Raw genomic sequence first — 460,013 nt, forward strand, 5'->3', positions numbered from 1 at the left:
TCAGCGGCAAGATCACCATGCCCAGCGAACGCGTGGAAAACAGCACCTTGGCCATCGGTACGCCGCTGGCCAGGCTTTTCTTCGAGGCGCAAAAGACGATGGCGATTTCGTCTTCCTTGTTGAAGCCCAGGCGGCGGCTGACGAAGGTGGAGATGCCCAGCACCAGCGCCAGCAGCAAGGTGCTGATCAGGCCCAGGGCGACCAGGGTTTCCACGGAAATCGTATGCCACAGGCCTTCGCTGACGGCTTCGCTGAAGGCCGTGTAGACCACCAGCAAGATCGAACCCTGGTCGACGTATTTCAGGGTGGCTTTATGGCGGTCGACCCAGCGGCCGATCCAGCGGCGCAGGAACTGGCCGGCCAAAAACGGCAGCAGCAGCTGCATGACGATGGACAGCACGGCGTCCACGGACGACTTGCTTTCCGCGCCCTTGGCCACCAGCAAGCCCACGAGGATGGGGGCGAGGAAGATGCCGATGAAGTTCGAGGCCGAGGCGCTGCAGATGGCGGCCGGCACGTTGCCGCGCGCCATGGCCGTCATGGCGATCGAGGATTGCACGGTGGACGGCAGCGCGCACAGGAACAAAATGCCCATGTACAGGTCGGGCGTGAGGAAGGTCAGCGCCAGCGGGCGCAGCGCCAGGCCCAAGAGTGGAAACAGGACAAAGGTGCTGGCCAGCACCAGCAAGTGCAAGCGCCAGTGCATGGCGCCGGCCACCACGGCTTCGCGCGACAGCTTGGCGCCATGCAGGAAGAACAGGGCGCCGATGGCGACCGTGGTGATGTTGCCGAAGACCACGGCCGTCTGGCCCGTGCAGGGCAGGAAGGTGGCCAGCGCCACAGTGACGAGCAGGGCGATGGTGAAATTATCGGGTTTCAGATTGCGCAGCAGGGCAGCGGGAGAAAAAGAAGACATGCGGTAGCCTGGTAACGGCGCAGCCTTGCACGCTGTGCCGGGGATGACAAACGGCGCCGGGAACGGCGCCAGTGCCAGCCATTCTACCTGCTTCCAGGCGGCTTGCCCGGAAGCAGCACGGCTCCCAATCGCTACCCGCCTTACACGATGCCGCTGCTGCTGGCGCCTGCTCTCGGTGGCCGCGCCACGGCCCGCTGCTCCCGGTAACCGCTGCCGCGATAGCAGGCCACAGGATCGATGGCGGCGCCCGAGCGCTGGCGCGCCATGGCCAGGATGGCGCTGACATCGGTGCGGAACGCCTGTTTCAGCGCCTGCGCCGAGGCGTGCACGTCGTTGGCTTCCTGGTGGTGGCGCAGGGCGGCGCGGTCAACCAGTGCGGACTGGATGAAGGCGCGCTGCACTTCGACGGCACTGCTCATCAGGCTTTCGATCGGGTCCGTCACATTGTGCGACTGGTCCAGCATGTAGGCGGGATGGAAGGCGGCGCCCTCGCGCTCGGCCGCGTCGGCCAGCTCGTTGAACACGAGGAACAGCTGGAAGGGGTTGATGCTGCCCGAATCGAGGTCGTCGTCGCCGTACTTGCTGTCGTTGAAATGGAAGCCACCCAGTTTGCCGAACTGCGCCAGGCGCGCGACGATCATTTCGATGTTCGTGTTCGGCGCATGGTGGCCCAGGTCGACCAGGCATTTGGCCTTCGGTCCCAGCGCGCTGGCGCAGGCAAAGCTGGTGCCCCAGTCGGCGATCGTGGTGGCGTAGAAGGCCGGCTCGAACAGCTTGTGTTCGATAAATAACTGCCAATCGGCGGGCAGGGCACCGTAGATGTCGCGCATGCTGTCGAGGTAGCGCTCGAGCGCGCCGCGCAGATTGTGCTGGCCCGGAAAATTCGCGCCGTCGCCCACCCACACCGTCAGCGCCGTCGAGCCCAGTGCACGCCCCAGTTCGATGCATTCGATGTTGTGCTCGACGGCCTGCGCGCGCACGGCCGCGCTGTGCGACGTCAGGCTGCCGTATTTGTACGACTGCGCCTGTCCGGCCTGGTCCTGGAAGGTATTCGAATTGACGGCGTCAAAGCCCAGGCCGTAAGCCTGGGCGGTCTCGCGCAGGGCGGCCGTATCGCTGACCTTGTCCCATGGAAAATGCAGCGAGACGGCGGGCGTCGCTTGCGTCAGCTGGTTGATGACGGCGCAATCTTCGAGCTTTTCAAACACGTTGCGCGGTTCGCCCAGGCCGGGGAAACGGGCAAAGCGCGTGCCGCCCGTGCCGGTGCCCCAGCTGGGTACGGCCACGGCAAACGTCTGCGCCAGCGCCGTCAGTTTTTCAATGTCCTGGCCGCGGCGGGCCAGCACACCGCCCAGGGCCGCATAGTCGGCGTCCAGGTTCGCTTGCAGCTTGGCATTGTGGTCGGCCACCAGGCCGCTGTCGATCATGGTATGCATCTTGTCTCCTTGTGCGCAGCGGCGCCATGGCCGGCTGCGTCGTTTTTTTAGATTAACGTGTAAATGCGGCCGCGTTGCCCGCGTCGACATTGATGATATTGCCCGTGCTCTTGGCAGCCTTGTCGCTGGAAAGGAAATACACGGCTTCGGCAATATCTTCCGGCAGCACGCTACGCTTGAGCATGCTGCGCTGGCGATAGAATTCCTCGATGTCGCCCGTCTCGATCTTGTTCGAGGCGGCCCGCTCTTCCTTCCACTTGCCATCCCAGATGCGCGAACCGCGAATGACGGCATCGGGATTGACCACGTTGACGCGGATGCCGTGCGGCGCCCCTTCGAGCGCGATGCAGCGGGCCAGATGGATTTCCGCCGCCTTGGCGGTGCAATAGGCCGAGGCGCCGCCCGACGCCACCAGGCCGTTCTTGCTGGCGACAAACACCATGCTGCCACCGAGCTTCTGCTGCTGCATGATGCGGAAAGCGGCGCGGCTGACGAGAAAGTAGCCGGTCACCAGGATCGACTGGTTGCGTTCCCACATCTCCAGGGTCGTTTCTTCCAGCGGCGCCGAGGAAGCGATGCCCGCGTTCGACACCAGCAGGTCGATGCCGCCAAAGCGCAGCGCGGCCGCGTTCAGGATGGCCTCGACGTCGTTTTCGGCCGTGATGTTTGCGCGCACCGTGGCGATATTGTCGCGTCCCGCCACCTTCAGCAGGCTCTGCTCGGCCTCTTCCAGCGCGGCGCCGTCGATATCGGTCAGCATCACGCACGCACCTTCCTGCAGCAGCTGGCGCGCCACGGCCTGGCCGATGCCGCCGCCGCCGCCCGTCACCAGGGCGATGCGCCCGGCCAGGCTTTTGGGTTTGGGCATGCGCTGCAGCTTGGCTTCTTCCAGCAGCCAGTATTCGATATCGAACGCTTCCTGTTCCGGCAAGCCCACATAGGTGTCGACGCCATTGGCGCCGCGCATCACATTGATGGCATTGACATAGAACTCGCCGGCGATGCGCGCCGTGGCCTTGTCCTTGGCGAACGACAACATGCCCACGCCGGGGATCAGATAAATGATGGGGTTGGCGTCGCGCACGGCGGGGCTGTTGTCGTGCTTGCAGCGCGTGTAATAGGCGAGGTAGTCGGCGCGGTAGGCGGCCAGTGCCTCGTCCAGGCCGGCGACCAAACGATCAAAATCAGGATAGGCCGGATCGAAGTCGATCACGAAGGGGCGGATCTTGGTACGCAGGAAGTGGTCGGGGCACGAGGTACCGAGCGCGGCCAGCGGCAGCAGGTCGGCGCTGCAAACGAATTCAAGCACGTTGGCGCTGTCGTCGAAGTGGCCCAGCTTGTACTCGTCCTGGCTGATCTTGCCGCGCAGCACAGGCATCAAACGCTGCGCCAGGGCCGCGCGCTCGTGCGCCGGCAAGGGTGCGGATTTGGCGCCGCCGAACGCCGGCTGCGTGGTGTTGGCGGCCAGCCAGTCTTCCGCGCGCTTGATGATGGCCAAGGTGGTTTCATAGCAGGACTTGGCCGTATCGCCCCAGGTAAACAAGCCATGGCCTTCGAGAATGATGCCTTTCAAATGCGGCTGCGACTGCGACAGCGCTTCGAGTTTGAGGCCCAGGTCGTAGCCGGGACGCTGCCACGGCAGCCAGCCCAGTTCGCCTTCAAAAATCTTGTGCGTCAGTGCCTGGCTGTTGGCGCAGGCGGCGATCGCGATTACGGCATCCGGGTGCATGTGGTCGACATGCTTGCGCGCGATGTAGGCGTGCAGGGGGGTGTCGATGCTGGCCGCGCGCGGGTTCAGATTGAAAGTGCAATGGGGCAGGTAGGCGACCATTTCATCTTCCAGCGCCAGGCCACGGTAGCGGCCCTTCAGCGCGCGCAGCTTGTCCATGTACAGGGTGGAAAAGCCGTCGAGCTTGATGCTGCCCAGGTCGCCGCCGGAGCCTTTCACCCACAGCACCTCGACCTCGTCGCCGGTCAGATGATCCGTCATGCGGATCTTGGCCGAGGTATTGCCGCCGCCGAAATTGGTGATGCGCATGTCGGAACCGAGCAGGTTGGAACGGTACAGCAAAAGCTCCGGTTCGCTCAAGGTTGCGGCGTGCGCATCGTCCCATAGCGAGGCCATGGGCGCAGGTGGTGTGGTGTCCATCGTGGCGGTCATACAGTGTCTCCATTCTTGGTTGTGCGTGCGGATCGCCATGGCCGCATCTGTGTGCGGGACGCCATGACGGCAGCACTCAGTAGAAGCCAGCGTGCCAATCATGTCAATCAACAAGCAATCAAAAACGTGAGGGAAACGCAAATAATCATCAGGTTGATTGGAACTCCGATCACGCATTTGCGCGCTATCCAAATAATCACGATGTTGATTGATTGATTGTTGACATGCACTGCTCAACTGCTTAGGCTGGCTCACCGATAAAGAAGTCGTCCCCGGGCAGCTGGTACGGGAGAGGGCTCAAAAAGGAGACAACGTGGTTAATCACAAACGCCGCAAAGGCTTGCTGAAACTACTCGCCGAACATAGCGTGGCGAGCGTCGACCAATTGGTCGGCTGGCTCAATTCCTCGCCGGCGACGGTGCGGCGCGATATCGCCTGGCTGGCCGAGCGCAGCCTGCTGGTGCGCACCCGCGGCGGCGCCGAGAGCCTGCCGCAAAAAAAACAGCGCACGTTTGCGCTGTCGGGCGAAACCTTTCAAAACAACCTGGACCGCTGCGCCGCACAAAAGCGCGCCATCGCCCGCCACGCCTGCGGCCTGTGCGCCGATGGCGACACCATCATCATCAATGGCGGCACCACCACCTACCGAATGGTCGAGTTCCTGGTCGACAAGCGGCTGAAAATCCTCACCAATTCCTTCCTGATGGCCGAGCGCCTGCTGATGTCCAGCGAGAATGAAATCATCCTGCCCGGCGGCAAGGTGTATCGCGAGCAAAACGTCATCCTGAGTCCCTTCGACAACGACATCAGCCAGCATCATTACGCGGGAAAAATGTTCATGGGCGTATACGGCCTGTCGATGCTGGGCTTGATGGAAGCGGATCCCCTGCTGATCCAGGCCGAGAAACGCCTGATCAGCCAGGCCGAGGAGTTGATTGTCCTGGCCGACAGTTCCAAGTTTGCCAGGAAGGCAGGCCTGATCCTGTGCGGCCTGAACCGCGTGTCCTGCGTCATCACGGACACGGGCGCTTCGGACGCGGCCGTGCAGATGCTGGAGCAGTCGGGCGTCAAGGTACTGGCCGTGGCCCCCGAGGCGATGGCGGCGCCGCTGTCGCCGGCGGAGCAGGCATGGCAAGAGCAATAGGCAATACCTAGTCAGTGGCAAAAACAGAGGGCTGGAGACATGGTGTCTACCGCCCCGGCAGCAACAATAAAAAAGGAGACGCGGCATGAAATTGAACAAAATGATGGTGACGGCATTGAGCATGTGCATGATCGGCTGCCTGGCCGCCAGCGCGCAGGCGGCGGAAAAAATCAAGATCGCCATGGTCGTCAAGAGCCTGGGCAACGGCTTCTTCGACGCCGCCCACGAAGGGGCGAACGAGGCGGCCAAGCAGCTGGGCGACGTGGAAGTCATTTACACGGGCCCCACCACGGCGACGGCGGAAGGGCAGATCGAAATCATCAGCTCGCTGATCAGCCAGAAGGTCAGCGCCATCGTCATTTCCGCCAACGATGCGAATGCGCTCGTGCCGATCACCAGGAAGGCCATGCAGCGCGGCATCAAGGTCATTTCCTTCGACAGCGGCCTGGCCAAGGAGGGGCGTTTGATGCAGCTGAACCCGTCCAGCCCCGCGCTGATCGGCCAGAAACAGATTGAAATGGCGGCCGACGCCATCGGCGGCACAGGCGACATCGCCATCCTGTCGGCCACGGCGCAGGCGACGAATCAGAACATCTGGATCGGCGAAATGAAAAAGACGCTGGCCCAGCCTGCGTACGCCAAAATCAAGCTGGTGGCCACCGTGTATGGCGACGACCAGTCCGACAAGAGCTACCGCGAAGCGATCGGCTTGTTGCGCAGCAACCCGAATCTGAAAGCCATCATCGCGCCGACCACCGTGGGCATCAATGCGGCCGGCAAGGCCGTGGTCGACGAGAAACTCGTGGGCAAGGTGTATGTGACGGGTCTGGGCTTGCCGTCGGAAATGGCCGGCCACGTGAAGAGCGGCGCCGTGAAAAGCTTTGCTATCTGGAACCCGATCGACCTCGGCTACGCCGCCACGTATGCCGCCCATCAATTCGTCACCGGCAAGGCCAGCGGCAAGCCGGGCGAGAGCATCGCCGTCGGCCGCATGGGCAAGCTGACACTCGATGCGGGCGGCGAAGCGGCGCTGGCGCCGCCGTTCACCTACAACAAGGATAACGTCGACAAGTTCTCGAAGATATTCTGATTTGTTTGTGTACCGACGGCCGTAGGTCGGATCAGGCGCGAAGCGCCGTAATCCGGCATCACCGGTAAAGCCAACAATGTTGTCGGGTTACGCGCTGGCGCGCTAACCCGACCTGCGAATATCTCTCAAGTGTGAATGGCTATGTCACAGAATCCCCCTATTGCGCAGAACGCGGCGCCGGTGTTGCGCCTGCACGGCATCTGCAAGCACTTCCATGGCGTCACCGCGCTGAAAGACGTGGCGCTGACGGTACGCGCCGGTGAAGTCATGGCGCTGATCGGTGAAAACGGCGCCGGCAAGTCGACCCTGGTCAAGACCCTGACGGGCATTTATCAACCGGATGCGGGCAGTATGGAACTGGGCGGCAAGGCTGTGCTGTTTTCCAATCCGCAAGACGCGATGGATGCCGGCATTACCGCCGTGCACCAGGAAACCATGATGTTCGACGAACTGACGGTGGCCGAAAACATCTATATCGGGCGCCAGCCGCAAACGGGTTTCCCGCCACGCATAGACTGGCCACGCATGGCGGCCGAGGCCGAGCAGATCTTCGCGCGCCTGGAAGTGCAGCTGCCGGTGCTGGCCAAGGTGAAGGAACTGAGCGTGGCGCAGCGCCACTTCGTGGAAATCGCGCGCGCCCTGTCGCAAGAGGCGCGCGTGGTGATCATGGACGAGCCCACCGCCTCGCTGTCGCAGCGCGAAATCCATGAGCTGTACCGCATCATCGCCCAGCTGCGCGCGGCGGGCACGGCGGTGATTTTCATCTCGCACAAATTCGATGAAATCTTTACCGTCGCCGACACCTATACGGTGCTGCGCGACGGCCATTTCGTCGCCGCCGGCGCACTGGCCGACATCAGCGAGCCGCAGCTCGTGTCGCTGATGGTCGGGCGCACCATTCAGCAAGTGTTTCCCAAGGTCGATGTCCCCCTGGGGCCAACCTTGCTGGAAGTGTCGCAACTGTGCCATGCGACGGAATTTCACGACGTCAGTTTCTCCGTGCGGCAAGGCGAAATCGTCGGCTTCTACGGCCTGGTCGGCGCGGGCCGCTCGGAAGTGATGCAAGCGCTGTTCGGTCTGACCGAGGGCGTGCGCGGCACGATCGCCATCGCCGGCGAGGAAGTGCGCATCGGCTGCGCCAGCGACGCCATCCGGCACGGCATCGCGTATGTGCCCGAAGACCGCCAGCACCAGGGCGCGCACCTGTCGATGTCCATCGTGCAAAACATCACCTTGCCGATTCTGGACAGCATCGGCTTTTTCCTGCGGCCACGGCGCGCGCAAGAGACGGCCATCGCGCGCCACCTGAGCGAGCAGCTGGAATTGAAAGCCAGCCACTTTACGCAGATGGTGTCGGAATTGTCGGGCGGCAATCAGCAAAAAGTCGTGCTGGCCAAGTGGCTGGCCACCAAACCCCGCGTGATCATTCTCGATGAACCTACCAAGGGCATCGATATCGGCTCCAAGGCGGCCGTGCACCGCTTCATCAGCGAGCTCGTCACGCAAGGCCTGTCCGTGATCCTCGTGTCGTCCGAGCTGCCCGAAGTGCTGGGCATGGCGGACCGCATCGTGGTCATGCACCAGGGCCATATCCACCGCGTCTTTCCGCGCGCCCAGGCGACCCCGGAAAACGTCGTCGCCGCCGCGTCCGGCAGCGGCCATCCGATCGAGGAATTGACATGCGCTATCTGAAGCAACGTGAAATCCAGCTGGCACTGCTGATCGTGCTGCTGGTGCTGCTGGTGGGCCTGCGCTCGCCCGTTTTCCTGACTCCGGGCAGCCTGGCCAACCTGCTCACCGACAGTACCTTGCTGATCATGCTGGCGCTGACGCAGATGTTCGTCATCATCACGCGCGGCATCGACCTGTCGGTGGCGTCCAATTTGGCGCTGTCGGGCATGCTGTCGGCCTTGCTGGCCGTGCAGTATCCGCACTTGCCGCTGCCGCTGGTGGTGCTGGCGGCGCTGGGCATCGGCCTGCTGCTGGGCCTGATCAACGGTTACCTGATCGGCTACCTGGACCTGCCGCCCATCGTCGTGACCCTGGGCACCATGAGCGTGTACCGGGGCCTGGTATTCGTGCTGTCGGGCGGCGCCTGGGTATCGTCGCACCAGATGCCGGCCGCCTTCATCGACTTTCCGCTGGCGCGCCTGCTGGGCGTGACCCACCTCGTGTGGATCGCGCTGGCGGCCATCCTGGCAACCTGTTTCCTGGCCCGCTACACGCGCTTCGGCCGCGACCTGTATGCGATCGGCAACCAGCCGCAGGCGGCCCGCTATGTCGGCATCGCCACGGCGCGCCGGCTGCTGTGGACGTATGGCCTGTCGGGCCTGATGGCAGGCCTGTGCGGCTATCTGTGGGTGGCGCGCTACGCCGTGGCGTATTCGGAAATCGCGTATGGCTTTGAATTTACCGTGATCGCCGCCTGCGTGATCGGCGGCATCAGCATCGCCGGCGGCGCCGGCACGGTGGGCGGCGCGGTGCTCGGCTCGCTGTTTTTGGCCGTCATCAACAATGCCTTGCCCATCGTCAAGGTCTCGCCCTTCTGGCAAAGCGCGCTGACAGGGATCGTGATCCTCACGGCCGTGCTGCTCAATGCGCGCGGCACCAGGAACATGGGCCGCCAGATCTTGCCGCTCACGCTGCAAGCCCCCTCGACCCGCAGGAGCGCCGCATGAACGCCACCTCACAGACCTTGCATAGCGAAGCGCCGGACAGCGTACCCGTGCGCTCGCGCTACACCATCCTCGACCGCAAGGCGCACCGTCTGGGCCAGTATTTTGCCCATTGGGAAGCGTTATTGGCGCTGCTGCTGATCGCCGTGTTTGCGGCCAACAGCGTGCTGCTGCCGAATTTCCTCGACGCCTACAATCTGGCCGACAGCACCTTCAACTTCAGCGAGAAGGCCCTGATCGCGCTGCCGATGGCCTTGCTGATCATTTGCCGCGAAATCGACATTTCCGTCTCCGGCATCCTGGCGCTGTCCTCGGTGGCGATGGGGTTTGCGCATCACCACGGCGTGCCGCCGCAAGGCTTGCTGTTCGTCGCGCTGGCCATGGGCGCCCTCTGCGGCTGCCTGAACGGCGTGCTGGTCACGCGCTTCGCCCTGCCGTCGATCGTCGTGACGATCGGCACCGTGGCCCTGTTCCGCGGCCTGGCCAGCGTGATCCTGGGCGACCAGGCCTACACCGGCTATCCACCATTGCTGATCGACTGGGGGCAAGGCTATTTCTTCGACATCGTGCCGCGCCCCTTCGTCATCTTGCTGGTGTTTTGCGCGCTGTTTGCCGTGCTGCTGCATGCGACCAGCTGGGGCCGGCGCATCTTTGCCATCGGCTGCAATCCGGGCGCGGCGCGCTTTTCCGGCGTGGCCGTGGACCGCTACCGCTTCGCCCTGTTCGTGGCCACCGGCGCCATGGCGGGCCTGGCTGCCTGGCTGCTGACGGGACGCATCGGCAGCACGCGCCCGAACATCGCCATGGGCTGGGAACTCGAAGTGATCACCATGGTAATCCTCGGCGGCGTGAGCATCGCCGGCGGCAAGGGCAGCATCGGCGGCGTGCTGCTGGCCGTGCTGCTGCTGGGCATGGTCACGTATGGCCTGGCGCTGCTCAATATTCCGGGCGTCATCATGACGATTGTCGTCGGCATCTTGCTCTTGATCACGATTGCACTGCCGCGCCTGTTGAACCGCAAGCACACACGGAAATAAACCATGCAACAGATCGCTTTCAAGATGCAGTTGAAACCCGGCCATGCCGCCGAATACCAGCGCCGCCACGACGCCATCTGGCCCGAGCTGGCCAGCCTACTGCAGGAGTCCGGCGTGCGCGACTACAGCATCTTTCTCGATGAGGAGACGGGCGCGCTGTTCGCCGTGCTGCGCCGGGTGGACGGCCACATGATGGAGGCGCTGCCGCAGCATCCCGTGATGCGCCGCTGGTGGGCGCACATGGCCGACCTGATGGAAACCCAGGCCGATGCGTCGCCCGTCGCCGTGCCTTTAACCCCCATGTTTCACCTCGCGTAAGGACGGCCGTGACCATCGACGCCACCGTAGTACTCGATATCGGCAAGACCAATGCCAAGCTGACCCTGCTCGACGCCGCCGGCGCCATCCTGGCCGAAGAGCGCCGCCCGAACAGCATCGTGCACGCAGGGCCGTACCCGCACCACGATACGGAGCGCCTGTGGGACTGGCTGCAAACGGGCCTGGCCGCCTTTGCGCGCCTGGCGCACGTCACCGCCATCGTGCCCGTCACGCACGGCGCCACGGCGGCGCTGGTCGACGATGCCGGCCTGGTGCTGCCCATCCTCGACTATGAATCGACCTTGCCCCAATCGCTGGCGGCCGAGTATGCCAGCTTGCGGCCCGCGTTCGGCGACAGCCTGTCGCCGCAATTGCCCTGCGGCCTGAACCTGGGCTTGCAACTGTTCTGGCTCGCCAGAACCTACCCACAGGAATTTGCCCGCGCGCGCCATATCCTGACCTATCCGCAATACTGGGCCTGGCGGCTATCGGGCGTGGCCGCCAGCGAAGTGACCTCGCTCGGTTGCCATACGGATTTGTGGCAGCCGCAGCAAGGGGCCTATTCGTCGCTGGTGGAGACCATGGATTGGGCGCCGTTGTTTCCCCCACTGCAAGCGGCATGGACGGCGCTGGGACCGGTGCTGCCGCAGTGGCGCGAGAGCAATGGCTTGCTGCCCGATTGCCAGGTGCTGTGCGGCATCCATGACAGCAATGCCTCGCTGCTGCGTTATCTCGATGCGCAAGAGCAAGCCCAGTCGCGCACGGTCTTGTCGACCGGCACCTGGGCCATTGCCGCCGCCTTGGGCGCGCCCCTCGGCCGGCTCGATGAAACGGCCGACATGCTGGCCAATGTGCATGCGCTGGGCCACCCCGTGGCCTGCATGCGCTTCATGGGCGGGCGCGAATTTGCCGTGCTGGCGGGCCGCGAACCTCAAGTGTGCGGCGTGGACGATATCGCCCGCCTGGTCAAGCAGGGTAGCCTGGCGCTGCCCTGTTTTGCCGAGTCCGGCGGCCCCTTCGTCGGGCAGGCGGGGCGCATCGCCGGACCGGCGCCACGTACGGCCCAGGAACGCTATGCGCTGGCCACCCTGTATTGCGCGCTGATGAGCGATTATTGCCTGGACGCCCTTGAGGCGCAAGGGCCCGTCACGGTGGAAGGCAGCTTCACGGACAACCCGCATTTCGCCGCCCTGCTGGCGGCCTTGCGGCCAGGGCAGGAAGTGAGCGTGTCGCAAGACGCCAGCGGCACGACGTGCGGCGGCTGGATGCTGCACCGCTGGGGCGAGGTACCGGCGATGGGGGCGACGCTGGAGCCCATGATGGAAGTGAATGGTTTAACCGCGTACCGTGCGCAATGGAGGGCGATTTGCAGGTCGGATTAGGTCCGCAGGACCGTCATCCGACAACACCAGTGCAGGTGTAAACGAAAAATGCCCTGTCCGCAGACAGGGCAACCCGGAGTAAAGTACAGCGCGAGGGGATTAACCGGCGGCTTTGACTTTCAGCTCGTTCTTGATTTCTTTCACGCCGCTCACGGAAGCGACGATCTGCACGACGCGGTCACCCGCTTCGGCGCTCGGCACGTCGCCCGACAGGACGACCACACCTTGCTGGGTTGCTACCTTGACTGGCAGGGCAGCGGCTTGCGCATCGGCGCTCAGGGCGGCCTTGGCCGAGGAAGTGATGGTTTCATCAGGGACGGCTGCGGCAGCGTTGGCGGCCACGACGGTGTCAGCAGGAGCTTGTGCTTTTGGTGCGGAGTCAGCGGCATGCGAAGCGGTGATCGAGGCGCCCGACAGAACGATAGCGGCAACCAGGGTATTGAACAGTTTCGATGTTTGCATGGTAGTTCCTCTCAATGAAGTTAAAAGCTTCTTACTTGGATAAAGCAACACTTTGAAGCGTCACATCTACCCATACAGCAAGCGCCGTGCCAGCTTTTAAATTTCCTTGAAAATCAATGACTTACATTCGATCTCGATTTTTCCCGCCCGTTTTGCGGCGATCTGGCCCGGAAAACAGGGCTTTTTGTCGCCTGGCAGCGACAGCTTGTGGCAAGACCGTCAATGTTTTACGCCAAACCCCTGATTTTTAACGCTTTATTTTTGTCGCTATTCAGCGACAGGGTCGCCATCGGCCCGGAACAGGGCCGGCGTCAGCTCGTATTTCTGCAATAAGCGGTAGAACTCCGTGCGGTTGCGGTCGGCCAGGCGGGCCGCATCGGCCACGTTGCCGTCCGTCAGGCGCAGCAGCTGAATCAGGTAGTCGCGCTCGAAGCGCTGCTTGGCTTCGTTGTAGCTGAGCGCTTCCAGGGACGGCACGCGCAGCGCGCGCTGCACCAGGGACAAGGGCACCAGCGGCGCCGTGGCCAGCGCGCACACTTGCTCGACGACATTGACCAGCTGGCGCACGTTGCCGGGCCATGGCGCGGCCACCAGGGCCGTCAAGGCATCGGGCGCGAAGCCGTTCAACGGTTTTTGATACTTGGCCGCCAGTTTCTGCAGGAAATGGTTCGCCAGCAAGGCGATGTCTTCGCGGCGCTCGGCCAGCGGCGGCAAGGTCAAGGTCACGACGTTGAGCCGGTAATACAAGTCTTCGCGGAATTGCCCTTCGGCCATTGCCACGTCGAGGTCGCGGTGCGTGGCCGACAAGAGCCGCACGTCCACCGGACGCGTCTGGTCGGCACCGACGGGGCGCACGGCCCGCTCCTGCAGCACCCTCAGCAGTTTCACCTGCAGCGGCAGCGGCATGTCGCCGATCTCATCCAAAAACAGGGTGCCGCCATCGGCCGCCTGGAACAAGCCTTCGCGGTTGCCGACGGCGCCCGTAAACGAACCCTTCACGTGGCCGAACAGTTCCGATTCCAGCAGCTGCTCGGGAATGGCGCCGCAGTTGACGGCGATGAACGGCGCCTTGGCGCGGCGGCTGGCGTTGTGCAGCGCGCGCGCCAACAACTCCTTGCCCGTGCCGCTGGGACCGCGTATCAAGATGCTGGCATCGGACCCGGCCACCAGCTTGGCTTCGGCCAGCAGCTCGGCCATCTGCGAACTGCGGCTGATCAGCTCGGCACGCCAGCTCTCGTCGCCGGACGCTTGCGCCGGCATGACGGTGGACAAGTTGATCGCATACGCCACTTTTTCCATCAGCAGCTTGCCATCGAACGGTTTCGTCAGGTAGGCAAACGCGCCGCGCGCCGTCGCGTCGACGGCGTCGGGAATGGTGCCGTGGGCCGTCAACAAGATGACGGGCAGGGCCGAATGCTGGCGGCGGATTTCATCGAACAGGGCCAAGCCATCGCGACCCGGCAATTGCACGTCGGTAATGACCAGGGCCGGCAACTCCACGGCCAGGCGCGCCAGCGCCGCTTCCGCGCTGCCCACGGCCGTCACCCGGTAGTTACCCGCCTTGAGGCGGATGGTCAGCAGGCGCAGCAGGTCGGGATCATCGTCGACCAATAAGATGTGGGCGTGCTCGCTCATTTCGGCGCTCCCGCAGCAGGGCGCACGGACAGGCTGCGCTCGATGTTTTTCAGCGCCTCGAGTTTTTCATTGAGCAAGTCGATGCGGCGCTGGGCGTCGCGCAACTGCGTGTTGAGCTTGTCGATGCTCTCTTCCTGGCGGCGCAGTTCCGCATACTGGCTGCCCAGCAATTGCGCCAGCGGCGCCAGCAGTTGCGCATCCTTGCTCGTGGCCGTGGCCAGCGGTTCCAGCGAGGCTTGCGCGCGGGCCAGATCGCCGGGGCCGCGCAAGGCCGCTTGCAGCATGGCACGACGTATGGTGTTGTGCGGCGCATGGTCGGCTTTCGCCAGGTCCAGCTGCGCTTTTACCAGTTCCGACGGCGTCATCAGGCGCAGGGCGCTTTGATACGCGAGCAGTTCGGTCAGCTGGGGATCGGCCACCACCACGACGCGCGGCGGCGTTTGCACGAGCACGGGCGTCTGGACGGGGGGCTTGGCGGCGCAAGCGCCCAACAGCAATGCGCAGGCGGCCATGGCGGCCAGGGAAATTCTCGTCATCATAAGGGCAGTTCTATCCGAAAATGCGCGCCGGCGGGGCGCGGTAAAAGAGTGACGCTGCCATCGTGGGCGGCGATATATTCGCGCACGATGGACAGGCCGATGCCATTGCCGTTACGCGCGCCGGCCGCCTGGCGCACTCCCTGGTAAAACGGTTCAAAAATACGCGCGGCATCCTCGGGCGCCACGCCGGCGCCCTCGTCGATGCAGTCGATGCGCACGCGGCCGCCTGCGCAAGACAGGGCAAACCGCACGGTGCCGCCTTCCGGGCTGAAGCGCACGGCATTCGACAGCAAATTCGCCAGGGCCGTCGCCAGCTTGTCGCGGTCGGCCTGCACGATCAGGGATACACCCTGCACCTCGACCGTCAAACGGCGCGCCAGCCATTGCAGGCGCTGGCCGGCCACCACATCTTGCAGCAAGACCAGCAAATCGACCTTGCTGTGCGCCAAGTGCTGGGCGTCAAAAGCGGCGGTATTGTAGCGCAGCAAGTCCTCGATTTGCGTTTGCAGGGACGCCGTGTTTTGCTGCAGGATGCCGGCGATTTCGCGCTGGCTATCGCTAAGCTTGCCTGCCACCTCGTCTTCCAGCAAGGCCACGCCTTCGCGCAGGGCCGCCAGCGGGGTTTTCAGCTCGTGGGAAATATGGCGCAAAAAACGTTCCTTGTCGGCATCGAGATCGGCCAGGCGCTGGCGCAGCCAGTCCAGCTGCTGGCCCAGGCGGCGCGTGTCGGCCGGGCCGCCGACGACGATGGGCTGGTCGTAGCGCTTGTCACCGAGGCGCTCGATGGCCGTCTCGATGCGGCGCAGCGGACGCGACAGCAGGAAGCCGAAGCAGGTGGCCAGCACGGCCGCCAGCAGCACGGCGCCGCCGACCAGCACGCCCAGCAGGCGGCGCTGGCGTTCCAGCTCGGCCAGCAGGGCATCGTTGCGGCTGCCGATTTCCGTCTTGCTTTCGCGCGCCAGGCTGTCATTGATCTGCGTCATGCGGGCAAACGCGCGGTACACGACGGCGTGGCCATCGCGCTTGCGGCGCTTGCCTGCCTGTAACACTTCCCACGCCGATTGCGCCTGCACCGTCCATTCGTCGGCCAGCTGGGGAGCGAACTCGGGCGTGGCCCGGTTCAGCACTTGCAGCGCCGCCGTCGCTTCGTCGCGGGCCGCCGCGAAGCGCTCGCGGAACACGGGGTCGTCCAGCACGAGGAATTGGCGCGCGCTGCGTTCCATGGCCAAGGTGCGCTCGGACAGGCGCTGCGACTGTTCCGTCAGGGCAATCGCCTGCGCCGCCGTCTCGCGCCCCAGCCGCGCCAGGTGTTCGAGGGTCAGCAGGGCTTGCACGGAGGTGGCAGTCAAAATGCCCGTCGTCAAAATGAAGGCGGCAAATAACAGTTGGCGAAAGGAAAGTCGGGACAAGGTAAGCGCCTTCGGTTCAGTCTGGAATGCAAAAGGCGCATGGTACGCTAAGCCTCCATTGCGGGGCGCCAGCTGTCAAAAATAGCCGATTTGGCAACCTTGTTGCTTTTGCGCCCGACAAGCAAGCGTCGGCGGCGGCGCGCAGATACTCCTAGTACAATAGGGAAAAACTTCATACAGGCATCAAAGTGGCCCCCAGCCCTGGCATTGCGCCACTTTGCCCCCACATGTGATGCAGCCCCACCGACACTCCGAATCACCTACCGCAGAGATCCCATACCGCATGAGCACATTTGAAAAAGTCAGCAGCAGCTTCATTCCAGTCTTGCAGGCAACCATCGAGCAATATGTCGAGCCAGCAACGGGCATGCGCCATATCCACATGCATACCGAGCAGGCTGAGATGGTGTTCCTGGTGGCCTTTCCCACTGTGCCCGAAGTGAGCGACGGACGCGCCCACATCCTTGAACACCTGGCCTTGTGCGGCTCGTCGCGCTACCCGGTGCGCGATCCGTTCTTCTCGATGCTGCGCCGTTCGACGGCCACGTTCATGAATGCGATGACCTATGCAGACCGCACCGTGTATCCGTTCGCCAGCACCGACCGCAAGGATTTCTTCAACCTGCTCGACGTCTACCTCGACGCGGCCTTCTTCCCGAACCTCGATTACCTGAATTTCCGCCAGGAAGGCTGGCGCCATGCGTTCGAAGGCGACAAGCTCGTGTACCAGGGCATCGTCTTCAATGAAATGAAGGGCGCTTTCAACAGCCCCATGCGCGCGCTCGACAGCGGTATCGCCAGCGCCTTGCTCAAAGGCACGACGTATGAAGTGGAATCGGGCGGCGATCCGCTCGACATCCCCGAGCTGACGCATGACATGCTGAAAGCATTCCACGCCAGCCACTATCACCCTTCGCAAGCCGTGATCATGACCGCCGGCAATATCGAAGCGTCGGCCGTGCAGGAGCAAGTCGCCGAGCGCGTGCTGTCCAAGCTCAACGGTTTCTCCGAACGCCGCCTGCCGCAGCTGGCGCCCGCGTGGGCCGCGCCGCAGGAAAACATCGTCAAAATTCCGTCGCAGGAAGCGCGCGACGATGAGTTCGGCCTGCAATTCGCCTGGCTGATGGGTGAGTCGAGTGACCCCATCGCCTATTACCACGCGCATTTGCTGTCGCACGGCTTGCTCGGTGAATCGTCGGCGCCCGTCATGCGCGCCATGGAATCGGCCGGCTATGGCCGTCCATCGGACATGAATGGCCGCGACGCGGGCATCCGCCAGATGGTGTTCCACATCGGCATGGAAGGTTTGACCAAAGAACAGATCGCCGATGCGCACCAGCGCATCTGGACGGCACTGGAAGAGACGGCGGAAGAGGGCATTCCTGCCGCCGTGCTGCACGCGGCCTTGCGCGACATCAAGTACAGCCAGCGCGAAATCAGCAGCGGCCGCATGCCTTACGGCCTGGGACGCTTGCTGCACGCCTTGCCGCTGGCTATGTATGGCGGCGACGTGATGGACGCCTTCGACAATGCGGCGATTCTGGAAACGCTGGAACAGCAGATCGAAGACCCGGCCTTCTTCAAGCAGCTGGTGCGCGAGCTGATCGCCAACCCGACCCGCTTGACGACGCACGTGGTGCCTGACAGCGCCTACTTCACGGCCCGCGCCGCCCAGGAAGACGCCAAGCTGGCGGCCCTGCAGGCGACGCTGACGGATGCCGAGCGCGAGCACATCGTAGCCGAGTCCGCCGCGCTGGAAGCGCATCAGCAACTGCCATCGAATTCCGAAGTCTTGCCGCGCATCCGTCCTGGCGACGTCAGCGCCTTGCCGCGTCCGGCCCTGCCGATTCCTGCCGCCGTCGACGGCGCCGTGGCGTTCAGTATCGCCTCGAACGGCATCAGCTATGCCAACGTACTGTACGACGTGTCGAACTTGCCGGAAGCGTCGTGGCCATGGCTGCGTTTGTACACGGACCTGGCGCCGGAACTGGGCGTGGGCGACATGTCGTTCGACGACGCCAGCGCCTGGCGCCAGAGCATGGTGCCCTCGTTCCACATCGGCCTGGAAGCCATTCCCCGCCCGCAACAAGCGATGCGCGTGGAACTGTCGTTCTCGGCCAGCGGCTTGCGCGAAGAACACGCGGCGATCGCTGCCGTGCTGTCGGCCTGGATCGCCAAGCCCCGCTTCGATGAAGAAGAGCGCCTGGCTTTCCTGATCGAAAGCCTGGTGCAAGACAAACTCTCCAGCCTGGCCGAGTCCGGCAACCGCTACGCCATGCTGGCCTCGGCAGCACCGCTGTCGCCCACGCGCCGTTTCGACGACATCGTCGGCGGCCCGGCCGCCTTGCCGTTCTACCGCCGCTTGCAGCAGCTGAGCAAGACGTCCGCAGGCTTGCAGGAAATCGCGCGTGAACTCGACACCCTGCACGCGCACATCATCGCCCAGCAACCGACCGTGCTGTGCGCCGGCCTGGAGCAGGATGGCATCACCCTGGCCCGTTTGCTGGAATTGCCGGCAGCGACCACAGATGCCATCGCACCGGCGGAAACCGTCGCACCTGCCGCTTTGCCGCTGGCCAATACGGCCCTGCATGCGACAAGCCAGATCAACCATTGCTTCATTTCCTGGGCCGTGCCGGGCGTGCACAATCCGGACGCTTCGGCCCTAGCCGTGGCCGCCGAACTGATGACCAACCAGGTGCTGCATACGGCCCTGCGTGAAAAAGGCGGCGCCTATGGCGGCAGCGCCAGCTATGCGGCCGGTGCCGGCACCTTTACATTGAGTTCCTACCGCGATCCGCGCCTGGCCGGCACGTTCGCCGACTTCGGCGCGACCCTCGACCAGATCCTCGACGGCGATTTCTCGCAGGAACAAGTGGAAGAAGCCATCATCTGCGTCATCAAGGGCCTCGACAAGCCGCATTCGCCGTACGCGGAAGCGCTGACGGCGTGGAACATGCAACAGCGTGGCACGACGGAAGCCGTGCGCCAGCAGTTCCGCACCGGCGTGCTCAATTGCACCCTGGAGCAGATCAAGGCCGTCACGCGCACCTGGCTAAAAAACGGCCAGCCGAGCCGCGCCGCGTTTGCGGGCAATACGACGCAGGATCTGGCCGGGCTGGAAGTGGTGGATTTGCTGGCGCTGGCCAGCTAAGCCGGGCAGCCTAGTCAGGTCGGATTACGTGGCGAGCCGCCGCTAATCCGACACCACCACGGGCCAACAATGTTGTCGGATTACGTGCGGCCCTGCCGCGCTAATCCGACCTACGATGCTATTGGGGGAGAGAATTAGGTTCCATATACATCAACTCCCACTGGTGTCCATCCGGATCCTGGAAACTGTGTCCATACATGAAGCCGAAATCCAGCGGCTCCTTGTAGATGCTGCCGCCCGCCTGGACGGCCTTCGCCACCAGCTCATCGACTTCGCCGCGGCTCTCTGCCGACAAACACACGAGCACTTCCGTCGCCACCTTGGTGTCGCACAGCTGCTTGGGCGTAAATTGCTTGAATTTGTCGTGCGTCAACAGCATGACGAAAATGTCGTCGGCAACGATCATGCACGTCGCCGTTTCATCGGTGAAATGGGCATTGAAACTGAAGCCCAGCGCCGTGAAAAACGCGACGGAACGTTCCAGCGACTGGACGGGCAGATTGACAAAGATTTTGCGGGCCATCATGTCTCCTTGTGGGTCGTATGAGTATGTGCTGCCCGCCGATTCTACACCGGCTATTCAGCCCTTCGCGCGCGCCACGGTCTTCGGCGCGTAGCCGAAATAGCGGCTGAACGCGGCGCTGAAATTGGCCGGGTGGCGATAGCCGGTTTGCCAGCCCGCCTGCGCCACCTGGCAACCATTTTCCAGCAGTAACTTTGCCCGCTGCATGCGCAGCGCCAGCAGGGTGCGCTGCGGGCTGTCGTTGTAGCGGTAGCGCCATCCCTGCTTGAGTTTGAACAAGCTCAGCCCCGCCTGCGCGCACAGGTAATCGAGCGTCAGTTCCTGCGCCATCTGTTCCTGCATCAGCGCGTGCACGCGTTCCAGTCTGGCGATATCGGTCTCGGACCAGCGCGGCACGGCAGAGGGCGCCGGCCGCAGTGCCCGCAGCTGTTCCGCCAGCAGGCTGAGCACGCCGATATGCACGGCCAGCGGGTCCGTCGCGCGCAGCAACGCGCGGGCGTGCTGGGCGCAGGCCGCCGTCGTGGCCGCATGCGCCAGCTGGCGCGCGCCGCCGTCGGGCAGCAGGGGCGCCAGGCCTTCCGGCCAGTAGCGCGCCAGCGCTTCTTCACCCACCAGCACGCGCAATTGCGCCGCCCGCTGATTCGCCTCGAACCGGCGCTCGCCGCTCGTGTGGCGAAACGCCGTCACCGTCGTATGGCCGCCCCGGAAACGCAACTGTTCGCCATCGCGCGTAACGTAGGCGGACGCGCCTTCCAGGCCGATGGTGATCACCATGCCGCCCGCGTCCTCATGCTTCGATTGCTCGACGAGCGCCAGCCGCGGGCGGTAATCGGAATGCACAAGCAGCAAGCCCTGGTCGACCTGGCGCTGGTCGGCGCGGCACTCGCCCATGCCCGGGTCCAGCTGGCGCCGCGTCCAGCCTGCCGCTTCCCTGTCCTGTTCCATCATCGCTCCTCCCTGTCCTTGCGCGCCGTCGCGCATACGAAATGCGCCGTACCGCATACAAATGCAAATGATAATTATTCTCATTGTTGCATAAAATAGCTTCCATGCCCATCTCGCCGAAAGGAAGCACCATGCCGTTCACGTCGCAACACACTTTGCAACCGTACTGGGACCTGGCCGTCGCGCCCGTGCAGGCGGACGGGCTGGCCGCCGCCCTGGAACTGGGCATTTTCGATGTGCTGGCCACACCGCACACGCCGGCGCAGCTGGCCGACACCCTGTCGCTGCATGCGCCCCACACGGCGCTGCTGCTGGAACTGCTCTGGAGCATGCAGCTGCTGGAGCGCGACGGGGCCGACGCGGATGCCCAGCGCTACCGCTGCACGGCCGCCACCTTGCAGTATTTCTGCCGCAACTCCGTGGCCTTTTGCGGCGACGCCTGGCTGTACCGGCTGCATGCGCTGCGCCACTTCGCGACGCAGCTCAGTACGCTGGTGCGCGACGGCGGCAAGGCGGCGCCGTACAGCACGGCCAATGGCATCAATTGGGCCGCCGCCGCGCAGCAGCAAATTGGCCAGGAACAACGCGCCGTCACCATGCGCGCGGCCCTGTCCGTGATGCAGCGCATCGCCCCGTTTGCGGACGGCAACACGCCCTTGCGCCTGCTCGACGTGGGCGGCGGGCCGGGCTGGGTTGCCATTGCGCTGGCGCAAGCCCATGCGGGCTTGCACGGCTGCGTTTTCGACTGGCCGGAAACGGTGGCTGTGGCAGCCGCCAACATCGCCCATGCGCAACTATCCGACCGCCTGGAAACGGCGGGTGGCGACCTGGGCTGCGACGATATCGGCAGCGGCTACAACCTGATCTGGTGCTCGTCCGTGCTGCATTTCGTGCCCGACATGGCGGGCGCCTTGCGCAAGATGCAGGCGGCGTTAAAACCCGGTGGCGTACTCGTCTGCGTGCAGGCGGAAATCGCTCCGGCGCCTGGCGATGCGGCGCGCGTGCTGCCATACTACTTGCCGATGCGCATGCTGGGCCGCACGGTGACACGGCACGGTGAATTGGCGCAGCTGCTGCGCGACACGGGCTGGAAGCAAGTGGAGCAATACGGCGCCAGCGATTTTCCCATGGCGCCCGTGCAGGTGCTGATTGCTCGTACCTAACAATTACCATTTAGTAATTATCTTTTTTATAGCAAAAAGGGATACAAATGCGCTAAGCTGTGCCAGCATTGATCGATGTCATCCGCAGCACTCTGCTGCCTCCACAGGGAATCCATCATGAGTCTACATATCGCAGGGAAAGTCGTTGTCATCACCGGCGCCAGCAGCGGCCTGGGCGAAGCCACGGCGCGCCATCTGGCCGCACTCGGTGCCAGCGTCGTGCTCGGTGCACGGCGCATGGATTTGCTCAATACCATCGCCGAGGAAATCACGGCGGCCGGTGGCCAGGCCGCCATCGCCCAGACCGACGTCACGGTGCCTGCCGACGTCAAGAATCTGATCGACACGGCCCTGGCCGTGTTCGGCAAAGTCGACGTGCTGATCAACAATGCGGGGCTGATGGCCATCGCCCCGATGAGCGCCTTGCAAGTCGACGAGTGGAACAACATGATCGATATCAACATCAAGGGCGTGTTGAACGGCATCGCCGCCGTCCTGCCGCATTTCCAGGCGCAAAACAGCGGCCATTTCATCAATATCTCGTCGGTGGCCGGACAAAAAGTCTTCAGCCCGGGCGGCACCGTCTACAGCGGCACCAAGTTTGCCGTCAGCGCCATTTCGGAAGGCTTGCGCCATGAGCTGGCGGCCAGCGGCGGCACCATCCGCACCACCACCATCTTGCCGGGCGCCGTGGACACGCCATTGAGCGAGGGCAGCAGCCACGCCGAGAGCGCCAAGGCCGTCAAGGAGTTCTACGAGATTGCCATTCCCGCCGATGCCGTGGCGCGCGCCATCGCGTATGCGATCGAGCAGCCGGACGACGTGAGCATCAATGAAATCGTGCTGCGCCCGACGGCGCAGGCGTTCTAAGCCGCATCTTGCTGCAGCGACTCGATGATCAGGCTGGCCAGGCGCTCGACGGGCGGCCTGGACACCTGTGACGCACGCAGCAGTTCCAGCGACAGCGGGGGCAGGGCAGGCAAGCCCGCCGCCACGTGATCGAGCGCGCGCACGGTTGAGGGCAAGCCCAGGCCCGTGCGCACCGTCACGCCCAGCCCGGCTGCGGCCGCCGCCCACAGGCCGGCCAGGCTGGGGCTGGTAAACGCCGTGCGCCAGGCGATGCCGGCCCGGTCCAGTGCCTGCGTGGCGCAGCGCTGGAACAGGCATTCGCGGTCAAACGCAATGAGCGGCAAAGGCTCGCCCGACTCGGGCCGCCAGGCCAGGCTGGACGAGGCGATCCAGCGCATGGCCGGTTCGGCAATATGCTGGCGCTGCTGCTGCGGATACTCGGCCACGTCGGCGATGCACGCGCCGCCCCACAGCAGGGCCAGGTCGAGCTGGCCCATGGCCAGCCCTTCCATCAAGGCCGTGTTGCGCGCCACGTGCGCCTCGATCCGCACTTTCGGATGCGCGCGGGCAAAACGTCCCAGCACGTCAGGCAGCAAGGCTTCGCCAAAATCCTCCTGCAAGCCCAGCCTGATCCAGCCTTCCAGTTCCGCGCCGCGCAAGGCGACGGCCGCCTCGTCGTTGAGTTCCAGCAGGCGGCGCGCATAACCGAGCAAGACTTCGCCGGCCGGCGTCAGCGCCAGTCCCCGTCCATCCTTGCGAAACAGGGGCATGCCCGCCTGCTCCTCGAGTTTTTTCAGCTGCGCGCTGACGGCCGAGGTGGAGCGGCCCACCTTGTCCGCCGCGCGGGCAAAGCTGCCCAGCTCGATGCCAGCCACATAGCTGCGCAGAAAGGCGATGTCAAAATTAAGCAAGCTCATGGCATCAATACAATCGTCCTGTTTTATGGGATGGTTTAACGTAAATTATCTGATATTCAGAATGATCGTACTGCGCAACACTGTCAGGGTCAACCACTTTCCTGTCCCTGCCATGAGCACCAATTGCCAAGCTGTTCCTGTTCCTGTCCCCGCCACCACGCCAGCGCTGGGCGAAGCCCACCGCTGGAAAGTACTGGCCGTCGGCGTGGCGGCCAATGCCACCTTTTCCGCCGCCGCCAATGGCATGCCGACCACGGCCATCTGGCTGCGCAGCGGCTATCACCTGAGCAATACGGAACTGGGGGTGGCGCTGGGCGCCATGGGCCTGGGCGTGGCCATGACCGAATTGCCGTGGGGCATGGCCACCGACCGCTGGGGCGACCGCCCCGTGCTGCTGACCGGCTTGCTGGGCACCATGCTGGCGCTGTTGACCTTGCTGCTGTGGATCACGCCCGCTGACGGCGCCGTGCCGCCCCTGTGGGCGCTGGCGGCCGGGCTGGCCCTGGTCGGCGTGCTGGGCGGCAGCGTGAATGGCGCCAGCGGCCGCGCCGTGATGCGCTGGTTCGGCCCCGGCGAACGGGGTTTCGCCATGAGCATCCGCCAGACGGCCGTGCCGTTCGGCGGTGGCCTCGGCGCCCTCGTCCTGCCCAGCCTGGCTTCACGCTATGGCTTCATGCCAGTGTTTGGCGCCCTGGCCCTCGTATGCGGCCTGTCGGCGTTTTTTACGTGGCGCTGGATGCATGAGCCCGATTTCTCCGCCGAGGCCGCCACGGGGCCGCACAACGCGCCCACGGGCCTGATGAAAGACCAGGCAACATCGCCCCTGAAAAACCGCAAGGTCTGGCGCATGGTGGCCGCCATCGGCTTGCTGTGCGTGCCACAGTTTGCCGTGCTCAGCTTTGCCACCGTGTTCCTGCACGATGACGGCCACCTGGGCCTGGCGGGAATCACGGCCGTGATGGTGGCCCTGCAGGTGGGCGCCATGGTGATGCGCATCTGGAGCGGACGCCACACGGACCGCCACGCAAACCGGCCCGCTTTCCTGCGCGGCGCGGCCCTGGTGGCGCTGGCTTGCTTCATTTTGCTGGGCATGCACGCCGGCTGCGAGGCGCCGGGCTGGCTGTTGATGGCCGCCGTGGTACTGGCCGGCATCGCCGTGTCCGCCTGGCATGGCGTGGCCTACACGGAGCTGGCCACGGAAGCGGGCGGCGCCAACGCGGGCACGGCGCTGGGCATGGCAAACACGGCCGTCTACGTGGGCTTGTTCCTCACGCCGATTGCCATCCCGCATTTGCTGGCGGCCAGCAACTGGCCCGTCGTGTGGTGGCTGGCGGGGCTGGTGGCGCTGCTGGCCCGCCCGCTGTTTCCGAAAGCTTAGGGTAGCGCCCTGATCCGGTAGACGCAGCGCATCGCATTGGCCAGCACGTGCTGCTCGCGCACGATGCTGGCGTTCGGCCCCACCACTTCCTGGAACAGCTGCAATTCGGAGCGGCAAAAGCCCTGGCAGGTGCGCGCGGCGGCACAGATGGGGCAGTGGTCTTCGATCAGCAGCCAGTCGTCGCCGTCCGCTTCCACGCGCGCCATATAACCCTCCTCGTCGCGCACGGCCGCCAGCTGCTGCAGCCGCGTGGGCAAGTCCGGCGCCGAGCACGCCAGCGCATACGCGCTGCGGCTTTCCTCTTCGCGCTGCGTGATGAGTTTATCCAGGCCCGCCTCGCCGAACAGCTGGCGCACGGAACCGATCAGCTTGATCGTCAGCTGCGCATGCGTGTCGGGAAAGCGCGCATTGCCCGCTTCCGTCAAGACCCAGTTCTGGCGCGGCCGGCCGGCGCCCGCCTGCGCTTCCTGCCTTCCTTCAATCAAGCCCACCGCCACCAGCTTTTGCACTTGCTGGCGCGCCGCCTCGCCCGTCATGTCCAGGGTCTTGGCCAGGGTCGCCGTGGAGACGGGTCCCTTGGTCTTGATGAAATACAGGATGCGCTCCGTCGTTTGCGGTGCCTCGCCATTATCCAAACGTTTACTTGTGTAATTCATTTCGCTCAACTATCATGGGGCCAGTTAACCAACTAATTGCTTGCATAATAGGCCGGTAGCTCCCCGCTGTCGAGGAGTTTCCACGTCTGCATGCCAGCAAGACACTCTTTGGACGGGATTCCCATGCAGCTGCAGCACTCTATCTGGCTGTTTCACGCCATTCTCGCTACCGGCCTGGCCACCTGGCTGACCCTGGCCGCCATCAACAACCTGCACGCCTTCCACGGCTCCGTCTGGGCCATCGGCAACACCATGCGCATGGACCCGCTGCGCCAGGATCCGACCATCCAGACGCCGCTGCTGCGCCGCGCGCTCACGTCCTTGACCCTGCACCGGCTGTCGCTGGGCGTGGTGCTGGCCTTGCAACTGCTGGCGGCCATCGCCGCCTGGACGGGCGTGGCGCTGTTCTTCGGCGCCTCGCTGACGCAGGCGCTGCCCTGGCTGAACCTGGCCTTGTGCGCCATGGCCGCCTTTTTGCTGCTGATGCACCTGGGCGGCCTGTGGTTCGGCTACTGGATCGCGCAGGAAGGCTTGCAGACGACGCACCTGGTGCTGCTGCTATGGACCATCGGCCTGTTCTTTCTTTTCAACGCGCAGCGGACCTGATCAGCCTCCGCTGCGCCTCTTCTTCCCAGTTGTAAAGGACTTCATCATGAATACGAAAATCGTCGGCGCCTGCGCGCTGGCCATCACCCTGGCCGTCGCGGGCGCCGCGCTCTATCCGCGCGCTGAATCACAAGCCACTGCGCATGCGGCCGATGCCGCCGCCTACCCTGCCACCAAGGTGGCGCTGGTGCCCGTCGTACTGGGCACGCAGGAGCGCTACTTCGCTGGCGTAGGCGAACTGGAAGCGGCGCGCCAGGTGCAGGTGGCGGCCGAGACGGGCGGGCGCATCACGCAGATCCGCTTCGCATCAGGGCAGAGCGTGGCGGCTGGCGCCATCCTCGTCCAGCTCAATGATGCGCCGGAACAGGCGGCCCTGCTGCGCCAGCGCGCGCAGCTGAAGAATGCGGAAAGCAGCCATGCGCGCACCGCGCAGATGGTCAAGGAAAAGGCGGCCACGCAGGAGCAGCTCGATAGTGCGCTGGCCGCGCGCGATGCGGCGCTGGGCGACGTGCGCCAGACGGAGGCGCTGATCGCGCAAAAGACCATCCGCGCGCCGTTCGCCGGACAGCTGGGCATCCGCAAGGTGCACGCGGGCCAGTACCTGAACGCGGCCGACACGGTGGCCAGCCTGATCGACACGCAGTCGCTGATGGTGAACTTCGCCCTCGATGAACAGAGCAGCGCGAAGCTGGCGCCAGGCCAGGCCGTGCAAGTGCTGGTGGATGCTTATCCCGATGACATCTTCACGGCCAAGATCAATGCCATCGATCCGCTGATCGCTCGTTCGCGCATGGTGCAGGTGCAGGCGGTGCTCGCCAATCCGCGCGGCGCGCTCAGAGCGGGGATGTATGCGAACGTGCGCGTGGCGCGCGAGGCGGGCCAGCAGCTGACGGTGCCGGAAACGGCCGTGACCTACAGCGCGTATGGCGACACGGTCTTCGTCGCGCAGCAGGAAGGAAAACAGCCGCTCACCGTCAAGCGCGTGGGCGTGAAACTGGGCGAGCGGGCAGGGGGCCGGATCGCCATCCTCGACGGCTTGCGCGAGGGCCAGCGCGTGGTCGCTTCGGGCCAACTGAAACTGGCCGATGGCATGGCCGTGCAAGCGGTCGCCAATACCCTGGACGAAGTAAAACGCGCCGCGCCCAAGGCCGGCTCGTAAAGGAAAGACATCACCATGAAATTTACCGATTTATTCGTACGCCGCCCCGTGCTGGCGCTGGTGATCAGCACATTGATTTTGATGCTGGGCGTGGTCGCCATCCTGCAGTTGCCGATCCGCCAATACCCGATGCTCGAATCGTCGACCATCACGGTGAAAACCACGTATCCGGGCGCTTCGGCGGAACTGATGCAGGGTTTTGTCACGCAGCCGATCGCGCAAGCCGTATCGTCGGTGGAAGGCATCGATTACCTGACGTCGTCGTCGGTGCAGGGCAGCAGCACGGTCACCGTGCGCATGGAATTGAATCGCGATTCCACGCAGGCGCTGACGGAAGTCATGGCCAAGGTCAACCAGGTGCGCTACAAGCTGCCCGAAGGCGCTTTCGACCCCGTCATCGAACGCTCGGCCGGCGATTCCTCGGCCGTCGCCTATGTCGGCTTTGCCAGCGAGAGCGTGTCCGCACCCGCGCTGACGGATTACCTGGCGCGCGTCGTGCAACCGATGTTCGCCACCATCGACGGGGTGGCCAAGGTCGACGTGTATGGCGGCCAGCAACTGGCCATGCGTTTGTGGATCGACCCGGCGAAACTGGCGGCGCGCGGATTGACGGCGGCCGACGTGGCCGACGCCGTGCGGCGCAATAACTACCAGGCGGCGCCCGGCAAAGTGAAGGGACAATTCGTCGTCTCGAACATCAGCGTCAACACGGATCTGACCAGCGTGGCGGAGTTCCGCGACATGGTCATACGCAAGGGCGGCGATGACAGCGCGTCGCTCGTGCGTCTGAAAGACGTGGGCACGGTGGAACTGGGCGCGGCCGCCACGGAGACGAGCGGCATCATGGACGGCGTGCCGGCCGTGTACCTGGGCCTGTCGCCCACCCCGGGCGGCAACCCTTTGGTGATCGTCGACGGCATCAAAAAACTGCTGCCCGAAATCCAGAAAACCCTGCCACCGGGAGTGAAAGTCGAACTGGCGTTCGAGACGGCGCGCTTCATCCAGTCGTCCATCGACGAGGTGGCGCACACCCTGCTCGAAGCGCTGCTGATCGTCGTCATCGTCATCTACCTGTGCATGGGTTCCTTGCGCTCGGTGCTGATACCCATCGTGACGATCCCGTTGTCGATGCTGGGCGCGGCGGCGCTGATGCTGGCCTTCGGCTTCAGCATTAATCTGCTCACCCTGCTGGCCATGGTGCTGGCCGTGGGCCTGGTGGTCGACGACGCCATCGTCGTGGTGGAAAACGTGCACCGGCATATCGAGGAAGGCAAGACGCCCGTGGCGGCCGCCCTCGTCGGCGCGCGCGAAGTGGCCGGCCCCGTGATCGCCATGACGATCACCCTGGCCGCCGTGTATGCACCGATCGGCATGATGGGGGGACTCACGGGCGCGCTGTTCAAGGAATTCGCGCTCACGCTGGCCGGCGCCGTGGTGGTGTCGGGCGTGGTGGCCTTGACCTTGTCGCCCGTGATGAGCTCCTTGCTGCTGCAGCCCAAACAATCGGAAGGGCGCATGGCACGCGCCGCCGAGCATTTCTTCGAAGGCTTGACCTCGCGCTATGCGCGCCTGCTGGACCGCTCGCTGCACCACCGTTGGCTCAGTGCCGGTTTCGCCGCGCTGGTGATGGTCAGTTTGCCGTTTCTGTACCTGCTGCCGCAGCGCGAACTGGCGCCGGCGGAAGACCAGGCCAGCGTACTGACGGCGATCAAGGCGCCGCAGCACGCCAACCTCGATTACGTCGAGCGCTTTTCGTACAAGCTCGATGCCATCTACAAAAATATCCCCGAAACGGACTCGCGCTGGATCATCAATGGCGGTGAGGGTCCGGCATCGAGCATCGGCGGCATCAACCTGACGCCGTGGGCCGAACGCGCGCGCAACGCGGCCGTCATCCAGGCCGAATTGCAGCATGCGGTGGGCGACGTGGAAGGCACGAGCATCTTCGCCTTCCAACTGGCGCCCTTGCCGGGATCGAGCGGCGGCTTGCCCGTGCAGATGGTGCTGCGCAGCGCGCAGGATTACGCCACCCTGTTCCGCACCATGGAAGACGTCAAGCAGCGTGCGCGCGATAGCGGCCTGTTTGCCGTCGTCGACAGCGACCTCGATTACAACAACCCGGTGGTCAAAGTGCGCGTGGACCGCTCCAAGGCGAACAGCCTGGGCATCCGCATGCAGGATATCGGCGAGTCGCTGGCCGTGCTGGTGGGCGAAAATTATCTGAACCGCTTCGGCATGGATGGCCGCGCCTACGACGTCATCGCGCAGAGCCCGCGCGAACAGCGGCTCACGGCACAAGCCCTGACGCAGCAGTACGTGCGCGCCGACGATGGCAGCCTGCTGCCCCTGTCCGCCGTTGTCTCGGTGACGGAACAGATCGAGCCGAATATGCTGACGCAGTTCAACCAGCAAAATGCGGCCACCTTCCAGGGCGTGCCGGCGCCCGGCGTGACCCTCGGTGACGCCGTCGCCTTCCTCGATGGCGTGGCCAAGACCCTGCCGCCGGGCTTCAGCTACGACTGGCAGTCCGATGCGCGCCAGTTCGCCACGGAAGGCAATGCCCTGCTGCTGGCCTTCCTCGCGGCCGTCGTCGTCATCTACCTGGTGCTGGCGGCGCAGTATGAAAGCCTGACGGACCCGTTGATCATTTTGATCACGGTGCCGCTGTCGATCTGCGGCGCGCTGATTCCGCTGGCCCTGGGCTACGCCACCGTCAACATCTATACGCAGATCGGTCTCGTGACCTTGATCGGCTTGATCAGCAAACACGGCATCCTGATGGTGGAATTTGCCAACGAATTGCAGGTGCATGAACGGCTCGACCGCATCACGGCCATACGCAGGGCGGCGCAGATCCGCTTGCGCCCGATTTTGATGACGACGGCGGCCATGGTGGTGGGCCTGGTGCCGCTGCTGTTCGCCTCGGGCGCGGGCGCCAACAGCCGCTTCGGCCTCGGTGTGGTGATCGTCTCGGGCATGTTGATCGGCACCTTCTTTACCCTGTTCGTGCTGCCCACCGTCTACACCTTTTTGGCGCGCCGCCACACGGCCGACCATGCCACGCCGCGCGCACGCGATTTGTCGCAGGCGCTGAAGGAATCCCCATGAAACATTACCGTTATCTTGTCGCCCTCTTCCCCGTGCTGGCCGGCTGCGCCGTCAGCCCCGCCTATGTCACGCCGGGCACGCCCGACATCCATTTGGCCAGTCCACAGCAAGCGCAATTCGCACCGGGCGCGGGCGCCGTCAGCGAGGCCGCCTGGTGGACGTTTTTCGACGATGCACGCCTGTCGCAGCTGATCGCCGGCGCGCTCGAACACAACCTCGATATCGCCGAGGCGCAGGCGAATCTGCTGGCCGCGCGTGCCGTTTTCGACGAACGCCGGCTCGATGAACTGCCCACCGTCACGGGCCAGGCGGGATGGCAGCGCGCAGTCAAGCAGGACACGCCAGACAGCCGCGCCGCCAGCGCCAGCACGCGCGTAGGGTTCGATGCGCAATGGGAGATCGACCTGTTCGGCCGCCTCGGGCACATGAGCCGCTCGGCGCAGGCGCGCGCCGACGCGGCGCAAGCGGACTTGCGGCAGGTGCAGCTGACGATCGCCGCCGAAGTGGCGCGCAATTACTACGAGGCGCTGGGCTACCAGCAAAACCTGGCGCTGACGCAGGCGCAGGTGCACAGCTGGCGCGACACGGTGGCATTGACCGACGCGCGCATCCGCGCCGGCAGCGGCTTGCCGGAAGAGCGCCATAACGCGCTGGCCAACCTGGCGCGCAGCGAAGCGATGCTGCCGCCCTTGCAGGCGGGCTTGCGCCAGGCGCAGTACCGGCTCGATGTGCTGAGCGGACAAGCGCCAGGCGCCATCGCGCTGGCGACCACGCCCCGGCAACAGGCGCCGCTGGCGGGCCAGCTGCCGCTCGGCGACGTGAATCGCCTGATCAAGCAGCGTCCCGACGTGGTGCGCGCCGAGCGCCTGCTGGCCGCCTCCAGCGAAGACGTGGGCGCCGCCACGGCCGACCTGTATCCGCGCCTGAGCCTGGGCGGTTTCCTGGGCTTCTTTGCGCTGCGCGGCAGCGGCGTGTTCGACGGCGGTGCGCGCGCCTTCGAGGTGGCGCCATCGGTCAGCTATCCGGCCTTCCGCCTGGGCAGCGTCAAGGCACGCTTGCGCGGCACGCAAGCCGAAGCGCAGGGCGCGCTGGCGCGCTATGAGCAAACGATGTTGTTGGCGCAGGAAGACGTGGAAAACGCCGTCACGCAACTGGCGGAAAACCAGACGCGATTGGCGTCCCTGCTGCAGTCGGCGCGCCATGGCAACGCGGCCCTCGGCATCGCCAGCACGCGCTATCAGGGCGGTTCCGGCAGCTACCAGGCCGTGCTGGAAAACCAGCGCGCCTTGTACGATATCCGGCGCGAGGCGCTGCTGGCGGAAACGGCGTCCTACATCGATGCGATTGCCCTGTACAAGGCGCTGGGATGGGGGCAAACTATGTAGTATTTTTGATCAAAAGGAGATACGATGTTCACGCAAGGCAGCTGGCTCAATGCACCGGAAAATTGGTCCGCCGATGGCGCGCAATTGCGCGTGACAACGGACGCCAACACGGATTTCTGGCGCAAGACCTCGTACGGTTTTATCCGCGACAGCGGCCACTTTTTCGGCACCGGCATCGAAGGAGATTTCACGGCGCAGCTGCATGTGTCGGCGCAGTACGCAGCGCTGTACGACCAGGCGGGCCTGATGGTGCGCATCGATGCGGAAAACTGGATCAAGTGCGGCGTCGAATTTTCCGACGGCCAGCTGCTATTGAGCACCGTGCTGACGGTGGACACATCGGATTGGGCCGTCAGCCTGGCGCCCGCCATGCCGGACGGTTTCTGGCTGCGCGTGACGGTAGAAAAGGGCGCCATCCGCGTGCAGTATTCGACCGATGGCAAGCTGTGGCCGCTGCTGCGCCTGGCGCCATTTCCCGTGGCATCGCGCTACCTGGTCGGCCCCATGTGCTGCACGCCGGAACGCGCGGGGCTCGAAGTCGTGTTTTCGCAGTTTCCACCGGTCCCGGCACTGCAAAAGGATTTGCACGATCTCAGTTGAGTGGCCGTGCGTGCGTGGTGGATCAGGCGGCGGAATCGAGCCACTGATTCTCGACACACCATTGCCGCACGTCGGCTGTCAGTTGTGCTGAAACCGGCTGGAGTCCCGGGAGTTTTTTCTCGTATTTCCGGATGCTGGCTGCAAAAAATGTGAAGAAAGCGGCGCCGATCAATTTGCGTTGTCCCGGCGTGTCTTTTTTCACCGGCACGAAGTCTTCCTCGTCCATGGCGATATCGAGGCCGAACATGTTGTCGCTGGCGTAGTAGCGGCAAAAGGTTTTTCTCTGCAAGTCTTTCGGCACGCAGCGCAGGCACACAAACAATTCCCAGTCGAGGGCAGGATATTTTTCTTCCATCAAGGGACCAAGCTGCCGCAGTTCATGACCAATGTCAAAGACCTTGGTCCAGCTGGGCGAGTCCGATGTCGTGTCTATGCGCATCTTTGTTTTCTCCGAGTGCAAGAAGCCCATGATACGCACATCGACCTCCCGGCAGCGCACACGCACAGTGCCATCAGCTCAAGGCCGTATCAAGCACCATCATCAGCAGAAAACCGAACACCAGCGCGATACTGGAAAAACCGCCATTGCCGCTGCGGTGCGCCTCGGGAATGGCGTCGTGCACGATAACGAACAGCATGGCGCCGGCCGCCGCCGCCAAGCCCCACGGCAGCAGGGCGGACGAGAGGCCGATCAGGGCCAGGCCTGCAAGCGCCGCCACCGGTTCAACCAGGCCGGAGGCGGCGCCCATGGCCACCGACAGACGCCGGCCGTATCCCACGCTGCGCAGCGCCAGCGCCACGACCAGGCCTTCGGGCACATCCTGGATGGCGATGCCGGCCGCCAGCGCATTGGCGCTTTCCAGGTCGATGCCCGCATAGCCGACGCCGATCGCCAGTCCCTCGGGCAGGTTGTGCAAGGTGACGGCAAACACAAAAATCCACACTCTTTTCAGGCTGCTGGCGGCGACGGGCGCGCCGTGCTGCACGCGTTCGCGCACCACCAGGTTGAGCGCCACGATCAGCAGCATGCCCAGTCCCATGGCAAAGGCCACCAGCAGGCTGGCGTCCATGGGCGTTGCCACGCGCTGCCTGGCCGCCGCCAGCGCCGGTAGCACCAGAGAAAATGCGGTGGCCGCCAGCATCACGCCCGCGCCAAAACCGAGGAAGCAGTCGTAGCTGCGTTGCGAAAATTTGTGCGACAGCAGCACGGGCACGGTACCGAGTGCCGTGGCACCGGCCGCCATGGCGCCGCCGATCAGGGCCGGCGCCAGATGGGCATGGCGCAGCGTCAGCTGGGCTGCCAACGCGTACAACAAGCACAGAGCAGCACCGCCGCACAGGGCAAAGCCCAGTGCATGGGGCCAGGACCAATGCCTGGCCAGGGCCTGCAGCGCGCGCGGCGTGTTCACGCTGGTGGTGCCCGGCCAGCTGCGCTACAAGGGCATGGACGAGGTGCCGCCATCGCGCCCGTTGGGCCGCATCCCCAGCTCCGCGCCCGTCAGCGGGTCGGCATCGGGATTCGACGCCGTGCGCGCAGCCATTTGCTGCACGGTGGCCAGCTCGTCCTGCGGCAATTTCACTTCCGCCTCGCCCGTGCCGCCATCGACGGCCATCTGCTGGCGCGGGTCGGACACATACTGCCACTTGCCCCCCTGGTTCCACGGCCCCCGTTCCTCGCCCGGCCCCTGCGACATATTGAAATACACGTCCGCATATTGCGGGTCGCCCGGCAGTTTGCCCGGCGGGAAATTGGGCTCGATCGAATACAGGGCTTTTTCAAACGACTTCTGGTGCGCCACTTCGCGCGTCATCAGGAAACCCAGCGCTTCCTTCACGCCCGGGTCGTCCGTCAGGTTGATCAGGCGCTCGTAGACGATCTTGGCGCGCGCCTCGGCGGCGATATTCGAGCGCAGGTCGGCCGTCGGTTCGCCGATGGTGTCGATGTAGGCGGCCGTCCACGGCACGCCGGCCGAGTTGACCAGGGGTGCGCCGCCGCCGTACAGCACCTGCGTCACATGGCTGTCGTTGCCCGCGCCCGTGATATTGCGGTACAGCTCCGCCGCCTGGTCAACGCCCTCGGCCAGCCGGCCCTTGGCGCCCTTGTTGAGCATGACGACGATGTTGCCGATCACTTCCAGGTGGCTCAGTTCTTCCGTGGCGATATCGAACAGCATGTCCTTGCGGCCCGGATCGTCCTCGGACAAGGCTTGCGTAAAGTAGCGGCAGGCGGCGGCCAGCTCGCCCTGCGGGCCGCCGAATTGTTCCAGCATCAGGTTGGCCAGCCCGGGATTGGGCTGCTCCACCCTGACCGTGTATTGCAGTCGCTTGTTGTGTGCAAACATGGGGTTCTCCTCGTTCGCAGCACGCCGGCCTACTCGTGCTGATTCAGTGATCTGTGGATGTCCTTCGACTCGTTGCGGCCCGGCCGGTCATCGGCCAGCTTGCCCGCTTCGCTTTGCGGCCGCTGCGCCGCGCCCTTGACGTGGGCATTGCCATCGGGCTGCGTCAGGGTGGGCAGGTTTTCCTGCTCCACCGGGTCGGGCCCGCCCTGCGGCGTGATGACGTCATTTGCCCAGTGGCCGCTGTTGGCATTGCCGCTGGCCAGCTTGCCGCCGCCCTGGTTCGCATACGCATCGCCCTTGGCCTTATCGGCATCGGTCTTGTCCATGCGCGTGTTGCGCCCCTGGTCGGCGGGATGCTGCGGGGTGTTGCCGTGTTCGTCCTGCATGCGCTTCTCCTCGGTTGGTGGATGAAGTTCCATGCTACTGGCGCGCAGCGGCCGGCAAGATAGGCGCGCGGCGGGCCGGCGTGTAGGAAAGTGACTCGCGCAGCGCCTCAGCGCCGCCGCAGCCACAGCGCGCCGGCGGCCAGGCCGATGCCGAAGGCGCCGTACACCAGCAGCAGCGAGGGCCGCGACAGCCGCATCTCGTAGCCGGGCTGCAAACGGTGCGGCGTCAGCTGGTAATCCGTGAAACAGGCCACGGCCGTGGCGCCAGCCGCCGCCGCGACGGTGGACGCCACGCGGCGCCGGTCGAGGATGCGCGCCGCATAGCGCTCGAACAGCACGCCCCAGAACATGGCGCTGCAATGGTGGATGACATAGCCGACCAGGGTGTGCCTGAGCGAGGCGTCGTCGCGGCGCGCCGCCTCGTCGCCCCACAGCCAGTGGCTGACGGCGTTGACGGCAGCGAACACGCTGCCCGTTTCGCGCCGCCCGCACAGGGCCAGGGCGGCGGCGGACAGGAGGGAGGCAAGGCTGCCCGACAGGGCGCCATGACGCAGGGTGGCAGGCAAGGATGGCATGGTGGTCTCCTATGGTGATGCGGCAATGAACTGAAACGAAAAAGGCGAATCCAACTCCCATCAGGAAAGGGCATCGATGCGCATACTGCTGACGGGGGCGAGCGGTTTCATTGGAACGCATGTTTCGACCGCGCTGCTGGCCGAAGGTTTCCAGCTCGCGTGCACAACACGCCGCGCGCCGCCGCACGCGCGCAGCGGCGAAGGGCCGCGCGTGCGCCTGATCGAGGCCGATTTTGCGCGCGACACGGCCAAGGCCGCGTGGCTGCCGCGCCTGGACGGTATCGACGTCGTCATCAACTGCGTCGGCATCATCGCCGAGCATGGCACGCAGACGTTTGCGGCCCTGCACACGCGGACGCCGCGCGCCCTGTTCGCCGCCTGCGCCGAGAGCGAGGTGCAGCTGGTGATACAGCTGTCTGCCCTGGGCGCCGACGAAGGCGCCGTCTCGCCCTACCATCTGAGCAAGAAGGCGGCCGACGATTTTCTCGCCAGCCTGCCGCTGCGAGCCGTCATCGTACAGCCTTCGCTCGTGTATGGCGACGATGGCGAAAGCGCGCGCCTGTTCCGCATGCTGGCCAGCCTGCCCGTGTATCCCCGCTTCGGCCCCGCGCCGCAGCCGGTGCAACCCGTGCACGTGGACGACTTAAGCGACCTGATCGTCGCGCTGGTGCGCGGCGCGGGCGCGCTGGGAGGCCAGAAGACGCGCCGCGTGCCCGTCGTGGGGCCGCAGGCGCTGCCGTTTACTGCCTACCTGGCGGCCCTGCGCGCGGCCATGAGGCTGGGACGCCTGCGTGTCGTGCCGCTGCCCCGGTGGCTGATGCCGCCCGTGCTGCTGCTGGCCAGGCTGCTGGGCTTTGCCATGCCGGACCGCGCCACCCTGGGCATGCTCGAACGGGGCAATACCGCCGATGCGGGGCTCACGCGGCGTTTGCTGGGGCGCGCGCCGCGGCCCGTGGCGCAGTTCATCAGCGACGCGCGCGGCGCGGCCGTGCGCGCCCAGCTGGACTGGCTGCTGCCCGTGCTGCGCCTGTCGATTGCCATCGTATGGATCGCCACGGCCATCGTCTCGGCAGGCGTCTATCCGCTTGAAGACAGCTATGACCTGCTCGAGCGCAGCGGCGTGCCGCCCGCCTGGGCACCGCCGCTGCTGGCGGGCGCCTGCCTGTTCGACCTGCTGCTCGGCATGGCCACCCTGGCGCTGCGTCCGCCGTGGCGGCGCTGGCTATGGCCGCTGCAGGCCGCCCTCATCGTGTTCTATACCGGCTGGATCGCCGTGTTCCTGCCAGAATTCCTCTGGCATCCGTACGGCCCCCTGACGAAAAACCTGCCCATGCTGGCGGCCCTGTGGCTGCTGTACCAACTGGAGGAACATCCATGGAATACCTGATCGTCAAATGGCTGCACATCGTCTCGTCGACCCTGCTGTTCGGCACCGGCATCGGCTCGGCCTTCTACCTGTTGTTCACGAGCCTGAGCCGCGACGTGCGCGCCATCGCCGTCGTCAGCCGCCACGTGGTGCGTGCCGACTGGCTGTTTACGGCCACGACGGTGGTGTTCCAGCCCCTGAGCGGCTTTTACCTGGCCCACCTGGCCGGTTATCCCTTGAGCAGCCGCTGGATCGTCTGGTCCGTGGTGCTGTACCTGGTGGCGGGCGCCTGCTGGCTACCCGTCGTGTGGCTGCAGATGCGCATGCGCGACATGGCGCAGGCCAGCGCGCGCGACGACCAGGACTTGCCCGCGCTGTACTGGCGCTACCTGCGTATCTGGACGGCGCTGGGCGTGCCCGCCTTCTTCGCCCTCATCGTCGTGTTTTACCTGATGACGGCCAAGCCGGCTTGAACACGCATCACCGGGTTTGCGTCAGTGTTTGCGGCCCTGCTTCTTGCCGCCGCCGGCACCCTTGCCGGAACCGGCCTTCGTATGGCTGGCCGCATCCTTGCCGCGCTTGCCAACATCATTGTCGGTGCTGCTTTTTTCTTCCGTGGGGCCGGCCGACTGGCGGTTCTGGCCAGCCTGCGATTTTTGCTTGGTCATGAGGCGCTCCTGATGAACGAGGGGACCCTGTCAGCCTAGCCGCCGCAGCGCCATTGTCCATCGGCGCGCCCGCCGCCATGCTGTAGGATCAATCCGCCCGCGCGGCCCACGTTTCATGCAGGTGGCGCCACAGCAAGGCGCCATCGGGCGTTTTTTCATACACGACGGTGGACCAGCGCTCGGTGTTTTCCGCGCCCGGCAACGACTGGAATTCGCGGTAGGAGACGGTCGCACCGGCGGCGCTTTCCTGGATCAGCTGCAAGTCCGTGATGCGCATGGCAAGGCCCGGGCGGCTGCCGCCAGCGCCCTGGAAAAACCTGGTCAAGCCAAAGTGATCGAGCCGCATCCCGCCCGGCGCCACCATCGTAAAGTCGGGCGAAAACCGCGCCAGCAATTGCGCGCAGTTTTCCGCCGCCGCCTCGCCAGAAAGCCATGCACGGATCAGCACATGCGTGGATAAAACGTCGTCAAAATAGGGGTTCGTTGCAGTCATTTTTTTGCTACTCCATGGTGATGTAAAAGGTCGAGAACGGCGCGGTTGTCGATGCGCAGGCACAGTGCCAAAGGCAGTAAGCACGAGGCGGCGGCCAGCGCAAAGCACCAGTGAAACACCTGCGCCGCACGCAGATGCTGGGCGGGGTCGTCGAGGATGCTGATACCCTGCGCCGCCAGCAAGCCATTGAGTAATACGCTGAGCAGCGCGACGCCCAGGCAAAAGCCCAGCTGACGGTTGATATTCCACACGGCGCTGGCCTGGCTCAGCTGCCCGTCCGGCGTGCGCAAGAAGGCCGTGCTTTGCGCCGTGCTGCTGCACAAGCCGCCGCCAAAGCCCATCACGGCATACGCGCCGGCCAGCCAGAACAGCTGATCGGCCGCCTCCACGCGCAGCAGCATCAGCATGCCCGCCGCCTGCAGCAGAGCGCCGGCAATGAACAGCGGTTGCGGCCCCACGCGGCGGTAGCTTTTGCCGGTCAGCGAAATGGCGGCAAACGAGGCCAGCGCCCACGGCAGCATCAGCGCGCCCGCCTTGGACGCCGACATGCCCAGTACGCCCTGCAGATACAGCATGGCCAGCAGGCTCACGCCCATGAAGACACCCGGCACCAGCAGATACATGAGCATGGCAATGCGCAGCAGCGGTTCGGCGGCCAGGCGCAGGTTGAGCAGCGGCGTCGATTTGCGCAACGCGCCGCGCACATAGCCCCAGGCGCAGGCTACGCCCAGCGCCAGCACGCCGGCGCCGGCCAGCAGCTCGTCCGGCGTGCCCAGCATGGTCAAACCCAGCAACAGCAGCAAAATCGCCGTGCTGCCCGCCAGCAGGCCGCCCACGTCGAGACGGGGCACGGCTGCGCGCGGCGGGTCGGGGCGCAGCCAGCAGGCGGCCAGCAGCAGCGCCAGCGCGGCAAACGGCACGTTCAAATAGAAAATCCAGCGCCACGACAGGCTGTCGACGATGACGCCGCCCAGCGCGGGCGACAGGGCGGGCGCCAGCAAGCCCACGAGCATGATGACGGAGGACAGTCCCGGACGCTCGGCAGGCTGGTACAGCTGGTAGGTCATGCTTTGCCCCAGCGGAATAAGCAAGCCGCCGCCCAGGCCCTGCACGCAGCGCCAGGCGATCAGCGCTTCGATCGATGGCGCCAGGCCGGCGCCGATGCTGGCGACTAAAAAAGTTAGCAACGATGCCATGAACACGGTTTTGCTGCCATAACAGGCAGCCAGCCAGGCGCTGGCCGGGATGACGATGGTCAGGCCGAGGATGTAGGCGGTGCTGATCCAGGCCAGCTGCGCCACCGAGGCGTGCAGGGCATGGCCGATGTCGGGATAGGCGACGCTGGTGATGAACATGTTGATCAGGTCGACGAAGAACCCCAGCAGATAGATGGCCGCGACCTTTTTGCGATAGTCCATGGTGCTCCAAATGGCAAACGGCCAGCTTAAGCTTTCATCGCCATTTGCGTAACGGGCCAGCCCCGACTACACTGTCAAATCCATTTTGACAAAGCCCTGCAAGCCGCATCTCTCCTCACTTCACTCCATGATCAGTCTTGACCGCCTCAGTATTTTTATCGCCATCGTCGATGCCGGTTCGCTGACGGCGGCCGCCGCCGTGCTGGGCCAGAGCAAGGCCGTCGTCAGTTTTAATTTGAAACAGCTGGAGGCGGAGCTGGGCGTGTCGCTGCTGACGCGCAGCACGCGCAGCCTGGCGCTGACCGACGTGGGGCGGCGCTTTTATGAAGACTGCCAGCGCGTGCTCAGCGAAGCGCAGGGTGCCATCGAAACGGCGCGCCAGGGTCACCAGGGCTTGCGCGGCACCTTGCGCCTGACCACCACCGTCGAATACGGCAGCCGCACGGTAATCCCCGCGCTGATCGCCTTTGCCGCCGCCCACCCGCAGCTGCAGATCCAGCATTCGTCGTCATCCTCGCATGAAGACCTGATCTCGGGTCGGTATGACCTGGCCATCCGCATGGGTTCCCTCAACGATTCGAGCTACCGCGCCGCGCTGATCGAGCCATATGCGATCTGGCCCGTCGCCTCGCCCGCCTACCTGGCCAGCCTGCCAGCCAAGGGCATCGCCAGTTTGGACGAGCTGCAGCGCGCACGCTGGCTGGCGCACAGCCGCCTGGCCGCGCCGCTGCGCTGGGACGTGCAGACACCGGATGGCCCCGCCGCCTTTTCAGTACAGGACGACGCCGCCATCCATTCCGACTCCGCCTCGGCCCTGCTGGGCTTTGCACTGGGCGGCTGCGGCGTGGCCCTGCTGCCGCAGTGGCAGGTGGAGGGGGAAGTGCGCGCGGGACGCCTGCGCCGCCTGCTGCCCGACGTCGTCTTCCCGGAGCAGGGCGTGTATGCCGTGTATCCGAACACCCAGCATATCGCGGAAAAAGTACGCGCCTTTATCGACTTTTTGCGCGCCTTCGTAGGCATGCCGGACTGAGGTTTCACGTGGTCAATATTTGTTGAACACAACGATTTCCAAGGGGCAAACGGGCGCCACTTTCGTTTTTAGCGGCCTACACTGGCAGGACGTTGTTCACCGATTGGAGACCATCATGGCACATACATTGGCAGCAGTTTTCACCGCGCGCGATATGGCCGAGCGCGCCCGGCACGACCTGATCACGGCTGGCTTCCCCGGCGCCAGCATCCGCCTGCACGATGCGGGCAGTGACGACATGTCCGCCACCGAAAACATCCGCCGCGACGACAGCGACAGCCTGCTCGACAGCGTCAAGCATTTCTTCACCGACCTGTTCGGCAGCCACGCCGACCGCCACATCTATGCGGAAGCCGTGCGGCGCGGGCATGTCGTGCTGACCTTGGAAGAGGCGAGCGACGCCGACATCCAGCGCGCCACCGACATCGTCGAACGCTACGCGCCGCTCGACATCGACGCGCACGCGGACCACTGGCGCGCCGGCGGCTGGCAAGGCGCGCCGCAAGACGCCAGCGCGATGCGCCAGGGTGCCAGCATGCAGTCCGATACGTCATCGCAGCAGGGCAGCATGAACGAGGCGCCAGGGTCGCAGCAGTTTGCCACCGACATGGCCCCGCCGCCGTCCAGCGCGGGCGCCAACGTGCGCCGCTATCCCAGCGCCGACAACCTGCCCGGCACCAATTACGACGACGAGCAGTACTACCGCAGCCACTGGAGCGCCACCTATGTCACCACCGGCGCGCGTTTCGAGGACTACGATCCCGCCTACCGCTATGGCCATTCGATGGCGAACAGCGACAGCTACCGGGGCCGCCCATGGGACGACGTGGAAGCGGACCTGCGTTCCACGTGGGAGCACACGTATCCGCAATCGGCGTGGGACAAGTTCAAGGCGGCCGTCAAGCATGGCTGGGAACGCGTGACGTCCTGACGCGCGGGGAGGGGGATCCCCCCTCTCAGCGCCCCTCGTGCGTGAGCTTGAGGAAGTGGTTCAGAATGTGGAAATGGTCTTCGAAGAATTGCTCTTCCATGGCAGGCAACGCGGCCACGGGCACCCATTGCGCCAGCGCCGCATCGTCGGCCGCCGTCACGGCCGGCAGCTGGCGCGTCTTCAAATCGAAGTAATGCGCATGCGTGATGGTGCGCCCGCGCTGGCTGCGGTCCGGGTGGTCGAACACGGCCACGCCGACCAAGGCCTCGACGAGGGTGGGCGCCAGCACGCCCAGCTGGGTTTCCTCCGCCAGTTCGCGCAGGGCGCCCTGCAGCAGGCGTTCGCGCGGTTCCAGGAAGCCGCCGGGCAGCGCCCATAAATCCTTGCCCGGATAGCCGCCACGGCGCACGAGCAGCACGTGGCCGCCCGTCTGCACCAGCGCATCGACGGTGGTGAAGATGGGCGGATACGGCGCCGCGCGCCAGCGCGCTTTATACGCTTCGATGGCGCGGTATTCCTGCACCAGCGGCGCGTACCACGGCAGCAAGGTCCACGCTTTTACATACTGGCCGATGGCCGCCGGCAGCAGCTGCGCCACGGCGCTCAGCGACACGTCCACGTCTTCCGCCTCGAACAGCACGTTGCGGATGGCCGTCGCGCCGATGGGCGCGCCAGGGTCGATCTCCAGGTTCAACAGCTGCCAATGGGGGAAGTGATGCAGGTAGTAACTGGTGGCGTCCTTGAAGCAGGCCACCAGCATCACGCGCTGCGCCTTCGGCACGGCGCCCGCCACAGCGTGCCGCACGGCGTCAGCCCACAGGCCATCATCGTAGTAATCGCGCACGGCCACGTAATGCACGCGCGCACGCTGCGCCTCGGGCAAGGTCGCGGCGATCATGGCGGCCCGCTCCTGCCACGTAAACGGGTTCTTCGGGCTGCGCGCATGGAAGGCCGAGCCGAGCACCACCACCACTTGCGCGGCCGTCGTCAGGGCCTTTTGCAGCAAGCCCGCATGGCCATTGTGAAAAGGCTGGAAGCGGCCGATCAGGATGGCCGCGTCGGCAGGATAGGATGGGGTCATGCGTCGTCTCCGGTGGGGTAGTGGGCGGCAATCGGCAATTGACGCCCGCTGCCAAAGGCGCGCGAACGCACGCGGATGATGGGTGCCGCCTGGCGCCGCTTGTATTCGTTGCGGGCGACCATGCCGAGGATGCGCGTCACCAGAATCCGCCCCTCGTCCGTCTCGCGCAGCTGGTCGACCAGGGTCAACGCCTGCGCGCTTTCTGGCGCCGGCAGGCGGCGTCCCTCGATATGCCATTTGAGAATGTCATCGAGCACGGGATACGGCGGCAAACTGTCGGTGTCGCGCTGGCCCGGCGCCAGTTCCGCCGACGGCGGTTTATCGAGCACGGCGACGGGGATCAGTTCGCGCCCGGCGCTGGCGTTGATATGGCGCGACAGGGCGAACACCTCCGTTTTATACAGGTCGCCGATCAAGCCCAGTCCCCCGTTCGTGTCGCCGTACAGGGTGCAGTAGCCAACCGAGATTTCGCTCTTGTTGCCGGTGGTGAGCAGCAGGGCGCCAAATGCGTTCGAGTATTCCATCAGGATCGTGCCGCGCACGCGCGCCTGCAGGTTTTCCAGCGGCAGTCCCTGCAGCTTGCCGTCGAAGGCTTGCGCATAGCCGGTTTCGTATTGCGCCACGATGTCGCGTATCGGATGCGTGTAGAGCGCGATGCCCAGGTTGGCGCACAGGGCGACGGAATCGGTGACGGAGCCGGCGCTGGAAAACACGGATGGCATGGTGATGCCCACGACGTTGTCGGCGCCCAGCGCCTCGACGGCCAGGGCCAGGGTCAGCGCCGAATCGATGCCGCCCGAGCAGCCGACGACGACTTGCGTAAAGCGGCAGCGGCGCGCGTAGTCGCGTAATCCCAGCACGATCTGGCGCCGCGCAAATTCCACGGCGGGGATGCCGTCCGGGTCGGGCACGGGAAACGCGGTACCGTCGGTACGCGTAAATCGGCCGTCGGCAAAGCGCAGCAATGGAAAATCTTCGACGAAGCGGGCCGCCTCGAATTGCACGCCCTGGCTCGGCGACATGGCGAACGAGGCGCCGTCGAACACGAGCTGGTCCTGGCCGCCCACCTGGTTGACAAACAGCAGGGGCAGATTGACGCGCTTGCAGGCGGCGCCAAACACGGTGTGGCGCTGCGCGCGCTTGCCGATGTCGGAAGGGCTGGCGTTGATGCTGACGACGAGGTCGGGCCGCGCCGCGTGCAGGGCGTCGAAGGGGTTGACGGCGTAGGCGCGGCCATCGTCATTCCAGCCATCCTCGCAAATCATGAAGCCGACCTTGCAGCCGGCGATATCCAAGGTGCAGGCGCCGGGCGGGCCCGGCTCGAAATGGCGGCCCTCGTCAAAGATGCCGTAAGTGGGCAGCAGCTGCTTGTAATATTCGGCCACGATGCGCCCGTCACGGATGGCCAGCAAGGCGTTGTACAGGGGCTTGCCGACGCCGGAGTTGGGCCGCGCCGTGCCGATGACGGTAAGCAGTGCCGGCCAGCGCGTGGATGCCTGCAGCACGGTATCGAGCGCCTGCTGCATGCCGCGCAGGAAGGCGGCATCCTCAAACAGGTCGCCCGGGTAATACGCGCACAACGACAGTTCTGGGCAGACGAGCAGGTCCGCGCCTTCCTCGCTGGCGCGCTGCATGCGCGCGATGATGGCGGCGACATTGGCGTCGAAGTCGCCCACGGTGGGATTCATCTGGGCGAGGGCGATGGTCAGCATGGCGATCTTTCAGTTGGTTGCGCTTGAAACCACTATCCTGCCTGAAAATTTTTCTGAGCGTACTGATGCAACCGTGCAAGCCCGCCGATCCCGCTACAAGGTCTTGAGCCAGGCCCGCAAGCGCGTGCGCGCATTCGCATATGGCGACGATGTGTTGAACTGAATCATGCGCCCCATTGTGTAATGCGTGTACCAGGGCTGGCCATACAATTGCGCGTCATCATGCGCTTCGACCAGCGCCAGCAACTGGTTTTTCGCCTGCTCCAGACGCTGCAGCAAGTCGTCCATGCCCAGTTCAGCATAGTCGGCATAGAAGCGCTGCGCCAGTTTTCCCAGAGCGTTCCACGTGAAACCTTCGGCGGGAAAGGCGATGTCCTCGATGCGTTTGCCGTCGCGCAGCTGCGCGTGCCAGTGCAAAACCAGCTCATTCCAGCCGACCAGGTAGGCGAGCAGATCGCATACGCTCATGCGCGTGCCCGCCACTTGCCCTTCCAGCACGGGCTCGCGCGATAGCGCCGGCGGCACGCGCGCCAGCTCCTGTACCAGTTTCGCATACGTGCTGGTAATCGCTTCGATCAGTTCCGACTTGTTGTTGGGGACCGCCATCACGCCGCCTTGACGACAGGCAAGCCGGCCGCCTGCCAGTCGTCGTAGCCGCTGCCGAGACGGCGCGCGTGCAAGCCGTGCTGGCGCAAGGCCGCCACGGCCTGCACGGACAGCACGCAATACGGGCCACGGCAGTAGGCGGCGATCTCTGCGTGCGCGGGCAACTCGCCGAGCCTGCGCTGCAAGTCATCAAACGGAATATTAACCGCACCGGGCAAGTGCCCGGCGGCAAACTCCTGCGCGGGCCGCACGTCGAGCACGGTGATGCTGGCTTCGCGCATGCGCTCGAGCAGCTCGTCGCCCGTGATCGCTTCCACATGGTCGCCGCGGCCCAGCGCCTGCAACTCGCTGCGCTGGTGCTGCGCGTACACGTCCAGCGCGGCCAGCAGTTGCACGATGGGGCCGCTGCCGAGCCGGTACAGCACGCGCTTGCCATCGCGCCGCGCCTGCACGAAACCGGCGCGCCGCAACTGCTGCAAATGCTGGGAGGTATTGGCCACGGACAAGCCCGTCAACTCCACCAGCTGCTCCACCGCATATTCGCCATGCGCGATCTGCTCGAGCAGGCGCAAACGCGGCGCGCTGCCTAAAATATGGGCAAACCCGGCGGAACCGGTGAGGAATTCGATATCGACATTTTTCATTGACACGATGCTAGCACCCTTATAACATTCAAGCAATAAATTGAATGTTAGGAGCGGCAATGCAAATACTCTGGCTCGATGCACTGGCAATCGGCGTGGGCGCGACGGCGGTGATGGATGTGTGGGCAGTGGCCTTGAAACGCTTCTGGTGCATCCCCTCGCTGAACTTTGCGATGGTGGGGCGCTGGCTCGGCCATTTGCCGCGCGGCACCGTGACGCACACCAATATTGCCCAGGCGGCGCCCGTGCGCGATGAAGCCATCCTGGGCTGGACGGCCCACTACGTGATCGGCGTGCTGTTTGCGGCCGTGCTGCTGGCGCTGGTGGGACCGGAGTGGGTCAGCCAGCCGACGTTCGCGCCGGCGCTGCTGGCGGGCCTCGTGAGCGTGGCCGCGCCATTTTGCATCTTGCAGCCGGGCATGGGCGCCGGTCTGGCCGCCAGCAAGACGCCGCATCCGCCCGCCGCTCGCCTGCGCAGCCTGATGGCCCACACGGCGTTCGGCGTCGGCCTGTACCTGGCGGCCCTGCTGTGGTCGACCGTGCGCTGACTTGTGCCGACTAGCACGTCAGCGGCGGTACCGGTGCGAGCGCCGGCGCAACGGCTGACATGGCCGGCGCCTCGGGCTGCGCCGGCACAGTGCTCAGCACCATCGTGCTGGGCTTGGCGATGGCGATGTGCGCCTCGTCCAGGCGCTTGAGCAATTCGAACAGCAGCGCGCTGCGGATGCCCGACGTCAGGCGTGGCGACGAGGCAAAGCCGGTGGCGTTGAACAACAACAGGCCATTGTCGATGCCGTCGAGCTGCACGCTGGGCGCCGGCGTGTCGAGCACGTCGGGATTGTCGACAAAGACGGACAGGATCAGCGCGCGCGCCGCCTGCGCATCCGTGCCCAGCGGCAGCGGCAGCTTGACCTGCACCAGGCCCAGCGGATTGGCCAGGGTCACGTTGCGCACCGTCTTGGTGATGAATTCCGAGTTCGGCACGATCACCGTGGAACGGTCGCCCAGCTGAATTTCCGTGGCGCGCACGTTGATGCGGCGAATATCGCCTTCCACGCCACCGAGCGACACCCAGTCGCCCACTTTGACGGGACGCTCGGCCAGCAGGATCAGGCCGGAAACGAAATTCTGCACCACGGCCTGCAAGCCAAAACCGATACCCACCGACAAGGCCGACGCCACCCATGCGATGCGCTCGAGGCCGATGCCGGCCGCCGACAGGGCCAGCGCCACGGCCAGCACGCCGCCAATGTAGCCGAACAGGGTGATGAACGACACTTGCATGCCCGTATCGAGATTGGTGGTCGGCAAATAACTGTTTTGCAGCCAGCGCTTGAACAGGCCCAGCGCGATAAAGCCGACGACCAGCACCAGCAGCGCCTGGATCATGGCGGCCGGGCGGATCGCCACTTCGCCGATGGCCAGGCCATCCTGCAGCTTGCCGACGCGCTGGAACAGCTCGCCCGGACCTTCGCCAAATGGCGCCAAGAGCAGCATCAGGGCCAGCAGCACGACGATGGCGCGGCCGATGCCCGACAGCAGCACGGCCGCCTGGTCGCGCGCCTTGGGCGTGGCCAGCACGGGGTGCGCGGCGTCCGGCGGCGGCGGGGTTGAGGCCAGCAGCATGCAGATATCATCGACCAGCACCGTCAGCAAATACGTGCTGCACACCACCACGATGACCCAGGCGATTTGCTTGGCAATAAAACTGCCGAATGCCACATAGCCGATCAGCAAGCTGATGACGCTCGACGCCAGCGCCAGCCACAGCAGCACCGTGACGCAGCGCAGCCACAGGGGCGTGACCAGGGTGGCAGGATCTGCCTCGCGCAACTGGCGCCAGCAGCGCTCGGCGCGCATCAGGCCGTAGGCGATGGTCGTGCTCATCACGAGGGCGACGATGCAGTTGACGGCCACGGCCGTCGACAGGCCCGCATTGATGACGATGGTGACCCGTTCCGTCGCCCACACGAGCACGACGATGAAGGAAAACATCGATGGAAAATTGCGCATGCGGTGCGCCAGCGCATCGGGCAGGGGCAGCAGACGCCACGAGACGCGACGCGGCGACAGCAGCGCGTGGCCCAGTCCTGCCGTAAAACCGGCAAAACAGATGATGCCGATCAAGCTGCTGAGGAAAGTCGACGTCTTTTCGGACAGGCCGCCTTCCCAGCGCAAGCCCATGGCCAGCAATTCCGCCACCAGGCCCGGCGTGGCCAGCGCCAGCACCAGCACGGCCAGCGCATGCAAGGAGCGGCGCAAGCGGCCGTGCGGCACGCGCGTGGACGTGACCACCAGCAAATAGCGCGAAATCCAGACGCTGGCGCCGATCACGGCCACGATGGCGGCCAGCAAGCCGCCCCAGGCCGACCACGGCGTGGCGCTTGCCGCGTTCGCCAATTCCAGCTCCAGCGCCCGCAAGCGCTGCAGATTCTGCGGCAATTCCGCATGCAGCTGCTTCCAGAACGAGCCGGCGAGTATCGACGCCGTGCGCTCGCCCAGGCGCGCCTGCAACTGCGCGCGGCGCACCGTCGACACCTGCTCCGACGCCTGCGTCGCTTCCACGGCCAGCAAGCGCGCCAGTTTTACTTGCGCATCGAGCGCGCTGCTGGTGCGGTCCAGCTGGCTGCGCTGCGCCGCCACGTCGGGGGCGTCTTTGATCCCCGCCGCCGGCTTGCCCAGCTCGGCCAGCCGCGCCTGCACGCTGGTGAGCGTAGGCGCGAGCGCGTCGGCCACCTTGTCCGCCTCGGCGCTGGCCGCCAAGGCATCGGCACGCATTTGCGACAAGGTCGCGTCATCGAGCTCCGCCTCGCCATCGAGCGCCTTCTGGATACCGGTGATCTGCTTGCGCAAGCCATCGAGACGCTGGTCGGCCGTGGCGGCATCGTCGACGGGCTGCGACCAGGCGGGCGGCGGGGCCAGCGAGCAGGCCAGCAACAACGCCAGCAGGAAGGGGAAGAAACGGAGACGGAAAGAAGTCATGCGGACCTAAGGCTGAAAATGGGAAAAATTGCCGAATCGGCGGCGAAGCCGGTCATGGCCTGCCGCCAGGCGGGTGCCTGCCAATATAGCTGAAAACACGCGCAAGCCGCAGAACAGGCGGAACCGGCGTGCATCCAAGGGGGCGACTAGGCATATTGCCCTATGGAAATATCACATAAAAAGGTCTAGGATCGTCCTCCGCTTGGCGGCGCGGCCCCCAATCCGCAGCCGCCGACCTTTTGACCATTCCCTCCGTATTGAGACTGCCATGAAGTTTTTATCCAACCTGACCATCGGCACCCGCCTCGCCGTGGGCTTTGGCGCCATCGGCGCCATGCTGATCATCATCTCCTGCCTGGGCATTGCCATGCTGGGCAAGATCAACCAGGGCACCGGCCATATCGTGCATGACAGCATGCCGAAGATCGAGCTCGCCAACAGCGTATCGGCCAACATCAACGACATCGCCATTGCCTTGCGCAACATGATGCTCAGCGCCGATCCGGCCGACCAGCGCAAGCAAACGGACGCCATCCTGGCCGCGCGCCAGGCGGCGGCCGGCAATCTCGGCAAGCTCGCGAACATGCTCGATTCGGACCGTGAACGCGCGCTGATGGCCAAGATGAACGACGCCAACACGCGCTACGCGCAAGGGCAGGAAACCTTGCTGGAACTGATCAGGAGCGGCACGCCGGACGACAGCAGCGCCTACCTGTACGGCCAGCTGCGCCCCGTCTTGCTGGTCTACAAGCAATTGATTGCTGAACAGATCAGCTTGCAAAACACTCTGGCCAACACGGCGGGCGACAATGCCAATGCCACGTATGCCAACACGCGCACCTTGCTGATCGGCATGTCGCTGGCGGCCTTGGCCATCGCAGCGGCCTTGGCGTATGGCATCACGCGCTCGATCACCGGCCCCATCACCACGGCGCTGCAGGTAGCCAACACGGTGGCCGCAGGTGATTTGCGCAGCCAGATCACGGTGCAGTCGCGCGATGAAATGGGACAACTGTTGCAGGCGCTCAAGCGCATGAACGACAACCTGGCGCAAACGGTGGGCACGGTGCGTGCCGGCACGGAAACGATCGCCTCGGCCTCGTCCGAAGTGGCGGCGGGCAGCCTGGACCTGTCTGCGCGCACGGAGCAACAAGCCAGCTCGCTGGAAGAGACGGCGTCATCCATGGAAGAGCTGACCTCGACCGTCAAGCAGAATGCCGACAATGCGCGTCAGGCGCATGTGCTGGCCGACACGGCCTCCGGCGTGGCGCAGCGCGGCGGCGCCGTCATCGCGCAAGTGGTGGCGACCATGCGGCAAATCGACGCCTCGTCGAACAAGATCGCCGACATCATCGGCGTCATCGACGGCATCGCCTTCCAGACCAACATTCTGGCCTTGAACGCGGCCGTGGAAGCGGCACGCGCGGGCGAGCAGGGCCGTGGCTTTGCCGTCGTGGCCACGGAAGTGCGCAGCCTGGCGCACCGCTCGGCTGCCGCAGCCAAGGAAATCAAGACCCTGATCGACGACTCGACCCAAAGCGTGGCGGCCGGTAGCGAGCTCGTGCATCAAGCCGGCAACACCATGACCGACATGGTCGACAGCGTGCGCCGCGTTACCGACATCATGGAAGAAATCACGTCCGCCAGCGCGGAACAGACGGCCGGCATCGAGCAAATCAACCAGGCCATCAGCGAGATGGACAACGTCACCCAGCAAAATGCGGCCCTGGTGGAAGAATCGGCGGCAGCAGCGGCGGCCATGCAGGAGCAGGCGACGACCCTGGCGCAGGTGGTGAGCGCATTTAAACTGGGCGGCGTGCCGGCGGCAACCTTGCCAACACCTGCCGCGCGGCCAGCGGCCGGCACGGCAATGCGTATGGCCGTGCCAGCGGCGCCGCAACGCGCCTGCGCGCCGGCCCAGTGGGAGGAATTCTAGAATAGCGCGACGACGGGTCACATGAACATAAGATTGAATTTAATCGTATTAAATTCAGTTTTATGTTCACTTTAAAAATCAACTGCGGCGTTCATATTCTTCCAATTAAAGACCACAATCCGCCGGCCGCCGCGACATCACGCGCGACGCCATGCTGCTTGATGTGACCCGTTTCGGCTTCGCCACGCGCCAACAGGCGGAAGATGATGTCGATGCCCTGCTGGTACGCATCGAGAAAGCTTTTGCGCAGGTGGCGCCGCTGCTGAACGCAGCCTTGCGGGCACGGATGGGGGTGCGCTTGCGCCCGGCTTAGGCGCGGGCGTAACTTCACCAGGCGGCTAGGAAAGCTCTCCCCGGATGATTGCCACGCCTGCGCTGAGTGCATTCAGTTTGCCTCTTGCCACTTGGCGAGCCAGGGGCGCCATGCCGCAGTTGGTCGAAGGATAGAGTTTGTCGGCATCGACAAAGCGCAGCGCTTTGCGCAGGGTGTTGGCCACTTCCTCCGGCGTTTCAATGGTATTGCTGGCCACGTCGATGGCGCCGACCATCACTTTTTTGCCGCGAATGAGTTCAATCAGGTCGATGGGCACGCGCGAGTTGTGGCATTCGAGCGAGATGATATCGATATTCGATTGCTGCAGCTTCGGGAAAGACTCTTCATATTGGCGCCATTCGGAGCCCAGCGTATTTTTCCAGTCCGTATTGGCCTTGATGCCGTAGCCGTAGCAAATATGGACGGCCGTTTCGCACTTGAGTCCTTCAATCGCCCTTTCCAGGGTGGCAATCCCCCAGTCATTGACCTCATCAAAGAAGACATTGAATGCGGGTTCGTCAAACTGGATGATGTCGACGCCGGCCGCCTCCAGTTCCCTCGCTTCCTGATTGAGGATCTTGGCAAATTCCCAGGCCAGTTTTTCACGGCTCTTGTAGTGGCTGTCATACAGCGTATCGATCATCGTCATCGGACCTGGCAGCGCCCATTTGATCGGCTGCTTGGTTTGCTGGCGTAAAAACTTGGCGTCTTCCACGAAAACCGGCTTCGGGCGGCTCACGGCGCCCACGACGGTCGGCACGCTCGCATCGTAGCGGTCACGAATCCTGACGGTCTCGCGTTTGTCAAAATCCACGCCGCTCAGATGCTCGATAAACGTGGTGACGAAATGCTGGCGGGTTTGCTCGCCGTCACTGACGATATCGATACCTGCCAGCTGCTGTTCTTGCAGTGACAAAAGTAAGGCATCCTGTTTGCCCTCGATCAATTCCTCGTCCTGTAATTTCCACGGCGACCACAGTTTTTCAGGCTGTGCCAGCCAGGAAGGTTTGGGCAAGCTGCCGGCAGTAGAAGTAGGCAATAATTTTTTCATGTTGAATGCTTTCGTTTATTTTTTTAATCAGAGCGCGTAGTTCGCAGACCATTGTTCAAGAATATTCTTGTATGGCTTGATGAAGTGCTCTTCCGTATATTTGCCTTGCTTGACCGCCAGCTGGCTGCGCTCTTCCCGGTCATAGACAATTTGCGTCAATGAGTAATCCTGGTTCTTCAGGCTGGGCTGATACAACTTCCCCGCCGCGGAATTGGCATTGTAAATTTCGGGCCGATAGATCTTTTGGAACGTTTCCATCGTGCTGATGGTGCCGATCAGTTCAAGATTGCTGTAGTCGGCCAGCAGGTCGCCGATAAAGTAAAAAGCCAGCGGCGCGGAGCTGTTCGGCGGCATGAAGTAGCGCACCTGCATCCCCATCTTTTCGAAATATTCATCGGTCGAAGAGAACTCATTTTGTTGGTACTCGACGCCCAGGATGGGGTGCTGGTTTTCAGTGCGCTGATAGGTCTTGCTGCTCGAGGCGCTGATGCAGATCACCGGCGGCTTGCTGAAGTGCGCTTTATAGGTGTCTGACCTGACAAAGTGCTTGAACAACTTGCCATGGAAATCGCCGAAATTGTCCGGCGTGCCAAACGTGGATTTATTATTGTTGTGCTCTGGCAGCAGCACGCTGAAGTCGTAATCGCGCACGTAGGAGGAGAAGTTATTCCCGGCGATGCCATCGATGCGCTCATTGGTTTTTTTATCGATGATGTTCGGCTTCAATATCTCGATCAGTGGAATATTGTCGCCTTCGGCATCGATATTCAACGCGACGGAAATGATTTCAAGCTCTACCGAATAGCGGTCTGCGGTCGGGTTGTCCCAGTGCGCCAGGCTGTTGAAGCGGCTGTCGATCATTTTCAAGGTGTTGCGCAAGTTCTCCTGGCGACGCTCTCCTCTGGCCAGATTGGCAAAGTTGGTCGTCAGGCGCGTGCTGTCCGATGGGTGATAGTTTTCATCGAAAACAATGCTCTTGATGCTGAATACAAAATCTTTGCTCATGGTGATCTGTCCTGATGTCTGCGAAAAGGTGAATATGTTGATTGACCGTGGTGATGCGTATCAGGCCGCGACCAGTTCTTCAGCGGTGGCGGATCTCGCATGGCGCGTCAAGCCGATCAAGGGCAATGCCCGTTGCACCGCCAAGGTGGCGCGCTGGATCAGGGCCTCGTCCTGCAGGCGGTAGTCGGTAAAGTCCTTGTCGGTCGCGTAGACGCCCAGCGGCAATGTGCGTGCCTGGAAAAAGCTGAACAGCGGCCGCAACTGGTGGTCGATCATCAGGGCATGGCGCTCGCTGCCGCCGGTAGCCGCCAGCAAGACGGGCTTGTCGATCAAGGCGTCCTGGTCAATGAAGTCGAAGAAGTGCTTGAACAGGCCCGTGTACGAGCCGCGGAAGACCGGGGTTGCCACCACCAGGATGTCCGCTTGCTCGACCGCCGCCAATTCCCGCTCCACCATCTCGGGCAGATGGGAGCGCCAGGTCGCGCCGGCCAGCTGCGGCGCCAGCTGCCCCAGTTCGACCAGGCGTTGTTCGCACAGCACTTCCTCGGCGATCAGGTCCATCAGGTGCTCGGCCAGGGCTGCTGCCTTGGAAGGGCGTTGCAGCCCGCCGGAAACGGCGACTAAGCGAAGTGGACGTGTCATGTTTGCTTTCATAGGGAGTGATGCGCGAAGGCGAAGAATGCCAACAGCAAGAGGATGGATGATAACGGGGGGAATCGATGAAGTATAATGGTCTTATTTCATACATCCATGAATATTACTCATTCCAATGCTTGAACGCATCCACCTCAGCATCGTCCAGCAAGTCGAGAAACAAGGGTCCTTGACGGCCGCCGCAGGCGTGCTGAACCTGACCCAGTCGGCTCTGAGCCACAGCATGAAGAAGCTGGAGCAGCAACTGGGCACCGACGTCTGGCTGCGCGAAGGGCGCAACCTGCGCCTGACACAGGCCGGCCAGTATCTGCTGGCGGTGGCGAACCGGGTGCTGCCGCAACTGGACCTGGCCGAAGAGCGCCTGGGCCAGTTCGCGCAGGGCGAGCGCGGCGCGTTGCGCATCGGCATGGAATGCCATCCTTGCTACCAGTGGCTGCTCAAGGTAGTGTCGCCCTATCTGGCCGCATGGCCCGACGTGGATGTGGACGTCAAGCAGAAGTTCCAGTTCGGCGGGATCGGCGCGCTCTTCGGCTACGAGATCGACTTGCTGGTCACGCCCGACCCGCTGTACAAGCCGGGGCTGACATTCGAACCCGTGTTCGACTACGAGCAGGTGCTCGTCGTGGCCAAGAGCCATGCCCTGGCGTCGGCAGCCTATGTGAAGCCCCAGCAGCTGACGCAGGAAGTGCTGATCAGTTACCCCGTGGACATCGAGCGCCTGGACATCTACAACCAGTTCCTGCTGCCGGCCGGTGTCACGCCCAAGCGCCACAAAGCCATCGAAACCACGGACATCATGCTGCAGATGGTCGCCAGCGGCCGCGGCGTAGCCGCCCTGCCGCGCTGGCTGGTCGAGGAATACGCTGCCAAGATGGACGTGGTGCCTGTGCGGCTGGGCCAGCGCGGCATCGCCAAGCAGATCTTCCTAGGGGCACGCGAGACGGACACCGCCATCGACTACGTCAAGGCCTTCATCGCCATGGCGCAAGGAAGCTAAGGTAAAACCATTGATGCATCACGATAAGCCCTGGCCCGCCGGCAACATCACGCACGCCTATTCGCTGGAAGCCAGTACGAAAGACATTGCTGCGCTGAGCGCGGCGGCGCCCCGGATATTGCCCGGGTCCACCATTTCCATTCCCTACCTGGCACGCGAGGACGACGACGCGCGGCTTGCCGCGGCGCGGGCCGTGCGCAGCCTCGGCTTTGAGCCCATGCCGCACTTGTCCGCGCGCCGTATCGCCTCGCTCGCCGGATTCGAGTCCTTCGTCCAGCGCGCGGCCGCTGAAGCCGGCGTCGAGCGCTGCTTCGTCATCGCTGGCGATCCATCCACCCCGATGGGGCCGTTTGCCGACAGTGCCGCGCTGATCGACACAGGTATTTTCGAGCACACGGGCATGAAAGTGATCGGCGTGGGTGGCCACCCGGAAGGCCATCCAGTGATGAGCAAGGCCGAACAGTGGGAGGTGCTTGAACGCAAGTGCCACAGCATCGAGAAGCGCGGCATGGCGCCCTTGATCGTGACGCAATTTGCCTTTGATGCCGACATCGTGTTGACGTGGTTGCAAGCCCTGCGCGAGCGTGGCATCAACCATCCCGTGCGCGTGGGCGTGCCGGGTCCCGCGAGCATCGCGGTGCTAGCGCGCTATGCCGCAGTGTGCGGCGTGGGCGCCTGCGCATCGATGTGGTCCAAGTACGGCGTCTCGATCGGCAAGCTGTTCGGCACCGCGGGGCCAGATCTGTTTGTAGATCGCCTGGCCGCCGGGCTAACAGAAGCACATGGCAAGGTCTGCCTGCATTTCTTTCCCTTTGGCGGCATCGCGCAGTCGGTGAAGTGGATAGAGCAGTACCGTTCTCGTACCGACCCAGGCCCTTGAGCATCACATCTTAAATACCAAGCTAGGGGTCGATGCCATTCGACGCCCGTGATGGCATCAAAGCTGCAGGCCGACGATACGCCCATCCCGATACTAGCGCCCGGAAACGGAAAAATCTGGGAAGCGCGCTAGTGGGCCGACATATGCGACGACTACCTCTCCGACAGCACCGCGCCACCGGCGTGATCGTACAAAGAAGGTCTGTATAACTGAGGCCCGTTGATGTAGCATAAAAAATAAACGCAAATATCCCTATCGCAGCGGCTCCCCAATTCGCTTCGGAGTATTGAAAAATATAGTCTGTATCTATGCCCAATACAACTGAATATTCTTATCAAAACAGACTAGTCAGCAATTCGGCGCAAGGCTAACGACAAAAAAAGTAGGATATTCTTTAAAGCCGATAAACAGTACATTCAGTCAATAGTAGAATGAGATTCTGAACAATGCACTCACTGAATCACCACTAAAATAGACCGAATTTCGTCAAAAAATCCGTACTCAGACAATACTTCAATGCTCTGTATCAAATTTACTTTGCCCAGTCGATACGAACAAAGAATATAGTCCCAACTTGATATCCGATATGTTTGTCATGTTGAAGACGGCCAACAACAATACCCGGAGCAATGTTTAAAGACTTTGCAAAGTTTGAAATAGTAGAAAGGCTGAAATCTCGTTGAGCAAGGAACTTATGATATTGCTCTGGAGGTATCAAAAAGTCACTAGAAAAATTGTTCGCCTCTATTTCTTGCAAATTCTCAGATGCTTTTTTTTGTTCAATAAAAATATCTCTCTTCCCATGTAAAAGAATGTGTCCAGCCTCATGGAAAAAAGAAAACCACAACTGATCAGCCCTCTTGTAGTGAAGGCTCAATTGGATAAGCGCTTTGTCAGAGGAAAGCCAACGAGTTGCTCCGCATATTCCTAATTTAGGGAATTCTGGAACAAGAACGACGGCAACACCGGCCGCTGCGCAAGCCGCAGTCATCGTTTTGAGGGACGAATTAATATCGTCATGACTTGTGAGGTCACGAACTTTAATTAGCGCTGCTTTAAAACGAGTTGCGTCGAATGGCTCGCATTTCACTTCCCGTCCGTTGAGCTCACCTTTTCTCAACCAAGTTGCCGTTAGACTCAATTCCGTCGAATCATGAGTAGAAGATTTGCGGAATGCAGTCGCCTCCTTCCCCCTCATCCATACTTCGTTCCAAGCTTCTGGCGATGCCACTCCGAAAAACTTTAGCAGCTCTTCAACAAGCTCAACTTTATCGGTTCGAGCGTTAATCCAGCTTCGCTTAACCATTTCCGTAATCGGAAAATTGGATAACCAACCTATATGTTGGCTTAACCGCTGTCTTTCCTCTATTCGAGCCAATGCAGCTCGGTAATTCTGCTCCAAAGTGTTCCAATAGGATGAAGGGAAGCCAAGAACTCGTTCTAGTTGAAGCGCGGTCTCAGGAGTAATTGCAGCCTTTCCTTTAGCGATTTCGTTAATTGTCTTTTTGGGGCGTCCCGTTCTTTCAGCAAGATCTGCCTGTGAAAGACCGACTGCGTCAAGCAACTCCACCAAGCTATCTCCTGGAGGAACTGCATAATTCGGCGTGAACGGACGATGCGCGAGTTTAGTAGTCATAGTTTGCCCAGGGAGAGGATGCGGATTGCAGTTACAGAGCTCAAATTGAGCCCTTGGGTAGAGGTTGCAGTACCCGAATTCAGGATAGCTTCAAAATGAATTTTGTGTGTAGGAGAGACGCTAACGGTATAGCGGGACTTTTCCGCTTGTGGAGTTAGCTCATGCATGGGCAGAGATGCGGCAACGGCAAGGGTCTCCATCGCTGCAAGTTCGCATAAACGTCGGCACGCTACACGAACACTTGCTCCAAAAATCTTAGCGAGAGCGCTCTCAGACATTACAACAGCTTCCATGTCGGAAGTTGTAAAAAGGATTTCCATAGTCGCGCGACAATACAGCGTTTTGAGAGAAAAAACAAGGTATCAACGACGCGAAGGGTTAATATTTTACCGCACACCCAAAGGGTTAATAATTTCTTGACATTAACCCCTTAGGTTACTAATATCTATCAATCTCTTCTGTGCAGCCAAGACAGTAGGGCCAGAAAATTTGCATGCCTCCCACAGCTAACCTGAAAGGTTTCATCATGCCTCACCCCAAAGAGTATGAAATTATTGTCAACACCGTTCACCACAAGGTGCCTGGCCCCACGGTCACTTTCGAGCAAATCCTGCAGCTCGATGGCGTCGATACCGCATCGGTCGATTTAAAGTTGTATGACGTGGATTGGACCCACGGTCATGAAAAGGGCTCGCTGAATCCTGGCGGTTTTGTTCAACTTGAAAACGGGATGCGCTTCGATGCTGGCAAATCTAACCGCTCCTAACGCCGACGTACAGGCACTGATCGACGACGGGTATTCGGTTGTCATTGTCGATGACCGATATCTCATAGTTGAGAATGTTCCATACTGTCCTGCTGCAGGAAAGATCGCATACGGCGACATCATTTCGCCGTATTCGGTGGTCAATGGCGTCAGCCAGCTGAATGGTGATCACACCGTGTGGTTTACGGGGTCAATCCCACATACGGCACAAGGCGCATCATTACAAGACGCCCTTGTAGCCGATACTATCGAAACATCGGCTGCTGATCGGAAAGCGCTCTGCAGACTCTCAAACAAGCCTGCTAAGGCGGAAGATCTCGCTCGCTTGCTCCAGAGCTTTCACGTCAAGATGCTTCATTACGTGAACAAGCTGTCTCGTCATGCCCGCGACGTCGACCCATCGGTCCGTGCCGATTTTCGAGGACGCTTGCAGGTAAATGCTCGCCCCTCTGTGTTCTACTATCCGAACACGGCAATTGCCCGTTCCGGCCTGGATGCTTACGAGGATAAATTACGGCAGCGGAAAGTCGCAATCATCGGCATGGGGGGCACGGGAAGTTACATCCTGGATGCACTGGCAAAAACGCCAATTGAAGAGATCTACATCTATGATGGCGACGCGGTCGAAGCACATAACTGCTACCGGATGCCGGGCGCCTTGAAACCTAGTGAAGCATTTAGTGGCATTACGAAAGCCGAACACTTTGCCAAGCACTATGGTCAGATGCGGAAGGGTATAGTCGGTCGCGCCGTACGAGTTGATGAGCAAAACATCACGGAACTCGGTGACTGCAGTTTCGTCTTTATCGCTGTTGATCATGGGCCATCAAGAGAGCTGATCGCGAGTTACTTAGTAGAGCGTGGTATTCCGTTTATCGATGTCGGGATCGGAGTCGATAAAGTCCCCGCGAAGGTTCAACTGCACGCCCGTGCACGCGTAACGCTGGTGACGCCGCAAACTGCTGACTTAGTATCGGCGCTGCCTACCGCCGACGACACAGAAAAAGCGGAATACGGTAACATCCAGCTGGTTGAATTGAATGCGGTGAATGCCATGCTGGCGATCGTTCGCTACAAGCAATTTCTCGGCTTTTATACTGACGAAGCTGAGGCAGAAACGATCAAGTACAAGGTCTCATGGTGTGAGTTATTGGTGAACAAGCGGAAACCAGAGTGAAAACACAGTCTATACGCCCTAAATTCGTGGTCAGCTTCCCATCAGTAATGGAGGATGGTTTGCTGTACATCAGCGAGGAATATGAGACTGCGGGCCACAAATGCTGTTGTGGGTGCGGGGAGAAGGTGATGACGCCGTTGAACCCAGCGAAGTGGCAGTTGAGCAAGTCGCCCAACGGCGCCGTGTCGCTTTATCCTTCGATCGGCAACTGGAAGTTCGTCTGCCAGTCGCATTATTGGATCCGGGAGAATCGCGTCATCACCGCCGGCATGATGTCGAAGCAGAAGATTGAAGCTGTGAAGGCAAGAGACAAGCGTGACAGCCAACGGTACATCGACCGGACGAACCAGACCATGAGAAATCAATCCGAGGGCACCAAACCGTCCACGCGGAGTCAAGGTAAGTCTGGCCTCATGAGCATAATCGCGAACACGCTACGCGGTTGGTGGAAGGGGTCGTAATCAACGCTCGCTGCTATCATTAAAAAGGTTGCCGTAAAACATCTAAATTGAACAGCTGAAAGTGGGATACTGTGGACTTTGAACGGATGTCTAGTGTCGGCAAAAACTGGACATCCGGGACAACTTCACGATTACTTTGCGGCTAGCCGATTTCGTCAATGTATATAGCCGATATGAGCTGATCGTCCTGTACATTCTCCCTTCAAATGTTCTGTGCGTGGTTTAAAGAACACCAATACAGAGTTTATTCAAACTATACGGACATTATTTATACGATCACCGGAGCCGCACCCGCCCTGCTTACTCCACCGTCACCGACTTGGCCAGATTGCGTGGCTTGTCCACATCCGTGCCGCGTGCCAGTGCCGTGTGGTACGCCAGCAATTGCAGTGCGACCACGTGCAGGATCGGCGACAGATCGCCGTAGTGCTCAGGCAGGCGGATGACGTGCAGGCCTTCGCCGGAGCTGATGCGGGAATCCACATCGGCGAAGACGTACAGTTGGCCGCCGCGGGCGCGCACTTCCTGCATGTTCGATTTCAGCTTTTCGATCAGGGCGTCGTTTGGCGCGATGGTGACGACCGGCATTTCATTTGTCACCAGGGCCAGCGGGCCGTGCTTCAGTTCGCCGGCCGGATACGCTTCGGCGTGGATGTACGAAATTTCCTTCAGCTTTAATGCGCCTTCCAGGGCGATCGGATAGTGCATGCCGCGACCGAGGAAGAGGGCGTTTTCCTTGCGCGCGAATTCTTCGGACCAGGCGATGATTTGCGGTTCCAGCGCCAGCACGGACGCGATGGCGACAGGCAAGTGGCGCATGGCTTTCAGGTGCGCCGCTTCCTGCTCTTCGGACAGGTGGCCATTGACTTGCGCCAGGCACAGGGTCAGCAGGAACAGGCCGGCCAGCTGTGTCGTGAACGCTTTGGTGGATGCCACGCCCACTTCCACGCCGGCGCGCGTGATGTAGGCCAAGGCGCATTCGCGCACCATGGCGCTGGTGGCCACGTTGCAGATGGTCAAGGTGTGCTGCATGCCCAGGCTGCGCGCGTGTTTCAGGGCGGCCAGGGTATCGGCCGTTTCGCCGCTTTGCGAAATGGTCACCACCAGCGTGTTCGGGTGCGGCACGCTGTCGCGGTAGCGGTATTCGCTGGCCACTTCCACGCTGACGGGCACCTTGGCGATCGACTCGATCCAGTATTTCGCCGTCATGCCGGCGTACGAGCTGGTGCCGCAGGCCAGGATCAGCACGCGATCGATCTGCTTGAAGATTTTATAGGCGTCGTCGCCGAACAGTTCCGGCATGATGCCCGTCACACCTTCCAAGGTGTCGCCGATGGCGCGCGGCTGCTCGAAGATTTCCTTCTGCATGTAGTGGCGGTAAGGACCCAGCTCGGCCGCGCCCGTGTGCGCATGCACGGTTTTCACTTCGCGCTCGACGGGCTTGCCATCGACGTCGACGATCCAGCAGCGCGACAGTTGCAGGTCGACCACGTCGCCTTCTTCCAGATAGATGATCTGGTCCGTCGTGCCGGCCAGCGCCATGGCGTCGGACGCGACAAAGTTTTCACCATTGCCCAGGCCGACGATCAGGGGCGAACCCTGGCGCGCGGCGACCACGCGGTGCGGTTCGTCGCGGCAGAACACGGCGATCGCATACGCGCCATCGAGGCGTTTCACGGCTTGCTGTACGGTCTCGAACAGGTCGCCGTTGTACATGTGCTCGACCAGGTGGGCGATCACTTCCGTGTCCGTCTGGCTCTGGAAGACGTAACCGAGGGCTGTCAGTTCGGCACGCAGTTCGTCGTGGTTTTCGATGATGCCGTTATGCACCAGCGCCACGCGGGCGTTCTCTTCCGTTGGGGAAAAGTGCGGGTGGGCATTGAAGGAGACAGGGGCGCCATGCGTGGCCCAGCGCGTGTGGGCGATGCCTGTGAAACCGCTCAAGCCTTCTTCGCCGATCTGCTTTTCCAGCTCGGCCACGCGCGAGGTGGAGCGCGAACGCTGCAAGCGGCCATCCGCATGCAGGGCGATGCCGCAGGAATCGTAGCCGCGGTATTCCAGGCGCTTCAAGCCTTCGACCAGGATGGGAGTGATATTACGTTGCGCTACTGCGCCGACGATGCCGCACATGGAAACCTCTGTCTAAAATTTAATCAATGCACGCATGCTAATGCAGAGTGCATGAAATATGCTTTCTAAATATGCGTATATTTGACCGAATATTTCACCTCTATTTTGCGGTGAAATATTATTTCATTTAAACTCAATATATTTTCCAATTCTTCAATACCATGAGCGAAGACAACATTACCCTCGACGAAATCGATCGTCGCATCCTGAACGCCTTGCAAATTGATGCATCGCAAACCAACAGTGAACTGGCGCGCTCGGTGCACGTCTCGGCGCCCACCTGTTTGCGGCGGGTCAAGCATTTAAGGGAAAGCGGCGTCATCGAGCGGCAAGTGGCCATCGTCGCGCCGCAGTTGGTGGGCGCGCGCTTGACTGCCATCGTGGAAATCACGCTCGACGTACAGGCGGCGGAGCGCATGGCGGAATTCGAGCAGCTGGTGGCGCAGGAAGCTGCTGTGCTGCAATGCTACCGCGTCTCGCCCGGGCCCGACTTCGTGCTGATGGTGCAGGTGGCCGACATGCCCGCCTACCACGCGCTGGCGCACCGCCTGTTTGCCGCGCACGCGAATGTGCGCAACGTGAAAAGCTATTTTTCCACGTTCCGCAGCAAATTCGAGACGCGCATCGCGGTGTGAAGCAAGCGGACAGAACAGTTATCCCTGCTTATCCTCACTTTTCTGCATGCTTATACACAAGTTTATCCACAGTATAAAAATCACGGATTTTCACGGCTGCCACATCTGGCCTCGGAGGAGGCCCCTCAATAAATGTGTAGCTACTGCCGGGCAAAAACTTATCCCGGCTTATCCATCGCTTGCCCACGCTTTAATCACAGGCTTTTGCACAGCTTTACCCACAGCCAGTATTGATGAATAACTCTTGAATATCCTTACAATACAATGACTTATAAGTTATTCATCACTTATCCGTAGATTGCACACAAGTTTATCCACAGTCCAGGCAAGCAAAAAGCCAGCGATGCTTTTTCAGCCTGCCCAGACTGGCTTGTACGCTGGAGCGGCAAGCTGGACCAGAAAACTTATCCCGTCTTTTCCACAGGTTTTTTACCGTTTATACGCAGCTTATACCGGGCTTATCCATCACTTGTCCGCATGCTTGTTCACATGTTTATCCACACACAACAATACGGAGAAAATACGGGATGAGGAAAGTGATAGGACTTATCCCGGGTTGTCAGCCAACTCTCCACAGGATTATCCACAGGCGTAAAAAAACGCCGCCAGCCCGGACAGGCTGACGGCGTCATGCGTACCGAGGGCGGTGCGCTTACTTCTTGATTTTCACGGGGCGCGTCCAGCCGTCGATGGTCACCTGGCGCGCGCGCGAAACGGTCAGCTTGCCCGCTGGCGCATCTTTCGACAAGGTCGTGCCGGCGCCCAGGGTGGCGCCCTTGCCGACGGTGACGGGCGCGATCAACTGGCTGTCGCTACCAATGAAGGCGTCGTCTTCAATCACCGTGCGGAACTTGTTCACGCCGTCATAGTTGCAGGTAATCGTGCCGGCGCCAATGTTGACCTTCGAGCCGATGGTGGCGTCGCCGATGTAGGCCAGGTGATTCGCCTTGCTGTGCGCGGCGATCTGGCTGTTTTTCACTTCAACGAAGTTACCGATGTGCACATCTTCCGCCAGGACCGTGCCAGGACGCAGGCGCGCGTACGGGCCGATGATGGAGGCGGCGCCGACGATGGCGTCCTCGATATGGCAGAAGGGCTTGATGTGCGCGCCAGCCGCCACCGTGGCGTTGATGAAGACGTTGTTGGCGCCCACGCGCACGCCATCGCCCAGTTCGACTCTGCCTTCGAACACGCAGCCGACGTCGATGGTGACATCGCGGCCGCAAATGAGTTCGCCGCGCACGTCGATGCGGGCCGGGTCAAACAGGGTCACGCCACGCTCGAGCAGCGCTTGCGCGATATTGTTCTGGTGGATGCGTTCCAGCTGGGCCAGCTGCACCTTGCTGTTGACGCCCGCCACTTCCCACATGGCAGCAGGCTGGGCCGAGGTGACGGCAACGCCATCGGCGACGGCCTGGGCAACGATATCGGTCAGATAGTATTCCCCTTGCGCATTGTCATTCGACAAGGCGGACAGCCATTGCTTCAGGGCCACGGTGGGCGCGACCATGATGCCGCTGTTGATTTCCTGGATGGCGCGCTCTGCTGGCGTGGCATCTTTTTCCTCGACGATGCGCACGATGGCGCCGTTCTCGCGCACGATGCGGCCCAGGCCGAAGGGATCGTCCTGTTCCACGGTCAAGATGGCCAGCTTATCGTTGCCAGCCGCATCCACCAGTTTTTGCAGGGAAACAGCGCTGGTCAGCGGCACGTCGCCGTACAGGATCAGGGTCGGCACGCTGTCGTCCAGCAAAGGCAGCGCTTGCTGCACGGCATGTCCGGTGCCCAGCTGCTGCGCCTGCTGAGCGGCGTCGATCTGCACGGCATGGTTCACCTTGTAGCCGTCGAGCAACTTCAGCACCGCTGCGCCCCCATGCCCGTAAATCACGCATAATCGGGACGGCGCCAGGCCGCGCGCCGTGTCGATGACGTGCGACAACAATGGCTTGCCCGCCAACGGGTGCAATACCTTGGGCAGTGCCGACTGCATGCGTTTGCCCATACCGGCAGCGAGAATGACAACGTTCATAGACCGTCTTTTATAAGTTAAGAATATGAAAAAGTTTAACACGCAGGCCCCATTCTCCAGTCGCTTTCGTTACGCCGTGCTGGCCATGCTTTTCATTATCGTCGCAGGCTGCAGCGGCTTGCGCCTGGCCTACAACAATGGCGATACCGTGCTGTACTGGTGGCTGAACGCGTATGTCGACCTCGACCGCGACCAGAAGGGCTGGGTGCGCGAGGATATCGACAAGCTGTTCGACTGGCACCGCAAGACGCAATTGAAGGATTACGTGGAAATCCTGCGCACGGGCCAGAAGCAGCTGCAAGGCAATATCACGCAGGCGGACCTGATGGCCGATTACAGCGAGATCAAGCAGCGCACCCAGGCGCTGCTGCTGAAAGCGGCGCCCGAACTGGCCGACCTGGCGCGCTCGCTCAAGCCCGAGCAGATCGCGCAGATGGAAAAGAAATTCAAGTCGAACAATGATGATTACCGCAAGAAATATCTGAGCGGCGACCAGGAGAAGCGCCAGCAACTGCGCTACAAGAAAGCCATGGAGCAATTCGAACTGTGGTTCGGCAGCTTCAGCAGCGAGCAGGAAGCCATCATCCGCAAGGCGTCCGACGCGCGTCCGCTGAACAATGAGATCTGGCTCGACGAACGCATGCGGCGCCAGCAGAATGTGTTGAACCTGGTCAAGAAGGTTCACCAGGAAAAACTCGGCAAGGACGCCACCGTGGGCTTGATCACGACCCTGATCAAGGACAGTTTCGAGCGCCTCGAACATTCGGAGCGCAAGGCCTTCTTCGATGCCTACGAAAGCAGCACGGCGCAGATGGTCTTGACGGTGATCAAGATCGCCACGCCGGCGCAAAAGGCCCACGCCGTCAAGCGCATGCAGGGCTGGATCGACGATTTCAATTCCCTGGCCACACAACCCAAATAGCGGGGCAGCGCCAGCAGGGGGGAGGGGGCCATATGCTATAGTGGCCGCCATCGAATTGAAGAAATCCCCATGCAAAAGAAGATTAAAAAACCCGCCAAAGTCCCCGTCCACCACGCGCCGCCACCGAACCAGGTGCGCATCATCGGCGGCCAGTGGAAACGCTCCGTGCTGCCTGTTTTGCAGGCACTCGGTTTGCGTCCGACACCGGACCGCGTGCGCGAAACCGTATTTAACTGGGTCAATCACTTGCGCGACGGCGACTGGGCCAACGCCCAGGTGCTGGACCTGTTCGCCGGCAGCGGCGCGCTCGGTTTTGAAGCGGCCAGCCGCGGCGCCGCGTCCGTCACCATGGTCGACACGCACACGCCCGTGATTCGCCAGCTGGAAGAAAACAAGACGAAATTGCGCGCTGATAATGTCCAACTGCTGCGCGGCGACGCCCTGCTGACGGCGCAAGGCCTGGCAGCGCGCGGCCAGCGCTTCGATCTGATCTTCCTTGACCCGCCTTACCAGCAGGATTTCCTCGCGAAAGTACTGCCGCTGTGCGCCAATCTGCTCAAGGAAGGCGGCATCGTCTACGCGGAATCGGGCTTGCCGCTGGTCTTCGATGAAAACAGCGCGCTGGAAAAACCGGAATGGATGGCGCCGTGGGAAGTCATCCGCGCCGACAAGGCGGGCACTGTTTATTATCATTTGCTAACTTACAACAAAGTGCCGGCAACTGCCTGAATCTGCCTATAAATGAGGCAAAAAGACTCCCTGGCCCGAGGCGCAGCACCAATTTCAGGCATAATGCGCGTCTATATTGGTGCATCGTCAGGGAGCCGCAATGGTTGTAGCCGTTTATCCAGGAACATTCGATCCGCTCACGCGTGGTCATGAAGATTTGGTGCGCCGCGCATCGGGTCTGTTTGACAAGCTGATCGTCGGTGTGGCCGACAGCAAGAACAAGCAACCGTTTTTCTCGCTCGACGAACGCCTGGAAATCGCCAACGAAGTGCTTGGCCACTATCCGAATGTACAAGTGGAAAGCTTTTCCGGCTTGCTCAAGGATTTCGTGCGCAAGCATGAAGCGCGTGTCATCGTGCGCGGCTTGCGCGCCGTTTCCGACTTCGAATACGAATTCCAGATGGCGGGCATGAACCGCTACCTGCTGCCCGATGTCGAAACCATGTTCCTGACGCCGTCCGACCAGTACCAGTTCATTTCGGGCACCATCGTGCGCGAAATCGCGGCGCTGGGCGGCGACGTCTCCAAGTTTGTCTTCCCCTCGGTGAACCGCTGGCTGCAGAACAAGATTGCCGCCAACGCTGCCTCATCGCAATAAGTAAGAGTGAAATCATGGCATTACTGATCACCGACGAATGCATCAATTGCGACATTTGCGAGCCCGAGTGCCCGAATGACGCGATCTACATGGGCGCGGAAATCTACGAAATCGATCCCAACAAGTGCACCGAATGCGTGGGCCACTTTGACGAGCCGCAATGCCAGCAAGTGTGCCCCGTCAGCTGCATCCCCTTCAATCCCGCCTGGCGCGAAAGCCCGGAACAATTGATGGCCAAGTACGAACGCCTGCAGGCGGAACTGCCTGCCAAAACCTAAGCTTTTCTCCCGCGCCACTTCTGGACCACTTCTGCGTGGCGCCAGCTTCTGCCAACTGTTCTACACTGTGTGCTGACTTATCCACAGCCCATGGTTTCCACGGAGGTAGAAGATGCAAATAAGCACATCCCGTTTCGGCCGTTCCCTCGCTGCCGCCTGCCTGTACGCCTGCCTGGCACAAGCGGCGCTGGCCGTCGAGGTGGGCGGCGTCAAGCTGGACGACACGGTACAACTGGCCAGCCGCGAGTTGAAACTCAACGGCGCCGGCGTGCGCTACAAGGTCATCTTCAAGGTCTACACGATCGCGCTGTACCTGCCGGAAAAGAAAACCCAGCTGGCCGACATCCTGGCGTTGCCCGGACCGCGCCGTCTGGAAATCGTCATGCTGCGCGACATCACGTCCGACGAACTGGGGCAAGCCTTCATGCAAGGCTTGAAGCGCAGTTCCGACCAGGCCGACCGCACGCGCCTGCTGAGCCAGACGATGCAGTTCGGCGCCATGTTCGAAATGGTGCCCGGCCTGAAAAAGGGCGACATTCTGACCGTGGACTGGCTGCCGGAAGAGGGAACGTTGTGCAAACTGAACGGCAAGCAGGTGGGCGACATGGTGCCGGACCTGGCCTTTTACAATGCGCTGCTGAAAATCTGGATCGGCGCCCATCCTGCCGACACTTTGCTGCGCGCGCATTTGCTGGGCGATATGGCTTAAAGCAAAACGCGGGCGTAAAAAAAGCCGGCTCGCGCCGGCTTGTCATCTGCAACAGCGAGCTTATGCGCGTGTCGACAGGGCGCGCAATTCGGCGGCGTTGCTTGGCGACACGCCATCCATCTTGCCCAGGGTGCGCTTCAAGGCTTGCGCTTCGCGCATCTGCTGGCGCGCCAGACGCTCTTCACGGCTCAGCTTGGGACGCACCACCAGCATCATGGCGCGGGCGATCCCCACCAGCAAAGGTTTGAACAGCAGGGCGAACGCGCCCACGGCAACGATCACCAGCACGAGTTGCAGGGTGTTCAGCAGGGAAATCTCCAGCACGGGTGCGGATACTGCGTACAGGGCGGAGGCGAAGGTAGACATAGTGTTCCAGTGCATTATAGAATTTGCCAGTACTATAGTGCAGTGCAACATATAAATCTAATTCCATTTCTTGATACCAATTATATGAATTGTGAATGGAAAACTGTAATATTTTTTAACGAGTGAAAATATTCGTGCCCGGCGCGGTTTACACTCCTAAGTAATCAATTTTAAGTAATCAATTCAACTTTTATCTTGGGCTTTCCATGAGTTTTCTGACGCTGGATCTGAACTTGCTGCGTGTTTTCGACGCCGTCATGACGGAACAAAACCTGACGCGCGCAGCCGGCCACCTGGCGATGACCCAGCCGGCGGTATCGAACGCCATCAAACGCCTGCGCGAGAGCCTCGGTGACGAATTGCTGATCCGCACGGCCTACGGCGTGAAACCCACGCCCCGCGCCGAAGCGCTGTGGCCATCCGTGCGCTCGGCCCTGGCCAGCCTGGAAGCGGCCGTCACGCCGGAAACTTTCGACGTGTCGAAGACCCACGCCACGTTCCGCATGGCCATGGCCGATGCGACGGCCGCGTTCTGGCTGCCCTCGCTGATGCGCTCGATCGAACGGGAAGCACCGGGCGTCAACGTGCGCATGATGCCGCTGACGACGCGCGAACCGCGCCCGATGCTGCTGCGCGGCGATATCGACCTGGCCGTGGGCTTCTTTCCCGGCGTGGCGGCGCAATTGTCGAGCGAAACGGGTTCGCCCATCCGCCACGAGCGCCTGTATTCCGGCAAGTATGTGTGCGTGATGCGGCGCGGCCATCCGCTGGCCGACAAGGAATTGACTCTGGATAACTACTGCGCGGCCAACCATTTATTGGTGAGCTTTTCCGGCCGCGCGCATGGCTTGATCGACGAAGCCCTGTCGCAGATCCACCGCGAACGGCGCATTTTGTTGACGGTCAACCAGTTCTTCACGGCAGGCAGAGTGGTCGCCAATTCCGACCTGATCACGGTCTTGCCGCGCCATTTGATCGCCTCGACGGGCATGACGGAGTCCCTGCTGTACAAGGATTTGCCATTGACCTTGCCGGCCGTCCACCTGGACATGCTGTGGCACGAGCGCGACGCCCGCAGCCCCGCCCACAAATGGCTGCGTAATCATCTGGAAAGCATGAACACGCCCACCCTGCGCACGGCCACGGCGGCCGGCGGCGGCGTGGCACCGAAACCCCMTACCCAGTGAGCATCGCAGGCCCAAATTACGACGCCAGTAGATTTATCATCAGATGTTCATCTATGCGTGGCTGCTGGACCGGTAACCGATCCTGAAACCGCCCCAGTGCTTGCCCTCGACGTGGATGGGCACGGACAAATCGTGCATGACCTCGCCTGTGTCGCGTTTATAGGTCTGCAGCAGGAAGGCCTTGGTGTTGCTGCCGCAGCGCTTGCCCGTGCGGTCGCTGAAGATGCGCTTGGTGCGGTTATTGACCATATCGGTGGCGTAGTCTCCCGTCAGCGGCTGGGAAAACTTCTTGTTGTGCGTCGGAAAATAGCCATTGTTGTCGACGGCGCCCGCATACGCCAAATGGGGCAGAGCGGCCAGCACGCCTTCCTGCAGGTCGGGCAGCACCTTGTCCGTAAACGCGTCGAACTTCGTGTTGTGCTTGGGCGGATTGGTGTTGGGAATCGGGCGGTAGTGGCGGTCGAACAGGGCTTCGCGCGTGATGCGGCCCGACGCGATCGCTTGCTCGAACAGTTTGCCCACGTCGCGCGCGGCGCGCTGGGCCGCCTCGCGGATCTCGTCGTGCGGCGTGGCCACGCTCGATTCACCGAGGGCGCCGGCGATCACTTCGGCCCGCTCGGCCAGGGCCATGGCCGACTGCGTGGCGCGCGGCAATTCGGCATTCGTCGACAGCATGCTGTCGCGGATTTGCAGGATGGCGTCGGCGATCACTTGCGTCGTGTCGACGTGTTCGCGCGAGGCGCGGGCAATTTGCCCGATCTCGTCTTCCGACTCGCCCGACGATTGCTCGATATGGCTGAGTGAGGCGTGCACGCTTTCCACGTTGCGCGCCGCTTCCGTCACACCGGCCGCCAGCGAACTCATGCCGCGCGCGGCTTTTTCCGACTGTTCATTGATTTCGCGCACCATGACGCTGATTTCATCGGAAGCTTCCTTGGTGCGCTGCGCCAATTGCCGCACTTCACCGGCCACGACGGCAAAACCGCGGCCATGTTCGCCGGCACGGGCCGCTTCGATGGCGGCGTTCAGCGCCAGCAAGTTGGTGCGCGCGGAAATATCGGAAATGGCTTCCGTGAAGCCCGTGATGCGTTTGGATTTTTCCTGCAGGCTCAGCATGGTGCTGGACGCGCCTTGCGCTTCCTCGCGTGCCGTATTGATGCGGCGCAAGCCCTGGTCCACTTCGGCACGCGCCGCCACGCTTTCCACGCGCACGCCGGCGGCCACCTTGGCGGCCCGTTCCGCATTGGCGGCGATCTTTTCCGTCATCGCGGCATTTTGTACGGAACTGTCGGCAATGTCGCTGGCCGTGCGGACATCAAGTTCCACCTTCTGTTTGACGGAATCGACGAAATACGAGGTTTCCGCCGCGCCGATCATGATGGCATCGATGGCGTTGCCCACCGTGTCGGCGAACTGGTGCAAGCCCGGTTCGCCGCGTGGACGGCCGGCAAACGCCAGCAGCGCGGCGCCGATGGCGGCGGCCACGCAGGCAATCAAATAAGGATGGTCGCCGCCCGACAGCAGCAGCAGATAGGCCAGGCAACAGGCGACGGCCATTGCCAGGATCGTGAATACAAAGAAACGCACCAGCTGATGCTGCAACTGCTTCATTTGTCCCCCGCTGCGCGAACCCGTCACGTCCCGGGAGGAACGTGCTGTGGCCGTATGCGGATGGGCACGATTGCCCACCTTGCACCCTGAACACAACGTCTGCGCGTGTTTTCAGGCCGGCTACCGGATAGCAGAATTGTAGTTCTACCCTACAACATTTGTTCCGATAGCTCAATCAGAAAAACGGGGCGGCTACACCAGGGTCACTTAATTGGCAATTTGGTGGTGTTTTTGACCTCTTCCATGACGGCATAAGTGTGGGTTTCCCGCACACCTTTCTGCAACAGCGTCTTGCCCAGGAATTCGCGGTAGGCGGCCATGTCCTTGACGCGCGCCTTGACCAGGTAATCGAAACCGCCAGCGACCATATGACATTCCAGTACCTCTGGAATGATTTGTACGCTATGCTTGAAGGCGTCGAACACTTCCGGTGTCGTGCGATCGAGCACCACTTCGATGAACACCAGCAGCGACACGTCAAGCAACTGCGGGTTCAACTGGGCCGTATAGCCCATGATGTAACCGGATTCGTGCAGCTTGCGCACGCGCTCCAGGCAAGCGGCCGGCGACAGGTTCACGCGCGCGGCCAGCTCCACATTGCTGATGCGTCCATCGCTCTGCAATTCCATCAGGATTTTCTTACTGATCTTGTCCAGCATTCCCATCACCCCCAAATTAATATTATTTGGTTAAATTGTCGCATCAAAAACTATCTATTGCTAGTCCCCTGTATTACCAGAATTAATCCATAAGAATCCCCTTTACAATCGAATCATCTTAACGTCCGACTTTCTGTATTTTTTTGCACCAAAAAAGAGCAAGAATTACGTCAGTTTTCGTCCCCTTTTTCCTTGTAAAGAGCACTTATGCACCCTGCAGGCCCCTCGGCTTTTACCCCGATTCCTTTTGCTGCGTTCCAGGCAGAAATCCTGCCCGAAGCGACTCCACAACGCGCCGCCATCACCGCCGCCTATAGGCGCGACGAGGTTTCCGCCGTGCAGTGGCTGTTGCAACAAGTGCGCCCCAGCAGCACCGAAACGACGGCCGAAGGACAGGCGCTGGCGCACCGCCTGGTCTCGAACGTGCGCCAAAAACGCACACGCGCGTCCGGCGTCGATGCACTGATGCACGAGTTCTCGCTATCGTCGGAAGAGGGTGTTGCATTAATGTGTCTGGCTGAAGCGCTGTTGCGTATACCCGACAGTCAGACGGCCGACCGTTTGATCGCCGACAAAATCAGCAAGGGTGACTGGAAGAAACACCTGGGCGAATCGCCGTCGCTGTTCGTCAACGCGGCCACCTGGGGTTTGCTGATTACGGGCAAACTGGTCAGTACCAGCAGCGAATCGGGCCTTGGTTCGGCCATGACCAAGCTCATCGCCAAAGGCGGCGAACCGCTGATCCGCAAAGGCGTCGACCTGGCCATGCGCATGCTGGGCAACCAGTTTGTTACAGGCCAGACCATCGAGGAAGCGTTGAAAAACAGCCGCGAGAATGAAACGCGCGGCTACCGTTATTCCTACGACATGCTGGGCGAGGCTGCCCTGACGCAGCAGGACGCGGCCAACTACTACGCCTCGTACGAAACGGCAATCCACGCCATCGGCAAGGCGTCGAACGGCCGCGGCATCCGCAACGGTCCCGGCATTTCCGTGAAACTGTCGGCCCTGCATGCGCGCTACAGCCGCGCCCAGCGTACCCGCGTCATGGAAGAATTGCTGCCGAAAGTCAAAGCGCTGCTGTTGCTGGCCAAACAGTACAACATCGGCTTCAACATTGATGCGGAAGAAACGGACCGCCTGGAATTGTCGCTCGACCTGATGGAAGCACTGGCTTTCGATGCGGATCTGGCCGGCTTCGACGGCATCGGCTACGTGGTGCAGGCGTATCAAAAACGCTGCCCGTTCGCCATCGATTTCCTGATCGACCTGGCGCACCGCAGCGGCCGCAAGTTCATGGTGCGCCTGGTCAAGGGCGCGTATTGGGATGCGGAAGTCAAACGCGCGCAAGTCGATGGCCAGGAAGGCTATCCCGTCTACACGCGCAAGGTCTACACGGACGTCTCTTACCTCGTGTGCGCGCAAAAACTGCTGGCCGCCAGCAGCCTGATCTATCCACAATTTGCCACGCACAACGCGCAAACCCTGTCGACCATTTATACCTGGGCGAAACGCGACGGCATTACCGACTACGAATTCCAGTGCCTGCACGGCATGGGCGAAACCCTGTACGACCAGGTCGTCGGCCCCGAGAATCTCGACAAGCCTTGCCGCATCTACGCCCCCGTCGGCTCGCATGAAACCCTGCTGGCCTACCTGGTGCGCCGCCTGCTGGAAAACGGCGCCAACTCCTCGTTCGTCAACCAGATCGTCGACGAAAGCGTGGCCATCGATAGCCTGATCCGCGATCCGCTCGAGCAGGCACGCCTGCAGGGCGGCTTGCCGCATCCGTCGATTCCGCTGCCGCTGGACATGTTTGGCAGCGAACGCAGGAACTCGGCCGGTCTGGACCTGTCGAATGAAGATACTTTACGCACCTTGGCCACGGGCCTGGCGCAGCAGCAGACATGGCAGGCAGCGCCGCTGATCGATGGCGCCGTCAGCCTGAATGGCCCCACGCACATGCTGCACAATCCGGCCCAGCACGACGATGTCGTGGGCAAGGTCATGGAAGCCGGTCCGGCCGACGTGGAAACGGCCCTGGCCAGCGCCAGCGCCTACGCCATGGATTGGCAAACAACAGAACCATCGATCCGCGCGCAAGCGTTGCTGCGCGCTGCCGACCTGTTCGAAGAACATCATATCGAGCTGATGGCCCTGGCCGTGCGCGAAGCGGGCAAGTCCCTGCCGAACGCGATCGCGGAAATCCGCGAAGCCGTCGACTTCCTGCGCTACTACGCGGCGCAGGTGGAACACGTGCCGAATACCCTGGCGCTCGGTCCCGTCACCTGCATCAGCCCGTGGAACTTCCCGCTGGCCATCTTTACGGGCCAGCTGGCCGCCGCCCTGGCCGCAGGCAACGTGGTGCTGGCCAAACCGGCCGAGCAAACGCCGCTGATCGCCCACCGCGCCGTGCAATTGCTGCACGCGGCAGGCGTACCGCGCGGTGCGCTGCAATTCTTGCCCGGCAGCGGCGAAGTCGTCGGCGCCGGCCTGTGCAATGACGCACGCGTGAAAGGCGTGATTTTCACGGGCTCGACGGAAGTGGCGCAACTGATCAACCGCAACCTGGCCGCGCGCGCCGTGGCCGAAGGCATCGACATTCCCCTGATCGCCGAAACGGGCGGCCAGAATGCCCTGATCGTCGATTCGTCCGCCTTGCCGGAGCAAGTGGTGCAGGATGTGATGTCGTCCGCTTTCGACAGTGCCGGCCAGCGCTGCTCTGCCTTGCGCGTGCTGTTCCTGCAAACGGAAATCGCCGACAAGACCATCCACATGCTCAAGGGCGCCATGCAGGAACTGCGCGTCGGCAATCCTGACCGCCTGGCGACCGATATCGGTCCCGTCATCGATGCGGAAGCGCAAGGTAACTTGCTGGCACACATCAACAAGATGAAAACCATGGCCATCGACCATTATTCGCTCGATTTGCCGACCGTCAAAGGCACGTTCGTTGCCCCGACCGTGTTGGAAATCAAGTCGCTGGCGCAATTGACGCAGGAAGTCTTCGGCCCTGTGCTGCACGTGATCCGCTACAAGCGCTCCGAGCTGCCGCAACTGGTGCAATCGATCAATGACAGCGGTTACGGCCTGACCCTGGGCATCCATACGCGCATCGATGAAATGATCGATTTCATTACCAAGCGCGCGCATGTGGGCAATATTTATGTGAACCGCAACATTGTCGGCGCCGTCGTCGGCGTGCAGCCGTTCGGCGGCGAAGGCAAATCAGGCACCGGCCCCAAGGCGGGCGGCCCCCTGTACCTGAAACGCCTGCAGCGCAATGCGCCAGCCGGCGCGCAGCACCAGCGCCAGGCGCCGCCAGCGCTCGACGCGCTGACCGTGTGGGCAAAGATGCATGGCCACGACAAGGTCGAGCAACTGGCGCAGGAATACGCACGCACCACCTTGCTGGGCAGCACCACCGTCTTGCCAGGCCCGACAGGCGAGCGCAATACCCTGAGCTTTGCCGCGCGCGGCACGATTCTGTGCGCGGCCGCCACGTCCGGCACGCTGATGAACCAGCTGGCCGCCGTCCTGGCCACCGGTAACGAGGCCCTGGTGCTGGCACAATCGCCGGAGCTGATCCCGGGCGACTTGCCGGCCGCGCTGAAGGACCGCATCCAGATCATTACGAGCCTGGAGTCGGTCAAGCATGATTTCCAGATCGCCATGATCGAGCCTAGCCTCGATGCGCAGCTCAAACCGCTGCTGGCGGCACGGGAAGGGGCCCTGGTGGGCACCATCGCCACCACGCAGGACGGTGCCATCCCTCTGTGGCGCCTGGTCGCTGAGCGGGCGCTGTGCGTGAATACGACGGCGGCCGGTGGGAATGCCAGCCTGATGATGCTCAGTGTCTAACATTTAAGCAGGCAGTCAACGCAAAAGGGCAGAACCAGTGGTTCTGCCCTTTTTTTATGCACGCTGGATGAAAAATCAGCCAGTCAGACGCTGGCACAATTGCTGGATCACCGTCAACGCATACGGCGAAGCGACGGTTTGCACGAAACGCATGAAGTCGACGGCCGCCTCTTCGTTGGCGTTGTCAGAAATAGTGCGCATGACCGTAAACGGCACGCCCAGTTCAAAACACACTTGCGCCACGGCAGCACCTTCCATTTCGACGGCAAGCAAGTCGGGGATATCAACTTTGAGCTGGTTCAGATGCGCGGCGCTGCTGATGAACTGGTCGCCGCTGGCGATCAGGCCGCGGTGCACTCGCGCGTGTTGCAAGCCAAATGCCGCGATATCGGCCGCCTTGAGCACGCTGGAAACATCGTCACGCAGGAAATCTTCCGCGGCGGCTGCCAGTTGCGTGCTCAGTTCCAGGTCCGTGGCAAAGCGCTGCAGGCCAGTCAATGGCACTTCAAAACGGGGAAACAAAGGGCGGGCGTCCATATCGTGCTGCAACAGCGATTCGGCCACGACGATATCGCCGACTTTCACGTGTTTATCCCCACTGCCGGCCACGCCGGTGAAGACGATGTGGGTAACTCCGTACTTTTCCACAAGGATAGAAGCTGTCATGGCAGCGGCAACCTTGCCCAGACGCGACAGGACGCACACAGCGTCGATATTCCACAGGGTTCCCAGGGTGTAGTCGCGCATGCCGTGCGAACGCCTCTGGGGGCTCTGCATGGCTTCTACCAGCCCCTGCTGTTCTTCGTGCAAGGCACTGATGATGCCTAAACGCATTTTTTGATGTGTATGCATGCTGTTTTTACAGGTTTTTTGAATTGCAAAACGGTTTACATGGTGAAAACAGCCGTTTCAGCGACTTTTCCACCGTTCGCGTTTGTCTCTGTGTTTTAAATAAAGATGTATACATAAAAATAGTAGTGATAGTAAACGGCCATTTTTTTGTGGATAAGTCGGTATACCATCGAAAAATCATCGACTTAGCGCACAAAAAAGTAGGCGCACAAGCATTGTATCTACGGAGGACTTGTTTGGGATAAAAATTGGCTTGTGGACAAAGATCGACTTTTCCCACATCTCATCCTGTGGATATGCAGGCACTTATCCACACCAGTACGCAAAAATCGTGGTTTTCTTGCTGTAGTGGCATGTTTGACGTGTTTCGTTGGCATAGGTCTATGTCTGCCAATCAACAGTGAGCGGGCACGAGCGTTGTTCTTTCACTGAGGTGAACGTTCAGTTGATTCCTGGAAGACGGTTTGGCAGTAGGTCGTGAAGTCGCTGTTGGCTTTTTTTTTTGACGGTTTTGCATGCTTTTTGGAAATATCCCCGGACTTCCGCTTTTTTTGTCGGTTTACAATAGATTTATATATAAAAATAGTAGTAATAGTAAACGCGTTTTTTTCTGTGGATAAGTCGCTTTTTTTCAACAGGATCAAGCGTTTACGCGCAAAATAAAGCGTGCATAATCGCTGTATCACGCGAGGAGCAAAATTGTATAAAATGTGGGCCTGTGCAAAAGTTCGTGTTTACGCACAAGTCATCCTGTGGATATCAAGTGACTTATCCACAATCGTTTCAAATTTCTCCTTTTTTCGACATCGAACCGCCTGCTGGCACTGTGCCTGCTCAGGTCTGTTGACGTTTCCATTTTGCAAAACGGTTTGGCAGTGCTGTGTGCGTGATGCTGGCCGTGCTGGTTTTCGTCGCGCAGTTGTTGGCCCGATTTTTTTTGTCAGCCAAAGCCGCTGCCCGGCTTTTTTTTGAAGACGGGCTTGTGAAGGTTCGCTAAGGGGTAGGGCAAGCAAAGCCTGCGTTGTCGGGTTTACCTTAACAAGTTCGTATACAAGAATAGTAATAGTAGTTAACAGTTGCATCTTCTGTGGATAAGTCTCGATTTATCCTTGTAAACAATCGCTTGGCGTACGGATAAGCGCTGAGTAAGGGTTGTATCTGTCTGGGACGGTTTCTGGACAAAAAAAGCCACTGAAAAAATTTTTCGTTTACACACATATCGTCCCTGTGGATATCCATACGGTTATCCACAGCTTGCCGCCCCTGGTTTGATGCTTTTTTACCTTGCCGTAACGCTTGTTCGTATCCCAGGCAACGATTAATGTCGCCCTGGTTCGGCACTGGTGGTAATCTCAAGGCGGCTCAGCAGCCATGCATGCATGAAGAAAGACAGACTCTGGTAGCGGAACGCGGCGGGGAGACACGCCGCGCGACAGCTTGATGGCATACCGAAAGGAGCTTCATTGGAATCGGCAGGCGAATACGACTACATCATCGTGGGTGGCGGCACGGCAGGTTGCGTGCTGGCCAACCGGCTCACACGCGACAAGGACGCCAATGTTTTGCTCGTGGAAGCGGGCGGCAAGGATGACTATGTGTGGATCCACATCCCCGTCGGTTATCTGCATTGCATCGGCAATCCCCGCACGGACTGGCTGTATTCCACGCAGGCGGACGCGGGATTGGGCGGGCGCAGCCTGATCTATCCGCGCGGAAAAGTCCTGGGCGGCAGTTCTTCCATCAACGGCATGATCTATATGCGGGGCCAGGCCGGCGATTACGATCACTGGGCCGACCTGACGGACGACGCTTCCTGGCGCTGGGACAAAGTCTTGCCGCTATTTAAGCAAAGCGAGGATTACTACGGCGGCGCGTCGGAAAACCATGGCGTGGGCGGCGAGTGGCGAGTGGAAAAACAGCGGCTGTCATGGGATATCCTGAACGCATTCCGCGATGCGGCGCAGCAGGTCGGCATCCCGAAAACCAGCGATTTCAATGGCGGCGACAATAGCGGCAGCGCGTATTTCGACGTCAACCAGCGCCGCGGCATCCGCTGGAATACCTCGAAAGCGTTCTTGAAACCGGCATCGCGCCGCCCGAACCTGACCATCATGACGGGCTGCCACGTGGAACGCCTGTTGATTGAAGCTTCGGAGTCCGGACCCCGTTGCACGGGCATCGTGTTTACGGGGGGCGGCACGCAGTGGCAGGCGACGGCCAAGCGGGAAACCTTGCTGACGGCGGGCGCCATCGGTTCGCCCCAATTGCTGCAATTGTCCGGCATCGGACCGGCCGCCTTGCTGCAGCAGCATGGGATTGTTCCCGTGGTCGATGCCGCCGGCGTGGGCGGCAATTTGCAGGACCACTTGCAGCTGCGCATGGTCTTTAAAGTGCAGGGCGTGAAAACCCTGAACATCATGGCGGGCAATATGCTGGGCAAGATGCAGATCGGCTTGCAATATGCGCTGTTTCAGAGCGGGCCCATGTCGATGGCGCCATCGCAACTGGGGGCGTTCGCCAAGTCCGATCCGCAGCAAGCCACGCCAAACCTGCAATACCACGTGCAGCCCTTGTCGCTCGACAAATTCGGCGAACCCTTGCACGCGTTTCCCGCGTTTACGGCCAGCGTCTGCAATCTGCGTCCCACGTCGCGTGGTCACGTGCAGATCGCATCGGCCGACAGCTATGCGGCGCCAAAGATTATGCCCAATTACCTCAGTACGGAGCAGGACCGCGCCGTGGCGGCCGACGCCTTGCGCCTGACGCGGACCATCGCCGCCGCACCGGCCCTGAAAAAATTTGCGCCGGAAGAATACAAGCCTGGCGTGCAATTCCAGAGCCAGGAAGAACTGGCGCAGGCGGCCAGCCAGATCGGCACCACCATCTTCCACCCGGTGGGCACTTGCCGTATGGGATTGGCCAGCGATGCCTCGAGCGTGGTCGACAGCCAGTTGCGCGTGATCGGCGTGGCGGGCTTGCGCGTCGTCGATGCCTCGATCATGCCGTACATTACTTCTGGTAACACGAACTCGCCCACGGTGATGATCGCGGAAAAAGCGGCGCAAATGATACACGCGGCCTGGAAATAGCGGGGCAAAGGCGCGAGTTTGCGCCATTCGGGCCGGCGAAAAATCCCCGTAGTTATACTGTATTGTGCGTTAAATTTAAGTTGTGTATTATAAAAATGACTAAGTAGTACAAAAAGTACAACTAGGAGACACGATGTCAAACGTAATCTTGGAAACAAGAAATTTGACCAAGGAATTCAAGGGTTTCACCGCTGTGAGCGACGTGAACCTGAAGGTAGAGCGCGGCCATATCCACGCCTTGATCGGTCCGAACGGCGCCGGCAAGACCACGTGCTTTAACTTGCTCACCAAATTCCTGGTCCCCACTTCCGGACAGATCCTGTTCAATGGGAAAGATATCACGGCCGCCAAACCGGCCCAGATCGCGCGCATGGGCGTGATCCGTTCCTTCCAGATTTCCGCCGTCTTCCCCCATTTATCCGTGCTGCAGAATGTGCGCATCGGCTTGCAGCGCCAGCTCGGTACCTCGTTCCACTTCTGGCAAAGCGAACGCGCATTGAACCAGCTCAACGACCGTGCCATGGCCTTGCTGGCCGAAGTCGACCTGACGGAGTTTGCCGACACCATCACGGTCGACATGCCGTACGGGCGCAAGCGGGCGCTGGAAATTGCCACCACCCTGGCGATGGAACCGGAAATGATGCTGCTCGACGAACCGACGCAGGGCATGGGCCACGAAGACGTGCACCGCGTGACGGAACTGATTAAAAAAGTGTCGGCCGGCCGCACGATTTTGATGGTGGAACACAATATGAGCGTGGTCTCTGGCATCTGCGACAAAATTTCCGTCCTGCAGCGTGGCGCCATGCTGGCCGAAGGCAGTTATGCGGAAGTGTCGCGCAATCCGCAAGTGATGGAAGCGTACATGGGCACCACCCACGCGGAACTGGAAGGGGCGCATTGATGGCGACACAAGTGAATGGCGGCGCACCTGCGCTGGAAATTACGCAACTGCACACCTGGTATGGCGAATCGCACATCCTGCACGACGTGAACTTGAAAGTGGCGCAGGGCGAAGTGGTCACTTTGCTGGGCCGCAACGGCGCCGGCCGTACGACCACCTTGCGCGCCATCATGGGGCTGACGGGCGCCCGCACGGGCTCCATCAAAGTCAACGGCGTCGAAGCGATAGGTTTGGCCACGCACAAAATCGCCCACCTGGGCATCGGGTATTGTCCCGAAGAGCGCGGTATTTTTTCATCGCTGTCGACCGAGGAAAACCTGCTGCTGCCGCCGACCCTGGCCAGCGGCGAGAAGGGCATGTCGGTGGAGGAAATCTACGCCATGTTCCCGAACTTGCAGGAACGCCGCCACAGCCAGGGCACGCGCCTGTCGGGCGGGGAACAGCAGATGCTGGCCGTGGCGCGCATCCTGCGCACGGGCGCGCGCCTGCTGCTGCTCGATGAAATTTCCGAAGGCCTGGCGCCCGTCATCGTGCAAGGGCTGGCGCGCATGATCACCACCCTGAAAGCGAAGGGCTACACCATTGTCATGGTGGAACAGAATTTCCGGTTTGCCGCGCCGCTGGCGGACCGGTTTTATGTGATGGAGCACGGTCAGATCGTCGAGACTTTTGCTGCATCCGAACTGGAGGCCAAGATGCCGGTATTGACCGAGCTGCTTGGCGTGTAGTCCCCATGTAGTGCGTTTTACTCGTCATCGACCAGCAATCGTCTGAATAGCAAACAATAATCCCAACGGAGACACTATGAAACGTAACGCTATCGCCATTGCCACCGCCACTCTTTGCGCATTGGGCTTTTCCGCCGCCGCGCACGCCCAGGTATCGGGCGACACCATCAAGATCGGTTTTATTTCCGACATGTCGGGCGTGTATTCCGACGTCGACGGCCTCGGCGGCGCGGAAGCCATCAAGATGGCGATCGCCGATGCCGGCGTGGTACTGGCCGGCAAGAAGGTGGAATTCATTTCCGCCGACCATCAAAACAAGGCCGACATCGCCGCTTCGAAGGCGCGCGAATGGTTCGACCAGCAGGGCGTCGACATGCTGATCGGTGGCACCAATTCCGGCGCCAGCCTGGCCATGGCCAAGGTGGCGGCGGAAAAGAAAAAAATCTTTATCGCCATCGGCGCCGGCTCCTCGCGCCTGACGAATGAAGAGTGCACGCCGTACACCGTGCATTACGCCTACGACACGGTGGCGCTGGCGCGCGGCACAGGCGGCACCATCGTCAAGCAGGGCGGCAAGAACTGGTATTTCATGACGGCCGATTATGCGTTCGGCCACTCGCTGGAAAAAGATACGGCCGAAGTCGTCAAGGCGGCCGGCGGCAAGGTGCTGGGCAGCGTCAAGCATCCGCTGGGCGCTTCGGATTTCTCGTCCTTCCTGCTGCAGGCGCAATCGGCAAAACCGCAAATCCTGGGCCTGGCGAATGCCGGTGGCGACGCCATCAACAGCATCAAGGCGGCCAACGAGTTCGGCTTGACGAAATCGATGAAACTGGCCGGCTTGCTGATCTTCATCAATGACATCCATTCGCTGGGCCTGAACCTGACGCAGGGCATGTACCTGACGGATGGCTGGTACTGGGACTTGAATGCGGACACGCGCGCCTGGTCGAAACGCTATTTCGCCAAGATGAAGAAGGAGCCATCGATGCTGCAGGCGGCCGACTATTCGGCAGCGGCGAACTACCTGAAAGCCGTCAAGGCGATCGGTACGGATGACACCGAGAAGGTCATGGCCTACCTGAAAAAGACCAAGATCAACGACATGTTCACGCAGAATGGCGAAGTACGTCCCGATGGCCGCATGGTGCACGATATGTATTTGATGGAAGTGAAGAAACCGTCCGAGTCGAAATACCCATGGGATTACTACAAGGTGGTCGCCACCGTGCCCGGCGCGCAAGCGTATGTGACCAAGGCCGAGTCGAAGTGTTCGCTGTGGAAGTAATGCTGTAGCAACCTCCACAGAGTGCCCGCCTGCGCGCGGGTGCTCTGTCCTGCATGCGCTTCGCCCGCAGGGTTCGCCTTGCGCCGCCGCACCCGTTTGCGGCGGCGCGTTTCCCTTGATACCACACCGCTATCCGGCGGTGCTTTTTATACTGTGATGCCATGGAAATTTTCGGCGTTCCAATACAAGCGATGATGAGCCAGCTGCTGCTGGGTCTTGTCAACGGCTCGTTCTATGCCATGTTGTCCCTCGGTCTGGCCGTTATCTTCGGCTTGCTTAACGTTATTAATTTCTCGCACGGCGCCATGTACATGATGGGCGCCTTCCTGGCCTGGATGGGCCTCAGCTATTTCGACATCAATTACTGGGCCATGCTGGTCATCGCCCCGATCCTCGTCGGCCTGGTCGGCATCCTGATCGAAAAGACCATGCTGCGCTGGCTGTATAAACTCGACCACCTGTATGGCTTGCTGCTGACCTTCGGCATCACCCTGATCATGGAAGGCGTGTTTCGCTCGTTCTATGGCGTCTCGGGCCAGCCGTATGCCGTGCCCGAAGCGCTGGCCGGCGCGACGGACCTCGGTTTCATGATCTTGCCGAATTACCGCGCCTGGGTCGTGATCGCCTCGCTCTCCGTCTGTCTGGCCACCTGGTTCGTCATCGAAAAAACCAAATTAGGGGCCTACCTGCGGGCAGGCACGGAAAACCCGAAACTGGTGGAAGCGTTCGGCATCAACGTGCCGCTGATGGTGACGTTGACGTTCGGCTTCGGCGTGGCGCTGGCCGGTTTCGCCGGCGTGCTGGCGGCGCCGATCATCCAGGTTTCGCCGCTGATGGGCTCGAACCTGATCATCGTCGTGTTTGCCGTGGTGGTGATTGGCGGCATGGGTTCCATCATGGGCTCCATCCTGACGGGCCTCGGCCTGGGCGTGATCGAGGGCCTGACCCGCGTGTTCTACCCGGAAGGCTCGGCCACCGTGGTGTTCGTGGTGATGGTCATCGTGCTGCTGCTGCGTCCCGCCGGCCTGTTCGGCAAAGAAAAGTAATTCTCATCAGTCATGTATTGGAGCTACCACGATGAATAAGAATGTAGGCTACGCCATTGCCTTGCTGCTGGCGTTGGCGGCCCCGTTTTACGGCTATCCCGTCTTCCTGATGAAGTTGCTGTGCTTTGCCCTGTTTGCCTGCGCTTTCAACTTGCTGATCGGCTATACGGGCTTGCTGTCGTTCGGCCACGCGGCGTTTTTTGGCGGGGCCGGCTATGTCACCGGTTACGCGCTGCGCACTTGGGGCTGGCCAACGGAACTCGGTTTGCTGGCTGGTGTCGCCACGGGCGCCTTGCTGGGCCTGGTGATCGGTGGCCTGGCGATCCGCCGCCAAGGCATCTACTTTACGATGATCACCCTGGCGCTGGCGCAGATGGTGTACTTCCTGGCCTTGCGTCTGCCGTTCACGGGCGGCGAGGATGGCTTGCAGGGTGTTCCACGTGGAACCTTGCTCGGTACGATAGACCTTGGCAACGACACTGTCTTGTACTACCTCGTGCTGGCCATCTTTGTCGCCGGCTTCGCTTTGATCGTGCGCACCATCCACTCGCCGTTCGGCCAGGTGCTCAAGGCGATCAAGGAAAACGAACCGCGCGCCATCTCGCTCGGCTACGACGTCAACAAGTACAAGCTGATGGCCATCGTACTGTCCGCTTCGCTCGCTGCGCTGGCCGGCGCCACCAAGACGCTGGTGCTGGGCTTTGAAACCCTCACCGATGTCTATTGGGGCATGTCGGGTCTGGTCGTGCTGATGACCTTGGTGGGCGGCATGGGCACCTTGTCCGGCCCCATCCTCGGCGCCGTGCTGATCATTGCGCTGGAAAACAAGCTGGGCGATGTCGGTACCTATTTGGCCACGCACACGGGCATCGAGTGGTTCGGCACCCTGGGCGAATCGGTGGGCATGGTGACGGGCGTGATCTTCGTCATCTGCGTGTTGATGTTCCGGCGCGGCATCGTCGGCGAAGCCATCGCCCGCTTCGGCGGCAGGGCTGCCAAAGCCGCGGTCTGATTTTCAAGCAACGCCGGACGGATCGTCCGGCGTTTTTCATTGTGCGTCCACTGTTACTTCAACGGAGAGTACCACCATGCAAATGACGATCACGCGCGCGGGGAGCAGTCTGTGCACCGTGCTGGTGTTGGCAGCCTGCGGCAGCAATCATGCGCCGGAAGAACTGAACCAGATGCCCAGCTACCTGGGTACCATCACGCGGGCCGACTACGACGGCAAGACGAACGATCTGCTGACGGCTGGCCTGGGCAAGACGGGGCTGGCGGGAGCAACTCCCGCGTATGCGAACGTGGAACAGCCGACGCCGCTCGAACTGCGCCGCAATGCCATCTACGCCAATTACCGCGCCGTGCTCGACATTGCTGCCAACAGCGGCTACGGCGCCCTGTACGGACCGAACGTGGATGCGTCCGGGAACGCGGGTACGGGCGAGGGCCTGGTCGCGGGCAGTGAATACATCGCCTATGCCGACGATGGCACGGGCAAGAAGAACGTCACCTTGATGGTGCAGGTACCGGCCAGCTTCGATCCCGACCATGCCTGCATCGTCACGGGCACGTCGAGCGGCTCGCGCGGCATCTACGGTGCCATCGGCAGCTCCGGTGAATGGGGCTTGAAAAAAGGCTGCGCCGTGGCGTATGCGGACAAGGGTTCGGGCACGGGCTTGTATGTGTTCGAGGACGACAGCGTCAACCTGCAGAACGGCCTGCGGGCAGGCAAGGTGGCGGCAGGCAAAAACGCGCTCTTCGCACCGGACCTGAGCGACGCCGAGCGGCTGGCCTGGGCGGGTAGCAACCCGAACCGCATCGCCTTCAAGCATGCGCACTCGCAGCAAAATCCGGAGAAGGAGTGGGGCAAGGTCACCTTGCAGGCCGTCGAGATGGCGTATTACGTGTTGAACGAGCGCTATGGCGTGCTGGCCCGCGACGGCAGTTCGCGCATCGTGCGGCTGACGCCGAAGAACACCATCACGATCGCCTCGAGCATTTCCAACGGCGCCGGCTCGGCCTTGCTGGCGGCGGAGCAGGATACCAGGGGCTTGATCAGCGGCGTGGCGGCCAGCGAGCCGCAAGTCCAGCCGGCGGCATCGAGCGCCTACACCGTGCGCCAGGGCGGGGCGGCGGTGGCCAATCCTGGCCGCGCGCTGTTCGACTACGCCACCTATGCGGCCCTGTATCAGCCGTGCATCGCTTCCGTGGCGGGCAATGCGGGACGCTGCACGGCGCTCGTCGCCAAGGGGCTATTGAACGGCGCCGACCTGGCGGCGCAGCAGGCGGACGCCAAGCAGCGCTTGCGCGCATATGGCTGGCTGGCCGACTCCGATCCGCTGCAGGCAGCGCATGCGGGCACGAACATCCTCGTGGCCGTCACGTATGCGTATGCCTACGGCAAATTTTCCGTGACCGATAAAGTGTGCGGTTTCACGTTTGCGCAGACGGATGGCAGTGGCAATCCGATCGCGTTCACGTCGGCGCAAAAAGCGGCCAGCTTTGCCGCGCAAAACGGCATTCTCGGCAATGTCGTGTACGAGAACAGTGTGGGCGGCGCCAAGGTGTACACGGCCGGCGTGTCGCCGTCAAACAGCCTGGCGGACCAGTCGCTCGACGGCTTCCTGTGCCTGCGCAGCCTGGCGACGGGGCGCGACACCGTCAGCGGCGCCAACTTGCAGGGGACATTGGCCACGCAAAGCGTGCGCGTGCGGGCAGGCATGGCCGAGGTCGCGGCCAGCGGCAAATTGAATGGCAAGCCAGCCATCATCGTGCACGGGCGCAGCGATACCCTGATTCCCGTCAATCACGCGTCGCGCGCCTATCTGGGACTGAACGCCGCCGTGGAAGGGGGGAATAGCCAGCTGCGCTATATCGAGGTGACCAACGCCAACCATTTCGATTCCTTCAGCAGCGCCTTGCCGACTCTGATCGTGCCGCTGCACGTGTACCTGAACCGGGCGCTGGACGCCATGTATGCGCACTTGAATGCCAAGCAAGCCTTGCCGCCATCACAGGTGGTGCGCACGGTGACGCGTGCCGATGCCTCGACCCTGATCACGAATGTCAACGTGCCAGCGATCGCCACGGCGCCGGCGCCTGGCAATGTCATCAGTGTGACAGGGACCGTCGTCGATATTCCCAACTAGGCTGTAGCGTCTGTGCAACTTGCGGCCACGTTTCACGTGGCCGTTTTTATTCCCAGGCCGACTCGGCGATGTGGCCGAGTCCCTGGAAGACGGGCTTGGAAAACCAGTAGCCCTGCATCAGGGAAATGCCGCAGCCGGAAAGAAAATCGCGCTCGGCGCGCGTCTCGATGCCTTCGGCCAGCACCCGGATACCGAGTTCACGGCACAGGCTGGCGATGGCCCGCACGATGGCCTGGCGCGGCGTGTGCGTATCGATGCCGCGCACCAGGTCCATGTCGATCTTGATGATGTCGGGCTGGTATTCGGCCAGCAAGTTCAAGCCCGCATAGCCGGCGCCGAAATCATCGATGGCCGTCTGGAAACCGAAACGCCGGTAGGCGCGGAAGATCTCGACCAGGTGCGGACGGTCTTGCACCCGTTCGCCTTCCGTCACTTCAAAGATGATTTTGTCGGTAGGGAAGTGATGGAGCTTGGCCGCTTCCAGGGTGCTGCGGATGCACACTTCAGGACGGTAGACGGCATTGGGCAGGAAGTTGATCGACAGAAAACCTTGCATGCCCAGCCTGGCGGCACCGGCCACGGCCTTGACGCGGCAAGCCTGGTCGAAGCGATAGCGGTTGTCGTCGTTGACTTGCGCCAGCACGCTGGCCGCGCTTTCGCCGTTGGGGCCGCGCACCAGCGCCTCGTGCGCATAGATGCTGCGCGTGGCCAGGTCGACGATGGGCTGATACGCATACTCGAAGGCAAACGGCAGCGGCGCGCTGTCGTGGCAGCCCGCGCAGGCACCGTATGGAAAGCTGGTGCTGTCAGGATGGATGGGGATGTCGGGAGGCGTCATGGCGGCAGTGTAGCAGGGCGGGCCGGCCTATTCCGTCTGCTGCTTCACAGTGCGGCCGCATAGATGGCGCGCGCGTCGCCGCGGGTAACGGGCCGGGGATTGTTGCCCAGCAAGCGCGTCTGCAGCATGGCTTCATCGGCCAGGCGGTCCAGGTCACCGGCTGCGATGCCCACCTCGCGCAGGGTGCGCGCGATGCCCGTGGCCACGGCGATTTCCTGCATCGTATCGATCAGGGCCACGGCCCGCGCCTCCTCGCTGCCCGCGATGCCGGGCTGCAGGATGGTGGCCAATTGCGCATACAGGGGCGCCGCATGGGACAGATTAAAACGCAGCACGTGAGGCAGCACCAGCGCATTCGACAGGCCGTGTGGCACGTGGAACAGTCCCCCGATGGGATAGGCGAGCGCATGCACGGCGGCCACGGGCGCGTTGGCAAACGCCTGGCCGGCCAGCATGGCGCCCAGCAACATGGCTTGGCGCGCCGGCAAGTTGCTGCCATCGCGGCAGGCGGTGACCAGGTTGTTCGACAGCAGCGACAGCGCCTGTGTGGCCAGCATGTCGGACAAGGGATTTTTCAGCAGGCGGCTGGTGTACGCTTCGATCGCATGCACCATGGCATCGATGCCGGTGGCGGCCGTCACGGCGGACGGCAAACCGAGGGTCAGGCTGGCGTCGAGGATAGCCAGGTCCGCATACAGTTGCGGCGCGACCACGCCCATCTTGCTGGTGGCGCCCGTGGTGACGATGGCGATATGCGTCACTTCCGAGCCCGTGCCGGCCGTGGTCGGCAATTGCACGAGGGGCAGGCGCTGGCCGTGAACATTGCCGATGCCATACAGTTGCGCCAGTTCCTGGTGGCCCGGCGCCAGCACGGCTATCAGCTTGGCTACGTCCAGCGAGCTGCCGCCACCGAGGCCGATAATCAGTTCCACGTGAAACATCTGCGCCTGGGCCACGCCGGCCAGCACGACGGCTTCGGGCGGATCGGCTTGCACGTCGGAAAAGACGTGGACTTCGATGCCGGCCGCCTGCAAGCTGTGCAAGGGAGCATCGGCCAGACCCGTGCGCAAAAAGCCCGCATCGGTGACGAGCAGGGCGCGGCGTACGGTGGGGAAGTGGTGGGCGATGTGCGTGCCCAGTTGGGCGGCGGCGCCCGGTTCAACGATCAGATGGGGCACGGTGCGAAACTGGAAGGCGGACATGCAGACTCCTGACAGTGAGGACAGAAGCCAAGCTTACTCCGCTTTCCAGCCCCGCGCCTGTTTCACGTGGAACCAGATCCGTCGCTCACTCCCAGTCCAGCGCGCCTTTCTTCCACTCATAGACTAGTCCGATGGTCAGCACGGCGAGAAAACCCATGACGGCCCAGAAACCGACCAGGCCCAGTTCGTTGACATTGGCCGCCCACGGCATCAGAAAGATGACTTCGATATCGAACAGGATGAACAGAATGGCGACCAGATAGAAGCGGACGTCGAACTTCATGCGCGCGTCGCCGAATGCTTCGAAGCCGCATTCGTACGGCGACAGTTTTTGTGCATCCGGTTTGTGCGGACCGAGCGCGCGTCCCAGCAGCATGGGCACGATACCGACGAGGATGCCGATCAGAATGAACAGCAGAACGGGAAAATAGTTTTCGAGGAGCATGGGGATTCCTCTCAGTGGCTGGACGACAGTTTCATCAGCACGATGCCGCACACGATGAGGACGGCGGCGCACACGCGCATGGTGTTGACTTGCTCGCCCAGAAAAACGATGCCGACGATAAAGGCGCCGACGGCGCCGATGCCCGTCCAGATCGTATAGGCAGTGCCCAGGGGCAGGGTGCGCATGGCCAGAGACAGCAAGCCGAAGCTGGCGATCATCATGACGATGGTAAGGACGGAGGGAGTGAGTTTGGTGAAACCCTCGGAGAGTTTCATCGAGTATGCCCACACGACTTCAAACATGCCGGCAATGAGTAACAGTATCCAGGCCATGGCGGCTCCTTATACAGAGCGGGCCGTCCCGGTGTGTTCCCATGATGGGGGAGGCCGTCCTCCTGGATGATCGTCACGATGGCCACAGGCGTGGCCAAGGATGCGGACGATGCGGCAATTGTAGCAAACATTGCCGGACGCCGCACCCCCAGCGCGGGCCCTGTCCTGGCACCGCTGCGTGTTCCACGTGAAACAAAAATCGCCGCTGACTTGCCCCTGCTGAGTAAAAATTAAGCAAAAATTGGCCCGTGGAAGGTTGCGCTTGCAAAAAGACTCTATAATCGGAGCTCTCTTCCCGCATTTTTACTTGCACTGTTACCTATTTATCATGTTATTTCCTACAGAATTCGACGTCATCGTTGTCGGCGGTGGTCACGCCGGTACCGAGGCGGCCCTCGCTTCCGCCCGTATGGGGCAGAAGACGCTATTGCTCACGCATAATATTGAGACACTGGGCCAGATGTCGTGCAACCCCTCCATCGGTGGCATCGGCAAGGGCCATCTGGTCAAGGAAGTCGATGCCATGGGCGGCGCGATGGCGATTGCCACCGACGAATCCGGCATCCAGTTTCGCATCCTGAATTCCTCGAAAGGCCCGGCAGTTCGCGCCACGCGCGCCCAGGCCGACCGTATTTTGTACAAGGCCGCCATCCGCACGCGCCTGGAAAACCAGCCTAACCTGTGGCTGTTCCAGCAAGCGGTCGATGACCTGATCGTCGAAGGCGACCGGGTCGTCGGCGCCGTCACGCAGATCGGCCTGAAGTTTCTCGCGCGCGCCGTCGTGCTGACGGCCGGTACTTTCCTCGACGGCAAGATCCACGTGGGCCTGAATAATTATTCGGCTGGCCGCGCCGGCGACCCGCCCGCCATCTCGCTGTCGGCCCGTTTGAAAGAGCTGAAACTGCCGCAGGGCCGTTTGAAAACGGGCACGCCGCCGCGCATTGATGGCCGCACGATCGACTTTTCCGTCATGCAGGAACAGGCGGGCGACCTCGATCCCGTGCCCGTGTTCTCCGTGATGGGCAACACGGCCATGCACCCGCGCCAGGTGCCGTGCTGGGTCACGCACACGAATAGCCAGACGCATGACATCATCCGTGCCGGCCTCGATCGTAGCCCCATGTACACGGGCGTGATCGAGGGCGTGGGCCCCCGCTATTGCCCGTCGATCGAAGACAAGATCCACCGTTTCTCGGGCAAGGAATCGCACCAGATCTTCCTCGAGCCGGAAGGCTTGACGACGCATGAGTTCTATCCGAACGGCATTTCCACGAGCCTGCCGTTCGACGTGCAGATCGCCCTGGTGCAGTCGATGAAGGGCATGGAAAATGCTCACATCCTGCGCCCTGGTTATGCCATCGAATACGATTATTTCGATCCGCGCGGCTTGAAAGCATCGCTGGAAACGAAGGCCGTTGCCGGCCTGTTCTTCGCCGGCCAGATCAATGGCACCACCGGCTACGAAGAAGCGGCCGCGCAAGGCATGCTGGCGGGCCTGAATGCGGCCTTGCTGACGCAGGACAAGGAAGCCTGGGTACCGGGCCGCTCCGAGGCCTATCTGGGCGTGCTGGTCGACGATCTGATCACTCAGGGCGTGCAGGAACCTTACCGCATGTTCACCAGCCGCGCCGAGTACCGTTTGAGCCTGCGCGAAGACAATGCCGACATGCGGTTGACGGAAATCGGCCGCGCTTTGGGCTGCGTCGGCGACGCCCAATGGCAAGCGTTCGAGACCAAGCGCGAAGCGGTGGCGCTGGAATTGCAGCGCCTGCGTTCCACGTGGGTCAATCCGCGCATCTTGGCGGCCGCCGAATCGGAACGCATCGTGGGCCAGGCCATCGAACGCGAGTATTCGCTGGCGGACCTGCTGTGCCGCCCGAACGTCGCCTACGACACCCTGATGAGCATGACGGGCATGGAAGGCCAAGCCTTGGCCGGCCCCGGCGTGGGGGATGCGGCCGTGCGCGAACAGGTGGAAATCCAGCTCAAATATGCGGGCTACATCGAGCGCCAGAGCAAGGAAATCGAGCGCCACGAACACTATGAAAACCTGGCCTTGCCAGAAGGTTTCAATTACCTGGATATCGGCGCATTGTCGGTCGAAGTGCGGCAAAAACTCGACAAGCAGCGCCCGGAAACCCTGGGCCAGGCATCGCGCATTTCGGGCGTGACGCCGGCGGCCATTTCGCTGCTGCTGGTGCACCTGAAAAAGCGCGGCTTTGGCGCCGCGCACACCACCACTTTAAAGGACGAGGTTGTTGAATGAAGCAGTTTGACCGGGCCGCATTGGCCCCCATTTTGAATGAAGGCATCGCCGCGCTGGGGCTGGACCTGAGCGCGGATCAGACGGAAAAACTGCTCGATTACCTGGCCTTGCTGGCCAAATGGAATAGCGTATACAACCTGACGTCGGTGCGCGATCCTATGCAGATGCTGACCCTGCACGTGCTCGATTCGTTGGCCGCCGTACCGGCGTTTGCGGACGCGAAAAACGTGCTCGACGTGGGCGCCGGTGGCGGCTTGCCGGGCATGGTCCTGGCCATCGCGCGGCCCGATATCAAGGTGTCGATGATCGACACCGTGCACAAGAAGACGGCTTTTTTGACGCAAGTGAAGGCCGAACTGGGCCTGAGCAACGTCACCGTGTACACGAAACGGGTGGAACAGCTGGAAGTGCAGCAGAAATTCGACGTGATCACCTCGCGCGCCTTTGCCGACCTGTCCGACTTCGTTAACTGGTCGAACCACGTACTGGCCGAGGGCGGGCAATACATCGCCTTGAAAGGGATGGCACCGCCAGACGAGAGAGAGCGATTGCCGGCAGACTGGAAAGTGACGGAATTACGAGCAATCCAGGTGCCAGGGCTAAATGCAGAGCGTCATCTAGTCTTTATAGCAAGAATTTAAAAGTTAAAAATAAATGATATAAACAGTTTATTCGGTATAAATAATATAAACCATATAAACGATTTATATCGTATAAATGAAATAAACAGTATAAATCGTTTCGGCCAAATGCCGGGGCGCATGATGAAGTTTGCATCTCTTTACAACTAGAAGATACATGGCCAAAATTTTTTGTGTAGCAAATCAAAAGGGTGGTGTTGGTAAAACCACAACAAGCGTCAATCTCTCCGCCGGTCTGGCCAAGTTGAACCAGCGCGTGCTGCTGGTCGACCTCGACCCGCAGGGCAATGCGACCATGGGCGCCGGCATCAACAAGGCCGGCCTGAAGGCGTCGACCTATGAAGTCATGCTGGGCGAGTCCGATGTCAAGACGGCACGCCAGCGTTCGGAAGCGGGGCGCTTCGATGTCTTGCCGTCGAACCGCGAGCTGGCCGGCGCGGAAGTGGAGATGGTCGAACTCGATAACCGCGAACGCCGCCTCAAGGATGCGCTGGCCGAAGTGGACGGCGAATACGATTTCATATTAGTGGATTGCCCGCCAGCTTTATCGATGCTGACCCTGAACGGCCTGTGCGCCGCGCATGGCGTGATCATCCCGATGCAGTGCGAGTACTACGCGCTGGAAGGCTTGTCCGATCTGGTCAACACCATCAAGAAGGTGCATGCGAACCTGAACCCGGATCTGAAGATCATCGGCTTGCTGCGCGTGATGTTCGATCCACGCATGACATTATCACAACAAGTATCGGCCCAGCTGGAACAGCACTTCGGCGACAAGGTGTTCAATACCATCATCCCGCGCAACGTGCGCCTGGCCGAAGCGCCGTCGTACGGTTTGCCTGGCGTGACCTTCGACCCGAGCTCGAAAGGTGCGCAGGCGTATATCGCCTTCGGCGCCGAGATGGTCGAACGCATCAAACATATGTAAACAAAGGGCGAGCGTCTGCACAATATGGTGTGAGCGCTTACTCTGAAAACACGATTAGGACAGCATGGCTACGAAAAAATTAAAAGGACTGGGTCGCGGACTCGACGCCTTGTTGGGCGGCGGCGGTGGCGACTTCGCCAGTCCGGACACGAATCAACCGTCGAACTTGCCCGTGTCGCAAATGCAAGCCGGCAAATACCAGCCGCGCACGCGCATGGACGAGGGGGCCTTGAATGAGCTGGCCGCCTCGATCAAGGCGCAAGGGCTGATGCAGCCGATCCTGGTGCGCCCGATCGGGCAAGACACCTTGAGCGGACTTGTCAAATATGAAATCATCGCCGGCGAACGCCGTTTCCGCGCTTCGCAACTGGCCGGCCTGACGGAAGTGCCGGTGCTGGTACGCGATGTGGACGACCTGGCCGCCGCGGCCATGGCGCTGATCGAGAATATCCAGCGCGAAGACCTCAATCCCCTGGAAGAAGCGCAGGGCATTCACCGCCTGATCGCCGACTTCAGCTTTACGCATGAGCAAGCGGCCACTGCGCTGGGACGCTCGCGAAGCGCCGTGTCGAACCTGTTGCGTTTGATGAACCTGGCCGCTCCCGTGCAAACCATGCTGATGGCCGGCGATATCGACATGGGCCATGCGCGCGCGCTGCTGGCCGTCGACGCGGCCAGCCAGATCACCCTGGCGAACCAAGTCGTGGCCAAGCGCCTGTCCGTGCGCGAAACGGAAAAGCTGGTCACGCGCACGGTCGAGGAAGCGGCCAACCCGGTCGAGCCGCGGCAAAAGGAAAAGTCCGGCGACATCGCGCGCCTGGAAGAAGAACTGTCCGATGCGCTGGCCACGCCCGTGGTGTTCAAGATGGGCAACAAGGGCCGTGGCCAATTGGTGATTGATTTTGCCGATCTTGACGTACTCGATGGTTTGTTGACCCGCTTGCGTGGTTAAATAGCAAGCTGCAAAGACAGGGGCAATGCCGGTGTGAGCAATCCGGCCATGCTTTCCGGATGCAGCACGTGATTCCTTGATAACACGGCTGGGAGCGGCCAGACAAGCGGCTTTGCCATATAGTGGTGCAAATGGCGGCGAATAGTCGGTAAAGCGTCAGTTTCACGCAGCAATTGCCCTGCTGCGGTGCAGCAACGTTTGACTCTATAGATCAAAGCCAACTATAATCCCGTGTCTTTGCGTGTGTAGATTTTTCTGGGAACTTGGCAATTGAGTGATTCACAACAAAGTATTGCCAAGCCAGTCTACAAAGTAGTTGCCTTGCAGCTAGCAATCGCTATCAGTTTTGCCACGGTCACCCTGTTTTTCGGTGGCAGTGTCAGAGGCTGGTCCGCCGCATACGGCGGCGCTATCGCAGTCATCGGTAGCCTGGTGTATGCCCTGTTGGTGGTTCGCGGTTCTAGCGACGCCAATAAGGCATTCCGGGCGCATTTGCGCGCAGAAGTGGTGAAAATATTTATCACAGCGGTGCTGTTTATATTGGCACTGGTGTTGTTTCAGTCGGCCGCCTGGTTATGGCTGATCTTGGGTTTCGCGGTGGCAACCTTAGCATACTGGTTTTCATTGCTCGCTGTTTAATCATTGGTTTTGGGGCCTGTTGAGCTCTGAAACGACAAATCTAAATTCATTATGACCACAGAACACGCTATTGAAGCGGGCCATGCTGCCCCGGCCAACGCCACAGAATACATCAGTCACCATCTGGCCCACCTGAGAAGTGCCGACGGCATGATCAATCTGGATACGTTCTGGATTTCGGCCATTCTGGGCTTTGTTTTCCTGGCTGTTTTCTATATGGCGTCGCGCCGCGCGACGGCTGGTGTCCCTGGCAAGTTGCAAAACTTCGTCGAAATGGTCATGGAAATCGTCAATGACACTATTAATGGGGCCTTCCACGCGAAAAGCAAGGTCATCGCGCCGCTGGCCATCACTATTTTTGTGTGGGTCTGGTTGCTGAACGCGATGGACTTCCTGCCGGTTGACCTGTTGCCGAAGATTCTGAGCTGGTTTGGCGTGCATAAACTGCGCGCCGTGCCGACCGCCGACGTCAACCACACCTTCGCCATGTCGCTGTCGGTCGTGCTGTGCGTGATCGCCTTCTCGATCAAGGCCAAGGGCCTGGGCGGCTGGATCAAGGAACTGTTCACGGCACCGTTCCACGCGAGCGGCCTGATCGGCACGATCGCCCTGGCACCTGTCAATTTCTTGCTGCAAATGGTTGAGCTGGTTGCAAAACTGATCTCCCTGTCGCTGCGACTGTTCGGCAATATGTATGCCGGCGAACTGATTTTCATCTTGATCGCGTTGTTGCCTTGGTGGGCACAGTGGGCGTTGGGTGGTCCATGGGCAATTTTCCATATCTTGATTGTAACTTTGCAAGCTTTTGTGTTTATGGCGTTGACGGTTGTGTATCTGAGCCTTGCGGTTGAGAAACATTAATCATTAACTTTATATTTTGTTTTTTTAGTATCTTTCGTTTTTAAATTTAGGAGAATTTTATGCAAGCTCTGATCGCACAAGTACAAAGCATGACCGTTCTGGCAGCAGCAATCATCATCGGCCTGGCCGCAATCGGCACCGCTCTGGGCTTCGCTATCTTGGGTGGCAAATTCCTGGAAGCTTCGGCACGTCAACCAGAACTGATGCCACAACTGCAAACCAAACTGTTCGTTATCGCTGGTCTGCTGGATGCTATTTCGATGATCGGCGTTGGTGTTGCTCTGCTGTACACGTTCGCTAACCCGTTCCTGTCCGCTCTGACGGCTGTTGCTCAGTAATTCGCTCCAACCCTAGGAGAAACTTTTAGTTAGGAGCAAAGGTATGGACATCAATATGTCGCTCATCGGCCAGATGATCACCTTCGCGGTGTTGGTCTGGTTCTCGATGAAGTTCGTATTTCCAGCGCTGAACAATGCGCTGGATGAGCGTGCCAAACGAATCGCGGATGGATTGGCTGCGGCCGATCAAGGTCAAGCTTCGATGGCAGTCGCTGAAAAGCGTGCGCAAGAGGCATTGAACAGTGCACGTGAAGAAGCGTCGCAACGCGTTGCGGACGCTGAAAAGCGCGCGCAGCTGGTTGCTGAAGAGATCAAGCAAAATGCACAAGCTGAAGCTGCGCGTATCATTGCGCAAGCCCAGTCGGACGCCGAACAGCAACTGTCGAAAGCACGCGAACAATTGCGCGCTCAGGTGGCTGACCTGGCTGTCAAGGGTGCCGAGCAGATCTTGAAGCGTGAAGTTAACGCTACGGCTCACGCCGAAATGTTGCAGCGTCTTGCTGTCGAGCTGTAATCATGGCAGAACTCGCAACCGTCGCCCGTCCCTACGCGGAAGCTTTGTTCCGCGTAGCCCAAGCTGGTAAGGAGTCAAGCAACCTCGCGGCGTGGTCCGAGCTGGTGTCCGAACTGGCACAGATCGGTAGCCACCCCGAGGTACAGGCGTACGCGCGCAATCCGAAAGTTTCGGAAAGCGACGTCGCCGCCACCATCCTGTCGTTGTTGAAATCGCCGCTCAATGAGGAAGTGAAAAACTTCGTCACGATGTTGATCGAAAATGGCCGCATCAGCCTGCTGCCGGAAATCGGCGCGCAATTCCATGCCTTGAAAAATGGCCTGGAAGGTGCGGCTGACGCCGAGATCACGAGCGCTTTCGATCTGAGCGAAGGCCAAACGGCCGAGCTGGTCGCAACGCTGGAAAAGAAATTCAGTCGTAAGCTCAACCCTGCCGTCACAGTGGATCCATCGCTGCTCGGCGGCGTGCGCGTGGTCGTTGGCGACCAGGTGCTCGATACCTCGGTGCGCGCCAAGTTGCAGCAACTGCACGCTGCACTGGTGTCGTAAGACACGCGCTTCGGCAGGCCAGCTTAGACAGACCCTTACCCCTCGCGCAAGCTGAGAGAAACACTTTTAGGAGTTAGTATGCAACTCAACCCATCTGAAATCAGCGAGTTGATCAAGAGCCGGATCCAAGGTCTTGACGGCGGCGCTGAAGTGCGTAATCAAGGCACGGTTATTTCCGTCGCCGACGGTATCTGCCGCATCCACGGTTTGTCGGACGTGATGCAAGGCGAGATGCTGGAATTCCCAGGCAACACGTTTGGCCTGGCAATGAATCTGGAACGCGACTCCGTCGGTTCCGTGATTCTGGGTGCCTACGAGCACATCTCCGAAGGCGACACGGTGAAATGCACCGGCCGCATTCTGGAAGTGCCAGTCGGTCCTGAGCTGCTCGGCCGCGTTGTCAACGCGCTGGGCCAGCCGATCGACGGCAAAGGCGCCATCGAAACCAAACTGACGGCCGCGATTGAAAAAATCGCCCCAGGCGTGATCGCCCGTGAATCCGTTTCGCAACCAATGCAAACCGGCCTGAAGTCGATCGATGCGATGGTTCCAGTTGGCCGCGGCCAGCGCGAACTGATCATCGGCGACCGTCAAACCGGCAAGTCGGCTGTGGCGATTGATGCGATCATCAATCAAAAAGGCCAGGGCATGAAATGTATCTACGTCGCGATTGGCCAAAAAGCCTCGTCGATCAAGAACATCGTGCGCTCGCTGGAACAGCACGGCGCGATGGAATACACCATCGTTGTCGCCGCTTCCGCTTCGGAATCGGCCGCCATGCAATACATCTCGCCGTACTCCGGTTGCGCCATGGGCGAATACTTCCGTGACCGCGGTGAAGATGCACTGATCGTCTACGATGATCTGTCCAAACAAGCTGTTGCATACCGTCAAATCTCGCTGCTGCTGCGCCGTCCACCAGGTCGCGAAGCGTACCCAGGCGACGTGTTCTACCTGCACAGCCGCCTGCTGGAACGCGCAGCACGCGTGAACGCCGACTACGTCGAGAAGTTCACCGACGGCGCCGTTAAAGGCAAGACCGGTTCCCTGACGGCACTGCCGATCATTGAAACGCAAGCTGGCGACGTGTCCGCATTCGTTCCAACCAACGTGATTTCGATTACCGACGGTCAGATCTTCCTGGAAACCTCGCTGTTCAACGCCGGTATCCGTCCTGCAATTAACGCCGGTATTTCCGTATCGCGCGTCGGTGGCGCCGCCCAGACCAAGGTCATCAAAAACCTGTCCGGCGGTATCCGTACCGACTTGGCGCAGTACCGTGAACTGGCCGCGTTTGCGCAGTTCGCTTCGGACCTCGATGAATCGACCCGCAAGCAGCTGGACCGTGGTGCCCGCGTAACGGAATTGCTCAAGCAAGCCCAATACTCGCCACTGTCGATCTCGCTGATGGCCGTATCGCTGTTCTCGGTGAACAAAGGCTTCATGGACGACGTGCCAGTCAAGCAAGTGCTGTCGTTCGAAGCTGGTGTCCACGCTTACATGAAGACCAAGCAAGCTGCTCTGCTGGCCAAGATCGAAGAAACCAAGCAACTCGACAAAGACAGCGAAGCAACTCTGTCGGCGGCCATTGCTGATTTCAAGAAATCCGGCGCATATTAAGCGGCCAGGCGGCGCCCACCTCGAGTGAGGCGCCGCCCTACGCGCAGAAGGAGTAAGGACTCATGGCATCAAGCAAAGAGATACGAGGCAAGATCAAGAGCGTAGAGAATACGAAGAAGATCACCAAGGCGATGGAAATGGTCGCCGCGTCCAAAATGCGCAAGGCGCAAGACCGGATGCGGGCCGCCCGTCCCTACAGTGACAAGATTCGGAATATCGCCGCCAATCTGGCGAATGCCAATCCGGAATACACGCACCCGTTCCTGGCAGCTGCCCAGGGCACGCAAGCGAAGGCAGTGGGTTTCATCGTTGTGACGACCGACAAGGGTCTGTGCGGCGGCATGAATACCAACATCCTGCGCCAGGTGACGTCGAAGTCGCGCGAGCTGGAAGCAGCTGGCAACCGGGTTGAAGCAGTTGCCATCGGTAACAAGGGTTTGGGTTTTTTGAATCGCATCGGCGTCAAGATCGTCGCCTCAGCCATTCAGACTGGTGATACGCCCCACCTGGAAAAATTGATCGGACCTGTCAAGGTCATGCTCGAAGAGTTCCAGGCTGGCAAGCTCGACGCAGTGTACCTGTGCTACACCAAATTCATCAACACGATGAAGCAGGAACCAGTGGTCGAACAGTTGCTGCCATTGACGGCCGACAAGATGGTCGCCGACAAGAGCGCTCACTCGTGGGATTACATCTACGAGCCGGATGCACAAAGCATCATCGACGAATTGCTGGAGCGCTATGTAGAAGCGCTGGTGTACCAGGCTGTCGCGGAGAATCTGGCGTCCGAGCAATCGGCACGGATGGTCGCGATGAAAGCTGCAAGCGACAACGCGGGTAGTGTGATCGGCGAATTGAAGCTGATCTACAACAAGACCCGCCAAGCTGCGATTACCAAAGAACTCTCCGAAATCGTCGCCGGTGCGGCTGCGGTTTAAACGAATTTAACTATATTGAAGGAACGAACATGGCTGATGGCAAAATCGTTCAGTGTATCGGCGCTGTGGTGGACGTTGAGTTTCCCCGCAACGCGATGCCTAAGGTATTTGATGCCTTGAAGATGGCAGGCTCGGAACTGACCCTGGAAGTACAACAGCAGTTGGGCGACGGCATTGTCCGTACCATTGCACTCGGCTCGTCCGATGGCCTGCGTCGCGGCATGATGATCCAGAACACCGGCAAACCTATCATGGTGCCAGTCGGTAAAGCAACCCTGGGTCGCATCATGGACGTGCTGGGCAACCCGATCGACGAATGCGGCCCCGTGTCGCACGAGCAGATCGCGTCGATCCACCGCACGGCTCCCGCATACGACGAACTGTCGCCATCGCAAGAACTGCTGGAAACCGGCATCAAGGTGATCGACCTGGTTTGCCCGTTTGCAAAAGGCGGTAAAGTTGGTCTGTTCGGCGGCGCTGGCGTAGGCAAGACCGTGAACATGATGGAACTGATTAACAACATCGCCAAAGCGCACAGCGGCGTGTCCGTGTTCGCCGGTGTTGGTGAGCGTACTCGTGAAGGTAACGACTTCTACCACGAGATGGCTGACGCGAAAGTGGTTGATCTGGAAAACCCGGAGAACTCCAAAGTCGCGATGGTCTACGGTCAGATGAATGAACCGCCAGGTAACCGTCTGCGCGTTGCGCTGACCGGCCTGACGATCGCTGAATCGTTCCGTGATGAAGGCAAGGACGTTCTGTTCTTCGTCGACAACATCTACCGCTTTACGCTGGCTGGTACCGAAGTCTCGGCACTGCTGGGCCGTATGCCGTCGGCTGTGGGTTACCAACCGACCCTGGCTGAAGAAATGGGCCGTCTGCAAGAGCGTATTACGTCGACCAAGACCGGTTCGATCACCTCGATCCAGGCCGTCTACGTTCCAGCCGATGATTACACCGATCCGTCGCCTGCTACCACGTTTGCTCACTTGGATTCGACCGTTGCGCTGTCGCGTGACATCGCTTCCCTGGGTATCTACCCAGCCGTGGACCCACTGGATTCGACCTCGCGTCAGCTGGATCCGTTGATCGTTGGTCAAGAGCACTATGACACCGCGCGTGCCGTGCAAACGACCCTGCAACGCTACAAGGAATTGCGCGACATTATCGCGATTCTGGGTATGGACGAGCTGGCACCGGAAGACAAACTGCTGGTCGCCCGCGCACGTAAGATGCAGCGTTTCCTGTCGCAGCCTTTCCACGTCGCTGAAGTCTTTACCGGCGCGCCTGGTAAATACGTTTCGCTCAAAGACACGATCAAGGGCTTCAAAATGATCGCTTCGGGCGAACTCGATCACCTGCCGGAACAAGCGTTCTACATGGTCGGCACGATCGAAGAAGCAATCGAAAAAGCCAAGAAACTTAACTAAGTTAAGTCTGGGCCTAACCCCGCCCCTCAGAAGGCGGGGTTCTTCAACCCGATAGGACACACATGGCACACACAATTCACGTTGACGTGGTTTCCGCTGAAGAACTGATTTTTTCAGGCGAAGCAGAATTCGTCGCGTTGCCGGGTGAACAGGGCGAGCTGGGTATCTACCCACGCCACACGCCTTTGATTACCCGCATCCGTCCGGGCGCGGTCCGCATCAAGGTAGTCGGCCAGGCTGAAGAAGAGTTCGTCTTCGTTGCCGGCGGCCTGCTGGAAGTGCAACCGGATACCGTGACCGTCCTGGCCGATACCGCAATCCGCGGTCACGACCTCGACGAAGCGAAAGCGCTGGAAGCGAAGAAGTTGGCGGAAGAAAATATCCACAACAAGGATTCGGGCATCGACTACGCGCAAGCGCAAGCCGAGCTGGCCAGCGCGATTGCGCAGCTGGCAGCGATCCAGAAGCTGCGCAAGATGTAATCAATGCGCCGCGCAAGAAAGGCAGCCTTCGGGCTGCCTTTTTTTTCAGCAAACGAATTTCAGTAAAAATTAGCGGCGCTTGTCCTTGCCCCTTTCCAGCCCTGCCTTCAATATCGTCTTCCACTTGGCGCGTGCGGCGATGCGTTCGAGCGGCGTCTCGTCGCTGCGGCGGGCGTCGCGCAGCAGCTTGTGATAATTGCGCAGGCGGTCCCCATCGACGGCGCCGCGTACGGCGCAACCAGGCTCGCTCGCATGCTGGCAATCGCGGAACTGGCACGCCGCCGCCAGCGCCGCGATGTCGTCAAAGGTGGCTGCCAAGGTTTCCACATCGGCATCGGCGCGCCAGCTGCGCAGCCCCGGCGTGTCGATGATGCAGGCGCCGCTGGCACACAGGTGCAGCGAGCGGGCCGTCGTCGTGTGGCGGCCGCGCCCGTCGCCATGGCGCACGCCCTTGGTTGCTTGCTCCACCGCGCACAAGGTATTGGTCAGGCTGGACTTGCCGGCACCCGATGAACCGAGCAGCACCAGGGTCTGGCCGGCGCTCAACCACGGTTCCAGGATGGCCACGTCATACGCATGGCGCGTATCGATGGCAAACAGCGGCACGTGGGGCGGCAGACGGTGCTTGAGCTGCGCCAGCTTGCCCGGCACGTCGTCGGCCACGTCGGCCTTGCTCAGCACGACCACGGGGCCGACTTGCGCCGCCAGCACGATGGACAGATAGCGCTCGAGGCGGCGCGGATTGAAATCTTCGTCCAGTCCCATCACCAGCAGCGCCGTATCGACATTGCTGGCAAGCAGTTGGCGCCGGCCGTCATTGCCGCGCCGCGCGATTTGCGTGGCTGGGGGTAAGTGCGCTGTTATCCACAGCGTGCCGTGACCATCGGCTTCGGCGGCGACCCAGTCGCCCACCGTGAGGATGGTGTCCTGCGCCTGCAAGTCGTGCAGCAGGCGCGGCAGGACCTGCGCCGGCTGTTCCAGGACACAGTCGTGCACGATGATGCTGTCGCGGTGCACGGCGCAAACGCGCATCAGCTGCGCGGCGGGGGAAGAGATGTCGAGCTGGGTGGCTGCGCTGGCGATGGACTGCTGCAGCCCGATAAGGCGTAGTTGTGCAAAATCGAATGCGATCATGGTAGCGTGATTCCAAATTCTGTCGTCCGCATGCGGACGTGTAGCCTGCGCGTGCAGGCACCGCCAGTCGCGATGACTGGCACGAAAGAAAGGGAAGTCGGCTACGCGATCAGCGTATGGGGAAGTGCGGGCTAAAAATCTTGGCGGGGAAAAACGGTGATCAGGCAGCCGACAGCACGGCAGTATCCGAATGGCGCATGTTGTCTACTCCTGTTGTGTGATGGAAAACACCAGTGTGCCAGCGGCCTGCGCCGCCGTCAACAGAGGGTGTGGCTCAGCTGCACATGCCGTAAGCCTGGCGCTCGGGGAAATAGCGGTACGTAAACGTGCGCACCGGGTAGCGCTTGCCGCCGACGAGCATGTCGGGCATCGACAGATCGAAGCGCTGCGGCAGCTGGCGCGGCAGTTGCAACCGCAGGCGCCATTGCGTTTCCTTGCTGTTGCCGACGGCGGAAAACATGATGGGCAGCTGCTCGATGACGTCGACGATCTCCGCCTTCTGGTTCATGCCGCGCTGGTAAATGGTGAGTATCTTGGCTTGCGCGAAGGGCGGCTGTTTCGGTTCTTCCAGCAGGAAGGACAGGCGCGTAAAACTGGCTTGCGTACCGACGGGCAAGGTAAAGATCAGCGCCAGTTCCGTGCCGCCTTCCTTCAGGGTGACGGGCGGCGTGGCGTAGATGCTGATACCGCGCGGCAGCTCGAAACGCGAGCCCTCCGTCCACGTCTTGCACTCGGGCGTGGTGGCCTGGTACAGGGTGGGCGCCGTGTAGTCATCGCAGGCGGAAACCAGCAGCAGCAGGGGCAGGGCAAGGAGGGCGGAACGGCGCATGGGAGTCACGGTTGGGGGAATGAGCCGACAGTGTAAGCGATCCCCACGCGATCCACCAGCGGCGCTAGGAATGCCCGGGCGGCGCACGGCGTATGGATTGCAGCTGGCAATGCGCGGCCTGCAGCGCCTCCTTGATGATGTCGAGCGCCAGCTGCGGCCGGGCCGCGCCGCACATGAAGATATCGACGGCGGCAAAGCCGACCTCGGGCCAGGTATGCAGCGAGATATGGGACTCGGCCAGCAGCAGCACGCCCGTGACGCCCTGACCCGGGCCAAAGCTGTGGAAATGGCCGTGCAGCACTTGCGCGCCGGCCGCGATGGCGGCGTCGCGCAGCAGGCGCTCGAGCGCGGCGCAGTCGCGCAGAGGTTCCTGCGCGATGCCCGACAGGTCGGCCAGCAGATGCGTGCCCAGGGGCAGATGCGGGGTGGACGCCATGCTTATTTGTGGCTCCCGCCGCTGGAACCGCCGCCATAGCTGCCGCCGCCGCTGCCCGTGCGCGAACTCCAGCTGCTGCCGCTGCTGCTGCCGGCCACCTTGAACATGCGCACCCAGTTGGCGGCCGTGACACTGAAGGTCACCATCAGGGCATAGATCACATATTTACTCATGGGGGATTCTTTGCATTCTTGTCGAGAAAAGCGGCGGGCAGGAACAGCGCCAGGCAGCCCAGCAAACTCCACATCAAGGTGCTGGAGAATGAGACAAACATCGGGATCGCGTTCAATACCAGCACGATGACGATGAAGACCTTGGCGATGCCGCGGTGGCTCACCTGGATATTCCGTACCTGGTCGCCGCCATGGAAGGCGGCGCCAAACCAGGCGGCCATCTGGTCGTAGGCGACGGGCACGGAGCGCGACCAGGTCATCTCCTCGCCAGTGATCTCGGCCGCCAGCTTGGTCTGTCCCTGCTCGAATTCATGCACATGCGTGCTGTCGCCGACTGCCACCTTCCAGTTGAAGGCGCCCGCCGCATACACGACCTGCGAGCCGTAGTCATACAGTTTGCGGTAGGTGGCGCCATCGAGCGTGCAGGTATCGGCGTCCAGCGACGCCCAGTTGGGCCAGTTCGGCAGCACGTTCGAGCGCGACCAGCCATCGTCCGTCTCCACCAGCCAGAAGAAGCCGGCGCGCGCGTTGTACAGCAGGTATTCGTTCCACTCGCTGCCTTCGTCGTCGGCGCGGCGCATCATGCCGATGACCGTGAAGTCCACATTGCTGATCTTCGCGCTGGCGCCCAGTTCCAGGGAGATGTCGGCGTTGTCGTGCACCTGCTTGCCGATGGCCAGCACCTGCGCTTCCGGGCCGCTGGCGTCGAGCTGGGCGTGGCAGGCGGGGCACACCAGCTGCGCCGCTGCACCGGGCACATAGTGGATGCCGCTGCCGCAGGAGGGGCAGTCGAGCGCATCGAGCTTGCCGCGGTATTTGCCGGCGCTTTTGGCGATGGCGTCATCGTCGCGCAGCAGCTGGCACTGCAATCCATCCAGGGTGACGGCGACGCCCTGGTAGACGACCGGTTGCGGGCCATCCGTGTAGTCGAGCGTGACAAAGCTGGCGTAGTTGCGGAAGTCCGCCACCTGGATGCGCCAGCCGGCGCCCACCTTGAACGGCAATTCGCCCTGGCCGGCGATGCATTCGGCGTTGCGGATCTCGGCCGCCGTGTACGGCTCGCCGCAGATCGTGTAGCGCTTGCCCGGCGCCAGCTCGCCAAAGACGGGTAAGGTATCTTGCGTGCTGCGTTCGCGCGTCAGGGTGTACAGGCCGGACGAGTCGCCCAGCCACGCCGTGCTGGCGTCATCGAACAGCAGATACCACTCGTTCCACGTGCCAGCGCTGTAGCGCTGCTGGATGCGCCCGACGACAGTGAAGTGGATGCCATCGTGCACGCCGGCCGTGCCGATCTGGATCGGCGTATAGTCTTCCAGGACGGCCGACATCTTGCCCACGTCCCTGACGGCATCGGCGTCCTTGAGGATGGTGCTGTGGCAGTACTCGCACACGGCGAGCACGGAAGCGTGCGAGCGGAAGCGGACTTCCGCGCCGCAGCTGGGACAGGAAACAGTTTGCATGCAGTCGCGCTTAGCCGATCAGTTTTTTCAGCAGTTCAGCCTTGGCGCCATCGTAGTCGGCCGGCGAAATGAGACCCTTGTCGAGCAGACCCTTGAGTTTTTCCAGGCGCGCCTCGATCGGTTCCTCCGCGGGGGCTGGCGGCGCCGCCGGCGCCGGCTGCTGCAGCGCACCGCCCATGCTTTGCGCCATCACCTGGCCGATCGACAGCCCGGCGCCCAGTCCCGCACCGATGCCGGCCATGCCGCCTTCGTTTTGCGCCGCCAGCGGGATCGCATTGGCCACCTGGAATTTGGTGTAGCCGCTCATCTTGTCGGCGCCCAGGCCGCCCTTCATGCCGGCCGAGATGCGTTCGTCCAGCGCCGCTTGCAATTCCTCGGGCAAGCTGATGCTGGCCACGTTGAATTCATCGAGGTCCACGCCATAGCGGGCAAACGCCTGCACCAGGCCATCCTTGACTTCCTGCGCCATCAGCGCCTGGTTGGCCGCCATGTCGAGGAAGGGGACGTTCGCGCCGCCCAGCGAGCTGGCCATGCTCGACATCAGAATGCCGCGCAACTGGTCTTCCACCTCGTCGCGCGTGTAGACTTCGCGCGTGCCACTGATCTCGGTGAAGAAGGTGCGGGCGTCGGCGATGCGGTACGAGTACATGCCGAAGGCGCGCACGCGGATCATGTCGAAATCCTTGTCGCGGATGGTGATCGGCTGCGGCGTGCCCCACTTGCGGCCCGTCTGCACGCGCGTGCTGAAGTAATACACGTCCGACTTGAATGGCGAGTCGAACAGCTTGTCCCAGTTTTTCAGGTTGGTCAGCAACGGCAAGGTTTGTGTCGTCAGCTTGTGCGTGCCGGGACCGAAGACGTCGGCGATCTTGCCTTCATTGACGAAGACGGCGACCTGCGATTCGCGCACATTCAGGATGGCGCCGTTCTGGATCTCGAAATCCTGCATGGGGAAGCGCCAGGCCAGCACGCCTTCCGTCTCTTCGTTCCACTGCAGTACGTCGATAAACTGCTTCTTGATAAAGCTGCCGAGGCTCATGATGAATGTCCTTGAAAAAGATAAAGCGGTGTCAGGAAATGCAGGCGGCGTTGATGGCGCCGATCGACAGGGCAATGGCGCCCAGCAGGCCGCCGAAAGCGCTGTTGTTCGATTCGATCTGGTCTTTCGACATGCGCAGCAAACGCGTGGTCACCACATAGGCGAGCAATTGCACCACCATGGCGCCGAAGGCCCAGGCGAAGAATTGCTGGTAGTCGGCCGTGTGCATCAGGGACGAGGCGATGGTGGCGGAAAAGCCCAGCAGCGCGCCGCCCAGCGACAGGGCCGCCGCGTGGTTACCCTGGCGGATCAGCAGCACTTCGTTATACGGCGTGACGCGCGTGTAGATGATAAAAAAGGCAATCAGCAGCGCGGCGGCCAGTATAAGATGGATCAGATAGTTTAGGATGGCGGGCACGGCTTTCCTCGCAATGAGTATTTGATAACGTCAACGCATATTAGAACAAAAAAAAGTCCAATGAACAAAAAGATTCTGATTTTGTCCGTCTTCGTGGTCGCCTCCTGCGGCCTCGCGTATGAACTGATCGCTGGCGCCATGTCCAGCTACCTGCTCGGCGACTCCATCCTGCAGTTTTCCACCATCATCGGCTGCTACCTGTTTGCCATGGGCGTAGGTGCTCATTTTTCCAAGTACGTGAAGGACGACGACGTGCTCTCGCGCTTCGTCGACATCGAACTGGCCGTGGGCCTGATCGGCGGCCTGTCGGCCGCCATCCTGTTCATGACGTTTTCGTGGATGGCGGCGCCATTTCGCACCTTATTGTATGTGATGGTGTTCCTGATCGGCGCACTGGTCGGCATGGAAGTGCCGCTGGTGATGCGCGCCCTGAACACGCGCCAGACGGAATTTTCCGAACTGGTTAGCCGCGTGCTCACCTTCGACTACTTGGGCGCGCTGGCCGTTTCCCTGCTGTTCCCGCTGGTGCTGTCGCCGTATCTGGGCCTGGTGCGCACGGGCTTTTTGTTCGGCATGCTCAACGTGGGCGTGGGCCTGTGGAGCATCTATGTCTTCCGCGCGGAACTGAAGAACCTCACGGGGCGTTTGCTGCGCGCCTGCGCCGTGATGCTGCTGCTGATTGCCGGCTTTGCCATGTCCGACCGCATGGTGGCCTGGGGAGAACATGGCCTGTTCGGCGACCAGATCGTGTACTCCACCACCACGCCCTACCAGCGCCTGGTGATCACGCGCTGGAAGGACGATACGCGGCTGTACATCAACGGCAACCTGCAGTTTTCCTCGCGCGACGAGTACCGCTACCACGAGGCGCTCGTGCATCCCGTGCTGGAAGCGCTGCCGTGGGCGCGCCGCGTGCTGGTGCTGGGCGGCGGCGATGGTCTGGCCCTGCGCGAAATCCTCCGTTATCCCCAGATCGAACACGTCACCGTGGTCGACCTCGACCCGGCCATGACGGCCGCGTTTACCACGCGCCCGGAATTGGCGAAGCTGAATAACGGCTCGTTCTCGGACAAGCGCGTCACCGTCGTCAATGCCGATGCCGCCGTCTGGCTGCGCAACAACGGCGACATGTTCGACGCGGCCATCGTCGATTTCCCCGATCCGTCCAGCTTCGCGCTCGGCAAACTGTATTCGGTACCGTTCTACGACCTGGTGAAAAAGCACCTGGCGGCCAAGGGCTTGATGGTGGTGCAATCGACGTCGCCGTTCTTTGCCCCGCACGCCTACTGGACCATCAATTCGACCCTGCGCGAAGTGGGCATGCGCACCTGGCCCTACCACGCCTACGTGCCCTCGTTCGGCGAATGGGGTTTTATCCTCGCCTCGCCGCAGCTCGACTACACACCGCCGACGAAATACCGCCTGCCCATGCGCTACCTGAATGCGGACACCACGCGCGAAATGTTCATCTTCCCGCCCGACATGCAGCCGCTGCCGATGGCGCCGAATCGCCTCAACACCCAGTCGCTCGTGCATGAATTCGAGCAGGACTGGAACCGGGTGATCCGCTGATGCAGCGCCGTTCCTTCATGCTGTGGGCCGCCGGCGGCACGGCAGCGGCCGCCGCCGCTGGCATCGGCAGCATCGCCGCCTATCTGCGCTGGCAGGAAATCACGCCCAGGGTGCTGTACCCGGGCCGCAGCGAGGGCCACTATTTGCGTGAGCTGCTGCGCGAGCGCAAGGCGCTGCCGCCACCGTCACGCACCTTGCATACCGACGTGGCCATCCTCGGCTCGGGCATCGCCGGCCTGACGGCCGCATGGCGGCTGAATAAACTGGGGCACAAGGATTTCCTCATGATCGACGGCCCGCAGCCCTACGGCAACGCGGCCGGCGGCCATTTCGGCGACCTCGCTTATCCGACCGGTGGCCACTACCTGCCGCTGCCGTCGCCCGAATCGACGCATGTGCGAGAGATATTGTTCGACCTGGGCATCATCGAGCGCGATCCGCAGGCGGAAAAGCCCACTTACGACGAGCGCTACATCCTGCATGCGCCGGAAGAGCGCTTGCTGTTCAACGGCCAGTGGCAGGATGGCTTCATTCCCACCGAAGGTATCTCCGCCGATGAACTGGCGCAGCACGAGCGCTTCTTTGCCGATGTGCGGCGCCTGCGCCAAGCGCATGGCAACGATGGCAAGCGCGTCTTCGTTTTTCCTACCGTGGAATCGTCGCAAGACCCGGCCTGGCAGGCGCTCGATACCATCACCTTGAAACAGTGGATGGAGCGCGAGGGATACACCTCGCCCACCTTGCACTGGTATTTGAATTACTGCTGCCGCGACGACTACGGCACGCGCTACGACCAGGTCTCGGCCTGGGCCGGCCTGCATTACTACTGCAGCCGCTGGGGCCAGGCGGCCAACGCGGGCAATGGCGCCTGGCTGACTTGGCCGGGCGGCATGCAGCCGGTCGCCACGGCCATGGAGCAGGCCTCAGGGGTCAAACGCCATGCGGGCACGGTGGTTTCCCTCACGACGACGGCCAGCGGCGTGGAGGCGCTGTGCCTGGAGCTGGTCGATGGCCAGCCGCGCACCTACCTGGTCAAGGCGCGCAAGGCCATCTGCGCCATGCCGCTGTATGTCGCGGCGCGCGTGGTGGACAACATCGCCGCCTATGGCTTCGACGCGAAGCGCGATACGCCCGCGTATGCGCCGTGGATGGTGGCCAATTTCCTGCTCAAGCGTTTTCCCGACGAACTGCCGCACGCACCGCTGTGCTGGGACAACGTGGTGTATCAGGAACCGGGCCTCGGCTATGTCGTCTCCACGCATCAGGATATCCGCGTGCGCCCGCCCGAGAAAACCGTCTTCAGCGCCTACGTGGCCTTATCTGACCGCACGCCGCAGCAAGCGCGCAAATGGCTCGATACGGCCACGCCCGAAGAATTGCTGGCGCTGGCCAGCGTCGATTTGAAGACGGCGTATGGACGCGATTTTGCCAGCTGCGTCGAGCGCGTCGACATCACCGTGCGCGGCCACGCCATGGCGGCTCCCTTGCCGGGATTTCGCAGCAATGCAGGGCTCAAAGCCTTGCGCGAACACGATGGCGCCATCCTGTTCGCGCATGCCGATCTGTCGGGCTTTTCCGTATTTGAAGAGGCCGCGTGGTGGGGCGACCGTGCGGCGCGGCTGGCGATCACATAAATGAAAAAGGCCGGCGCAAGCGCCGGCCAGAGCCCCCTAAGGCTCGAACCTGTACTTCCTTGTTCTTCTCATTTATTTTTATTAATGACGTCGATGAAGACGGCCGCCAGCAGCACCAGGCCCTTGATCACTTGCTGGTAGTCGATGCCGATGCCCATGATGGACATGCCGTTGTTCATCACGCCCATGATGAAGGCGCCGATGACGGCTCCCATCACCTTGCCCACGCCGCCCGAGGCCGAGGCGCCGCCGATGAAGCAGGCGGCGATCACGTCCAGCTCGAAACCCGTACCGGCCTTCGGTGTGGCCGTATTCAGGCGCGCCGCGAAGATCAGACCGGCCAGCGCGGCCAGCATGCCCATGTTGACGAAGGTGTAGAAGCTGACCCGTTCCGTCTTGATGCCGGACAGTCGCGCCGCCTTCTCGTTGCCGCCCACGGCATATACGCGGCGGCCCAGCACGGTGCGGTTGGTAATGAAGGTGTAGGCGACGATGAGCAGCGACATCACGGCCAGCACGTTGGGGAAGCCGCGGTACGACGCCAGCAAATAGCTGAAATACACCATCACGGCGGCGAAGACCGCATTTTTCAGCAGGAAGAAAGCGCGCGGCTCGTTTTCCATGCCGTGTTTCAGTTGCTTGGCGCGGCTGCGCAGCGAGGTGATGATCAGCGCCGCGGCGGCGATCACACCCAGCAGCAGTGAAAAGCCGCGCAGGTTTTCGCCGCCGAACGGGTCGGGCAAAAAGCCCGAGCTGAGCATCTGGAAGCCTTCCGGGAAAGGGCCGACCGACTGGCCAGCGAGCAGCGCCAGGGTCAAGCCCTTGAAGACCAGCATGCCGGCCAGGGTGACGATGAAGGACGGGATTTTGAAGAAGGCGACGAAATAGCCTTGCGCGCCGCCGATGACGGCGCCAGCCAGCAGGCAGAGGATGCTGGCCGCGACAAAATTCATGTTGTAGTTGACGATCAGGACGGCCGCCAGCGCGCCGACGAAGCCGACCACGGAGCCGACGGACAAATCGATATGGCCAGCCACGATGACCATCAGCATGCCCAGCGCCATGATGACGATGTAGCTGTTTTGCAGCACCAGGTTGGTCAGGTTCAGCGGCTGCATCAGGGTGCCGTCGGTCATGTACTGGAAAAAGCCCATGATGACGATCAGCGAGAGCAGCATGCCGTAGTCGCGCATATTGTTCTTCAAAAAGCCGGCATAGCTTTTCGCTTGCGGCGCGGCCGCTGGCGCTGCTGCTGCCGACGCGCCTGCTGTCAATTTATTGTCCATTGTTTTCTCCGTGTGTAACGATCGCGCGCATGATTCGCTCCTGCGATGCTTCTGCCGCGCTCAATTCCGCCGCAAAGCGGCCTTCGTTCATGACATAGATCCGGTCGCACATGCCCAGCAATTCCGGCATCTCCGACGAGATCATGATGATGCATTTGCCTTCCGCGGCCAGGTCGCTGATGATGCTGTAGATCTCGTACTTGGCGCCCACGTCGATGCCGCGGCTCGGTTCATCGAGGATCAGCACGTCGGGGCGCGAAAACAGCCACTTCGCCAGCACCACTTTCTGCTGGTTGCCGCCGGACAGATTGACCACCTTCTGCGCCACGCTCGAGCAGCGGGTCTTGAGCTTGCGGCGGAAATCCTCGGCCACGCTGAATTCACGCTGCTCGTCGATCACCATGTGCTGCGAAATCGCATCGAGGTTGGCCAGGCTGGTGTTCTTCTGGATGTCTTCCTCGAGGATCAGGCCCAGGCCCTTGCGGTCTTCCGTCACATACGCGAGGCCGTGCGCGATCGCCTTGCCGATGGTGCTGACGTCGATTTCCTGGCCATTCTTGAGCACCGTGCCGCTGATGCGCTGGCCGTAGGCGCGGCCGAAGATGCTCATCGCCAGTTCCGTGCGCCCGGAGCCCATCAAGCCGGCGATGCCGATGATCTCTCCCTTTTTCGCGTGCATGTTGATGCCCTTGATGACGGGGCGGTCGGCATGCTCGGGATGGAAGACGCGCCAGTCGCGCACTTCGAAAATGGTCTCGCCGATGGTGGGCGTGCGCGGCGGATAGCGGTCGGCCATTTCGCGTCCGACCATTTTTTCGATGATGCGGTCTTCGCTGACGGGTTCGATGCGGCAGTCGAAACTGTCAACCGTGTTCCCGTCGCGCAGCACCGTGATGGCATCGGCGACTCTTGAAATTTCATTGAGCTTGTGCGAAATCAGGATCGAGGCGATGCCCTGGGCTTTCAGGCCAAGCAGCAGGTCGAGCAGGGCCGCGCTGTCGCTTTCGTTCAGACTGGCCGTCGGCTCGTCGAGGATCAAGAGCTTGACGTCCTTGCACAGCGCCTTGGCGATCTCGATCAGTTGCTGCTTGCCCACGCCCAGGTTGGTGATCAGGGTGTCAGGTGATTCTTTCAAGCCGACTTTGTGCAGCAGTTCGCGCGTCTTGCTTTGCGCGTATTCCCAGTCGATGACGCCCATGCTGGACGGTTCGTTGCCGAGGAAGATATTCTCGGCGATCGACAACTGAGGCACCAGCGCCAGTTCCTGGTGGATGATGATGATGCCGATTTCTTCGCTGTCCTTGATGCCGCGGAAGTGCCGCGTCTGGCCCAGGTAATCGATGTCGCCCGTATAGCTGCCATGGCCGTAGACGCCACTGAGCACTTTCATCAGGGTCGATTTGCCGGCGCCGTTTTCGCCGACGATGGCGTGGATCTCGCCGCTGCGTACCCGCAGGTTGACATTGTCGAGCGCAACGACGCCCGGGAATGTTTTGCGTATCCCGCGCATTTCCAGGATAGTGTTCGTCATATAACCTCTCTGGCACGGCCGCGCTGGTCGGCATCGGTCGTGCGGCAGTCTTGTTCTTGATAGTGCGTGAAGCGAAAGGCCCGGCAGGGCCGGGCCTTCAGTACCTTGGATGCTTATTTCACTTGCGCTTCCGTGTAGTAGCCGCTGCCGGTGACGAGCACCTGCTTCCAGTTCGCCTTGTCGACTGTGACCGGTTTCAACAGGTAGGACGGCACGACTTTCACGCCGTTGTTATAGGTCTTCGTATCGTTGACGGTCGGCGTTTTGCCGCTCATCATCGCGTCGACCATGTTGGCCGTGACCTTGGCCAGTTCGCGCGTGTCCTTGAACACGGTCGATGCCTGTTCGCCGCGGATGATCGATTTCACCGACGGGATTTCCGCATCCTGGCCCGTCACGACGGGGAAGGGCTGCTTCGGCGTGCCGTAGCCGACGCCCTTGAGCGAGGACAGGATGCCGATGCTCAAGCCGTCATATGGCGACAGCACGGCGTCGACGCGGGCATTGCCGTAGTAGGCGCTGAGCAGGTTGTCCATGCGGGCTTGCGCCACGGCGCCATCCCAGCGCAGGGTGGCGACCTTTTCCATGCCCATCTGCTTCGAGCGCACCACCAGCTTGCCGCTGTCGATGTAGGGTTTCAGCACCGACAGCGCGCCGTTGTAGAAGAAGTGCGCATTGTTGTCGTCGGCCGAGCCGCCGAACAGTTCGATATTGAACGGGCCCTTGCCTTCCTTGAGTTTCAGCGCCGATTCGATATAGCCCGCTTGCAGCACGCCGACCTGGAAGTTGTCGAAGGTGGCGTAGTAATCGATGTTTTTCGTGCCACGGATCAAACGGTCATACGAGATGACCTTGATGCCCTTGTCGGCCGCTTTTTGCAGCACGTTCGACAGGGTGGTGCCGTCGATGGCGGCGATCACCAGCACCTTGGCGCCCTTGGTGATCATGTTTTCCACCTGCGCCAGCTGGTTCGGGATATCGTCGTCGGCAAACTGCAAGTCCGTCTTGTAGCCGCGCTCCTTGAATACCTTGACCATGTTGTCGCCGTCGGCAATCCAGCGCATGGACGATTTGGTTGGCATCGAGATGCCGATTGCGCCCTTGTCTGCGGCGCTTGCCACGGGCATTACCGCCATGCCGGAGATGGCCAGCGCCAGGCTCGCGGTCAGCATTTTCATTGTTGTTTTCATTTCAGGTCTCCACCGTCTTCGATAGTTGAATGTGCCAGGGCCGTCGTCCAGTGGGCGGGCTCCGTGCGAATGGCCGATTGCAGGCCACGGCTGATACTAGTTTGTCCATCCATCCCTCACCAATCACTTTTTTCGCATTGCTGATATCCAAAACGATATCGATGGGTCAATTGATGCAATGCGCCATGGCGCGCCGTCCCGCCTGCGCACAGGGCGGAAACGGGGGCTGAATGGCGGCTTTTTTTGGTGCGCTGCAATACCAATAATCATCATTCAATTTGGTGATTTTCGTAATTGCGGCGACACAGGGCGGCGCGCAGAATCGGTCCGAACTTGAACACCGGCCATCCCGTCACGACCTTTTGAAAGCTTGCCATGCAGCCGATTTCCCCCGCCTCTTTGTTGCCCGCCGACCTGGCGCAGGCCCTCCTTGTCGGCCGCATCTGGCGTGACGGCCCGTGCGTCGTCGCCGTGCGCGGCGGCGAAGTGGTCGACATCACGCAGACGGTAGCGACGGTGGCCGAGCTGTTCGAGCGCAGCGATGCGCTTGATATCGTCCGCCATGCGCCCGGCATCGCGCTCGGACCCGTGCAGTCGCTGCTGGAGCAGGCGCTGGCCGCGCCGGCCGCCGAGCCGCTGCTGCTGGCGCCGTGCGACCTGCAGGCCGTCAAGGCTTGCGGCGTGACCTTCGCCGTCAGCCTGCTCGAACGGGTGATCGAGGAACAGGCTGGCGGCGACGCGGCGCGCGCGGCCAGCTTGCGCACCGCCCTGCAAATGACATTGGGCGGCGACCTGTCGGCACTGAAGCCAGGCTCGGACGCGGCGCAACGCCTGAAACAGCAGCTGCAGCAGCGCGGCGCCTGGTCGCAATACATGGAAGTGGGCATCGGCCCCGATGCGGAAGTGTTTACCAAGGCGCAGCCGATGTCGTCGGTGGGCTGCGGCGCGCAGGTGGGCTTGCTGCCATCGTCCGCCTGGAACAACCCGGAGCCCGAGATCGTCCTGGCCGTCAACAGCCGTGGCGAGGTGCTGGGGGCGACCCTGGGCAACGACGTCAACCTGCGCGATATCGAAGGGCGCAGCGCCCTCTTGCTGGGCAAGGCCAAGGACAACAATGGCTCCTGCGCCATCGGCCCCTTCATCCGCCTGTTCGACGAGCACTTCACGCTCGACACCGTGCGCGAAGCGGAAGTGTCGCTGCTGATCGAAGGCGCGGACGACGGCTTTGCGCTCGAAGGCGCCAGCTTCATGCGCGAAATCAGCCGCGACCCGCTCGACCTCGTGCGCCAGACGGCAGGCCAGTACCACCAGTATCCGGACGGCTTCATGCTGTTCCTCGGGACCATGTTCTCGCCCGTGAAGGACCGCGGCGCGCAGGGCGGCGGCTTTACGCACCACCTGGGCGACCGGGTGACGATTGCCAGCGCTGCGCTGGGCGCGCTGGTCAACGAAGTGCAGCGCTGCGATGCGATTACCCCCTGGACGTTCGGCGTGCGCGCGCTGTACCAGAACCTGGCCCAGCGCGGCTTGCTTTGATCCGATTATTTTAAAAAGAGAGACATCATGCAGCATGCAACTTACCCTAGCCTGGCCGGCAAGCGCGTCGTCATCACGGGCGGCGGCACCGGCATCGGCGTAGCCATCGTCGAGGCGTTCGCGCGCCAGAGCGCCCACGTCACCTTTCTCGATATCGCCCGCGAGGCGTCGCTGGCGCTGCAGGACAAGCTGGCCCACCTGCCGCAGCCGCCCGTTTTCCGCTATTGCGACCTGACGGACCTGGGCGCGCTGGCCGCCACCTTCGCCGAGATCGCACACAGCGCGGGCGCCACGGATATCCTCGTCAACAACGCGGCCAATGACGACCGCCACGAACTGCAGGACGTCACGCCCGCCTACTGGGACGAGCGCATGGCCGTCAACCTGCGCCACCAGTATTTCTGCGCCCAGGCCGTGGCGCCCGCCATGCGCGTCAAGGGCAGCGGCGTGATTCTCAACCTGGGGTCGATTTCCTGGCATTTGGCGCAAGCGCGCCTGTCGATCTACATGACGGCCAAGGCCGGCATCGAGGGCTTGACGCGCGGCCTGGCGCGCGACCTGGGCGTCGACGGCATCCGCGTCAACTGCATCATTCCCGGCGCCGTGCGCACGCCGCGCCAGGAAAAGCTGTGGCATACGCCGGAAGCGGAAGCCGTGATCCTGCAGGGCCAATGCCTGCAGCTCCGCGTGGAGCCGGAAGACGTGGCGGCGCTGGCGCTGTTCCTCGCGTCGGACAACGCGGCCAAGTGCGCGGGACGCGAATACTACGTCGACGCAGGCTGGTACGGCGCATGAGCACCGCAGGCAAACTCCAGGCGCGGCGCTTCCGCTCGCAGGACTGGTTCGACAATCCCGACCACATCGACATGACGGCGCTGTACCTCGAGCGCTTCATGAACTACGGCATCACGGCCGAGGAGCTGCGTTCGGGCCGGCCCATCATCGGCATCGCGCAAAGCGGCAGCGATATCAGTCCCTGCAACCGCATCCATCTGGAGCTGGCGCAGCGCGTGCGCGACGGCATCCGCGATGCGGGCGGCATCCCGATGGAATTCCCGCTGCACCCGATCTTCGAGAACTGCCGCCGTCCCACGGCCGCGCTGGACCGCAACCTCGCGTATCTGGGCCTGGTGGAGATTTTACACGGCTACCCGATCGACGCCGTGGTGCTGACGACGGGCTGCGACAAGACGACGCCGGCGCAATTGATGGCCGCCGCCACGGTGGACATTCCCGCCATTGTGCTGTCGGGCGGCCCCATGCTCGACGGCTGGATGGACGGCGAACTGGTGGGCTCCGGCGCCGCCATCTGGAAGGGCCGCCGCCAACTGTCCGCCGGCTTGATCGACAACGACAAATTCCTGCAGATCGCCGCCGCCTCCGCGCCATCGGCCGGCCACTGCAACACCATGGGCACGGCATCGACCATGAATGCGCTGGCCGAGGCGCTGGGCATGTCGCTCACGGGCTGCTCGGCCATCCCCGCGCCGTACCGCGAGCGGGGCCAGATCGCCTATGAAACGGGGCGCCGCATCGTCGCCATGGCGCATGACGACGTGCGCCCGTCGAGCATTCTCACGCGCGAGGCGTTCCTGGACGCGATCATCGTCAACGCGGCCATCGGCGGCTCGACCAACGCCCAGCCGCACCTGATGGCCATGGCGCGCCATGCGGGCGTGGAATTGCGCTCAAGCGACTGGATGGAACACGGCTACGACGTGCCGCTGCTGTTGAACATGCAGCCGGCCGGGAAATACCTGGGTGAGCGCTTCCACCGCGCCGGCGGCGTGCCGGCCGTGATGTGGGAGCTGCAGCAGGCGGGATTGCTGCACGCGGACCGGTTGACGGTCACGGGCCAGACGATGGCGGCGAACCTGGCCGGACGCGAAAGTACTGATCGCGAGATGATCCGCCCGTTTGCCGCACCGCTGAAGGAAAAGGCCGGTTTCATGGCCTTGCAGGGCAACCTGTTCGACTTCGCCATCATGAAGACCAGCGTGATCTCGCCCGCTTTCCGCGAGCGCTACCTGTCGCGTCCCGGCAGCGAAGGCGTGTTCGAGGCGCGCGCCATCGTCTTCGATGGTTCTGCCGACTATCACGCACGCATCAACGACCCGGCGCTCAACATCGACGACAGCTGCATGCTGGTCATGCGCGGCGCAGGTCCCGTGGGCTGGCCCGGTTCGGCCGAAGTGGTCAACATGCAGCCGCCCGACGCCTTGCTCAAGGCTGGCATTTTGAACCTGCCGACCCTGGGCGACGGGCGCCAGTCGGGCACGTCGGACAGCCCGTCGATCCTGAACGCATCGCCGGAAAGCGCCGTGGGCGGCGGCCTGGCGCTGCTGCGCACGGGCGACATCATCCGCGTGGACTTGAACGGGGGCCAGTGCGACATGCTGGTCGATGCTGGCGAACTGGCGCGCCGCGCCCAGGAACTGCCGCCACCCGTCAACGACAGCGCCACGCCATGGCAGGAAATCTACCGCGCCAGCGTGGGCCAGCTGGAAACGGGGGCCTGCATGGAGCTGGCCCTGAAATACCGCGCCGTGGGACAGACCCTGCCACGTCACAACCATTGATGTAGGTCGAGGTAGGCCGGGTTAGCGCTCCGCGCGTAAGCCGACACCACCACAGACATAAAATTTTTCAGCAGTACCCGCAGTTAAAAAACGTTGTTAATAAAATCCACAAGGAGACACACAATGAACAAGATCATCAGTGCAGCCATCATGACCGCCATGCTGGCATTGAGCAGCAGCGCCGCCCTGGCCGATGCGAAAAACCCGAAAATCGGCTTCTCCATCGACGATTTGCGCGTGGAACGCTGGACGCGCGACCGCGATTTCTTCATCGCCGCCGCCGAGAAGCAGGGCGCCAAGGTCTTCGTGCAATCGGCCGACGCCAGCGAGCAGCGCCAGATTTCGCAGATCGAAAACCTGATCTCGCGCGGCGTGGACGTGCTGGTGATCGTACCGTTCAACGCCACTGTCCTCAACAACACCGTCAAGGAAGCGAAAAAGGCCGGCATCAAGGTGCTGTCGTATGACCGCCTGATCCTGAACGCCGATATCGACGCGTACATTTCGTTCGACAATGAGAAAGTGGGCGAGATGCAGGCCGAAGGCGTGACCAAGCTGCAGCCGAAGGGCAATTACTACCTGCTGGGCGGCTCGCCGACCGACAACAACGCCAAGATGCTGCGCGAAGGCCAGATGAAGGTACTCAAACCGTTCATCGACAAGGGCGACATCAAGATCGTCGGCCAGCAGTGGGTGAAGGACTGGAGCGCCACCGAAGCGTTGTCCATCGTGGAAAACGCGCTGACGGCCAACGGCAACAAGATCGACGCCATCGTCGCCTCGAACGACGGCACGGCAGGCGGCGCCATCCAGGCCCTGGCTGCGCAAAAACTGGCCGGCAAGGTGCCGGTCTCGGGCCAGGACGCCGATCTGGCGGCCGTGAAACGCGTCATCGCCGGCACGCAGTCGATGACCGTCTACAAACCGTTGAAAACCATCGCTGCGGAAGCGGCCAAGCTGGCCGTGCAACTGGCGCGCAATGAAAAGCCGGCTTACAACTCGAGCTATGACAACGGCCTGAAAAAAGTCAGCACAGTGCTGCTGAAACCAACGCCGCTGACCAAGGCGAATGTGAACATTCTCGTCGATGACGGTTTCTATACCAAGGCGCAGCTGGGTAATTGATTACCCGCTTGATGTCGGCTTATGCGCTGTGCGCTAAGCCGACCTGCGATTGCCCGCATCGGCCGTTATCCGACAATCGCCGGCTTCGGAAACGCCGATGGTGGTGTCGGCCGTCCGCATCGGCCGTAGGTCGGATTAGCGGCGCCATGGGTGCCGCGTAATCCGACATTTCCCCGTATCCGCAACGAGAGTGAGCATGTCCGACTATCTGCTTGAAATGAAAGGCATCGTCAAACAGTTTGGCGGTGTCCGCGCGCTTGACGGCATCGACCTGCAGGTGCGGGCCGGCGAGTGCATCGGCTTGTGCGGCGAGAATGGCGCCGGCAAGTCGACCCTGATGAAGGTGTTGTCCGGCGTGTACCCGCATGGCACCTGGGATGGCGAGATCCTGTGGGATGGCCAGCCCCTGCGCGCGCAATCGATCCGCGACACGGAAGACGCGGGCATCATCATCATCCACCAGGAACTGATGCTGGTGCCGCAGCTGTCCGTGGCCGAGAATATCTTCATGGGCCGCGAGCTGACCCTGCCAGGCGGGCGCATGCACTACGCGGCCATGTACAAGCGCGCCGACGAGCTGCTGCGCGAACTGAAAATTCCCGAACTGAACGTGGCGCAGCCCGTGATGAATTACGGCGGCGGCCACCAGCAGCTGGTGGAAATCGCCAAGGCGCTCAACAAGAATGCGCGCCTGCTGATCCTCGACGAGCCGTCGTCGTCGCTGACGGCATCGGAAATCGCCGTGCTGCTCGATATCCTGCGCGCGTTGAAGGCCAAGGGCGTCACTTGCATCTACATTTCGCACAAGCTCGATGAAGTGGCGGCCATCTGCGACACCATCGTCGTCATCCGCGACGGCAAGCATATCGCCACCACGCCGATGGCGCAGATGAACGTCGAGCGCATCATCGCGCAAATGGTGGGCCGTGAAATGAGCCAGCTGTATCCGCAGCGCGCGCAGCCGGCACCTATCGGCGAAGTGCTGTTCGAGGCGCGCCACGTGACCTGCATCGATGCTGACAACCCGCAGCGCAAGCGGGTCGACGATGTGTCATTCACCCTGCGCAAGGGCGAGATCCTCGGCATCGCCGGCCTGGTGGGGGCGGGGCGCACGGAGCTCGTCTCGGCCCTGTTCGGCGCCTACCAGGGGCCGTGCCAGGCCGAAGTGTGGCTCGATGGCCGCAAGATCGATACCCGCTCGCCGCAAAAGGCCATCGCCATGGGCCTGGCCATGGTGCCGGAAGACCGCAAGCACCACGGCATCGTGCCGGACCTCGACGTGGGGCAGAACATCACCCTGGCCGTGCTGGAGGAATTCACGCGCGCCACGCGCATCGACGGCGAGGCGGAATTGACGGCCGTGCGCGGCGAGATCGCGAAGCTGGAACTGAAGGCAGCCAGCCCGTCGCTGTCCATCACGAGCCTGTCGGGCGGCAACCAGCAAAAGGCCGTGCTGGCCAAGATGCTGCTGACGCGCCCGCGCGTGCTGATCCTCGACGAGCCCACGCGCGGCGTCGACGTGGGCGCCAAATATGAAATCTACAAATTGATGCTGGCGCTGGCCGACCAGGGCGTGGCCATCATCATGGTCTCGTCGGAACTGGCCGAAGTGCTGGGCGTGTCCGACCGCGTGCTGGTGATGGGCGAAGGCCGCCTGCGCGGCGACTTTATCAACGATGGCCTGAGCCAGGAAACCGTGCTGGCGGCCGCGCTCGACCAGCGCCCGGCGCCCGCCGCCAACACCGCAAACAAGGAAACCGCAGCATGAAACCGCACAGTATCAAACAGCTGTTCACCCAATACAAGATGCTGGCCCTGCTGATCGCCGTGGCGCTGATCTGGGCCTTCTTTTCGTGGAAGACGGAGGGCAGTTTCCTCACGCCGCGCAACCTGTCTAACCTGCTGCGCCAAATGTCCGTCACCGGCATCCTCGCCTGCGGCATGGTGCTGGTGATTATCGCCGGCGAGATCGATTTGTCGATCGGCTCCCTGCTGGGGCTGCTCGGCGGCATCGCCGCCGTGCTGGACGTCACGCAGCACTGGCCGCTGGCCTTGAATCTGGCGGCCGTACTCGGCTGCGGCCTGGTGATCGGTTTGCTCAATGGCTACCTGACGGCGTACCGGGGTATCCCGTCCTTCATCGTCGGGCTGGGCGGCATGCTGGCGTACCGCGGCATCCTGCTGGGCATCACGGGCGGCATCACGATCGCGCCCGTCTCCGAGCCGATGGTCTACCTGGGACAGGGCTACCTGCCCGCAGTGCCCGGCATCGTGCTGGGCATCGGCCTGTTCCTGCTGGCCGCCTTTTTGACGTGGCGCGCGCGCGCCAGCCGCGCCCAGCATGGCTTGCCGCAGACGGCGCCCTGGGCCGACGGCTTGCGCCTGGCCGTCATCGGCGCCGTGCTGTATGCCTTCGTGCAAACCCTGAACGGCTATGAAGGCATTCCGCTGCCCGTGCTGTTGCTGCTGGCCTTGCTGGGACTGTTCAGCTACATCACGAGCCAGACCGTGTTCGGCCGCCGCATCTATGCCGTCGGCAGCAATATGGAAGCGACGCGCCTGTCCGGCATCAACGTAAAAGCCGTCAAGCTGTGGATCTTCGGCATCATGGGCCTGATGTGCGCGCTGGCAGGCCTGATCAACACGGGCCGCCTGGCGGCCGGTTCCCCATCGGCCGGCACCTTCAGCGAACTCGACGCGATCGCCGCCTGCTTCATCGGCGGCACCTCGATGCGCGGCGGCTCGGGCACCGTGTACGGCGCCCTGATCGGCGCGCTGGTGATGGCCAGCCTCGATAACGGCATGTCCATGCTGGACGTGGACACCTACTGGCAGATGATCGTGAAAGGCAGTATCCTCACTTTGGCCGTGTGGGTCGATGTCAGCACGCGCGGCGGAAGCCGAAAGCGGGGAACCTCGACAAACCTACTGCGCGTCCCACTATCGCCTCTGCGTTGCTCAGCGTACCTCCGTACGCTTGCGCTACTCAAGGCGATATTGGACCGCTCGCTACGGTTTTTCGAGGCCCCGAAAGGCCTTGCCGCCACATGGAGGAGACACCAGCATGAAGATGCCGACCGCGCACCGGATCGCGCTGCTGTTTAACGGGAATAAAATCTACGACCGCGACATCATCGCGGGCATCGCCGCCTATCTGAACACGACGCGCGTGTCGTGGGACCTGTTCCTGGAAGAGGATTTTCGCTGCCGCCTGCCCGGCATCGAACGCTGGCAGGGCGACGGCATCATCGCCGATTTCGACGATCCCGCCGTCTGCGAAGCGCTGGCGCACAGCCGCCTGCCCGTGGTGGCCGTGGGCGGCTCGTATGCGCGCACCGAGGATTACCCGGCCGGCATCCCGTATGTGGCGACCGATAATTTCAAGATCGTCAAGCTGGCCTATGAACACCTGGTGGAAGCGGGCCTGACGCGTTTCGCCTGTTTCAGCCTGCCCGAGGCCGACGTCAACCGCTGGGCGCAGGAGCGCGAAACGGCGTTTTGCGCCTTGATGGAGCGCGACCACATGCGCGCCGACGTGTACCGGGGCGTCGCCACCAGCGCGCCGTCGTGGGACGAGGCGGTGGAGCAGCAGATCGCCTGGCTCAACAGCCTGGAAAAACCCGTCGGCATCATCGCCGTCAGCGATGCACGCGCGCGCCAGTTGCTGCAAGCGTGCATGCATGCGGGCATCGCGGTGCCGGAGCAAGTGGCTTTGATCGGCATCGACAACGACCCGCTGGCGCGCATGCTCACGCGCATTCCCTTGAGTTCCGTGATCCAGGGCACGGAGGAAATGGGCCGCACGGCCGCGCATCTGCTGCATCAGATGTTGAATGGCGCGCGCCTGTCCGGCACGCGCATCCTCGTGCCGCCGGCCGGCCTGAACGTGCTCGCGTCCACGCGCCACCAGCCTTTTCAGCATCCGCAGGTGATGCAGGCGCGCCACTTCATCCGCCAGTACGCCTGCCAGGGCATCAAGACGGAGCAGGTGGCCGATTACGTGGGCGTGTCGCGCTCCTCGCTCGAAGCGCACTTCCGCCACGAGCTGGGGCGCAGCGTGCACGATGAAATCCTGCATTTCAAGCTCGATGCGGCCAAGACCCTGCTGGCGCGCGGGCCGGGGCAGGTGGCCGAGGTGGCCGTGCGTTGCGGCTTTACCACGGTGCAGTACATGCATGCCGTCTTCAAGCGCGAACTCGGTTGCACACCGCGTGAATTCCAGCAGCGCAGCCGGCCGCCGCCAGCCCCCGGGCAGGCGCCATGATGCATCTGCTGCGCAATGCGCGCGGCATGCGTGTGGCCATCGACGCGCACGATGCCAGCGTGCGGGCCTGGTGGGCGCCCGACCGCTATGGCCGCCTGGCCGACGTGCTGGGCGCCGCGCCCCCTGCGGCGCGCTCGTCCACGGTCTGGCAGTGCGCGCCGCCGGACGACGGCCACTTGCTGCTGCACCTGGCGCATGACGGCCTGTCGGTGCGCCTGGCCTACCAGCTTGACGAGGATGGCAGCCTGCACCTCGACTGCGTCGCCACGGCCGAGACGGTTTCCCGTTTTGCGCTGGCCGCGCCCCTGTTCAATCTGCAGGGCGGCCGCGCGGCCGTGGGTGACCATGTGCTGCGCCTGGCCGCCGACCGCTACTGGCCCGGCGGGCATGCGTGCAGCGCTCCGCTCGACGTGGCGGGCAGCGCGTTCGACTTCCGCCAGCCGGCGCCGCTCGCTACACGCCTGGCTTGGCCCGCGCTCGTGCACTTGCCGGGATTCCGGCATGACTTTTACTGGACGGGCAGCGGCCAGCTGCGCGAGGCGGCGCGGGTGGCCGACCCCGCTTCGGGGCGGGTCCTGCGTTTTTACAGCACCCAGGACAGTTGCCATTTATATTCCGATGCGCGCTGTTTTTCCCTGCTGGCGCAGGGTGTGCAATTGCAACCGGGACAAGTGAGGCGCTTCAATCTTGCCTACCGTTTGGGCGTGCAGGATATCGATGCGTTTGACATATCCGAACCGGTATCAATGATGTCAAATAAGTGATTGGTCAGATATGCGGGGCAGTTCTACCATGGGGTAGTTTTTCCCTCATTCATTTTTGTCCTGACCGACGCTGCGAACCTGTCCATGAACATACTCACCATCGATGCCGGCACCACCAATACGCGTACCTTGCTGTGGCGCGCAGGCGCCGTCGTCGCCCAGGCGCAGCTGGAAACGGGCGTGCGCAATACCGCCATCGATGGCCATAACGGCGCGCTGAAACAGGCGCTGCGCGACACCATCGCCAGCGTGCTGGCCAGCGCCGGCATCGCGCCGTCCGACGTGGACCTGGCGCTGGCCTCGGGCATGATCACTTCGCCCATGGGCGTGCGGGAAGTGCCGCATTTGCCGGCGCCTGCGGGCCTGGCCCAGCTGGCGCAAGGCATGCAGGCGGTGGACTTGCCCGACGTGCTGCCCCAGCCCCTGTGGCTGATTCCCGGCGTGCGCAACCAGCATGGCGCCGTCGGCCTGCATAACGTCGAAGCGATGGACATGATGCGCGGCGAAGAGACGGAAGTCGTCGCGCTGCTCGAGCGCCTGCAGTTGCGGGGCGCGGCGACCCTGATCATGCCCGGTTCGCATACCAAGCTGATCAGTGTGGACGAGCAGCGCCGCATCCTCGGCTGCAGCACCACCATCGCGGGCGAACTGCTGCAGGCGATCACGCAGCACACCTTGATCAAGCAATCGGTCGATGGCGGTTTTGCGCAGACGCTGGTGCCGAAAATGCTGCTGGCCGGCGCGGCCGCGGCGCAAAAAACGGGGCTGGCGCGCGCCTGCTTCAGCGTGCGCACTCTGGGCCAGTTCAGCGCCATCGAATGCAATGAGCGGGCCAATTTCCTGATGGGCGCCGTCCTCAGCGGCGACCTGCTGGCGCTGCGCAACAGCACCGCCATCCAGATGCGGCCCGATAGCCCGCTCGTCATTACCGGCAAGCCCATGCTGCGCCAGGCGCTCGGGCTGCTGATCGAAGAACACGGATTTTTTTATGGCAAGCGCATCATCGTCGACGACCAGCAGCAAGCTAATCTGGCCGGTCACGGTGCGCTGCTGATCGCCGCCGCGCGCGGCTTGATTTCCCCGCAGGAGACAGTATGAGCAGCAACAAGAACAAGCGCCCCTTGCGTTCGCAATCGTGGTTTGGTGGCGACGACAAGGACAGTTTTATTCACCGCAGCTGGATGAAGAACCAGGGCTATCCCAGCGACGCCTTCGATGGCCGTCCCGTCATCGGCATCTGCAATACCTGGTCCGAGCTGACGCCCTGCAATGGCCATTTCCGCGACCTGGCCGAGATGGTCAAGCGCGGCGTGCTTGAGGCGGGCGGCTTCCCCGTCGAATTTCCCGTCATGTCGCTGGGAGAGACGAATCTGCGTCCGACGGCCATGCTGTTCCGTAACCTGGCCAGCATGGATGTCGAGGAATCGATCCGCGCCAACCCGATCGACGGCGTGGTGCTGCTGACGGGCTGCGACAAGACCACCCCGGCCCTGCTGATGGGCGCGGCCAGCGTGGATTTGCCGACCATCGTGCTGTCGGGCGGCCCCATGCTGAACGGGAATTACCGTGGCAAGCCGATCGGCTCGGGCACCGACGTGTGGAAGTTTTCCGAGGACGTACGGGCCGGGCGCATGACCTCGGCCGAATTCAAGCAGGCTGAATCGTGCATGTCGCGTTCCGCCGGCCACTGCATGACCATGGGCACGGCCTCGACCATGGCCAGCATGGTCGAAGCGCTGGGCGTGACCTTGCCTGGCAACGCGGCAATTCCCGCCGTCGATGCGCGCCGCAAGCTGCAGGCGCAGCTGACGGGCCGGCGCATCGTCGACATGGTGCACGAAGACCTGAAACTGTCGCAGATCCTCACGCGCGAAGCGTTTGAAAACGCCATCATGGTCAACGGCGCCATCGGCGGCTCGACCAATGCCGTGATCCATTTGCTGGCCATTGCCGGGCGCATCGGCGTGGACATGCGCCTGGGCGACTGGGACCGCCTGGGGCGCGACATTCCCTGCCTGCTGAACCTGATGCCGTCGGGCCAGTACCTGATGGAAGATTTTTACTATGCGGGCGGCTTGCCCGTGATCATCCGCGACCTGCTGGGCAAATTGCATGGCGAGGCGCTCACCGTCACGGGCGCGACCATGGCCGTCAACGTGGCCGAAGCGGAAAATTTCAATCCCGAGGTGATCACGCCGCTGGCGCAGCCATTCAAGGACGAAGGCGGCATCGCCGTCCTGCATGGCAACCTGGCCCCGCGCGGCGCCGTCATCAAGCCATCGGCGGCATCGCCCGAGCTGATGCAGCACCGTGGCCGCGCCGTCGTCTTCAACAGCATCGAGCACTACAAAAAGCGCGTCGACGATCCCGCGCTCGATATCGATGCCAGCTGCGTGATGGTGCTGCAAAATTGCGGCCCGCAGGGCTATCCGGGCATGGCCGAAGTGGGCAATATGGGACTGCCGAAAAAACTGCTGGAGCAGGGCGTGCGCGACATGGTGCGCATCTCGGACGCGCGCATGAGCGGCACGGCCTACGGCACGGTGGTGCTGCACGTGGCGCCGGAAGCGGCCGTGGGCGGGCCGCTGGCCCTGGTGCGCGATGGCGACATGATCGAACTGGACGTGGCGGGACGGCGCTTGCACCTGGACGTCGACGAAGCGGAGCTGGCGCGCCGGCGCGCCGAGTGGAGCGCGCCGCCGCCGGCCATGAAGGGCGGTTATCAGTCGATGTACATCAAGCACGTGACGCAGGCTGACGAAGGCGCGGATCTGGACTTCCTCGTCGGTTGCCGCGGTTCGGCCGTTCCGCGCGAGTCACATGGATAACGCACGATCAAACCTGCTGCGCGTCGTCATTTGCGGCCTCGATGCTCACTGTGCTCAAGCACAGTTGCGCGTCTCGGCCACAACTGACTTCCGCTCGCGACAGTTTTATCATGCGTTATACAGAGTTAAAGGAAAAAAGATGATGGGGACACAGGCGCAATTACTGGTCGATGCGCAAAACTTCCTGGGCGAGGGCGTGCGCTGGTGCGAACGCAGCGGCCGCGTTTTCTGGACGAATATCGAAGGCTGCCAGCTGCATGCGCTGGTGCTGGCCACGGGCGAGCGCCAGAGCTGGGCCATGCCCGAGCGCCTGGCGTGTTTCGCGCTGACGGACAGCGACGAGGTGCTGCTGCTGGGCCTGGCCTCCGGACTGGCCTGGTTTGACGCGCGCAGCGGGGCCGTCACGCGCTTGCACACGGTGGAGGGCGACTTGCCCATGACGCGCCTGAACGATGGCCGCTGCGACCGCCAGGGACGCTTTGTCTTCGGCACGCTCGATGAGCGCCCGTGCCGCGATGCCATCGGCAGCTTTTACCGCCTCAACCTGGACTTGACCCTGGAGCGCCTGCCGCTGCCGCAGATCGCCATCTCGAACAGCATCTGCTTCAGCGTCGATGGCACGGCCATGTATTTCTGCGACTCGATGAAGAGGGCGATCTACCGCTGGGACGATTACCTGGGCGGCGACGCGAGCCGGGTGCGCGTGTTTGCCGTGCTCGACCCGGGACCGGGCGCCGCCGATGGCGCCACCATCGATGCGGATGACTACCTGTGGAGCGCGCAGTGGGGCGCGGGCAGGGTCTTGCGCTTCGCGCCGGACGGCAGCGTCGAGCGCAAGATCAGCCTGCCCGTCTCGCAGCCCAGCTGCGTGAGCCTGGGCGGCCCGCACTACGACGAATTGTTCGTCACGACGGCGCAGGAGAATTTGACCCCGGCCCAGCTGGCGAGCGAACCTCTGGCCGGCGGATTGTTTCATGCGCGCCAGATGGGCGTGCGCGGTTTGCCGGAAGTGCGCTTTGGCGCCCTGCCGGCCTGACAGGAGAGAGCATATGCAAAAACACACGGTTTTCAATGGCATCCTCGAACGGGGCATGGTCGGCATCGTGCGCGCCGATACGCCCGATGCGGCCGTGCAGATCGCCGAGGCGTGCATCGCCGGCGGCATCACGGCGCTGGAAGTGGCGTTCACCACGCCCGACACCCTGGGCGTGCTGCGCACCTTGCGCGAACGCCATGGCCATGACGTGCTGCTGGGCGCGGGCACGGTGCTCGATACGGAGACGGCGCGCGCCGCTATCCTGGCCGGCGCCCAGTTCATCATTTCGCCCAGCGTCAACGTGGACACCATCGCGCTGTGCCAGCGCTACCAGGTACTGTCCATGCCGGGCGCGATGACGCCGACGGAAATCGTCACGGCCCTGCAGGCGGGCGCCGACATCGTCAAGGTCTTCCCCGCCGAGATGTTCGGCCCCGCCTACATCAAGGCCCTGCGCGCGCCTCTGCCACAAGCGCCATTGATGCCGACGGGCGGCGTGACGGTGGAGAACCTCAATGAATGGTTTGCCAGCGGCGCCGTGGCCGTGGGCATCGGCAGCAGCCTCAGTGGGCCGGGCGCCACGGGCGATTACGCGGCCGTGACGGCGCGCGCGCAGGCTTTCGTGGCGAAGATGGCGGCCGTGCGTAATATTGGGGGTTCTGGCTAGCTCCCGGCGGGACGGGAATCTGCTACGCTAGGCGGGCAATGTCGCACGCTTCATAGACCAGAATATGTCCAACATCGCCCGCATCCTGCAAGACAGCCGCATCATCGCCATCGTCGGCATGTCCGACAAGCCCGAACGCGCCAGCCATGAAGTGGCCGACTACCTGCTGCGCCATGGCTACCGCGTGCTGCCCGTCAATCCGGCCCTGGCCGGGCGCGATGTGCTGGGGCAGCGCGCCTACGCCAATCTGACGGAGGCGGCCGCTGCCGTCGCGCCGGCGCGCATCGACATCGTCGACTGCTTCCGCAAATCCGAAGATATCCTGCCCATCGCCGAGGAATCCATCGCCGTCAAGGCGGGCTGTCTGTGGCTGCAGCTCGACATCGTCAACGAGCAGGCGGCGCAGCTGGCGCGGGCGGCGGGCCTGGACGTGGTGATGGATCACTGCACAAAAATCGAGCACCGCAAGCTGGCGGTGGCGGCATGAAGGCGCGCACCCAATTTCGCGCCGGCAAGGGCTTCGAGCTGAACGAGGAATTCGCCGGCAAGCGCCTGCTGGGCGCCGCCACCAAGGCGGCGAACAAGAAACTGACGCCGGCCCAGTGCAAGGCCATGGACCGCGAGGAAACCGTGGCGCTGACGGCGCAGATCGCCGAATGCCAGAGCATGCTGTATGCGCAGCACAAAAAGAAGGTGCTGCTGGTCCTGCAGGGCATGGATACGTCGGGCAAGGATGGCACGGTCAAGGCCATCTTCAGCAACATCAACCCGATGGGTATCCGCGCCATCGCGTTCAAGGGCCCCACCGATATCGAACTGGCGCACGATTACCTGTGGCGCGTGCACCAGCACGTGCCCGTGAAGGGCGAGATCGCCATCTTCAACCGCAGCCATTACGAAGATGTGCTGATCACGCGCGTGCAGGACATGATCGACAAGGCCGAATGCCAGCGCCGCTACGCGCAGATCCGCGATTTCGAGCGCATGCTGAGCGAAACGGGCACCGTCATCCTGAAAATCTTCCTGCATATCTCGAAGGACGAGCAACGGGGACGGCTGCAGGAGCGGCTCGATGATCCCGACCGCCAGTGGAAGTTCGACCCCAACGATATCGCCCAGCGCAAGAAGTGGGATGGCTACCAGCGCGCCTATGAAACGGCGATCCGCGAGACGGATGCCGATCACGCGCCGTGGTATGTGGTGCCATCGAACTCCAAGACCCAGCGCAATCTCGTGGTCGCGTCCCTGCTGCTGGAAACCCTGCAGGGCATGAAGCTGGAATACCCGGCGCCGGACCCGAAACTGTCGTCTTTCAAGGTCGAGTAGAGCTTGATCGTGTTCCGCGCATGCGCCTGCGGAATCGGCCGCGCTGTGGCATAGTATCCCTCGTCGATAATTCAAACCAGACCGGAGATCCATATGCTGCAGTTGAAAGATCCTACCTTGTTGCGTCACCAGGCTTACGTGAATGGAGCCTGGATCGATGCCGATGGTGGCCAGACGATTAACGTGAACAATCCCGCCACGGGCGAGCATATCGGCACGGTGCCCCTGATGGGCGCAGCCGAGACGCGCCGCGCCATCGAGGCGGCCAATGCCGCCTGGCCGGCCTGGCGCAAGAAGACGGCCAAGGAACGCGCGGCCGTGCTGCGCCGCTGGCATGACCTGATCCTGGAAAACGCCGATGACCTGGCGCTGATCATGACCACCGAGCAGGGCAAGCCCCTGCCGGAAGCGAAGGGCGAAGTACAGTTCGGCGCCTCGTTCATCGAGTGGTTTGCCGAAGAAGGCAAGCGCGTCGCGGGCGATACCCTGCAATCGCCATGGCCGGACCGCCGCCTCGTCGTCACCAAGGAGCCGATCGGCGTGTGCGCCGCCATCACGCCATGGAATTTCCCCGCCGCCATGATCACGCGCAAGGTCGGCCCGGCCCTGGCCGCCGGCTGCCCGATGGTATTGAAACCGGCGGAAGCGACACCGTTTTCCGCGCTGGCGCTGGCCGTGCTGGCCGAGCGCGCGGGCGTGCCTGCGGGCGTGTTCAGCATCGTCACGGGCGCGCCGAAAGACATCGGCGGCGAAATGACGTCGAACCCCATCGTGCGCAAGCTGACGTTTACGGGCTCGACCCAGGTGGGCCGTTTGCTGGCCGAACAGTGCGCGCCGACGATCAAGAAACTGTCGCTGGAACTGGGCGGCAATGCGCCGTTCATCGTCTTCGACGACGCGGACCTGGACGCGGCCGTGGAAGGCGCCATCGCCTCGAAATACCGCAATGCGGGCCAGACCTGCGTCTGCGCCAACCGCCTGTACGTGCAGGACAGCGTGTACGACGCGTTTGCCGACAAGCTGGTGGCGGCCGTGGCCAAGCTGAAGGTGGGCAATGGCATCGAGGCCGGTGTCACGCAAGGCCCGCTGATCGACGCCAAGGCCGTGGCCAAGGTGGAAGAACACGTGGCCGATGCGCTGGGCAAGGGCGGCCGCCTGCTGGCTGGCGGCAAGCGCCATGCGCTGGGCAACGGCTTCTTCGAGCCGACCATCATCGCCGACGTGACGAACGACATGCGCGTGGCCACCGAGGAAACCTTCGGCCCGCTGGCACCCCTGTTCCGCTTCAAGACGGACGATGAAGTGATCGGCCTGGCCAACAACACGGAGTTCGGCCTGGCCGCCTACTTCTATTCGCGCGACATCGGCCGCATCTGGCGTGTGGCCGAAGGCCTGGAAACGGGCATGGTTGGCGTGAACACGGGCCTGATCTCGAACGAGATCGCCCCCTTCGGCGGCGTCAAGCAATCGGGCCTGGGCCGTGAAGGGTCGACCTACGGTATCGAAGACTATCTCGTCATCAAATACATCTGCATGGGCGGGATCTAGAATGCTTGATTAAATCTACTGCGCGGCGCGCTTTCCGGCCTGCGATGCTCACTGTACTAAAGTACAGCTGCGCTTCTTAGCCAGAAATCGTTGCCGCTCGCTACGATTTTCTCAAGCATCCGTGACGTCCGTTATCGACGGCTGTTGCGAGCCGATCCTAACCTGTCCAGCATGCCCTTGACCGCCTCCATCTGCGTGCCGCTCTTGCGGTAGAAATCCGGGTCGATCGGATTGATGCTGGTATAGCCCCAGAAATCCCAGCAGCCTTTCGGGTTGTACGGGTAGACGGGGCTCGGTTCGGCTTGCGGATACAGCACGATGATCTTGTTGGCGTCCGCCACCTGGTTGTAGCCGGTGCTCGTATAGAACCGGTCGCCGATCGCCTGCGTCGTTTGCAGGCAGCCATGGAACACCACGTGCACGCGGCAGCTCTCGCTGTTGCAGGCTTTCGGGATGTAGGCGTAGCCCGTGTTGTTCATGCTCGAGTACGCGTTCTGGATGAAGCTGCGCTGGTTGAAGGCGATCAGCTTGCCCGTCAGGGTGGTCGCCGACGGCTGCAGGTCCGGGTACAGGTGCTGCAGGATGTCGCGCGCCTGCGCATAGTCGCAGTCGTTGATGAACGGCGACTCCGTCACGGCGCAAGGCTTGTCGGCGTTGCTGTCCGTCAGGATCGCGTGGCCCGCGACTAGCGTGTCGATGAAGCGGATCTGCGCCGCTGGCGTACCGGCCAGTTGATAGAATTTCCCCACCTGCTCCACCACCGGCCGCGTCACGGTCTGGTCTTTCGTTCCGCTGAACAGATATACGCGCTGGCGTTTCAGGTTGGCCGTGTCGTCGATGAGACGCTCGCGCGCAAAATCGTTCGCCGCGCGCAGCAATTCGCTGGCGACGGGCGGCGCCACCTGCGCGCTGCCCGGATTCATGCAGGTGCTCAAGGCATTCGTCAGGTAGGGAATGTAGGGGAAGCGGCCCGGCTGGCCCGAACAGAAATACGGGCCGCCCGCGATGATGCCGGCACCGGCCACCGTGGCCGAGTAGGCGACGGCAAACTGCGCCGCCATGAAGCCGCCAGAGGACAGGCCGGACACGGTGGTCTGGCTCAGATCAGCCTGGTAGACGGGCAGGGCGGGCGCGTCCTTGGTCGCGGCGGGCTTGGCGGGCTTGGCCGTCGTGGCGGCGTGCGCGCCGCCTGGCGCCAGGATGAGCAGGCTGGCGGCCAGCAGGGCGGTGGTTAGTGTTGTCAGGTGCGCGGTCAGGTGCGGGAAGGGCATGGCGACTCCACAAGGCAGGGAAAGGGACAGGAAGGCCGAGCATAGGTAAAAAAACTGTGCGCTGGGCAAGTACTGCACCGTCATTGATGTCGCTCAAGCCATCGCTGTTGTTGTCCGTCTTGTACGCACGCGCGGCGTTTGACATAGAATGGTTTTTTCCGTTCAACCATGGTGCCCTTCATGTCCAAGACTCTTGCCCAGCTGTTTGCATTGACCACCCTTGCCGCCGGCGCCAGCCTGGCCATGCCGGCCCATGCCGCCGACACCGCGCCAGCAGCCGCTGCACCGGCCGCTTGCCCGGCCATCCTCAAGCAGACCTTCAACCGCCTGCAGGATGAGGCGCCGCAAAACCTGTGCCAGTACGCGGGCAAGGTCGTGCTGGTGGTCAATACGGCCAGTTATTGCGGTTTTACCAATCAATATGAAGGGCTCGAGGCGCTGTACGCCAAGTACGGCAGCAAGGGCTTGGTGGTGCTGGGCTTTCCGTCGAACGATTTTGGCAAGCAGGAGCCCGGTAACAGCAAGGAAATCGCCGATTTCTGCTACAACACCTATGGCGTGAAGTTTCCCATGTTTTCGAAGTCGGTCGTCTCCGGCCCTGCGCCGAATCCGCTGTACGTGGACCTGATCAAGCAGACGGGCAAGACCCCGGCCTGGAACTTCCACAAATACCTGATCGACCGCCACGGCAAAGTGGTGGAAAGCTTCCCCAGCAAGGTGACGCCGGACGACAAGAAACTCGTTGGCGCGGTGGAAAAAGCGCTGGCGCTGTAAGTTGCCGGCACACAAGCAGGCTTGAACGCCTGCTTTTTTTTAATGCCGCGCTTGTCCTCTTGCCATCATTGTCCTAAGCTGGTTGTTCGCGTTTGTCACAACAAAGGAGAACATCATGGCGTATGTCGATGGATTTGTCGTGCCCGTACCGAAAGCCAAGCTCGATGCCTACCTGGCCATGTCGCGCAGTTGCGGTGCCGTGTGGCGAGAGTACGGCGCGCTGGAATTTCGCGAATGCGTGGGCGACGATGTCAAGCCGGGCAAGCTGACCTCGTTCCCGCAGGCGGTGGACTTGCAGGATGGCGAAGTGGTGGTGTTTTCCTGGATCGTGTATGAGTCGCGCGCCAAACGCGATGAAATCAACGACAAGGTCATGAAAGACCCGCGCCTGGCCGAGATGATGGACCCGGAAAAATTGCCGTTCGATGGCAAGCGGATGATCTATGGCGGTTACGAGATGCAGGTAGATATCAAGTAACCAGCTTCGCGGGCATCGCCCCGCGCAGCGCATTGCACACGACGATCGCTTCGGCCCGCGCCAGCATGGCGCGCGTGATGATGGTTTCCTGCGCGTTCCAGGCAGGATCGGCCAGCATAGCCGCGCGCTGCACGCCGGGCAGCAGGCCGCAGGACAGGGGCGGCGTATGCCAGCGGCCGTCCAGCTGCACGAAGACATTGCTGCGTCCGCCCTCCGTCAGCTCGCCCCGTTCATTAAAGAACAGCATGTCGAAGCCGCCTTGCGCCTCGGCCGCGCGCCAGGCCGCGTCATAGCGCGTGCGCACGCTGCTCTTGTGGCGCAGGAACAGGTCGCCGGCCGTCGTTGTATCGGGCGCCAACATGACGTTGACCGTCCCCGGCAAGGCGCTGAGCGCGCCGCTTTGCGTCGTCATTTGGCCATCCTGGCGCAGCGCCAGGCGCAGGCGGAAAGGGACATCGTCGGGGCGTGCCGCGCAGGCCGCCTGCAGCGCGGTGCTGGCAGCGTTGGCATCCCAGGCAAAACCGAAATAGGCGCTGGAGGCGGCCAGACGCACCAAGTGGCGCTCCTGCAGACGGCAGCCACCGGCACGACTCGCATGCAGGGTTTCGAACAGTTCGAAGTTGTTGCTCAGGCCCGTCAGGAAGCGGGCCTTGAGCTGGCATTCCGCAAATTCCTCGTGCGGGTCGCTGTCGAGGACGATGCCGGCGCCCACGCCCATTTCGCCGCGCCGGATGCCGTCAGGGCCCGCCGGCTGCAAGGCCAGGGTGCGGATCGGCACGGACATGCAGAAGTCGCCCACCGCGTGGGCTGCACCGGCGGCTGGCGGATCGAACCAGCCGATGGCGCCCGTGTAGATGCCGCGCGGCGCCGGTTCCAGTTCGGCGATGATTTCCATGGTGCGGCGTTTCGGCGCGCCCGTGATCGAGCCGCACGGATACAAGGCCTGGAAGATGCCGGCCAGGCTGGCGTCGGCGCGCAGGCGGGCCTGCACGGTGGACGTCATCTGCAGCACGCTGCTGTAGCGCGTCACCTCGAACAAGGCCGGCACCTGGACGGAACCCGTGGCGGCGATGCGGCCGATGTCGTTGCGTAGCAGGTCGACGATCATCAGGTTTTCCGCGCGGTTCTTCGGATCGTTGGCCAGGGCGCTGGCGCGGCGCGCGTTTTCTTCCACCTGTTCAGGCGGGGCGGCTGGCGCCGTGCCCTTCATGGGCCGTGCCGTCAGCTCGCCTTGCGCATGGCGCACGAACAGTTCCGGCGACAGCGACAGCAGGGCGCCGCCATCGGGCAGCATCACCAGCGCGCCGTAGGGCACGGGCTGGCGCGCGCGCAGCCGCGCATACAGGGCCAGGGGCGAGCCGAAGGCGTCGAAGCGCAAACGATACGTGTAGTTGACCTGATAGGTGTCGCCGGCCACGATGTAGTCGTGGATGCGGTGCAGCGCGCGCGTGAATTCGGTTTGATCCACGTTCGCGCGGATACCGGCCACGCCGGCCGGCGCGGCGTCCGCGTCGACGCGCGCCTCCAGCCACTGCGCCACCTCGTCCTGCGACAGCTGCGTGCAATGCTCGAAGACGAGCACCTGCGCCAGCGGCGGCGCATCCAGGCTGGCCGCGCGCGGCGGCATGGCCAGCAAGTGGGCCCCCAGCTCGTAGCTGCACACGCTGACGGCGTACTGGCCGCGTTGCAAGGCCTCTTGCAGCCCTTCGAGCAGGGCAGGCCACTGTTCCCCCTCGCTGCACTGCAAGACCGCCGCCAGGCCCGTGTACAGGCGCGAACCGGCGCCGGGTGTGCTGGCGTCGTCGAGCAGGGCGAAGCAGTCGGTATGCATGGGGACAGCCGCGGCGGTGACTTACCCCAGCAGCATGGCGATTTGCAGCGCCGCTTCCTGGGATGGATTGATCTTGAAGCCGCTCTTGGCGTAGCGGTGCCAGCGTCCGATGACGAAGCTGACGATCAGGGTGGCGCGCGCCGCCACTTCGCTTTCCTTGCCATGGCCTTCGGCGGCGGCCACGCGCAAGGCCTGCTTGAGCGCCAGTTCCACGCGGTCGTAGAACTGGTTCATGCGCACTTGCAGGCGCTCGTCCTCATTGACCAGCGCATCGCCGATCAGCACGCGCGTCATGCCCGGATTGCTGATGGCGAAATTGAGCAGCATGCCGATGATGTCGCGCGTCTGCGTCATGCCGTCGCTGTGCTTTTCCGCGATCTGGTTGATCAGGCCGAAGACGCTCGACTCGATGAATTCGATCAGCCCTTCGAACATTTGCGCCTTGCTGGCGAAATGGCGGTACAGGGCCGCTTCCGATACGGTCAGTCTGGCCGCCAGTGCGGCGGTGGTGATCTTTTCGCCTTTCGGCTGCTCCAGCATTGCGGCGAGGGCCTGAAGAATTTGTAGCCTGCGTTGGCCCGGCGGTGTGCTTGCCATATTTTCTCTTGTCGTTAAAAAAAATGCTGCCTTGATGGGGAGGTCCGTCACCGCCGCTAGCGGTGCGGCTTCCAGTGTCAACCGGAAGCCCAGGAATCCCCTTCAACGCAGACGGTGAAGGCGGCGTGCCAAATGCCGGACAGATTTTACTTTGACATCGACGTAAGCGGGGCGATTTAACGCCTTGGGCAACTTCGCCACGCCGATCGGATCGGCCATTTTCAGGTATTGCGTGATCCAGGCCGTGCGCAGGCCCAGTTTTTTCGCGCCCTTGAGGTTGGCCAGTGTGTCTTCCACCAGAATGCAGCGGCCAGGGCGGATGTGGTGCTTGCGCATCAGTTTGCGCAGCATCAGGGTCGATGGCTTGGGCCGCAGCTGGCGGTGCACATGCATCGCTTCGATGGCGACGTGGTGTGAAAAGTGCCGGCGCAAGCCCAGGTGGCGCATCACGTCGCTTGAATAGCGCAGCGGCGCGTTGGTGAGTAAAATTTTACGGCCAGGCAGGCGTTTGAGTAAAGCCCCCAGCCCCCGCTCGGCGCGTATCATCGCGCGCAAATCGTCGAAGGCATGCGTCTCGTGCAGAAAATGCGCGGCCTGCACCTGGTGGTGCTTGACCATGCCCAGCAAGGTGGCGCCATAGCGGCGCCAGTAGGCCGCGCGCGCCGCATTGACGATGGCGTCGTCGGCCGGCGTCACGCCGTCGCCCAGTACGCGGGCAATATAGATATTCATATTGGCCGTGATGGTGGGGAAGATGGCGTGCGAGGCATTGTGCAGCGTGTTGTCGAGGTCAAACAGCCAGACCGGCGACGAGCGGTTAAGATGGGACACAGGCACAGGAGTCTTTGCTAGCGAGAGAAGATGAAAAATTCAACAATCAGGAAAACCATGCGACGCCAGATTATAGTGATGTTTTGCGGATTATTCTTGCTGCCGTTGCAGTCGGCCTTGGCCGAAGCGCCTTCCGTGGCGCAAAACCGGGGCGCCCTGTTCAAGGTGCAGGACGCCAGCCACACTCTGTTTTTGTTCGGTACCATCCACGTCGGCGCGCCCGACTTTTATCCGCTCGAGCCGACCGTGACGCAGGCATTGAACGGCGCCGGCGCGCTGGCGCTGGAGATCGATCCCGGCGCCGATCCGCGCAAGGCCGTCAGCGCCGTGCTGAAATACGGCATGGAGGCGCCGGGCAGCAAAGTGCCGCCTGACTGCCGCCAGACCCTGGCGCCGCGTCTTGCGCCGCTGTTGCAAAAATACGGCATCGCGCCCGCAGCGGTGGCGCCGATGAAGCCGTGGATGCTGGCCAGCGTGCTGGCCATCGGCGAATTTTCCACGCTTGGTTACCGCTCCGATCTGGCCGTCGACAATTATCTGTCGCAGCAAGCCAAGGCGCGCAAGATCCCCGTGGTGGAACTCGAATCGATGGAAGGCCAGATGGCGCTGTTCGGCGCCATGTCGCCGCTCGACCAGTGCCGCTTCCTGGAAGACGGCGTGGCGTCGATCGAAGACCAGGAGCAAAGCCAGGAAGCGCGCGAGATCGCCGATGCCTGGCGCACGGCCGACGCGGCCGCCTTCGACAAGCTGGCCGCCAAAGCGGCAACAGACTCCTCGTTCGCCGCGCAGTTCGTGCAAAAGGTGTTGCTGGACGGCCGCAACCCGGCCCTGGCCGACGGCATCGCCAACTTGCTTGCGCGCGAAAAGTCCAGCCTGGCCGCCATCGGCGTGCTGCACCTGGTTGGTGAAAAGAGCGTGCCGGATTTGTTGCGTAGAAGCGGCTTGAAGGTCGAGCGGGTGTATTGAGTTTTGACGACAGACTGCTGAAGAGGTAGGACTGGCTCAGCCGCGCAACAACCGTGGCAGAGCAGATGGAAAAGTGTTCAGGGCAAGGCGGACTGACGAAGACAGTACGAATGTACGGCGAGGAAGGACAACGCCGCCATGGACATTTTTACTGCGGGGAGATATAGTTGGTGCCCTTGAGAAGTGTTCASGGCAAGGCGGACTGACGAAGACAGTACGAATGTACGGCGAGGCAAGGCAACGCCGCCATGGACATTTTTCAGCTGCGGGGAGATATAGTTGGTGCCCTTGACGTGGATCGAACACGTGGCCTCTCCCTTACCAAGGGAGTGCTCTACCACTCCCTTACAAGGGCAAAGTAAAAGCTCTACCAGCTGAGCTACAGGGCTAAAAAACGCGCTGTGGTGAATTGCGATTTTTTTTAGTGCGAACGGATCATAGTACCAAAAGCCTGCTCGGTCAACACTTCCAGCAATAATGAGTGTTCGATGCGGCCGTCGATGATGTGCACCGTGTTCACGCCCGACTTGGCGGCGTCGAGCGCGGACGAGATCTTCGGCAGCATGCCGCCCGAGATCGTGCCATCGGCGAACATCTCGTCGATTTCGCGCGCCGACAGGTCGGTCACCAGGTTGCCCTGCTTGTCCTGGACGCCGGCGATGTTGGTCATCATGATCAGCTTTTCCGCTTTCAGGATTTCCGCGATCTTGCCCGCCACGACGTCGGCGTTGATGTTGTAGGCCTGGCCGTCCTGGCCGAAACCGATCGGCGAAATGATGGGAATGAAGGCGTCGTCCTGCAGCGCCTTGACGACGGCCGGGTTGATCGCGTCGATCTCGCCGACGAAGCCGATGTCGAGGAATTCGCCCGGATGTTCGCGGTCCGGCATCTGCATCTTGCGCGCGCGGATCAAGCCGCCATCCTTGCCCGTCAGGCCCACGGCCTGGCCGCCGTAATGGTTGATCAGCATGACGATATCCTGCTGCACTTCGCCGCCCAGCACCCACTCCACCACTTCCATGGTTTCTTCATCGGTGATGCGCATGCCTTGCACGAAGGTGCCTTGCTTGCCGATTTTTTTCAGCGCGTTGTCGATCTGCGGTCCGCCGCCGTGCACCACGACCGGGTTCATGCCGACCAGCTTGAGCAGGATGACGTCGCGCGCGAAGCCGTGCTTCAGGCGTTCGTCCGTCATGGCATTGCCACCGTATTTGATAACGATGGTCTTGCCGTGGAAATTGCGGATGTAGGGGAGGGCCTCGGCCAGAATCTGCGCCTTGATTTGCGGCGACACCGCCGTCAAGTCGTCATTCATGTCCAGGTTCAAGTTAGCTAGTTGATTCATGGCGAGTCCGGAAAATAGATTTGTGCGATTTTACAGGGAAGAAGAAAATCTTGGAGGCATTATAGGGCGATCTTGTTGTATTTTCCCTGATGATCCTATAGTCTGGCCCGATATGTCTCCCAGCCAGCCCTTTTACTGCCCGTTACATCTGCGTCCCATCCCGGCGCGGCATGACACACACTTGCCAATTCACACACAGCCATGAGCCAGTGCAGCCTGTGCGGCGCCACTTTCCAGTGCGGCCAGCTTGACCCGGACGCCAAGCAACCGTGCTGGTGCGTGGCTCTGCCGCCCGCCGTTCCCGTGCCCGGCAGCGCCGCGGGATGCTGGTGCCCCGCCTGCCTGCAAGCCCATATCGCCACCCTGACGCCGCCTGAAAAAGTCCCGACAGCGGCCAAATAAGCGCATCGGCATACTTTTTCCTTTGCAAAAGACCTTGCATTTTGTAGGGGAATAAGGTCAGACTTCGACTTTCAAGAATTTCTTATAGGAAAGTTATGCGCTTCAGGGATATCAGTATCGGCGTGCGCATCAATGCCGGTTATGCCATGTTGATCGTGCTGATGCTGGTCGTCATCGTCCTGTCCGGCAGCCGCATCTATGCCATCCGCGCCGAGACCGACGATATCCTGCAGCGCGACTGGGTCGCCGCCAAGGCCACCAGCAAGATCCACGGGCTGGCCCGCGAAGCGGCCACGCGCATCGGCAACCTGCCAAACCAGTACGAGCTGGCGCTGCGCCAGGCGAACCAGGCGCGCCTGGAAGCGATCAAGCAAGGCATCGACGAGCAGGTGCGCATCCTTGACGGCCTCGATGCGCGGCCCGAGGAACGGCGCCTGCTGGAACAGATGCACCTGGCGCGCGCCGACTACTATGTGTCGCTCAAGGCGATGTTCGAACTGGTCGAGCGCGGCGAGCATGCCCGCGCCGAGCAGGCCATGCAGACGCAGACCTTGCCGGTGCTGGAAAAAGTGCTGCTGTACGTGGGCCAGCTCGACGACTTGCAGCAGCAGCTGATCCGCGACAGCGCGGCCAGGATACGCAACGACATCGACACCTCGCTGCTGCTGATGGGCGGCATCGGCCTGGCGGCCTTGCTGACGGGTCTCGCCTTTGCCTGGTCGGCGCGCTCGATCACGCGTCCGCTGGGCGAGGCGGTGGCGATCGCCACGCGTGTGGCCAATGGCGACCTCAGTTCCGTCATCGAAGTGACGTCGCGCGACGAGACGGGCGAATTGCTGCAGGCGCTCAAGGACATGAGCACCAGCCTGGCCGTCGAGCAGGACCTGCGCCACGCCGTCGAAGTGGCCGAGGATGCGACCAAGATGAAGTCGGATTTCCTCGCCAATATGTCGCACGAAATCCGTACGCCGATGAACGGCATCATCGGCATGACCCACCTGGCGCTGCAGACGGAACTGACGTCGATCCAGCGCAACTACCTGGAGAAGGTGGAATCGGCTTCGAAGAACCTGCTGGCCATCATCGACGACATCCTCGATTTCTCGAAGATCGAGGCGGGCAAGATGGCCTTTGAAAAAGTCGATTTCTTCCTCGAGGACGTGCTGGCGCAGATCGCCGACCTGTCCGTGATGCGCGCGCAGGACAAGGGACTCGAACTGCTGTTCGACGTCGCCCCCGACGTGCCGAACGCCCTGCAGGGCGATCCGCTGCGCCTGGGCCAGGTGCTGATCAACCTGACCAACAACGCCATCAAATTTACGGACAAGGGCGAGATCGTCGTCACCATCCGCCTGCAGCAGCTGGAAGAGCATGCGGCCGTGCTGCGCGTGGACGTGCGCGACACGGGCATCGGCCTCACGCCGCCCCAGCGCAGCAAGTTGTTCCAGGCTTTTACGCAGGCCGACACGTCCACCACGCGCCACCATGGCGGCACGGGCCTGGGGCTGACCATCAGCAAGCGGCTGGTGGAAATGATGGAAGGCGAGATCGACCTGGTCAGCGAAGCGGGCGTGGGCAGCACCTTTTTCTTCACGGCCCGCTTCGGCCTGGCCGCCGTGCCGCGCGATAATTTGCTACTGCCACAGCAATTCCATGGCCTGCGCGTGCTGGTGGTTGACGACAACCCCAGCGCGCGTGAAATCTTCGTCAGCATGCTGACGGCGCTGGGCTTCGAGGCGCGTGCCGTGCTTGGCGGCGCGCTGGCCATCGGCGCCGTGGCGCAGGCGCGCGCCGAGGGGCGGCCGTACGGCCTGGTGCTGATGGACTGGAAAATGCCGGGCATGAACGGTCTCGATACCCTGGCCGGCATCCGCGCCGATGCCGCCGGCATCGATGCGACGCCGGCCTGCATCATGGTCACGGCCTTCCATCGCGAAGCGCTGCTGGAGGCGGCGCGCCAGCGCGACTTGCCGCTCGACGGCGTATTGAACAAGCCGATCAGCGCCTCGACCCTGCTCGACCAGATTGCGTTCGTGTTTGGCGGCGTGACTGGGCAGAGCCGCAAGACGCAGCGCCAGAGCAGCTACCGCGACGACGAGCGCGCCCTGCGCGGCGCCTGGCTGCTGCTGGTCGAGGATAATGAAGTGAACCAGGAGGTGGCGCAGCATATCCTCAACGACGCCGGCATCCGCGTCGACATCGCGGGCAATGGCGCCATCGCGCTGGCGAAGATCGCGGAAAACGCCTATGACGGCGTGCTGATGGATTGTCAGATGCCGGTGATGGATGGCTACCAGGCGACGCGCAAGCTGCGCCAGGATCCCCGGTATTCGAACTTGCCCGTGATCGCCATGACGGCCAACGCCATGGTGGGCGACAAGGAAAAATGCCTGGACGCCGGCATGAACGATTTCATCGCCAAGCCGATCGACGTGGCGCAGCTGTTCGGCACCCTGGCGCGCTGGATTGCGCCGGCCACGCCGCAGGAAATGGCGGCGGTGGTGGCGCAGCCGGAAGCGGAGCTGCCCGTGATCGCCGGCCTGAAAATGGCGGAAGCCATGCGCCGCGTGGGCGGCAATGCCGCTTTGATGCGAAAATTGCTGGACCGCTTCGTGGAAACCCAGTTCGACGCCATGCAGCGCATCGTTGCCGCCATCGAGAACAACCAGCTGGAAACGGCGATCCGCGAAGCGCATACCCTGAAGGGCCTGGCCGGCAATATCGGCGCCGGCGGCCTGGCCGACAGCGCCGCGCGGGTCGAGCACTTGCTCAGCCTGGGCTCGCACGACGGCTTGCCGCAGGCGCTGGCTGCCTGCACCCTGGCGCTCGATGAACTGGTGCCGAAGATCGTGCTGGCCATGCAGTCGCGCGGCCATGCGGCCGAGGCGGGCGGCGCGGCGGTGGCGCACGTGGCGCCGGTGGACCGGGCGCGCCTGGAAGCGGGCTTGCGCGAGCTGTCGCAGCTGCTGCAGCAGGACGATGCGCAGGCCGTCAAGCACCTCGATGGCATCGGCCCCGTGCTGGTGGCGGCGGGGCAGGCGGAACATGCGCGCCAGTTGAAGCGCATGCTGGGACAATACGATTTCGAAGGTGCGCTGGCGCAGCTGGGCGAGGTGGCCGATGCGCTGGAGCTGACACTGTGAGAAGGATAATGATGCGGAACGAAGGATGGGCATGAGAGCGCCGGCAAGCAAGCCAACCATTCTGGTGGTCGACGACACGCCAGACAATATCGATCTGCTGCGCGCGGTGCTGGAAGACGATTACCGCACCAAGATCGCCGTCAATGGCGAGCGCGCCCTGAAGATCGCCGCCGGCAGCGACCAGCCCGACCTGATCCTGCTCGATATCATGATGCCGGGCATGAGCGGCTACGACGTGTGCCGCGCGCTGAAGGCCGATCCCGCCACGGCCGGCATCCCCGTGATTTTCGTCACGGCCATGAGCGAAGTGGCGGACGAGCAGCTGGGCCTGGCCCTGGGCGCCGTCGACTACATCACCAAGCCGATCTCGGCGCCCATCGTGCTGGCGCGCATCAGGACACAGCTGGCGATGAAGCAGATGCAGGATTTCCTGCGCGACCAGAACCAGTACCTGGAAACGGAAGTGGAGCGCCGCGTGCAGGAAGTGGCGGCGCTGCAGGACGTCACCATCCACGCCATGGCCTCGCTGGCCGAGACGCGCGACAGCGAGACGGGCAACCATATCCGCCGCACCTCGCACTACCTGAAGGCGCTGGCCGAGAAGGTGCGCGGCTTGCCGCGTTTCCGCGATTTTTTGACGGACAAGAATATCGAACTGCTGTTCAAGACGGCGCCGCTGCACGACATTGGCAAGGTGGGCATCCCCGACCATATCCTGCTCAAGCCAGGACGTTTCGAGCCGCACGAAATGGCCATCATGAAGACGCATACCACCCTGGGACGCGACGCCATCCTGGCGGCCGAGCACGAGCTGGGCATCGAAGTCGATTTCCTCAAGTACGCGAAAGAGATCGCCTACAGCCACCACGAGAAATGGGATGGCAGCGGTTACCCGCAAGGGCTGGCTGGCGAAGACATCCCGATTTCGGCGCGCCTGATGGCGCTGGCCGACGTGTACGACGCCCTGATCAGCCGGCGCATCTACAAGCAGGGCATGGATCATGCGCAGGCCGTACGGATCATCGTCGAGGGACGCGGTTCGCATTTCGACGCCGAGATCGTCGACGCCTTTTTGCAGATCCAGGACCAGTTCATCGCCATCTCCCACCGCTATGCCGACGGCGTATGCGAGATCGCCGACAAGCAGCGGCAGATCGCGCCCTACACCGACAACATCAGCTGACGGTCTTGAAGAAGCGCAGCATTTCGCGGCTCGCGTCCGGCCCTTTTCCATCCGTATAGCTGCCGTTATCGCTGCCGCCGGACCAGGCATGGCCGGCGCCGTGGATGACCCAGTATTCGCCCAGCGGCGAGCCATCGGCCTGGCTGTGCGTGGTGCGCGTATAGCGGTGGCCATTCGGCACGCTGCCGTCGATGGACGCGGCTTTCGCCGCCTTGCCGCCCGCCTGGCTGCGCACGCCCTGGGCGATCAGTTCATCGCCATTGCGCGGGTTGACGGTGGTGTCGCGGTCGCCGTGGAAGACGATGATGGGCACGCCGCCGGCCGGCGCCTTGCGTTGGGCGTTGGGCATGGCGCCGCCCTTCATGGCTGCCAGCGCCGACGGCAAGTCCTGCGCCGAGGCGAAAGGCAAGCCCGAATGCACGCCGACGGCGGCAAACAGATCCGGGTACAAGGTACCGACGATGACGGCCATGGCGCCGCCCGCCGACAGGCCGGCGACGAACACTTCGCGTTCATTCACAGGATATTCATCGATCACTTGCCGGGCGATGCCGGCGATCAGCGACGGTTCGCCCTGGTCGCGCTGCTGGTCGATGGCGTTGAACCAGTTCCAGCAGCGCGAACTGTTGGCGCCCTGCGTCTGCGCGGGGTAGACGACAAAGCATTCCTTTTCTTCGGCCAGCGCATTCATCTGCGTGCCGGCGGCGAAGTCGTCGGGATTTTGCGTGCAGCCGTGCAGCATCACGATCAGCGGCATGGCCTGGCCGTGATAGCTGCTGGGGATATACAGTTTGTAGGAACGCGTGCCCGCATGGTTGCGGTACACGCCGTCGATGAACTGTGCACCTGCGGGTATCTCCACCGGCGTGGCGGCCGGCGCGTTGAAGCCGGGTGGGTGGAAGTTCGGCAGCTCGAAGCTGGGCATGTCGAAGCTGTGCTGGCCCAGGCCGGCCGGCACGCCCAGGCGCGACATGAAATCCTGCGCGAAGTCCTGCGCCGCCTGTGCGGGCGTGGGCTGCGCGGCAGGCGTCTCTGGTGCGGCGGCGGCTTGCGGCTGCTCGGCTCTGGCTTGCGGCGCAGGTGGCGGATTAATGTCGCGCATCGGCTGCGGTGGCGGCGTTTGCGTGGCGGCAGCCTGCGGCGCCAGGCCGGCGGCGGACAGCGCTTGCTGGATCGCTTCGGTGGCGGCGGCGGGGCCGCTGCCCATCAGATTACGGGTTGCGGCGCGCATCTGCGCCAGCATGTTGAGAGGTAGTTTCATGACCATCCTTAACGGTGCCGCGTATCGGCCGGGTCATCGCCGCGAACCAATACGCTAGTGAATTCGCCCTGCGAGCGCCGTCTTGACGACGGTGCTGGCGTGCAGGGCACCTAATACGAAAATCGACTCGATGGTGGCCAGTGCCAGTTCCACGGAGACGTCGCTGGCGATACTGGCCAGTCCCAGCACCTGTATCTGCAGGCGCTGGCCGGCTGCCTGGATCGCTTCCAGGTCGGCGCGCGAGTAATGCTGCATGCCCAATACCAGGCTTTTACGGGCGACGGTTTGTTTCACCACGTCGGCGTGCGTACCCAGTTGGTTGCGTATGGCCGTACGGATCAGATCCGTACGGTTGGAATAAAATCCCTCCTGGACCAGCAGATCGATCTGCCCCAGGTCGATCAAGCCGAGGTTGATCGTGATTTTCTCGGATTCCCCAATTTTGGGCTTGCTGTCTTGCTTGGCCATATCTCTCCATAAACTCCACGTGGCATCCATTTGCCATCTGTATGGATGGTAGTATAGTTGTGTAATATCTCAAGTCAAGCAGGATCTGGCCTGATCATGTTGTAGGACGGGCACCCGCAGAGTGAGAATGCAGCGCAAAATAAATTTCCGGAAGATGCGTTTTTGATCATTTGTACTCTGGAAAATATATTCACAGAAACATTGCATGCCGACGCCGCCGACTCGCCGGTGCCGTTTCGCGGCATAATGAAAGCCTCCACGTTTACCGATGCCGCTTCATGATGGTCGCTACCCCACCTCCGCCAGCCGTTCCGCTTCCCTTGCCGTCGCCGGTACCGTCGCCCTGCGTCAGCCTGTGCAAGATGAACCGTAACAGCGGCTTGTGCGAAGGCTGTTTGCGCACGCTCGACGAGATCATCGCCTGGAGCAAGGCCGACGACGACTTCAAGCGCGCCGTGTGGGCCGAATTGCCAGGACGCGAATCCCTGCTCGATTTCGAGCCCGACTACTGAGGAAGCCATGCCGCGATCGCCAGCGCTGTTCCCCGATGCCATGCAGGTGTTCGAACGTGGCTGGCTGTCATCGAACAACATCCTGTTCCTGGGCCGGGAGGACACGACCCTGATCGACAGCGGCTATGTCACACATGCGCCGCAAACCCTGGCCCTGCTGCGCCATAGCCTTGCCGGCCGTCCGCTGGACCGCCTGTTCAACACCCACCTGCATTCCGACCATTGCGGCGGCAACGCGCTGCTGCAAGAGGAGTACGGCTGCCATACGGCCATTCCCGTGTCGGAAGCGGACAAGGTGCGCGCCTGGGATGTCGACGCCCTCAGCTTCCAGGCCACGGGCCAGCAATGTCCGCGCTTCGGCTTTGATACCACCATCTCGCCCGGCGACACGTTGACCTTGGCCGACATGCGCTGGCAAGCGCTGGGCGCACCGGGCCACGATCCGCACTCGCTGATTTTTTACTGCGCCGACGAGGGCATCCTGATCTCCGCCGATGCGTTGTGGGAAAACGGTTTTGGCGTGATCTTCCCCGAACTCGATGGCGGCTCCGGCTTTCTGGAAGCGCGCGCCACCCTCGATCTGATCGCCGGTCTGGACGTGCGCGTGGTGATCCCCGGCCACGGGCGGCCGTTTCAGGATGCGGACGGCGCCCTGCAGCGCGCCTATTCGCGCCTCGATTACCTGGCGTCCGATCCCGTGCGCAATGCGCAGAACGCCGTAAAAGTGCTGCTGAAATTCCTGCTGCTGGAACGCCAGCGCATCGCCCTCGCCGAGATACCGGCTCTGCTGCGCGGCATGCCCGTCTTCGAAGAGGCCAACCGGCGCTTCCTGCGCCAGGAGGCGGCCGCGCTGGCCGAGTGGGCTGTTTCCCAGTTGATGCGGGCCACGGCCGCGCGCATCGAGGGTGAGTACTTGCTTAACGAGGGTTGAAACACAGTCGCGATAAATTCAGCACGATCGTACTTTTTCTGAACTATAATCAACCTCAGTGTGTTTCTCATCCCGATCAACTTTCCAGCGAGTCCGCCATGGCATTGCCTGTTGCGTTGCAAAACCTCTCCTTACCCGTTATCGCTTCGCCGATGTTCATCGCCAGCGGCCCGGCCCTCGTCGCTGCGCAGTGCAAGGCCGGCATCGTCGGGTCCTTCCCGGCCCTGAACGCGCGTCCCGCCGAATTGCTCGACACGTGGCTTACGGAGCTGCAGGCCGAACTGGCCGCCTTCCAGGCCGCCAATCCGGACAAGAAAGTCGGGCCGATCGCCGTCAACCAGATCGTGCACCAGTCGAACGACCGCCTCGCGCATGACGTGGAAGTGTGCGTGAAACACCAGATCCCCATCATCATTTCCTCGCTGCGCGCGCCGCCCAAGGAAATGCTCGACGCCATCCACAGCTACGGCGGCATCGTGCTGCACGACGTGATTTCGATCCGCCACGCGAAAAAGGCGCTGGAAGCCGGTGTCGATGGCTTGATCCTGGTGGCCAGCGGCGCCGGCGGCCACGCGGGCACCCTGTCGCCATTCGCGCTGGTGGGTGAAGTGCGCAAATTCTTCGATGGTCCGCTGGCGCTGTCCGGCTCCATCGCCACGGGCGACGCCGTGCTGGCCGCGCAAGCGATGGGCGCGGACTTTGCCTACATCGGCTCGCGCTGGCTGGCAACCAAGGAATCGAACGTCAGCGACGGCTACCGCGACGCCATCGTCGATTCCAGCGCGGCGGACATCGTCTACACGAACCTGTTTACTGGCGTGCACGGCAATTACCTGAAAAAATCGATCGAAGCGGCCGGACTCGATCCGGAAGCCTTGCCCGAAGCGGACAAGAGCGCGATGAATTTCGGATCGGGCAGCGCCAAGGCCTGGCGCGACATCTGGGGCGCGGGCCAGGGCGTGGGCTTGATGGATGACGTGCCGAGCGTGGAAGAGATGGTGGCGCGCCTGAAAGCCGAATACGATGCGGCGCGCGCGCGGTTGAAGCTGTAACACTGGTGGTAGTTGTCGGATTACGGCCTTTGGCCTAATCCGACCTACGCCACCGGGCACTGGTAGGTCGGATTAGCGCGCAGCGCGTAATCCGACAACACCTCCATCACTCCTGCTTCAAATCCTCAGGCTTGATGGCCCACAGCCCCGGCAGGTTGCGCCAGTAGCCATACGCATCCATGCCGAAGCCGACGACGAAGCGGTTCGGTATCACCAGGCCGACGATGTCGGCTTGCACGGGCTTTTTCTTGCCGATGGCCTTGTCGGCGAACACGGCCAGGATGACTTCCGAAGCGCCCATGTCCAGCAAGCGCTGCTTGACGTGCGCCAGGGTTTCGCCTTCGTCGAGAATATCGTCGAGCACGATGACGGTGCGGCCCGCGACGTTCGAGCGGGGGATGACTTTCCACACTACTTCGCCGCCCTTGTCGTCGTCGCCGTAGCGGCTCACGTGGATGTAGTCGAATTCGAGCGGAAAGCTCAGTTGCGGCAGCAGGTTGCCCGTAAATACGACGGCGCCGCCCATCACGCCCAGCACCAGCGGGAATTCTTTCGAGTCCTCGGCGTTGAAGCGCGTGTTGAGCACATCGGCCATGCGCGTGATCGACGCCTGCACGGCGTCTTGGTCGAACAGCAGTTCCGCGTTCTTGATCAGGTCACGGGCACGATTGTGATGAAATTCTTGCATGGACTCTTGCATGGCGATGAATGGGGCTGATGATGAATGCGGGTATTATCCCGCAAACGCCATCCGTGCGCTACGCCTAGCTGTAATCGCGCACGTCGTCGATTATTTTCCCATCCTGTGCCAGGCTGCCCACGGCCACCAGCACCACGTCTCCGCGCAGCTTGGTCAGTTCGCGGATCGAGCCGATGATGGCCTCGGTGCCGCTGGCGTCATGGGGATTGTCGACTTCGCAATGCAACGCCATCTCGTCGTTGGCCATGCGTCCCGATACCACCAGCCGCGCCTTCTTGATTTGCGGGTGGCGGCGCGCGATTTCATGCACCTGCGATGGATGCACGAACATGGCGCGCACCTTGGTGGTTTGATCGGCGCGTCCCATCCAGCCTTTGATGCGCGTATTCGTGCGCCCGCACGGTGACTCAGGTGTATCGACCAGCACGGCCGACAGATCGCCCGTGGCAAAGCGGATCAGCGGGTAGTCGGCATTGAAGACGGTGACGACGACTTCGCCCACTTCACCCGGCGCGACGGGAATGCCGCTGCCCGGATGGACGATTTCCAGCAGTATGTTTTCGTCAACGACCATGCCCGGATTGAGCTTGCCATTGCTGGCCGTCTCATAGGCGATGCTGCCGATATCGGCCGAGGCATAGGTCTGGAACACGTGCGGCACGCCGTTCGCGGCAAACCAGCTGCGCAGGGATTCGGGCAAGGCTTCGGCGCCCATCACGGCCTTGGTGACGCTGCTGATGTCGGCGCCCATTTCGCGCGCTTTTTCGATGATCAGTTTTAAAAATGACGGCGTGCCGATATACGTATCCGGCTTCAGGTCGACCATCGCCTGCACCTGCATTTCCGTCTGGCCGATGCCGGCCGGGATAACGGTGCAGCCGATGCGCGCGGCGCCGCCTTCGACCATGAAGGCGGCCGGCGTGAAGTGATACGAAAAGCAGTTCTGCAGCAAGCCGCCGGCGCGCACGCCGGCCGCATACATGGGCCGCGCGAAGCGCCACCAGTCGGGGCCGCGGCCTTCCGGATCGAAGATGGGACCGGGCGAGACGAAGACGCGCGACAGGGCGTTCTTCGGCGTCGTGTTCAAGCCGCCGAACGGCAGCGCGTCGTGCTGCAATTGCTTGAGGTCGGACTTGCGCGTGACGGGCAGCTGCGCCAGCGCGGCGCGGCTGGTGATGTCGGCCGCGTTGACGCCATCGAGGATGCGGGCCCAGCCCGGCGCCTGTTGCGCGCGCGCGATCAACTGCGGCAGGCCGGCCATCAATTCGCGTTCGCGCGCTTCGGGGGCGCGTGCTTCCAGACTGTCGAGCGTATCGGTCATGTTGCGGATTCTCCAATGTCACGTTGCATTTTTTTCGTCAGCCCCGCAAAAATCAGGCTGTATGAGCGGTGCAGCAGGGCTGTCATTTCGTCGTCGTCGAGGGCGTCGGGGCTGGCGACCAGCACCCATTTGGCCCGCGCCAGGTAGGGTGCCGGGCGAAAGCCGGGGCGGTCCGTCAGTTCCAGGAAGCGCTCCGCATCGACCTTGAAGCTCATGCCGCGCGTGCTGTGCGCTTCCGCGCCGCATAGGGCGAATAGCTTGCCACCGACAGAAAACGCCAGCACGTTGCTCCACTTGATGTCTTCGGTCGCGCCGGGAAAGCCGCGGCACACTTGCTTCGCCCGTTCCAGGTCCATGACGGCAGCTCCGATATCAGGCCAGCCAGCGCTTGCGGCGGCGGTAGAACTTCATGTCGCGGAAGCTCTTGCGCCCGGCGCTGGACACGCCCAGGTAAAACTCTTTGACGTCTTCGTTGCTGGCCAGTTCCTGCGCTTGCCCTTCCATCACAACTCTGCCGTTTTCCAGGATGTAGCCGAAGTCGGCGTAGCGCAGCGCCACGTTGGTGTTCTGTTCGGCCAGCAGGAAAGAGACGTTTTCCTTGTGGTTCAAATCCTTGACGATGCCGAAGATCTCTTCGACGATCTGCGGCGCGATGCCCATCGACGGCTCGTCCAGTAAAATCATCGACGGCTTGGCCATCAGCGCGCGGCCGATGGCGCACATCTGCTGTTCGCCGCCCGAGGTGTAGCCGGCCTGGCTGCTGCGCCGCGTTTTCAGGCGCGGAAAGTAGTGGTAGACCTTGTCCAGCGCGTCTTTCAGTTCGCCGCGCGACAGGCTGCGCGTGTAGGCGCCCGTCAGCAGGTTTTCCTCGATGGTCAGGTGGCCGAAACAGTGGCGCCCTTCCATCACTTGCGACAGGCCCCGCTTGACCAGTTCATTCGGCGTCAATTGGTCCACGCGCTCGCCCTTGAACTGGACTTCGCCCTTGGTGACGTCACCGCGTTCGCCGCGCAGCAGAGTCGAGATGGTTTTCAGGGTGGTCGACTTGCCGGCGCCGTTGGCGCCCAGGAGCGCCACGATCTTGCCCTGCGGGACTTGCAGCGACACGCCCTTCAGGACCAGGATCACGTGGTCGTAGATGACTTCGATATTGTTCACCGACAGGTAAGGCGGCGCGGTGTCCGGTGTTTGCGTGGCAGTGGGTGTCATGGCTGCTTCGTTTTCATGTGATGTTGGTGCTTGTCGGATTACGCTACGCTAATCCGACCTACGTGGATGCGGCGTAGGTCGGATTAGGCCGCAGGCCGTAATCCGACACCACCCCGAAAGCCGCTTACTTCATGCACGCCGGCGTGATCTTTTTCTCTTCGGCGTACTTGCCCGACGATTCCTCGACCAGTTTGCGCACCAGGGCCTTGTCGCCGACGATCCACTTCGGCGTGATGGCGGTCCACTTCTTGCCATCCCACTGCTGTACTTTCACGGCGCCCGAGCCTTCATGGTCGTCGCAGCTGGTTTTCACGGTCGGGAACATGCCCAGCGCGCCGACGGCCTTCTGGCGCGCATCGTCGACGTTCAGGTTTTCCAGGCCCCAGCGCATTTGCTCGCCCGTGATCGGTTTGCCCTTGCCGAATTTTTCCTGCGCCACGCGGATCGCTTCGACCCACAGGATGCCGGCCGTCACGCCGCGCATGTGGTAGACGGAGCCGATGCGCGACTGGTCGGACAGGTTGCCCTTGCCTGACGCGTAGAGTTTCTTGCGGATGTCGTCGAGCACGGGGTAGTTGCCCGGCGTATTGAACGTCATCGCCGTGTAGCCCTTGGCCGCGTCACCCGATGGAATCGTGTCTTCCTCGGAGCCGGCCCACCAGACGCCCAGCATTTTGTCGCGCGGGAAGCCGTTGCGCTGCGCCGTCTTGATGGCGACGGAGTTCATCACGCCCCAGCCCCACAGGATCACGTGGTCCGGCTTGGCCTGGCGGATTTGCAGCCATTGCGATTGCTGTTCGCTGCCTGGCGGCGCGACGGGAATTTTCACCAGCTCGAAGCCGTACTGTTTCGACAGCGCTTCAAGCACCGGCAGCGGCTCCTTGCCGAAGGCCGAATCGTGGTACAGGTGGACGATCTTCTTGCCCTTCAGCTTGTCCATGCCGCCATCCTTGTCTCCCAGGTACTTGATCATGGCGGCGGCCTGGCTCCAGTAGCTGGAGATCAGCGGATACACATATGGGAAGACCTTGCCGTTGGCGGCGTCCGAGCGGCCGTAGCCGATCATCGTCATGGGGATCTTGTCTTGTGCCACGCGGTCGAGAATGCCGTAGGCGACGCCCGTGGACAGGGTTTCGACCAGGGTGGCGCCGCCCTGCTTGGTTTTCAGGCGTTCATAGCATTCCACGCCGCGCGACGGGTTGTATTCGGTTTCGCATTCTTCCCAGCTGATTTTCACGCCATTGACGCCGCCGGCCTGATTGACCAGGTTGAAGTAATCGATGATGCCGCCGTAGAAACCGGAGCCGCCGGCCGCGTACGGGCCCACGCGGTAGGACGGCAGGGCGATGTACTGTTCCTTGTCCTGCGCTTGCGCGCTGCCGGCCATGGTGAGTGCGGCACTGGCGATGGCGGCGGCCAGCATGAGCGATTTGATGTGTTTCATTGTGTGTCTCCTCTTGTTTTATTTGGTATTCAAGTGAACCGACATCGACTGCAAAAACTTAGTGTGGGAAGGGCCAGAGTCTCAGCTTTTCCTTCGCGATCTGCCACAGCCTGGCCAGGCCGTGCGGCTCGACGATCAGGAAGAAAATGATCAGCGCGCCGAACACCATCAGTTCCAGGTTCGAAGCCACGCTGGTCGGCAATGCCAGGCCATGCGCGATGGTGTTCAGGAAGACGGGCAGCAGCACGATGAAGGCCGCGCCGAGGAAGGAACCGAGAATCGAACCGACGCCGCCGATGATGATCATGAACAGGATGCGGAAGGACAGGTCCAGGTTGTACGCTTCCGGTTCCACCGTGCCCAGGTAGGCATACGCATACAGGGCGCCGGCCACGCCGCAGTAGAACGAGCTGACGGCAAATGCCAGCAGCTTGGTGCGCATCAGTCTGAAACCGATCACTTCGGCCGCCATGTCCATGTCGCGCACGGCCATCCACGAGCGGCCCACGTTCGAGCGGATCATGTTCTTTGCCAGCAGCGCCATGCCGGTGACAATCGCCAGCACCAGCAGGTATTTGCTTTGCGGCGTGTCGAACTGGTAGCCGAGGATGGTCATCTTCTGCACCGTGATCACGCCCGAGGAGCTGTAGTTGGTCAGATACGGAATCTTGGTCAGGCACCAGACGACAAAGAACTGTGTCGCCAGGGTGGAGGCGGCCAGATAAAAGCCGCGGATGCGCAAGGAGGGCAGGCCGAAGGCGATGCCCACCATGGCCGCGCACAGGCCGCCGAGGATGAAGGACACGAGCAGCGGCAAGCCAGGCAGGCGGGCCATGAAGTTATACGAGGCAAAGGCGCCCACGGCCATGAAGGCGGCCGTGCCCAGCGACAGCTGGCCCGCGTAACCGGTCAGGATGTTCAGGCCCAGCGCCGCCAGGGCGAAGATCAGGAAGGGGATCAGGATCGCCGACAGCATGTAGGGCGAGGCGAAATACGGCAGGAGGAAGACGGCGACGAGCAGCGTGGCCGTCAGCGCCAGGCGGTCTTGCCTGATCGGGAAAATCTGGTTGTCAGCCTGGTAGCTGGTCTTGAATTGTCCTGCTTCACGGTAAATCATGGCGTGGTCCTTTACTGGCTGTTTGGGGTGTTGTCGGATTACGCGCCTTCGGCTAATCCGACCTACGGTGCTGTGACGGTGGCCTTATATTCGGCGGATGATCTTCTCGCCGAACAGGCCTTCCGGACGCACCAGCAGGAACAGCAGGGCCAGCACATACGGGAACCAGCCTTCGATGCCGCCGCCCACCATGGGACCGAGGTAGACTTCGGCCAGCTTTTCCGACGCGCCGATGATCAGGCCACCGACGATGGCGCCCGGCACCGACGTAAAGCCGCCGAGGATCAGCACCGGCAGCGCTTTCAGGGCGATGAAGGTGAGGGCGAACTGCACCCCGTTGCGCGCGCCCCACAGCAAGCCGGCCACCATCGCCACCAGGCCCGCCACGCCCCACACGACGGCCCAGATGCGCTGCAGCGGGATACCCACGGCCAGCGCCGCCTGGTGATCGTCGGCGACGGCGCGCAGGGCGCGGCCCACTTTGGTTTTCGAGAAGAGCAAGGCCAGGCAGATCACCAGCAGCGCGCAGATGCCGGCCGCCACCACGTCGAACTGCGAGATGATGATGTTGAAATGGTCCATCAGGAAGGGCATCGGCACGTCTTCGATGGGCAGGTCCAGCTTGTGCACCTGCGAGCCCCACATCAGCTGCGCCAGGCCTTCGATGAAGAAGGTGAGGCCGATGGTGGCCATGAACAGCGTGATTTCAGGCTGGTTGACGAGAGGGCGCAGCACGACTTTTTCAATCGCCATGCCCAGCACGATCATCGTTACCATCGTCAGCGGGATGGCCAGCCACAGCGACAGGCCGAACTTGTCCATGATGCCGACGCAGGTGAGGGCGGCGAAAAACACCATCGCTCCCTGCGCGAAGTTGAACACGCCCGAGGCCTTGTAGATCAGGACGAAGCCGATCGCCACCAGCGCGTACATGACGCCCGACAGCAGGCCGCCGATCAGCACTTCAAAGAAAAAATTGATATTCATTGCTATTCCTCGTCTAGTGCGCCACGCCGAGATAGGCGTTGATGACATCCTGGTTGCTGCGCACCTCGTCGGGCGTGCCGTCGCCGATCTTCTTGCCGTAATCGAGCACCACCACGCGGTCGGAGATATCCATCACCACGCCCATGTCGTGTTCGATCAGCACGATGGTCGTGCCCAGCTGGTCGTTGACGTCGAGGATGAAGCGGCACATGTCCTGCTTTTCTTCCACGTTCATGCCGGCCATCGGTTCATCGAGCAGCAAAATTTCCGGTTCGGCCACCAGCGCGCGGCCCAGCTCCACCCGTTTTTGCAGGCCGTAGGGCAGGCGCCCCACGGGCGTCTTGCGGATGGCCTGGATTTCCAGGAAGTCGATGATCTCCTCGGCCTTCTTGCGGTGCTCGATTTCCTCGCGCCGCGCCGGGCCCCAGTACAGGGCTTGCAGCAGGAAATTCGACTTCATCTTGAGGTTACGCCCCGTCATGATGTTGTCGAGCACCGTCATGCCCTTGAACAGGGCGATGTTCTGGAAGGTGCGCGCGATGCCGGACTTGGCGGCCGCGTAGCAGTCCATGCCGCGCCGGTGCTCGCCGCGGTAGATGATTTCGCCCTGCTGCGGGCGGTACACGCCATTGATCACGTTCAGCATCGAGCTTTTGCCGGCGCCGTTCGGGCCGATGATGGCGCGGATTTCATGCTGCTTCACGTCGAACGAGATGTCGGTCAGCGCTTTCACGCCGCCGAACGACAGCGAGATATTCTTCAGGTCGAGGATCACGGGGCCCGCCTTGCGGGCCGTGCCGAAATGGGCGTCGGGTTCGTTCATTTGCATCGTGCTGTGCTCCATCATGCGGCCAGGCCCTGGGGCCGGTACGTTTTGCTGTCCCAGATCTGCAGGTCGGCGCTGGTCGAACCGGTGCGGCCATCCTCGAATTTCACCTGGGTCTCGATGTATTGCGTTGTCTTGCCTTCATACAGGGCAGAAATGAGCACCGCGTACTTTTCGGCGATGAATTTGCGGCGTACCTTGCGCGTGCGCGTCAGCTCGTCGTCGTCCGGGTCGAGTTCCTTGTGCAGCACGAGGAAGCGGTGCACCTGCGTGCGGTCCATCAGCGGATCGGCCGCCAGCTCCGCGTTGACCTGCTCGATGCAGTCGCGGATCAAGCCATAGGTCTCGGCGCGCGCCGCCAGGTCCGTGTAGCCGGAGTAGGCGATGCCGCGCCGCTCGGACCAGTTGCCCACCGCTTCGATGTCGATGTTGATGAAGGCGCACACCTGGTCGCGCGCATGGCCGAAGGCCACCACTTCCTTGATGAAGGGGAAGAACTTGAGCTTGTTTTCGATGTAGTTGGGCGCGAACATGGCGCCGCAATTCATCTTGCCCACGTCGGCCGCGCGGTCGATGATTTTCAGATGGCCTTCGCTGTCGAACACGCCCGCGTCGCCCGTATGGAAGTAGCCGTGATCGTCGATCACTTCGGCCGTGGCGTCAGGACGCTTGAAGTAGCCGCTCATGGTGGCGGGCGACTTGACCAGCACTTCGCCATTGGCCGCCAGCTTGACTTCCACGCCCGGCGCGGGCAAGCCGACGCTGTCGAACTTGATATTGCCGTCCGGTTGCAGACACACATAGGCGCAGGTTTCGGTCGAGCCGTACAGCTGCTTGAGGTTGACGCCGATGGAGCGGTAGAAGCGGAACAGGTCGGGGCCGATGGCGGCGCCGGCCGTGTAGGCGACGCGCACGCGCGACAGTCCCAGCACGTTTTTCAGGGGGCCGTAGACGAGCAGTTCGCCCAGCTTGTAGCTGAGGCGGTCCGCCAGCGGCACGGGCTTGCCGTCCAAAATCTGCGCGCCGCAGCGCTTGGCCACGTCCATGAAATGGCTGAACATGTGGCGCTTGATGCTGCTCGCGTCTTCCATGCGTATCATCACGCTGGTGAGCATGTTCTCGAACACGCGCGGCGGCGCAAAGTAGCAGGTGGGGCCGATTTCGCGCATGTCGATCATCACCGTGTCGCCCGATTCGGGGCAGTTGACGGTGAAGCCGGCCACCATGGCCTGCGCCAGCGAGAACAGGCAGTCGCCGACCCACGCCATGGGCAGGTAGGACAGGATGTCTTCATTGTCGGTGAGCTTGTCGAAGGCGACGCCGCCTTCGCCGGCTGCCAGCAGTGCCGTATGGCTCTGGCACACGCCTTTCGGCTTGCCCGTGGTGCCCGAGGTGTACAGGATCACGGCCGAGTCGCTGCCTTGGCCCGCTGCCACGGCGGCGTCGAAAAAGCCCGGATGTTCGCGGTCATAGGCCCGGCCCAGCGTTTGCAGGGCGGCAAAGGACGTCAGCTCCGGCTGGCGGTAATGGCGCATGCCGCGTTCATCGTCATAGGCGATGTGGGCGACGTGCGGATACAGGGCCTTGAGTTCGAGCAGCTTGTCGACCTGCTCCTGGTCTTCGACGATGGCGTAGCGGATTTCCGCATCCTGCAGCACGTAGGCCATGTCGGCGGCGGGCGCGTCCTGGTACAGTGGCACGGGCACGCCGCCCAGGCTTTGCGCGGCCAGCATGGCCCAGTACAGGCGGGGACGGTTGTCGCCGATGATGGCCAGGTTCATGCCGCGCTGGAAGCCGATGGCGGCCAGGCCACAGGCCAGCGCGCGCACTTCCTCGTTCACCTCGGACCAGGTCCAGGTTTGCCAGATGCCCAGGTATTTTTCGCGAAACGCGGGCTTGTCGGACCGTACTGTCCCGTGTTGCAATAAGCGCCGCGGAAAAGTCGGCATTGCTGCTGTGGTATTCGTTTGCACCAGTGTCTCCCTGTTGCTTGTCTCAGGCCCCACCTCGTTGGATGGCGCTCTGTGTTTTTTATGTGTAAGGCGTTTGTGCAATGATAGTAGCTTGCGTTAGTTTGCCAAGTTGTCTTTTCGGGGACATTTACCCACTTTTCGATGGTGCATCGCACAATGATCAATCCTGATATCAGCCTCAAGGATGCCGTGCGCGCGGCCCACTGGGCGCAGCTGCTCGACCCCGTGCAAATGGCACGGGTCGAGGCCGATGTGTTCGAGACTTTCGTGCCGAAAGGCGGCTTTGTCTGCCGCAAGGGCGAGCCGGTGGACAACTGGATCGGCGTCATCAGCGGCATGGTCAAGATGAATAATTTTTCCGCTTCCGGCAAGGCCATGACGTTTACGGGCTTGTCACCGGGCAGCTGGTTTGGCGAAGGTTCGCTGCTCAAGCGCGAGATGCGCAAATACGACACCATCGCCGTGCGCGATACGCGCGTGGCGCGCCTGCCTGCCAGCACCTTCCACTGGCTGCTGGAAACGAGCCTGCCATTCACGCGCTTCCTGCTGATGCAGCTCAACGAGCGCCTGGGCCAGTTCATCGGCATGATGGAAAACGAGCGCCTGCTCGACCTGAACACGCGCGTGGCGCGCTGCCTGGCGTCGATGTTCCATTCGCATCTGTACCCAAGCGTGGACACCCTGGTGCAACTGTCGCAGGAAGAAATCGGCCTGCTGTCCGGTTCCTCGCGCCAGCGCGCCAACCAGGCCTTGCAGGTGCTGGAAAAAAAAGGTTTATTGCGCCTCGATTACGGCGGCATCCGCGTGCTGGACCTGGAAGGCTTGCGCCGCTACGAGGCCGATGATGGAGACTGAGGTGTCGATGGATGACGTACGGCACTTGACGGAGCAGCACTACCAGTCATTCCTGCAGGCGCGTCTGGCTGGCGCCAAGGCGCTGGCGCGGCTGGATGCTGCCATGCAGGCACGCCACGCCTTGCTGCCGATGCCGCTGACCTTGCGCGAACTGGCCTTGCTGCCGCAACTGTGCGATGCCTCCCTGCTGGCGCTGGCCGGTTCGCCCCATAGCAGCTTCTGGAACCGCAACAGTATCGGCGAGGCGGATCCCGCGATGGTGCTGGCCGACGATGCGGCGTATATCGATTTTGCGCGCACGATACTGGAACAGGCGGCTGCGCATATCGCCGCCATCCATGACGGCCAGCTGCCGTATGCAGCCGATGCCGCCTTTGCCACGGCAGATTCCGGCGTGCTGGCGCGTGCCGCGCGGGTCGCCGCCTATCGTGATGATGCCTGGTTCGCGCCCGTGATCGCCGTCTTGCTGCCTTTGGCATGCGTGGCGCCCGGCACGGCAAAAAGCGCGCCGTCGCAATCGCTGGCGATGGCGCTGGGCCATGCGGTGGAAACCATCCCCACGCCCGAAAGCTTGCTGGCCTTGCGCACGGCGCTGGCGCAGGTGCGCCATGCGGGCATCCGCAAGAAGCTGGAACGCAATCTGAAACCGGCCGAACGGGCGTGGCGTGCGTGCAGTGCATTAGCCGGCCTAATCGGAGTATCATGATCGCTTCCCAGCACAGCCCTTTTCGCCGCCATGCAGACATCCGCTCAAGCTAATCCCGCCTCCCGTTTGACCTTGCTGCGCAGCGCCATGCGCGCGCAGCATATCGATGCCCTGATCGTGCCATCGGCCGACCCGCATTTGTCCGAGTACCTGCCGGCGCGCTGGCAGGGCCGTGAGTGGCTGTCGGGCTTTACGGGTTCCGTCGGCACCCTGGTCGTGACGCAGGATGTCGCCGGCGTGTGGACCGATGGCCGCTACTGGGAACAGGCGGAAGACGAGCTGGCCGGCAGCGGCATCGTTCTCAAAAAAATCCCGTCCGGCGCCAGCGTGCTGTATATCGACTGGCTGGGCGAGACCATGCAGCCGGGGCAGACGGTGGCCGTCGACGGTGCCGTGCTGGGCCTGGCCAATGCGCGCCTGCTGCAGCAGGCGCTGGGTGAGCAAGTGACCCTGCGCACGGACACCGACGTGCTGCAAGCCGTCTGGCCCGATCGCCCGGCCATGCCGGCCGCGCCCGTGGTTGAACATGCTGCCGCCTATCCGTCGCTGTCGCGCACGCAGAAACTGGCGGCCCTGCGCGCCGGCATGGCCGCCCACGGCGCCAGCCACCATGTGATTTCCACGCTCGACGACATCGCGTACCTGTTCAACCTGCGCGGCGCCGACGTCAGTTACAACCCCGTCTTCCTCGCGCATGCGCTGGTGGGACCGGAGCGCGCCACCCTGTTCGTCGCCGAAGGCAAGCTGCCCGCCGCGCTGCGCGCCACCCTGGAGAGCGAGGGCGTGGACGTGGCCGCGTATGACCGCACGGCGGCCGCACTGGCCGCCTTGCCGGCCGGCGCCAGCTTGCTGCTCGATCCGCGCCGCATCACGTTCGGCACGCGCCAGGCCGTGGCCGATGGCGTGCGCGTGGTGGAAGCTATCAACCCGACCACCCTGGCCAAGTCGCGCAAGACGGACGGCGAAGCGGCCCACGTGCGCGCCGCCATGGAGCAGGATGGCGCCGCCCTGTGCGAGTTTTTCAGCTGGCTGGACGGCACCCTGGCCGACCCGCAGCGCGCGCCGTTGACGGAAATCGGCGTTGACGAACACCTGACGGCTGCCCGCGCCCGCCGCGCGCACTTTGTCAGCCCCAGCTTCGGCACCATCGCCGGCTTCAATGCGCATGGCGCCATCATGCATTACCACGCCCATGCGGATACTGCGGCCACCATCGAAGGCGACGGCTTGCTGCTGATCGACTCGGGCGGCCAGTATTGGGGCGGCACCACGGACATTACGCGCGTGGTCCCCGTCGGCACGATCACGGCCGGGCACAAGCGCGATTTCACCCTGGTCTTGCGCAGCATGATCGCCCTGTCGCGCGCGCAGTTCCCGCGCGGCGTGAAGTCGCCCATGCTCGACTCTATTGCCCGCGCACCGCTGTGGGCCGAAGGCATCGACTTTGGCCACGGTACGGGCCACGGCGTGGGATTTTTCCTCAATGTCCATGAAGGACCGCAATCGATTTCCCAGTCCGCCATGCCGGAGCCGCAGACGGCCATGGAAGCGGGCATGATCACCTCCATCGAGCCGGGCATTTATCGCCCCGGCCAGTGGGGCATCCGCATCGAGAACCTGGTGCTGAATGTGCCCGCAGAGACGACACAGTTCGGCGAATTCCTCCGCTTCGAAACCTTGACCCTTTGCCCGATCGATACGCGCTGCGTGGAACGCTCGCTGTTGCGCGACGACGAGGCGGCCTGGCTCAACGATTATCACGCCACCGTGCGCGCGCGCCTGGCGCCGCACCTGGCCGGCGATGCGCTGGCGTGGCTGGAACAGCGCACGGGAGCCATCTGATGCGCTCGACCCGCGCCACGTCCGCCATCGAGCGGCTCAAGGAACGCACCGGCAACCGCCTCTACACGATGGCGCGCACGGGCGATGAACTGTTTTTCCTCACCGAAGGTCCCGGCTTGCCGCCTTTGTGCCCGCCGCTGGAACTCGATGCCTTTGTCGCCTTCGTCAATGGCCTGGGACCGCAAAAGGCGCGCCGCGTCAGCAAGCTCGACGTGGCGTTTGAAAAGCAGCTGACGAAAAAGCCCTAAATGCCGACCATCGACTTCCTGCGCGCCTACTGGTCGCCGGCCGAGCTGGCGACGAATGGCGTGATCCTGCTGAACCTGCTCGGTGCGCTGCTGCTGGGTTTGCTGGTGGGTTACGAGCGTTCGTATCACGGGCGCGCGGCGGGCATGCGCACCTACAGCCTGGTCTGCATGGCCTCGGCGGCGCTGACAGTGCTGGGCGGCTATCCGGAGTTCTGGTACGGCGGCCATGGCGCCATCGTCGGCAGCGACCCCACGCGCGTGATCCAGGGCATCGTCACGGGCGTGGGTTTTCTCGGCGCCGGTGTCATCATGCGCGAGGGTTTCAATATCAGCGGCCTGACGACGGCCGCCTCGATCTGGGCTTCGTCCGTGATCGGCATCATGGTTGGCATCGGCTTTTATCTGTCGGCCATGGGCCTGGCCTTTTTGTGCGCGATGGCGATGATTTTTCTGTCAAAATTGGAGAACTGGCTGCCGTCGCGCCACGCGGTGGCCATCACCATGCGCTTCAAGCAGGGGTTCATTCCCCGCGAAGATGCGCTGCGGCGCATGGCCGCCAAGCGCGGCTACGACATTGCCGGCGGCTCACTGACCATCGGCAGCAACGACGGCATGCAGGAATGGCGCTTTGTCGCCATCGCGCATGGCAAGAACACGGGCGCCAGCCTGTCGGCCATGTCGGCCGAACTGGCCGCCTTCGAAGGCATCGCCGGCTTCCAGCTGTCGCATGCCCGCAATTGATCTGGATGCTGAGAGGATGGACATGGATGCACAGGCCCAAGAGGTACTCGATTTCTGGTTCCTGCCGCCGGATAACCCAGACTATGGCCAGTCGCGTGCGGAATGGTTCCGCAAGGATGACGCTTTTGACGCGCAGATACGCGCGCGTTTCGGTGCGCTGATCGATGCCGCCATCGACGGCGGTTTGCGCGCGTGGGATGCGACGCCGCACGGCGCGCTGGCGCGCCTCATCGTGCTCGACCAGTTTACGCGCAATGTGTATCGCGGCACGCCGCGCGCCTTTGCCGGCGATGCTCAGGCGCTGGCGCTGGCCATCGCCTTGACGCAAGCGGGGCAGGACCGCCAGCTGCCGCCGATGCTGCGCGCTTTTGCCTACCTGCCGTTCGAACATGCGGAAGACCTGGCCATGCAGGCGCGCGCCGTCGAGCTGTTCCAGCTGCTGTCGCAGGCGCAGCCCGGTTTTGACGGCATGCTCGACTACGCCGAGCGCCACCAGGAAGTCATCGCCCGCTTTGGCCGTTTCCCGCACCGTAACGCCATCCTCGGCCGCGCGTCCACGCCGCAAGAGCTGGAATTTTTGCGCCAGCCGGGATCGAGTTTTTAGAAAATCATCATGAACGTCACACTCAATATCATCGGCGCCGGCCACGTGGGCCGTGTGCTGGGCAGGCTGTTTGCGCAAACCGAGGGGACGCATGGTGGAAAAATCCTGGTGCAGGATGTGCTGACACGGTCGATGGCCTCGGCGCAGGCGGCCGTGGCTTTCATCGGCGCCGGCACGCCCGTCGACAGCTATGCGGCCTTGCGCCACGCCGACGTCACCATGCTGGCCGTCTCCGACGACCAGATCGGTCCGGCCTGTGCGGCGCTGGTGGCCGAAGGACGGCAGGCGGGCGCCATCGTGTTTCACTGCAGCGGCGCGCTGGCCTCGAACGTGCTGCTGGCGGCTACGCAGGCCGGCGCGTTTGTCGCCAGCGCCCACCCGATCCGCAGCTTTGCCGATCCGGCACAGGTGGCCGCCACCTTTGACGGCACGTTTTGCGGCGTGGAAGGCGACCCGCTGGCGCTGGCCTTCCTCACGCCCGCCTTGAATGCCATCGGCGCGCGCCCCGTGCCCATCGATCCGGCCGCCAAGACCCTGTATCACGCCGCTGCCGTCTTCGCCAGCAATTACCTGGTGACGGTGCTCGACGCGGCCTTGCGCGCGTATCAGGCGGCCGGCATTCCCGAGCCGGTGGCGCGCGAACTGGCGCAGCCGCTGGTGACGGAAGCGGTGGCCAATGTATTCCGCCTGGGCGCCGCGCCAGCGCTGTCCGGCCCCATCGCACGCGGCGATTCTGCCACCGTGCAACGCCAGCAGCTGGCGGTGCAAAGCTGGGATGCCGCCACTGGCGAGCTGTACCGCGCGCTGGTGGCGCCCACGCAGGACCTGGCCAGGCGCAAGCGCGGCGGATGACTCAGGCGGCGTGCACGCCATTGCGGCCGTGATGCTTGGCCTGGTACAAGGCGCTGTCGGCGCGTGAAAAGAAGGCCGATTCGCTTTCCTCCGGCCTGTACTCGGCCACGCCCAGGCTGATCGTCACGGGTAGCTGCGGCGCGGGCAGGCCGAAATCGTGGCCTTCGATGGCGGCGCGCAGGTTTTCCGCCACTTCCGCCGCTTGCGCCAGGCTGCAGTTATTCAGCAGTACCAAATATTCCTCGCCGCCCCAGCGCGTGATGACGTCGCTTTCGCGCACGGTGGCGCGCGCCACGTCGGCCACGCCTCGGATGACCTTGTCGCCCCACAGGTGGCCGTGCGTATCGTTGACGCGCTTGAAGAAATCGATGTCGAAGAGTATGGCGGACATCGGCTGTTCGTTGCGTCTGGATAGGAGCATGGCGCGCTGGAACAGCAATTCCAGCGATTGGCGGTTCAATAGCCCGGTCAGCGCATCCGTCGAGGCGATGCGCTCGATGCGGCGCTGGTAGCGGTTCACCGTCAGCAAGGTCAGCAGCAGGACCAGCACGGTCACGCCAAAGCTGATGGCCAGGTTGAAGATGAACACGCGCTGCAGCGACTGGACTTCGTCGCTGACATTCTGCTCGACCACCAGATACCAGCCCAGTTCGGGGATGAAACGCGAATTGACGAGGATTTCCGCGCGGCCCAGCTGGTACGACAGATGCGTCGGTTCGCTCCGGTGGTTGATGATCTGCTCGGCAATGGCGCGCACGCCGGGCAGGCTGCGGATATTGCCGCGCCCGTTGCGCATGGTCTTGCCCGCCAATACCAGCGTGCCGGCGGCATCGACAAAATAGATGTTGCGGTGGAAGCGCGCCTGGTAGCGGTCGATGATGTGGCTCATGGTGTCCAGAGTCAGGCCGATGCCGGTGGCGCCGATGAACTGGCCGTCGTAGTCAACCACGCGGTGGTTGATGAAGATGGTCATGCTGTCGCGGTTGGCCATGTCGATGTCGACATTCGTTTCATAATCGGTCTTGTCCATGGCGCGCACGCGGTAGTACCAGATGTCGCGCGTCGCCTGCGGGCTGACGGATTTCAAGGTGCCTTCCGCATAGTAATATTTGCTGCTCTTGTCCGAGACGAGAAAGCTGGTGATGGCGCCGTACTTCTTCTTGACCTCGGCCAGGTAGCGCACGATCTGCTCCGGCTTGTTTTCGCCGGCCAGTATCCAGTCGCGCACGAAGGTGTCGTGCGCCATCAGCGAGGAAATGAAGACGGGGCGCAGCATGTCCTTCTGGATCTCCGAATAAATATTGTCGCCCGTCAGCGGCAAGGTCTGGTCGGCGATGCCGTGTTCGATGGCCTGGCGCGAGGCCAGGTAGCTGGCCAGGCTGGTCGCCATGAAGCCCGCCCCCAGGATCAGGGTCAGGAGGATGAGCAGGCGGTATTTGATCGACAGAAGACGCATGGAGACGAGGGGAGTGGCCGGCGGGAAGGCTATCGTGACGCAAGCCAAAAGTATGCAGCAGGGCGGGTATTGGCGCAATGATAACTGGTTTTATTGATAATTTACCCTGGCGAACGCGACAAGATAACCACGACTTACCAAATAAAAGTGCCGATTTGTCGACAAAGATGCCAATTAGCAATAAGATTTGACGAGGGGAATCATTGCGCACCGCCCCTGTCTTGCCGCCCGTTTCAGGCGCAGGATATTACGCGCAGGGAGTGTTGCATGTTATTTTTAAAGAGTACGTCCGTCAGCAAGGCCCCCGGCATCTACGAGGTCGACATCGCCGCCAAGCCGCCTGGCAAGACCTTCGGCATTTTTCTCGCCACCGATCCCGACCATCCGCCATCAGCCTTGCTGGGGCAATTGAAGGCGCTCGGCTTCGAGAACACCTATAGCTCGCCCTACCTGCACAAGGACGGGGGCAAAGTGCTGGATCTGCATTTCCAGAAGGATGGCACGGATATCTTCAAGGGCTGGAAGACCGAGGAGTGCACGCAGAACGTGGCGGCCATCACGGCGCTGTTCGAAGAGCATGGCATCGTTATCGCTCCGAGGGTGATGTCGATGGCGGAAGCCTACGCATAATCTGCCTCAACCGCCTCAGCCTGTCTCCACGCCGATGTGATACAGCGCCCACGGGCAGTTGGCGTAGCGTTCGGCCAGGGGCAGAGCCGCCACGGCCGCGATGCGGTCCGCATCGTGGATCGCCCATAGCGGCCCCAGCCCGCCCAGCGCCATCGCCTGCCCGTCCAGGTGGGTGGCGACAATAAAACGCTGCGCGCGCGCCTGCGCCATGGTCAGCGCCGCCGCATAGCCATCGACGGCGCGCAGCAGCAAGCGAATCTCACCTTCCTCGGGCGCGCCCGCCGCCTTCAATACATCGACCAGCAACGGCCCGCGCAAGGCATGCGCCTTGCCGTCGTATTCCAGGGTGGGGTGGATCGTGCGCGCCGGCAGGTTCGCCAGCGCCGCAAAGTCGAATGCCCGCGCCCGCTCAAAACTGATCTTTTGCTTGTGCATCATCTGGTCGCGCACGGCGTCGAACGGACCCCGGTTCGGCTTGTCGATGCTGCCCGTGACGGTCAGCAAGGCCGGACCGCGCAGGCCGGCGGGTGCCGCCCGGGCGATGGCGGGCAGGGCCGCGCCGGCCATGGCGGCGGCGAGAAACTGGCGTTTATGCATGCACTTCTCCTCTGACTGAAAATCGATAATGTTCTTAAGTCTATCTTAAGTTCGCTCAACGTTGCGCATTTTACGGTTATTGTCAGTTTGGAGTCTCGACTTACATCTTGTCACAGTTCTTACGGAATGATGAAAGACGTAGCTTTTTTCGGCTGTTATTGTGTCCTCATCGCACTTCGCTGAACTGCGAATCCAGGCATGAATCTAGGAACATCCACCAATTAAGAGAGAGAACATGATGAAGAAGAAAATCCTGTTTGCAATGATCGCTTCCGTTACCGCACTGACCGGCATGAGCGCCGCACACGCCGAAGGCGCCTATGTGGGTGCCGGCGTCACGGGCAACCGTTATAACTTCGATATTCCTGGCGCCACCAGCGCCGATAATCACAGCGGCTACAAGGCAGGCGCCAAGATCTTCGCCGGTTACGATTTCGATAAAACCTGGGCGGTCGAGGGCGGTTATGCCGATTTCGGCAGCAAGGATTACAGCTATGTCACCGGCGCCGGCAACGGTTCCGTGAAAAGCGATTCGCACGGCTACTACCTGGCCGGCAAGGCCACCATGCCCGTGACCGACAAGGTCGGCGTGTTCGGCAAGCTCGGTGTGGCCAAGGTCAAGAATAGCTTGAGCGGCACGGGCTTGTCGACCGGCATCAGCGGCAACGACAAGACGGGCGTGTACGCTTCCGTCGGCGCCCAGTACGCGATCAACGAGAAAGTCTCGCTGACGGCGGAAGTGGAACACTTCGGCAAGAGCGCCGACCAGGGCCGCAAGGCTACGGGCCTGGCTTTAGGCGCACGCTACAACTTCTAATCACCTGGAAGTTTGCTGAAAAAAAAGGCAGTTACCGCGAGGTAACTGCCTTTTTGCATGGCCAGACCGAAATTACGTGGTCAAAGGCTTGTAGCGGATACGTTTTGGTTTCGCGCCTTCTTCACCCAGGCGTTTCTTCTTGTCGGCTTCGTACTCTTGATAGTTGCCGTCGAAGAAGGTGACTTGCGAGTTGCCTTCGAACGCCAGGATGTGCGTGGCGATACGGTCGAGGAACCAGCGGTCATGGGAAATGACCATGACGCTGCCGGCAAATTCCAGCAGGGCGTCTTCCAGCGCGCGCAAGGTTTCCACGTCCAGATCGTTCGACGGTTCATCGAGCAGCAGGACGTTGCCGCCCATTAGGAGGGTTTTCGCCAGGTGCAGACGGCCGCGTTCACCGCCGGACAGGTTGCCCACTTGCTTTTGCTGGTCCGAGCCCTTGAAGTTGAAGCGGCCCAGGTAGGCGCGCGACGGCATTTCGAAGCGGCCCACGGTCAGCATGTCGGCGCCGCCGGACACGTCTTCGAACACGGATTTGTTGTCAGCGAGACTATCGCGGTTCTGATCGACGATGGACACGCGCGCCGTCTGGCCGATGGCCACTTCGCCGCTGTCCGGCGTTTCCTTGCCGGTGATCATCTTGAACAGGGTCGATTTACCGGCGCCGTTGGGGCCGATGATGCCGACGATGGCGCCTGGCGGCACGGTGAAGCTCAGGTTATCGATCAGCAGGCGGTCGCCGAACGCTTTCGACACGTTCTTGAACTCGATGACTTCATTGCCCAGGCGCTCTGCCACGGGAATAAAGATCTCCTGCGTTTCGTTGCGCTTCTGGTATTCGTGCTCGGACAGCTCGTTGAAGCGGGCCAGACGGGCTTTCGACTTGGCCTGGCGCGCTTTCGGGTTCTGGCGCGACCATTCCAATTCCTTCTGCAGCGCTTTCTGGCGCGCCGATTCCGTCGCCTCTTCCTGCTTCAAACGGGCTTGCTTCTGATCCAGCCAGGTCGAGTAGTTACCCTTCCATGGAATGCCGTGGCCGCGGTCCAGCTCCAGGATCCACTCTGCCGCGTTGTCGAGGAAGTAGCGGTCATGGGTGATGGCCACCACGGTGCCGGGGAAGCGCAGCAGGAATTGTTCCAGCCAGTCGACCGATTCCGCATCCAGATGGTTGGTCGGCTCGTCGAGCAGCAGCATGTCGGGTTTCGACAGCAGCAGCTTGCACAGCGCCACGCGGCGCTTTTCACCGCCGGACAGCACGCCGATGGTGGCGTCCCATGGCGGCAGGCGCAGCGCGTCGGCGGCCATTTCCAGCTGCAGATTCAAATTGCCGCCGTCGGAAGTCGAGATGATCGCTTCCAGGCGTGCCTGTTCCGTGGCCAGGGCGTCGAAATCGGCGTCTTCCTCGGCATACGCGGCGTACACGGCTTCCAGCTTGGCTTGCGCTTCAAATACTTCGCCCAGGCCCGATTCGACTTCCTGGCGCACGGTTTTTGCCGGGTCCAGCTGCGGTTCCTGCGGCAGGTAGCCGATGTTCAGGCCCGGCATCGGCACGGCTTCGCCCTGGATGTCGGTGTCGATGCCTGCCATGATTTTCAGCAGGGTCGATTTACCGGAGCCGTTCAGGCCCAGCACGCCGATCTTCGCGCCTGGGAAGAAGGAGAGGGAAATATCTTTCAGAATCTGGCGCTTGGGCGGGACGATTTTGCCCACGCGATTCATGGTGTAGACGTAATTTGCCATTAGAAATCTCGGGTGATATACAAAGACGGACAGGATACGGTAAACGCCCGCTTCCGGCCAGCGCTGTGCGCTGCCGGAACGGACCGGTCAGGCGGCCACGCGCGCGCGGCGGCTGCTCCACAGGCCTTCGGCCGCATACAGGCCCAGCGCCGTCCAGATGACGAGGAAGCCCAGCATGCGCTCGGGCGTGAACGATTCATGGAAGACCCATACGCCGATCAGGAGCTGGCCCGTGGGGGCGATGTATTGCAATAGCCCCAGCACGGCCAGCGGCAGGCGGCGCGCGCCGGCGGCAAACAGCAGCAGGGGAATGGCCGTGATGGGGCCGGATGCCAGCAGCAGCGCGCGCGTGGCGGTGGAATCTGTATTGACGAAGCCGCTCTGACCATGCCAGGCCAGCCACAGCATGTAGGCCAGCGCCAGGGGGAACAGAATCAATGTTTCGAACGACAGGCCTTCCAGCGCGCCCAGCGCGGCCGTCTTGCGCAGCAAGCCATAGCCGCCGAAGGTGGCCGCCAGCAGCAGGGCGATCCAGGGCACTTGCCCCGCCTGCCAGGTGAGCCAGGCCACGCCGCAGGCGGCCAGACCGATGGCCAGCCACTGCAGGCGGTGCAGGCGTTCGTGCAGCAGCAGAAAGCCCAGCATGACATTGATCAGGGGCGTAATGAAGTAGCCGAGGCTGGCGTCGACCACGTGACCATTGTTGACGGCCCAGATATAGATGAACCAGTTGGCCGAGAGCAAAAACGCACTGGCGACGAAGCTGGCCACGACCTTGGGCTGCGCTTTCAGGCTGCCCAGCCAGCTCCACTGCCGGCGCACGGTCAGCACGATACCGAGGAACAACAGCGACCAGACCATGCGGTGCGCGAGGATCTCCTGCGGCGCGATCTCGCCGATGGCATGAAAGTACAGGGGGAACAGGCCCCAGCACAGGAAGGCGAGGGAGGCGTACAACATGCCTGGATTCATGATGGGCTTCGCAGGAGAGTAGACAGTCTGTCATTATGGCTGAAAACATCGGGGGCTGCCCGGCGCCGCTGGCGAGGCGTAGAATGGCAACAAATCAATGGCCGCAAGCCCGCGCAGCAAGGCGGAGCGGCACAAAACCACGACTTTGGGGCAGCTGCGGAACCATGCAAAAATACTCTTGCTATTTGCTAATACCTATCATATTGTGCGATGCAACAAAACAAAAACGGGTGCAATCTTGACGTCGGAACATAAAAAAAGCGGCCTGGCTGGCCTGACCTTGGCGGCCGTCGGCATCGTTTACGGCGATATCGGTACCAGTCCGCTGTACACCCTGAAGACCGTCTTCGACCCGGCCCACGGCCTGATGCTGTCGCCCGAGAACTTGCTGGGCATCGTCTCGCTGATCTTCTGGGGCCTGACCCTGATCGTCTCGCTCAAGTACGTGACCCTGGTGCTGCGCGCCGATAACCGCGGCGAGGGCGGCATCATGGCCCTGATGGCACTGGTGCTGTCGTCCGTCAGCCGTCTGTCGCGCTGGCATTTCCCGCTGATGGTGATCGGCGTCTTCGGCGCCACCCTGTTCTATGGCGACAGCGTGATCACGCCGGCCATCTCCGTGCTGTCGGCCATCGAAGGCCTGGAAGTGGCCACGCCCGCCTTCAGTCCGTATGTCGTGCCGCTGACCATCGTCGTGCTGGTGGCGCTGTACTCGGTGCAATCGCACGGCACGGCCGGCATCGGCCGCTATTTTGCCCCCATCATGGTGCTGTGGTTTGCCGCGCTGGCCGGTATGGGCGTGGTCAACATCATCAAGTCGCCAGCCATCCTGGCCGCGCTCAATCCCCTGCACGCGGCGACCTTCCTGATGAATAACGGCTTCGTTGCCTTCGTTGCCCTGGGCGCCGTGGTGCTGGCGCTGACGGGCGCCGAGGCGCTGTACGCCGACATGGGCCATTTCGGCAAGAAGCCGATCCGCCTGGCCTGGTTCCTGATCGCCTTTCCCGCGCTGGCGCTGAACTACCTGGGCCAGGGCGGCTTGCTGCTCGCGCATCCGGAAGCCGTCACGAATCCGTTTTACCAGCAGCTGGGCGCGTGGAGCGTGTACCCGCTGGTGATACTGTCGACCATGGCCACCGTGATCGCCTCGCAGGCGACCATTTCCGGCACCTTCTCGATGACCAAGCAGGCGATCGCGCTGGGCTTCTTGCCGCGCATGCGCGTGCGCCACACGTCGGAAAGCGAAATCGGGCAAATCTACATCCCCGCCGTGAACTGGCTGCAGCTGGCCGTGGTGCTGCTGGCCGTCGTCGGCTTCGGCTCGTCGGAAAACCTGGCCGCCGCCTACGGTATCGCCGTGACGGCCACCATGCTGTCGACCACGATCCTGACGTTCTTCGTCATCCGCTACCGCTGGAAGATGAATCTGGCCCTGTGCTGGGCCGCCACGGGCTTTTTCCTGATCATCGACGTCAACCTGGTGTCGGCGACTGCCCTGAAACTGTTCCATGGCGGCTGGTTCCCGCTGCTGCTGGGCTCGATTCTGTTCATCGTCATGCTGACCTGGAAGCGCGGCCGTCAGCTGGTGTTCCAGAACCTGGAAAAGCATGCGATCCCGCTCGACGATTTCCTTTCGTCGCTGTTCATCGCGCCGCCGCTGCGCGTGCCGGGCACGGCCATCTTCCTGCGCGGCGAAACGGATGGCGTGCCGCATGCGCTGCTGCATAACTTGCTCCACAACAAGGTGTTGCATGAGCGCGTCATTTTCCTTACCGTCTTCATGCATGAAGAACCGTGGGTGGCGCCATCGGAGCGCGTGCGCGTGGTGGACCTGGGCCACCAGTGCTACCAGGTCAATGTGCATTACGGCTTCAAGGATGAACCGGACATTCCGTCGGCGCTGGCCCAGTGCGCGCAGCAGGGACTGGATTTCGAGATGATGGAAACGTCGTTCTTCATCGCGCGCCAGACCATCATTTCGACGCCGGGCGCCGGCATGATGCCGTGGCGCGAGCATCTGTTCGTTACCATGTCGCGCAATGCGCGCACGGCGGCCGACTACTATCAGATCCCGAGCAACCGGGTGATCGAACTGGGCACGCAGGTGGAAATCTAGACGTGACAATGCGGCGGAATGGTTATTCTGGCAATGTTGTATTGTTGGGTAATCTTCCGCCGTGCTTACGTCTGCTTACAAATTGGCTGCGCGACTCCTGTTAAACTGCTGCTCGCACCGGTCCGCACCGTACGGGCCTCAGCCACACACCAATATTTAAAGGGAAACCATGAAATCGGTATTTCAAATGATCGCCACCCTCGCTTGTGCCGTGGCCCTGACCGCTTGCGGTGCTGCTGCCAACACCGAGAAGCCGGTCGTGCTCGACCCGAATACACAAGTGAAAGAACTGACCATTACCAATCCGGTGGTCGGCACCGGTACGGCAGCGGCAGCGGGCGATACCCTGCTGGTGACTTACACGGGCTGGCTGTATGACGCAAGCAAGCCGGACAACAAGGGCGTGCAATTCGATGCGAACCAGACTGGCGCCGGTTTGAGTTTCCCTCTCGGTATCGGCCAGGTCATCCTGGGCTGGGACCGCGGCCTGGTCGGCATGCAGGTCGGCGGCACGCGCGTGCTGGCCATTCCATATGACCTCGGTTATGGCAAGGCGGGCAGCCCGCCGAAGATTCCTGGCTATGCCGGCTTGCTGTTCGAGATCAAGCTGGTGAGCGTGAAGAAAAAGTAAGCACGCGCAGGGCAGCAAATACAAGGGCGATTCCACGGAATCGCCCTTTTTGCTTTGGCGGCCCCTTTACGCCTCGGGCGGGGCCAGTTCCTGGAAGTAATACGTGGCGCCGCCCAGCTTGGCCGGCGCGTCATATTGCAGCACTTGCGTGCGGCGCAGCGCCACCGGTGCGCTGAAGGCGGGCCCGTCGTAGACGAAGGTGTGGAATTCGCCGTTTTCACCGCAGGCGTCGACGCCGGGCGGCAGGTCGGCGAGGAAGGAAGCGTTGAACTCGCGTCCGCAAAATGCGCGCGGCAGGTGCTGGCCATTGATGCACACGACGATGGCCTTGAAGCCGGCGGCGAGAAATTCGTCGACCAGCGCGCGGCGATCCCCGCCCCACAGAGGCAGGTGGGCCGTCAGGCCGGCGACCGCGCAGACTTTTTCTTCCCAGTCGCGGTGCGGCTGCAGGTCGATGTCGCCAAACAGCGCGTGATCGATGCCCTCGGCCTTTGCCGCGCGCAGCATGGCGATGAATTGCTCTTCGTAGCTGGCCCAGCTGGCGTGATAGCGCTGCAGGCGCGCGCCCAGGCTGGCCGCCTGCGCGGCGAGCAGCTCGGGCGGCACGCCGTGCGAGCGCGACTTGCGGCCATCTTCATCCATGGCCGTGATCAGCAGAGGCACGTCCATGCCGGCGTTGCGCGCGCGCCACAGAGCCAGGCAGGAATCCTTGCCGCCGCTCCAGGAAATCAGGGCCGTCGTCATGCCGCTTGCTCCACCGCGCGCAGCATGTCGACGTGCTGTATGCCGTCTTCGTCGTACGGCGCGCTGACGGTGACAAAGCCGAACGATTGATAGAAGCGCTCCAAGTACTGCTGTGCGCCGATGCGGATGGCGTGGCCGGGATGCCGGCGTTCGGCCCGCGCGATGCCTTCCGCCAGCAGATGCTTGCCGGCGCCCGTGGTGCGCGCCTCGGGCGCCGTCAGCACGCGGCCCAGCGACATTTCCACGTACTTGGCGCCCGGCGCCAGCACGCGCAGATAGGTGGCCAGCCGGCGCTGGCCATCGACCGTTTGCCAGCCCAGCAAATGCATGGCTTGCTGGTCATGGCCGTCCAGGTCCGGGTAAATGCACTGCTGTTCGATGACGAACACGCGCTGGCGCAAGGCCAGCACCTGGTACAAATCGTGGGGGCCGAGTTCGTCGAACGTGTTCCATTGCCAGCTGATCATGGGTCATCCTTGATTGAGAGTGGCGTGATTTTACCGGCTTCACGCAGCCGGCGTGGGATAGCGCTGCGCATACCACTGCTTCAGGTGCTCGATGCAGCGCGTCACGCGGGGCGCCACCAGCTGGCGCGACGGATAGATGGCGAACAGCGCTAGGCTGGGCCGCTCGATGTCTGGAAACAGCTCGACCAGGGCGCCGCTGGCCAGTTCCTCGCGGCAGACAAAGGTGGGCAGGATGCCGATGCCCAGGCCGCGCAGGATCAGGCTGCGCATGAACAGCGTGTTGTTCGTGCGGACCCAGTTCGGCACTTCGATGTCGCTGTGCGGTCCCGCATGGCGCAGCGGCCAGCGGCTGCCGAACAGCGCGTGGCTGTAGATGAAGCAGCGCTGGCGCGTCAGGTCCGTGGCTTCCCGCAAGGGGCCGTGGCGTTCCAGGTAGGCGGGCGCGCAGCAGATGTGCAGGCGGTAGTCGTGGATATGGCGCGCCACGTAGCTCGAATCGTTGAGCGCGGTGGTGACGCGAAAGCCCAGGTCGTAGTTGGCGGCCGCCAGGTCGACATATTCATCCTTCAGGTCGACGTCCAGGCGCAGCGCGGGCCAGTCGGCCATGAAATCGGCCAGGCCCTCGGCCAGCTCGCCCACGCCCAAGGTCAGCGGCGCGTTGATGCGCAGGCGGCCCGTCACGTGCGCCGTCGAGTGGGCCACCATGTCTTCCGCTTGCGCCAGCTCGTCGAGCAGCTTGCGGCAGTGCTCGAGGTAGGCGGCGCCCGTTTCCGTCAGGGCCAGCTGGCGCGTGGTGCGCGTCATCAGGCGCCCACCCAGTTCCTGTTCCAGCTGGCCGATGCGCCGGCTCACATATGACGCCGACAGGTCCAGTTCATCGGCGGCGCGGCGAAAGCTGCCCAGCTCGGCCACGCGGCGAAACAGCTGCATCGCCTGCAATTTATCCATTTCATTCCTATTCGGCGCTTCTATTCGGTCTTATTCTGCATCAGTGCTGTGCATTATTCATCATTTTTCCCAATTTTGATTCGGAATATGCTGGTGACCTCTCTACAGAAAGGCCACACCATGAAAAAATTACTGATCAGCAGCCTGTTGCTCGCCGCCTTTTCCAACGCCCAGGCGGCCGAGGTCCTCGTCGTGCTGTCGGACGCCAATCACCTCGAGCTGCGCGCCGGCAAGGTCTTTTCGACGGGTTTTTATCTGAATGAACTGATGCAGCCCGTGAAAAAGCTGCTCGACGCGGGCCACACGGTGACGTTTGCCACGCCGCAGGGCAAGGCGCCCACCCTGGACGCCAGTTCGGATACGGTCGATTACTTTGGCGGCGACGCCACCGCGCACGCGGCGCACAAGGCGCTGCTGGACCAGCTGGCGCTGACGGTGCCGGGCCGCTCGCCCGTGATCAGCCTGAAGCGTGTGGAACAGATCGGTTATGGCCACTATGCGGCCGTGCTGGTGCCGGGTGGCCACGCGCCGATGCAGGATCTGTTGAAGGATGCCAGCCTGGGCGCCTTGCTGCGCCAGTTCCACGCGGATGGCAAGCCGACGGCGCTGCTGTGCCACGGTCCCATCGCCCTGCTGTCGGCCTTGCCGCAGGCGGGTGCGTTTGCGGCCGCGCTGGAAGCGGGCCGCACGCCTGCCAAGCCGGCGGACTGGATCTACAGCGGCTACCGCATGACGGTGATCAGCAATCAGGAAGAGCTGGCGGCGCAAGGCGCGCTGAAGGGCGGAACGATGAAGTTCTATCCGCAGTCGGGCTTGCAGGCGGCCGGCGCGCGGTATGTGCAAAACCAGGCGCCGTGGACCAGCAACGTCGTGGTCGACCGCGAACTGATCACGGGACAGAATCCCGCCTCGGCGCCGGCCCTGGCGGACAAGCTGCTGCAGGTGTTGCGTTAACGCAAAAATCCCCGGCGGCGCCAAGTGGCGCGTCCGGGGAGGTGAGAGTCATGCGGCGGGGATTAGACGATCGTCAGGGTGACGTCGATGTTGCCGCGCGTGGCGTTCGAGTACGGGCAGACGATGTGGGCGGCGGCGACCAGTGCTTCGGCGGCGGCGCGTTCCATGCCTGGCAGCGAGATTTTCAGTTCCACTTCGATGCCGAAGCCTGTTTCGATGGCGCCGATGCCGACGTTGCCTTCGATGGACAGATCCGCTGGCACGGCGATCTTGTCGCGGCCGCCGACGAATTTCATGGCGCCGATGAAGCAGGCCGAGTAGCCGGCGGCGAACAGTTGCTCCGGATTGGTACCGACGGCGCCATTGCCGCCCAGTTCTTTTGGCGTGGTCAGCTTGACGTCCAGCACATTGTCGGACGATACGGCACGGCCTTCGCGGCCTCCGGTGGCGGTGGCTTGAGCGCGGTACAGGACTTGTTTGATCGACATGATGGTTTCCTTTAGGTAGATAAATAGGTGGCTACTAAATAGTGTGCTACTTGTTTCGTGGGCTCTCGCCCCAGGATCTCCGTCTGCAGAAGCACTTGCCGGCGTCCATGTACACAATATATATCGCGCGCTATTTAATTGCAAGCGATTTTATTTTGGGGTGGCGCGGATTGATGCTTTATTTTGATGCCTTTGTCGCCACTACCTGGCTTCCATCGCATAATGGCCACCGCCGCCGGGGCCGATGGTTATGCTTGGCCCACTTCACAACCCCAAGGAAAAATCATGACTAGCCTCTTCTTTATCCTGCGCATCACCGTGGCCACGATGCTCACCTACATCATCGCCACGGCGATCCTGGTCGAGAACTTCCTGCGCTATATCTTCGGGAATACGGAAGGCTTCTTTGTCATCGTCGGCGCGCTGCTGGCCAGCGCCGTCATCACGAATGCGTTTTCGCACGTGCGGCGCGTGCGCTTGATCGCCGGCGCCGTCAATGCCGGCACGCTGTCGAGCCGCCAGCGGCGCCAGATCGAGATCCCGTTCGAAGCGGGCGAAACGTTCGACATGATCGACGCGGCCATCCGCGAATTGCCGGGTAGCGAAGTGGTCGAAAGCGCGCGCGACAGCCTGCAAGTGCAGGCTAGAGTGCGCCGTGCCGCGCCGTACACGCACACGGGCTTGCCCCGCATGCGCGTGCTCGGTTTCCTCGAGCCGCGGCCGAACCAGATCCTCGCCACCGTCACGCCGAATGGCGAGGCGGGCAGCGTGACCCTGATCTGCGAGCCGGCGCGCAACGCCTGGACCGACTGGTTCCTCGTCGACCATGGCAGCAACCTGGAAAACGCGGAAGCGGTGACGCGGGCGTTGACGCGCCGCGTGGCGCAGCGCCGGCGCGGCGAGCAGGCCGAGGCGCGTCAGACGGTGACGGAAAAGGAACTCACGGTGGCCAAGCTGAGCCTGTTGCATGCGCAGGTCGAGCCGCACTTCCTGTACAACACCCTGGCCAGCGCGCAGCTGCTCACGCGCAGCGACCCCGTGCGCGCCGACGAAATGCTGGGCAATCTGATCCTGTACCTGCGCCACTCGCTGCCGCGCACGGAGCAAGCCATGTCGACCCTGGGCACGGAGCTGGAACGGGCGCGCGCCTACCTCGATATTTTGAAAATCCGCATGGGCGGGCGTTTGAACCTGCAGATCGAAGTGCCGCAATACCTGCGCCAGGTGGAGCTGCCGCCGATGATGCTGCAAACCCTGGTGGAAAACGCCATCAAGCATGGCCTGGAGCCGAAAAGCGGTGGCGGCACCATCTGGATCATGGCGCGCAGCGGCGACGGCACGGTGATCGTCACGGTGGCCGACGACGGCAAGGGTTTCAGCGACGACGGCGCCGGCACGGGCATCGGCCTGCGCAATGTGCGCGAACGCCTGCGCCTGACCTATGGCAATGCCGCCGCGTTTGCCATCGTCGCCAATTTCCCCGATGGCGTGACAGCCACCATCACGGTGCCGGACAGCACGGCGCAAGGAGTGTCGTATGCATCAGCCTGAGATGACTTGCGTGATCGCCGAGGACGAAACCCTGCTGCGCGACGCGCTCGTGGCCCTGCTGACCGAAGAGTGGCCGCACTTGCGCATCGTCGCCGCCTGCGATGACGGCGGCACGGCGCTCGAGGCCATCGCCACGCACAAGCCCGACGTCGCCTTCCTCGACATCCGCATGCCGGGCCTGACGGGGCTGGAAGTGGCGGCCGGCGCGCTCGAAGCGAGTCCCGCCACGCAGGTGGTGTTCGTCACGGCCTACGACCAGTACGCGATCGATGCCTTCGACAAGGGCGCCGTCGATTATGTATTGAAACCGATCGCCCGCGAGCGCCTGCAAGCGACCCTGCAGCGTGTGCGGGCACGGGCCGGCAAGGCCCGGGCGGGCGACGGCGCTCTGGCCGGCCTGCTGCAGCAATTGAGCAGCGCCTTGCCAGCGGCGGCCAAGTCGCCGCCGCTGGTGTGGCTGACGGCCAGCAGCGGCAAGGATACGCGGCTGATCATGGTGGAAGACATCGCCTATTTTCAGTCCGACACCAAGTACACGGCCGTCATGACGGCGGACGGCGAAGCGCTGCTGCGCAAGCCGATCCGCGAACTGCTCGACGTGCTCGACCCGGCCATCTTCAAGCAGATCCACCGCTCCACCATCGTCAACATGAAGATGGTGGCGTCGGTGACGCGCGACGAGGTCGGGCGCGGCGCCTTGCGCCTGAAGACGCGGCCGGAAACGCTGGCCGTGAGCCAGCCGTTCATGGCGCTGTTCCGGAATATGTAGCCGCTATTGCGCCCTTTCAAAACCGTCGCACACACTTTTTTCATACTTTCTTCGCCCATAGTTATTATCATAATTATATTTAATTATGATAAAATTAACATGACGGCATGCCGTGAGACGTGATGGGTACGTCTCCTGAAGCGCTTTTTTAACGCTCTGCAAAAATATGAGGAAACCATGAAAAAGAACCTGTTGTGCGCCGCCTTACTTGTCGCCGGAATATCTACTGTCCATGCGCAGCCGACGACGTGGGATTTTACTTATCGAGGCTTTGTCGACGCGGCTACCGGCGTATTCGATTCTCGCCGGGAGTTCGGGGGCAGTTTTGTCGGGGAGGACAGTAATCAGGACGGTGTGATTGTGTTGGATGAGTTGAGCTATTTCAGCTCCGGGGGCTACCTGTTTTTCCCTGTCACGCCAGGCAGCTATGGATGCAATACTTCCTCCTACCTCCGGTGTGAAGTAAAAAATTTCAGTTATACACTGACAGGTAAACTTCAATATGAAGCCAGGACCTACGGCTATGACGAAGGTTCCATGTCCTGGTATAGCAATGACGTTATCGGCAGTCACCTCCTCCGCGGTGGAGGAGATTTTATGCGGGGCACAAGATGGGAAAATCGTTATAACTGGTCCGATCAGACGACCTTCACGATTTCCCCGGCGCCCGTTCCTGAGCCAACGGTCGCGTTGATGCTGCCCGCCGGCCTGGCACTCATGTACCTTGCGCGGGTACGCCGCCGTAAGACTTCAGCATAATCCCGCCTTGTCCGCTGCGCCGGAAAACGCACTTGGCAGTTTGGGCCGTGAGCCAGCCGTTCATGGCCTTGTTCCGGAATATGTGAGGTCGGGTAGGTCGGCTTAGCGGGGCCGCCGAGGCCCGCCAGGGCGTAAGCCGACATCACTACAGGCCTACTCCGCCGTTTCAAAGCCTTCAAGCACATTGACGACATTGATGCCGATTTCCTTCACCGCATAGCCGCCTTCGAGGATGAAGGCGGTGGGCAGGTTCAGGTGGGCCAGGCGCTCGCCCACGCGCAGGTAGTCGCCGCTTTGCAGGGCGAAGTGCGACAGCGGGTCGCCGGCGAAGGTGTCGACACCGAGCGAGACTACCAGCGCGTCGGGCGCGTACATATTGATGCGCAGGCAGGCCGTTTCCAGCGCCGCGAACCAGCTGGCCGTGGTGCTGCCGGCCGGCAGCGGCAGGTTGACGTTGTAGCCGAGCCCCGCGCCGCTGCCCGTCTCGTCGGCGTGGCCCAGATAAAACGGATATTCGCTGCGCGGGTCGGCGTGGATGGAGGCGAACAGCACGTCGTCGCGCGCATAAAAGATGCTCTGGGTGCCGTTGCCGTGGTGGTAGTCGATATCGAGGATGGCGACCTTGCGGGCGCCATCGTCGAGCAGATGTTGCGCGGCCAGGGCCGCGTTATTGAGAAAACAGTAGCCGCCAAAAAAGTCGCTGCCCGCGTGGTGTCCCGGCGGGCGCGTGAGGGCGAACGTGGCGCGCTCGCCCAGGCGCAGCGCGTGGGCCGCGTTGACGGCGCAGTCGGCGCCCGTCTTGGCCGCCGTCCACGTGCCGGCCGTCAGCGGCGTGCCGTTGTCCATCGAATACAGGCCCAGCTTGGCCGTGAAGTCGTCCGGTTCGATATCGCTGCGCAAGGTGCGCACGGGCCACACGGATGGCAGCGCATCCTTGCCCGCGTTGTCGGGGTCGAGCGCCAGCCAGTCGTGCCAGGCGTGGCGCAGGAAATGCAGGTAGCGGGGCGTGTGGATGCGCTCGAGCGACGTCAGCGGCACGCCATGCGGCGTGACGATGCGGCCCAGGTTGCGCCGTCCCAGCTCGGCCACCACCATGTCGGCTCGTTCGGGCGTCTCGAAGCAGGGCACCATGGCGCCGCGAAACATCTCGAAGCGGCCCCGGTGCTGGCCGTGCAATTCATTGTAGAAAGTCAGCATGGGGCGCCAGGCGGAAAGTCGGGCAGGATCAGGTGTGCGAGCACAGGGTGCTGGCGCGGTAGGCGGCGACGAAATCGTCGAAGCTGCCGGCCGGTGCCGCTTCCATGGCGCGCTGCTCGGCCAGCGAGCTGGCGGCCATCGCGTCGAAATACGCACTTTGCTCGGGTGTGGGCGGATGCGCGCGGAAAAACGCCGCATGGCGTTCGCTTTGCTGCAGGCCGAAGGCGGCAAACGAGCCGCCGTTGGCGCGCAGCTCGGCCAAGACCTTCGCCGATGGCGTCGCATCGGGGTTGGCCAGTTTGACGGCTTGCGCCGCCAGGCTGTCCGCATGCTGCGTGCCGCCATGGCGCGCGTCGAGCAAGGCTGCCACGGGCGCGATACGCGCCAGCAATTCCTCACCCCACGCTTGCAAGCCGATGTCCTCGCCATCGCGGCGCAGGCTCAGGCCCGGCTTGCGGCCTTCCTTGACGGTGCGCGCGAAATTGTTCGTGTAGCAGGCGCTTTGCTCGGCCGAAATGGGGCCGCTGTCGTCGAGCGCGCAGAACAGCAGGAAAGCGTCGAGGAAGCGCCCCGTTTCCAGGCTGATGCCGACCGGTTCGAACGGGTCGACGTCCATGCAGCGCACTTCGATGTATTGCACGCCGCGCAGGCACAGGGCCTGGATCGGGCGTTCGCCCGTGCGGATCACGCGTTTCGGGCGGATGGTCGAATAGTATTCATTTTCGATCTGCAGCACGTTGGTGGACAATTGAATCCACTCGCCATCTTTTTTTGTTCCCAGCGCTTCGTACGGCGGATACGGATCGTTGACGGCGTGCGTGAGCGCGTTGACGTAGTCTTCCAGGCTGTTTTCGTGCGGGCGCAGGCCCGACTGGGCGTCGTTCTGGTAGCCGAGGTCGCTCATGCGCAGACTGGTGGCGTACGGCAGGAACAGGGTGTCGTCGGACAAGGTGTCGAGCTTGTGCGCGCGGCCGCGCAGGAAACCGGCGGACAGGGCCGGCGAGGCGCCGAACAGGTACATCAGCAGCCAGCTGTAGCGGCGGAAATTGCGGATCGTTGCCAGATAGCTTTCCGACTGCACGTCTTTCGGCGTGGCTGCCGCCTGCGTGGCGCTGGCGCTGGTGTCCGGATTGCTGGCCAGCACTTGCCACAGCTGCTCGTCGAGCGAATAGTTGTAATGGATGCCGGCGATGCATTGCATGGCTTTGCCGTAACGCAAAGCCAGGCCGCGCCGGTAGACGTGCTTGAGCATGCCCATGTTCGAGGTGCCGTAGTTGGCGATTTCGATCTCCGCTTCGGGCGGCAGCTGGCATGGCATCGACTGGCTCCACAGCAACTCGTCGCCGAGGCGGCTGTAGGCGTGGCGGTGCACGGTGTCGAGCTTGTCCAGCGTGACGCCGATGTCGGCTTCGGCCGGGGTGATGAATTCGAGCAGCGCTTCGGCGTAGTCGGTGGTAATTTCAGGGTGCGTCAGCGCCGAGCCCAGAGCGGCGGGATGGGGCGTGGAAGCCAGATGGCCGGCGTGGTCGACGCGCAGGGTTTCACGTTCGATGCCGCGCAAGCCGCCCAGCAGCGCGCGGTTGGCATCTTCGGTCAGCAATGCCAGGCGGCGAGTCAACAGGTTGGGCAATTTGAGCTTCCTTTCTTGTGCAGCATATAAATAATTTGTGCTGAGATTAACCGAATTTTGGCAAATGCGTCGGCGCCGGCCCAAAAAACGCCGCGTCGCCAGCGTCCGTCCCGGGCAACGGGGACGGCGCTTCGGTCAGGAATTCGCTTGATAGTTTAACAAACTGCGGGGGGATCTGGCGCGCTGCCGGGTCAAGCTTTGCGCAGGTGGCGGCCGTCAGCCCAGGCGGGCGCCGCTGACCCGTTCGATGCCGGCCAGGTCGCGCCAGCTTTGCACTTTGTTGTAGCCGGCGTCGGCCAGCAAGCCGCGCACGGAAGCCGCCTGGTCGTAGCCGTGCTCCATCAGCAGCCAGGCGCCCGTCGCCAGGTGGCGCGCGGCGCCGGAGACGATGGTGCGCAAGGCTGACAAGCCGTCCGCGTGGTCGGTCAGCGCGCCCGTCGGCTCGAAGCGCAGATCGCCTTCGGCCAGGTGGCGGTCGCCGCTGGCGATGTAGGGGGGATTGGAGACGATCAGGTCAAACTTTTCCGTGCCCAGCGCTTCGAACCAGTCGCTGGCCATGAAGGTGATGTTGACGCCGTTGGCGCTGGCGTTGCGGCGCGCCACGGCCAGCGCCGCGCTGCTCACGTCCAGGGCCGTGACGACGGCGTCGGGCCGCGTGTGCGCGAGCGCGACGGCGATGGCGCCGCTGCCCGTGCCCATATCGAGCACCCGTCCGCCCGGTGGCAGGCGCTCGAGCGCCAGTTCCACCAGCACTTCCGTGTCGGGGCGGGGGATCAGCACGGCGTCGTTCACTTCGAACGGCAGGCCGAAAAATTCGCGCTGGCCGACGATGTAGGCGATCGGCTCGCCCTGCAGGCGGCGCGCCAGCAAGCTGGACAGCCGTTCCGTTTCGTTGGGAGTGAGTACGCGCTCCGATTGCGTGATCAGGCTCACGCGCGACAGGCCCAGTGCGTGGCCCAGCAAAATGCGGTTGTCGAGCGGATCGAGCAGCGGACGGATTTGCAGGGCGCCGACAGTGCTGCCGGCGGGAATCAAGGTTTCTGGCATGGTGCTTTCAATTATTTCTGACGGCGCAGCAAGGTCCACAGCATGGCGATGGCGAAGATGGCGAACCAGGCGAAGGCCCATTGCGGGATCGACAGGCCGAAAAACGGCTCGCCGGCGCTTTCGCAGGCGCCGTACGATTCAAACATGAAGGGCATGAGTTCGGCCGTGAAGACCTTGTTCAGCGCCGTTTCCACCGGATCGATGCCGCACGAGAAGCCGGGGTTGGCCAGCACGTACAAATGCTTGGCGCCCACGCCCAGGCCGCCAAGGGCCGCCAGCAAGCCGACGCTGGCGCCGATTTTTGGCCGGTTGGCCACCGCGCCAGCCAGGCAGGCGATGCCGATGGCGAGGAACAAGTAGCGCTGGATCACGCACAGCGGGCACGGCGCCATGTTCATGGCATGCTGCAAATACATGGCCACGCCCAGCATCAGGAAACACAGGGCGGCGGTCAACAGGAGGACGGTGCGTGAATTTTTCATGGGCGACACGGTGAGGTGGATGGAATCGAGCTGGTCATTTTCGCACAAGGGCCGATTTTTATTGCTTAGCCGCTACTTAAAGCTGTCGGCTTACGCGCTGAGCGCTAAGCCGACCTGCAAATCGCGGCGCAGGTTTACTTAGGTCGGCTTAGCGCAGCGTAAGCCGACGCAACGGCGCCAGCGTTTAATCGCCCAGGGCAGCCAACAGTTCCGCTTGATGTTCCGCCGCCAGCGCATTCGTCAACTCCGTCAAATCCCCATCCATGATGAAGTCGAGCTTATATAACGTCAGATTGATGCGGTGGTCCGTCAGCCGGCCTTGCGGGAAATTATATGTGCGGATGCGCTCGCTGCGGTCGCCCGAGCCAATCAGGCTCTTGCGCGTGGCCGCTTCCTTCGATTGCTGTTCGCGCAGCTGCACGTCCTTGATGCGCGCGGCCAGCACTTTCATCGCTTGCGCCTTGTTCTTGTGCTGGCTGCGGTCATCCTGGCATTCGACCACGATGCCGGTCGGCAAGTGGGTGATGCGCACGGCCGAATCCGTCTTGTTGATGTGCTGTCCGCCCGCGCCCGAGGCGCGGTAGGTATCGATGCGCAGATCGGCCGGGTTGATGTTGACGTCTTCGACTTCATCGGCTTCCGGCATCACGGCCACCGTGCAGGCGGACGTGTGGATGCGCCCTTGCGTTTCCGTGGCCGGCACGCGCTGCACGCGGTGGCCGCCCGATTCGAATTTCAGTTTCGAATACGCGCCATTGCCCACCACGCGCACGATCACTTCGCGGTAGCCGCCCAGGTCGGAGTCGGACGAGGACACGAGTTCCACCTGCCAGCGGTTGCGCTCGGCAAAGCGCGTGTACATGCGTAATAAATCGCCGGCGAACAGGGCCGATTCGTCGCCGCCCGTGCCGGCGCGAATTTCCAGGAAGATATTGCGCTCGTCATTGACGTCCTTCGGCAGCAGCATGGTCTGCAGTTCGCGCTCGAGCCGCGCCATGGTGGTTTTCGCCGCCTCGATTTCTTCCTGGGCGAATTCCTTCATGTCCGGATCGCCGAGCATCTCTTGCGCCGTCGTAATATCGTTGCCGGCTTCCTGGTAGGAACGGTACAGGGCCACCAGCGGGCCCAGTTCGGCGTGCTCGCGCGTCATCTTGCGGTAGCTGTCCATGTTCGACGTGGCGTCCGGATGCATCAGCAGTTCGTCGAGTTCGACCAGGCGGTTCGCCAGTTGATCGAGTTTGGCCAGCATGGATGGTTTCATAGCGATTCGCGGTAAAGAGTGTAGGGATGGTGCGGGTTCTGCAACTACGGCAGGCGGGCAGGGGTGGCCGCGCGCGGGCGGCCGGCGGGGCTGCGCTAACGGCGGGGGCGGAACAGTTTTGGCAGCAGGGTGACCAGCTGCTTGCGCTCGTCGCCTTGCGCGTGGTGCAGCGCCTGCTGCGGGCCGTGCAGGAACTTGGCCGTCAAGCCTTTCGACAGCGCTTCGAGGACGGCGTCGATGTCGGCGCCCTTGGCCAGCATCTTGCGCGCCCGTTCCACTTCCATCAGGCGCAACGATTCGCTGTTTTCATGCAAATGCTGGATGACGGGCACCATGGCGCGGTCGTCGACCCAGCTCATGAACGATTGCACGCGCGTCTCGATGATGGCTTCGGCTTGCGCCACGGCCGCTTGCCGGCTTTCCAGGCCCGTCTGCACGACCTTGCCCAGGTCGTCGACCGTGTACAGGAAAACGTCGTTCAAACGGCCCACTTCCGCTTCGATATCGCGCGGCACGGCCAGGTCGACCATGAACATGGGCTTGTGGCGGCGTGCCTTGATGGCGCGCTCGACCAGGCCCAGGCCCAGCAGCGGCAACGATGACGCCGTGCACGAGATGACGATGTCGAACTGGTGCAGCTGCTCCGGCAAATCGGCCAGGCGGATGGCCTTGCCGTTGAAGCGGTGCGCCAGCTCCTCGCCCCGTTCCATGGTGCGGTTGGCAATGGTGATGCTTTTCGGATTTTGCGCCGCAAAGTGCGTGGCGCACAATTCGATCATTTCGCCGGCACCGATGAACAGCACGTTCTGCTCGGCGATCTTGTCGAAGATGCGCTGCGACAGGCGCACGGCGGCGGCCGCCATGGACACGCTGTGGGCGCCGATTTCCGTGCTGCTGCGCACTTCCTTGGCCACGGAAAAGCTGCGCTGGAACAACTGGTGCAGATACGTGCCCAGGCCGCCCGCCTCGTCGGCCGTGCGGATCGCATCCTTGATCTGCCCCAGAATCTGCGTTTCGCCCAGCACCATCGAATCGAGCCCGGAGGCGACGCGGAAGGTGTGGCGCACGGCATCGTGCTGCGGCAGCATATACAAGTGGGGGCGCAGCTCGCTGTAATTGAGCTGGTGGTAGTCGGCCAGGAAATGCGCGCCCGCGTCGAGCGGATTGGGCACGTGGCTGGCCGCATACAGCTCGGTGCGGTTGCACGTCGACAGGATGGCCGCTTCGTCGTTGTCGCGCAAGTCGATGCGCTGGAACCAGGTGCGCGCCGCCATCACCGCCGAACCCAAGTGCTCAGGCGCAAACGCCAGCTGTTCGCGAAGCGACACTGGGGCGGTGGTATGGTTGAGGCCGACGGCGAGCAGTTGCATTTCAGGGCTGTTGGGGTGACTTATGCCGACATTATAGCGCTTTGTGCCCGCGCTTTGAGCAGGTCAGCCGTTTGCCGCCGTTCAGCCGCCCAGTTTTTCGAGGCGATAACCGTAGCTGTAGACGGGCACGAGCCTGTAGCCGTGTTCCGGTTTCAGCTGCAGCTTGTTGCGCACGCGCGAGACGTGGGTATCCATGGTGCGCGAGGGCAGGGCCGTGTCGCGCTGCCACACGGCTTCGTGGATGTAGGCGCGCGACAGGGGACGGCCAAGGTTGCGGAAAAACAGCAGCGCCAGGGCAAATTCCTTGTGCGTCACGTCGAGCACTTCGCCATCGCGCAGCAGGCGGCCGGGGCGGGTTTCAAACGTGTATGACCCGAACTGCAAGTATTCGGCGCCATTCTGGGCCGGGTAGGCCACGCGCAACAGCGCCTGGGTGCGCAAGGTCAGTTCGCTGCGCCGCAGGGGCTTGATCATGTAGTCGTCGGCGCCGGCCGTCATGCCCGCCACCACGTCGTCTTCGCCGGAACTGTTGGTCATAAACAACACGGGCGCCTTCGGCGCCAGTTTTTCGCGGGCACGGCGCAAGACTTCCGCACCGTCCAGATCGCTCACATGCCAGTCGAGGATGAGCATGTCGCAACTGTCCTTGCGCAGTTGCCCCAGCATTTCCTTACCACTCTGAAACTCGTGGCAAGCGTGGCCGGCGGCGGTGAGCACCTGGCAGATCAGCTCTGCCTGGCTATGGTCGCTATCGAGTACGGCAATTCGCATAATTGGCTGGAGTGTGTAGCAACAAACAGACGGTCTGCTCTGCTTATCGTAATGTTAAGGAATGCTCAAGTGAAATATAACAGAGATTGCAACTGTGTCCAGTGAAATCGGAGGGCAGAGCCTTTACGTTACACTTGTTCATCTACCCCCTACTGTGGAGAAGCGGCCATGTCAGACAAGAGCACTACGGATTGGACACTGATACCGGCCAGTCGTGCGGAAATCGAGCAAGTGCGCGAGCGTTGCCGGCGCCTGGTGCAGCGGCGCGCCATGATGTCGGCGGGCGCCTCGGCCATTCCCATTCCCGGCGTCGACCTGATGTCCGACGTAGGCCTGTTTTCCATGCTGATCAACGATATCAACCACGAATTCGGACTCACGCCCGAACAGATCGAGCGTCTGAACCCGCAGTTCAAGATGATGGCCTACCGCGCGGCGGTGGGCATGGGCGGCATGCTGGTGGGAAAGCTGGTGTCGCGCGAACTGATCCTCCACCTGCTCAAGCGCAGTGGTGTCAAGATAGCCACCAAGCAGGTGGCGCGCTTCGTGCCGTTCGCCGGCCAGGCGGTGGCGGCAGCCATCGGCTACGCCGTGTTCCGCCAGATCGGCAACCAGCACGTGAACGCCTGCGCCGCGGTGGCGCAGGAATTGCTCACGGTGCGGCCGGATTAACTATTACGCGTCCGGCAGCACCACGTTGACGTCGAGCACTTCCAGGTTACCCTGGCGGTCCAGCGAAATCTTGATGTCGTCGGCGTTGACCTTGGTGTACTTGGAAATGACGGCGATCAATTCCTTGTGCAGGGCGGGCAGGAAGTCGGGACCATCGCGTCCGCTGCGTTCGCGGGCGATGATGATCTGCAGGCGTTCCTTGGCCGCGGTGGCCGTCTTCGGCTTGGGGGGGAAGAGGAAAGAAAGCAAGGCCATATCACTTCGCCCCAAAAATGCGCTGGAGTAATCCAGGCTTTTCATAGTTGGTAAAGCGCAACTCGACTTCTTCGCCGAGGAAACGCGAGACCACGTCTTCATAGGCTTGCGCCACGTCCGTACCCGTGAAATGGATGGCCGGGTTGCCCTGGTTCGAGGCGGCCAGCACTTGTTCCGATTCCGGAATGATGCCCACCAGCGGAATGCGCAGGATTTCCTGCACGTCCTGGTAGGACAGCATTTCATCCGATTCCACGCGTTTCGGCGAGTAGCGGGTGATCAGCAAATGTTCCTTGACCGGCTCGCCGCCCGTCTGCGCGCGGCGCGACTTGGCTTGCAGGATGCCGAGGATGCGGTCCGAATCGCGCACCGACGACACTTCCGGATTGGTGACGATGATGGCTTCGTCGGCGAACGTCAGCGCCATCAGCGCGCCATGCTCGATGCCGGCCGGCGAATCGCAGATGATGAACTCGAAACCCATGTTGATCAGGTCGTTCAACACGCGTTCCACGCCTTCTTCCGACAAAGCATCCTTGTCGCGCGTTTGCGACGCGGGCAGGATGAACAGGTTGTCGCAGTGCTTGTCCTTGATCAAGGCCTGGTTCAGGGTGGCCTCTTTATTGATCACATTGATCAGGTCGTAGACGACGCGGCGCTCGCAACCCATGATCAGGTCGAGGTTACGCAGGCCCACGTCGAAGTCGAGCACGGCTGTCTTGTGGCCGCGCATGGCCAGGCCAGTGGAAAAACTGGCGCTAGAGGTCGTCTTGCCGACACCGCCCTTGCCGGACGTCACAACAATAATTCTTGCCACAAATAATCCTTTTCAGATATCTCTTGAATTGTGCAGCTTAAGAGCGGTTCACGGGAGTGACCGGATTGACAGAGTGTATATCGATTCTGTCTCCAGCCAAACGAATTTGCGCGGGTCCGCGCGCCATTTCCGCAGGGAAACCATCCTCGAACGTGCGGTACACGCCGGCGATCGAGACCAGTTCCGGTTCCATCGCCAGCGCGAAGATGCGCGCCTGGGGATTGCCCGAGGCGCCGGCCAGCGCGCGGCCGTACAGCGAGGAATATACGTGGATGCTGCCGTCGGCGATGATTTCGGCGCCATTGTTGACGACAGCGGTGATGATCAGGTCGCAGCCGCGTGCATAAATGCGCTGGCCGGCCCGCACGGGTGTGTCGATCACCATCACCTGGGCGTCTGCGCCCGACTGTGCCGCCGCCGTGGGCGTATCCTTGGGGCCATCCTTGGGCGGCGCATCGTCGCGCGTCTTGCCGCTGTCGAGGCTCAAGCCTTGCGCCAGGATGGCATCATGCATGTCGGCCGGCGCATTGCGCACGGCCACGGCATTCAAACGGTATTTTTTCAGCAGGGCCACGAGGGCGGCCCAGTCGATGGGCACGCTGCCGGGCGGCAAGGCGGCCACGTCCAGCACGGCCAGGTCGTCCTCGAAAAAGTCGGCCACGCCTCCCGTCATGTCGCGCAAGGCGGCATCGAGGGCCTGCGTATCGGCGCTATGCATGATGGCGGAGACAGCAACGACGGTGGAAATCTTGATTTCGATAGGCTTCTGCGACGGGCTTTTGGACATAAACATTTATCAAAGTGAAACTGCGGCAGGCCAGATGTTCCGTACGGCAACAATGGGAGCAGTAAATTTCTTGCATTCTACTGCAAAAAAATCGGCGTCAGGGGCCTGGCGCATGCTATTCCGCAGGGCAACACCTACTTCATGTCAAAAAAAACGGACGGCGCCCCGGAAAACCGGTGCGCCGCCCTGAAAGCAGCCCTGCATGCGGCCTGGGTCGGCTTATGTCATGCCGCCGCGCGCATCTGCCGCGCCGCCGCGACCATATTCTTTAAAGCCGCTTCCGTTTCCACCCAGCCCCGCGTTTTGAGGCCGCAGTCCGGGTTGACCCATAAATGGGCCGCTGGAATCACGGCGCTGGCTTTTTGCAGCAATGCCACCATGTCGGGTGTCGAGGGGATGCGCGGCGAGTGGATGTCGTACACGCCGGGGCCGATTTCGTTCGGATATTGAAATTGGCCAAAGCCCGTCAGCAGTTCCATGTCCGAGCGGCTCGTCTCTATCGTGATCACGTCGGCGTCCATGGCGGCGATCTGCGGCAGGATGTCATTGAACTCGGCATAGCACATGTGGGTGTGGATCTGCGTCGCGTCGCTGACGACGGACGCGGCGATGCGGAAGGCGCGCGTGGCCCAGGCCAGGTAAGTATCCCACTGGCCGCAGCGCAGCGGCAAGCCTTCGCGGATGGCAGGCTCGTCGATCTGGATGATGCCGATGCCGGCCGTTTCCAGGTCGGCCACCTCGTCGCGAATGGCCAGGGCGATCTGCAGCGCCGTGGTGGCGCGCGGCTGGTCGTCGCGCACGAACGACCATTGCAAGATCGTCACCGGCCCCGTCAGCATGCCCTTTACCGGTTTGTGCGTCAGGCTTTGTGCGTGCACCGTCCAGGCCACCGTCATGGCGGCCGGGCGCTGCACGTCGCCATAGATGACGGGCGGCTTGACGCAGCGCGAGCCGTACGATTGCACCCAGCCGTGACGCGTGAAGATAAAACCATCCAGTTGCTCGCCGAAGTATTCGACCATGTCGTTGCGTTCCGCTTCGCCATGCACGAGCACGTCCAGGCCCAGTGCTTCCTGGCGGCCCACGGCGTGGGCGATTTCGGCGCGCATCTGCTGTTCGTAATCGGCGATGGCCAGTTCTCCCCGCTTGAAACTCGCGCGGGCGGCGCGGATGGCCGTCGTCTGCGGGAAGGAACCGATGGTTGTCGTCGGGAAGTCGGGCAACTGGAAACGCGCACGCTGCACGGCCTGGCGCAGCGGGAAGCTGGAATCGCGGCGGTCCACGGTGGGCGTCAGCGCTTGCAGGCGCTGCGTCACCGATGAACGGTGCACGCGGGCGCTGGCGCGGCGGCTGGCAATGGCCAGACGAGACACAGCTAGTGCGGCCTCATCGGGATGGCCCGTCAGCGCGTCCTTCAGCAGCGCAATTTCTGCCAGTTTTTCCGTGGCGAACGCCAGCCAGGTCCGGATTTCACCGTCGAGTTCCGTTTCCGCTTCCAGGCTGAACGGCACGTGCAGCAAGGAGCACGACGGCGCCAGCCACAGCTGGCCATTGCGCTTGGCCGCCAGCGGCTGCAGCACGACCAGGGCCGCGTCAAGGTCGGTGCGCCAGATGTTGCGCCCGTCGACGATGCCGATCGACAAGACTTTATGCGCGGGCAGCCAGTCCGTGACACTGATCAGTTCATGCGGCGCGCGGATGCCGTCCACGTGCAGGCCGGCCACGGGCAGGCGGCATGCCAGGCTGAGGTTTTCTTCCAGCGGCGAGAAATACGTGGCCAGCAGGATATTGATACCTACCTGGTTCAGCTGCCAGTAGGCGCTCTCGAAGGCGCTGCGCCACGTGGTGGGCAAGTCCAGGCCCAGGATCGGTTCGTCGACCTGCACCCACGCCACGCCTTGTTGTTTCAGACGGTCGAGCAGGGCGCCGTAGACGGGCAGCAATTGTTCCAGCAGGGACAGGCGGTCGAAGCCGTGTGTCTTTTCCTTGCCCAGCCACAGGAAGGTGAGGGGGCCGATCAGGGCCGCCTTGACCTGGTGGCCCAGCGCCTGCGCCTCGGCCACTTCCGCCAGCAGGCGCTCGCAAGCGAGAGAAAACCGGGTCTGCGGCGACAATTCGGGCACCAGGTAATGGTAATTGGTGTCAAACCACTTGGTCATTTCCAGCGCGGCAGTGCCTGCTGCGTGTGCATGGCCGCAGTCCGCGTGCTCCGCATGCGTGCCGGTCTCTGCACCGCGCGCCATCGTGAAATAGCGCGACAGCGGCGACTGCTCTGGCGCAAAGCTGAAACGGGGCGGTTCGCAGCCCAGCAGCTGGATATGGTTGGCCACCTGGTCGTAAAAGGCGAAGTCGCCCACGGTAACGTAGTCGAGCCCTGCATCGCGTTGCAGCGCCCAGTGGCGCGCGCGCAATTGCCGGCCCGTCGCTTCCAGCGCTGTTTCGGACAGCTCGCCGCGCCAGTGGCTTTCCAGCGCCAGTTTCAGTTCGCGCGCGGCGCCGATACGGGGAAAGCCAAGGATGTGAGTATGAATGCGCATGATGTCATCGAGATTTAATGTGAATGCGCTAGAGTGTGCGGCAACTTGGTCTATAATCAAAACGAAACATTTTGACGAGTAGCATGAAAATAATTCACGTACAGCCACCAATTTCCCGATGCTAGAAATCCGCCACCTGCGCACCCTGAGTGCCCTGCGTTCGTCCGGCAGCCTGGTGCGCGCCGCGCAGCTGCTCAACCTGACCCAGTCGGCCCTGTCGCACCAGATCCGTTTGCTCGAAGAGCGCTACAAGGCGCCCCTGTTCGAGCGCAAGTCGATGCCGATCGCTTTTACGGCCACCGGCAGCCGGCTGCTGGAGCTGGCCGACAAGCTGCTGCCCGAGATCGAACTGGCCGAGCGCGACGTGGCGCGCCTGTCGCAGGGCGACCAAGGACAGTTACGCGTGGCGCTCGAATGCCATACCTGCTTCGATTGGCTCATGCCCGTGATGGATGCGTTCCGCCAGCGCTGGCCGGAAGTGGAAATTGATCTTGTTTCCGGCTTTCACAGCGAACCGGCCGACTTGCTGCGCTCGGGCGAGGCGGACCTGGTCATCGGCTCGCCGTATGGCCCCGATTTCACCGTGTTCCCCCTGTTCCGCTTTGAAATGCTGGTGGTGATGGCGCAGAAGCACCGGCTGCAGGCGCAGCGCCGGCTGGCGGCGGTCGACTTTACGGGCGAGACCTTGATTACCTATCCCGTGCCGGAAGAACGCATCGATCTGATCCGCGAAGTGCTCAAGCCCGCCGGCATCCAGTTTGAGCGCCGCACAGCCGAATTGACGGTCGCCGTGCTGCAGCTGGTGGCAAGCCGGCGCGGCATCGCCGCCTTGCCGAACTGGGCCATCAAGAATTACGTCGATTACGATTATGTGGTGGCGCGCCCGGTAGGCGAGCACGGCCTGTGGAGCGATTTGTATGTATCCGTGCCCGAGCAGTTGCAGGACAAGGCATACGTGCGCGATTTCGTCAGTGTGATACGCGAGCAGTGCGCGGCCTCGCTCGATGGTATCAAGTTGTTGTCCTGATCAACGTTGAGTTGGAAACAAACCAACAGGAATGTTTGATAAATATCAAGGTTTAGCAATGAACCACCGCTTACAGTTGAGCACTGTGCGGCGCAACATGGCGCTGCCTACTCTTTGGGGAGGAACGACATGTTTTCATTTTCCGAACAATGGGCACTGGCCGGCAAGGCCGTGGTGGAAGCACAATTGGTCAGCGCGCAAGCGTATGCCCAGGCCGCCGTCGATAGCGGCGCCAGCGTGCTGGACTTGCAGCTCGATGCGGCCCGCACGGCGCTGGCAGCCGCTACGGTGGCGGGCAATCAGCTGCTGTCCGTGAAGGACCCGCAAGCGCTGCTGCAACTGTCGCGCACACAGTCGCAACTGGCCATCGAGCGCATCGGTGCATATGGCCGCCAGGCAAAGGATGTTGCCCAAGAAACCCAAGAGAAATTCGACACTGTGACAAAGGGTGAGTTTGCTGCATCGCGTCAAAAATTTGGCGAGCTGTTGCAAGTGGTAAAGCAAACCCCCGTACCCCTGATTATTCCCTTCAATAATTTTCTAAAAACCACTTTCGGCAGCGCCGATGAAGGGTATGATAAAAATAAAAACACGCGTCCTGCGCCCCAGGCGTAAGCGTTTTGCGGCCCGGCAGCGGCTATCCGCCGCGCCAGGCCGTCCGCCAGTACCGCAAGCAGGCTGTCATCGCCGCCGCCAGCGGTGCGGCGCTGGAACTGCGGCGCATGCCGCGCTAGAATGAAACGCAGCTTGCTGTGTCTTTCCGAATTCTCATTGGATTCTATTAACACCTTGACCTTGGCCCTCGTGGCCTGCATATCGGAGAAATAAATGGATGATGTCGTAATCGTGGCCGCTGGCCGTACCGCAGTCGGCAAATTCGGTGGCAGCCTGGCCAAGATTCCTGCGTCCGAACTGGGCGCGCATGTAATCAAGGGCTTGATGGCACAAACTGGCATCGACCCGAACCTGATCGGCGAAGCGATCCTGGGCCAGGTGCTGACAGCTGCCGTCGGCCAGAACGCCGCGCGCCAGGCCGTCATCAAGGCTGGCCTGCCCAGCGCCATCCCGGCATTTACCATCAACAAGGTTTGCGGCAGCGGCCTGAAGGCCACGCACCTGGCGGCGCAAGCGATCAAGTGCGGCGACGCCAACATCATCATCGCCGGCGGCCAGGAAAACATGAGCGCTTCGCCACATGCGATGAACGGCTCGCGCGACGGTTTCCGCATGGGCGACTTCAAGATGATCGACACCATGATCGTCGACGGCCTGTGGGACGTGTACAACCAGTACCACATGGGCATCACGGCGGAAAACGTCGCCAAGAAATACGAAGTGACGCGCGCCGAGCAGGATGAATTCGCGCTGCAGTCGCAACTGAAAGCGGAAGCGGCGCAAAAAGCGGGCAAGTTCAAGGATGAAATCCTGCCGCTGGAAATCGCCAATAAAAAAGGCACCGTCGTCTTCGACAGCGATGAATACATCAAGCCCGGTTCGACCCTGGAATCGCTGTCCGGTCTGCGCCCCGCGTTCGCCAAGGACGGTACTGTTACCGCCGGCAATGCGTCGGGCCTGAACGATGGCGCCGCCGCCGTGATCATGATGTCCGCTTCGCAAGCGAAAGAACTGGGCTTGAAGCCGCTGGCGCGCATCAAGGCTTACGCGTCGTCGGGCCTGGACCCGGCCGTCATGGGCATGGGCCCCGTCTCTGCCTCGCGCTTGTGCTTGAAAAAAGCCGGCTGGACGCATGAAGAGCTGGACCTGATGGAAATCAACGAAGCGTTTGCCGCGCAAGCGATTGCCGTCAACAAGGAAATGGGCTGGGATACCAGCAAGATCAACGTGAACGGCGGCGCGATCGCCATCGGCCATCCGATCGGCGCGTCCGGCGCGCGCATCCTGGTCACCCTGATCCACGAAATGATACGCCGCGACGCCAAGAAAGGCCTGGCAGCACTGTGCATCGGCGGCGGCATGGGGGTCGCTTTAGCGATCGAGCGGGATTAAGTAGCTGGCACCGCACCCAAGCTACTGCGCGGCGCGCTTTGCGGCCTGCGATGCTCACCGTGCTAGAGCACGGTTGCGCTTCTTAGCCACAAATCATCGCCGCTCGCTACGCTTGGATACGGTGCGGTACGGCGCTGTGGTTCAACGGTTGTGGACTACTTTCACTAAATAATTAACTTTTTAGCAATAGAACGACACTGAGGGGATGAAAATGGCAAGAGTTGCATTGGTAACTGGTGGCATGGGCGGTCTGGGCGAAGCGGTGTGTTTCAAGCTGGCGGCGCTCGGCTATCGCGTGGTGACCACATATTCCCCAGGCAATCCGAAGGTCGCGGAATGGCTGGCGACGACGAAGGACATGGGTTACGACTTCAAGGCGTATCCGTGCGACGTGGCCGACTACGATTCGGCAGCTGCCTGCGTGGCGGCCGTGGAAGCGGAAATCGGTCCTGTCGACGTGCTGGTGAATAACGCCGGCATCACGCGCGACATGACGTTCAAGAAGATGGACAAGCCGAACTGGGATGCCGTCATGAGCACCAACCTCGATTCCGTCTTCAACATGACCAAGCCTGTCTGCGACGGCATGGTGGAACGCGGCTGGGGCCGTATCATCAATATCTCGTCCGTCAACGGCCAGAAGGGCGCCTTCGGCCAGACCAACTATTCGGCCGCGAAAGCCGGCATGCATGGTTTCACCAAGTCGCTGGCGCTGGAAGTGGCGCGCAAGAACGTCACCGTCAACACGATCTCGCCAGGCTACATCGGCACCAAGATGGTCATGGCGATTCCACAGGAAGTGCTCGACAGCAAAATCATCCCGCAAATTCCGATGGCGCGTCTGGGCAAGCCGGAAGAAGTGGCCGGCCTGGTGGCCTACCTGGCTTCCGATGAAGCGGCGTTCGTCACGGGCGCCAACATCTCGATCAACGGCGGCCAGCACATGTCGTAATCGTTGTTGAGGTAAAAAAGAGAGACAGCTTCGGCTGTCTTTTTTTATGCTTGCCAGCAAAACAAGGGGATGGCCGGATTTGCCTTAAAATCAGCATTTCTTCACTGCATCATTTCCATGACCCTTGTTCCCGCCTTGCGCCGCGCCAGCGTGGCCGCCATCCTTTTCCTGGGCGCCGGCGCGGCCCAGGCCAGCGTTGCGTTTCACGTCACGGTAACCACCGAACGCGTCAACCAGCCCGGCGTGAAAACCAGCCTGCCCGCGCGCACCACGCAGGAAAGCGATGTCGTGCTGGGCCCGCATTACCTGAGCGTGCGCGATGGCAAGGCCTTGTCGGTGTTGGACTTTGCCACGCGCCGCCGCCACGTCATCGATATGGCGGCGTCTACCTACGACACGTATTCGCTGTTCGACGTGGCGGGTTTTCGCGTCTTCGAGCTGCGCCACCGGCAGGGGATCGCCGGCATCTTGAAGGCGGGCGGCCTTGAGCAGCACGCAACGCTGCCCGTGTATGAGGAGCAAGCTTTGTCGGTGCTGGGCAACAAGCGGCGCGGCGCGCTGCAGCCCCAGCTGCTCGATGGGGCCGTGCTGTGGTCGCTCGATAAGCAGCCCCTGCTGCGCCTGGGCATTGCCGGCAGCCCCGTCAGCGGCGACGATGCGACGGCGTTTGCCCAGTATGTGCGCTACACCTGGGGCGGCCACCCGCTGGTACTGAAGCTGCTGGCCGACGGCAAGCGCATTCCCGCCGACTTCACCTTGCACTACGAGGAAGTGGGCGGCAAGGTCGCGCGCCATTTTCGCGTCAGCGCCATGACGGCGGGGGCGCCCGCCGCCTATTCGCTGGCCGCCTACCGGCTACGCCCGCTGGCGGCCGACGCGCCGCCGCTCGAAAGAGTGCTGGCGCAGGCGGGGTCGCTGCCGCCGTTGAGCCCCCAGGCGCATCCGGCGCTGCGGGCTGAGGCGGAGCGCCTGTTTGCGGCAGACAAACCCTTCGAGGCTTTCTTGACCATGCTGGAAGACCATTTTTCCACGGGCGCGCTGGTCGAAAAACTGTCGCTCCAGCAGCAGCGGGCCATGCAGGAGTGCCAGCCCATCCACGATTTGACGCGGGGATTGCAGGCCAAGGACAAGGAGGGCATCGCGGACGCGCTGGCCACCGTGCAGGAATTGAGGAAGCAAACGGGAATGGAGCAGCCCGTGCTGGCCTTGTTCGAGGGGAATTTACGCGCCAAGCTGGGAAAATGGCCGGAAGCGACGGCCTTGTATCTGCAAGTGCTGCAGGCAAAGCCGCAGATGGCGGCCGTGTATCAGGATCTGGGCGACGCCTTGCTGGCGCAATTCGATGCGCCAAATGCCTGGCGCAGCTGGGATGCGGGCCGGGCCATGGCGCCGTCGCTGCGGCAATTTCGCAAGGTCAACGACCTTGAGCGCAGCCTGCTGAACGATTATCCTGCCTTCTTTGCCGACGCTAAAGCAGCTCAGCCCAGCACCAGCCGTCCGGCCAGCAGCACGAAGACGGAGGGCAGCACGAACTTGCCGTAAGGCGAAGGCTTGCCGCGCAGGCGGCGCGCCAGGCGTGCGGCCAGCACGGCGTAGATGGCGTCGAACAGCAAGCCCATCAGCACCAGGACGGCGCCCAGGCGCAGGTATTGCATGCCGACCTGTTCGCTGCCGGCGACGAATTGCGGCAGGAACATGCTGCAAAACAGCAGTGCCTTCGGATTAAGCAGATTCGTCAGGAAGCCGCGCACCAGGCTGGCGCGGGCGCTGTGCGCCGTGGCGGGGGTGGCTTCTTCCGGCGCCGTTTTGTTCGACAGGGCCGACTGCAGCAAGCGCAGCGCCAGGTACAGCAGGTAGGCGGCGCCCGCCCATTTGACCCACTGCAAGGCTTGCGGATGCGTCACCATCAATGCCGCCAGGCCCGCGCCCGACAGCGCCACGTGGACGGCGCGCGCGCCGGCGATGCCCAGCGCCGTCACCAGCGCCGTGGCCACGCCGCGCGCGGCGCCCGTGGCCAGCACCAGCGCCATGTCGGGACCCGGTAATAAAAAGGCGCCGGCCAGTGCCAGCAGGTACATCAGGAAGGTAGAATCGGACATGGGCCAGTCGAAAAGAAAGCGGGAGCATGCGCACGGTGCAGCCTGCTCGCCGGGCCCCATTATGTTCTTGCGGCGATGAAATGTGCTTGCTTTTCCTGCCCTGCATGCCCTAGTATTCGGGTAGATTCCACTCGTATAAAAACAAAAATTAGATGAAAATTTCAGAAGTTAGTCTCGACGCCACCGATTTGCAGATACTCAGGCTGTTGCAGGATGAAGGAAGGCTGTCGAATGCGCGCCTGGCCGAGCGCTTGAAACTGAGCGAAACCCCCGTCTGGCGCCGTCTGCGCCGTCTGGAAGAGGAAGGTTTTATTACCGGCTACCAGGCTTTGCTCAACCGCAAGAAGCTGGGCATCGGCCTGGTCGCGTTTGTCCGGGTCGTGTTTGCCAACCATGGCGGCGAGCAACCGTCGCAGTTCGAGCAAGCGATCGCGACGATTCCCGAAATTCTGTCGTGCCACAACGTGGCGGGCGAAGCCGATTATTTCCTGCAAGTGGTGGCGCGCGACCTGGAAGCGTATGGCGAATTCGTCTCGACGGTGCTGCGCCGCCTGCCTGGCGTGGCGGAAATCCAGTCCAGCCTGTCGATGCGTGAAATCAAGTCGTCGAACCGCCTGCCTTTGCTGCTGGCCTGAGGCGCCGGGCGCGCACTATAATTGGAACAGTTGCCAGGACTCGCGCCTGGCGCCCTGACCGCCACTCCAAGGACCGCCATGCCCGATTCCCTGTCTCCTTTGTTTCCCGCCCTGTCGCCGAACCGGCACGGCATGCTGGCGGTCGATGACATCCACACCATTTATTGGGAAGAGTGCGGCAACCCCGACGGCATTCCCGTGCTGTTCCTGCATGGCGGCCCCGGCGCGGGCCTGTCGCCGCAGCACCGCCGCTTTTTTGACCCGCAGCGCTACCGCGTGATCCTGTTCGACCAGCGCGGCGCCGGCAAGTCCACGCCGCTGGGCGAATGGCGCAACAACACGACGCAGTTGCTGATCGAGGACATCGAACGCTTGCGCGCCCAGTTCGGCATCGCCCAATGGCTGGTGTTTGGCGGCTCGTGGGGTTCGACCCTGGCGCTGGCGTATGGCCAGGCGCATCCTGAAGCCTGCCTCGGTTTCGTGCTGCGCGGCATTTTCCTGTGTACGCAGGCGGAAATCGACTGGTTCATCGAAGGCGTGCGCTGGTTCTACCCGGAACTGTACGCGGAATTCGCCGCGCCGATACCGCCGGAAGAGCGGGGCGACTTGCTGGCGGCCTATGTGCAACGCATCCTCAGCAGCGATCCTGCCGTGTACTGGCCGGCCGCGCGCGCCTGGAGCCGCTTCGAAGGGCGCCGCGTCTACCTGATGCCGCAGCCGGAAGATGCGCCGAACGATGCGCTGGACCTGGGCGTGGGCCGGCTCGAATCGCATTACATGGCCAATCTCGGTTTCTTCGAGGAAGACCAGCTGATCCGCAACATGGGGCGCATCGCGCATTTGCCGGCAGTCATCGTGCAAGGACGCTACGACGCCATCTGCCCGCCGCTGTCGGCCTACCGCCTGCAGCAGGCATGGCCCGGTGCGCAGCTGGAAATGATCCCGGACGCGGGCCATGGCGCGCTCGAGCACGGCATCGCTTCGGCGCTGGTGCGCGCCACCGAGCGCTTCGTGCCGGGGCGCGGCTTCGCATGAACTTGCAACATGCCGGTTGGCAAAGCGGCCAGCCGGCGTGTGCCACCTGCTACACTATGGCCTGTGCTGGCGCCAGGGTCGGGCGCCGGTGTGAACCCACGACTTTTTATCCATGAACATACAGATCGGCGACATCGGCCATATCATCCAGCTGGCGATTGCGCCGGTTTTCCTGTTGACCGGTATCGGCACCATGCTGGTGGTGCTGACCAACCGCCTGGGCCGCATCATCGACCGCACGCGCGTGCTGGAAGACCGGCTCGACATCGGCTACAACGATTTCTATATGGATGAGCTCGATACCTTGTATCGGCGTACCCATTTGATCAATTATTCGATTTCGCTGAGCACGGCGTGCGGTTTCTTCGTCTGCGTCATCATCGCCATGCTGTTTTTGGGCGATATTCTGAACCTGACCCTGGACAGATACATCGCGGCCTTCTTTGTGCTGGCCGTGATTTGCCTGATCGGCTGTTTTATTTATTTACTGCGCGAAATTTATCTGGCCGCGACGGCCCAGCGCATCCGGCGCCATATCCGCCCGCCACGTTAAGCGGCGCGCCGGTTTACCCTACTATTGAAGAACGAGTCCAGCATGCACGATTACAAACGTCCCCCCACCCTGCACCGCTACGGCCAGCGCAGTGAACTCGAGCTGGCCCTGAGCCTGGGCCAGTTCCGCCTGGCGCCGGCGGGCAATTGTTTGACCCTGAGCTTTTCGCAAGTGTGGGACAAGCAACTGTTCGACCTGTTCGCCCCGGCCGACGCCTGTTTGATCATCCACAATACGGAAGAATTCGGCGAACGCCTGCACCGCGCCGTCCAGCGTACTTTGCCCAGCTGGGCAGGCATCGACGGCCTCGTCGAATATGGCCAGCGCGCCGCCCTGGGCGCCGCCTTCACCAAGACGCGCGCCGAAGCGCCCGAGCAGGAATGGCTGTTCGCCTGGCGCTCGATGCAGCCGCAGGCGAGCCTGAACCCCGTCACCGTGAAACTGGGCAGCCTGGAAAACTTCGCGGAAATCCGCGACCGCGACACGTATTTGGCGTAAGTTCAGCTCGATTTGTCGGCGTACTGGCTGTCGATGCGGGCCAGCACGGCCGCCATCATGCGCTCGATATCGCCGCGTATCATGGTCGTGCCCAGCATGCCGGGCACATAGAAGCCCGGCATCAGGCGGCTGGAAAAGACGATGCGCGTGCCGCCCGTCTCGGGCACGGGATATAAATTCCAGCGCGATTCGTAGTGCCGCATGTCGCCGGAGATCAGGGCGATATCGATGGACGTGAACGGCGTTTCCGTGGCCCGCACCACCAGGTGGATGGGGTGGTTCATGAACAGGAAGCGCGCCATGCCCTGCTGCTCGATGATGACTTCATTGCCGTTGCGCGACAGCACGCGACAGGAACTGAGGTCGGGCACGAATTCACTCATGCGCTCATAGGTGGTCAGGGTCTTCCACACGGACGCCGGCGGCGCCTGCACGCTGGCGCTGGCATCGACTTCATACATGCGCTGCCCGTCGACCTCGATGCGCTTGACCTCGACCTTGAGCTTGTCCAGGCGTATCGCCTGTGCCAGCGCGGTAGCGGGGACGGCGCACAGCATCAGCAGGCAGAGGAAGAGTCGCTTCATGCCAGCTAGCCTACGGGAAAGTACCGCCCGGCACAAGCTGTACCCATCGCCGGCCGCTGCGCCGGGCGATTTAGAACTCCCGGTCTAGAGAAAGTCGCTGCGGCGATCGGCAATGCTTGCTACCGTACGGCCTGCAACCACTTCTACCGGACCGATCACCATGACTGCCTATCCTCACCTGCTGGCCCCGCTCGACCTGGGTTTTACCACCTTGCGCAACCGAGTCATCATGGGGTCCATGCACACGGGCCTGGAAGACCGATTTTATCATTATGGCAAGCTGGCCGCCTTTTACCGCGAGCGGGCGCGCGGCGGCGTGGGGCTGATCGTCACGGGCGGCATCTCGCCGAACCGTCAGGGCTGGCTGCTGCCGTTTGGCGGCACCCTCAATTTCCTCGGCGACGTGCCCAACCACCGCAAAGTGACGCGCGCCGTGCACGAGGAGGGCGGCAAGATCGTCATGCAAATCCTGCATGCGGGCCGCTATGGCTATCAGCCGTTTGTCGTCTCGGCGTCGGCCAAGAAATCGCCGATCTCGCCATTCCGTCCCCGTCCCTTGAGCGAGCGGGGAATCGAACGCACGATCTGCGACTACGTGCGCTGCGCGCGCCTGGCGCAAAAGGCGGGCTACGATGGCATCGAGGTGATGGGCAGCGAAGGATATTTATTGAACCAGTTCCTGTGCGCGCGCACGAATCTGCGCCAGGACCGCTGGGGCGGCAGCATCGAGAACCGCATGCGCCTGCCCGTGGAAATCGTGCGCCGCATCCGCGCCGCCGTCGGCCCCAGCTTCATCATCATGTACCGCCACTCGCTGCTCGACCTGGTCGAGGGCGGCAATACCTGGGAGGACGTGGTAGCGGTGGCCAAGGCGCTGGAGCAGGCTGGCGTGACGATTTTGAATACGGGCTTCGGCTGGCACGAGGCAAGAGTCCCCACCATCGTCACCTCGGTGCCGCGCGCCGCGTTCGCTTCCGTGGCGGGCCGATTGCGCCGCGAAGTGACGATTCCCGTGGTGGCGTCGAACCGCATTAACATGCCGCATGAAGCCAACGCCATCCTCGAGCAGGGCGACTGCGACCTCGTGTCGATGGCGCGCCCGTTCCTGGCCGACCCTGATTTTGTCGCCAAGGCCGCGTCGGGACGCGCCGACGAAATCAATACCTGCATCGGCTGCAACCAGGCCTGCCTCGACCACACGTTCGCCAACAAGCGCGCCAGCTGCCTCGTCAATCCGCGCGCCTGCCATGAAACGGAACTCGTGTACGCGAAAAAGGCCGTGCCGCGCAAGGTGGCCGTCGTCGGCGCGGGCCCGGCCGGCTTGTCCGCCGCCTGCGTGGCGGCCGAATGCGGGCACGAGGTCACCCTGTTCGACAGCAGCGACAGCGTGGGCGGCCAGTTCAAGGTGGCCATGCAGATTCCCGGCAAGGAAGAATTTACGGAAACCATCCGCTATTTTGCGCGAAGGCTGGCGCTGCTGGACGTCAAGCTGCGCCTGGGCCAGCGCGTGACGCGCGAGCAATTGCTGGCCGGCGGCTATGACGATGTCATCGTCGCCACCGGCATCAAGGTGCGCCTGCCGGCCATTCCCGGCATCGACCATCCGAAAGTGCTGTCGTACCTCGATGTGCTGCAAAGCAAGAAGCCCGTGGGCGCGCGCGTGGCCATCATCGGCGCGGGCGGCATCGGTTTCGACGTGGGAGAGTATTTGCTGCACGACCCGGCGCACCCACTGCCGCCAGCCGTGGCGACCTGGGCGGGCGAGTGGGGCGTGGACTTGAACGCGGCGACCGGTGGCGGCCTGGTGCCGCCCGCGGCACCCCATCCCGTACGGCAAATCTTCCTGTTGCAGCGCAAGACGTCGAAAGTGGGCGCGGGGCTGGGCAAGACGTCGGGCTGGGTGCACCGCGCGGCGCTGGCGCGAAACGGCGTGGCCATGCTGGCCGGCGTAACGTACGACAAGATCGACGAGCAGGGCTTGCACATCACCGTTGGCGGCGAGCAGCGCCTGCTGGCGGTGGACAACGTGATCATCTGCGCCGGCCAGGACAGCTTGACGGAACTCATGCCGGAAACGGACAAGGACGGCAAGCCGCTTGCGGCAGGCGGCCCCCGTTTCCATAAGATTGGAGGCGCCGCGCTGGCGGCGGAACTCGATGCCAAACGGGCGATACGCGAAGGGGCGGAGCTGGCCGCCAGCCTGTAAAAAGAAAGCCTGCCGGCTGGGTAGCGGGCAGGCTTGCTGGACGGAAAGGGCGCTGGCTTAATGCCCGCCATGCCCCTTCTTCGCCGTCTCAAAACTTTGCAGCACGTGCTCGGCCATGCCATTGGCCAGCTCGTGCTCGCCAATAAACACCTTGCCCGCGTTTTCCGCGCGCAGCAATTCCGCCTCTTCTTCGCTGTGCGTGCGCACCACCGTCAGGATGGCGGGGTTCAGCGCGCGCGCCGTCTCGATCATGGCGCGCACGTGGAAGGTGTCGGGCGTGGCGATGACGAGCATGGTGGCGTGCGTGATGTGCGCCTGGATCAGCACGGCCGGTTCGCCCGCATTGCCGGCCACGGCGGGAATGCCCTGCTTGCGCAGCTGGTCGACGATTTCACGGTTTTCCTCGGCCACGACAAAGTGGATGCCCCGTTCCATCAGGGCGGCGGCGATGCGCCTGCCCACGCGGCCATAGCCGACGAGGACGATCTGGCCCGACAGTTTTTCCTGCGGCACGGTCATCGGCAGCTCGGCCAGCGGGTCCGTCGTGCGTTCGAACTTGCGCGCGAAGTCGCTGTTGCCGATCACGCGCAGCAGCGGCTTGGCCATGCTGAAGACGAGCGGGTTGAGGGCGATCGACAGGATGGCGCCGGCCAGGATCAGGCTTTGGCCTTCCTGCGGCATCAGGCCCAGGGACAGGCCCAGCGCGGCCAGGATGAACGAGAACTCGCCGATCTGCGCCAGGCTGGCCGAGACGATGATGGCCGTTTTCGGCGGATAGCGCAGCGCCATCACGAGCAAAAAGGCGGCGATCGACTTGCCGAAGATAATGATGGCGCACACGGCCAGCACTTGCAGGGGCTTGTCGATGAGGATATTCGGCTCGAACAGCATGCCGACGGAAACGAAGAACAGCACGGCAAACGCGTCGCGCAGGGGCAGGGATTCTTCCGCGGCGCGGTGACTGAGTTCGGACTCGCGCAGCACCATGCCGGCGAAGAAGGCGCCCAGCGCGAACGACACGCCGAACAGCTTGGTGGAAGCGTAGGCGATGCCGACGGCGGCGGCGATCACGCACAGGGTGAACAGTTCACGTGAGCCGGTACGCGCCACTTGCCACAAAATCCACGGGAACAGCTTGCGGCCGACGACCAGCATGAAGATGATGAAACCGGCCACTTGGCCCAGGGTCACGGCCAGGGTTTGCCACAGGCTGACGGCTTCGGCGCCAGGGGCGACCTTGCCGCCCAGCGCGCCGGCAAACGCCGGCAGCAGCACGAGGACCAGCACGGTGACGAGGTCTTCCACCACCAGCCAGCCGACGGCGATGCGGCCATTGAGCGAGTCGAGGATGCCCCGTTCTTCCAGCGCGCGCAGCAGCACCACTGTACTGGCCACGGACAGGGCCAGGCCGAAGATCAGCCCGCCACCGAGGGTCCAGCCCCACCAGTGGGCCAGGCCCATGCCCATCGCCGTGGCGACGCCGATCTGCAGGATGGCGCCGGGCAGCGCGATCTTGCGCACGTCCCACAAATCGTCGATGGAAAAGTGCAGGCCGACACCGAACATCATCAGCATCACCCCGATTTCCGCCAATTGTCCCGCTATTTCCGCATCCGCCACAAAACCGGGCGTGGCCGGTCCGATGATGATGCCGGCGGCCAGATAGCCGACCAGTGCCGGCAGTTTCAGGCGCGCGGCGATGAAGCCGAAGATGAGGCCAAACCCGAGGGCGGCGGCGATGGTGGTAATCAGGCTGATGTCATGGGGCATGCGTGTGGGGTTCCTTATGGGGACGTGCGGGTAGAAAAAGATGTTGCTCAGCGACCAAGTATAAACGCTTCAAAGCCCCTGCCGGAAAATTTCCTGCGGCTTTATTGCAAAAAACCTGTGCTATATCTTCGTCCAGGTGGCCGCGAACGCATGCCTATCCACCTTGAACATCGCCTAATTCAGGTATCAAACGATGTTACACCCATGCGCTCAGACCTTGCGCACGACCACGCAGCCGATAGAATAACCGGCGCCAAACGAGCAGATGACGCCGGTGCTGCCCGCCGCCATGTCATCCTGGTATTTATGGAAGGCGATGATGGAACCGGCCGACGAGGTGTTGGCGTAGGTATCTAGGATCACGGGCGCCTCATTGGCTTGCGCGTCGCGGCCCAGGATCAGGCGCGCGATCAGCAAGTTCATGTTCAGGTTGGCCTGGTGCAGCCAGTAGCGGGAGACTTGCGCCACTTCCACGCCGGCCTTGGCCAGGGTCGCCTTGATCATCTCGGCGGCCATCGGGCACACTTCCTTGAAGACCTTGCGGCCTTGCTGGCGGAACAATTTATCGGCCTGGCCCACGCCGGACTCGTCAAAACGGTTGAGGAAGCCGAAATTGTTGCGGATGGCGTTAGAGAAGCGCGTTTTGAGTTCCGTGCCGATGATCTCGAACTGGTGCTGCGACACGGCCGTGTCTTTCGCTTCGACGATGATGGCGGTGCAGGCGTCGCCGAAAATGAAATGGCTGTCGCGGTCGCGCCAGTTCAGGTGGCCGCTGGTGATTTCGGGATTCAGGACCAGCACGGCGCGCGCCTGGCCGCTTTGCACGGCGGCCACGGCTTGCTGGATGCCGAAGGTGGCGGACGAGCACGCCACGTTCATGTCAAAGCCATAGCCATCGATGCCCAGCGCATCCTGCACTTCCACGGCCATGGCCGGGTAGGCGCGCTGCATGTTGCTGCAAGCGACCAGTACCATGTCGATATCGGCTGGCGTGCGGCCGGCGCGGGCCAGCGCATCGCGCGCGGCGGCGACCGCCATTTCCGCCTGTAGCGACAGTTCGTCATCGCCCCGTTCCGGGATGCGCGAGACCATGCGCGCCGGATCGAGGATGCCTTCCTTTTCCATCACGAAGCGCGACTTGATGCCGGATGCCTTTTCGATGAAGGCCACGCTCGACAGGTCCAGCGCCGTCACCGTGCCTGCGGCGATCGCGTCGGCGTTGTCGGCATTGAACTTTTCCGCGTAGGCATTGAAGCAGGTGACCAGCTCTTCGTTGGAGATCGAAAATGGCGGCGTGTACAGTCCGGTACCGCTGATGACGACTTGTTTCATGGTTAAACTTTCAAATTTGGCAATCGACGTGGCGCCGATAAGTGAAGCAAATTTTACACAAACGGGCTCGACTGTAGAGAGTTTCGTGTTGCGGGGCAGGGCGATGTGTGGCGGAAGATTGATTTTTGTCGCGTGGAGCGGTGCTGGGGGTATTGCGTGTGATGGGGTCAGACCCGCCGGGTCTGACCCCAAACTGCTTACTTCTTCTGTTCTTTCTTGACGTCGGCCTGCACCACCACCGGTTCGGCCTTGGCCAGTTGCACCGGCAAGCCCTTCAGGTGATTGAGCGCCTGGTGCAACTGAAAATCGTCCTTGCTGCCAAATTCCAGCGGCTTGCGGGTCTTTTCCAGGGCGATGATGCGCAATTGCTCTTCCATCTCGTCGTTGACGGGGGCCGCCTTGGTACTTTCCTTGTCGCGGTCGTTGCTCAGGTGCTTGGTCAGGTCCGCTTCACGGATGCGCAAGCCGTTCAAGCCGTCGCCATCCGCATTTTCATCGACCAGCAGGTCGGGCACGATGCCCTTGGCCTGGATCGAGCGGCCATTCGGCGTGTAGTAGCGGGCCGTCGTCAGCTTGACGGCCGTGTCGGCTGTCAGTTGGCGGATGGTTTGTACGGAACCCTTGCCGAAGGTTTGCGTGCCGATGATGGTGGCGCGCTTGTAATCCTGCAGGGCGCCGGCGACGATTTCCGAGGCCGAGGCCGACCCCGTGTTGACCAGCACTACGAGCGGCACTTTCTTGATGGCGGCCGGCAATTTCGCCAGCGCGTCGCCTTCCGAGCGGAACGTATAGTATTCGGCGCGGCCGTAGAACACCTGTTTCGAGTCCGGCAGCTGGCCGTTGGTCGAGACGATGGCCGCGTCCTTCGGCAGGAAGGCGGCCGAGACGCCGATGGCGCCCTGCAGCACGCCGCCCGGATCGTTGCGCAGGTCGAGCACCATGCCCTTGATGTTCGGATCTTGTTGATATAGCGCCGTGATCTGCGCGGCCATGTCGTCGACGGTCGGTTCCTGGAATTGCGATACGCGCAGCCAGGCGTAGCCCGGTTCGACCATCTTCGCCTTCACGCTTTTTTGATGGATTTCCTCGCGCGTGATGGTGAAGGCCAGCGGCTGCGCTTCATCCTTGCGGGCAATCGTCAGCGACACCTTGGTGCCCGGTTCGCCGCGCATGCGCTTGACGTTGTCGTCGAGGCTGACGCCTTTCACGGGCTGACCATCAAGGCGGGTGATCAGGTCGCCAGCCTTGATGCCGGCGCGGTAGGCGGGCGAATCCTCGATGGGCGAGACGATCTTGATATAGCCGTCTTCGCTGAGGCCAATTTCAATGCCCAGGCCGACGAACTTGCCTTCGGAGCCTTCGCGCAGCTCGGCGTAGGCTTTCTTGTCCAGGTAGGCGGAATGGGGGTCGAGCGAGGCGACCATGCCGGAAATGGCGTCTTCCAGCAGTTTCTTGTCTTCCACCGGCTCGACGTAATCGGACTTGATCAGGCCAAACACGTCGGCCAACTGGCGCAACTCTTCCAGCGGCAAGGGCGGCTCGACGGTCTTTTGCGCCATGGCGGAAAATTGCAGCGACACGGCGACGCCGGCCACCACGCCCAGGCCGATCAAGCCGGTATTTTTGAGTTTGCCCATCATTGCACCTTTGCAGCTAGCGTGTCTTGCACAAGCGCCAGTCCCCGTGGAGCGGCGCTTTGTTGAAAGTATAGACCTGAATCTCTGCCGGCGTGGGCCGGCCGTGGAAAAAGCGTGCCTGGACCCAGTCTACGCGCGAAAACAGGGCTGCCAGCTTGCCATATGTTGCGGTTTTGTATGCGATGTATAGGGAGTCTTGAGGGGAGTAAGCATTTGTAAGAGTCGAAAAAAAGCGTGTGCGGCGGCCCTATAGTGGACTCGCATTCTCGACCCGAAGTGGTTTTGCCTGCGTCCGCGGACGCAGGCTTTTTTTTATCCGCGGGCTCCGGCTCATTTAGACTGGAGCTTCTTTCTTCCCGGCAGATAAAAAATGTTAACTGATTTGCAGGCACGTGTCTCGCTCGAAGCGCTGATTGAAAAGTATCTGAGGGGGCGGGATCCTGATGCCGGCCTGCTGATCGACATCGTTCAGGATCCGTCACGGCAAGTGCCGATTAGAGGCGTGCTCGAAGCTATCGGGCAGTTCAACAACACGCAGTTCACGCAACAGGAACTGGCGCTGATCGACGACCTGCTTTATCTGTATGGATAAACGCTGCATGCGCTGTTCCAGCCCACGCCATGCTCGCCGGACTGGACAATGAAAGCCCCTTGAGCCTGGCCGAACTGAGCGGCGCGTGCTACATTCCTGCAGCGCCTGGCGCGGAGGGCTATCCGCCCGCAGCTATCTGCCCGGTCTTTTTGACATGCCCCATAAGGACAATTCGTGAATCGCTATCTCTTGAGCAGTCTGACCCTGACCCTGTTGGCTGCGTTTGCCCATGCCGCCGAACCCGTATCCGCCGCTGCCGCCCCGACCGTGGCCCCAAGCGCCGCGCCTGCCGCCGCTGGCGTCGTTTCCGGCATCGATGTGCAGTACATCGACCCCGCCGTGCGCGTGCAGGACGATTTCTTTACCCATTTGAACGGCAAGTGGCTGGCGACGGCCGAGATCCCTGCCGACAAGTCGAGCTGGGGTTCGTTCGCCAAGCTGCGCGATGACACGACACCGCAATTGCGCGGCATCATCGAAGCGACGCAACAGGACAAAAACAAGAAGGCCGGTTCCGAAGCGCAGAAAATCAGCGACCTGTACGCCAGCTACATGGATGAAGCCAAGCTCGATGCGCTGGGCACGAAGCCGCTGGCCGGCGAACTGAACCGCATCCGCTCGCTGCGCGACAAGAAGGGCGTGCCGGCCCTGATCGCCCACCTGAGCCAGACGGGCGTGTCGACCCCGTACGCCGTCTATGTGGGCCAGGATGCGCGTGCCTCGACGAAATATGCGGCATATGTCAGCCAAAGCGGCCTGGGCATGCCAGACCGCGATTACTACCTGGAAGCCAAGCAGGCTGGCGTCAAGGAAAAATACCAGGCGCACGTGGAAAAAATGCTGGCCATGGCCGGCGACAAGAACGCCGCCGCCCGCGCCAAGGCTGTTGTTGCGCTGGAAACGGCCCTGGCCGAAGTGCAATGGACCAAGGTCGAGAACCGCGACCCCGTCAAACGCTACAACAAGACCGACATCAATAAACTGAACGACCTGACCCCGGGCTACGACCTGAAGTCGGGCCTGGCCGCCCTGGGCATCGCCAACAAGGTCGATTACGTCATCGTCAACCAGCCAAGCTACCTGGCCGGCTACAACAAGGTGCTGGCATCAAGCGACCTGGACACCGTGAAAGCGTATTTCGAATGGCAGTTGCTGCGCAGCTATGCCAGCTACCTGTCGAAAAACTTCGTCGATGAAAGCTTTGCCTTCTACGGCACGGTACTCAGTGGCGTGAAGGAAAACCAGCCGCGCTGGAAGCGTGGCGTGGGCGCCGTCGAAGGCGTGCTGGGCGAAGCCGTCGGCAAGCTGTATGTCGCGCAATATTTTCCGGCAGAGCGCAAGGCGCACATGCAGGAACTGGTGAAAAACGTGCTGGCCGCCTACAAGGACAGCATCGATACCCTGGACTGGATGAGCCCGGAGACCAAGAAGGAAGCGCAAGCCAAGCTGGCCAAGTTCACGCCGAAGATCGCGTATCCAAACAAATGGCGCGATTATTCGAAGCTGCAAATCGTCCCGGGCGACCTGGTGGGCAACATGATGCGCGCCGCCAACTTCGGCTCCGCGCGCCAGGTGGCCAAGCTGGGCAAACCGATCGACCGCGAAGAGTGGGGCATGACGCCGCAGACGGTGAACGCCTATTACAGCTCGACGATGAATGAAATCGTCTTCCCGGCCTCCATCCTGCAGCCGCCGTTCTTTGACGCCAACGCGGATGACGCCGTCAACTATGGCGCCATCGGCGCCGTCATCGGCCATGAAATCAGCCATGGCTTCGACGACAAGGGCAGCCAGTCCGATGGCGACGGCAACCTGCGCGATTGGTGGACCCCGGCCGACCGCAAGAATTTTGCGGCCAAGGCCGACGCGCTGACCAAGCAATATGACGGCTACAGCCCATTGCCTGGCTACCACGTCAACGGTGCGCTGACCCTGGGCGAGAACATCGCCGACAACTCGGGCGTGGCGATCGCCTATAAAGCCTATAAAATCTCGCTGGGCGGCAAGCCCGCTCCCGTGCTGGACGGTCTGACGGGCGACCAGCGCTTCTACATGGGCTTTGGCCAGGTGTGGCGCAGCAAGATGCGCGAAGCGCAGCAGATCGTGCAGATCAAGACCGACCCGCATTCGCCAGGCCAGTACCGCGCCAATGGCACCATGGTCAACCAGCCAGGCTTCTACGAAGCGTTTGGCGTGAAACCGGGCGACAAGATGTATGTCGCGCCGGAAAACCGCGTGATCATCTGGTAAGTGCCATTGAGATTTAGCTAAGTAGGTCGGATTAGCGGGGCCGCCGAGGCGCGCAAGCGCGTAATCCGACGATACCGCCGGTGCAAACAATGTTGTCGGCTTACGCCCTCTGGGCTAAGCCGACCTACGCCATGTAAACGTTATCTTGTCACAACAAAAAAGACCACTCGCGTGGTCTTTTTTGCATTCTGGCCAAAGTTTTTTCTGTCATTTCGGCCGGTATGCTACAGTCAAAAACCGGGCCAGAAGCCTTGGGCCTTCTGACCCTTATATTCCACACAATATAATATAGAGGACAACCGTGAATCGTTATTTGTTAAGTGCTTTGACCCTGAGTTTGCTGGCCGGCGTGTCCGGCATGGCTGGCGCCGCTGATGCGGCCAAGAAAGCCGCCGCCGCTCCCGCCACGGCCGTCGCGTCTGCGGCGCTGACGTCCGGCATCGCCGTCGAATACGTCGATCCTGCCGTGCGCGCGCAGGACGATCTGTTCCAGCACCTGAATGGCAAATGGCTGGCGGAAACTGTCATACCTGCCGACAAGTCGAGCTGGGGCAGCTTTGCCAAGCTGGCCGACGATACGCAAACGCAGCTGCGCGGCATCGTCGAAGGCGCTGCCGCCGACAAGGCACGCGCGGCCGGTTCGAATGCCCAGAAAATCGGTGATTTCTATAACAGCTTCATGGATGAAGCCAAGCTGGAAAGCCTGGGCTTGACGCCCTTGAACGCGGAGCTGGCGAAGATCGCGGCGCTGCAGGACAAGGCGGAGTTGCCGGCCGTGATCGCCCACTTCAGCAAGCTGGGCGTGACCTCGCCTTACGACTTCGGCATCCACCAGGACGCCAAGGATTCCACCAAATACGTGGCCGACATCGTGCAAAGCGGCCTGGGCTTGCCTGACCGCGATTATTACCTGGAAGAAGGCAAGGCCGATACGCGCACCAAATACCTGGCCCACGTGGAAAAAATGCTGAGCTTGGCTGGCGACGCGAACGCTGCCGCCAATGCCAAGGCCATCCTGGCGCTGGAAACGGAACTGGCCAAGGCGCAATGGAGCAATGTGCAGAACCGCGACCCCGTCAAAATCTACAACAAGGTGGAACTGGCGAAACTGGCCAGCGTGGCGCCAGGTTACGACTGGGCCCGCTACCTGAAGGACACGGGTATCGCCGGCAAGGTCAATTATGTGATCGTCAGCCAGCCCAGCTACCTGAAGGGCTTTGCCGAGATCGCCAACAAGACGCCGCTGGAAACGTGGAAAGCGTATTTCCAGTGGCACTTGCTGCACGCTAACGCCGGCTACCTGCCGAAAGCGTATGTCGATGAAAACTTCGCGTTTTATGGTACCACCCTGACTGGTGTGACGGAAATGCGTCCGCGCTGGAAACGCGGCGTGGGCGCCGTCGAAGGCGCGCTGGGCGAAGCCGTGGGCCAGCTGTACGTGGAGCAGTATTTCCCGGCCGAGCGCAAGGTGCGCATGGAAGCGCTGGTGAAAAACCTGATGATGGCCTACAAGCAAAGCATCGACAAGCTCGACTGGATGAGCCCCGTCACCAAGAAACAGGCGCAAATCAAGCTGGCCAAGTTCACCACCAAGATCGGCTATCCGAACAAATGGCGCGATTACTCGGGCCTGACGGTGGCGCCGGACGACTTGATCGGCAACATCCAGCGTTCGCACTTGCTCAACTACAACCGCGAGCTGAACAAGCTGGGCCAGCCGATTGACCGTGACGAGTGGGGCATGACGCCGCAGACAGTGAACGCCTATTACAATCCTGAGCTGAACGAAATCGTCTTCCCGGCCGCCATCCTGCAAGCACCGTTCTTCGACGCCAACGCGGACGACGCCGTCAACTATGGCGCCATCGGCGGCGTGATCGGCCATGAAATCAGCCACGGCTTCGACGACCAGGGCGCCCAGTACGACGGCGACGGCAATTTGCGCGACTGGTGGACCAAGGCCGACCATAAAAACTTCGCCAAGAAAACCAAGCAGCTGGTGGCGCAGTACAACGGCTTCAGCCCGGTGAAAGGCCACTTCGTCAACGGCGAGCTGACCCTGGGCGAGAACATCGCTGATAACTCCGGCGTGGCGATTGCCTATAAAGCGTACAAATTGTCGCTGAACGGCAAGAAAGCCCCCGTCATCGACGGCTTCACGGGCGAGCAGCGCTTCTACGCGGGCTTTGCCCAGGTATGGCGCATGAAGATGCGCGAAGCGCAGCAACTGGTCTTGCTGAAAACGGACCCGCACTCGCCAGGCCAGTTCCGCGCCAACGGCACCATGCGCAACCAGCCCGGCTTCTATCAAGCCTTCGACGTGAAACCGGGCGACAAGATGTATCTGCCGCCGAAAGACCGCGTCATCATGTGGTAACAGCAGTGCTGACGCACTAGCACCGAGCCGCCCCGCTATCAAGCCGGGCGGCTTTTTTACGCCGTGTGATCTGGCACAAACTGCAGGCGAAAAAAAACCGCCCATCCGGGCGGTTCCTGGTTCAGCCCGCTGGCTGAATTATTTGGCAGGCTCGGCTGCAGGAGCAGCGCCGTCAGCGGCAGCGGCCGGTGCCGGCACTTCCGGTTCCTTGAACTTTCCGCCCGACGCGTTGGCGATGTAGACGACGGCGCGCGCCACTTCCACATCGTCGAGGTCGGGATTGCCGCCCTTGGCCGGCATCGCGCGCAAGCCTTCGATGGCGTGCTTCAGGACCGTATCGTAGCCCTGGGCCAGGCGGGCAGACCAGCCGCCCACGTCGCCAAATTTCGGTGCACCGGCCACGCCGGCGCCATGGCAAGCCACGCAGGTCGCCGTGTAGACGGCTTCGCCGCTTTGCAGCACTTTCGGACCGCTGGCATCCTTGAAGGTAAAGCCAGCATTGGCAACCGGACTCAAGCGCTCGGCAATGGCTTCCGGCGACTGGCTGTCCGTACCGGCGCCCGTCAGTTTTTGCGCCGTGACGAACTGCACCAGCAAGATGATGCCGATGACGGTGACGAGGAAGAAGCCAGCTACGGCGGCAAGCAATTGTTTAGGCGTTTTGATCGCTGATTGTTGTTCGTTATGTGCGTCGCTCATGATGTCCTTAGTCCAGATTTGAAACTGATGGCCGTGTAAGGTAGCATTTTTACATGCTTGGATGTAAACCTTTATGAAACCCACAATTATAGGCACAAAAATTGAGCAGTGACATGCAATTGCCAGCGATACGACAGTTTCCGTAGACGTAGGTAAAGAAAAACGGTATCCTTCGCATCACTTCAGAAATTCCCCCTACGCGGCTGTAGCTCAGTGGATAGAGTATTGGCCTCCGAAGCCAAGGGTCGTGGGTTCGATCCCCGCCAGCCGCACCAGTGTCCCCCTAAAAAAATCAACTACTTAGCTGTTGCATTGGTTTGCAATTTAATGCGTTATTTTGCGCATTTTGGCACACTCACTGTGCACAAAATTGTGCCACCACATAGGCACAGAAATTCAAGTACTTGGCACAATGTGGTGACCTAGGTCGGCTTTAATGAGTGTTCACGAGTGTAGTCCACGTGGCGCTGCAGTCTCTTAAGTTCATCATCTAGGGTCTAGTGACCTCGATTAGTTCGCGGCATTAGCATCTACGCGCACTGTGCGGTGGGAGTATGGCAAGTGATGGACAAGTCATGCGACTATCTGAACACCTCGTTTTATTTGGTGTTATTTGTAATTAATTAGACTTTCCGCTGGGACATATTTGTGAGAAGATATTGAATTGTTTAGTTGGCAATGAGATGTTGTTATCGCAATATCGTGTGCGCTTGAGGTCTCGCAAGTGTCACAATGCAGAGGACAGTAAAAATTATGGCAACATACATGGTTTCGCAGGTACCTGTGGAGGTTCCGGTAGCTGGTTATCCAACTGTTGAGTTGGTGGCTGCCTTAGAGTCTAAAGTCAACTGGACACTTTTACGTACGGCGCTCAAGCAAGCGAAGCTGCCGGTTGGTTTAGGCTGGAAAGCTCTCGCGTCGAATGCGGAGGAGGCAACGCCTGAAGGGAGTCGTCTTCGCAAGTTCTTGAGTGATTTCTTTGATGAAACCATCATAGCTGGAGAGCGTTATGTCCAGATCTATAGTGTTGAGAAGTCATTTATCGATTCGCTTTTAAAGGCTATAGAAAAATCTACGCCTCTAAAATCAGAATTTAGTGAAAAATATCCATTACCACTTGATCTAAAATCTATACGTGCTGCGCCTAGTTCGCCAACATTATGCGAAATTAGAAATTTTCCAAATGGCGATGTGTCTTTAGTTTTCTGTGCTGCCGGATATTTTGATGATCGGAATGTTTATGAGAGTAATCAATTATCTGATTTGGTGAAAAAAGCTTATGACGGAATTGATAGACTTATTACGGTAAGAAAGACGTATTATCAGTCGTATGATGTAATTACAGTACGTCGTCAGTTGGAAAGAATTGAAATATCTGTTGATCAGCCTTCTAAATTGGTTGGGGCACGCTTCGAAGATCGTCCTATGGAGATTTTGACTTCCGGAGCATTACATTTTTCTGATTTTGTGGGATTTGGTGCAAAAGCTCCTGATAATCTTTTTCCTGCGATGTCAGCGATTTATACGGAGCCAAAGGAGGGGCGGGTTGTATTTTTAGCTTTCCGTACTCTAACTGGGTCAATTAAGCGAGAAAGAATGACCCGCGATGATGATGATCTCCGAGATGAAATTTTTCACCAGGCGGGTATGGAAGCTGTAGGGCAGGACATCAAGCCTTATGAATTAGAAGCCGAGTGGAACTTTAAAGCGCCTGACGGTGTTGGTACCGTAAAACTACATGGACTCATCAGTCAGTTGGCATCCCAAGATCCGACTTTGCACGGCTGCTATGTTAAAGCGCATCAAATATCATCTTTTGAACGGACTCTTAATAGACTCATGACATTTACTAGCAAACCGTGAAATTCAACAACAAAACCGAAGTAAGAGAAGCACTAGAGAGCATCTGGCGTGGTCGCCAAGAGGCTGACTTCGGGCGTGTTGTTGTCGAATATTTATCTTTGCATTTGGATGCAAAGCATATCCCAGTTTCAGAATTCTTTAAGATTGCACACAACGTAAATATTTCTGCTCCAGATGTGATTTTGAATATTGTTAATTTTTTCAGTGGTGCACATATAAATTTGTTAGATGCTGGCTTTGAGTATATAGAAAAAGATGACATTGAAGATTTGGATTCTGATCAAGTACGTGCTGCATATGATGGAAAAATAAATCCTTTAACTGGCCAGCATGACGAGGATGTCGCTAAAAAGATTTTTATGTATTTCTTGCCATCGGATGTCGCTAAGATTGCACTTCGGAGTTCCGAATGATGGAGTTCCATGGACGAGAAATCTCTTTAGCTGAGCTTGGCGCTATGGCTGCGACTAGTGAATTTGCTATAAATATTATAAAAAAAGAATGGGTTTCCTCTTACGAAGAATTCGTTGAGTCAGTTTACGATAGTATTGATAAAGCTTTTGCGTTGTTAGAAAAAAGTCCCCAATCATACTTTGATGACGCAATCGGTGAAGATAAGATCACCGAAGAGCTTGCCAATATGTTAGTTATGGCGGGGTTTGATGCACGCCAAGGTCAGACTCAGGGCGGGAATGTGGATTTGACGGTGATGGGTAAAAAAACGACTTGGTCGTGGATTGGTGAAGCCAAAATATTCTCAACTAATACTTCGCTTAAAGAAGGGTTGTTGCAGTTGACTACACGTTATCGAAATGCTAGTCCGCTACATGCTCAGGCCGGGATTTTGGCATATGTAAAACGTGCCAATGCAGTAGGTTGTTTGCAAGAATGGCGAACGGAAGTCGAGGGTATGGTTTTGCCTGATCTTTCTTTGAGTGAGTGTAATCGCCGTGGACCGCTTGCTTTCTTTACCACGCATAAGCATGAGGCGACGGGCCTGCCTATAAAAATCCGTCACACTGCCATTTCTCTGTACCATCTTCCAAAGGATAAAAGTGGGCGGGGGGCAAAGAAATTCGCTGCCGCTCACTCAATGGAAGCTGCAGAGAAACCAGCCAAATAGATGATGATATTAAAAATTCAATCAAGTTTTTTGCTAAATCTTCTGCTCTTAGATGAGTGTAACGTTTAAGCATGTCTAACGTTTTATGACCGGTAATAGCTGCAACCTCCATAACGTTTAAACCCTTTTCGAAGAGCCGACTTGTCGCCTCGTGTCGTAGGTCTTGAAAGCGAACTCCTTTAATGTTGCCCCGATGAGATTCGCAGGCACTTTCAAAGGCTTGGCTCATCGACTCTGCGACTAGTGCAAACAACCTACCTTCTTTTTCTATGCCGAAGGCGCGCAAGGATTTTATTGCAGCTTTTGACAAAGGGATTGTGCGGGGAACATTTGTTTTTGCCGTTGGCAAGTGAGCTGTTTGTTTGTTTAAATCAATTTCTTCCCAAGTTAGAGACGCTAGCTCACTTCGCCGCATTCCTGTTTCTACAGCTACCCTCGAGGCACTCGTTGAGGTTGGATTGGCGCAGGCACATGGTACGGCCCGTGGCCGGACGTACACCTTGGCCGCTGGTTTGTACCGTGCTGACGGTGATAAAGCCGCCTATACACGGCAAATGGGATTCAGCGGTCTTCAGCAGGAACAAATGGTTTTGAGCTATGTACAGCAACATGGTTCGGTGCGGCGTGCCGAGGTGGCTGAGCTATGCCGCTTGACTTCGCTGCAGGCGAAAAATTTGCTGAAACGTTTGCGAGAGTCTGGCCAACTTCTGCAGCGAGGTGAGCGCCGCACTGCATATTATGTGCCAAATGATGGCACGACATCGCTTTAATGGTTTGGCTATTTTTGGATTATTTTTGGACTTCTTTGGACATCTTTGGATATCCGTATGTGATTCCCGTCGATTGAACTGTATCGTAGCCCAAACGGCCCATCCTGGCCGTTTGGGCTGAGGGTTACTGCAGCAATGTCAACAATGTCTGCGTCGTCGCCTTCGACGAGGCAGGATGTCAGCCTGTGATAAGGCACTATCTGTCAGCATATACAAGCCCCACTCGGCGACTATCGGGTAATTACTACCGTTTTCCCTGAGCATGTCTTCCACCAAGTCGGGTACGACTTTGTCAGACCCACAGCGTTACTTCCGTATGCATCAATCCCGTCATTTTTGCCCCTGACGCCCCTGCCGTTGTCTGTTTACAACCTCCAAAGTCCTCCAGCCGCTGATATCAATATTGATATCGAAACAGTGGAAAAATTGATTGGAGAGATTATCGCCCAGCCCCTAAGATAAACGCCGAGCATGCGAACGACATGCAAGCGATACAAAAAATATCAATACAATATCTGGAGATTCATGATGCGCAACGCCACCGGTCCGCTCGCGGCCACTTCCCCTCGTCCATTCACCTTGAAGGCAGCCGTTGCGGCACTAGCCGGTATTGGCTTGCTGAGCACGGCTTCGGCCTGGGCGCAGGATGCGGTGGCGGCCGATGCCAGTGCCGAGCGGGCGGCGGAAGTGTCGGTCGTGACCGTCAGCGGCGTGCGCCGCTCGGCGCAGAATTCGCAACAGATCAAGATGCGCTCGGACCAGGTCATCGATTCCATCGTGGCCGACGACATCGGCAAATTCCCCGATAACAACGTGGCTGAAACCCTGGCGCGCCTTTCCGGCATCCAGATCCGCCGCGATTCTGGCGAGGCGAGCGCCGTCATGATCCGCGGCTTGCGCGATGTCACGACCCTGCTCAACGGCCGCGAACTGTTTACCACCACGGGCCGCTACGTCAACCTGGCCGACATTCCTGCCACGATGTTGCAGCGCGTTGACGTGTACAAATCGCAGGGCGCGGACCAGGTCGAAGGCGGCGTGGCCGGCATCATCGACGTGCGCACCAACCGTCCGTTCGACTTCAAGGACTTCACGGCCAGCGTGAATACGCGCGCCGTCTACAGCGACAAATCCAAGGCCACCGACCCGAACATCAGCGGCATGCTGTCGAACCGCTGGAAGACGGGCATCGGCGAAGTGGGCGCGCTGCTGGGCCTGTCGCAGCAGCAGCACCGCTACCATGAAGAGCGCGCGTTCAATACGGCGCCCGTGGATAAAAGTTTCCTGTCGCCGGGTTTGACGGGGCCGGACCAGGTGGGCTTGCTGCCGATCAAGGGCGACCGCCGCCGCACGACCGCCAATGCCGTGCTGCAATGGCGTCCGAACGCCGACGTCGAGTTGTACGCGGAAGGCATGGCCACGCGCTTCCTGCTCGATGCCGAGTCCGATTACTTTGTCGGCTTGCCATGGTGGGGCACGCCCGTGTCGGCTACAAAAATTCCCGGCACCAACCAGCTGCAAACGCTCACATCCACCAACGTCAACACCATCATGTCGACGCAGGCGAACAAGAACCAGACGAAGACGCATCAATTTGCCGTCGGCGGCTTGTGGGATATCAATTCCGAATGGCGGTTCACGTCGGAAGTGGCCAGCACCAAAAGTACCTATGCCTGGCGCAATCCCATTCTCGATGCGATTACCGTCGTGCCGAATGCTCGCATCAATACCAACCAGAACGGCACCTTGCACGTGGACTACACGGGCGTCGATTTGCAAGACCCGTCGAATTACTATTTGAAGGGTTTCTTCGACCGCTACGGCCGTGACCAGGGCAGCTCGAACGACGTGCGCGCCGACCTGGCGTACACGCCCAGTGCCGGCGGCATCTTCAAGGAAATCAGCGTCGGCCTGCGCGGCGTGAAGCGCGAAGCCGAATCGATCAAGAGTTTCGAGGGCAATGCGGAAGCACCGGACGTGTCCGGCGCCGCGTTTCCGTTCGGCCGCCAGAGCGTGACGTCGATTCCGGGCCTCAATTGCCTGTCGGAACCGATGTCCAGCGGCGGCCCCGACTATGGCTTGAAGCAGTGGTACACGCCGTGCGCCAGCTTCCTGCTCAATAACACGGGCACCATCCGCCAAGCCGTCACGGGCAGCAGCGCGGCGCGCGCCATGGACCCGGGCTCGTTCTTCAAGGATACGGAAAAGACGTACTCGATCTATACCAAGGCCAAGGTTGCCTTCAAGCTGGGCGCCTATCCCGTCGATGGCACCCTGGGCGTACGCGTCGTGCGCACCGAACAAAGCCTGCAAGGCAACAGTTCGCAAGATGGCGTCTACACGCCCGTCATCAGCGACACGTCCAGCACCGACGTGCTGCCGAGCGTGGCCCTGAAAATCAAGCTGCGCTCGGACCTGGTCGGCCGCTTCGCTGCGGGCCGCACCATCAGCCGTCCCGGCTTTTCCCAGTTGAACCCGGGCGTGGCCCTCGTCAACTCGACGGAAACGGTGAAGGCGACGGGCGCGGGCGGCAATCCGAATTTGAAACCAGTCACGGGCGACAATGTTGATGCCGCGCTGGAATGGTATTTCGCGCCCGCCGGTTCCGTGACGGCCACCGTGTTCCACCACAAGTTCGATGGCTATATCCAGCAACGCATTTCCAGCGAAACCATCGCCGGCAAGACCTATGACGTGGACCGCCCGTACAACACGGCCGCCGGCAAGCTGCAGGGCCTGGAAGTTGGCTACCAGCAGTTCTATGACGGTTTGCCTGGCCTGCTGAGCGGCCTGGGCTTGCAGGCGAATGGCACCTATATGAGCGGAAAGACCAACGACGAGACGGGCAGCCATGCCATCACGGGCGTGTCGCGCTATGCCTACAACCTGGTGCTGCTGTACGAAAAAGACGCGTGGTCGGGCCGCCTGGCTTACAACTGGCGCTCGAAATTCGTCGACAGCTACAACCAGGGCGGCCCCGGCCTGGACTTGAAAGTGGCGTCGACGGCCCAGCTCGACGGTTCGCTGTCGTACAAGATCAACGACCAGTTCACCGTGACCCTCGATGGGAATAACTTGCTCGACACCAAGTTCAAGGATTACTGGAACACTGCGGGCGTGTATCCGCGCGACACGCGCCGCTATGACCGCACGGTGGGTCTATCACTGCGCTGGAAAATGTAAGTTGGTCGCACAGTAAAAAATCAAGGGCGTTGCCATGGTTTCGGCCGGCAACGCCCCTGTCAGTTGGGCAGTCACGCACGATTCATCATAAAAAGAATGGACGGAAAGCATGGAGACGCAAAAATTATCTACCGTTGAAAAGGTCGGCTTCGGCGCCGGCGACATGGCGCTCAATGTCGTCATTTCGTCGATGATGTTGATCATCACCTTTTTCTATACCGATATCTATGGCTTGAAAACCACCGACCTGGCCCTGCTGTTCGTGGCCGTGAAAGTCATCGGCGCCATTGCCGACCTGGTCATGGGCCAGATCACCGACCGCTACAGCTTTGCCTCGGGCCGCTACCGTCCATATCTGCTGTGGCTGGCCGTGCCGTATGGCGTCAGCGTCTTCTTTGTCTTCAGCACGCCCGAGTGGCACTATGACGCCAAGCTGATCTGGGCATACTCGACGTATATCCTGATGACCATCATGACGGCCGGCGTGGGCATTCCGTATATCTCCCTGATCAGCGGACTGACCAGCGACCCGCAGGACCGCCTGTCGGCCAACGGCTACCGCCTGTTCTTCGCCAAGATCGGCGCCTTCATGGTGACCATCGTCGTGCCGGTTCTGTCGCAGCGCTGGGGCGGCGGCAACCCGGCCGTCGGCTACCAGGCGGCGATGGCCGTGATGGCCGTCATGGGCGTGGCCCTGTTCCTGTTCTGCTATTTCTCCACCACCGAGCGCGTCGTGCACGTGGTGGAAAAGCAATCGCTGCTCGACCAATTGAAAGTGCTGCTGCAGAACGACCAGTGGCTGGTGCTGTGCGGCGTGTGCGTCACGGGCACCATCGGCTACGTGGTGCGCGGCTCGGTCGCCATTTATTACGCGAAATACTATCTGGGCGGCAGCACGGAAACCGTGGCCGCCTTCCTCACGACCGGCGTGGTGGCCGCCATTCTGGCCATGATCGCCTCGACCTGGATCACCAAGTTTTATTGCAAGGTAAAACTGTTCCGTTACACGCAGATCGGCGTCGCCCTGATCAGCCTGGCGATCTATTTCTTTGTGAAGCCGAGCGACACCGTGCTGGCTTTCGCCCTGTATTTCCTGCTGTCCTTTGTCGTGGATTTGCATGCGCCCGTGTTCTGGTCGGCCATCGCGGAAACCATCGATTACGGTCAAGTCAAGACGGGCAAGCGCGTTTCCGGCTTCGCCTTTGGCGGCATTTCCGTGTGCCAGAAGGCGGGCATGGCGGTGGCGGGCGGCCTGGTGGGTGTGCTGCTCGCGTATTTCGACTACCAGCCCAACCATGAGCAAACGCAATTCGCCCTGAACGGCATCGCCCTGATGCTGTCGATCATCCCCGGCTTTTTCCACTTGCTGATGGGCTTGCTGATGTTCAAGTACCGCATCAGCGATACGTACTACAGCGGCGTGAAGTCGGAAATGCACAAGCGCGGCTACGTGGCCGCGTAAGCAATAATTGAATGGAGCAAGCAACATGGCAGACATCTTGACACCGCTGATCGAACAGCGCGCCGACCCGCATATCTACCGTCACAGCGACGGCTATTATTACTTTACGGCGTCCGTGCCCCAGTACGACCGCATCGAACTGCGCCGCGCCGACAGCATCGCCGGCCTGGCCGACGCGCAAACGGTCGACGTGTGGCACAAGCCGGAAACGGGCCCGTACAGCGAACTGGTGTGGGCGCCGGAATTGCACTTCAACCAGGGCGCCTGGTATGTGTACTTCGCCGCCGCGCCAAGCCGCGAGATCAAACATAAGTTGTTCCAGCACCGCATGTATGCGATCCGTAACACGAACGCCAATCCTTTGATTGGCGAGTGGGAATTCATGGGCCAGATCGACACGGGCATCGACACCTTCTGCCTGGACGCCACCACCTTTATGCATGATGGCGTGCTGTATTACCTGTGGGCGCAGAAAGATGTCGCCATCGAGGGCAATTCGAACCTGTACATCGCGCCGATGGCCACGCCGTGGCAGCTGGCCGGTCCGCCCGTGATGCTGAGCAAGCCGGAATTCGACTGGGAAATCCGCGGCTTCTGGGTCAATGAGGGGCCGTCCGTGATGAAGCGCAATGGCAAGATCTTCATCAGCTATTCGGCCAGCGCCACCGATGAAAACTATGCGATGGGCCTGTTGTGGGCCGACGAGTCCGCCGACCTGCTCGATCCAGCGGCGTGGACCAAGTCGCCCGAGCCCGTGTTTGCCACCTGCTACGAGCACGGCATTTACGGTCCCGGCCACAACAGCTTCACCACGGCCGGCGATGGCGACGGCGTATTGCTGGTGTACCATGCCCGCACCTACACGGAAATCGTTGGCGACCCTTTGTGGAACCCGGACCGCCACACGTTTGTCAAACCGTTGCGCTGGGATGCGCAAGGCATGCCCGTGTTTGGCCGCTCATCGACCCTGTAAAACCTGGACCCGACGCCATGACCCCAGTTGATTCTGTTTCAGTGACGCAATTGCCGTTCGGCATCCTGCCCGATGGCCAGCACGTCAGCGTATTTACCCTGATGAACCGCCAAGGCATGCAAGTCAAGGTGCTCGACTTTGGCGCCATCATCAGCGAAATCCACGTGCCGGACCGCGACGGCAACTTTGCCGACGTGGTACTCGGTTTTGATCGCATCGAGCCGTATCTGCACAACAGCGCTTTCCTGGGCGCCGTCATCGGCCGTTTCGGCAACCGCATCGCCGAGGGACGTTTCAGTCTCGACGGCAAGGATTACCAGCTGGCCGTCAACAACCCGCCCAATCACTTGCATGGCGGAAACCAGGGTTTTCACCAGGTCATGTGGCAAGCCGCGCCGTTCACCAGGGACGACGCCGTCGGTATCACGTTCACGCGCAGCAGCCCGCACGGCGAAGACGGCTACCCGGGCAAGCTGGATGTCACCGTGGTCTACGAACTGGACAACGATAACGCGCTGAGCCTGCGCTATCACGCCGTGACGGACCAGGCCACGCCGATCAACTTGACCAACCACAGCTATTTCAATCTGGCGGGGCAGGGCGATATCCTCGGCCACGCGTTGTCCATCAACGCGGATCGCTACCTGCCCGTGGACGCGGGGGCTATCCCCACGGGCGAACTGGCGGACGTGTCCGGCACGCCGTTCGACTTGCGCCAGAGCACCGTCATCGGCAGCAGCATCGATGTGCCGCATGAGCAGCTGCGCATCGGCCGCGGCTACGACCATAACTTTGTGCTCAATCAGCAGGCAGATCACGGGCTGAACCTGGCCGCCACCGTGCGCGATCCCGTTTCCGGGAGGGTGATGCAGGTGTACACGCAGGAGCCGGGCATCCAGTTTTATTCCGGCAATTTCCTCGACGGCAGCCAGCAGGGCAAGCAGGGCGCCATCCGCTATCGCGGCGCGCTATGCCTGGAAACCCAGCATTTTCCGGATTCGCCGAACCAGTCGCATTTCCCGAATACCATTTTGCGCCCGGGCGAGGTGTATCAGACGGAAACGGTCTATCGGTTTTCCGCAGAATAATCGTCGCAGACCCCAAAAACCTTCCACGCCCTGCCGCCACGCGCCCGCAGGGCGTTTTCATTGGTGCTTATGGATATCATTTTCGATATCGGAACGCATTAAAAATTGATTGGAAAGGCATGGCAGGATTCTTTAGTATTCCAACATCGCTGCCCGGGCCGACGACATTAGATCCGGCATGGCACAACCAGGAGAATGGCATGTCTGAGACAAAAAAGAAGGTAGCCCTGCGCTCTGCCGAGTGGTTCGGCTCGCAGGACAAGAACGGCTTCATGTACCGCAGCTGGATGAAAAACCAGGGCATACCTGACCACGAGTTTCACGGCAAGCCCATCATCGGCATCTGCAATACCTGGTCCGAACTGACCCCTTGCAACGCACATTTCCGCCAACTGGCCGAACACGTCAAGCGCGGCATCTTGGAGGCGGGCGGTTTTCCAGTGGAATTCCCTGTCTTCTCGAATGGCGAATCGAATTTGCGCCCGACAGCCATGCTGACGCGCAACCTGGCGTCGATGGACGTGGAAGAATCGATCCGCGGCAACCCGATGGACGCCGTCGTGCTGCTGGTCGGCTGCGACAAGACGACGCCGGCGCTGCTGATGGGCGCTGCCAGCGTCGACATCCCCACCATCGTCGTCAGCGGCGGCCCCATGCTGAACGGCAAACTCAATGGCAAGGACATCGGCTCCGGCACGGCCGTGTGGCAGTTGCACGAGCAGATGAAGGCGGGATCGATCACCTTGCACCAGTTCATGTCGGCCGAATCGGGCATGTCGCGCTCGGCCGGTACCTGCAACACCATGGGCACGGCTTCGACGATGGCCAGCATGGCGGAAGCGCTGGGCACGTCCCTGCCGCACAACGCGGCCATCCCCGCCGTCGATTCGCGCCGCTACGTGCTGGCCCATATGTCGGGCATCCGCATCGTCGAGATGGTGCACGAAGACCTGCGCCTGTCGAAAGTGCTGACGCGTGAAGCGTTTGAAAACGCCATCAAGGTCAACGCCGCCATCGGCGGCTCGACCAATGCCGTGATTCACCTGAAAGCGATTGCCGGCCGCATCGGCGTGCCGCTGGAGCTGGAAGACTGGACCAAGGTAGGCCGCGGAACGCCGACCATCGTCGACTTGCTGCCGTCGGGCCGTTTCCTGATGGAAGAGTTTTATTATGCGGGCGGCTTGCCGGCCGTGATACGCCGCCTGGGCGAAGGCGATCTGCTGCCGCACAAGAATGCGCTGACCGTCAATGGCAAGTCGTTATGGGACAACTGTGTCGAAGCGCCGATCTACAACGATGAAGTGGTGCGCACCTTGGACAACCCATTGCTGGCCGATGGCGGCATTTGCGTATTGCGCGGCAATCTGGCGCCACGCGGCGCCGTGTTGAAACCGTCGGCCGCCTCGCCACATCTGATGCAGCACCGCGGCAAGGCCGTCGTGTTCGAGGATTTTGAACATTACAAGGCCCGCATCGTTGATCCGGATCTGGATGTCGACGCGAACTCCGTGCTGGTCATGAAGAACTGCGGCCCGAAAGGCTATCCTGGCATGGCGGAAGTAGGCAACATGGGCTTGCCGCCGAAACTGCTGGCGCAAGGCATCACCGACATGGTGCGCATTTCGGACGCGCGCATGAGCGGCACGGCCTACGGCACCGTCGTGCTGCACGTGGCGCCGGAAGCGATGGCCGGCGGCCCGCTGGGCATCGTGAGGGATGGCGACATGATCGCCCTCGATTGCCACAACGGCAGCCTGAACATCGACATCAGCGATGCGGAAATCGCCGAGCGCCTGGCGGCCCGCGAACTGGGCAGCGCTCCCGGACCGAAGAGCGGCTACCAGCAGCTGTACATCGAACACGTGTTGCAGGCCGATGAAGGCTGCGATTTCGACTTCCTGGTCGGCAATCGCGGTTCCGCCGTGCCGCGCCACTCACATTAAGCGGAGAATCCCATGCTGTTGCTGCAATTTACGAATGAACACGGCGGCCGTCTCGTCGGCCTGCTGCAAGACGACGTCATCCGCGTCATCGAAGGCTACAACACGACGTATGCGCTGGCGCAAGACGCCATCCGCAAAAAGGTGAGCCTGGCGGATCTGGTCAACGCCACGGTCGGCAACACCACGCATTCCTATGCGGACGTGGCCGCTGCCGGACGTGTGCTGCCGCCGCTCGACCACGCCGATGAAGCGCACTGCTACGTGACGGGCACGGGCCTGACCCACCTGGGCAGCGCCGGCGCGCGCGACGCCATGCACAAGAAGATCGGCGGCGATGCCGAGTCCCTGAGCGATTCGATGAAAATGTTCCGCCTGGGCGTGGAAGGCGGCAAGCCTGCTGACGGTACGGCCGGCGCCCAGCCCGAATGGTTCTATAAAGGCGACGGCTCCATTGTGCGCGCCGGCGGCCAGCCGCTGCGCATGCCGGACTTTGCCCTCGATGGCGGCGAAGAGCCGGAAATCGCCGGTCTGTACGTGATCGGCGACGATGGCCAGCCCTACCGGGTCGGCTATGCCATCGGCAATGAATTCTCGGACCACATCACGGAGCGCCAGAACTATCTGTACCTGGCCCACTCGAAATTGCGCGCCTGCAGCGTGGGCCCGGCCCTGCTGGTGGGCGAATTGCCCGCGCATATCGCCGGCGCCTCGCGCGTGCTCGATGCGGCTGGCAATGTACGTTGGGAAAAGGCGTTTGTCAGCGGCGAAGAGAATATGTCGCACACGATCGCCAACCTGGAACACCATCACTTCAAGTATCCGCTGTTCAAGCGCCCTGGCGACGTGCACGTACACTTCTTTGGCACGGCAACGTTAAGCTTTGCCGATGGCGTGAGCGTGGCGCCGGGTGAAACCTTTGAAATCGAAGCGCCGGCCTTTGGCCCTGCCTTGCGCAACCGCCTCGATGTCTTCCCAACCGAATTTGCGAAAGTGAGCACATTATGAGTTTCAATATCACCGGTGATGCATTGATCGGCGGCGTCGCCGTCAAGGGTAACGGCGGCTCCTTCGAAGCGTGGGACCCGGCCGCGCGCGCGCACATCGCGCCTGCTTTCCACATGGTCGACGCCGCGCAAATCGACGCGGCGTGCCGTCTGGCCCAAGCCGCGTTCGATCCGTTCCGCGCCACCAGCGATGCGGAACGCGCCGATTTCCTCGACACCATCGCCGCGCAAATCCTTGAGCTGGGCGACGACCTGATCGTGCGCGCCATGACGGAAAGCGGCTTGCCGCGCGCGCGCCTGGAAGGCGAACGTGGCCGCACGGTGGGTCAGCTGAAATTGTTCGCCGGCTTGCTGCGCGAAGGTTCATGGACCGATGCACGCATCGACAGCCCGCTGCCTGACCGCGTGCCACCACGTCCTGACTTGCGTTTGCGCATGATCGGCCTGGGCCCCGTCGCCGTGTTTGCGGCCAGTAACTTCCCGCTGGCCTTCTCGGTGGCCGGCGGCGATACGGCCTCGGCCCTGGCTGCCGGCTGCCCCGTCGTGCTGAAAGCCCACTCGGCCCATCCGGGCACATCGGAGCTGGTGGCGCGCGCGATCGTGAACGCGATTGCCCTGTGCAAGCTGCCAGCCGGCGTGTTCGCCTTGCTGACGGGCACGGGCAATGGCATCGGCCAGACCCTGGTGGCGCATCCCGCCATCCAGGCTGTCGGCTTTACGGGTTCGCGTTCGGGCGGCATCGCCCTGATGAAGGTGGCGGCGGAACGTGCGCAACCGATCCCCGTGTATGCCGAAATGAGCAGCATCAATCCCGTCTTCGTGTTGCCGCAAGCGCTGGCTGCCCGTGGCGCGGCGATCGCCGGCGGTTTTGCTGCCTCGCTGACGATGGGCGTGGGCCAGTTCTGCACCAATCCCGGCCTCGTGCTGGGCCTGGAAGGCCCTGACTTTACGGCGTTTGCCGCCGCTGCCGCCGAAGCGCTGGCACCGGCGCCTGCCGCCACCATGTTGACGGCCGGCATAGCCAGCAGCTATGCCAAGGGCGTCGCCGCCCTGGCGCAGCACGCCGACGTGACGCCGCTGGTGCAAAACACGGGCGACGAAGGCAAGGGCGCCGCCGCCCTGTTCGTTACTTCGGGCGAAGCGTTTTTGGCCAAGCACGATCTGCGCGACGAAGTCTTCGGCCCGGCCTCGCTGCTGGTCGCTTGCCGCGACGTCGAGCAATTGCTGGCGATTACGGAAAGCCTGGAAGGCCAGCTGACGGCCACCTTGCAAATGGATGCCGGCGACGTGGCAGATGCGCGCCGTTTGCTGCCCGTGCTGGAACGCCGCGTGGGCCGCATCCTGGCCAACGGTTTCCCGACGGGCGTGGAAGTGTCGACGGCCATGGTGCACGGCGGCCCGTTCCCGGCCACATCGGACGGCCGCAGCACCTCGGTCGGCACGGCAGCCATCAACCGCTTCCTGCGTCCCGTTTCCTACCAGAACCTGCCGCAGGACTTGCTGCCGGAGTCGCTGCGCGACGATAATCCGCTGGGCATCTGGCGCCGTCACGATGGCGTGCTGGGCAAACTTTAATCACAAAAAATAAAAATACACAGGCGGAGACAAGATGAAGCAATTGGCGAAATATGGCAGCTTGCAGGGCAAGCGCGTGTTCATCACGGGTGGCGGCAGCGGCATCGGCGAATCTTTGGTGGCGGAATTTGCCGCCCAGGGCGCGCTGGTGGCGTTTGTCGATATCGCCGTGGAAGCGAGCGAGGCCCTGTGCCGCCGCCTGGCCGAAGCGGGCCTGACTGCGCCCATTTTTCGCCATTGCGACATCACGGATATTCCATCGTTGCAAGCCGTCATGGCCGAACTGGCCGACAAGCTGGGCGACTTCGATATCCTCGTCAACAATGCCGCCAACGACCAGCGCCACCAGGCGCAGGACGTCACCCTGGAATACTGGAACGAGCGCATTGCGATCAATCAACGTCCCATGTTCTTCACGTGCCAGGCCGTCTTCGAGGGCATGAAGCGCAAGGGCGGCGGTTCCATCATCAACGTCAGCTCGATTTCCTGGCACATGAAATCGGGCGGCTACCCGGTGTATGCCACCACCAAGGCGGCCGTCGTGGGCCTCACGCGGGGCTTGGCGCGCGACTTTGGCGCCCACAATATCCGCGTCAACACCGTCACACCGGGCTGGGTCATGACGCAGCGCCAGATCGACCTGTGGGTCGACGACGCGGCGGAAGTGGAAATCAAGAAAAGCCAATGCTTGCCAAGCAAGCTGATGCCACAGGACATCGCCGCCATGGTGCTGTTCCTTGCTTCCGATGACGGAGCGATGTGTTCCTCCCAGGAATTCATCGTCGATGCTGGCTGGATCTAAGCCTTAGCGCATCGTTTAATCCGCGCCGGTACTGACCGGCCCTCCAATCTTGAAACACCGCTCTTGCCGCCCCAACCCCGCGGCAGGAGAGGCATCGCCATATCCATATTGCCGGGTTGATCCCGGCCCTTGCTTTTCACTAAAAAACAGGAGACAGCATGAAACTCATCCATACCAGCATCGTGGCCCTCAGCCTGGCCATGGCCGTCGGCAGCGCCTTTGCCGCGCCCGTCAAGGTCACCATCGACGTGGCCAAGCCCGGTGCCGTGATCAACAAGAACGTGTACGGCCAGTTCGCAGAGCACCTGGGCACGGGCATCTACGAAGGCATGTGGGTGGGGCCTGAGTCTTCCATTCCGAATACCAAGGGCTGGCGCAACGACGTGCTGGGCGCGCTGAAACAGTTGCATGTGCCCCTGGTCCGCTGGCCGGGCGGCTGTTTTGCCGATGAATACCACTGGAAGGACGGCATCGGTGCGCGCGACAAGCGCCCGACCAAGGTCAACACCAACTGGGGCGGCGTGGAAGAATCGAACGCCGTCGGCACGCATGAATTCTTCGACCTGGCCGAGCTCCTGGGCGCACAGACCTACATCAACGGCAACCTCGGCTCCGGCACGCCGCAGGAAATGTCCGAATGGCTCGAATACATGACGTCGGACAGCAAGTCGACCCTGGCCGAGCTGCGCCGCAAGAATGGCCGCGCCCAGCCGTATAAAGTCGATTACTTTGGCATCGGCAATGAAGCCTGGGGTTGCGGCGGCAATATGCGCCCGCAGTACTACGCCGACCTGTACAAGCACTATCACACCTTCATGAAGACGCCGGAAAGCGCGCGCCCGAAATTCATCGCCAGCGGCGGCAATGACGACGACATCAGCTGGTCCAGCACCCTGAGCCGCGAAATCAAGCCGAACATGATGGACGCCATCAGTTTCCACTACTACACGGTGCCGACGGGCGTCTGGGAAAAGAAGGGCGCCGCCACGGGCTTTGGCGAAAATGAGTGGATTTCCACCCTGAGCCGCACCCTGCGCATCGATAGCTTGATCAAGAACAATATCGCCGCCATCGACAAGAACGATCCCTCGAAAAAGACGGGCTTGTACGTCGATGAATGGGGCACCTGGTACGACGTGGAACCGGGCACCAACACGGGTTTCCTGTTCCAGCAAAACAGCTTGCGCGACGCCTTGGTCGCCGCCCTGAACTTCAATATTTTCCACGCCCACGCGGACCGTGTGCGCATGACGAATATCGCGCAAATGGTCAATGTGCTGCAGGCGATGATCATTACCGACAAGGACAAATATTTCCTCACGCCTACATATCACGCGTTTGAAATGTACGTGCCGTTCCAGGATGCCACGTCCCTGCCGGTCGCCATCCAGGGCAATGGCAAGTACAGCCTGGGCAAGGTCAGCATTCCGGAAGTGAGCGCCTCGGCCGCGCGCGGCAAAGATGGCAAGGTGTATCTGTCGCTGGTCAACACGAACCCGCACAAGGCCGTCGACGTGAGCGTGGCATTGGCCGGCAAGCAAGTGGCCAGCGTGACGGGGCGTGTGCTGACCGCAGGCAAGATGGATGCCGTCAACAGCTTTGCGCAACCGCAAGCCGTGCAGCCGGTGGCGTTCAATGCCCAGGCGCAAGGCGGCAAGCTGACCGTGTCGGTGCCCGCCAAGGCCGTTGTGGTGGTGGCCGTCGACTAAGCTGTCGCCCACCTGTCACTCATCAGGCCGGCCCGCATGACGGGCTGGCTGACCATTTTGGAGAAGACGATGCACACATTGACACGCGGCATGGCCGCCATCCTGAGCACCCTGGCGATCATGTCTGCCGCGCACGCGGCCCAGGTCAGCGTGCACGACCCCGTGATGGCCAAGGAAGGCGAGACGTATTATTTGTACAGCACGGGTCCCGGCATCACCTTCTACAGTTCGAAAAACATGCTCGACTGGCAGCCGGAAGGGCGCGTCTTCGCGGGCCAGCCGACCTGGGCCAAGACGGCCGCGCCCGTCTTTGACGACCATATCTGGGCGCCCGACGTGCAATTTCACGACGGAAAATATTACCTGTACTACTCGGTGTCCGGCTTCGGCAAGAACACGTCCGGCATCGGCGTGACCGTCAACACGACCTTGAATCCCCGCTCGCCCGACTACCGCTGGGTCGACCAGGGCATGCTGCTGCAATCGGTGCCCGAGCGCGACGAGTGGAATGCCATCGATTCGAACATCATTACCGATGCCAAGGGTACGCCGTGGATGTCGTTCGGCTCATTCTGGAACGGTATCAAGCTGGTGAAACTGACGCCTGACTGGACCCATATTGCGGAACCGCAAGAGTGGCACTCGCTGGCGCGCCGCGTACCCCTGCCGCCACGCGCAGGCGAATTCAAGCCTGCGCCCGAGGAAATCGAGGCACCGTTCATCTTCCAACGCGGCAACGATTACTTCCTCTTCGTTTCCTGGGGCTTGTGCTGCCAGAAAGAAAAAAGCACCTATCACCTGGCCGTGGGCCGCTCAAAAAGCGTGACGGGCCCCTACCTGGACAGGGAGGGCCGCGACATGGCGCAGGGCGGCGGCACGGTGCTGCTGAAAGGCGACAAGGACTGGCAAGGCTTGGGCCACAACAGCGCTTACACCTTCGATGGCAAGGATTACCTGGTGCTGCACGCCTATGAAACGGCGGACAATTATTTGCAGAAGCTCAAGATCCTGCCCATGACGTGGGACAAGGATGGCTGGCCGCAAGTCGACGCGCGCGACTTGAACCGCTATCAAAGCCGCGAATTGCCGGCAGCCAAACGGTAAGCAGGGCAGGGGATGGGCGGCAGGTGATACGCAAATCGATATCACAAGCGAAAAAGAATTGATTGGATGGCTATGTTGCTTTCTCCTACCATGGGTTCATAAAAAACCGCCCATCCGGCATCCGGCTGTGATGGTATTCCAAAAAAAACTGGAGACAAGAATGAAATTGACACGCCGCACACTCCTCGCCAGCGCCATGTTGTTGGCACTGTCCGCTACTTCTTCCGCCTTTGCCGCCAAGCCCCTCGTCATGGGCTTTTCGCAGGTGGGTGCCGAAAGCGAATGGCGCACCGCCAATACCGTCTCCATCAAGGATGCGGCCAAGAAAGATGGCGTCACCCTGAAATTTGCCGATGCGCAGCAAAAACAGGAAAACCAGGTCAAGGCCCTGCGCTCGTTCATCGCGCAAAAAGTCGACGTGATCGCCTTCTCGCCCGTCGTTGAGTCCGGCTGGGATACGGTTCTGCGCGAAGCCAAGGCTGCCAAGATTCCCGTCATCCTGACGGACCGCGCCGTCAATGTCGCCGACAAATCGCTGTACGTGACCTTCATCGGTTCCGATTTCGTGGAAGAGGGCCGCCGCGCCGGCCAATGGCTGCTCGAGCACGCCAAGAAAACCCCGGACGCGCAACTGAACATCGTCGAGCTGCAAGGCACGGTCGGTTCCGCGCCAGCCATCGACCGCAAGGAAGGCTTCCAGGAAGTCATCGGCAAGAATCCGAAATTGAAGATCATCCGTTCGCAAACGGGCGACTTTACGCGCGCCAAGGGCAAGGAAGTGATGGAAGCGTTCCTGAAGGCCGAAGGCAAGAAGATCAACGTGCTGTACGCGCACAATGACGACATGGCCATCGGCGCCATCCAGGCCATCGAAGAAGCGGGCATGAAACCGGGCAAGGACATCATCATCATCTCGATCGATGGCGTCAAAGGCGCGTTCGAAGCCATGATCGCCGGCAAGCTGAACGTCACCGTCGAATGCAGCCCGCTGCTGGGCCCGCAATTGATGTCGATCGCCCGCGACGTGGTGGCCGGCAAGCCCGTGCCAGCGCGCATCACGACGGTGGAAGGCGTGTTCCCTGCCGAGGTGGCCGCCAAGGAATTCCCGAACCGTAAGTACTAAGCTTGCCGCATGATGAATACGCAAGCGCAACACAACGCCGCGCCAGCTCCCTTGCTGGAGTTGCGCGGCATCAGCAAGTCCTTTCCTGGCGTCAAAGCCCTCAGCGACGTTGCCCTGCGCCTGTATCCGGGCGAAGTGCATACCTTGATGGGGCAGAACGGCGCCGGGAAATCGACCCTGATCAAGGTGCTGACGGGCGTCTACACGCCCGACAGCGGCCAGATTTTGTTCGACGGCAAGCCCATCGCCCCCGCATCCACCTCGGATGCCCAAGGGCTGGGCATCAGCACCGTGTACCAGGAAGTCAATCTGTGCCCGAACCTGTCGGTGGCGGAAAACATCTTTATCGGCCGCTACCCGCGCCGCTTTGGCGCCATCGACTGGCGTTCCATGCAGCAGCAGGCGCGTGCCTTGCTGCAGCAATTGCAGATCGATATCGATGTCACGGCGCAATTGTCCAGTTTTCCGCTGGCCATCCAGCAAATGGTGGCCATTTCACGCGCGCTGAACATTTCGGCCCGCGTGCTGATCCTCGACGAACCCACGTCCAGCCTGGACGAGGCGGAAGTCAATCTGCTGTTTTCCGTGCTGCGCCGCCTGCGCGAGCAGGGCATGGCGATTCTGTTTGTGACCCACTTCCTCGACCAGACCTACGCCATTTCCGACCGCATCACCGTCATGCGCAATGGCGAGCGCGAGGGCGAATACGCGTGCAGCGAACTGTCGCGCCTGGCGCTGGTGAATAAAATGATCGGCGTGGCTGCCGACACGCAGGAGCAAACGCTGGACCTGGCGCAAGAAGCGGGCGCCGCCAGCTTCGGTCCGACTGTGCTCGAAGCGCAGGGACTGGGCCGCAAGGGCGCCCTGCTGCCCATGGATTTCCACATCCGCCAGGGTGAATTGCTGGGTCTGGCCGGCTTGCTCGGTTCGGGCCGCACGGAACTGGCGCGTTTGCTGTTCGGCGCCGACAAGGCCGATTCCGGCAGCATCGTTATGCAGGGCAAGATACGCCAGTTCAACGTGCCGCGCGACGCGATTGCCCAGGACATCGGCTTTTGCTCGGAAGACCGCAAGCACGAGGGCGCGATTTTGTCGCTGTCAGTGCGCGAAAACATCATCCTGGCCTTGCAGGCCCGCACGGGCTTGCTGCGCGCCATCCCGTTCAAACGCCAGCAGGCGCTGGCCGACGAGTATGTGAAGGCGCTCGGCATCAAGACGGCCAGCATCGAAACGCCGATTGGCAGCCTGTCGGGTGGCAATCAGCAGAAAGCCTTGCTGGCGCGCTGGCTGGTGACGTCGCCGGCCATGCTGATCCTCGATGAGCCGACGCGCGGCATCGACGTGCGCGCCAAGCAGGAAATCATGGGTTATGTGAGCAAGCTGTGCCGCAAGGGCATGGCCATCCTGTTCATCTCGTCGGAGCTGCCGGAAGTGCTGCGTTGCAGTGACCGCATCCTCGTCATGCGCGACCGCAAAGCCTGCGGCGACTATGCGCGCGGCGAGCTCGACGACAGCTCCGTGCTGCAAGTGATCGCCGGAGACGCCACATGAGTTTATCCACGCCATCGAACGCGCCCCTGGCGCGTCCGGCTTCCACTACGGGTACGTCCGCTTTGCATACCGTTCTGCACCACCCCTTGAGCCGGCCCCTGGCCGCGCTGTTGCTGCTGTTACTGGTGGCCTTCTTTGCCATCCCCGGCTTTTTCCACCTGGAAGTGCGCGACGGCCACCTGTATGGCAGCGTGATCGACATCGTCAACCGTGCCGCCCCGCTGATGCTGGCGGCCCTGGGCATGACCCTGGTGATCGCCACGCGCGGCATCGATATTTCCGTGGGCGCCGTCGTGGCCCTGTCCGGCACGGTGGCAGCCATGCTGATCGGCGGCACCATGGTGATGGACAACGGCGTGCCGACCTATGTGAGCAACATCCCCATGGGCTGGGCCCTGGCGGCCGCCCTGGGCGCTGCCCTGTTGTGCGGCGCCTGGAATGGCGTGCTGGTGGCTGGCCTCGGTTTGCAGCCCATCGTCGCGACATTGATACTGATGGTGGCTGGGCGTGGCCTGGCGCAATTGCTGACGGATGGGCAGATCGTCACCGTCTATTATCAACCGTTCTTTTTCATCGGCAGTGGTTACCTGTTCGGCTTGCCGTTTTCCCTGTTCCTCGTCGCTGCCGTGTTCATCATCACGGCCGTGCTGATGCGCAAGACGGCCTTGGGCCTGTTCATCCAGGCCGTTGGCATCAACCCCGTCGCCGCGCGCCTGGCCGGCATCAAGACGGCGACGCTGATCTTTTTCGTCTACGTGTTTTGCGCGGCCTGCGCGGGCCTGTCGGGCCTGATGATCAGCTCGAACATCAAGAGCGCCGACGCCAATAACGCGGGCCTGATGCTGGAACTGGACGCCATCCTGGCAGTCACTTTGGGTGGCACCTCGCTGGCTGGCGGCAAGTTCAGCCTCGTGGGCAGCATGATCGGCGCGCTCATCATCCAGACCCTGACCTACACGATTTATTCGCTGGGCGTGCCGCCGGAAGTGAACATGGTCGTCAAGTCGGTCGTCGTCTTCCTCGTCTGCCTGTCGCAATCGTCGGAATTCAAGCAATTGCTGCATCGGAGAAAAGCATGAAGGGCTTGCTGCACACCCCGTATTTCACCTCGCTCGTCACGGTCCTGCTGCTGGTGGTGATGCTGGGCCTGGGCGGTGCCGCCTATCCGGGCCTGCTGTCGACGCAAGTGATCTTTAACCTGTTGATCGATAACGCCTTTTTGCTGGTGATCGCCGTCGGCATGACTTTCGTGATCGTTTCTGGCGGCATCGATCTGTCCGTCGGTTCCGTGCTGGCCCTGTCGACCATGATCGCCGCCTGGCTGCTCAACGTGGCGCACTGGCCGCCGCTCTTGGTGATCGTCACGGTACTGGCGTTGGGCACCGTGTTTGGCGCCAGCATGGGCGCGCTGATCCATTATTTCAAATTGCAGCCGTTCATCGTCACCCTGGCCGGCATGTTTTTGGCGCGCGGGTTGTGCTATTTGATCAGCATCAACTCGATAACTATCGACGACCCGCTGTTCGTCGCCATGTCGCAGACGCAATTGCAGTTTCTCGGCGGTTTTGTCTCACCCGGCGTCGTGATCGCCGTGATCACGTTGCTCTTGGCCATCTGGCTGGCGCACGCCACGCCGTTCGGCCGCGCCGTGTATGCGATCGGCGGCAATGAACAGTCGGCCCTGATGATGGGGCTGCCCGTGGGCCGCACCAAGGTGTTCATTTACGCCTTCAGCGGCTTTTGTGCCGCGCTGGGCGGCGTGCTGTTTTCGTTCTACATGCTGTCCGGCTATGGCTTGCATGCGCAAGGCACGGAACTGGACGCGATTGCCGCCGTCGTCATCGGCGGCACCCTGCTCAGCGGCGGCTACGGCTATGTGGCGGGCGCGCTGTCGGGCGTGCTCGTGCTCGGCACCATCCAGACCCTGATCGCCTTCGACGGCACGCTCAGCTCGTGGTGGACCAAGATCGTCATCGGCGGCCTGCTGTTCGTCTTTTGCGTCGTGCAAAGACTGATGGCCATGAGCCAGAAAAATACCAATCGGAGTTAATACCATGTTTCACAAGAATAAACTTGCCGCAACCATCGGCATGGCGGCGGCGCTCGCCTGCGCCCCATTCGGCGCGCAGGCGGCCAACCCCATCGTCAAGGACATCTACACGGGCGACCCGGCCGCGCTGGTCGACAATGGCAGGGTGTATTTGTACGTGGGTCACGATGAAGCGAGCGCCACGGATACGGATTACCGCATGCACGAGTGGCGCGTGTATTCCTCGTGCGACATGGCGAACTGGACGGATCACGGCTCGCCCGTGCGCTTTTCCACCTTCGCCTGGGCCGGCAAGGATGCGTGGGCCGGTGACATCGTCAAGCGCGGCAATCAATACTATTTCTATTCGACCGTCGACCATAAAACCATCCCCGGCAAGGCCATCGGCGTGGCCGTGTCTGACAGCCCGACAGGCCCCTTCGTCGACGCGCGCGGCAGCGCTCTGGTCACCAACGACATGACGAAGCAGACGGCCATTCCCTGGGACGATATCGACCCGGCCGTCTTTATCGACACGGATGGCCAGGCCTACATTTACTGGGGCAACACGGTCTTGAAATACGCCAAGCTCAAGGCCAACATGACGGAGCTGGACGGCCCGATTCTGACTTTCGGCATGGATGCGTTCACGGAAGCGGCCTATATGCACAAGCATGCCGGTACGTATTACCTGTCGTACTCGCGCAATTTCCCGGAAGAAACGGCGTATTCGACGGGCCCGACGCCGACGGGGCCCTGGCATTTCCGCGGCACCATCATGGACAAGAACGCCGTCGTGAAAACCATTCACCAGGCCATCATCGAGTTCAATGGCAAGTCCTACATCTTCTATCACAACGACAAGTTGCCCGGCGGCGGAGAATACCGGCGTTCCGTGGCCGTGGAAGAGCTGAAATACAAGCCGGACGGCACGATCGAATTCATCCGGCAAACGGCTGGCCCGGCCGCCAACCCGAGCGCCGCCTGCAAGGCATTGTGACCGGGTGTCGACCCGCCGGGGGAACGCGCCATACCGATATCAACAATATCGATATCCAATCAGTACCGATATCGATCATGATATGATTTATTCATGGATACCCTCAACCCCAACTGGTTCTTGCGAGCCCGCCTGAAGACGCGGCAATTGCTGCTGTTGATCGCCCTTGACGAGCAGCGCAACATTCACCGCGCGGCGGAAGAGTTGCACATGACGCAGCCGGCCGCGTCCAAGCAAATCAAGGACCTGGAAGAGATGCTGGACGTGCGCCTGTTCGACAGGCTGCCACGCGGCATGGAGCCGACCATCTACGGCGAGACGATGATACGCCACGCGCGCATGGCCCTGACGAGCCTGTCCCTGGCGCATGACGACATCGTCGCGCTGAAGTCGGGCCTCACGGGCCAGGTGGAAGTGGGCGTCATCATGACGCCGGCCATGGCCTTGCTGCCGCGCGCGATTGCCCGCATCAAGCAGCAGGCACCGTTGATGCGCATCGGCGTGCATCTGGAGCACAGCAACACCCTGATGGACATGCTGCAGCACGGCACCCTCGATTTCATGATCGGGCGCATCCTGGAAAAGGAAAGCAGCGCGGGGCTCATCTACGAGGAATTGACGGAGGAGCCTGCCAGCGCCGTGGCGCGCAATGGCCATCCGTTGCTGTCGCGCAAGAATTTGCAATTGAAGGATTTGGCGGCCCAGCCGTGGATCTTGCCGCCGCAAGGCAGCATCCTGCGCCACCGCTTCGACATGATGTTCCGCCGCGCGGGCCAGGAACCGCCCGTCGACGTGGTCGACACGACCGCCTTGCTCCTGATCACGTCGCTACTACAGCAGACGGACTCGCTGCACGTGATGCCGACGGAAGTGGCGCATTACTATGAATCGTTGAACGTGCTGAGCATCTTGCCCATCGAGCTGCCGTGCAAGATGGATGCGTTCGGCATTATTCGCCAGCAGGATCATTTGCTGTCGCCGGGGGCGGATATGCTGTTGAAAGCTGTGCGGGCGACTGCGGCGGATATGTATTGAGTGCTGTGCTGGTGGTGTCGGATTACGCGTTCCGCTAATCCTACTTACCGTTCACATGCATGGTAGGTCGGATTAGCCCGCAGGGCGTAATCCGACAATTGCCCCTTATGCTCAATCCGGCACTTCAAAGAAAAACAGCTGCACCAATCGCCCATTCTCCGGCGTGTCGCCAAACACATTGCTGATCGAGTGAAAGTAGTGTCCCTTGTACACGATCAGGCGGTTGTGGCGCATCGGCACTTCCAGCAGGGCTTGCCAACTGTCGCGCTGTTCCTGCAAGTCGTTGAATTTCTGCACCTTACTGTTCGGCAGCCAGCGTTTCTGGAAATCCTTGAAGCTGGCGTAGCCGCCCGCTTTCACGTCCGCTTCGGGCAAGCGCCGGTACCAGCCGCTGGGCTGGTGGCGCCAGAAGGTGGTACCGCCCTGGCACTGCTCGGGCGGGTTCAGATACAGCACGCCCGCATAGAAATTGAAATTGTTGCCCGTCTCGTTGTCCACGTGGATATCGGTGCGCGCCATCGCGTCTGCATAGCTGAGGCGGTAGGAACCGTTGTCGGGTGAAATGAAACGGATGGGGCGGCCCAGCGCCGTGGCGATGCGCTCCATGATGGCCTGGCTGGGCTGGCCCGCCGTCTGGCTGCCTGGATAGTTTTGTCCCGCATAGCGCTGCTGCTCAAACGGCAACGCCAGCGCTTGCGCGCGCCAGGCGGCGGGATCGGGCAGGAAATCATCGAGGATGTGCAGGTCGGTTTCGCGCAGGAAATCGTGCAAGCTTGCTGGCACGTCGGGCGTCGTCAGCCGCTCCTTGTTTTCCGTGCCGGGGCTGGCAAAGCCGATGCGGCACGTTTGCGCCAGTGCAGGATGCAGCGCCAGGGCTTGCGCGTAGCGTTCCAACGCCGGTTCCTGCTGTCCCGTGCGGTAGTACAGCTCGGCCAGTCCCTGCAGGGTTTGCCAGCGCTGCGGACGCAGGGCGTGGGCCCGTTCCAGTTCGGCGATGGTCTCCATCAGCCGCTGTTTTCCCATCAGCAATTCCGCATGGCTGATGGCGAAATCATGTTCGTGCGGCGCCAGCCGCGCCGCCGTGGCGTAGCTGGCCAGCGCCGCCTCGCTGTCCGTGCCGCGCAGCACGTTGCCGAGGTTGTAGTGGAACAGGGCGTTGTCCGGCTGCTGCTTGAGCGACAGTTTCAGCAAGCCCAGGCCGATGGCGCCCTGGCCCAGCTCCAGCATCGCCAGGCCCTGGAAATGCTGCGCTTCGGCCAGGGCCGGATTCAGCTTATACGCGGCCTGGTAGGCGTTGATCGCCTCGATCAGCTTGCCCGCCTGCTGCAGCCGTTGCCCGTTTGCCAGATGTTGTTCCGCCAGTGTCTGTTCGCCCATATGTCCCGATCCCGATCCCGATGCAATGTGGCGAACAGTGTAACCGAGCCCGTTCTACCGCGCCTGGCTGACGGGAATTTCTTCTCCGTTCAGCTTGATCGCCACCTTGACGATCTGCGCCTTGACCTGGTTGCTGGCCATGTCCGCTTCCTGGGCGTAGGCGTACACGACGATGGCGAAATCCTTGTAGCCGCTGCGCGCCGCTTCGATCTTGCGCGCCGCATCCTGGTCCACTTTCAGCAGCGAATAACCGTCGCCATTCGTGAACGCCAGCTTGTAGTCGCCGTTGTCGTACATGTAGTAATAGGTGCCCGCGTCGGCGAACTTGGCGGGGAAGGCGGCCTTGTCCATCGCGTACGGCGACAGCGCGCCCTGGCCATTGATCTGGTAGCGCAGGTAGCGCTTGGTTTTCGCTTCATTGACCTTGGCGTCGATCTGCGGTTTCAGCGCGTCGAGCACTTCCTGCTTGCGGAAGGCGTCGTTGCTGCCCGCATATTCGCGCGAGATGCGCTGGGCCACGGCCGCGTAGTCGGGCGGCACGCCGGACAGGGCGAGGTAGCTGTACATCAGCTGGTGGCCGCTCGTGATGTCGACATAGCTGGACGTTGGCGTGGCAGCGTCCGCTTGCGGCAGGCTGGCTGCTGCCGCCTTCACTTGCGCCTTGGCGGCCATGTCGGCCACATTCGCTGCGACGGGAGCGGAGGCGGCCGGTGTGGCGGTCTCTGTTTTACCGCAGGCGGACAGCAGGACGGCGATGGCGAGCAGGGCTGGGAGGGTACGTTGCATGATATTTCCTTCAATGAATGTGTAAGAGGTGGCTTAGCCGATGGTTTTACGTTTGTATTCGCCGACGCCGTAAGCGGCCAGGACGATGGAAGACGCCAGCACCAGGTAAAAGCCGATGCCAAATGAGAGGCCTTGCCACACTTGCCCCAGCATTTCGCTGGCCATCTGCTCGGCCATGCGGGCCGCGCGGGTGCCCATGATGCCGCCCATGGCGCTGCCCGCGTCGCTGACGGCGCCCTTGATCTTGATGAACAGCAAGCTGCTGTGGATGACGATGAACAGCAGCGGGGCGCACTTGCCCAGCGCCGCTTTCGGGTGGCGGCTAATCATGGTGGCGCAGCATCCGGCAATGGCCAGCAGGAAGAAAAATTGTGCGGACGTAAAACCGCCGCCGCCATCGCGGGCAAAGCTTTCCAGGCTGTCGGCGGACAAGCCCAGCAGCTGCCAATAGGTGCGCGAGACGGAAGCGAACAAACGGATGCCGATGGTGTTGAAGATAAAGGCGCCGGCGATCAGGACGCCGAGGCTGGCCAGCACCTTGATGCCCAGGGCGGACACGGCCTGGCCCCACAGCTGCTGGCTTTTTTCGCGCGCCAGTTTCGCCGCGCCGGCCATCTCTTCCTGCGCCAGTTGCTGTGTCGCTACGGCGCTGACGGTGGCGAGGCTGCCGGCCTCATCGAAGCGCACGTCGACGACGGCGTTGATGGCGGGCGCCACGTCCGAGCGCCAGTGTGTGGCCACGTCGAACGCATGTTGAATGCCGGCCACGCTGACGGAACCTTGTCCGCTCGGTTGGTAGGCGAGGATGCGGCCACGCTGGCCGGTGGTAATGGTTGATGCCGTGCTGGATGGTTGCATGAGATTTCCCTGGTCACTGTCATGCTCTATTGCATGTACCCACGGATAACGGGGGCAGTTCAGGGAAATCTAAAATTATTTTGAATTATTTTTTGGCGGCTGCATCATGTCCTTGGCGGCACCCTGGTAATCCTTCATCAAGCCCATGAAAGCACCCTGCAAATGCCGGGCCGCATCCTGCGGCGGTGCGCCCGTGCGCCGGGCCAGGTCGAATTTATACGCATGGGCGGGGCTGTAGCCCGCCTGCGAGGCGGCGTCCAGCAGCACGCCCGCCCGCTTCAGCGAAGCGGGATCGCCCTTGACCATCAGCAATTCCGCCAGATAGGTCTGGGCAATCGGAAAGTCTTTCGCGGCCGCCTTTTCCAGCCACTGCATGCCCGCCTTCGGCTGTTTTATTCCAGCGTCGCCGCCGCCGATGCCATAGCCGAGGGCCGTCAGCGCCACCAGATCTCCGCCCCGTGCGCGTTTTTCCAGTTGCTGGCGGGGAAACGGACGGGCCGCGATCTGCATGCGGATTTCATAGTTGATGTCTTGCAGTACATTGCCTGGCCACACTTTGACGCCCGGTGCGGCCGGCTTTTCCACCGCTGGCGCAGGCGCGCGCATGCCGCCCTGGCCTTGCGCGCCGGCCAGCACGCCCGGCGTGGCCTGGCTGACACCCTTGCCGCTACCCATGTTCAGCACCAGGCGCGCCGACGTCTCGCCAAACGACACGCGGGGCTTTTGCACGTCGTGCGTCATGGCGGCAACCCTGGCCGCCACTTGCGAAAACACATCGCTCATCGGCAAACCGGGCGCATCGAGCGCGTCGAGCAGGGCGCTCGTGTAAGGGCTGTTGCGCGAATCGGGCGACCAGAAGTCGCGCGCCAGGGCGCCGGGACCGGCCGAATAGGCGATCACCACGCCGCGTGGCGCGGCCGTATCGGCAAAGCCGTGGCTGGCCGCATTGCCGCCGCCCGGCACCACCATGGCGCCGCCGCGCGTATATTCCTGGCGGCAAGCGTCGAGGATCAGCACGGCGCCGCGCGCGCCCGTGCGCTGCAAGTCGCCCGCCAGGCTGGAAACGGACACCCCCTGCGCGGCGATGGCGGCCGCGCTCAGCGCATTCATGTTCGCGCCCAGCGGCAATACATAGTTCGCTTCGCCCGCCTGCGCGCCGTGGCCCGCGTAAAACACGAGGGCGATATCGGCGCCGCGCGCCTGCGTGGAAAACTCGGCCGACGCCTTTTGCAGCTGTTGCGCATTGATGTCCGTGCGCAACAGCACTTCAAAGCCCAGGCGGCGCAGGCGCTCGGCCATGGCACGCGCATCGTTCACGGGATTCAATAGAGGCTGCGGATAGGCCGCATTGCCGATCACGAGGGCGATGCGCTTGCCGGGGCCGCTGGCGGCGTTGCCCACGGCCGCCTGCGCGACGTTACCGCAGAGTAAAAAGAGGAGGCTGAAAAACAGGGGAATCAGGCGATGCATCGGCGTCTCGGGAATTGTCGTGAAAGTAACAAAAGTTAGCGATTTTTACTGTGATATGAGAAAATTGCTTAAATGCATTTTACCTTACTGACAAGTTTCTCTTGTCTGGCCAGCGCACGGTACGTCGCCGCCGGCCAGTGGCGCGTGCCGCCCAACACACGATCGGACCGGCTTTGCAATCGGAACAATTTGAACGGATTCATGCTTTCTGGACCCGCCGCCAGCAGCTGACACAAGGCGAACTTGGCGAGTTTTACCAGCGCGTCATCGCCGCGCTGACGCCGTGCCGTCCGCGCGAGGCGGCGTCGCTGGGCGACTCGCTGGCCGACTTGCGCCACCAGTTTTTCATCGAAAAAGTCCTGCACGGCGACAGCGAGGCCGCGCCCCACCACGTCGGTGCCCTGTTTTTGTACTTCAAGCGTTTCATCATCGACCAGCTGCGCAAGCAGCGCGATGACGAAGATGCCGATGCGCAAGAGGGCTGCGAGCTGCGTGCGCCCGATGCGTATGCGGAACCGCTGCGCGACTACCAGCTCACGCCGCAGCAAGTGCGCGACGCGGCCGACGTGTTCATCACCACCTTGCCCGACGATTTGATCTTGCTGCTGCGCCATTGCGGCTGCGGTGGCATGCCCGTCAAGGAACTGGCCGAGCAGATCGCTTCCGCGCACTACCACGGCGGAAAATTAGGCCTGGTGCACAGGCAGAAGGGCGATCCTGCCAGCGCGGGCCGCCAGATCGTCGAGCCGGCCCACCGCGCCACCTTGCTGGGCAGCTGGGTCTTGAACCTGCTCAAGCTGCGCGTCGGGGACGCCCTGGCCGCACGCGATCTGCAGGCGGCGCAAATAGTTTTGGATATCTTGTGCGTGGCCGCGTTATCCCTGCACATGGACCCCGCKCCCACCCACCCAAACACTGATGAAAGGCCATCGGCATGAACGCATTGACGCCCTCGCTGGCCATCGTTGCCGTGCGCCTGCCGTCGCCTCCATCTTCAGCCGAACTGCTGGACGACGAGGTGGCCGGCACTACCCCCGATTGGCGCGGCATTGCCGTGCCGGAACACCTGCTGCAACGTTTCGAGCGCCGCAGCGATGCGGCGCCGTTGGCCGCGCGCCCCATCGCCGGTGGGCAGATCCACTTGCTGGCGCGCCTTCCCGGCTTTGGCGCCGTGCTGCTCGATGCCTGGGACAGCACGCGGCAGCGCTGGCGCGGCTGGCTCGTCACGCCGGACACGGCATATGCGGACGCTTGCGGCCTCGTGGTTGAGGAGCGCGATGCGCCCGCCGACCCGCGCGCGGGCCTCGTGCTGTGCGATATGCCGGTCGCCCTGGCCGTGACGGACCTGGGCGCTTGCCTGGGCGTGTTCAGCCAGGAGCGCCTGCAGGCGGCGCGCTGGCTGGAGCTGCATGGCCGCGCGAACGGAGCGGCCGCGGCACCGGGCGTGATCGCCCGCGTGGCTTTGCCCGGCGATGATTACGCCTTGACCGGCACACCGCTGTCGAGCGAGCTGGGCAAGGACGGCCGCGTGGCGTACCGGCAACTGCTGCGCCAGGGCTTGCAGCAATTGCAGATCGCCTCGGCCGATGCTGTCGCGCCCCAGCTGACGTCCCCCGTGAAGGCGGCCAATGCCAATCGCTGGCTGAAGATCGTCACGGCCGTGGCCGCCAGCGTGATGGTGGTGCAATCGGCGTGGCTGTTCCTGCCGAAAGAGGGCGCCGTCGTCGGCAATGCGGAGTTCCGCAGCGGCGGCAGCGGCGTCGAGACGGGCGTGCGCACGCGCGTGCTGTTCCGTGCCGAGGCTACGGAGGCGGAAATCCGCACCTGGCTGCAGCGCGAGCAGCTGGAAATCGTCGCCGGACCGGACACCCTGGGCGCCTTCACCGTGCTGTCGCGCAACCGCCAGAAAGTCTTGCCGCCGCCAGGCCCGGGCAATCCGCTGGCCGTCATCAATCCCTGACCCAGAAATAAGAGAAAGTTATCAAGTATGACAACGTATAAGAATTTTGCATCAGCGCACTGGCGCAAATTGATCGCCGGCGTGGCTGCGGGCGTCCTGTTGACGGGCTGCGCCATGACGCCGAACGGCCGTGGCGGCGTGTTGATGGGCCTCGATACGGCCGAGCTGTTCGGCACGCCGATTTCCACCTTCCGCCTGCGCGACGGCACGGAAGGGACCTTGCGCAAGGATCCGCAGGGCAAGTATTCGATCAAGCTGTCGCAGGCGTTTCGCGTCGTGCCGCTGGCCAACGCCATCACGGCCCGCGTGGCGCGCGTGGAAAACGTGGGCGAGCGCACCGTGGTGATCGTGGAAACCCAGGAGCGCGGCTGCGCCTACCGCTATGAAGTGCTGGCTTTCCAGGGCACGGACGTGCTGCAGTGGACGGTCGGCAATTGCAAGGACCGCCCCCGCGTGGACTTGGCGGCCGATGGAAAATCGCTCAATATCGACTTCCCTAACTACAACCGCCTGTCGCGCATGATCTACACGGACAACCGCCTGCTCAACGCCAGCGTGGCCGTGCCGCCCGGCGTTGATACGCGCGCCCAGCCGTTTGCCGACGACGCCTTGCGCGGCACGGGCCCCGCCATCGCCACCCTGCCCGGCAGCGATAGCGGCCGCGTGATCCCGGCGCCACCGGCGGCCGACCCGGCGCCTGCCGCCGCGCCGAAAGCGGCCAGCCGCGCCAGCGCCAAGGCGCGCCGCCAGGACACCCCGGCCAGGGTGGCAACGCCCGCCGCCATCAGCCTGCCCGCGCAACGTAGCGCTGCGCCTGCTCCGGCGGCGCCGATGATCTTCCAGGCTGAAGAGATCAAGCCCGTCGTCATCGATCTGAGGAAATAAGATGGCCGCGAGTTTGCGCAGTCTGCAGATCCGGCAGACCTTGATCCTGATCGTCCTGACGATCATTTATTTGTGCTTCGAGCTGGGCTTCAATGCCCGTTTGCTCGACGTGGTGGGCGGCGACGTCAAGCCGCACGACGTGGAGGGCGTGGAATTTTATGGCCGCAGCCTGTCGGGCATCGCCGCCGCACTGGTGGTGCTGCAACTGATGTGGCGCCGCCGCCTGAAGAACAATGGCAGCGGCCCCAGCTGGAAAAAGATCCTCTTTTGCTGCGTCGCCACGGCGGCGGTCGTGTTCGGCATTTTGAAAACAACGGTCACCGTGCTGGTCGAAACGCGCGATGCGCAATTTCGCCGCCTGGCCTTCAACACGACCCTGATGCAGCGCTCGCTGGTCGGCGGCAGCTTGCAATTGCAGGGCCTGGTCGATGACGCCACCCTGTTTGCCAAGCCCGAGGGCAAGGCTTTCCTCGCGCTGTTCCCCTTCCTGGCTGTCTCGGTGGGCCACCTCGATGAGCGCATGGAGCCGGCCAAGGAACAGTTGATCAATTTCAACGTGCGCAAGATCGCCGGCGGCGCGGCCGGGTACTATGAAAAATACCAGCAGGCGATCGGCGAAGTGCGCGACAAGTGGAAATTGTATTCGGGCATCATTCCCGACGATGATGCGGGCTTGCGCCAGCAGCAGGAAACGGCGTGGAGCGATTACCGGCAAAGCCTGTCGCGCCATGGCTGGCAGCCGCATTCCGTGCCGGCGCGGCGCAAGGCGGCCGTCGTCAACAATGTGCGTAAAAAGGTGCCCGTATCGGCCAACTGGCACCCTGCCGACCAATTGAGCTTCCGCGCCGCCGTCAAGCGCCGCTATGCGTCGGAAGCGGCCAGCAAGGGCTTGCATATCAAGGGTGACCGCATTCCGCCTGGCTTGTCCTTTGCCGCCTTCGTGGCGCGTCCCGGCATCCAGGCCGTCCTGCGCGACGGGCCGGATGGCGGCGATGGCAGCGAAGCGAGCAAGGGCTTGCGCTTGCCGAAGGGCGCCGTGGTGCAGGATGCATATGCGAGCCCGGCCGAGTTCAGCCGTCTGTTCGACCAGTTCGCCGCGCGCCAGACGGCGGAAAAACTCGTGGAATACCGCGCCAGCCGCAACGACTTCGAGGTGGGCGGCAAGTACTTTGAAGAGGGCAAGGAAGCGGCGCGCGCGGCCATCGTGCCGCCCGTCGCCCTGTTCTTCTCCTTGCTGGGCGCCATCGGCCACTTCTCGAAATTGCTGTACCTGATCGCCACGGTGGGCTTGCTGGTGCTGGCGGCGCGCCGCGGCGAGCAGGCGGGCGCCGATGGCCAGCTGAGCCGCCGTTCCGCCTGGATCGCCACGGGCGTGCTGGCTGGCGCCTTCCTGGGAACCTGGGGTATCTTTACCCTCTCGGACAATAATGTCACGAAGAGCGAGCTGTTCCGCCAGATGCTGGACTGGAACCGCCAGGCCGCCGACGACAGCACGCGCTGGCAAATCGCCGGCAAGGGCTTGCTGGCCAATATCACGCACGTCGTGGCGGTGGGGCAGGGCTACAGCTACCCCGTCAACGAAGCGATCCGCATCCACGTTTTGCAGGGAATTCACTATGGCTATCATCCGGGACAAAAATAAGGCGGCTGCGCTGGCCTTGCTGCTTTCCATGGCCAGCACGGCTGTCCAGGCCGACTGCCTGGGCATGAAGGTGCACGCCCACCGTGGCGCCGGCAATGCGCCGGAGAACTCGCTGAGCGCGCTGCGCAACACGTATTTCGGCACCTGGGACGGCGTCGAGACGGATTTGCAGCTGCTCGGTGACGGCAGCTGGGTGGTGCACCACGACTTGTTGACGGGGAGGGTCGTCGACACGGGCTCGCCCCGTACCGTCAAGCAATTGACGGCCGACGACTGGCGCGCCGCCAGCATGAAGAACCGTGGCGTGGCCACGCCGGAAACACCGCCTTTTGTGACCGACATCGCCGACCTGGCCACGGCTTTTCCAAGTAAAACCCTGAACGCGGAAATCAAGGATGTCGTGGGATCGTGCGCACCGATCGCCTCCCTGGTGGGGCAGTTGCGCGCAAACATCAAGCACGGCAACTGGTTCTTGACGTCGGGCGTGCCGAACAACCTCGCGTGCGCGCGCCGCGCCGATCCGCAGGGCTACCTGGGCTTGCTCGTGTTTGACGCGCGCAATGCGCAGGCGGCCGGCACGAACCGCGTCAGCCGTTACATCGCGAAAAATGCCCGCCCGCCGAAGCTGGACAAGCCGTGGCTGCAGCGCGTGCAGCAGCAGATCGGCATGCCGACCGGAGTGCACGTGGACGCCCGCAGCCTGGACGCCAATCCGAATTTGCTCAGCGACGCGGCCAGTCTGAACATGCCCGTCTTCGTGTATGCCATCGATGGCGACTCGGCCTTGGCCGCCTCCTTGCTGCGCGCTCAGCAGCGCAGCCACCGCTGGCCCAGCGGCGTCATCCTTGACGGCAATCCCGAGACGTTTTGCGCGATGATGCAGTAAGTTTTTTCACTCACCCAGTGCTGCCATGACCATGCCACCATCAACCCCCGCCAACCTTACCGGCAGCGCCATCGGCGCCATGTTCTTTTCCCTGTTCGGCGGCCTGTGGGTGGCCGGCTGGTGCGTGCAGACGTATGGCGCGCATCCCTTAAGGCTGCTGCCGGTGGCCGCAATCACCGTCTTGCTGCTCATGCTGGCGTGGCGCCAGTTCCGGCGCCACCGCGCCGCGCATGCGGCGGCGGAACAATCGCCGCAGGCCAAGCGCGTGGGCCGGCTGTTCAATGTCGTCAATGCCGGGCAGTGGATCGCCATCTTCATCGTCGGCAACGTCCTGAAAAACATGGGCTTGCAGGCGTGGTTCATCCCTGCCGTCATTTTGATCGTGGGCCTGCATTTCTTTCCGCTGGCCTGGCTGTTCAAGGCGCGCCGCCACCTGGCCATCGGCATGGCCCTGTGCGTGTGGGCTGTCGGTTATCCGCTGACTCTGCGCCATGGCCCCCTCGATCCCGCCGGCTGTCTCGGTGCCGGGCTGATCTTGTGGGTGGCGGCCCTCTCCGCCGTGCGCGGCGGTTTTGCCGTGCAGCAGAACGCCTTGCCGCCCCAGAAATAGCTTTTCCAACGGCCCGTACAGGGCCGTTTTTTACCCATTTTTTGCGCATCGCAGCATCGATAATGTTTGCATCGCGCGCGCGCCTGGCTTATAAATGTAATCGATTACATTTACTTGCAAAGCGCCATGCCAGCAGCCCTTCCTTCTCCTTTGCCGACAGAAACCGTCTCCATCAGCGCCGTCGCCGCGCATGCGGGCGTGTCGGTGGCCACCGTCTCGCGCGTGATGAACGAGCAGGCGGGCGTGCGGGCGCCCACGCGCGACAAAGTGCTGGCGTCTGTCGCCGCGCTCGGCTACCGCATGAACCACCTGGCGCGCAGCCTGCGCACTGCCGAGAGCCGCATGCTGCTGACCATGGTGCCCGACGTGGGCAACCCGTTCTATGCGCAGATCGTGCGCGGCATCGATACGGTGGCGCGCGAACACGGCTATTTCGTGCTGCTGTGCGACACGGGCGCCGACGCGGGCCGCGAGCGCTCGTACTTCGACTTGCTGCGCATGCACCGCGCCGATGGCGCCATCTGCCTCGATCCGGACACGGTGCAGCATGCCCTGTCGCATGAATCCGTCACCCTGCCGTGGGTGGCCTGCTGCGAATTCGACCCCGCCGTGGCCGTGCCCTATGTCGGCATCGACAACCACCGCGCCGCGTCCGACGCCGTCGCGCATCTGTTGTCACGCGGCCATACGCGCATCGGCCTGATCAATTCGGATGAACGCTATCTGTACGCGCGGCAACGCCAGCAAGGCTACCTGGACACCCTGGCGGCGGCCGGCCTGCCCGTGCAGCCGCAGTGGGTGCATACGGTGCAAAGCCTCGATTACGAAGCGGGCACGGCCGCCACTTTGCGGATGATGGCGCAGCCCGATGCACCGACGGCCATCTTTGCCGTGTCCGACACCCTGGCCATTGGCGTGCTGAGCGCGCTGCGCCAGCTGAACAAGCGCGTGCCCGAAGACGTGGCCGTCATCGGCTTCGACGATATCGCCATCGCCGCGCAGATCGATCCGGGTCTGACCACGATTGCGCAACCGATGCGCGAACTGGGCGAGACGGCGGCGCGATTATTGCTGCAGCGTTTGGCGGACCCGGCGGCCAGTGTGCCTGGTGTGCTGCTGCAACACCAATTAATTCTGCGAGGGAGTGCATAGTGAGCGTTGCCGTCGGTTTCGAAGGGGTCTGCAAGGATTTCGGCCCCGTGCGCGTCTTGCATGGCGTCAGTTTCAGCCTGTCGCCGGGGCGCGTGTATGGCTTGCTCGGCGAAAATGGTGCCGGCAAGTCGACCCTGATGAAAATCCTTGCCGGCTACGAAGCCGTCAGCGAAGGCCAGCTGCTGATCGATGGCCAGCCCCAGCGCTTTGCCAGTTCGCGCGCGGCGGAGAGCGCCGGCATCGTGCTGATCCACCAGGAATTCAACCTGGCCGAGCACCTGACGGTGGCGCAAAACATGTTCCTCGGCCACGAAAAGACGCGCGGCTGGCTGCTTGACGAGGCCGCCATGAGGGAAGAGGCGTCGCGCTATTTGAAACAGGTGGGCCTGGACGTGTCGCCCGACACGAAAATCCGCGACCTCATCGTCGCCGAGAAGCAGCTGGTGGAAATCGCCAAGGCCCTGTCGCGCCGCGCCCGCTTCCTGATCATGGACGAGCCCACGGCCACCCTGACCTCGTCGGAGACGCAGCGCTTGTTTGCCGTGATGGCGCAGCTGAAAGCGGACGGCGTGACTATTTTGTATATTTCGCACAAGCTCGATGAAGTCGAGCGCAATACGGACGAGGTCATCGTCATGCGCGACGGGCGTTTCGTCACGCGCGAACCGACGGCCAGCCTCACGCGCCAGCAGATGGCGAACCTGATGGTGGGGCGCGAATTGTCGGACATGTTCCCGGTCAAGGTGGCGCTGGCGCCGGACGCGCCCGTGCTCCTGAAAGTCGATGGCTTGTGCGTGCCCGGCTGGGCGAAAGAGCTGTCGTTCGAGGTGCGCGCCGGCGAAGTGCTGGGCTTTGCGGGCCTGGTGGGCGCGGGACGCACGGAATCGTTCGAGGCCTTGCTGGGCTTGCGTCCGCGCAGCGCGGGCACGATCGAACTCAATGGCCAGCCCGTGGACATCCGTACCCCCAAGCAAGCCATGCAGCACGGCATGACCTACCTGAGCGAAGACCGCAAGGGCAAGGGCTTGCACGTGAACCTGGGCTTGCGCGAAAACCTCACGATGATGACGATGGAGCGCTATGCGCGGCCGTGGCTCGATGTGGCCGGGGAAAAGGCGGCATTGGTCAAGGCCGTGGCGGACTTCAATATCCGCACGGGTGACCTGGACAGCCGCGCGCGCATGCTGTCCGGCGGCAACCAGCAAAAGCTGGCGCTGGCGAAATACCTGCATTCGGACCCGCGTGTCGTCGTGCTCGACGAGCCAAGCCGTGGCGTGGACGTGGGCGCCAAGCGCGACATTTACTTCCTGATACACCGTCTGGCTGCCGAAGGGCGCGCCGTGATCGTGATTTCATCCGAACTGATCGAATTGATTGGCCTGTGCCACCGGGTCGCCGTGATGCGCGCCGGCACCTTGCAAGCCACCCTGTCTGCTGACCACCTGACTGAAGAGGAGTTGATTGCCCATGCAACCGGCACGCACTGACACCACCGTATCCCCGCTGGCCCGTTTTGGCGCGCGCATCAAGGGCTTTGGCCCCGTGCTGGGCCTGTTATCTCTGTGCATCGCGGGCACCTTGCTCAACGGCGACTTTGCCACCGTGGACAACCTGATGAACGTGCTCACGCGCACGGCCTTCATCGGCATCATCGCCGTCGGCATGACCTTCGTAATTATTTCCGGCGGCATCGACTTATCGGTGGGCTCCATGGCGGCCCTGATCGCCGGCTGCATGATCTATTTCATGAATGCGCTGGCGCAAGGCGCGGGCGGCGATTTGGCGCCGATCACCATGCTGGTGCTGGGCATCGCCATGGCTCTGGTCCTGGGCGCGGGCTTTGGCCTGATGCATGGCTTGTTGATCAGCAAGGGCAATATCGAGCCGTTCATCGTGACCCTGGGCACGCTTGGCATCTTCCGCGCCGTCTTGACCTACCTGGCTGACGGCGGCGCGCTGACCCTGGACGCCACCTTGTCCGAGTTGTACAGCCCCGTCTACTACACGAGCGTGCTGGGCGCGCCGATACCGATCTGGATTTTTCTGTTCGTTGCCGCGGCCGGCGCCATCATCCTCAACCGCACGACCTTTGGCCGCCATGTGCAGGCGATTGGTTCCAACGAGCAAGTGGCGCGCTATGCGGCCATCCATGTCGATAGAGTCAAGATTGCCACCTACATGCTGCTGGGCGTCTGTGTGGGCATCGCCACGGTGCTGTACGTGCCGCGCCTGGGCTCGGCCACGCCGACGACGGGCTTGCTGTGGGAACTCGAAGCCATTGCCGCCGTCGTCGTGGGCGGCACGGCGCTGAAGGGGGGAGAGGGACGCATCGTCGGCACCGTGATCGGCGCGATCCTCTTGTCCGTAATCAGCAATATCCTGAATTTGACCAGCATCATCAGTGTCTACCTGAATGCCGCAGTGCAAGGCGTGGTGATCATCGCCGTCGCCTTCCTGCAGCGAGGCCGCAAATAAAAACATGGCGGCGTTCTGAAAGGGCAGCCAACGGGCGCCCACAACCTTGGAGGAGAGCAGCATGAAGAGCTTTATACGGGTAGCAGGGATGGCAGTGCTGGTGATGCAGGCGTGGGCGCTGCCGAGCGCACAGGCCGCTGAAAAGCTGGTGGTCGGCGTGGCCATCCCCACGGCCACGCACAGTTTTACGTCGGGCATCGTCTGGTGGGCGAACCAGGCCAAGGCGGAACTGGAAAAGGCCCATCCAGGGCTGAAAATCATCGTCAAGACGGCCGCCACGGCGCCCGAGCAGGCGAACCAGTTGCAGGACATGTTGACGGTGAACAAGATCAACACCCTGGTGATCTTCCCCATCGAATCGGCCTCGCTGACGCAGCCCGTGGCGCAAGTGAAAAACAAGGGCGTCTACGTCACCGTGGTCGACCGTGGCTTGACCAACACGCAGTCGCAGGATGCCTACATCGCCGGCGACAACACGGCGTTTGGCAAGCTGCCGGCGGAGTACCTGGCGAAAAGCCTGAATGGCAAGGGCAATATCGTTGTGCTGCGCGGCATGCCGACCACCCTGGACAACGAGCGCTATGATGCGTTTTCCGCCGTGATGAAGGGCCATCCCGAGATCAAGATCCTGGACGCCAAGTATGGCAACTGGAACCGCGACGATGCCTTCAAGGTCATGCAGGATTATCTGACGCGCTTCAAGCAGATCGACGCCGTCTGGGCCGCCGATGACGACATGGCCATCGGCGTGCAAAAAGCCATCGCGCAAGCCAAGCGCACGGACATCAAGCAAGTGTTCGGCGGCGCGGGCGCGAAGGGCGCCGTGAAAAAGATCATGGATGGCTCCGACCCGCTGATCGTGGCCGACGTGTCGTACTCGCCCAAGTTCATGTACGACGCCATCAAGCTGACGACGGAAGCGCGCCTGAAAGGTGATAAATTGCCGGCCAACACGATCATCCCATCGGTGCTGATCACGCGCGAGAACGCCAAGCAGTTTTACTTTCCGAACTCGCCTTTTTAAATTCTGGGGTCAGACCCCCTCGCCCGCTAGCAATGACCTGTGCGTTAGCGGCATTGAGGGTCTGACCCCGGCTTTATCCAATAGGACATTGACATGAAAACCATCCAGGGCCCGGCCATTTTCCTGGCCCAGTTTCTCGGCGATGAGCCGCCGTTCGACTCGCTCGAGCACCTGGCGCAATGGGCGGCCGGCCTCGGTTACAAGGGCTTGCAGCTGCCCACGGCGCCGCGTCTGTTCGACCTGGAACAGGCGGCGGCCAGCCAGCAGTACTGTGACGACGTGGTCGCCCTGCTGGCGCGCCACGGCTTGCAGGTGACGGAATTGTCGACGCATCTGCAGGGCCAGCTGATCGCCGTGCATCCCGCTTACGACGCCCTGTTCGACGGCTTTGCGCCCGAGCACGTGCGTGGCGATCCGGCTGCGCGCACGGCCTGGGCCACGCAGCAACTGCTGTGGGCGGCTACCGCCTCGCAGCGCCTGGGCCTCAAGGCGCACGTGACGTTTTCCGGCGCGCTGGCCTGGCCCTATCTGTATCCGTGGCCGCAGCGCCCGGCCGGCCTGGTGGAAACGGCATTTGCCGAACTGGCCAAGCGCTGGCTGCCCATCCTCGATGCCTTCGATGCCGCTGGCGTGGACGTCTGCTATGAACTGCATCCGGGCGAGGATTTACATGACGGCGTGACCTTCGAGCGCTTCCTGGCCGCCGTCAACGACCACCCGCGCGCGTCGATTCTGTATGACCCCAGCCACTTCGTGCTGCAGCAGCTCGATTACCTGGCCTTTATCGACATTTATCACGCGCGCATCAAGGCCTTCCATGTAAAAGATGCGGAATTCCGGCCGAACGGGCGCCAGGGCGTGTATGGCGGCTATGCCGACTGGCAAGACCGGGCCGGGCGCTTCCGCTCGCTGGGCGACGGGCAGATCGATTTCAAGGCGATTTTTTCGAAGATGGCGCAGTACGATTTCCCGGGCTGGGCCGTGCTGGAATGGGAATGCTGCCTGAAACACCCGGAGGACGGGGCGGCCGAAGGGGCGCGTTTCATCCGCGAGCACATCATCCACGTGGCCGAACGCGCGTTCGACGATTTTGCCGGCAGCGCCGTGGATCAACATCAGATCAATCATTTGCTCGGCTTGAAATAAGGAAACGACATGCAGCGACGCTTACGGCTGGGTATGGTAGGGGGCGGGCAGGGCGCATTCATCGGCGCCGTGCACCGTATCGCGGCGCGCATCGACGACCAGTACGAGCTGGTGGCGGGCGCCCTGTCGTCCGATCCGGACCGCGCGCGCGACAGCGGCGCCGCGCTGCACCTGGCGCCGGACCGCTGCTACAGTGATTACCGCGCCATGGCGCAGGCGGAGGCCGCGCGCGCGGACGGCATCGAGGCCGTGGCCATCGTCACGCCCAACCATTTGCATGCACCGGTCGCCACGGCGTTCATGGAAGCGGGCATCCACGTGATCTGCGACAAGCCGCTGGGCATTTCTCTGGCGGAAGGGCAGGCGCTGGCGGCGCTGGCCAAGCAGAAAATTCTGCTGTTTGCACTCACGCATACCTACAGCGGCTACCCGCTGCTGCGCCACGCGAAAGCGATGGTCGAGGCGGGCGAGATCGGCGAACTGCGCCTCGTGCAAGTCGAGTATTCGCAGGATTGGCTGGCCGATGCGATTGCGGCGGGCGGCATGAACGAGGGCAACTGGCATAACGACCCGCAGAAAGCCGGGCCTGGCGGCACACTGCTCGACGTGGGGCTGCACGCCTACCATCTGGCGCAATTCGTCAGCGGATTGACGCCGCAGGCCGTGCTGGCGGAACTGTCGACGTTTGTACCGAACCGCACGCTGGACGACCACGTGCAAGTGATGCTGCGCTATGCGAATGGGGCGAAGGGTACGTTGTGGGCCAGCCAGGTAGCGACCGGTTGCGAAAACACGGTGCGCCTGCGGCTGTTCGGCAGCAAGGCGCAGCTGGACTTCGACCAGGAACAACCGAACGAATTGTGGTGTACGCCGCAGGGCGGCAACCGCCAGCTGCTGCGTCCGGGGCGGGTCGACAGCGCGGCCGCGCGCCATGCCACGCGCGTGCCGGCCGGCCATCCGGAGGGGTATCTGGAAGCGTTCGCCCAACTGTACCTGGATGCGGCCCTGGCCATCCGCGCGCTGCAAGCGGGCTTGTCCGTGCCCAGGGAAGCGAGCTGGCTGCCGACGGTGGCCGATGGGGTGGCGGGCCTGGCCTTTGCCGAAGCCGTGCTGCGCAGCCATGCGGCGGGCGCCAGCTGGACTGCGCTGGCGGACTGTTAAACTGGGCGCATGAGCGCGCCTCCCTTTACCATCACCATCGTCCCGCAAGGCTGGCAATTCCCGGCCGAAGCGGGCACGACCATCCTGGCCGCCGCCGAGCTGGCCGGCATCCGCCTGCTCAGTTCCTGCCGCAACGGCACGTGCCGCACCTGTCTCTGCCACATGCCGGCGGGCCAGGTGCGTTACACGGTGGACTGGCCCGGCATCAGCCCCGATGAACGGCTCGACGGCTACATCCTGCCCTGCGTGGCCGTGGCGGAAAGCGATCTCACGGTGCAAGCGCGGGCCGTGCGCAAGTAAGGCGTCGCCGTGAGTATCTGTTAGATTTTAACAATGTTTCTCATGCTATAACATTCAGTCCAGGTTTCCAGCACACCTCCATTGGGGAGGAAATGAAACCTCAACATGGACATTGCATGCGTACATTACTCCCTTCGCTGTGGCAGGCCGCCGCATTGCCGCTGGCTATCATGACTACCTTGTCCGCCTGTGGCGGCGGTTCCGGCAGTAGCGTTGGCGTGCCGCCTGGCTTGCAGGAAAAACCCGGCATGACCCTGTCGGCAGTGAGCGGCAGCTGCACCGCCCAGCCCGGCGCCACCTGCGACGATATCCGCGTGACAGTGCGTCTGGCCGATGGCGTGACCGATGCGCGTCCCCAGCCGCATGAACAACCGGCCAGCGGCACGGCTAGCGTGCTGCAGATGGCCGACCGCCAGAAGCAGGCCGATGGAAGCTGGCTGCTGACGTTCAAGACGCTGCCGAGCCTGGCGCCGGGCGTGTACACGGGCAGGATCGAGCTGTCCCTGCCCGCCACAGTGGGCCTCTACAAGACGGAAAGCATCGATTACAAGGTCACTGTCGCGCCGCTCGCCGGCAGCATGGGCGCGCTGCAGGCCTTGCCCGGCGTGGGCGACTGGGAAGGCGTGAATGGCAATGCCGCGCATACGGGCCTGGTGCCGGTCACCCTCGACAGCCGCCGCTTCACGCGGCGCTGGACCTGGCTGGGCCCCACTTCCCCGCGCGGCTTCGTCGGCAGTCCCGTGGTGGCTGCCAACGGCCTCGTGTATGTCAGCCAGCAGTCCGCCGCGCCGGTGGAAGGCAGCAGCACCAAATATGTGACCACCTCGACCGTGACGGCGCTCAGCGAGAGCGACAGCCAGGCGCGCTGGACCCAGTCGCTCACGTCGGATGGCTATCTGGGCGCGCCAGCCGTTGCGGGCGGCAAGCTGGCCATGGCCGGCAGCGATACCGTGTATGTCTTCGATGCGCTCGCTGGCGGCGCGCCGCTCGGCGTGCGTCCGCCGAATACGAATGGCGCGCTGCTGGGCGTTTCCCTGGCGACGGCCCCCACCTTTTCTGGCGGCAATGTCTACGTGGGCGGCAATAACGATATCAGCGGCATCGATGCGGCGGCGGGCCAGACCCGCTGGTCTGCCAGCCTCGGCTTGCCCAAGCTGGGCAACGTCAACGACTGGACGCCCGCCGTCAGTGGGGGCACGGTGTACAGCCATGCGGCAGGGACATTGACGGCGTTCAATATCGCCGATGGCACGGCCCGCTTCAGCGTGGCGGTGCCGGGTCAGGTGCTGGGCGGCTTGAACAAGAGCAGCTTGCGCCAGGCGCCCGTGCTGGCCGATGCGGGCAGTGTGCTGGTGCTCAATCAGCGACCGCCGGCCGGCGAGGTGGCGGATAATAGCCTGAGCCTGGTTGACGTGGATAGCCGCGCCGTGCGCTGGACGGTGCAGGGACAGTTCAGCACGCAGCCGGTGGTGGCGCAGGGCGTCGTGTACGTGGGCAACCAGGCCAGCCGGTCGCTCGAGGCGCGCCAGCTCGGCGATGGTGCGCTCCTGTGGCGCTGGCCCCTCGATACGGCCCTCGATGAGTACTTTGGCGGCGATCTGATCGTCACCGGCAATCTGCTGTTTGTTGGCGGGCGCAACAATACCTATGCGATCGACCTGGCCAGCCGCAAGGCCGTCTGGACCTACCGCATGGGCGGCAGCCTGGCACTGTCGCGCCATGGCGTGCTGTACATCCGCCAAGGTACGGATTTGCCCGGCAGCAGCATGGTCTTGACCGCCATCAACCTGCAGTAGCGGCTTGCCGCGCGGCGGCTAGGGCTTGCCCGGGCTTTTGAGCCGCTGCAGCAGCGCATCCACGCTGTCGCTGACAGGCAAGCCGTGGCGGCGCAGCAGCTGCACGTGCAAGACGAGGTTTTCCAGCACCAGCTTGGCCGCGACGGCCAGCAAGGCCAGGTTGCGGTCTTCCGGGCTGAAACTTTCCATGGCGTCGGCCATCTCGCACAGGTGGTTGGCGATCAGTCCGCGCAATTCCTGCTCGTTGAAGGGCAGGTCGGCAAAATCGATGGGATCGGCCACCTCCACTTCCTGCATCAGCACCGCTAGTTCTTCCGGGGTAATCGTCATGCCTGGCCTCCTTGTGTGCTTGCCGCTATTTTAATTGTATTGGCCGCAAAGCGGACTAGAATGAGTCGAGGCCGACGACGTCGAAGGGCAGCATGGTGCATCTGCATTTTACGCAACAACTGGCACGCTACATCGACGTCCCCACGGTGGACGTCGATGCACCACGCCTGCGCGCCGCCCTCGATGCCGCGTTTGCGCAGCAGCCGCGCCTGCGCGGTTATGTGCTCGACGAGCAGGGCGCCTTGCGCCCGAACGTGGTGATCTTCATCGACGGCGTGCGTTGTCGCGAGCGGCGCGTGCTCGACGACGTCTTGCTGCCCGACAGCCAGGTCTATATCTTGCAAGCACTTTCCGGAGGTTAAGTATGGGACAAGGCATGATTCAACGCGCGTATCTCGGCACCCGCAAGGGGCTGTTCCAGTTCGATGTCGATGCGGCCGGCGCCTGGCAGCTGGCGCTGGTACAGTTTGCCGGCGATCCCGTCTCCATGCTGCTGCACGATGGCCGCGACGGTGCCGTGTACGCGGCCCTGAACCTGGGCCACTTCGGCTCCAAGCTGCACCGCCTCGACGCGGGCGCCAGCGCGTGGCAGGAAGTCGCCGTGCCCGCCTATCCCGCCAAGCCCGAGGACAGCACCGATACCGTGGACTGGACCTTGCGGCAAATCTGGTCGCTGGCGGCCGGCGGCCCGGACCAGCCCGGCGTGCTGTGGGCGGGCACCTTGCCTGGCGGACTGTTTCGCTCAAGCGACCGCGGCGAGAGCTGGCAGCTGGTGGAATCACTGTGGAACGTGCCGCAGCGGGTGCAGTGGTTTGGCGGCGGCTATGACGTGCCCGGCATCCACAGCATCTGCATCGACCCGCGCGACAGCAACAAAGTACTGGTTGGCGTGTCCTGCGGCGGCGTGTGGCAAACGCTCGATGGCGGCGCCAGCTGGGCCTTGAGCGCGACGGGCATGCGCGCCGATTACATGCCACCCGAGCTCGATGAAAACGAAGCCGTGCAAGACCCGCACCGCATCGTGCGCAGCGCCGGCACGCCGGACGTGCTGTGGTGCCAGCACCATAACGGCATCTGGCGTTCGGACGATGCTGGCTGGCACTGGCAGGAAGTGACGACGGCGCCGCTGTCGCATTTCGGCTTTGCCGTGGCCGTGCATCCGCGCGATGGCGGCACGGCCTGGTTCGTGCCGGCGCAGGCGGACGTGCTGCGCATTCCCATCGATGGTGCGCTGGCCGTCACGCGCACGCGCGATGGTGGAAAAACCTTCGAGGTGTTGCGTGCTGGCTTGCCGCAGCAGCATTGCTATGACCTCATCTACCGCCATGGGCTGGCGCTGGCCGACGACGGGCGCAGTTTATTGATGGCGTCGACGACGGGCGGCGCCTGGTATTCCGGCGATGAGGGCGAACACTGGCAGACGCTGTCTGCCCACTTGCCGCCCGTTTATGCCGTCTGTTTCGCCAAGCCGTAATAGCACAGGAAGATATCGACGGCCAGTTCCGTTATTTCGCGCCGGCGTGCCGGGCCCAGCAGGGGCTCACCCATGGTGATCTGCGGCCAGAAGGCAAAGGTTTTTAAAGGCGACATCAGCAGATGCGCCACTTCCAGGGTCTCGCCCGCCTTGATGCGCCCGTCTTGTTGCGCCGCGCGGATCCAGATATTCAGGCCCGTTTCCTTCTCATTCAGGCGCGTCACCATGGCTTGCGCGCGCTCGGGCGAGTGGACGGTTTCGCCAAAGATCACGCGCGCCAGGTCGATGAAGGCCGGATCGCACAGCAATTCCATTTTCTGCTCGACCAGGGCCAGCACTTGCGGGCGCAGCGGCTGGTCGGCCACATAGGGCACGGCTGGCTGGGACACGCTGCTTTCCCACATGCGCTGCAGGATTTCCGCGAACAACTCGTCCTTGCTGGGGAAATGGTTGTACACGGTGCGCTTGGAAACGGCGGCCGTGGCAGCGATCCTGTCCATGCTGGTCGCATCAAAACCGTGGTCGCGGAACTCGGCGATGGCGGCATCGACGATGGCGACGCGCTTGCGGTCGGTGAGGCGTTGCGGTGCGGCCATGGCTGAAAATCTCCTTTGAAAACAATATTTTACACCTCTTGGTTTACTTTGCCAGAAATAGTAACTACACTGTGTAGTGTAATTTAATCCTTGTTAATTCCTTGCCGGGCCACATATGCACTTGCACCGAGCCGCACGTCGTCTCTTCTTTCTGGGAGTCCTGATCATCATGAGTTCTTGCACCTTGCGCGCCGCGCCTGCCGCGCCCGCTGAATCCCCACAACGCCACGAAGGCAAGTTCCGCAATCCCGTGGAAATGTACAAGCTGGGCACGGCAGCGACGCTCAAGCTGCTGTGGACGTTTGTCTTCGACAAGCCGGACAGCACGGTGCCGGCCGCTGCCGTTCCCGTGCAAGCCTTGACCCGGGCGCAGCTGCTGGCCGCGCCCGACAACAGTCTGTTTCGCCTCGGCCATTCGACCCTGTTGCTGAAACTGAATAATGAATTCTTCCTCACCGACCCCGTGTTTTCCGAGCGCGCTTCGCCGGTGCAGTGGGCTGGACCGAAGCGTTTCCACCAGCCGCCCATCAGCATCGCCGACTTGCCGCCGATCAAGGCCATCATCCTGTCGCACAACCATTACGACCACCTCGACTATGCCGCCGTGCTGCAACTTGCGGCCAAAACCGAACATTTTGTTGCGCCGCTAGGCGTGGGCGATACCCTCGTCGAATGGGGCGTGCCTAAGGAAAAGGTGCAGCAGTTCGACTGGTGGCAAGGCACGACGATTGCCGGAGTAAAACTCGTCGCCACGCCATCACAGCATTTCTCGGGGCGCGGCCTGTTTGACAGCAATCAAACCCTGTGGGCCTCGTGGGTGATTGACGCTCCGGACGTACGCGTGTTTTTCAGCGGCGACTCCGGCTATTTCGACGGTTTCAAGCAAATCGGCGACAAGTACGGCCCGTTCGACATGACCATGATCGAGACGGGCGCCTACGACAAACTGTGGCCGGACGTGCACATGCAGCCGGAACAGACCTTGCAAGCGCACCAGGACTTGCGTGGCAAGTGGCTCATGCCTGTGCACAACGGCACGTTTGACCTGGGTCTGCATGCCTGGCATGAACCGTTCGACCGCATCACGGGACTGGCGGCCAAGCAGGGCGTGAACCTGGCCACGCCGCAGATGGGCGAGGCGGTCGACCTGGCGCAGCCGAAGAAGGGAGATAAGTGGTGGCTGGCGATGCTGGAGGAGGAGATGGGCCAGTAATGCTGGCTCACGCCGTCACGTCGATCAGGCGGCCCAGGGTCTGGCCATAGCCGTTCAGCTGGGGCGTGCTTTTCGGTGCGGCCGGGGCCGCTTGTTGCGGCACGGCCACCTTGATCGCCTGGTCCAGCTGCGGCGTCTGGATGACGGCCGGGGCATCGGCCTGCGCTTGCTGGCTGCTGCGTTGGGTCTGGCTCAGCGATTCCTGTTCCCGCGCCAGCAACTGGCGGCTTTGCGCCAGCTGTTCGCTGTCGCGCTGCACCTGGTTCTGGCCTTGTTCGACCCTGCGCTGCGCCGTGGCCAGCGAGGCTTGCAAGTTGTTGACGGACGTTAGCGATACCACATTGTTCACCTTTGAAAGTATGCCCAAGCGTACAGAAAAGGGAGGGGGTCCAGGAAATGTGCTGCAGCAAGCGCAACATGCCTGGCAGTAACCTTTACCTGAATCAAGATTAGGATAAATTCTCGCACAGTTCCAGTAAATATGTTTTCTTGATAATGCTATCGCGCGCGTCAGGTGTTGCCGAAACGTCATGCAGAAGGTCAGGAAGTGATTGTCGAAGTGAGTACATGCTGTCGCCTGCGAGCATTGTTTCTCCGCCATCGGCGATACCGTGCCGTAGAGGGGCACAAGTGATCACATTTAAAACGTTGCTTTTTCGATAGTCAATGTATTGTTGTTTTTATACCATGTCTGCGCCCGTTAATGCGCGGCCTGTTTGGCGCTCTGGGCTATAATGGACGGTCAGAGTTGGTTTCTTTTGCCATACAGACAGGTAGTTAACATGAATCTCAAGAGCCTCGCAATTGCCCTCGGCATGTCGAAAACGACAGTCAGCAGGGCGTTGAACGGCTATCCGGAAGTCAATTCCCGCACCCGTGAAATTGTCCTGGCCGCCGCCAAGAAAGTCGGCTACCGGCCCAACCCGCTCGCGCGCAGCCTGGCCGTCGGCCGCACGAATGTGCTCGGCATGATCTACCCCTTGCTGCCCAGCGACCTGGGCGACAGCGTCTTTCTTTCCGTGGTCAATGGCATGTCCGACGCCGTCGAAGCGTCGAAGATGAGTTTGATCATCGCGCCCGTGTCGCCGCAGAACGAACAGCCCTCGTATGAAAACATGGTGCGCGGGCGCCAGGTCGATGGCCTGGTGGTGGGCCGCACCAAGGTGGTCGACGAGCGCATCGCCTATCTGACGAAAGTCGGCTTTCCCTTTGTCGCGAATGGCCGCACGCGCATCGATGCGCCGTATGCCTATTTCGACTACGACAACGACACGGGCATCGACCTGGCCGTGTCCTTCCTGGCGGCGCACGGTCATCAGCGTATCGCCCTGCTGAGCGCGCCGCTGGATCTGCATTTTGCGTATGAGCGCAAGGAAAGCTTTATTCGCTGCATGGCGCAAGCGGGCTTGCCGGTCGATCCCGACTATCTGCTCGACAATACTTTTGATCGCCGCAGCGGCTACCAGGCCATGCAGCAATTGCTGGCCTGCTCGCCGCGTCCCACGGCCGTCATCGTCGACAACCACTTGTCCGGCGTAGGCGTGGTGCGCGCACTGATGGATGCGGGCATCGAGATCGGCAAGGAAATCTCCGTCATCGTCTGGGGCAATGTGGAAGACACCTTGATCGGCATCAACGTTACCACCATTGACCAGCCCGACCTGCGCCGCGCCGGCGCCAAGATGGTCGAAATGCTGGAATCGCTGCTGGCCGGCACGCCGCCGGAAAGGCTGCAGGAAATCTGGCAGCCGGTGCTATTGCCGGGGGCGACGGTGGGGCGCTGCCTGGATTGAATCTGATGCGTTGCAGAGCCTCTGTGTTGAGTCTTAGGCCGCGTGCTTGCTTCCATCCGCCAGCACCGCCAATAGTCTCGCCTTATCCTTGCGGTAAGTATCGACTGCCGCTTCCTTGACGTGGCCGAAGCCGCGGATTTTCTCGGGCAGGGAGGCCAGTTCCACGCAGGTGGACAGGTTCTCCGCCGTCAGGTTGACCAGCAGGCCCGCCAGCAGTTCGCGGTATTCGACGATCAGCGCGCGTTCCATCTTGCGCTCGGCTGTGTAACCGAAGAGGTCGAAGGTGCCGCCGCGCAAGCCCTTGGCTTTGGCCAACAGCTTGAAGGCGCGCCACATCCAGGAACCGAACTCCGCTTTCACCAGATGCCCTTTCGCATCTTTCTTGGCGAACAGTGGTGGCGCCAGGTTGAATTTGACGGAAAAATTCCCTTCGAACTGCTGCTGCAATTGCTCGACGAAACGGCCATCCGTGTACAGGCGCGCCACTTCGTATTCATCCTTGTAGGCCAGCAATTTGAAATAGCTTTTCGCTACGGCGGTCGATAGTTTTTGTCCCAGTCCCAGGGTGTTTTCGCGGTCGCGCACCTGCTTCACCAAGGTCGCATAACCATCCGCATACGCGGCGTTCTGGTAGGCCGTGAGGAATTCCACGCGCTTCTTGATGACGCTGTCGAGGCTTTGCGGCATTTGCACGATGATCGCTTGCGACGGCGTGGCGATTTGCGTTACACGGCGCACGTCGACGGCGGCACGGCGGCCCCACAGGAAACTTTTCTTGTTCGATTCGATGCCCACGCCATTGAGTTCAATGGCGCGCAGCAGGGCCGCTTCCGTCAGCGGGATGCGGCCCTTTTGCCAGGCGTAGCCGAGCATGAACAGGTTGGCGGCGATCGAGTCGCCCATCAGTGCGGTGGCTAGTTTTGTCGCGTCGATGAAGTCGGCCGCGTCCGCACCGCCGACGGATTCCTCGATCAGCTGGCGCACTTCCGCCGTCGGATATTGCCAGTCCGCATTCTGCGCAAACGTGCCCGGCGGCTGCTCGTGCAGATTGACGACGGCCAGGCTGCGGCCCGGACGCATTTTCGACACGGCATCCTGCGCACCTGCCGTCAGCATGTCGCAGCCCAGGATCAGGTCCGCTTCGCCCGTGGCGATGCGCTGGGCGCGGATGTGCGCGGGGGATTTGGCGATTTTCACGTGCGAGGTGACGGAACCGTTCTTTTGCGACATGCCCGTCATGTCCAGCACGGACGCGCCCTTGCCTTCCAGGTGCGCCGCCATGCCCATCAGGGCGCCGACGGTGATGACGCCCGTGCCGCCGATGCCATTGATCAGGATGTTGTACGGCGCGTCGCAAGCGGGCAGGACGGGTTCCGGCAGGGGGCCGAAGTTGTCCGTCTCGCCTGCTTTGCTCGCGCCCGTCTTGGTCTTCTTCAGGCTGCCGCCTTCGACGGTGACGAAGCTGGGGCAGAAACCCTTGGCGCACGAATAATCTTTGTTGCACGAGGATTGGTCGATGGTGCGCTTGCGGCCAAATTCCGTCTCTTTCGGCAAGATCGACACGCAGTTTGACTGCACGCCGCAGTCGCCGCAGCCTTCGCAGACGGCGTCGTTGATGACCATGCGCTTGGCAATGTCCGGATACTCGCCTTTTTTGCGGCGCCGGCGTTTCTCGGCCGCGCAGGTCTGGTCGTAGATCAGCACGGATACGCCTTGGACTTCACGCAATTCGCGCTGCACGGCATCCATGTCCTTGCGGTCGTGCAAGGTCAGGTGGGCGGGCAGGTTGCTGCGGTCGCTGTAGCGGCTCAGGTCTTCCGTGACCAGCGCGATGCGGGCGATGCCTTCGGCCGCCACTTGCTGCGCCATCATGGGCACGGTGATGAGGCCGTCCACAGGCTGGCCGCCCGTCATGGCGACGGCGTCGTTGTAGAGAATCTTGTAGGTAATGTTCACCTTGGCCGCCTGCGCGGCGCGGATGGCCAAATAGCCGGAATGAAAATACGTGCCGTCACCCAAGTTCTGGAACACGTGCGGCAGTTCCGAGAACGCGGCCTGGCCTATCCACGGCGCGCCTTCGCCGCCCATGTGCGTGGTCAGCTTGTTCATTTCCGGATAGATCGACGTGGCCATCACGTGGCAGCCGATGCCCGCCAGCGCCAAGCTGCCGTCCGGGACCTTGGTCGAGGTGTTGTGCGGGCAGCCGGAGCAGTAAAACGCGGGGCGGAACGGTGTGTTCACGGCTTTTTTTAATACCGCATCCTTGGCGTCGAGGAAGCTCAGGCGCGCCTTGATCAGGTCACAGGTGACGGGGTCGGAAATCAGGCGCGCGATGCGGCTGGCGATGACACGCGCCACTTGCGAGACGGAAAAATCCGCCTTCGAGGTCAGCAGCCATTCGCCGCGCGGCGCCACCCATTCGCCTTTTTCGTCGAACTTGCCGATCACGCGAGGGCGCACGTCGTCGCGCCAGTTGTACAGCTGCTCTTTTAACTGGTATTCGACGATCTGCCGTTTTTCTTCGACGACGAGAATTTCATCGAGGCCTTGCGCGAATTCGCGCACGCTGTCCGGTTCCAGCGGCCACGGCATGGCGACCTTGAACAAACGCATGCCCACGTCGGCTGCCATTTGTTCGTCGATGCCCAGCTCTTCCAGTGCCTCGAGCACGTCCAGGTAGGATTTGCCGGAAGCGATGATGCCCAGCTTGGCGTTCGGGCTGTCGATGGTGGTGTGGTTGAGCTTGTTTTCGCGCGCGTAAGCGAGGGCTGCATAGATCTTGTAATCCTGCATCAACGCTTCCTGGTTGCGCGCCTGCTGGCCCAGCGGGATGCTCGACAGGCGTGCGTTCAGGCCGCCTTCGGGCATGTGGAAATCCTGCGGAATTTTGACTTCCACGCGGAACGGGTCGGCATCGATGGAAGCCGACGATTCGACCGTGTCGGCCAGGGCCTTGAAGGCCACCGTGCAGCCGGAAAAGCGCGACATGGCCCAGCCGTGGATACCGAGGTCGAGGTATTCCTGCACATTGCATGGATACAGGACGGGGATCATCGAGGCGGAAAACAGGTGGTCGGACTGGTGCGGCAGGGTCGACGAATAGGCGCCATGGTCGTCGCCAGCCACCAGCAGCACGCCGCCTAGCTTGGCTGTGCCCGCATGGTTCATGTGCTTGAAGACATCGCCGCAGCGGTCCACACCAGGGCCCTTGCCGTACCACATGGCGAACACGCCGTCGTACTTGGCCGGGCCGATCAGGTCGACCTGCTGCGAACCCCAGACGGCGGTCGCGGCCAGGTCCTCGTTGACGCCGGGCACGAACTGCACGTGGTGCGCTTCCAGCTGTTTCTTGGCTTTCCAGAGGTTTTCATCGAGGCCGCCCAGGGGCGAACCGCGGTAGCCGGAGATGAAACCGGCCGTGTTGAGGCCAGCAGCCTGGTCGCGCAGGCGCTGCATCATGGGCAGACGTACGAGGGCCTGGATGCCGGACAGGAAGATGGCGCCGGAAGTGGCTGTGTATTTGTCGTCGAGGCTGACGGTGGTCAAACGGGAAGTGTCGGGGGGTGTAGATGGCGCGGCACCGGCGTTTCTAGCGAACGCTGCGGAGCCGTTTTCCGTGGTTACGGACATGGCTGTCTCCAAAAGGGTGTTTCAGATGACGGCTGTACAAGGGACGCGCCCGGTAAGGCGCGCGCTGTGCAGACGGGATGGCCGCGTGTGGGCGGCACATAACTATTTTAAATTTAAAATAGTTAATGTGGTCAGTGTAGAACGAGCGGGGGAGAGGGGCAAATATGGTTTGCCGATGGGGGTATAAGAAAAATTGATGGCCTATCTTGCGCCGCAAGACAGGCCATGTTGGCCGTGCACGCTTTAGGGCTGCGTCCATTGCAGCTTGCGCGCGCGCAAGGGATAGGCCACTGGCGTCAATTCGGGCAGCAAGCCATTGAGCGAGTCTTGCGTCAGTTCCAGGGCTTTTTGGGGACTAAGCTCATTGACGCTGAGACTACTCATGAAACCTGTATCAAAGCTCAGATATATGGGAGGACCATTTTCCTTGATATTGACGGTCGTGCGCTTTTTGTAGAATGCGAGCTCGTATGTGCCCGGTGCCAGCTCCAGCGCCACATGTGTGCCGGAATCATGATAGTAGAGGTTTTTTTTCGCGCTGCCCTGTAGATGGCTGGCCTCGATAGTGTAGAAGGTGCTGCCATCTTCGAATTTCTCGCTATCTACCGTTTCTTGCGGCATGCGGTTAAAGAGGATCAGATTGGCTTTTCTGTTGAGTACCGTGCCTGCTTGCCCAGGCGCACTTGACGGCTCCAGGGCGGTCGTGCGGTGCAGGCCTTGTTCCTCTGCTTCGTGCTGGGCTTTGTGTCCCATGATCCCATTCAGCGCAATAGAGACGTTAAGTGGTCCCATGGATCTGGCCTCTTTTGCATCGTAGTGAAGGTCCTTCATGGTGGCACGCGTCGTTTCTATGGAATGCCAGATGGTTTTACTCGCCACTCGGTCATATACCACCGCTTCAATGAGCATGATGAAGGAAGAACGGCAGCCATAGCTATTGCATTTTCCTAGCGTGGTATCTGCATATTTCCAGTCCACCAGAGCCACGTAGCGCCGCCCCGTCGTGCTGGCAGGCAGTCCCTGCACGGTGTCGAGGATGGATGGTTGCTTGAACGCGGGCGGCATGGGGACGAAGGCGAGTTCTTCTTTCGGATCCTTGGCAGCGTCGACATAGGCACGGCAAGCCCAGCTTTTGAACAGGGAGGTGTTGTCCGACGAGACGATGGTACCCCAGGTACTTTCATGGGTCTTGGGCGTGCAACTGTCCGGCGCAATAAATACCACCACCTCGATTTCTTTTCTTTCAATGGGCTGCGCAACATCGCTGAGTAGCACTTCGCGCAAGGGAAATTCGGATTGCGGGCGGGCGGCTTGGGCGCCCTGCATTAGCAGCAGCAGGGCGGCGCTTGCCGCCAGACGGCGCAAGGAAGTGGTAAGCAAGAACATGATGACGATGGTGAAATGAATAAGACCATCATTTTATTTCTTTTGAGAAATTATTGCTGGAAAAATAATGCTCGCTACAGCACGTGCGCCCCCACCCAGCGCCCGCTGCCGCACAGCTCGGCGGCCACTTGCAGCACGAGGTTTTTCACGGCGTTGCCCGCATTGGTGAGAGGAATGTTTTTCGAGGCGCACAGGGCCACCGTGCGCGATAGGACGGGGCTGTGGATGGCGTAGCTGCGCATGGCGCCGCTGTCGAGTTCGGCCAGCAGGGGCGCGGCGGGCAGGATGGTGGCGCCCATGCCGGCCAGGATGGCCGATTTCAGGATGGCGATCGAGTTGATCTCGATCACGTTCGCCGTCTCCAGGCCCAGTTCGCGGGCGCGGCTGTCGATGCGTGGGCGCACGCCATGCTGCAGGCCCGGCAGGATCAGGGTGGCGCTCAATGCCTGCGGGAACGACAGCGCCGAGCCCGTGGGCGCGAACGGCGAATCGCTGCGGCAGATGAAACGCATCTCTTCCTCCACCAGGGGGCAGCAGGCAAACGGGGTCAGCTGGCCATCGTCGAACAGCACGGCCAAGTTGATGCGGCCCGATTTCAGTTGTTCATTGAGGTTACCCGTGATTTCTTCCGTCAGTTGCAGGGTGATTTCGGGATAGCGTTCGCGCGCGGCCAGCAGCAGGGGCAGGGCCAGCGCGCCCGATATGCTGTGCGGCAAGCCCAGGGTGACGTTGCCGGACGGTCGCGTGGCGCTTTGCGTGACGGCCGAGCGGGCGTCGGCCACCTGTTTCAGGATCGCCTGCGCGTGTTCGTAAAACACCTTGCCCGCGTCCGTGCTGAGCACGCCCTGGGCCGAGCGGTGCAGCAGCTGCACGCCCAGTTCCTCTTCCAGCTGGCGCAGCTGCTGCGTCAGGGCCGGCTGCGCCACATGCAGGATCAGGGCCGCGCGCGACAGCGAGCCGTGGTCGACGATGGCAACAAAGTAGCGTAATTGGCGCAGTTCCATGGGTCCCAAAAGCGGTGCGGTGGTCGGAAAAGCAGCATATTGCGCCGCAGCGCCGAACGCGGCCAGCAGAATAACAATTTTGTTATACTCATTCTAGCGCCTTCGGTGCTCCAGCCGCGTATTTGTGGGATGACAGCATGCTCAAGAAAGTTGATTCGTCTCAATTAAAAGTGGGCATGTACATTCATGACCTCAGCTGTGACTGGATGACGCATCCATTCGTGCGCAACCGCTTCCTGTTGCGCAGCGACGATGAAATCCGCAAGATCATGCAGGCCGGCATCCACGACGTGGTGATCGACAGCGGCAAGGGCCTCGACGTGCAGGATGCGCCCACGGTGGCGCAGGCGCAGGTGGAAACGGAACGCGAACTGGTGCAGATCGCCACGCCGCTGCAAGTGGTCACGCGCGTGTCGCTGGGCATGGAGTTGGCGCGCGCCACGCAGGTGCGGCGGCAGGCGGCAAGCCTGGTGCGCACGGTGATGGCCGATGTGCGCCTGGGCAAGGCTGTCGAGCTCGACCGCGTACAGCACACGGTGCAAGACATTACCGAATCGATCCTGCGCAATCCCGGCGCCCTCGTCGGCTTGTTGCGCATCAAGAGCAAGGATGACTACACCTTTCTGCATTCCGTCAGCGTATGCGCGCTGCTGGTGGCGTTTTGCCGCTCGCGCGGCATCGATGCGGCCACCACGCACCAGGCCGGCCTCGGCGGCTTGCTGCACGACACGGGCAAGGCGCTGGTGCCCGATAGTGTGTTGAACAAGCCAGGCCCCCTGAGCCCGGAGGAGTTTATCCTGATCAAGCGCCACCCGCGCGACGGCTACGACATCCTGCGCCAGTCGCCCGAGGTGGGCGCCATTCCCCTCGACATTACCCTGCACCACCATGAACGGCGCGACGGCAGCGGCTACCCGGACCAGCTGGCTGGCGACGCCATCAGCGAGCTGGCGCAGATGGCCGCCATCGTCGATGTGTATGACGCGCTGACGTCGGACCGCAGCTATCACAAGGGCATTCCCGCCGCCGAAGCCTTGCGCAAGATTTATGAGTGGAGCAAATTCCACTTCAATCCCGTGTTCGCGCAGGATTTCATGCGTTGCGTGGGTATTTATCCGGTAGGCACCATGGTGATGCTGGAGTCGGGCCGCCTGGCCGTCGTCATCGAGGCGCACGAAAGCAATCTGCTGGCGCCGAAGGTCAATGTGTTTTTCAGTACGAAGAGCAAGACCTACATCAAGCCGGAAACGGTCGATTTGTCGCGTGGCTTCGGTTTTGGCGGCGCCGACAAGATCGTCGGCCATGAGTCGGCCGCCAAGTGGCAGGTCGATCCCATGCGTTTTCTCTCCCTTGCAGACGCTTAGAAGAATTCCGCCGTATCGTTCGAGGCGATAGTAGTTAACAAGCCCCTTGGAACCAGTTCATCGTAGTGGCACGCCAGGTTGCGGCCATGGCTCTTGGCGTAATACAGGGCCTGGTCGGCGCGGCCGAGGATGATGACGGGCGCCTCGTAGGCGTTGATGCTGACGAAGCCCACGCTGACGGTCACTCTGCCCACTTGCGGGAAGTCGTGCGCCTCGACATTGGTGCGGAAGCGGTCGATGATTTTCTGTGCATTTTCCAGGGTGATCGAGCGCAGCAGCACGACGAATTCCTCGCCGCCGAAGCGGAAGATGCGGTCTTGCGAGCGGAACGACGATTGCAGCTGGTTGGCGATCAGGATCAGCACTTCATCGCCATACAGGTGGCCAAATTTATCGTTGACCAGTTTGAAATGATCGACGTCGATCACGGCCAGCCATTGCCGTTCCGTGTCCGTATGGTGGCGCCGTTCTTCATCGACGGGACGCGGCTTTTCCGCTTCCGGTTCGCCGCGGCTGTGCAGGATTTTCGCCAGCTGGTCATCGAAGGTCTTGCGGTTCAACAAGCCGGTGAGCGAATCGCGTTCGCTGTAGTCGAGCAGGTTCTGGAAATTGCGGTACACGCTGACGATGCCGCCGATCACCTGGATGGTGGCGCCCGTGTACGGCGTGGGATTGGTGATTTCCAGGCAGGTGGTGACCTGGTCGCCGATCCAGATGGGCAGCCACAGCAGATGGCGGCCATCGGCGCACAAGGTGTCGGCACTCGCTTCATGGCGCTTGATGCAGGCGGCCAGGGCCGGGTAGTCGGACAGCGGTTCGCCCGGCAGGGTCGGGTCGTTATGCTCTTCCATGCGGGCCACGCTGCCCGCCACGATGATGGCACGCGACCGCACGAACACCTGGCCACGCACGGTGGTCAGCGCCAACACACGGGTCTGCGACGCGGCAGCGAGTTCCTGGACCGCCGAGATCACGGAAATGTCGAGCATCGTGTGGTCGCGGTGCCCGGTCATGTCCACCATGTGTTTCAGTAGGGAATCCATTGTCGATCTCTGGAAAGTGGTCACACAAGTGTCGTCATAACAGCATTGCATCAAGCAAGAGCATGTTCGCGTCCGTCTACAAGAAGCCAAGATTTATTTGGTGGCATGACGCTCTGTACCGCCGGGCGAGAGGCCTTTCCAAAGAAGAGCTAAGCAGGATAATGTCTTTTTGCCTAATAGGCAATTAACGTATGCAATATTTCATGTAAATACATGAGATTCATGCACTACATTGCAAAAAACTTGCCCTGACGCAGGCTTTCAATCCGGATCGCAACATTTGTTTGCGCCAGCCGCCATTTCACCAGAGTTTGATAATTTCCATGTGGAAACTTGTGGCGCGTCAATTTGCCAAAACATGGACGCTTTATAGTCAATGCAATGGCGCAGAAATTTACGGCAGGAAACATATTAGCAGGAAAGGGCAATGTTTCACACCCGATTGCGCCAGGGACTTGTGATTCACTTTTGGGAGCTTGTCATGCATACCTTCCTGTCGGCAGTACAGCAGTTTGTCAAGGATGAGGATGGCATTACGGCAATCGAATACGGCCTGATCGCGGCGTTGATGGCTACCGCCATCACGGCCGGTTTCTTGCTGATCAAGACCAACTTGCTGGCCGTCCTCACCGACATTTCGTCGAACCTGGTGTTGACACCCTAAGCGGGTGCCCGCCATCGGCCGGCCGGTGGCGGGTTTTTTTCGGGAGGTGTGCCATGCCTGCAACTGCCTTGTGCGACCTGCTGTTGCTGAGCTTCGTGACGGGAGCCGCCGTCAGTGATTTGATCCAACGCAAGATTCCGAATTGGCTGGTGCTGGCCGGCATGCTCGCCGCGCTGGCGCTGCATTTGTGGCTGTGGCCGCACCGCGTGCCGCAGCTGGTGCTGGGCGGCATGGCGACGGGCTTCTTCCTGTTCCTGCCTTTATATGTGCTGCGCGGCATGGCCGCCGGCGACGTCAAGCTGATCGCCATGGTGGGCGCCTTTGTCGGTCCCTGGCCCGTGCTGCAGATCTGTTTTACCACATTCGTCCTGGGCGGCGTGATGGCCGTGCTGATGATCACCTGGCAGGGCAAGTGGCGCGTTTGCCTCGGCAATTTGCGCCAGCTGATGTGGCCGATGATCGCGCGCATGGCCGGCATTCCGTTGGCGCCAAGCGCGCTGGGCAGCGGCGCCAGCGTGGGCAACATGCCGTACGGACTGGCCGTCGCCCTGGGCTGCCTGGTGGTGCAAGGGCGGAATTATTTCTGATTGGCATTCATTGCTTTGAATCAATGGACGCCAGTTCTCGCTCGCTAGAATGAATTCTGTTCAATGCAGTCCTAACCGGCTGGGAGACGCAGCATGACCGAGGTCGATTATTCCATGAGCACCGACAGCGTTCCGCGCCCTGCCGACGCGAACCTGATGCCGCCCTTGCTGCCGCAGCCGAAGAGCTTGCGTGAAACGGGACTTGAGCGGCCGCTCGTCGTCGAACTGATCGCCAAGCTGATGTTTGTGGGCGGCAAGACGCACCTGTCCGCGCTGACGACGCGCTTGCGCCTGTCGATCAATGTCTTGCGCGAAGTGCTCGATTTCATGGTGACGGAGCAGATGGCCGAAGTGGCCTGGCGCGGCGAATCCGATATCGATGTGCAGTACCAGCTGACGAGCGCCGGCAAGCAGCGCGCCAGCGCCTTCCTTGAACGCTGCGCGTATATCGGCGCCGCGCCCGTCACGCTGGAAGCGTACCGCGCCATGGTGGCGCGCCAGTCGTGGCTGGCACAGGAACAGCGCGTCGGCAGCGATGACCTGGCCGCCGTGCTCGGTGGCGCCCATGCGGGGCCGGGCATGCTCGACGTGGTCGGCGCGGCCCTGCATTCGGGACGCTCGCTGCTGCTGTACGGTCCGCCCGGCAGCGGCAAATCGACCCTGGCGCTGCAGCTGGGCCAATTGCTGCACGGTCTCGTCGCCGTGCCCTACGCCATCGTCGTCGGCCAGGACATCATCCAGTTGTACGATCCGGCCCAGCACCTGCCGCCCGTGCCGCAGCACGTCAGCCATGCGCGCCAGGCGCTGGAGCGGCGCAGCACGGATATCCGCTGGGTGCTGTGCCAGCGTCCCGTGATCCACGTGGGCGCCGAGCTCGACGCCGGCATGCTGGAGCTGCGCCATGACCCCAGCGGCGGCTGCTACCAGGCGCCGCCCCATGTGCGGGCGAATAACGGCATGCTGATCATCGACGACCTGGGGCGCCAGCGCCTGGGTGCGCAAGAACTGCTGACGCGGCTGATGCAGCCGCTGGCGCGCGGCAGCGATCAGCTGGCTTTGCCCGGCGGCGTGCAGATCAGCGTGCCCTTCGACAATGCCCTCGTGCTGGCCACGAATGTCCCGCCGGGCGAGCTGTTTGACGCCGCCTTGCTGCGCCGCATCGGCTACAAGGTACAGGTGGGGCCGCTGGCCGAGAACGCCTATCGCGCCCTGTTCCGCCAGCAATGCCGACTGGCCGGCATGGCCATCGACGAGCTGGTCCTGAACCATCTGCTGCAGCTGCATGGCGCGCAGGGACGGCCCTTGCTGGCCAGCTATCCGCAGGAATTGCTGGCGCGCATAGGCGACTTCGCCGGCTTTGCCGGCTGCGACGCGCGCCTGACGGTGACCGCGCTGGAGCAGGCCTGGAGCAGCCTGTTTGCCAGCTGCGACGTGCCGGCCGCCAGCCTGTGCGAGCGTATCGCATGAAAAACCGGCGCGCCCTCTTGATGATGGCCCTGGCCGTGGTGCTGGGTCTGCTGGCCGTGCTGCTGGCCTCGCACTGGCTGCTGCGCCAGACGCCGGCCGGCAAGGGCAAGATCGTCGTTGCCTCCAGCGATGTCAACCTGGGCCAGCGCCTGACACCCGAGATGCTGCGCCTGGCCGAGTGGCCGGCGGAAAGCTTGCCGCAAGGCGCGCTGCAAGACCCGGCAAAACTGGCCGGACGGGTGCTGAAAACCAGCGTGCTGCGCGGCGAGCCGCTGAGCGAGGCCAAGCTCGCGCCCGTCGGTACCCTGGGTGGCCTGTCGGCCCTGATCACGGAAGGGCGGCGCGCCATCACCGTGCGCGTCAACGATGTGATCGGCGTGGCCGGCTTCGCCTTGCCGGGCAACTATGTCGACATCATCGTCAGTACCCAGCAAGATGCCGGCGACCGCGCGTTTCCGCAAAGCCGCAACATTTCCAAGATCGTGCTCGAACGCATTCTCGTGCTGGCCGTGGCGCAGGAAGTGGGACGCGACGAGACCAAGCCGCGCGTGGTCAATGCCGTGACCCTGGAAGTGACGCCGGAACAGGCGGAAAACCTGGACCTGGCGCGCAGCGTGGGCAGCCTGTCGCTGGTGCTGCGCAACCAGGTCGATCCGCAGCCGGGCGTGACGGCGGGCGCCACCAAGCTGACCTTGCTGGGCGGACCGCACGAAGCCGAGCCTGCTTCCGCGCCTGCCACCGCCCCCGTGCTGGCCGCGGCGCCGCGTCCGGTGCGCGTGGCGAAGGCGCCGCCGGAACCACAGCGCCAGTGCAACACCGTCATCGATGGGACGCGCCAGTCGCGCGAATGTTTTTAGCCAACCATGGACACGCTCATGAACCGCGCCCTGCTGACACTGTGCTGCCTGCTGTTGCCGCTTGCCGGCGCGGCAGCCGAACCTGGCCCCCGCTGCGGCGGCGAAGCGGCGACCCCCGGCAACTTGCAGCTGCAGGTGGGCAAGTCGAGCATGCTGCGCCTGCCCGAGGCCGTGCTGGCCCGCAGCGTCGGCAATCCGGCCATGGTGCAAGCCATGCTGGTCGCGCCCGACACTTTATATGTGGTCGGCGTCGACGTGGGCAGCACGAACATGATCATCCAGGGCAGGAGCGGCGTGTGCAGCGTGGTGAACGTCAGCGTCAGCATGGATCCGTCCGGCCTGCAAACGACCCTGGCGGCCCTGATGCCGGAAGAAAAAGCCATTCGCGTGACAGCCGTGGCCGACACCCTGGTGCTGTCGGGCACGGTGCAGGACGCGGGCGCCGTGCTGCGCGCCACCGAGCTGGCGCATGCCTATGTGCGCCGCGCAACCGCACCGCTGGCGCTGCCCAAGCCTGCCGATGGCGCCGCCATGCCGGTGGCGGCCACGGCGCCCGCTGGCGGCGCTGGCGGGGCGAACAGCCGCATCATCAACATGCTCGACGTCAGCGCGCCGCAGCAGGTGATGCTGGCCGTGCAGATCGCCGAAGTATCGAAGTCGCTGCTGGAACGGCTGGAAGTGGGCGCCACCTTGCGCTTCGCGTCCGGCAGCTGGGCCACCACCTTGCTGTCAAATTTCTTGAGCGGCACGGCCAATGGCTTGCTCGACGTGCGCAAGTCGAATGGCCAGCAGCTGACCATCGAGGCGCAGAAACAGGATGGCCTGGTGCGCATTCTGGCCGAGCCGACCGTGATGGCGATCAGCGGGCAGGAGGGCAGTTTTCTGGCGGGCGGCAAGATCTTCATTCCCGTTGGCCAGGACAACAACAAGATCACCCTGGAAGAGCGCGAGTATGGCGTCGGCCTGCGTTTTACACCCACCGTGTTGTCGGGCGGGCGCATCAATTTGAAGGTGGCGCCGGAAGTGTCGGAACTGTCGCGCGAAGGGGTGGGCATTTCCGCCGCCGGCGTCAGCGGGCGCTCCATTTTGCCCGTGATCACCACGCGGCGCGCCTCGACCACGGTGCAGCTGTACGACGGCCAGAGCTACGCCATCGGCGGCTTAATCAAGAACAACCAGGTAAGCAACATCACGGGCGTGCCGTGGCTCAGCGAGCTGCCCATCCTCGGTGCGCTGTTTCGCAGCACGGACTTCCAGCATGACCGCACGGAATTGCTGTTCGTCATTACCGCGCACTTGGTCAAACCCTTGCCGGCCGATGCCGTACTGCCGACGGCGCAGCTGGCGCCGCCTTCGCGCACGGACTTGATGTTGCGCGGCAAGATGGAGGGTACCTTGCCGCTGGCGCCGCCGTCCGTGCCGCCACCGCGCGCGGCCAACGGCTTCGAGTTGAAATGAGACGGGGAGATACGCCATGCCGAACTCGTTCCTGATACCGCTGCGGCGCCTGGCCGCCTTGACCCTGGCCATGCAGCTGGCCGCCTGCGCGCACAGCAGCACGCCGCAGCTGGACCCGCGTTTCGGCAATGCCGTGCGCCTTTCCATGGCGCAGCAGGTCCGTTATCCGGCCAGCGCGGGCAATCGCCAGCCTGCCGACGGGCTGGACGGCCCCAGCGCGCACGCCGTGATGCAGCGCTACCGCGCCTCGTTCGTCGAACCGAACGGCCAGGCGCCGCAGCCGGTGCAGTTCATGCTGGGAGGCGGCAATGGCAAATAGACGCCAGCGCCAGCGCGGGGCGATGCTGATCGCCTTTTCCATCCTGCTCATCCTGGTGCTGGGTTTTATCGGCCTGGCGCTCGACGTGGGTCAGGTCATCGGCCGCAAGACGGAATTGCAGAACCTGGCCGACAACGCGGCGCTGGCGGCGGCCGCCGAACTGGTGGGCACGCCCGAAGGCTTGCTTGCTGCCGTGACGCAGGCCAAGAGCAGCGCGGCCGACAAGAGCGCATGGCGGCGCCGCATGCAGGGCGCGATCCTGTCGGACGCCAGCATCCGCTTCGCCAGCGCGCCCGATGCGCCCGCCAGCGAATGGCATGCGGCGGGCGCCGTGCCCGATGCGGCCACGGCGCTGTTCGTGCGTGTCGATACGCAGGCCAATGACCCGTCGCTGGGGCGGGTGGCGACGGCGTTCCTGGGCGCCTGGTCGCCGGCGTTGCGCACGCTGGACACGGGCGCGCGCGCCGTGGCGGGGCGTACCAGTTTGAACCTGACGCCGCTGGCCGTCTGCGCGCTGTCGGCCAGCGCGGCCAGTGCGCGCACGAATGCGGCGCTGCTGCCGGCCGTCGAGCTGCTGGAATATGGTTTTCGCCGTGGCGTGGCATATAACCTGTTGAAACTCAATCCGCACGGCCCGGCGGCCGAACATTTCGTGCTCAATCCGCTGGGCCAGCCCGGTGTGGTGGGCTCGTCGCTGCAGGTCGGCGAGACCAGCGTGCTGCCGTTCGTGTGCAGCGGCACGGTGCTGTACCCGCGCATCGGCAGCGCGCAAGTGCACGTGCACCGGCCGTTTCCCGCCACCTTGTGGCCGGCCTTCAACGCGCGCTTCAATTTGCACGCTGGCAGTGGCTGTCATCCCGTCACGGCGCCGCCCGACACGAATATCCGCGCCTATCCGAATACGGCCGCAAACTGGTGGATGACGAACACGCCCGACGCACCGAGCGCCCTGAGCACCGGCAATCCGCTGCTGTCCGTGGCCGATCCGGAATCGAACGCGACGCCGCCCGCCGTTGGCAGTTACGGGCCGTTGTGGTCGTTTGCCAAGGCGGTCAAATACAGCAGTGTGAAGCCGGCCGGCGGCTACCTGCCGTTTGCCACCAGCGACTGGGCCAAGCTGTATCCGGCCTAGCCCGCCGCGCCGGCCGCCAAGTCCGGCTATCCCGCCACGCCGCCGTACCAGACGCTGGCGTACCAGACGGCGCCGACCGGCAATACGGGCGTGGCGCAGCGGCGCCTGCTGCATATTGCCCTGCTGGCCTGTCCGCTGCCGGCCGGCAGCGACGTGCTGGCGCAGGTGCGGGGCATCGGCCGCTTCTTCATGACGGCGCCGGCCAGCAATGGCGTGTTGAGCGCCGAATTTGACGGCTTGGTGGCCGAGGGCGCGCTGGTGGGCCCTGCGGAGTTGCTGCAGTGAGGCCGCGCTGCCGCGCGCCACGCCGCCAGGATGGTGTCGCCGCCATCGAGCTGGCGCTGATCCTGCTGTTTTTCATGGCGCTGCTGCCCTTCGTGCTGCTGTTCGGCCGCGCGCTGCTGGTGTACACGGCCCTGCAAAAAAGCACGCACGATGCGGCGCGCTACATGGCAACCATGCCGCTGTCGCAGATGGCCGGTATCGGCACGGCGACCCAGGCGGTCGCATTTTCACGGCAGATGGTGACCGAGGCGATGGCGGAAAGCTGGCCCACCATGGAGGCCGCCAGGGTCAGCGTGGACTGTGTCTATGCCGACGATTCCTACAGCTGCGGCACTTATGCGACGCCGCCGCTGCAGGTGCGCATCAAGTTGTCCGTGGACATGCCCGTCGATATCTTGCCCGAGCTGACGCGCAAGTGGCTGCCGCAACTGGCGCCGATCCCGCTGCGCGCCAACGCGACATTACGCTATGTCAATTAACCCGCCTCCCCGCCGGCAGCGCCAGGGCGGTGTTTTTGCCGTCGAGTTCGCCATGCTGGCGCTGTTGTTCCTGCTCTTCCTGTTCGCCATGCTGGAAGTGGCGCGCGCCGTGTATCTATGGAATATGGTGCATGAGATTACCCGGCGTGCCGCGCGCGGCGCGGCCGTCGCCGATTTCAGCAATGCAAGTGCGCTGCAGGCCGTGCGCACGCACGCCGTGCTGCGCGCCGCGCCGGGTGTGCTGCCGCTGGGCGGCGGCATCAGCGACGCGTATGTGCGCATCGATTATCTGTCGCAGTCGAGCGGCGCCGCCGCGCTGGCCGCCGTGCCGGTGACGGTATTGCCGGGCTGCCCGCAACGCAACCGCATCAATTGCCTGGACGATCCGCATGGCGCCAGCTGCATCCGTTTCGTGCGCGCGCGACTGTGCGTGCCTGGCGACGGCGGGCGCTGCGAGAGCGTGCCGTACCGGCCCATCCTGCCGCTGCTGAACGTGATGTTTCCCTCCGGCGCAGGCGCCGTGCGCCTGCCCAACGGCGCCACCATGGCGGTGGCCGAGTCGCTGGGCTATCCGGACAATCCCGGTTTTTGTCCTTGAGCGCCACTTGACGGCGCAGCCGAATGTGTAGACCTGAAAGAAGCGAGGAAGTGCGATGAAAGCCTTGATGATTAGCCGCGACACCAGCTTGCACGATGAAATTGCCGCGCAGGGGGCGGCCCGCATGCCCGTGTTGCGTCTGCTGGAACGGCGCAGCGGCCTGCGCGACGCCGTCGAGCGCATGCTGCCGGAAGCGCCGGAACTGGTGATCGTCGACGCCAGCGGCATCGACGCCGATGAAGCCGACCTGCTCGAGCGGCTGGCGCGCCAGTATCCGCTGGCCGTGCTGATGCTGCTCACGCGCGGCCAGCAGCAGGATGTGCTGATCCGCGCCATGCGCGCCGGCATGCGTGAAGTGCTGCAGCTGCCGCTGGTGCACAAGGCCTTTCACGAGGCGATGGACAGGGTCGATATCCAGGCCGGCGTGACGCAGATGCGCGACGGTAAAGTGCTCGCCTTCATCTCGTGCAAGGGCGGCAGCGGCGCCACCTTCTTGTCGACGAATTTTTCCTACGCGCTGGCCAGTCTGGCCGGCTGCAAGGTGCTGCTGATCGACCTGCACGGCCAGTTCGGCGACGCCACCTTGTATGTGTCGGACCAGAAGCCGGCCATGACCCTGTCCGACATCTGCGCGCAGATCGCGCGCATGGATGGCGCCTTCCTCGCCTCGTGCCTGGTGCACGTGACGCCGAACTTCGGTGTGCTGGCGGCGGCCGACGATCCGTCGCACAAGGTCGACATGCAGCCCGAGCACATGGACCGCATCCTGGCCGTGGCGCGCCAGCACTACGACTACATCGTGCTCGACGTGGGACGCCAGATCGATGCGCTGTCGCTGCGCGCGCTCGACAACGCCGACGCCATCTATCCGGTGCTGCAACTGGCCTTGCCCGACATCCGCGACGGGCGCCGCCTGCTCGACATTTTCCGTTCGCTCGGCTATCCGGGCGAGCGCCTGCGCCTGATCGTCAACCGCTATGAGAAGGGCGGGCGCCTGCGCCTGGCCGACCTGGAACAGGCGCTGGGCGCGGAAGTGGTGCACACGGTGCCCAACGATTACATCGCCGCCACCGATTCCGTCAACCAGGGCATTCCGCTGCTGCAGCTGTCGCGCACCAGCGCCGTGGCGCGCAGCCTGGCCGAACTGGTGGAGCTGGTGACTGCGCGCCGCGTGACGGAAAGCCGCGGCCTGTTCGACCGCCTGTTCAGCCGCAGCGAGGCGTGACGCGGCAGCAGATGAACGATGTCAAGGCTCCCGCCGGGGGCCATCATGGGAGCCGAGATGACTTTACGCGAACGCCTGGCGGCGAATGAAACGGTGCGCCCCGCCACCAATGCACAAGGCGCGCTGGCGCTGCACGCCTACCAGGAACTGAAAAAAACCATGCACCAGACGATACTCGACCGTATCGACCTGGAACGGTTAAAACGCCTGACGGCGGAGCAGTTCAAGCACGAGCTGGCGCTGCTGGTGCAGCGCGTGATCGAGGAAGAACGCATCGTGCTGAACCAGCATGAGCGCCATAGCCTGGTGCTCGACATCCAGCACGAGATGCTGGGTTTTGGCCCGCTCGAACCCTTGCTGGCCGATGCCAGCGTGTCCGACATCCTCGTCAATACCTGCGACAAGGTGTATGTGGAGCGGGGCGGGCGGCTGCAGTTGACGGACGTGACCTTCCACGACAATGCGCACCTGATGAAGATCATCGAAAAGATCGTCTCGCGCGTGGGGCGGCGCGTCGATGAATCGAGCCCGATGGTCGACGCGCGCCTGCCCGACGGCTCGCGCGTGAATGCCATCATTCCGCCGCTGGCCGTCGATGGACCGATCCTGTCGATCCGGCGCTTTGCCGTGCAGCCGCTCACCATCGCCAACCTGCTCGACTACAAAAGCCTGACGCCGCCCATGGTGCAGGTGCTGCAGGCGCTGGGCCAGGCCAAGGTCAACATCCTGATTTCGGGCGGCACGGGCAGCGGCAAGACGACCCTGCTCAACGTGCTGTCCGGCTTCATTCCCGGCAGCGAGCGCATCGTCACCATCGAGGATGCGGCCGAACTGGCGCTGCGCCAGCCGCACGTGGTGCGCCTGGAAACGCGCCCGCCGAATATCGAGGGCAAGGGCGAAGTGAGCCAGCGCGCGCTGGTGCGCAATGCGCTGCGCATGCGGCCCGACCGCATCATCCTGGGCGAGGTGCGCGGCGCCGAGGCGCTCGACATGCTGCAGGCGATGAACACGGGCCATGAGGGCTCGCTGGCGACCATCCACTCGAACACGGCGCGCGACGCGCTGGCGCGGCTGGAAAACATGGTCGGCATGGCCAATGTGAACCTGACGCCGCGCGCCACGCGCCAGCAGATCTGTTCGGCCGTGACGGTGGTGATGCAAGTGTCGCGCCTGACGGACGGCGCGCGCAAGCTGGTCAGCCTGCAGGAAGTCACTGGCATGGAAGGCGACATCATCGCCATGCATGAAATCTTCCGCTTCGAGCAGACGGGTGTCGATGCCGATGGCAAGGTGCAGGGCCACTTCTGCGCCACAGGCGTGCGGCCCCGTTTTACGGAACGCCTGCGCATGTTCGGCGCACCGGTGCCCGACAGCGTGTTCGACCCCGACCGCATCTACGAGTAAGGAGGGAACCATGGACCTCGTCTTCTACGGCTTTGCCGTGCTGCTGTTCGCCGCCTGCATCCTGATGGTGGAAGGCGTTTGGCTGTGGTGGTCGGGCACGCATGGCAGCGCGGCGCGGCGCATCAACCGGCGCTTGCGGCTGATGGCGGCGCGCGGCGAGGGGGGCGGCGAGCGGGTCTCCATCCTCAAGCAGCGCCGCTATGCGCGTTCGCCCGGGCTGGAGCGTTTGCTGCGACGCACGCCGCAGGCCGCAAAGCTCGACCATTTGCTGCTGCAATCGGGCTTGTCCTGGTCGGTGGCGCAATTTCTCGGCGGCACGGGCGCCTTGCTGCTGGCGGCCTTGCTGCTGCTGGCGGCCTGGTCGATGCCCATGCCCGGCGCCGTGCTGCTGTTGTCCTGCGCCGCGAGCGCACCGTGTTTGTGCGTGTTGCGCGCGCGCGCGGCGCGGCTGAAAAAGATCGAGGCGCAACTGCCGGAAGCGGCCGATTTCCTGGCCCGCGCGCTGCGCGCAGGCCACTCGTTTTCGAACGTGCTGCAGATGGTCGGCGATGAACTCAATGAGCCGATCAGCGGCGAATTCAAGATGGCGCACGAAGAGATCAATTACGGCGTGCCGATGAACGAGGCGCTGCAAAACCTGGCCGCGCGCATTCCGCTGACGGACTTGCGCTACCTCGTCATCGCCGTGCTGGTGCAGCGCGAATCGGGGGGGAATTTGGCCGAAGTGCTGGTCAGCATCGCGCGCATCATCCGCGCCCGTTTGAAGCTGCTGGGGCAGGTGCGCGTGCTGTCGGCCGAGGGACGCATGTCGGCCTGGGTGCTGGGACTGATGCCGGTGGTGATGATCGGCGTCATGGCCCTGGTCAACCCGCAATACATCCGCCTGCTGTGGACCGATCCCAGCGGCATCAAACTGCTGTGGTACGCGGCCGGCATGGTGGCGCTGGGCGTCGTGTGGATGCGCAACGTGATCCGCATCCGCATCTAAAACAGGAGGTGCTATGAGCGGTGCACAACTGCTGTTTCTCGTGATCGTCTTTGCCGTGGTGGTGGCGCTGGCCCTGCTGGCGTGGGTGATCTTTTTTCCTGGCACTTTGCGCCAGCGCCTGTTTGGCGCCACGGCGCCGGCCGCCAGCGAGGCGGTGGTGGAAAATGGCTGGGTGGAGAGGGTGGCGCGCGTGGCGCAGCCTTTCAGCAAGTTGTCGCTGCCGGAAGAGGGCTGGGAACGTTCGCCGCTGCGTACGCGTTTCATGAACGCGGGCTGGCGGCAAGCCAGCGCGCCGGCCCTGTACTTCGCGGCGAAATCCGTGCTGGCCCTGCTGTTTCCCACCGTGCTGGGTTTGTATGCGGCCAGCGCCATGGCGGCGCAGCTGCGCAGCGTGCTGCTGTTGCTGCTGTGCGTCAGCGCCACCATCGGCTATTACCTGCCCAACCTGGTGCTGGCTAGCACGGCCAAGCGGCGCCAGCGCGACATCTTTGAAAACATCCCCGACGCGCTCGACTTGCTGACCGTCTGCGTGGAAGCGGGCCTGAGCCTGGAGCGCGCGCTGGTGAAGGTATCGGGCGAAATCCACATCAAGAGCGTGGTGCTGGCGCAGGAATTGCAGTTGGTGCTGATGGAGATGCGCGCCGGCTTTTCCAAGGAAAAGGCGCTGCGCAACCTGGCCCTGCGCAGCGGCGTGGAAGACGTCGACACCCTGGTCGCCATGCTGATCCAATCGGAACGTTTCGGCACCAGCATGGGCGATTCGCTGCGCGTGCATTCGGAAAACCTGCGCGGCAAGCGCAGCCTGCTGGCCGAGGAGGCGGCAGCGAAGATCGCCCTGAAACTGCTGTTCCCGCTGATCTTTTGCGTCTTTCCCACCCTGATGCTGGTGCTCATGGGGCCGGCCGTGATCGAAGTCTATCGCGTGCTCGTGCCGGCCATGGCCAGCCGCTGAAAGGAACTACCATGCGCTTGACGATTTCCCGCCTGGCCGCCGCCTGCGCCTGCCTGGGCCTGGCCGCCTGTACCACGCAGTTGGCCCATGTGCCGGTGGCGGCGTGGCCCGACGCCGATGGCGCCTATGCGGCGGGACGCCAGCATTTCGAGCGGGGCGACTTTCCTGCGGCGCAAGCGGCTTATGAACAAGCCCTGCGCCATGCGCCGCGCCACGTGAACGCGCGCAACGGCCTGGCCGTGCTGCATGCGCAGCGCGGTGAACACAACGCGGCGATCGCCCATTGGCTGGCCTTGACGCAGGAGGCGGGCATGCCGCAGCCGCGGCAGGCCTATCTGTTCAGCAATCTCGGCCATGCCTATTATTTGAGCGGGCGCGATGCGCAAGCGTTGACTGCGCTGGAACAGGCCTGTCTGCTCGACCCGCTCAATGCGCTGGCCTGGCGGCATCTGGCGCAGGTGCTCGAACGGCTGGGGCAGCACGAGCGCGCGGCCGTCATGCGGCGCCAGGCGAGCAGCTTGCAGGAACACGATGTGCGGCGCGACATGGCCTTGTTGCGCGCCGAGGTGTCGCCGAAGCTTGCGCCCGAGCCTGTGCCGGATGCGCCCGCCATGGCGCGCGTGGAGATCACGCAGAGCGATGGCTTGGCCCGCCTGCGGCGCGTGCCGTCGGCCGTCGTGCGCAGCGTGCCCGCTGCCGCGTCGGTGTCTGTGGCGCCGGCACCGGCAGCCGGAGCGCCGCATCCGCGCCTGGAAATTGTCAACGGCAACGGCGTGCCTGGCTTGGCCGCCGCGCTGGCGCGCAGTCTGGCCGGTGCGCCCGTGCAGGTGGTGCGCCTGGCCAATGAAACCAGCTTCCAGGTGGCGCGCACGCGCGTCGAATACCGGCCCGCGCAAGAGCAGGCGGCGCGCCAGCTGGCACGCCAGCTGGGCGCCCAGGTACAGACCCAGGCCGCCGACTGCCCCACCAGCGAACTGCGCCTGGTACTGGGGCGCGACCTGAGCGACCCCGCCATGCTGCACCGCTATTATCTGCAGCAATTGCAACTGGCGCGCCGGGCGCTGGCACGGCTCGGTTAAAACATCGTTGTCGGCATAAAAAAACGCGGCGCCTTTTACTGGCGCCGCGTGTTTTTCATGCTGCGGATTATTTCGGCTGGCGGCGGCGCGTAAAAGCCAGGGCCGCCAGTCCCATGCCCAGCAGGAAGAGGGTGCCTGGCTCCGGTACTTGCAGGGGCTCGATGACGACGATATCGGTGCGCGTGGACTTGGAAAAGTTCAAGGTGTAGCTGCCAGCGGGCAAGGCGAAATTCGAGGTCAGGGAAAACATCGCAAAACCATTCGCAAAGGCGCGCGAGGTGGCCGGGTCGTTGGTGCCTGCCGTCATGTTCAGGCTGAAGGGATCGAGGCTGCCGACCGTATGGTTGCCATTGACGTCGCTGCCATTGCTGGCGTCGCCATCGGGCGCGAACTGGAAGATCACGCCATCGGCATTCGCATTCGACAGGCAGCCCACGGGACTGGAAGTATTGCATGAGATATTGAAGATATCCATGATCGATACGCTCGACTTGTCACCCATGGTCGTCACGCTGGTGCGCAGATCGCGCCGTCCCATGAAGCTGAAGGTGATGAAGCCGGCGCTCGACAGGGTCAGATTGACGGAGCCGGTGAGCGTGTCGCCAGCTGTGGCCGTGGCGGCGCCGACTGTGTCGCGCTGTGCTTCCGCAACGGCGCGTACGGTGGAGCCGCCATTGAGCATGTTGCCGAATGCGTGCGCGTCGCCGCGTGCGAACTCCAGGGTGGAACTGGGGCTGGGCGCGTAGTTATTTTGCGGCAAGCCGCCGCAGCCGCTGCCCGAACACACTTGCAGCACGTCGGCATTGGCGGCCGGCCCCGTATTGACGGCGCGCGGATTGACGGCCACGCCGCCTTCGAAGAAGGCGCTGTCGCTGGCATTGCGGTTGGCGCCGACCAGCGACAGCGCGCCGGCGCTGGTGGTGATGCGGAAATTGTTCAACTCATTGACGGCCAGGCCGTACGCACCGGCCTGCGCCTGACCGCTGGCCAGCAAGCTTGCCGCCGCCAGTGCGCCCAGCCAACCCAGGGTCTTGCTTCGTGTGTGATCGACGTTCATCGCAGCCTCTTATCGTAGTCAGTCTCGGAAAATCCGGGGGAGAAAGAATCCAGAATGACCGGCCTGGATTCATCTCGTAGACAGTGATAAGCAGCTTGCGTGCCACACAAAAAAAGCATATTGAATCAAGGGCTTGCGCAAAGCCGACTGAGCCGGTGGAAGCAAAGTGTAAGAAAGGCCGACGCCGTTTTCAGGTGCCCCGGTGATAGCCGAGGTGGCCACCCGAATTGCGCGCGCAGCCGCAACCGATGCGCGCCACTTCCTCGCCTTCCGCCAGTTTCCAGTTGGTAATCGTCGTGTGCTGCCAGTCGATGTCGCTTTTCTTGACAGGCTTTACCGTCAAGGTGCGTGTTTCCGCATCCGTGTACTCCATCAGCTCCTCGTCGTCGGCGATGTCGAAATGGCGGTGGATCAGGGAAATGCCGAAGCGGTCAAGCGCGCCGTAGCGTTGCAGCACGTCGCGCAGTTCGCGAAAGCAGGCCAGGTCGTCGGGTAGCAGCGGATTGACGGCGGAAATATCGGCGACGGGCTGCCATTGCATGGCGTGGATGTTCAGGCTGTGCATGATAGGCTCCTGTGCCCCGTGATGGCAGGACCAGGCTGCCAGAGGGGCACTGGCACCCTGTCGAAACGTCCATCGTGGCCGCAAAGCCGCTGCGGTGTTTGCGCCAGATCAAAGGTGCGGCACATCGCCTCGCGCCGATAATTGCCCGGTAAAATAGGCCATGGCAAACAAAACCCCCACCTTCCCCGGCGCACGCACGGGCCGCGGCCAGGTCCTGGCCGTGCTGCTGTCGAACCGTGACCAGTCCGGCGCCGAACCGCTGCAAGGCCGCGTCTCGCTGGCCGCCATCGTGAAAGCGCTGAAACGCAAATATCACTGGCCGATCGAGACGCACAGTTTTCCCGCCAACACGCAGGATGGCCGCGCCAGCTGGGCGACCGTCTACAGCTTGCCGGAAAAGGTCATAGAGACTGCGCTCGACAGCGGCGGCCGGGAATGGCTGGAGAGCCGGGGAGCACCTGGGCGGCGCTGAACGCGCCGCCTACTTTACTCGATCTCTTTATTCGAGCCGGAAGCCGACCTTGAGCGTAACCTGAAAGTGCGCCACCTTGCCGTCGACGATATGGCCGCGCGATTCCGTCACTTCATACCAGTCCATATGCTTGACCGTCAGCGCCGCCTTGGCAATGGCATCGCGTATCGCCTGATCGCTGCTCTCGGTCGACGTTCCCACCAGTTCGATCAGCTTGTAAGTGTGTGCGGACATGATATTCCCCCAGGTAGGCAAGCCAGACATCGGGAGCCTGCTTTGCGCAAGCACATGCTCATCTTGCGCCTAAATGTGCTGGACGTCATTGCGCGGTGCAGCAATGCGCCGCGCATGCCGAGAGCTATCCTTTATCAAATATCGACATAGCGAGGCAGCAAGTCCTGATCGACCAGGCGAATTTCAATGGCGTTGGCGATCTTCACGTGCTCGGGATTTTCATCAGAAAAAGGCTCGTCGGTGACGCTGACGATGATGGTGCCGATCTGCTGGTCTTTACCTTGCTCGCCCGTCGCCATGACGGGTACCAAGGCACGGGCTTCTGGCACTTGCTGGGTCGTCAGTACACGCGGCAGGTACAACATCCAGCCAACACCTGGGCGATCCTTGAAGACTTGTTTTCTAAAATACTGATTACGTGCAACCGTAATCAATACCGGCCGTAGGGAATCCGCGATAATGGACAGTAGCTCTTTTACGCCATCAATGCCGAGCCGTTTCGCGGCTTGACCGTGATCGCTGATCTCCAGACTCCGAGAGGGCCAGTCACTGTCGCTGAACCCGAGCGCAATACTCGCGCCATCACCGTCTCCGAGCTCGCCATTCCAGGCACTGAGATATCGGAATTTCTCACCCTTGAACTCGGCCTCGAGTACGGCTTCGGCTGCAGTGGTGAGTTCTCCCGAGGCATCGAAAACCGGATAAAGAAACGACTCTGCTTCTGTCTCCTGCGACAGAAACCAATTCTTTCCAAACGCCTCAGTTTTTTGCAAGAAGCGGATAATTGTCGCGATTTTTTGGACGGAAGGTCGGAACGCAATGGTTGGGTTCGCTGCATCGCGTTTGAACAAAGATTTTATTATCATAATATTATGGAATGTAATAAGTAGTAATACCCAGTGCACTTAAATTGGGCAGCATGTGTTCATACGCGAGTGGCGTTTGAAAGTACCAGATTAGCGAGGCTGGTGGGTTATCCTTGACAATATTGGACTGGGCGGTGGCCTGTTTTAATACCATGTTCTGGAAAATACTTTTTTGAAAATCGTATTTAAGTTCACCGTTTGCTTTAAAAAACTGGTCATAATCGGCTTTTGCTTCCTGCAACAAGCACAAGCGGGATTGGAAGCCGTCAAAGTCCTTTCCTTCAAACACCCATTCCATGCCAATCAGGAAGCCGGTAATCCGCGCTTGGTAGTCGCGTGCGGCTGGCGACATGCTGTGTGGAACAGCCATCAGCGTCCCCTTGTCTGGCGGGCACCGGCATCTTTCTTTGGTATCGCTTCGCGTCTCGGCACGCGCGAGGGGGGTGACGCGGGCGTCTTTTGCCTGTTCTGCCTCTTTTTTGCGTTTGCGCAATGCATCGTCCGTGAGCACGGCACCTGCGGCGGCGACACCCAAGGCTAACAAAATTTTCTCCACGACTGCTGGTATTACCAATATCGGTAGCGCAGCCATTAGTGCTCTCCTTCCAGTTTTTTATCCATCACCGCGATCAGTTCGTCGAACCTCTGTTCCGGCGTGGCGCCAGGCTTGCGCAGGTAGGCATCAACCAGCGGGTCGTCATGAATCCCAGGCGCGTCGGCCGCCAGATACATCAGATGTACGATATGTGGCGTGGACCTGAAATCGATTCGAATGGCGTACGTGTACGCAGCCAGCATGCGCTCGATCACGACCATGCGGCCTGGCTGGATTGCCATGTCGGCCCGCTTGGCCAAGAATTGGTCTGCTACTGCGATGACAAAATCTGTGGTGTCGCCGGTCTGCACTGCACGCCATTGCTCCTCGCTAAACGTCAGCATTGCGCCTCCCTATGATTGCCCGCTTGCCGTCGAGCAGCAAGTGCCATTCATGAATGTGGCCAAACATCGCCTCGCGCTGTGCCGGCTCAAATATTTGTGCCAGCTTCACCAGCACGCGCGGATCCCAAAAGCGAAGCAGCGCTGCGCGGCCATCCGGTAGCCGTGTTTCCAGGTGTAGTTGCAGCAACTGCGCCAGGCCGCCGAGGTCCTGTACGGCGAACAGCCAGGTAACGGAAGGTGCTTCTTGCTCCAGTGCGGCCAGATCTTCAAGAAAAGAAGGCGCTGCTCCCGCCACGTCGACCAACCAGGGGCCTGCATGCGCGAGCGCAGCGTCGGATGTGCCGGTGAACAGCGGGTAAAGGCTTTGGGAACTTGGATTCTCTGACCCAGCGCCAGATTGTCACTGGACTGACTGGAGTAATCCTGGTTTTGCCGGACGATTGCCAGTTGCAGGAGTGCTGGCTAGTTCGGAAATTCTGATGACTTTGCGTGACATTGCCCACCTCATAAAAATTCGCTATAGCGTCGGATACGCCGCGATGAGAGGAACTATCGCTGTTTGGATCGTTGATCGAAAGATGGCCGACCGGCCGGAGGTATATGCTACCGGCGGACTGTATGAATTATTTTTATCGTCTCTCTAACCGCTCACCATTCGGTAAAGTACAGTAAACCATTAGAGACCGAGCAACTACACCGGTCGTACGGTACCTTGCTGGGGGTAATTTCAATCATTAACAGCTCAACTATGACGAAGACAACCATTTTTTTTTCGTGGCAATCGGACAGAGAGTCGCGAACCGGCCGAAGCCTCATCGAGAAAGCACTCGAGCGTGCCATTTCGAAAATCTCAAAAGACATAAACATGTTCGAACCTGAGCGAGATCGTCCAAGATTGGAGCTCGATCGCGACACGAGAAATGTGGCCGGATCCCCACCCATTGTGGAAACAATCCTTAGAAAGATAGATGCTGCGGCTGTCTTTGTTCCCGATCTGACCTTTGTTGGGACCAGAAGCGACAGTCGTCCAACGCCAAATCCGAACGTCTTAATCGAATACGGATGGGCTCTTAAAGCTCTCGGGCATAGCCGCATTGTTGGAGTAATGAACACCGCATATGGCGAACCAAGTGGCGAAAACATGCCTTTTGATCTACGTCACCAACGAAATCCAATTACATATTTTTGCCCGGAAGGGGCGGGTGACGATGTTAAAGCGAAAGCGCGGGACTCGCTCGCAAGGGACTTTGAGAATGCGCTTCGAACGGTGTTTAGCAGCAAGCAATACAAAGAGTTTTTGCCGGGTGAGATTCCTACGCGATTGAATCGCCTTCTTGCACAGGTTAATGCGGATCGTTATGACGCAGTTCGTCCGTCTCACGTTGCTCAGATGCTCGGTCAAGATCACACAGTAGAAGTTGAAGATTGGTTTCTTGGCAAGAAGGCTCCGACATTCACCAATCTATTGGATATTGCCGAATTATTCGGAGTTGAAGCTAAATGGTTGCAGCATGGAGATGGGCATATTTATTCAGTTGAGTTTGAAGAACTGCCGAGGAATCCGGGCGAGGCTGCAGATCTATTGTTGAATTGGAAAGATGAGGAAGACCAATTGCAAGCGCTACATTTGATTCGGGAAATGGATGACGTTGGCGGTTTGTATATTGTGAAGGAATCCAAGCGTGATCACTTTCAAATTTATCATACCCCCATTCATGTCTCAGAGGTGATTGGTGCTTCTGGCGAGGCAGATTTGATGTCGCTTTTCGTTACGTTGGAGCTCCTTTACAAACGGCGCAGTGCAGGGCGATTCGAGATTCGTATCGTCGGGCACCAATTGACGCGAGAAGATATGTCTTTATTGGTGGAAGGAAATACCAACCCAAGGTTGTTTCTCCGAAAAGGGCGATCTACGTGGTGGGAGGATATCTGGGACCGGGAAATGAACGGAAACGATTACTGGTCAGGTTATCACCCATTGCGAGATAGAATCGAACGGGCCATTGCTACGAGCACATATCTTACGAAGTGGCGAGAAAATATTCAAAGTGGGTTATTAACGGCCGCCCCACGGATGGCATCACGCAGTGTAACGTCCGTTGATTGAGCCGTGTCTGACTGCGGATCAGTTATCCTATGCCAGAGGGGATCGCCATCGCTACATATAATCTGCAATTCACATGTCCAGTGACTTCTCAGTGACGGTTTAAAAATTTCATAGCAACTTTCGGGTCAAAGCATCTTTGATGTTCTGGAGCGCACCGCTGTTGCCAAAGCAAGCGAAGACGGGAAGACCTCGCAAGACAGATTTGCGCACGGTGATCGATGCGCTGCGTTACATGGTACGGTCCGGATGTGAGCGGCGCATGCTGTTTCGTACCCTTCATGACTTGGCTCTGATGCTTGATCGCTTGTGCAATGAGCGGGAGGTATTGCCGAGTGCCGGTATTGTTGATAGCCAGAGCGTGAAGGCGCCAGAGGCACGAACGCGAGGCTATGACGCCAACAAGAAACTCAGCGGGCGCAAACGCCATATCTCAGTCGACACGGATGGCCGCTTGCTAGCGATGAACCTGACGCCAGCCGACATTGCCGACTCCACTGGTACGCAAATGGTGCTCGATGGCTGGGATCGACGGGCAAGATTAGTGCTAGTATTTTGCGTGCTTCACCCCTACGAGACCGCGCTTGGGCGAGTGAGCGAGGGCCAAGGTCTTCTGCTTGCCGTTGAATCTATAGTTCATACGCTAGCACTTCGACGTCGCTGTGACCAGCAAGCACATGCCACCCCCGTTGCTGAGTTTGTCGCCGGCGCGTGCGCCGCTGTGCTTCACCAGCCGGATGGCCGTATCGGTTAATGCGATTGCTTCGCCTCTGTTGATATGCTGATTTTCGCTAACGGCTGATACCAACATAAATCCCATCTTTTTGTTGGTATCTTATGTTATGGCATAACTTGGCGTGAAACAACAAAAAACCCGCGTCACCTAAGGCGAGCGGGCTTTGAGACTGCATGATACAGGGTAAAACATGTTCTTGGTGCCGACTGCCGGTTTCGAACTGGCCACCTGATGATTACAAATCATCGCAAGTCGGTATTCAGGAATGTTGAAGGTTGTTGAAAATTTCAAGGATATTCTTATAAATCAAAAGCTTACGTGATTTTCATTTTTATTTTATGCAGATGACTGTTGATCGTTATGCTACCATTTGGGTTACATGGCGGTTACACAGCACGTCTTTTTGAGGTAATAGTGAAAAAAATAAAGTTCGCGGCGGGTAGGGTAGAGGAGTTCGCCTGTGAGGTGGGAAAAAGTCAGTCATTCCTTTGGGATACCGCTTCACCAGGCCTCGGTTTGCGGGTGACTTCGAAGGGCGCAAAGTCCTATATTTTTCAGGGTAAGCTGGACGGCGCCACCATCCGGCTGACGATCGGTGATCCTCGTACATGGGACATTGCCAAGGCCCAGGCCGAAGCACGGCGCCTCAAGGTCCTGCTCGATAACGGGCAGGATCCACGAAAGGTGCGGGAAGATGCGCTTGCTGCAGAGCGCGACGCGCGCGCAATGCAGGAAGCTGCCGTTGTGGCTGAACAGGAAAAGCAGCTGCGGGAGTCCGTGACCCTGGGCCGCGTCTGGCCTGAATACATTGCCGATCGCATTGCCACGCGAGAAGCAGGCTGGTCAGAACATCATATTGCCGCGCATCGAAAGATCATTCAGGATGGCGGCCAGCCTCGGAAACGCAGTCCGGCGCTGACGAAAGCCGGTCCGCTCTGGTCCTTGTCCTCGCTCCGCCTCATCGATCTGACAAACGAGCGCGTTGAAGCCTGGGCGCGAGAGGAAGCAAAGACCCGTCCATCCAGCGCACGGCTGGCATGGCGACTGCTCAAGGCCTTCATGAACTGGTGCGCTTCGCACAAGACGTATTCGAGCATAGTCACTAGCAATCTGATCTTGCCCCAATATAACCAGACACAGCCAATCGTTTAGTTAGCGCCGCTTTCCTGAGCCCGGCGCGCCAGCTCCCTCCTGAACATGCGAGGCGATTTCCATTTCAGCGACGAATGCGGATGGACCTCGTTGAAGTGCATAAAGGCGTCTGGCAGTTGAGCCAGAACGATTTCTGCGCTGCTGCGGTCCATCAAGTTCACGTAGTCCCGTTTAAACGTGTTCACGAAGCTCTCGGCCATGCCGTTCGACTGCGGGCTGCATACCGGTGTATGCACCGGTTCAATCCCAAGTGCGCGCACCAGCGCGTGCGTTTCATGGGCTCGATAGGCGCCGCCGTTGTCGCTCAAGAATTCCAGCCGGGTCGAGCCGACGCTGGCCTGGCCGAATCTTGTCTCGACCGCTTCCACCAGCATGTCGCGCACGGGCTCGCCAGGCAGGCCACGTTCGGCCCACGCACGCCAGGCAATGATTTCTCGGTCACAGCAATCCTTCATGAACACACCGGTCACCACTTCGCCGTTGTCGCAGGCGATCTCGAAGCCGTCCGAGCACCAGCGCTGATTGGGTTCGTCCACCGCCACCGCGCCATTGTGCACGCGGCTGCTCACTGGGCGTTTCGGCGCCTTGGGTAGCAGCAGACTGTTCGCCTTCATCACGCGATAAAACCGCTTGTGATTGATTGCTGGCAAGCCCATCAAGGCGCGCGTGCGGTTGACCAGAGCGCCAGCCCGGCGGTAGCCATAGGTCGGCAGCGCTGTAATCTCGGCGCGCACGGCGTCGACCAGGATGGCGTCGGTAGGTTGGTGGAACGTCTGAGTGGTACGCCCGTCGATCCAGTCCGCGGGACGAACCAGCAACTGGGCTACGTGTGAGCGCGCTACGCCAAGGGCAGAGCAGACCGGCTTCACTGGTCGTCCTTGCCCGACAAGGGCGAGCGCGCAATCCACTTTTTTTCGCGAGCAAACTCGACGGCCTCCTTCAGGATTTCCGCCTCCATCGTCTTCTTGCCGAGCATGCGCTGCAACTGGGCTATCTGCGCGCGTGCAGCGGCCAGTTCGCTCGCTGGTACCACCGATTCGCCAGCAGTGACCGCCGTTAGCGCGCCTTCCCGTTCGAGCTTACGCCAGTTGAACAACTGGCTTGCACCGACGCCGTGCTTGCGAGCGACCAGCGACACGTTCATGCCTGGCTCGTAAGTCTCGCGCACCAGCGCCGCTTTTTCCTCGGCAGACCAGCGCCTGCGGCGCTCCTGGCCCACCGTCACCACCTCGATTGTTTGCTTGTTCCTAGTCATATGCACAGTCCTATTCCTATCCGTAAGAATAACGCATAGGCTGTGTCTGGTGAATCAAGGGGCTATTTCAAATCCGACAAAGAGCGCGCGAGTGCGCGAGAGCCTGGGTAAAGAGAAGCGGCGCCATGACGTTCTCCAACGCGAGATGCTGGAGTCATGGTTCAGCGCAGTGCGCAAGATCGGAAACCCGGTAATTGCCGCCTATCTGCAAGTTCTGCTGCTCACCGGCGCCAGGCGCGAGGAGCTCGCGGCACTGAAGTGGGCGGACGTGAATTTCCAGTGGGGCAGTATCAAACTGTCCGACAAGGTCGAGGATTTTCGGATGGTCCCGCTGACTCCTTTCGTTGCTCAGCTCCTGGCCAACCTGCCGCGCAGGAATGCCTTTGTTTTCTCCAGTCCAGCCTCCGCATCAGGACATATCGCAGAGCCGCGAATCGCGCATAACGAGGCCGTCGCGGTGGCAAATTTGCCGCAGCTTACCCTACATGGCCTGCGACGCTCATTTGCCACATTAAGCGAGTGGATCGAAATGCCGAATGGCATCGCCGCGCAGATTCAAGGACACGCGCCGCAAGGGGTGCGCGAGCAAAATTACATTCGCCGGCCGCTTGACCTGCTTCGTGTCTGGCACGCGAAGATTGAAGTTTGGATTCTTGAGCAGGCGTGTGTCGAGTCGGTATCTTTGCCAGCATTACTGCGCGTTGTGGGCGTTTAGTCGGGTAGTGGGTGGCGCTTGCAGCGTTGTATATGTCCGTCCAAGCATTCCTAGGTGGACGTTACGGCGAGTTGACCGTACATCCCTGTGACTGTTTTAAATTGCTACTATGGGCTTTTCCGAGGGCATGGGGGAAAATGAAGTGGTGGACTAGAAAAAGAGGTCAACTGCTTCTCACTTTGAATAAAGCCAATTTCAATTCTGTTCAGAAGTGTTCAATCGCACAAGCCACTTTTCAAAAGCCTGGCTAGTATCAGCATTTACTCCGCGTCACCGAAGCCACCAGACGCAATCCGGCTCGCGATATTCTTTTGCTGCTGCTTATGCTAGCTCTTCTCTCCACTGTTGTGATAACAGAAGCAAATACTGCTCGGCAAGAGCGCGCCACTCTATATCTCCAAGCATTTTAGGCTCCTTGGGAATGATTGCTTCTGGCCGAACCCGGCCGTTCGGACCAGCATAGTAGGTTGCCAGATGGAAAATCCAGCGTGCCCTACGACAGGCTGGATTTGCCCCAAACCAGACATAGCCTTATAGGGGTGTTCTTGTCTTTAAGAATGCTGTTATTGGGATAGTTTCTCTCAAGAATCGCTGAACCAGCTCTATCCACATTTTGATAAGCCACATTCAACCGTTTCGCTCTTGTACAAGCACAGGAAAGTCGCCTCACGCGAGAACGTCACTCGCGCTCCCTAAGTCGAAAGCTTATAACCTAATCTATGGACGGTAGTCGCGCCGGATGGAGGTTTTTTCTTGCTTTTGTGTTAAGCGCTTAGCTTCTTCGAACGACCACAATAGCCCTTCAAAACTCGTGGGAACAGCGACGATCGAAGCGGTAACTGGACTCCAAAATCCAAAGATCGCCTTGGCCTCTTCCGAGGGGGCTACCACGCCAGGGAACTGCTGCAGAATGCATTCGAAATATTCGAGCATTGCATCGGCTGGCAAACCTAGACCGTTCGCGTACAGAACATCGTGCTGTGTAAATGGCGTGAGGTCGCCGCAATTGATCTGCGCGTAGAACTGTTCGAAGTCCGCCTCGAAACTTGCGAAATCAAGTTCATGATATTGTGCACTGGCGTAGCTTCCGGGTCCCACGACATGGGCATAGGGCGCGAACCGGAGAGTTCCGTCTGACCAAGCGCCAAAGTGGCCGAAGCGCGCAAATTTTCGACATTCGGAGTCTTTCCTCAAATGCTGGTACAAGTTAGTTCTTGCCGCCTTTGCCCCCTTGGCATGTACCTCATCGAAAAAACCGTGTGCGGCGCCCTTAAATTCGATCAGAAAGTAACGACCTTCCACTCTGCCAATCATATCTCCTAAGAGATGATCCAACGGATTTTGAGCATTGCTCAGGATGGGGATAGACGGCGGTTTGCCAGCGCTCGCATCGCGATGGCCCCACAGATAATTGAACGCTCCAACCAACGCACTCTCATAAAGCATATTTTCTCCCGATGTGGTGTTTCACGGATAGCGAAAGCTGGGTGTGTAATTTTTACAAGGTTCTACAACTCGTTTAACTTCAACTCGAAGCGCCAGATGCCTACTCCAGTTCCACCTGAGGTCCGTAGCTGACTGCGTCGATGAGTTTCATCGCCTTTCGGGCTGCGGACTGGGCGGGCACTAGGTCGTCGTCGCGATGAATTCTGACCAGCATCTCTCGGTCCTCCGGATCCGACGCGGACTCAGCCAGAAGGCGAGTCCAGTAACGCTTTGCTTCTTGATTAAGTAGGCTCATAACCGCTTCGAACGCTTGCCCCACAGCCAACTCGCCCTCCGACACGCGACGAAGGACCGCCTCGGCTTCTGGTCCAGCGTCTCGAGCGGTTCCACGATTACGTTCAATGGCCGGAGCAATAGCTTCCCGACGGGCGTTGGCTTGGGCATAGGCTCTACGCACAGTGGCAACGACTGGATTATCCGGCGCTAATACTTGCGTGCGTCGCAGCGCCTCCAGCGCCTCCAGCGTTGGGGCCTGCTGTTGCCGAAGATGCCCGCCACCGCCGATAGCGAAGGCTCGGCGCAACTGAGCAACAAGCTGCCCCAAGTCATCCACCATGGAGACCAGAAACCAGAATGGACGATTGATCCGAGGTGAGGATAGCGCGGTCATAATTAATGGCCATGCGTCATGCGCCGTCAGCCTCTCGCGATTTAGCTCTTGGAAGAGTTGATTGGGTCCCAAGACCCACAAATCGAGCAGGAAGCTCTCAGGTGGCATCTCTAGATGTCCATCATTCATACGCCCATTCGCCGTGCCGACATAAGCGTCGAACTGTCCGAGTACGTCACCAAATGCTCGACGTAAGTGGTGTGGTGCTATTGGAAGCGCGTTCGCATCATTGGGCCGCACGACGACAGGTAAGCCTTGGCCACCAGCATTTAGCCGATGGAAGCGCACTGGCGCTGCGCGTTCGAGGGTCTGAAGTAAAAGGTTGATGTCATCGTTCGTTGGTGCCACTGCTGACCGGTCGAATGCGTCCAACCAATCGGGAGCTATCGCCGGGACTTCCGGAAGCACAAGAAACAAGGACCTCAGGGCGGCGCTTCGCTCCCCCAGTGTCTCAGCTTCAGTGAAACGACGTGCTAGGTCATCGACAATTACATCGGTATCAAGACGGCTCTCTGGCAGACGAGGACGTTGTTCAAGGTATGGTCGAACGCGGCTTGAAAGCGCTAACAGGTTGTAGAAGGCTAGTACCTTCTGTGCTTGCACCATGGCGACGGCACGCGATGGGCCTTGACCGGCATGTAGGCCTGCCGCACGCTCGCCAATGATGAGCGTGAAACCTTCTGTGGCTCTGTGGAGTTCTTGTCGGTGAGCAGCAGCGTCTGGAAGTCCGTAAGTCAAGAATGATGCTCGCGGAGGAGGGGCTATCAGTAGCGTTCGAAGGTCTTGAAGCACTTCGCGCGCAGACTTGAACTGGGTCCGGCTCGACATCAAAGCATCTTCGCCCAGCACTTGCACAAGGATAGCGGACATAACTTGTTCAACTGCCACCCCGATAAGCCCTACCGATGCAGCGAACTGTGCAGCACCAACACGGAGCTCCTGGCGCGCAGGCAATCCTAGCCCCACAAACGCTAGATGCAGCGCCTCTTGGCTGGCCTCGATAAGACGGACACTGCTCGTTCGGAGATATTGCGGCATCGGTGGCTTTATAGTTGTATGTTGAGTAGATAGCTTGCCCAAAGGCTGTCACTCATGAACTTCCGGTTTTGGCCGAGAGCGGCCTTGAGACCAAGGGCCTGCCACAATAAATTTTCGAACCGTTCTTCGGCAGAAGAAAACTTCTTCCGCACTGCTATTCATTTCTCGACATCCTCGTAAGACGGTTCGCCAATGGCCTGCAATTTCTCCAATGCATCATGATGAGCATCTGCCGCAGCATTTGCCTCTTCACGAGCATTGACTACAAATTCAGGTAACTGTGCCATACGATTTTCTTTTTCGATGAGTGGCGGTTTCTGGCCAACCACTGACCAGTAGAATTTTTGTGTCAAATTCAAGTTAGCATTGGTAGCGGTCTTTGATATGCAAGTTGTAGTAGCTACCCTTGGAATAGGCAGCCATAAACGCAGTATGTACATTCGGAGGTACTCTGCAAAAATCGTAACTGTGTCCTTGCTGAAATTGAATTCGCATCCGAGATGTTTGCCCGTCCTAACAAATTGCAATAATTGCACTGGAATTTACTCGAATCATTTGCACGGTAACTCTCGAGAACTCTAAGAATTCAAAAAGGACCCCACGCTTGGTTGGGAGCGGCAGCCGCTATCTAATAGCGCTTAACCATACCAAATTTTTCCAGATGGAAAACTCAAACATTGTCACACATATGCAAACGTCCGCTTCTGGCCCAAGCTGTGTAAAAACGTGAAGAAAATTCTAGAAAAAATCGGCGTCTCAGAACGGCCGCTATGCGATTTTCTTAGTAAATCGCCCGGCACCTCCATCCTGACCAGGTAGTGATTTAGAACACCTAACAAAACCTCTCAATATATCGCCAGCAGATGAGTATGCAGGCAAGCGAGAGGAATGCTTAGTGGATATCGGCTCGGCGCTCGTAGCGGATACGCAACCGGCGGAAACGGTGGAGCCAACCGAGTGTACGTTCGACCACCCAGCGCCATTTACCCAGGCGTTCGCGCGACTCGATGCCGTAGCGGGCTATACGTGGAGCGATGCCACGGCTGCGCAACCAGGCCCGATGGGCACGCGAAGCATATGCCTTGTCGGCGTGCAGTTTGGCCGGACGTTTGCGTGGCCGGCCCGCTAGCCCGGATACGGATGGGACAGTTTCGAGCAGCGGGATCAGCATCCGGGAATCATGTACCTGAGCCCCCGATATGCTCGCTACCAGAGGCAGTCCGCGTTGGTCGACGAGCAGATGGTGCTTGCATCCGAGCTTGCCGCGGTCGGTGGGATTGGGGCCGGTATGCTGTCCGCCGAGGGGGGGATGGCACGCTGGCCGAGTCGACACTGGCGCGTTCCCATTGAATCTGATCGTATTCCCGCAAGTGGTGCAGCATGGCTTCGTGGATGCGTTGCCACACACCAGCCTGTTGCCATGCATGCAGGCGCCGCCAGCAACTCATGCCGCTGCCACAGCCCAATTCACGAGGAAGATATTCCCAGGGCAAGCCTGTCTTGAGGACGAACAGGATACCGGTCAAGGCGGCGCGGTCGTCAATGCGAGGGCGTCCTCCCTTTGGGGAAGGCTGATGTACTGGCAGTAAAGGCTGGATCAGCGCCCACAGGTCATCAGGAAGAAGTGCTTTGGCCATGTGATAGGCTCCCAAAAACGATGTCAGGTGAGTTTGACCAGCTTCGGGGCCGTTTGTTTCTCTGGCGATGTTTTGTTAGGCGTTCTTAGGGAAGATCAACGAAGCGAGCATGGCTTGCAGCAATATTCTGGCGCTCTGAACCACTCAAAAGCCTAAATGCGTTGTGCTGTCAGCAAGTGAGAGACTGACCATTTGGTCATAAATATTCTTGCCAAGACGAAAAATCTCTTATTATGTAGGCCTCTAATACAAGATCCACACAAAGAGGGGGGGGCTGGCAAGGCTTTCGTACAATAGTAGGCATGAATGCCACGAAAGTTGACCAGGTGTCGATGCAAAATATTAAGTCGCTGAACTTCGAGCCCTTGCGGGCCTTGTATCCCGAGCTTGCTAATATGGGTGGCTATGCGGAGCACTATGCGCACTCAGACCCCGAAAGTGCGCTGGTCAAGCTCCGAAATTTTGCTGAGCGCCTAGTTGATTGCCTATACATCAAGTTGAAGCTCGAACGAGTGCCGCAGTCCAACTTCGTGGACTTACTGCACAATGCCAGTTTTCAAACTGTTGCTCAACCTCTCGTGCTCGACAAGTTGCACCTGTTACGGCGTCTAGGCAATCGCGGTGCCCATGGAGAAGACGTCGAGACTTCCGATGCACTTCGCTGCGTCCAAGAGGCTTGGCAACTCGCCCGCTGGTTGCACGTGACATTCCTCAACGGCAAGGTTGATGACTTTGAGGCGTTCAAGCATCCTCCGGCTGAAGGCATCGACAGCAAGGCAGAATTCAAACGCAAGGCCAAGGCTTTAGCTGAAGAGAATAGTCTCAAGGAGGAACGCCTTAAAATTGCGCTGCAAGAACTCGCCGAACTAAGGGCTGCCGACCGGGCAACAGCACCTGCTGTAGCCGCGTTTACGCCTTCATCGGCTCAGGCTTTAGTACGAGTTGCCAAATCCTCGGCGGCTACAGCCAACCAGCTTCGCTTCACAGAAGACAATACCCGCAAGTGGCTGATCGACCGCGACCTGCGCATGGCTGGGTGGGATGTACCCAAGGGCACCGCCAGCAATCATTTAGTTGGCCAAGAAGTTGAGGTTCTGCATCAATCTACCACGACGGGCAAAGGTTACTGCGATTATGTCCTGTGGGATGACAATGGCAAACCTCTGGCTGTTGTCGAGGCCAAGAAGACATTAGTCGATGCTCGCGCTGGACAGGAGCAGGCCAAGCAGTACGCCGATGCCTTGGAGAAGCATCATGGCCAGCGGCCGATGATTTTCTTCACCAATGGGCACGATATCTGGGTCTGGGACGATGCTGGCGGCTATCCTCCCCGCACGGTCTATGGCTTCTATTCCAAAGACACGCTGCAATACCGCGTCGCCTTCCAGCGGCGCGAGAAGCTCGATTTGTTGAAGGACGTCAGGCCCGATGCCAACATCGCTGGCTACCTGCACCAGACTGAAAGCATCACCCGTGTCGCCGAGCGATTCACACAGCGCCACCGTCGCGCCCTGGTCGTGCAAGCTACGGGCACTGGTAAGACACGCGTCGCCATCTCGCTGGCCAAGCTGTTGATTGACGCGCGCTGGGTAAAACGCGTGCTTTTTCTTTGCGATCGTAAGGAACTGCGCAAGCAGGCCAAAAATGCCTTCAATGACTTCATTCGTGAGCCGATCTACGTCATCGGCCAGGCCAACGATGTGGGTAAGATGGATGCGCGCATCTATATCGGCATTTACCAAGGGCTGATCAACGACTACGAGTCCTTCGACGTCGGCTTTTTCGATCTTGTCATTGCCGATGAATCGCATCGTTCGATCTACAACCTCTACGGTGACCTTTTCAAATATTTTGACGCCCTTCAGGTCGGACTGACCGCCACGCCTGTGGAGATGGTTAGCCGTAGTACCTGCCAGCTTTTTGGGTGCGACTACAAGCTGCCTACAGCCAACTACCCGCTGGAGCAAGCCATTGCCGATCGTAAGCTCGTGCCCTTCCGTGTGGTCGCCCACACAACCAAATTCCTGCGCGATGGCATCAAGGCAGCGCACCTGACGAATGAGCAGATTGCGCAATTGGAAGACCAAGGCATCGATCCCAATACCCTGGACTTCGACGCCAAGGAGATTGATGACGCCGTTTTCAACAAAGACACCAATCGCGTCATCCTTCGCAATCTGATGGATAATGGCATTCGCGATGTTGATGGCCAGCTCCCTGGTAAGACCATCGTCTTCGCGCGTAATATTGACCATGCCCGCCTGCTGGCCGAGCTCTTTAATGAAATGTACCCGCAGTTCGCCGGCAAGTTCTGCCGCGTGATTCACTCCAAAGAGCTGCGCGCTGAAGAGTTGATCGACCAGTTCAAGGAACCCAACGGCGAGTTGCGCGTTGCCGTCTCGGTGGACATGTTGGACACCGGCATCGACGTACCCGAGGTGGTCAACCTTGTTTTTGCCAAGCCAGTCAAGAGCAAGGTGAAGTTCTGGCAGATGATCGGCCGCGGCACGCGTTTATGCAAAGATCTTTTCGGTCATGGCGTAGACAAAAGCGAGTTCCTGATCTTCGACCACTGGGATAATTTCGCCTTCCACGACCTGAACGCCGAAGAGGTCGAACCCACGGTTCCAAAGCCACTAACGCAGCGCCGCTACGAGGCCCGCATCGAGCTCGCGGCCCTGGCGCTGGCGCGCTCCGATATCCCAGCCTTTGATGTCCTAGCGCTGCAGATCCAGCAAGACGCCGTCGCGCTGCCTGATGGCGGCATCTCAGTGCGCGAGAACTGGCAAGCCGTGAACCAGGCGCGCGATGCCAAGTTGGTCCACCAGTTCGCCCCTATCACACGCCAAGTGCTGACCGACACCGTCGCGCCACTTATGGGCGCTCTGGATGTGCGTGGCCAGGGTGATGCACTGCGCTGGGACCTGTTGTTCGTAAAGGCCGAAGCCTCTGCCATCGCAGAACCCGGCCAGCCCAATGCTCACCGAGAAGCTATCCTGGAATGGGTTGGCCGCCTGCCCCCGCATCTCAACCCGGTCCGCGCCAAGGCCAAAGAGCTGCAAGCCCTGCGCACCGACGCCTTCTGGCAAGCCCCCAGCTTTGCCCAGCTTGATGCTATGCGTACCGCCTTGCGCGACGTGATGGCGCTAGCCGATCGCCCCGCGTTCCCCCCCCCCATGCCCAAACCTCATTTGGACATTCGCGAGGACGAAGCAGAATACCAAATTCATGTACGGCCGAGCAAGATCAAGTCGGTCGACTTCAGCATCTACCGTAAAGCCGTACAGTCCGCTCTAGAGCCGCTGTTCGAAACTGATCCGGTCTTGTTCAAGCTGCGCCGTGGCGAGCGCATCACGCCTGAAGAACTGGACAAGCTCAACAGCCTGTTGCACACCCGCAACCCCGATGTCGATCTTTCCACCCTGCGTGAGTTTTACCCTGACACTGCCGTGCAGCTGACGCAAATACTGCGCGGCATCGTCGGCCTGGATCACGCGGCCGTGGATGTACAGTTCTCGGCCTTCGCACAAGCCCATGCACTCAACAGTCAACAGCTGCGCTTTCTCGCCCTGCTGAAGGACCACATCCGCCAGTTCGGCGCCATTGCAGTCGGGCAGTTATTCGACGCACCGTTCAACACGGTCCACGCCGAAGGCTTAGGTGGCGTCTTCCCCAACCCCATGCAGCTTGATGAAGTGGTGCGTCTGGTACGCGCCTTCGGCGAGCCGCTTCACCCCCTTGCTGCGCACTAACACCACAACAAACTTGAAGAAAGCACGTATATGATCACTGGCGCACTACGAAGCCGCATCGACAGCCTCTGGACCGATTTCTGGACCGGCGGCATCACCAACCCGCTCACCGTCATCGAGCAGATCACCTTCCTGATGTACAGCCGCCTGCTGGACATGCAGGAGCGCACCCAAGAGAAGCGCGCCGCCGTTACTGGCAAACGAGAACCCAGTTTGTTCGGCGATGCAGATCAAGACTGCCGCTGGGAAACCTGGCGCCACTACGGTGGCCCCGAAATGCTGCCGCATGTACGTGACCGTGTGTTCCCCCACTTCCGCCGCTTGGCTGAGCGCAGCAGTGGTGATGCTAGTCACTTCGCCGCCTTCATGAAAGATGCCCAGCTGATGATTCAAAAGGAATCGCTGCTGGTGAAGGCCGTCAACGCCGTGCACGAACTGCCGCTAGAAAAAGGCGACACTAAAGGCGACCTCTACGAGTACCTGCTCAGCAAGCTCACCACTGCCGGCATCAACGGCCAGTTCCGCACACCGCGCCACATCATCCGAATGATCGTGGAGCTGATGCAGCCGCAGCCTACCGATCGCGTCTGCGACCCGTCCTGCGGTACTGCCGGCTTCTTGATCGAGTCTTACGACTACCTCTTGCGCCACCACAGCAGCGTAGCCGGCACGCATAAGGAAGTGATTGACGGCGAGGAACACATTAGCTACAGCGGCGATCTTCTCGGCGAGCACCGCATGCATGTCGACACCGACATGTTCCATGCCTACGACTTCGACGCAACCATGTTGCGCATTGCCACCATGAACATGGTTATGCATGGCGTGAAGCAGCCTGATGTGCATTACCAGGACACGTTGAGCCAAAGCTTTGAAGAGCGCCACCCCAAGGGCTCTAAGAACGCATTCGACCTCATCCTGGCCAACCCACCGTTCAAGGGGAGCCTGGACGAGCAAGACGTCGCTCCGGACATCCTGCGCACTGTCAAGACCAAGAAGACAGAGCTGCTCTTCATTGGTTTGATTCTGCGCATGCTTAAAGTGGGTGGCCGTAGCGCTACCATCGTGCCAGATGGCGTACTTTTTGGTTCTAGCAAGGCCCATGTGCAACTGCGCCAGCACCTGATCGAGAACAACCAGCTCGAGGCCGTGATTTCGCTGCCATCCGGCGTGTTCAAGCCATACGCCGGCGTGTCTACGGCCATCATCATCTTTGCCAAGGGCGGCAAGACTGAGAACGTCTTCTTTTACGACTTGCAGTCCGATGGTTTCACTCTGGATGACAAGCGAACCAAGATTGGCGACGGCAAGGGAGACATGCCGGATGTGCAGGCCAAGTACATGCAGTGGTGCGAAGGTCATGGCGATTTCAGTGATCGGACGGCGAAGGCGTTTGAGGTTGCAGCTGATGACATTCGTGCACAGAGCTATGATATGTCAATCAACCGATATCGCCAACAGACGCACATTGCTGACAAGAACATAGATCCGCACGAAGTTCTTGCGCAAATGAAGGCACTTGAGAAGGAAATTCAGAACGAACTTATCGAGCTTGAGGAGTTGCTGGGATGACCGGCGGGCTTCAAATCATCGGGCTTGATGAGGTCATCGCGAAGCGAAACGGCTCCGTTGATCCAGCGAAGTTTCCTAGCGAAGTTTTTGAGCTGCTCAGCATTCCAGCCTTCGATTCAGGACTGCCGCAAATCACAGTCGGTGCTGAAATTCGCTCAACTAAGCAAGTCGTGCAAGAAGGCGATGTATTGCTATCAAAGATCGTTCCCCACATTCGACGGGCCTGGGTCGTTAAACCGACGACCAACCACCGATTGATCGCCTCGGGTGAATGGATCGTGTTTCGCGATTCACGCTTTGAGCCCGGCTATCTCCGGCACTTACTGACTGCTGACAGGTTCCATCGGCAGTTTATGCAAACTGTCTCCGGCATCGGTGGGTCACTCCTGCGCGCAAGACCAGCCGAGGTGGCAAAAATCAAGGTGGTTTTGCCGCCGAAGAAAGACCAGCGACGCATCGCTGCCATCCTCGACAAGGCCGACAGTCTGCGCCGCAAACGCCAGGATGCCATCCGCCTCGCCGACGAGTTCCTTCGGGCAGTATTCATCGACATGTTTGGCGACCCGGAGACAAACCCGAAGTCGTTCGATAAGGGCACGATTCGTGATTTGGTAAGTTCAGCGAACTATGGGACTTCTGAGAAGGCGAGTGAACAAATAGGGCAGTTCCCTATCCTTCGGATGAACAACATTACTTACAAGGGCGGCTGGGATTTTTCGTCGCTTAAGTATGTAGATCTTGATGAGGCGTCTGCCCACAAGTATCTGGCACAGAAAGGCGACCTATTGTTCAATCGGACCAACAGCAAGGAGTTGGTCGGCAAGACTGCCGTCTACATGCGAGACGAGCCCATGGCAATTGCAGGCTACTTGGTTCGCGTACGTATGAACGAGCACGGCAACTCGCACTATGTTTCCGGATACCTGAATTCCAAGCACGGGAAGCGAACCCTAGAAGCGCGAGCAAAGAGTATTGTCGGGATGGCGAACATCAACGCTCAGGAGATGCAAGATATCCCATTGCTGTTGCCACCGATCGACCTGCAAGACAAGTACGCCGGCATTGTCGATGCCGTGCAGAAGCGCTTGAAAAAACACCATGCCTTCGGTCGTGAGGCAGACGCTATTAATGCAGCACTTAGCGAAAAATTCTTTGGCTACATCGGCGAAAAGGTGGAGGAACTATGCTGAGCGGTTTGAAAATTCAGAACTTCAAGGGCATTAAGGGGCCAATAGAGATCCCTATAAAACCAGTCACTTTACTCTACGGTGTCAACAGTGCCGGCAAGAGTTCGGTTCTGCATTCCATGCACTTCATACGTGGACTGTTGGAGGACTACGATTTGGATCCTACCGGATCGCCGTATGCGACAGATGACATCGATTTGGGCGGATTCCTGAATTTGCTCTACAAGCATGCTGTCGGGAGCCGTATGGTGTTGGGATACAGCTTGAATCTCAGCAGCATTGACTTGCCTGAGTATGGGGCAACGTCTTCGATTTCCATCAGCGACAAGGTCCAGGACGCCTATGTCGAGTTTGGGTTAAGCGCAGACGACCAAGATCATTCGCCCAAGCTTGACTATTACCTCGTTTCACTGAACGGGGCCGATGTTGCTTTGGTGATGCCAGACGCCGTGCAGGCAGCTGCGGGAAAGAAGAGGCTTGCATACATCAACGTTCGCCACCCCCTGCTCGAGTCCGCCGCAAAAAGCGATGAGGATGACAAGGCGGCGCCGGTTGAGGATTTGGAACTACGCAAGTTGATCCCGAGGACCGAGGACGACGATGATCTTGACGCTGAGCTTGCAGGCGCTAGCCTGGAGGAAATCGAGTCACGTCGCGAGGAGAGAAAGCGGGACTTAAACGATGAGTACGAATTCCATTCTAAGCATCGTGATCTGCTGAAGTATCCGGTGACTGGCTTTCGCAACGGCCTGCCGCGCTGGGGGAAAGTCGTTTCATCTTCCGTGTTCGATTCACTCCCTGGCGACGAATTCGAGGACGATGCGGAAAAGATTGATCTCGTCGAATTCACTTCTGGCGTTTTGACTGAACTCATCGTTGGTCCTCTTGAGGTACTGCGCGACCTTCTTATCGATTCTAGAGCGGTTGGTCCGTTGAGAGCAATACCCGAGCGGCGCCTGAATCTCGATAACGTCGCGAACGAGGCGGATTGGTATGGGGGACTGGCTGCTTGGTCGCGCCTTCACGAGTGTTCGCCAGCGCAACTCGCTGAAGTGAGCACGTGGCTCTACGATTCTGATCGGCTGGGAACGGGATATAGCCTGGAGCGGGAGGAGTTTAGGGAAGTGCCGCTGCATTACCTGGAGGCGGTACGCGCGGGTGCTAGTAACATGATCGATCTGAATTGGGCTTCGGTCGATGCGCTCCCGATCACGCACCGGGTATGGCTCGTCGACAGTAAAAATCATGTGAGGGTGACGCCGCACGACGTAGGGGTCGGGCTCTCGCAATTGATTCCCGTAGTCACTGCCTCTGTAGATTCGTACAGAACCTTGCTGCTGATCGAGCAGCCAGAGTTGCATATTCATCCTCGCGTACAAGTCGGCCTTGGAGACCTGTATTTGCAATCAGCAGCCAAGTTCGGCCGCAACTTCTTGATCGAGACGCACAGCGAGGCATTGCTCCTTCGAATGATGAAGCGCATACGCCAAACCCATGATGGCGAACTGCCGGAGGGTGTGCCGCCGGCTAGCAGGGACGACATTGCCGTATACCTGATTCAAAACGAAGGAAAAGGCGTTGCGGTCATGCAAATGCGCATCAACCACCGAGGTGAATTTGTGAAACCCTGGCCAAAGGGCTTGTTTGAAGAATCACTGCGGGAGACCCTCTGACCATGCTGCATGAGTTCGCCGTAAGCCCCGATATCTTTTTGGCGTCTGCCTTCGACGTCAAGACCGATCTGGGCGAGTTCATTCCCGCAGAAACCCATGGACATCTCGCGCTGACGTCGCTATTGAAGGGCATCGAACGCTTTGGCGTGATCCGCAATCTTTCGGGTGGTATGTGGTGGGGTGTCTTGGATGGCCGCGAGGACGGTCTGCATCCTAGGTCACGCGAGGTGCTGAAAAAACTCAAGTCAAACGGGAGAGTCGTGCATGCGCCAGCCCGAATGGCAGGTTCGCCTGCGGCTGAGAAAGAATGGTTGGCCGAGGCGGTGGCGTCCCATGGCGCGGAGCCGAAAATTACCCAGTTTTTCGGGACAGACGAATTTTGTGCATCGTTGAATGCGGCAGATCACAAAAACTTGCCAGCTGGCATCTCAAAGATACCGTATTGCTTGCCATTCTCAGGTGGTGGTTGCTCGATAAAGGTAAAGCGGGACATTGATGCTTACATTGAGGTCTTGCGACCTCTGATCAAGTACAGCCGTTCACTGATGTTCATCGATCCTTATCTTGACCTGGCGGCACCGAACTACAAAGATTTCGTGACCCTGCTCGAAACAATTGCTGCGATCAACCCAGATGCTGAGGTTGAGTTACATCGGCAAATAAAGCCTGCGCCTCGAGAACCGATGCGGACGGCCAGCGACTGGAAGCAAAGCTTCCATCAAGTCATTGCCGCCAATGCCGCCCTGAATAAGCTGAGCATAAGCGTGTTCGTTTGGGACGAGTTCCATGATCGCTACCTCGTCTCGAACCTGATGGGAATTTCCGTGCCATACGGCTTTGACACCACAAGCAAAGATGAGGCAACGCGGTGGTCGATGCTGTCCACGCAGGATGCGAATGATGTTCGTGAGGAGTTCACTGAGGGAGATCCGCACGACAGGCGAAAGCTTCAGCGGACTTGAGCGGTTGGGTATTATTCTTCACCGGCTATCCTCTGGAAAAGTGTATCGCTACGGGTTCCGGGCAACGAGTAATTGAGGGGCAAGACTATGGCAGCAAAGACAGCACGCTTTCAAGTCGACTCAAGGTTGGTGCGCCTGCTGAGCCAGGAATATCCGTCAACGGAGAAGGCGTTCAAGGAACTCGTCGACAACGTTTGGGATGCGGACGCCGAGAACGTCCACATCTCGCTTCCAGCGCCGATGTCCGATGCGCCCATCGTCATCTCAGACGATGGGACCGGGATGACAACGGCAGAGCTTGAATCTGCACGGGACCGTCGAGACCATCGCGGCGAGAGGACGGCCAGTAAACAACGGCTGGTCAAGGGCGAAAGGGCATTTGCAAGTTTGCCGGCCTAATGGCAGCAGCCGAGATGACACTCGAAACGCCTCGCGAGGAACGCTCAGCTGGTTCCCGAGCCTGAAGCGATGTGCCTCAGTATATAGCTAGGTCTCTCTTGCACTATATTGAAATAAAATTCCCACTTCTAAACGCAGGCCAAGTGATGACTAACCAGCTCTTCATTAGCGGACGCCAGCTATCCAGCAGCGAGTGCTTATGACTCCCCTGTACGTGCAAGAACAATTGGTAGCCCCGGAACGGTTTTGGTTTGCCAATACCGATATGGGAAGTTTTTATAAGGTTCAACGTACGCCAAGCGACAACTCCGCATTCGCGCATTGGCTTATGGCTGGGAGGTTATTCGTGACACCTAAGCCAAGCATCCCTAGCCAATATAACAAGGCTTTGATAGACATGCGGCCCGGAGATCCTGTATTCGCTTACGAAGATCGTGTTGGTTTCGTTGCCATCGGTTGGGTCGGAGAACCGAAAGACCTGACCGATACCGTAGGCGGAACCCAGCTTTATCCTAATCCTACTGAACGGGTGCGCTCTGTTGCGGTGGAGTGGGATACCTCCGTTACTCGTGATTATCATGACGTGGCCAAATTAACTCGTGTTGGCGGTCATGGTTTGCAGCAATGCAATGCGGGTACACGGCTGCACACCTACGTATTAGACATGCTCAGAGAATTGCATGGCATGCACCGGGCCGATCCCGACATCAGCGAAGCGATTGCACTTTCCAGGATTCAGATTAACTCAATATATGGGCGCACGACGCGTGCTCAAATCATTAATGCACGGGTCGGACAAGGGATTTTTCGGACCTCTGTTCTAGCGCGCGAACCGGTGTGTCGCATGACTGGCATTGCCGCTCCTTCCTGTCTTGTTGCAAGCCACATTAAGCCTTGGGCGGCATGCGTGGATGGAGAGCATCTCGACAGTGCGAATGGCCTTATGCTCGCGCCGCATGTCGATCATCTTTTCGACACCGGTCGCATCAGCTTCACTGACGACGGCCAAATAATGGTTGCACCTTCGCTGGACCGCCAGATCCTACATGCGTGGCACCTCAAAATGCCAATGTCGGTCTGTTTGACACTGATCAGGCGTGCTACCTAGCTTACCATCGTCGCTACGTGTTCGGACGCTCGCGCCAGCGTAGCAGGCGTAATTTGGTTGGAGAGGTGCCCATTGAGGTCCTTGCTGTGTAAGCGTCGTCCCAGTGCCGTCTGGCAGCCGGGTTATCACCACCATTCGTGATCGAATTTTGGAACAGCATTTATCCTCAAAAATTCTGACTATGGATGTAATTGTTCACTCAAGCTACGGATATTCATTGGTTTTTAGCCCTAGATTGCACAGCACGCAGGCCATTCAATTTTTGCTCGACGTCAGCCACTGCCAAAAAATGGTCGTTCCGAGCTTTCTCAAGCTGGTCTTGACGCCATGCACGAAAGCTCGTGCTTAATAAAATGATGTCCTCTTCAAGCTTGTCTAAGAATGATGCTGTTTGTCGATAGTAAGTGGGTTTGCGTTCCAGTAGCTGAGCCTCGATAAGTGCCAACGGTGAATCTGGGCGTGATACGACAGCAGAAGTATCTGCATACTGATTTAGCACTTGATCTGGCATGTTGAGCAGCTTACATTCTAAAAAAGTACTAGCAAGGGACTGCGGATCCAGAAATTCAAATCGCGAATGTTCTCTTAATCTACAGGGCCAGTCAGTACTTTCTATGGGCCTATTGAAGCTCTCGTTGTTTTCCAAACTAAACTGCAAATTCTTTAAGCGACCTGTAGTGTAAGTGTTAGTCTTGCTATGAAAATCAAACCAATGGAAATCGAACATATGAGCGTGATCACCATGTTCAAAAGTCTGGACCGCAAGGCCAGGAAAGAATTCGAGATAGGCTAATATAGAGCCGTTTTCCCAACCTAGTACAAGTCTTACACCTTCCACTATCTGTACCGTACCACTTACCTCTTTCTCGACGTCATCAATCTTTAGACGGGCAGAAAAACTGCGTCGAACAATGATCCCGAGGTAAACAAAAGGCCAACTTGAAGTCGACTGGCCGCTGTAACTGTCTTGGTGCCAGCCACTTTTATGAACGAGATACAGATCCTCCTTGTATCTACCTCTTACTTCGTCGACTTCGCGGAAATATGTCATCAGATCATGGCGGCTAATGAGCTCCACGAGCTTGAGACGCAACAACTGCCAAACAACTTCAGCCGGCAAAAATTGCGCCTCGTCGATTTTCTCTTGCCGACCAAAAACATTGGAACCCTCGGCGAGCTTTAAGATTGCCTCATGCCTCGGCTTTCCCGTCAAAGTTGCTGCGGCCAATGCTAACTTTAAGTATTTTTTGGGGTCTGCAGACAACTTGGGTGACTCAGCGCGCTTATGTCCTATCCTGAGGCAATACCTGCTCAGCGCATTTGCGGCAGCCGCATCGGAGCCACAAGCTATGCCAGCCTTCAGAACTACCGCCCCTTTCAGTACTCCTGACGCTTTCGCCTCTTGGAGTAAACCATCGAGGTTTCGCGCCAGGATGACACGTTCCGATTTGGCTAACCTGCTTTTATTGTCCAACATCTTCTGTTCTACAGCACGTGCAGCGAGAATGCTGGAGTTTGTTGGTGGTTTGGCCTTGTCCGACATAACCTGTCCATTCAGATATTAAAAGCTGCGAAAACCCGGCTGCTGCGCCCGTGTGTAGCGGGCTCGCGTAGCGTTGGCTCGAGATACAACACCGTTTTTAGGTGTGCGTACTGTCAGCCAGATCACCCCTTTGGAGTCGATAGGGGCAATGTGAACGATAATCCACACGCAACCAAAGTCGGTTCCTTTAAGGTGTATCGACATACCAACGTACAATTTGCTCAAGGGTACCGAGATCCCGCAATCTAAGCGTCGACGTTGAAACATAAGCCCTCCTTCTTAAAATTAAAACACTATTCTGAAGAAGGAGATGGCTGCTGTCTCTATTCATTTGAGAATTATAGCTAGATTCTGTATAGATATTAAAAAGTATTTTGTATAGATTTTGGTAAGCGTAAAGCCAGCTCCGTCATGAACCCGGTGCAGGACTGCATCGGCATCGATGTCGCCCAACTGTAAGGAGGCGATTGCTCGGCCACGATAACTCGCAATGAACTTGAACAGCATCGTTAACGCGTCACGATAGGTACGGACGGTATGCATGCTGGCACGTAGCTGGTTCGGCAAATACTTAGCAGCTGAAAGCCGATATCCCCTCCCTTCCTCTTGGCCACAAATCGTCCCTACTTCGCCCAGCTATCCTGCTCGCGCAGGTCGATTCCATAAGGCGGCTCGGGCCAGTCTTCGCCACAGCCATCCTCGTACTCCATTGATGCCGTCCAAAAGCATTTAGCTTGTTCTGAAAAGGCCTCTCTCCAGCGGCTTTCGTCATCGAGGATCGCTTGCGCTTTTGCTGACAGGGGCTCGCTCTTCCTGCGTTGCTCGACGGCCGCGACTGCTGCAAGATACTCCCAGTAACGGCATTGATGGAGCGGCATGCTGATGGAATCGTCGTAGGGATGCGGCTGCCACCCGAACCAGCCGGTCAGCGCCGTAGCTCCTGCAAAAAGTGTGAGTGCCTCAGCGGCCACCTCCCCGCATAGGCCGAATTGCCGCCGCACGAATTGATGGTGAAATAGGTAGGCATATTGCTGCAGGACAGAGTGACGAAGGTGTCCGTTGCTTTGAGCTTGGGTTTCCTTTAGCCATTTCGCGTAAGACTGCACCAGAGCAGCTGGCTGACTGTGGCGGCAGTAATGCGCCTGCCATAGTTTCGCTACAGTAGGATCCCGCATCAGGTTATCGGCCTGCGAGGCAAGCGGGCTTGTCGCAACTGCGGCCTGCAGCATGGCCCAGTGCGCGTCGCAACCTTCCATGCGTAGCGCGAAGCGCAGGTGGTAAAGCTGGAAGTCAGTGGAGATTCTGCTACCCTCAATGATGTCAAAAAACTGCTGAGGCTTATCATCGTAGACAGCCAGCAGTTTAGTGATGGCTCGCGTTTCCTCTGCGGTGAATGATGAGCTTCCAGTCAATCCGCTGCTCGACGCATATGGCTGCTTTCGGTGCTCGAGTTCCCATTCTAGCTCCAGGCCGTTCAGATGCGCCCACTGCTCCCGTGAGCCTGCTCGTTGGACACTGTGCACGGCAATCGCGAACATTCTTCCGACGAATACGTTGCGAACCTGCTTCCATAAATCGCCGTATTCACGTCGCCCTGCATTTTGGGGCCAATGCAAAATGGCTTGCGGCAGTATCGCATCCAGAGACTGTTGGTGCTCCCAGGCATCGTTAGCTGACTCGTCGGCTTGTTCATTTGCCCATCGTTCATGCCCCGAGAGTGGTTCCGCAAATTCCTGCGCCTCCATCCTCTTCCGATGGAATGTTCGCATTGCCGATTGACGGCGTCGGAGCGCGATCGCAACGCGGATAAACCAGCCTCGTGCGCAAGCTGCGTCTTGCTCGATAGCTGAGCAGGCATTTCTATCCGCATTCGCCAAGTCGTCCAGCGCGAGATAAGCATCCGCCCTTGATATAAACTCAGCTGCGCTTGGCAAGCCTGTCCGCGCCTTCGCTTCACTTGCCTCCTGCACTTGCAGTGCATGCAGCGCAAAGGGAGCAATAGTCGGTATCTCAGTATTCCTGGCGGCCAACAACCTCTCATCCAGCCTGTCTACCTTTAAATTCAAATGAGGGTCAGCAAGAACGGAGCGCGCTGACGAGATACGATCCAGCCAGTAGCGGTAGATATCGAGGCGTTGCTGCATGCTTTGCTCGACATCATTCAGCCGTTCGTTCAAGATATTCGCATCTATTGCACCAGTGACGACGTCTATCACCGTGGTTGTCTCACCGCTGAAGAGCGCATCGAGGTCCAGCAGGTTACGCACGAGGTTGTCAGTATCTGGGCCACGTAGCTGTCCCAGCTTTTTACGGCGACCATGTGTATTCCCCGCAGTTGCGCCTTCAAATAGCTGTTCCTGGTACAAATACTTGTTCAGCGCACTCCGTAAATACATAGGGCAAGGCACTTTGCCTGTCAGTCGCTCGATCGTTGCCAAAACTCCGTCATTAGCCTTTTTTCTTGCCATTGCACACTCCATTTTGGAAGCGGGCCCGCAAATTGATGCTGCGCGCCCCAAGATATTGCCTTCTATTTTATTTGCGTTTCACGACTGGTTGCTGAATGGCTCTGCCTTTGTCATGCACCGGGCTTGTGGAATTTCCTTGATTCGAACGATTGTCATTCACCTGCTTGTGCGCGATGTTATTCGGGTTATGCTGGTTAGCGTTATGATCAGCTTGTTTGTGGTTCATTAAATGCTCCTTTTAACTTGGATGGAGCTTGCAGTGTAATTTTGTGACCGTAACAGAAAAGCATTTTCTCGCGTTTCTGCCTCCAGCGGTCCAAATCCGTTCGCCGATGCCTATTTCGGGGTGCCTTCAGAATTTCCTTTCTGAGCCGATTTAGCCTGCGGATTCAATCGATCATCCGATTGTCCGCCTAGGTTTGAAGCCATCTCGCAATGGGTGAGGGTGCACTTGGTGTCTCTTTCTGAGCCAGTTCCCTTAGTGCTGGCACAGGCTTTGCAGTTTCGCGAACTTGGGTTGTACTCCCAGCATCGACCAGGCCCGCCGCTTCGGAACTGCGTGCAGCAACCACCGTCGCTTCTTCCCGCCCACTTCGGGATCTCAGCCATGTCGAGATGGCATGGATCTGCTGTTCGACGTCACCTGCTGGGTGACCGATCTCGGCAATGTATCGCTCCAAGGCCAGGCGTACGAGCTTGCCTCGTTCGCGTACCGGCGTCATCGCCAGCAGCGTGTGGACGTCCGGAGCCTCCTGAAAAGTCAGGCTGATGCGAACGGTGATCTCGGTACCGATTTTCGGCGGCTTATCCATTGGTGTCGACATGGCAGATCCCAGGATCAGGACTGCAGCAGTGACAACAGGCCGAGGCGGCAGAAGCCTTCCGCGACCATCATCCGCGGTTCGTCGCTGGTGACAGCATTGGGATATCGTTGTTTGAGTCCATCAAGAAGCATTTCAGCACCTCCACCACCAATGATGATGCCGTCCAATACGGCTGCTTTTTGGCCAAATACGCGGTTGGCTTCATCCATGACGACGGCTTCGAAGCCTGCTTTCGCCTGATTGAGCAAGGGAGAGACGTCGACCCGCTGCCCGAAGTGTTTGATGCTTCCGTTGCGCACTGCCGCATCTACCACGTCCAGTGACGTTGGCAGCTTGGCCTGTGCCAGCGCGCTGGACATGCCGTCGTAGACCAAATGCATGCCTGCGCACGATATGGCCGCGTACTCCATCATGGAACCGCGATCGCACAGCGCGAAGTCGGTGGTGTAGTGGCCGATTTCGATGACGCCCCAGGCCTCGCTGTCGAGATCTCGCTGTGGGTGGAGGCAACCGTTATTCTGGATCGAGAGCCACTGCAGCGGTGCATCCGCCTGGCTCTGCACCATCACCCTGAGTGTCTGGCCGGGCAGGAGGCGTGGGGTCAGCAAAGCTACGATGCGGTCGCGCAGCGTGTCGCGCTGCGACCCGACGAACTTGGCCGGTAAGCCCATCACCAGATGCACCCTTGCCGAAGGATTGCCGAACGCCTGCATGGCCTTGCGCCATGCTCCCAGCACCAGTGCATCGTGCTGGGGACTCTCGATCCAATCCGCGTTTTGTCCTGTGTACACTTCGGAACGGCCTTGCCGCAACGCAGTATCGCCGAAGAAGTATCTGCGCCCATCCACCTCGACAGTTTCGAGCTCAGCTTTTTGTCGCGTCTGCTCGTTCGTCAGCGTGATCGCGGGGATTACGACAGTGGGAATCTGAAACGAATGACGCGCGTCTGGCGATGCCAGCGAGGCTGCGCGTATTTTGAACATTGAGTGGCCGCCATCGATTGCGATTGAGATGTTTTCCATTTAGAACTCCAAGTGTCAGTGAAAGATTTAATGTAAAGCGCAAGCCGGCGTGCGCAAGTCAGGTTTCCCTCGTGACCTGAAGATGCAACCGGAACCGGGAAGTAGTCCGTGTCGAATATCGAGGTTCGAAAATGCGCCGTTATTAGCTATCACCAGGTGCGGAAATCCAGACAAGTGGCCCAGCAAAAAAGGTGTCTTGACATGCTAGCTACGTTTGTATAAATTACGCAGCGTCGACATTCGGCATTTTTGTTCCCCGCAATTTCAAGTTGTTCTGTCCAGAGAGAGAACAGCTTTTCGCAACGCCAAGCGTTTGGCATCGCTCGCTTTCATCCGATCGCGAGCACTCATCACAATCAAAAAATCCAGTTCTTACTTGGCCAAGTCTTGTCTGCATGGCTCTACAGGCAGGTACAGAGTGATCCCCAAAACGTGTCGTCATCGGCTTTCCAGCGCAATGGCAGGGAAAACCCGATCACAGATCGTCGTTCCTGCTTGAGTGGTTAGCGCAAACGGCCACGCTACAGCCATATCTCCATCCCTTCTTCGCTCCGAAGAGCACCACCCTCCAACACTTCAACTGCAAACATCGTGATCGGGTTAGTCACCCCTCAGGCCGCATGTGCATTAGGCACGGCGCCTGAGAACGTCACGCCAGCTCTCACTGGTTTTCCCGTAACTGGAGGCGCGCACCCTCAACGCCCGGACCTGGTCCGGCAGTGCGCAGCGAGAAACTGCTCAATGTTCCGTTCTTTTCCCAGGAAGAGAAACCGAGTACCGCAAGGGCTCGGCGCATCGGTGGTTGGCAGTAAGGCCCGCTGATGCGAAACCGGTTTATTTAAGACGGGAGCCTTACCCCCGCCGCTCGACCCGCTGCGCTTCCGCGTCTGGTGATAAGAGGTATCGATGTTTTTTGTGGAGGACATATGTGGCAGCAAAAAGTGAATGACATCATGAAATTGGCAGGCACACGCCGGGTCAATGGCAAGGTGGCGTCCGAACGAACCCAGACACTGACGAAAGACGTTTTATATGCATCAATTCGGCGGCTGCATGAACTCGGCTACAAGATTCAGGATCCGAAGAATCTCGGTGAACGGCATATCGAATTGCTCGTCAAGCACTGGTGGTATTGCCAGCACAAGAAAGCCAAGACCATCCAGAACGATCTGTCCCGATTACGGGTTTTCTGCGCAATGCTCGGCAAGCCAGGCATGGTTGGCGCCGTTCAGAAATATCTGCCGGATGTAGATCCTGAATTGTTGAAAGTGCGTTCGGCCGCCCGAACCACGAAGTCCTGGTCGGGACATGGCATTGATCTGGTCGAGACGTTCCGCAAGGTTGACGAGCGCGACCCGTGCCTCGGTCTGATGTTACGTCTCGAACTGGGCTTTGGACTGCGGCGCGAAGAGGTCTTGAAATGCAATCCACACGTTCAGGATTACGGCCATTACCTGCAGGTTTTTCCGGGGATGGGTAAAGGCGGTCGTTGGCGAAATATTCCCATCGTTTCAAACGCGCAGCGCGATTTGCTCGACTACGTCAAAGCACGCGTGTCGAAAAATAAAGCGCTTGGGTGGGAGTATTCCCGGTCGGGCCAGATAGCCAGTCTGGAGCAGAACATTCGCCGCTACGAGAACTTGATGACGTCGTTCGGCTTCACCAAAGCCGATGCCGGCATAACAGGACATGGATTGCGCGCGCAATTTGCCGAGAACCATGCGTTGCTGCTCGGGATGATCCCAGCCACGATGGGTGGAGGCGTAGGGCAGCTGGATGGCGCCGATAGCGGCGTCGTGAAGGCGAAGGTGGCGCAAGTATTGGGACACAACCGGCAGTCCGTGACAAGTGCGTACATCGGTTCCTTCGACTCGTCCTCAGCACTTTTTCCTGACAGCGATCAAGGGATCGTGACGATTCAGAAAGCACTTCGGATTCTCGATGCTGTTGCACTGCCCGAAGTTCCCGCCGCGCGGTTAGAGGACTGTCGGTTTATTCAGGAAATGATGGCTCGCACTGGCCTAGTCTTGACTGCAGACCAGGCACATATGTTGTTTGCGAAGCATGCCCGGCGTCACGGGGTGGAATGGATGTCTCCAGGGCTGGAGACTCCTCTGGCGCTGCGCATCAGCGCTGAAGCGATGTTGAACGATTTTTTGTTGTGTTAATAGGAGAAGTGGAATGTATAGCAATCGAGATATTGCACTGAACGAAGTGGCCATTAACTCGTTGATCAATGCGTGCCCGGCAGAACTTGGGATGCCAGCAAAGCTCATACGGGAGCTTGTCCATGGCAAGTATTCATTTCTTACTGCTGAAGATATTTGTAGTCTATCCAAAGACGGACGGGGGCTCAGCATGCTTGACCAGTACCTGGATAAACAGGGGTATGTTTTTTCCTGGGGGACGTTGAGTGAACAGTTCGAACCGATTGACCCTGATGATGACGAGAGCATCCCAGTTTTGCGTTACGAATTCATGCCAATAGACCTGCTACTGGCGTTCCCGCAGAGCGCGCAACTGGAAGACCTGTTCATGTGGCTGTACCGCAACCATCCGTTTTATTATCCTGAGTTTGATTGTGATGAAGGAGATTTCTACTTTTCAGTAATTTCGTTTCAAAGTGAAGAGGGATGCGGAGAAGTACTGAGGTCCTGGCTGGCCAATGTGTTCCTTCCAACAATCTGGCCTGACCTTTTGGCCGAAGCAATAAGAATTGTCCAAGAAAAGGTTACGGCAGCTGTCGCACAGTCCCCGGATGGCTCGTTTCATGAACTCCTTGTCGAACACGATCGGTACCAGTTGTGCATTGATCCGGCTGAGCTGCAGTTCGAGGCGTATGCGATTTTAGAGGAGGAATAACGGAATAGCTGGCCAGAAGATGCTGCTGATTTTCCTCATGTTTAACCGAGGTTAGAATACTGGCCATTTTCGCGGTAGTGCCCGGTGCGCGGCCGTGCCGTCTGCGAGGCACTGGTCAGGCTGGCGGCATCCGTTGAAGGGCGGCTGCGGCATCAAGCAGGCCGCCCAGAATTTTGTCGGCCACCTTTTCCGAAAACCCCACAGGCAGTTCGCCGCGGACCTTGTCTACAATTGCGGGTGTGCGGGCAATGAAATCGAGCATGAGCTGTTCGGCGTCCGCGCCACAGCCGACCGCTTTTGCAGTGCTATTGAAGTGTCGCCGCTGTATGCCATGCGCAAGGTAGTGCCGGTTGCTTCCGAGTAGCGCCATCGCCATCTTGAGCTTGCGTTCGGCCCACTGGTTGGGTCCAGGGCCGATCACAGGATAGCCGGACATCACATCATAGATGGGCGTCAGCTTGAACCGGCCGGCGCCCGCCAGTAGCTGGATACTGAAGTTCTTGGCGTGGCCATCGGGTGCGCGCAGCATCCAGAACAGAAGTTGTGAGGCCATCAGCGTGTGCATGTCGGCAGCGCTCTGCTGCGATTGCTGCAGCAGCGTAAACATCTGTTTTAACCCCGGTCCACCGTCATTTTCGTATTTCAGCAGCGGTGATGTTCCCGTCGCCTGGCAAAAATCCTCCTGAACCAGCCGGAACAGCTGCTTGCCATTGGCTGACCGCACGCGGTCAAAACGCTCGACGACGAGCACCCGTTGCTCGCCGAACGTCGCAATCTCGGCATTTGCCGTGGGCAGCCCGTACTCCTTGAACAGCCGCAGGCATAGCCACTCATTATCGACCGACGTGGTGAAATCGGCTTTTTTCCCGCCTACCATCCCGATCGGAAGCTTGAAGATGTGCGTTGTGGGGGTAGCGCCACGCGGCTTCATCCATTTCCCATCCCACCACAAGAAGGCGTCTTTCTCTTGCGCGCCAGCCAGCGAAATGCGGAAATCATCGTCGGCGTCATCGGTGGCGCCGTGTCGCTCCGAGCTGACCACTTCGAGCAAGTGCCGCTCGATGTCTTCCTCGTCAAGGGCGATGCCATCGACCTGGGCCAGTCCTTCCGGTTTGCCGCCTTCGGGCAGCAGCTGCAAGGCGCCGACGCAGTCCCGGCCGATAGCCGCGAGAAGGTCGAACGGTTCGAGAGAGCCTGTCTTGAACCGGGTCGCAACGCGTTTGCGAATGATGTCACTGTCCGGCAGCAAGCCCTCAAAGTAGTTTGCAACACTGGCACCCTTGAGCGGTTCATTGCGTAGATTGAACGGCAGCGACAGCGAGATTGGGCGCCCCAACCTTGAGCTTTGCCAGGACGCATCGTACTGGAGTTCGGAGTCTCCGTTGGCCTTGACCGTCCAGCGTCCTACATAGTCGCCATTTGCCCAAAGATGGAGCGTCTGGCTGTGTGAGCGGCGGCCCATGACTACCACTCCGCCGAATTGCTTGCGGCGGACGTATCGCGCTCGCCCAACTGCAGCTCCAGCTCGAGTGCGGAGCACCAGCTGAGTAACTGCTTGACGCTGATTTCGTCAGGATGGCTCTCCAGGTAGGAGATGCGGTTCTGGCTCAAGCCGACACGCGTGCCTACAGTCGCCTGGGTGATTTTATGCCGTTTGCGGGCCGATGCGAGCAACTGGCCGAGCTGCGACGCCGTGAGAAGACGGTGGGTGGTGGGCGAGAAGGACATGTATGGTATCCGTTATTCAGATATATCGATATTATCTGAAATGCAGATAAAGTCAAGGTATCTGAATAACGGATGTATCAGAAATAGCTGAGAAACAGATAGAGCAGGGAAGAGATAACGAACAGTTGGCCGAAGATGCTGCAGATTCTCCTCGTGTTTCACCGAGGTAGGTGAGGTACCAAGGCCGAGTATCAGGTGACGGTCGGCCTTGGATGTTCAATCAGTCGTAAAAAATGTATTCAGTCTCATCCGGTTGGAGTTTCAGCAGAAGCCTGGTGTACCTTGCCTGAAGAATCGCGGCGCTGATCGATACCACAAAGAATAGTGCAGTAATCGCGAGAATGTCCGGCCAAGAGTCGTTGAAGAATATCGCGATCAGCATGAGGAACGCGAGGAAGCCGAAAACCCGACACACAATTGTGAGGAGCATTTTCACTAACGGATGGAAATAAAGTAACAAGTAGAAAGCGCTACTTCTCATTGATCACCTTCCTTCTCGTCCTTTGTTTTGGCTCGTCTGAAACGAGAAATCATGGCTGTGGCCAGGCGGCGAATCAGGCGTGTCATTATGGTGAACGGTTCGAAAAAAAGGCGCATGTCGTCGATCGCTACTTTTTTAATATGCTCAATAAGTTTGTTCATTTTTTTGTCTTCATGATGTTCAGGGTGAAACCACTATGTCCGGCCTTCGCCAACCTCGTTCATGGCATGGCATCCTTATGGCAGGAGAGCTGCGAGTACGTGGATCCTTCAGAAAAACGCGTCTTACAGGCTGAGGAAATCGCGAATCGAATTCCTGCCACAACTCCCTCGGACTGGATTGCCTTTGCCACCTCTTGGACGTCGGCTCGATATTCCAGGTTGAGCAAGGTGAGTGTTTGGTGGCGTGAGTGGAAGCAAAACATAATCTTCTCGAGTGAAGCTTTGGACCAGAAATGCTGGTGAACCCAACGATTGATGTTCCACCACAGGACCCGGCCGTCGCTTTTGCCATTGAGGTAGGCCTTCACGGATCGGCGATCTTCTTTCGCCCAGTCGGTAGTAAAAATGGTCTGGTTCGTGACTTTATCGGTACTCATCAAGTAACTCCCTTAATAAGGTTGGTTGAGCGGCATATGTGACCGCGACAAGAGTCATCGTAAGTCCCGTTCGTCCTTGTGCAAGTCGAGTTAAGTTCTGAGGAAGAGTGGCGGCTTCGACGGATTTTTGCCCCAAGTGGCTCTTTTGGATGACCCACATATCCATAGCCGGAAACTCGCGTGCAGCAACGTTTTGAGACGCTTTGAGTTGAGGTAGTAGGACAGGCAATCTAGATCAACTTGACGTGGGCCTCAACAGCATGTGCTTGTTGCAGCGGCCTTGTATCGCGAGAGTGATTGAACATCGTCAGGTTGGAACGTACATTGTTTTTTACAGCTCTCCTAAATTATAAAATTGCTGTTATTATAAAAAATAAATTTAATTATTTGACGGGGAAATATGAGGCTTATCCACGGCACAGACATCAAATCGACAATCCGCGATATCTCGCCAACCAGCATTGCTGTTGCCTACGTAGGAATAGATTGGGCATCCTATGTTTCACCTGACAGAATTAAAGAAATAATATTGTCTCCTACATTAGGGTCAAATCCATATGCAATTGTGAATATGGTTAAATATATTGGATGGGAAAACATATATTTTCTCGATAATCTGCACGCGAAAATATACCTGAGTGCATCACAGGCTGCAGTGGGAAGTTTTAATCTGACGGCCAATGGTTTGAGCGCGCAGGGATTGGAAGAGGCAGGCTTCTTTATTGAGGAAAAAGAAGAAATTGATGGGCTGCGTGTGTTAATTGAAAAATATAAGGACAAAGCCAAGTTTGCATATCCCACGACGGAATCCAAGCTCGAACGTTTAGCCGAACTACGTGCACTATGGGATCGAGCAGTTAAAACAGGTGGCATTAGAAACGATTCGACGGAAGATGAATTAAAAGATTATCAACCTGTTGCGTCAGATGAATTTTACGTATGCTGCGTGTGGGGGGAAATCGAGTATAGTGAGCAAGTAATTTTTCCCACTACGATTAAAGATTCAGTTTCATTTCTGGAGGGGGATGAAATCCAACCGGATCGTTGGATACTCTGCTGGTACGCTCGAAATGACGGATACCCTGATCATAATCGCAAGCCATATTGGCTACACGTAGATGAGGTTATATCGAATGGAGCAGTGCATGTTCAGTACACAAAAATTGCGGTTGAACGCAATGATCGTAGCCCACTATTTGCTCCTTTTGAACTTACACCAACCGTGATAAGTGCATTATGGACCGTGCTTAATTCTGATAGATTTCTAAATTTTCTCGGAAATGTGGAACCTTGGTCTATCAGTGCGACCTTACCTTTATTGCCAGTTTTTCTTCAAGCTCTAAAAGAGGAATTGGTAGCAACATCGAATAGTAGTATTATGCCTATCGAGCCGCTGAGGCAAGCTTTCAGTAATCGTATTCGAGAAGCGATGGATATTTCTTTGCGAAAAAAATATGTCACACACTCAATCGATGGAATGTTATCTAGAAAACATGCTGTTGAGGTAGCAAAGCAACTCGTTCAACCGGGTGCTGAGCTAAAAAGCGGACTAAAAAAACTCGCGAAAGCAAATGCACTTCAATTGTCTTTCGAAAGCATTATGCTAGAAAAGCAGTTTCAACCTTTGTTTTCGAAACATGATCTTGAGTACGCGAGATTTAATTTACTTGAAATTAGTCCAACCTATCTACCTCCCGAAAGAAATTGAATTCAACTTGCAAGTTGAAAAGTGTTCATGCTGAATCAAATAAATCATGGTTTTGTGCAGAATGGTGGAAAAGAGTAGCGATTATTCAGCGCTTATAGCTGCGGACTCAGTCGCCGCATTCTGAAAATTTTTCTGCTCTTTAACCTAAATTTACGTTGTTGTGTTCGCATACTGCCTTCAATAGGAAACGAAACTGTTTGTCCATTCTGGCGCCTTTCCATCCGTTTATAAACCTGCACACAATTTGGAGGTTTCCTCTTTCGTAGTGCCCGTCACTATCTATCCGGTCGAGCGAGCACAGAAAATCGCTGTTGTCATGCTCGCCGAGAAATTGAAGCGGGAGACCACTTATTGCGCACTCATCGTTCTGCAGTTCTAGAAGCTCAAAGATGTAAGTTTCGAGTTCGTATGATGAGTCGAACAGGAAGTTTTTGATTTTTCCTGTACTGATAATTTCTCTTCCATCCGAATATGTTGTCGTATGGATCGCAGTCAGGGCCATGCTCGTGACTGATTTTTGCCGAGAGTTTGCCAACGTTACATGTGCATGAGCAGCGCCTCTAGCCGTCGCTTTCCATGATGCGCTTTTATGCCATTGTTCCAAATCATCTCCGGCGATTAATGCTCGAGTATACGAGGCATTATCTGGGTTTGGCTGCTGCAAAGTCCCTTCGGTAAAAAGGAAGCGCTTTGCTTTAGCGTGGAGCTGGTTCCAGAGCAGTCGATTGCCATGCAAGTTCTTGTTTGACCACGGCATGACGTCTTTGATTAATTCGTAAAAAACCTCTCCCTCAACGGCTCCTCTGTGGTTGGCTGGGGCCTCTCTCACTCGTAGTGCTGAGGGAAGGGATACAGTCCACCACAAATAGTTACCTTCCTTGTGTATCCAGATGTCGCCATCGGTTTGTTCAAAATTTTTACCTATTGTGAACCAACGTGATGCAAGAGAACGAGGTACAGACGAACCGCTAGCCGTTTTACCTACCTTCATGATGCGCTCAATGTAACCCTCGCGATCATCTGAAGTAAAAAATTTTAGCATCTCCATTAGTTCAAATGTCGCGATGATATTGTCTGCGAGGCACTCCTGCCAAAGATAGTTTTGCGTTCCAAAATTTGCGATATATATCTTCCCTTTTTTAAGCGCACCGACTTTTGCGTGCGATAGAGGGGCATCTGGGAGCAAATGGATTATTGGCACCATTGGAGCTTCCAATTGTTGCTCTAAAGAGGAAATTTCAGATGGTGGAAGTGCGGGCGCTATTCTGCTTCCCATTGTTCGTCGAAACGCTCTCACGCGTTGAAGAAACTGGTTCAGTTCTTGCGCGTTAAACCCAATGGTTATCCAGTCGTTACCTGGCTGATGATCCACAGTCGGACGCTCGCTGTTCTTCTTCTCCGCCGTCAGCCACTGACGTACTTCTTCCACCGGACGAAGGTCTGTGAGCCTCTCAGCGCAAATGGCGATCTCAACGGTATTTGTAGGATCAACGTTCGACCAGTAAGTTGTGGCGACATGCTCTTTGTTGCGATGTAACTCAATACCATGTACCAAGGTCCGGCCATTTTTCGTACCGAAACCGATGTGGATTTCGCCCAACTGTTCTTTCTGAGACAATTTCATCATAGTTCTTTTTATGTACGATCACGACGGTTTAATAAGCTGGGGCGTTGCAGCATTTATTGAGAGTGCTCTATGGCTTAATCAAGAGGTAGTGATACGCTTATTAAGCCGCTTTCGCACAGCCTCTCTTAACGCCACCTTGCCGAGGTCGTCAAGAATAGAGGCAGTAAGGGGGCTGGAAGTCATCAGCAGATGACGCCCAGGATGCCCCGGTTCCAGCAGATCCAAGATTTGATCGGCTGTCCTACGGTCACGTGCTGCCATGGCGCTTGCACCAACTAGCAAAAGTGCGCGCCACTTGTTTGAGCGAGCAACTTCATTAAATAGCTCAAGGACTTGTTCCACAGGGGCGTGGGTACCGACGAGATTTGCCGCTGCGGTCGCAAGAATTGACGGCAGACTCAGCATATACCCAGGTGTTATATGAGCAACAACGCTGGGATAAATGACGTCGGCTTCCGCTAATGCATCAAGGGCATCGAGGCGTATCCAGCGCTTTTGCGGGATATCAACAAGCTTGGTGATTTTTTGTTGGATTGCAGGGCTGCAGCAGTTCGCTGCAACCTTTAGGGTACATTGGCTTAGCTTACGGTCGCTGGTAATGTTGGCAAGATCGATAAGCGTGTCGCCAACCGCATCCGATAGAGGAATGATACCCGCTAAGGCAATGACAGCTTTTTGCGCGATGTCGAAGCTTTCGAATTCGTATTCCTGCGGTTCGGCGCTTGACCAAGTGTCATGGATCAACGCTAACAGCGTTGTTAGGTAATTGGGATGCGGGCGCTTCTCAAGTAAAGTGACCAGCGAGCGACGAACCCGGCTGCTTGGATCGGATGCCATGGCGAGGATTGCAGACGGCAAAGGGTCCGGAAACGTTGGCGCCAAGTGAAGAAGCGCCGCACACCGCGCATCAGCTCGCTGGTGATGGAGTGCCGTCCCGATGAGGGTAGTATCTCCGATAGCAATCGCCGCCTCCGTCGCACTAATGGCATGCGCTTTACTGCTCGCAGTAGCCAGCCATTGGGTGATAGCTGGCGAGGCGTTGCCTCCGCTAGCTATAATTACTGGAACAACGAGGTCGAGCTCATCCGGGCCTAGATGGGAAGCACAACTCACAAGGAGCGAAAGTGTCTGACTCTTGACTTTGCGAGCTTTTTGTTTCCCAGTCGGGAGCGCGGCGAGAATTTCCTGCAATGTCATATTAAGCGCTGCGGTTACGCGCCTCAGTTTGTCGGCTCTGTTCTTTTCAAGCCGTCGCCCACCCCGCTGCATGGCGGTGAGTAGCGTGATTTGTCGAGCCGCCTGGTCACTGCTTACCTTAAACGCAGCGGACAGTGCGTTTGGTGCAACTTTCAACGCCGTCAAAGCAAGCTCGTCAAGCAGATGTACATCCGGGATCGACGAGCTAATCCGGGCTGTGAGCGCTGGTTCCAGCGCTACACACCAATGTTCACGCACCGCCGCCCAGACATTGGTCTCCTCGGGCGTATTTTTGCCCATAGCGAGAATGCTCCGTAGTTCATCTTCGGTTGCCTGCACGGGGGACTTAAGCAAAGCGTTCGCCCAGGCACTGACCAACTCAGTAACGCGCGAGTGGTCGGCAATCGCCATCCAACGCCCTTCGGCGCGAAGCTGACAGACGTACGCGTTGATGAAGACGTTAGATGTGTAGCCCTCGCCGTCATGACTCCACTGCATTGTCTCTTCGGCAGCGTGGTCCCGTTCGCCGTCCTCGATCGCACGCCATTCCTCTAGGCGACTCTGAGTGTACTGTCTGTGATTCCTCGCGAGATCGTCGAGTGCAGCCAGCAAAACACTCTCAAACCCTGCTAGGTTACGTACTGCTCCTGCAGCGACAGCGTCGGCGTTACACTCGAAACCGTTGCCAACCATTTCGTGCGCGGCATCGAGAAAGGCTGTGGTTAGGTTGGGTGCGAAACGGTCGAGACGCTCTACGAAGCCCGTTCCATAGTTCCCTTGGTCGAAACCAAGCACCTCGCGAATAAAACGTGCAGCGATCTTGAGCGATTGTGGACTCGCGGATACAGTATCGTACCAAGCATCGTCAAAGATCGGCGGTTGCCAGTTATCAACGAAGAAGGAAGCGCCCCGCTGAGTCCCTTTCAGCAACCATCGCGCCACGCGGCTTGGTATTGACGAATCGCTTCCCACTTCGGCCGCTAGATCCAACAATGGTGCGAATTTTGAAGCCTGATCCATAAGACTTTCATCCAGCCAAGCATCGATCGCCACTTGGCAGGTGGAGTTAATCTCGAAGGCTTGGTCAGCGTCCTTTCGATCAACAAACGCTCGCGCCGCTTCAAGAACTCTGGCAGCAGTTTCCATACCCCAATTACGATGCGATAGTGGCAGCTGAACGAGCGCGGAGATCATGGTCTCGATCGCAAACTGACTCTGCCCCCAATTATTCCTTATGAAGACCTCAAAACCCTGGCGAACACTCGGATGTGCAAATGCAATGGTGCGCGCCGGCTGCCGAAGATGGCGAGCCGCGACCATTCGGTCCACGTGGCGTTCCAAGTCATCGCCGAGCGTTCTGTCGAGCCCACGCAGGGTGCGTTGTAGAGGGTAAAGCGCGCTGCGGTCGAGCTTGCCGCGTGCCGACAGTAGAGCCCAAACAATGGCAGAGGTTCCGCAAGTATCGATCGATGATAGGGCTCTGACAACAACACCTTCTACTGCATCGCGCCGCGCCAGCTTGAGAATCCGGCGAATAAAGTCGTGGTCGCCCTCCCCGGTATCGGGGCCACTTTGCATGTGGGCGAAATACAGTTCGATCTCAAGTGGCGTCTCAAGTTTATCAAGGACCTCGTTGAGAAACGAATATGCCTTGGTTTGCAAAAGTGGAGGAAGCTGATCCATGCGGTTGTCATGAATCGTTCGGAGTTGACCGTTCCTATACTGGTCAGCATCCAGCTCGACCGACCACATCTCAAGACCCTCACCGACATTGGCGCTCTGCATCATGTCGCTACGGGACGTGATCACGAACTGATGATCCGGCGTGGCTTTGACAAGCAAACGAGGCAACTGCTCGGTCCACGCCTCACTACCCCCACGTAGGCTAAATTGCCCCCACGGATCGTCGACATAGAAGAGCGTCGGTCCGTTGTTAACGACCTTACGCATGCTGGTCGGCGCATCCTCCGCACCAATGGTAACGACTTCTATCGCTCCATTGCCCCGTCGCGCAATATCGCATAGCTTGAGTGCTGCCTGCGTCTTGCCCGTGCCTGAGGGGCCTTTAATCACGACTGCATTTTTCTCATTCAGTAGCCTTAACATCTGATCGAAGTTCATAGGAGGCACGAAATGCTCCAGATTGGCAGAGCTAGCTAGGAACCCGCCGTGTGCTCTTACTGTCGCGAGAAGATCGTCACTTGTCCATTGACCTGGCGTGCTGCCTCGTGTCCGCCGCCTAGCTTCTAGCCGAAGCTTATCAATTAGATTTCTCTGCTCCACTTTAGGGACATGCAACAGGTCCGACATTAGTTCACGGATATTGGATGCGAGCTGATTTTCGGTGAGTTGTCCCCAGATCGCGACGCGGCCTTCGGGCGAAGTCTTCAATATGGCATGAAGGCTCGCAGGGAAGCTTGCCTTGTCGGGGACTTCTTCGAAGCCGTTGACTAGCAGATTGCGAGCTTTCCCCTTGACGTCGGCATTGGTCACAAGCAGATAGCGGGTGTTCGGATCGTCGAGATGATGAAGTGCTTTCTGGCGCCCTCCCTTTTTGTCAGCGCCGTGTTTGAGCAGTGCTTTAAAATCTTCGACGGACCAAGGTTCTCCGCTGTTCATTTTAATTTGGACGACAAGCTTATATCCGCCCGCGACAGTTGCACTGGGCTGCATGCGTCCTGGCACGTAAGGCTCCAAATCCGCCTCAATATCTTCTTCGTTTGCTGGCTCCAGCACAAGGCGCGTAGCTGCATTGGAAATGAGGAGGAGTTGCAGAGCTGCAAGGATCGAGACGTTGAGCTGATAGTCGAAGCCCGCCTGCGCCGCCGCCGCGCCCCGCAAGGGGCGTTTTACTTCCGCGCTATCAGTCAAGGATGTGGCCGACGAGCCGGAGTGCGATTGGTTGGTGTCGCTATGATTATTTTTCGATATCATTGAACACTGAGCGCTTGAAGACGAGGGGAAGGAGACTTTATACTCATTTCGTAATTGTGATATGGACACTTTCTGTAGTGGTCAACCCATCCTGGACACTGCGTTAAGTTTTTCTTCGGCGACGGCCGGTGCCAATCCGTGATTAAACTGATGTGGCCGTATCCAGTTATACCGGTGCATCAGGTAATGGCTGATGTCCCGTTGTGCTTCCTGTGCCGTCATGTAACCAGTTGACGGCAGCCATTCAGTTTTGAAGCTGCGGAACAGCCGTTCCATCGGGGAGTTATCCCAACAATTTCCCCGACGGCTCATACTCTGTCGTATCCGATAGCGCCACAAGCGCTGACGGAATTTTCGACTGGCGTACTGGCTGCCTTGATCCGAATGAAACAGCAGGCCCTGCGGTCGACCTCGCTGCTCGTAAGCCATTTCCAGCGCTTGCACAACAAGGTCGGCGTCGGGCCGTAGCGAGAATGCCCAGCCCACCGCTCGGCGAGCGAACAAATCCAACACCACTGCCAAGTAATACCATCGGCCTTGCGCCCAGACATAGGTGATGTCTCCGCACCAGGCCTGATTTGGCGCCTCGACTGTGAATTCACGATTGAGGTGGTTCGGAATATCGACCCGCTCCACCGTAGCCTGCTTATAGGCATGGCTGCCAGGCTGTTTGCAGACCAGCCCTAGCTCTTCCATCAAACGACTGACTTTGAAGCGGCCAATTGCCGTGCCTTCCTCGCGCATCATGCCCATGATGCTGCGGCTTCCCGCCGAACTGCGACTCTCGACGAACAGCTCGTGCACGCGGCTACGCAATGCCATGCGCTCAACATCAATGTGCCGGGCGCGCTCCCGATGCGCGTACAGGCATGACCGCGCTACGTCGAACACCGCGCAGATCAACTCGATTGATTCGTTACCACAAATCTGATCGATTACCTCGTACGTTCTATCCCTTCCGACATCAAGAGCGCGGTAGCCTTTTTTAAAATGGACTTCTCCCGCTCGAGACGCTCAATGCGCGCTTCGAGTTCCTGTATTCGCTGCTGATCAGGCGTCATTGCCTTACTCTGTGGCGTGATGCCTTGCCGTTCCAACTGAAGCTGCTGCACCCAGCGGCGCAGCACTGATTCGCCGATGCCGACCGAACGGCTTGCCTCCGTATGGCTATATCCTTGATCCAGTACCAGGCATGCCGCCTGCTGTTTGAACTCAGGGGAAAACGTACGTCTTTGCTTGCTCATCAAACACCTCTCCATGGCGAGCATTCTCGCCTAAATTAGTGTCCGGGTACATTAAACCACTACATTCCCAGTCCCATTAGGGACGCGTTGATCAATTCAATTTCTGAAAATTCACCGCTTTAAAAATCAAAGACTTACGAGTTATGATCAAGCGAAAACCCGAATTAATCAGTAGTTCCTTAGGAACAGTCGAATGTTACCTTAAAAATTAGAGCCAGTTTCCATTTTTACATAAGCCTTTGGATTTTTGGCCCTATTTTCGCATGCATTGTTCGCTAATTATTCAGTGCCAGAGCATAATTTCCTATCAAAATTCCAGTAAATTTGTCTATCAGATTTTTGGCACGCCCAGTTGCTTCTAGTTAGCTGCAAGCACTTCAGAACTTTAACCCATCTAGCGACTTGTGTCAGGTGAATTTTCGCCACTACAAATTACTTTATCTTGGTAGTGCAAGTTGATTTATTGCAGTATAAATAATATTTTCATTGTCCATGGCGGGAGAGTAATTAGTTCCACATTTTTAAATTCATATAAAAAGTGGTTTTCACAAAAAGCCGTTGGAACTACTTTTGACTATACATATCTAAATTTAGATGATTTTGAGAACTTGGTTTTTTATGAGGAAATGGTCGTAAATATTTTGTACTGAGTAATTTTAATCGGCATCCTCGAACCCATCCAACGTCGACGTCAACATCTATCCATAAACTGTACCTCCAGCCAACGTTTGAAATGCAATTTTTCGTCCAGTCTACGAAAATTATCCGTGACAGCATCGAATGAGGTCGCGTGGTCGCAGGTGTTTTCTTCAATGAATTTTTTAATGAACTCGCCGAGTTCGCTTGGCGATAACCTGTCCACTGCGTCACGTGCTGCTGTTCGCCTCTTTCGGTCGCTTTCGCTGATGTCATAGCTGTCCAGCCGCTGGCGCGTTTCTTCGACCATATTCTTGGCGCTTGAGCGTGACAATATTTTTTCGACGACTGATGGCAATGGCTTTGCGCCCTCGTTTTCAAGTTGTGATACGGCGTCGTAAACCGCTTTCTCGCCATATTTTTCCACTATAGAACTGGCAAGTTTCTGGTCGAGATCGTTCCAGCAATGGACGCCTGCGATCTTCGCCCTTGGTTGTCGCTTCTTGCTACTGTTCTTGTGCTTGGCTGACGAGCCTGATGGCGCAGTTCTACTTTTTTTAATCTGTATACTCTCTGTACTAGAAAGCGAAATTTCGCTTTCCAGGGCGCCAGATTCGCCGTTGCCGAATGTGATTTCCGACGCTTCTGAACGTTGGAAATTGCGCTCTTCATCGGCCCACTTGGACACGATCTTAGCCAAGAGATCCAGATCGATCCGGTATTCAAGTCGGCCTCCATTGCGCGAGCGCCGCTCCTGAAGCACGCCGAGCTTTTTCGCTGCCTTTCGGGCTTTCCCTTGGTGTGACCGAGTCAGGCCCGTTTCATACTCAAAACTTTGGTCGATTTCCCATCGGGGTGAAATCATCTGATTATTATCATCCCTATCTGCGAGAATTTTTTTGAACCACCAGCAACCGTTCCCAGCTTTTCTTTGAGTGTATTCAGCCTGACGCAACCATACGGCCGTCGTTGTCCCCAGTTTTCGCGCGTAGAGAGAGTCAAGCGCGATGATTATGCGAGATGGGGCGCGAGAGTCCGCATGTTTTTGATAATTACCTGACGTCATTCGCACACCTCATCAAAGAAAAGCTCAGACTGGTTCGATGTCGCGTACTGCTCACGAAATTGCTGCATAATTTGTCGTACTCGCCGCGGGGTGACGCCAAGGGCCCGTGCAAGATCCGCAGTCGACTTTCCGCTAACAAAACTGGCGATTGACAAGGCCTTAGAACTTTTGGATTGATCTGAAGGTGGAGGGAAATCGTCGTCGGACACTGCTGGCGCCTCCAGATCGGTGATGATGCTGCGTGTACTGTCACCAAAATGTTCGTCGCTGTCGATGGAAACAGCAAACGTGTGTGCGCCCAGCTGACGGAGCATTCTTTTCTCCAGGTGGCCAAATACGAACTGGCACAGGGTGCCTTTGGCTGGGTCAAATACCTGAGCTTTTTCCAGGATTATTTCGCGTCCTTCCTGGATGATGTCGTCCGGTGCCACGCCGTGTTTTGCGGCCTTGATTTTGACTTGGGCCGTGTGTCCCCAGGGGAACGTAATAGCAAGCTGCGCTATTTCGTTGGTGCTAAAAAACATGCCATCCTCCTTGATCCAATATGCATACAGGTACGAGTAAAACGTAACCACGGTTGTGTGCGAATAGACGAGGAAGTGTTCTCATCTGCCCGGTCGCACCCGGGTACTGCATTGCATGCGGATCGACCTGATGGATCGAGTCGTGAAGCTGCTCACGAAAGGTCCAGGCAGACGCAGAAGAGTTGAGGATGGAATGGGGCGGAATAGGAATTGCCCAAGATGGCGATGCTGGGCGCGCTAGCGTTGGTGGACAGGCGTATAGGTTCCTGCCCTGGTTGGCGTTGGGATTACGTTGCAGATGGTTGACCGAGATGACACATCGTGAAGATCACGAAACGTCAGGCGTATACACGAGAAGATTCTGGGATACGGTAATTACTGATATGCCAAGAGTTGCTGATGTTGAGCGTGTTCAACCGAGCAATCGCCAAGCGTTTGCTGGAAGAAGCGTCAGAAGCTGACGATTTTGTGAACTGCTTTGTTGCTTACTTTTTACAGGAAATTGCATTTACAATAAGGCCGCATGGCGACACTTAAATCATATCACTCCAATTTCTCTGTGGCAACGTCATTTTGATCGCAGCGTCTGCAGGGGGCAGGGACAGGTATCAGTGCCTCAAGGTCATGCTTGGAAACTTGTTGACAGGCAATATATGTTGCTTCATGATGCTGATTCGCTCTGCGGAATGGCCAGGGATTTACTTCCTGAAAACTGAAATATCTACCTCAACACACAATGCCCGCTATGGTGGGAATTGCTCTTCAAGTAACGCCAGTTTGAATGGCGCACCATTTCTATTTCGTCTCTTGACTGACCAACGAACTGCTTTCTACCTCGGTCCAGCAGAACAATGAGCGACGCATAGCAGACGCCATCGACGTGTCACAAGCGGAGCATCGCCTCCAGCACCCGGCAAGCCTGTTTTTCTCATCCTGACGCTTCTCCTCATCAGCTTTAACTGGTCGTGTGTCGATCCAACACATGAGCCAGGCCATTGGCCGGACGACGTTTGCCGTCCCCATCTCTGAATCTGAAAAACCGGTGTGGCGCCACCAATGACCTGTCTCTTTTGCAGGTAGCGCGACGCGGGAGACCGCATGGCAGTTGTGCCCGGTGCCTGAAGCCGGGTGGGGGACAAGCGCCGAAAGGCGCTTGCGTATTGACTGCACGTCAGGGGTGAAGTCGATACGGAACAGTATTCTTGGGCTGGGGCAGTGCCCTGGCGTTGTCGGACATGTGCCTGACAATGTGGCGCTGACCATTGAGGTTGGCCTGTTGTCCGGCGCTCAAATTTCGAGGCGATGGATGGATCAGCAACAACCGCAAGCAGTACAGCACCTGATGGCAGGTGCTCAATCTTGGCTGGGCTTCATGCCGCTTGACCTGGAACGGCGGACACATGTCGATACCGCATGTGCTGCTTACCACTTGGGGAGAAAACCGCAGACATTGCGGGTATGGGCGTCCGCCGAAAATGGACCTCTGCGACCGGTTCGGGTGAACGGCCGGCTGGCCTGGCCGGTAGAGGCTATCCGGCGCATTCTTGGTGCTTGAGAGATGGGCGTCGCACCTGTGCATGCGATGTATTCGATAAGAGCCCTTTTTGGCTCCTTGATCGCCTGTGCATGGTGCGACAGGCCGCTGGCCCTTCCGGCTTGATTGATCAAGTCGGGTTACACAGGGGTTACATGGCATCCAGAAAGCAAAAAGCCCAATCCTGAGGATTGGGCTAAGTGCTTGAATTTATTGGTGCCGACTGCCGGTTTCGAACTGGCCACCTGATGATTACAAATCAACTGCTCTACCAAATGAGCTAAGTCGGCAAAAACTGCGCGTTGCGAATTATACGCTATTTAATGCGTGTCAGGGTCGGGCGGCCGCCTTTTTTTGGTGGCTCGTCGTCGCCTGGTGTGGCGCTGTCGCGTTGTTCGGGGGAGCTGGTCGGCACGGACGACAGGGTCGGGGCGCTGGCGGTGGGGGCGAGCACTGGCGGCGGGACGTCGGCGGAGGCGGGGCTGTCCGTCGGTTGCGCATCGGGGTCATCGTTGCCCAGCACGGGCTCGAAGGCCATGCCTTGGCCGTTTTCGTTGGCGTAGATAGCCATCACGTTGTCGACCGGCACGTAGATTTCGCGCGAGACGCCGCCAAAGCGGGCGTGGAAGCGGATGGCGTCGTTGTCCATCTTCAGGCCGCTGGTGGCGCCGAAGCTGATGTTGAGCACGATTTCGCCCTTTTTCACGTATTCCATCGGTACCGTGGTGCGCGAATCGACTTTGACCGCGAGATAAGGCGTGTAGCCGCTGTCGGTGCACCACTCGTAGATGGCGCGCAGCATATAAGGTTTGGTTGAGATTTCAGACATGGTAGGCACTGTGAGGCGGGAGCGCCCCCGCAAGGAGGGCGCACCGGTAATTCAAGAGAGTAACTGCTCAGGCAAGAGATCCGGGCATGCGCGGCTTTATGGGGATATCTTTTAACGGCGCATGACCTTTTCGGAAGGGGTCAGTGCTTCGATGTACGCTGGACGCGAGAAGATGCGTTCGGCGTATTTCATCAGCGGTGCGGCCGTCTTCGACAGTTCGATGCCGTAGTGGTCCAGGCGCCACAGCAGCGGCGCGACAGCCACGTCGAGCATCGAGAATTCGTCGCCCAGCATGTACTTGTTTTTCAGGAACAGCGGCGCCAGCGTCGTCAGGCGGTCGCGGATTTCCGCGCGCGCCTTGTCGTGGGCCTTGTCGTTGCTCTTGGCGCGTTCGCTTTCCAGCACGTGCACGTGCACGAACAGTTCTTTTTCGAAATTGAACAGCATCAGGCGCGCGCGGGCACGCATCAGCGGATCGGCCGGCATCAGTTGCGGATGCGGGAAGCGCTCATCGATGTACTCGTTGATGATGTTCGATTCATACAGGATCAGTTCGCGCTCGACCAGGATAGGCACTTGGCCATACGGGTTCATGGTCGAAATGTCTTCCGGTTTGTTGAACAGGTCGACGTCGCGCACTTCGAAGTCCATGCCTTTTTCAAACAGAACCAGACGGCAGCGTTGCGAAAATGGGCAGGTTGTACCCGAATAGAGAACCATCATTTTTTATAGTTCCTTAGAAACAAAGGGGGTGAAGCCGCGAACGGCTCACCCCAGGTCGCTTGTCCACTCATGCGGACAACGCAGAAACAGGCATAAACCGGCCTATGGCCGGCGCCTCACTTATTTGACTTCCTTCCAGAACGACGCGTTAAGGCGCCATGCCAGCAGAGCAAAGACCGACAGGAACAGCAGCACCCACACGCCCAGGCGCTTGCGTGTTTGCTGTGCCGGTTCGGCCATCCACTCCATGTAACCGACCAGGTCGGCTACCGCATTGTCATACTCGATCTTGTTCAACGTACCTGGCTTGACCTGCTCGAAGCCGGTAAATTTGTGAATCTTCTTGCCAGCTTCGTGCGGATCATTCTCTTCCACGAACTTGGCAGTCTGGACACCTTGCAATTCCCATAATACATGCGGCATGGCAACATTCGGCACGACCATGTTGTTCCAGCCGGTCGGACGAGTGTCGTCTTTATAGAACGTACGCAGGTAAGTATACAGGTAGTCGCCGCCTGTGCCAGCGGAAGATGATTTCGCGCGCGAAATTACCGACAAATCCGGCGGTACGACGCCAAAGAAAGCCTTGGCGTCCTGCGCTGCCAGGCTTGTCGTCATCAGGTCGCCCACTTTATCGCTGGTAAACAACAGGTTCTGCTTGATCTGGTCTTCCGTCAAGCCCAGGTCGCGCAGGCGGTTGTAGCGCATCGACACGGCAGAGTGGCAATTGAGGCAATAATTGACGAACAATTTGGCGCCATGCTGCAGCGCTGCCATGTTGGTCTGGCGGTCAGGCGCCTTGTCCAGCGGAAAGCCGCCTTCGCTGGCGAGAGCCATGGCGGGCACGAGTGCCAGGATGGCGAGCAGTTTTTTTGCAATCTTCATATGATGTATGTCCTTTGAGCGTGGCGTGAGAGCGGCTTAGTGCGGGTGAAACGTCACACGCGACGGCACGGTCTTGAACTTGCCCATGGCACTCCACCATGGCATCAGCAGGAAGAAGCTGAAGTAAATCAGGGTGCACACTTGCGACACGATGGTTTTTGCATCCGTTGGCGCCTGGGTCCCGAGGTAGCCGAGGATCAGGAACGACAGGCCGAAGATGGCATAGATGTATTTGTGCCAGGTCGGACGGTAGCGGATCGATTTCACCGGCGAATGGTCTAACCATGGCAGGAAAGCCAGGATCACGACGGAGCCGCCGAAGAACACCACACCCCAGAATTTCGCGTCCAGCACCTGCGGCAGCATGCCGATGATGGCGACGATGGCGATGCCGGCGATGATGGACTTGACGGTCGTCGACAGGCGCGACTTGAGCCAGATGAACACCACGTAGGCAGCCACGACACCCATCAGCACGTACATGAAGTCGGCCGTGGTGGCACGCAGCACCGAGTAGAACGGCGTGAAGTACCAGGTTGGCGCGATGTGCAGCGGGGTCTTCAGCGAGTCGCCTGGCAGGAAGTTGTTGTATTCCAGGAAGTAACCGCCCATTTCCGGCGCGAAGAAGACGACGGCGCTGAAAATGACGAGGAAGATCGATACGCCGAACAGGTCATGCACGGTGTAGTACGGATGCGAAGGAATCGAATCGACCGGGTGGCCATCGGCGCCCAGGTTTTCCTTCACTTCGATGCCGTCCGGATTGCTCGAGCCGACTTCATGCAGGGCGATCAAGTGCGCTGCAACCAGGCCCAGCAGTACCAGCGGGATGGCGATCACGTGGAAGGCGAAGAAGCGGTTCAGGGTCGCGTCGGAGACGACGTAGTCGCCGCGGATCCACAGCGACAGGTCAGGGCCGATCAGCGGAATGGCGCCAAACAGGTTGACGATCACCTGGGCGCCCCAGTACGACATCTGGCCCCATGGCAGCAGGTAGCCGAAGAACGCTTCGGCCATCAGGCACAGGAAGATGGCGAAACCGAACAGCCAGATCAGTTCACGTGGCTTGCGGTACGAGCCGTACAGCAGGCCGCGCGTCATGTGCAGGTAGACGATGATGAAGAAGGCCGAGGCGCCCGTCGAGTGCATGTAGCGCACCAGCCAGCCCCACGGTACTTCGCGCATGATGTACTCGACGGAGTTGAAGGCCAGGGCCGCATCCGGTTTGTAGTGCATGGTCAGGAAGATGCCGGTGACGATCTGCAAGACCAGCACCAGCATGGCCAGCGAGCCGAAGATGTACCAGAAATTGAAGTTTTTCGGGGCGTAGTACTTGCCCCATTGGTCGTTCCACAGCTTGGTCAGGGGAAAGCGGTCATCGACCCAGCCCAGCGCTTTTTCGGCGACGGGAGCGTCTGCCGGGAATTTCGTCTCTTTGAAAGCAGCCATGATCAAGCCTCGCCTTTCTCGTCTTTACCTATCAGCAATTTGGTGTCGCTCAGATACATATGACGCGGCACTTGCAGGTTGTCCGGCGCCGGCTTGTTCTTGAACACGCGACCAGCCATGTCGAAGGTGGAGCCGTGGCAAGGGCACAGGAAGCCGCCTTCCCAGTCATCGGGCAGCGACGGTTGCGGGCCGGGGGCAAATTTCGAGGAAGGGGAGCAGCCCAGGTGGGTGCAGATGCCGACGGCGACGAGAATTTCAGGCTTGATCGAACGCGCCTCGTTCATGCAATACGGTGGCGTAAATTCGTCGGGGTTGCGTTGGGAGTTGGCATCAGCGACTTTGCCGTCGGTCTTTTTCAGGGACGCGATCATTTCCGGCGTGCGCTTCAGGATCCAGACCGGCTTGCCGCGCCATTCGACGGTGCGCATTTCGCCGGGTTGCAAGGTGGTGATGTCTACTTCGACCGGCGCGCCAGCCGCTTTCGCGCGCTCCGACGGCTGGAAGGTGCTTACCAAGGCTCCCGCGGTTGCCAATCCAACTACACTGCCCGCCGCGCACGTGGCGACGAGCAAGCCGCGACGGCCTGAATCGACCTGCTTTTCGTTACTCATGCAAACCCCAATCAGTCAAAATGCGAATCTTTATTATGAGTGGCAGCCGCGAAAAACCCGTCGCCGAAGCTCTATCCCACTGATTGCCGCGATCCGCATCTTTGTACGGTAACGTGGCAACATCCCTGCGGAACTTCGGCCAATGGCGCAGCCCGTGCCAGTTTCTTGTTGATTATCCGGAAGTGAAAAAGCCACTTCTGGCAACCGCAAATTATAAGTGAAGCAAACAACGAATAAAACAAAAACGTTGCTTGTACCATAATTTATATACTTTTGCAGGAGGTGGCTAGTTCTTTCGAACTAGATGCGCATGGCTGTGCCGGAATTGGTCCTGCCGGCAACCACAAGTTGGTGTCCCCAGGAATCAATAGTATGATCGGCATGTTTTTATATCTATCCGAAGGAGAAATTCATGGCAATGATGCAAGAATTTAAAGAATTTGCAATGAAGGGTAACGTCGTCGATCTGGCGGTCGGTGTCATTATCGGTGGTGCCTTCGGCAAGATTGTCGATTCGCTGGTGCAAGACGTGATCATGCCGCCCATTGGCCGCATTTTCGGCGGCCTCGATTTCGCCAATTACTACCTGCCCCTGAATGGACAAGCCACCACCCTGACCCTGGTGGAAGCGAAAAAGGCGGGCGCCGTGCTGGCCTACGGTAACTTCCTGACCATTCTTCTCAATTTCGTCATTCTCGCCTTCATCATCTTCCAGATGGTACGCCTGATGAACAAGGCACGCCGCAGCGAACCGGTCGCGCCGGCAGCGGCACCGGCCACGCCGGAAGACATCGTGCTGCTGCGTGAAATCCGCGACTCGCTGCAGAAGAACGGACAGAATAGCAACGATCTGGCAAAATAAGTCGTTCCGGCACGGGCCGGCTGACTTGGGCAGAGAACTGTATGCGACGATTCTGGTTATTGTTTGCGCAAACCGTGACGATCGCGTTGGCGCTGTACTTTGTGTACGGCGCGCTGCGCCCGGCGAGCCGGGTACAGCAGCTGGGCTCTCCCGCGAAACCGGTGCCCGTGGTGGAAACGGCGTCCAGCAGCCTGGCGCCCGGCTCCTACCGCGACGCTGCGGCGCGCGCCATGCCCGCCGTCGTCAACATCCTCACCCTGCAAGTCCCCAAGCGCGGCGCCCATCCGCTGGCGCGCGATCCCTTCTTCAAACGTTTCTTCGGCGACCGCGACCCGGACGACGGGGGTGACGACGACTTGAAAAACAGCCTCGGCTCCGGTGTCATCGTCAGCCATGAAGGCTATGTGCTGACCAACAACCACGTGGTCGAAGGCGCCGATGAAATCGAAGTGGTGCTCACCGATGGCCGCAAAGCGCCGGCCAAGGTGGTGGGCCTGGACCCGGAAACGGACCTGGCCGTCATCAAGATCGACCTCGACAAGCTGCCCGTCATCGTGCTGGGCCAGTCGGAACTGGCGCGCGTGGGCGACGTGGTGCTGGCCATCGGCAACCCATTCGGCGTGGGCCAGACGGTGACCATGGGCATCATCTCCGCCCTGGGCCGCAACAACCTGCACATCAACAGTTTTGAAAACTTCATCCAGACGGATGCGGCGATCAACTTCGGCAACTCGGGCGGCGCCCTGGTCGATACGCGCGGCAATCTGATCGGCATCAATACGGCGATCTACTCGCAAAGCGGCGGCTCCGTCGGCATCGGCTTCGCCATTCCCGTGTCGACGGCCAAGACGGTGATGGAAGCCATCATCAAGGATGGCCACGTGGTGCGCGGCTGGATCGGCGTGGAAACGCAGGACATCACGCCCGAACTGGCGCAAAGCTTCAACTTGCAGCGCACCAGCGGCGCCATCATCGCCGGTGTGGTGCGCAACGGCCCGGCCGACAAGGCGGGCATCGTGCCCGGCGACATCCTGCTGACGGTGCAAGGCAAGCCCGTCGGCGACACGACGGAAATGCTGAACCTGATCGCCCAACTGCCGCCCGGCGAAAAAGCTAAAATGACGGTGCTGCGCAAGAATCGCGAAGCGGCACTCGACGTGATGGTGGGCAAGCGACCCATCCCGAAAGAGCTTTCCAAATAGTTGCTGATCGGAATTTGACACATGCATGTGCGTGATTTGACCCAATTTTTACGTGAACTGAGCGACAACAACAACCGTCCCTGGTTTGTGATGAACAAGCCCCGCTACGACATCCTGCGCGAGGAATTCCTGGCGCTGGTCACCAGCCTGATCGGCGAGCTGGGCAAGTTCGACCCGGCCGTGAAATACTGCAATCCGAAGAAGGCCATGTTCCGCATCAACCGCGACGTGCGCTTTGCCCATGATAAAAGCCCGTATAAGACGCGTTTTTCGGCCGCCATCGCGCCGAACGACATGCGCCGCCCCAGCAAGGCGGGCGGTCCCACGTATTATCTGCAGATCGACGGCCAGGGGAACCTGCTGTTCGGCGCCGGCGAGTACATGCCGCCACCGGGCCGCCTGAAGGCGCTGCGCGAGCACATGGTCAACGATGCGCCAGGCTTTTCCAAAGTGCTGAAAAATAAGCGCTTGAAGGCCCGCTTCGGCACCATCCAGAACGAGGGCAAACTGCAGCGCCCGCCGAAGGGGTTTGACGCGGATGCCGAACATATCGAATTCATCAAGCTGAAGAGCTTTTTCGTCTGGACCGAAGTGCCGCTGCCCGTCAACGCCCCCGAGAAACTGCTGCCGACTCTGGCGGAAGGCTTGAAGGATGCGTGGCCGCTGGTCGAGTGGATGCGCGGCGCGAAAGAGCCGGAGGAAGTCACCGAGTAATTGCTGAAGGAGCACATGATGGCATTGGAGCATGCAAGTTCAGGACAGGTGATCGACGTGCTGCGCAGGGACGGCGACGACCTGTCGCAGTTTTCCGCCATTGCGCTGGCCAAGACGGATGAGCTGGAATTGATCCGCATGTGCATGCCCAAGGGCAAGACCATGCCCGAGCATCATGTGCTTGGTGAAATCACCCTGCTGTGCCTGCAAGGGCAGGTGGCGGTGGAAGCGCATGGCGGCGTGCAAGTGCTGGGACCGGGACAGATGCTGTACCTGCTCGGCGGCCAGGCGCACGCCCTGGAAGCGCGTGAAGACAGTCTTATACTGCTGACGATCTTGATGGCCAAGGCGGGGCCTTAGGTTCCGCCTTAGGCCGCCTCGGCGCGCGGGTCGCGCGACAGCAGTTGCTGCACCATCACGTGCGGCAAATCCCCATCGAACAGCACGCCGGCCACCGCATTGGTGATCGGCATGTCGACCCCCATGCGGCGCGCCAGTTCGCGCACGGCCTTGGCGCAGGGCACGCCTTCGGCCACATGACCGAGTTCGGCCACGATGGTGTCCAGCGCCTTGCCTTGCGCCAGACCCAGGCCGACCCGGCGGTTGCGCGACAGGTCGCCCGTGCAGGTGAGTATCAAATCGCCCATGCCCGTCAAGCCCATGAACGTTTCCGTCTGGCCACCGAGGGCCGTGCCCAGGCGCGTGATTTCCGCCAGGCCACGCGTGATCAGCGCGGCGCGCGCATTCAAGCCCAGGCCCAGGCCGTCGGCCACGCCGGTGGCGATCGCCAGCACGTTCTTGACGGCGCCGCCCACTTCCACGCCTACCAGGTCGTCGCTCGCATACACGCGGATGGTGCCGCCATGCAAGGCCGAGACGACGGCGCCGCGCAAGGCCGCGCTGTGCGAAGCGATGGTCAGCGCGCACGGCAAGCCGCGCGCCACTTCCTGCGCGAACGAGGGGCCGGACAGGGCGCCGCCGGGGATCGTGTCGCCCAGTACTTCCTGCACGATCTGGTGCGGCAGCAAGCCCGTGCCGCCTTCGAACCCTTTGCACAGCCACACGAGGTTGCCGATGGCCTTGTCTTTCAGCTGATGCAGCATGGGCCGCAAGCCCGCCACGGGGCAGGCGGCGATCAAGAGGCCGTGTTCGCCACTGGCATGCGCGACGGCGGCGTCGAAATCGGCGCTGATGCGCAATTGCGGCGGCAATGGGAAACCGGGCAAATAACTGTTTTCGCCGCTGGCGGCCATGGCGGCCATGGCGTCGCCGTTGCGGCCCCACAGCAGCACGTCGTGGCGGCCGGCCAGGGCCATGGCCACGGCCGTGCCCCAGGCGCCGGCGCCCAGCAGGGTGATCTTGCGGGCGGCGGGAATACTATCGGGAGTGACTTCAGGAGAAACTTGCATGCAACCTCAACGGGGCAGGGGAAACGGGCACGGTGCTTACAAGCCCCACACTTCGCTGGTCTTGACGTAGCCGCTCAGGCCATCCTTGTGGCGCACCTTGACCCAGCCGGAGCTCGCTTGCTCGCTCATTTCCAGCAGCACGCCCTTGTCGACGAGGAGGATGGCAGAGGCGGTATCGTCGGGGCTGGCGCGAACCTTGAGGTTTGCGGCGCGCGCCACGACGTTGCGCTTGGCCGACAGGCCCTTGGCTTCCGTCCAGGCCATTTCGCCGCTGGCGTCGCGTACCTTGACCCATTCGCCGTAGCTGAGCACGACTTCCAGCGGCATGCCGCGTGGCGCCACATACAGCTTGCCGCCCTTGGCGGACGGCGCGTCATACAGGATCACGGGGGCTGCTCCCACCGTCTTGAAATCGACGGCGTGGCTGGCGGCGGTCGCCAGCAGCAGCACGGCGCCGGCCATCCAGCGGAACTTGCTCAAGAGCGCACTTTTCAACATGATATTTTGAACCTTAACGAAACACGGCGGCCAGGCCGCCGTTTCTTACCTGCAGTGATAGAACGCGAGGTCTTGCGTGAAGCTTAGTGCGTCTTCGCGTCGGCTGCGGGCGCTGCTGCAGCGGCGTCAGCAATAGCTTGCAGACGTTGTTGGTAGAACACTTCGAAGTTGATCTCGGCCAGGTGCACTGGCGGGAAGCCGGCACGGGTGATCACGTCGGCGATATTGGCGCGCAGGTAAGGGTAGATGATGTTCGGGCAGCCGATTCCCAGCAGCGGATCGAGTTGATCGGCAGGAATGTTGCGTGCTTCGAAGATACCGGCTTGCTTGCCTTCAACCAGGAAAGCGACTTTATCGCCGACTTTGGCGGTGACGGTGATGGTCACGGTGGCTTCGAAGATGCCGTCGGCCAGAGGCGCAGCGCCCACGTCCAGAGCGACTTCGATCGCTGGTGCTTCTTGTTCCAGGAAAATAGCTGGGGAATTTGGTTGTTCCAGCGACATGTCTTTCAGGTAGACGCGTTGGATTTGGAAGACTGGTTGCAGGTTTTCGTCAGACATGGAACGCTTTCGTTGTAAAGGACAAGAACGGCACACCGTTCAAATATGGTGCTTGCGGTATGTAAACCGCGCCGGATAGGCGCGGCCAGATCAGGTGCGAGGGCAATTGTATCAAAACAATACGACAAAAAACCAAGCAATTTCTCGAACCAGCTTTATATCAGGCTGCCGTGCCATTTAACAAGGGGTCCAGCTTGCCAGCTTGATCGAGCGCATACAAATCGTCGAATCCGCCCACGTGGGTGTCGCCCACATAGATTTGCGGCACCGTGCGGCGGCCCGTGCGTTCCATCATCTTGATGCGCTCTTCCGGGTCGAGGTCGACGCGGATCTTTTGCACGGCGACGCCCTTCGATTCCAGCAGGCGCTCGGCGCGCACGCAATACGGGCACACGGCGGTGCTATACACAATTACGGGGACAGTCATGATGATTCCTTCCAGTTAAGTGCCGACTTACTTCGCCAGCGACAAGGTTTTCAATGGCAAACCTTGCTTTTTCCATTCGTCGAGGCCGCCTTCCAGGCTCGTTGCCTCAGCGAAACCAGCTTTGCCCAGCAGGCCGACGGCGGTTGCCGAACGCGAACCTTTCTGGCAAACCACTACAATGGGGCGCGTTTTGAATTTTTCCAGCTCGCCCAGGCGTTTTGACAGTTCCGGCAGCGGAATATTTTTTGCGTCAGGCAAGTGGCCCGTGGCGAATTCTTCCGCGCTGCGCACGTCGACGATGACACTCTTGCCACGGTTGATCAGTTGCGTGACTTCCAGCACGGTCGCGCGCTTGCCACGCATCGACAGCAGTGGCCAGAGGAGGGCGCCGCCGGAAATAATGACGATGGCAAACAGAAAAATGTGGTCGATAATGAATTTCACGTAGGGTCCAATGGTTTAAGTCAATCCGCGCATTATAAAATAGAAGCTGGACGAGGTCTTTTTACGTTTTGCTTTTTTGATTTGAACCCCTTGAGAAGATAGAACTATGTACAAAATCGTTTTCATGCGTCACGGCGAGTCCACCTGGAACCTCGATAACCGCTTCACCGGCTGGACCGACGTCGATCTGACGGAAAAGGGCGTCAACGAAGCCAAGGCCGCCGGCCAGATCCTCAAGCAGGAAGGTTTTACGTTCGACGTGGCCTACACTTCCGTCCTGAAGCGCGCCATCCGCACCCTGTGGCTGGCGCTCGACGAGATGGACATGATGTATCTGCCGATCAAGAACGACTGGCGCTTGAACGAGCGCCACTATGGCGCCCTGCAAGGCCTGGACAAGGGCGAGACGGCCGCCAAGTATGGCGACGAGCAAGTCCTCGTGTGGCGCCGCAGCTACGACACGCCGCCGCCGCCGCTGGCGGAAGACGACGACCGCGCCTCGTTCAACGATCCGCGCTACGCCGGCTTGCCGAAAGCGTCGATTCCGCTGACCGAATGCCTGAAAGACACCGTGGCGCGCGTGATGCCGGCCTGGGATGACGAAATTGCCCCGGCCATCCGCGCTGGCAAAAAGATCATCATTTCGGCCCATGGCAACAGCCTGCGCGCGCTGATCAAGATGCTCGACGGTATCAGTGACAGCGACATCGTCGGCCTGAACATCCCGAACGGCCAGCCGCTCGTGTATGAGCTGGATGCCGACCTGAAACCGATCCGTCACTACTACCTGGGCGACCCGGCAGCGATTGCGGCAGCGCAAGCAGCCGTGGCGAACCAAGGGAAGGCCAAGTAACTTGTCGTCTTTCTTCCGCGGCACAGCCATCGCCCCCTCTGCTGAACGACCCCTGCCGGCGTGGCGCGCCGGTGCCATGCTGTGCCTGGCGCTGCTGCTTTCCAGCGGCGCCGCGCAGGGCGCCAAGCCCACCGAACGCAGCAAGCAGAAGGCGGCCGCGGAAGCACAACGTGCTGGATTGCAACAAAAGCTGACGGCGCTCAAGCGCGACATCAGCCGCACGGAAAGCGCCAAAGATGATGCGGCCGATACCCTGGCCGAGTCGGAAGAAGCCATTTCCAACGCCAACCGCGCCTTGCGCGACCTGGCGCAGGAACAAAGCGAGACGGGCGTGAAACTCAATGCGCTGGGGCAAGAGCACCAGCAATTGACGGCCACCGTCGAGAAACAAAAGACGCAGCTGTCAAAGTTGCTGCGTGAACAATATGTCGCCGGCAATGAAGACCGCATCAAGCTGCTCTTGTCGGGCGACAACCCCAACCGCATCAACCGCGACTTGCAATTGATGGCGTATGTCTCGCAGGCACAGGCGCGCCTGCTGGAAGCCTTGCGCGCCAACTTGCTGGCCGTGGAGAAAAACCAGGCGGACGTGCAGAACGCCAAGGATGAACTGGAAGAAATCGCGCAGGAAGAGCGCGACCAGAAAGCCTTGCTGGTGCAGGAGAAGGCGCGCCGCGCCGCCTTGCTGACGACTCTGTCCCAGCGCCTGGTGGCGCAGCGCAAGGAAGTGGGCAATGTCGAGCGCGACGAACAGCGCATGGGCAACCTGGTCGACAAGCTGGCAAAGCTGATCGAAGAGCAGGCCGCCGCCGCCGCGGCTGAAAAGAAACGCCAGCAATTGCTGGCCGAGCAGCGCGCCGCCGCCAAAGCGGCCGCCGACGCCAAGATCGCGGCGGAAAAACGCGAACGCCTGCTGGCCGCGCGCGCCAAGGCGGCCCAGGCGCAGGCCGAACGCGAACGCATTGCCAAAGAGCAACAAAACAAATCGGGCAAGATCAAGCCGCAGACGCCGCCTCCGCCGCCCGTGAAACTGGAACCGATCGACGACGACGAGCCGCCGCAAGTGGCCAAGGTGACACCGAAGCCCGAACCGAAGCCGGAACCGGAACCGGAACGCCCGAGCCTGGGCCCGGCCGCGCCGGCCGGCGCCTTTGCCAGCCTGAAAGGGCAGTTGCGCGCGCCCGTGGCGGGCAAGATCGCCGCCCGCTTCGGCAGCAAGCGTGGTGACGGCCCCAGCTGGAAGGGCGTGTTCATCCGTACGGGCGAAGGCAGCGAGGTCCACGCCATCGCCGGCGGCCGCGTCGTGTTTTCCGACTGGTTGCGCGGTTTCGGCAATTTGATCATCGTCGACCACGGCGGCCAGTACATGAGTATTTATGGCAATAACCAATCCTTGCTGAAACGGGTGGGCGACGCCGTCAAGGGCGGCGACGCCATTGCCAGCGCGGGCAACAGCGGCGGCAACGAGGAATCAGGGCTATACTTTGAATTGCGTCATCAGGGCCGCGCCTTCGATCCCGCCACCTGGGTGAAGTTTTAAGTTCCCACCATTGCTGCGGCAGCGAATTTGTAGATTGCGAAGAATACATGGGTATCAAAGTCAAAAGTATCGGCCTGATCGGTCTGGGCGTACTGGCCGGCATCGGCATGTCGCTGCAGTTCCCGGCCGTGGCGCAAAAAATTACGAATGCCCCGCTGCCGCTCGACGAGCTGCGCCAGCTGTCCGACGTCTTCGGCCTGATCAAGTCCGATTACGTCGAGAAGGTGGAAGACAAGAAACTTTTAACAGAAGCCATTTCCGGCATGGTCTCGTCCTTGGACCCGCACTCCGTCTACCTCGATAAAAATGCCTTCAAGGAAATGCGCGAAAGCGTGCAGGGCAAGTTCGTCGGCATCGGCATCGAAGTGAGCATGGAAGACGGCTATGTGAAAGTCGTCTCGCCCATCGAGGACAGCCCGGCCGCCAAGGCCGGCATCCAGGCGGGCGACCTGATCACCCGTCTCGACAACATTCCGCTGAAGGGCTTGCAGCTGGAAGAGGTCATCAAGAAGATGCGCGGCCAGCCTGGCAGCAAGCTGGTGCTGACGATGTCGCGCAAGGGCGAAAGCAAGCCGCTGGTCTTCCCCATCGTGCGCGAGGAAATCCGCGTGCAAAGCGTGAAGGCCAAGATGGTCGCGCCAGGCTATGCCTGGCTGCGCATCGCCCAGTTCCAGGAACCGACCGTCGATGACATGGTCAAAAAGATCAACGCGCTGTATGCGCAAGACCCCAAGCTCAAGGGCCTGGTGCTGGACTTGCGCAACGATCCCGGCGGTGTCGTGCCGGGCGCCATCGGCGTGGCGACAGCATTTTTGCCCGGCAATTCCGTGATCGTCTCGACCAAGGGCCAGTTGCCCGAGTCGAAACAGGTGTTTTACGGCCGCCGCGAATTCTATGCGCCGCCCGGCGCCAAGGCCGATCCGCTGGCCAAGCTGCCGGCCGCGCTGAAAACCGTGCCGCTGGTGGTGCTGGTCAATGCCGGTTCCGCGTCCGCCTCGGAAATCGTCGCCGGCGCCCTGCAGGATTACCAGCGCGCCACCGTCATCGGCACGCAGACGTTCGGCAAGGGTTCCGTGCAAACCTTGCGCCAGATCACGGCCGACACGGCCGTCAAGCTGACGACGGCCCGCTACTACACGCCGAAAGGCCGGGCCATCCAGGCGCGCGGCATCGTGCCCGACTTGCTGGTCGATGAAACGGCCGAAGGCGACGGCTGGAACAGCCTGCGCGTGCGCGAGGCGGACCTGGAAAAACACTTGAGCAGCAACGACGGCAAGCCGGAAGCGGCCAAGCCGACGATGGAAGGCATGCAGGATCAATTGGAAGAAGAGCAGCGCCTGATCGCCACGGCGAAAAAGCGCAAGCCGCTCGAATACGGCGCCAAGGACGATTTCCAGCTGCAACAAGCCTTGAACCATTTCCAGGGCTTGCCGGTGCAGCTGGCCAAGGTGGACGCCAAGGTTGAAAAGATCGGCGCCAAGCCGGAAATCGCTTCCGACATCAAGGCCGATGACAAGAAGATTCCGGTGCGGAAGCCGTGATGCTTAACCCAATGCAAGTGCCGGGGTCCCCCCCAGCGGGTCCGACCCCGGGGTGTGATCTGGGTTTGCAGTAGACGTAAAACCATGAACGACAACCAACTGCTGCGCTACTCGCGCCACATCCTGCTTGATCAGATCGGCATCGAAGGCCAGCAAGCCTTGCTCGATGCGCATGTGCTGGTGATCGGCGCGGGCGGGCTCGGCTCGCCTGCGGCCATGTACCTGGCCGCCAGCGGCGTCGGCAAGCTGACCCTCGTCGATGACGACACGGTCGACCTGACCAATCTGCAGCGCCAGATCGCCCACACGACGGCCCGCGTGGGCCAGCCGAAAGTGCTGTCGGCGCGTGAAACCTTGACTGGCATTAATCCCGAGATTGAAATAGTGGCCTTGCAGGAGCGCCTCGACGGCGCGCGCCTGGCCGAACTGGTCTTGTCCTCCACGGTGGTGCTCGACTGCACCGACAACTTCGCCACGCGCCACGCCGTCAACCGCGCCTGCGTGGCGGCCAGGGTGCCGCTGGTGTCGGGCGCCGTGATCCGTTTCGACGGGCAAGTGAGCGTGTTCGACCCGCGCACGGGCACCCAGCCTTGCTATTCCTGCCTGTTTCCGCAGGAGCAGCAGTTCACGGACGAGGCGTGCTCGACCATGGGCGTGTTCGCGCCGCTGGTCGGCGTCGTGGGCGCCATGCAGGCGGCTGAAGCGCTGAAACTGATCATGGGTGCGGGCGAATCGCTGGCCGGACGGCTGCTGCTGCTCGACGGTTTGCACATGGAATGGAGCAGCATGCGCGTCGCGCGCGACCCCGGCTGCGCCGTTTGCGGCAAAGTGGTCTTGCCGGCCTGACAGCCCCCGCAGAAATTTTTCCCTATATGACAGGCTTTGTCATATTTCCGCTTTATACTCTGCTCTCATTACTCACCTTCTTCTCTCTTTCTTATGCAAAACGCAGCAAACCATCCGATACGCCAGCGCCGCGCGCGCGGCTTCACTTTGATCGAAATCATGGTCGTGGTGGTGATCATGGGCATCCTCGCGTCGCTGGTGGTGCCCAAGCTGATCGCCCGCACGGGCGAGTCGAAAGTGGCGGCGGCGAAAGTCGACATCGCCACCGTGATGCAAGCGTTGAAACTGTATCGCCTCGATAACCAGCGCTACCCGACCACCGAGCAGGGCTTGCAGGCGCTGATCGAAAAACCGACCACGGGACCGGCCGCGAATGGCTGGAAAGCGGGCGGCTACCTGGAAAAGATGCCGAAAGATCCATGGGGCAACCCGTACCAGTTCCTGTCGCCAGGCGTGAAAGGCGAAGTCGACCTGATCTCGCTGGGTGCCGACGGCCAGCCCGGCGGTAGCGGCGACGATGCCGATATCGGTTCCTGGGAACTGTAAGTTTTCCATTGCATGCCAGCCATGAGCACCGGCCGCGCACTGCCCCGGCCACGCGCCAGCGGCTTCACGCTGATTGAGCTGCTGGTGGTGATGGTCATCATCGGCGTCACCCTGGGCCTGGTCTCGCTGAACGCCATGCCGAATGGCCAGCAGGCGCTGCAAAAGGAAGCCGAGCGCATCGCCCTGCTGCTGCAGCTGGCGCGCGATGAAGCCATCGTGCGCAGCCGGCAGGTGGCGTTCGAGGCGGACGAAAATCAATACCGTTTCCTGGTTCTCAATGAAAAGCTGTGGCAACCCGTGACGCAGGACGATTTGCTGCGCGAGCGGGCGTTTGCCAACACGCCCATGCTGCTCAGCGTGCAGCCATCGAGCAGCGTGGCCCAGCCGCTGCGCATCATCTTCGGCCGCGAACCGGTCGACAAGCCTTTCGTCCTGACCCTGGCCAGCGGCGAGCGCAGCGTGGCCATCCGCGCCGACGGCATCGGCCACTTCACGGTCGAGCAATGATGCGGTTCTCATTGCGCCGCCACCAGCGCGGCTTCACTTTGCTCGAAGTCCTGGTCGCCCTCGTCATCGTCGGCACGGCCCTGGGCGCCTCCTTGCGCGCCGTCGGCAGCCTGACGCAGAACAGCGATGGCTTGCGCAGCGCCATGATGGCCACCTGGTCGGCGGAAAACCACCTGGTGCGCCTGCGCCTGGCAAAAACCTTCCCGCAGACGGGCAAGCGCACGGTCGACTGCCCGCAGGGCGATCTGAAACTGATCTGTGAAGAGGAAGTGGTGGCCACGCCGAATCCCCGCATCCGGCAAGTGCGCGTGAACGTGTATGACGCGCAATATCCGGCCCGGCGCATCGTGCGCCTGGTGTTATTGGCGTTCAACGACTGATGGCGCGCCGCACTGTCCCTGCCGGCGGTTTCACCCTGATCGAGCTGCTCGTGGCGATCGGCATCCTTGCCATGGTCGCCGTGCTGGGCTGGCGCGGCCTGGACAGCATCATGCGTTCGCGTGAAGTGCTGACCAGCCAGCTCGAGCAGGCACGCGGCATGCAGCTGGCGTTTGCCCAGATGCAGAGCGATTGCGACCACCTGGCTGGCGCCGGCCAGAATACCAGCCTGCTCAATGGCCGTACCAATCTGACAGCCGAGACCGACCGCCTGACCCTGGTGCGCCTGGCCGCCTCGGAACAGGAGCCGCAACAGTTGCAAGTGGTCACTTACCGCCTGCGCGGCGGCGTGCTGACGCGGCGCGAGTCGAACGGCACGCGCGACCTGGCCGTGCTCGACACCCTGTGGCAGGCCGCGCGCGACGATACCGATACCTCGAGCGCCGACGTGACCCTGATGCGCGGCGTTGACAGCATGGTCATGCGCGGCTGGAGCAATGGCGCCTGGAACGTGCTGACGGCGGGCGCCGCCATCTCCACGCAAGTGCCGGGCCTGGAAGTGACCTTGCAGATGCCGGGCCAGGACGCGGGCCTGTCCAAAGTCTTTTTATTGGGGCCGGGATGAGGACTTTTACACGTCCCTCGCGCCAGCGCGGCGTGGCCGTCATCACGGCCTTGCTGCTGACGGCGCTGGCGATTACCGTCGTTGCCAGCCTGTTCTGGCAGCAGCAGGTGCAAGTGCGTTCGATGGAAAACCAGCGTTTGCGCCTGCAGACGCAGTGGGCCATGCGCGGCATGGTCGACTTTGCCCGTTTCTGGCTGCGCCAGGATAATGTCACGCTGACGGCGCTTGACGGCGTCTGGGCCACGCCCATCGAGGAAGCGCGGCTCGACGATTATGTGGACCGCGAAAAGGTCGACACGGAAAAATTCGACGCCACCGTCTCGGGCCGCGCGCTCGATGCGCAGGCGCGTTTCAATATCACCAACCTGGCCGCCGCCACGGGGATTGTCAGCCAGCCCAACGTGCAGGCCTACCAGCGGCTGCTGTCCAACTTGCAGCTCGATAGTTCCCTGGCGCAGGCGACGGCCGATGCCGTGCTGCGCGCGCGGCCGAAACCGCGCACTGCCGACAGCGGCGCCGACGGCAAGACGCCCGCCGCCATGCCCGCCACGGGTGGCAGCAGCGAACCGGTGGCGTTTACGCAGGTCGAGGATTTGCTGGCCGTGCCCGGCTATACGCCGCAGATGATCGAGAAACTGCGCGACTTCATCATCGTGCTGCCGAAACCGACCGCGGTGAACGTGAATACGGCGTCGGCCGAGGTGCTGGCGGCCATCACCGACATGTCCGTCTCCGAGGCCAGCGCCCTGACCTTGAGCAACCCGCGTAAAAAGTTTGTCGATAGATCAAATTTCCAGAATAATATCAACGGCAAGAAACCGATCGACGGCGTGGAGATCGATGTGAAAAGTCAGTACTTTCTCACCGTGATCCGCGTGCGCCTGGACCGCGCCGCGCTCGATGCGCAGGCACTGGTGTGGCGCGAGCCGAATCCGCAGCGCACCACCAGCCTGGTCTGGTTGCGGGAAAATTAACAGCTGAAAGCGAGTCACTTTGACAATACTGTATATCCGTCACCCGGCCAAGGCGTCCACCGACAGCGCGCCTGCCTGCTCCTTCGTGCTGGCCGGCGACGGCGGCGCCCTGTTGCAGCAGGGCAGCGCGCCGCTGGGCAGCCTGGGCCAGCTGATCGCCGGCGCGAAGCAGGTGGTGCTGCTGCTGGCGGCGGCCGACGTGACCCTGCTGCGCCTGAAAACCCCGCCGCTGGCCGGCGCCCGCTTGCGCGCGGCCTTGCCGGGCCTGGTGGAAGAACATATTCTGGGCGACGCCCAGGATTGCCTGCTGGCTGCCGGTGCGCCCGACGCGTCCGGCATGCGCACGGTGGCCGTGGCGCAGCGCGCCTGGGCCGAGGTACTCGTGAAAGCCTTGCTGGCGCAGGGCGCGCGCAAGGTGGCGCTGCTGCCATCGCAGCTGTGCCTGCCCTTGCAGCCGGGCAGCGTGACGGCCGCCCTGCAGGCCAGCGGCGACGGCCTGGAACTGGCCTTGCGCCAGGCGCCGCAAGAGGGCCTGGGCCTCGTATTGCCGGCCCAGCCGCAGCAGGCGCTGCTGACGACGCGCGCGTTTGCCGGCGACGTACCGCTGACGGTCTATGTGGCGCAGGCCGATCTGGCGCAGTATCAACAGCTGGCCGCCGGCATGGATGGCGTGACGGTGGAGCTGGATCACTGGGCGCACTGGATCGCCGGTGCCAAGGGCGCGGGGCTGGATCTGGCTGGCGCCCTGGGCACGGCGACGGGATCGGCCACCGAATGGCGCCGCTGGCGCTGGCCGCTGCGCCTGGCGCTGCTGGCCGTGGTCGTCAACCTGGCCGGCATGAATATCGAATGGATGCGCCTGAAGCGCGAGGCCGCCACCGTGCGCACCTCGATGCAGCAAACCTTCAAGGCCGCGTATCCGAACGAAGCGCCCGTATATGGCCTGGAAGCGGAACAGATGCGGCGCAATATCGCCGCCGCCCGCCTGCAAAGCGGGCAAGCCAGCATGGATGATTTCACGAGCATGAGCGCGGCCCTGGGCGAGGCGCTGGGCGGCCTGGCCGGACGCGGCGTGGTGGCCTCGCTGGAATACCGCGAGCGCAGCCTGATCGTCAAGCTGAAACCGGACATGGTCGACGCCAGCGCCCAGGCGCAGGTGCGCGACGGCCTGGCCGCGCGCAAGCTGGCCTTGAATGAAACGGCGCCGGGCGTGTGGAAGATCACGCCGGCCACGGGAGCAAAAGCATGAGTGCAGCAGTCAACAAGGCGCGCGCCGCGCTGATGGGCCGGCAGCAGGCCGTGCAGGCCTTCTGGGCCGAACGCACGCCACAGGAGCGCAAGCTATTGACCATCGGCGGCGTCGTGGCGGGGCTGGCCCTCGTCTACGCCGTATTCTTCGAGCCGGCCTGGACGGGCCGCATCGCCTTGCAAAAGAGCTTGCCCGAGCTGCGCCAGAACGCGGCCCAATTGCAGGCGCTGGCCCGTGAAGCGGGCGAGCTGGCGCGCCAGGCACCCGTGCAGGTCGCTCCCATGGCCCGTGAAAGCCTCGATGCGTCGCTGAAAGCGCGCGGCCTGGCGCCGCAATCGCTGTCGCTGACGGGAGAGTATGCGCGCGTGCAGCTGAATGGCGTGCCGTTCGCCAGCGTCATGCTGTGGCTCGACGGCTTGCGCCGCGAAGGCCGCGTGGCGGTGCAGGAAGCGAAGATCACGGCGCAGGGCAAGGCGGGCTTGGTCGACGCCAGCCTGACCCTGCACCAGAGCCCGGGCGCGGCACGATGATGCGCCTGCTTGGCTGGCTGCTGGCCATCATCGTCAGCGTCTGCGTCACCCTGCTGGTGTTTTTCCCGGCCGGCTGGGTGGCCAGTATCGTGGAAAAACAGACGGGCGGACGTTTGACCTTGGGCGACGCGCAAGGTACCCTGTGGCGCGGCTCGGCCTTTATCGGTGGGGCGTCCAGCGCGAATGGCGCCGTGACGCCGCTGCTGCCGGGGCGTTTCAGCTGGCGTATTTCGCCTTCGGTGCTGTGGGGATCGGCGGACGTGGAACTGCAAAACCCGCAGGCGCTGTCGCAGCCGGTGAACCTGCGCGGCTCGTGGTCGCACTGGCAAGTCAGCCCGGCAGCCCTGCTGCTGCCGGCCGATGGCCTGGGCGGCCTCGGTGCGCCATTGAATACCGTGGCGCCGACGGGCAGCATGCGTCTATCGTGGAGCACCTTGCAACTGGCCCTGGAGCAGCGGCAGTTTTCCGCCGTCGGCCGCACCACCCTGCAGATGACGGACATGGCGTCGCGCCTGTCGTCCTTGCGTCCGCTGGGCAGCTACGAGCTCGATTTCGATTGGCAGGGGCAGCAGGCGACGTTGACACTGCGCTCCATCAAGGGACCGCTGCTGCTTGACGGCAGCGGCAGCCTGCAACAGGGGCGCATGCAGTTTTCCGGCCAGGCCCAGGCCGCAGCAGGATATGAAGAGACCTTGGCGAGTTTGTTGAATTTGCTGGGACAGCGCCGTAGCAATAGCGAAAAAAACATCATCGCCTTAGAGTTCAGACAATGAAAAAACCATCCGTGAGCCCCATTACCTCCTCCTTCTCGCTGCGCCGCCTGTCGGCCGCCGCCTTGCTGTGCTGTTCCGTGGCCGGCATGCCGGCGCCCGTCTGGGCCGCGCCCGGCGATGAAGCGGCGCTCAATTTCGTCGGTGCCGACATCGAATCGGTGATCAAGGCGGTGGGCCATTACACCAACATCAATTTCGTCATCGACCCGCGCGTCAAGGGCACGATCACCCTGGTGTCGGAAAAATCGATCAGCAAGACGCAGGCCTTCGGGCTGCTGGCCTCCGCGCTGCGCCTGCAAGGCTATGCCGTGGTCTCCGGCGACGGCTATGCGAAAGTGGTGCCGGAAGCGGACGCCAAGCTGCAATCCGTGCCGACCCAGGTGGGCAATGGCGCCAGCCAGGTGAAGGGCGACCAGATCGCCACCCAGGTGTTTTACCTGAATTACGAATCGTCGGCCAACCTGCTGGCCGTGCTGCGCCCCTTGATCTCGCCGAACAACACGATCAACGCCAACCCGGGCAACAACTCGCTGGTGATCACCGATTACGCGGATAACCTCAAGCGCCTGGCGAAGATCATCGCCGCGCTCGACGTGCCAGCGTCGACGGACCTGGACGTCATCCCCGTGCGCTATGCCATCGCGTCCGACCTGGCCTCGATGGTGAACAAGTTGATGGAAGGCGGCAATGCGGGCGGCGCCGCAGGGGCCGATGCGGGCAAGGTGTCCGTGCTGGCCGACCCGCGCACCAATTCGCTGGTGCTGCGCGCACCGTCGGCGGCGCGCGCCAACCTGGCCAAGTCGCTGATCTCGAAGCTGGACCAGCCCACCACGCAGCTGGGCAATGTGCACGTGGTGTACCTGAAAAACGCGGACGCCACGAAGCTGGCGCAGACCCTGCGCTCGGTGGTGACGTCGGACGGCACGGCCGCTTCGGCGCAGCAGGGCAATACCAGCAACGTCGCCACGAATAATCAGATCAACCAGAACAACAGCGGCATGAACAGCACTGGCCTGGGCGGCAATACGCAAAGCGGCACCACGGGCGGCGCTTCGCTGAACAACGGGCCGCAGCAGCTGTCGTCGGGCGGCGCGGCCGGCTTCATCCAGGCCGACGCATCGACGAATACCCTGATCCTGACTTGCAACGAAGCCGTCTACCGCAACCTGCGCGCCGTGATCGACCAGCTCGACGTGCGCCGTGCCCAGGTCTACATCGAGGCGCTGATCGTCGAAGTGACGTCGGCCAAGGCCTCCGAATTCGGCGTGCAGTGGCTGGGCCTTTCCGGCGACAGCACCAGTAACTACCGCGTGGGCGCGCTGCAATCGTTCGCTTCCGGCACCAGCAACAACATCGCCGCCATCGCCACGGGCGGCGGCAAGGTCTTGCCGACGGGCGGCCTGACGGTCGGCATCTTCAAGCAGATCAACGGCGCGCTGGGCCTGGGCGCCGTGGCGCATGCGCTGGAATCGGACGGCAACGCCAACATCCTGTCGACGCCGAACCTGATCACGCTGGACAATGAACTGGCGACCATCAAGGTGGGCCAGAACGTGCCTATCCTGACGGGCCAGTACACGAGCACGGCAGGCACCAACACGAATCCGTTCCAGACCATCGACCGCAAGGAAGTGGGCCTGACCCTGAAGGTGCGTCCGCAGATTTCCGAGGGCGGCACGATCAAGCTGGGCATCTATCACGAGACGTCGAGCGTGGACAAATCCACGGCAGCCGCCGTCAGCGGCATCACCATCAACAACCGCGTGATCGAAAACAATGTGCTGGCCGACGATGGCCAGATCATCGTGCTCGGCGGCCTGATCGAGGACAGCACGGGCGACAATGCGGAAAAAGTACGCGGCCTGGGTGACATCCCCCTGATCGGCAACCTGTTCAAGTACCAGACGCGCGAGCGCAAGAAAACCAATCTGATGATCTTCCTGCGCCCCGTCATCGTGCGCAACAAGGAGCAGAGCGGCAGTCTGGCGGCCGACCGCTACGACTACATGCGTTCGGCCGAGACGGCCGCCGTGCCGGCCACGGGCAACCTGATGCTGAAAGACCTGGGCACGCCGGTATTGCCTGCCCTGCAGGATGGCCAGCCCGTGGGCGGCAGCATGGTGACGCGTCCCGTGCCGCCGGCACCGACGCCGCCGCCAGGCGCGCCGGCCAACGCGGCCACGCCGCCGCAGCCGCTGCTGCAGCAATACCAGCAGCAGCAATTGCCGCAGCAGCAGAAGTGATGGGGCAGTCATGAGCAATCTGCTTCCCTATGCCTACGCGCGCGATTTCGGCCTGCTGGCCCGGCCCGGCGCCATCGACGGCGCCCCCGTCGAGGTGCTGGTGGCCGCATCGACGGCGCCGGCGGCCATTGCCGAAGTGTCGCGCCGTTTCGGCCAGATCCAGCTGACGGTGCTGCCACGCGGCGAACTCGATGCGGCCATTGCCGGCGCTTACGCGGGCGGCGGCGGCGATGCGTCGCAGATGGCCGATGAATTCGACGCCGACCTCGATCTGACCAAGCTGCTGCAGGACGTGCCGGCCATCGAGGACTTGCTTGAATCGTCCGACGACGCGCCCGTCATCCGCATGATCAACGCGCTGCTGACGCAGGCGCTGCGCGAAGGCGCGTCCGACATCCATATCGAGCCGTTCGAGCAGACGTCCGTCGTGCGTTTCCGCATCGATGGCAGCCTGCGCGACGTCGTGCGCCCCCGTAAAGCCATCCACGGCTCGCTGATTTCGCGTATCAAGATCATGGCGCAGCTCGACATCGCCGAGAAACGCTTGCCGCAGGATGGCCGCATCACCTTGCGCGTGGGCGGCAAACCCGTCGACGTGCGCGTCTCGACCCTGCCCACGGGGCATGGCGAACGGGCCGTATTGCGTTTGCTGGACAAGGAAGCGGGCCGTCTCGACTTGCAGCACCTGGGCATGAGCGCGCCCATGCTGGCGCAGTTCGATGGCCTGATCACGCAGCCGCACGGCATCGTGCTCGTCACGGGCCCCACCGGTTCTGGCAAGACCACTACCTTGTACGCGGCGCTGTCGATGCTCAACGCGACCACCACGAATATCCTGACGGTGGAAGACCCGATCGAGTACGACCTCGCTGGCGTGGGCCAGACGCAGGTCAACCCGCGCATCGACATGACGTTTGCCAAGGCGCTGCGGGCGATCTTGCGGCAGGATCCGGACGTGATCATGATCGGCGAGATCCGCGACCTGGAAACGGCGCAGATCGCCGTGCAGGCATCTTTGACGGGCCACTTGGTGCTGGCGACCCTGCACACGAACGACGCCTCGGCGGCCGTCACGCGCTTGCTCGACATGGGCATTGAACCGTTCCTGCTGTCGTCGTCGCTCCTGGGCGTGCTGGCGCAGCGCCTCGTGCGCAAATTGTGCGGCTCCTGCAAGACCTTCGACGGCGAGTACTGGCAGGCGGTCGGCTGCGAGCATTGCGGCCAGACGGGCTACCAGGGCCGCGTGGGCGTGTACGAACTGCTGCGCACGACGGAGCAGATCCGCGCGCAGATCCACAACCGCGCGTCGGAAGCGGAAGTGCGCACGGTGGCCCTGCAGGACGGCATGCTGAGCATGCGCGACGACGGCGAACGCTGGCTGCGCGACGGCACTACCACGCAGGCAGAATTGCTGCGCGTGACCAAAGACTAGGCCCGCCACCATGCCCGCATTCCGCTATGAAGCCGTCGATGCGCAGGGCGCCACCCGCAAGGGCGTGCTCAATGCCGACAGTCCCCGTTCCGCGCGCGCCGAGCTGCGCGTGCAAGGCCTGGTGCCGCTGGCCGTCGAGCCGATCGCCGCGCAGGTCGACGCCGCCGGCGTGACCAAGCGGCGCGGCTTCGGCGAGCGTTTGTCCAGCACCGAGCTGGCCCTGTTTACGCGCCAGCTGGCCAGTTTGCTCGAAGCGGGCCTGCCGCTGGAGCAGGCGTTTTCCGCACTGCTGGAACAGGCCGAGCGGCCGTATCTGCGCGATCTGATCGCCTCGATCCGTTCGGAAGTGATCGGCGGCGCCGCGTTTTCCGACGTGCTGGCGCGCCATCCGCGTGATTTCGCCGAGATCTATCGGGCGCTGGTGGCGTCGGGCGAGCAGATCGGCCATTTGTCGCGCGTGCTCTCGCGCCTGGCCGACTATATCGAGCGGCGCAATGCGCTGGTGCAGAAGGTCAAGCTGGCGTTTACGTATCCGGCCATCGTCACGGTGGTGGCGTTTTCCATCGTGATCTTCCTGCTTACCTACGTGGTGCCGCAGATCGTTTCCGTGTTCGCCAATACCAAGCAAAAGCTGCCCATGCTCACCGTGATCATGCTGGCGCTGTCGGACTTCGTGCGCAACTATGGCATCGTCGTGGCCATTGCCCTGATCGGCGCCTGGTTCGCCTGGCGCCGCGCACTGCAGCAGCCGGCGCTGAAACGGCGCTGGCATACCTGGCTGCTGACGGCGCCCCTGTACGGCAAGTTCGAGCGCAGCCTGAACACGGCGCGCTTTGCCAGCACCCTGGCCATTACCACGGGGTCCGGCGTGCCGATCCTGCGCGCGCTCGACACGAGCCGCGACACGCTCACCAACGTGGCGATGCAGGAACTGGTGACTGACGCCAGCGGCGCCGTGCGCGAGGGCGTGAGCCTGGCGCGCGCGCTGTCGGCGCAAAAGCATTTTCCACCGATGCTGATCCACATGATACGCGCGGGTGAAATCACGGGCGAGCTGCCGGCCATGCTGGAACGCGCCGCCAGCGCGCAGGAGCAGGACCTGGAACGCCGCACGCTCACCATCGCCGGCCTGCTGGAGCCGGCCCTGATCCTGGCCATGGGCGTGGTGGTGCTGCTGATCGTGCTGGCCGTGCTGATGCCGATTATCGAAATCAATCAGCTCGTCAGATAAGAAACCCAAGGAAGCCATGAAGCGTTTGCCTCAATTTACAAGTTTGCTCGCCGTCGTGGCGCTGTCCGTATCGCTGGCCTATTGGGCCATGCAGCTGTTCAAGGCGCCGCAGCGCCCCATCAATCCGCCGGCCGTGCCGGTGGTGCAGGATGCCAGCGTGGAGGCGGGCGCCTCGCTGTTCGGCGGCCAGGTCAGCGTGGCCACGGCCAGCAATTACCAGCTCAAGGGTGTGGTGGCCGCCGGCAATGGCCGCGGCAGCGTGGCCATCATCTCGACCGATGGCAAGCCGTCCGTGGCCTTGCCGGAAGGCGCCGAGGTGGTGCCCGGCGTGACGGTGCTGGAAGTGCATGCGCGCCACGTGCTGCTGCGCGATGGCGGCGTGAGCAAGCGCATCGACCTGGTGGCCGACGACAAGGCGCTGGCCTTGCCGGGGCCTGTGTCCGCCACCCCAACGCCGGCACCGGCCCCGGCGCCGGCATCGAATCTGGTACCGCCGCCGCTGCCGATGGAGCAGCAGCGTCCGGCCACCGTCATGCCGGCTGCGCCGCAGGTGACCACCACCAGCACGCCGCCGTCGAATTAACGCTCATTAACGCCGTTCTTATCGTATTTTGCCGATGGCGCCGTGCCGCCATCGCGACTGGAGTCTTCATGTTCTCGATCCGTGCCGTCCTGGCGGGCTGCGTGGCGGCGCTGTGCGCCTTGCCGCAAGCCGGCGCCGCAGCCGACGCTCCCGCCGTCACGCCTTCCCCCGTTTCCACCGTGGCCATTCCTGCCTCCGCGCCGGCGCGCCCGCGCATCGCCCTCGTGCTGTCGGGCGGCGGCGCGCGCGGCCTCGCGCATATCGGCGTCTTGAAAGTGCTGCAGGAGCTGCATGTGCCGATCGACATGGTGGTCGGCACCAGCATGGGCGGCGTGGTGGGCGGCGCGTATGCGGCCGGCGCTTCCGTGGCGGACCTGGAAAAGATGGCGCGCGAGACCAACTGGGCGCGCGTGGTGGCCGACCGGCCGCCGCGCCACGAACTGGCGTTCCGCCGCCGCGAGGAAGATTTGCTGCTGCCGTCGCGCATCGAGTTTGGCACCAGCCGCAACGGCATTTCCACGCCGCCGGCGGCGGCCAGCAATGCGGCGCTGGAAATGGCCCTGAACCGGCTGCTGCCGGCCGGCATGCGCGACCGCCCGGCCAGCCAGCTGCCCTTGCCCTTCCGCTCGGTGGCGTCGGACCTGGTCAATGGCGAACTGGTGGAACTGGTCGACACGCCGCTGTTCCTGTCGATGCGCGCCTCGCTGGCCGTGCCGGGCGTGTTCGCGCCCGTGCGCGTGAATAACCGGCTGGTGGTCGATGGAGGCCTGGTGCGCAACCTGCCCGTCGACATGGCGCGCGCCATGGGCGCCGACGTCATCATCGCCGTCAACGTGGGTACGCCGCTGGCGCCGGAAAAAGAGCTGGGCAGCGCCATCGGCGTGGCGCAGCAGATGCTGCAGATCCTCACGGAGCAGAACGTGCAGCGCTCGCTCAAGGAGCTGCAATCGCAGGATATCCTCGTCGCGCCCGACCTGACGGGCGTCAGTTTCCTCGACTTTGAAAACTATGCACGCGCCATGCGCGCCGGCGAACAGGCGGCGCAGGCATTGGCCGCCCGCCTGGCGCCGCTGGCCCTGCCGCCGGAACAGTATGCGGCGCGCGAGCAGCTGCGCCTGGCGGCGCCGGCCCTGCTGGACGTGGCCCTGCCGCTCACGCGCCTGGCCGTGGAGAGCGAAGGCGATATCAATCCGCGCATCCTGCAGGCCCAATCGGGCCTGGTGGAAGGGCAGCCTGTCAGTCAGGAAGATGTGCTCAAGGCGGCCGCCAGGCTGTATGGCCGTGGCGACGTGGCGCGCGTGGAGACGGAAGTGGTTGACGCGGGCGACCAGCGCACGGTCAACATCAAGGCGGTCGAAGCGCCATGGGCCAGCAACCGGCTGCGCGTGGGCCTGGAAATGGCCAGCGATTTCAGGGACAGCAATACCTTTGCCCTGAAGCTGCTGCACGTGCGCTCGAATTTGAACAGCTGGGGCGGCGAATTGCGCAGCATGGCGCAGATCGGCAATGAGCGCGGTTATGGCGTGCAGTTCTGGCAGCCGCTTGGGGCCGGCAACCCGTGGTATATCGCGCCGGAACTGCAGTACAGCTCGTCGGCGATGGATTTGTTCGACAAGGGCCGGCGCAGCTCCCGCGTGACATATAACGGCCAGACGGCGGCGCTGGTACTGGGACGCCAGTTCGGGACTTGGGGCGATCTGCGGTTTGGCGTCACGCGCACGGAGGTCAAGGGCAGGCTGGCGATTCCGGCCGACCCTACGCTGCCGGAATCGCGCGCACTGGGCACCACCCAGTTTGTGCAGCTCCGCGTCGATACGCTCGATTCACCGGGTTTCCCCACGCGCGGCATGCTGGTGGATGCCACCTGGACGCGCGATTCGAGCACGGGTTCGGGCGAAGCGGCCCTGGGCCGCTCTTCCATCACCGGCATGCAGGCTTTTAGCCGCGGCAACTGGGCCGGCCACGTGTATGGCGAATGGGCGCGCGCGCAGCGCGGCGAGGCGCCGCTCAGCCTGGGCGGCTTCCTGCGCCTGTCCGGCACGCAGTTCGAGTCGGTGACGGGACGCAGCGTGGCCCTGGCGCGCTTCGTGATGGCGCGCCGCATCGGTTCCCTGCCCAGCACCCTGGGCGGCGCCGTGCGGGCCGGCTTTTCGCTGGAGATGGGCGGCGGCTTCGATCAGAGCGAGCGCTGGAAATCCACCAAGTTCACGCAAGCCGGCAGCGCCTTCATTTCCGTCGATACGCGCTTTGGTCCCGTGTACGTGGCCTCGGGCGCATCGAAGGGCGGCGAGAGCACGTTTTATCTGTTCCTGGGACCGGTCTGGTAGGGCGCCGCCGGGGCGGTGGATGCCGTACTGCGGCGCAGGGCCGTGAAGGCGGCAAATTCCCATGAGCGAAAGCCCAGCAGCAGGGTAAAGCCATCGCGCTCGGCGGGTGCCAGGCGCCGGTCGTTCTGGTGCAACCGCGCCAGTTCCTCGGCCAGCTGGCGGATCTTCTGCACCAGCTCCTGCGCGCTCGACAGCGACAGGCGCGCCGGGATGCACATCAGGGTTTCGCCGGCGCCGTCGAAATGCCCGCTGAAATAATCGGCCACCACGTGTTCGCGGAAGTACTGCTGCACCGGGCCGTCGGCCAGCCAGTGGAAGGCGTTCGAGACGCGCAGGCTGTAGCGGTTCAGCGGCTTGAGTTCGATCAAGCCCAGTCGGTCCAGCTCGGCCAGGCAGCCGATGCATTCGGCCTGCGTCAGCGCATACGTTTCCACCACCTGCTCCAGGCTCCAGTGGCCGAGGCAGCAGATCGCCACCAGCAGCAGGCGCGGATGCGCCACCAGCGATTTTTCCTGCACCAGGGTGAGCGTGTCGGCATGCGGCGTGATGTCGGCCGCGCCGCGCAGCACGTCTTCCATGGCGATGCCCGAGGCCTTGCAGATCAGGGCCAGGCGCGACAGCGACATGTCGTGCTGGCCAAACATGCGCTTGACGCTCGACTCGCTCATGCCGATGCGTTCGGCCAATACCTTGTAGGTGATGCCGGCGGCGCGCAGTTGGGTGCGCAGCACGCGCAAAACCAGTTCAGGTGAACTCACGGGATATCCTTTTTTACAAGTTTGGTAGCGGGTGACGGTACCGAATGTAGCCGTTAATGGCACTTTGCACAAGGTGATAGTACTTTTCGGCAAAAGCGATGACACTCCCGCTTGTGGCTCGCGCAGCGCGCTACAACCAGGCAATCCATTCACTTGTAGAGGTTATCCATGTTCCCATCTTTCCGTTTTCCCGCAGCGCTGCTGGCGCTGGCCACCATCGCTCCCTTGCACGCCAACGCAGCCGAAGCTGCACCGGGTCCCATCTATGCGGGCGCCAGCTATGGCTTTCGCGCCAGTAGCGGCCTCGATTGCATCGCCGGACAAAGCGATTGCGACAAAAGCAGCAAGCGCAATGGCAAGGCCTACGTGGGTTACAGTTTCGACGCGCTGCCGTTTCAGGGCGGCGTGGCCGTGCCTTCGATTGAACTGGTGGGGTACATGGGGGGCGAGGTCAAGTCCGGCTTCGACACGGATGCCGGCAAGCGCGCTGGCCGCGGCAAGTTCACGGGCCTCGGCATGCAGGGCGTGCTCGGTTACCAGTTTGACGCGTTTACACTGAGCGGCCGCGCCGGTGCGGCCTACACGCAGGGCAAGGTCGATTATCTGGGCGGCGGTTCGGACAAGAAGAGCAAGATCGGCCTGACCTACGGCATCGGCGCGGCGTATGCGCTGAACAAGAACTGGTCGCTGCACCTCGATTGGGACCGCGTGCCCGTCAAGTACAACAGCAAGCAAACGACCAAGGTCGACATGTTTTCGCTGGGCGCGTCCTACCGCTTCTAAGGGGATGCTGCCGCGGCAGAGAGTGGCCTGATGGCGGACGCCCTGTAAAAAGGGGTGTCCGCGGGCGGCCTATTTGTCCGTTTCTACTTTCAACAGCAGTTTCGCCAGCAGGCGCTTTTCCTGCTGGCGCTGGCCTGAGACGGTTTTCACGTGCGCTCCGGCGGTGCGCTGCAGGGCTGCAGTGGCGACCGGGTTGCGCGGTTTTTGCGAGGGTTCGACGCGGAACTGCATTTTCTGCCGCGTCGCCAATGCCTTGTTTGCCATCGGTTTCCCCCTTCTTTCTTACAGCACGTAGCGCGACAGGTCCTCGTTGACCGACAGCGCTTCCAGGCGTTCGTTGACGTAGGCTGCATCGATCACCAGCAGGTTTTCCGAGCTGCTGCTGCCTTCGCTGGCCGTAAACGACACTTCTTCCAGCAGCTTTTCCATCACCGTGTGCAGGCGGCGCGCGCCGATGTTTTCCGTGCGCTCGTTAACCGAATAGGCGATTTCCGCCAGGCGCGTGATGCCTTCCGGCGCGAACTGCAGTTTCAGGTTTTCCGTCGCCAGCAAGGCTTCGTACTGCATCGTCAGGCAGGCGTCGGTGCTCGTCAAAATGCGCTCGAAGTCCGAGATCGACAGCGATTCCAGTTCCACGCGGATGGGGAAGCGCCCCTGCAGTTCCGGGATCAGGTCCGACGGCTTCGACAGGTGGAAGGCGCCCGAGGCAATGAAGAGGATATGGTCCGTGCGTATCATGCCGTACTTGGTGTTGACGGTCGTGCCTTCGACCAGCGGCAGCAGGTCGCGCTGCACGCCCGCACGTGAAACATCGGCGCCGCCCGATTCCGAACGCGAGGCGATCTTGTCGATCTCGTCCAGGAAGACGATGCCGTTCTGCTCGACGTTCTGGATGGCCTTCTGTTTCAGCTCATCTTCGTTGAGCAGCTTGGCCGCTTCTTCCTCGACCAGCAGTTTCAAGGCTTCCTTGATCTTGATCTTGCGCGCCTTCTTGCGCTGAGCGCCCACGCCCGAGAACATGGACTTGATCTGTTCCGTCATTTCTTCCATGCCCGGCGGCGCCATGATTTCCATCTGCGGGCCCGCCTCGGCCAGCTCGATCTCGATTTCCTTGTCATCGAGCTCGCCCTGGCGCAAGCGCTTGCGGAAGGTCTGGCGCGTGCTGTCGCCGCTGCCCGCATCCACGGCCGCGGCCGTATTCGGCGTGAAGCCGAAGTCGCGCGCCGGCGGCACGAGGATGTCGATCACGCGATCTTCGGCCGCATCTTCTGCGCGTGCGCGCACTTTCTTCATTTCCAGCGCGCGCGTCTGCTTGATGCCGATGTCGATCAGGTCGCGGATGATGGTGTCGACGTCGCGGCCCACATAACCGACTTCCGTAAATTTGGTCGCTTCGATCTTGATGAACGGCGCCTCGGCCAGCTTGGCCAGGCGGCGCGCGATTTCCGTCTTGCCGACGCCTGTGGGGCCGATCATGAGGATGTTCTTGGGCGTGATTTCATGGCGCAGGGGCTCGGCCACCTGCTGCCGGCGCCAGCGGTTGCGCAAGGCGATGGCGACGGCGCGCTTGGCCTTGGCCTGGCCCACCACGTGCTTGTCAAGTTCGGTAACGATTTCCGACGGGGTCATGTTCATGATCRTAAGGGGCTGGGCGTTCTGTGCTCGGGGACTCTTAGTCGAGGGTTTCGATGATGTGGGACATGTTCGTGTAAATGCACAGCTCGGCGGCGATGGTCAGCGATTTCCTGACCACGTCGGCCGGCGACAAGTCCGTGTTTTCCTGCAGCGCCTTGGCGGCCGACTGGGCGTAGGTGCCGCCCGAGCCGATGGCGCCGATGCCGTCTTCCGGTTCCAGCACGTCGCCATTGCCCGTGATGACCAGGGTCGACTCGCTGTCGGCTACCAGCAGCATCGCTTCCAGGCGGCGCAGCACGCGGTCGGTGCGCCAGTCCTTGGCCAGTTCGACGGAGGCGCGCAGCAGATTGCCCTGGTGTTTTTCCAGCTTGCCTTCAAAGCGGTCGAGCAAGGTAAAAGCGTCGGCGGTACCGCCGGCAAAGCCGACCAGGACTTTACCCTGATACAACTTACGCACTTTGCGGGCCGTGCCCTTCATGACGATGTTGCCGAGCGTTACCTGGCCGTCGCCGCCCAGGGCGACTTGCTTGCCGCGCCGGACGCAGAGGATGGTGGTGCCGTGAAATTGTTCCATAGTGACCTCAAAAGATTCGTGCGTATGCGTGCAAGACCATGCGATTGCGCGCCCATGGTTCAAAAGTGGGGATGGAAAAGGCAATTGCAAGCGGCACTTGCCGCTGCCGTGCCTGCTTCAGTGTAGTCGGCGCGGGACGAAAAAAAAGCACGCAACCGGGGTTGTGTGCTTTTTTTAGCGCCATCGCGGGGCCGCCGGGGCGGCCCCGCAAGGGGAGGGGCGATCAGTCGCCGTAGAGTTTTTGCTTCAGTTCGCGCCGTTGCTGGGCTTCCAGCGACAGGGTGGCGGTTGGACGGGCGATCAGGCGCGGGATGCCGATAGGCTCGCCCGTTTCTTCGCACCAGCCATAGTCGCCGGCGTCGATGCTGGCGATCGATTGCTGTACTTTCTTCAGCAATTTGCGCTCGCGGTCGCGCGTGCGCAGTTCCAGCGCATGCTCTTCCTCGATCGTGGCGCGGTCGGCAGGGTCCGGTACGAGCACGGTTTCACGCAAGTGTTCCGTGGTTTCGCCGGCGTTTTTCAGCAGGTCTTTTTCGAGCTGCTGCAGACGCGCCTTGAAGAATGCCAGTTGTGCCGGATTCATGTAGTCATCTTCGCTCATGGCGCGAATTTGATCTTCGCTGATGAGAGGGATGTCTTGGTTGGCGGCCGGGGTCGATTTATTAGTTTTGGTCATAACTTCGCTTACCTTCGATACGACAGAGTTTTCAAATTGATCAGTTGATGCGGCGATACCGAGCAACTGTACAGGTTCCGCTTGGCATTGCTGTCCCGCTGTACTGCGTGCGACCTTGGCTTGCCGGCGTAAGCCAGGATTACCGGCCGGCTAAGGTGCCATGTTGATAACTTTTTACCGCTCTATGCCAGTCGCGCTATGCGCGCGTCAACAGGCGTGTTGGGTGGATCGGTTGCATGCCTGGCATGCGGCCAGCGGCAGTTTGCCAGCATTTCATGACAGGCTAACGACATGGGCCGTTTTCGTCGCTGATTTTGGCACGCTTTGCTTTATATTGCCATCCCGATTTGTTGACTAGCCGATCAGAGACGGCTACTTGTTGGTTTATACCAGCAAGATGGGTGTCGGACAGCGGGAAAGCGTGCTTAACTTTCCCTTTTGTTTCTGCTTTGCAACGGATACTTTGCAAAACCCGGCTAGTTTATACCAAACATTGTTCGAGTCCGCGAATAAAAATGTCTTTTGGTAGATTTTTGCCAATAAACACCATTTTGCTGCCACGCACTTCGTTGTCGCCCCATTTGGCGCCCAGGTCGCTGCCCATCAGCTGGTGCACGCCCTGAAAGACCACCTTGCGCTCGGCGCCCTGCATCAGCAGCACGCCCTTGTAGCGCAGCATGCGCGGGCCATACACTTGCACCAGGCCGCCGAGGAACTCGTCGAGCTTGGCGCTGTCAAACGGTTGCGTGCTCTTGAAAACAAAGGCGGCAATATCGTCGCTGTGCTGCGCATGGTGGTGGTCGGCATGACCACAATCGGTGGCGCAGGCTTCGGTGTGCTCATGTGCGTGCTCATGCTTGTGCTCATGGCCGTGATCGTGGTCGTGCGCATGGTCGTGATCGTGCACGTGCGCCGTTTCCGTGGCGAGGAAATCCGGGTCCAGTTCCAGCTTTTCATTCAGGTTGAAGCCGCGGATGTCGAGCACTTCGGCCAGCGGCGCACGGCCGAAATCGACCTTGGCGATCGGTGCGCGGGGATTGATGCGCTTCAGGCGGCGCGTCAGGGCGGCCACGTCGTCTTCACTGACGAGGTCGGTTTTCGACAGCAGCAGCTTGTCGGCAAAGCCCACTTGCCGCTGGGCTTCCTCGTATTCATCGAGTTGCTTCATTGCATGGCGGGCATCGACCACCGTGATGATAGCGTCGAGCATGTAGTGGCTGCCCACTTCCTCATCGACAAAGAAGGTTTGCGCCACGGGGCCGGGATTGGCCAGGCCCGTCGTTTCGATGACGACGCGGTCGAATGCCAGCAGGCCGGCGTCGCGCTTGCGTGCCAGTTCCGTCAGGCCCACGATCAGGTCGCCGCGCACGGTGCAGCAGATGCAGCCGTTGTTCATCTCGATGATGTGTTCGTTGCTGTCCTGCACCAGGATTTCATTGTCGATGTTTTCCTGGCCAAATTCGTTTTCGATCACGGCGATGCGCATGCCATGGTCTTCCTGCAGTATGCGGTTGAGCAAGGTGGTTTTGCCTGCGCCCAGGAAGCCGGTGAGGATGGTGGTTGGAATCAGTGCCATGAAGATGCCTATGCTGTAATCGGTGGTGCCGCCGCGCAAGCGGAAGAATGCGGACGATTATGCCGGAATTTTGCAAAAGCTTGCAAATGCGCGCCGATCCGCTTGATATGGATCAGCCTGGCCAACGGGCGCGGCTGCCTACTTGACCTTGGCGCGCGGGTGCGCCTGGTCGTACACGTGCGCCAGGTGCTGGAAATCGAGGGCCGTGTAGACCTGGGTCGAGGTGATGCTGGAATGGCCCAGCATTTCCTGCACGGCGCGCAAGTCGCCCGACGATTGCAGCACGTGCGAAGCGAATGAGTGGCGCAGCACGTGCGGGTGCACATTCGCGGGAATTTCCGTCGCCAGCGCGTGCGCCTTCAGGCGCAGCTGCAGCACGCGCGGCGAGATGCGCGTGCCGCGCGTGCTTAAAAACAGGGCAGCGCTGCCATCGGCCGCCGGCGGACGCACGGCCAGCCAGGCGGTCAGGGCCACGAGCGCTGCCTTGCCGACGGGCACCTTGCGCATCTTGTTGCCCTTGCCCGTGACGATGACTTCGAAGCTGGCCATGTCGAGCCAGCCCAGCGAGGCGAGTTGGCCGTTCTCGGCCTTGCAGTAATGGGTGTCCAGGCTGGTCAATTCGGACACGCGCAAGCCGCTCGAATACAGCAGTTCGAACATGGCGCGGTTGCACAGCTGCTCCGGCTCGGCTCCGCCTTGCTGGTGTTGCGCGGGCGCCACGAGACGTACGGCGTCATCCACCGACAGGGCTTTGGGTAAGGTTTTGGCCCGCTTGGGGGCGCGGATGCCGTCGACGGGATTGGCGTCGAGGGTGGTCTCGCCGCTGAGCCAGTTGAAGAAGCCCCGCCACGACGACAGCTTGCGGGCGATCGAGCGCGGGTCGAGGCCGCCGGCGTGCAGCTTGGCCGTGTAGCGGCGTACTTCGTTGTGCGCCAGCGCCGTCCACGGCGTATCGCCGCTCAGTTCCAGCAAGGCGCGCAAGTCGCGCCCGTAGGCGTCCAGGGTATGCGGCGACAGCTTGCGCTGCGTGGCCAGCTGCGCCAGGTAGGCGTCGAGCCACTCGGCCTTGCCGCGCGCCGCATTCATGGCGTACTCAGGCAGGCGAGCCGGCGCGCAACGCGGCCAAGGCGGCGCTGGCCGTGGCGCCAATATGCACGAGGAAATCCGTGCCCATGCTCGACGTAAAGCGTTCGCTGTCGGGCGAGCCGAGCACCAGCAAGCCGAAGGTGCCCGTGGTGTTCGGGGCGCGCAGGGCGATCATGACGGTCGATTCGATTTTATCTGCCTGCAACCAGTGCACGGCTTCGAAATCGCGGTTGCTGCCGCAGTACGGTGTTTGCAGGCTGTTGGCGAACATGCGCACGTCGGCCGTCACGTCTTCCGTGAACCAGCCGTCGGCGTGTTCCGGCAGCACTTGCCACAGGCGCAGGCTGACGTAGGGCACGTCGAAATTGCTTTGCAGGGCATCGACCAGCACGCGCGGCATGTCGGCATCGTTGCGCACTTGCAGCATGGCCTGGTTCCAGCCGTGGAACTTGCTGGCGATGTCGCCATTTTCCTCGGCTACACGGCTCAGCTTGGACATGCGCAGCTCGAGCGCCTTGTACTTGTCGCGCATCACTTCCATCTGCCGCTCCTGCAGCGAGATGGTGCGTCCCGTCAGCGGGCTGCTCAGCTTGACCTCACCAAGCAGCGCGGTATGCTCTTCGAAGAAATTCGGGTGCTCGCTCAGGTACTGGGCGACGGTGCTGGAATCGAGTGTGGCGGTCATTGAGAATATCTGTCAGTGAAAGTTGAACGCTTCATTCTAACCGAGAGTGCGGCGGCATAGGCGCAAAGGGCGTGGCGCCGATGCATTTTCCGCACGCCCATGAAAAAAGCGGCATGGTTGCCCATGCCGCTTTGTCTTCCTGGTCAGCTGTCACCCGCGGAGGGTGACAGGCGGGCCATTAGAAGTTGTGGTGTACGCCCAGACCGATGTAGTTGGTCGTACTCGAAACGTTGTCCTTGGTCGAGATGTCCGCGTACYGGTTCGAGATGTCCGCGTACAGGTAGGTGCGCTTCGACAGGTTGTAATCGTAGCCCAGCGATGCCTGCTTGGTTTTGGTCACGCCGTCTGGCGTTTTTTGACCGTAGCCAGCGCGAACCTTGCCTGGGCCGACGTCGTAGTTGGCGCCGAGCAGCCATGCTTTGGTGTCCGTGTTGACGAGCTTGAATTCTTCATCGTTCTGATGCTGGTACGACGCCATCAGTTTCAATTCCGTGATCGGATTGAACGATGCGGCAACCGACCACAGTTTCGCTTCCAGCGCATTGCGCTCGTAAGCGGCCATGGCGGCAAAGCTTGGCGTCGTGTACGTGGCCGAGACCGAATATGTGTACGTGGCCGAGACCATATGGATTCGAACGGCGTAGGCATTGGCGGCATTCGGCGTCAGGTTGCGCACCGTGGCAGCGACGGCAGCGTTGCCATTGGCTTCCTTGGCGGCGACGGTGGCATTGACCTGGAAGCCGCTGAACACTGGCGAGTTGTAGAACACGGCGTTCGAGAAGCGGTTACGCGAGTTGCCGGCCGGGCTCAGCGGATCGCTGGTGTAGGCGGCTACGGTGAGGTCGGTCTGGAAACCGGCTGGCGTAGGCATGCCCGACCATGGTTCGAACGCGGTGCTCGATTCCTGGAAGGCGGTCAGGCCACGGCCCAGGCGCACGGTACCGAAGTTGCCTTGCAGGCCGACGCGGCTTTGACCCTGGAACAGCGGACGGGCGCCATTGCTTTCCAGCGTACCCGTGTCGGATTCATAGCGAATTTCCAGTTGGAAAATAGCTTTCAAGCCATTGCCCAGATCTTCCGTGCCCTTGAAGCCCAGTTTGTTGTTGTCGCGCTTGGTGACCTTGGTGGTATCACCGGTCGACTTGCCCAGGCCAGCATCGATCGTGCCGTAGATTTGGACGGACGACTGCGCTTGTGCGGTTGCGGCAAAGGCGCCGAAGAGTGCGAGGGCAACGAGTGATTTTTTCATGTCTTATTCCCTATTAAAAGTGAGTTCCGTCCGAGATCCGAGCAGATTGAAATGCGCCAACTGCCGCGTTTCGATGAATGAACCTTAATTCGTCGGCGCGCTAGACGTGCGGGATTGGTCAAATATGCGTGAAAAGATTGGTGAAAAGCGGCATAACTGCATGCCCCTGTTGTATTTTTGTAACGCGCGGTTTCTGCCGATCCTGCACCGATGGCACGCGTTCTCCCATCGCCACGGTATCGGCGCCTTGTGATATTGGCATGCCTGGACCGTGAGATTGTTGCGTTGAATCAAGTTCTTGCGGCCGCTTTGGCGGATTTATGACACAAGGACGTTACACTAAGGGACGGCCTGCACTGATGGGCCTGGAGACGACTCACTATTATTAGAATCATTGACTCAATATCGAGAATCGATGGCAAATCGCGAAACATTAGGATTGATCAAGGGGGCGCGTGCGGGCGATGTGGCTTGCCAGCTGGCGTTGGGGCGATTGTATCTGTTTGGACAAGGTGTGCCGCAAAGTCTGCCGACGGCCTTGCACTGGCTGGCGCGGGCGGCCCAGGAGGATAGCCAGGAGGCGTGCTTGCTGATTGGCACGCACGTGCCGTTCGAAGTGGCGCAACCGGCAGCCAAGGCGCTGATCCCGTATTACGCGCAAGCGTTCGATGCTGGTCTGGTGCAGGCGGGCCTGGTGCTGGCGCAACTGGTGCTGGGCAACGCCGCCAGCAGCAGTGAAGCCTTGCGCGCCAAGGCGCGCGTGGCGCTGGACGCGGCCGTACGCGCCGGCTTGCCCGATGCGCAATGGTTGCTATCCCTGCAAGAACGGTCATCGGCAACACCCGGGCGTGACAGCAGCGTGGCTGGCGAACAAGTCTTCGATGGCGACGCGCCGCTGTACGCCTGGCTGGAGCAGGCGTGGAGCCAAGGCAACCATGCGGGTTTCCTGTCGCAAGGCTTGCCGCTGGCGCGCGAGTTGCTGCAGCGCCAGGCGGCGGCCGGTACGCGCACGATCGCCCTCGACGCGCAACAGGTGCTGTTGCTGTCGCGCTGCGCCCAGGCATTGGCGCCTGGCGGCGATGCCGAAGGGTGGCAGTGCTGTGAGCTGGCCGCGCATGGCGGCGACCGCACGGCGCAGCTGGAGCTGGGGCTCGGCTATGCACGCATGGATGCGCATGGCCAGCGCCTGGCCACGCGCAATGGCGCAGCCAATTTCAAGCGTGCCGTGCGCTGGCTGACGCAGGCGGGCGAGCAGGGACTGGCCGAAGCCTGGTTCGTGCTGTCGCGTATCTACACGAAACCGGAATTTTCCCAGCGCAATGTGGTCGAAGCCCATTTCTGCCTGGAGCGGGCCGCCGACCTGGGGCATGGCCCGGCCCAGCTCGAATGCGGCATGCATGCGTGGCGCAATCGCCGCGACGGCGTCAACAACGATGTGCGTGCCGCGTACTGGCTGCTGCAGGCGCAGGCGCAAGGCAGCAGTGAAGCGGAAGCGGCACTGGCGAAAATCGCGCCGCAAGGCGAACCCGGCGACTGGGGCCAGTGCACCGCCATGCATGCGCATGGACAACTGCGCCAGTTGGGCCAGAGCCACCCCTTGCTGGCGGCGCGCCTGGAACTGGCGCGCTGCTTTCATCTGTCGCGTGCCGAGGCGCTGTTGCTCGATATCCATGCGGCCGACCAGGGGCATTGTCTGTTGATCGATATCAGCGCCGCGCATGGGCGCGGCAAGCGGCGCCTCGTGCTGATCCGCACGGCGCAGGAGCGCCAGTTGCTCGATCAGGTGGTGCGCCTGTTTGAGCGCGTCGATTGCGGCGTGGCGGGACCGGAAGGCAATTACCGGCAGCGCCTGTACCGCCTGAAATGTTACCTGGCCGAATTTGATGTCGCGCAGGAACAGCAGTTCCTGGCGGCATGATACAGCGTTGATTACAGCTCGATCGTGCCTTCGAACACGGTCACGGCTGGACCCGTCATCAGGACGGGATGGCCGGGGCCTTGCCAGGCGATCGACAGTTCGCCGCCGCGCGCGCTGATGCGCACGGGGGAATCGAGCAAGCCGCGACGGATGCCGGCCACGGCGGCGGCGCAGGCGCCCGTGCCGCACGCCAGTGTTTCACCGGCGCCCCGCTCAAACACGCGCAATTTCACGTGCTGGCGGTCGACGATCTGCATGTAGCCGGCGTTGACCCGGCGGGGAAAGCGCGGATGGTGCTCGATGCGCGGCCCGATCAGTTCCAGGTCTTGCGCATCGACATCGCCGACCACTTGCACGGCGTGCGGGTTGCCCATCGACACGACGGACACCAGCACGGGCGAGGTTTGGCCCGTCAAGGCCAGGTCCAGCGGCCACAGCAGATCGGTGCCTTCGGCCACGCCCGTCAAGCCAGCCTCATCAAACGGCACCAGCGCGGGTTCGAGCACGGGCGCGCCCATGTCGACCGTGATGCTGCCATCGAGTTCCAGGCGCGGCGCGATGACGCCGGCCATGGTTTCCACGCGGATGCTGGCCTTGTTCGACAAGCCTTTTTCGCTGACGAACTTGACGAAGGCGCGCGCGCCGTTGCCGCATTGCTCGACTTCGCCGCCATCGTTGTTATAGATGCGGTAGCGGAAGTCGCAGCCGGGCAGGCGCGACTTTTCCACCACGAGGATCTGGTCGGCGCCGATGCCGAAACGGCGGTCGGCCAGGCGTTGCCACTGGGCCGGCGTGAAGTTGATGTCCTGGTTGATGGCGTCGATGACGATGAAGTCATTGCCGGCGCCATGCATTTTCGTAAAGTGGAGTTTCATGGTCTGCCGTATCACTTGTGCTGGTTATAGAACGACGCTTCGCCTTCCGGACGCGTCTTGAAGCGTTTATGGGTCCAGAAATACTCGGCCGGCGCTTCGCGCACGCGCTCCTCGATGAATTCGTTCATGCGGCGCGTGGCGGCCGTGATGTCGTCGCCCGGATAATCGTCCCACGCCGGATAGTAGGTCACTTGCCAGCCCTGGTAGTTGGGCAGGAAGGTGGCGATGACGGGAATCACCTGCGCCTTGGCGGCCAGCGCCAGGCGCGCCGTGGCCGTCAGGGTGGCGGCGGGCACGCCGAAGAAGGGTACGAATTCCGCATCCTTTTCGCCGAAATCCATGTCCGGCAGCATGAAATACGGCAAGCCGTCGCGCAGCGCGCGCAAAATCGTCTTGATGCCGTCCTGGCGCGTAAACAGCTTGGGTGGCTTGAAGCGGGAACGGCCGTTGCGCAAAGCCTGGTCGAAGGCGGCGTTCTTTTGCTGCACATACATCGATGAAGCGGAAATTTCCATGGCCGTGGCGGCGCCGGCCACGTCGAGACAGACGAAATGCGGACACAGCAGGATGGTGGGCTTGGCCGCGATCTGCTGGCCCGGGAAGGCGGGCACCTTTTTGATCAAGCGGTTCAGGCGCGCTTCCGACGACCACCACAGGATGCTGCGTTCCCACACGCTGCGCGAATACGCCTGGAAATGCTGGCGCGCCAGCGCCACGCGCTGTTGTTCCGTCAATTCCGGCATGCACAGGCGCAGATTCGTCAGGGCGATCTTGCGCCGCGTGGGCATGGCGATGAACAGCACGCTGCCTACGGCCACGCCGAAGCGGCCGAGAATGGGTAAAGGCAGCCAGTGCAGCAGCCACATGAAGGCGATCAGCAGTCTCATGCCTGCTCCCCGGCGGCATCGGACGTGGCGGGCGTGGGCGGCGGTGCGCCGCGCGGCACTTTATAGCGGTTGTAGCTCCACAGGTATTGCGACGGGCTGCGCGCGATCAATTGCTCCATGGCCGCATTGATGGTGCGTGCCTGTTCGGCCGAGGTGCTGTCGAGCGACTCGGTGAACGGCACGAAATGCACGACATAGCCGCGCCCGCCCGGCAGGCGTTCCGCGTAGGTGATGATGACTTCGGCGCCGCCCATCTGCGCCAGCTTGGCCGGCAGGGTCATGGTGTAGGCGGGACGGCCGAAGAAATCGGCCCACACGCCTTCGCCCTCTTGCGGCACCTGGTCGGGCAGCAGGCCGATCGGTTGTCCCTTTTTCAGGCATTTGGCAAAGATGCGCACGCCCGACATATTGGCCGGCGCCAGCATCAGGTTTTCGCGCGCGCGGGCCCCTTCGATCAGCGGTTTCAAAGCGGCGCGCTTGGGCGGGCGGTACATCACGGTGAGCGGCGTGCGCAGCGCTATTTGCTGGGCGACGATTTCAAAGCAGCCCAGGTGCGGCGTCAGGAAGACGATGCCGCGGCCATGCTGCAACGCTTTTTCCACCAGTTCCCAGTTTTCCACCGTCGCATGGCGCGCTACGCGCTCGGCCGGCGCGCACCAGATGAACGGTAATTCCAGCACGCTCTTGCCCGCTTCAGCCACGGCCGTGTGCAAGTGTTGCGAAAACCCCGCACCTTGCATGTTCTCGCGCATGCGGCGGCGGTAGGACGGGGAAATGGCGTAAATCACCCAGCCGAGCGCAGCGCCCAGGCCATGCAGGACGGGCAGGGGAAAGATGGACAGGAAGCGAAAAATTGGGACTAACATGTATAAGCGGTTTCCAGGAATGGCGTGTTGCCGTGCCAAAATTTTTTAAGAAGCGTAAAATACCACGTATGCAGTAACCGCTGAGTTAATAGACAACTTGCGAAGCGGAATATAAATATCGCTAAAGCGTCGCAGGCAAAATCCTCTTTACTGCGACAGAACATTCACATAGTAAACAGGAGCTTGCAATGTCAAACGATTATCTCTTCACTTCCGAATCCGTTTCGGAAGGCCATCCGGACAAGGTTGCCGATCAAATTTCCGACGCCATCCTTGATGCCATCCTGACCCAGGATCCAGCCGCCCGCGTGGCTGCCGAAACCCTGTGCAACACGGGTCTGGTGGTGCTGGCTGGCGAGATTACCACTCACGCCAATGTGGATTATATTCAAGTTGCGCGCGAAACCATCAAACGCATCGGCTACGACAACACGGAATACGGCATCGACTACAAGGGTTGCGCCGTGCTGGTGGCCTATGACAAGCAGTCGCCGGACATCGCGCAAGGCGTCGATGAAGGTGCAGGCATTGACCTGGATCAAGGCGCTGGCGATCAGGGCTTGATGTTCGGCTACGCCTGCGATGAAACGGCCGAGCTGATGCCCGCCGCCATCCACTATGCGCACCGCCTGGTCGAGCGCCAGTCGCAGCTGCGCAAGGATGGCCGTTTGCCATGGCTGCGTCCGGATGCAAAATCGCAAGTGACCCTGCGCTACGTCGATGGCCGTCCCGTCGGCGTGCACACCGTCGTGCTGTCGACCCAGCATGCGCCGGAAATCTCGCACAAGCAGATCGAAGAAGCCGTCATCGAAGAAATCATCAAGCCGATCCTGCCGCGCGAATGGCTGACGGACACGAAATTCCTCGTCAACCCGACGGGCCGTTTCGTCATCGGCGGTCCGCAAGGCGATTGCGGCTTGACCGGCCGCAAGATCATCGTCGACACCTACGGCGGCGCAGCCCCGCACGGCGGTGGTGCGTTCTCGGGCAAGGATCCATCGAAAGTCGACCGTTCGGCAGCCTACGCGGCCCGTTACGTGGCGAAAAACATCGTCGCAGCCGGCCTGGCGCGTCAATGCCAGGTGCAGGTCAGCTACGCCATCGGCGTGGCCAAGCCGATCAACATCACCGTCTACACGGAAGGCACGGGCGTGATTCCTGACGCGGAAATCGCCAAGCTGGTGCTGGCGCACTTCGATTTGCGTCCAAAAGGCATCGTGCAAATGCTCGACCTGCTGCGCCCGATCTACCAGAAGAGCGCCGCCTACGGCCATTTCGGCCGCGAAGAGCCGGAATTCACGTGGGAGCGCACGGACAAGGTCGCCCTGCTGCGCGACGCCGCCGGCCTGAAGTAATCTAGTCGAACTTGCAAGAAAAGCGCCCCGGCCTTTAGGTCGTGGGCGCTTTTTTTATGTGTTGTTACATGGCAATGTATGGCGAACAAGCTGGCGCGGCAGCCTTGACAATGTTAAAATCCCCCGTCCGAGGAGCGTTGCGACGAAGAAATTCGCCAGGCTCGGAATATCCTGCAACTGCGCTCACGTACCTTTTTCAACTGAAAGGAGGGCGTGATGAACGCCGTACTCAAATCGCAACACGACTACACCATCGCCGATATCACCTTGGCCGCATGGGGCGACAAAGAAATCAAGATTGCTGAAACGGAAATGCCTGGCCTGATGGCCATCCGCGAAGAATTCGCGGCAGCGCAGCCTCTGAAAGGCGCGCGCATCACCGGTTCCATCCACATGACCATCCAGACGGCCGTGCTGATCCAGACCCTGGAAGCACTGGGCGCGCAAGTGCGTTGGGCATCGTGCAACATTTACTCCACGCAAGATCACGCCGCTGCCGCCATCGCTGCCGCCGGCACGCCTGTGTTCGCCGTCAAGGGCGAGTCGCTCGACGACTACTGGGAATACACGCACCGCATCTTCGAATGGCCGAACGTGGACGGCAAGGCTGTCTACTCGAACATGATCCTCGACGATGGCGGCGATGCCACCCTGCTGCTGCACCTGGGCGTGCGCGCGGAAACCGACCTGTCGGTACTGGCCAATCCCGGTTCGGACGAAGAAATCTGCCTCTTCAACTCGATCAAGAAGCACTTGCTGGCCGACCCGACCTGGTACTCGAAGCGTCTGCCTGAAATCCTCGGCGTGACGGAAGAAACGACGACCGGCGTGCACCGTCTGTATCAGATGCACAAGGAAGGCAAGCTGGCTTTCCCTGCGATCAACGTGAACGATTCCGTCACGAAATCGAAATTCGACAACCTGTATGGCTGCCGCGAATCCCTGGTCGACGGCATCAAGCGCGCCACCGACGTGATGATCGCCGGCAAAGTGGCCGTTATCGCCGGTTACGGTGATGTCGGCAAGGGTTCGGCCCAAGCCATGCGCGCCCTGTCGGCGCAAGTATGGGTGACGGAAGTCGATCCGATCTGCGCACTGCAGGCGGCGATGGAAGGCTACCGCGTCGTGACCATGGATTACGCCTGCGAACACGGCGACATCTTTGTCACTTGCACGGGCAACTATCACATCCTCACGCACGATCACCTGACGCGCATGAAAGACCAGGCCATCGTCTGCAACATTGGCCACTTTGACAATGAAATCGACGTCGCTTCGTTGAAACAATACGAGTGGGAAAACATCAAGCCGCAAGTCGACCACATCATCTTCCCGTCGGGCCGCCGCATCATCCTGCTGGCCGAAGGCCGCCTGGTCAACCTCGGTTGCGGCACGGGCCACCCGTCGTACGTGATGAGCTCGTCGTTCGCCAACCAGACGATCGCCCAGATCGAACTGTACGCGAACACGGCCAACTATCCGGTCGGCGTGTACACCCTGCCAAAACACCTGGACGAAAAAGTCGCCCGCCTGCAACTCAAAAAGTTGAATGCGCAGCTGACGGAACTGACGCAAGAGCAAGCCGACTACATTGGCGTGCGCACGGAAGGTCCTTATAAACCTGAACACTACCGTTACTAAGATGGTTGCCTCATGAACCTACTGCGCGGCGCGGGGCGCGGCCGGCGATGCTCACTGTGCTAAAGCACAGCTGCGCTTCTCGGCCACGCCGCGCATCCGCTCGCTACGGTTCCTGAGGCAACAAGACTGATCGGTATATCTTTTGTGCCGGCTGTTGCCGGCCTGACCTACTTTGACAGGCTAGAGAAATGCGCTTGCTACTGATTTGGGTTACCAATCGGGCAGCCCTGTTTGCCGTCCCCTACCTGATGCACTCGGTGACGATGAGCAGCGGCTGGACCGCGCTGCTGGCCGCTGCCGTGCTGGGGCTGGTCAATGCGCTGATCCGTCCTTTGCTGATCCTGCTGACCCTGCCCGTGACGTTCCTGTCGCTGGGCCTGTTCATTTTCATCATCAACGGCTTCATGTTCTGGCTGGTGGCGCAGGTGATCGATGGTTTCCATGTCGCCAGTTTCTGGTCGGCCGTGGGTGGTGCATTGCTGTACAGCGTCATTTCCTGGGCCCTGTCGACCTTACTTTTGAGTAATGACGATGGAAAAGCATAATTTCAGTATTGAGTTTTTCCCGCCGAAAACCCCGGAAGGGGCGGAAAAGCTGCGCGCCACGCGTGTCAAGTTGTCTGAGTTGCATCCGAAGTATTTCTCGGTGACGTTTGGCGCCGGCGGTACCACGCAGCAAGGTACCCTGGACACCGTGCGCGAGATCCTGGCGGCCGGCGAACAGGCCGCACCGCATCTGTCGTGCGTCGGTGGCTCGCGCGAATCGATCCGCGCCGTGCTGGCCGACTTCAAGGCGGCCGGCGTGCAGCGTATCGTCGCCTTGCGCGGCGACTTGCCCAGCGGCTATGGCGCTTCGGGCGAGTTTCGCTACGCCAACGAGTTGGTAGAATTCATCCGCGCCGAGACGGGCGACCATTTCCATATCGAAGTGGCCGCCTATCCGGAAGTGCACCCGCAAGCCCGTTCGCCGCAGGATGACCTGAACGCGTTCGCGCGCAAGGTGCAGGCTGGCGCGAATGCGGCCATCACCCAGTACTTCTACAATGCCGACGCGTATTTCCAGTTTGTCGAGCAGACGCAGAAGATGGGCATCAACGTGCCCATCGTGGCCGGCATCATGCCGATCACGAACTACACGCAGCTGATGCGCTTTTCGGACATGTGCGGCGCGGAAATTCCACGCTGGGTGCGTCTGAAACTGGCCAGCTTCGGCGACGATAGCGCGTCCATCAAGGCGTTTGGCCTGGACGTGGTGACGGGCTTGTGCGAACGTTTGCTGGAAGGCGGCGCACCAGGCTTGCATTTCTATAGCATGAACCAGGCGACGCCCACGACCGCACTGTGGCAGCGCCTGGTGAAATAAACCGTCCTGACTCGTCAGTACAGATCGCCCTCGGTTACGACGTAATCGAGGGCGATGTCGTATGTGCCGCTGGCAAAGATGGCTTTCAGGCAGCCGTAGGCCACGCCCACGGTGCACGGCCGCGGCGCATGTTCCAGGGTGCGGTCGTAATACCCGCCGCCATAGCCGAGCCGGTAACGTTCCGTATTAAAACCCAGGCAGGGCACAAGCAGGGTGGCGGGCGCCGGGCGCAGGCGCAACCGGGCCGGCACGGCCACGCCCATGCCATCCTTGACCATGGGCTCGCCCGGCGTCCAGGTGGAAAAGGCCAGCGGTGCATGTTTTTCCAGCACCACGGGCAGACTGAGCGCCACGCCGCGCGCGGCCAGCTGCGCATACGCGCCGTGCAAGTCCGGCTCGCCATGCAGGGGCCAGTACACGCCCAGTTCCTTGACGTTTTCCTGTGCGCACCAGTCCAGCAGGCGTTGCGCGATGGCCGCATCCCACCCCGCGCGCGTGGCGTCGGGCAAGGCGCGCCGGGCCGCCAGCAAGGCTTTGCGCAAGCCGGCTTTTTCCTGTGGCGCAATGGGTGGCCGTGTAGCCGGATCGCATGTTATTCTAGGGTCGCTATTCATATCACCATCAAGTTAAGATTGAGAGTCGTACATTGATTTCCCCACTGAAATGGATTGCCGGCACGATGCTGTGTGTTGCATCGGCCTTGTCTCCCCTGGCCGCCCTGGCCCAGGTTTCCACCACCGTATCCCCAGCCGCCCCCGACACGCGCAGCGAGGACGATGCCTTCCTGCTGCTGCGCGACGCCGCGCGCAAGGATGATGTCGAAAAAGCCGACTTCTATGCGGGGCGCCTGACGAATTACCAGATTCCATCGTATGTTGACTATTATCGGCTGAAACCGCGCATCAAACTGCTGACCGAGGCGCAATTTCGCGATTACCTGAACCGCTACAAGGGCAGCGCCATCGCCGACCGTTTCCGCAACGACTGGCTGCTGGAGCTGGGCCGCAAGCGCGACTGGGTCGTGTTCGATGAACAATACCCGCAATTCGCCCTCGACGACGACACCCAGCTCAAGTGCTACGCGCTGATGTCGCGCGCCGCCAAGGGACAGAACGTGGCGCCCGAGGCGCGCAACTTGCTGGTGTCTCCGCCCGGCTATGGCGAAGCGTGCGGCAGCCTGATCGCGGCATTGGCGCAAAATGGCCAGTTCGACACGAACGACCTGTGGGCGCAGATCCGCCTGGCGGGCCAGACCAACGCCACGGGCCCGGCGCGCCGTATCGCGCTGCTGCTGGGCGCGTCCGACGCGAAGATGGCGCAAGCGATCGACTTGCCGGCGCTGGTGCTGGCCAAGGGCGCGGGTCTAAGTCGCGCCGACCACGAGATGTATCTGGTGGCCGTGGGCCGCATGGCGAAAAGCACCTTGAAGCTGGGCGTCGTGGCTTTGCAAAAGGCGAGTGCGCAGCTGACGCCGCAGGAACAGGCCATCGGCTGGGCCAGCCTGGCCCTGCAAGCGTCGTATTCGCTGGCGCCGGAAGCGTTTGAATATTGGCAAAAAACCAATGGCGCGCCATTGACCCTGGAACAGATGCAGTGGAAGGCGCGTATTGCCTTGCGCGAAGGCAATTGGCCCGTGGTGAAGTCGTCCATCCAGGCCATGCCGGCGTCCTTGCGCGCCGATCCGACCTGGGTCTACTGGCTGGCGCGCGCGCAGCAGGCGGAAACGCCGGGCCGCCCGAACGCGCAGGCGGACGCCCTGTACCGCACGATTGCCGAGCAATCGAATTTCTACGGCTTGCTGGCCAATGAAGAACTGGGCAACCACCTGGTGCTGCCGCCGCCGGGCCAGCCCATCACGCCGGCGGAAATCGCCGCCATGGCCGCCAATCCGGGTTTGCAGCGCGCGCTGAAATTCTTCAACATGCGCTTGCGCTTCGAAGGCACGCGCGAATGGAACTGGGAATTGCGTTCGATGACGGACCGCCAGCATCTGGCGGCCGCGGAATTTGCGCGCCAGAACAATGTGCTCGACCGCATGGTCAACACCTCGGACCGCACGCGCCTGGAAGTGGACTATACGCAGCGCTACCCGACGCCGCACGACGACGTCATGCACCCGGCCACGCAAACCCTCGGTCTCGACAAAGCCTGGGTGTATGGCTTGATCCGCCAGGAATCGCGCTTCATCATGGATGCACAGTCGCACGTGGGCGCGTCCGGCCTGATGCAGGTGATGCCGTCGACGGCCCGTTATGTGGCCAAGAAGATCGGCCTCACCGATTTCGTCACGGAAACCTTGAGCGATGTGCGCACCAACGTCTTGCTGGGCACGAATTACCTGAACATGGTGCTTGGCGGTCTCGACGGTTCGCAGGTGCTGGCCAGCGCCGCCTACAATGCGGGACCGGGGCGCTTGCGCATCTGGCGCGCCACCATGACCCGTCCGCTGGAAGGCGCCGTCTTTGCCGAGATCATTCCGTACACGGAAACGCGCGGCTACGTGAAAAACGTGATGGCCAACGCCACGTATTACGCGGCCCTGTTCGAGAAGAGCCCGCAATCCCTGAAAGCGCGCCTGGGTACCGTCGGGCCGAAAAACAGCGTCATCGCGGCCGACTTGCCCTCATCCAACTAAAGATACCCGACCATGCAAACGACCATCCTTGATCCCAGCCTGACGCAGACCCTGGCCGCCGCGCGCGAGCCGGGCCTGACCCTCATCATCGGTAACAAGAATTACTCATCGTGGTCGATGCGTCCGTGGGTGGCCATGACGGCGTTCGGCATCCCGTTCCAGGAAGTGCGCGTGCTGCTCGACCAGAGCGACACGACGACCAAAATTGCCGAGTATTCGGCCTGCGGCCGGGTTCCCGTGCTGCTGGCGGGCGAGATCACGATCTGGGACAGCCTGGCCATTTGCGAATACCTGGCCGAGCAGTTCCCTGACAAACACATGTGGCCGCAAGACGTGGCCGCACGCGCCATGGCGCGCTGTGTTTGCGCGGAAATGCACTCGGGCTTCACGGGCTTGCGCACGGACATGTCGATGAATATCAAGGCCAAGTTGCCGGGACGTGGCCGCACGGCTGCCGCGCAGGCGGACATCGGCCGCGTCAGCGAAATATGGGAAGAGTGTTTATCGCGTTTTGGCCACCACCAGTTCCTGTTCGGCGACTTTTCCATCGCCGATGCGTACTTTGCTCCCGTCGTCATGCGTTTCCGCACGTATGGCGTGAGCCTGGCGCCGGCCCTGAACGCGTATTGCGAGCGCGTGCAGGCGCACCCGGCCGTGGCCCGCTGGATCACGGAAGCGCTGGCGGAGACGGAAACGGCGCCCAAGCACGACGCGGAACTGCCTGATTAAGAAAAGAATGTTATGAAGATATACACGGTCGGTGGCGCGGTGCGCGACCAACTGCTGGGCTTGCCCGTGAAAGACCACGACCACGTCGTCGTCGGCGCCACGCCGGACGACATGCTGCGCCGGGGCTTCCGGCCCGTGGGCAAGGATTTTCCCGTCTTCCTGCACCCGAAGACGCAGGAAGAATACGCGCTGGCCCGCACGGAACGCAAGACTGCCCCCGGCTACCGGGGCTTTGTCTTCCACACGGCGCCCGACGTCACCCTGGAAGAAGACCTGGTGCGCCGTGATCTGACCATCAACGCCATCGCGCAGGCCGAGGACGGCAGCCTGACCGACCCGTTCGGCGGCATTGACGATATTCAAAACAAAGTGTTCCGCCACGTCTCCGATGCGTTCGGCGAAGACCCCGTGCGCATCTTGCGCCTGGCCCGCTTTGCCGCCCGTTTCGATACTTTTACGGTGGCGCCCGCCACCATGGCCCTCATGCGTCAAATGGTGCTGGACGGCGAAGTGGACGCCCTGGTGGCCGAGCGCGTGTGGCAGGAGGTGGCGAAAGGATTGATGGAAGCGCGGCCGTCGCGCATGCTGACGGTGTTGCACGAGTGCGGCGCCCTGGCGCGCATCCTGCCGGAATTGGCAATCAACGACCATCTGCTGCACGTGATCGACAGGGCGGCGGGCGCGGGCCACGCACTGTGCGTGCGCTTTGCCGTGCTGATGCTGGCCGTGCCGCTTGAGCAGATCAATGCGCTCAGCGAGCGCCTGCGCGTGCCCAACGATTGCCGCGAGCTGGCCGTGATGGCGGCGCGCGAGCAGGCCGTCGTCGCCGGTGCGCTGGCCTTGAGCGCCGAGGAACTGGTGCGCTTGTGCGAACGCTGCGACGGACTGCGCAAGCCGCAGCGCTTCGTGCAGATGCTGGACGCCATCGCCTGCGACGTGCAGGCCCAGAATCCGGCGTTCCCCCAGTCCGCCTGGCTGCAAGCCATGCTGGCGGCCGTGCGCGGCGTCGATGCGGGCGCGCTGGCACAAGCCTGCGCACACGAACCGAAGCGCATTCCCGAGCTCATCCATGCGGCGCGGGTCGAAGCCGTCACGAACGCGATCAGCGGCACGGAGCTGCCATGACCCTGCCCAAATTGTTCCAGAACCCGTTTCGCCGCTGGCTCAGCCGTAGCGGCGGCGGGCGTCCGACCGTGCTCGTCAAGCAATTGCATGAGCGCGACCGGCGCCGCATGATGAAGCATTTCCTGAATCTGGAGAAAAGCGACCGCCTGCTGCGCTTCGGCAGCGCCTTGCCCGATGAGCTCGTTGCCCAGTACGTGCAAAAGATGGATTTCTCGCGCGACATGGTCTACGGCGTCTACAATAGCCTGTTCAAGCTGGTGGGCGTGGGGCATCTGGCGTTCGCGCCGAAGGACACGTCGCCGGCGAAAAGCGTGGTGACGGACAAGGAGCAGGTGGCCGAGTTTGGCGTGTCCGTATCGAAATCCATGCGCGGCATGGGCGTGGGCTCGAAACTGTTCGAGCGGGCGGCAATTCACTGCCGCAACAACGATGTCGATACCCTGTACATGCATTGTTTGTCGTCCAACAAGACGATGATGCATATCGCCAAGAAGGCGGGCATGGAAATCCAGCGCGACTATGGCGAAGCCGATGCCTATCTGAAACTGTTGCCGCCGAATCCGAGCAGCATGCTGCAGGAAGCCGTGCAGGAGCAGTTCGCCATGTTCGACTACACGTTCAAGGCGAATGCGCGCGCCGCGTTCAAATTGTGGGACCGCTTGCCAGGGCGCAAGAAGAAGCCCGGGCCGCCGTCACCGCCGTCACAATAAGGGCAGGGCCGTTGTATCCTTGATGCGCTGCAAGGCAAAGCTCGACTTCACGTCCAGTACGGCCGGGTGGCGCAGCAGGGTCGCCATCATGAAGCGCGAAAAGTGCTCCATGTCTTCCACGTGCACGCGCAGCAGGTAATCCATTTCGCCCGTCATCGCATAGCAGGCCACCACTTCCGGCCATTGCGCCACCGCCACGGCGAAGTCGGCGCGCGGCGACGTGTTCGTCACCAGATTCGGCGCCAGCACTCTTGCCGTGCTGTGCGCGGTGGCGTCGCTGTGCTTTTCCAGCCGCACGTTGACATAAGCCAATAGCCCCAGGCCGATCTTTTCCGGGTCCAGCAAGGCCACGTACTGGCGGATCACGCCCGCTTCTTCCAGCCGTTTGACGCGGCGCAAGCATGGCGACGGCGACAGGCTGACTTGCTCGGCCACGTCCTGATTCGACAGGCGGCCATCGGCCTGCAGGACGGCGAGGATCTTGCGGTCCGTTTTATCCAGCGTAATTTTGCTCATGCTTCCTCCGGCGGTTCTTGTTTCACGCAATATTATTGCGCAAATCATGGATGTTCGGGAGATCTTTGGCATTTAATGCCCCAGACCCGCGCCTATACTGTGCGCTACTTCTTGGAGGAGACATCATGCAATTTCAGCCTTGGGATAACCCGATGGGTACCGATGGTTTCGAGTTCGTCGAGTATGCAGCACCAGACCCAAAAGCATTGGGCAAGCTGTTCGAGAACATGGGATTCACGGCCATCGCGCGCCACCGCCACAAGGATGTGACCCTGTACCGTCAGGGCGACATCAATTTCATCATCAATGCCGAACAAGATTCGTTCGCGCAGCGTTTTGCCCGCCATCACGGCCCGTCCGTGTGCGCCATCGCCATCCGCGTCGACGACGCAGCCTTCGTGTACCGCCGCGCGCTGGAACTGGGTGCCTGGGGTTTCGACAATAAAACAGGCCCGATGGAACTGAATATCCCCGCCATCAAGGGCGTGGGCGATTCCCTGCTGTACTTCGTCGACCGCTGGCGCGGCAAGGGCGCCGACAAGCCGGACGCGGCCGCTCCGGGCGGCATTGGCGACATCAGCATCTATGACGTCGACTTCGTCGCCATTCCCGGCGCCGTCGCCAACCCGGTTGGCCATGGCCTGACCTATATCGACCACCTGACGCACAATGTGCATCGTGGCCGCATGAAGGAATGGGCGAATTTCTATGAAAGCCTGTTCAACTTCCGCGAAGTGCGCTACTTCGACATCGAAGGCAAGCATACTGGTCTGAAGTCGAAAGCCATGACTTCGCCGTGCGGCAAGATCCGCATCCCGATCAATGAATCGTCGGACGACAAGTCGCAGATCGCCGAATACCTGGACCAGTACCACGGCGAAGGCATCCAGCATATCGCCTTGGGTACGGACAATATCTACGCTTCCGTGCAAGGCATGCGCGATACTGGTATCGATTTCCAGGACACGATTGAAACGTACTATGAGCTGGTCAATCGCCGCCTGCCGAACCATGGCGAGCAGCTGGAAGAACTGCGCCGTCTGCGCATCCTGATCGATGGCCACAGCACGGAAAACGAACGCGAACTGCTGCTGCAGATCTTCACGCAGACGGTGATCGGCCCGATCTTCTTCGAGATCATCCAGCGCAAGGGCGACCAGGGCTTCGGCGAAGGCAACTTCCGCGCCCTGTTCGAATCGATCGAGCTGGACCAGATCAAGCGCGGCGTATTGAAAGATACGAGCTTGGCGTAAGCCCGACATGCCCGCAAAAAGAAGCACTAAAAAGCAGCAAAAGGTACGAACGCAGGAGTGCAGTGCAGCAAAAGAACTGCGCGCCTTCCTGTGGTAGTCTACGACAAACAAGTCATTTTTCCGCACCGGCATTGCCCACAAAGCGCGGCCGGTACGTGTGAGTTCAACCGACTTTGCACGCGTAGCACAGAGAATAATGGAGACAAGTAATGAATGCACCAATCAAGGGCTCGAGTCTTGAGCCGGGCGCGCACGCGTCCGACATTTCCCTGAACGACAAATACACTTTGGAGCGTGGCCGCGCCTTCATGACGGGCACGCAAGCGCTGATCCGCCTGCCCATGCTGCAGCGCGAGCGCGACCTGAAGGCTGGCCTGAATACGGCCGGCTACATCACCGGTTACCGCGGTTCGCCTGTGACGTCCGTCGACATGACGGCGATCAAGGCCAAAAAATATCTCGATGAACACCACGTCAAATTCCACCCGGGCCTGAACGAAGACCTGGCCGCCACGGCCGTCTGGGGCACGCAGCAAACGAATCTGTTCGAAGATGCGAAATACGACGGCGTGTTCGGCATGTGGTACGGCAAGGGCCCCGGCGTCGACCGCTGCGGCGACGTGTTCAAGCATGCGAACAATGCCGGTTCCGCCAAGCACGGCGGCGTGCTGGTGCTGGCCGGCGACGACCATGCGGCCAAATCCTCGTCCACGGCGCACCAGTCCGACCATATCCTGAACGCCTGCGGCATTCCCGTGCTGTACCCGTCGTCGGTGCAGGAATACATCGACTATGGCTTGCATGCGTGGGCCATGAGCCGCTACACGGGCTTGTGGGTGTCGATGAAATGCGTGACCGACATCATCGAATCGGGCGCCGCCGTCGATTTCGACCCGGACCGCGTGCAGATCACCTTGCCGACCGACTTCGAGATGCCGGCCGGTGGCCTGAACATCCGCTGGCCCGACACGGTGCTGGAACAAGAAGTGCGCATGAACAGCTACAAATGGTATGCGGCGCTGGCCTATGCGCGTGCCAACAAGCTCAATAAAATCATCTGGGACAGCCCGAAAGCGCGCATCGGCATCATCACGGCCGGCAAATCGTACCTGGACACGCGTCAGGCGCTGGCCGACCTCGGCATCGACGAGCAGACGGCGTCCGACATCGGCATCCGCCTGTACAAGATCGGCATGACATGGCCGCTGGAAGCGGACGGCGTGCACGAATTCGCCAAGGGCCTCGACGAGATCCTCGTGGTGGAAGAAAAGCGGCAAATCCTCGAATATGCGCTGAAGGAAGAACTGTACAACCTGAAGGATGGCGAGCGTCCGCGCGTGGTCGGCAAGTTCGACGACACGGGCGAATGGAGCAACCAGAAAGGCACCGGCCACGGCGACTGGCTGCTGCCGGCCACGTATGAGCTGAACCCGGCCATGATCGCCCGCGCCATTGCCAGCCGCATTTCGCGCTACTACGCGGGCCACCCGGTCGAGCAGCGCGTGAAGGAACGTATCGCCTACCTGGAAGCCAAAGAGAATGTGCTCAAAGCGATCAGCGTGAAACCCGATCCGCAGAAGGACCGCACGCCGTTCTTCTGCTCCGGCTGCCCGCACAACAGTTCCACGAAAGTGCCGGAAGGCTCGCGCGCGCTGGCCGGCATCGGCTGCCACTACATGGTGCTGTGGATGGACCGTGAAACGTCGACGTTTACCCACATGGGCGCCGAAGGCGTGACTTGGGTGGGGCAGGCGCCTTTCACGAACGAGAAGCACGTGTTTACCAACCTTGGCGACGGCACGTATTTCCACTCGGGCATCCTGGCCATCCGCGCGGCCGTCTCGGCCAAGGTGAACATCACGTATAAAATTCTGTTCAACGATGCGGTGGCGATGACGGGCGGCCAGGAATTCGATGGCCCCCTGTCGCCAGCCATTATCTCTCGCCAGATCGCCGCCGAAGGCGTCGGTCCCATCATCGTCGTCACGGACGAACCGGAAAAATACCCGGACGATTACGCCTGGGCCGAAGGCGTCACCGTGCGCCACCGTTCGGAGCTGATGGACGTGCAGCGCGAACTGCGCGACATGCCCGGCGTGTCCGCCATGATCTACGACCAGACCTGCGCCTCGGAAAAACGCCGCCGCCGGAAACGCAATGAATACCCGGACCCGGCCAAGCGTGCCGTCATCAACGAAGCCGTCTGCGAAGGCTGCGGCGACTGTTCCGTGCAATCGAACTGCCTTTCGGTGGAACCGCTGGAAACGGAACTGGGGCGCAAGCGCCAGATCAACCAGTCGTCCTGCAACAAGGATTTTTCGTGCACGACGGGTTTCTGCCCCAGTTTCGTGACGGTGGAAGGCGGCGGCTTGAAAAAGCCGAAGAAGGCAGCTGCCGCCGACAAGGATGCGCCAGCCGCGCCGGCCTTGCCGACACCGCAGATTCCTTCGACGGCCGAGCCGTTCGGCATCCTGGTCACCGGCATCGGCGGCACAGGTGTCGTCACCGTCGGCCAGATCCTGGCCATGGCGGCGCACGTGGAAGGCAAGGGCTGTTCCGTGCTGGACATGAGCGGCCTGGCGCAAAAGGGCGGCCCCGTCATGTCGCACGTGCGCCTGGCGGATCGCCAGGAAGATATCCACTCGACGCGCGTCGGCACGGGGGCGGCTGACCTGGTAATCGGCTGCGACCTGATCGTCACGGCCAGCCGCGATGCCCTGTCGCGCATGGGAGAGGGCCGCAGCTGGGCCATGATCAACTCGACCAGCTCGTCGACGGCCGCCTTCGTGAAGAACCCGGACTGGCAATTCCCGGGCGCTTCCGCGCGCATGGAAATCGAAAAGGCCTGCGGCAGCGACCACGTGGACTTCATCGACGCGGGCCAGATCGCCACGGCGCTGATGGGCGACTCGATCGCGACGAACATGTTCATGCTCGGCTACGCCTGGCAAAAGGGCAAAGTGCCGCTGTCGGAAGCTGCCATCATGAAAGCCATCGATTTGAACAACGTCTCGGTGGCGTTCAACAAGGCGGCCTTCAACTGGGGCCGCGCCGGTGCGCATGATGCGGCCAACCTGGTGCGCATGACAACGCCAGCCAAGGTGGTGGAATTCAAGCGCATCGACACGCTCGACGACATCATCGAAAAACGGGTCGCCCTGCTGACGGCTTACCAGGACCGCGCGTATGCGCAGCAGTACCTGGACTTCGTCGGTCAGGTCCGCGCCGCCGAAAGCGCCCTGAATGGCCCGCACCTGCGCCTGACGGAAGCCGTGGCCCGCTATTTCTACAAGCTGATGGCGTACAAGGACGAGTACGAGGTGGCGCGCCTGTACACGGACGGCGCCTTCCAGGCGAAGATCGCGTCCATGTTCGAAGGCGACATCAAGCTCAAGTTCCACCTGGCGCCGCCTATCATGGCCAAGACCGACGCCCAGGGCCATCTGGTGAAAAAGGAATTCGGCCCATGGATGATGAAGGCGTTCGGCGTGCTGGCCAAGTTCAAGGGCTTGCGCGGTACGGCGTTTGACATCTTCGGCCACACGGCCGAGCGCAAGATGGAGCGCGCGCTGATTCTTGAGTACCGCGCGACGGTGGGCGGCTTGCTGCCGAAACTGACGACGGCCAAGCTGGCGCAAGCCGTGGCGATCGCCAGCATCCCGGAAGACATCCGCGGCTATGGCCACGTGAAGGAGCGTCATTTGAAGGCGGCGAAAGAGAAGGAAGCGAGTCTGCTGATCGCCTTCAACGCACCGACGCCGCTGCCGCCCGTCGTGGCAGCACCCGTGGCGGCCACCGTGGCGTAACGGTTTGCACATGACCTTGTAGCAATGGCGCCTGCGGGCGCCATTTTTTTGTGTCAAAGAAAACAACGCTTGCTGGCAAAACGCATTATAATTTTTCGATAATTTCTTCTTGGAAAGTTTCTCATGCATTCCCTGCGCCTGCGTTGCCTCGTTGTTTCCCTCGGATTCGTGTTGAGCGCCTGCGGCGGCGGTGGAGGAGGAGGCAGCAGCGACAGCGCGCCCGTCGTGCCGCCCGTGACGCCAACCGGGCCGACGGCGCTGGTCGCTTCCTCCACGGTGGCGAACCGCTGCGAGGCGCCGCGCAGCGGCAGCAGCATCGACAAGCCGGGCAGCTTGCTCGATGAGCAGACATGGGTGCGCAGCTGGATCGATGAAACGTATCTGTGGTACCGCGAAGTGCCGACCACCTATCTGCCGCAAAGCTTTGCCACGGCGAAGGCGTATTTCGATGTGCTCAAGACAACGGCCACGACGGCGTCCGGCAAGCCGAAGGACCAGTTCCATTTCACGTATACGACGGCCGAATGGGAAGCCTCGCTCAATGGCGTGGAACTGGGCTACGGCATGCTGCTGGCGCTGACGCGCACCACGCCGCCGCGCAAGGCCGTGGTCACGATCGTCGAGCCAGGCTCGCCGGCGGCACTGGCGGGCTTGCGGCGCGGCGATGCGCTGCAAACCGTCGATGGCGTCGATTTCGTCAATGCTTCGGACGCTGCCAGCGTGGGTATCATCAACGCGGGCCTGTTTCCTTCGGCGCAAGGCACGCACACGCTGGGGTTCAGCCGCAATGGCGCGCCCATCTCCGCGAGCCTGCAGGCGGTGGATGTCAGCACGAGTTCCGTGCAAAACGAGCGCATCATCGACACGCCCACGGGCAAGGTGGGCTATCTGACCTTCAACACCCACAACAACGTGGCCGAGCGCCAGCTGGCCGAGACCATGGGCCGCTTCCAGGCGGCCGGCATCAGCGACCTGGTGCTCGACGTGCGCTACAACGGCGGCGGCTACCTCGATGTCGCCAGCGAGCTCGCTTACATGATTGCCGGTCCGCAAGTCACCACCGGCAAGACCTTCGAGCAGGTGCTGGCCAATGACAAGACGCGGCCGGCTGCGCCCATGCCATTCCATGCGCAAAGCCAGGGCTTTGCCGGGCCGAATCCGCTGCCCAAGGGCACGCCGTTGCCCTCGCTGGGCCTCAAGCGCGTGACCTTGCTGACGACGGGCAATACCTGCTCGGCCAGCGAAGCCATCATCAACGGCTTGCGCGGCGTGGACGTGCAGGTCAACCTGATCGGCGGCACGACGTGCGGCAAGCCCTACGGTTTCTATCCCACGCCCAATTGCGGCACCACGTATTTCGCCGTGCAGTTCCAGGGCGTCAACGCCAAGGGCTTTGGCGACTTCGCCGATGGCATGGCGCCGACCTGCGACGTGGCCGACGATTACCAGAACCCGCTGGGCGACCCTGCCGAAGGCATGCTGGCGGCGGCGCTGCGCTACCGCAGCAGCGGCAGCTGTACCTCGGCCACAGGCGCGCTCAGGCTGTTGAGTTCGATGGAGAGCCCGGCCGACACGGCCACACGGCTGCTGCGTCCTGCCTACAAGGAAATTGCTGTATTGAAACGCTAAAACCCGATTTTGCTCCCCTGCCTGGGTGAAGGAGGGGGAGCTTTCTGCTCAGAAATATTTCTATATAACAATTTTGATATATAGAAAGACGAATCCATTCGTTCTGCACTTACTGGCATTTTGATATCTTCCGCCTTCTCCCTAACCTTGAGAAGCGCAAAGATGCCTATACAATTCAAGTTACCACCGCTCACCGTCGCCGTACTGGCCATCCTGGGCGGTTCCGCATGGCAGGCGCACGCGCAAACGCAAGCGCCCGCAGCGGATCAGCAGCCGGCGGCCACCCCGCCAGCCGTCGTGGTCACCGGTTCGCGGATTCCCCGCGCCAGCCTGGAGGGACCATCATCCGTCACCATCCTGACGGGCGATGAAATCACCAAGCAAGGCTACAAGAACGTCTTCGATGCGCTGACCAACCAGGTACAGAACAGCGGCTTCACGCAAGGCGAGGACTTCGGCAATACGTTCACGCCGTCGGCCAATACCATCAGCCTGCGCGGCCTGGGCCCGAATCACACCTTGATCCTGCTCAATGGGCGCCGCCTGGCCGACTTCCCCGTCGCCTACGAAGGCACGGTCAACTTCACCAACCTGGCGAACATCCCGTCGAGCATAGTCGACCGCATCGAGATCCTCAACGGCGGCGCCTCGGCCATCTATGGTTCCGACGCGATCGCCGGCGTGGTCAACGTCATCCTGAAAAAGCAGACGGAAGGTTTCGATATCAACGTCAAGGCGGGCGGCACCTCGCGCGGCGGCGCCGGCAACCAGCGCGTGCAGCTGACGGGCGGCGGCAATTTCGACAAGCTGCATACCCTGTTCAGCGTGGAGCTGAGCCAGCGCGATCCGCTGTCGAGCCTGCAGCGCGATTTCATGGCCACGCGCTCGGGCACGCCGACGAATATCGCCTCGCGCCGCGTGGTGCAGGCGGGCACCTCGGGCAGCTACGTGGATCTGGGCGACACCTGCAACCAGTTCGGCGACCTGTTCGGCGGCAGCGTCGTCAAGTACCAGGCGAAGAACGGCAGCTATTGCGCCAGCCCGAAAGTCGGCCCCACTTACTGGACCACGCAAACGAAGAACCGCAGCCAGAACGTGTTCGGCAGCGCCAACTATGAGTTGTCGCCGGAAACGACGCTGTTCGCCGACTTCCTGATCGGCAAGAATTCGACCGAGAACAATACGCGCGGCCCGACGTGGACGTCGTCGTCGACGGGCAGCAGCTATTTCCGCAACCAGATTACGAACCGCTACGAAGCGTGGACGCGTTATATCTCGCCCGAGGAAATGGGCGGCGTGGAGCGCTACAACCGCAAGTGGGACGACCTGGCCACGGCCATCTCGCTGGGCGCCAAGGGCCGCATTCCCGGCACGTCGTCGTGGCAGTATGAAGCGAACTACAACGCCTCGGTGTACAAGAGCGAAAGCCATACGCCGCGCGCGCTGGCCAATATCGACAGCTTCTTCCTGGGCCCGAAACTGGGTACCGACGCCGCCGGCGTGCCGATCTACGCACCGGACCCGGCGCGCCTGTCGCGGCGCCTGACGGCGGCCGAATTCGACAGCATCACGGGCAATTCCGACAGCGACGACAAGGCCTGGACGAATACCCTGAGCCTGGCCACGAATGGCGACCTGTTCCAGCTGCCCGCTGGCGTGGCGAAGATCGCCACCATCGCCGAAGCGGGCAAGCAGGGCTTCAGCAATGTGCCCGATGCGCGCCTGAACGATGGTTATTTCAACGTCGCCACCAAATCCGATATCACGGCCGGCACGCGTACCCGCTATGCGCTGGGTGCCGAGATCAACCTGCCGCTGCACGAGAAGCTGACCGGTACCCTGGCTGGCCGCTATGACCGCTACAACTTTGCCGGCCGCAGCGATGGCAAGTTCACCTACAACGGCGGCCTGGAACTGCGTCCCGCGCCGGAGCTGCTGTTCCGCGCCAATTACGCCACCAGCTTCCGCGCACCGGACATGAACTACATCTACAAGGCGCGCGGCACCGGTTACTATTCGAGCACCACCGATTACTACCGCTGCGGCGCTGCCGGACAGGCCATCGAGGACTGCGACTACGCGAATAAATCGCCGGGCGCCGACTATGTGCAGAACGGCAGCAAGGATCTGCAGTCGGAGAAGGGCAAGTCGTTCGGCGTGGGCGCCGTCTGGTCGCCAAGTTCGAATTTCGACGTCTCCGTCGATTACTGGAACATCAAGATCGATGACCTGGTGACGAATTTGAGCGCCGACAAGATCCTGCGCGACGAAGCCGATTGCCGCCTGGGCAAGCTCGACATCAACTCGCCTACCTGCGCCGATACCCTGGGCCGCGTCGAGCGTTTCGCGGCCAATGCCCTGAACCGCGCCGGCGAGATCAAGACCATCACCGTCAATCCGATCAATGCGGCCAAGCAAAGCAGCAGCGGCATCGACGTCAGCGTCAAGTATTTGCTGCGCACGGCGGATTATGGCCGCTTTGCCTTCAAGGCCAATTACGCCAAGGTGCTGAGCAATAAATCGCAGCAATTTGCCGGCGACGAAGAAATCGACGAGCTCAAATCGCTGAACAATTCAGATTGGCGCGACAAGCTGAACCTGAGCGTCAACTGGGCTGCGGGCGACTGGTCGAACACTTTGCTGGTCAGCCGCTACAGCAAGATACCGAACGCCGCCGGCACCGGCTACCTGACGCCGACGGCGCTGGCCAATATCAGCACCGTGTACCGCATCAACGACCGCGCCACCTTGTCGCTGATCGTCAACAACGTGTTCGACAAGATCAAGCGCGACGACAGCGGCGGCTGGCCGTACTACCCGGTGGGCAGCTACAGCCCGCAGGGACGCCAGGGCTGGGTAGAATTCAACTACCACTTTGGCTCATAATCCACGCTTGCCAGAGCAAGGCCGGAGCAGCTGACGCTGTTCCGGCTTTTTTATTTTCCGCTGCAGTTTTACACGCGCCACCACCCCTATAATTGCCCGCTTGTTCTCTCTCGATGGAGTTTGACCCATGCTACGCCACGCCCTGCTGTCCGCCGCCTTGTTGTCCACCTTTGCCTTGCCTGCATATGCCGCCTCGCCGTTGACCACGGTGGCCGAACGCTCGGGCTTTTTGCATACGGGGCGCTATGCGGAAGTGGAAACCTTGTGCCGCCAGTTCCAATCGCGCTATCCGAAGCAGGTGCGCTGCGTGGAGTTCGGCCGCACGCCGGAAAACCGCCCCATGCTGGCGCTGGCCGTCTCGAATACGGGCGCCCTGACGCCGGCCGAAGCGGCGCGCCGCAAGCTGCCCGTGCTGCTGATACAGGGCGGCATCCATGCGGGCGAAATCGATGGCAAGGATGCGGGCTTCCTGGCTTTGCGCGAAGTATTGGAGGGCAAGGCGGCACCCGGCGCGCTCGACAAGCAGGTGCTGCTGTTCGTGCCCGTGTTTAACGTTGATGGCCACGAGCGTTTCGGCCAGTGGAACCGTCCGAACCAGCGCGGCCCCGTGGAAATGGGCTGGCGCAGCACGGCGCAAAACTACAATCTGAACCGCGAATACATGAAGGCCGATACGCCCGAGATGCAGCACATGCTGGCGCTGGTGAACGCCTGGGATCCGCTGGCCTATGTCGACCTGCACGTCACCGATGGCGCCCAGTTCGAACCCGATATCTCGATCCAGGTCGAACCCGTGCATGCGGGCGATGCGGCCCTGCGCGTGGCCGGCACGGCCTTGCGCGATCAGGTCCTGGCCGACCTGGCCAAGCAGGGCTCGGACCCGAAACCGTTCTATATTTCGTTTGCCGAGAACGACAATCCCCAATCGGGTTTTGTCGATTCGGCGCCAAATCCGCGCTTCTCGCATGGCTATTTCCAGCTGCGCAACCGCTTCGGCATGCTGGTGGAAACCCATTCGTGGAAAGACTATCCGACCCGCGTGCGCATCACGCGCAACACCATCGTCTCGCTGCTGTCGCAAGTGGCGCAGCATGGCGCGCAGTGGCGGCAAACGGCGCTCGAGGCGGACGCGCGCGCCGCGCAGCTGGCCGGCACGACCTTGCCGCTCACGTATAAAACGACGGACAAGAGCCGCATGATCGCGTTTCGCGGCTACGCCTACACGCGCACGCCATCCGAAGTGTCGGGCGCGCTGATGACGCGCTACGACGAAACCACGCCGCAGATCTGGAACGTGCCCCTGCGCGACGAGATCGTGCCCGACCTGCAGCAGGCAGCGCCCAAGGCCGGCTACCTGGTGCCCGCCGCGCAGGCAGCCATGGTGGCGGCCAAGCTGCGCCAGCATGGCGTGTCCTACCAGGTGCTGTCTGGCGCGCCGGGCAGGCTGCCGGTCGAGACCTTCCGCGCCACGGCCGTCAAATTCGGCGCGCAGTCGTTCGAGGGACGCCAGACGGCGGCCGTGCAGGGCGAGTGGCAGAAAGAGCAGCGCGTGGTTGGCGCCGGTGACCTGTACGTGCCCGTCAACCAGGCCAAGGCGCGCCTGGTCGTCGCCCTGCTCGAGCCGCGCGCGCCCGATTCCCTGCTGGCCTGGGGCAGTTTCAATACGGCCTTCGAGCGCAAGGAATACATGGAAGAATACGTGGCCGAAGACGTGGCGCGCGCGCAGCTGGCGGCCGACCCGGCGCTGGCGGCGCAGTTCCAGCAGAAGCTGGCCAGCGATCCCGCATTTGCCAAAAGCCCGGCCGCGCGCCTGGAGTTCTTCGCCCGCCGCCATGCTTCCTGGGATGAGCGTCTGAACCTGTATCCGGTGCTGCGCACCGATGCCGCGCCGGCCGGCCTGGCATCGCCGCCTGCGCGCACACCGAAGTTGTCAAATCGCGCAGATTAATCGAAAGAAAATGCTATTCTCCGCTCGATGATGGCGCCGCCACCACGAGCAGAGAACATGCATGGTCAACAAGACACTCTTTAACCAGCACCGCGAGGCGTTTTTTCGCCTCTGTGACGCCGTCGGCGAGAATCAGTTGGAACAGGTGCGCAGCCTGCTCGAGGCCACGCCGCTGCTGTTGACCTTGCGCCGCTACAACATGGACGACGGCGAATCGCTGCTGCACCTGGCCGCGGCCGGCGGCAGCCGCGAGGTCTGCGCGCTGCTCGTGTCGCTGGGCATGGACGTCGATCTGCCCTTGCCCGGTTACCGCAACCTGACGCCGCTGGACGCGGCGGCAAGCCATGGCCACCTCGATACCTGCCGCTGGCTGCTCGAACAGGGCGCTGCCGTCGATGGCTTGCCGGACAATATATTGTCGCCGCTGGACAGCGCCTGCGTTGGCGGCCACGGGGACGTGGCCGCATTGCTGCTGCAGCGGGGCGCCAATCCGAACCGTTTGCATACACGCTGGAACCAGGCGCCGGTCGATATCGCCACCGGCTGGGGCTTTCCCGCGATCGCCCAATTGCTGGCCGCTGCCGGCGGCGTCAGCATACTCGACGTGCCGCAGCAGGCGGCCGCGTCGCCGCAGGAAGCTATCCGCACCTTCATGCACAACAGCGCCGGCTGGGTGCTGCCGGCCGTGTTCAGCCCGGACAGCGGCGACGCGCGCTTTTCTCTAGGGATCAGCTGCATTGGCGGCAAGCGCGATTTCAAGCTGTTGTTTACGGTTGGCTTGTTCCAGCAATCCCCGATGACGGAACTGGCCATCTGCCTGCCGGCCCGCTGGCCGCTGACCGTGCACGGCTTCGCGGAGCACAGCCCATGGCGCTTTCCCGTGGCGCTGCTGGCACGCCTGGGACGGCGCACGCTCGACCAGGCCAGCCTGGCGGCGGGCGAGCTGCTGCGGCGCGACGATCCGCATCTGGCGGACTTGGCGTGGCCGGACGGCGTCGATGCGCTGCTGGCCATCGACAAGCGCTGGAATTCCGAGCCGGAGGAAGATGACATTGCCGACGATGACAAGGTCACCATCTATCTGCTGGTGCCGGTGGCGTACACGAAGAAAGGCGCGCCCGGCGCCAGCGCCTTGCCTGCCTTGATCGAGCGCAAGCTCAAAGGCAGCTGGAAAGTGTCGGCCTTGCCCGTCCCCGTGAATGGCTAGCGCCGGCCTGCACGCGCGCATGGCCGGATCAAGCCGTACCGCTTGCAGCAATGTTATCCTGCCAATACCTTTTTCGCGTCCGCGCCAACCCGTTTCACGCATCGGTTTTCCATGACAAAAAAAATTCTTCTCCTGAGCGTCTCGGCCGGCGCCGGCCACATGCGCGCGGCGCAAGCCATCGAGGCGTATGCGGCGCGCGATGGCGCCGGCGGCCCCGCAGCGCTGGCCCTGCATCTGGACGTGATGGATTTCGTCACGCCCGCCTTCCGCAAGCTGTACACGGATTTCTATATCAAGCTGGTCAACAAGGCGCCCGCGCTGTGGGGCTATCTGTACCACGCCACCCACGATGCGCCGCGCGACAGCTCGATGCAGCGCTTGCGCCGCGCCGTCGAGCGCGTCAACACGCGCGCGCTGATGACGCAGATCGCCGCCTTCCAGCCCGACGCCATCATCTGCACGCATTTCCTGCCGGCCGAACTGCTGTCGCGCGCTCTGCGCCAGCACCAGCTGTCCTGCCCCGTGTGGGTGCAGGTCACGGATTTCGACTTGCACCGCATGTGGGTGCATGAACACATGCAGGGCTATTTCGCCGCCACCGACGAAGTGGCGTTCCGCATGCGCCATGAAGGCATCCCCGCCGACCGCATCCACGTGACGGGCATCCCCATCATGCCCGCGTTCGCGCAGCTGCCCGAGCGCGTCCAGTGCGCACAGGCGTTTGGCCTCGACCCGCGGCGCACGACGATTTTGCTGATGGGCGGCGGGGCGGGACTGGGCAGCCTGGAAACGGTCGCCGCGCGCCTGCTGGCCTTGCCGGGCGACTTCCAGCTGATCGTGCTGGCGGGGAAAAACGCGGCCGCGCTGGCGGCGCTGCAGGTGCTGGCCGGCCAGTATCCGGGCCGTCTGCTGGCGCAAGGCTTTACCAGCGAAGTCGAGCGCCTGATGGCCTGCGCCGACCTGGTGATCACCAAGCCGGGCGGGTTGACCACGTCCGAATGCCTGGCGCTGGGCTTGCCCATGATCGTCAACTCGCCGATTCCGGGGCAGGAAGAGCGCAATGCCGACTATCTGCTGGAGCAGGGCGTGGCCCTGAAAGCATTCGACGCCGTCACCCTGGAATACCGCGTGCGCCTGTTGCTCGATCATCCCGAGCAGCTGCAAGCCATGCGCGCAAAGGCGCTGGCCCTGGGCCGTCCTCGGGCCGCCCTGGAGGTACTGGCGCAGGTGCTGGCTTGACGGGGGGCATAGTAAAACCCTGGCAGATCGCCCTGACCCTGGCCTGGGTAGCCCTGCTGGGATTATTTTTTGCGCAGGTCGAAATCCAGATCGAAGGGGCGGCCGGCTGGGCCGCGAATCTGCCCACCTGGCGTATCGAAAGCCATTGGCTGCTCGATATCTTCTGGGGCGGGCGGCCGATGACCGGCTACCATGCCTGGGTCTTTCCCTTCATCGCCCTGTTCTTCCATTTCCCCATGATCTTCCTGGCGCAATGGTCGCCGCGGCTCGAATGCCGCGCCATCGGCTGCATCATGCTGTTCTGGATCATCGAGGATTATCTGTGGTTCGTGCTCAATCCCGCCTATGGCGTGGCGCACTTCAATCCGGCCCATATCGCCTGGCACAAGCACTGGCTGTGGTGGGCGCCGACCGACTACTGGGTGTCGCTGCTGCTGGCTGGCGTACTGCTGTGGTTTTCATACAAGAGGAAGTCATGACCTTGCCGTATCTCCTGCTGTTGTCCCTGGCCCTGGCGGCCGGTTCCGCCGGCGCGCAGGCGCCCCTGCCGCCCGAGCGCAATACCGAGTGGGCCACGCCGCTGCCGCAGGTGTCGAACCTGCACCAGGTCACGCCCGTCCTGTACCGCAGCGCCAAGCTCGATAGCAGCGACGTGGCCCAGCTGCAGGCGCTGGGCGTGAAGACGGTGATCAGCCTGCGCTCCTTCCACTCCGATACGCAGGTGCTCGAAGGCAGCGGCATCCGCGCCGTGCGCATTCCCATCAATACCTGGGCTATCCGCGACAAGCACGTGGTCGAGACCATGCGCAGTATCCGCGCCGCAGAGCAGCAGGGACCCGTGCTGCTGCATTGCCTGCACGGCGCCGACCGCACGGGCATGATGGCCGCCATGTACCGCATGCTGTATCAGGGCTGGCCGCGCGAGAAGGCGATCGACGAGCTGAAAAATGGCGGTTACGGCTATCACGCCGTGTGGAAAAATATCGAAAGCTACCTCAAACGCGTCGACGTGGCGGCACTGCGCGCGCAGATCGAGCAGGAAAAACCATGAAGACCTTGCTGTTCGCACTGGCCGTTTGCTCCGCCTGTTATCCGCTGGCCACCGTGTCGGCCGCGCCGGCGCTCGAGGTGCGCGACGTCAGCAAGGCTGGCATGCCCGGCAAGACCTTTGCCGCCACGACCAGCATGCCGGCCAGCGTGGCCACCGTCTGCGCGGCCATCCAGGATTTCGCCGCCTATCCGCAGTTCATGCCCAACGTGGACAAGATCAAGGTGACGGCCGCCGGCGGCGGCGCTTCGCTGGTCGACGTCACGCTCAAGCTGCCGATGGGGAAAATCAAGCAGTACCGCCTGAAAATGACGCCCAAGGTGCTCGACGCCAGCTGCAGCCTGGCCTGGAAGCTGGTGCCGATGGAGGGCCTGAAGGTGGAAGAAACCATCGCCGACACCAGCGGCTACTGGCAGCTGTCGCCTGATCCGTTTGACGCGGGCGGCGCCGCCGTCAAGTACCAGGTGTACACGGATCCGGGCCCGGTACCGATGGGCCTGGGCTGGATCGTCGACAGCATGAGCCGTGACAGCATCCCGAAAATGTTCGACGCCCTGCGGGCGCGGGTGGCTGCGCGCAAATAGCCGGCGTGGCGCGGCAGCCACTTCACGCTGGCGCGCCACTTCAGGCATGATGTTGTCTCATCCACACATCTGCCCGGAATCCGCATGGAACACCACAGCTTTCTTATCAACATACTGTTTTACCTGGTCGCGGCCATCATCATGGTGCCGCTGGCCAAGCGTCTGGGCATGGGCGCCGTGCTGGGCTACCTGGTGGCCGGCGTCGTCATCGGACCGTGGGGACTGGGCCTGATCAAGAATGTCGAGGTGATCCTCAGCTTTTCCGAATTCGGCGTGGTGCTGCTGCTGTTCCTGATCGGCCTGGAGCTCGAGCCGAAGCGATTGTGGCTGCTGCGCCGGCCGATTTTCGGCTGGGGCGGGGCGCAGGTGGGCGTCGTCAGCGCGGGGCTGTGCGCCGTGGCCATGGCCTTTGGCGTGGACTGGCGCACGGCGCTGGTCGGCGCGCTGGGGCTGTCGCTGTCGTCGACGGCCATCGTGCTGGCCACCCTGGGTGAACGAAAATTGATGAGCACGCCGGCCGGTTCCGCCGGCTTTTCCATCTTGCTGTTCCAGGATATCGCCGCCATTCCCATGATCGCGCTGGTGCCGCTGCTGGGCGGCCTGGTCACGCATAGTGGCGAACCGGGCTGGCTGCGCGTGGCCAAGCTGGCCGCCGTGCTGGCGGCGCTGGTGATCGGCGGGCGCTTCCTCGTGAACCCCATCCTGCGCTTCATCGCCCGGACGGATTTGCGCGAAATCTTCACGGCCTTCGCCCTGCTGCTGGTGATCGCCATTTGCGTGCTGATGGAATCGGTGGGCCTGTCGATGGCGCTGGGCACCTTCATGGCGGGCGTGCTGCTGGCCGATTCCGAATACCGGCATGAGCTGATCAGTGACCTGGAACCGTTCAAGGGACTGCTGCTGGGCCTGTTCTTCATCGCCGTCGGCATGTCCGTCGACTTCGGCGTGCTGCGCGCCCAGCCCTTGCTGATTCTGGCCCTGGTGGCGGGGCTGCTGGTGGTGAAGATCGCCTTGCTGTACCTGCTGTCGAAGTTTGTCGATATTCCCCGCGGCCAGCAGCTGTTCTTTGCGCTGCTGCTGTCGCAGGGCGGCGAATTCGCCTTCGTCGTGTTTGCCGCCGCCGAGGCCGCGCACGTGTTTGCACCGGAGACTGCCGCGCTGCTGGTGGTCGTGGTGACCCTGTCGATGGTGGCCACGCCCTTGCTGCTGCTGGCGCACGACAAATTCGTCGCGCCGCGCCTGCAAGGGGACAAGAAGCGCCGTCCCGACGACCATATCGAGGCGCAGGACAACCCCATCGTCATCGCCGGCTTCGGCCGCTTCGGCCAGATCATCGGCCGCCTGCTGGCGGCGAACAAGATCGGCGTGACGGTGCTCGATCACGACCCGGATCAGATCGAGCTGCTGCGCAAATTCGGCTTCAAGGTGTTTTATGGCGACGCCACGCGCGTGGATTTACTGGTGGCGGCCGGCATCGAGAAGGCCAGGGCGCTGGTGATCGCCATCGACAATGTCGATGACAGCCTGGCCCTGGTCGACGCCGTGCGCCTGCGCCTGCCCGAACTGACGATTTTGGCGCGCGCGCGCAACGTCACGCATTACTATGAATTGATGAAACGGGGCGTGACCCTGATCGAGCGCGAGACGTTTGCCGCGGCCCTGCTGCTGGGCGAGCAGACCTTGCGCCAGGTGGGCTTCAGCGAGGAGCGGGCGCAGCGCGCGGCCGGCATCTTTGGCCGGCATAACCTGAAAACCTTGCTGGAAGTGGCGCCGCATTTCCAGGACCAGCAAAAAGTCATGTCCCTCACGCGCCAGGCGCGCGAGGAGCTGGAAGACATGTTCGAGAGCGATGCGGCGGCGTTTGCGGCGGCGGAAGTGGAAATTACGGGGTCGGACCCTCTACGCGGCGAACCGYGTGGGTTGCGCTTACGCGCGTTTGCGTCTAAGCCGAGCCTACGCTTCCCGGTTTACTTCCCCCGCTTCGCTTCAATCGCCTCGATCTGATCCATGATGCCGTTCATGCGGGCCACCAGCGCCTGGTACGGTTTCGGCGAAGCCAGGTCGACGCCGGCCGCCTTCACCAGCTCGTACGGATAGGCCGAGCCGCCCGCGCTGAGCATCTTCAGGTAGGCGGCCAGCGCGCCCGGTTCCTTGTCGAGGATGCGCTGCGCGAAATCCTGCGCCGCCGCGATCGAGGTGGCGTACTGGAACACATAGTAGCCGTGATAAAAATGCGGCACGTAAGCCCATTCCAGCGCGTAGGCGGGATCGATGGTCATGACGCCTTGCGCTTCGCCGTGGTAGCGCTTGAGGATGCCGGCATAGATGGCCGTGATCTCTTCGCCCGTCAGCGATTCTCCTTTATCTACCTTGCCGTGGATGGCGGCTTCGAATTCGGCGAACATGGCCTGGCGGAAGAAGGTGCCGCGCAGGTTTTCCAGCGCCGCGCCCAGGTACAGCAGGCGCTCGTCGTCATCCTTGGCCTGCTTCAGGCGCGCGTCGAGCAGCAGTGCCTCGTTCGTCGTCGAGGCGATTTCCGCGACAAAGATGCTGTACGGCGCATAGATCGATGGCTGCGCCTTGTTGGCCAGCACCGAGTGCATGGCGTGGCCCCATTCGTGCGTCAGGGTGCTGACGGCTTCGTAGTTGTCCGTGTAGTTGAGCAGCACGAACGGATGCACGTCGTACGCGTCGCCATTCATGTAGGCGCCCGCCACCTTGCGCGGACGCGGATACACATCCATCCAGCGCGCCTCCACGGCGGCACTGAGCGCCTTGACGTAGTCGGGGCCCAGCGGCGCGGCCGAGTCGAGCATCATCTGCTTGCCTTCGGCCAGCGGGAACGTGCGGTCGCTTTTCAGCAGCGGCGCATAGATGTCGTAGTAGGCCAGGTCCTTGACGCCGAGCATGCGCGCGCGCAGCTTGAAGTAGCGGTGCAAGGTGGGCAGGTTGGCGTTGGTTTGCGCGATCAGGGTCTGATAGACGGCCGGCGGCAAATTGTCGGCGTCGAGCGCCGCGCTTTGCGAGTCTGGATAGCGGCGCACTTTCGCGTAGGCGGCGTCCGTCTTCAGCTGGCCGTACAGGGTTTCGCCGAACGTGCGTTCATACTCTTTCCACTTGCCGAAGAAGGCGTCGAACACCAGCTTGCGGTCGGCGCGCTGGTCGTCGCCCCGGTATTTCGTGTAGGCCGCCTGGTCGAGGCGCACTTCCTTGCCGTCCGACAGTTTCACGGTGGGCCACGGGATTTCCGCATTGGCCAGGGTGCGGTAGACGCTGGCGGCCGAGCCAGTCGCCAGGCCGAACTGCGCCACCAGCTGTTCGCCGGCCGCGTCCAGCGTATGCGGCGCGCTGCGCAGCATGTTACTCAATTGAAAGCGATACAGCTGCAAGCCCTTGTCCTTCGCCAGCATGGCGTCGATGCGCTTGCTGCCCAGGGCGAGGATCTCCGGCTGCAAAAAGGTCGTCGCCTGGCTGAAGTCGTTGCCCAGCAGGGCGGCGCGCTGGTTCAGCTGGTTGCCCTTGCTGTCGCCCGTATCCTGGTCGTAATACTGCGCCGCATAGGTGGTCAGCGTGTTGACGCGCTTGCGCGCCTCGGCGTACAAGTCCAGGCAGCTTTTCAGGCGGGCCGGCGAGGCTTTCAACTGCCCCTTGCAGGCGCCCAGTTGCTGCAGCTGGGCCGACAGCTTTTTCGCGTCGGCGTCGAACGCGGCATCGTTTTGATACAGCGCCGTCAAATCCCAGCGGTCGGCCTGGCGGTCGATGTGCGCAGGAGCGGCGAAGGCGGTGGAGAGGGCAAATCCGAGGGCCAGCAGGGTCAGCACGGGGCGTTTGAGCGCGGGTGTCGGCATACAGTATCCGTTCATGGTCTGGTTGCAAAGGATGCCGGCACGGGCGTGGCGGCAGACACCGAGCTTACTGCAGCAGGGGGATGAAGGAAAGCATTTCGGACAAGTTGGGGGCAGCGGGGAAGGCTGGCTTCCCCGCGTACGCCATGCTTACTGCTTCTTGCCCAGCAAATCGAGCAGGATCGACGTTTCCGCCGTGATCGCCGCCTTGATGGTCGGCTGGTACTCGGGCGCCCACTGCGGCGAGTGCGGGCCGGCCAGCGGTTTGCCGCTGGCCTTGGCCGCCGCCAGCTTGGCCGGCTCCACTGCGCCGATATGCAGCAGTACGGCTTTTACGCCGGCCTGGCCGTAGTTGGCGAAATCTTCCGACGTCATCTTGGCCGGCATTTCCGTCACATTGGCCGCGCCCAGCGATTTTTGCAGGGTAGACACCATGCGCAGGGTCAGATCCGGATCGTTGTAGACGGCGTCCGTGCCGGGACGAATCTCCACCAGCGGCTCTTTCGGCGCGCCGGCGGCAAACGCTTCGCCCTTGACTTCACGCGCGATGCTGGCCAGCACGCGCTTGCGCACGGCGTCCTTGAAGGTGCGCACCGTCAGCTGCATGGTGACCTGGTCGGGCACGATGTTGGCCTGCGTGCCGCCATGGATGCTGCCCACCGTGATGACGACGGGGTCCATCGGATTGTTTTCGCGCGAGACCAGGGTTTGCAATGCCAGCACGATGCGCGCGGCCATGACGACGGGGTCGCGCGTGTCGTGCGGCGCGGCGCCGTGGCCGCCCTGGCCGTACACGGTAATGCTGATGGTGTCGGCGGCGGCGCGGAAGTAGCCGGCGTGGTAGCCCACCGTGCCCGATGGCAGCGTCGCTTCATCATGGAAGGACAGCGCGTAGTCCGGTTTCGGGAAGCGCGTAAACAAGCCGTCCTTCAGCATGGCGGCAGCGCCCAGCAGCGGCTCTTCGGCCGGCTGGCCCACCAGCATCAGGGTGCCGCTCCAGTGCTGGCGGTTGTCCGCCATCAGCTTGGCGCTGCCATACCAGGCCGACATGTGCACGTCGTGGCCGCAGGCATGCATCACCGGCACGGTTTCGCCGGCCGCGTTCTTGGCCACTGCGCTGCTGGCGAACGGCAGGCCGGTTTTTTCCAGCACGGGCAGGGCGTCGATCTCCGTGCGCAGCATGACGACAGGGCCGGGGCCGTTGCGCAAGATGGCGACGACACCCGTGCCGCCGACGCCGGTGGTCACGTCAAAACCGAGCGCCTTGACCTTGTCGGCCAGCTTCTTTGCCGTCTCGACTTCCTGGAACGCCAGTTCCGGGTGGCGGTGCAGGTCCAGGTACAGGCTTTCCACGGCCGGGTAATTGGCGGCGAGCTGGGCTGCAATGGCGGGCGGCAGGGCCGCGCCGTGGACGCTGCCGGCGCAGGCGAGGGCGGCGGCAAAGGTGATTTGTTTCAGGGGCAATGCGGAAAATTTCATAGGTTTCTTTGAGAAACAGGTGCGCGGACATGCGCTGCGTACCCGTAGTTGCGGAGAAGATTTTTAACTTAACAGAAACATTTCTCAAAATCAATAAATCAGCTACATATATTTCAACAATGTATAATCTGCAAGATAAAAAATTCCATATGGAATTAAATATATCTTCGATGCATTTATTGAGAGAAAAGACACCATGGGCTTTATCGCAAATATCAAGATCGGCAAGCGCCTGAGCATCGGCTTTGTCCTGATCCTGGCAATGACCGTTCTGATTGCTACCGTAGGCGTGTGGCGCCTCAATGAAGTGGCGACGTCCACGCGCGCCATGATGGCCGAACCGCTGACCAAGGAACGCCTGATTACCGATTGGTATGGCTTGAACTTTGCCTCGATCCGCCGCACTGCCGCCATCGTCAAGAGCAGCGACCCGGCGTTGGGACCGTATTTCAAGGAAGACTCGGCCGCGTCCGTGAAGAAGGCGGCCGAATTGCTCAAGCAGATCGAGCCGCTGGTCGCGGGCGACAAGGAAAAAGCCCTGTTCGCCAAGATTCTCGAGCAGCGCAAGGTGTACAGCGCCTCGCGCGATGGCGCCGTCAAGGCCAAGGCCGATGGCGACGTGGAAGGCGCGGCGCACATCCTCGACACCGCGTTCACCCCGGCCGCCAAGGTCTACCAGGATTTGCTGCAGGAACTGGTGACCATGCAGCGCGAAAGCATCGATGCGACGGCCAAGCAGATCGACGCTTCCGCCGTGCATGACACCACCGTCATCAGCCTGCTGACCCTGTTCGCCGTGGCGTTCGGCGTGTTGTGCTCGTGGCTGCTGACGACGGGCATCACGCGTCCGCTGCGCCAGGCGCTGGCGCTGGCCGAAACGGTGGCCGCCGGCGACCTGACGCAGACCGTCGCCACGACGGCGAAGGATGAAACGGGGGCGCTGCTGACGGCCCTGGGCAATATGAACAACAACCTGGTCGGCATCGTCAGCCAGGTGCGTAGCGGCACGGACAGCATCGCCACGGCGTCGTCGGAAATCGCCGCCGGCAACCTGGACCTGTCGTCGCGCACGGAACAGCAGGCCGGTTCGCTGGAAGAAACCGCCTCGTCGATGGAAGAACTGACCAGCACCGTCAGGCAGAATGCGGACAATGCGCGCCAGGCCAACCAGCTGGCCATCGCGGCGGCCGGTATCGCCAGCCGCGGCGGCGCGGTGGTGGCCGAAGTGGTGGAGACCATGGGTTCGATCAACGAGTCGTCGCGCAAGATCGTCGACATCATCAGCGTGATCGACGGCATCGCCTTCCAGACGAATATCCTGGCGCTCAACGCGGCCGTGGAAGCGGCGCGGGCCGGCGAGCAGGGCCGCGGTTTCGCCGTCGTGGCCGGCGAAGTGCGCAACCTGGCGCAGCGCTCGGCAGCGGCGGCCAAGGAAATCAAGGGCTTGATCGACGATTCCGTCAGCAAGGTGGGCGCGGGCGCCAAACTGGTCGACCAGGCTGGCGCGACGATGGATGAAGTGGTGTCCAGCGTCAAGCGCGTGACCGACATCATCGGCGAGATTTCCAGCGCCAGCCAGGAGCAGACGCACGGCATCGGGCAAGTCAACCAGGCGATTACCCAGATGGACCAGGTGACCCAGCAGAATGCGGCGCTGGTGGAAGAGGCGGCGGCAGCGGCCGGTTCGCTGCAGGAGCAGGCGCATGGCCTGGCGCAAGTGGTCAGCGTATTCAAGCTGCGCGAGCAGCCAGGCTTGCTGCGCCGCCCGGCGCCACAACCGGCAGCCGCGCGTCCTGCGCCGGCGCCGCGTGTTGCCGCGCGCAGCATTGCCGTCAAGGCGAAGCCGCCGGCTCCCGCGAAAGCGCTGGCCGGCGACGACTGGGAAGAGTTTTAAGGCAGGTTAATACAGAAACGGCGCCATCGTCATGATGGCGGCGTGCGTCACGGTCAGGCTTGTTGCAGCGGAATCGTGCCGAACGTCGTCGGCGTCGAGCACGGCTCCTCGTCGAAGGCGATGTCGCCCATGGGGTTGGCCACGCCGTCCGCCTTCAAGTCCTTGAAGCCGAACAGTTTCGGGTCCATCAGATGCGATGGCGCCACGTTCGACAGGGCCGAGAAGATGCTTTCCACGCGGCCGGGGAACTTCTTGTCCCATTCGCGCATCAGGCCCTTGATCTGCTTGCGCTGCAGGTTTTCCTGCGAACCGCACAGGTCGCACGGGATGATGGGGAAGCCCTTGACTTCCGCATAGCGCTGCGTGTCTTCTTCCTTCACGTAGGCCATCGGGCGGATGACGATGTGCTTGCCGTCGTCCGATTGCAGCTTGGCCGGCATGCCTTTCAGTTTGCCGCCGAAGAACATATTCAGGAAGAACGTTTCCAGGATGTCGTCGCGGTGGTGGCCCAGGGCGATCTTGTTGGCGCCCAGCTCGTCGGCCACGCGGTACAGGATGCCGCGGCGCAGGCGCGAGCACAGCGAGCAGGTCGTCTTGCCTTCCGGGATCAAACGCTTGACGATGCTGTAGGTATCCTGGTTTTCGATGTGGAAAGCCACGCCCAGTTCCGTCAGGTAGGCGGGCAGGATTTCCGGCGGGAAGTTCGGCTGCTTTTGATCCAGGTTGACGGCGACGATATCGAAGTGAATCGGCGCGCGTTCGCGCAAGGTCATCAAAATGTCCAGCAGCGCGTAGCTATCCTTGCCGCCCGACAGGCAGACCATCACCTTGTCGCCGTCTTCGATCATGTTGAAGTCGCCGATGGCTTGCCCCACCAGGCGGCACAGGCGCTTGTGCAGCTTGTTGTTTTCCAGGGCGATCTTTTCCGCCTTCTTGCGCGCCAGTTTCTGCGCTTCCACGTTGGCCGGAATTTCCACGGCGGTTTCCATGACTGCGGTGTCGTTCATATTGCTCATGCTTCATCCTTGATCTTGAATACTTCCACGCCCACGCCTTCGCAGTCGGGATACACGTCCGGTTTCATGCTCGACACGCGCGCGGCGCGCACGCGCGGGTGGGCCAGCATGGCGGCGAGCACGTCGTCGACCAGGCTCTCCTGCAGTTGCACGTGGCCTTGGGCCATGCGCCTGGCGATGGTTTCGCGCATGAAGTCGTAGTCGACCACTTCTTCCAGCTGGTCATCCTTCGGCGTCGACAGGGCCAGGGGAATGTACAGGTCGACGTTGATGAGGACGCGCTGCTCGCCCTTTTTCTCGAAGTCGTAGACGCCGATGTTGATGAGGACTTCGTAATTGCGCAGGAACAGTCGGCGGCAATCGGCCAGGCGAGGGTGGTACAGGGCGGACGACATAGTTTTACCTTTTAGGGGATGCTGGAATGCTGGTTGTTTGGTGTGGCTGCTGATTATTTGGTCAAAAACATGACGTCGCGCGGCAAACCGATCAGATGCTGGCCGCCATCGACCAGCAGGGTCGTGCCCGTCAGCGCGCGCGCGCCGGCCACGTAACAGACGCAGTCGGCCACATCCTCTGGCGTGCTGGAGCGTCCCAGCGGCGTGTTTTCATGCGCCTTGGCAAAGTTCGCTTCCGTCTGTTCGCCGGAGACCATGGTGATGCCGGGGGCGATGCCCACCACGCGCACTTTCGGCGCCAGCGCCTGGGCCAGCATGGTGGTCGCCGACAGCAGCGCCGCCTTGGACAGGGTGTACGACAAAAAATCAGGATTGAGATTGTACAGTTTTTGATCCAGCAAGTTGATGACCACGGCTTGCCCGCCGCTTGGGGTGGCCTGGTACAACGCTTGCGCCAGCAGGATGGGAGCGGCCAGGTTGGCGTGCATGTGGGCGTCGAGCGCAGTGAAGGAAAAATTGCCGGCATTGTCGTATTCAAACAACGATGCGTTGTTGACCACGCAAGTCACTGGCCCCAGCGCCGCCTGTGCCTGCGGCAACAGCTGGCGCACGGCCACTTCCTGCGCCAGGTCGCAGGGGAATGCTTGCGCGCGGCGGCCCAGCGCCGTGATTTCCGCCACCAGGCTCTGCGCTTCCTCGCGCGAGTCGCGGTAATGGACGGCGATATCCCAGCCGTCGCGCGCCAGGCCCAGCGCGATGGCGCGGCCGATGCGGCGCGCCGCGCCCGTGACGAGGGCGACGCGGGGAGTGCTGTCGAAGGGCGTTGTCGTTGCTTCTGTCATGTCTTTGCTATGGTTGAGATATTCGGTGGACGCCACACTGGCGGCATGCGCCGCCGATTCGCTACAATGCGGGAATGTCTCTTCCCGTACCCGATAGCGACGCGCTGGCCGCGTCCCATGCCTTGCAGCACCAGATTGCCGCCGAAATCGCGCGCAATGACGGCGCCATTCCCTTTGTCCGTTTCATGGAGCTGGCGCTGTATGCGCCTGACCTCGGCTATTACAGCGGCGGCGCCGCCAAGCTGGGCAAAGATGGCGATTTTACAACCGCGCCGGAGATTTCGTCCCTGTTCGGCGCCACCCTGGCCCATGTGGCAGCCGCTATTATGGCGCAAACGGCCCCGCGCATCCTCGAATTCGGCGCCGGCACGGGCAAGCTGGCCTTCGATATCCTGACGGAAGCGGCGCAGGCCGGCATCGCGATCGAACAGTATGCGATCGTCGAATTGTCCGGAGAATTGCGCGCGCGCCAGGAGCAGGCGCTGGCCGCCTTCCCGCAAGTGGTGTGGCTCGACGGCTTTCCCGACAGTTTCGACGGCGCCGTGTTCGGCAATGAAGTGCTCGACGCCATGCCCGTCAACCTGATCAGCAAGACACCGGCCGGCTGGTGCGAACTCGACGTCAGCATTGCCGATGGCCAGTTCGTGTTTGTCGAGCGCCCGGCCGGCGCCGACGTGGCCGCGCAGATCGCCGCCCAGGTGCCCGGCGCCGATGACTTGCCCGTCGGTTATGTCAGCGAGATTCATGGCGTGGCCTGCGGCTTCATGCGCTCGCTGGCGCAGATGCTGACGAATGGCAAGGGCGGCGCGGCCGTGCTGTTCGATTACGGTTTTCCTGCGCACGAGTATTACCTGGACTTGCGCGCCACGGGCACCCTGATGTGCCATTACCGCCATCACGCCCACGCGGAACCGTTTTATCTGCCCGGCTTGCAGGACATCACCGCCCACGTGGACTTTACGGCCATGGCGGTGGCGGCCCAGGACGCTGGCCTCGACGTGCTCGCCTACATGAACCAGGCGTCCTTCCTGCTGGGCTCCGGTATCGGCGACTTGCTGCTGCGTACCGACCCCGAACAGGTCAAAACGTACTTGCCGCAGGCCAGCGCCGTACAAAAGCTGGTGTCGCCGGCCGAGATGGGAGAATTGTTCAAGGTGCTGGTGGTAGGGTATGGCGTGGCGTTGCCGGAAGCGCTGTTGTCCAGTGACCGCAGTCACCGCCTGTAAGCGCCGGCAATATCAAGGCGGGGCAGTATCGCCCTGCAATTTCCTGTCCGCCGGTGGTTATTATCTTGTCATATCGTATATGATGACCGACACAGCACGGTTCCATCCTGCAAGAACCCGTCGCCGCGCACCGATTTCAAGATAGAACGATGGGAAAGATACATACACACTATGACAACCTGAAAGTGGCGCGCCTGGCGCCGCAGGAAGTCATACGTGCCGCGTACAAAGCCCTCAGCCAGAAATACCATCCAGACAAGAATCCCGGCGACGAAAAGGCCGCCCGCATCATGGCCATCCTCAACAGCGCCTATGGCACCTTGTCCGATCCACAACGCCGCAAGGAACATGACGAGTGGATCGCCGCCGAGGAGTGGGAAATCGAATGGCTGGAAAGCACCCGCCACGAAGAAGGCAAGACCCGCGATGGCCGCGCGAAAGGCCATGCCCAATCGCATGAGCACGCCTGGGCGCAGGATGTGCCGCCGCCGAAGGGCAAGGCGGAGCGCGGCCTGTTGCCCATCTGGCGCAACTGGCGCTGGTGGCTGAGTTTGCTTGTCTGCCTGCTGCTGGGCTGGCTGGGCGCCTTGCTGATGCTCGATACTTCGCAGCCCGTGCCTGCCGCGCTGGCCTCGGCCTGGAGCGGCCTGGCCCGCGATGGCGCCAAGGCGCATCCGGACACGGCAACGGCGGACAGCGTCGCCACGCCGCCGGCAAAAAACGAGGCCGTGGCCGTCGATAGCTGGGCGGTAGGCAAACCGTATGCGGCCGAGCCCGCGCAAGCGAAGGCGCCCGAGATCCGCGTGCTGGCCGTGGCGCAGCTGAGCCTGAAAGCCAGCCGGCCCGCCTGCGATGGCGCCGGCCAGGCCGAGTCGGCGGCGCTGGTGGCACCGAATGGCGAGCCTTGGCCTGCACGGTCCGGCTATGTCGATGGCTTCCCGATCGGTAACAAGGGCACCGAACTGAGCTTGACCATCGACAACAGCAGCAACACGGCGCCCGTCTTCGTCAAGCTGTATGACCAGGAACGACGCTCGAATGTGCGCTACCTGTACATCCTGGCCAATGACAAGCTGACGGTGGAGCAGCTCAGCGCGGGCAAGTACGAAGTGCGCTACCAGGCCGTCGGGCCAGGCCAGGACAATTGCGGCGGCGCCACGCGCAGCGGTGCCTCGATACCAGCGCCAGCGCCTGCCGTGGGAGAGGACGGTACGCAGAATCCTGTTGTAAGCAGCATCTAATCTGATTATGCTTGATATGCGTCAACGCAGCGTCCACATCGAACTTATCCCTTAGGAGTATTCATGACCGACCTCAAAGCCGATGCAGATGATAACTGGCTGCTCGACGAAGATGAGCCGGTGGCCAGTCCCTCGGGGCTGGCCGCGCCCGACCAGCGCCTGTGGCGTGTGCTGATCGTCGATGACGACGTCGATGTGCATGCGGTGACGCGGCTGGCGCTGCGCAATGTCAGTTTCAAGGGCCGCGAACTGGAACTGTTTTCCGCCTACAGCGGCCGCGAAGGGTACGAGATCCTGCGCGACACGCCCGATATCGCGCTGGTACTGCTCGACGTGGTGATGGAAACGGATGACGCGGGCCTGATCCTTGCCAAGCGCATCCGCGCCGACCTGAACAACTCCATCGTGCGCGTCGTGCTGCGCACGGGCCAGCCGGGCCAGGCGCCCGAGCAGCGCGTCATCATCGAATACGATATCAACGATTACAAGGCCAAGACGGAACTGACGACACAGAAGCTGTTTACCACCGTCATTTCGGCCCTGCGCGCCTACGAAAGCCTGATGATGCTCGAGCGCAGCCGCATCGGCCTGGGCAAGATCCTCGCCGGCGCCACCAATCTGTACCAGATCCATTCCCTGCGCGAATTCGCCTCTGGCGTGCTCAACCAGGTCAGCGCCATCCTCGACGTGGGCGCCGACGGCGTGCTGTGCCTGATGCAGGGCGGCGCCGGACGGCCCGAAGTGGTGGCCGCCACAGGCACATATGCCGTGCTGGCCGAGTCCGAAGCGATGCCGGCAGATCACGCGCTCACGCCCACCATCGACAAGGCGTTCGCGGAAAAGCGCAGCCAGTTCGAGCATCCGGCCAATGTGCTGTTCATCCATACGGAAGGCAACCGCGAGCTGGCCATCTCCGTTACGCCGCCGTGGCCGCTGGCGCAGATCCAGCGCGACTTGCTGGAAGTGTTTTGCCAGCGTATCGCCGCCGCCTTCGACAATCTGTACATGTTCGGCCAGCTGCGCAAGGCGCAGGAAGCGACCGTCGTGGCGCTGGCCGACCTGGCGGAATTTCGCGACAGCGACACGGGCGGCCACGTGCGGCGCGTGCAGCTCTTGTCCGACGCCATCGCCCAGCGCATGCAGCAGCGCGGCGTGTATGCCGACGAGCTCAGCCCGCAGTTGCTCGACATGATCGGCCTGGCCAGCATCCTGCACGACGTGGGCAAGGTGGCCACGCCGGACGCCGTGCTGCTCAAGCCGGGCCGGCATACGGACGAGGAGCGCACGCAGATGCAGCTGCATGCCAGCGTCGGGCGCACCATCCTCGAGCGGGCCGCCAACATGGTCGACGGCATCAGCTACCTGACGTATGGCGCGCAGATCGCCGGTGGCCACCATGAACACTTCGATGGTGCCGGCTATCCGAATGGCCTCAAGGGGCGCGACATCCCCGTGGCCGCGCGCATCGTTGCCGTGGTCGACGTCTTCGATGCCTTGCTGCACGAGCGGCCCTACAAGGAGCCGTGGCCGTATCCGCAGGTGCGCGAATACATCGAGCAGCGCAGCGGCAGCCAGTTCGATCCGGAAGTGGTGACGGCGCTGCTCGACCTGATCGACAACGAGCCGCAACTGTGGCATCCGGAGCGCGCCACCGCTTGAGCAGCAACTTCGTTGGCGCTTTTCGGCACGCCGCCATTCCCTTGCGCGCGGCGCCGTCATATACTCGGCAGCCTCATGCTGGCCGGCGCCACGCACCAGTGTGGCGCGCCGCGGAGTTTTCGGACATCACGACATGAAAGAACTCAAGGGACTCAGCGCACTGATCATCGAGCCGCATCCGGGCATGCGCGCCAGCCTGCACAATATGCTCAACCTGTGCGGCCTGGCGAAGATCGACGACGCGGCCAGTTCGGGCCAGGCGATCCGCATGCTGGGCAGCAAATCGTATGATCTGATCCTGTGCGAATACGACCTCGACGGCGGGCAGGATGGCCAGCAGATGCTGGAAGACTTGCGCCACCACAAATTGATGCACGCATCGACCATGTTCTTCATGGTCACGGGCGAAGGCAGCTTCGCCAAGGTGGTCAGCGCCGTCGAGCTGTTGCCCACCGATTACATCCTCAAGCCATTCACCGCTGACAACATGCTCGAACGCATCGGCCGCGCGCTGGACAAGCGCAATGCCTTCGTGCCCGTGTATGAATTGATCGACGTGGGCAACGAGCGCGCGGCGATCACCGCCTGCGCCGAGGGCGCCAGCCTGTATCCGCGCTACGCCACGGATTTCCTGCGCCTGCGCGCGGAATTGCATTTGTTGCTGGGCGAGGCGGCCGACGCCGAGCCGATCTACGCAGCCTTATACGAGAGCAAGTCCATCGGCTGGGCGCGCCTGGGGCAGGCCAAGACGCAGTTCCTGCTGGGCGAATACGAAGCGGCGCAGGGCACCCTGGAAGGGCTGCTGGAAAACAACAAGCGTTTTCTCGACGCCTATGACTGGCTGGCGCGCACGCACTTGGCGCAAGGCAAGCCGGAACTGGCGCAGGCGGCCCTGAGCGAAGCGGTGGCCCTGTCGCCGCACGCCGTGCGCCGCTTGCGCCGCCTGGGCGAGGCGGCCCTGGCGGCCGACGATATCGAGATGGCGGAAAAATCCCTCAAATTAGTGGTCAGCAAGGCCAAGTATTCGGAATTCCGTGACCCGGAAGACCATGTGCGCCTCGTGCAGACCCTGGTGCGCAAGGGCGACCCGCTGCAGGCGGGCGCCGTGATCCGCGACCTCGACAAGTCGATGGGCGGGCAAAAGAATGCGGAACTGTGCAGTGCCCTGTGCAGCGCCATGCTGCATGCGCATACGGGCAACGAAGAGCGTCTGCAGCAATCGCTGGACGTAGCGCTGGCCGCCAACCGCCACAGCGTCGGCGGCTCAAACATGCTGAAAACCGAACTGGCGCGCCACTGCCTGGCGCATGGACGCGAGGATGGCGCGGCCGAGGTGATGCGCGAAGTCATGCGCAACGCGCCCGACAGCGCCGCCATGACGCGCGCCATGGCCGTGTTCGAACAGGCGGGGCGCGAAGAGCTGGCCAAGGCGCTGGCGCGGCAAAGCCGCCAGGAAGTGGCCGACATGGTGGCGGCTGGCGCCGCTAGAGCGGGAGAGGGCGATTTCCGCGGCGCCGTCGACCTGATGGGCGAAGCCGTCACGCGTCTGCCTGATAATCCGCAAGTAGTCTTCAATGCGGCCGTGGCCGTGCTGAAATGCCTGGAGCACGAGGGCTGGGATGAGCGCATGGGCCAGCAGGCGCTGACGTTTATCGCCGGCGTGCGCCGCCTGGACCCGCGCAACCCCAAATTGCCGGTGCTGTCGGGCCTGCATCAGCAGTTGTTGCGTAAATATAAGCCCTTGGGCAACTCCTGGATGCATCCGCCTGACGCCAGGTAAACAGGTAAATGCGGAGTAAATGACGGGAAAATGCGGCTTGCGGGCAGGGAGGATAAAAAAAATGCGAAAAAAGCCGACTTTTTCGCGCCAACCCTTGCACATTCTCAAATCGGGAGCTTATAATCACGCCCCGAAGCAGCCAACTTCTTCTTTATACGCAAATGCAGCAGTCAGGCATCAGCAAATAAGGTTGACAGTTGTGAGTAGATGCTTCATACTCTGCGGTTCCCGCGGAGGGGTGGCCGAGTGGTTAAAGGCGACAGACTGTAAATCTGTTCTCTATGAGTACGCTGGTTCGAATCCAGCCCCCTCCACCAAGTTTTTGCAAGGAAAACTGGGTAGTAGCAAAAAGCAAGTGAAGAAAAGTGAACGATACCTCGCGGGTGTAGCTCAATGGTAGAGCAGAAGCCTTCCAAGCTTACGACGAGGGTTCGATTCCCTTCACCCGCTCCAGTTTCCGTTCAGATGCTTGATGCATCGCATGCAACAAATTACAGCCCTTGTAGCTCAGTGGTAGAGCACTCCCTTGGTAAGGGAGAGGCCACGTGTTCGATCCACGTCAAGGGCACCAGAATTCGCAGCAGGCAGCACAGAAGCAATTCAAACCAGACCGTCGGGCGTGTGCCTGAGCAATCTAATCAAATCATTAGGAGTTCAAAATGGCAAAAGGTAAATTCGAACGGACCAAGCCGCACGTCAACGTCGGCACCATCGGCCACGTCGACCACGGTAAAACCACGCTGACCGCTGCAATCGCAACGGTTCTGTCGAAGAAATTCGGCGGCGAAGCTAAAGCATACGACCAGATCGATGCAGCACCAGAAGAAAAAGCGCGCGGTATCACGATTAACACCGCCCACGTCGAGTACGAAACGGAAACGCGTCACTACGCGCACGTTGACTGCCCAGGCCACGCCGATTACATCAAAAACATGATTACCGGTGCAGCCCAGATGGACGGCGCGATCCTGGTGTGCTCCGCAGCTGACGGTCCAATGCCACAGACCCGCGAACACATCCTGCTGGCCCGCCAAGTTGGCGTTCCATACATCATCGTGTTCCTGAACAAGTGCGACCTGGTCGACGACGCAGAGCTGCTGGAACTGGTTGAAATGGAAGTGCGCGAGCTGTTGTCGAAGTACGAATTCCCAGGCGACGACCTGCCTATCATCAAAGGTTCGGCACGTATGGCGCTGGAAGGCAAAGAAGGCGAAATGGGCGTTGACGCAGTGTTGCGTCTGGCCGATGCGCTGGATGCTTACATCCCAACGCCAGAGCGCGCTGTTGACGGTGCATTCCTGATGCCAGTGGAAGACGTGTTCTCGATCTCGGGTCGCGGTACCGTTGTGACCGGTCGTATCGAGCGCGGCATTGTTAAAGTCGGCGAAGAGATCGAAATCGTCGGTATCACCGATACCGTCAAAACGACTTGCACCGGCGTGGAAATGTTCCGCAAGCTGCTGGACCAAGGTCAAGCTGGCGACAACGTTGGTCTGCTGCTGCGCGGCACCAAGCGTGAAGACGTGCAACGTGGTCAAGTTCTGGCCAAGCCAGGCTCGATCAAGCCGCATGCCCACTTCACCGGCGAGATCTATGTTCTGTCGAAAGACGAAGGCGGCCGTCATACGCCATTCTTCAACAACTATCGTCCACAGTTCTACTTCCGCACGACGGACGTAACCGGTTCGATCGAGTTGCCAGCAGACAAAGAAATGGTTATGCCAGGCGATAACGTGTCGATCACCGTCAAGCTGATCAACCCGATCGCGATGGAAGAAGGTCTGCGCTTCGCTATCCGTGAAGGCGGTCGTACCGTCGGCGCCGGCGTGGTTGCAAAAATCCTCGCATAAGGAAATGTTATGCTTCCACCCGGGGCGTCCTGGGTGGTAGAATAGCACTCCTCGAAAGTTTTACGTAGGGACGTAGCTCAATTGGCAGAGCGTCGGTCTCCAAAACCGAAGGTTGGGGGTTCGATGCCCTCCGTCCCTGCCACCGTCAAGGTGCAGGGCACCGAAAGTAGAAAAATGTCAAATCAATCCGTGCAAACCGTTAGCACGTCGAGTGACAAGATAAAAGTCGCGCTGGCAATAGTAGCTGCGATTGCAGGAGTAGTCGGGTTTTATTACCTGGCAGGCCAACCAGCTCTGGTGCGTGCAAGCGCGCTTGTGGCTGGTTTGGTTATTGCTGTTGCGCTCTTGTATGTCTCGACGACCGGCCGTGAATTTCTCAATTTCGCCAAAGAAGCTGTGCGCGAAACCAAGAAAGTTGTTTGGCCTACCCGCAAAGAAGCCACGCAGATTACTGCGATCGTGTTTGCCTTTGTGCTGGTCATGGCGATTTTCCTGTGGGGCACGGATAAATTGCTCGAGTTTTTGTTGTATGACGTAATTCTTGGTTGGAAAAAATAATGAGCGAAAATGTGCATGATGAAGCGGCGGACGAGTCCGTTCCGGGCGACGCTCCGGTAGCGGACACTGGTGCAGCGCTGAGCGTGCCAGTCAGCAGCAAGCGCTGGTATGTCGTGCATGCTTATTCCGGCATGGAAAAAAGCGTCATGCGCGCACTGACCGAGCGCATCGAGCGTGCGGGCATGCAAGACCAGTTCGGCCAGATCCTGGTGCCGATCGAAGAAGTTGTCGAAGTCAAGAATGGTGTGAAGTCCGTCACCGAACGTCGTTTCTATCCTGGCTATGTGCTGGTTGAAATGGAAATGACGGACGAGAGCTGGCACTTGGTCAAGAACACCAGCAAGGTTACCGGTTTCATTGGTGGCAAGTCGAACAAGCCGACGCCGATCTCCGCGCGCGAAATCGACGGCATCATGAAGCAGATGCAGGAAGGTGTTGAAAAGCCCCGTCCAAAAACCTTGTACGAAGTGGGCGAGCAAGTCCGCATCAAGGATGGTCCGTTCACCGACTTCAACGGCAATGTCGAAGAAGTCAACTACGAGAAATCCAAAGTGCGCGTTTCGGTCACGATTTTCGGCCGCGCTACCCCGGTGGAACTCGAATTCGGCCAGGTCGAAAAAGTTTAAGGTTTGACAAGCGCCACCAGGAGCGTTGCGGCAGTCTCAGCAAAATCCGGTCAGAGGAGCCCCGCCAGGGTAGGATCGGCGGGGCGCTACTACTCAATCCAAGATAGGAGCCATCATGGCAAAGAAAATCATTGGTTTTATCAAGCTGCAAGTGCCAGCTGGTAAAGCAAACCCATCCCCACCAATCGGTCCAGCTCTGGGTCAACGTGGTCTGAACATCATGGAATTCTGCAAGGCCTTCAATGCACAGACCCAAGGTCTGGAGCCAGGCATGCCGATTCCAGTCGTGATCACCGCGTTCGCTGACAAGTCCTTCACGTTCGTGATGAAGACGCCTCCAGCAACCTACCTGATCAAAAAAGCTGCTGCGATCACCAAAGGTTCGCCGAAGCCACATACCGACAAAGTCGGTACGCTGACCCGCGCACAAGCTGAAGAAATCGCTAAATTGAAAACCCCTGATCTGACCGCTGCCGACATGGATGCTGCTGTACGCACCATCGCTGGTTCCGCTCGTTCGATTGGTATCACGGTGGAAGGTGTTGTATAATGGCTAAGTTATCCAAACGTATCAAGGCTTTGAAAGCCAAAGTCGACCGTACCAAAGTGTACGCTTTCGACAACGCTGTCGCTCTGATCAAAGAGTGCGCAACGGCCAAGTTCAATGAATCGATCGACGTATCGGTACAACTGGGTGTTGATCCTAAGAAATCCGACCAAGTGGTGCGCGGCTCCGTCGTGCTGCCAGCTGGTACCGGCAAAACCGTACGCGTGGCAGTATTCGCGTCGGGCGAAAAAGCGGAAGCTGCTAAAGCAGCTGGCGCCGACATCGTTGGTATGGAAGACCTGGCTGAGCAGATCAAAGCCGGCGACATGCCTTTCGACATCGTTATCGCTTCGCCAGATACCATGCGTATCGTTGGTACCCTGGGTCAGATCCTGGGCCCACGCGGCATGATGCCTAACCCGAAAGTTGGCACTGTTACTCCTGACGTCGCTACCGCCGTGAAAAACGCGAAAGCCGGTCAAGTTCAGTACCGTACCGACAAATCCGGTATCATCCACGCTACCATCGGCCGTAAATCGTTCGCTGACGCAGATCTGAAATCGAATCTGGTCGCACTGATCGACGCACTGAACAAAGCCAAGCCAGCATCGAGCAAAGGCGTGTACCTGCGCAAAGTTTCGCTGTCGTCGACCATGGGCGCTGGCGTCCGTGTTGACCAGGCTAGCCTGGCAGCTTAAGTAACAGAATCAAGTCCTGTAGCGCCTTCAGGCGCTGCGGGCGCATCTTTGGGCTGTCTGCCCGGTGTTCGCACCAGGCAGGCAGACAATCAAAGACCGTTGGGCCGACTGCGATCGCACATGCAGAAGGTTAATAGGCTTGCCGGCAACGGCAAGTGCCCAACGCAGATGGTGTACCCGAACAAGTTTTGTAGTCCTCATGCTGCGTGAATCCATCCGCTCAGTTTAGTACTTCTTGACTTCGGACGCCGTGTTCGAACCGATGCAAGGCGCTCAACCACTCGGTTGTGATTGCCGAACATCATTTAAGGAGGTTGACCGTGAGTCTCAATCTGAATGACAAAAAGGCCGTCGTCGCCGAAGTTTCCGCACAAGTAGCTAATGCGCAAACGATCGTCGTGGCCGAATATCGTGGCATCCAGGTTGGTCACTTGACGCAACTGCGTGCTAAAGCGCGTGCCCAAGGCGTGTACCTGCGTGTGTTGAAAAACACTCTGGCTCGTCGCTCCGTTGAAGGTACCGCATTCGCCAGCCTGGCAGATGCCATGACCGGCCCGTTGATCTACTCGATCTCGGCCGATGCCGTTGCAGCAGCTAAAGTCATCGCTGACTTCGCTAAAACCAACGACAAACTGGTCATCAAAGCAGGTAACTACGCAGGCAAGCCGCTGGATACAGCTGCTGTCACCGCGTTGGCGAGCATTCCTAGCCGTGAAGTCCTCATTTCGCAGTTGTTGGGCGTTATGCTGGCTCCGGTTTCGGGCTTTGCACGTGGTCTGGCTGCCCTGGCAGCGAAAAAAGGCGAAGGCGCCGAAGCTCCTGCAGAAGCAGCAGCAGAAGAAGCCCCAGCAGCCGCTTAATTGCGCGCGCTTTTTTCTCTCAGTACCAATCTGATGTAACTAACGTAATAAATTTAGGAGTTTCAAAATGGCAATTAGCAAAGACGATATCCTGGAAGCAGTTAGCGCCATGTCCGTAATGGACCTGAACGACCTGGTTAAAGCATTCGAAGAAAAATTCGGCGTGTCCGCAGCAGCGATGGCTTCGGCCGGTCCTGCAGCAGGCCCAGCAGCAGCTGCTGAAGAGCAAACCGAGTTCAACGTTGTGCTGGACACCTTCGGCGCAAACAAAGTTGGCGTCATTAAAGCAGTTCGCGAAATCACCGGCCTGGGCTTGAAAGAAGCTAAAGACCTGGTCGATGGCGCACCAAAAACTGTGAAAGAAGCAGTGTCGAAAGCTGACGCTGAAGCTGCAGTGAAGAAACTGATTGAAGCCGGCGCAACCGCTTCGATGAAGTAATATCTGTACCGGCGGCAGTTAGCGCCCGAGTCAAAGTCTGAGGTTTCCCCTCGCAAGGGGGGAAATCCGACTTTGGCTCCTTTGTCGTCTGCATCGTATTTGTCACGTAGTTGTAGCAGCAGTTTTTATTCGATTCAAGCCGGAAAGCAGAGCCTTGAGGTTTCGTCTGTGTCACACGCAGCGGTGCAAACGAACACTTGCAAAACCTGAATTTTCTATCCTTTCTGTCACTCACGGAGTGTCCATGCACTACTCATTTACTGAGAAGAAACGCATTCGCAAATCATTCGCGAAGCGCGCCAACGTTCACCACGTTCCGTTCCTGCTGGCGACCCAGCTCGAGTCTTATCATAGCTTCTTGCAAGAGGACATAGCACCGTCCGGCCGCAAGAATGATGGCCTGCAGTCGGCTTTCACTTCGATTTTCCCTATCGTGTCGCACAATGGTTTTGCGCGTCTCGAATTCTTGTCGTACGTTCTGGGCGATCCTGCCTTTGACGTCAAAGAATGTCAACAACGTGGCCTGACGTTCGCGTCGCCGCTGCGCGCGAAAGTGCGCCTGGTGATCCTGGACAAGGAATCGCCAACCAAGCCCGTCGTCAAAGAGATGAAGGAACAGGAAGTCTACATGGGCGAATTGCCGCTCATGACGACCACCGGTTCGTTCGTCATCAACGGCACGGAGCGGGTTATCGTTTCCCAGTTGCACCGTTCGCCTGGCGTGTTCTTCGAGCACGACCGCGGCAAGACCCACTCGTCCGGTAAACTGCTGTTCTCCGCACGTATCATTCCTTACCGCGGTTCGTGGCTGGACTTCGAGTTCGACCCGAAAGACATCCTGTTCTTCCGCGTCGACCGCCGCCGCAAGATGCCAGTGACGATCCTGCTCAAAGCCATCGGCATGTCGCACGAGCAAATCCTGGCGAACTTCTTCGTCTTCGACAACTTCAACCTGCGCTCCGAAGGCGCGGAGATGGAATTCGTCTCCGAGCGTCTGCGCGGCGAAGTGGCGCGTTTCGACATCGTCGACAAGTCGGGCAAGACCCTGGTGCTGAAAGACAAGCGTATCAACGCGAAACACGTGCGTGATATCGAAGCTGCCGGCATCAAGCACATTTCCGTACCGGAAGACTACCTGCTGGGCCGCGTATTGGCGAAGAATATCGTCGATGGCGATACCGGTGAAGTCGTCGCTTCCGCGAACGATGAGCTGACCGAAGATCTGTTGGGCCGCCTGCGCGACGCCAACATTTCCGAAATCCAGACCTTGTACACGAACGACCTGGATCAGGGCGCCTACATCTCGCAAACCCTGCGTATCGACGACACCGCCGACCAGATGGCTGCGAAAGTGGCGATCTACCGCATGATGCGTCCAGGCGAGCCACCAACGGAAGACTCCGTTGAAGCGCTGTTCAATGGCCTGTTCTACAACTCGGACCGCTACGACCTGTCGGCCGTGGGCCGCATGAAGTTCAACCGCCGCATTGGCCGCGATGAACTGACCGGCGCCATGACCCTGTCGAACGAAGACGTGCTGGCCGTGATCAAGATCCTCGTGGAACTGCGCAATGGCCGCGGCGAAGTCGACGATATCGATCACCTGGGTAACCGTCGCGTGCGTTGCGTGGGCGAACTGGCCGAGAATCAATTCCGCGCCGGTCTGGTGCGTGTTGAGCGCGCCGTCAAGGAACGCCTCGGCCAAGCCGAAGCGGACAACCTGATGCCGCACGACCTGATCAATTCGAAGCCGATTTCGGCTGCAATTCGCGAGTTCTTCGGTTCGTCCCAGCTGTCGCAGTTCATGGACCAAACCAATCCTCTGTCGGAAATTACCCACAAGCGCCGCGTATCGGCTCTGGGACCCGGCGGTCTGACACGCGAACGCGCCGGCTTTGAAGTGCGCGACGTGCATCCGACCCACTACGGCCGCGTCTGCCCGATCGAGACACCGGAAGGTCCGAACATTGGTCTGATCAACTCGCTGGCGTTGTATGCCCGCCTGAATGAATACGGCTTCCTGGAAACCCCGTACCGCAAGGTCGAAGGCTCCAAGATTACCGATCAGATCGACTACCTGTCCGCCATCGAAGAAGGCCGCTACATCATCGCTCAGGCGAATGCGACCATCAACGACGCCGGCATGCTGTCCGATGAACTGGTCTCGGCCCGTGAAGCTGGCGAAACCATCCTGGTCTCCCCGGAGCGCATCCAGTACATGGACGTGGCCCCAGGCCAGATCGTTTCCGTCGCTGCCTCGCTGATTCCGTTCCTCGAACACGATGATGCGAACCGTGCATTGATGGGCGCCAACATGCAACGCCAGGCTGTGCCTTGCTTGCGTCCGGAAAAAGCGCTGGTCGGTACCGGTATCGAACGCACCGTTGCGGTCGACTCGGGCACCACCGTGCAAGCCTTGCGTGGCGGTATCGTCGATTACATCGATGCGGGCCGTGTCGTGATTCGCGTCAACGATGACGAAGCGCAAGCTGGTGAAGTGGGCGTCGACATCTACAACCTGATCAAGTACACCCGTTCGAACCAGAACACCAACATCAACCAGCGTCCTATCGTGCAAGTGGGCGACCGTGTTGCCAAGCGCGACGTGATCGCCGACGGCGCATCGACCGACCTGGGTGAATTGGCGCTGGGCCAGAACATGACCGTGGCCTTCATGCCATGGAATGGTCTGAACTTCGAAGATTCGATCCTGATCTCGGAAAACGTCGTCAAGGACGATCGCTACACCTCGATTCACATCGAAGAGTTGTCGGTGGTGGCCCGTGACACGAAGCTGGGCGCGGAAGAAATTACGCGCGACATCTCGAACCTGGCTGAAAATCAGCTGGCACGTCTGGATGAGTCCGGTATCGTCTACATCGGCGCTGAAGTCCAAGCCGGCGACACCCTGGTTGGTAAAGTGACGCCGAAGGGCGAAACCCAGCTGACCCCGGAAGAGAAGCTGCTGCGCGCGATTTTCGGCGAAAAAGCCTCGGACGTGAAAGATACGTCGCTGCGCGTGCCTTCGGGCATGATCGGTACCGTGATCGACGTGCAAGTCTTCACCCGTGAAGGCATTGTGCGCGACAAGCGTGCCCAGCAAATTATCGATGACGAACTGAAACGCTTCCGTCTGGATCTGAACGACCAGATGCGTATCGTCGAAGGCGATGCCTTCCAGCGTCTGGAAAAAATGCTGATCGGCAAAGTTGTCAACGGCGGCCCTAAAAAGCTGGCCAAAGGCGCCAAGATCACCAAGGAATACCTGGCCGATCTGGACAAATACCACTGGTTCGACATCCGCCCTGCGGACGACGATGCAGCGGTAGCGCTGGAAGCGATCAAGGAATCGATCAACGAGAAGCGTCACCAGTTCGATCTGGCCTTCGAAGAGAAGCGCAAGAAACTGACGCAAGGCGATGAGCTGCAACCAGGCGTGCAAAAAATGGTCAAGGTGTACCTGGCCGTGAAACGCCGCCTGCAGTCGGGCGACAAGATGGCAGGTCGCCACGGTAACAAGGGTGTGGTTTCCCGTATTGTTCCTGTGGAAGACATGCCATACATGGCCGACGGCACGCCAGCCGACGTTGTGCTGAACCCGCTGGGCGTTCCTTCGCGGATGAACGTTGGTCAGATTCTCGAGACGCACTTGGGCTGGGCTGCCAAGGGTCTGGGTATCCGCATCGGCGAAATGCTGAAGGCGCAAACCAAGGTCGAGCAAGTGCGCAAGTACCTGACGACGATCTACAACGACAACGGCCGTGCGGAAGACTTGAACGACTTCGACGACGAAGAGATCATGAAGCTGGCGGAAAACCTGAAAAAAGGTGTTCCATTCGCCACGCCAGTGTTCGACGGCGCCAATGAAGCCGAGATCCGCCGCATGCTGGACCTGGCGTATCCGGACGACATCGCCAAGAACCTGGGCATGACCGCTTCGAAAAACCAGGTGACCATGTATGACGGTCGCACCGGTGAAGCGTTCGAGCGCAAGGTCACTGTCGGCGTCATGCACATGCTGAAACTGCATCACTTGGTTGATGACAAGATGCATGCGCGTTCGACCGGTCCTTACTCGCTGGTGACGCAACAGCCACTGGGCGGTAAAGCCCAGTTCGGTGGTCAGCGTTTCGGTGAGATGGAAGTCTGGGCACTGGAAGCGTATGGCGCGTCGTATGTCTTGCAAGAGATGTTGACCGTCAAGTCCGATGACGTGAATGGCCGTACCAAAGTGTACGAGAACCTCGTCAAGGGCGACCACGTGATCGACGCCGGCATGCCGGAATCGTTCAACGTGCTGGTCAAGGAAATCCGTTCGCTCGGTATCGATATCGACCTCGAACGCAACTAAACGACAGCACCCTGTCATTTGGTTTGGGAAACACAAAGCCCGGCTGGGAAACCACGCCGGGCAATGTAGTCTCAGGAATATAGAAATTTAATCACCTCTGGAGTGATACATGAAAGCACTGCTCGATCTATTCAAGCAAGTACAGACCAACGAGACCTTCGATGCAATCAAGATCGGTCTCGCTTCGCCTGAGAAAATCCGTTCGTGGTCCTACGGCGAAGTCAAGAAGCCGGAAACCATCAACTACCGTACCTTCAAGCCTGAGCGCGACGGCCTGTTCTGCGCCAAGATCTTTGGCCCGATCAAGGATTATGAATGCCTGTGCGGCAAGTACAAGCGCCTGAAACACCGCGGCGTGATCTGCGAAAAGTGCGGCGTCGAAGTCACCCTGGCCAAAGTGCGCCGCGAGCGCATGGGCCACATCGAGCTGGCCTCGCCTACCGCGCACATCTGGTTCCTGAAGTCGCTGCCGTCGCGTCTGGGCATGGTCCTGGACATGACCCTGCGGGACATCGAACGCGTGCTGTACTTTGAAGCATACGTCGTGACCGATCCAGGCATGACTCCGCTGAAAAAGTGCCAGATCATGTCGGAAGACGACTACGCCGCCAAGTACGAAGAGTACGGCGACGACTTCACCGCCTTCATGGGCGCCGAAGGTATCCGTGAACTGCTGCGCTCGATCGACATCCACCGCGATGCCGAAACCCTGCGCGTGGAACTGAAGGAATCGAAATCCGAAGCCAAGATCAAGAAATACGCGAAGCGCCTGAAAGTGCTGGAAGCGTTCCAACGTTCGGGCATCAAGCCTGACTGGATGATCATGGAAGTGCTGCCAGTGCTGCCGCCGGAACTGCGTCCGCTGGTACCGCTGGATGGTGGCCGTTTCGCGACCTCGGATCTGAACGATCTGTATCGCCGCGTCATCAACCGTAACAACCGTCTGAAACGCCTGATGGAGCTGCGCGCTCCAGAGATCATCACGCGCAACGAAAAGCGCATGCTGCAAGAAGCAGTCGATTCGCTGCTGGACAACGGCCGTCGCGGCAAAGCGATGACCGGCGCCAACAAGCGTCCGCTGAAATCGCTGGCAGAGATGATCAAGGGCAAGGGCGGCCGTTTCCGTCAAAACTTGCTGGGCAAACGCGTCGATTACTCCGGTCGTTCGGTCATCGTCGTGGGCCCGCAATTGAAACTGCATCAGTGCGGCTTGCCGAAACTGATGGCGCTGGAACTGTTCAAACCATTCATTTTCAATAAACTGGAACTGATGGGTCTGGCTACCACGATCAAGGCCGCCAAAAAGCTGGTCGAGATTCAAGAGCCGGTCGTGTGGGACATCCTGGAAGACGTGATCCGTGAACATCCGATCATGTTGAACCGCGCACCTACGCTGCACCGTCTGGGTATCCAGGCGTTCGAGCCAGTCCTGATTGAAGGCAAGGCCATCCAGCTGCACCCGCTCGTCTGCGCCGCATTCAACGCCGACTTTGACGGTGACCAAATGGCGGTCCACGTTCCTCTGTCGATCGAAGCGCAGATGGAAGCACGCACCCTGATGCTGGCATCGAACAACATCCTGTTCCCATCGAACGGCGAACCATCGATCGTTCCTTCCCAGGATATCGTGCTGGGTCTGTACTACGCGACCCGCGAAGCGATCAATGCGAAGAACGAAGGGATGATGTTCCCTGACGTGTCGGAAGTGATCCGCGCCTACGACAACAAGGAAGTCGAACTGACGACCCGCGTCACCGTGCGTATTACCGAATACCCGAAAAACGCCGAAACGGGCGAATTCGAGAAAACGGTAACGCGTTACGAAACGACGATCGGCCGTGCGATCCTGTCGGAAATTCTGCCAAAAGGCCTGCCGTTCTCCGTCCTGAACCGCGCGCTGAAAAAGAAAGAAATTTCCAAGCTGATCAACACGTCGTTCCGCAAGTGCGGCCTGCGCGCCACCGTGGTGTTCGCAGACAAACTGATGCAATCGGGTTTCCGCCTGGCGACACGCGCCGGTATCTCGATCTGCGTCGACGACATGCTGGTACCGCCTCAAAAAGTCACCTTGATCGCGACGGCCGAATCGGAAGTCAAGCAGATCGAACAGCAATACGCCTCGGGTCTCGTGACCGCCGGCGAGCGTTACAACAAGGTAGTCGATATCTGGGGCAAAACCTCGGATGAAGTCGGCAAGGCCATGATGGACCAGCTCAAAGTCGAAGACGTGATCCGCCGCGACGGCACCAAGTCGACGCAAGAATCGTTCAACGCCATTTACATGATGGCCGACTCCGGCGCGCGCGGTTCCGCAGCCCAGATTCGCCAGTTGGCCGGTATGCGTGGTCTGATGGCCAAACCGGATGGTTCGATTATCGAAACGCCGATTACCGCGAACTTCCGCGAAGGTCTGAACGTTTTGCAGTACTTCATTTCGACCCACGGCGCTCGTAAAGGTCTGGCCGATACGGCGCTGAAAACGGCTAACTCCGGTTACCTGACGCGTCGTCTGGTTGACGTGACGCAAGACTTGGTGGTGATCGAAGATGATTGCGGCACCATGAACGGCGCCGTCATGAAGGCACTGGTCGAAGGTGGTGAAGTCATCGAACCGTTGCGTGACCGTATCCTCGGCCGCGTCGTGGTGCATGACGTCGTCAATCCTGAAACCCAGGAAACGCTGTACGAAGCCGGCACCTTGATGGACGAAGACATGGTCGAAGAGATCGAGCGTCTGTCCATCGATGAAGTCAAGGTCCGTACGCCACTGACTTGCGACACGCGCTTCGGCCTGTGCGCCAAGTGCTATGGCCGCGACCTGGGCCGCGGCATGCTGGTCAACGCCGGCGAAGCCGTCGGTGTGGTGGCAGCGCAGTCGATTGGTGAGCCTGGTACCCAGCTGACCATGCGTACGTTCCACATTGGTGGTGCGGCATCGCGTGCGGCAGTGGCATCGTCGGTGGAAGCCAAGTCGAACGGTACCATCCGCTTCACGGCAACCATGCGTTACGTGACGAACGGCAAGGGCGCGCAAATCGTCATTTCCCGTTCCGGCGAAGTGCTGATTACCGACGACCATGGCCGTGAGCGTGAGCGTCATAAAGTACCGTACGGTGCGACCCTGATCGTCAAGGACGGCATGGTCATCAAGGCCGGTACGGCTCTGGCAACGTGGGATCCGCTGACCCGTCCGATCATTACCGAATACGCCGGTCAAGTGCGTTTCGAGAACGTCGAAGAAGGCGTTACCGTAGCCCGTCAGGTCGACGAAGTGACCGGTCTGTCCACCTTGGTGGCGATCGATGCGAAACGTCGCGGTTCGTTGACGAAAACGTTGCGTCCGCAAGTCAAGCTGATCAACGACGCCAACGAAGAAGTCAAGATCGCCGGCACCGAACACTCGGTGGCGATCGGCTTCCAGGTCGGCGCGCTGATCATGGTCAAGGACGGTCAACAGGTATCGGTTGGTGAAGTGCTGGCACGTATTCCTACCGAATCGCAAAAAACGCGCGATATTACCGGTGGTCTGCCACGCGTTGCCGAACTGTTCGAAGCGCGCTCGCCGAAAGATGCCGGTATGCTGGCAGAAGTCACGGGTACGGTTGCGTTCGGTAAAGAAACCAAGGGCAAGCAGCGTTTGGAAATCACGGACATGGACGGCAACAAGCATGAGTTCTTGATCACCAAGGACAAACAAGTGCTGGTGCATGACGGCCAAGTCGTGAACAAGGGCGAGATGATCGTGGACGGCCCGGCCGATCCGCAAGACATCCTGCGCCTGCTGGGTATCGAAGCGCTGGCACGTTACATCGTTGACGAAGTGCAAGACGTGTACCGTCTGCAAGGCGTGAAGATCAATGACAAGCACATCGAAGTGATCGTGCGTCAGATGCTGCGCCGTGTTCAGATCGTCAATGCCGGCGACACCAACTACATCGTTGGCGAGCAGGTAGAGCGTTCGGAACTGCTGGACGAGAACGATCGCATGGCCGTTGAGAACAAGATTCCAGCGACCTACGAAAACGTCTTGCTGGGTATTACCAAGGCATCGCTGTCGACCGATTCGTTCATCTCGGCCGCATCGTTCCAGGAAACCACCCGCGTGCTGACCGAAGCGGCGATCATGGGCAAGCGCGATGGTCTGCGCGGCCTGAAAGAGAACGTCATCGTCGGCCGCCTGATTCCTGGCGGTACGGGCCTGGCCTTCCACCGCGCACGCAAAGAGAAAGAAGCGTGGGAAGTGGAAGAGCGTCAAGCGCTGCTGCTGGCCGAGAAAGCCTCGATGGCTGGCGAAGCTGCAGAAGCATTGCAGGATATCGAGACCCAGCAACACCACGGCGACGAAGCGTAATCTGCGCTGCTAGCTGACAAAACGGCACCTTCGGGTGCCGTTTTTTTTATGTTCGTTACTGCGGCTTTCCACCGCACAGGCAAAGAGAACGAGACGTCGCAAGTGGTTGAGCTTCAAGCCCCGCTATGGGCCGATAAAACCACCCTGGCCGGTGAAACCACCGATGATCTGCTGGCTATCGAAACCCGGCAACATCATGGCGGCGAAGCGTCATCCGCGCTGCTAGCTGACAAAAAGGCACCTTCTGGTGCTTTTTTTATATGTCCGTTACTGCGGCCTTCCACCGTGCATGCAAAGAGAAAGAGACGTGGGAAGTGGTTGAGAGTCAAGCCCCGCTGCTGGCCGATAAAGCCACCCTGGCCGGTGAAACCACCGACGATCTTTTGGCTATCGAAACCGGCAACACACGACGAAGCGTCATTTTTATCAGGTAGCGTACAATTGGTAATTAATTATATTCACATGAATGTCGTCTGCTTTATTTTCTTTGGAATTTTAATCATTTAATTAATAGAAATTTCAGATAATAGAAAGATTTATTGCGTATGCCATTCAGCGGCCATTCGTTAATTATTTGGCTTCTAAATATATGCATCTGCGCTGTGCGCTGATAAGAACGGCACCAGGGAAAAATTCCTGGTGCCGTTTTTTATGTCCATGACTGCGGCCTTCCTGCACACACGTAAGCAGGAAGCCGCGCCCAGGAACGCCATGGCGTCAGCAAGTCTGCAGTATTGATCGGCACTCGTTTTTGCTGGCATCGTAAAACACATAGACGGCGGCTTCGTCATGAAAATAGCCGTGCACCGGGAGTTGTCCCAAAAATACTAGCGGACCGTGCGCCTCGATGGGCCAGTTGGGCGCTTGCAGCCAACGGGGTGGCTTCTTCGCATAGCGAAATAACGCGAGCAGTTGCGCCCGCAGCCACTGCGTCCGTTCACTTTTTTTTGCATGTGGCGGTGCCTTGTCCAGCAGTGCCGCCACATAGGCCAGATCCACATCCAGCCACTTCGGCTGCGCCGCCAGCAAAAGCTCGTGCAGCTGGCCAGGCTTTTCCGAGACGAATACCGGAATGCCGACGGCGTGCAAAAACTCGGCCAGGGCGCCCTGCGCGTTCAGCACGTCCGCCGGATTGTGCAGGTCGAGCGATATCATATAGTGATACAGCGTGTGCCCCGCATGCGCATACTTGGGCGCCGGCTGCGCCGACAACAGGCGCTCTGTTTCTGCGTCTTCATATAAAAGGTGTTCAAAGGCCGCCGTATCAAGTTGTCCTCCGACAAACCCGACCACGCTGCTGGTGGCTGATGACATACAAGTGTTCCCCTGAAAGTATCGTTTGTCGGCAACTGCGAGTGTGAGAGGGCACGCCGTTTTTCGATCGTTCGGCCGTGCGCAACCATGGCGATTATGCACGATGCCGTCCTGCCGGCACACTCTGTTGTAGCGTAGCAAAAGTACGCATGCCACGCCAATTTTCGGCGTGCTCATGCTAATATCTGGCGCATGATTGCCCAAGCCCTGTTTACTCCCGCCCAGCAGAAACTGCTGGGTTTGCTCTTTGTCCGCGTGAATGAAGGCTTTCACTTGAACGAGATCATGCGCTTGACGGGACTGGGTAGCGCGTCGGCGCAGCGGGAACTGCGCCGGCTGCATGAGGCCGGCCTGATCACGTCGGAGCGGATCGGCAATGTGCGGCGCTTCTGGCCCAACAAGGAAAGCCTCGTGTATCCGGAGTTGAGCGGGCTGGTGCAGAAAACCTTCGGCATCGTCGGCGTGCTCAGCATGGCCCTGGCGCCCTTGCGTACCCAGCTGCACCTGGCCTTCGTGTCGGGCGCCACGGCGAAGGGACAGGACATGCCCGGCAGCGCCATCGACTTGCTGCTGGTGGGTGAAGAAGCCAATTATGGCGATCTGTTGACGGGATTGGCCCCGGCCGAGCGAACCTTACGGCGTAAAATCAATCCCAACCTATATACGCTGGCCGATTATCGCCGGCGGCTACGTGAAGGCCAGCCATTTCTGCTGCAGGTATTACAGCAGCCGAAGTTGTTTGTCATCGGCGATGAATCATTATTGCACGCGCTGGCATTACCAGATTCTTCATTACAAACGAATGACATGCCATCTGTATTCTAAAGGCCGGGCCTGGCATTCAATTTCTGATGCATGGAATTGTTGGCCAGAATAATATCTGAGGCGGATTGATCGTATGATGAATAAACTACAGGCTTTCGGTTTAATTGTTTCCCAGGCGGTACGCGGCGAATTAACGTTTCCCACGAGCGTTAATTCCGCACTGCAATTGCAATTGGCTCTGGCTGAACCGGACTGCCATATCGACCATGCGATCAAGCTGGTATTGGCCGAGCCCTTGCTGGCGGCGCGCACGGTCGCGCTGGCCAACTCGGCCGTTTACAGCCGCGGCGATGCGGCGCCCGTGACCAGCGTGCGCGCCGCCGTCATGCGCATGGGCTACCGCAATCTCTACGCGCTGGTGGCGGCCATGGTGGTACGCCAGTTCGGCAGCAAGATCATCGACCCCGTCCTGCGCCAGAAGGCGGCCCAGTTGTGGGAACACACGGCCCACGTGGCGGCGCTGGCCCATGTGCTTGCCCGTCGCGTGACGCACGTCGATGCCGACACGGCGCTGTTCGCCGGCATCGTGCACGAGGTGGGTGGTTTTTACCTGTTGTCGCGCGCCGACGAATTTCCCGGTCTGCTCGACGACGATGCGGATCACTGGATGGAATCCGCCGAAGAAATCATTTCCCGCGAAGTCATGAAAAAGCTGCTGATCCCGCTGGCCGTGAGCGAAGCCATCGAAGGCTTGCGCGATGGCTTGCTGTCGATTCCGCCCGACTCCCTGCTCGACACCTTGTTGTTGGCCAAGCAGCTGTCGCCCGTGCAGTCGCCGTTGCAGGTGACGTATGTGGAAATGCTCACGCCCTCCGATTCCGTCATCGATTTCATTATCGATAACGAGACCCTGCAAAGCATCCTCGCCGAATCGGCCGAGGAAGTGCGCTCGATGAGTGCCGCGCTGCTCGTCTGAGCTCGTCCGGGATCAGCGCATTGTTCGCCTGGCCCGGCCGCGCTGCCTGCCAGCGCCGTCAGGGGCCCGGATGCAGCACGACCTTGATGCATTGCTCCTGCTTCTTCTGGAAGATTTCATAGCCGTGCGGCGCTTCGTCCAGGGTCAAGTGGTGGGAAATGATGGCGCCGGGATCGAGCTCGCCCCGCTGGATGCGTTCCAGTAGCGGCTGCATGTAGCGCTGCACGTGCGTTTGCCCCGTCTTGATGGTCAATGAACGGTTCATGATGGAGCCAAACGGGATCTTGTCGCTGAAGCCGCCATATACCCCTGGCACCGAGACGATGCCGCCGTTGCGGCACGCCATCAAGGCTTCACGCAGGGCCGTGGGACGGTCCGATTCCAGTTTCATCGTCTGCTTGAGGCGGTCGTAGATATAGCTGACGCCGGAACCGTGCGCTTCCATGCCGACGGCATCGATGCAGGCATCGGGGCCCCGTCCTCCCGTCATTTCCCGCAAGGCATCGGGCACGTCCACCGCATCGAAATGCAGAGTTTCCGCACCGGACAGTTCGCGCGCCATGCGCAGGCGTTCCGGGTAATGGTCGATGGCGATGACGCGCTCGGCGCCGAGCAGGAAGGCGCTCTGGATGGCGAACTGTCCCACGGGGCCGCATCCCCACACGGCCACCACCTGGCCCGGCGCGATGGCGCAGGCTTCGGCCGCCATGTAGCCGGTCGGCAGTATGTCCGAGAGGAACAGCACCTGTTCATCCTTGAGCTCGTCCGGTACCTTGATGGGGCCGACGTCGGCAAACGGCACGCGCACATATTCGGCCTGGCCGCCCGCATAGCCGCCCGTCAGGTGGGAATAGCCAAAGATGCCCGCGCCTGAGTGGCCCCACATCTTTTCCGCCATATAGGCATTGGGATTGGAATTCTCGCACACCGAGTACAGCTGCTGCTCGCAAAAGAAGCAGCGTCCGCAGGCAATGGGAAATGGCACCACCACCCGTTCTCCCACCTTGAGCTTGCGCACAGCGGAACCCACCTCCACCACCTCGCCCATGAACTCATGGCCGAGGATATCGCCTTGTTCCATGGTGGGCACGACGCCATTGTAGAGGTGTAAATCGGAACCGCAGATGGCCGTGGAACTGACTTTGATGATGGCGTCGCCGGGATTGATGATGGCGGGATCGGGCACCTGTTCGATTCGTACGTCGCGCTTGCCGTGCCAGCAGTTGGCTTTCATGACACACCTCCGTTTGCTTGCGGTCGAGGGGAAGATGCCGTGCCGCCAGCCTTGTGCAGCAAGCGCGTCTTGAAGCTGCGCTTGCCCGACGGCTGACCCTCGGTGGTGCTGACCTCGCCCGTTTCCATCCACTGCTTGAAGCGGCGCAAGGTGGTCTCGATCTTGTAGGCGGGCGCCTGGCTGAACAGGCCGGCCACGGCCGCGCCCACCTTGCCGACCGGCGCCTGCATGTGCAGTTGCATGGTGACCACGGTGCCGCGCCCGCCCGGTGCGGGCGACAGTTCCAGCGCGCCCGTTTCCGCATGATTTTCCGCCGCGCGCCAGCGCATGCTCTGGCCCGGACGCTCTTGCGTCAGTTCGCCTATCCACTCGCCTTCGACGCTGTGCCAGCGCGAGCGGCGCGCATCGATTATCTGCACCGACTGCAAGCCTGGCATGAAGCGGGGCAGGTTTTCCAGGTCGCGCCAGGCGCGGTAGCATTCGTCGGCGGAACGGTTGACGATCACGCTCCTTTGCAGCGCCAGCCCCTCTTCGCCGGGCGCGGGCAGTTCGCTCAGCTTGCGCGGCGCCAGTTGTGCGCTGGCGATATAGTCGATAGCCGTCACGCCTGCCACCACGGCCGCCGTCGCCGCCAGGCGCGTGCGCGCATTGCGCCGGCTGGTCATGGCCACGCCGAGCAGCGACAGATCCATGGCGTCGCCGGCGATGCGCGACCAGCGCCATGCCGGCCTGCTTTCTCCGCGCAGCAAGGCCACGCCGCAAGCCATTTCGCGCAGGCCGATGGCGCGTATCCAGACAGACGAGACGCCGCGCAAGCCGCTGGCCCGCGCCAGGCCGCGCGGCGCCACCAGCTGGGCCAGGCCCAGTCCGATGCTGAGCCAGCCAAGGGCCGTGATCAGGCCATGATTGCCATGCGCGGTATCGTCGGGAATGTGCCGCTGCGGCCGTTCACCGGCCTGACCGCGCGCGCTCGTGTAGTGAAGTATGGCCTCATGCCCATGGGCGGATGCGCCGCATGCATCCGCTGGTATCTCCGATTGCCGTTGCCATGCGGGCGGGCTGGCTGTGGCGCCATTGTTCCTGTCTTCGCTTTGCATGCTGCCTCCCTTCTGTGTATGGGAATTAGGCAGCATCGACCTGTACGCGTTCCGGCAGGCGCGCGCGAGATGCGCCGGATCTGCGCCAGATCAAATATCGGTGCGAAAAAAAACGGCAGCCCCGGTTGGCGCTGCCGCTGTTGCGGAGAGGGGCTAGTTTACTTCTGCTGCGCGATCCACCGGTCGACCTTGGCTTCCAGCAGTTTCAGGGGCAGGGTACCGTCGCTCAGCACGACTTCGTGGAACTTCGGCAGGCTGAACTTGTCGCCCAGCGCCTGCTGCGCGCGCTGGCGCAGTTCGACGATTTTCAGCGAACCGATCTTGTAGCCCAGTGCCTGGCCCGGCCAGGCCATGTAGCGTTCCGTCTCGCTTTTCGCCACGGCGTCATAGCCGAGGGTGTCGCGCATGTACTTGATCGTCTGTTCGCGCGTCCAGCCCTTGGTGTGCAAGCCCGTGTCGACCACCAGGCGTACGGCGCGCAGCATCTCGTCGTTCAAATGGCCGAAATACTGGGCCGGATCCTCGAACAGGCCCATTTCCTTGCCCAGGGTTTCCGCATACAGGGCCCAGCCTTCCGTGAAGGCATTGTTGCCGCCGAAACGGCGGAAGTTCGGCAAGTCCATCTCTTGCACCAGCGCCAGGTGGAAATGGTGGCCAGGTTTACCTTCGTGCAGGAACAGGGTGGTCATGCCCGTGTCGCCATACAGTTTCGGGTCGGTGACGACGGACCAGAACACGCCAGGGCGCGAACCGTCGGCGGCCGGCGCCGTGTAGTGGTCGGCGGCCGTATCGCGGCTCAGTTCAGGTTCCAGGCGTAAGTCCAGCGGCGCCTTCGGCACCAGGGTGAACAAGGCGGGTAATTTGCTGTCCAACAGTACGTTGAGCTTGCGGTAGACGTCGAGCACTTCCTGCTCCGTCTTGAACGGACGGTATTTCGCCTGTTCCGACACCCACACGGGCAAGCCGGCGGCCGGGCCGTTGTAGCCCATCTTCGGGCCCACGATCGCATATTGTTCCTGGATGCGCGCCACTTCCTTCAAGCCGATGGCGTGGATCTGCTCCGGTTTCAAATCCGTGGTGGTGCTGCTGGCCACGCGCGCCTGGTACCACGCGGCGCCATCGGGCAGGGCGCTCCAGCCGCTGCTCGTGCGGCCGGCCGGCAGGTAATCGCGCTCCATGAAGGTGGACAGGCGCTGCAGCGCGGGCATCAGCTTGGCTTCGATGATGACAGTATAGGTTTGCGTCAGGCGCGCCTTGTCCGCGTCGGAAAAGCTGGCCGGCAAGTTCTTGATGGGCGTGTAATAGACGCTGTCCTGCGGCGTGGCGCTGACGAGCTTCTTGAATTGCGGCAGGGCCGATTCCGTCAGCGCCTTCGGCAGCACGATACCCTTTTGCATGCCGACTTTCATGTTGGCGATGGCCTGGTCTATCCAGCCCGGCAACTGGCCAATACGGCTCAGGTAAGCGTCATACTCCTTGACCGTGGTCAAAGGCTGCGATGCCTCGCCGCCCGCATAATTGGCGAGGGTCACGGGCATGCTGTCCATCTGGTTCAGCGGCAGCAGGTATTCGGGGAAGCGCTCGAAGCTCAGCGCCGTGGCCAGTTCATAGTCGAGGATGTCGTAGTTGATCTGGTCCTGGTGCGACAGCTGTGCGCGGGCAATGCTGCGCAGGGTCTTCTGGTACTGACGGTACAGCGCGAACTGTTTTGCGCGCGCGGCGGGCACGATGGCTGAACCGAGCTGGTCGTCAAAACGGTTGTCGCCGCTCTCGGTGGCATTGATCGGCTCGAAACGGGCCAGCGCGTCGTAGTATGTGTCGGCCAGCACTTGCAGCTGCTGCTTTGCTTTCGGCGCGCTGACGGCGGGCGCGACGGCTGTTTTGGCTGCGGGCTGGGCCGCTTGCGCCATGGGCGCGTAGGCGAGGAGCAGGGAGATGGCCAGGGTGCCGAGGGTGCCGGCGGCAAAACGATGCTTCATGCGCGATGTCCTTTGTAAGGAGGGAATGAACGGAGGCGTTGTGGGTCGGGGTGGTCGGTCGCGAAGGAGCAGCCGGGGCGTAAGCATACGCCATTGCCCAGTACGTTTGGATAAATTGTACGAGGGGAATGTTGCTATTTTGCCGTAGGCGGCAGGGCCGCTTTCATCGCTTGCCAGTGGCTGCTGGCCAAGGGAAGGCAAGCAGGGCAGGGCGTTGCGGCGATCAGGCTGCGGATCTGCTGCGCGCGCGCCGCCGTTTGCGGGTGCGAGGAAATCCAGTCGGGCACCTTGGCCTTGTCCTTGTCATCGAGCTTCTGGAAAAAGCTGAGCATGCCATCGGGGCGGATATGTGCGCGCTGCAAGGCGAGTAACCCCAGGCGGTCCGCCTCTTCCTCCATGTCGCGGCTGAAATACAAGGTGCCGGCCTGGTGCGCCAGCATGGCGGCCACGGCGCTGATATCGCCGATGGTCACGCCCACGAGGGCGCCCCAGCCCAGGCTGCTGATCATTTGCCGCAGCGAATGGCGCTGCTCCACATGCTGCACTTCATGCGCGAGCACACCGGCCAGCTCGCCCGGGTCGGCTGCCTGGCGCAGCAAGCCCGTATGCACGACGATGATGCCGCCGGGCATGGCAAACGCGTTGACCGTGTCGTCGTTCTTGATCAGCCAGCGGTATTGGTAGCGCGAGCCGGCCGTCAGCTTGCGGCCGATCTCCTGCACCGTCTGCTGCGTCACGCCGCTTTCGCTGATGCCTCCCTGCGCGCGCACTTGCGACAGGGCCAGTTCGCCCAGCTGTTTTTCCGTCGACAAAGGAATCAATCCCGCCAGTGCGCCGACGGCATGGCCGCCTTGCCACCACAGCAGGGCCGCCGCGACGACGGTCGCGCCCGTCAAACCGGCCAGCCAGCCCGACACCTGCCGCCGGTTGCGCTGGCGCTCGCCCCACAAACGCTGCAGTTGCGGCTGCAGCGCGGCCGGCGCTTCGCGCAAGACGATGGCGATGTCGCTCGCCGTCAGCGGTTTCAGCGACGCTTGCCGTCCTTGTGCGTCGAGCCAGTTCAGGAATAGTTCCGGCCCGTCGACACCGCCTACGCTGACGACCAGCTGCGCCACGTCGATACCATGGCCGGGTGCATCGATGGCCAGCTGGTTGCCGAAAAAATGCGCGCTGACGGCCGTGCCCGCCGGGCCGCCGTCGGGACCCGTCAGCAGTGCCTGGAACGGCGTCATGCGGCGGCCTCGGCAAAGCGGCTTTCGTACAGGGCCGCCATCAGGTCGGACTGGCTGATGATGCCGGCCAGGCGTTCTTCATCGTCGAGGATGGGAATATGGTGATAGCCGGCGTCGGCCATCAGGGGAACCAGATCGATGATGGGCGTGCCCAGGCGTGCCGTGTGCGGCGACGGCGTCATCAGCTGCCCCACCACTTCCGGCTTGTCGCTATGGGACAGGCCGCTGCGTTGCAGCAGGCCGCGCAGTCGCTGGCGCATGCCCTGATAATCGTCGAGGCCGCCATGGCGCAGGAAATCCGTCTGCGTGATGATGCCGATGACGCGGCGCGCCCGGTTCAGTACGGGCAGGGCGCCCACCTGGTGCTCGCGCATGGTGCGCCAGGCAACATCGAGCGGCGTGCCGAACTCCACGCTGAGCACGTCTTTCGACATGATGTCGGCGCAGGTGACGACGCCGAAGCGGCGCTGGTAAGCGCGCATTTCCGTTTGCAGGAAGATCGCTTGCAAATCGTCGCGGCTGATATCGAGCACTTCGCTGTGCTGGCGCAACACGGCATCGAGGTCATCGGGGGAAAAGCCCAGGCGGTTGCTGGGCACGTCATCCTTGGTGTCGTGCGGATGCGGCGCTACCAGTTGCTGGATGTGCGGGTAGCGGCGCCCCGTCAGGTTGTTGTACAGCACGGCGCAAGCGACCAGCACGGCGGAATTGAACAGCACGGTGATGAAGACGAATTCAAAGCCGGCCGCGTGCACGCTGGCGCCGCCAACCACCGTGGTGAGCGCCACGGCGCCGCCCGGCGGATGCAGACAGCGCAGGGCAAACATCGCGCCGATGGCCAGGCAGGCGGCCAGCGCCGCCACGCCCACGCTCGTGCCCAGCCATTTGACGCAAGCCATGCCGACCAGGCCGGAGACCACATTGCCGCCCACCACGGACCACGGTTGCGCCAGCGGGCTGGCCGGCAGGCAGAACAGCAGTACGGCCGAGGCGCCCATGGGCGCGATCAGGTAGACGCTGGCGCTGTCGGGGGCCAGCAGGAAATGGCAGATGAGTCCAGTGAGCAGCAAGCCGCAGATGGCGCCCGCGCAGGCGCGCAATTGTTCGCGGCGGCTGCCGTTGTTCGGTTGCGGCAGCCAGCGTGCCAGGAAAGAAGTCGTCATGGAGGAGGGCGCGTTCGGGCCGCGTTGCTCAGTGTGAGCCCCATATTATCCCATGCGTTCCATTTCGCTGCCTGCGGGCATCAATCTTCGGCACAGACCGCTTGCAAGCCATGCTGCGCCAGCAAGTTCCTGGCGGCCGCGATGGCGGAAGGTGCCGGCTTGCTGCTGGCGCAGGCATAGATGTCATTGAGGACCACCGCCGCATCCTTGCCCATTACAGCGGCCATCAGCTCGGCCAGGTTGCGGTCGGAAAAGTGTTCATACAGCAGGGCCAATACGGCGAAATACGCCGAGTCGGGAATGCCAGCGGGATAGGCGCTGCGTAGCATGCGAACGGCGCCGGACAAGGTTGGGGGCAGGGTATCTGGCATGCTCAAGCGGCTACTCCTTGGTGTTGCTTATACCTTTTCCGCATAAGCACAGTGCAATTAAATGGTGGATATTTCCCATAAGCAGGCATATTCTAGACAATCACGCCAGCTGACAGCTGTTCAGCTGGCCTCACGATTTTTTTTCAGGAGCCCGCATGCGCTTTTCTCTTTTCCTTGCCAGCCTGCTGCTTGCCGGCACCGCCGTTGCCGCCGCGCCGACACCGGCTAACCCCGTCGCCACGCCGCACCTGCCGTACAACGCGGCGGCCGATGCCAAGGCCGATGTGGCCCGTGCGCTGGCCGAAGCGAAGGCGGCGCACGTGCCTGTCTTGCTGATCTTTGGCGCCAACTGGTGCGAGGATTGCCGCGCGCTCGACAAGGCATTGAAGGAAGGCAAGAACGCGGAATTGATGCAGCAGCAGTTCAAGGTCGTCAAGGTCGACGTGGGTAACTTCGACCATAACCTGGATGTGGCGCAAGCCTATGGCAATCCGCTCAAGAAAGGCATCCCGGCTGCCGTGCTCGTATCGAGCGACAATAACCAGGTGCTGTACGCCACCAAGGGCGGCGAACTGGCAAATGCCCGCCGCATGAGCGAGAGCGGCATCTACGATTTCTTCAAGCAAGCGGCCAGCGTGAAAGCGCCGGCGATTTAAGCGTCTTCTTTAAAACTCTTCCCACGCATCGCTGGCCGGCGCTGCCGGGCGCGATGGCGTGGGCAGCGCCGGCTTGTGCGCCGGCTGCCGGGGCTGTGGCTGCGCCGCATGCCCGGTTTCTTCCAGCTTGAACACGCTGACTACTTGCGCCAGCCGGCCCGCCTGGTCCTGCAACGATTGGGCTGCCGCCGCCGCTTCTTCCACGAGCGCCGCGTTTTGCTGGGTGGCGTCATCCATCTGTGTGACGGTGGCATTGACTTGCGCGATACCCTGGCTTTGTTCCTGGCTGGCAGAGGCGATTTCTCCCATCAGGTCGGCCACCCTTTGCACGGAGACGACGATGTCCTGCATGGTGGCGCCGGCCGAGTCGACCAGCTTGCTGCCCGCTTCGACCTTGCTGCCCGAGTCGACGATCAAGTCCTTGATTTCTTTCGCTGCCGCTGCCGAGCGTTGCGCCAAGTTGCGCACCTCGGTCGCCACCACGGCAAAACCGCGGCCCTGTTCGCCCGCACGGGCCGCCTCGACGGCCGCGTTCAGGGCGAGGATATTGGTTTGAAAGGCAATGCCGTCGATCACCCCGATAATGTCGGCGATCTTGCGTGAACTTTCCGTAATCGCACCCATCGTCTGCACCACTTGTCCCACCACTTCACCGCCCTTGACGGCGTGGCTCGACGCCGACACCACGAGCTGATTGGCCTGGCGCGCGTTGTCCGCATTCTGTTTCACGGTCGACGTGAGTTCTTCCATGGCGGCCGCCGTCTCTTCCAGGCTCGACGCCTGGGCTTCCGTGCGCGCCGACAGGTCCAGATTGCCCGACGCGATCTGGCTCGATGCGCTGGCAATGGAGCCCGTACTGTCACGAACTTCGCGTATCGTCACGTTCAGCGATGCGACGAAGCGGTTGAAGGCGGCGGCCAGCGCGCCGACCTCGTCTTCCGATTCGACGGGCATGCGGCGGCTCAGGTCGCCATTGCCGCTGGCGATTTCGCTGAGCATGTCGGCCGCCCGCGCGACGGGAGCGGCGATGGCGCGGCTGATGACATAAATGATGCACAGGGCGATGCCGCCACCGACGAGGCCGGCGATCAGGGCGGCAAGCAGGGCCGAACGCGTGACGTTGCCCAGCACTTCCGCTTCCGGTACTTCCGCCATCACGTATAAATTCAATTCCGGCACGAAGGAGGCGGCGACGAACTGGCGTCCCGCAGGGGCGTCGTAGATGGCGTATGCGTATTTGTTACCGGTCAACAGGCTCTTGCTCAGGGTATCGCTAAAGCCGGGCAGATCCTTGAGCTGATGCTTGCCGTCGGCCAGGGCCGTGTCGCGGTGCACCAGCAGCACGCCATTGGCGCGCGCCAGGTAGACATGGCCCGTCTGGCCGATCTTGTAACTGCGGATGGTGTCAGCCAGCGCATTGATGGACAGGCCCAGGCCGGCCGCGATCTGCTTGCCGCCCGCCGTCTGGCCGCGCGCATTCAGGTACAGCATCAGGTCGCTGGAGTTTTCCGCCTTGTCGATGTCGAGCGTGTAGGCCTTGTCGCCGGCCAGCAAGCCATAAAACCACTGGTCGGCCGCCTGGTTTTTGTCCAAGGTGCGCAGCAAGCCTTCCGTGGTGAAATACTTGCCCGTGCTGGCCGAGGCCCAGTTGATCGAAGCGGCCTTGTTCTTTTCCTTGACGACCTTGGCGTAGCGCTGGAAGGTGGCGATGCCGCTGTCGGGCAAGCCTGCGTCTTCCCAGTCTTGCAGGTAGACATCGTTGGCCATGGTCTGCACCACGGACAGGGGCTGGCTGATCTGGCGCAGCACGTCGTTGCGGATCTCGCCCACTTGCGCCGGCAACTCCTGACTGACGACGCGCTCGCGCACGTAATCGCTGCTCATGCGCACGCTGAGGAAAGACGAGATCGCCATGAAGAGCAGCAGGCACAAGCCCATGCTGAACAGGAGTTTTTTCTGGATGGAGAGGCGGCGGAGCAGAGACATGGAAGACCTTGGAGGATGGCCTGCAGAATGAGCAGAAAAGCGGGCAGGCGAGCAGACAGTATACCGGCCGCACTGCGCCTTCCATCGCACCATTGCTGCTTTTCATTCATTTATGTTGCATTGCAGCAACGCGCGATCGTCTCAGGCAGGCAAGCCGTGGGCGATCAATTCCAGCGGCAATTCCGTGCTGCACTTGATTTGTTCCATGGAAAAGGCGGACGACACGCCCGTCAGCTGCACGGCCTTGATGAGCTTTTTGTAGAAGGTGTCATACCCCTTGATGTCGGTGGTGACGACTTTCAGCAGGTAATCGATGTCGCCGCTCATGCGGTGAAATTCCTGTACCTCGGGCAAGACGATGACGGCGGCGGCGAAGCGGCGCAGCCATTTTTCATCGTGCTGGCCCGTGCGTACGCTGACGAACACGGTCACGGGCAAGCCCACTTTTTGCCGGTTCACGATGGCCACGCGGCTCTCGATATAGCCCTCTTCCTCCAGACGCTTGACCCGCTTCCAGCACGGCGTGCTGGACAAACCGATCTTCTCGCTGAGGGCGGCGATCGACAAGGTGCCATCCTGCTGCAGGGCCGCCAGGATGGCGCAGTCGAATTTGTCGAGCGAGGCGTTTGGTGAATTCATTTTGCCATTCCAGTTTTTATAGCATGAACATGCTGCATAGTACCTAGTTTGCAGTGTCTTTTGGCATATCTTCACGGGGGCAGGCCGGTAGACTATCCATATGTTTCAGCCGCTTGCGCTGTCCCTTTTCTAGAATACTCAGACTGCCATCATGAAAGAAATCTACCTCGACAGCAATGCCACCACTTGCGTGCTGCCCGCCGCCGTTGCCGCCGCCCGGCAAGCGATGGAGCAGGGCTATGGCAATCCCAGCAGCACCCACGCGACGGGATTGCAGGCCAAGGCCATGATGGATGGCGTGCGCCGGCGTGCCAGCGGCTTGCTGGGCGTGGGCGACGGCCACCTGATGTTCAACAGCGGCGCCACCGAAGGCATCCAGACGGCCGTGCTGTCGGCCCTGTGTGCACTGCGCGAACGGCGCGATGCGGGCAAGCGCATCGGCAGCCTGCTGCTGTATGGCGCGACCGAGCACAAGGCCGTGCCGGAAAGCCTGGCGCACTGGAATCGCCTGCTGGGCCTGAATCTGGAAGTGCGCAAGCTGCCCGTCGATGCGCAGGGGCGCCACGATTTGCAGGCGCTCGGTGCGCTGATCGGCGACGCGGCCATGCTGTGCACGATGGCGGCGAATAATGAAACGGGCGTCGTCAGCGATTTGTCCGCCATTGCCCAGCTGCTGCAGGAACGCGGCGCCGATGCCTACTGGATGGTCGATTGCGTGCAGGCGCTGGGCAAGCTGAAACTGAACCTGGCCGCCACGCGCATCGATTACGCGCCGTTTTCCGGCCACAAGCTGTATGCGCCCAAGGGCATCGGCATGCTGTACGTGCGCGCCGGCGCCCCCTTTACGCCGTTGATGATGGGCGGCGGCCAGGAAGCGGGCCTGCGCTCGGGCACGGAAAACATGGCCGGCATCGCCGCGCTGGGCGCCGTGCTGGCCGCGCTCGACGATGGCAAGACTTTCCGCAGCCACGCCGACCTGGCCGCGTTCCGTGCGCAGCTGGTGGACAGCCTGGAACGCGCCTTCCCCGGCATCGTGTTCAATATGCCATTCGACTTGTCCTTGTCGACGACCCTCAATTTTTCTGTGCCGGGACTGTCGTCGAAGGAATTGCTCGACCTGTTCGACGCGGCGCGCGTGCGCGTCAGCTCGGGCAGCGCCTGTTCCGCCGCCAAGGCGCTCCCCAGCTATGTGCTGGAAGCGATGCACGTGCCGCAATGGCGTGCCAGCTCGGCCATCCGTTTGTCGTTCGGTCCCCTGATCGACGTGGCGACCATTGCGGCCGCCTGCGCGCGCATCGAGCGCTGCGGCGAAGCGCTGCGCAGCAGCTGCCTGTTGCCGTCCGCGCTGGCGCCATCGCCGCAGGACGGCGTGATCCAGTTGAGCGTCGATGGCCAGTGCACCTGGCTGCTCAGCGACGCTGCCAGCGCCAGTTGCGTCGTCATCGATCCCGTCGCCGCGCTCGTGCCGCGCCTGGCTGCCTTCATCCGCTGCCAGCACCTGGCCTTGCGCGCCATCGTGCACACGACGGCGCCGACCGACCATGGCGTGGCGCGCCTGGCGCTGCTGCAGGAACTCGAGATCGAACAAGTCGGTCGCGTCGATATCGATGGTGAGCTGGCGCTGGGCCAGCAGCGTTTGCGCCGCATCGAGTGTGGCGAAACCCATGTGTACCTGCTGGAGCAGCGCTTTGCGTTCATCGGCGCCCTGGCGCCCGAAGCGCTGGCGCCCTTGCTGGATGCGGCACTGCTGACGCAGGACACGGTGCTGTGCGCGTCAGGTGACGACGGCAGCATTTGCGCTACCGTGCGCACGGTGCTGGACGGTAGCGTGCCGGCAGCCGAACTGCAGCTCGATGCGGCCGCCTTGCCTGCCTTCCTGCGCCAGCATCCCGGCGCCATCCTCGTCGATGTGCGCGAAGCGTATGAACATGCGGCGTGCGCCGGCACGGTGTTCGAAGGATGCGAGGTGCGCAGCGTACCGCTGAGCCGTCTGGCGGGACAAGTGGCCGCGTGGCTGCAGCAGCCGCAGCGCCCGCTGGTGTTTTTCTGCCGCAGCGGCAACCGCAGCGCGCGCGCCAGCGCCTGCCTGCGCCGCCTTGGTCACGGTGCGGCATGGCAACTCAATGGCGGCATGGCGATGGCGGAGACGACGCGCCACCCGCTGGCCATCGCTGCCTGAGCGGATTGAAGTTTCCTCATTGAAATATTGCTCCGTGGCATTATCGGCATGGAGTTCAACTCGCATTTCTTGCATTCGTTTCCTTGCGGCATTCTTTTGCTGTCCAGTCCGCAAATTTCTTTGCCGACACGTGCCTAAAGCGCCAGCTATGTACGCTAGCGCACGGTCTTGTGCAGCCGCCGCTCCTACGATGAAGTTCAGAAAATCTCCCTATACCCTGAGATTCGTCGCAACGCTCCGGCGCTTCGCTTTCCGTCTTCGCCAGTGTCCGATCGTGTTCTTCCAGACTGGGCCCGCGTGACGGTGGCCGCTGGTTGCGTGCGCGCACCTAGCGAGGCCCCAAGTTGAAAGAGTACACAGCAGTTGTGACGCAGCAGATCAAGGAACAGATTTCCAAAGTTAAAGAAATCTTCCGCGACCATTCCCTTGCACCGGACACCTTCGACGCCGCGCGCGACGATGCCTTGCCCCTGCGTTCCGAATTATTCAGCGCCATGCAGATGGCCGCCCACGGCAAGCACGTGGCCACCGGCCATGCGGTGGGCAAGCATCACGGCCGCGACCGCCTGCTGGCGCGCCTGGCCGACAATGCGGCCCTGATCACGGCCACCGTCAACGAGCTGACGGCGACCGTCAAAAGCGGACGCCAGGTCACGCCCGCCTCGGAGTGGCTGCTCGATAATTTTTATCTGATCGAAGAGCAGATCCGCACCACGCGGCGCCATTTGCCGAAGAACTACAGCAAGGAGCTGCCGCGCTTGGCGTCGGGCCCCGACGCCGGCTGCCCGCGCGTCTATAAAATTGCGCTGGAAATCATCTCGCACGGCGATGGCCGGGTCGACCTGGAAAACCTGTGCCACTTCGTCGAAGCTTACCAGGATGTGGCCACCCTGACCCTGGGTGAACTGTGGGCCGTGCCCATCATGCTGCGCCTGGCCCTGATTGAAAACCTGCGCCGCGTCGCCGTGCGCGTGGCCGACGACCGCATGCAGCGCGACCTGGCCAATACCTGGGCCGATCAGATGACGGAGATCGCCGAGCGCAATCCCAGCGGCTTGATCCTGCTCGTCGCCGACATGGCCCGGTCGAATCCGCCGATGACCAGCGCCTTCGTGGCCGAATTGTCGCGCCGCCTGCAGGGGCAGAGTTCCTCGCTGACCCTCGCGCTATCGTGGCTGACGCACAAGCTGGCCGAGTCGGGCCTCACCATCGAACAGCAGATCCAGTCCGAGATCGGGCAGCAGGCGGCCGACCAGGTGTCGATCGCCAACAGCATCGGCAGCCTGCGTTTTCTCGGCACCATGGATTGGCAGGAATTCGTCGAGACCATGAGCGTGGTCGAGCAGACCTTGCGCCTCGATCCGGCTGGCACGTATGGCTTGATGGATTTCGCCACGCGCGACAGCTACCGCCACGCCATCGAACGCATCGCCAGGCGCAGCGCGCGCAGCGAAGTGGAAGTGGCCGAGATGGTGGTGCAGCTGGCGCACACGCACGGCAACGGCAATGACGCGCGCCGCGGCCACATCGGCTTTTATCTGGTGGGGCGCGGCGTGCTGGTGCTGGAAAAGCAGGCAGGCGCCAAGCTGCCTTTCATCGAGGCGCTGCAGCATACGGCGCGGGCCGCGCCGCTGGCCGTCTATCTGGGCGCCATCTCGTTCCTGACCCTGGCGACGAGCGCCTTGCTGCTCGAGCGCGCCGTGCGCCATGGCGTGCAGGGCTGGCCCCTGGCGGCGCTGGGCGCGCTGGCGCTGCTGGGCAGCAGCCAGCTGGCCGTGGCCGTGGTGAACTGGCTGGCGACCCTGATGACGTCGCCGCACCCCCTGCCGCGCATGGATTACCAGGCCGGCATTCCGTCGGACGCGCGCGGCATCGTCGTCGTGCCGACGCTGATCTACAGCAAGGAAAACGTGGCGGCGCTGTGCGAGGCGCTGGAAGTGCGTTATCTCGCCAACCGCGACCCGAACCTGCGTTTCTGCCTGCTGACGGACTTCGTCGACGCCGAGACGCAAACGATGCCCGGCGACGAAGCCTTGCTGCGCCAGGCGCAGGAGACCATCCGCATCCTGAACGAGAAATACCGCGTGGAGGGCGTCGAATTCAAGGAAAACGGCGACCCGGCCGATCCCGAGGAGCTGGGCCATGTGGGACCGTTCCTGCTGCTGCACCGTCCGCGTCTGTGGAATTCGCAGCAGAATGCGTGGATGGGACAGGAGCGCAAGCGCGGCAAATTGTCCGACCTGCACGCGTTCTTGCGCGGCGGCGCGCGCGACAAATTCTCGCTGGTGGAAGGCGAGTTGCGCGGCCTGCGCACGATCAAATACGTGATCACGCTCGACACGGATACGCAACTGCCGCGCGACGCGGCGCGCGAATTCATCGCCACCATGATGCACCCGCTGAACCGTCCCGTGCTCGACGCGGCCGGCACGCGCGTCGTGGCCGGCTACGGCATCCTGCAGCCGCGCGTGGCCGTGGCGCTGCCCAGCGCGAATGCCTCGCGCTACGAGCTGCTGTGCGGCGGCGAACCGGGCATCGACCCCTACACGCGCACCGTCTCCGACCTGTACCAGGACGTGTTTTATGAAGGCTCGTTCATCGGCAAGGGCATCTACGATCTCGACATGTTCGAGCGCGTGCTGGGCCAGCGCCTGCCCGACAATAAAATCCTCAGCCACGATCTGCTGGAAGGCTGTTATCTGCGCGCCGGCCTCTTGAGCGACTCGCAACTGTACGAGGAATATCCGGCCCGCTACGACGCCGATGTGAGCCGCCGCCAGCGCTGGATCCGCGGCGACTGGCAACTGGTCGGCTGGCTGCTGGGCCGTGTGCCGGGCCGCGCCGGCAAGCGCGAACGCAATCCCTTGTCGATGCTGTCGCGCTGGAAGCTGTTCGACAACCTGCGCCGCAGCGTCGTCGCGCCCGCGACCACCTTATCGCTGCTGCTGGTGTGGGGCTTCCTGCCGCACGTGGCCTTCTGGAGCGCGGCCGTGCTGGCCATCATCTTCCTGCCGCCCGTCTTTTCGGCCCTGTACGATCTGCTGCGCAAACCGCGCGATACCCTGTGGCGCCAGCACCTGGCCGCCTTCGAGCGGCGCTGCGGCGTGCAGTTTTCGCATGCCATGCTGACCCTCGTCTTCCTGCCGTACGAAGCGTGGATCAGTCTCGATGCCATCGTGCGCACCCTGTGGCGCCTGGGCGTGTCGCACAAGCATTTGCTCGACTGGCGCGCCTCGAACCTGCATGTATCGTCAGGTTCGCAGGCCGACAGCTGGCGCGCCATGTGGTGCTCGCCCGCGCTGGCGCTGGCCACCTTCGGTGCCTTGCTGTACTGGCGTCCGGAAGCCTTGCCCGCCGCCGCCGTGATGCTGCTCTTGTGGCTGGCCGCACCCGCCATCGCCTGGTGGATCAGCCGCCCCATCGAGCGTGCCGTGGCGCGCCTGTCGGCCGAGCAGGGACGTTTTTTGCATGGCGTGGCGCGCAAGACCTGGGCGTATTTCGACACCTTCGTCGGGCCGGACGACCACTGGCTGCCGCCCGATAACATGCAGGAACATCCGAACCTGGTGGTGGCGCACCGCACCTCGCCGACAAATATCGGCCTGGCGCTGCTGGCCAACCTGACGGCCTACGACTTCGGCTACATCACCCTGGGCCAGTTGATCGAGCGCAGCCGCGCCACCCTGCACAGCATGGGCGAGCTGGAACGCTTCCAGGGCCACTTCTATAACTGGTACGACACGCAGACCCTGAAGGCGCTGCAGCCCATGTACATTTCAACGGTCGACAGCGGCAACCTGGCCGGCCACTTGCTGACCTTGCAGCCGGGATTGGTGGAGCTGTATGACGCCCCGATCATCGGCGGGCAAGTGGTGCAGGGCATCCGCACGACGGCGCAGGTACTGCAGGAATTCATCGCCGCCGAAGGCGAGGGCAAGGCCATGCGCGACGGCCTGCACTTGCTGCAAGCGCCTGCGACGCCCGCCAGCCTGGCCGAATGGCATGCTTATCTCGCCGCCGCGAATGGCGCGGCCGATGCGCTGCTGTCGCTGACCTTGCAAAGCGAGGATGGCGAGCTGTCCATGTGGGCGGGTGCGCTGGCGCGCCAGTGCCGCGCGGCGCTGGCCGAATTGCTGCAACTGGCACCCTGGGCGGCGCACACGGGTGTCGATGTGGCGCTGATGCGCGTGCCGACCTTGCGTGAACTGGCCAACCTGGAAACGCCGGAAGGCACGCAGCCGGAGCTGGCCGCCTTGCTGGCGCAGGGCCGCGAACAGGCGGGACGCCACATGCGCGACATCGCTCACGCGGCGGGCCAGGCGCGCGACTTCGCGCAGATCGAATACGGCTTCCTGTACAACCCGTCGACAAAACTGCTGGCCATCGGCTACAACGTGAGCGAACGGCGCCTGGACCCCAGCTACTACGATTTGCTCGCTTCCGAAGTGCGCCTGGCCAGCTTCGTCGCCATCGCTCAGGGCCAGCTGCCGCAGGAGCACTGGTTCGCCCTGGGCCGCCAGCTGTGCATGGTGGCCGGCCAGCCCGTGCTGCTGTCGTGGAGCGGCTCGATGTTCGAGTACCTGATGCCGCTCCTGGTGATGCCGAACTACCCGAACACCTTGCTCGACCAGACCTACCACTCCGTCATCGAGGCGCAGATCGATTACGGGCGCCAGCGCGATGTGCCTTGGGGGATTTCCGAGTCCGGCTACAACACGGTCGACGCCAGTTTGAACTATCAATACCGTGCGTTCGGCGTGCCGGGGCTGGGCTTGAAACGGGGCTTGGCCGACGATCTGGTGGTGGCGCCATATGCCAGCATGATGGGCCTGATGGTGCAGCCGGAAGCGTCGTGCCAGAACCTGCAGCGCATGCAGGCGGCCGGCTACATGGGCCGCTACGGCTTTTTTGAAGCGATCGACTTCACCACGGCGCGCCTGCCGCGCGGGCAGGGCAGCGCCGTTATCCGCTCCTTTATGGTGCACCACCAGGGCATGGGCTTTCTGGCTCTCAGCTATCTGCTGCACGACCGCCCCATGCAGCGCCGTTTCGAGTCCGATCCGTTGCTGCAATCGGCCTTGCTGGTGCTGCAGGAACGCACGCCGCAGGCAGGCGCGTTTTACTCGAACACGGCCGAGCTGGCGGTGCTGCGCAGCGGCGCGCCCGAGCAGGCCATGCCGATGCGCATCCTCACGCAAGCCAACAGCGCCGTGCCGGAAACGCAGCTGCTGTCGAACGGCCGTTACCACGTCATGGTGAGCAACGCGGGCGGCAGCTACAGCCGCTGGAAAGACCTGGCCGTGACGCGCTGGCGCGAAGACAGCACGCGCGATAACTGGGGCAATTTCTGCTACCTGCGCGACCTCGATGATGGCGAAGTCTGGTCTACCATGTACCAGCCCACGTTGGCCGAACCGAAGAAATATGAAGTGATTTTTTCCGAGGGCCGGGCCGAGTTCCGCCGCGCCGACCATGGCCTCGACCTGTACACGGAAATCGTCGTCTCGCCCGAGGACGACATCGAAATTAGGCGCACGCGCATCAGCAATAATTCGAATCGCCAGCGGCGCATCGAGATCACCAGTTTTGCCGAAGTGGTGATGGCGCCGGCGGCGGCCGATGCGGCCCATCCCGCGTTCAGCAAACTGTTCGTGCAGACGGAAATCCTCGCGCATGAAAAGGCGATTTTATGCACGCGCCGGCCCCGCTCGAAAGAGGAGCAGATGCCATGGCTGCTGCATGTGATGACCGTGCACGATATCGAGCGCTACGAAGTATCGTTCGAGACGGACCGTGCGCGCTTCATCGGCCGCGGCAACACGGCGCAGCTGCCGCAGGCGCTGCAGGACAGCGGTCCATTGAGTGGCGGCCACGGTTCCGTGCTCGACCCCATCGTGGCCATCCGCTACGTCATCACGCTCGAACCGGACCAGGCCGTCACCGTCGACAGCGTGACCGGCATGGCCGAACAGCGCGATGCGGCGCTGCACCTGATCGACAAATACCAGGACCGCCATCTGGCCGACCGCGTGTTCGAGCTGGCCTGGACGCACAGCCAGGTGGTGCTGCGCCAGTTGAACGCCAGCGAAGCGGACGCGCAGCTGTATGCGCGCCTGGCCAATGCCGTGATCTATCCGAATGCGGCCCTGCGCGCCGAGGCGAGCATCCTGATCAAGAACCAGCGCGGCCAGTCTGGCCTGTGGGCGTATGCCATTTCCGGCGACTTGCCCATCGTGCTGCTGCAGATACGCGACGCGGCCAATATCGAACTGGCGCGCCAGATGGTGCAGGCGCATGCCTACTGGCGCCTGAAGGGACTGATCGTCGATCTGGTGATCTGGTACGAAGAGCAGTCGGGTTACCGCCAGCTGCTGCACGACCAGATCATGGGCCTGATCGCGTCGGGCATCGATGCGCAGGCGATCGACCGCCCGGGCGGCATCTTCGTGCGCCTGGCCGAGCAGATCGCGAACGAAGACCGCATCTTGCTGCAATCGGTGGCGCGCGCCATCATCAGCGATTTGCGCGGCACCCTGGCCGAGCAGGTCAAGCGACCACCGAGTCCCGTGCTGCGCATGCCGCCGCTGCTGCAGGACCCGGGCCGCGAACAGGGCGGCGTACCGCACCGGGCGCCAGAGCGCGCGCTGATCCTGGAAAATGGCCTCGGCGGTTTTACACCCGACGGCCGTGAATATGTGATCACCACGGCGGAAGGCAAGCAGACGCCGGCGCCGTGGTCGAACGTGCTGGCCAACGCGCAATTCGGCACGGTGGTGTCCGAAGCGGGCCAGGCCTACACGTGGAGCGAGAATGCGCATGAATTTCGCCTCACGCCATGGCAGAACGACCCTGTTTCCGACCTGTCCGGCGAAGCGTTTTATGTGCGCGACGAGCAAAGCGGCCAGTTCTGGTCGCCCACGTCACTGCCGGCGCGCGGTAGCGGCGACTACGTGACGCGCCACGGTTTCGGCTACAGCATTTTCGAACACAGCGAAGGCGGTATCGCCACGGAATTGTGCACCTATGTGGCGCTCGATGCGGCCGTCAAATATTCGGTGATCAAGGTGCGCAACGACAGCGGCGTGCCGCGTCGCCTGTCCGTCACCGGTTATGTGGAATGGGTGATGGCCGACCTGCGCGCCAAGTCCGGCATGCATGTGGCCACCGAGGTCGACACGATCAGCGGCGCCCTGTTTGCGCGCAATAACTACAACACGGAGTTTTCGGGCCGGGTCGGCTTCTTCAATACGGATGCCAGCATCCGCTCCATCACCTGCGACCGCAATGAATTCATCGGCCGCAACGGCAGCCTGGCGCAGCCGGCGGCGCTGCGGCGCGTGCGCCTGTCCGGCAAGGCGGGTACGGGGCTGGACCAGTGTGCCGCCATCCAGGTGCCGTTTGAATTGCAGCCGGGGCAGGAGCGCGACATCGTCTTTATCCTCGGCGTGGGCGGGCGCCGCAATGCCGACGCCAGCACCATGGTGCAGCGCCATGCGGGCAAGGACGCGGCACGTAGTGCGCTCGACGCGGTACGCGCGCACTGGGACAGCACCCTGGGCGCCGTGCGCATCGAAACGCCCGATCCGTCGCTCGACGTGATCGCCAACGGCTGGCTGATGTACCAGACCATCGCCTGCCGTCTGTGGGCGCGCAGCGGCTATTACCAGTCGGGCGGCGCCTACGGTTTCCGCGACCAGCTGCAAGACGCGATGGCGATGATACACACGGCGCCGCAGCTGCTGCGCAAGCACTTGCTGCTGTGCGCGGCGCACCAGTTTGTCGAGGGCGACGTGCAGCACTGGTGGCATCCGCCGTCGGACCGCGGCGTGCGCACGCACTGCTCCGACGATTACCTGTGGCTGCCGCTGGCCGCCTGCCGCTATGTGATCGCCACGGGCGACGTCAACGTGCTGTCGGAAGTGGCGCCCTTCATCGAGGGGCGCGCCGTCAAGCCGGAAGAGGATTCGTATTACGATCTGCCCGTGCGTTCGGGCGAATCGGCCGACCTGTACGAACACTGCGTGCGCGCCATCCGCCATGGTCTGCGCCTGGGCGTGCACGGTTTGCCGCTGATGGGTTCCTGCGACTGGAACGACGGCATGGACAAGGTGGGCGAACATGGCAAGGGCGAAAGCGTGTGGCTGGCCTTCTTCCTGTACGAAGTGCTGCAGCGTTTCGCCGAAGTGGCCATGCTGCGCGGCGACGCCGCGTTTGCCCAGTTCTGCCGCGACGAAGCCGTGAAACTGGCCGTCAACGTCGAGGAACATGCGTGGGATGGCGAGTGGTACCGGCGCGCGTATTTCGACGACGGCACGCCCTTGGGTTCGCACACGAACGAGGAATGCCAGATCGATTCGATTTCGCAAAGCTGGGGCGTGCTCTCAGGCGCCGCCAACAAGGAGCGGGTCGCCGGCGCCATGCGCCAGGTCGATGCGCGCCTGGTGCGCCGCGATTCGGGCGTGATCCAGCTGCTCGATCCGCCGTTCGACAAGGCCGACCTCAATCCCGGCTACATCCGCGGCTATGTGCCGGGCGTGCGCGAAAACGGCGGCCAGTACACGCATGCGGCCATCTGGACGGCGATGGCGTTTGCCCGCATGGGCGACGGCGAAAAGGCGTGGGAACTGCTGCGCATGATCAGTCCCGTGCGCCATGGCGCAGACGCGCAGGCGGTGGCGCGCTACAAGGTGGAACCGTACGTGGTGACGGCCGACGTGTATGCCGTGGCGCCGCATGTGGGGCGCGGCGGCTGGAGCTGGTACACGGGATCGTCGGGCTGGCTGTACCGGCTGATCGTCGAATCCCTGCTGGGATTGACGCGCGAAGCGAACGTGCTGCGCATGGCACCGACGATGCCGGCCGAGTGGGGCAGCTTCAAGCTGCATTACCGCTTCGGCGCCAGCAGCTATGCCATCACGGTGGAGCGGGCGCAGGGGCGGCAGGCGGGATTGTCGCTCGATGGCGTGGCGCAGGGCGGCAACAGCATCACCCTGCGCGACGAGGGCCGCGAGTACGCGGTGCTACTGCTGCTCTAGTCTTGCCCGCGTACTTGCCACGCATCGTGTTCGGGACGGCGCCGGCCGGCCAGCAGGATCAGGCCGGCGCCGAACAGCAGCAGGTCGCGCGTGCGCACTTCGGGCGCGGACGGTGTTGCCGTCTGGCGGTGGTAGGTCACGGCTGCCGCCATGGCGGCCGCAGGCTGGCTGACGCAAGCGGCCAGGCACAGCGCCGCCACTTTTCTAGTTAACTGCATACATTCCTCAAGAAAGCGCACCGACCGTTCGGGATCGGCGCGCCGGTATTCATGTCGCCGACATTGTAATTATGAGCATGAATATTGTAAATGGGAAATTATATAAGGTGGTCTCAGAACCCCAGGGCGGTGCCTGCGCCCAGCAGGGTGGCCACGCCCAGCACGGCAAACACCAGCGCCGCGATGCCGTGCACGAGGTGCAGCGGGACGCGGTTGGCGATCCTGTCGCCCAGGTAGACGGCCGGCACGTTGGCCAGCATCATGCCGAAGGTGGTGCCCAGCACGACGGAATAAATATCGTGGTAGCGCGCCGCCAGCGCCACGGTCGCCACTTGCGTCTTGTCGCCCATTTCCGCCATGAAGAAGGCGATCAGGGTGGTCAGGAAGACGCCGTATTTGGCCAGCTTCGTCTCGTCTTCATCGAGCTTGTCCGGGATCAGCGTCCAGGCGGCCATGGCCAGAAAGGAGACGCCCAGCACCCAGCGCAGCACATCGGGCCCCAGCATGCTGGTGATCCAGGCGCCGACGGCGGCGGCAAACGCATGATTGGCGATGGTGGCGACGAAAATGGCCAGCACGATGGGCAGGGGCTTGCGAAATTTGGCGGCCAGCAGAAAGGCCAGGAGCTGGGTTTTGTCGCCGATTTCAGCGAGACCGACGATGCCGGTGGAGATGAGGAATGCTTCCATGAG

The 460,013-nt window shown here is 61.4% G+C and carries 408 protein-coding genes, 7 tRNA genes, 4 pseudogenes and 1 riboswitch (1 of these 420 running past the window's edge); of the genes and pseudogenes, 249 read left to right on the forward strand and 170 right to left on the reverse strand.

The genetic code is table 11. The features are described 5' to 3' along the window. The 3 genes from AC4BCN_RS01230 to AC4BCN_RS01240 form a co-directional block, all read right to left on the reverse strand. Positions 1-916, reverse strand: partial view of a bile acid:sodium symporter family protein gene (locus tag AC4BCN_RS01230; RefSeq protein ID WP_051991317.1) — the 5' portion only. It extends 98 nt beyond the left edge of the window; the window shows 916 of its 1,014 coding nt (coding positions 1-916); the start codon lies at positions 914-916; the stop codon falls past the left edge of the window. Positions 917-1,056: 140 nt separating this feature from the next. Then, positions 1,057-2,352: an L-rhamnose catabolism isomerase gene (rhaI, locus tag AC4BCN_RS01235; RefSeq protein WP_490492388.1), complete on the reverse strand. Its 1,296-nt coding sequence runs from the start codon at positions 2,350-2,352 to the stop codon at positions 1,057-1,059. Positions 2,353-2,404: 52 nt separating this feature from the next. Next, entirely contained in the window at positions 2,405-4,513 is a 2,109-nt protein-coding gene (locus AC4BCN_RS01240) for a bifunctional rhamnulose-1-phosphate aldolase/short-chain dehydrogenase (protein ID WP_490492389.1), read from the reverse strand. Positions 4,514-4,826: 313 nt separating this feature from the next. Between AC4BCN_RS01240 and AC4BCN_RS01245 the strand changes: the two genes are divergently transcribed. The 7 genes from AC4BCN_RS01245 to AC4BCN_RS01275 all read left to right on the forward strand — a co-directional run bounded on the left by AC4BCN_RS01245 (position 4,827) and on the right by AC4BCN_RS01275 (position 12,159). Continuing rightward, positions 4,827-5,657 carry a DeoR/GlpR family DNA-binding transcription regulator gene (locus tag AC4BCN_RS01245; protein WP_128140681.1) on the forward strand — a complete coding sequence of 277 codons (831 nt, stop codon included), beginning with the start codon at positions 4,827-4,829 and terminating at the stop codon, positions 5,655-5,657. Between the two features lie 103 nt (positions 5,658-5,760). Further along, a complete protein-coding gene (rhaS, locus tag AC4BCN_RS01250; protein WP_490493565.1) occupies positions 5,761-6,747 on the forward strand; it encodes a rhamnose ABC transporter substrate-binding protein in 987 nt (328 codons plus the stop codon). Between the two features lie 141 nt (positions 6,748-6,888). Continuing rightward, complete coding sequence (locus tag AC4BCN_RS01255; protein WP_223279062.1) at positions 6,889-8,439, forward strand: sugar ABC transporter ATP-binding protein; 1,551 nt, start codon at positions 6,889-6,891, stop codon at positions 8,437-8,439. Further along, positions 8,427-9,425 carry an ABC transporter permease gene (locus AC4BCN_RS01260; protein WP_070303179.1) on the forward strand — a complete coding sequence of 333 codons (999 nt, stop codon included), beginning with the start codon at positions 8,427-8,429 and terminating at the stop codon, positions 9,423-9,425. The genes AC4BCN_RS01255 and AC4BCN_RS01260 overlap by 13 nt, the downstream gene beginning before the upstream one ends. Then, positions 9,422-10,459 (forward strand): ABC transporter permease, encoded by a 1,038-nt coding sequence (locus tag AC4BCN_RS01265; protein WP_139092106.1) that lies wholly within the window; start codon positions 9,422-9,424, stop codon positions 10,457-10,459. Before AC4BCN_RS01260 ends, AC4BCN_RS01265 begins: the two co-directional genes overlap by 4 nt. A 3-nt stretch (positions 10,460-10,462) precedes the next feature. Continuing rightward, the gene (rhaM, locus tag AC4BCN_RS01270) at positions 10,463-10,777 is read left to right on the forward strand and encodes an L-rhamnose mutarotase (RefSeq protein WP_490492390.1); all 315 of its coding nucleotides are present in this window, start codon (positions 10,463-10,465) and stop codon (positions 10,775-10,777) included. Positions 10,778-10,785: 8 nt separating this feature from the next. Then, positions 10,786-12,159 carry an FGGY-family carbohydrate kinase gene (locus tag AC4BCN_RS01275; RefSeq protein ID WP_490492391.1) on the forward strand — a complete coding sequence of 458 codons (1,374 nt, stop codon included), beginning with the start codon at positions 10,786-10,788 and terminating at the stop codon, positions 12,157-12,159. Between the two features lie 99 nt (positions 12,160-12,258). On the opposite strand, the gene AC4BCN_RS01280 is transcribed toward AC4BCN_RS01275, so the two are convergent. The 4 genes from AC4BCN_RS01280 to AC4BCN_RS01295 all read right to left on the reverse strand — a co-directional run bounded on the left by AC4BCN_RS01280 (position 12,259) and on the right by AC4BCN_RS01295 (position 16,204). Then, entirely contained in the window at positions 12,259-12,621 is a 363-nt protein-coding gene (locus AC4BCN_RS01280) for a BON domain-containing protein (protein ID WP_034752546.1), read from the reverse strand. Between the two features lie 267 nt (positions 12,622-12,888). Further along, on the reverse strand, positions 12,889-14,256 hold the full coding sequence (locus tag AC4BCN_RS01285) for a sigma 54-interacting transcriptional regulator (RefSeq protein WP_034752548.1): 1,368 nt from the start codon (positions 14,254-14,256) through the stop codon (positions 12,889-12,891). Then, complete coding sequence (locus AC4BCN_RS01290) at positions 14,253-14,795, reverse strand: hypothetical protein (RefSeq protein ID WP_223279060.1); 543 nt, start codon at positions 14,793-14,795, stop codon at positions 14,253-14,255. Before AC4BCN_RS01290 ends, AC4BCN_RS01285 begins: the two co-directional genes overlap by 4 nt. Further along, a complete protein-coding gene (locus tag AC4BCN_RS01295; RefSeq protein ID WP_070303184.1) occupies positions 14,792-16,204 on the reverse strand; it encodes a HAMP domain-containing sensor histidine kinase in 1,413 nt (470 codons plus the stop codon). Before AC4BCN_RS01295 ends, AC4BCN_RS01290 begins: the two co-directional genes overlap by 4 nt. 283 nt (positions 16,205-16,487) lie before the next feature. Between AC4BCN_RS01295 and AC4BCN_RS01300 the strand changes: the two genes are divergently transcribed. Continuing rightward, positions 16,488-19,358, forward strand: a complete 2,871-nt coding sequence (locus AC4BCN_RS01300; RefSeq protein ID WP_490492392.1) for an insulinase family protein — start codon at positions 16,488-16,490, stop codon at positions 19,356-19,358. A gap of 118 nt (positions 19,359-19,476) precedes the next feature. Here the strand turns inward: AC4BCN_RS01300 and AC4BCN_RS01305 are convergent, their stop codons facing one another. Both AC4BCN_RS01305 and AC4BCN_RS01310 read right to left on the reverse strand, forming a co-directional pair. Then, a complete protein-coding gene (locus tag AC4BCN_RS01305; protein ID WP_490493566.1) occupies positions 19,477-19,881 on the reverse strand; it encodes a VOC family protein in 405 nt (134 codons plus the stop codon). A gap of 57 nt (positions 19,882-19,938) precedes the next feature. Continuing rightward, complete coding sequence (locus tag AC4BCN_RS01310; protein WP_490492393.1) at positions 19,939-20,826, reverse strand: helix-turn-helix domain-containing protein; 888 nt, start codon at positions 20,824-20,826, stop codon at positions 19,939-19,941. Positions 20,827-20,957: 131 nt separating this feature from the next. Between AC4BCN_RS01310 and AC4BCN_RS01315 the strand changes: the two genes are divergently transcribed. Together AC4BCN_RS01315 and AC4BCN_RS01320 are read left to right on the forward strand one after the other, a co-directional pair. Then, entirely contained in the window at positions 20,958-21,989 is a 1,032-nt protein-coding gene (locus tag AC4BCN_RS01315) for a methyltransferase domain-containing protein (RefSeq protein ID WP_490492394.1), read from the forward strand. A gap of 117 nt (positions 21,990-22,106) precedes the next feature. Then, a complete protein-coding gene (locus AC4BCN_RS01320; protein WP_128140692.1) occupies positions 22,107-22,859 on the forward strand; it encodes an SDR family oxidoreductase in 753 nt (250 codons plus the stop codon). Here AC4BCN_RS01320 and AC4BCN_RS01325 read toward each other — a convergent pair. Then, a complete protein-coding gene (locus AC4BCN_RS01325; RefSeq protein ID WP_490492395.1) occupies positions 22,856-23,755 on the reverse strand; it encodes a LysR substrate-binding domain-containing protein in 900 nt (299 codons plus the stop codon). The genes AC4BCN_RS01320 and AC4BCN_RS01325 overlap by 4 nt on opposite strands. 112 nt (positions 23,756-23,867) lie before the next feature. On the opposite strand from AC4BCN_RS01325, the gene AC4BCN_RS01330 reads away from it, so the two are divergent. Beyond that, the gene (locus AC4BCN_RS01330) at positions 23,868-25,133 is read left to right on the forward strand and encodes an MFS transporter (RefSeq protein ID WP_490492396.1); all 1,266 of its coding nucleotides are present in this window, start codon (positions 23,868-23,870) and stop codon (positions 25,131-25,133) included. Here the strand turns inward: AC4BCN_RS01330 and AC4BCN_RS01335 are convergent. After that, positions 25,130-25,789 (reverse strand): helix-turn-helix transcriptional regulator, encoded by a 660-nt coding sequence (locus AC4BCN_RS01335; RefSeq protein ID WP_490492397.1) that lies wholly within the window; start codon positions 25,787-25,789, stop codon positions 25,130-25,132. The two genes, AC4BCN_RS01330 and AC4BCN_RS01335, sit on opposite strands and share 4 nt — an antisense overlap. A gap of 123 nt (positions 25,790-25,912) precedes the next feature. Between AC4BCN_RS01335 and AC4BCN_RS01340 the strand changes: the two genes are divergently transcribed. The 5 genes from AC4BCN_RS01340 to AC4BCN_RS01360 are packed head-to-tail and all read left to right on the forward strand — an operon-like array spanning position 25,913 to position 32,647. Further along, positions 25,913-26,395 (forward strand): DUF2165 family protein, encoded by a 483-nt coding sequence (locus AC4BCN_RS01340; protein WP_485880893.1) that lies wholly within the window; start codon positions 25,913-25,915, stop codon positions 26,393-26,395. 46 nt (positions 26,396-26,441) lie between these two features. Beyond that, positions 26,442-27,554: an efflux RND transporter periplasmic adaptor subunit gene (locus AC4BCN_RS01345; protein WP_490492398.1), complete on the forward strand. Its 1,113-nt coding sequence runs from the start codon at positions 26,442-26,444 to the stop codon at positions 27,552-27,554. 15 nt (positions 27,555-27,569) lie between these two features. After that, the gene (locus AC4BCN_RS01350; RefSeq protein ID WP_490492399.1) at positions 27,570-30,662 is read left to right on the forward strand and encodes a MexW/MexI family multidrug efflux RND transporter permease subunit; all 3,093 of its coding nucleotides are present in this window, start codon (positions 27,570-27,572) and stop codon (positions 30,660-30,662) included. Next, the gene (locus AC4BCN_RS01355; protein WP_490492400.1) at positions 30,659-32,047 is read left to right on the forward strand and encodes an efflux transporter outer membrane subunit; all 1,389 of its coding nucleotides are present in this window, start codon (positions 30,659-30,661) and stop codon (positions 32,045-32,047) included. Before AC4BCN_RS01350 ends, AC4BCN_RS01355 begins: the two co-directional genes overlap by 4 nt. Positions 32,048-32,071: 24 nt before the next feature. Then, positions 32,072-32,647: a DUF1349 domain-containing protein gene (locus AC4BCN_RS01360; RefSeq protein ID WP_490492401.1), complete on the forward strand. Its 576-nt coding sequence runs from the start codon at positions 32,072-32,074 to the stop codon at positions 32,645-32,647. Between the two features lie 22 nt (positions 32,648-32,669). Here the strand turns inward: AC4BCN_RS01360 and AC4BCN_RS01365 are convergent, their stop codons facing one another. The 5 genes from AC4BCN_RS01365 to AC4BCN_RS01385 all read right to left on the reverse strand — a co-directional run bounded on the left by AC4BCN_RS01365 (position 32,670) and on the right by AC4BCN_RS01385 (position 35,950). Next, entirely contained in the window at positions 32,670-33,086 is a 417-nt protein-coding gene (locus AC4BCN_RS01365; protein ID WP_034752584.1) for an Imm44 family immunity protein, read from the reverse strand. Positions 33,087-33,159: 73 nt separating this feature from the next. After that, positions 33,160-34,056: a ZIP family metal transporter gene (locus tag AC4BCN_RS01370; protein WP_490492402.1), complete on the reverse strand. Its 897-nt coding sequence runs from the start codon at positions 34,054-34,056 to the stop codon at positions 33,160-33,162. A 24-nt stretch (positions 34,057-34,080) separates the two neighbouring features. After that, complete coding sequence (locus AC4BCN_RS01375; RefSeq protein WP_128140700.1) at positions 34,081-34,989, reverse strand: manganese catalase family protein; 909 nt, start codon at positions 34,987-34,989, stop codon at positions 34,081-34,083. Between the two features lie 29 nt (positions 34,990-35,018). After that, entirely contained in the window at positions 35,019-35,375 is a 357-nt protein-coding gene (locus AC4BCN_RS01380; RefSeq protein WP_436482132.1) for a hypothetical protein, read from the reverse strand. Between the two features lie 107 nt (positions 35,376-35,482). Next, complete coding sequence (locus tag AC4BCN_RS01385; protein WP_128140702.1) at positions 35,483-35,950, reverse strand: hypothetical protein; 468 nt, start codon at positions 35,948-35,950, stop codon at positions 35,483-35,485. A gap of 76 nt (positions 35,951-36,026) precedes the next feature. Between AC4BCN_RS01385 and AC4BCN_RS01390 the strand changes: the two genes are divergently transcribed. Beyond that, entirely contained in the window at positions 36,027-37,337 is a 1,311-nt protein-coding gene (locus tag AC4BCN_RS01390) for an SDR family oxidoreductase (RefSeq protein ID WP_490492403.1), read from the forward strand. Then, a complete protein-coding gene (locus tag AC4BCN_RS01395; RefSeq protein WP_490492404.1) occupies positions 37,325-37,789 on the forward strand; it encodes a DUF2269 family protein in 465 nt (154 codons plus the stop codon). Before AC4BCN_RS01390 ends, AC4BCN_RS01395 begins: the two co-directional genes overlap by 13 nt. 21 nt (positions 37,790-37,810) lie before the next feature. Here the strand turns inward: AC4BCN_RS01395 and AC4BCN_RS01400 are convergent, their stop codons facing one another. The 3 genes from AC4BCN_RS01400 to AC4BCN_RS01410 form a co-directional block, all read right to left on the reverse strand. After that, positions 37,811-37,984, reverse strand: coding sequence for a hypothetical protein (locus tag AC4BCN_RS01400; RefSeq protein WP_490492405.1), 174 nt, complete (start codon positions 37,982-37,984; stop codon positions 37,811-37,813). Between the two features lie 88 nt (positions 37,985-38,072). Then, positions 38,073-38,477 (reverse strand): DUF4440 domain-containing protein, encoded by a 405-nt coding sequence (locus AC4BCN_RS01405; RefSeq protein ID WP_490492406.1) that lies wholly within the window; start codon positions 38,475-38,477, stop codon positions 38,073-38,075. Beyond that, entirely contained in the window at positions 38,474-39,895 is a 1,422-nt protein-coding gene (locus tag AC4BCN_RS01410) for an MFS transporter (protein WP_490492407.1), read from the reverse strand. The genes AC4BCN_RS01405 and AC4BCN_RS01410 overlap by 4 nt, the downstream gene beginning before the upstream one ends. Positions 39,896-40,022: 127 nt before the next feature. On the opposite strand from AC4BCN_RS01410, the gene AC4BCN_RS01415 reads away from it, so the two are divergent. Both AC4BCN_RS01415 and AC4BCN_RS01420 read left to right on the forward strand, forming a co-directional pair. After that, the gene (locus tag AC4BCN_RS01415) at positions 40,023-40,925 is read left to right on the forward strand and encodes a LysR family transcriptional regulator (protein ID WP_490492408.1); all 903 of its coding nucleotides are present in this window, start codon (positions 40,023-40,025) and stop codon (positions 40,923-40,925) included. A gap of 115 nt (positions 40,926-41,040) precedes the next feature. Next, positions 41,041-41,856 carry a hypothetical protein gene (locus AC4BCN_RS01420; RefSeq protein ID WP_490492409.1) on the forward strand — a complete coding sequence of 272 codons (816 nt, stop codon included), beginning with the start codon at positions 41,041-41,043 and terminating at the stop codon, positions 41,854-41,856. Between the two features lie 25 nt (positions 41,857-41,881). Here the strand turns inward: AC4BCN_RS01420 and AC4BCN_RS01425 are convergent, their stop codons facing one another. The 4 genes from AC4BCN_RS01425 to AC4BCN_RS01440 form a co-directional block, all read right to left on the reverse strand. Beyond that, the gene (locus AC4BCN_RS01425; RefSeq protein WP_070303204.1) at positions 41,882-42,937 is read right to left on the reverse strand and encodes a bifunctional nicotinamide-nucleotide adenylyltransferase/Nudix hydroxylase; all 1,056 of its coding nucleotides are present in this window, start codon (positions 42,935-42,937) and stop codon (positions 41,882-41,884) included. Then, on the reverse strand, positions 42,934-44,649 hold the full coding sequence (locus tag AC4BCN_RS01430) for an NAD+ synthase (protein ID WP_490492410.1): 1,716 nt from the start codon (positions 44,647-44,649) through the stop codon (positions 42,934-42,936). The genes AC4BCN_RS01425 and AC4BCN_RS01430 overlap by 4 nt, the downstream gene beginning before the upstream one ends. A gap of 93 nt (positions 44,650-44,742) precedes the next feature. Next, the gene (locus AC4BCN_RS01435; protein ID WP_490492411.1) at positions 44,743-45,255 is read right to left on the reverse strand and encodes a ClbS/DfsB family four-helix bundle protein; all 513 of its coding nucleotides are present in this window, start codon (positions 45,253-45,255) and stop codon (positions 44,743-44,745) included. Then, positions 45,255-45,899, reverse strand: coding sequence for an ArsR/SmtB family transcription factor (locus tag AC4BCN_RS01440; RefSeq protein ID WP_456148128.1), 645 nt, complete (start codon positions 45,897-45,899; stop codon positions 45,255-45,257). The genes AC4BCN_RS01435 and AC4BCN_RS01440 overlap by 1 nt, the downstream gene beginning before the upstream one ends. Positions 45,900-45,958: 59 nt before the next feature. Between AC4BCN_RS01440 and AC4BCN_RS01445 the strand changes: the two genes are divergently transcribed. Continuing rightward, positions 45,959-46,447, forward strand: a complete 489-nt coding sequence (locus AC4BCN_RS01445) for a DUF2938 domain-containing protein (RefSeq protein ID WP_490492412.1) — start codon at positions 45,959-45,961, stop codon at positions 46,445-46,447. A gap of 10 nt (positions 46,448-46,457) precedes the next feature. Here the strand turns inward: AC4BCN_RS01445 and AC4BCN_RS01450 are convergent, their stop codons facing one another. Continuing rightward, positions 46,458-48,881 carry a DUF3772 domain-containing protein gene (locus AC4BCN_RS01450; RefSeq protein WP_490492413.1) on the reverse strand — a complete coding sequence of 808 codons (2,424 nt, stop codon included), beginning with the start codon at positions 48,879-48,881 and terminating at the stop codon, positions 46,458-46,460. A 268-nt stretch (positions 48,882-49,149) separates the two neighbouring features. Between AC4BCN_RS01450 and AC4BCN_RS01455 the strand changes: the two genes are divergently transcribed. Together AC4BCN_RS01455 and AC4BCN_RS01460 are read left to right on the forward strand one after the other, a co-directional pair. Further along, complete coding sequence (locus AC4BCN_RS01455) at positions 49,150-50,817, forward strand: methyl-accepting chemotaxis protein (RefSeq protein WP_490492414.1); 1,668 nt, start codon at positions 49,150-49,152, stop codon at positions 50,815-50,817. Positions 50,818-50,968: 151 nt separating this feature from the next. Then, on the forward strand, positions 50,969-51,130 hold the full coding sequence (locus tag AC4BCN_RS01460) for a hypothetical protein (protein ID WP_490492415.1): 162 nt from the start codon (positions 50,969-50,971) through the stop codon (positions 51,128-51,130). Between the two features lie 25 nt (positions 51,131-51,155). On the opposite strand, the gene AC4BCN_RS01465 is transcribed toward AC4BCN_RS01460, so the two are convergent. Genes AC4BCN_RS01465 through msuE form a run of 3 tightly spaced genes read right to left on the reverse strand, consistent with a single transcriptional unit; the run spans position 51,156 to position 53,828 of the window. Further along, positions 51,156-52,181, reverse strand: coding sequence for a methionine synthase (locus AC4BCN_RS01465; protein WP_490492416.1), 1,026 nt, complete (start codon positions 52,179-52,181; stop codon positions 51,156-51,158). A 27-nt stretch (positions 52,182-52,208) separates the two neighbouring features. Further along, positions 52,209-53,186 carry a DUF1852 domain-containing protein gene (locus AC4BCN_RS01470; protein WP_490492417.1) on the reverse strand — a complete coding sequence of 326 codons (978 nt, stop codon included), beginning with the start codon at positions 53,184-53,186 and terminating at the stop codon, positions 52,209-52,211. A 60-nt stretch (positions 53,187-53,246) separates the two neighbouring features. Beyond that, the gene (msuE, locus tag AC4BCN_RS01475; RefSeq protein WP_490492418.1) at positions 53,247-53,828 is read right to left on the reverse strand and encodes an FMN reductase; all 582 of its coding nucleotides are present in this window, start codon (positions 53,826-53,828) and stop codon (positions 53,247-53,249) included. Positions 53,829-53,955: 127 nt separating this feature from the next. Here msuE and AC4BCN_RS01480 point away from each other — a divergent pair, with 127 nt between their 5' ends. Both AC4BCN_RS01480 and AC4BCN_RS01485 read left to right on the forward strand, forming a co-directional pair. Beyond that, a complete protein-coding gene (locus AC4BCN_RS01480) occupies positions 53,956-54,837 on the forward strand; it encodes a LysR family transcriptional regulator (protein WP_490492419.1) in 882 nt (293 codons plus the stop codon). A gap of 13 nt (positions 54,838-54,850) precedes the next feature. Continuing rightward, positions 54,851-55,717 (forward strand): methylenetetrahydrofolate reductase, encoded by an 867-nt coding sequence (locus AC4BCN_RS01485; protein WP_490492420.1) that lies wholly within the window; start codon positions 54,851-54,853, stop codon positions 55,715-55,717. 532 nt (positions 55,718-56,249) lie between these two features. On the opposite strand, the gene AC4BCN_RS01490 is transcribed toward AC4BCN_RS01485, so the two are convergent. Beyond that, positions 56,250-57,353: a helix-turn-helix domain-containing protein gene (locus AC4BCN_RS01490; protein WP_338680272.1), complete on the reverse strand. Its 1,104-nt coding sequence runs from the start codon at positions 57,351-57,353 to the stop codon at positions 56,250-56,252. Between the two features lie 493 nt (positions 57,354-57,846). On the opposite strand from AC4BCN_RS01490, the gene AC4BCN_RS01495 reads away from it, so the two are divergent. Genes AC4BCN_RS01495 through AC4BCN_RS01505 form a run of 3 tightly spaced genes read left to right on the forward strand, consistent with a single transcriptional unit; the run spans position 57,847 to position 59,757 of the window. Next, positions 57,847-58,119 carry a multiubiquitin domain-containing protein gene (locus AC4BCN_RS01495; protein ID WP_338680274.1) on the forward strand — a complete coding sequence of 91 codons (273 nt, stop codon included), beginning with the start codon at positions 57,847-57,849 and terminating at the stop codon, positions 58,117-58,119. Beyond that, complete coding sequence (locus AC4BCN_RS01500) at positions 58,094-59,296, forward strand: ThiF family adenylyltransferase (RefSeq protein ID WP_338680275.1); 1,203 nt, start codon at positions 58,094-58,096, stop codon at positions 59,294-59,296. The genes AC4BCN_RS01495 and AC4BCN_RS01500 overlap by 26 nt, the downstream gene beginning before the upstream one ends. Before the next feature lie 26 nt (positions 59,297-59,322). Then, positions 59,323-59,757 (forward strand): ubiquitination-like system serine protease family protein, encoded by a 435-nt coding sequence (locus AC4BCN_RS01505; RefSeq protein ID WP_490493567.1) that lies wholly within the window; start codon positions 59,323-59,325, stop codon positions 59,755-59,757. Positions 59,758-60,057: 300 nt separating this feature from the next. Here AC4BCN_RS01505 and glmS read toward each other — a convergent pair whose 3' ends face one another. Continuing rightward, positions 60,058-61,887 (reverse strand): glutamine--fructose-6-phosphate transaminase (isomerizing), encoded by a 1,830-nt coding sequence (gene glmS / locus AC4BCN_RS01510; RefSeq protein ID WP_128140719.1) that lies wholly within the window; start codon positions 61,885-61,887, stop codon positions 60,058-60,060. A gap of 161 nt (positions 61,888-62,048) precedes the next feature. Between glmS and AC4BCN_RS01515 the strand changes: the two genes are divergently transcribed. Further along, positions 62,049-62,522: an Lrp/AsnC family transcriptional regulator gene (locus AC4BCN_RS01515; RefSeq protein ID WP_338680277.1), complete on the forward strand. Its 474-nt coding sequence runs from the start codon at positions 62,049-62,051 to the stop codon at positions 62,520-62,522. 652 nt (positions 62,523-63,174) lie between these two features. On the opposite strand, the gene glmU is transcribed toward AC4BCN_RS01515, so the two are convergent. After that, positions 63,175-64,551 carry a bifunctional UDP-N-acetylglucosamine diphosphorylase/glucosamine-1-phosphate N-acetyltransferase GlmU gene (glmU, locus tag AC4BCN_RS01520; RefSeq protein WP_490492421.1) on the reverse strand — a complete coding sequence of 459 codons (1,377 nt, stop codon included), beginning with the start codon at positions 64,549-64,551 and terminating at the stop codon, positions 63,175-63,177. Between the two features lie 85 nt (positions 64,552-64,636). Between glmU and AC4BCN_RS01525 the strand changes: the two genes are divergently transcribed. The 5 genes from AC4BCN_RS01525 to AC4BCN_RS01545 all read left to right on the forward strand — a co-directional run bounded on the left by AC4BCN_RS01525 (position 64,637) and on the right by AC4BCN_RS01545 (position 67,787). After that, positions 64,637-65,473 (forward strand): DUF6279 family lipoprotein, encoded by an 837-nt coding sequence (locus AC4BCN_RS01525; protein ID WP_139143381.1) that lies wholly within the window; start codon positions 64,637-64,639, stop codon positions 65,471-65,473. A 69-nt stretch (positions 65,474-65,542) separates the two neighbouring features. Beyond that, positions 65,543-66,202, forward strand: coding sequence for a 16S rRNA (guanine(966)-N(2))-methyltransferase RsmD (rsmD, locus tag AC4BCN_RS01530; protein ID WP_490492422.1), 660 nt, complete (start codon positions 65,543-65,545; stop codon positions 66,200-66,202). Between the two features lie 100 nt (positions 66,203-66,302). Then, complete coding sequence (gene coaD / locus AC4BCN_RS01535) at positions 66,303-66,800, forward strand: pantetheine-phosphate adenylyltransferase (RefSeq protein WP_034752633.1); 498 nt, start codon at positions 66,303-66,305, stop codon at positions 66,798-66,800. A 14-nt stretch (positions 66,801-66,814) separates the two neighbouring features. Further along, a complete protein-coding gene (locus AC4BCN_RS01540; protein ID WP_035823425.1) occupies positions 66,815-67,078 on the forward strand; it encodes a YfhL family 4Fe-4S dicluster ferredoxin in 264 nt (87 codons plus the stop codon). A 112-nt stretch (positions 67,079-67,190) separates the two neighbouring features. Beyond that, positions 67,191-67,787 carry a chalcone isomerase family protein gene (locus AC4BCN_RS01545; RefSeq protein ID WP_490492423.1) on the forward strand — a complete coding sequence of 199 codons (597 nt, stop codon included), beginning with the start codon at positions 67,191-67,193 and terminating at the stop codon, positions 67,785-67,787. Between the two features lie 60 nt (positions 67,788-67,847). Here the strand turns inward: AC4BCN_RS01545 and AC4BCN_RS01550 are convergent, their stop codons facing one another. Continuing rightward, the gene (locus AC4BCN_RS01550) at positions 67,848-68,153 is read right to left on the reverse strand and encodes a hypothetical protein (RefSeq protein ID WP_490492424.1); all 306 of its coding nucleotides are present in this window, start codon (positions 68,151-68,153) and stop codon (positions 67,848-67,850) included. 206 nt (positions 68,154-68,359) lie between these two features. Here AC4BCN_RS01550 and AC4BCN_RS01555 point away from each other — a divergent pair, with 206 nt between their 5' ends. Further along, on the forward strand, positions 68,360-69,340 hold the full coding sequence (locus tag AC4BCN_RS01555) for a LysR family transcriptional regulator (RefSeq protein WP_490492425.1): 981 nt from the start codon (positions 68,360-68,362) through the stop codon (positions 69,338-69,340). A 51-nt stretch (positions 69,341-69,391) separates the two neighbouring features. On the opposite strand, the gene AC4BCN_RS01560 is transcribed toward AC4BCN_RS01555, so the two are convergent. Next, positions 69,392-70,951: a methyl-accepting chemotaxis protein gene (locus AC4BCN_RS01560; RefSeq protein WP_490492426.1), complete on the reverse strand. Its 1,560-nt coding sequence runs from the start codon at positions 70,949-70,951 to the stop codon at positions 69,392-69,394. Between the two features lie 203 nt (positions 70,952-71,154). Beyond that, on the reverse strand, positions 71,155-71,610 hold the full coding sequence (locus AC4BCN_RS01565) for an Lrp/AsnC ligand binding domain-containing protein (RefSeq protein WP_010393827.1): 456 nt from the start codon (positions 71,608-71,610) through the stop codon (positions 71,155-71,157). 207 nt (positions 71,611-71,817) lie between these two features. Between AC4BCN_RS01565 and putA the strand changes: the two genes are divergently transcribed. Further along, on the forward strand, positions 71,818-75,471 hold the full coding sequence (gene putA, locus AC4BCN_RS01570) for a trifunctional transcriptional regulator/proline dehydrogenase/L-glutamate gamma-semialdehyde dehydrogenase (protein WP_490492427.1): 3,654 nt from the start codon (positions 71,818-71,820) through the stop codon (positions 75,469-75,471). Between the two features lie 75 nt (positions 75,472-75,546). On the opposite strand, the gene AC4BCN_RS01575 is transcribed toward putA, so the two are convergent. Continuing rightward, positions 75,547-76,305, reverse strand: coding sequence for a 5'-methylthioadenosine/adenosylhomocysteine nucleosidase (locus tag AC4BCN_RS01575; protein ID WP_490493568.1), 759 nt, complete (start codon positions 76,303-76,305; stop codon positions 75,547-75,549). 1,481 nt (positions 76,306-77,786) lie between these two features. On the opposite strand from AC4BCN_RS01575, the gene AC4BCN_RS01580 reads away from it, so the two are divergent. The 7 genes from AC4BCN_RS01580 to AC4BCN_RS01610 all read left to right on the forward strand — a co-directional run bounded on the left by AC4BCN_RS01580 (position 77,787) and on the right by AC4BCN_RS01610 (position 86,524). Next, positions 77,787-79,412 carry a GMC family oxidoreductase gene (locus AC4BCN_RS01580; RefSeq protein WP_490492428.1) on the forward strand — a complete coding sequence of 542 codons (1,626 nt, stop codon included), beginning with the start codon at positions 77,787-77,789 and terminating at the stop codon, positions 79,410-79,412. A gap of 133 nt (positions 79,413-79,545) precedes the next feature. Then, positions 79,546-80,316, forward strand: a complete 771-nt coding sequence (locus AC4BCN_RS01585) for an ABC transporter ATP-binding protein (RefSeq protein WP_034752653.1) — start codon at positions 79,546-79,548, stop codon at positions 80,314-80,316. Continuing rightward, positions 80,316-81,044, forward strand: a complete 729-nt coding sequence (locus AC4BCN_RS01590; protein ID WP_034752656.1) for an ABC transporter ATP-binding protein — start codon at positions 80,316-80,318, stop codon at positions 81,042-81,044. Before AC4BCN_RS01585 ends, AC4BCN_RS01590 begins: the two co-directional genes overlap by 1 nt. A 76-nt stretch (positions 81,045-81,120) precedes the next feature. Beyond that, entirely contained in the window at positions 81,121-82,329 is a 1,209-nt protein-coding gene (locus tag AC4BCN_RS01595; protein ID WP_072456017.1) for an ABC transporter substrate-binding protein, read from the forward strand. Between the two features lie 161 nt (positions 82,330-82,490). Next, positions 82,491-83,375, forward strand: coding sequence for a branched-chain amino acid ABC transporter permease (locus tag AC4BCN_RS01600; protein ID WP_034752662.1), 885 nt, complete (start codon positions 82,491-82,493; stop codon positions 83,373-83,375). A gap of 31 nt (positions 83,376-83,406) precedes the next feature. Beyond that, positions 83,407-84,387 (forward strand): branched-chain amino acid ABC transporter permease, encoded by a 981-nt coding sequence (locus tag AC4BCN_RS01605; protein ID WP_490492429.1) that lies wholly within the window; start codon positions 83,407-83,409, stop codon positions 84,385-84,387. 82 nt (positions 84,388-84,469) lie between these two features. Then, complete coding sequence (locus AC4BCN_RS01610) at positions 84,470-86,524, forward strand: 3-hydroxybutyrate oligomer hydrolase family protein (RefSeq protein ID WP_490493569.1); 2,055 nt, start codon at positions 84,470-84,472, stop codon at positions 86,522-86,524. 46 nt (positions 86,525-86,570) lie between these two features. On the opposite strand, the gene AC4BCN_RS01615 is transcribed toward AC4BCN_RS01610, so the two are convergent. From AC4BCN_RS01615 to sugE, 4 genes are all read right to left on the reverse strand, one after another. After that, positions 86,571-87,362, reverse strand: coding sequence for an EAL domain-containing protein (locus AC4BCN_RS01615; protein ID WP_139092062.1), 792 nt, complete (start codon positions 87,360-87,362; stop codon positions 86,571-86,573). Positions 87,363-87,406: 44 nt separating this feature from the next. Next, positions 87,407-88,564 carry an iron-containing alcohol dehydrogenase gene (locus AC4BCN_RS01620; protein WP_490492430.1) on the reverse strand — a complete coding sequence of 386 codons (1,158 nt, stop codon included), beginning with the start codon at positions 88,562-88,564 and terminating at the stop codon, positions 87,407-87,409. An 85-nt stretch (positions 88,565-88,649) separates the two neighbouring features. Beyond that, entirely contained in the window at positions 88,650-89,009 is a 360-nt protein-coding gene (locus AC4BCN_RS01625; protein ID WP_139092060.1) for an NADH-quinone oxidoreductase subunit A, read from the reverse strand. Between the two features lie 11 nt (positions 89,010-89,020). Then, positions 89,021-89,341, reverse strand: coding sequence for a quaternary ammonium compound efflux SMR transporter SugE (gene sugE / locus AC4BCN_RS01630; protein WP_128140729.1), 321 nt, complete (start codon positions 89,339-89,341; stop codon positions 89,021-89,023). Positions 89,342-89,669: 328 nt separating this feature from the next. Between sugE and mnmG the strand changes: the two genes are divergently transcribed. From mnmG to AC4BCN_RS01695, 13 genes are all read left to right on the forward strand, one after another. Continuing rightward, positions 89,670-91,607, forward strand: a complete 1,938-nt coding sequence (mnmG, locus tag AC4BCN_RS01635) for a tRNA uridine-5-carboxymethylaminomethyl(34) synthesis enzyme MnmG (protein WP_490492431.1) — start codon at positions 89,670-89,672, stop codon at positions 91,605-91,607. Continuing rightward, positions 91,604-92,248 carry a 16S rRNA (guanine(527)-N(7))-methyltransferase RsmG gene (gene rsmG, locus AC4BCN_RS01640; RefSeq protein WP_490492432.1) on the forward strand — a complete coding sequence of 215 codons (645 nt, stop codon included), beginning with the start codon at positions 91,604-91,606 and terminating at the stop codon, positions 92,246-92,248. The genes mnmG and rsmG overlap by 4 nt, the downstream gene beginning before the upstream one ends. A gap of 157 nt (positions 92,249-92,405) precedes the next feature. Further along, entirely contained in the window at positions 92,406-93,176 is a 771-nt protein-coding gene (locus AC4BCN_RS01645) for a ParA family protein (protein ID WP_034752687.1), read from the forward strand. A gap of 64 nt (positions 93,177-93,240) precedes the next feature. Beyond that, complete coding sequence (locus tag AC4BCN_RS01650) at positions 93,241-94,128, forward strand: ParB/RepB/Spo0J family partition protein (protein WP_034752690.1); 888 nt, start codon at positions 93,241-93,243, stop codon at positions 94,126-94,128. 270 nt (positions 94,129-94,398) lie between these two features. Then, the gene (locus AC4BCN_RS01655) at positions 94,399-94,767 is read left to right on the forward strand and encodes an ATP synthase subunit I (RefSeq protein WP_034752692.1); all 369 of its coding nucleotides are present in this window, start codon (positions 94,399-94,401) and stop codon (positions 94,765-94,767) included. Between the two features lie 51 nt (positions 94,768-94,818). Further along, positions 94,819-95,628, forward strand: a complete 810-nt coding sequence (gene atpB, locus AC4BCN_RS01660; RefSeq protein ID WP_046681851.1) for a F0F1 ATP synthase subunit A — start codon at positions 94,819-94,821, stop codon at positions 95,626-95,628. A gap of 59 nt (positions 95,629-95,687) precedes the next feature. Then, on the forward strand, positions 95,688-95,966 hold the full coding sequence (gene atpE, locus AC4BCN_RS01665; protein ID WP_034752695.1) for a F0F1 ATP synthase subunit C: 279 nt from the start codon (positions 95,688-95,690) through the stop codon (positions 95,964-95,966). A gap of 43 nt (positions 95,967-96,009) precedes the next feature. Next, positions 96,010-96,480 (forward strand): F0F1 ATP synthase subunit B, encoded by a 471-nt coding sequence (locus AC4BCN_RS01670; RefSeq protein WP_034752697.1) that lies wholly within the window; start codon positions 96,010-96,012, stop codon positions 96,478-96,480. A gap of 2 nt (positions 96,481-96,482) precedes the next feature. Next, on the forward strand, positions 96,483-97,028 hold the full coding sequence (locus tag AC4BCN_RS01675) for a F0F1 ATP synthase subunit delta (RefSeq protein WP_034752699.1): 546 nt from the start codon (positions 96,483-96,485) through the stop codon (positions 97,026-97,028). Positions 97,029-97,106: 78 nt separating this feature from the next. Next, complete coding sequence (atpA, locus tag AC4BCN_RS01680) at positions 97,107-98,648, forward strand: F0F1 ATP synthase subunit alpha (protein ID WP_034752701.1); 1,542 nt, start codon at positions 97,107-97,109, stop codon at positions 98,646-98,648. 62 nt (positions 98,649-98,710) lie between these two features. Further along, entirely contained in the window at positions 98,711-99,586 is an 876-nt protein-coding gene (gene atpG / locus AC4BCN_RS01685; protein ID WP_102293016.1) for a F0F1 ATP synthase subunit gamma, read from the forward strand. Between the two features lie 29 nt (positions 99,587-99,615). Then, positions 99,616-101,016 (forward strand): F0F1 ATP synthase subunit beta, encoded by a 1,401-nt coding sequence (atpD, locus tag AC4BCN_RS01690; protein ID WP_034752705.1) that lies wholly within the window; start codon positions 99,616-99,618, stop codon positions 101,014-101,016. A 62-nt stretch (positions 101,017-101,078) separates the two neighbouring features. Then, the gene (locus AC4BCN_RS01695) at positions 101,079-101,498 is read left to right on the forward strand and encodes a F0F1 ATP synthase subunit epsilon (protein ID WP_034752707.1); all 420 of its coding nucleotides are present in this window, start codon (positions 101,079-101,081) and stop codon (positions 101,496-101,498) included. Between the two features lie 69 nt (positions 101,499-101,567). Here the strand turns inward: AC4BCN_RS01695 and rsgA are convergent, their stop codons facing one another. The 7 genes from rsgA to AC4BCN_RS01730 form a co-directional block, all read right to left on the reverse strand. Next, positions 101,568-102,632 carry a ribosome small subunit-dependent GTPase A gene (gene rsgA, locus AC4BCN_RS01700; RefSeq protein ID WP_490492433.1) on the reverse strand — a complete coding sequence of 355 codons (1,065 nt, stop codon included), beginning with the start codon at positions 102,630-102,632 and terminating at the stop codon, positions 101,568-101,570. 274 nt (positions 102,633-102,906) lie between these two features. Next, positions 102,907-103,461: a hypothetical protein gene (locus AC4BCN_RS01705; RefSeq protein ID WP_490492434.1), complete on the reverse strand. Its 555-nt coding sequence runs from the start codon at positions 103,459-103,461 to the stop codon at positions 102,907-102,909. Between the two features lie 64 nt (positions 103,462-103,525). Further along, positions 103,526-103,897 (reverse strand): adenosylmethionine decarboxylase, encoded by a 372-nt coding sequence (gene speD, locus AC4BCN_RS01710; RefSeq protein WP_139091299.1) that lies wholly within the window; start codon positions 103,895-103,897, stop codon positions 103,526-103,528. A gap of 2 nt (positions 103,898-103,899) precedes the next feature. Continuing rightward, positions 103,900-104,070 carry a hypothetical protein gene (locus AC4BCN_RS01715; protein WP_157814714.1) on the reverse strand — a complete coding sequence of 57 codons (171 nt, stop codon included), beginning with the start codon at positions 104,068-104,070 and terminating at the stop codon, positions 103,900-103,902. After that, positions 104,067-105,530: a DUF4178 domain-containing protein gene (locus tag AC4BCN_RS01720; protein WP_128140738.1), complete on the reverse strand. Its 1,464-nt coding sequence runs from the start codon at positions 105,528-105,530 to the stop codon at positions 104,067-104,069. Before AC4BCN_RS01720 ends, AC4BCN_RS01715 begins: the two co-directional genes overlap by 4 nt. 10 nt (positions 105,531-105,540) lie before the next feature. Then, positions 105,541-106,569, reverse strand: a complete 1,029-nt coding sequence (locus AC4BCN_RS01725; RefSeq protein WP_490492435.1) for an SPFH domain-containing protein — start codon at positions 106,567-106,569, stop codon at positions 105,541-105,543. 31 nt (positions 106,570-106,600) lie between these two features. After that, complete coding sequence (locus AC4BCN_RS01730; protein WP_034752720.1) at positions 106,601-106,987, reverse strand: DUF350 domain-containing protein; 387 nt, start codon at positions 106,985-106,987, stop codon at positions 106,601-106,603. A gap of 60 nt (positions 106,988-107,047) precedes the next feature. Here AC4BCN_RS01730 and AC4BCN_RS01735 point away from each other — a divergent pair, with 60 nt between their 5' ends. Together AC4BCN_RS01735 and AC4BCN_RS01740 are read left to right on the forward strand one after the other, a co-directional pair. Next, entirely contained in the window at positions 107,048-108,559 is a 1,512-nt protein-coding gene (locus AC4BCN_RS01735) for a polyamine aminopropyltransferase (RefSeq protein WP_490492436.1), read from the forward strand. Further along, positions 108,559-110,193, forward strand: coding sequence for an NAD(P)-binding protein (locus tag AC4BCN_RS01740; protein ID WP_490492437.1), 1,635 nt, complete (start codon positions 108,559-108,561; stop codon positions 110,191-110,193). Before AC4BCN_RS01735 ends, AC4BCN_RS01740 begins: the two co-directional genes overlap by 1 nt. A 68-nt stretch (positions 110,194-110,261) precedes the next feature. On the opposite strand, the gene mmsB is transcribed toward AC4BCN_RS01740, so the two are convergent. The 3 genes from mmsB to chvE all read right to left on the reverse strand — a co-directional run bounded on the left by mmsB (position 110,262) and on the right by chvE (position 114,146). Next, positions 110,262-111,479 carry a multiple monosaccharide ABC transporter permease gene (mmsB, locus tag AC4BCN_RS01745; protein WP_331778202.1) on the reverse strand — a complete coding sequence of 406 codons (1,218 nt, stop codon included), beginning with the start codon at positions 111,477-111,479 and terminating at the stop codon, positions 110,262-110,264. After that, positions 111,469-113,010 carry a multiple monosaccharide ABC transporter ATP-binding protein gene (gene mmsA / locus AC4BCN_RS01750; RefSeq protein WP_456148157.1) on the reverse strand — a complete coding sequence of 514 codons (1,542 nt, stop codon included), beginning with the start codon at positions 113,008-113,010 and terminating at the stop codon, positions 111,469-111,471. Before mmsA ends, mmsB begins: the two co-directional genes overlap by 11 nt. 113 nt (positions 113,011-113,123) lie before the next feature. Further along, positions 113,124-114,146: a multiple monosaccharide ABC transporter substrate-binding protein gene (gene chvE / locus AC4BCN_RS01755; RefSeq protein WP_223278970.1), complete on the reverse strand. Its 1,023-nt coding sequence runs from the start codon at positions 114,144-114,146 to the stop codon at positions 113,124-113,126. A 429-nt stretch (positions 114,147-114,575) separates the two neighbouring features. Between chvE and AC4BCN_RS01760 the strand changes: the two genes are divergently transcribed. From AC4BCN_RS01760 to gabD, 15 genes and pseudogenes are all read left to right on the forward strand, one after another. Then, positions 114,576-115,736 (forward strand): fumarylacetoacetate hydrolase family protein, encoded by a 1,161-nt coding sequence (locus AC4BCN_RS01760; protein WP_490492438.1) that lies wholly within the window; start codon positions 114,576-114,578, stop codon positions 115,734-115,736. 27 nt (positions 115,737-115,763) lie between these two features. Further along, the gene (gene xylB, locus AC4BCN_RS01765; RefSeq protein WP_490492439.1) at positions 115,764-116,531 is read left to right on the forward strand and encodes a D-xylose 1-dehydrogenase; all 768 of its coding nucleotides are present in this window, start codon (positions 115,764-115,766) and stop codon (positions 116,529-116,531) included. Continuing rightward, positions 116,528-118,315: an IlvD/Edd family dehydratase gene (locus AC4BCN_RS01770; RefSeq protein ID WP_490492440.1), complete on the forward strand. Its 1,788-nt coding sequence runs from the start codon at positions 116,528-116,530 to the stop codon at positions 118,313-118,315. The genes xylB and AC4BCN_RS01770 overlap by 4 nt, the downstream gene beginning before the upstream one ends. 150 nt (positions 118,316-118,465) lie before the next feature. Next, positions 118,466-119,440, forward strand: coding sequence for a D-xylose ABC transporter substrate-binding protein (gene xylF, locus AC4BCN_RS01775; protein ID WP_099377905.1), 975 nt, complete (start codon positions 118,466-118,468; stop codon positions 119,438-119,440). Positions 119,441-119,636: 196 nt separating this feature from the next. Further along, complete coding sequence (xylG, locus tag AC4BCN_RS01780) at positions 119,637-121,208, forward strand: D-xylose ABC transporter ATP-binding protein (protein ID WP_490492441.1); 1,572 nt, start codon at positions 119,637-119,639, stop codon at positions 121,206-121,208. Next, a pseudogene (locus AC4BCN_RS01785) lies at positions 121,205-122,338 on the forward strand (sugar ABC transporter permease); the annotation flags it as partial. The gene xylG and the pseudogene AC4BCN_RS01785, both read left to right, overlap by 4 nt. 166 nt (positions 122,339-122,504) lie before the next feature. Beyond that, positions 122,505-123,704, forward strand: a complete 1,200-nt coding sequence (locus tag AC4BCN_RS01790) for a XylR family transcriptional regulator (protein WP_139091311.1) — start codon at positions 122,505-122,507, stop codon at positions 123,702-123,704. After that, positions 123,701-124,468 carry an aldose epimerase family protein gene (locus AC4BCN_RS01795; protein ID WP_490492442.1) on the forward strand — a complete coding sequence of 256 codons (768 nt, stop codon included), beginning with the start codon at positions 123,701-123,703 and terminating at the stop codon, positions 124,466-124,468. The genes AC4BCN_RS01790 and AC4BCN_RS01795 overlap by 4 nt, the downstream gene beginning before the upstream one ends. 84 nt (positions 124,469-124,552) lie before the next feature. After that, positions 124,553-125,566 (forward strand): 2-dehydro-3-deoxygalactonokinase, encoded by a 1,014-nt coding sequence (locus AC4BCN_RS01800; RefSeq protein ID WP_034752757.1) that lies wholly within the window; start codon positions 124,553-124,555, stop codon positions 125,564-125,566. After that, positions 125,563-127,296: an L-arabinonate dehydratase gene (gene araD / locus AC4BCN_RS01805; protein ID WP_490492443.1), complete on the forward strand. Its 1,734-nt coding sequence runs from the start codon at positions 125,563-125,565 to the stop codon at positions 127,294-127,296. The genes AC4BCN_RS01800 and araD overlap by 4 nt, the downstream gene beginning before the upstream one ends. 139 nt (positions 127,297-127,435) lie before the next feature. Then, positions 127,436-128,332 carry an SMP-30/gluconolactonase/LRE family protein gene (locus tag AC4BCN_RS01810; RefSeq protein ID WP_374106849.1) on the forward strand — a complete coding sequence of 299 codons (897 nt, stop codon included), beginning with the start codon at positions 127,436-127,438 and terminating at the stop codon, positions 128,330-128,332. 13 nt (positions 128,333-128,345) lie between these two features. Continuing rightward, entirely contained in the window at positions 128,346-128,999 is a 654-nt protein-coding gene (locus AC4BCN_RS01815; protein ID WP_490492444.1) for a bifunctional 2-keto-4-hydroxyglutarate aldolase/2-keto-3-deoxy-6-phosphogluconate aldolase, read from the forward strand. 64 nt (positions 129,000-129,063) lie between these two features. Further along, positions 129,064-129,486, forward strand: coding sequence for a CoA-binding protein (locus tag AC4BCN_RS01820; RefSeq protein ID WP_490492445.1), 423 nt, complete (start codon positions 129,064-129,066; stop codon positions 129,484-129,486). After that, entirely contained in the window at positions 129,483-130,325 is an 843-nt protein-coding gene (locus AC4BCN_RS01825; protein WP_456148165.1) for a PPK2 family polyphosphate kinase, read from the forward strand. Before AC4BCN_RS01820 ends, AC4BCN_RS01825 begins: the two co-directional genes overlap by 4 nt. Before the next feature lie 93 nt (positions 130,326-130,418). Further along, a complete protein-coding gene (gene gabD, locus AC4BCN_RS01830; RefSeq protein WP_490492446.1) occupies positions 130,419-131,873 on the forward strand; it encodes an NADP-dependent succinate-semialdehyde dehydrogenase in 1,455 nt (484 codons plus the stop codon). A gap of 131 nt (positions 131,874-132,004) precedes the next feature. On the opposite strand, the gene AC4BCN_RS01835 is transcribed toward gabD, so the two are convergent. Beyond that, positions 132,005-133,144: an extracellular catalytic domain type 2 short-chain-length polyhydroxyalkanoate depolymerase gene (locus AC4BCN_RS01835; protein ID WP_490492447.1), complete on the reverse strand. Its 1,140-nt coding sequence runs from the start codon at positions 133,142-133,144 to the stop codon at positions 132,005-132,007. A 180-nt stretch (positions 133,145-133,324) separates the two neighbouring features. Between AC4BCN_RS01835 and AC4BCN_RS01840 the strand changes: the two genes are divergently transcribed. Further along, a complete protein-coding gene (locus tag AC4BCN_RS01840) occupies positions 133,325-133,918 on the forward strand; it encodes a glutathione peroxidase (RefSeq protein WP_035828486.1) in 594 nt (197 codons plus the stop codon). A 115-nt stretch (positions 133,919-134,033) separates the two neighbouring features. Further along, complete coding sequence (locus AC4BCN_RS01845) at positions 134,034-134,396, forward strand: DUF1428 domain-containing protein (RefSeq protein ID WP_034752786.1); 363 nt, start codon at positions 134,034-134,036, stop codon at positions 134,394-134,396. Here AC4BCN_RS01845 and pabB read toward each other — a convergent pair. From pabB to AC4BCN_RS01860, 3 genes are all read right to left on the reverse strand, one after another. Further along, positions 134,389-136,227, reverse strand: a complete 1,839-nt coding sequence (gene pabB / locus AC4BCN_RS01850; RefSeq protein WP_490492448.1) for an aminodeoxychorismate synthase component I — start codon at positions 136,225-136,227, stop codon at positions 134,389-134,391. The genes AC4BCN_RS01845 and pabB overlap by 8 nt on opposite strands. A 21-nt stretch (positions 136,228-136,248) precedes the next feature. Continuing rightward, a complete protein-coding gene (gene slmA / locus AC4BCN_RS01855; protein ID WP_034752791.1) occupies positions 136,249-136,824 on the reverse strand; it encodes a nucleoid occlusion factor SlmA in 576 nt (191 codons plus the stop codon). A gap of 102 nt (positions 136,825-136,926) precedes the next feature. Then, positions 136,927-137,661: an HAD-IA family hydrolase gene (locus AC4BCN_RS01860; RefSeq protein WP_128140757.1), complete on the reverse strand. Its 735-nt coding sequence runs from the start codon at positions 137,659-137,661 to the stop codon at positions 136,927-136,929. A 90-nt stretch (positions 137,662-137,751) separates the two neighbouring features. On the opposite strand from AC4BCN_RS01860, the gene AC4BCN_RS01865 reads away from it, so the two are divergent. After that, a complete protein-coding gene (locus AC4BCN_RS01865; RefSeq protein ID WP_490492449.1) occupies positions 137,752-138,621 on the forward strand; it encodes a TraB/GumN family protein in 870 nt (289 codons plus the stop codon). 280 nt (positions 138,622-138,901) lie between these two features. Here the strand turns inward: AC4BCN_RS01865 and AC4BCN_RS01870 are convergent. Together AC4BCN_RS01870 and argB are read right to left on the reverse strand one after the other, a co-directional pair. Further along, a tRNA-Thr gene (locus AC4BCN_RS01870) sits at positions 138,902-139,009 on the reverse strand. Between the two features lie 33 nt (positions 139,010-139,042). After that, positions 139,043-139,936, reverse strand: a complete 894-nt coding sequence (gene argB, locus AC4BCN_RS01875; protein WP_010393729.1) for an acetylglutamate kinase — start codon at positions 139,934-139,936, stop codon at positions 139,043-139,045. Positions 139,937-140,167: 231 nt separating this feature from the next. On the opposite strand from argB, the gene AC4BCN_RS01880 reads away from it, so the two are divergent. The 3 genes from AC4BCN_RS01880 to AC4BCN_RS01890 all read left to right on the forward strand — a co-directional run bounded on the left by AC4BCN_RS01880 (position 140,168) and on the right by AC4BCN_RS01890 (position 144,694). Next, complete coding sequence (locus AC4BCN_RS01880) at positions 140,168-140,368, forward strand: cysteine-rich CWC family protein (protein WP_490492450.1); 201 nt, start codon at positions 140,168-140,170, stop codon at positions 140,366-140,368. Positions 140,369-140,463: 95 nt separating this feature from the next. Next, positions 140,464-143,511, forward strand: a complete 3,048-nt coding sequence (locus AC4BCN_RS01885) for a response regulator (protein WP_490492451.1) — start codon at positions 140,464-140,466, stop codon at positions 143,509-143,511. A gap of 31 nt (positions 143,512-143,542) precedes the next feature. Continuing rightward, positions 143,543-144,694: a response regulator gene (locus tag AC4BCN_RS01890; RefSeq protein WP_456148171.1), complete on the forward strand. Its 1,152-nt coding sequence runs from the start codon at positions 143,543-143,545 to the stop codon at positions 144,692-144,694. Here the strand turns inward: AC4BCN_RS01890 and AC4BCN_RS01895 are convergent. Both AC4BCN_RS01895 and AC4BCN_RS01900 read right to left on the reverse strand, forming a co-directional pair. Next, complete coding sequence (locus AC4BCN_RS01895; protein WP_490492452.1) at positions 144,687-145,955, reverse strand: extracellular catalytic domain type 1 short-chain-length polyhydroxyalkanoate depolymerase; 1,269 nt, start codon at positions 145,953-145,955, stop codon at positions 144,687-144,689. The genes AC4BCN_RS01890 and AC4BCN_RS01895 overlap by 8 nt on opposite strands. A 54-nt stretch (positions 145,956-146,009) precedes the next feature. Continuing rightward, entirely contained in the window at positions 146,010-146,423 is a 414-nt protein-coding gene (locus AC4BCN_RS01900; protein ID WP_034752801.1) for a CopG family transcriptional regulator, read from the reverse strand. A 278-nt stretch (positions 146,424-146,701) separates the two neighbouring features. On the opposite strand from AC4BCN_RS01900, the gene AC4BCN_RS01905 reads away from it, so the two are divergent. The 3 genes from AC4BCN_RS01905 to AC4BCN_RS01915 all read left to right on the forward strand — a co-directional run bounded on the left by AC4BCN_RS01905 (position 146,702) and on the right by AC4BCN_RS01915 (position 148,918). Then, on the forward strand, positions 146,702-146,935 hold the full coding sequence (locus AC4BCN_RS01905) for a DUF1289 domain-containing protein (protein ID WP_070304433.1): 234 nt from the start codon (positions 146,702-146,704) through the stop codon (positions 146,933-146,935). Between the two features lie 7 nt (positions 146,936-146,942). Continuing rightward, positions 146,943-147,866, forward strand: coding sequence for an MBL fold metallo-hydrolase (locus tag AC4BCN_RS01910; protein ID WP_490492453.1), 924 nt, complete (start codon positions 146,943-146,945; stop codon positions 147,864-147,866). Between the two features lie 98 nt (positions 147,867-147,964). Beyond that, complete coding sequence (locus tag AC4BCN_RS01915; protein WP_034752807.1) at positions 147,965-148,918, forward strand: NAD(P)H-dependent flavin oxidoreductase; 954 nt, start codon at positions 147,965-147,967, stop codon at positions 148,916-148,918. 106 nt (positions 148,919-149,024) lie between these two features. Here AC4BCN_RS01915 and AC4BCN_RS01920 read toward each other — a convergent pair whose 3' ends face one another. The 9 genes from AC4BCN_RS01920 to AC4BCN_RS01960 all read right to left on the reverse strand — a co-directional run bounded on the left by AC4BCN_RS01920 (position 149,025) and on the right by AC4BCN_RS01960 (position 158,471). Continuing rightward, positions 149,025-149,606 (reverse strand): hypoxanthine-guanine phosphoribosyltransferase, encoded by a 582-nt coding sequence (locus tag AC4BCN_RS01920; protein WP_099377742.1) that lies wholly within the window; start codon positions 149,604-149,606, stop codon positions 149,025-149,027. 76 nt (positions 149,607-149,682) lie between these two features. Beyond that, entirely contained in the window at positions 149,683-150,939 is a 1,257-nt protein-coding gene (locus AC4BCN_RS01925; RefSeq protein ID WP_490492454.1) for a phenylacetate--CoA ligase family protein, read from the reverse strand. After that, positions 150,936-151,295 (reverse strand): MmcQ/YjbR family DNA-binding protein, encoded by a 360-nt coding sequence (locus tag AC4BCN_RS01930; RefSeq protein WP_128140763.1) that lies wholly within the window; start codon positions 151,293-151,295, stop codon positions 150,936-150,938. The genes AC4BCN_RS01925 and AC4BCN_RS01930 overlap by 4 nt, the downstream gene beginning before the upstream one ends. Before the next feature lie 16 nt (positions 151,296-151,311). Beyond that, positions 151,312-152,148, reverse strand: a complete 837-nt coding sequence (locus AC4BCN_RS01935) for an ABC transporter ATP-binding protein (RefSeq protein ID WP_058049338.1) — start codon at positions 152,146-152,148, stop codon at positions 151,312-151,314. Positions 152,149-152,272: 124 nt separating this feature from the next. Beyond that, on the reverse strand, positions 152,273-153,592 hold the full coding sequence (locus AC4BCN_RS01940; RefSeq protein ID WP_034752814.1) for an ABC transporter substrate-binding protein: 1,320 nt from the start codon (positions 153,590-153,592) through the stop codon (positions 152,273-152,275). A 58-nt stretch (positions 153,593-153,650) separates the two neighbouring features. Continuing rightward, a complete protein-coding gene (locus AC4BCN_RS01945; protein ID WP_490492455.1) occupies positions 153,651-154,709 on the reverse strand; it encodes a branched-chain amino acid ABC transporter permease in 1,059 nt (352 codons plus the stop codon). Between the two features lie 84 nt (positions 154,710-154,793). After that, the gene (locus tag AC4BCN_RS01950) at positions 154,794-155,690 is read right to left on the reverse strand and encodes a branched-chain amino acid ABC transporter permease (RefSeq protein WP_175444594.1); all 897 of its coding nucleotides are present in this window, start codon (positions 155,688-155,690) and stop codon (positions 154,794-154,796) included. A 19-nt stretch (positions 155,691-155,709) separates the two neighbouring features. Next, positions 155,710-156,525: an ABC transporter ATP-binding protein gene (locus tag AC4BCN_RS01955; RefSeq protein ID WP_034753577.1), complete on the reverse strand. Its 816-nt coding sequence runs from the start codon at positions 156,523-156,525 to the stop codon at positions 155,710-155,712. Between the two features lie 14 nt (positions 156,526-156,539). Further along, positions 156,540-158,471 carry an AMP-binding protein gene (locus AC4BCN_RS01960; RefSeq protein WP_490492456.1) on the reverse strand — a complete coding sequence of 644 codons (1,932 nt, stop codon included), beginning with the start codon at positions 158,469-158,471 and terminating at the stop codon, positions 156,540-156,542. Positions 158,472-158,651: 180 nt separating this feature from the next. On the opposite strand from AC4BCN_RS01960, the gene AC4BCN_RS01965 reads away from it, so the two are divergent. From AC4BCN_RS01965 to AC4BCN_RS01995, 7 genes are read left to right on the forward strand one after another with little or no spacing between them, the layout of a single operon-like run. Beyond that, positions 158,652-159,350 carry a Crp/Fnr family transcriptional regulator gene (locus tag AC4BCN_RS01965; RefSeq protein ID WP_034752824.1) on the forward strand — a complete coding sequence of 233 codons (699 nt, stop codon included), beginning with the start codon at positions 158,652-158,654 and terminating at the stop codon, positions 159,348-159,350. Beyond that, positions 159,337-160,056 carry a hypothetical protein gene (locus AC4BCN_RS01970; RefSeq protein ID WP_490492457.1) on the forward strand — a complete coding sequence of 240 codons (720 nt, stop codon included), beginning with the start codon at positions 159,337-159,339 and terminating at the stop codon, positions 160,054-160,056. Before AC4BCN_RS01965 ends, AC4BCN_RS01970 begins: the two co-directional genes overlap by 14 nt. Before the next feature lie 30 nt (positions 160,057-160,086). Further along, positions 160,087-161,898, forward strand: a complete 1,812-nt coding sequence (locus tag AC4BCN_RS01975) for an aminopeptidase P family protein (protein WP_490492458.1) — start codon at positions 160,087-160,089, stop codon at positions 161,896-161,898. Continuing rightward, a complete protein-coding gene (locus tag AC4BCN_RS01980) occupies positions 161,898-162,146 on the forward strand; it encodes a hypothetical protein (protein ID WP_034752831.1) in 249 nt (82 codons plus the stop codon). Before AC4BCN_RS01975 ends, AC4BCN_RS01980 begins: the two co-directional genes overlap by 1 nt. Then, entirely contained in the window at positions 162,147-162,887 is a 741-nt protein-coding gene (locus AC4BCN_RS01985) for an MgtC/SapB family protein (RefSeq protein WP_092713279.1), read from the forward strand. A gap of 16 nt (positions 162,888-162,903) precedes the next feature. Beyond that, a complete protein-coding gene (locus tag AC4BCN_RS01990) occupies positions 162,904-163,491 on the forward strand; it encodes a DUF924 family protein (RefSeq protein WP_490492459.1) in 588 nt (195 codons plus the stop codon). A gap of 9 nt (positions 163,492-163,500) precedes the next feature. Next, positions 163,501-164,343, forward strand: coding sequence for a Rossmann-like and DUF2520 domain-containing protein (locus AC4BCN_RS01995; protein WP_070304440.1), 843 nt, complete (start codon positions 163,501-163,503; stop codon positions 164,341-164,343). Position 164,344: 1 nt separating this feature from the next. Here the strand turns inward: AC4BCN_RS01995 and AC4BCN_RS02000 are convergent, their stop codons facing one another. Then, on the reverse strand, positions 164,345-165,799 hold the full coding sequence (locus AC4BCN_RS02000; protein WP_490492460.1) for a sensor domain-containing diguanylate cyclase: 1,455 nt from the start codon (positions 165,797-165,799) through the stop codon (positions 164,345-164,347). Positions 165,800-166,066: 267 nt separating this feature from the next. On the opposite strand from AC4BCN_RS02000, the gene AC4BCN_RS02005 reads away from it, so the two are divergent. Beyond that, entirely contained in the window at positions 166,067-166,429 is a 363-nt protein-coding gene (locus tag AC4BCN_RS02005; protein WP_490492461.1) for a hypothetical protein, read from the forward strand. 15 nt (positions 166,430-166,444) lie between these two features. Here the strand turns inward: AC4BCN_RS02005 and AC4BCN_RS02010 are convergent, their stop codons facing one another. Then, the gene (locus AC4BCN_RS02010; protein ID WP_490492462.1) at positions 166,445-167,026 is read right to left on the reverse strand and encodes a putative pterin-binding protein; all 582 of its coding nucleotides are present in this window, start codon (positions 167,024-167,026) and stop codon (positions 166,445-166,447) included. A 235-nt stretch (positions 167,027-167,261) separates the two neighbouring features. Between AC4BCN_RS02010 and AC4BCN_RS02015 the strand changes: the two genes are divergently transcribed. Next, entirely contained in the window at positions 167,262-167,843 is a 582-nt protein-coding gene (locus tag AC4BCN_RS02015; protein WP_034752848.1) for a porin family protein, read from the forward strand. 72 nt (positions 167,844-167,915) lie between these two features. Here the strand turns inward: AC4BCN_RS02015 and ettA are convergent, their stop codons facing one another. Together ettA and rarD are read right to left on the reverse strand one after the other, a co-directional pair. Further along, positions 167,916-169,583, reverse strand: coding sequence for an energy-dependent translational throttle protein EttA (ettA, locus tag AC4BCN_RS02020; RefSeq protein WP_034752850.1), 1,668 nt, complete (start codon positions 169,581-169,583; stop codon positions 167,916-167,918). Between the two features lie 87 nt (positions 169,584-169,670). After that, on the reverse strand, positions 169,671-170,555 hold the full coding sequence (rarD, locus tag AC4BCN_RS02025) for an EamA family transporter RarD (protein ID WP_490492463.1): 885 nt from the start codon (positions 170,553-170,555) through the stop codon (positions 169,671-169,673). Between the two features lie 238 nt (positions 170,556-170,793). On the opposite strand from rarD, the gene AC4BCN_RS02030 reads away from it, so the two are divergent. After that, on the forward strand, positions 170,794-172,671 hold the full coding sequence (locus tag AC4BCN_RS02030; protein ID WP_139091334.1) for a potassium transporter Kup: 1,878 nt from the start codon (positions 170,794-170,796) through the stop codon (positions 172,669-172,671). A gap of 169 nt (positions 172,672-172,840) precedes the next feature. Next, positions 172,841-173,302, forward strand: a complete 462-nt coding sequence (locus tag AC4BCN_RS02035) for an FKBP-type peptidyl-prolyl cis-trans isomerase (RefSeq protein ID WP_456148183.1) — start codon at positions 172,841-172,843, stop codon at positions 173,300-173,302. Between the two features lie 66 nt (positions 173,303-173,368). On the opposite strand, the gene AC4BCN_RS02040 is transcribed toward AC4BCN_RS02035, so the two are convergent. The 3 genes from AC4BCN_RS02040 to AC4BCN_RS02050 are packed head-to-tail and all read right to left on the reverse strand — an operon-like array spanning position 173,369 to position 175,461. Then, positions 173,369-174,046, reverse strand: coding sequence for a Dph6-related ATP pyrophosphatase (locus AC4BCN_RS02040; RefSeq protein ID WP_490492464.1), 678 nt, complete (start codon positions 174,044-174,046; stop codon positions 173,369-173,371). Further along, positions 174,043-174,513, reverse strand: coding sequence for a GNAT family N-acetyltransferase (locus AC4BCN_RS02045; protein WP_490492465.1), 471 nt, complete (start codon positions 174,511-174,513; stop codon positions 174,043-174,045). Before AC4BCN_RS02045 ends, AC4BCN_RS02040 begins: the two co-directional genes overlap by 4 nt. Before the next feature lie 39 nt (positions 174,514-174,552). Continuing rightward, a complete protein-coding gene (locus AC4BCN_RS02050; RefSeq protein WP_070304446.1) occupies positions 174,553-175,461 on the reverse strand; it encodes a LysR family transcriptional regulator in 909 nt (302 codons plus the stop codon). 120 nt (positions 175,462-175,581) lie between these two features. Here AC4BCN_RS02050 and AC4BCN_RS02055 point away from each other — a divergent pair, with 120 nt between their 5' ends. Then, the gene (locus tag AC4BCN_RS02055) at positions 175,582-176,415 is read left to right on the forward strand and encodes a type 1 glutamine amidotransferase domain-containing protein (RefSeq protein ID WP_490492466.1); all 834 of its coding nucleotides are present in this window, start codon (positions 175,582-175,584) and stop codon (positions 176,413-176,415) included. A 62-nt stretch (positions 176,416-176,477) separates the two neighbouring features. Here the strand turns inward: AC4BCN_RS02055 and AC4BCN_RS02060 are convergent, their stop codons facing one another. Next, complete coding sequence (locus AC4BCN_RS02060; protein WP_034752862.1) at positions 176,478-176,903, reverse strand: organic hydroperoxide resistance protein; 426 nt, start codon at positions 176,901-176,903, stop codon at positions 176,478-176,480. 285 nt (positions 176,904-177,188) lie between these two features. Here AC4BCN_RS02060 and AC4BCN_RS02065 point away from each other — a divergent pair, with 285 nt between their 5' ends. The 3 genes from AC4BCN_RS02065 (at position 177,189) to AC4BCN_RS02075 (ending at position 179,982) form a co-directional block, all read left to right on the forward strand. Further along, the gene (locus AC4BCN_RS02065) at positions 177,189-178,454 is read left to right on the forward strand and encodes a histidine kinase (RefSeq protein WP_128140777.1); all 1,266 of its coding nucleotides are present in this window, start codon (positions 177,189-177,191) and stop codon (positions 178,452-178,454) included. Next, positions 178,441-179,223, forward strand: coding sequence for a LytR/AlgR family response regulator transcription factor (locus tag AC4BCN_RS02070; protein ID WP_490492467.1), 783 nt, complete (start codon positions 178,441-178,443; stop codon positions 179,221-179,223). The genes AC4BCN_RS02065 and AC4BCN_RS02070 overlap by 14 nt, the downstream gene beginning before the upstream one ends. Positions 179,224-179,400: 177 nt before the next feature. After that, positions 179,401-179,982: a PEP-CTERM sorting domain-containing protein gene (locus AC4BCN_RS02075; protein ID WP_338680354.1), complete on the forward strand. Its 582-nt coding sequence runs from the start codon at positions 179,401-179,403 to the stop codon at positions 179,980-179,982. A gap of 153 nt (positions 179,983-180,135) precedes the next feature. Here AC4BCN_RS02075 and AC4BCN_RS02080 read toward each other — a convergent pair whose 3' ends face one another. The 7 genes from AC4BCN_RS02080 to AC4BCN_RS02110 form a co-directional block, all read right to left on the reverse strand. Further along, positions 180,136-181,179, reverse strand: a complete 1,044-nt coding sequence (locus tag AC4BCN_RS02080) for a histone deacetylase family protein (RefSeq protein ID WP_139091340.1) — start codon at positions 181,177-181,179, stop codon at positions 180,136-180,138. Between the two features lie 28 nt (positions 181,180-181,207). Then, positions 181,208-182,809 (reverse strand): glutamate--cysteine ligase, encoded by a 1,602-nt coding sequence (gene gshA, locus AC4BCN_RS02085; RefSeq protein ID WP_456148188.1) that lies wholly within the window; start codon positions 182,807-182,809, stop codon positions 181,208-181,210. Positions 182,810-183,025: 216 nt separating this feature from the next. Then, positions 183,026-183,856, reverse strand: a complete 831-nt coding sequence (gene prmC / locus AC4BCN_RS02090) for a peptide chain release factor N(5)-glutamine methyltransferase (protein WP_490492468.1) — start codon at positions 183,854-183,856, stop codon at positions 183,026-183,028. 11 nt (positions 183,857-183,867) lie between these two features. After that, positions 183,868-184,338, reverse strand: a complete 471-nt coding sequence (locus AC4BCN_RS02095) for a disulfide bond formation protein B (RefSeq protein ID WP_034753580.1) — start codon at positions 184,336-184,338, stop codon at positions 183,868-183,870. 184 nt (positions 184,339-184,522) lie between these two features. Further along, positions 184,523-185,599, reverse strand: coding sequence for a peptide chain release factor 1 (gene prfA, locus AC4BCN_RS02100; RefSeq protein WP_034752877.1), 1,077 nt, complete (start codon positions 185,597-185,599; stop codon positions 184,523-184,525). 95 nt (positions 185,600-185,694) lie between these two features. Beyond that, positions 185,695-186,969, reverse strand: a complete 1,275-nt coding sequence (gene hemA / locus AC4BCN_RS02105; protein ID WP_034752880.1) for a glutamyl-tRNA reductase — start codon at positions 186,967-186,969, stop codon at positions 185,695-185,697. An 81-nt stretch (positions 186,970-187,050) separates the two neighbouring features. Beyond that, positions 187,051-187,740 carry a response regulator transcription factor gene (locus AC4BCN_RS02110; protein WP_034752882.1) on the reverse strand — a complete coding sequence of 230 codons (690 nt, stop codon included), beginning with the start codon at positions 187,738-187,740 and terminating at the stop codon, positions 187,051-187,053. A 168-nt stretch (positions 187,741-187,908) separates the two neighbouring features. On the opposite strand from AC4BCN_RS02110, the gene AC4BCN_RS02115 reads away from it, so the two are divergent. Beyond that, positions 187,909-188,412, forward strand: coding sequence for a hypothetical protein (locus AC4BCN_RS02115; protein WP_092713320.1), 504 nt, complete (start codon positions 187,909-187,911; stop codon positions 188,410-188,412). A 3-nt stretch (positions 188,413-188,415) separates the two neighbouring features. Here the strand turns inward: AC4BCN_RS02115 and minE are convergent, their stop codons facing one another. From minE to metE, 4 genes are all read right to left on the reverse strand, one after another. Beyond that, the gene (gene minE / locus AC4BCN_RS02120) at positions 188,416-188,667 is read right to left on the reverse strand and encodes a cell division topological specificity factor MinE (protein WP_034752886.1); all 252 of its coding nucleotides are present in this window, start codon (positions 188,665-188,667) and stop codon (positions 188,416-188,418) included. Between the two features lies 1 nt (position 188,668). After that, entirely contained in the window at positions 188,669-189,484 is an 816-nt protein-coding gene (minD, locus tag AC4BCN_RS02125) for a septum site-determining protein MinD (RefSeq protein ID WP_034752889.1), read from the reverse strand. A 37-nt stretch (positions 189,485-189,521) separates the two neighbouring features. Next, entirely contained in the window at positions 189,522-190,271 is a 750-nt protein-coding gene (minC, locus tag AC4BCN_RS02130; protein ID WP_086137425.1) for a septum site-determining protein MinC, read from the reverse strand. A gap of 224 nt (positions 190,272-190,495) precedes the next feature. Next, positions 190,496-192,808, reverse strand: a complete 2,313-nt coding sequence (metE, locus tag AC4BCN_RS02135; RefSeq protein ID WP_490492469.1) for a 5-methyltetrahydropteroyltriglutamate--homocysteine S-methyltransferase — start codon at positions 192,806-192,808, stop codon at positions 190,496-190,498. A 118-nt stretch (positions 192,809-192,926) separates the two neighbouring features. Here metE and AC4BCN_RS02140 point away from each other — a divergent pair, with 118 nt between their 5' ends. The 5 genes from AC4BCN_RS02140 (at position 192,927) to AC4BCN_RS02160 (ending at position 198,336) form a co-directional block, all read left to right on the forward strand. Further along, positions 192,927-193,835 carry a LysR family transcriptional regulator gene (locus AC4BCN_RS02140; protein WP_490492470.1) on the forward strand — a complete coding sequence of 303 codons (909 nt, stop codon included), beginning with the start codon at positions 192,927-192,929 and terminating at the stop codon, positions 193,833-193,835. A gap of 129 nt (positions 193,836-193,964) precedes the next feature. Next, on the forward strand, positions 193,965-194,450 hold the full coding sequence (locus AC4BCN_RS02145) for a phasin family protein (RefSeq protein ID WP_128140787.1): 486 nt from the start codon (positions 193,965-193,967) through the stop codon (positions 194,448-194,450). A gap of 213 nt (positions 194,451-194,663) precedes the next feature. Then, positions 194,664-195,842 carry an acetyl-CoA C-acetyltransferase gene (locus AC4BCN_RS02150; RefSeq protein WP_034752893.1) on the forward strand — a complete coding sequence of 393 codons (1,179 nt, stop codon included), beginning with the start codon at positions 194,664-194,666 and terminating at the stop codon, positions 195,840-195,842. Between the two features lie 211 nt (positions 195,843-196,053). After that, positions 196,054-196,794 carry an acetoacetyl-CoA reductase gene (phbB, locus tag AC4BCN_RS02155; protein WP_034752894.1) on the forward strand — a complete coding sequence of 247 codons (741 nt, stop codon included), beginning with the start codon at positions 196,054-196,056 and terminating at the stop codon, positions 196,792-196,794. Between the two features lie 117 nt (positions 196,795-196,911). Continuing rightward, the gene (locus tag AC4BCN_RS02160) at positions 196,912-198,336 is read left to right on the forward strand and encodes a tetratricopeptide repeat protein (RefSeq protein ID WP_490492471.1); all 1,425 of its coding nucleotides are present in this window, start codon (positions 196,912-196,914) and stop codon (positions 198,334-198,336) included. Here the strand turns inward: AC4BCN_RS02160 and AC4BCN_RS02165 are convergent. Then, positions 198,273-198,893 carry a LysE family translocator gene (locus AC4BCN_RS02165; protein ID WP_490492472.1) on the reverse strand — a complete coding sequence of 207 codons (621 nt, stop codon included), beginning with the start codon at positions 198,891-198,893 and terminating at the stop codon, positions 198,273-198,275. The two genes, AC4BCN_RS02160 and AC4BCN_RS02165, sit on opposite strands and share 64 nt — an antisense overlap. A gap of 152 nt (positions 198,894-199,045) precedes the next feature. Between AC4BCN_RS02165 and AC4BCN_RS02170 the strand changes: the two genes are divergently transcribed. The 4 genes from AC4BCN_RS02170 to AC4BCN_RS02185 all read left to right on the forward strand — a co-directional run bounded on the left by AC4BCN_RS02170 (position 199,046) and on the right by AC4BCN_RS02185 (position 201,614). Beyond that, complete coding sequence (locus AC4BCN_RS02170) at positions 199,046-199,528, forward strand: Lrp/AsnC family transcriptional regulator (RefSeq protein ID WP_034752896.1); 483 nt, start codon at positions 199,046-199,048, stop codon at positions 199,526-199,528. A 78-nt stretch (positions 199,529-199,606) separates the two neighbouring features. Beyond that, the gene (gene pip, locus AC4BCN_RS02175; protein WP_128140939.1) at positions 199,607-200,563 is read left to right on the forward strand and encodes a prolyl aminopeptidase; all 957 of its coding nucleotides are present in this window, start codon (positions 199,607-199,609) and stop codon (positions 200,561-200,563) included. 112 nt (positions 200,564-200,675) lie between these two features. Next, positions 200,676-201,116 (forward strand): DUF2721 domain-containing protein, encoded by a 441-nt coding sequence (locus AC4BCN_RS02180; RefSeq protein WP_034752898.1) that lies wholly within the window; start codon positions 200,676-200,678, stop codon positions 201,114-201,116. A gap of 42 nt (positions 201,117-201,158) precedes the next feature. After that, the gene (locus AC4BCN_RS02185; protein WP_034752899.1) at positions 201,159-201,614 is read left to right on the forward strand and encodes a hypothetical protein; all 456 of its coding nucleotides are present in this window, start codon (positions 201,159-201,161) and stop codon (positions 201,612-201,614) included. 2 nt (positions 201,615-201,616) lie between these two features. On the opposite strand, the gene AC4BCN_RS02190 is transcribed toward AC4BCN_RS02185, so the two are convergent. Continuing rightward, a complete protein-coding gene (locus AC4BCN_RS02190; RefSeq protein WP_223278957.1) occupies positions 201,617-202,198 on the reverse strand; it encodes an SRPBCC family protein in 582 nt (193 codons plus the stop codon). A 160-nt stretch (positions 202,199-202,358) separates the two neighbouring features. Here AC4BCN_RS02190 and AC4BCN_RS02195 point away from each other — a divergent pair, with 160 nt between their 5' ends. After that, positions 202,359-204,404: a 2,4-dienoyl-CoA reductase FMN-binding domain-containing protein gene (locus AC4BCN_RS02195; protein ID WP_490492473.1), complete on the forward strand. Its 2,046-nt coding sequence runs from the start codon at positions 202,359-202,361 to the stop codon at positions 204,402-204,404. Positions 204,405-204,461: 57 nt separating this feature from the next. Here the strand turns inward: AC4BCN_RS02195 and AC4BCN_RS02200 are convergent, their stop codons facing one another. From AC4BCN_RS02200 to AC4BCN_RS02210, 3 genes are all read right to left on the reverse strand, one after another. Further along, the gene (locus AC4BCN_RS02200; RefSeq protein ID WP_490492474.1) at positions 204,462-206,174 is read right to left on the reverse strand and encodes a cation:proton antiporter domain-containing protein; all 1,713 of its coding nucleotides are present in this window, start codon (positions 206,172-206,174) and stop codon (positions 204,462-204,464) included. 210 nt (positions 206,175-206,384) lie between these two features. Further along, positions 206,385-207,506, reverse strand: coding sequence for a beta-ketoacyl-ACP synthase III (locus AC4BCN_RS02205; protein ID WP_128140942.1), 1,122 nt, complete (start codon positions 207,504-207,506; stop codon positions 206,385-206,387). Between the two features lie 197 nt (positions 207,507-207,703). Next, positions 207,704-209,146, reverse strand: coding sequence for a S41 family peptidase (locus AC4BCN_RS02210; RefSeq protein WP_070304461.1), 1,443 nt, complete (start codon positions 209,144-209,146; stop codon positions 207,704-207,706). 367 nt (positions 209,147-209,513) lie between these two features. Here AC4BCN_RS02210 and AC4BCN_RS02215 point away from each other — a divergent pair, with 367 nt between their 5' ends. The 3 genes from AC4BCN_RS02215 (at position 209,514) to AC4BCN_RS02225 (ending at position 214,362) form a co-directional block, all read left to right on the forward strand. Further along, a complete protein-coding gene (locus tag AC4BCN_RS02215; protein ID WP_456148198.1) occupies positions 209,514-209,735 on the forward strand; it encodes a hypothetical protein in 222 nt (73 codons plus the stop codon). Positions 209,736-209,909: 174 nt separating this feature from the next. Next, positions 209,910-211,985 (forward strand): M13 family metallopeptidase, encoded by a 2,076-nt coding sequence (locus AC4BCN_RS02220; protein WP_139091352.1) that lies wholly within the window; start codon positions 209,910-209,912, stop codon positions 211,983-211,985. 301 nt (positions 211,986-212,286) lie between these two features. Then, the gene (locus AC4BCN_RS02225) at positions 212,287-214,362 is read left to right on the forward strand and encodes a M13 family metallopeptidase (RefSeq protein WP_490492475.1); all 2,076 of its coding nucleotides are present in this window, start codon (positions 212,287-212,289) and stop codon (positions 214,360-214,362) included. 138 nt (positions 214,363-214,500) lie between these two features. Here AC4BCN_RS02225 and AC4BCN_RS02230 read toward each other — a convergent pair whose 3' ends face one another. Next, positions 214,501-215,061 carry a c-type cytochrome gene (locus AC4BCN_RS02230; RefSeq protein WP_072455912.1) on the reverse strand — a complete coding sequence of 187 codons (561 nt, stop codon included), beginning with the start codon at positions 215,059-215,061 and terminating at the stop codon, positions 214,501-214,503. 199 nt (positions 215,062-215,260) lie between these two features. Between AC4BCN_RS02230 and AC4BCN_RS02235 the strand changes: the two genes are divergently transcribed. The 4 genes from AC4BCN_RS02235 to AC4BCN_RS02250 all read left to right on the forward strand — a co-directional run bounded on the left by AC4BCN_RS02235 (position 215,261) and on the right by AC4BCN_RS02250 (position 218,047). Next, positions 215,261-215,336: transfer RNA gene (locus AC4BCN_RS02235), tRNA-Arg, on the forward strand. A gap of 478 nt (positions 215,337-215,814) precedes the next feature. Beyond that, positions 215,815-216,924, forward strand: coding sequence for a hypothetical protein (locus AC4BCN_RS02240; protein WP_181877948.1), 1,110 nt, complete (start codon positions 215,815-215,817; stop codon positions 216,922-216,924). After that, positions 216,921-217,337 carry a hypothetical protein gene (locus tag AC4BCN_RS02245; protein ID WP_128140947.1) on the forward strand — a complete coding sequence of 139 codons (417 nt, stop codon included), beginning with the start codon at positions 216,921-216,923 and terminating at the stop codon, positions 217,335-217,337. The genes AC4BCN_RS02240 and AC4BCN_RS02245 overlap by 4 nt, the downstream gene beginning before the upstream one ends. Continuing rightward, positions 217,334-218,047, forward strand: coding sequence for a hypothetical protein (locus AC4BCN_RS02250; RefSeq protein WP_338680375.1), 714 nt, complete (start codon positions 217,334-217,336; stop codon positions 218,045-218,047). Before AC4BCN_RS02245 ends, AC4BCN_RS02250 begins: the two co-directional genes overlap by 4 nt. Positions 218,048-218,069: 22 nt before the next feature. On the opposite strand, the pseudogene AC4BCN_RS02255 reads toward AC4BCN_RS02250, so the two are convergent. After that, a pseudogene (locus tag AC4BCN_RS02255) lies at positions 218,070-218,480 on the reverse strand (site-specific integrase); the annotation flags it as partial. A 67-nt stretch (positions 218,481-218,547) separates the two neighbouring features. Between AC4BCN_RS02255 and AC4BCN_RS02260 the strand changes: the two are divergent. From AC4BCN_RS02260 to AC4BCN_RS02340, 17 genes are all read left to right on the forward strand, one after another. After that, positions 218,548-218,817 carry a FaeA/PapI family transcriptional regulator gene (locus AC4BCN_RS02260; protein WP_181877949.1) on the forward strand — a complete coding sequence of 90 codons (270 nt, stop codon included), beginning with the start codon at positions 218,548-218,550 and terminating at the stop codon, positions 218,815-218,817. Between the two features lie 525 nt (positions 218,818-219,342). Beyond that, on the forward strand, positions 219,343-222,000 hold the full coding sequence (locus AC4BCN_RS02265; protein WP_490492476.1) for a TonB-dependent receptor: 2,658 nt from the start codon (positions 219,343-219,345) through the stop codon (positions 221,998-222,000). 109 nt (positions 222,001-222,109) lie between these two features. Further along, positions 222,110-223,462 (forward strand): MFS transporter, encoded by a 1,353-nt coding sequence (locus AC4BCN_RS02270; RefSeq protein ID WP_490492477.1) that lies wholly within the window; start codon positions 222,110-222,112, stop codon positions 223,460-223,462. Positions 223,463-223,487: 25 nt separating this feature from the next. Then, entirely contained in the window at positions 223,488-224,435 is a 948-nt protein-coding gene (locus tag AC4BCN_RS02275; protein WP_490492478.1) for a glycoside hydrolase family 43 protein, read from the forward strand. Between the two features lie 17 nt (positions 224,436-224,452). Then, entirely contained in the window at positions 224,453-225,523 is a 1,071-nt protein-coding gene (locus AC4BCN_RS02280) for an aldose epimerase family protein (protein WP_139091361.1), read from the forward strand. Positions 225,524-225,723: 200 nt separating this feature from the next. Beyond that, positions 225,724-227,466 (forward strand): IlvD/Edd family dehydratase, encoded by a 1,743-nt coding sequence (locus tag AC4BCN_RS02285; RefSeq protein ID WP_034752921.1) that lies wholly within the window; start codon positions 225,724-225,726, stop codon positions 227,464-227,466. Between the two features lie 12 nt (positions 227,467-227,478). Beyond that, a complete protein-coding gene (gene araD1, locus AC4BCN_RS02290) occupies positions 227,479-228,471 on the forward strand; it encodes an AraD1 family protein (RefSeq protein WP_490492479.1) in 993 nt (330 codons plus the stop codon). Next, on the forward strand, positions 228,468-230,045 hold the full coding sequence (locus tag AC4BCN_RS02295; protein ID WP_456148206.1) for an aldehyde dehydrogenase (NADP(+)): 1,578 nt from the start codon (positions 228,468-228,470) through the stop codon (positions 230,043-230,045). The genes araD1 and AC4BCN_RS02295 overlap by 4 nt, the downstream gene beginning before the upstream one ends. A 34-nt stretch (positions 230,046-230,079) precedes the next feature. Then, entirely contained in the window at positions 230,080-230,847 is a 768-nt protein-coding gene (locus tag AC4BCN_RS02300; protein WP_490492480.1) for an SDR family NAD(P)-dependent oxidoreductase, read from the forward strand. Positions 230,848-231,005: 158 nt separating this feature from the next. Beyond that, positions 231,006-232,556, forward strand: coding sequence for an alpha-N-arabinofuranosidase (locus AC4BCN_RS02305; RefSeq protein ID WP_490492481.1), 1,551 nt, complete (start codon positions 231,006-231,008; stop codon positions 232,554-232,556). Positions 232,557-232,625: 69 nt separating this feature from the next. After that, positions 232,626-233,660, forward strand: coding sequence for an arabinan endo-1,5-alpha-L-arabinosidase (locus tag AC4BCN_RS02310; protein ID WP_490492482.1), 1,035 nt, complete (start codon positions 232,626-232,628; stop codon positions 233,658-233,660). Positions 233,661-233,820: 160 nt separating this feature from the next. After that, the gene (locus AC4BCN_RS02315) at positions 233,821-234,783 is read left to right on the forward strand and encodes an ABC transporter substrate-binding protein (protein ID WP_035823666.1); all 963 of its coding nucleotides are present in this window, start codon (positions 233,821-233,823) and stop codon (positions 234,781-234,783) included. 9 nt (positions 234,784-234,792) lie between these two features. Beyond that, entirely contained in the window at positions 234,793-236,334 is a 1,542-nt protein-coding gene (locus AC4BCN_RS02320) for a sugar ABC transporter ATP-binding protein (protein ID WP_490492483.1), read from the forward strand. Then, positions 236,331-237,413 carry an ABC transporter permease gene (locus tag AC4BCN_RS02325; RefSeq protein WP_070304473.1) on the forward strand — a complete coding sequence of 361 codons (1,083 nt, stop codon included), beginning with the start codon at positions 236,331-236,333 and terminating at the stop codon, positions 237,411-237,413. The genes AC4BCN_RS02320 and AC4BCN_RS02325 overlap by 4 nt, the downstream gene beginning before the upstream one ends. After that, positions 237,410-238,384 (forward strand): galactofuranose ABC transporter, permease protein YjfF, encoded by a 975-nt coding sequence (yjfF, locus tag AC4BCN_RS02330; RefSeq protein ID WP_490492484.1) that lies wholly within the window; start codon positions 237,410-237,412, stop codon positions 238,382-238,384. The genes AC4BCN_RS02325 and yjfF overlap by 4 nt, the downstream gene beginning before the upstream one ends. A 4-nt stretch (positions 238,385-238,388) precedes the next feature. Then, on the forward strand, positions 238,389-239,363 hold the full coding sequence (locus tag AC4BCN_RS02335) for a glycoside hydrolase family 43 protein (protein ID WP_490492485.1): 975 nt from the start codon (positions 238,389-238,391) through the stop codon (positions 239,361-239,363). Positions 239,364-239,456: 93 nt separating this feature from the next. After that, positions 239,457-240,398, forward strand: coding sequence for a LysR family transcriptional regulator (locus AC4BCN_RS02340; protein ID WP_128140959.1), 942 nt, complete (start codon positions 239,457-239,459; stop codon positions 240,396-240,398). Positions 240,399-240,509: 111 nt separating this feature from the next. Here the strand turns inward: AC4BCN_RS02340 and AC4BCN_RS02345 are convergent, their stop codons facing one another. The 4 genes from AC4BCN_RS02345 to AC4BCN_RS02360 form a co-directional block, all read right to left on the reverse strand. After that, positions 240,510-241,775, reverse strand: a complete 1,266-nt coding sequence (locus AC4BCN_RS02345) for a DUF6445 family protein (protein WP_490492486.1) — start codon at positions 241,773-241,775, stop codon at positions 240,510-240,512. A gap of 54 nt (positions 241,776-241,829) precedes the next feature. Then, entirely contained in the window at positions 241,830-242,561 is a 732-nt protein-coding gene (locus AC4BCN_RS02350) for a hypothetical protein (RefSeq protein ID WP_456129534.1), read from the reverse strand. 33 nt (positions 242,562-242,594) lie between these two features. Next, positions 242,595-243,419, reverse strand: a complete 825-nt coding sequence (locus AC4BCN_RS02355) for a hypothetical protein (RefSeq protein WP_490492487.1) — start codon at positions 243,417-243,419, stop codon at positions 242,595-242,597. Between the two features lie 75 nt (positions 243,420-243,494). Then, positions 243,495-244,889, reverse strand: a complete 1,395-nt coding sequence (locus AC4BCN_RS02360; protein ID WP_490492488.1) for a caspase family protein — start codon at positions 244,887-244,889, stop codon at positions 243,495-243,497. 173 nt (positions 244,890-245,062) lie between these two features. Between AC4BCN_RS02360 and AC4BCN_RS02365 the strand changes: the two genes are divergently transcribed. From AC4BCN_RS02365 to AC4BCN_RS02430, 14 genes are all read left to right on the forward strand, one after another. After that, positions 245,063-245,827 carry a hypothetical protein gene (locus AC4BCN_RS02365; protein ID WP_490492489.1) on the forward strand — a complete coding sequence of 255 codons (765 nt, stop codon included), beginning with the start codon at positions 245,063-245,065 and terminating at the stop codon, positions 245,825-245,827. After that, complete coding sequence (locus AC4BCN_RS02370; RefSeq protein ID WP_490492490.1) at positions 245,824-246,849, forward strand: hypothetical protein; 1,026 nt, start codon at positions 245,824-245,826, stop codon at positions 246,847-246,849. The genes AC4BCN_RS02365 and AC4BCN_RS02370 overlap by 4 nt, the downstream gene beginning before the upstream one ends. Before the next feature lie 27 nt (positions 246,850-246,876). After that, positions 246,877-247,734 carry a hypothetical protein gene (locus AC4BCN_RS02375; protein WP_490492491.1) on the forward strand — a complete coding sequence of 286 codons (858 nt, stop codon included), beginning with the start codon at positions 246,877-246,879 and terminating at the stop codon, positions 247,732-247,734. Position 247,735: 1 nt separating this feature from the next. Continuing rightward, on the forward strand, positions 247,736-249,376 hold the full coding sequence (locus AC4BCN_RS02380; protein WP_490492492.1) for a hypothetical protein: 1,641 nt from the start codon (positions 247,736-247,738) through the stop codon (positions 249,374-249,376). Beyond that, a complete protein-coding gene (locus AC4BCN_RS02385; RefSeq protein WP_436482278.1) occupies positions 249,351-250,262 on the forward strand; it encodes a glycerophosphodiester phosphodiesterase in 912 nt (303 codons plus the stop codon). Before AC4BCN_RS02380 ends, AC4BCN_RS02385 begins: the two co-directional genes overlap by 26 nt. Before the next feature lie 31 nt (positions 250,263-250,293). Continuing rightward, entirely contained in the window at positions 250,294-250,872 is a 579-nt protein-coding gene (locus AC4BCN_RS02390; protein ID WP_490492493.1) for a hypothetical protein, read from the forward strand. Between the two features lie 126 nt (positions 250,873-250,998). Next, positions 250,999-252,024 carry a LacI family DNA-binding transcriptional regulator gene (locus tag AC4BCN_RS02395; RefSeq protein WP_490492494.1) on the forward strand — a complete coding sequence of 342 codons (1,026 nt, stop codon included), beginning with the start codon at positions 250,999-251,001 and terminating at the stop codon, positions 252,022-252,024. Next, positions 252,024-253,511: a sugar ABC transporter ATP-binding protein gene (locus AC4BCN_RS02400; protein ID WP_490492495.1), complete on the forward strand. Its 1,488-nt coding sequence runs from the start codon at positions 252,024-252,026 to the stop codon at positions 253,509-253,511. The genes AC4BCN_RS02395 and AC4BCN_RS02400 overlap by 1 nt, the downstream gene beginning before the upstream one ends. Next, positions 253,492-254,499 carry an ABC transporter permease gene (locus AC4BCN_RS02405; RefSeq protein ID WP_490492496.1) on the forward strand — a complete coding sequence of 336 codons (1,008 nt, stop codon included), beginning with the start codon at positions 253,492-253,494 and terminating at the stop codon, positions 254,497-254,499. The genes AC4BCN_RS02400 and AC4BCN_RS02405 overlap by 20 nt, the downstream gene beginning before the upstream one ends. Positions 254,500-254,587: 88 nt before the next feature. Next, positions 254,588-255,523, forward strand: a complete 936-nt coding sequence (locus AC4BCN_RS02410) for a substrate-binding domain-containing protein (RefSeq protein ID WP_223278972.1) — start codon at positions 254,588-254,590, stop codon at positions 255,521-255,523. Positions 255,524-255,616: 93 nt separating this feature from the next. After that, the gene (locus AC4BCN_RS02415) at positions 255,617-256,669 is read left to right on the forward strand and encodes a sugar phosphate isomerase/epimerase family protein (protein WP_490492497.1); all 1,053 of its coding nucleotides are present in this window, start codon (positions 255,617-255,619) and stop codon (positions 256,667-256,669) included. A 9-nt stretch (positions 256,670-256,678) separates the two neighbouring features. After that, complete coding sequence (locus tag AC4BCN_RS02420; RefSeq protein ID WP_490492498.1) at positions 256,679-257,830, forward strand: Gfo/Idh/MocA family protein; 1,152 nt, start codon at positions 256,679-256,681, stop codon at positions 257,828-257,830. 9 nt (positions 257,831-257,839) lie between these two features. Next, positions 257,840-258,130, forward strand: a complete 291-nt coding sequence (locus AC4BCN_RS02425; protein ID WP_072455873.1) for a 2Fe-2S iron-sulfur cluster-binding protein — start codon at positions 257,840-257,842, stop codon at positions 258,128-258,130. 116 nt (positions 258,131-258,246) lie between these two features. Continuing rightward, the gene (locus AC4BCN_RS02430; RefSeq protein ID WP_338680405.1) at positions 258,247-259,926 is read left to right on the forward strand and encodes an outer membrane protein assembly factor BamB family protein; all 1,680 of its coding nucleotides are present in this window, start codon (positions 258,247-258,249) and stop codon (positions 259,924-259,926) included. Between the two features lie 18 nt (positions 259,927-259,944). Here AC4BCN_RS02430 and AC4BCN_RS02435 read toward each other — a convergent pair whose 3' ends face one another. Beyond that, positions 259,945-260,256 (reverse strand): hypothetical protein, encoded by a 312-nt coding sequence (locus AC4BCN_RS02435; protein ID WP_046681950.1) that lies wholly within the window; start codon positions 260,254-260,256, stop codon positions 259,945-259,947. 92 nt (positions 260,257-260,348) lie between these two features. Between AC4BCN_RS02435 and AC4BCN_RS02440 the strand changes: the two genes are divergently transcribed. Together AC4BCN_RS02440 and AC4BCN_RS02445 are read left to right on the forward strand one after the other, a co-directional pair. Beyond that, positions 260,349-260,618, forward strand: a complete 270-nt coding sequence (locus AC4BCN_RS02440) for a MoaD/ThiS family protein (protein ID WP_490492499.1) — start codon at positions 260,349-260,351, stop codon at positions 260,616-260,618. 14 nt (positions 260,619-260,632) lie between these two features. Then, positions 260,633-261,730: a WD40/YVTN/BNR-like repeat-containing protein gene (locus tag AC4BCN_RS02445; protein ID WP_490492500.1), complete on the forward strand. Its 1,098-nt coding sequence runs from the start codon at positions 260,633-260,635 to the stop codon at positions 261,728-261,730. Here AC4BCN_RS02445 and AC4BCN_RS02450 read toward each other — a convergent pair. Beyond that, a complete protein-coding gene (locus tag AC4BCN_RS02450) occupies positions 261,703-262,326 on the reverse strand; it encodes a TetR/AcrR family transcriptional regulator (RefSeq protein ID WP_128140978.1) in 624 nt (207 codons plus the stop codon). The two genes, AC4BCN_RS02445 and AC4BCN_RS02450, sit on opposite strands and share 28 nt — an antisense overlap. Positions 262,327-262,495: 169 nt before the next feature. Between AC4BCN_RS02450 and AC4BCN_RS02455 the strand changes: the two genes are divergently transcribed. After that, entirely contained in the window at positions 262,496-263,539 is a 1,044-nt protein-coding gene (locus AC4BCN_RS02455) for an MBL fold metallo-hydrolase (protein ID WP_139091383.1), read from the forward strand. A gap of 7 nt (positions 263,540-263,546) precedes the next feature. Here the strand turns inward: AC4BCN_RS02455 and AC4BCN_RS02460 are convergent, their stop codons facing one another. Beyond that, positions 263,547-263,879 (reverse strand): hypothetical protein, encoded by a 333-nt coding sequence (locus tag AC4BCN_RS02460; protein WP_139091384.1) that lies wholly within the window; start codon positions 263,877-263,879, stop codon positions 263,547-263,549. Between the two features lie 442 nt (positions 263,880-264,321). On the opposite strand from AC4BCN_RS02460, the gene AC4BCN_RS02465 reads away from it, so the two are divergent. Continuing rightward, complete coding sequence (locus AC4BCN_RS02465; RefSeq protein ID WP_139091385.1) at positions 264,322-265,332, forward strand: substrate-binding domain-containing protein; 1,011 nt, start codon at positions 264,322-264,324, stop codon at positions 265,330-265,332. 33 nt (positions 265,333-265,365) lie between these two features. On the opposite strand, the gene AC4BCN_RS02470 is transcribed toward AC4BCN_RS02465, so the two are convergent. The 3 genes from AC4BCN_RS02470 to AC4BCN_RS02480 all read right to left on the reverse strand — a co-directional run bounded on the left by AC4BCN_RS02470 (position 265,366) and on the right by AC4BCN_RS02480 (position 271,352). Beyond that, entirely contained in the window at positions 265,366-268,962 is a 3,597-nt protein-coding gene (locus AC4BCN_RS02470; RefSeq protein ID WP_490492501.1) for an indolepyruvate ferredoxin oxidoreductase family protein, read from the reverse strand. Between the two features lie 243 nt (positions 268,963-269,205). Then, positions 269,206-270,348, reverse strand: coding sequence for a hypothetical protein (locus AC4BCN_RS02475; RefSeq protein WP_338680411.1), 1,143 nt, complete (start codon positions 270,346-270,348; stop codon positions 269,206-269,208). A gap of 74 nt (positions 270,349-270,422) precedes the next feature. Beyond that, positions 270,423-271,352 (reverse strand): LysR substrate-binding domain-containing protein, encoded by a 930-nt coding sequence (locus AC4BCN_RS02480; protein WP_485880628.1) that lies wholly within the window; start codon positions 271,350-271,352, stop codon positions 270,423-270,425. Between the two features lie 176 nt (positions 271,353-271,528). Here AC4BCN_RS02480 and AC4BCN_RS02485 point away from each other — a divergent pair, with 176 nt between their 5' ends. Further along, positions 271,529-272,716, forward strand: a complete 1,188-nt coding sequence (locus tag AC4BCN_RS02485; RefSeq protein ID WP_490492502.1) for an HD-GYP domain-containing protein — start codon at positions 271,529-271,531, stop codon at positions 272,714-272,716. Here the strand turns inward: AC4BCN_RS02485 and AC4BCN_RS02490 are convergent. Beyond that, positions 272,713-273,759 (reverse strand): GGDEF domain-containing protein, encoded by a 1,047-nt coding sequence (locus tag AC4BCN_RS02490; protein ID WP_490492503.1) that lies wholly within the window; start codon positions 273,757-273,759, stop codon positions 272,713-272,715. The two genes, AC4BCN_RS02485 and AC4BCN_RS02490, sit on opposite strands and share 4 nt — an antisense overlap. A 481-nt stretch (positions 273,760-274,240) precedes the next feature. Between AC4BCN_RS02490 and AC4BCN_RS02495 the strand changes: the two genes are divergently transcribed. From AC4BCN_RS02495 to AC4BCN_RS02565, 15 genes are all read left to right on the forward strand, one after another. Next, positions 274,241-274,423, forward strand: coding sequence for a Flp family type IVb pilin (locus AC4BCN_RS02495; RefSeq protein ID WP_034752975.1), 183 nt, complete (start codon positions 274,241-274,243; stop codon positions 274,421-274,423). Between the two features lie 53 nt (positions 274,424-274,476). Then, positions 274,477-275,010 (forward strand): A24 family peptidase, encoded by a 534-nt coding sequence (locus tag AC4BCN_RS02500; RefSeq protein ID WP_490492504.1) that lies wholly within the window; start codon positions 274,477-274,479, stop codon positions 275,008-275,010. 93 nt (positions 275,011-275,103) lie between these two features. After that, positions 275,104-276,477 carry an ATP-binding protein gene (locus AC4BCN_RS02505; protein WP_490492505.1) on the forward strand — a complete coding sequence of 458 codons (1,374 nt, stop codon included), beginning with the start codon at positions 275,104-275,106 and terminating at the stop codon, positions 276,475-276,477. Continuing rightward, positions 276,474-277,334, forward strand: a complete 861-nt coding sequence (gene cpaB / locus AC4BCN_RS02510) for a Flp pilus assembly protein CpaB (protein WP_490492506.1) — start codon at positions 276,474-276,476, stop codon at positions 277,332-277,334. The genes AC4BCN_RS02505 and cpaB overlap by 4 nt, the downstream gene beginning before the upstream one ends. Positions 277,335-277,352: 18 nt before the next feature. Continuing rightward, positions 277,353-278,792 carry a type II and III secretion system protein family protein gene (locus AC4BCN_RS02515; protein ID WP_490492507.1) on the forward strand — a complete coding sequence of 480 codons (1,440 nt, stop codon included), beginning with the start codon at positions 277,353-277,355 and terminating at the stop codon, positions 278,790-278,792. Between the two features lie 16 nt (positions 278,793-278,808). Then, positions 278,809-279,111 (forward strand): hypothetical protein, encoded by a 303-nt coding sequence (locus tag AC4BCN_RS02520; RefSeq protein WP_128140987.1) that lies wholly within the window; start codon positions 278,809-278,811, stop codon positions 279,109-279,111. Next, on the forward strand, positions 279,101-280,243 hold the full coding sequence (locus AC4BCN_RS02525; protein WP_490492508.1) for a pilus assembly protein TadG-related protein: 1,143 nt from the start codon (positions 279,101-279,103) through the stop codon (positions 280,241-280,243). The genes AC4BCN_RS02520 and AC4BCN_RS02525 overlap by 11 nt, the downstream gene beginning before the upstream one ends. Positions 280,244-280,333: 90 nt before the next feature. Next, positions 280,334-280,528: a hypothetical protein gene (locus AC4BCN_RS02530; RefSeq protein ID WP_490492509.1), complete on the forward strand. Its 195-nt coding sequence runs from the start codon at positions 280,334-280,336 to the stop codon at positions 280,526-280,528. Beyond that, entirely contained in the window at positions 280,525-281,007 is a 483-nt protein-coding gene (locus AC4BCN_RS02535) for a TadE/TadG family type IV pilus assembly protein (protein WP_490492510.1), read from the forward strand. Before AC4BCN_RS02530 ends, AC4BCN_RS02535 begins: the two co-directional genes overlap by 4 nt. Continuing rightward, a complete protein-coding gene (locus AC4BCN_RS02540) occupies positions 280,997-281,605 on the forward strand; it encodes a TadE/TadG family type IV pilus assembly protein (RefSeq protein WP_490492511.1) in 609 nt (202 codons plus the stop codon). The genes AC4BCN_RS02535 and AC4BCN_RS02540 overlap by 11 nt, the downstream gene beginning before the upstream one ends. A gap of 55 nt (positions 281,606-281,660) precedes the next feature. Then, a complete protein-coding gene (locus AC4BCN_RS02545; RefSeq protein WP_436482302.1) occupies positions 281,661-282,830 on the forward strand; it encodes a CpaE/TadZ family protein in 1,170 nt (389 codons plus the stop codon). A 57-nt stretch (positions 282,831-282,887) separates the two neighbouring features. Then, entirely contained in the window at positions 282,888-284,234 is a 1,347-nt protein-coding gene (locus AC4BCN_RS02550) for a TadA family conjugal transfer-associated ATPase (protein WP_436482303.1), read from the forward strand. A gap of 10 nt (positions 284,235-284,244) precedes the next feature. Continuing rightward, positions 284,245-285,222, forward strand: a complete 978-nt coding sequence (locus AC4BCN_RS02555) for a type II secretion system F family protein (RefSeq protein WP_490492512.1) — start codon at positions 284,245-284,247, stop codon at positions 285,220-285,222. Between the two features lie 13 nt (positions 285,223-285,235). Continuing rightward, complete coding sequence (locus AC4BCN_RS02560; RefSeq protein WP_072455840.1) at positions 285,236-286,174, forward strand: type II secretion system F family protein; 939 nt, start codon at positions 285,236-285,238, stop codon at positions 286,172-286,174. An 11-nt stretch (positions 286,175-286,185) separates the two neighbouring features. Next, positions 286,186-287,253 (forward strand): LytR C-terminal domain-containing protein, encoded by a 1,068-nt coding sequence (locus AC4BCN_RS02565; RefSeq protein WP_490492513.1) that lies wholly within the window; start codon positions 286,186-286,188, stop codon positions 287,251-287,253. A gap of 67 nt (positions 287,254-287,320) precedes the next feature. Here AC4BCN_RS02565 and AC4BCN_RS02570 read toward each other — a convergent pair whose 3' ends face one another. Further along, positions 287,321-288,310 (reverse strand): EDSAP-1 family PEP-CTERM protein, encoded by a 990-nt coding sequence (locus AC4BCN_RS02570; protein ID WP_490492514.1) that lies wholly within the window; start codon positions 288,308-288,310, stop codon positions 287,321-287,323. Between the two features lie 190 nt (positions 288,311-288,500). After that, positions 288,501-288,875 carry a hypothetical protein gene (locus tag AC4BCN_RS02575; protein WP_128140996.1) on the reverse strand — a complete coding sequence of 125 codons (375 nt, stop codon included), beginning with the start codon at positions 288,873-288,875 and terminating at the stop codon, positions 288,501-288,503. A gap of 160 nt (positions 288,876-289,035) precedes the next feature. Here AC4BCN_RS02575 and AC4BCN_RS02580 point away from each other — a divergent pair, with 160 nt between their 5' ends. After that, positions 289,036-289,347, forward strand: a complete 312-nt coding sequence (locus AC4BCN_RS02580) for a hypothetical protein (RefSeq protein WP_456148240.1) — start codon at positions 289,036-289,038, stop codon at positions 289,345-289,347. A 27-nt stretch (positions 289,348-289,374) separates the two neighbouring features. On the opposite strand, the gene AC4BCN_RS02585 is transcribed toward AC4BCN_RS02580, so the two are convergent. The 5 genes and pseudogenes from AC4BCN_RS02585 to AC4BCN_RS02605 form a co-directional block, all read right to left on the reverse strand. After that, positions 289,375-289,581: a dodecin gene (locus AC4BCN_RS02585; RefSeq protein WP_034753599.1), complete on the reverse strand. Its 207-nt coding sequence runs from the start codon at positions 289,579-289,581 to the stop codon at positions 289,375-289,377. 134 nt (positions 289,582-289,715) lie between these two features. Then, on the reverse strand, positions 289,716-290,432 hold the full coding sequence (locus AC4BCN_RS02590; protein WP_338680430.1) for an immunity 52 family protein: 717 nt from the start codon (positions 290,430-290,432) through the stop codon (positions 289,716-289,718). 19 nt (positions 290,433-290,451) lie between these two features. Further along, the gene (locus AC4BCN_RS02595) at positions 290,452-291,039 is read right to left on the reverse strand and encodes a Tox-REase-5 domain-containing protein (protein WP_072455832.1); all 588 of its coding nucleotides are present in this window, start codon (positions 291,037-291,039) and stop codon (positions 290,452-290,454) included. Then, the gene (locus AC4BCN_RS02600; RefSeq protein ID WP_072455830.1) at positions 291,039-291,386 is read right to left on the reverse strand and encodes a hypothetical protein; all 348 of its coding nucleotides are present in this window, start codon (positions 291,384-291,386) and stop codon (positions 291,039-291,041) included. Before AC4BCN_RS02600 ends, AC4BCN_RS02595 begins: the two co-directional genes overlap by 1 nt. Further along, positions 291,373-291,741 (reverse strand): annotated as a pseudogene (locus AC4BCN_RS02605) (DUF4123 domain-containing protein); the annotation flags it as partial. The gene AC4BCN_RS02600 and the pseudogene AC4BCN_RS02605, both read right to left, overlap by 14 nt. Positions 291,742-292,251: 510 nt before the next feature. Between AC4BCN_RS02605 and AC4BCN_RS02610 the strand changes: the two are divergent. From AC4BCN_RS02610 to AC4BCN_RS02620, 3 genes and pseudogenes are all read left to right on the forward strand, one after another. Then, a complete protein-coding gene (locus AC4BCN_RS02610; protein WP_338680431.1) occupies positions 292,252-293,493 on the forward strand; it encodes a hypothetical protein in 1,242 nt (413 codons plus the stop codon). Between the two features lie 151 nt (positions 293,494-293,644). Beyond that, a pseudogene (locus tag AC4BCN_RS02615) lies at positions 293,645-294,025 on the forward strand (transposase); the annotation flags it as partial. A gap of 615 nt (positions 294,026-294,640) precedes the next feature. Then, positions 294,641-295,378 carry an Arm DNA-binding domain-containing protein gene (locus tag AC4BCN_RS02620; RefSeq protein ID WP_338680432.1) on the forward strand — a complete coding sequence of 246 codons (738 nt, stop codon included), beginning with the start codon at positions 294,641-294,643 and terminating at the stop codon, positions 295,376-295,378. On the opposite strand, the gene AC4BCN_RS02625 is transcribed toward AC4BCN_RS02620, so the two are convergent. Continuing rightward, positions 295,375-296,633 (reverse strand): IS3 family transposase gene (locus AC4BCN_RS02625; protein ID WP_338679941.1). Its coding sequence is split into 2 segments (ribosomal slippage): positions 295,375-296,294 and positions 296,294-296,633, totalling 1,260 coding nucleotides; the frame shifts between segments, so codons are not numbered across the junction. The genes AC4BCN_RS02620 and AC4BCN_RS02625 overlap by 4 nt on opposite strands. Positions 296,634-296,724: 91 nt before the next feature. Here AC4BCN_RS02625 and AC4BCN_RS02630 point away from each other — a divergent pair. Then, positions 296,725-297,348 carry a tyrosine-type recombinase/integrase gene (locus AC4BCN_RS02630; protein ID WP_338680433.1) on the forward strand — a complete coding sequence of 208 codons (624 nt, stop codon included), beginning with the start codon at positions 296,725-296,727 and terminating at the stop codon, positions 297,346-297,348. A gap of 717 nt (positions 297,349-298,065) precedes the next feature. Here the strand turns inward: AC4BCN_RS02630 and AC4BCN_RS02635 are convergent. From AC4BCN_RS02635 to AC4BCN_RS02655, 5 genes are all read right to left on the reverse strand, one after another. Then, positions 298,066-298,794, reverse strand: coding sequence for a hypothetical protein (locus tag AC4BCN_RS02635; protein ID WP_338680434.1), 729 nt, complete (start codon positions 298,792-298,794; stop codon positions 298,066-298,068). A 100-nt stretch (positions 298,795-298,894) separates the two neighbouring features. Next, positions 298,895-300,070, reverse strand: a complete 1,176-nt coding sequence (locus AC4BCN_RS02640) for a hypothetical protein (RefSeq protein WP_338680435.1) — start codon at positions 300,068-300,070, stop codon at positions 298,895-298,897. A gap of 590 nt (positions 300,071-300,660) precedes the next feature. Continuing rightward, complete coding sequence (locus AC4BCN_RS02645; protein ID WP_338680436.1) at positions 300,661-300,861, reverse strand: hypothetical protein; 201 nt, start codon at positions 300,859-300,861, stop codon at positions 300,661-300,663. Position 300,862: 1 nt separating this feature from the next. After that, positions 300,863-300,997 (reverse strand): KTSC domain-containing protein, encoded by a 135-nt coding sequence (locus AC4BCN_RS02650; protein WP_425324018.1) that lies wholly within the window; start codon positions 300,995-300,997, stop codon positions 300,863-300,865. Between the two features lie 397 nt (positions 300,998-301,394). Then, a protein-coding gene (locus AC4BCN_RS02655; RefSeq protein WP_338680438.1) for an IS5 family transposase occupies positions 301,395-302,139 on the reverse strand; the annotation gives its coding sequence in 2 pieces (ribosomal slippage) (positions 301,395-301,808 and positions 301,810-302,139; 744 coding nt in all). A gap of 302 nt (positions 302,140-302,441) precedes the next feature. On the opposite strand from AC4BCN_RS02655, the gene AC4BCN_RS02660 reads away from it, so the two are divergent. From AC4BCN_RS02660 to AC4BCN_RS02690, 7 genes are all read left to right on the forward strand, one after another. Beyond that, positions 302,442-305,891 carry a DEAD/DEAH box helicase family protein gene (locus AC4BCN_RS02660; protein ID WP_338680439.1) on the forward strand — a complete coding sequence of 1,150 codons (3,450 nt, stop codon included), beginning with the start codon at positions 302,442-302,444 and terminating at the stop codon, positions 305,889-305,891. A gap of 30 nt (positions 305,892-305,921) precedes the next feature. Further along, positions 305,922-307,463: a type I restriction-modification system subunit M gene (locus AC4BCN_RS02665; protein WP_338680440.1), complete on the forward strand. Its 1,542-nt coding sequence runs from the start codon at positions 305,922-305,924 to the stop codon at positions 307,461-307,463. Further along, positions 307,460-308,653 carry a restriction endonuclease subunit S gene (locus AC4BCN_RS02670; protein ID WP_338680441.1) on the forward strand — a complete coding sequence of 398 codons (1,194 nt, stop codon included), beginning with the start codon at positions 307,460-307,462 and terminating at the stop codon, positions 308,651-308,653. Before AC4BCN_RS02665 ends, AC4BCN_RS02670 begins: the two co-directional genes overlap by 4 nt. Continuing rightward, entirely contained in the window at positions 308,647-310,323 is a 1,677-nt protein-coding gene (locus AC4BCN_RS02675) for an AAA family ATPase (RefSeq protein WP_338680442.1), read from the forward strand. Before AC4BCN_RS02670 ends, AC4BCN_RS02675 begins: the two co-directional genes overlap by 7 nt. Before the next feature lie 2 nt (positions 310,324-310,325). Beyond that, positions 310,326-311,285 carry a hypothetical protein gene (locus tag AC4BCN_RS02680; protein ID WP_338680443.1) on the forward strand — a complete coding sequence of 320 codons (960 nt, stop codon included), beginning with the start codon at positions 310,326-310,328 and terminating at the stop codon, positions 311,283-311,285. Positions 311,286-311,372: 87 nt separating this feature from the next. Next, entirely contained in the window at positions 311,373-311,684 is a 312-nt protein-coding gene (locus tag AC4BCN_RS02685) for an ATP-binding protein (protein ID WP_338680444.1), read from the forward strand. Between the two features lie 199 nt (positions 311,685-311,883). Next, positions 311,884-312,792 (forward strand): HNH endonuclease, encoded by a 909-nt coding sequence (locus tag AC4BCN_RS02690; protein ID WP_338680445.1) that lies wholly within the window; start codon positions 311,884-311,886, stop codon positions 312,790-312,792. 214 nt (positions 312,793-313,006) lie between these two features. Here the strand turns inward: AC4BCN_RS02690 and AC4BCN_RS02695 are convergent, their stop codons facing one another. The 3 genes from AC4BCN_RS02695 to AC4BCN_RS02705 all read right to left on the reverse strand — a co-directional run bounded on the left by AC4BCN_RS02695 (position 313,007) and on the right by AC4BCN_RS02705 (position 316,602). Further along, the gene (locus tag AC4BCN_RS02695) at positions 313,007-314,335 is read right to left on the reverse strand and encodes a hypothetical protein (RefSeq protein WP_338680446.1); all 1,329 of its coding nucleotides are present in this window, start codon (positions 314,333-314,335) and stop codon (positions 313,007-313,009) included. Between the two features lie 327 nt (positions 314,336-314,662). After that, positions 314,663-314,902, reverse strand: a complete 240-nt coding sequence (locus AC4BCN_RS02700; protein ID WP_425324019.1) for a hypothetical protein — start codon at positions 314,900-314,902, stop codon at positions 314,663-314,665. Between the two features lie 56 nt (positions 314,903-314,958). Further along, positions 314,959-316,602, reverse strand: coding sequence for a hypothetical protein (locus AC4BCN_RS02705; RefSeq protein ID WP_338680447.1), 1,644 nt, complete (start codon positions 316,600-316,602; stop codon positions 314,959-314,961). Positions 316,603-316,705: 103 nt separating this feature from the next. Here AC4BCN_RS02705 and AC4BCN_RS02710 point away from each other — a divergent pair, with 103 nt between their 5' ends. Then, the gene (locus tag AC4BCN_RS02710; protein ID WP_338680448.1) at positions 316,706-317,032 is read left to right on the forward strand and encodes a hypothetical protein; all 327 of its coding nucleotides are present in this window, start codon (positions 316,706-316,708) and stop codon (positions 317,030-317,032) included. A 184-nt stretch (positions 317,033-317,216) separates the two neighbouring features. Here the strand turns inward: AC4BCN_RS02710 and AC4BCN_RS02715 are convergent, their stop codons facing one another. Beyond that, on the reverse strand, positions 317,217-317,627 hold the full coding sequence (locus AC4BCN_RS02715; protein WP_338680449.1) for a hypothetical protein: 411 nt from the start codon (positions 317,625-317,627) through the stop codon (positions 317,217-317,219). Positions 317,628-317,641: 14 nt separating this feature from the next. Next, the gene (locus AC4BCN_RS02720; RefSeq protein ID WP_338680450.1) at positions 317,642-318,649 is read right to left on the reverse strand and encodes a ParM/StbA family protein; all 1,008 of its coding nucleotides are present in this window, start codon (positions 318,647-318,649) and stop codon (positions 317,642-317,644) included. Positions 318,650-319,575: 926 nt separating this feature from the next. On the opposite strand from AC4BCN_RS02720, the gene AC4BCN_RS02725 reads away from it, so the two are divergent. Continuing rightward, positions 319,576-320,817, forward strand: a complete 1,242-nt coding sequence (locus AC4BCN_RS02725; RefSeq protein ID WP_338680451.1) for a phage integrase N-terminal domain-containing protein — start codon at positions 319,576-319,578, stop codon at positions 320,815-320,817. Between the two features lie 13 nt (positions 320,818-320,830). Next, a complete protein-coding gene (locus AC4BCN_RS02730; RefSeq protein WP_338680452.1) occupies positions 320,831-321,511 on the forward strand; it encodes a hypothetical protein in 681 nt (226 codons plus the stop codon). Between the two features lie 115 nt (positions 321,512-321,626). On the opposite strand, the gene AC4BCN_RS02735 is transcribed toward AC4BCN_RS02730, so the two are convergent. The 4 genes from AC4BCN_RS02735 to AC4BCN_RS02750 form a co-directional block, all read right to left on the reverse strand. Then, the gene (locus tag AC4BCN_RS02735) at positions 321,627-322,973 is read right to left on the reverse strand and encodes a type II toxin-antitoxin system HipA family toxin (protein WP_338680453.1); all 1,347 of its coding nucleotides are present in this window, start codon (positions 322,971-322,973) and stop codon (positions 321,627-321,629) included. 2 nt (positions 322,974-322,975) lie between these two features. Further along, on the reverse strand, positions 322,976-323,239 hold the full coding sequence (locus tag AC4BCN_RS02740; protein WP_338680454.1) for a helix-turn-helix domain-containing protein: 264 nt from the start codon (positions 323,237-323,239) through the stop codon (positions 322,976-322,978). 477 nt (positions 323,240-323,716) lie between these two features. Next, on the reverse strand, positions 323,717-323,881 hold the full coding sequence (locus tag AC4BCN_RS02745; RefSeq protein ID WP_338680455.1) for a hypothetical protein: 165 nt from the start codon (positions 323,879-323,881) through the stop codon (positions 323,717-323,719). Between the two features lie 59 nt (positions 323,882-323,940). Then, the gene (locus AC4BCN_RS02750; protein WP_338680456.1) at positions 323,941-324,318 is read right to left on the reverse strand and encodes a hypothetical protein; all 378 of its coding nucleotides are present in this window, start codon (positions 324,316-324,318) and stop codon (positions 323,941-323,943) included. Between the two features lie 400 nt (positions 324,319-324,718). On the opposite strand from AC4BCN_RS02750, the gene AC4BCN_RS02755 reads away from it, so the two are divergent. Beyond that, a complete protein-coding gene (locus tag AC4BCN_RS02755) occupies positions 324,719-326,026 on the forward strand; it encodes a phospholipase D family protein (RefSeq protein ID WP_338680457.1) in 1,308 nt (435 codons plus the stop codon). Between the two features lie 139 nt (positions 326,027-326,165). On the opposite strand, the gene AC4BCN_RS02760 is transcribed toward AC4BCN_RS02755, so the two are convergent. From AC4BCN_RS02760 to AC4BCN_RS02780, 5 genes are all read right to left on the reverse strand, one after another. Further along, positions 326,166-327,653 (reverse strand): hypothetical protein, encoded by a 1,488-nt coding sequence (locus AC4BCN_RS02760; protein ID WP_338680458.1) that lies wholly within the window; start codon positions 327,651-327,653, stop codon positions 326,166-326,168. A gap of 78 nt (positions 327,654-327,731) precedes the next feature. Further along, entirely contained in the window at positions 327,732-331,721 is a 3,990-nt protein-coding gene (locus AC4BCN_RS02765; protein WP_338680459.1) for an nSTAND3 domain-containing NTPase, read from the reverse strand. A gap of 144 nt (positions 331,722-331,865) precedes the next feature. Beyond that, a protein-coding gene (locus AC4BCN_RS02770; RefSeq protein ID WP_338682225.1) for an IS3 family transposase occupies positions 331,866-333,028 on the reverse strand; the annotation gives its coding sequence in 2 pieces (ribosomal slippage) (positions 331,866-332,773 and positions 332,773-333,028; 1,164 coding nt in all). 691 nt (positions 333,029-333,719) lie between these two features. Next, on the reverse strand, positions 333,720-334,730 hold the full coding sequence (locus tag AC4BCN_RS02775) for a hypothetical protein (protein WP_338680460.1): 1,011 nt from the start codon (positions 334,728-334,730) through the stop codon (positions 333,720-333,722). Beyond that, entirely contained in the window at positions 334,727-335,254 is a 528-nt protein-coding gene (locus tag AC4BCN_RS02780; protein ID WP_338680461.1) for a sigma-70 RNA polymerase sigma factor region 4 domain-containing protein, read from the reverse strand. Before AC4BCN_RS02780 ends, AC4BCN_RS02775 begins: the two co-directional genes overlap by 4 nt. Positions 335,255-335,653: 399 nt before the next feature. Between AC4BCN_RS02780 and AC4BCN_RS02785 the strand changes: the two genes are divergently transcribed. Next, complete coding sequence (locus AC4BCN_RS02785) at positions 335,654-335,791, forward strand: hypothetical protein (protein ID WP_338680462.1); 138 nt, start codon at positions 335,654-335,656, stop codon at positions 335,789-335,791. 1,211 nt (positions 335,792-337,002) lie between these two features. Here the strand turns inward: AC4BCN_RS02785 and AC4BCN_RS02790 are convergent. The 6 genes from AC4BCN_RS02790 to petA form a co-directional block, all read right to left on the reverse strand. Beyond that, positions 337,003-337,078, reverse strand: a tRNA-Thr gene (locus tag AC4BCN_RS02790). A gap of 26 nt (positions 337,079-337,104) precedes the next feature. Next, entirely contained in the window at positions 337,105-337,617 is a 513-nt protein-coding gene (locus AC4BCN_RS02795; RefSeq protein WP_128140997.1) for a ClpXP protease specificity-enhancing factor, read from the reverse strand. Positions 337,618-337,728: 111 nt separating this feature from the next. Continuing rightward, positions 337,729-338,340 (reverse strand): glutathione S-transferase N-terminal domain-containing protein, encoded by a 612-nt coding sequence (locus tag AC4BCN_RS02800; RefSeq protein WP_010394154.1) that lies wholly within the window; start codon positions 338,338-338,340, stop codon positions 337,729-337,731. Positions 338,341-338,460: 120 nt separating this feature from the next. Further along, on the reverse strand, positions 338,461-339,225 hold the full coding sequence (locus AC4BCN_RS02805; RefSeq protein WP_034753006.1) for a cytochrome c1: 765 nt from the start codon (positions 339,223-339,225) through the stop codon (positions 338,461-338,463). Positions 339,226-339,261: 36 nt separating this feature from the next. Further along, on the reverse strand, positions 339,262-340,674 hold the full coding sequence (locus tag AC4BCN_RS02810; RefSeq protein WP_230518127.1) for a cytochrome b: 1,413 nt from the start codon (positions 340,672-340,674) through the stop codon (positions 339,262-339,264). Between the two features lie 2 nt (positions 340,675-340,676). Then, positions 340,677-341,285, reverse strand: coding sequence for a ubiquinol-cytochrome c reductase iron-sulfur subunit (gene petA / locus AC4BCN_RS02815; RefSeq protein WP_072455827.1), 609 nt, complete (start codon positions 341,283-341,285; stop codon positions 340,677-340,679). 412 nt (positions 341,286-341,697) lie between these two features. Here petA and mscL point away from each other — a divergent pair, with 412 nt between their 5' ends. Genes mscL through AC4BCN_RS02835 form a run of 4 tightly spaced genes read left to right on the forward strand, consistent with a single transcriptional unit; the run spans position 341,698 to position 344,423 of the window. After that, positions 341,698-342,147: a large conductance mechanosensitive channel protein MscL gene (gene mscL, locus AC4BCN_RS02820; protein ID WP_034753010.1), complete on the forward strand. Its 450-nt coding sequence runs from the start codon at positions 341,698-341,700 to the stop codon at positions 342,145-342,147. A gap of 41 nt (positions 342,148-342,188) precedes the next feature. Beyond that, positions 342,189-343,349: a Do family serine endopeptidase gene (locus AC4BCN_RS02825; RefSeq protein ID WP_490492515.1), complete on the forward strand. Its 1,161-nt coding sequence runs from the start codon at positions 342,189-342,191 to the stop codon at positions 343,347-343,349. Positions 343,350-343,370: 21 nt separating this feature from the next. Continuing rightward, complete coding sequence (locus tag AC4BCN_RS02830) at positions 343,371-344,063, forward strand: DUF2461 domain-containing protein (protein ID WP_034753016.1); 693 nt, start codon at positions 343,371-343,373, stop codon at positions 344,061-344,063. Positions 344,064-344,078: 15 nt separating this feature from the next. Continuing rightward, complete coding sequence (locus AC4BCN_RS02835; protein WP_490492516.1) at positions 344,079-344,423, forward strand: cupin domain-containing protein; 345 nt, start codon at positions 344,079-344,081, stop codon at positions 344,421-344,423. Positions 344,424-344,431: 8 nt separating this feature from the next. On the opposite strand, the gene AC4BCN_RS02840 is transcribed toward AC4BCN_RS02835, so the two are convergent. The 5 genes from AC4BCN_RS02840 to AC4BCN_RS02860 form a co-directional block, all read right to left on the reverse strand. After that, positions 344,432-345,472: an NAD(P)H-dependent glycerol-3-phosphate dehydrogenase gene (locus tag AC4BCN_RS02840; protein WP_128140999.1), complete on the reverse strand. Its 1,041-nt coding sequence runs from the start codon at positions 345,470-345,472 to the stop codon at positions 344,432-344,434. Between the two features lie 36 nt (positions 345,473-345,508). Further along, entirely contained in the window at positions 345,509-345,970 is a 462-nt protein-coding gene (locus tag AC4BCN_RS02845; protein ID WP_128141000.1) for an SH3 domain-containing protein, read from the reverse strand. Between the two features lie 83 nt (positions 345,971-346,053). After that, complete coding sequence (gene secB / locus AC4BCN_RS02850; protein WP_490492517.1) at positions 346,054-346,530, reverse strand: protein-export chaperone SecB; 477 nt, start codon at positions 346,528-346,530, stop codon at positions 346,054-346,056. Between the two features lie 160 nt (positions 346,531-346,690). Continuing rightward, a complete protein-coding gene (grxC, locus tag AC4BCN_RS02855; protein ID WP_034753025.1) occupies positions 346,691-346,957 on the reverse strand; it encodes a glutaredoxin 3 in 267 nt (88 codons plus the stop codon). A 27-nt stretch (positions 346,958-346,984) separates the two neighbouring features. Continuing rightward, complete coding sequence (locus AC4BCN_RS02860; protein ID WP_128141002.1) at positions 346,985-347,401, reverse strand: rhodanese-like domain-containing protein; 417 nt, start codon at positions 347,399-347,401, stop codon at positions 346,985-346,987. Between the two features lie 106 nt (positions 347,402-347,507). Here AC4BCN_RS02860 and gpmA point away from each other — a divergent pair, with 106 nt between their 5' ends. From gpmA to AC4BCN_RS02945, 17 genes are all read left to right on the forward strand, one after another. Then, positions 347,508-348,254, forward strand: coding sequence for a 2,3-diphosphoglycerate-dependent phosphoglycerate mutase (gpmA, locus tag AC4BCN_RS02865; protein WP_070280024.1), 747 nt, complete (start codon positions 347,508-347,510; stop codon positions 348,252-348,254). A 76-nt stretch (positions 348,255-348,330) separates the two neighbouring features. Further along, the gene (locus AC4BCN_RS02870) at positions 348,331-349,794 is read left to right on the forward strand and encodes a murein hydrolase activator EnvC family protein (protein WP_128141379.1); all 1,464 of its coding nucleotides are present in this window, start codon (positions 348,331-348,333) and stop codon (positions 349,792-349,794) included. A gap of 47 nt (positions 349,795-349,841) precedes the next feature. After that, entirely contained in the window at positions 349,842-351,335 is a 1,494-nt protein-coding gene (locus AC4BCN_RS02875; RefSeq protein WP_034753035.1) for a S41 family peptidase, read from the forward strand. Between the two features lie 84 nt (positions 351,336-351,419). Beyond that, positions 351,420-352,181 carry a HesA/MoeB/ThiF family protein gene (locus tag AC4BCN_RS02880; RefSeq protein WP_070304513.1) on the forward strand — a complete coding sequence of 254 codons (762 nt, stop codon included), beginning with the start codon at positions 351,420-351,422 and terminating at the stop codon, positions 352,179-352,181. A 93-nt stretch (positions 352,182-352,274) separates the two neighbouring features. Next, entirely contained in the window at positions 352,275-352,727 is a 453-nt protein-coding gene (gspG, locus tag AC4BCN_RS02885; RefSeq protein WP_058051125.1) for a type II secretion system major pseudopilin GspG, read from the forward strand. Positions 352,728-352,739: 12 nt separating this feature from the next. Beyond that, positions 352,740-353,234 (forward strand): GspH/FimT family pseudopilin, encoded by a 495-nt coding sequence (locus tag AC4BCN_RS02890; RefSeq protein WP_139091406.1) that lies wholly within the window; start codon positions 352,740-352,742, stop codon positions 353,232-353,234. Further along, the gene (gene gspI / locus AC4BCN_RS02895) at positions 353,231-353,614 is read left to right on the forward strand and encodes a type II secretion system minor pseudopilin GspI (RefSeq protein ID WP_223278962.1); all 384 of its coding nucleotides are present in this window, start codon (positions 353,231-353,233) and stop codon (positions 353,612-353,614) included. Before AC4BCN_RS02890 ends, gspI begins: the two co-directional genes overlap by 4 nt. Then, entirely contained in the window at positions 353,614-354,237 is a 624-nt protein-coding gene (locus tag AC4BCN_RS02900) for a PulJ/GspJ family protein (RefSeq protein ID WP_139091407.1), read from the forward strand. Before gspI ends, AC4BCN_RS02900 begins: the two co-directional genes overlap by 1 nt. Then, entirely contained in the window at positions 354,234-355,211 is a 978-nt protein-coding gene (gene gspK / locus AC4BCN_RS02905) for a type II secretion system minor pseudopilin GspK (protein ID WP_490492518.1), read from the forward strand. The genes AC4BCN_RS02900 and gspK overlap by 4 nt, the downstream gene beginning before the upstream one ends. A gap of 19 nt (positions 355,212-355,230) precedes the next feature. Next, entirely contained in the window at positions 355,231-356,460 is a 1,230-nt protein-coding gene (gspL, locus tag AC4BCN_RS02910) for a type II secretion system protein GspL (protein ID WP_490492519.1), read from the forward strand. Continuing rightward, a complete protein-coding gene (locus tag AC4BCN_RS02915; RefSeq protein WP_485880537.1) occupies positions 356,457-356,990 on the forward strand; it encodes a type II secretion system protein M in 534 nt (177 codons plus the stop codon). Before gspL ends, AC4BCN_RS02915 begins: the two co-directional genes overlap by 4 nt. Beyond that, positions 356,987-357,763 carry a type II secretion system protein N gene (locus AC4BCN_RS02920; protein WP_128141005.1) on the forward strand — a complete coding sequence of 259 codons (777 nt, stop codon included), beginning with the start codon at positions 356,987-356,989 and terminating at the stop codon, positions 357,761-357,763. Before AC4BCN_RS02915 ends, AC4BCN_RS02920 begins: the two co-directional genes overlap by 4 nt. Beyond that, positions 357,760-360,006: a type II secretion system secretin GspD gene (gene gspD, locus AC4BCN_RS02925; protein WP_490492520.1), complete on the forward strand. Its 2,247-nt coding sequence runs from the start codon at positions 357,760-357,762 to the stop codon at positions 360,004-360,006. The genes AC4BCN_RS02920 and gspD overlap by 4 nt, the downstream gene beginning before the upstream one ends. A 10-nt stretch (positions 360,007-360,016) precedes the next feature. Beyond that, the gene (gene gspE / locus AC4BCN_RS02930; protein WP_490492521.1) at positions 360,017-361,438 is read left to right on the forward strand and encodes a type II secretion system ATPase GspE; all 1,422 of its coding nucleotides are present in this window, start codon (positions 360,017-360,019) and stop codon (positions 361,436-361,438) included. Between the two features lie 10 nt (positions 361,439-361,448). Then, positions 361,449-362,669 (forward strand): type II secretion system inner membrane protein GspF, encoded by a 1,221-nt coding sequence (gspF, locus tag AC4BCN_RS02935; protein ID WP_128141007.1) that lies wholly within the window; start codon positions 361,449-361,451, stop codon positions 362,667-362,669. Positions 362,670-362,685: 16 nt separating this feature from the next. Beyond that, on the forward strand, positions 362,686-363,252 hold the full coding sequence (locus AC4BCN_RS02940; protein ID WP_080698615.1) for a type II secretion system protein N: 567 nt from the start codon (positions 362,686-362,688) through the stop codon (positions 363,250-363,252). 68 nt (positions 363,253-363,320) lie between these two features. Continuing rightward, positions 363,321-365,579, forward strand: a complete 2,259-nt coding sequence (locus tag AC4BCN_RS02945) for a patatin-like phospholipase family protein (RefSeq protein ID WP_490492522.1) — start codon at positions 363,321-363,323, stop codon at positions 365,577-365,579. On the opposite strand, the gene AC4BCN_RS02950 is transcribed toward AC4BCN_RS02945, so the two are convergent. Further along, positions 365,552-366,337 carry a helix-turn-helix domain-containing protein gene (locus AC4BCN_RS02950; protein ID WP_223278964.1) on the reverse strand — a complete coding sequence of 262 codons (786 nt, stop codon included), beginning with the start codon at positions 366,335-366,337 and terminating at the stop codon, positions 365,552-365,554. The two genes, AC4BCN_RS02945 and AC4BCN_RS02950, sit on opposite strands and share 28 nt — an antisense overlap. Positions 366,338-366,505: 168 nt before the next feature. Between AC4BCN_RS02950 and AC4BCN_RS02955 the strand changes: the two genes are divergently transcribed. Further along, positions 366,506-367,120: an outer membrane protein gene (locus AC4BCN_RS02955; protein WP_485880526.1), complete on the forward strand. Its 615-nt coding sequence runs from the start codon at positions 366,506-366,508 to the stop codon at positions 367,118-367,120. 69 nt (positions 367,121-367,189) lie between these two features. Here AC4BCN_RS02955 and AC4BCN_RS02960 read toward each other — a convergent pair whose 3' ends face one another. From AC4BCN_RS02960 to AC4BCN_RS02995, 8 genes are all read right to left on the reverse strand, one after another. After that, a complete protein-coding gene (locus AC4BCN_RS02960; RefSeq protein ID WP_070220858.1) occupies positions 367,190-367,384 on the reverse strand; it encodes a hypothetical protein in 195 nt (64 codons plus the stop codon). Positions 367,385-367,402: 18 nt separating this feature from the next. After that, entirely contained in the window at positions 367,403-368,755 is a 1,353-nt protein-coding gene (hslU, locus tag AC4BCN_RS02965; RefSeq protein WP_490492523.1) for an ATP-dependent protease ATPase subunit HslU, read from the reverse strand. A 37-nt stretch (positions 368,756-368,792) separates the two neighbouring features. Continuing rightward, positions 368,793-369,329: an ATP-dependent protease subunit HslV gene (gene hslV / locus AC4BCN_RS02970; protein ID WP_034783551.1), complete on the reverse strand. Its 537-nt coding sequence runs from the start codon at positions 369,327-369,329 to the stop codon at positions 368,793-368,795. Positions 369,330-369,552: 223 nt separating this feature from the next. After that, complete coding sequence (dksA, locus tag AC4BCN_RS02975) at positions 369,553-370,005, reverse strand: RNA polymerase-binding protein DksA (protein WP_034753066.1); 453 nt, start codon at positions 370,003-370,005, stop codon at positions 369,553-369,555. A 481-nt stretch (positions 370,006-370,486) separates the two neighbouring features. Next, the gene (locus tag AC4BCN_RS02980; protein WP_490492524.1) at positions 370,487-371,581 is read right to left on the reverse strand and encodes a CobW family GTP-binding protein; all 1,095 of its coding nucleotides are present in this window, start codon (positions 371,579-371,581) and stop codon (positions 370,487-370,489) included. Between the two features lie 138 nt (positions 371,582-371,719). Beyond that, positions 371,720-372,667, reverse strand: a complete 948-nt coding sequence (locus tag AC4BCN_RS02985) for a tyrosine recombinase XerC (protein ID WP_490492525.1) — start codon at positions 372,665-372,667, stop codon at positions 371,720-371,722. Between the two features lie 7 nt (positions 372,668-372,674). Continuing rightward, complete coding sequence (locus tag AC4BCN_RS02990) at positions 372,675-373,352, reverse strand: DUF484 family protein (protein ID WP_035823876.1); 678 nt, start codon at positions 373,350-373,352, stop codon at positions 372,675-372,677. A gap of 178 nt (positions 373,353-373,530) precedes the next feature. Continuing rightward, the gene (locus AC4BCN_RS02995; RefSeq protein WP_490492526.1) at positions 373,531-374,601 is read right to left on the reverse strand and encodes a porin; all 1,071 of its coding nucleotides are present in this window, start codon (positions 374,599-374,601) and stop codon (positions 373,531-373,533) included. A 415-nt stretch (positions 374,602-375,016) separates the two neighbouring features. On the opposite strand from AC4BCN_RS02995, the gene AC4BCN_RS03000 reads away from it, so the two are divergent. After that, complete coding sequence (locus AC4BCN_RS03000) at positions 375,017-376,519, forward strand: tetratricopeptide repeat protein (RefSeq protein ID WP_490492527.1); 1,503 nt, start codon at positions 375,017-375,019, stop codon at positions 376,517-376,519. An 11-nt stretch (positions 376,520-376,530) separates the two neighbouring features. Here AC4BCN_RS03000 and dapF read toward each other — a convergent pair whose 3' ends face one another. The 3 genes from dapF to AC4BCN_RS03015 are packed head-to-tail and all read right to left on the reverse strand — an operon-like array spanning position 376,531 to position 379,147. Further along, complete coding sequence (gene dapF / locus AC4BCN_RS03005) at positions 376,531-377,394, reverse strand: diaminopimelate epimerase (protein ID WP_490492528.1); 864 nt, start codon at positions 377,392-377,394, stop codon at positions 376,531-376,533. Positions 377,395-377,405: 11 nt separating this feature from the next. Continuing rightward, on the reverse strand, positions 377,406-378,281 hold the full coding sequence (locus AC4BCN_RS03010) for an LpxL/LpxP family acyltransferase (protein ID WP_034753075.1): 876 nt from the start codon (positions 378,279-378,281) through the stop codon (positions 377,406-377,408). Beyond that, positions 378,278-379,147 (reverse strand): lysophospholipid acyltransferase family protein, encoded by an 870-nt coding sequence (locus AC4BCN_RS03015; RefSeq protein WP_490492529.1) that lies wholly within the window; start codon positions 379,145-379,147, stop codon positions 378,278-378,280. The genes AC4BCN_RS03010 and AC4BCN_RS03015 overlap by 4 nt, the downstream gene beginning before the upstream one ends. 188 nt (positions 379,148-379,335) lie before the next feature. Between AC4BCN_RS03015 and metK the strand changes: the two genes are divergently transcribed. From metK to metF, 4 genes are all read left to right on the forward strand, one after another. Further along, positions 379,336-380,502 carry a methionine adenosyltransferase gene (gene metK / locus AC4BCN_RS03020; protein ID WP_035823888.1) on the forward strand — a complete coding sequence of 389 codons (1,167 nt, stop codon included), beginning with the start codon at positions 379,336-379,338 and terminating at the stop codon, positions 380,500-380,502. A gap of 123 nt (positions 380,503-380,625) precedes the next feature. After that, positions 380,626-380,694, forward strand: a riboswitch (S-adenosyl-L-homocysteine riboswitch). A 24-nt stretch (positions 380,695-380,718) separates the two neighbouring features. After that, positions 380,719-382,143 carry an adenosylhomocysteinase gene (gene ahcY, locus AC4BCN_RS03025; RefSeq protein ID WP_092713571.1) on the forward strand — a complete coding sequence of 475 codons (1,425 nt, stop codon included), beginning with the start codon at positions 380,719-380,721 and terminating at the stop codon, positions 382,141-382,143. 188 nt (positions 382,144-382,331) lie between these two features. Further along, entirely contained in the window at positions 382,332-382,688 is a 357-nt protein-coding gene (locus AC4BCN_RS03030) for a phage holin family protein (RefSeq protein ID WP_490492530.1), read from the forward strand. Beyond that, on the forward strand, positions 382,675-383,505 hold the full coding sequence (metF, locus tag AC4BCN_RS03035) for a methylenetetrahydrofolate reductase [NAD(P)H] (protein ID WP_490492531.1): 831 nt from the start codon (positions 382,675-382,677) through the stop codon (positions 383,503-383,505). Before AC4BCN_RS03030 ends, metF begins: the two co-directional genes overlap by 14 nt. Before the next feature lie 14 nt (positions 383,506-383,519). Here the strand turns inward: metF and AC4BCN_RS03040 are convergent, their stop codons facing one another. Then, positions 383,520-384,119 carry a 5-formyltetrahydrofolate cyclo-ligase gene (locus AC4BCN_RS03040; RefSeq protein WP_490492532.1) on the reverse strand — a complete coding sequence of 200 codons (600 nt, stop codon included), beginning with the start codon at positions 384,117-384,119 and terminating at the stop codon, positions 383,520-383,522. 32 nt (positions 384,120-384,151) lie between these two features. Here AC4BCN_RS03040 and AC4BCN_RS03045 point away from each other — a divergent pair, with 32 nt between their 5' ends. The 4 genes from AC4BCN_RS03045 to AC4BCN_RS03060 are packed head-to-tail and all read left to right on the forward strand — an operon-like array spanning position 384,152 to position 388,704. After that, the gene (locus AC4BCN_RS03045; protein WP_490492533.1) at positions 384,152-386,140 is read left to right on the forward strand and encodes a lytic transglycosylase domain-containing protein; all 1,989 of its coding nucleotides are present in this window, start codon (positions 384,152-384,154) and stop codon (positions 386,138-386,140) included. Between the two features lie 12 nt (positions 386,141-386,152). Further along, positions 386,153-386,869 (forward strand): glutathione S-transferase family protein, encoded by a 717-nt coding sequence (locus tag AC4BCN_RS03050; RefSeq protein WP_490492534.1) that lies wholly within the window; start codon positions 386,153-386,155, stop codon positions 386,867-386,869. Positions 386,870-386,881: 12 nt separating this feature from the next. Then, positions 386,882-387,994: a tRNA nucleotidyltransferase/poly(A) polymerase-related protein gene (locus tag AC4BCN_RS03055; RefSeq protein WP_490492535.1), complete on the forward strand. Its 1,113-nt coding sequence runs from the start codon at positions 386,882-386,884 to the stop codon at positions 387,992-387,994. Continuing rightward, a complete protein-coding gene (locus AC4BCN_RS03060; RefSeq protein ID WP_034753090.1) occupies positions 387,991-388,704 on the forward strand; it encodes a GNAT family N-acetyltransferase in 714 nt (237 codons plus the stop codon). Before AC4BCN_RS03055 ends, AC4BCN_RS03060 begins: the two co-directional genes overlap by 4 nt. Here the strand turns inward: AC4BCN_RS03060 and AC4BCN_RS03065 are convergent. Next, positions 388,696-389,220 (reverse strand): Lrp/AsnC family transcriptional regulator, encoded by a 525-nt coding sequence (locus AC4BCN_RS03065; protein WP_034753092.1) that lies wholly within the window; start codon positions 389,218-389,220, stop codon positions 388,696-388,698. The two genes, AC4BCN_RS03060 and AC4BCN_RS03065, sit on opposite strands and share 9 nt — an antisense overlap. A 125-nt stretch (positions 389,221-389,345) precedes the next feature. Here AC4BCN_RS03065 and hppD point away from each other — a divergent pair, with 125 nt between their 5' ends. The 11 genes from hppD (at position 389,346) to kefC (ending at position 406,824) form a co-directional block, all read left to right on the forward strand. Next, on the forward strand, positions 389,346-390,473 hold the full coding sequence (gene hppD / locus AC4BCN_RS03070; RefSeq protein ID WP_490492536.1) for a 4-hydroxyphenylpyruvate dioxygenase: 1,128 nt from the start codon (positions 389,346-389,348) through the stop codon (positions 390,471-390,473). 209 nt (positions 390,474-390,682) lie between these two features. Then, a complete protein-coding gene (locus tag AC4BCN_RS03075) occupies positions 390,683-394,279 on the forward strand; it encodes an indolepyruvate ferredoxin oxidoreductase family protein (protein WP_490492537.1) in 3,597 nt (1,198 codons plus the stop codon). 123 nt (positions 394,280-394,402) lie between these two features. After that, a complete protein-coding gene (locus tag AC4BCN_RS03080) occupies positions 394,403-395,908 on the forward strand; it encodes a S41 family peptidase (RefSeq protein ID WP_490492538.1) in 1,506 nt (501 codons plus the stop codon). A gap of 162 nt (positions 395,909-396,070) precedes the next feature. Beyond that, positions 396,071-398,794 carry a TonB-dependent receptor plug domain-containing protein gene (locus AC4BCN_RS03085; RefSeq protein WP_490492539.1) on the forward strand — a complete coding sequence of 908 codons (2,724 nt, stop codon included), beginning with the start codon at positions 396,071-396,073 and terminating at the stop codon, positions 398,792-398,794. 127 nt (positions 398,795-398,921) lie between these two features. Continuing rightward, the gene (locus tag AC4BCN_RS03090; RefSeq protein ID WP_490492540.1) at positions 398,922-400,742 is read left to right on the forward strand and encodes a M14 family metallopeptidase; all 1,821 of its coding nucleotides are present in this window, start codon (positions 398,922-398,924) and stop codon (positions 400,740-400,742) included. 61 nt (positions 400,743-400,803) lie between these two features. After that, positions 400,804-401,949: an ankyrin repeat domain-containing protein gene (locus AC4BCN_RS03095; RefSeq protein WP_490492541.1), complete on the forward strand. Its 1,146-nt coding sequence runs from the start codon at positions 400,804-400,806 to the stop codon at positions 401,947-401,949. A gap of 111 nt (positions 401,950-402,060) precedes the next feature. Beyond that, positions 402,061-403,188 carry an MGDG synthase family glycosyltransferase gene (locus AC4BCN_RS03100; protein WP_490492542.1) on the forward strand — a complete coding sequence of 376 codons (1,128 nt, stop codon included), beginning with the start codon at positions 402,061-402,063 and terminating at the stop codon, positions 403,186-403,188. Further along, positions 403,185-403,667 carry a hypothetical protein gene (locus tag AC4BCN_RS03105; protein ID WP_490492543.1) on the forward strand — a complete coding sequence of 161 codons (483 nt, stop codon included), beginning with the start codon at positions 403,185-403,187 and terminating at the stop codon, positions 403,665-403,667. The genes AC4BCN_RS03100 and AC4BCN_RS03105 overlap by 4 nt, the downstream gene beginning before the upstream one ends. After that, positions 403,664-404,239, forward strand: coding sequence for a dual specificity protein phosphatase family protein (locus AC4BCN_RS03110; RefSeq protein ID WP_034753105.1), 576 nt, complete (start codon positions 403,664-403,666; stop codon positions 404,237-404,239). The genes AC4BCN_RS03105 and AC4BCN_RS03110 overlap by 4 nt, the downstream gene beginning before the upstream one ends. Then, complete coding sequence (locus AC4BCN_RS03115) at positions 404,236-404,820, forward strand: SRPBCC family protein (protein ID WP_490492544.1); 585 nt, start codon at positions 404,236-404,238, stop codon at positions 404,818-404,820. Before AC4BCN_RS03110 ends, AC4BCN_RS03115 begins: the two co-directional genes overlap by 4 nt. 84 nt (positions 404,821-404,904) lie before the next feature. Then, positions 404,905-406,824, forward strand: a complete 1,920-nt coding sequence (gene kefC, locus AC4BCN_RS03120; protein WP_490492545.1) for a glutathione-regulated potassium-efflux system protein KefC — start codon at positions 404,905-404,907, stop codon at positions 406,822-406,824. Here kefC and pepF read toward each other — a convergent pair. Together pepF and AC4BCN_RS03130 are read right to left on the reverse strand one after the other, a co-directional pair. Beyond that, on the reverse strand, positions 406,788-408,668 hold the full coding sequence (gene pepF / locus AC4BCN_RS03125) for an oligoendopeptidase F (protein ID WP_490492546.1): 1,881 nt from the start codon (positions 408,666-408,668) through the stop codon (positions 406,788-406,790). The two genes, kefC and pepF, sit on opposite strands and share 37 nt — an antisense overlap. 147 nt (positions 408,669-408,815) lie before the next feature. Next, on the reverse strand, positions 408,816-410,144 hold the full coding sequence (locus tag AC4BCN_RS03130; protein WP_490492547.1) for an amidohydrolase: 1,329 nt from the start codon (positions 410,142-410,144) through the stop codon (positions 408,816-408,818). Between the two features lie 196 nt (positions 410,145-410,340). On the opposite strand from AC4BCN_RS03130, the gene AC4BCN_RS03135 reads away from it, so the two are divergent. After that, a complete protein-coding gene (locus tag AC4BCN_RS03135; RefSeq protein ID WP_490492548.1) occupies positions 410,341-412,038 on the forward strand; it encodes a methyl-accepting chemotaxis protein in 1,698 nt (565 codons plus the stop codon). 53 nt (positions 412,039-412,091) lie between these two features. Here the strand turns inward: AC4BCN_RS03135 and ttcA are convergent, their stop codons facing one another. Genes ttcA through AC4BCN_RS03150 form a run of 3 tightly spaced genes read right to left on the reverse strand, consistent with a single transcriptional unit; the run spans position 412,092 to position 414,291 of the window. Continuing rightward, positions 412,092-413,045 carry a tRNA 2-thiocytidine(32) synthetase TtcA gene (gene ttcA, locus AC4BCN_RS03140; protein WP_181877973.1) on the reverse strand — a complete coding sequence of 318 codons (954 nt, stop codon included), beginning with the start codon at positions 413,043-413,045 and terminating at the stop codon, positions 412,092-412,094. 5 nt (positions 413,046-413,050) lie between these two features. Beyond that, on the reverse strand, positions 413,051-413,449 hold the full coding sequence (locus AC4BCN_RS03145; RefSeq protein ID WP_490492549.1) for a dihydroneopterin aldolase: 399 nt from the start codon (positions 413,447-413,449) through the stop codon (positions 413,051-413,053). A gap of 53 nt (positions 413,450-413,502) precedes the next feature. After that, positions 413,503-414,291 carry an SDR family oxidoreductase gene (locus tag AC4BCN_RS03150; RefSeq protein ID WP_456148277.1) on the reverse strand — a complete coding sequence of 263 codons (789 nt, stop codon included), beginning with the start codon at positions 414,289-414,291 and terminating at the stop codon, positions 413,503-413,505. Positions 414,292-414,365: 74 nt separating this feature from the next. Here AC4BCN_RS03150 and AC4BCN_RS03155 point away from each other — a divergent pair, with 74 nt between their 5' ends. The 18 genes from AC4BCN_RS03155 (at position 414,366) to AC4BCN_RS03240 (ending at position 434,984) form a co-directional block, all read left to right on the forward strand. Next, the gene (locus AC4BCN_RS03155) at positions 414,366-415,517 is read left to right on the forward strand and encodes a class I SAM-dependent methyltransferase (RefSeq protein ID WP_490492550.1); all 1,152 of its coding nucleotides are present in this window, start codon (positions 414,366-414,368) and stop codon (positions 415,515-415,517) included. Between the two features lie 149 nt (positions 415,518-415,666). Next, positions 415,667-416,758 carry a J domain-containing protein gene (locus tag AC4BCN_RS03160; protein ID WP_490492551.1) on the forward strand — a complete coding sequence of 364 codons (1,092 nt, stop codon included), beginning with the start codon at positions 415,667-415,669 and terminating at the stop codon, positions 416,756-416,758. A 63-nt stretch (positions 416,759-416,821) separates the two neighbouring features. Continuing rightward, complete coding sequence (locus AC4BCN_RS03165) at positions 416,822-418,417, forward strand: DUF3369 domain-containing protein (RefSeq protein WP_456148279.1); 1,596 nt, start codon at positions 416,822-416,824, stop codon at positions 418,415-418,417. A gap of 133 nt (positions 418,418-418,550) precedes the next feature. Further along, complete coding sequence (locus tag AC4BCN_RS03170) at positions 418,551-420,197, forward strand: response regulator (RefSeq protein ID WP_490492552.1); 1,647 nt, start codon at positions 418,551-418,553, stop codon at positions 420,195-420,197. 232 nt (positions 420,198-420,429) lie between these two features. Then, positions 420,430-420,514 (forward strand) — tRNA-Tyr (locus AC4BCN_RS03175). 62 nt (positions 420,515-420,576) lie between these two features. After that, a tRNA-Gly gene (locus tag AC4BCN_RS03180) sits at positions 420,577-420,650 on the forward strand. A gap of 43 nt (positions 420,651-420,693) precedes the next feature. Next, a tRNA-Thr gene (locus tag AC4BCN_RS03185) sits at positions 420,694-420,768 on the forward strand. A gap of 88 nt (positions 420,769-420,856) precedes the next feature. Next, entirely contained in the window at positions 420,857-422,047 is a 1,191-nt protein-coding gene (gene tuf / locus AC4BCN_RS03190) for an elongation factor Tu (protein WP_034753125.1), read from the forward strand. Between the two features lie 66 nt (positions 422,048-422,113). Further along, positions 422,114-422,189 (forward strand) — tRNA-Trp (locus AC4BCN_RS03195). Positions 422,190-422,221: 32 nt separating this feature from the next. Next, entirely contained in the window at positions 422,222-422,605 is a 384-nt protein-coding gene (secE, locus tag AC4BCN_RS03200) for a preprotein translocase subunit SecE (protein WP_010394308.1), read from the forward strand. Continuing rightward, entirely contained in the window at positions 422,605-423,231 is a 627-nt protein-coding gene (gene nusG, locus AC4BCN_RS03205; RefSeq protein ID WP_034753130.1) for a transcription termination/antitermination protein NusG, read from the forward strand. The genes secE and nusG overlap by 1 nt, the downstream gene beginning before the upstream one ends. Before the next feature lie 115 nt (positions 423,232-423,346). Beyond that, the gene (gene rplK / locus AC4BCN_RS03210) at positions 423,347-423,781 is read left to right on the forward strand and encodes a 50S ribosomal protein L11 (protein ID WP_034753131.1); all 435 of its coding nucleotides are present in this window, start codon (positions 423,347-423,349) and stop codon (positions 423,779-423,781) included. Continuing rightward, on the forward strand, positions 423,781-424,476 hold the full coding sequence (gene rplA / locus AC4BCN_RS03215) for a 50S ribosomal protein L1 (RefSeq protein WP_034753134.1): 696 nt from the start codon (positions 423,781-423,783) through the stop codon (positions 424,474-424,476). Before rplK ends, rplA begins: the two co-directional genes overlap by 1 nt. Before the next feature lie 320 nt (positions 424,477-424,796). Further along, on the forward strand, positions 424,797-425,336 hold the full coding sequence (gene rplJ, locus AC4BCN_RS03220; RefSeq protein ID WP_034753621.1) for a 50S ribosomal protein L10: 540 nt from the start codon (positions 424,797-424,799) through the stop codon (positions 425,334-425,336). A 67-nt stretch (positions 425,337-425,403) separates the two neighbouring features. Further along, a complete protein-coding gene (gene rplL, locus AC4BCN_RS03225) occupies positions 425,404-425,775 on the forward strand; it encodes a 50S ribosomal protein L7/L12 (protein ID WP_128141044.1) in 372 nt (123 codons plus the stop codon). 244 nt (positions 425,776-426,019) lie between these two features. Beyond that, on the forward strand, positions 426,020-430,126 hold the full coding sequence (rpoB, locus tag AC4BCN_RS03230; protein ID WP_436484104.1) for a DNA-directed RNA polymerase subunit beta: 4,107 nt from the start codon (positions 426,020-426,022) through the stop codon (positions 430,124-430,126). A 109-nt stretch (positions 430,127-430,235) separates the two neighbouring features. Further along, positions 430,236-434,477 carry a DNA-directed RNA polymerase subunit beta' gene (gene rpoC / locus AC4BCN_RS03235; RefSeq protein WP_034753138.1) on the forward strand — a complete coding sequence of 1,414 codons (4,242 nt, stop codon included), beginning with the start codon at positions 430,236-430,238 and terminating at the stop codon, positions 434,475-434,477. 48 nt (positions 434,478-434,525) lie between these two features. Next, positions 434,526-434,984 carry a hypothetical protein gene (locus AC4BCN_RS03240; protein ID WP_490492553.1) on the forward strand — a complete coding sequence of 153 codons (459 nt, stop codon included), beginning with the start codon at positions 434,526-434,528 and terminating at the stop codon, positions 434,982-434,984. A gap of 210 nt (positions 434,985-435,194) precedes the next feature. Here the strand turns inward: AC4BCN_RS03240 and AC4BCN_RS03245 are convergent, their stop codons facing one another. Next, positions 435,195-435,791 carry a hypothetical protein gene (locus AC4BCN_RS03245; RefSeq protein ID WP_490492554.1) on the reverse strand — a complete coding sequence of 199 codons (597 nt, stop codon included), beginning with the start codon at positions 435,789-435,791 and terminating at the stop codon, positions 435,195-435,197. Between the two features lie 192 nt (positions 435,792-435,983). On the opposite strand from AC4BCN_RS03245, the gene AC4BCN_RS03250 reads away from it, so the two are divergent. After that, positions 435,984-436,616 carry a helix-turn-helix domain-containing protein gene (locus tag AC4BCN_RS03250; RefSeq protein WP_128141046.1) on the forward strand — a complete coding sequence of 211 codons (633 nt, stop codon included), beginning with the start codon at positions 435,984-435,986 and terminating at the stop codon, positions 436,614-436,616. A gap of 76 nt (positions 436,617-436,692) precedes the next feature. Next, positions 436,693-437,532, forward strand: coding sequence for an HDOD domain-containing protein (locus AC4BCN_RS03255; protein ID WP_034753622.1), 840 nt, complete (start codon positions 436,693-436,695; stop codon positions 437,530-437,532). A gap of 58 nt (positions 437,533-437,590) precedes the next feature. Here AC4BCN_RS03255 and AC4BCN_RS03260 read toward each other — a convergent pair whose 3' ends face one another. From AC4BCN_RS03260 to AC4BCN_RS03285, 6 genes are all read right to left on the reverse strand, one after another. After that, positions 437,591-438,766 (reverse strand): zinc-dependent alcohol dehydrogenase, encoded by a 1,176-nt coding sequence (locus AC4BCN_RS03260; RefSeq protein WP_490492555.1) that lies wholly within the window; start codon positions 438,764-438,766, stop codon positions 437,591-437,593. Then, the gene (locus AC4BCN_RS03265) at positions 438,763-439,863 is read right to left on the reverse strand and encodes an SRPBCC family protein (protein ID WP_490492556.1); all 1,101 of its coding nucleotides are present in this window, start codon (positions 439,861-439,863) and stop codon (positions 438,763-438,765) included. Before AC4BCN_RS03265 ends, AC4BCN_RS03260 begins: the two co-directional genes overlap by 4 nt. A 158-nt stretch (positions 439,864-440,021) precedes the next feature. Continuing rightward, complete coding sequence (locus tag AC4BCN_RS03270; RefSeq protein WP_490492557.1) at positions 440,022-441,842, reverse strand: DUF885 domain-containing protein; 1,821 nt, start codon at positions 441,840-441,842, stop codon at positions 440,022-440,024. A 134-nt stretch (positions 441,843-441,976) separates the two neighbouring features. Beyond that, positions 441,977-443,074 (reverse strand): M48 family metallopeptidase, encoded by a 1,098-nt coding sequence (locus tag AC4BCN_RS03275; protein WP_490492558.1) that lies wholly within the window; start codon positions 443,072-443,074, stop codon positions 441,977-441,979. Continuing rightward, entirely contained in the window at positions 443,071-444,237 is a 1,167-nt protein-coding gene (locus tag AC4BCN_RS03280) for an HPP family protein (RefSeq protein ID WP_490492559.1), read from the reverse strand. The genes AC4BCN_RS03275 and AC4BCN_RS03280 overlap by 4 nt, the downstream gene beginning before the upstream one ends. Positions 444,238-444,317: 80 nt before the next feature. Further along, a complete protein-coding gene (locus tag AC4BCN_RS03285) occupies positions 444,318-444,608 on the reverse strand; it encodes a DUF3349 domain-containing protein (RefSeq protein ID WP_490493570.1) in 291 nt (96 codons plus the stop codon). Positions 444,609-444,763: 155 nt separating this feature from the next. Between AC4BCN_RS03285 and AC4BCN_RS03290 the strand changes: the two genes are divergently transcribed. Next, positions 444,764-445,264, forward strand: a complete 501-nt coding sequence (locus AC4BCN_RS03290; protein WP_034753151.1) for a thioredoxin family protein — start codon at positions 444,764-444,766, stop codon at positions 445,262-445,264. 9 nt (positions 445,265-445,273) lie between these two features. Here the strand turns inward: AC4BCN_RS03290 and AC4BCN_RS03295 are convergent, their stop codons facing one another. Further along, complete coding sequence (locus AC4BCN_RS03295) at positions 445,274-447,250, reverse strand: methyl-accepting chemotaxis protein (RefSeq protein WP_338680526.1); 1,977 nt, start codon at positions 447,248-447,250, stop codon at positions 445,274-445,276. A 141-nt stretch (positions 447,251-447,391) separates the two neighbouring features. Continuing rightward, positions 447,392-447,889 (reverse strand): Lrp/AsnC family transcriptional regulator, encoded by a 498-nt coding sequence (locus AC4BCN_RS03300; protein ID WP_046682091.1) that lies wholly within the window; start codon positions 447,887-447,889, stop codon positions 447,392-447,394. Between the two features lie 151 nt (positions 447,890-448,040). On the opposite strand from AC4BCN_RS03300, the gene AC4BCN_RS03305 reads away from it, so the two are divergent. Then, on the forward strand, positions 448,041-450,068 hold the full coding sequence (locus AC4BCN_RS03305) for an aminotransferase class V-fold PLP-dependent enzyme (RefSeq protein ID WP_490492560.1): 2,028 nt from the start codon (positions 448,041-448,043) through the stop codon (positions 450,066-450,068). Between the two features lie 407 nt (positions 450,069-450,475). After that, positions 450,476-459,103 (forward strand): glycoside hydrolase family 94 protein, encoded by an 8,628-nt coding sequence (locus tag AC4BCN_RS03310; protein WP_490493571.1) that lies wholly within the window; start codon positions 450,476-450,478, stop codon positions 459,101-459,103. On the opposite strand, the gene AC4BCN_RS03315 is transcribed toward AC4BCN_RS03310, so the two are convergent. Continuing rightward, positions 459,100-459,321 carry a hypothetical protein gene (locus AC4BCN_RS03315; protein WP_490492561.1) on the reverse strand — a complete coding sequence of 74 codons (222 nt, stop codon included), beginning with the start codon at positions 459,319-459,321 and terminating at the stop codon, positions 459,100-459,102. The genes AC4BCN_RS03310 and AC4BCN_RS03315 overlap by 4 nt on opposite strands. 113 nt (positions 459,322-459,434) lie before the next feature. Next, a complete protein-coding gene (locus tag AC4BCN_RS03320) occupies positions 459,435-460,010 on the reverse strand; it encodes a TMEM165/GDT1 family protein (RefSeq protein ID WP_490492562.1) in 576 nt (191 codons plus the stop codon). Positions 460,011-460,013: the final 3 nt, after the last annotated feature.

Source organism: Janthinobacterium sp. Bl 1, assembly GCF_058215535.1.

Bases quoted from the DNA above. Each gene is read 5' to 3' on its own strand.
- rhaI (WP_490492388.1), bottom strand. From the start codon at position 2,352: ATGCATACCATGATCGACAGCGGCCTGGTGGCCGACCACAATGCCAAG.
- AC4BCN_RS01240 (WP_490492389.1), bottom strand. From the start codon at position 4,513: ATGACCGCCACGATGGACACCACACCACCTGCGCCCATGGCCTCGCTA.
- rhaS (WP_490493565.1), top strand. From the start codon at position 5,761: ATGGTGACGGCATTGAGCATGTGCATGATCGGCTGCCTGGCCGCCAGC.
- AC4BCN_RS01255 (WP_223279062.1), top strand. From the start codon at position 6,889: ATGTCACAGAATCCCCCTATTGCGCAGAACGCGGCGCCGGTGTTGCGC.
- AC4BCN_RS01260 (WP_070303179.1), top strand. From the start codon at position 8,427: ATGCGCTATCTGAAGCAACGTGAAATCCAGCTGGCACTGCTGATCGTG.
- AC4BCN_RS01265 (WP_139092106.1), top strand. From the start codon at position 9,422: ATGAACGCCACCTCACAGACCTTGCATAGCGAAGCGCCGGACAGCGTA.
- rhaM (WP_490492390.1), top strand. From the start codon at position 10,463: ATGCAACAGATCGCTTTCAAGATGCAGTTGAAACCCGGCCATGCCGCC.
- AC4BCN_RS01280 (WP_034752546.1), bottom strand. From the start codon at position 12,621: ATGCAAACATCGAAACTGTTCAATACCCTGGTTGCCGCTATCGTTCTG.
- AC4BCN_RS01285 (WP_034752548.1), bottom strand. From the start codon at position 14,256: ATGAGCGAGCACGCCCACATCTTATTGGTCGACGATGATCCCGACCTG.
- AC4BCN_RS01290 (WP_223279060.1), bottom strand. From the start codon at position 14,795: ATGATGACGAGAATTTCCCTGGCCGCCATGGCCGCCTGCGCATTGCTG.
- AC4BCN_RS01300 (WP_490492392.1), top strand. From the start codon at position 16,488: ATGAGCACATTTGAAAAAGTCAGCAGCAGCTTCATTCCAGTCTTGCAG.
- AC4BCN_RS01305 (WP_490493566.1), bottom strand. From the start codon at position 19,881: ATGGCCCGCAAAATCTTTGTCAATCTGCCCGTCCAGTCGCTGGAACGT.
- AC4BCN_RS01310 (WP_490492393.1), bottom strand. From the start codon at position 20,826: ATGGAACAGGACAGGGAAGCGGCAGGCTGGACGCGGCGCCAGCTGGAC.
- AC4BCN_RS01315 (WP_490492394.1), top strand. From the start codon at position 20,958: ATGCCGTTCACGTCGCAACACACTTTGCAACCGTACTGGGACCTGGCC.
- AC4BCN_RS01320 (WP_128140692.1), top strand. From the start codon at position 22,107: ATGAGTCTACATATCGCAGGGAAAGTCGTTGTCATCACCGGCGCCAGC.
- AC4BCN_RS01325 (WP_490492395.1), bottom strand. From the start codon at position 23,755: ATGAGCTTGCTTAATTTTGACATCGCCTTTCTGCGCAGCTATGTGGCT.
- AC4BCN_RS01330 (WP_490492396.1), top strand. From the start codon at position 23,868: ATGAGCACCAATTGCCAAGCTGTTCCTGTTCCTGTCCCCGCCACCACG.
- AC4BCN_RS01335 (WP_490492397.1), bottom strand. From the start codon at position 25,789: ATGAATTACACAAGTAAACGTTTGGATAATGGCGAGGCACCGCAAACG.
- AC4BCN_RS01340 (WP_485880893.1), top strand. From the start codon at position 25,913: ATGCAGCTGCAGCACTCTATCTGGCTGTTTCACGCCATTCTCGCTACC.
- AC4BCN_RS01345 (WP_490492398.1), top strand. From the start codon at position 26,442: ATGAATACGAAAATCGTCGGCGCCTGCGCGCTGGCCATCACCCTGGCC.
- AC4BCN_RS01350 (WP_490492399.1), top strand. From the start codon at position 27,570: ATGAAATTTACCGATTTATTCGTACGCCGCCCCGTGCTGGCGCTGGTG.
- AC4BCN_RS01355 (WP_490492400.1), top strand. From the start codon at position 30,659: ATGAAACATTACCGTTATCTTGTCGCCCTCTTCCCCGTGCTGGCCGGC.
- AC4BCN_RS01360 (WP_490492401.1), top strand. From the start codon at position 32,072: ATGTTCACGCAAGGCAGCTGGCTCAATGCACCGGAAAATTGGTCCGCC.
- AC4BCN_RS01365 (WP_034752584.1), bottom strand. From the start codon at position 33,086: ATGCGCATAGACACGACATCGGACTCGCCCAGCTGGACCAAGGTCTTT.
- AC4BCN_RS01375 (WP_128140700.1), bottom strand. From the start codon at position 34,989: ATGTTTGCACACAACAAGCGACTGCAATACACGGTCAGGGTGGAGCAG.
- AC4BCN_RS01380 (WP_436482132.1), bottom strand. From the start codon at position 35,375: ATGCAGGACGAACACGGCAACACCCCGCAGCATCCCGCCGACCAGGGG.
- AC4BCN_RS01385 (WP_128140702.1), bottom strand. From the start codon at position 35,950: ATGCCATCCTTGCCTGCCACCCTGCGTCATGGCGCCCTGTCGGGCAGC.
- AC4BCN_RS01390 (WP_490492403.1), top strand. From the start codon at position 36,027: ATGCGCATACTGCTGACGGGGGCGAGCGGTTTCATTGGAACGCATGTT.
- AC4BCN_RS01395 (WP_490492404.1), top strand. From the start codon at position 37,325: ATGGAATACCTGATCGTCAAATGGCTGCACATCGTCTCGTCGACCCTG.
- AC4BCN_RS01400 (WP_490492405.1), bottom strand. From the start codon at position 37,984: ATGACCAAGCAAAAATCGCAGGCTGGCCAGAACCGCCAGTCGGCCGGC.
- AC4BCN_RS01405 (WP_490492406.1), bottom strand. From the start codon at position 38,477: ATGACTGCAACGAACCCCTATTTTGACGACGTTTTATCCACGCATGTG.
- AC4BCN_RS01410 (WP_490492407.1), bottom strand. From the start codon at position 39,895: ATGGACTATCGCAAAAAGGTCGCGGCCATCTATCTGCTGGGGTTCTTC.
- AC4BCN_RS01415 (WP_490492408.1), top strand. From the start codon at position 40,023: ATGATCAGTCTTGACCGCCTCAGTATTTTTATCGCCATCGTCGATGCC.
- AC4BCN_RS01420 (WP_490492409.1), top strand. From the start codon at position 41,041: ATGGCACATACATTGGCAGCAGTTTTCACCGCGCGCGATATGGCCGAG.
- AC4BCN_RS01425 (WP_070303204.1), bottom strand. From the start codon at position 42,937: ATGACCCCATCCTATCCTGCCGACGCGGCCATCCTGATCGGCCGCTTC.
- AC4BCN_RS01430 (WP_490492410.1), bottom strand. From the start codon at position 44,649: ATGCTGACCATCGCCCTCGCCCAGATGAATCCCACCGTGGGCGACTTC.
- AC4BCN_RS01435 (WP_490492411.1), bottom strand. From the start codon at position 45,255: ATGGCGGTCCCCAACAACAAGTCGGAACTGATCGAAGCGATTACCAGC.
- AC4BCN_RS01440 (WP_456148128.1), bottom strand. From the start codon at position 45,899: ATGAAAAATGTCGATATCGAATTCCTCACCGGTTCCGCCGGGTTTGCC.
- AC4BCN_RS01445 (WP_490492412.1), top strand. From the start codon at position 45,959: ATGCAAATACTCTGGCTCGATGCACTGGCAATCGGCGTGGGCGCGACG.
- AC4BCN_RS01450 (WP_490492413.1), bottom strand. From the start codon at position 48,881: ATGACTTCTTTCCGTCTCCGTTTCTTCCCCTTCCTGCTGGCGTTGTTG.
- AC4BCN_RS01455 (WP_490492414.1), top strand. From the start codon at position 49,150: ATGAAGTTTTTATCCAACCTGACCATCGGCACCCGCCTCGCCGTGGGC.
- AC4BCN_RS01460 (WP_490492415.1), top strand. From the start codon at position 50,969: ATGCTGCTTGATGTGACCCGTTTCGGCTTCGCCACGCGCCAACAGGCG.
- AC4BCN_RS01465 (WP_490492416.1), bottom strand. From the start codon at position 52,181: ATGAAAAAATTATTGCCTACTTCTACTGCCGGCAGCTTGCCCAAACCT.
- AC4BCN_RS01470 (WP_490492417.1), bottom strand. From the start codon at position 53,186: ATGAGCAAAGATTTTGTATTCAGCATCAAGAGCATTGTTTTCGATGAA.
- msuE (WP_490492418.1), bottom strand. From the start codon at position 53,828: ATGACACGTCCACTTCGCTTAGTCGCCGTTTCCGGCGGGCTGCAACGC.
- AC4BCN_RS01480 (WP_490492419.1), top strand. From the start codon at position 53,956: ATGCTTGAACGCATCCACCTCAGCATCGTCCAGCAAGTCGAGAAACAA.
- AC4BCN_RS01485 (WP_490492420.1), top strand. From the start codon at position 54,851: ATGCATCACGATAAGCCCTGGCCCGCCGGCAACATCACGCACGCCTAT.
- AC4BCN_RS01490 (WP_338680272.1), bottom strand. From the start codon at position 57,353: ATGACTACTAAACTCGCGCATCGTCCGTTCACGCCGAATTATGCAGTT.
- AC4BCN_RS01495 (WP_338680274.1), top strand. From the start codon at position 57,847: ATGCCTCCCACAGCTAACCTGAAAGGTTTCATCATGCCTCACCCCAAA.
- AC4BCN_RS01500 (WP_338680275.1), top strand. From the start codon at position 58,094: ATGCTGGCAAATCTAACCGCTCCTAACGCCGACGTACAGGCACTGATC.
- glmS (WP_128140719.1), bottom strand. From the start codon at position 61,887: ATGTGCGGCATCGTCGGCGCAGTAGCGCAACGTAATATCACTCCCATC.
- AC4BCN_RS01515 (WP_338680277.1), top strand. From the start codon at position 62,049: ATGAGCGAAGACAACATTACCCTCGACGAAATCGATCGTCGCATCCTG.
- glmU (WP_490492421.1), bottom strand. From the start codon at position 64,551: ATGAACGTTGTCATTCTCGCTGCCGGTATGGGCAAACGCATGCAGTCG.
- AC4BCN_RS01525 (WP_139143381.1), top strand. From the start codon at position 64,637: ATGCTTTTCATTATCGTCGCAGGCTGCAGCGGCTTGCGCCTGGCCTAC.
- rsmD (WP_490492422.1), top strand. From the start codon at position 65,543: ATGCAAAAGAAGATTAAAAAACCCGCCAAAGTCCCCGTCCACCACGCG.
- coaD (WP_034752633.1), top strand. From the start codon at position 66,303: ATGGTTGTAGCCGTTTATCCAGGAACATTCGATCCGCTCACGCGTGGT.
- AC4BCN_RS01540 (WP_035823425.1), top strand. From the start codon at position 66,815: ATGGCATTACTGATCACCGACGAATGCATCAATTGCGACATTTGCGAG.
- AC4BCN_RS01545 (WP_490492423.1), top strand. From the start codon at position 67,191: ATGCAAATAAGCACATCCCGTTTCGGCCGTTCCCTCGCTGCCGCCTGC.
- AC4BCN_RS01550 (WP_490492424.1), bottom strand. From the start codon at position 68,153: ATGTCTACCTTCGCCTCCGCCCTGTACGCAGTATCCGCACCCGTGCTG.
- AC4BCN_RS01560 (WP_490492426.1), bottom strand. From the start codon at position 70,951: ATGAAGCAGTTGCAGCATCAGCTGGTGCGTTTCTTTGTATTCACGATC.
- AC4BCN_RS01565 (WP_010393827.1), bottom strand. From the start codon at position 71,610: ATGCTGGACAAGATCAGTAAGAAAATCCTGATGGAATTGCAGAGCGAT.
- putA (WP_490492427.1), top strand. From the start codon at position 71,818: ATGCACCCTGCAGGCCCCTCGGCTTTTACCCCGATTCCTTTTGCTGCG.
- AC4BCN_RS01575 (WP_490493568.1), bottom strand. From the start codon at position 76,305: ATGCGTTTAGGCATCATCAGTGCCTTGCACGAAGAACAGCAGGGGCTG.
- AC4BCN_RS01585 (WP_034752653.1), top strand. From the start codon at position 79,546: ATGTCAAACGTAATCTTGGAAACAAGAAATTTGACCAAGGAATTCAAG.
- AC4BCN_RS01590 (WP_034752656.1), top strand. From the start codon at position 80,316: ATGGCGACACAAGTGAATGGCGGCGCACCTGCGCTGGAAATTACGCAA.
- AC4BCN_RS01595 (WP_072456017.1), top strand. From the start codon at position 81,121: ATGAAACGTAACGCTATCGCCATTGCCACCGCCACTCTTTGCGCATTG.
- AC4BCN_RS01600 (WP_034752662.1), top strand. From the start codon at position 82,491: ATGGAAATTTTCGGCGTTCCAATACAAGCGATGATGAGCCAGCTGCTG.
- AC4BCN_RS01605 (WP_490492429.1), top strand. From the start codon at position 83,407: ATGAATAAGAATGTAGGCTACGCCATTGCCTTGCTGCTGGCGTTGGCG.
- AC4BCN_RS01610 (WP_490493569.1), top strand. From the start codon at position 84,470: ATGACGATCACGCGCGCGGGGAGCAGTCTGTGCACCGTGCTGGTGTTG.
- AC4BCN_RS01615 (WP_139092062.1), bottom strand. From the start codon at position 87,362: ATGACGCCTCCCGACATCCCCATCCATCCTGACAGCACCAGCTTTCCA.
- AC4BCN_RS01620 (WP_490492430.1), bottom strand. From the start codon at position 88,564: ATGTCCGCCTTCCAGTTTCGCACCGTGCCCCATCTGATCGTTGAACCG.
- AC4BCN_RS01625 (WP_139092060.1), bottom strand. From the start codon at position 89,009: ATGCTCCTCGAAAACTATTTTCCCGTTCTGCTGTTCATTCTGATCGGC.
- sugE (WP_128140729.1), bottom strand. From the start codon at position 89,341: ATGGCCTGGATACTGTTACTCATTGCCGGCATGTTTGAAGTCGTGTGG.
- mnmG (WP_490492431.1), top strand. From the start codon at position 89,670: ATGTTATTTCCTACAGAATTCGACGTCATCGTTGTCGGCGGTGGTCAC.
- rsmG (WP_490492432.1), top strand. From the start codon at position 91,604: ATGAAGCAGTTTGACCGGGCCGCATTGGCCCCCATTTTGAATGAAGGC.
- AC4BCN_RS01645 (WP_034752687.1), top strand. From the start codon at position 92,406: ATGGCCAAAATTTTTTGTGTAGCAAATCAAAAGGGTGGTGTTGGTAAA.
- AC4BCN_RS01650 (WP_034752690.1), top strand. From the start codon at position 93,241: ATGGCTACGAAAAAATTAAAAGGACTGGGTCGCGGACTCGACGCCTTG.
- atpB (WP_046681851.1), top strand. From the start codon at position 94,819: ATGACCACAGAACACGCTATTGAAGCGGGCCATGCTGCCCCGGCCAAC.
- atpE (WP_034752695.1), top strand. From the start codon at position 95,688: ATGCAAGCTCTGATCGCACAAGTACAAAGCATGACCGTTCTGGCAGCA.
- AC4BCN_RS01670 (WP_034752697.1), top strand. From the start codon at position 96,010: ATGGACATCAATATGTCGCTCATCGGCCAGATGATCACCTTCGCGGTG.
- AC4BCN_RS01675 (WP_034752699.1), top strand. From the start codon at position 96,483: ATGGCAGAACTCGCAACCGTCGCCCGTCCCTACGCGGAAGCTTTGTTC.
- atpA (WP_034752701.1), top strand. From the start codon at position 97,107: ATGCAACTCAACCCATCTGAAATCAGCGAGTTGATCAAGAGCCGGATC.
- atpG (WP_102293016.1), top strand. From the start codon at position 98,711: ATGGCATCAAGCAAAGAGATACGAGGCAAGATCAAGAGCGTAGAGAAT.
- atpD (WP_034752705.1), top strand. From the start codon at position 99,616: ATGGCTGATGGCAAAATCGTTCAGTGTATCGGCGCTGTGGTGGACGTT.
- AC4BCN_RS01695 (WP_034752707.1), top strand. From the start codon at position 101,079: ATGGCACACACAATTCACGTTGACGTGGTTTCCGCTGAAGAACTGATT.
- rsgA (WP_490492433.1), bottom strand. From the start codon at position 102,632: ATGATCGCATTCGATTTTGCACAACTACGCCTTATCGGGCTGCAGCAG.
- AC4BCN_RS01705 (WP_490492434.1), bottom strand. From the start codon at position 103,461: ATGCGCCGTTCCGCCCTCCTTGCCCTGCCCCTGCTGCTGCTGGTTTCC.
- speD (WP_139091299.1), bottom strand. From the start codon at position 103,897: ATGGCGTCCACCCCGCATCTGCCCCTGGGCACGCATCTGCTGGCCGAC.
- AC4BCN_RS01715 (WP_157814714.1), bottom strand. From the start codon at position 104,070: ATGAGTAAATATGTGATCTATGCCCTGATGGTGACCTTCAGTGTCACG.
- AC4BCN_RS01720 (WP_128140738.1), bottom strand. From the start codon at position 105,530: ATGCAAACTGTTTCCTGTCCCAGCTGCGGCGCGGAAGTCCGCTTCCGC.
- AC4BCN_RS01725 (WP_490492435.1), bottom strand. From the start codon at position 106,569: ATGAGCCTCGGCAGCTTTATCAAGAAGCAGTTTATCGACGTACTGCAG.
- AC4BCN_RS01735 (WP_490492436.1), top strand. From the start codon at position 107,048: ATGAACAAAAAGATTCTGATTTTGTCCGTCTTCGTGGTCGCCTCCTGC.
- AC4BCN_RS01740 (WP_490492437.1), top strand. From the start codon at position 108,559: ATGCAGCGCCGTTCCTTCATGCTGTGGGCCGCCGGCGGCACGGCAGCG.
- mmsB (WP_331778202.1), bottom strand. From the start codon at position 111,479: ATGGACAATAAATTGACAGCAGGCGCGTCGGCAGCAGCAGCGCCAGCG.
- mmsA (WP_456148157.1), bottom strand. From the start codon at position 113,010: ATGACGAACACTATCCTGGAAATGCGCGGGATACGCAAAACATTCCCG.
- chvE (WP_223278970.1), bottom strand. From the start codon at position 114,146: ATGGCGGTAATGCCCGTGGCAAGCGCCGCAGACAAGGGCGCAATCGGC.
- AC4BCN_RS01760 (WP_490492438.1), top strand. From the start codon at position 114,576: ATGCAGCCGATTTCCCCCGCCTCTTTGTTGCCCGCCGACCTGGCGCAG.
- xylB (WP_490492439.1), top strand. From the start codon at position 115,764: ATGCAGCATGCAACTTACCCTAGCCTGGCCGGCAAGCGCGTCGTCATC.
- AC4BCN_RS01770 (WP_490492440.1), top strand. From the start codon at position 116,528: ATGAGCACCGCAGGCAAACTCCAGGCGCGGCGCTTCCGCTCGCAGGAC.
- xylF (WP_099377905.1), top strand. From the start codon at position 118,466: ATGACCGCCATGCTGGCATTGAGCAGCAGCGCCGCCCTGGCCGATGCG.
- xylG (WP_490492441.1), top strand. From the start codon at position 119,637: ATGTCCGACTATCTGCTTGAAATGAAAGGCATCGTCAAACAGTTTGGC.
- AC4BCN_RS01790 (WP_139091311.1), top strand. From the start codon at position 122,505: ATGAAGATGCCGACCGCGCACCGGATCGCGCTGCTGTTTAACGGGAAT.
- AC4BCN_RS01795 (WP_490492442.1), top strand. From the start codon at position 123,701: ATGATGCATCTGCTGCGCAATGCGCGCGGCATGCGTGTGGCCATCGAC.
- AC4BCN_RS01800 (WP_034752757.1), top strand. From the start codon at position 124,553: ATGAACATACTCACCATCGATGCCGGCACCACCAATACGCGTACCTTG.
- araD (WP_490492443.1), top strand. From the start codon at position 125,563: ATGAGCAGCAACAAGAACAAGCGCCCCTTGCGTTCGCAATCGTGGTTT.
- AC4BCN_RS01810 (WP_374106849.1), top strand. From the start codon at position 127,436: ATGATGGGGACACAGGCGCAATTACTGGTCGATGCGCAAAACTTCCTG.
- AC4BCN_RS01815 (WP_490492444.1), top strand. From the start codon at position 128,346: ATGCAAAAACACACGGTTTTCAATGGCATCCTCGAACGGGGCATGGTC.
- AC4BCN_RS01820 (WP_490492445.1), top strand. From the start codon at position 129,064: ATGTCCAACATCGCCCGCATCCTGCAAGACAGCCGCATCATCGCCATC.
- AC4BCN_RS01825 (WP_456148165.1), top strand. From the start codon at position 129,483: ATGAAGGCGCGCACCCAATTTCGCGCCGGCAAGGGCTTCGAGCTGAAC.
- gabD (WP_490492446.1), top strand. From the start codon at position 130,419: ATGCTGCAGTTGAAAGATCCTACCTTGTTGCGTCACCAGGCTTACGTG.
- AC4BCN_RS01835 (WP_490492447.1), bottom strand. From the start codon at position 133,144: ATGCCCTTCCCGCACCTGACCGCGCACCTGACAACACTAACCACCGCC.
- AC4BCN_RS01840 (WP_035828486.1), top strand. From the start codon at position 133,325: ATGTCCAAGACTCTTGCCCAGCTGTTTGCATTGACCACCCTTGCCGCC.
- AC4BCN_RS01845 (WP_034752786.1), top strand. From the start codon at position 134,034: ATGGCGTATGTCGATGGATTTGTCGTGCCCGTACCGAAAGCCAAGCTC.
- pabB (WP_490492448.1), bottom strand. From the start codon at position 136,227: ATGCATACCGACTGCTTCGCCCTGCTCGACGACGCCAGCACACCCGGC.
- slmA (WP_034752791.1), bottom strand. From the start codon at position 136,824: ATGGCAAGCACACCGCCGGGCCAACGCAGGCTACAAATTCTTCAGGCC.
- argB (WP_010393729.1), bottom strand. From the start codon at position 139,936: ATGAATGACGACTTGACGGCGGTGTCGCCGCAAATCAAGGCGCAGATT.
- AC4BCN_RS01880 (WP_490492450.1), top strand. From the start codon at position 140,168: ATGAGCCAGTGCAGCCTGTGCGGCGCCACTTTCCAGTGCGGCCAGCTT.
- AC4BCN_RS01885 (WP_490492451.1), top strand. From the start codon at position 140,464: ATGCGCTTCAGGGATATCAGTATCGGCGTGCGCATCAATGCCGGTTAT.
- AC4BCN_RS01890 (WP_456148171.1), top strand. From the start codon at position 143,543: ATGAGAGCGCCGGCAAGCAAGCCAACCATTCTGGTGGTCGACGACACG.
- AC4BCN_RS01895 (WP_490492452.1), bottom strand. From the start codon at position 145,955: ATGAAACTACCTCTCAACATGCTGGCGCAGATGCGCGCCGCAACCCGT.
- AC4BCN_RS01900 (WP_034752801.1), bottom strand. From the start codon at position 146,423: ATGGCCAAGCAAGACAGCAAGCCCAAAATTGGGGAATCCGAGAAAATC.
- AC4BCN_RS01905 (WP_070304433.1), top strand. From the start codon at position 146,702: ATGATGGTCGCTACCCCACCTCCGCCAGCCGTTCCGCTTCCCTTGCCG.
- AC4BCN_RS01910 (WP_490492453.1), top strand. From the start codon at position 146,943: ATGCCGCGATCGCCAGCGCTGTTCCCCGATGCCATGCAGGTGTTCGAA.
- AC4BCN_RS01915 (WP_034752807.1), top strand. From the start codon at position 147,965: ATGGCATTGCCTGTTGCGTTGCAAAACCTCTCCTTACCCGTTATCGCT.
- AC4BCN_RS01920 (WP_099377742.1), bottom strand. From the start codon at position 149,606: ATGCAAGAATTTCATCACAATCGTGCCCGTGACCTGATCAAGAACGCG.
- AC4BCN_RS01925 (WP_490492454.1), bottom strand. From the start codon at position 150,939: ATGACCGATACGCTCGACAGTCTGGAAGCACGCGCCCCCGAAGCGCGC.
- AC4BCN_RS01930 (WP_128140763.1), bottom strand. From the start codon at position 151,295: ATGGACCTGGAACGGGCGAAGCAAGTGTGCCGCGGCTTTCCCGGCGCG.
- AC4BCN_RS01935 (WP_058049338.1), bottom strand. From the start codon at position 152,148: ATGACACCCACTGCCACGCAAACACCGGACACCGCGCCGCCTTACCTG.
- AC4BCN_RS01940 (WP_034752814.1), bottom strand. From the start codon at position 153,592: ATGAAACACATCAAATCGCTCATGCTGGCCGCCGCCATCGCCAGTGCC.
- AC4BCN_RS01945 (WP_490492455.1), bottom strand. From the start codon at position 154,709: ATGATTTACCGTGAAGCAGGACAATTCAAGACCAGCTACCAGGCTGAC.
- AC4BCN_RS01955 (WP_034753577.1), bottom strand. From the start codon at position 156,525: ATGCAAATGAACGAACCCGACGCCCATTTCGGCACGGCCCGCAAGGCG.
- AC4BCN_RS01960 (WP_490492456.1), bottom strand. From the start codon at position 158,471: ATGCCGACTTTTCCGCGGCGCTTATTGCAACACGGGACAGTACGGTCC.
- AC4BCN_RS01965 (WP_034752824.1), top strand. From the start codon at position 158,652: ATGATCAATCCTGATATCAGCCTCAAGGATGCCGTGCGCGCGGCCCAC.
- AC4BCN_RS01970 (WP_490492457.1), top strand. From the start codon at position 159,337: ATGATGGAGACTGAGGTGTCGATGGATGACGTACGGCACTTGACGGAG.
- AC4BCN_RS01975 (WP_490492458.1), top strand. From the start codon at position 160,087: ATGCAGACATCCGCTCAAGCTAATCCCGCCTCCCGTTTGACCTTGCTG.
- AC4BCN_RS01980 (WP_034752831.1), top strand. From the start codon at position 161,898: ATGCGCTCGACCCGCGCCACGTCCGCCATCGAGCGGCTCAAGGAACGC.
- AC4BCN_RS01985 (WP_092713279.1), top strand. From the start codon at position 162,147: ATGCCGACCATCGACTTCCTGCGCGCCTACTGGTCGCCGGCCGAGCTG.
- AC4BCN_RS01990 (WP_490492459.1), top strand. From the start codon at position 162,904: ATGGACATGGATGCACAGGCCCAAGAGGTACTCGATTTCTGGTTCCTG.
- AC4BCN_RS01995 (WP_070304440.1), top strand. From the start codon at position 163,501: ATGAACGTCACACTCAATATCATCGGCGCCGGCCACGTGGGCCGTGTG.
- AC4BCN_RS02000 (WP_490492460.1), bottom strand. From the start codon at position 165,799: ATGCGTCTTCTGTCGATCAAATACCGCCTGCTCATCCTCCTGACCCTG.
- AC4BCN_RS02005 (WP_490492461.1), top strand. From the start codon at position 166,067: ATGTTATTTTTAAAGAGTACGTCCGTCAGCAAGGCCCCCGGCATCTAC.
- AC4BCN_RS02010 (WP_490492462.1), bottom strand. From the start codon at position 167,026: ATGCATAAACGCCAGTTTCTCGCCGCCGCCATGGCCGGCGCGGCCCTG.
- AC4BCN_RS02015 (WP_034752848.1), top strand. From the start codon at position 167,262: ATGATGAAGAAGAAAATCCTGTTTGCAATGATCGCTTCCGTTACCGCA.
- ettA (WP_034752850.1), bottom strand. From the start codon at position 169,583: ATGGCAAATTACGTCTACACCATGAATCGCGTGGGCAAAATCGTCCCG.
- rarD (WP_490492463.1), bottom strand. From the start codon at position 170,555: ATGAATCCAGGCATGTTGTACGCCTCCCTCGCCTTCCTGTGCTGGGGC.
- AC4BCN_RS02035 (WP_456148183.1), top strand. From the start codon at position 172,841: ATGAAATCGGTATTTCAAATGATCGCCACCCTCGCTTGTGCCGTGGCC.
- AC4BCN_RS02040 (WP_490492464.1), bottom strand. From the start codon at position 174,046: ATGACGACGGCCCTGATTTCCTGGAGCGGCGGCAAGGATTCCTGCCTG.
- AC4BCN_RS02045 (WP_490492465.1), bottom strand. From the start codon at position 174,513: ATGATCAGCTGGCAATGGAACACGTTCGACGAACTCGGCCCCCACGAT.
- AC4BCN_RS02050 (WP_070304446.1), bottom strand. From the start codon at position 175,461: ATGGATAAATTGCAGGCGATGCAGCTGTTTCGCCGCGTGGCCGAGCTG.
- AC4BCN_RS02055 (WP_490492466.1), top strand. From the start codon at position 175,582: ATGAAAAAATTACTGATCAGCAGCCTGTTGCTCGCCGCCTTTTCCAAC.
- AC4BCN_RS02060 (WP_034752862.1), bottom strand. From the start codon at position 176,903: ATGTCGATCAAACAAGTCCTGTACCGCGCTCAAGCCACCGCCACCGGA.
- AC4BCN_RS02065 (WP_128140777.1), top strand. From the start codon at position 177,189: ATGACTAGCCTCTTCTTTATCCTGCGCATCACCGTGGCCACGATGCTC.
- AC4BCN_RS02070 (WP_490492467.1), top strand. From the start codon at position 178,441: ATGCATCAGCCTGAGATGACTTGCGTGATCGCCGAGGACGAAACCCTG.
- AC4BCN_RS02075 (WP_338680354.1), top strand. From the start codon at position 179,401: ATGAAAAAGAACCTGTTGTGCGCCGCCTTACTTGTCGCCGGAATATCT.
- AC4BCN_RS02080 (WP_139091340.1), bottom strand. From the start codon at position 181,179: ATGCTGACTTTCTACAATGAATTGCACGGCCAGCACCGGGGCCGCTTC.
- prmC (WP_490492468.1), bottom strand. From the start codon at position 183,856: ATGCCAGAAACCTTGATTCCCGCCGGCAGCACTGTCGGCGCCCTGCAA.
- AC4BCN_RS02095 (WP_034753580.1), bottom strand. From the start codon at position 184,338: ATGAAAAATTCACGCACCGTCCTCCTGTTGACCGCCGCCCTGTGTTTC.
- prfA (WP_034752877.1), bottom strand. From the start codon at position 185,599: ATGAAACCATCCATGCTGGCCAAACTCGATCAACTGGCGAACCGCCTG.
- hemA (WP_034752880.1), bottom strand. From the start codon at position 186,969: ATGCAACTGCTCGCCGTCGGCCTCAACCATACCACCGCCCCAGTGTCG.
- AC4BCN_RS02110 (WP_034752882.1), bottom strand. From the start codon at position 187,740: ATGCGAATTGCCGTACTCGATAGCGACCATAGCCAGGCAGAGCTGATC.
- AC4BCN_RS02115 (WP_092713320.1), top strand. From the start codon at position 187,909: ATGTCAGACAAGAGCACTACGGATTGGACACTGATACCGGCCAGTCGT.
- minE (WP_034752886.1), bottom strand. From the start codon at position 188,667: ATGGCCTTGCTTTCTTTCCTCTTCCCCCCCAAGCCGAAGACGGCCACC.
- minC (WP_086137425.1), bottom strand. From the start codon at position 190,271: ATGTCCAAAAGCCCGTCGCAGAAGCCTATCGAAATCAAGATTTCCACC.
- metE (WP_490492469.1), bottom strand. From the start codon at position 192,808: ATGCGCATTCATACTCACATCCTTGGCTTTCCCCGTATCGGCGCCGCG.
- AC4BCN_RS02140 (WP_490492470.1), top strand. From the start codon at position 192,927: ATGCTAGAAATCCGCCACCTGCGCACCCTGAGTGCCCTGCGTTCGTCC.
- AC4BCN_RS02145 (WP_128140787.1), top strand. From the start codon at position 193,965: ATGTTTTCATTTTCCGAACAATGGGCACTGGCCGGCAAGGCCGTGGTG.
- AC4BCN_RS02150 (WP_034752893.1), top strand. From the start codon at position 194,664: ATGGATGATGTCGTAATCGTGGCCGCTGGCCGTACCGCAGTCGGCAAA.
- phbB (WP_034752894.1), top strand. From the start codon at position 196,054: ATGGCAAGAGTTGCATTGGTAACTGGTGGCATGGGCGGTCTGGGCGAA.
- AC4BCN_RS02160 (WP_490492471.1), top strand. From the start codon at position 196,912: ATGACCCTTGTTCCCGCCTTGCGCCGCGCCAGCGTGGCCGCCATCCTT.
- AC4BCN_RS02165 (WP_490492472.1), bottom strand. From the start codon at position 198,893: ATGTCCGATTCTACCTTCCTGATGTACCTGCTGGCACTGGCCGGCGCC.
- AC4BCN_RS02170 (WP_034752896.1), top strand. From the start codon at position 199,046: ATGAAAATTTCAGAAGTTAGTCTCGACGCCACCGATTTGCAGATACTC.
- pip (WP_128140939.1), top strand. From the start codon at position 199,607: ATGCCCGATTCCCTGTCTCCTTTGTTTCCCGCCCTGTCGCCGAACCGG.
- AC4BCN_RS02180 (WP_034752898.1), top strand. From the start codon at position 200,676: ATGAACATACAGATCGGCGACATCGGCCATATCATCCAGCTGGCGATT.
- AC4BCN_RS02185 (WP_034752899.1), top strand. From the start codon at position 201,159: ATGCACGATTACAAACGTCCCCCCACCCTGCACCGCTACGGCCAGCGC.
- AC4BCN_RS02190 (WP_223278957.1), bottom strand. From the start codon at position 202,198: ATGAAGCGACTCTTCCTCTGCCTGCTGATGCTGTGCGCCGTCCCCGCT.
- AC4BCN_RS02195 (WP_490492473.1), top strand. From the start codon at position 202,359: ATGACTGCCTATCCTCACCTGCTGGCCCCGCTCGACCTGGGTTTTACC.
- AC4BCN_RS02200 (WP_490492474.1), bottom strand. From the start codon at position 206,174: ATGCCCCATGACATCAGCCTGATTACCACCATCGCCGCCGCCCTCGGG.
- AC4BCN_RS02205 (WP_128140942.1), bottom strand. From the start codon at position 207,506: ATGAAACAAGTCGTCATCAGCGGTACCGGACTGTACACGCCGCCATTT.
- AC4BCN_RS02210 (WP_070304461.1), bottom strand. From the start codon at position 209,146: ATGATGGGCAAACTCAAAAATACCGGCTTGATCGGCCTGGGCGTGGTG.
- AC4BCN_RS02215 (WP_456148198.1), top strand. From the start codon at position 209,514: ATGTTAACTGATTTGCAGGCACGTGTCTCGCTCGAAGCGCTGATTGAA.
- AC4BCN_RS02230 (WP_072455912.1), bottom strand. From the start codon at position 215,061: ATGAGCGACGCACATAACGAACAACAATCAGCGATCAAAACGCCTAAA.
- AC4BCN_RS02240 (WP_181877948.1), top strand. From the start codon at position 215,815: ATGGCAACATACATGGTTTCGCAGGTACCTGTGGAGGTTCCGGTAGCT.
- AC4BCN_RS02250 (WP_338680375.1), top strand. From the start codon at position 217,334: ATGATGGAGTTCCATGGACGAGAAATCTCTTTAGCTGAGCTTGGCGCT.
- AC4BCN_RS02265 (WP_490492476.1), top strand. From the start codon at position 219,343: ATGATGCGCAACGCCACCGGTCCGCTCGCGGCCACTTCCCCTCGTCCA.
- AC4BCN_RS02270 (WP_490492477.1), top strand. From the start codon at position 222,110: ATGGAGACGCAAAAATTATCTACCGTTGAAAAGGTCGGCTTCGGCGCC.
- AC4BCN_RS02275 (WP_490492478.1), top strand. From the start codon at position 223,488: ATGGCAGACATCTTGACACCGCTGATCGAACAGCGCGCCGACCCGCAT.
- AC4BCN_RS02280 (WP_139091361.1), top strand. From the start codon at position 224,453: ATGACCCCAGTTGATTCTGTTTCAGTGACGCAATTGCCGTTCGGCATC.
- AC4BCN_RS02285 (WP_034752921.1), top strand. From the start codon at position 225,724: ATGTCTGAGACAAAAAAGAAGGTAGCCCTGCGCTCTGCCGAGTGGTTC.
- araD1 (WP_490492479.1), top strand. From the start codon at position 227,479: ATGCTGTTGCTGCAATTTACGAATGAACACGGCGGCCGTCTCGTCGGC.
- AC4BCN_RS02295 (WP_456148206.1), top strand. From the start codon at position 228,468: ATGAGTTTCAATATCACCGGTGATGCATTGATCGGCGGCGTCGCCGTC.
- AC4BCN_RS02300 (WP_490492480.1), top strand. From the start codon at position 230,080: ATGAAGCAATTGGCGAAATATGGCAGCTTGCAGGGCAAGCGCGTGTTC.
- AC4BCN_RS02305 (WP_490492481.1), top strand. From the start codon at position 231,006: ATGAAACTCATCCATACCAGCATCGTGGCCCTCAGCCTGGCCATGGCC.
- AC4BCN_RS02310 (WP_490492482.1), top strand. From the start codon at position 232,626: ATGCACACATTGACACGCGGCATGGCCGCCATCCTGAGCACCCTGGCG.
- AC4BCN_RS02315 (WP_035823666.1), top strand. From the start codon at position 233,821: ATGAAATTGACACGCCGCACACTCCTCGCCAGCGCCATGTTGTTGGCA.
- AC4BCN_RS02320 (WP_490492483.1), top strand. From the start codon at position 234,793: ATGATGAATACGCAAGCGCAACACAACGCCGCGCCAGCTCCCTTGCTG.
- AC4BCN_RS02325 (WP_070304473.1), top strand. From the start codon at position 236,331: ATGAGTTTATCCACGCCATCGAACGCGCCCCTGGCGCGTCCGGCTTCC.
- yjfF (WP_490492484.1), top strand. From the start codon at position 237,410: ATGAAGGGCTTGCTGCACACCCCGTATTTCACCTCGCTCGTCACGGTC.
- AC4BCN_RS02335 (WP_490492485.1), top strand. From the start codon at position 238,389: ATGTTTCACAAGAATAAACTTGCCGCAACCATCGGCATGGCGGCGGCG.
- AC4BCN_RS02340 (WP_128140959.1), top strand. From the start codon at position 239,457: ATGGATACCCTCAACCCCAACTGGTTCTTGCGAGCCCGCCTGAAGACG.
- AC4BCN_RS02345 (WP_490492486.1), bottom strand. From the start codon at position 241,775: ATGGGCGAACAGACACTGGCGGAACAACATCTGGCAAACGGGCAACGG.
- AC4BCN_RS02350 (WP_456129534.1), bottom strand. From the start codon at position 242,561: ATGCAACGTACCCTCCCAGCCCTGCTCGCCATCGCCGTCCTGCTGTCC.
- AC4BCN_RS02355 (WP_490492487.1), bottom strand. From the start codon at position 243,419: ATGCAACCATCCAGCACGGCATCAACCATTACCACCGGCCAGCGTGGC.
- AC4BCN_RS02360 (WP_490492488.1), bottom strand. From the start codon at position 244,889: ATGCATCGCCTGATTCCCCTGTTTTTCAGCCTCCTCTTTTTACTCTGC.
- AC4BCN_RS02370 (WP_490492490.1), top strand. From the start codon at position 245,824: ATGAACGCATTGACGCCCTCGCTGGCCATCGTTGCCGTGCGCCTGCCG.
- AC4BCN_RS02375 (WP_490492491.1), top strand. From the start codon at position 246,877: ATGACAACGTATAAGAATTTTGCATCAGCGCACTGGCGCAAATTGATC.
- AC4BCN_RS02380 (WP_490492492.1), top strand. From the start codon at position 247,736: ATGGCCGCGAGTTTGCGCAGTCTGCAGATCCGGCAGACCTTGATCCTG.
- AC4BCN_RS02385 (WP_436482278.1), top strand. From the start codon at position 249,351: ATGGCTATCATCCGGGACAAAAATAAGGCGGCTGCGCTGGCCTTGCTG.
- AC4BCN_RS02390 (WP_490492493.1), top strand. From the start codon at position 250,294: ATGCCACCATCAACCCCCGCCAACCTTACCGGCAGCGCCATCGGCGCC.
- AC4BCN_RS02395 (WP_490492494.1), top strand. From the start codon at position 250,999: ATGCCAGCAGCCCTTCCTTCTCCTTTGCCGACAGAAACCGTCTCCATC.
- AC4BCN_RS02405 (WP_490492496.1), top strand. From the start codon at position 253,492: ATGCAACCGGCACGCACTGACACCACCGTATCCCCGCTGGCCCGTTTT.
- AC4BCN_RS02410 (WP_223278972.1), top strand. From the start codon at position 254,588: ATGGCAGTGCTGGTGATGCAGGCGTGGGCGCTGCCGAGCGCACAGGCC.
- AC4BCN_RS02415 (WP_490492497.1), top strand. From the start codon at position 255,617: ATGAAAACCATCCAGGGCCCGGCCATTTTCCTGGCCCAGTTTCTCGGC.
- AC4BCN_RS02420 (WP_490492498.1), top strand. From the start codon at position 256,679: ATGCAGCGACGCTTACGGCTGGGTATGGTAGGGGGCGGGCAGGGCGCA.
- AC4BCN_RS02425 (WP_072455873.1), top strand. From the start codon at position 257,840: ATGAGCGCGCCTCCCTTTACCATCACCATCGTCCCGCAAGGCTGGCAA.
- AC4BCN_RS02430 (WP_338680405.1), top strand. From the start codon at position 258,247: ATGCGTACATTACTCCCTTCGCTGTGGCAGGCCGCCGCATTGCCGCTG.
- AC4BCN_RS02435 (WP_046681950.1), bottom strand. From the start codon at position 260,256: ATGACGATTACCCCGGAAGAACTAGCGGTGCTGATGCAGGAAGTGGAG.
- AC4BCN_RS02440 (WP_490492499.1), top strand. From the start codon at position 260,349: ATGGTGCATCTGCATTTTACGCAACAACTGGCACGCTACATCGACGTC.
- AC4BCN_RS02445 (WP_490492500.1), top strand. From the start codon at position 260,633: ATGATTCAACGCGCGTATCTCGGCACCCGCAAGGGGCTGTTCCAGTTC.
- AC4BCN_RS02450 (WP_128140978.1), bottom strand. From the start codon at position 262,326: ATGGCCGCACCGCAACGCCTCACCGACCGCAAGCGCGTCGCCATCGTC.
- AC4BCN_RS02455 (WP_139091383.1), top strand. From the start codon at position 262,496: ATGAGTTCTTGCACCTTGCGCGCCGCGCCTGCCGCGCCCGCTGAATCC.
- AC4BCN_RS02465 (WP_139091385.1), top strand. From the start codon at position 264,322: ATGAATCTCAAGAGCCTCGCAATTGCCCTCGGCATGTCGAAAACGACA.
- AC4BCN_RS02470 (WP_490492501.1), bottom strand. From the start codon at position 268,962: ATGTCCGTAACCACGGAAAACGGCTCCGCAGCGTTCGCTAGAAACGCC.
- AC4BCN_RS02475 (WP_338680411.1), bottom strand. From the start codon at position 270,348: ATGTTCTTGCTTACCACTTCCTTGCGCCGTCTGGCGGCAAGCGCCGCC.
- AC4BCN_RS02480 (WP_485880628.1), bottom strand. From the start codon at position 271,352: ATGGAACTGCGCCAATTACGCTACTTTGTTGCCATCGTCGACCACGGC.
- AC4BCN_RS02485 (WP_490492502.1), top strand. From the start codon at position 271,529: ATGTACATTCATGACCTCAGCTGTGACTGGATGACGCATCCATTCGTG.
- AC4BCN_RS02490 (WP_490492503.1), bottom strand. From the start codon at position 273,759: ATGGATTCCCTACTGAAACACATGGTGGACATGACCGGGCACCGCGAC.
- AC4BCN_RS02495 (WP_034752975.1), top strand. From the start codon at position 274,241: ATGCATACCTTCCTGTCGGCAGTACAGCAGTTTGTCAAGGATGAGGAT.
- AC4BCN_RS02500 (WP_490492504.1), top strand. From the start codon at position 274,477: ATGCCTGCAACTGCCTTGTGCGACCTGCTGTTGCTGAGCTTCGTGACG.
- AC4BCN_RS02505 (WP_490492505.1), top strand. From the start codon at position 275,104: ATGACCGAGGTCGATTATTCCATGAGCACCGACAGCGTTCCGCGCCCT.
- cpaB (WP_490492506.1), top strand. From the start codon at position 276,474: ATGAAAAACCGGCGCGCCCTCTTGATGATGGCCCTGGCCGTGGTGCTG.
- AC4BCN_RS02515 (WP_490492507.1), top strand. From the start codon at position 277,353: ATGAACCGCGCCCTGCTGACACTGTGCTGCCTGCTGTTGCCGCTTGCC.
- AC4BCN_RS02520 (WP_128140987.1), top strand. From the start codon at position 278,809: ATGCCGAACTCGTTCCTGATACCGCTGCGGCGCCTGGCCGCCTTGACC.
- AC4BCN_RS02525 (WP_490492508.1), top strand. From the start codon at position 279,101: ATGGCAAATAGACGCCAGCGCCAGCGCGGGGCGATGCTGATCGCCTTT.
- AC4BCN_RS02540 (WP_490492511.1), top strand. From the start codon at position 280,997: ATGTCAATTAACCCGCCTCCCCGCCGGCAGCGCCAGGGCGGTGTTTTT.
- AC4BCN_RS02545 (WP_436482302.1), top strand. From the start codon at position 281,661: ATGAAAGCCTTGATGATTAGCCGCGACACCAGCTTGCACGATGAAATT.
- AC4BCN_RS02550 (WP_436482303.1), top strand. From the start codon at position 282,888: ATGACTTTACGCGAACGCCTGGCGGCGAATGAAACGGTGCGCCCCGCC.
- AC4BCN_RS02555 (WP_490492512.1), top strand. From the start codon at position 284,245: ATGGACCTCGTCTTCTACGGCTTTGCCGTGCTGCTGTTCGCCGCCTGC.
- AC4BCN_RS02560 (WP_072455840.1), top strand. From the start codon at position 285,236: ATGAGCGGTGCACAACTGCTGTTTCTCGTGATCGTCTTTGCCGTGGTG.
- AC4BCN_RS02565 (WP_490492513.1), top strand. From the start codon at position 286,186: ATGCGCTTGACGATTTCCCGCCTGGCCGCCGCCTGCGCCTGCCTGGGC.
- AC4BCN_RS02570 (WP_490492514.1), bottom strand. From the start codon at position 288,310: ATGAACGTCGATCACACACGAAGCAAGACCCTGGGTTGGCTGGGCGCA.
- AC4BCN_RS02575 (WP_128140996.1), bottom strand. From the start codon at position 288,875: ATGCACAGCCTGAACATCCACGCCATGCAATGGCAGCCCGTCGCCGAT.
- AC4BCN_RS02580 (WP_456148240.1), top strand. From the start codon at position 289,036: ATGGCAAACAAAACCCCCACCTTCCCCGGCGCACGCACGGGCCGCGGC.
- AC4BCN_RS02585 (WP_034753599.1), bottom strand. From the start codon at position 289,581: ATGTCCGCACACACTTACAAGCTGATCGAACTGGTGGGAACGTCGACC.
- AC4BCN_RS02595 (WP_072455832.1), bottom strand. From the start codon at position 291,039: ATGGCTGCGCTACCGATATTGGTAATACCAGCAGTCGTGGAGAAAATT.
- AC4BCN_RS02600 (WP_072455830.1), bottom strand. From the start codon at position 291,386: ATGCTGACGTTTAGCGAGGAGCAATGGCGTGCAGTGCAGACCGGCGAC.
- AC4BCN_RS02610 (WP_338680431.1), top strand. From the start codon at position 292,252: ATGTTCGAACCTGAGCGAGATCGTCCAAGATTGGAGCTCGATCGCGAC.
- AC4BCN_RS02635 (WP_338680434.1), bottom strand. From the start codon at position 298,794: ATGCTTTATGAGAGTGCGTTGGTTGGAGCGTTCAATTATCTGTGGGGC.
- AC4BCN_RS02640 (WP_338680435.1), bottom strand. From the start codon at position 300,070: ATGGTGCAAGCACAGAAGGTACTAGCCTTCTACAACCTGTTAGCGCTT.
- AC4BCN_RS02650 (WP_425324018.1), bottom strand. From the start codon at position 300,997: ATGCGAATTCAATTTCAGCAAGGACACAGTTACGATTTTTGCAGAGTA.
- AC4BCN_RS02660 (WP_338680439.1), top strand. From the start codon at position 302,442: ATGAATGCCACGAAAGTTGACCAGGTGTCGATGCAAAATATTAAGTCG.
- AC4BCN_RS02665 (WP_338680440.1), top strand. From the start codon at position 305,922: ATGATCACTGGCGCACTACGAAGCCGCATCGACAGCCTCTGGACCGAT.
- AC4BCN_RS02670 (WP_338680441.1), top strand. From the start codon at position 307,460: ATGACCGGCGGGCTTCAAATCATCGGGCTTGATGAGGTCATCGCGAAG.
- AC4BCN_RS02675 (WP_338680442.1), top strand. From the start codon at position 308,647: ATGCTGAGCGGTTTGAAAATTCAGAACTTCAAGGGCATTAAGGGGCCA.
- AC4BCN_RS02680 (WP_338680443.1), top strand. From the start codon at position 310,326: ATGCTGCATGAGTTCGCCGTAAGCCCCGATATCTTTTTGGCGTCTGCC.
- AC4BCN_RS02685 (WP_338680444.1), top strand. From the start codon at position 311,373: ATGGCAGCAAAGACAGCACGCTTTCAAGTCGACTCAAGGTTGGTGCGC.
- AC4BCN_RS02690 (WP_338680445.1), top strand. From the start codon at position 311,884: ATGACTCCCCTGTACGTGCAAGAACAATTGGTAGCCCCGGAACGGTTT.
- AC4BCN_RS02695 (WP_338680446.1), bottom strand. From the start codon at position 314,335: ATGTCGGACAAGGCCAAACCACCAACAAACTCCAGCATTCTCGCTGCA.
- AC4BCN_RS02715 (WP_338680449.1), bottom strand. From the start codon at position 317,627: ATGTCGACACCAATGGATAAGCCGCCGAAAATCGGTACCGAGATCACC.
- AC4BCN_RS02720 (WP_338680450.1), bottom strand. From the start codon at position 318,649: ATGGAAAACATCTCAATCGCAATCGATGGCGGCCACTCAATGTTCAAA.
- AC4BCN_RS02725 (WP_338680451.1), top strand. From the start codon at position 319,576: ATGTGGCAGCAAAAAGTGAATGACATCATGAAATTGGCAGGCACACGC.
- AC4BCN_RS02730 (WP_338680452.1), top strand. From the start codon at position 320,831: ATGTATAGCAATCGAGATATTGCACTGAACGAAGTGGCCATTAACTCG.
- AC4BCN_RS02735 (WP_338680453.1), bottom strand. From the start codon at position 322,973: ATGGGCCGCCGCTCACACAGCCAGACGCTCCATCTTTGGGCAAATGGC.
- AC4BCN_RS02740 (WP_338680454.1), bottom strand. From the start codon at position 323,239: ATGTCCTTCTCGCCCACCACCCACCGTCTTCTCACGGCGTCGCAGCTC.
- AC4BCN_RS02745 (WP_338680455.1), bottom strand. From the start codon at position 323,881: ATGAACAAACTTATTGAGCATATTAAAAAAGTAGCGATCGACGACATG.
- AC4BCN_RS02750 (WP_338680456.1), bottom strand. From the start codon at position 324,318: ATGAGTACCGATAAAGTCACGAACCAGACCATTTTTACTACCGACTGG.
- AC4BCN_RS02755 (WP_338680457.1), top strand. From the start codon at position 324,719: ATGAGGCTTATCCACGGCACAGACATCAAATCGACAATCCGCGATATC.
- AC4BCN_RS02760 (WP_338680458.1), bottom strand. From the start codon at position 327,653: ATGATGAAATTGTCTCAGAAAGAACAGTTGGGCGAAATCCACATCGGT.
- AC4BCN_RS02775 (WP_338680460.1), bottom strand. From the start codon at position 334,730: ATGACGTCAGGTAATTATCAAAAACATGCGGACTCTCGCGCCCCATCT.
- AC4BCN_RS02780 (WP_338680461.1), bottom strand. From the start codon at position 335,254: ATGTTTTTTAGCACCAACGAAATAGCGCAGCTTGCTATTACGTTCCCC.
- AC4BCN_RS02785 (WP_338680462.1), top strand. From the start codon at position 335,654: ATGTTGAGCGTGTTCAACCGAGCAATCGCCAAGCGTTTGCTGGAAGAA.
- AC4BCN_RS02795 (WP_128140997.1), bottom strand. From the start codon at position 337,617: ATGTCTGAAATCTCAACCAAACCTTATATGCTGCGCGCCATCTACGAG.
- AC4BCN_RS02800 (WP_010394154.1), bottom strand. From the start codon at position 338,340: ATGATGGTTCTCTATTCGGGTACAACCTGCCCATTTTCGCAACGCTGC.
- AC4BCN_RS02805 (WP_034753006.1), bottom strand. From the start codon at position 339,225: ATGAAGATTGCAAAAAAACTGCTCGCCATCCTGGCACTCGTGCCCGCC.
- AC4BCN_RS02810 (WP_230518127.1), bottom strand. From the start codon at position 340,674: ATGGCTGCTTTCAAAGAGACGAAATTCCCGGCAGACGCTCCCGTCGCC.
- petA (WP_072455827.1), bottom strand. From the start codon at position 341,285: ATGAGTAACGAAAAGCAGGTCGATTCAGGCCGTCGCGGCTTGCTCGTC.
- mscL (WP_034753010.1), top strand. From the start codon at position 341,698: ATGGCAATGATGCAAGAATTTAAAGAATTTGCAATGAAGGGTAACGTC.
- AC4BCN_RS02825 (WP_490492515.1), top strand. From the start codon at position 342,189: ATGCGACGATTCTGGTTATTGTTTGCGCAAACCGTGACGATCGCGTTG.
- AC4BCN_RS02830 (WP_034753016.1), top strand. From the start codon at position 343,371: ATGCATGTGCGTGATTTGACCCAATTTTTACGTGAACTGAGCGACAAC.
- AC4BCN_RS02835 (WP_490492516.1), top strand. From the start codon at position 344,079: ATGATGGCATTGGAGCATGCAAGTTCAGGACAGGTGATCGACGTGCTG.
- AC4BCN_RS02840 (WP_128140999.1), bottom strand. From the start codon at position 345,472: ATGCAAGTTTCTCCTGAAGTCACTCCCGATAGTATTCCCGCCGCCCGC.
- AC4BCN_RS02845 (WP_128141000.1), bottom strand. From the start codon at position 345,970: ATGTTGAAAAGTGCGCTCTTGAGCAAGTTCCGCTGGATGGCCGGCGCC.
- secB (WP_490492517.1), bottom strand. From the start codon at position 346,530: ATGTCTGACGAAAACCTGCAACCAGTCTTCCAAATCCAACGCGTCTAC.
- grxC (WP_034753025.1), bottom strand. From the start codon at position 346,957: ATGACTGTCCCCGTAATTGTGTATAGCACCGCCGTGTGCCCGTATTGC.
- gpmA (WP_070280024.1), top strand. From the start codon at position 347,508: ATGTACAAAATCGTTTTCATGCGTCACGGCGAGTCCACCTGGAACCTC.
- AC4BCN_RS02870 (WP_128141379.1), top strand. From the start codon at position 348,331: ATGCTGTGCCTGGCGCTGCTGCTTTCCAGCGGCGCCGCGCAGGGCGCC.
- AC4BCN_RS02875 (WP_034753035.1), top strand. From the start codon at position 349,842: ATGGGTATCAAAGTCAAAAGTATCGGCCTGATCGGTCTGGGCGTACTG.
- AC4BCN_RS02880 (WP_070304513.1), top strand. From the start codon at position 351,420: ATGAACGACAACCAACTGCTGCGCTACTCGCGCCACATCCTGCTTGAT.
- gspG (WP_058051125.1), top strand. From the start codon at position 352,275: ATGCAAAACGCAGCAAACCATCCGATACGCCAGCGCCGCGCGCGCGGC.
- AC4BCN_RS02890 (WP_139091406.1), top strand. From the start codon at position 352,740: ATGCCAGCCATGAGCACCGGCCGCGCACTGCCCCGGCCACGCGCCAGC.
- gspI (WP_223278962.1), top strand. From the start codon at position 353,231: ATGATGCGGTTCTCATTGCGCCGCCACCAGCGCGGCTTCACTTTGCTC.
- AC4BCN_RS02900 (WP_139091407.1), top strand. From the start codon at position 353,614: ATGGCGCGCCGCACTGTCCCTGCCGGCGGTTTCACCCTGATCGAGCTG.
- gspK (WP_490492518.1), top strand. From the start codon at position 354,234: ATGAGGACTTTTACACGTCCCTCGCGCCAGCGCGGCGTGGCCGTCATC.
- AC4BCN_RS02915 (WP_485880537.1), top strand. From the start codon at position 356,457: ATGAGTGCAGCAGTCAACAAGGCGCGCGCCGCGCTGATGGGCCGGCAG.
- AC4BCN_RS02920 (WP_128141005.1), top strand. From the start codon at position 356,987: ATGATGCGCCTGCTTGGCTGGCTGCTGGCCATCATCGTCAGCGTCTGC.
- gspD (WP_490492520.1), top strand. From the start codon at position 357,760: ATGAAAAAACCATCCGTGAGCCCCATTACCTCCTCCTTCTCGCTGCGC.
- gspE (WP_490492521.1), top strand. From the start codon at position 360,017: ATGAGCAATCTGCTTCCCTATGCCTACGCGCGCGATTTCGGCCTGCTG.
- gspF (WP_128141007.1), top strand. From the start codon at position 361,449: ATGCCCGCATTCCGCTATGAAGCCGTCGATGCGCAGGGCGCCACCCGC.
- AC4BCN_RS02940 (WP_080698615.1), top strand. From the start codon at position 362,686: ATGAAGCGTTTGCCTCAATTTACAAGTTTGCTCGCCGTCGTGGCGCTG.
- AC4BCN_RS02945 (WP_490492522.1), top strand. From the start codon at position 363,321: ATGTTCTCGATCCGTGCCGTCCTGGCGGGCTGCGTGGCGGCGCTGTGC.
- AC4BCN_RS02955 (WP_485880526.1), top strand. From the start codon at position 366,506: ATGTTCCCATCTTTCCGTTTTCCCGCAGCGCTGCTGGCGCTGGCCACC.
- AC4BCN_RS02960 (WP_070220858.1), bottom strand. From the start codon at position 367,384: ATGGCAAACAAGGCATTGGCGACGCGGCAGAAAATGCAGTTCCGCGTC.
- hslU (WP_490492523.1), bottom strand. From the start codon at position 368,755: ATGAACATGACCCCGTCGGAAATCGTTACCGAACTTGACAAGCACGTG.
- hslV (WP_034783551.1), bottom strand. From the start codon at position 369,329: ATGGAACAATTTCACGGCACCACCATCCTCTGCGTCCGGCGCGGCAAG.
- dksA (WP_034753066.1), bottom strand. From the start codon at position 370,005: ATGACCAAAACTAATAAATCGACCCCGGCCGCCAACCAAGACATCCCT.
- AC4BCN_RS02980 (WP_490492524.1), bottom strand. From the start codon at position 371,581: ATGGCACTGATTCCAACCACCATCCTCACCGGCTTCCTGGGCGCAGGC.
- AC4BCN_RS02985 (WP_490492525.1), bottom strand. From the start codon at position 372,667: ATGAATGCGGCGCGCGGCAAGGCCGAGTGGCTCGACGCCTACCTGGCG.
- AC4BCN_RS02990 (WP_035823876.1), bottom strand. From the start codon at position 373,352: ATGACCGCCACACTCGATTCCAGCACCGTCGCCCAGTACCTGAGCGAG.
- AC4BCN_RS03000 (WP_490492527.1), top strand. From the start codon at position 375,017: ATGGCAAATCGCGAAACATTAGGATTGATCAAGGGGGCGCGTGCGGGC.
- dapF (WP_490492528.1), bottom strand. From the start codon at position 377,394: ATGAAACTCCACTTTACGAAAATGCATGGCGCCGGCAATGACTTCATC.
- AC4BCN_RS03010 (WP_034753075.1), bottom strand. From the start codon at position 378,281: ATGAGACTGCTGATCGCCTTCATGTGGCTGCTGCACTGGCTGCCTTTA.
- AC4BCN_RS03015 (WP_490492529.1), bottom strand. From the start codon at position 379,147: ATGTTAGTCCCAATTTTTCGCTTCCTGTCCATCTTTCCCCTGCCCGTC.
- metK (WP_035823888.1), top strand. From the start codon at position 379,336: ATGTCAAACGATTATCTCTTCACTTCCGAATCCGTTTCGGAAGGCCAT.
- ahcY (WP_092713571.1), top strand. From the start codon at position 380,719: ATGAACGCCGTACTCAAATCGCAACACGACTACACCATCGCCGATATC.
- AC4BCN_RS03030 (WP_490492530.1), top strand. From the start codon at position 382,332: ATGCGCTTGCTACTGATTTGGGTTACCAATCGGGCAGCCCTGTTTGCC.
- metF (WP_490492531.1), top strand. From the start codon at position 382,675: ATGGAAAAGCATAATTTCAGTATTGAGTTTTTCCCGCCGAAAACCCCG.
- AC4BCN_RS03040 (WP_490492532.1), bottom strand. From the start codon at position 384,119: ATGAATAGCGACCCTAGAATAACATGCGATCCGGCTACACGGCCACCC.
- AC4BCN_RS03050 (WP_490492534.1), top strand. From the start codon at position 386,153: ATGCAAACGACCATCCTTGATCCCAGCCTGACGCAGACCCTGGCCGCC.
- AC4BCN_RS03055 (WP_490492535.1), top strand. From the start codon at position 386,882: ATGAAGATATACACGGTCGGTGGCGCGGTGCGCGACCAACTGCTGGGC.
- AC4BCN_RS03060 (WP_034753090.1), top strand. From the start codon at position 387,991: ATGACCCTGCCCAAATTGTTCCAGAACCCGTTTCGCCGCTGGCTCAGC.
- AC4BCN_RS03065 (WP_034753092.1), bottom strand. From the start codon at position 389,220: ATGAGCAAAATTACGCTGGATAAAACGGACCGCAAGATCCTCGCCGTC.
- hppD (WP_490492536.1), top strand. From the start codon at position 389,346: ATGCAATTTCAGCCTTGGGATAACCCGATGGGTACCGATGGTTTCGAG.
- AC4BCN_RS03075 (WP_490492537.1), top strand. From the start codon at position 390,683: ATGAATGCACCAATCAAGGGCTCGAGTCTTGAGCCGGGCGCGCACGCG.
- AC4BCN_RS03080 (WP_490492538.1), top strand. From the start codon at position 394,403: ATGCATTCCCTGCGCCTGCGTTGCCTCGTTGTTTCCCTCGGATTCGTG.
- AC4BCN_RS03085 (WP_490492539.1), top strand. From the start codon at position 396,071: ATGCCTATACAATTCAAGTTACCACCGCTCACCGTCGCCGTACTGGCC.
- AC4BCN_RS03090 (WP_490492540.1), top strand. From the start codon at position 398,922: ATGCTACGCCACGCCCTGCTGTCCGCCGCCTTGTTGTCCACCTTTGCC.
- AC4BCN_RS03095 (WP_490492541.1), top strand. From the start codon at position 400,804: ATGGTCAACAAGACACTCTTTAACCAGCACCGCGAGGCGTTTTTTCGC.
- AC4BCN_RS03100 (WP_490492542.1), top strand. From the start codon at position 402,061: ATGACAAAAAAAATTCTTCTCCTGAGCGTCTCGGCCGGCGCCGGCCAC.
- AC4BCN_RS03110 (WP_034753105.1), top strand. From the start codon at position 403,664: ATGACCTTGCCGTATCTCCTGCTGTTGTCCCTGGCCCTGGCGGCCGGT.
- AC4BCN_RS03115 (WP_490492544.1), top strand. From the start codon at position 404,236: ATGAAGACCTTGCTGTTCGCACTGGCCGTTTGCTCCGCCTGTTATCCG.
- pepF (WP_490492546.1), bottom strand. From the start codon at position 408,668: ATGCCGACACCCGCGCTCAAACGCCCCGTGCTGACCCTGCTGGCCCTC.
- AC4BCN_RS03130 (WP_490492547.1), bottom strand. From the start codon at position 410,144: ATGAAATTTTCCGCATTGCCCCTGAAACAAATCACCTTTGCCGCCGCC.
- AC4BCN_RS03135 (WP_490492548.1), top strand. From the start codon at position 410,341: ATGGGCTTTATCGCAAATATCAAGATCGGCAAGCGCCTGAGCATCGGC.
- ttcA (WP_181877973.1), bottom strand. From the start codon at position 413,045: ATGAACGACACCGCAGTCATGGAAACCGCCGTGGAAATTCCGGCCAAC.
- AC4BCN_RS03145 (WP_490492549.1), bottom strand. From the start codon at position 413,449: ATGTCGTCCGCCCTGTACCACCCTCGCCTGGCCGATTGCCGCCGACTG.
- AC4BCN_RS03150 (WP_456148277.1), bottom strand. From the start codon at position 414,291: ATGACAGAAGCAACGACAACGCCCTTCGACAGCACTCCCCGCGTCGCC.
- AC4BCN_RS03155 (WP_490492550.1), top strand. From the start codon at position 414,366: ATGTCTCTTCCCGTACCCGATAGCGACGCGCTGGCCGCGTCCCATGCC.
- AC4BCN_RS03160 (WP_490492551.1), top strand. From the start codon at position 415,667: ATGGGAAAGATACATACACACTATGACAACCTGAAAGTGGCGCGCCTG.
- AC4BCN_RS03165 (WP_456148279.1), top strand. From the start codon at position 416,822: ATGACCGACCTCAAAGCCGATGCAGATGATAACTGGCTGCTCGACGAA.
- AC4BCN_RS03170 (WP_490492552.1), top strand. From the start codon at position 418,551: ATGAAAGAACTCAAGGGACTCAGCGCACTGATCATCGAGCCGCATCCG.
- tuf (WP_034753125.1), top strand. From the start codon at position 420,857: ATGGCAAAAGGTAAATTCGAACGGACCAAGCCGCACGTCAACGTCGGC.
- secE (WP_010394308.1), top strand. From the start codon at position 422,222: ATGTCAAATCAATCCGTGCAAACCGTTAGCACGTCGAGTGACAAGATA.
- nusG (WP_034753130.1), top strand. From the start codon at position 422,605: ATGAGCGAAAATGTGCATGATGAAGCGGCGGACGAGTCCGTTCCGGGC.
- rplK (WP_034753131.1), top strand. From the start codon at position 423,347: ATGGCAAAGAAAATCATTGGTTTTATCAAGCTGCAAGTGCCAGCTGGT.
- rplA (WP_034753134.1), top strand. From the start codon at position 423,781: ATGGCTAAGTTATCCAAACGTATCAAGGCTTTGAAAGCCAAAGTCGAC.
- rplL (WP_128141044.1), top strand. From the start codon at position 425,404: ATGGCAATTAGCAAAGACGATATCCTGGAAGCAGTTAGCGCCATGTCC.
- rpoB (WP_436484104.1), top strand. From the start codon at position 426,020: ATGCACTACTCATTTACTGAGAAGAAACGCATTCGCAAATCATTCGCG.
- rpoC (WP_034753138.1), top strand. From the start codon at position 430,236: ATGAAAGCACTGCTCGATCTATTCAAGCAAGTACAGACCAACGAGACC.
- AC4BCN_RS03240 (WP_490492553.1), top strand. From the start codon at position 434,526: ATGTTCGTTACTGCGGCTTTCCACCGCACAGGCAAAGAGAACGAGACG.
- AC4BCN_RS03245 (WP_490492554.1), bottom strand. From the start codon at position 435,791: ATGTCATCAGCCACCAGCAGCGTGGTCGGGTTTGTCGGAGGACAACTT.
- AC4BCN_RS03250 (WP_128141046.1), top strand. From the start codon at position 435,984: ATGATTGCCCAAGCCCTGTTTACTCCCGCCCAGCAGAAACTGCTGGGT.
- AC4BCN_RS03255 (WP_034753622.1), top strand. From the start codon at position 436,693: ATGAATAAACTACAGGCTTTCGGTTTAATTGTTTCCCAGGCGGTACGC.
- AC4BCN_RS03260 (WP_490492555.1), bottom strand. From the start codon at position 438,766: ATGAAAGCCAACTGCTGGCACGGCAAGCGCGACGTACGAATCGAACAG.
- AC4BCN_RS03265 (WP_490492556.1), bottom strand. From the start codon at position 439,863: ATGCAAAGCGAAGACAGGAACAATGGCGCCACAGCCAGCCCGCCCGCA.
- AC4BCN_RS03270 (WP_490492557.1), bottom strand. From the start codon at position 441,842: ATGAAGCATCGTTTTGCCGCCGGCACCCTCGGCACCCTGGCCATCTCC.
- AC4BCN_RS03275 (WP_490492558.1), bottom strand. From the start codon at position 443,074: ATGACGCCGTTCCAGGCACTGCTGACGGGTCCCGACGGCGGCCCGGCG.
- AC4BCN_RS03280 (WP_490492559.1), bottom strand. From the start codon at position 444,237: ATGACGACTTCTTTCCTGGCACGCTGGCTGCCGCAACCGAACAACGGC.
- AC4BCN_RS03285 (WP_490493570.1), bottom strand. From the start codon at position 444,608: ATGCCAGATACCCTGCCCCCAACCTTGTCCGGCGCCGTTCGCATGCTA.
- AC4BCN_RS03290 (WP_034753151.1), top strand. From the start codon at position 444,764: ATGCGCTTTTCTCTTTTCCTTGCCAGCCTGCTGCTTGCCGGCACCGCC.
- AC4BCN_RS03295 (WP_338680526.1), bottom strand. From the start codon at position 447,250: ATGTCTCTGCTCCGCCGCCTCTCCATCCAGAAAAAACTCCTGTTCAGC.
- AC4BCN_RS03300 (WP_046682091.1), bottom strand. From the start codon at position 447,889: ATGAATTCACCAAACGCCTCGCTCGACAAATTCGACTGCGCCATCCTG.
- AC4BCN_RS03305 (WP_490492560.1), top strand. From the start codon at position 448,041: ATGAAAGAAATCTACCTCGACAGCAATGCCACCACTTGCGTGCTGCCC.
- AC4BCN_RS03315 (WP_490492561.1), bottom strand. From the start codon at position 459,321: ATGCAGTTAACTAGAAAAGTGGCGGCGCTGTGCCTGGCCGCTTGCGTC.
- AC4BCN_RS03320 (WP_490492562.1), bottom strand. From the start codon at position 460,010: ATGGAAGCATTCCTCATCTCCACCGGCATCGTCGGTCTCGCTGAAATC.